Annotated in this window: 379 protein-coding genes, 6 tRNA genes, 3 pseudogenes and 1 riboswitch (1 of these 389 only partly in view); of the genes and pseudogenes, 146 read left to right on the top strand and 242 right to left on the bottom strand. The window is 71.5% G+C overall.

Features of this window, described 5'->3' with window-relative positions; all coding sequences use genetic code 11:
- Positions 1-453 carry the 5' end (the start) of a gamma-aminobutyraldehyde dehydrogenase gene (locus ABT170_RS04655; protein ID WP_329945330.1) on the bottom strand. Its footprint begins 1,062 nt before the window's first position, so the window shows 453 of its 1,515 coding nt (coding positions 1-453); the start codon lies at positions 451-453; the stop codon falls past the left edge of the window.
- Between the two features lie 206 nt (positions 454-659).
- Between ABT170_RS04655 and ybiA the strand changes: the two genes are divergently transcribed.
- On the top strand, positions 660-1,217 hold the full coding sequence (ybiA, locus tag ABT170_RS04650) for a riboflavin biosynthesis intermediates N-glycosidase (protein ID WP_329945329.1): 558 nt from the start codon (positions 660-662) through the stop codon (positions 1,215-1,217).
- 104 nt (positions 1,218-1,321) lie between these two features.
- On the opposite strand, the gene ABT170_RS04645 is transcribed toward ybiA, so the two are convergent.
- The gene (locus tag ABT170_RS04645; RefSeq protein WP_329945328.1) at positions 1,322-2,071 is read right to left on the bottom strand and encodes a DUF4190 domain-containing protein; all 750 of its coding nucleotides are present in this window, start codon (positions 2,069-2,071) and stop codon (positions 1,322-1,324) included.
- Between the two features lie 121 nt (positions 2,072-2,192).
- On the opposite strand from ABT170_RS04645, the gene ABT170_RS04640 reads away from it, so the two are divergent.
- From ABT170_RS04640 to ABT170_RS04630, 3 genes are read left to right on the top strand one after another with little or no spacing between them, the layout of a single operon-like run.
- The gene (locus tag ABT170_RS04640; protein ID WP_329945327.1) at positions 2,193-3,227 is read left to right on the top strand and encodes an adenosine deaminase; all 1,035 of its coding nucleotides are present in this window, start codon (positions 2,193-2,195) and stop codon (positions 3,225-3,227) included.
- Positions 3,228-3,250: 23 nt separating this feature from the next.
- The gene (locus ABT170_RS04635; protein ID WP_329945326.1) at positions 3,251-3,973 is read left to right on the top strand and encodes a glycerophosphodiester phosphodiesterase; all 723 of its coding nucleotides are present in this window, start codon (positions 3,251-3,253) and stop codon (positions 3,971-3,973) included.
- 13 nt (positions 3,974-3,986) lie between these two features.
- A complete protein-coding gene (locus ABT170_RS04630; protein ID WP_443034352.1) occupies positions 3,987-4,847 on the top strand; it encodes an SAM-dependent methyltransferase in 861 nt (286 codons plus the stop codon).
- A gap of 51 nt (positions 4,848-4,898) precedes the next feature.
- On the opposite strand, the gene ABT170_RS04625 is transcribed toward ABT170_RS04630, so the two are convergent.
- Both ABT170_RS04625 and ABT170_RS04620 read right to left on the bottom strand, forming a co-directional pair.
- Positions 4,899-6,062, bottom strand: a complete 1,164-nt coding sequence (locus ABT170_RS04625; protein ID WP_329945324.1) for a polyamine ABC transporter substrate-binding protein — start codon at positions 6,060-6,062, stop codon at positions 4,899-4,901.
- A 296-nt stretch (positions 6,063-6,358) separates the two neighbouring features.
- Entirely contained in the window at positions 6,359-7,795 is a 1,437-nt protein-coding gene (locus ABT170_RS04620) for a gamma-aminobutyraldehyde dehydrogenase (protein ID WP_329945323.1), read from the bottom strand.
- A gap of 162 nt (positions 7,796-7,957) precedes the next feature.
- Between ABT170_RS04620 and ABT170_RS04615 the strand changes: the two genes are divergently transcribed.
- The 4 genes from ABT170_RS04615 (at position 7,958) to ABT170_RS04600 (ending at position 11,932) form a co-directional block, all read left to right on the top strand.
- Complete coding sequence (locus tag ABT170_RS04615) at positions 7,958-8,464, top strand: Lrp/AsnC family transcriptional regulator (protein WP_329945322.1); 507 nt, start codon at positions 7,958-7,960, stop codon at positions 8,462-8,464.
- Complete coding sequence (locus tag ABT170_RS04610; RefSeq protein ID WP_266924356.1) at positions 8,449-9,828, top strand: aspartate aminotransferase family protein; 1,380 nt, start codon at positions 8,449-8,451, stop codon at positions 9,826-9,828. The genes ABT170_RS04615 and ABT170_RS04610 overlap by 16 nt, the downstream gene beginning before the upstream one ends.
- A 218-nt stretch (positions 9,829-10,046) precedes the next feature.
- Positions 10,047-10,784, top strand: a complete 738-nt coding sequence (locus ABT170_RS04605) for an ABC transporter ATP-binding protein (RefSeq protein WP_329945321.1) — start codon at positions 10,047-10,049, stop codon at positions 10,782-10,784.
- The gene (locus ABT170_RS04600; RefSeq protein WP_351864010.1) at positions 10,766-11,932 is read left to right on the top strand and encodes a hypothetical protein; all 1,167 of its coding nucleotides are present in this window, start codon (positions 10,766-10,768) and stop codon (positions 11,930-11,932) included. The genes ABT170_RS04605 and ABT170_RS04600 overlap by 19 nt, the downstream gene beginning before the upstream one ends.
- Before the next feature lie 86 nt (positions 11,933-12,018).
- On the opposite strand, the gene ABT170_RS04595 is transcribed toward ABT170_RS04600, so the two are convergent.
- On the bottom strand, positions 12,019-13,167 hold the full coding sequence (locus tag ABT170_RS04595) for a glycosyltransferase family 4 protein (protein ID WP_351864116.1): 1,149 nt from the start codon (positions 13,165-13,167) through the stop codon (positions 12,019-12,021).
- A gap of 451 nt (positions 13,168-13,618) precedes the next feature.
- On the opposite strand from ABT170_RS04595, the gene ABT170_RS04590 reads away from it, so the two are divergent.
- Both ABT170_RS04590 and ABT170_RS04585 read left to right on the top strand, forming a co-directional pair.
- Complete coding sequence (locus tag ABT170_RS04590; RefSeq protein ID WP_351864114.1) at positions 13,619-14,845, top strand: sensor histidine kinase; 1,227 nt, start codon at positions 13,619-13,621, stop codon at positions 14,843-14,845.
- Positions 14,839-15,507: a response regulator gene (locus ABT170_RS04585; RefSeq protein WP_351864007.1), complete on the top strand. Its 669-nt coding sequence runs from the start codon at positions 14,839-14,841 to the stop codon at positions 15,505-15,507. Before ABT170_RS04590 ends, ABT170_RS04585 begins: the two co-directional genes overlap by 7 nt.
- Before the next feature lie 15 nt (positions 15,508-15,522).
- Here ABT170_RS04585 and ABT170_RS04580 read toward each other — a convergent pair whose 3' ends face one another.
- From ABT170_RS04580 to rpsB, 9 genes are all read right to left on the bottom strand, one after another.
- Entirely contained in the window at positions 15,523-16,545 is a 1,023-nt protein-coding gene (locus tag ABT170_RS04580; RefSeq protein ID WP_329945317.1) for an ABC transporter ATP-binding protein, read from the bottom strand.
- Positions 16,546-16,568: 23 nt separating this feature from the next.
- Entirely contained in the window at positions 16,569-18,182 is a 1,614-nt protein-coding gene (locus ABT170_RS04575; protein WP_329945387.1) for an ABC transporter permease, read from the bottom strand.
- A gap of 92 nt (positions 18,183-18,274) precedes the next feature.
- Positions 18,275-19,375 carry a thiamine ABC transporter substrate-binding protein gene (locus tag ABT170_RS04570; RefSeq protein WP_351864003.1) on the bottom strand — a complete coding sequence of 367 codons (1,101 nt, stop codon included), beginning with the start codon at positions 19,373-19,375 and terminating at the stop codon, positions 18,275-18,277.
- 235 nt (positions 19,376-19,610) lie between these two features.
- The gene (gene rlmN / locus ABT170_RS04565) at positions 19,611-20,717 is read right to left on the bottom strand and encodes a dual-specificity RNA methyltransferase RlmN (RefSeq protein WP_329945315.1); all 1,107 of its coding nucleotides are present in this window, start codon (positions 20,715-20,717) and stop codon (positions 19,611-19,613) included.
- A 106-nt stretch (positions 20,718-20,823) separates the two neighbouring features.
- Positions 20,824-21,909 (bottom strand): phosphatidate cytidylyltransferase, encoded by a 1,086-nt coding sequence (locus ABT170_RS04560; protein ID WP_329945314.1) that lies wholly within the window; start codon positions 21,907-21,909, stop codon positions 20,824-20,826.
- The gene (frr, locus tag ABT170_RS04555) at positions 21,909-22,466 is read right to left on the bottom strand and encodes a ribosome recycling factor (RefSeq protein WP_073726823.1); all 558 of its coding nucleotides are present in this window, start codon (positions 22,464-22,466) and stop codon (positions 21,909-21,911) included. The genes ABT170_RS04560 and frr overlap by 1 nt, the downstream gene beginning before the upstream one ends.
- Before the next feature lie 121 nt (positions 22,467-22,587).
- Positions 22,588-23,364, bottom strand: coding sequence for a UMP kinase (pyrH, locus tag ABT170_RS04550; protein ID WP_351863998.1), 777 nt, complete (start codon positions 23,362-23,364; stop codon positions 22,588-22,590).
- Between the two features lie 159 nt (positions 23,365-23,523).
- Complete coding sequence (tsf, locus tag ABT170_RS04545; RefSeq protein WP_266924332.1) at positions 23,524-24,360, bottom strand: translation elongation factor Ts; 837 nt, start codon at positions 24,358-24,360, stop codon at positions 23,524-23,526.
- Between the two features lie 99 nt (positions 24,361-24,459).
- On the bottom strand, positions 24,460-25,380 hold the full coding sequence (rpsB, locus tag ABT170_RS04540) for a 30S ribosomal protein S2 (RefSeq protein WP_266924330.1): 921 nt from the start codon (positions 25,378-25,380) through the stop codon (positions 24,460-24,462).
- Positions 25,381-25,657: 277 nt separating this feature from the next.
- Here rpsB and ABT170_RS04535 point away from each other — a divergent pair.
- Positions 25,658-26,482 (top strand): annotated as a pseudogene (locus ABT170_RS04535) (murein hydrolase activator EnvC family protein); the annotation flags it as partial.
- Here the strand turns inward: ABT170_RS04535 and ABT170_RS04530 are convergent.
- The 17 genes from ABT170_RS04530 to ABT170_RS04450 form a co-directional block, all read right to left on the bottom strand.
- Positions 26,436-26,993, bottom strand: a complete 558-nt coding sequence (locus tag ABT170_RS04530) for a TetR/AcrR family transcriptional regulator (RefSeq protein WP_266927836.1) — start codon at positions 26,991-26,993, stop codon at positions 26,436-26,438. The pseudogene ABT170_RS04535 and the gene ABT170_RS04530 sit on opposite strands and share 47 nt — an antisense overlap.
- 95 nt (positions 26,994-27,088) lie before the next feature.
- A complete protein-coding gene (gene whiG / locus ABT170_RS04525; RefSeq protein WP_329945312.1) occupies positions 27,089-27,925 on the bottom strand; it encodes an RNA polymerase sigma factor WhiG in 837 nt (278 codons plus the stop codon).
- 254 nt (positions 27,926-28,179) lie between these two features.
- Positions 28,180-29,292, bottom strand: a complete 1,113-nt coding sequence (gene dprA / locus ABT170_RS04520) for a DNA-processing protein DprA (RefSeq protein WP_443034351.1) — start codon at positions 29,290-29,292, stop codon at positions 28,180-28,182.
- Between the two features lie 140 nt (positions 29,293-29,432).
- Positions 29,433-31,055 carry a YifB family Mg chelatase-like AAA ATPase gene (locus ABT170_RS04515; RefSeq protein WP_351863993.1) on the bottom strand — a complete coding sequence of 541 codons (1,623 nt, stop codon included), beginning with the start codon at positions 31,053-31,055 and terminating at the stop codon, positions 29,433-29,435.
- Positions 31,055-31,414: a YraN family protein gene (locus tag ABT170_RS04510; RefSeq protein WP_329945309.1), complete on the bottom strand. Its 360-nt coding sequence runs from the start codon at positions 31,412-31,414 to the stop codon at positions 31,055-31,057. The genes ABT170_RS04515 and ABT170_RS04510 overlap by 1 nt, the downstream gene beginning before the upstream one ends.
- 125 nt (positions 31,415-31,539) lie before the next feature.
- A complete protein-coding gene (locus ABT170_RS04505) occupies positions 31,540-31,848 on the bottom strand; it encodes a DUF2469 domain-containing protein (RefSeq protein WP_003965949.1) in 309 nt (102 codons plus the stop codon).
- A gap of 63 nt (positions 31,849-31,911) precedes the next feature.
- Positions 31,912-32,400: an NUDIX hydrolase gene (locus tag ABT170_RS04500; protein ID WP_329945386.1), complete on the bottom strand. Its 489-nt coding sequence runs from the start codon at positions 32,398-32,400 to the stop codon at positions 31,912-31,914.
- Between the two features lie 19 nt (positions 32,401-32,419).
- Positions 32,420-33,187, bottom strand: coding sequence for a signal peptidase I (gene lepB, locus ABT170_RS04495; RefSeq protein WP_329945308.1), 768 nt, complete (start codon positions 33,185-33,187; stop codon positions 32,420-32,422).
- 50 nt (positions 33,188-33,237) lie between these two features.
- Positions 33,238-34,131, bottom strand: a complete 894-nt coding sequence (gene lepB, locus ABT170_RS04490; protein ID WP_329945385.1) for a signal peptidase I — start codon at positions 34,129-34,131, stop codon at positions 33,238-33,240.
- Positions 34,034-35,122: a signal peptidase I gene (gene lepB, locus ABT170_RS04485; RefSeq protein WP_329945307.1), complete on the bottom strand. Its 1,089-nt coding sequence runs from the start codon at positions 35,120-35,122 to the stop codon at positions 34,034-34,036. Before lepB (ABT170_RS04485) ends, lepB (ABT170_RS04490) begins: the two co-directional genes overlap by 98 nt.
- Positions 35,115-35,885, bottom strand: coding sequence for a signal peptidase I (gene lepB, locus ABT170_RS04480; protein ID WP_329945306.1), 771 nt, complete (start codon positions 35,883-35,885; stop codon positions 35,115-35,117). The genes lepB (ABT170_RS04485) and lepB (ABT170_RS04480) overlap by 8 nt, the downstream gene beginning before the upstream one ends.
- Before the next feature lie 45 nt (positions 35,886-35,930).
- Positions 35,931-36,281, bottom strand: coding sequence for a 50S ribosomal protein L19 (gene rplS, locus ABT170_RS04475; protein WP_266924312.1), 351 nt, complete (start codon positions 36,279-36,281; stop codon positions 35,931-35,933).
- Between the two features lie 129 nt (positions 36,282-36,410).
- A complete protein-coding gene (gene trmD / locus ABT170_RS04470; protein WP_329945305.1) occupies positions 36,411-37,232 on the bottom strand; it encodes a tRNA (guanosine(37)-N1)-methyltransferase TrmD in 822 nt (273 codons plus the stop codon).
- Complete coding sequence (rimM, locus tag ABT170_RS04465) at positions 37,232-37,831, bottom strand: ribosome maturation factor RimM (RefSeq protein ID WP_329945304.1); 600 nt, start codon at positions 37,829-37,831, stop codon at positions 37,232-37,234. Before rimM ends, trmD begins: the two co-directional genes overlap by 1 nt.
- A gap of 109 nt (positions 37,832-37,940) precedes the next feature.
- The gene (locus ABT170_RS04460) at positions 37,941-38,180 is read right to left on the bottom strand and encodes an RNA-binding protein (RefSeq protein WP_003980229.1); all 240 of its coding nucleotides are present in this window, start codon (positions 38,178-38,180) and stop codon (positions 37,941-37,943) included.
- Positions 38,181-38,182: 2 nt separating this feature from the next.
- Entirely contained in the window at positions 38,183-38,623 is a 441-nt protein-coding gene (gene rpsP, locus ABT170_RS04455; RefSeq protein ID WP_073726855.1) for a 30S ribosomal protein S16, read from the bottom strand.
- A gap of 156 nt (positions 38,624-38,779) precedes the next feature.
- Positions 38,780-39,373: a hypothetical protein gene (locus ABT170_RS04450; RefSeq protein WP_018509633.1), complete on the bottom strand. Its 594-nt coding sequence runs from the start codon at positions 39,371-39,373 to the stop codon at positions 38,780-38,782.
- 567 nt (positions 39,374-39,940) lie between these two features.
- Here ABT170_RS04450 and ABT170_RS04445 point away from each other — a divergent pair.
- Positions 39,941-40,813 carry a class I SAM-dependent methyltransferase gene (locus tag ABT170_RS04445; RefSeq protein ID WP_351863986.1) on the top strand — a complete coding sequence of 291 codons (873 nt, stop codon included), beginning with the start codon at positions 39,941-39,943 and terminating at the stop codon, positions 40,811-40,813.
- A 79-nt stretch (positions 40,814-40,892) separates the two neighbouring features.
- Here the strand turns inward: ABT170_RS04445 and ftsH are convergent, their stop codons facing one another.
- The gene (gene ftsH, locus ABT170_RS04440) at positions 40,893-42,824 is read right to left on the bottom strand and encodes an ATP-dependent zinc metalloprotease FtsH (protein ID WP_329945302.1); all 1,932 of its coding nucleotides are present in this window, start codon (positions 42,822-42,824) and stop codon (positions 40,893-40,895) included.
- A 205-nt stretch (positions 42,825-43,029) separates the two neighbouring features.
- Here ftsH and yhfZ point away from each other — a divergent pair, with 205 nt between their 5' ends.
- The 8 genes from yhfZ (at position 43,030) to ABT170_RS04400 (ending at position 50,825) form a co-directional block, all read left to right on the top strand.
- A complete protein-coding gene (yhfZ, locus tag ABT170_RS04435) occupies positions 43,030-43,968 on the top strand; it encodes a GntR family transcriptional regulator YhfZ (RefSeq protein ID WP_329945301.1) in 939 nt (312 codons plus the stop codon).
- A gap of 114 nt (positions 43,969-44,082) precedes the next feature.
- Positions 44,083-44,469, top strand: a complete 387-nt coding sequence (locus tag ABT170_RS04430) for a PRD domain-containing protein (protein WP_329945300.1) — start codon at positions 44,083-44,085, stop codon at positions 44,467-44,469.
- A gap of 63 nt (positions 44,470-44,532) precedes the next feature.
- On the top strand, positions 44,533-44,889 hold the full coding sequence (locus ABT170_RS04425) for a DUF2620 domain-containing protein (RefSeq protein WP_329945299.1): 357 nt from the start codon (positions 44,533-44,535) through the stop codon (positions 44,887-44,889).
- Positions 44,890-44,935: 46 nt separating this feature from the next.
- Positions 44,936-46,270, top strand: coding sequence for a YhfT family protein (locus ABT170_RS04420; protein WP_329945298.1), 1,335 nt, complete (start codon positions 44,936-44,938; stop codon positions 46,268-46,270).
- Between the two features lie 49 nt (positions 46,271-46,319).
- A complete protein-coding gene (locus tag ABT170_RS04415) occupies positions 46,320-47,285 on the top strand; it encodes a phosphotriesterase family protein (RefSeq protein ID WP_329945297.1) in 966 nt (321 codons plus the stop codon).
- Positions 47,286-47,287: 2 nt separating this feature from the next.
- The gene (locus ABT170_RS04410; protein ID WP_329945296.1) at positions 47,288-48,403 is read left to right on the top strand and encodes an aminotransferase class V-fold PLP-dependent enzyme; all 1,116 of its coding nucleotides are present in this window, start codon (positions 47,288-47,290) and stop codon (positions 48,401-48,403) included.
- Positions 48,404-48,405: 2 nt separating this feature from the next.
- Complete coding sequence (locus tag ABT170_RS04405; protein ID WP_329945295.1) at positions 48,406-49,572, top strand: alanine racemase; 1,167 nt, start codon at positions 48,406-48,408, stop codon at positions 49,570-49,572.
- A gap of 11 nt (positions 49,573-49,583) precedes the next feature.
- Positions 49,584-50,825 (top strand): phosphopentomutase, encoded by a 1,242-nt coding sequence (locus ABT170_RS04400; protein ID WP_351863977.1) that lies wholly within the window; start codon positions 49,584-49,586, stop codon positions 50,823-50,825.
- Positions 50,826-50,936: 111 nt separating this feature from the next.
- On the opposite strand, the gene ffh is transcribed toward ABT170_RS04400, so the two are convergent.
- From ffh to nsdA, 5 genes are all read right to left on the bottom strand, one after another.
- A complete protein-coding gene (gene ffh, locus ABT170_RS04395) occupies positions 50,937-52,496 on the bottom strand; it encodes a signal recognition particle protein (RefSeq protein ID WP_266924286.1) in 1,560 nt (519 codons plus the stop codon).
- A gap of 131 nt (positions 52,497-52,627) precedes the next feature.
- The gene (locus tag ABT170_RS04390) at positions 52,628-55,087 is read right to left on the bottom strand and encodes a [protein-PII] uridylyltransferase (RefSeq protein WP_329945292.1); all 2,460 of its coding nucleotides are present in this window, start codon (positions 55,085-55,087) and stop codon (positions 52,628-52,630) included.
- 30 nt (positions 55,088-55,117) lie between these two features.
- Positions 55,118-55,456, bottom strand: a complete 339-nt coding sequence (locus tag ABT170_RS04385; protein WP_266924282.1) for a P-II family nitrogen regulator — start codon at positions 55,454-55,456, stop codon at positions 55,118-55,120.
- The gene (locus ABT170_RS04380) at positions 55,453-56,802 is read right to left on the bottom strand and encodes an ammonium transporter (protein WP_329945291.1); all 1,350 of its coding nucleotides are present in this window, start codon (positions 56,800-56,802) and stop codon (positions 55,453-55,455) included. Before ABT170_RS04380 ends, ABT170_RS04385 begins: the two co-directional genes overlap by 4 nt.
- 343 nt (positions 56,803-57,145) lie before the next feature.
- Positions 57,146-58,621, bottom strand: a complete 1,476-nt coding sequence (gene nsdA / locus ABT170_RS04375; RefSeq protein WP_329945290.1) for a transcriptional repressor NsdA — start codon at positions 58,619-58,621, stop codon at positions 57,146-57,148.
- A 429-nt stretch (positions 58,622-59,050) separates the two neighbouring features.
- Between nsdA and ABT170_RS04370 the strand changes: the two genes are divergently transcribed.
- Entirely contained in the window at positions 59,051-59,698 is a 648-nt protein-coding gene (locus tag ABT170_RS04370) for a bifunctional DNA primase/polymerase (protein ID WP_351863971.1), read from the top strand.
- Positions 59,699-59,803: 105 nt separating this feature from the next.
- Here ABT170_RS04370 and ftsY read toward each other — a convergent pair whose 3' ends face one another.
- A complete protein-coding gene (gene ftsY, locus ABT170_RS04365) occupies positions 59,804-61,012 on the bottom strand; it encodes a signal recognition particle-docking protein FtsY (protein WP_329945288.1) in 1,209 nt (402 codons plus the stop codon).
- Between the two features lie 217 nt (positions 61,013-61,229).
- Between ftsY and ABT170_RS04360 the strand changes: the two genes are divergently transcribed.
- On the top strand, positions 61,230-62,189 hold the full coding sequence (locus tag ABT170_RS04360; RefSeq protein WP_351863968.1) for an LLM class flavin-dependent oxidoreductase: 960 nt from the start codon (positions 61,230-61,232) through the stop codon (positions 62,187-62,189).
- Positions 62,190-62,222: 33 nt separating this feature from the next.
- Here ABT170_RS04360 and ABT170_RS04355 read toward each other — a convergent pair whose 3' ends face one another.
- From ABT170_RS04355 to ABT170_RS04340, 4 genes are all read right to left on the bottom strand, one after another.
- Complete coding sequence (locus tag ABT170_RS04355) at positions 62,223-63,641, bottom strand: sugar porter family MFS transporter (RefSeq protein ID WP_329945286.1); 1,419 nt, start codon at positions 63,639-63,641, stop codon at positions 62,223-62,225.
- Positions 63,642-64,042: 401 nt separating this feature from the next.
- A complete protein-coding gene (smc, locus tag ABT170_RS04350) occupies positions 64,043-67,636 on the bottom strand; it encodes a chromosome segregation protein SMC (protein ID WP_351863965.1) in 3,594 nt (1,197 codons plus the stop codon).
- Between the two features lie 386 nt (positions 67,637-68,022).
- On the bottom strand, positions 68,023-68,235 hold the full coding sequence (locus tag ABT170_RS04345) for a hypothetical protein (RefSeq protein WP_018551753.1): 213 nt from the start codon (positions 68,233-68,235) through the stop codon (positions 68,023-68,025).
- A gap of 439 nt (positions 68,236-68,674) precedes the next feature.
- Entirely contained in the window at positions 68,675-68,956 is a 282-nt protein-coding gene (locus ABT170_RS04340; RefSeq protein WP_329945284.1) for an acylphosphatase, read from the bottom strand.
- Between the two features lie 152 nt (positions 68,957-69,108).
- Here ABT170_RS04340 and ABT170_RS04335 point away from each other — a divergent pair, with 152 nt between their 5' ends.
- Positions 69,109-70,050 (top strand): CAP domain-containing protein, encoded by a 942-nt coding sequence (locus tag ABT170_RS04335; protein WP_351863962.1) that lies wholly within the window; start codon positions 69,109-69,111, stop codon positions 70,048-70,050.
- A 146-nt stretch (positions 70,051-70,196) separates the two neighbouring features.
- Complete coding sequence (locus ABT170_RS04330) at positions 70,197-70,571, top strand: winged helix-turn-helix transcriptional regulator (RefSeq protein ID WP_329945282.1); 375 nt, start codon at positions 70,197-70,199, stop codon at positions 70,569-70,571.
- Here ABT170_RS04330 and mutM read toward each other — a convergent pair.
- The 9 genes from mutM to ABT170_RS04285 all read right to left on the bottom strand — a co-directional run bounded on the left by mutM (position 70,544) and on the right by ABT170_RS04285 (position 79,806).
- On the bottom strand, positions 70,544-71,404 hold the full coding sequence (mutM, locus tag ABT170_RS04325) for a bifunctional DNA-formamidopyrimidine glycosylase/DNA-(apurinic or apyrimidinic site) lyase (protein WP_329945281.1): 861 nt from the start codon (positions 71,402-71,404) through the stop codon (positions 70,544-70,546). The two genes, ABT170_RS04330 and mutM, sit on opposite strands and share 28 nt — an antisense overlap.
- 131 nt (positions 71,405-71,535) lie before the next feature.
- Positions 71,536-72,360, bottom strand: coding sequence for a ribonuclease III (gene rnc / locus ABT170_RS04320; RefSeq protein WP_329945280.1), 825 nt, complete (start codon positions 72,358-72,360; stop codon positions 71,536-71,538).
- A gap of 19 nt (positions 72,361-72,379) precedes the next feature.
- Positions 72,380-72,553, bottom strand: a complete 174-nt coding sequence (rpmF, locus tag ABT170_RS04315; protein ID WP_003965982.1) for a 50S ribosomal protein L32 — start codon at positions 72,551-72,553, stop codon at positions 72,380-72,382.
- A gap of 2 nt (positions 72,554-72,555) precedes the next feature.
- The gene (locus ABT170_RS04310; RefSeq protein WP_329945279.1) at positions 72,556-73,221 is read right to left on the bottom strand and encodes a YceD family protein; all 666 of its coding nucleotides are present in this window, start codon (positions 73,219-73,221) and stop codon (positions 72,556-72,558) included.
- A gap of 163 nt (positions 73,222-73,384) precedes the next feature.
- Positions 73,385-74,479 (bottom strand): ATP synthase subunit B family protein, encoded by a 1,095-nt coding sequence (locus tag ABT170_RS04305; RefSeq protein ID WP_329945278.1) that lies wholly within the window; start codon positions 74,477-74,479, stop codon positions 73,385-73,387.
- Positions 74,480-74,576: 97 nt separating this feature from the next.
- Complete coding sequence (coaD, locus tag ABT170_RS04300) at positions 74,577-75,056, bottom strand: pantetheine-phosphate adenylyltransferase (protein WP_329945384.1); 480 nt, start codon at positions 75,054-75,056, stop codon at positions 74,577-74,579.
- Positions 75,057-75,082: 26 nt separating this feature from the next.
- Entirely contained in the window at positions 75,083-75,667 is a 585-nt protein-coding gene (gene rsmD / locus ABT170_RS04295) for a 16S rRNA (guanine(966)-N(2))-methyltransferase RsmD (protein ID WP_329945277.1), read from the bottom strand.
- Between the two features lie 179 nt (positions 75,668-75,846).
- Complete coding sequence (gene recG, locus ABT170_RS04290) at positions 75,847-78,078, bottom strand: ATP-dependent DNA helicase RecG (RefSeq protein ID WP_351863956.1); 2,232 nt, start codon at positions 78,076-78,078, stop codon at positions 75,847-75,849.
- Between the two features lie 60 nt (positions 78,079-78,138).
- Entirely contained in the window at positions 78,139-79,806 is a 1,668-nt protein-coding gene (locus tag ABT170_RS04285) for a DAK2 domain-containing protein (protein ID WP_351863953.1), read from the bottom strand.
- A gap of 256 nt (positions 79,807-80,062) precedes the next feature.
- Here ABT170_RS04285 and rpmB point away from each other — a divergent pair, with 256 nt between their 5' ends.
- Positions 80,063-80,248, top strand: a complete 186-nt coding sequence (rpmB, locus tag ABT170_RS04280) for a 50S ribosomal protein L28 (protein WP_030928661.1) — start codon at positions 80,063-80,065, stop codon at positions 80,246-80,248.
- Positions 80,249-80,335: 87 nt separating this feature from the next.
- On the opposite strand, the gene thiD is transcribed toward rpmB, so the two are convergent.
- Positions 80,336-81,142 carry a bifunctional hydroxymethylpyrimidine kinase/phosphomethylpyrimidine kinase gene (gene thiD, locus ABT170_RS04275; protein WP_329945274.1) on the bottom strand — a complete coding sequence of 269 codons (807 nt, stop codon included), beginning with the start codon at positions 81,140-81,142 and terminating at the stop codon, positions 80,336-80,338.
- Between the two features lie 10 nt (positions 81,143-81,152).
- Complete coding sequence (locus tag ABT170_RS04270; protein WP_329945273.1) at positions 81,153-82,124, bottom strand: thiamine-phosphate kinase; 972 nt, start codon at positions 82,122-82,124, stop codon at positions 81,153-81,155.
- A 219-nt stretch (positions 82,125-82,343) separates the two neighbouring features.
- On the opposite strand from ABT170_RS04270, the gene ABT170_RS04265 reads away from it, so the two are divergent.
- Entirely contained in the window at positions 82,344-82,577 is a 234-nt protein-coding gene (locus tag ABT170_RS04265; RefSeq protein WP_266924242.1) for an Lrp/AsnC family transcriptional regulator, read from the top strand.
- Positions 82,578-82,597: 20 nt separating this feature from the next.
- On the top strand, positions 82,598-83,086 hold the full coding sequence (locus ABT170_RS04260) for a DUF3515 domain-containing protein (RefSeq protein ID WP_329945272.1): 489 nt from the start codon (positions 82,598-82,600) through the stop codon (positions 83,084-83,086).
- 79 nt (positions 83,087-83,165) lie between these two features.
- On the opposite strand, the gene ABT170_RS04255 is transcribed toward ABT170_RS04260, so the two are convergent.
- The 3 genes from ABT170_RS04255 to ABT170_RS04245 are packed head-to-tail and all read right to left on the bottom strand — an operon-like array spanning position 83,166 to position 86,135.
- Entirely contained in the window at positions 83,166-84,341 is a 1,176-nt protein-coding gene (locus tag ABT170_RS04255) for a D-alanine--D-alanine ligase family protein (RefSeq protein ID WP_329945270.1), read from the bottom strand.
- Positions 84,342-84,375: 34 nt separating this feature from the next.
- The gene (locus tag ABT170_RS04250) at positions 84,376-85,386 is read right to left on the bottom strand and encodes an NAD(P)H-dependent glycerol-3-phosphate dehydrogenase (RefSeq protein ID WP_329945269.1); all 1,011 of its coding nucleotides are present in this window, start codon (positions 85,384-85,386) and stop codon (positions 84,376-84,378) included.
- The gene (locus ABT170_RS04245) at positions 85,383-86,135 is read right to left on the bottom strand and encodes a lysophospholipid acyltransferase family protein (RefSeq protein ID WP_329945268.1); all 753 of its coding nucleotides are present in this window, start codon (positions 86,133-86,135) and stop codon (positions 85,383-85,385) included. The genes ABT170_RS04250 and ABT170_RS04245 overlap by 4 nt, the downstream gene beginning before the upstream one ends.
- 146 nt (positions 86,136-86,281) lie before the next feature.
- Here ABT170_RS04245 and cofC point away from each other — a divergent pair, with 146 nt between their 5' ends.
- Positions 86,282-86,968: a 2-phospho-L-lactate guanylyltransferase gene (cofC, locus tag ABT170_RS04240; protein WP_329945383.1), complete on the top strand. Its 687-nt coding sequence runs from the start codon at positions 86,282-86,284 to the stop codon at positions 86,966-86,968.
- A gap of 10 nt (positions 86,969-86,978) precedes the next feature.
- Positions 86,979-87,182 carry a hypothetical protein gene (locus ABT170_RS04235; RefSeq protein ID WP_266924232.1) on the top strand — a complete coding sequence of 68 codons (204 nt, stop codon included), beginning with the start codon at positions 86,979-86,981 and terminating at the stop codon, positions 87,180-87,182.
- A gap of 192 nt (positions 87,183-87,374) precedes the next feature.
- Here ABT170_RS04235 and ABT170_RS04230 read toward each other — a convergent pair whose 3' ends face one another.
- From ABT170_RS04230 to leuC, 4 genes are all read right to left on the bottom strand, one after another.
- A complete protein-coding gene (locus tag ABT170_RS04230) occupies positions 87,375-88,049 on the bottom strand; it encodes an HU family DNA-binding protein (RefSeq protein WP_266924230.1) in 675 nt (224 codons plus the stop codon).
- Between the two features lie 143 nt (positions 88,050-88,192).
- Complete coding sequence (locus tag ABT170_RS04225) at positions 88,193-88,420, bottom strand: SCO5555 family protein (protein ID WP_266924228.1); 228 nt, start codon at positions 88,418-88,420, stop codon at positions 88,193-88,195.
- Positions 88,421-88,524: 104 nt separating this feature from the next.
- Positions 88,525-89,118: a 3-isopropylmalate dehydratase small subunit gene (leuD, locus tag ABT170_RS04220; protein WP_329945267.1), complete on the bottom strand. Its 594-nt coding sequence runs from the start codon at positions 89,116-89,118 to the stop codon at positions 88,525-88,527.
- A 5-nt stretch (positions 89,119-89,123) separates the two neighbouring features.
- Positions 89,124-90,548, bottom strand: a complete 1,425-nt coding sequence (gene leuC, locus ABT170_RS04215; RefSeq protein ID WP_329945266.1) for a 3-isopropylmalate dehydratase large subunit — start codon at positions 90,546-90,548, stop codon at positions 89,124-89,126.
- 174 nt (positions 90,549-90,722) lie between these two features.
- Here leuC and ndgR point away from each other — a divergent pair, with 174 nt between their 5' ends.
- On the top strand, positions 90,723-91,439 hold the full coding sequence (gene ndgR, locus ABT170_RS04210; RefSeq protein ID WP_003966003.1) for an IclR family transcriptional regulator NdgR: 717 nt from the start codon (positions 90,723-90,725) through the stop codon (positions 91,437-91,439).
- 177 nt (positions 91,440-91,616) lie between these two features.
- On the opposite strand, the gene ABT170_RS04205 is transcribed toward ndgR, so the two are convergent.
- The 9 genes from ABT170_RS04205 to ABT170_RS04165 all read right to left on the bottom strand — a co-directional run bounded on the left by ABT170_RS04205 (position 91,617) and on the right by ABT170_RS04165 (position 95,671).
- Positions 91,617-91,689, bottom strand: a tRNA-Glu gene (locus ABT170_RS04205).
- Positions 91,690-91,709: 20 nt separating this feature from the next.
- Positions 91,710-91,781, bottom strand: a tRNA-Gln gene (locus ABT170_RS04200).
- Positions 91,782-91,793: 12 nt separating this feature from the next.
- Positions 91,794-91,866, bottom strand: a tRNA-Glu gene (locus ABT170_RS04195).
- Between the two features lie 60 nt (positions 91,867-91,926).
- Positions 91,927-91,999: transfer RNA gene (locus tag ABT170_RS04190), tRNA-Glu, on the bottom strand.
- A gap of 20 nt (positions 92,000-92,019) precedes the next feature.
- Positions 92,020-92,091 (bottom strand) — tRNA-Gln (locus tag ABT170_RS04185).
- Between the two features lie 89 nt (positions 92,092-92,180).
- Positions 92,181-92,903: an HAD family hydrolase gene (locus ABT170_RS04180; RefSeq protein WP_329946156.1), complete on the bottom strand. Its 723-nt coding sequence runs from the start codon at positions 92,901-92,903 to the stop codon at positions 92,181-92,183.
- A 230-nt stretch (positions 92,904-93,133) separates the two neighbouring features.
- The gene (gene gltX, locus ABT170_RS04175) at positions 93,134-94,606 is read right to left on the bottom strand and encodes a glutamate--tRNA ligase (RefSeq protein WP_351863943.1); all 1,473 of its coding nucleotides are present in this window, start codon (positions 94,604-94,606) and stop codon (positions 93,134-93,136) included.
- On the bottom strand, positions 94,599-95,384 hold the full coding sequence (locus ABT170_RS04170) for a fumarylacetoacetate hydrolase family protein (RefSeq protein ID WP_329946158.1): 786 nt from the start codon (positions 95,382-95,384) through the stop codon (positions 94,599-94,601). Before ABT170_RS04170 ends, gltX begins: the two co-directional genes overlap by 8 nt.
- A 104-nt stretch (positions 95,385-95,488) precedes the next feature.
- Entirely contained in the window at positions 95,489-95,671 is a 183-nt protein-coding gene (locus tag ABT170_RS04165; RefSeq protein ID WP_351863939.1) for a hypothetical protein, read from the bottom strand.
- A gap of 577 nt (positions 95,672-96,248) precedes the next feature.
- Between ABT170_RS04165 and ABT170_RS04160 the strand changes: the two genes are divergently transcribed.
- The 8 genes from ABT170_RS04160 to ABT170_RS04125 all read left to right on the top strand — a co-directional run bounded on the left by ABT170_RS04160 (position 96,249) and on the right by ABT170_RS04125 (position 106,910).
- Positions 96,249-100,094, top strand: coding sequence for a sensor histidine kinase (locus tag ABT170_RS04160; RefSeq protein WP_351863936.1), 3,846 nt, complete (start codon positions 96,249-96,251; stop codon positions 100,092-100,094).
- A gap of 9 nt (positions 100,095-100,103) precedes the next feature.
- A complete protein-coding gene (locus ABT170_RS04155; protein WP_006127850.1) occupies positions 100,104-100,517 on the top strand; it encodes a roadblock/LC7 domain-containing protein in 414 nt (137 codons plus the stop codon).
- Positions 100,518-100,651: 134 nt separating this feature from the next.
- Positions 100,652-101,059, top strand: coding sequence for a DUF742 domain-containing protein (locus tag ABT170_RS04150; RefSeq protein WP_073726950.1), 408 nt, complete (start codon positions 100,652-100,654; stop codon positions 101,057-101,059).
- On the top strand, positions 101,040-101,621 hold the full coding sequence (locus ABT170_RS04145) for a GTP-binding protein (protein ID WP_073213974.1): 582 nt from the start codon (positions 101,040-101,042) through the stop codon (positions 101,619-101,621). The genes ABT170_RS04150 and ABT170_RS04145 overlap by 20 nt, the downstream gene beginning before the upstream one ends.
- Positions 101,622-101,967: 346 nt before the next feature.
- Complete coding sequence (locus ABT170_RS04140) at positions 101,968-105,171, top strand: sensor histidine kinase (protein ID WP_351863932.1); 3,204 nt, start codon at positions 101,968-101,970, stop codon at positions 105,169-105,171.
- Positions 105,172-105,181: 10 nt separating this feature from the next.
- Complete coding sequence (locus tag ABT170_RS04135) at positions 105,182-105,595, top strand: roadblock/LC7 domain-containing protein (protein ID WP_073771622.1); 414 nt, start codon at positions 105,182-105,184, stop codon at positions 105,593-105,595.
- A 90-nt stretch (positions 105,596-105,685) separates the two neighbouring features.
- Entirely contained in the window at positions 105,686-106,348 is a 663-nt protein-coding gene (locus ABT170_RS04130; RefSeq protein ID WP_329940188.1) for a DUF742 domain-containing protein, read from the top strand.
- On the top strand, positions 106,329-106,910 hold the full coding sequence (locus ABT170_RS04125) for a GTP-binding protein (RefSeq protein ID WP_014048542.1): 582 nt from the start codon (positions 106,329-106,331) through the stop codon (positions 106,908-106,910). Before ABT170_RS04130 ends, ABT170_RS04125 begins: the two co-directional genes overlap by 20 nt.
- A gap of 159 nt (positions 106,911-107,069) precedes the next feature.
- On the opposite strand, the gene ABT170_RS04120 is transcribed toward ABT170_RS04125, so the two are convergent.
- From ABT170_RS04120 to ABT170_RS04105, 4 genes are all read right to left on the bottom strand, one after another.
- Positions 107,070-107,273, bottom strand: a complete 204-nt coding sequence (locus ABT170_RS04120; protein WP_329945846.1) for an acyl-CoA carboxylase subunit epsilon — start codon at positions 107,271-107,273, stop codon at positions 107,070-107,072.
- Between the two features lie 64 nt (positions 107,274-107,337).
- Positions 107,338-108,921, bottom strand: coding sequence for an acyl-CoA carboxylase subunit beta (locus tag ABT170_RS04115; RefSeq protein WP_329945847.1), 1,584 nt, complete (start codon positions 108,919-108,921; stop codon positions 107,338-107,340).
- A 189-nt stretch (positions 108,922-109,110) separates the two neighbouring features.
- Positions 109,111-111,471 carry a polysaccharide lyase 8 family protein gene (locus ABT170_RS04110; RefSeq protein ID WP_502970470.1) on the bottom strand — a complete coding sequence of 787 codons (2,361 nt, stop codon included), beginning with the start codon at positions 111,469-111,471 and terminating at the stop codon, positions 109,111-109,113.
- A 325-nt stretch (positions 111,472-111,796) separates the two neighbouring features.
- On the bottom strand, positions 111,797-115,687 hold the full coding sequence (locus tag ABT170_RS04105) for an endo-alpha-N-acetylgalactosaminidase family protein (protein WP_351863928.1): 3,891 nt from the start codon (positions 115,685-115,687) through the stop codon (positions 111,797-111,799).
- 451 nt (positions 115,688-116,138) lie between these two features.
- On the opposite strand from ABT170_RS04105, the gene ABT170_RS04100 reads away from it, so the two are divergent.
- From ABT170_RS04100 to ABT170_RS04060, 9 genes are all read left to right on the top strand, one after another.
- Positions 116,139-117,365 carry a glycoside hydrolase family 64 protein gene (locus ABT170_RS04100; protein ID WP_329945849.1) on the top strand — a complete coding sequence of 409 codons (1,227 nt, stop codon included), beginning with the start codon at positions 116,139-116,141 and terminating at the stop codon, positions 117,363-117,365.
- 157 nt (positions 117,366-117,522) lie between these two features.
- A complete protein-coding gene (locus ABT170_RS04095) occupies positions 117,523-118,380 on the top strand; it encodes a helix-turn-helix domain-containing protein (protein WP_351863924.1) in 858 nt (285 codons plus the stop codon).
- 321 nt (positions 118,381-118,701) lie between these two features.
- Positions 118,702-119,790, top strand: a complete 1,089-nt coding sequence (locus ABT170_RS04090; protein WP_329945851.1) for an iron-siderophore ABC transporter substrate-binding protein — start codon at positions 118,702-118,704, stop codon at positions 119,788-119,790.
- A 47-nt stretch (positions 119,791-119,837) separates the two neighbouring features.
- Complete coding sequence (locus ABT170_RS04085) at positions 119,838-120,929, top strand: FecCD family ABC transporter permease (RefSeq protein ID WP_329945852.1); 1,092 nt, start codon at positions 119,838-119,840, stop codon at positions 120,927-120,929.
- Positions 120,930-121,006: 77 nt separating this feature from the next.
- The gene (locus ABT170_RS04080) at positions 121,007-122,005 is read left to right on the top strand and encodes a FecCD family ABC transporter permease (protein ID WP_351864105.1); all 999 of its coding nucleotides are present in this window, start codon (positions 121,007-121,009) and stop codon (positions 122,003-122,005) included.
- Between the two features lie 136 nt (positions 122,006-122,141).
- Positions 122,142-122,969 carry an ABC transporter ATP-binding protein gene (locus tag ABT170_RS04075; protein WP_443034372.1) on the top strand — a complete coding sequence of 276 codons (828 nt, stop codon included), beginning with the start codon at positions 122,142-122,144 and terminating at the stop codon, positions 122,967-122,969.
- Entirely contained in the window at positions 122,966-124,672 is a 1,707-nt protein-coding gene (locus tag ABT170_RS04070) for an ABC transporter transmembrane domain-containing protein (protein WP_351863920.1), read from the top strand. Before ABT170_RS04075 ends, ABT170_RS04070 begins: the two co-directional genes overlap by 4 nt.
- Positions 124,669-126,450, top strand: a complete 1,782-nt coding sequence (locus ABT170_RS04065) for an ABC transporter ATP-binding protein (protein WP_351863918.1) — start codon at positions 124,669-124,671, stop codon at positions 126,448-126,450. Before ABT170_RS04070 ends, ABT170_RS04065 begins: the two co-directional genes overlap by 4 nt.
- Positions 126,451-126,523: 73 nt before the next feature.
- Positions 126,524-127,417 (top strand): siderophore-interacting protein, encoded by an 894-nt coding sequence (locus ABT170_RS04060; protein ID WP_329945855.1) that lies wholly within the window; start codon positions 126,524-126,526, stop codon positions 127,415-127,417.
- A gap of 92 nt (positions 127,418-127,509) precedes the next feature.
- On the opposite strand, the gene ABT170_RS04055 is transcribed toward ABT170_RS04060, so the two are convergent.
- From ABT170_RS04055 to ABT170_RS04035, 5 genes are all read right to left on the bottom strand, one after another.
- Positions 127,510-128,559, bottom strand: a complete 1,050-nt coding sequence (locus ABT170_RS04055) for an NAD(P)/FAD-dependent oxidoreductase (RefSeq protein WP_329946061.1) — start codon at positions 128,557-128,559, stop codon at positions 127,510-127,512.
- 2 nt (positions 128,560-128,561) lie between these two features.
- Complete coding sequence (locus ABT170_RS04050) at positions 128,562-129,896, bottom strand: radical SAM/SPASM domain-containing protein (protein WP_351863916.1); 1,335 nt, start codon at positions 129,894-129,896, stop codon at positions 128,562-128,564.
- Positions 129,877-130,680 (bottom strand): hypothetical protein, encoded by an 804-nt coding sequence (locus ABT170_RS04045; protein ID WP_329945857.1) that lies wholly within the window; start codon positions 130,678-130,680, stop codon positions 129,877-129,879. Before ABT170_RS04045 ends, ABT170_RS04050 begins: the two co-directional genes overlap by 20 nt.
- 54 nt (positions 130,681-130,734) lie before the next feature.
- The gene (locus ABT170_RS04040; protein ID WP_351863913.1) at positions 130,735-132,465 is read right to left on the bottom strand and encodes a hypothetical protein; all 1,731 of its coding nucleotides are present in this window, start codon (positions 132,463-132,465) and stop codon (positions 130,735-130,737) included.
- Between the two features lie 445 nt (positions 132,466-132,910).
- Complete coding sequence (locus tag ABT170_RS04035; RefSeq protein ID WP_351863910.1) at positions 132,911-134,056, bottom strand: DUF4185 domain-containing protein; 1,146 nt, start codon at positions 134,054-134,056, stop codon at positions 132,911-132,913.
- A 250-nt stretch (positions 134,057-134,306) separates the two neighbouring features.
- On the opposite strand from ABT170_RS04035, the gene ABT170_RS04030 reads away from it, so the two are divergent.
- Positions 134,307-134,966, top strand: a complete 660-nt coding sequence (locus ABT170_RS04030; RefSeq protein ID WP_329945860.1) for a peptidoglycan-binding domain-containing protein — start codon at positions 134,307-134,309, stop codon at positions 134,964-134,966.
- Between the two features lie 82 nt (positions 134,967-135,048).
- On the opposite strand, the gene ABT170_RS04025 is transcribed toward ABT170_RS04030, so the two are convergent.
- The gene (locus ABT170_RS04025) at positions 135,049-135,582 is read right to left on the bottom strand and encodes a hypothetical protein (protein WP_329945862.1); all 534 of its coding nucleotides are present in this window, start codon (positions 135,580-135,582) and stop codon (positions 135,049-135,051) included.
- Positions 135,583-135,948: 366 nt separating this feature from the next.
- Here ABT170_RS04025 and ABT170_RS04020 point away from each other — a divergent pair, with 366 nt between their 5' ends.
- Positions 135,949-136,569 carry a YceI family protein gene (locus tag ABT170_RS04020; protein WP_351863905.1) on the top strand — a complete coding sequence of 207 codons (621 nt, stop codon included), beginning with the start codon at positions 135,949-135,951 and terminating at the stop codon, positions 136,567-136,569.
- Between the two features lie 273 nt (positions 136,570-136,842).
- On the opposite strand, the gene ABT170_RS04015 is transcribed toward ABT170_RS04020, so the two are convergent.
- A complete protein-coding gene (locus tag ABT170_RS04015; RefSeq protein WP_443034379.1) occupies positions 136,843-137,577 on the bottom strand; it encodes a DJ-1/PfpI family protein in 735 nt (244 codons plus the stop codon).
- A gap of 104 nt (positions 137,578-137,681) precedes the next feature.
- Complete coding sequence (locus tag ABT170_RS04010; protein WP_329945865.1) at positions 137,682-138,707, bottom strand: LacI family DNA-binding transcriptional regulator; 1,026 nt, start codon at positions 138,705-138,707, stop codon at positions 137,682-137,684.
- 164 nt (positions 138,708-138,871) lie between these two features.
- Here ABT170_RS04010 and ABT170_RS04005 point away from each other — a divergent pair, with 164 nt between their 5' ends.
- Together ABT170_RS04005 and ABT170_RS04000 are read left to right on the top strand one after the other, a co-directional pair.
- Positions 138,872-141,880, top strand: a complete 3,009-nt coding sequence (locus tag ABT170_RS04005) for a glycosyl hydrolase (RefSeq protein ID WP_351863901.1) — start codon at positions 138,872-138,874, stop codon at positions 141,878-141,880.
- 275 nt (positions 141,881-142,155) lie between these two features.
- A complete protein-coding gene (locus ABT170_RS04000; protein WP_329945867.1) occupies positions 142,156-143,850 on the top strand; it encodes a glycoside hydrolase 5 family protein in 1,695 nt (564 codons plus the stop codon).
- Here the strand turns inward: ABT170_RS04000 and ABT170_RS03995 are convergent.
- On the bottom strand, positions 143,840-144,835 hold the full coding sequence (locus ABT170_RS03995) for an NAD(P)/FAD-dependent oxidoreductase (protein WP_351863896.1): 996 nt from the start codon (positions 144,833-144,835) through the stop codon (positions 143,840-143,842). The two genes, ABT170_RS04000 and ABT170_RS03995, sit on opposite strands and share 11 nt — an antisense overlap.
- A gap of 289 nt (positions 144,836-145,124) precedes the next feature.
- Entirely contained in the window at positions 145,125-145,595 is a 471-nt protein-coding gene (locus ABT170_RS03990; protein WP_329945868.1) for a winged helix-turn-helix transcriptional regulator, read from the bottom strand.
- 93 nt (positions 145,596-145,688) lie between these two features.
- Between ABT170_RS03990 and ABT170_RS03985 the strand changes: the two genes are divergently transcribed.
- On the top strand, positions 145,689-146,927 hold the full coding sequence (locus tag ABT170_RS03985; RefSeq protein WP_502970469.1) for an MFS transporter: 1,239 nt from the start codon (positions 145,689-145,691) through the stop codon (positions 146,925-146,927).
- Positions 146,928-147,004: 77 nt separating this feature from the next.
- Here ABT170_RS03985 and ABT170_RS03980 read toward each other — a convergent pair whose 3' ends face one another.
- Complete coding sequence (locus ABT170_RS03980; RefSeq protein WP_329945869.1) at positions 147,005-147,526, bottom strand: SMI1/KNR4 family protein; 522 nt, start codon at positions 147,524-147,526, stop codon at positions 147,005-147,007.
- A 97-nt stretch (positions 147,527-147,623) separates the two neighbouring features.
- A complete protein-coding gene (locus ABT170_RS03975) occupies positions 147,624-148,439 on the bottom strand; it encodes a S1 family peptidase (protein ID WP_329945870.1) in 816 nt (271 codons plus the stop codon).
- A 272-nt stretch (positions 148,440-148,711) separates the two neighbouring features.
- Here ABT170_RS03975 and ABT170_RS03970 point away from each other — a divergent pair, with 272 nt between their 5' ends.
- Positions 148,712-149,335, top strand: coding sequence for a hypothetical protein (locus tag ABT170_RS03970; RefSeq protein WP_351863891.1), 624 nt, complete (start codon positions 148,712-148,714; stop codon positions 149,333-149,335).
- A gap of 119 nt (positions 149,336-149,454) precedes the next feature.
- Here the strand turns inward: ABT170_RS03970 and ABT170_RS03965 are convergent, their stop codons facing one another.
- Complete coding sequence (locus tag ABT170_RS03965; RefSeq protein WP_351863888.1) at positions 149,455-149,775, bottom strand: hypothetical protein; 321 nt, start codon at positions 149,773-149,775, stop codon at positions 149,455-149,457.
- Positions 149,776-150,187: 412 nt separating this feature from the next.
- On the opposite strand from ABT170_RS03965, the gene ABT170_RS03960 reads away from it, so the two are divergent.
- Genes ABT170_RS03960 through ABT170_RS03950 form a run of 3 tightly spaced genes read left to right on the top strand, consistent with a single transcriptional unit; the run spans position 150,188 to position 152,228 of the window.
- The gene (locus ABT170_RS03960; protein WP_351863885.1) at positions 150,188-151,045 is read left to right on the top strand and encodes an RHS repeat-associated core domain-containing protein; all 858 of its coding nucleotides are present in this window, start codon (positions 150,188-150,190) and stop codon (positions 151,043-151,045) included.
- Positions 151,042-151,614, top strand: a complete 573-nt coding sequence (locus ABT170_RS03955) for a hypothetical protein (protein WP_351863882.1) — start codon at positions 151,042-151,044, stop codon at positions 151,612-151,614. The genes ABT170_RS03960 and ABT170_RS03955 overlap by 4 nt, the downstream gene beginning before the upstream one ends.
- A gap of 59 nt (positions 151,615-151,673) precedes the next feature.
- On the top strand, positions 151,674-152,228 hold the full coding sequence (locus tag ABT170_RS03950) for a hypothetical protein (RefSeq protein WP_351863879.1): 555 nt from the start codon (positions 151,674-151,676) through the stop codon (positions 152,226-152,228).
- Positions 152,229-152,286: 58 nt separating this feature from the next.
- Here the strand turns inward: ABT170_RS03950 and ABT170_RS03945 are convergent, their stop codons facing one another.
- The 13 genes from ABT170_RS03945 to ABT170_RS03885 all read right to left on the bottom strand — a co-directional run bounded on the left by ABT170_RS03945 (position 152,287) and on the right by ABT170_RS03885 (position 169,689).
- Entirely contained in the window at positions 152,287-153,663 is a 1,377-nt protein-coding gene (locus ABT170_RS03945) for a hypothetical protein (RefSeq protein ID WP_329945872.1), read from the bottom strand.
- 80 nt (positions 153,664-153,743) lie between these two features.
- On the bottom strand, positions 153,744-155,627 hold the full coding sequence (locus tag ABT170_RS03940) for a discoidin domain-containing protein (protein ID WP_351863876.1): 1,884 nt from the start codon (positions 155,625-155,627) through the stop codon (positions 153,744-153,746).
- A gap of 20 nt (positions 155,628-155,647) precedes the next feature.
- A complete protein-coding gene (locus ABT170_RS03935; protein WP_329945874.1) occupies positions 155,648-157,072 on the bottom strand; it encodes a GH1 family beta-glucosidase in 1,425 nt (474 codons plus the stop codon).
- Between the two features lie 21 nt (positions 157,073-157,093).
- Positions 157,094-158,167: an ABC transporter ATP-binding protein gene (locus tag ABT170_RS03930; RefSeq protein ID WP_329945875.1), complete on the bottom strand. Its 1,074-nt coding sequence runs from the start codon at positions 158,165-158,167 to the stop codon at positions 157,094-157,096.
- Positions 158,164-159,150: an ABC transporter permease gene (locus ABT170_RS03925; RefSeq protein WP_329945876.1), complete on the bottom strand. Its 987-nt coding sequence runs from the start codon at positions 159,148-159,150 to the stop codon at positions 158,164-158,166. Before ABT170_RS03925 ends, ABT170_RS03930 begins: the two co-directional genes overlap by 4 nt.
- A 6-nt stretch (positions 159,151-159,156) precedes the next feature.
- The gene (locus ABT170_RS03920; RefSeq protein WP_329945877.1) at positions 159,157-160,137 is read right to left on the bottom strand and encodes an ABC transporter permease; all 981 of its coding nucleotides are present in this window, start codon (positions 160,135-160,137) and stop codon (positions 159,157-159,159) included.
- Positions 160,134-161,264 (bottom strand): ABC transporter ATP-binding protein, encoded by a 1,131-nt coding sequence (locus tag ABT170_RS03915; protein ID WP_351863871.1) that lies wholly within the window; start codon positions 161,262-161,264, stop codon positions 160,134-160,136. Before ABT170_RS03915 ends, ABT170_RS03920 begins: the two co-directional genes overlap by 4 nt.
- 20 nt (positions 161,265-161,284) lie before the next feature.
- Positions 161,285-162,961: an ABC transporter substrate-binding protein gene (locus ABT170_RS03910; RefSeq protein WP_329945879.1), complete on the bottom strand. Its 1,677-nt coding sequence runs from the start codon at positions 162,959-162,961 to the stop codon at positions 161,285-161,287.
- 185 nt (positions 162,962-163,146) lie between these two features.
- Positions 163,147-164,121, bottom strand: coding sequence for a LacI family DNA-binding transcriptional regulator (locus ABT170_RS03905; protein ID WP_329945880.1), 975 nt, complete (start codon positions 164,119-164,121; stop codon positions 163,147-163,149).
- A gap of 799 nt (positions 164,122-164,920) precedes the next feature.
- Positions 164,921-166,528, bottom strand: a complete 1,608-nt coding sequence (gene cimA, locus ABT170_RS03900; RefSeq protein ID WP_329945881.1) for a citramalate synthase — start codon at positions 166,526-166,528, stop codon at positions 164,921-164,923.
- Positions 166,529-167,000: 472 nt separating this feature from the next.
- On the bottom strand, positions 167,001-168,104 hold the full coding sequence (locus tag ABT170_RS03895) for a branched-chain amino acid aminotransferase (protein ID WP_329945882.1): 1,104 nt from the start codon (positions 168,102-168,104) through the stop codon (positions 167,001-167,003).
- 255 nt (positions 168,105-168,359) lie between these two features.
- Positions 168,360-169,403, bottom strand: coding sequence for a 3-isopropylmalate dehydrogenase (locus ABT170_RS03890; protein ID WP_329945884.1), 1,044 nt, complete (start codon positions 169,401-169,403; stop codon positions 168,360-168,362).
- Between the two features lie 154 nt (positions 169,404-169,557).
- Positions 169,558-169,689 (bottom strand): hypothetical protein, encoded by a 132-nt coding sequence (locus ABT170_RS03885; protein WP_329945885.1) that lies wholly within the window; start codon positions 169,687-169,689, stop codon positions 169,558-169,560.
- A 405-nt stretch (positions 169,690-170,094) separates the two neighbouring features.
- On the opposite strand from ABT170_RS03885, the gene ABT170_RS03880 reads away from it, so the two are divergent.
- From ABT170_RS03880 to ABT170_RS03870, 3 genes are read left to right on the top strand one after another with little or no spacing between them, the layout of a single operon-like run.
- On the top strand, positions 170,095-170,667 hold the full coding sequence (locus tag ABT170_RS03880) for a CDP-alcohol phosphatidyltransferase family protein (RefSeq protein WP_351863864.1): 573 nt from the start codon (positions 170,095-170,097) through the stop codon (positions 170,665-170,667).
- Positions 170,664-171,524 carry a phosphatidate cytidylyltransferase gene (locus ABT170_RS03875; protein ID WP_351863862.1) on the top strand — a complete coding sequence of 287 codons (861 nt, stop codon included), beginning with the start codon at positions 170,664-170,666 and terminating at the stop codon, positions 171,522-171,524. Before ABT170_RS03880 ends, ABT170_RS03875 begins: the two co-directional genes overlap by 4 nt.
- A complete protein-coding gene (locus ABT170_RS03870) occupies positions 171,524-172,729 on the top strand; it encodes a 1-acyl-sn-glycerol-3-phosphate acyltransferase (RefSeq protein ID WP_329945888.1) in 1,206 nt (401 codons plus the stop codon). Before ABT170_RS03875 ends, ABT170_RS03870 begins: the two co-directional genes overlap by 1 nt.
- Before the next feature lie 92 nt (positions 172,730-172,821).
- Here ABT170_RS03870 and ABT170_RS03865 read toward each other — a convergent pair whose 3' ends face one another.
- Positions 172,822-173,895 carry a S1 family peptidase gene (locus tag ABT170_RS03865; RefSeq protein ID WP_329945889.1) on the bottom strand — a complete coding sequence of 358 codons (1,074 nt, stop codon included), beginning with the start codon at positions 173,893-173,895 and terminating at the stop codon, positions 172,822-172,824.
- A gap of 206 nt (positions 173,896-174,101) precedes the next feature.
- Between ABT170_RS03865 and ABT170_RS03860 the strand changes: the two genes are divergently transcribed.
- A complete protein-coding gene (locus ABT170_RS03860) occupies positions 174,102-174,803 on the top strand; it encodes a nitroreductase family protein (protein ID WP_351864098.1) in 702 nt (233 codons plus the stop codon).
- Positions 174,804-174,923: 120 nt separating this feature from the next.
- Here ABT170_RS03860 and pruA read toward each other — a convergent pair whose 3' ends face one another.
- Both pruA and ABT170_RS03850 read right to left on the bottom strand, forming a co-directional pair.
- The gene (pruA, locus tag ABT170_RS03855) at positions 174,924-176,555 is read right to left on the bottom strand and encodes an L-glutamate gamma-semialdehyde dehydrogenase (RefSeq protein WP_351863858.1); all 1,632 of its coding nucleotides are present in this window, start codon (positions 176,553-176,555) and stop codon (positions 174,924-174,926) included.
- A gap of 51 nt (positions 176,556-176,606) precedes the next feature.
- A complete protein-coding gene (locus ABT170_RS03850; protein WP_329945891.1) occupies positions 176,607-177,533 on the bottom strand; it encodes a proline dehydrogenase family protein in 927 nt (308 codons plus the stop codon).
- Between the two features lie 181 nt (positions 177,534-177,714).
- On the opposite strand from ABT170_RS03850, the gene ABT170_RS03845 reads away from it, so the two are divergent.
- Positions 177,715-178,863: a PucR family transcriptional regulator gene (locus ABT170_RS03845; protein WP_329945892.1), complete on the top strand. Its 1,149-nt coding sequence runs from the start codon at positions 177,715-177,717 to the stop codon at positions 178,861-178,863.
- A gap of 30 nt (positions 178,864-178,893) precedes the next feature.
- Here ABT170_RS03845 and ABT170_RS03840 read toward each other — a convergent pair whose 3' ends face one another.
- From ABT170_RS03840 to ABT170_RS03820, 5 genes are all read right to left on the bottom strand, one after another.
- Complete coding sequence (locus ABT170_RS03840) at positions 178,894-179,937, bottom strand: FAD-dependent oxidoreductase (protein WP_329945893.1); 1,044 nt, start codon at positions 179,935-179,937, stop codon at positions 178,894-178,896.
- Between the two features lie 32 nt (positions 179,938-179,969).
- Complete coding sequence (locus ABT170_RS03835) at positions 179,970-180,500, bottom strand: hypothetical protein (RefSeq protein WP_329945894.1); 531 nt, start codon at positions 180,498-180,500, stop codon at positions 179,970-179,972.
- Positions 180,497-181,222 (bottom strand): hypothetical protein, encoded by a 726-nt coding sequence (locus ABT170_RS03830; RefSeq protein WP_329945895.1) that lies wholly within the window; start codon positions 181,220-181,222, stop codon positions 180,497-180,499. Before ABT170_RS03830 ends, ABT170_RS03835 begins: the two co-directional genes overlap by 4 nt.
- 72 nt (positions 181,223-181,294) lie before the next feature.
- Complete coding sequence (locus ABT170_RS03825) at positions 181,295-183,781, bottom strand: Tox-REase-5 domain-containing protein (RefSeq protein ID WP_351863852.1); 2,487 nt, start codon at positions 183,779-183,781, stop codon at positions 181,295-181,297.
- Between the two features lie 220 nt (positions 183,782-184,001).
- Entirely contained in the window at positions 184,002-186,695 is a 2,694-nt protein-coding gene (locus ABT170_RS03820; protein ID WP_351863849.1) for a M4 family metallopeptidase, read from the bottom strand.
- A gap of 177 nt (positions 186,696-186,872) precedes the next feature.
- On the opposite strand from ABT170_RS03820, the gene ABT170_RS03815 reads away from it, so the two are divergent.
- The gene (locus tag ABT170_RS03815; protein ID WP_351863846.1) at positions 186,873-187,910 is read left to right on the top strand and encodes a helix-turn-helix domain-containing protein; all 1,038 of its coding nucleotides are present in this window, start codon (positions 186,873-186,875) and stop codon (positions 187,908-187,910) included.
- Between the two features lie 76 nt (positions 187,911-187,986).
- Here the strand turns inward: ABT170_RS03815 and serA are convergent, their stop codons facing one another.
- From serA to ABT170_RS03785, 6 genes are all read right to left on the bottom strand, one after another.
- The gene (gene serA / locus ABT170_RS03810; protein WP_351863843.1) at positions 187,987-189,579 is read right to left on the bottom strand and encodes a phosphoglycerate dehydrogenase; all 1,593 of its coding nucleotides are present in this window, start codon (positions 189,577-189,579) and stop codon (positions 187,987-187,989) included.
- A 302-nt stretch (positions 189,580-189,881) separates the two neighbouring features.
- Positions 189,882-190,883 (bottom strand): ketol-acid reductoisomerase, encoded by a 1,002-nt coding sequence (gene ilvC, locus ABT170_RS03805; RefSeq protein WP_329945900.1) that lies wholly within the window; start codon positions 190,881-190,883, stop codon positions 189,882-189,884.
- 115 nt (positions 190,884-190,998) lie between these two features.
- Positions 190,999-191,526, bottom strand: coding sequence for an acetolactate synthase small subunit (gene ilvN, locus ABT170_RS03800; RefSeq protein WP_073727039.1), 528 nt, complete (start codon positions 191,524-191,526; stop codon positions 190,999-191,001).
- A 22-nt stretch (positions 191,527-191,548) separates the two neighbouring features.
- A complete protein-coding gene (locus ABT170_RS03795) occupies positions 191,549-193,405 on the bottom strand; it encodes an acetolactate synthase large subunit (protein WP_329945901.1) in 1,857 nt (618 codons plus the stop codon).
- Between the two features lie 217 nt (positions 193,406-193,622).
- Positions 193,623-196,451: a putative bifunctional diguanylate cyclase/phosphodiesterase gene (locus ABT170_RS03790; RefSeq protein ID WP_351863838.1), complete on the bottom strand. Its 2,829-nt coding sequence runs from the start codon at positions 196,449-196,451 to the stop codon at positions 193,623-193,625.
- A 385-nt stretch (positions 196,452-196,836) separates the two neighbouring features.
- The gene (locus ABT170_RS03785; RefSeq protein ID WP_351863835.1) at positions 196,837-197,787 is read right to left on the bottom strand and encodes a 2-hydroxyacid dehydrogenase; all 951 of its coding nucleotides are present in this window, start codon (positions 197,785-197,787) and stop codon (positions 196,837-196,839) included.
- A gap of 139 nt (positions 197,788-197,926) precedes the next feature.
- Between ABT170_RS03785 and ABT170_RS03780 the strand changes: the two genes are divergently transcribed.
- From ABT170_RS03780 to ABT170_RS03770, 3 genes are all read left to right on the top strand, one after another.
- The gene (locus tag ABT170_RS03780) at positions 197,927-198,919 is read left to right on the top strand and encodes an aldo/keto reductase (protein ID WP_266924133.1); all 993 of its coding nucleotides are present in this window, start codon (positions 197,927-197,929) and stop codon (positions 198,917-198,919) included.
- A 93-nt stretch (positions 198,920-199,012) separates the two neighbouring features.
- A complete protein-coding gene (locus ABT170_RS03775; protein WP_351863832.1) occupies positions 199,013-200,224 on the top strand; it encodes a PQQ-dependent sugar dehydrogenase in 1,212 nt (403 codons plus the stop codon).
- Positions 200,225-200,260: 36 nt separating this feature from the next.
- On the top strand, positions 200,261-200,548 hold the full coding sequence (locus ABT170_RS03770) for a DUF6191 domain-containing protein (protein WP_351863829.1): 288 nt from the start codon (positions 200,261-200,263) through the stop codon (positions 200,546-200,548).
- Here the strand turns inward: ABT170_RS03770 and ABT170_RS03765 are convergent.
- The 16 genes and pseudogenes from ABT170_RS03765 to ABT170_RS03690 form a co-directional block, all read right to left on the bottom strand.
- Entirely contained in the window at positions 200,545-203,655 is a 3,111-nt protein-coding gene (locus ABT170_RS03765; RefSeq protein WP_351864095.1) for a helix-turn-helix transcriptional regulator, read from the bottom strand. The two genes, ABT170_RS03770 and ABT170_RS03765, sit on opposite strands and share 4 nt — an antisense overlap.
- Positions 203,656-203,760: 105 nt before the next feature.
- Entirely contained in the window at positions 203,761-203,934 is a 174-nt protein-coding gene (locus ABT170_RS03760) for a hypothetical protein (RefSeq protein WP_329945907.1), read from the bottom strand.
- A 235-nt stretch (positions 203,935-204,169) separates the two neighbouring features.
- The gene (locus ABT170_RS03755) at positions 204,170-204,898 is read right to left on the bottom strand and encodes a hypothetical protein (protein ID WP_502970467.1); all 729 of its coding nucleotides are present in this window, start codon (positions 204,896-204,898) and stop codon (positions 204,170-204,172) included.
- 61 nt (positions 204,899-204,959) lie between these two features.
- Positions 204,960-205,514, bottom strand: coding sequence for a GNAT family N-acetyltransferase (locus ABT170_RS03750; RefSeq protein WP_329945909.1), 555 nt, complete (start codon positions 205,512-205,514; stop codon positions 204,960-204,962).
- Entirely contained in the window at positions 205,492-207,762 is a 2,271-nt protein-coding gene (locus ABT170_RS03745; RefSeq protein ID WP_351863823.1) for an MMPL family transporter, read from the bottom strand. The genes ABT170_RS03750 and ABT170_RS03745 overlap by 23 nt, the downstream gene beginning before the upstream one ends.
- 254 nt (positions 207,763-208,016) lie before the next feature.
- Complete coding sequence (locus ABT170_RS03740) at positions 208,017-210,131, bottom strand: phosphocholine-specific phospholipase C (protein ID WP_351863820.1); 2,115 nt, start codon at positions 210,129-210,131, stop codon at positions 208,017-208,019.
- A gap of 165 nt (positions 210,132-210,296) precedes the next feature.
- The gene (locus ABT170_RS03735; protein ID WP_351863817.1) at positions 210,297-211,616 is read right to left on the bottom strand and encodes an SLC13 family permease; all 1,320 of its coding nucleotides are present in this window, start codon (positions 211,614-211,616) and stop codon (positions 210,297-210,299) included.
- A 93-nt stretch (positions 211,617-211,709) separates the two neighbouring features.
- On the bottom strand, positions 211,710-213,218 hold the full coding sequence (gene gatB / locus ABT170_RS03730; protein WP_329945913.1) for an Asp-tRNA(Asn)/Glu-tRNA(Gln) amidotransferase subunit GatB: 1,509 nt from the start codon (positions 213,216-213,218) through the stop codon (positions 211,710-211,712).
- A 16-nt stretch (positions 213,219-213,234) separates the two neighbouring features.
- Entirely contained in the window at positions 213,235-213,474 is a 240-nt protein-coding gene (locus ABT170_RS03725; RefSeq protein WP_329945914.1) for a hypothetical protein, read from the bottom strand.
- Positions 213,471-214,973, bottom strand: coding sequence for an Asp-tRNA(Asn)/Glu-tRNA(Gln) amidotransferase subunit GatA (gene gatA, locus ABT170_RS03720; protein WP_329945915.1), 1,503 nt, complete (start codon positions 214,971-214,973; stop codon positions 213,471-213,473). The genes ABT170_RS03725 and gatA overlap by 4 nt, the downstream gene beginning before the upstream one ends.
- Positions 214,974-214,979: 6 nt before the next feature.
- Positions 214,980-215,276: an Asp-tRNA(Asn)/Glu-tRNA(Gln) amidotransferase subunit GatC gene (gene gatC / locus ABT170_RS03715; protein WP_003966094.1), complete on the bottom strand. Its 297-nt coding sequence runs from the start codon at positions 215,274-215,276 to the stop codon at positions 214,980-214,982.
- A gap of 572 nt (positions 215,277-215,848) precedes the next feature.
- Positions 215,849-217,924: pseudogene (locus tag ABT170_RS03710) on the bottom strand (putative bifunctional diguanylate cyclase/phosphodiesterase); the annotation flags it as partial.
- Positions 217,925-218,347: 423 nt separating this feature from the next.
- The gene (gene ligA / locus ABT170_RS03705; protein WP_351863809.1) at positions 218,348-220,591 is read right to left on the bottom strand and encodes an NAD-dependent DNA ligase LigA; all 2,244 of its coding nucleotides are present in this window, start codon (positions 220,589-220,591) and stop codon (positions 218,348-218,350) included.
- 32 nt (positions 220,592-220,623) lie between these two features.
- Positions 220,624-221,649, bottom strand: a complete 1,026-nt coding sequence (locus tag ABT170_RS03700; protein WP_329945918.1) for a methionine synthase — start codon at positions 221,647-221,649, stop codon at positions 220,624-220,626.
- Positions 221,650-221,686: 37 nt separating this feature from the next.
- Positions 221,687-222,376, bottom strand: coding sequence for an SDR family oxidoreductase (locus ABT170_RS03695; RefSeq protein ID WP_266924103.1), 690 nt, complete (start codon positions 222,374-222,376; stop codon positions 221,687-221,689).
- A gap of 45 nt (positions 222,377-222,421) precedes the next feature.
- Positions 222,422-222,961 carry an LOG family protein gene (locus ABT170_RS03690; protein WP_329945919.1) on the bottom strand — a complete coding sequence of 180 codons (540 nt, stop codon included), beginning with the start codon at positions 222,959-222,961 and terminating at the stop codon, positions 222,422-222,424.
- Between the two features lie 77 nt (positions 222,962-223,038).
- On the opposite strand from ABT170_RS03690, the gene ABT170_RS03685 reads away from it, so the two are divergent.
- Positions 223,039-223,374: a DUF427 domain-containing protein gene (locus tag ABT170_RS03685; RefSeq protein ID WP_329945920.1), complete on the top strand. Its 336-nt coding sequence runs from the start codon at positions 223,039-223,041 to the stop codon at positions 223,372-223,374.
- Positions 223,375-223,551: 177 nt separating this feature from the next.
- Positions 223,552-224,352 carry an alpha/beta fold hydrolase gene (locus tag ABT170_RS03680; RefSeq protein WP_329945921.1) on the top strand — a complete coding sequence of 267 codons (801 nt, stop codon included), beginning with the start codon at positions 223,552-223,554 and terminating at the stop codon, positions 224,350-224,352.
- 59 nt (positions 224,353-224,411) lie between these two features.
- Here the strand turns inward: ABT170_RS03680 and ABT170_RS03675 are convergent, their stop codons facing one another.
- From ABT170_RS03675 to ABT170_RS03665, 3 genes are all read right to left on the bottom strand, one after another.
- Positions 224,412-225,146, bottom strand: coding sequence for a M48 family metallopeptidase (locus ABT170_RS03675; RefSeq protein ID WP_351863803.1), 735 nt, complete (start codon positions 225,144-225,146; stop codon positions 224,412-224,414).
- A 70-nt stretch (positions 225,147-225,216) separates the two neighbouring features.
- Complete coding sequence (locus tag ABT170_RS03670; RefSeq protein WP_351863800.1) at positions 225,217-228,774, bottom strand: type I restriction endonuclease subunit R; 3,558 nt, start codon at positions 228,772-228,774, stop codon at positions 225,217-225,219.
- A 127-nt stretch (positions 228,775-228,901) separates the two neighbouring features.
- Positions 228,902-229,390, bottom strand: coding sequence for an ATP-binding protein (locus ABT170_RS03665; protein ID WP_351863797.1), 489 nt, complete (start codon positions 229,388-229,390; stop codon positions 228,902-228,904).
- A 306-nt stretch (positions 229,391-229,696) separates the two neighbouring features.
- Here ABT170_RS03665 and ABT170_RS03660 point away from each other — a divergent pair, with 306 nt between their 5' ends.
- Together ABT170_RS03660 and ABT170_RS03655 are read left to right on the top strand one after the other, a co-directional pair.
- On the top strand, positions 229,697-230,551 hold the full coding sequence (locus ABT170_RS03660) for a helix-turn-helix domain-containing protein (RefSeq protein WP_351863794.1): 855 nt from the start codon (positions 229,697-229,699) through the stop codon (positions 230,549-230,551).
- A gap of 12 nt (positions 230,552-230,563) precedes the next feature.
- Positions 230,564-230,749: a DUF397 domain-containing protein gene (locus ABT170_RS03655; protein WP_351863792.1), complete on the top strand. Its 186-nt coding sequence runs from the start codon at positions 230,564-230,566 to the stop codon at positions 230,747-230,749.
- Positions 230,750-230,767: 18 nt separating this feature from the next.
- On the opposite strand, the gene ABT170_RS03650 is transcribed toward ABT170_RS03655, so the two are convergent.
- From ABT170_RS03650 to mnmA, 5 genes are all read right to left on the bottom strand, one after another.
- On the bottom strand, positions 230,768-231,538 hold the full coding sequence (locus tag ABT170_RS03650; protein WP_351863789.1) for a restriction endonuclease subunit S: 771 nt from the start codon (positions 231,536-231,538) through the stop codon (positions 230,768-230,770).
- A 418-nt stretch (positions 231,539-231,956) separates the two neighbouring features.
- Positions 231,957-234,548, bottom strand: coding sequence for a type I restriction-modification system subunit M (locus tag ABT170_RS03645; protein ID WP_351863786.1), 2,592 nt, complete (start codon positions 234,546-234,548; stop codon positions 231,957-231,959).
- Between the two features lie 109 nt (positions 234,549-234,657).
- Positions 234,658-235,488 (bottom strand): RloB family protein, encoded by an 831-nt coding sequence (locus ABT170_RS03640; protein ID WP_351863783.1) that lies wholly within the window; start codon positions 235,486-235,488, stop codon positions 234,658-234,660.
- Positions 235,485-236,753: an AAA family ATPase gene (locus ABT170_RS03635; protein ID WP_351863780.1), complete on the bottom strand. Its 1,269-nt coding sequence runs from the start codon at positions 236,751-236,753 to the stop codon at positions 235,485-235,487. The genes ABT170_RS03640 and ABT170_RS03635 overlap by 4 nt, the downstream gene beginning before the upstream one ends.
- A 115-nt stretch (positions 236,754-236,868) precedes the next feature.
- The gene (mnmA, locus tag ABT170_RS03630) at positions 236,869-237,999 is read right to left on the bottom strand and encodes a tRNA 2-thiouridine(34) synthase MnmA (RefSeq protein ID WP_266924079.1); all 1,131 of its coding nucleotides are present in this window, start codon (positions 237,997-237,999) and stop codon (positions 236,869-236,871) included.
- A 61-nt stretch (positions 238,000-238,060) separates the two neighbouring features.
- On the opposite strand from mnmA, the gene ABT170_RS03625 reads away from it, so the two are divergent.
- A complete protein-coding gene (locus ABT170_RS03625; protein WP_329945923.1) occupies positions 238,061-238,774 on the top strand; it encodes an N-acetylmuramoyl-L-alanine amidase in 714 nt (237 codons plus the stop codon).
- Positions 238,775-238,826: 52 nt separating this feature from the next.
- Here the strand turns inward: ABT170_RS03625 and ABT170_RS03620 are convergent, their stop codons facing one another.
- The 11 genes from ABT170_RS03620 to ABT170_RS03570 form a co-directional block, all read right to left on the bottom strand.
- Complete coding sequence (locus tag ABT170_RS03620; protein ID WP_329945924.1) at positions 238,827-239,996, bottom strand: cysteine desulfurase family protein; 1,170 nt, start codon at positions 239,994-239,996, stop codon at positions 238,827-238,829.
- 199 nt (positions 239,997-240,195) lie between these two features.
- Positions 240,196-241,071: a thioesterase family protein gene (locus ABT170_RS03615; protein ID WP_329945925.1), complete on the bottom strand. Its 876-nt coding sequence runs from the start codon at positions 241,069-241,071 to the stop codon at positions 240,196-240,198.
- A 53-nt stretch (positions 241,072-241,124) separates the two neighbouring features.
- Positions 241,125-241,793: a trimeric intracellular cation channel family protein gene (locus tag ABT170_RS03610; RefSeq protein WP_329945926.1), complete on the bottom strand. Its 669-nt coding sequence runs from the start codon at positions 241,791-241,793 to the stop codon at positions 241,125-241,127.
- An 18-nt stretch (positions 241,794-241,811) separates the two neighbouring features.
- A complete protein-coding gene (locus ABT170_RS03605) occupies positions 241,812-242,984 on the bottom strand; it encodes an ABC transporter ATP-binding protein (RefSeq protein WP_351863774.1) in 1,173 nt (390 codons plus the stop codon).
- A complete protein-coding gene (locus tag ABT170_RS03600) occupies positions 242,981-243,973 on the bottom strand; it encodes an ABC transporter ATP-binding protein (RefSeq protein ID WP_351863771.1) in 993 nt (330 codons plus the stop codon). The genes ABT170_RS03605 and ABT170_RS03600 overlap by 4 nt, the downstream gene beginning before the upstream one ends.
- Positions 243,974-243,979: 6 nt before the next feature.
- A complete protein-coding gene (locus ABT170_RS03595) occupies positions 243,980-244,942 on the bottom strand; it encodes an ABC transporter permease (RefSeq protein WP_329945929.1) in 963 nt (320 codons plus the stop codon).
- 1 nt (position 244,943) lies between these two features.
- Positions 244,944-245,948, bottom strand: coding sequence for an ABC transporter permease (locus tag ABT170_RS03590; RefSeq protein ID WP_329945930.1), 1,005 nt, complete (start codon positions 245,946-245,948; stop codon positions 244,944-244,946).
- An 85-nt stretch (positions 245,949-246,033) separates the two neighbouring features.
- Positions 246,034-247,704: an ABC transporter substrate-binding protein gene (locus ABT170_RS03585; RefSeq protein WP_329945931.1), complete on the bottom strand. Its 1,671-nt coding sequence runs from the start codon at positions 247,702-247,704 to the stop codon at positions 246,034-246,036.
- Between the two features lie 217 nt (positions 247,705-247,921).
- Positions 247,922-248,668, bottom strand: a complete 747-nt coding sequence (locus ABT170_RS03580; RefSeq protein ID WP_351864092.1) for an enhanced serine sensitivity protein SseB C-terminal domain-containing protein — start codon at positions 248,666-248,668, stop codon at positions 247,922-247,924.
- 229 nt (positions 248,669-248,897) lie between these two features.
- Complete coding sequence (locus ABT170_RS03575) at positions 248,898-249,668, bottom strand: enhanced serine sensitivity protein SseB (RefSeq protein WP_329945932.1); 771 nt, start codon at positions 249,666-249,668, stop codon at positions 248,898-248,900.
- Between the two features lie 277 nt (positions 249,669-249,945).
- Positions 249,946-250,620 carry an AAA family ATPase gene (locus ABT170_RS03570; protein WP_329945933.1) on the bottom strand — a complete coding sequence of 225 codons (675 nt, stop codon included), beginning with the start codon at positions 250,618-250,620 and terminating at the stop codon, positions 249,946-249,948.
- A 158-nt stretch (positions 250,621-250,778) separates the two neighbouring features.
- Positions 250,779-250,876: riboswitch (glycine riboswitch) on the top strand.
- A gap of 156 nt (positions 250,877-251,032) precedes the next feature.
- Between ABT170_RS03570 and gcvT the strand changes: the two genes are divergently transcribed.
- The 6 genes from gcvT to ABT170_RS03540 all read left to right on the top strand — a co-directional run bounded on the left by gcvT (position 251,033) and on the right by ABT170_RS03540 (position 258,650).
- A complete protein-coding gene (gene gcvT / locus ABT170_RS03565; RefSeq protein WP_351863765.1) occupies positions 251,033-252,148 on the top strand; it encodes a glycine cleavage system aminomethyltransferase GcvT in 1,116 nt (371 codons plus the stop codon).
- 100 nt (positions 252,149-252,248) lie between these two features.
- Positions 252,249-252,626, top strand: a complete 378-nt coding sequence (gene gcvH / locus ABT170_RS03560) for a glycine cleavage system protein GcvH (protein ID WP_329945935.1) — start codon at positions 252,249-252,251, stop codon at positions 252,624-252,626.
- Between the two features lie 18 nt (positions 252,627-252,644).
- A complete protein-coding gene (glyA, locus tag ABT170_RS03555; protein WP_329945936.1) occupies positions 252,645-253,904 on the top strand; it encodes a serine hydroxymethyltransferase in 1,260 nt (419 codons plus the stop codon).
- A 153-nt stretch (positions 253,905-254,057) separates the two neighbouring features.
- Positions 254,058-255,443: an L-serine ammonia-lyase gene (locus tag ABT170_RS03550; protein WP_329945937.1), complete on the top strand. Its 1,386-nt coding sequence runs from the start codon at positions 254,058-254,060 to the stop codon at positions 255,441-255,443.
- 278 nt (positions 255,444-255,721) lie between these two features.
- Positions 255,722-255,991 carry a hypothetical protein gene (locus ABT170_RS03545; RefSeq protein ID WP_329945938.1) on the top strand — a complete coding sequence of 90 codons (270 nt, stop codon included), beginning with the start codon at positions 255,722-255,724 and terminating at the stop codon, positions 255,989-255,991.
- Positions 255,992-257,435: 1,444 nt separating this feature from the next.
- Entirely contained in the window at positions 257,436-258,650 is a 1,215-nt protein-coding gene (locus ABT170_RS03540; RefSeq protein ID WP_351863760.1) for a cytochrome P450 family protein, read from the top strand.
- 40 nt (positions 258,651-258,690) lie between these two features.
- Here ABT170_RS03540 and ABT170_RS03535 read toward each other — a convergent pair whose 3' ends face one another.
- Positions 258,691-259,815, bottom strand: coding sequence for a 3-deoxy-7-phosphoheptulonate synthase (locus ABT170_RS03535; protein ID WP_351863757.1), 1,125 nt, complete (start codon positions 259,813-259,815; stop codon positions 258,691-258,693).
- A gap of 665 nt (positions 259,816-260,480) precedes the next feature.
- Here ABT170_RS03535 and ABT170_RS03530 point away from each other — a divergent pair.
- Positions 260,481-261,425 carry a terpene synthase family protein gene (locus ABT170_RS03530; protein ID WP_443034376.1) on the top strand — a complete coding sequence of 315 codons (945 nt, stop codon included), beginning with the start codon at positions 260,481-260,483 and terminating at the stop codon, positions 261,423-261,425.
- 273 nt (positions 261,426-261,698) lie between these two features.
- On the top strand, positions 261,699-264,020 hold the full coding sequence (locus ABT170_RS03525; protein ID WP_329945941.1) for a peptidoglycan recognition protein family protein: 2,322 nt from the start codon (positions 261,699-261,701) through the stop codon (positions 264,018-264,020).
- Between the two features lie 6 nt (positions 264,021-264,026).
- Here ABT170_RS03525 and ABT170_RS03520 read toward each other — a convergent pair whose 3' ends face one another.
- Positions 264,027-265,400 carry a PucR family transcriptional regulator gene (locus ABT170_RS03520; protein ID WP_351863754.1) on the bottom strand — a complete coding sequence of 458 codons (1,374 nt, stop codon included), beginning with the start codon at positions 265,398-265,400 and terminating at the stop codon, positions 264,027-264,029.
- Positions 265,401-265,562: 162 nt separating this feature from the next.
- On the opposite strand from ABT170_RS03520, the gene ABT170_RS03515 reads away from it, so the two are divergent.
- Both ABT170_RS03515 and ABT170_RS03510 read left to right on the top strand, forming a co-directional pair.
- Positions 265,563-267,056: a long-chain-fatty-acid--CoA ligase gene (locus ABT170_RS03515; RefSeq protein WP_351863751.1), complete on the top strand. Its 1,494-nt coding sequence runs from the start codon at positions 265,563-265,565 to the stop codon at positions 267,054-267,056.
- Between the two features lie 118 nt (positions 267,057-267,174).
- Positions 267,175-268,635: a carboxylesterase/lipase family protein gene (locus tag ABT170_RS03510; protein WP_351863748.1), complete on the top strand. Its 1,461-nt coding sequence runs from the start codon at positions 267,175-267,177 to the stop codon at positions 268,633-268,635.
- Positions 268,636-268,708: 73 nt separating this feature from the next.
- Here the strand turns inward: ABT170_RS03510 and ABT170_RS03505 are convergent, their stop codons facing one another.
- From ABT170_RS03505 to ABT170_RS03455, 11 genes are all read right to left on the bottom strand, one after another.
- A complete protein-coding gene (locus tag ABT170_RS03505) occupies positions 268,709-268,924 on the bottom strand; it encodes an EF-hand domain-containing protein (protein ID WP_266924032.1) in 216 nt (71 codons plus the stop codon).
- Positions 268,925-269,030: 106 nt separating this feature from the next.
- Complete coding sequence (locus ABT170_RS03500) at positions 269,031-270,263, bottom strand: YncE family protein (protein WP_329945945.1); 1,233 nt, start codon at positions 270,261-270,263, stop codon at positions 269,031-269,033.
- Positions 270,263-271,054 carry a polysaccharide deacetylase family protein gene (locus ABT170_RS03495; RefSeq protein ID WP_351863744.1) on the bottom strand — a complete coding sequence of 264 codons (792 nt, stop codon included), beginning with the start codon at positions 271,052-271,054 and terminating at the stop codon, positions 270,263-270,265. Before ABT170_RS03495 ends, ABT170_RS03500 begins: the two co-directional genes overlap by 1 nt.
- 353 nt (positions 271,055-271,407) lie before the next feature.
- Positions 271,408-271,923 (bottom strand): ATP-binding protein, encoded by a 516-nt coding sequence (locus tag ABT170_RS03490; protein ID WP_329945947.1) that lies wholly within the window; start codon positions 271,921-271,923, stop codon positions 271,408-271,410.
- Positions 271,924-272,173: 250 nt separating this feature from the next.
- Positions 272,174-272,941: an enoyl-CoA hydratase/isomerase family protein gene (locus ABT170_RS03485; RefSeq protein ID WP_329945948.1), complete on the bottom strand. Its 768-nt coding sequence runs from the start codon at positions 272,939-272,941 to the stop codon at positions 272,174-272,176.
- Between the two features lie 89 nt (positions 272,942-273,030).
- Positions 273,031-274,281 carry a L,D-transpeptidase gene (locus ABT170_RS03480; RefSeq protein ID WP_329945949.1) on the bottom strand — a complete coding sequence of 417 codons (1,251 nt, stop codon included), beginning with the start codon at positions 274,279-274,281 and terminating at the stop codon, positions 273,031-273,033.
- 243 nt (positions 274,282-274,524) lie between these two features.
- Positions 274,525-275,751, bottom strand: a complete 1,227-nt coding sequence (locus tag ABT170_RS03475; RefSeq protein WP_329945950.1) for a L,D-transpeptidase — start codon at positions 275,749-275,751, stop codon at positions 274,525-274,527.
- Positions 275,752-275,832: 81 nt separating this feature from the next.
- Entirely contained in the window at positions 275,833-276,483 is a 651-nt protein-coding gene (locus ABT170_RS03470) for a response regulator (protein ID WP_329945951.1), read from the bottom strand.
- 22 nt (positions 276,484-276,505) lie between these two features.
- The gene (locus ABT170_RS03465) at positions 276,506-277,795 is read right to left on the bottom strand and encodes a sensor histidine kinase (protein ID WP_329945952.1); all 1,290 of its coding nucleotides are present in this window, start codon (positions 277,793-277,795) and stop codon (positions 276,506-276,508) included.
- 35 nt (positions 277,796-277,830) lie between these two features.
- A complete protein-coding gene (locus tag ABT170_RS03460; protein WP_351863737.1) occupies positions 277,831-278,643 on the bottom strand; it encodes an ABC transporter permease in 813 nt (270 codons plus the stop codon).
- A 1-nt stretch (position 278,644) separates the two neighbouring features.
- Positions 278,645-279,562 carry an ABC transporter ATP-binding protein gene (locus tag ABT170_RS03455; RefSeq protein WP_351863735.1) on the bottom strand — a complete coding sequence of 306 codons (918 nt, stop codon included), beginning with the start codon at positions 279,560-279,562 and terminating at the stop codon, positions 278,645-278,647.
- Positions 279,563-279,742: 180 nt separating this feature from the next.
- Between ABT170_RS03455 and ABT170_RS03450 the strand changes: the two genes are divergently transcribed.
- The 3 genes from ABT170_RS03450 (at position 279,743) to ABT170_RS03440 (ending at position 286,092) form a co-directional block, all read left to right on the top strand.
- Positions 279,743-281,623: an ABC transporter ATP-binding protein gene (locus ABT170_RS03450; RefSeq protein ID WP_351863732.1), complete on the top strand. Its 1,881-nt coding sequence runs from the start codon at positions 279,743-279,745 to the stop codon at positions 281,621-281,623.
- Positions 281,620-283,560: an ABC transporter ATP-binding protein gene (locus tag ABT170_RS03445; RefSeq protein WP_351863729.1), complete on the top strand. Its 1,941-nt coding sequence runs from the start codon at positions 281,620-281,622 to the stop codon at positions 283,558-283,560. The genes ABT170_RS03450 and ABT170_RS03445 overlap by 4 nt, the downstream gene beginning before the upstream one ends.
- A 498-nt stretch (positions 283,561-284,058) precedes the next feature.
- Positions 284,059-286,092, top strand: coding sequence for a M4 family metallopeptidase (locus ABT170_RS03440; protein WP_351863726.1), 2,034 nt, complete (start codon positions 284,059-284,061; stop codon positions 286,090-286,092).
- Positions 286,093-286,371: 279 nt separating this feature from the next.
- Here the strand turns inward: ABT170_RS03440 and glgP are convergent, their stop codons facing one another.
- Positions 286,372-289,038 carry an alpha-glucan family phosphorylase gene (gene glgP, locus ABT170_RS03435; protein ID WP_329945958.1) on the bottom strand — a complete coding sequence of 889 codons (2,667 nt, stop codon included), beginning with the start codon at positions 289,036-289,038 and terminating at the stop codon, positions 286,372-286,374.
- Between the two features lie 687 nt (positions 289,039-289,725).
- Here glgP and ABT170_RS03430 point away from each other — a divergent pair.
- From ABT170_RS03430 to glgB, 4 genes are all read left to right on the top strand, one after another.
- Complete coding sequence (locus ABT170_RS03430; RefSeq protein WP_351863722.1) at positions 289,726-291,762, top strand: alpha-1,4-glucan--maltose-1-phosphate maltosyltransferase; 2,037 nt, start codon at positions 289,726-289,728, stop codon at positions 291,760-291,762.
- Positions 291,759-293,465, top strand: a complete 1,707-nt coding sequence (gene treS / locus ABT170_RS03425) for a maltose alpha-D-glucosyltransferase (protein ID WP_351863719.1) — start codon at positions 291,759-291,761, stop codon at positions 293,463-293,465. Before ABT170_RS03430 ends, treS begins: the two co-directional genes overlap by 4 nt.
- A gap of 220 nt (positions 293,466-293,685) precedes the next feature.
- Entirely contained in the window at positions 293,686-295,119 is a 1,434-nt protein-coding gene (locus ABT170_RS03420) for a maltokinase N-terminal cap-like domain-containing protein (protein WP_329945961.1), read from the top strand.
- A gap of 59 nt (positions 295,120-295,178) precedes the next feature.
- Entirely contained in the window at positions 295,179-297,644 is a 2,466-nt protein-coding gene (glgB, locus tag ABT170_RS03415) for a 1,4-alpha-glucan branching enzyme (RefSeq protein WP_351863716.1), read from the top strand.
- A 176-nt stretch (positions 297,645-297,820) separates the two neighbouring features.
- Here the strand turns inward: glgB and trxA are convergent, their stop codons facing one another.
- From trxA to ABT170_RS03395, 4 genes are all read right to left on the bottom strand, one after another.
- Entirely contained in the window at positions 297,821-298,177 is a 357-nt protein-coding gene (gene trxA / locus ABT170_RS03410) for a thioredoxin (RefSeq protein WP_351863713.1), read from the bottom strand.
- Between the two features lie 3 nt (positions 298,178-298,180).
- The gene (locus ABT170_RS03405; RefSeq protein WP_329945964.1) at positions 298,181-298,585 is read right to left on the bottom strand and encodes a MerR family transcriptional regulator; all 405 of its coding nucleotides are present in this window, start codon (positions 298,583-298,585) and stop codon (positions 298,181-298,183) included.
- Between the two features lie 133 nt (positions 298,586-298,718).
- Positions 298,719-299,993 carry a peptidase gene (locus ABT170_RS03400; RefSeq protein WP_351863711.1) on the bottom strand — a complete coding sequence of 425 codons (1,275 nt, stop codon included), beginning with the start codon at positions 299,991-299,993 and terminating at the stop codon, positions 298,719-298,721.
- 199 nt (positions 299,994-300,192) lie between these two features.
- The gene (locus ABT170_RS03395; RefSeq protein ID WP_329945966.1) at positions 300,193-301,554 is read right to left on the bottom strand and encodes a cation:dicarboxylate symporter family transporter; all 1,362 of its coding nucleotides are present in this window, start codon (positions 301,552-301,554) and stop codon (positions 300,193-300,195) included.
- A gap of 159 nt (positions 301,555-301,713) precedes the next feature.
- Between ABT170_RS03395 and ABT170_RS03390 the strand changes: the two genes are divergently transcribed.
- The 6 genes from ABT170_RS03390 to ABT170_RS03365 all read left to right on the top strand — a co-directional run bounded on the left by ABT170_RS03390 (position 301,714) and on the right by ABT170_RS03365 (position 308,448).
- Positions 301,714-303,588, top strand: a complete 1,875-nt coding sequence (locus tag ABT170_RS03390) for an ATP-binding protein (RefSeq protein ID WP_351863709.1) — start codon at positions 301,714-301,716, stop codon at positions 303,586-303,588.
- Positions 303,585-304,259 (top strand): response regulator, encoded by a 675-nt coding sequence (locus ABT170_RS03385; protein ID WP_329945968.1) that lies wholly within the window; start codon positions 303,585-303,587, stop codon positions 304,257-304,259. Before ABT170_RS03390 ends, ABT170_RS03385 begins: the two co-directional genes overlap by 4 nt.
- A 110-nt stretch (positions 304,260-304,369) precedes the next feature.
- Positions 304,370-305,731 carry an ABC transporter substrate-binding protein gene (locus ABT170_RS03380; protein WP_351863707.1) on the top strand — a complete coding sequence of 454 codons (1,362 nt, stop codon included), beginning with the start codon at positions 304,370-304,372 and terminating at the stop codon, positions 305,729-305,731.
- 149 nt (positions 305,732-305,880) lie between these two features.
- Positions 305,881-306,726 carry a carbohydrate ABC transporter permease gene (locus ABT170_RS03375; protein ID WP_329946067.1) on the top strand — a complete coding sequence of 282 codons (846 nt, stop codon included), beginning with the start codon at positions 305,881-305,883 and terminating at the stop codon, positions 306,724-306,726.
- Positions 306,726-307,553: a carbohydrate ABC transporter permease gene (locus ABT170_RS03370; RefSeq protein ID WP_329945970.1), complete on the top strand. Its 828-nt coding sequence runs from the start codon at positions 306,726-306,728 to the stop codon at positions 307,551-307,553. Before ABT170_RS03375 ends, ABT170_RS03370 begins: the two co-directional genes overlap by 1 nt.
- Before the next feature lie 253 nt (positions 307,554-307,806).
- The gene (locus tag ABT170_RS03365; RefSeq protein WP_351863705.1) at positions 307,807-308,448 is read left to right on the top strand and encodes an XRE family transcriptional regulator; all 642 of its coding nucleotides are present in this window, start codon (positions 307,807-307,809) and stop codon (positions 308,446-308,448) included.
- Positions 308,449-308,543: 95 nt separating this feature from the next.
- On the opposite strand, the gene ABT170_RS03360 is transcribed toward ABT170_RS03365, so the two are convergent.
- Both ABT170_RS03360 and ABT170_RS03355 read right to left on the bottom strand, forming a co-directional pair.
- Entirely contained in the window at positions 308,544-309,629 is a 1,086-nt protein-coding gene (locus tag ABT170_RS03360; protein ID WP_351863703.1) for a helix-turn-helix domain-containing protein, read from the bottom strand.
- 241 nt (positions 309,630-309,870) lie between these two features.
- On the bottom strand, positions 309,871-310,896 hold the full coding sequence (locus ABT170_RS03355) for an ATP-dependent 6-phosphofructokinase (protein ID WP_329945973.1): 1,026 nt from the start codon (positions 310,894-310,896) through the stop codon (positions 309,871-309,873).
- Between the two features lie 367 nt (positions 310,897-311,263).
- Between ABT170_RS03355 and pta the strand changes: the two genes are divergently transcribed.
- From pta to pyk, 3 genes are all read left to right on the top strand, one after another.
- On the top strand, positions 311,264-313,336 hold the full coding sequence (gene pta / locus ABT170_RS03350; RefSeq protein WP_329945974.1) for a phosphate acetyltransferase: 2,073 nt from the start codon (positions 311,264-311,266) through the stop codon (positions 313,334-313,336).
- Between the two features lie 5 nt (positions 313,337-313,341).
- Positions 313,342-314,616, top strand: coding sequence for an acetate kinase (locus tag ABT170_RS03345; RefSeq protein WP_351863700.1), 1,275 nt, complete (start codon positions 313,342-313,344; stop codon positions 314,614-314,616).
- A gap of 74 nt (positions 314,617-314,690) precedes the next feature.
- On the top strand, positions 314,691-316,121 hold the full coding sequence (gene pyk / locus ABT170_RS03340; protein ID WP_329945976.1) for a pyruvate kinase: 1,431 nt from the start codon (positions 314,691-314,693) through the stop codon (positions 316,119-316,121).
- A 96-nt stretch (positions 316,122-316,217) separates the two neighbouring features.
- Here the strand turns inward: pyk and ABT170_RS03335 are convergent, their stop codons facing one another.
- The 4 genes from ABT170_RS03335 to ABT170_RS03320 all read right to left on the bottom strand — a co-directional run bounded on the left by ABT170_RS03335 (position 316,218) and on the right by ABT170_RS03320 (position 320,369).
- Positions 316,218-317,501: a prolipoprotein diacylglyceryl transferase gene (locus ABT170_RS03335; protein ID WP_351863698.1), complete on the bottom strand. Its 1,284-nt coding sequence runs from the start codon at positions 317,499-317,501 to the stop codon at positions 316,218-316,220.
- Entirely contained in the window at positions 317,491-318,048 is a 558-nt protein-coding gene (locus ABT170_RS03330; RefSeq protein ID WP_329945978.1) for a DUF6114 domain-containing protein, read from the bottom strand. The genes ABT170_RS03335 and ABT170_RS03330 overlap by 11 nt, the downstream gene beginning before the upstream one ends.
- A 94-nt stretch (positions 318,049-318,142) precedes the next feature.
- Complete coding sequence (locus tag ABT170_RS03325; protein WP_329945979.1) at positions 318,143-318,796, bottom strand: DUF6230 family protein; 654 nt, start codon at positions 318,794-318,796, stop codon at positions 318,143-318,145.
- Between the two features lie 598 nt (positions 318,797-319,394).
- Positions 319,395-320,369, bottom strand: a complete 975-nt coding sequence (locus ABT170_RS03320; RefSeq protein ID WP_329945980.1) for a tetratricopeptide repeat protein — start codon at positions 320,367-320,369, stop codon at positions 319,395-319,397.
- A 378-nt stretch (positions 320,370-320,747) separates the two neighbouring features.
- On the opposite strand from ABT170_RS03320, the gene ABT170_RS03315 reads away from it, so the two are divergent.
- Positions 320,748-321,377 (top strand): TetR/AcrR family transcriptional regulator, encoded by a 630-nt coding sequence (locus tag ABT170_RS03315; protein ID WP_329945981.1) that lies wholly within the window; start codon positions 320,748-320,750, stop codon positions 321,375-321,377.
- A gap of 78 nt (positions 321,378-321,455) precedes the next feature.
- Here ABT170_RS03315 and icmA read toward each other — a convergent pair whose 3' ends face one another.
- From icmA to ABT170_RS03295, 4 genes are all read right to left on the bottom strand, one after another.
- Positions 321,456-323,156 carry a coenzyme B12-dependent isobutyryl-CoA mutase large subunit gene (gene icmA, locus ABT170_RS03310; protein WP_329945982.1) on the bottom strand — a complete coding sequence of 567 codons (1,701 nt, stop codon included), beginning with the start codon at positions 323,154-323,156 and terminating at the stop codon, positions 321,456-321,458.
- 117 nt (positions 323,157-323,273) lie between these two features.
- Positions 323,274-323,606 (bottom strand): DUF3817 domain-containing protein, encoded by a 333-nt coding sequence (locus tag ABT170_RS03305; protein WP_266923954.1) that lies wholly within the window; start codon positions 323,604-323,606, stop codon positions 323,274-323,276.
- Between the two features lie 64 nt (positions 323,607-323,670).
- Positions 323,671-324,180 carry a MarR family winged helix-turn-helix transcriptional regulator gene (locus tag ABT170_RS03300; protein ID WP_329945983.1) on the bottom strand — a complete coding sequence of 170 codons (510 nt, stop codon included), beginning with the start codon at positions 324,178-324,180 and terminating at the stop codon, positions 323,671-323,673.
- Positions 324,181-324,190: 10 nt separating this feature from the next.
- A complete protein-coding gene (locus tag ABT170_RS03295; protein WP_351863693.1) occupies positions 324,191-325,702 on the bottom strand; it encodes an MFS transporter in 1,512 nt (503 codons plus the stop codon).
- 73 nt (positions 325,703-325,775) lie between these two features.
- Between ABT170_RS03295 and ABT170_RS03290 the strand changes: the two genes are divergently transcribed.
- On the top strand, positions 325,776-326,759 hold the full coding sequence (locus ABT170_RS03290) for an ArsR/SmtB family transcription factor (protein ID WP_329945985.1): 984 nt from the start codon (positions 325,776-325,778) through the stop codon (positions 326,757-326,759).
- Positions 326,760-326,891: 132 nt separating this feature from the next.
- Here the strand turns inward: ABT170_RS03290 and ABT170_RS03285 are convergent, their stop codons facing one another.
- Both ABT170_RS03285 and ABT170_RS03280 read right to left on the bottom strand, forming a co-directional pair.
- Positions 326,892-327,185, bottom strand: coding sequence for an MTH1187 family thiamine-binding protein (locus ABT170_RS03285; protein WP_015611413.1), 294 nt, complete (start codon positions 327,183-327,185; stop codon positions 326,892-326,894).
- A complete protein-coding gene (locus ABT170_RS03280) occupies positions 327,182-327,532 on the bottom strand; it encodes a DUF3817 domain-containing protein (RefSeq protein ID WP_266923948.1) in 351 nt (116 codons plus the stop codon). Before ABT170_RS03280 ends, ABT170_RS03285 begins: the two co-directional genes overlap by 4 nt.
- A 244-nt stretch (positions 327,533-327,776) precedes the next feature.
- Here ABT170_RS03280 and ABT170_RS03275 point away from each other — a divergent pair, with 244 nt between their 5' ends.
- From ABT170_RS03275 to ABT170_RS03260, 4 genes are all read left to right on the top strand, one after another.
- On the top strand, positions 327,777-328,409 hold the full coding sequence (locus ABT170_RS03275) for an AIM24 family protein (protein ID WP_329946068.1): 633 nt from the start codon (positions 327,777-327,779) through the stop codon (positions 328,407-328,409).
- Entirely contained in the window at positions 328,409-329,059 is a 651-nt protein-coding gene (locus ABT170_RS03270) for an AIM24 family protein (protein WP_329945986.1), read from the top strand. The genes ABT170_RS03275 and ABT170_RS03270 overlap by 1 nt, the downstream gene beginning before the upstream one ends.
- A complete protein-coding gene (locus ABT170_RS03265) occupies positions 329,056-329,829 on the top strand; it encodes an AIM24 family protein (protein ID WP_329945987.1) in 774 nt (257 codons plus the stop codon). The genes ABT170_RS03270 and ABT170_RS03265 overlap by 4 nt, the downstream gene beginning before the upstream one ends.
- A 149-nt stretch (positions 329,830-329,978) precedes the next feature.
- Positions 329,979-330,455: a MarR family winged helix-turn-helix transcriptional regulator gene (locus ABT170_RS03260; RefSeq protein ID WP_266923942.1), complete on the top strand. Its 477-nt coding sequence runs from the start codon at positions 329,979-329,981 to the stop codon at positions 330,453-330,455.
- A 126-nt stretch (positions 330,456-330,581) separates the two neighbouring features.
- Here ABT170_RS03260 and ABT170_RS03255 read toward each other — a convergent pair whose 3' ends face one another.
- Together ABT170_RS03255 and ABT170_RS03250 are read right to left on the bottom strand one after the other, a co-directional pair.
- Positions 330,582-332,042, bottom strand: coding sequence for a sensor histidine kinase (locus tag ABT170_RS03255; protein WP_351863689.1), 1,461 nt, complete (start codon positions 332,040-332,042; stop codon positions 330,582-330,584).
- Positions 332,039-332,701 carry a response regulator transcription factor gene (locus ABT170_RS03250; protein WP_351863687.1) on the bottom strand — a complete coding sequence of 221 codons (663 nt, stop codon included), beginning with the start codon at positions 332,699-332,701 and terminating at the stop codon, positions 332,039-332,041. Before ABT170_RS03250 ends, ABT170_RS03255 begins: the two co-directional genes overlap by 4 nt.
- Before the next feature lie 116 nt (positions 332,702-332,817).
- Here ABT170_RS03250 and ABT170_RS03245 point away from each other — a divergent pair, with 116 nt between their 5' ends.
- On the top strand, positions 332,818-333,504 hold the full coding sequence (locus ABT170_RS03245) for a PepSY domain-containing protein (protein ID WP_351863686.1): 687 nt from the start codon (positions 332,818-332,820) through the stop codon (positions 333,502-333,504).
- A 40-nt stretch (positions 333,505-333,544) separates the two neighbouring features.
- Here the strand turns inward: ABT170_RS03245 and ABT170_RS03240 are convergent, their stop codons facing one another.
- The 4 genes from ABT170_RS03240 to ABT170_RS03225 all read right to left on the bottom strand — a co-directional run bounded on the left by ABT170_RS03240 (position 333,545) and on the right by ABT170_RS03225 (position 340,845).
- Entirely contained in the window at positions 333,545-335,830 is a 2,286-nt protein-coding gene (locus tag ABT170_RS03240) for a serine/threonine-protein kinase (protein WP_351863684.1), read from the bottom strand.
- The gene (locus tag ABT170_RS03235) at positions 335,827-338,376 is read right to left on the bottom strand and encodes a protein kinase domain-containing protein (RefSeq protein ID WP_351863682.1); all 2,550 of its coding nucleotides are present in this window, start codon (positions 338,374-338,376) and stop codon (positions 335,827-335,829) included. Before ABT170_RS03235 ends, ABT170_RS03240 begins: the two co-directional genes overlap by 4 nt.
- Positions 338,377-338,605: 229 nt before the next feature.
- Positions 338,606-339,565, bottom strand: a complete 960-nt coding sequence (meaB, locus tag ABT170_RS03230) for a methylmalonyl Co-A mutase-associated GTPase MeaB (protein ID WP_329945993.1) — start codon at positions 339,563-339,565, stop codon at positions 338,606-338,608.
- Positions 339,566-339,642: 77 nt separating this feature from the next.
- Positions 339,643-340,845, bottom strand: a complete 1,203-nt coding sequence (locus ABT170_RS03225; protein WP_266923929.1) for an acetyl-CoA C-acetyltransferase — start codon at positions 340,843-340,845, stop codon at positions 339,643-339,645.
- A 134-nt stretch (positions 340,846-340,979) separates the two neighbouring features.
- Here ABT170_RS03225 and mce point away from each other — a divergent pair, with 134 nt between their 5' ends.
- The 7 genes from mce (at position 340,980) to ABT170_RS03190 (ending at position 350,681) form a co-directional block, all read left to right on the top strand.
- Entirely contained in the window at positions 340,980-341,408 is a 429-nt protein-coding gene (gene mce / locus ABT170_RS03220; RefSeq protein ID WP_266923927.1) for a methylmalonyl-CoA epimerase, read from the top strand.
- Between the two features lie 164 nt (positions 341,409-341,572).
- Complete coding sequence (gene scy, locus ABT170_RS03215) at positions 341,573-345,436, top strand: polarized growth protein Scy (protein WP_351863678.1); 3,864 nt, start codon at positions 341,573-341,575, stop codon at positions 345,434-345,436.
- A 184-nt stretch (positions 345,437-345,620) separates the two neighbouring features.
- Positions 345,621-346,559 (top strand): coiled-coil domain-containing protein, encoded by a 939-nt coding sequence (locus ABT170_RS03210; protein ID WP_329945995.1) that lies wholly within the window; start codon positions 345,621-345,623, stop codon positions 346,557-346,559.
- 87 nt (positions 346,560-346,646) lie between these two features.
- On the top strand, positions 346,647-347,651 hold the full coding sequence (locus tag ABT170_RS03205; RefSeq protein WP_329945996.1) for an ATP-binding cassette domain-containing protein: 1,005 nt from the start codon (positions 346,647-346,649) through the stop codon (positions 347,649-347,651).
- A gap of 5 nt (positions 347,652-347,656) precedes the next feature.
- Positions 347,657-348,436, top strand: a complete 780-nt coding sequence (locus ABT170_RS03200) for an ABC transporter permease (RefSeq protein ID WP_329945997.1) — start codon at positions 347,657-347,659, stop codon at positions 348,434-348,436.
- Between the two features lie 158 nt (positions 348,437-348,594).
- A complete protein-coding gene (locus tag ABT170_RS03195) occupies positions 348,595-349,827 on the top strand; it encodes an ATP-binding cassette domain-containing protein (protein WP_329945998.1) in 1,233 nt (410 codons plus the stop codon).
- The gene (locus tag ABT170_RS03190) at positions 349,824-350,681 is read left to right on the top strand and encodes an ABC-2 transporter permease (protein WP_329945999.1); all 858 of its coding nucleotides are present in this window, start codon (positions 349,824-349,826) and stop codon (positions 350,679-350,681) included. The genes ABT170_RS03195 and ABT170_RS03190 overlap by 4 nt, the downstream gene beginning before the upstream one ends.
- Positions 350,682-350,741: 60 nt before the next feature.
- Here the strand turns inward: ABT170_RS03190 and ABT170_RS03185 are convergent, their stop codons facing one another.
- A complete protein-coding gene (locus tag ABT170_RS03185; protein ID WP_329946000.1) occupies positions 350,742-351,071 on the bottom strand; it encodes an Rv1322 family protein in 330 nt (109 codons plus the stop codon).
- A 210-nt stretch (positions 351,072-351,281) separates the two neighbouring features.
- Here ABT170_RS03185 and ABT170_RS03180 point away from each other — a divergent pair, with 210 nt between their 5' ends.
- Complete coding sequence (locus tag ABT170_RS03180; protein ID WP_329946001.1) at positions 351,282-352,322, top strand: LLM class flavin-dependent oxidoreductase; 1,041 nt, start codon at positions 351,282-351,284, stop codon at positions 352,320-352,322.
- A 143-nt stretch (positions 352,323-352,465) separates the two neighbouring features.
- Here ABT170_RS03180 and ABT170_RS03175 read toward each other — a convergent pair whose 3' ends face one another.
- Complete coding sequence (locus tag ABT170_RS03175) at positions 352,466-352,858, bottom strand: SCO5389 family protein (protein WP_148020754.1); 393 nt, start codon at positions 352,856-352,858, stop codon at positions 352,466-352,468.
- A 261-nt stretch (positions 352,859-353,119) separates the two neighbouring features.
- Between ABT170_RS03175 and nucS the strand changes: the two genes are divergently transcribed.
- Positions 353,120-353,791, top strand: a complete 672-nt coding sequence (gene nucS, locus ABT170_RS03170) for an endonuclease NucS (RefSeq protein ID WP_266923909.1) — start codon at positions 353,120-353,122, stop codon at positions 353,789-353,791.
- A 105-nt stretch (positions 353,792-353,896) separates the two neighbouring features.
- On the opposite strand, the gene ABT170_RS03165 is transcribed toward nucS, so the two are convergent.
- From ABT170_RS03165 to ABT170_RS03150, 4 genes are all read right to left on the bottom strand, one after another.
- A complete protein-coding gene (locus ABT170_RS03165; RefSeq protein ID WP_351863673.1) occupies positions 353,897-356,446 on the bottom strand; it encodes an ATP-binding protein in 2,550 nt (849 codons plus the stop codon).
- Positions 356,447-356,658: 212 nt separating this feature from the next.
- Entirely contained in the window at positions 356,659-356,982 is a 324-nt protein-coding gene (locus ABT170_RS03160) for an STAS domain-containing protein (protein WP_030117666.1), read from the bottom strand.
- A gap of 225 nt (positions 356,983-357,207) precedes the next feature.
- Entirely contained in the window at positions 357,208-358,056 is an 849-nt protein-coding gene (locus tag ABT170_RS03155; protein WP_329946004.1) for a 3-hydroxyacyl-CoA dehydrogenase family protein, read from the bottom strand.
- 151 nt (positions 358,057-358,207) lie between these two features.
- Entirely contained in the window at positions 358,208-358,405 is a 198-nt protein-coding gene (locus tag ABT170_RS03150; RefSeq protein ID WP_351864120.1) for a hypothetical protein, read from the bottom strand.
- Between ABT170_RS03150 and ABT170_RS03145 the strand changes: the two are divergent.
- Positions 358,317-358,552 (top strand): annotated as a pseudogene (locus tag ABT170_RS03145) (ABC transporter permease); the annotation flags it as partial. The gene ABT170_RS03150 and the pseudogene ABT170_RS03145 overlap by 89 nt on opposite strands.
- A gap of 27 nt (positions 358,553-358,579) precedes the next feature.
- On the top strand, positions 358,580-359,152 hold the full coding sequence (locus ABT170_RS03140) for a cob(I)yrinic acid a,c-diamide adenosyltransferase (protein WP_329946069.1): 573 nt from the start codon (positions 358,580-358,582) through the stop codon (positions 359,150-359,152).
- A 54-nt stretch (positions 359,153-359,206) separates the two neighbouring features.
- Here the strand turns inward: ABT170_RS03140 and ABT170_RS03135 are convergent, their stop codons facing one another.
- Positions 359,207-359,773: a hypothetical protein gene (locus ABT170_RS03135; protein WP_351863670.1), complete on the bottom strand. Its 567-nt coding sequence runs from the start codon at positions 359,771-359,773 to the stop codon at positions 359,207-359,209.
- 151 nt (positions 359,774-359,924) lie between these two features.
- On the opposite strand from ABT170_RS03135, the gene ABT170_RS03130 reads away from it, so the two are divergent.
- The 3 genes from ABT170_RS03130 to ABT170_RS03120 all read left to right on the top strand — a co-directional run bounded on the left by ABT170_RS03130 (position 359,925) and on the right by ABT170_RS03120 (position 363,802).
- Positions 359,925-361,121 (top strand): sensor histidine kinase, encoded by a 1,197-nt coding sequence (locus ABT170_RS03130; protein WP_329946006.1) that lies wholly within the window; start codon positions 359,925-359,927, stop codon positions 361,119-361,121.
- Positions 361,118-361,759, top strand: a complete 642-nt coding sequence (locus ABT170_RS03125; protein WP_329946007.1) for a response regulator — start codon at positions 361,118-361,120, stop codon at positions 361,757-361,759. The genes ABT170_RS03130 and ABT170_RS03125 overlap by 4 nt, the downstream gene beginning before the upstream one ends.
- Before the next feature lie 168 nt (positions 361,760-361,927).
- Positions 361,928-363,802, top strand: coding sequence for a glycosyl hydrolase family 18 protein (locus tag ABT170_RS03120; protein WP_329946008.1), 1,875 nt, complete (start codon positions 361,928-361,930; stop codon positions 363,800-363,802).
- Positions 363,803-364,077: 275 nt separating this feature from the next.
- Here the strand turns inward: ABT170_RS03120 and ABT170_RS03115 are convergent, their stop codons facing one another.
- From ABT170_RS03115 to ABT170_RS02990, 26 genes are all read right to left on the bottom strand, one after another.
- A complete protein-coding gene (locus ABT170_RS03115; protein WP_266923889.1) occupies positions 364,078-364,524 on the bottom strand; it encodes a DUF2550 domain-containing protein in 447 nt (148 codons plus the stop codon).
- A gap of 126 nt (positions 364,525-364,650) precedes the next feature.
- Entirely contained in the window at positions 364,651-365,025 is a 375-nt protein-coding gene (locus ABT170_RS03110) for a F0F1 ATP synthase subunit epsilon (RefSeq protein ID WP_266923887.1), read from the bottom strand.
- A 109-nt stretch (positions 365,026-365,134) separates the two neighbouring features.
- Positions 365,135-366,586 carry a F0F1 ATP synthase subunit beta gene (atpD, locus tag ABT170_RS03105; RefSeq protein WP_329946009.1) on the bottom strand — a complete coding sequence of 484 codons (1,452 nt, stop codon included), beginning with the start codon at positions 366,584-366,586 and terminating at the stop codon, positions 365,135-365,137.
- Positions 366,587-367,504 carry a F0F1 ATP synthase subunit gamma gene (locus ABT170_RS03100; protein ID WP_329946010.1) on the bottom strand — a complete coding sequence of 306 codons (918 nt, stop codon included), beginning with the start codon at positions 367,502-367,504 and terminating at the stop codon, positions 366,587-366,589.
- 3 nt (positions 367,505-367,507) lie between these two features.
- Entirely contained in the window at positions 367,508-369,079 is a 1,572-nt protein-coding gene (gene atpA, locus ABT170_RS03095) for a F0F1 ATP synthase subunit alpha (RefSeq protein ID WP_329946011.1), read from the bottom strand.
- Positions 369,080-369,231: 152 nt separating this feature from the next.
- On the bottom strand, positions 369,232-370,047 hold the full coding sequence (locus ABT170_RS03090; RefSeq protein WP_329946012.1) for a F0F1 ATP synthase subunit delta: 816 nt from the start codon (positions 370,045-370,047) through the stop codon (positions 369,232-369,234).
- Positions 370,044-370,586, bottom strand: a complete 543-nt coding sequence (locus tag ABT170_RS03085; protein WP_443034377.1) for a F0F1 ATP synthase subunit B — start codon at positions 370,584-370,586, stop codon at positions 370,044-370,046. The genes ABT170_RS03090 and ABT170_RS03085 overlap by 4 nt, the downstream gene beginning before the upstream one ends.
- A gap of 42 nt (positions 370,587-370,628) precedes the next feature.
- A complete protein-coding gene (locus tag ABT170_RS03080; RefSeq protein ID WP_266923876.1) occupies positions 370,629-370,874 on the bottom strand; it encodes an ATP synthase subunit C-like protein in 246 nt (81 codons plus the stop codon).
- 72 nt (positions 370,875-370,946) lie between these two features.
- On the bottom strand, positions 370,947-371,762 hold the full coding sequence (atpB, locus tag ABT170_RS03075; protein WP_329946013.1) for a F0F1 ATP synthase subunit A: 816 nt from the start codon (positions 371,760-371,762) through the stop codon (positions 370,947-370,949).
- A 224-nt stretch (positions 371,763-371,986) separates the two neighbouring features.
- On the bottom strand, positions 371,987-372,424 hold the full coding sequence (locus tag ABT170_RS03070; RefSeq protein ID WP_266923872.1) for a Cg1360 family ATP-synthase-associated protein: 438 nt from the start codon (positions 372,422-372,424) through the stop codon (positions 371,987-371,989).
- A 265-nt stretch (positions 372,425-372,689) separates the two neighbouring features.
- Positions 372,690-374,087 (bottom strand): MraY family glycosyltransferase, encoded by a 1,398-nt coding sequence (locus ABT170_RS03065; RefSeq protein ID WP_329946014.1) that lies wholly within the window; start codon positions 374,085-374,087, stop codon positions 372,690-372,692.
- 84 nt (positions 374,088-374,171) lie between these two features.
- Complete coding sequence (gene glyA, locus ABT170_RS03060) at positions 374,172-375,452, bottom strand: serine hydroxymethyltransferase (protein WP_351863665.1); 1,281 nt, start codon at positions 375,450-375,452, stop codon at positions 374,172-374,174.
- A gap of 127 nt (positions 375,453-375,579) precedes the next feature.
- The gene (locus tag ABT170_RS03055; RefSeq protein ID WP_265599324.1) at positions 375,580-376,221 is read right to left on the bottom strand and encodes an arsenate reductase/protein-tyrosine-phosphatase family protein; all 642 of its coding nucleotides are present in this window, start codon (positions 376,219-376,221) and stop codon (positions 375,580-375,582) included.
- Entirely contained in the window at positions 376,218-376,865 is a 648-nt protein-coding gene (locus tag ABT170_RS03050; protein WP_266923864.1) for an L-threonylcarbamoyladenylate synthase, read from the bottom strand. Before ABT170_RS03050 ends, ABT170_RS03055 begins: the two co-directional genes overlap by 4 nt.
- A 130-nt stretch (positions 376,866-376,995) precedes the next feature.
- A complete protein-coding gene (prmC, locus tag ABT170_RS03045) occupies positions 376,996-377,841 on the bottom strand; it encodes a peptide chain release factor N(5)-glutamine methyltransferase (RefSeq protein ID WP_266923863.1) in 846 nt (281 codons plus the stop codon).
- 44 nt (positions 377,842-377,885) lie between these two features.
- Positions 377,886-378,962 (bottom strand): peptide chain release factor 1, encoded by a 1,077-nt coding sequence (prfA, locus tag ABT170_RS03040; RefSeq protein ID WP_266923861.1) that lies wholly within the window; start codon positions 378,960-378,962, stop codon positions 377,886-377,888.
- Positions 378,963-379,116: 154 nt separating this feature from the next.
- Complete coding sequence (rpmE, locus tag ABT170_RS03035) at positions 379,117-379,341, bottom strand: 50S ribosomal protein L31 (protein ID WP_019764351.1); 225 nt, start codon at positions 379,339-379,341, stop codon at positions 379,117-379,119.
- A 201-nt stretch (positions 379,342-379,542) separates the two neighbouring features.
- Positions 379,543-380,646 carry an LCP family protein gene (locus ABT170_RS03030; protein WP_329946016.1) on the bottom strand — a complete coding sequence of 368 codons (1,104 nt, stop codon included), beginning with the start codon at positions 380,644-380,646 and terminating at the stop codon, positions 379,543-379,545.
- A 344-nt stretch (positions 380,647-380,990) separates the two neighbouring features.
- A complete protein-coding gene (locus ABT170_RS03025; protein WP_329946017.1) occupies positions 380,991-382,766 on the bottom strand; it encodes a trypsin-like serine protease in 1,776 nt (591 codons plus the stop codon).
- Positions 382,767-382,973: 207 nt separating this feature from the next.
- Positions 382,974-385,013 (bottom strand): transcription termination factor Rho, encoded by a 2,040-nt coding sequence (gene rho / locus ABT170_RS03020; protein WP_351863660.1) that lies wholly within the window; start codon positions 385,011-385,013, stop codon positions 382,974-382,976.
- Between the two features lie 387 nt (positions 385,014-385,400).
- Positions 385,401-386,318 carry a homoserine kinase gene (gene thrB, locus ABT170_RS03015; protein WP_329946019.1) on the bottom strand — a complete coding sequence of 306 codons (918 nt, stop codon included), beginning with the start codon at positions 386,316-386,318 and terminating at the stop codon, positions 385,401-385,403.
- 343 nt (positions 386,319-386,661) lie between these two features.
- The gene (gene thrC, locus ABT170_RS03010) at positions 386,662-387,732 is read right to left on the bottom strand and encodes a threonine synthase (protein WP_329946020.1); all 1,071 of its coding nucleotides are present in this window, start codon (positions 387,730-387,732) and stop codon (positions 386,662-386,664) included.
- 6 nt (positions 387,733-387,738) lie between these two features.
- Entirely contained in the window at positions 387,739-389,040 is a 1,302-nt protein-coding gene (locus tag ABT170_RS03005; RefSeq protein ID WP_329946021.1) for a homoserine dehydrogenase, read from the bottom strand.
- Positions 389,041-389,136: 96 nt separating this feature from the next.
- The gene (gene lysA / locus ABT170_RS03000; protein WP_329946022.1) at positions 389,137-390,528 is read right to left on the bottom strand and encodes a diaminopimelate decarboxylase; all 1,392 of its coding nucleotides are present in this window, start codon (positions 390,526-390,528) and stop codon (positions 389,137-389,139) included.
- A gap of 21 nt (positions 390,529-390,549) precedes the next feature.
- Positions 390,550-391,629 carry an ArgS-related anticodon-binding protein NrtL gene (nrtL, locus tag ABT170_RS02995; protein ID WP_351863657.1) on the bottom strand — a complete coding sequence of 360 codons (1,080 nt, stop codon included), beginning with the start codon at positions 391,627-391,629 and terminating at the stop codon, positions 390,550-390,552.
- Positions 391,630-391,684: 55 nt separating this feature from the next.
- On the bottom strand, positions 391,685-392,119 hold the full coding sequence (locus tag ABT170_RS02990) for a response regulator (protein ID WP_351863655.1): 435 nt from the start codon (positions 392,117-392,119) through the stop codon (positions 391,685-391,687).
- Positions 392,120-392,456: 337 nt separating this feature from the next.
- Between ABT170_RS02990 and ABT170_RS02985 the strand changes: the two genes are divergently transcribed.
- Both ABT170_RS02985 and ABT170_RS02980 read left to right on the top strand, forming a co-directional pair.
- Positions 392,457-392,528 (top strand) — tRNA-Arg (locus ABT170_RS02985).
- Positions 392,529-392,899: 371 nt separating this feature from the next.
- Positions 392,900-394,405 (top strand): hypothetical protein, encoded by a 1,506-nt coding sequence (locus ABT170_RS02980; RefSeq protein WP_502970466.1) that lies wholly within the window; start codon positions 392,900-392,902, stop codon positions 394,403-394,405.
- 13 nt (positions 394,406-394,418) lie between these two features.
- Here the strand turns inward: ABT170_RS02980 and ABT170_RS02975 are convergent, their stop codons facing one another.
- Both ABT170_RS02975 and ku read right to left on the bottom strand, forming a co-directional pair.
- The gene (locus ABT170_RS02975; RefSeq protein WP_351863651.1) at positions 394,419-396,230 is read right to left on the bottom strand and encodes a serine/threonine-protein kinase; all 1,812 of its coding nucleotides are present in this window, start codon (positions 396,228-396,230) and stop codon (positions 394,419-394,421) included.
- 81 nt (positions 396,231-396,311) lie between these two features.
- Positions 396,312-397,508, bottom strand: a complete 1,197-nt coding sequence (gene ku, locus ABT170_RS02970; protein ID WP_351863649.1) for a non-homologous end joining protein Ku — start codon at positions 397,506-397,508, stop codon at positions 396,312-396,314.
- 59 nt (positions 397,509-397,567) lie between these two features.
- On the opposite strand from ku, the gene ligD reads away from it, so the two are divergent.
- The 8 genes from ligD to ABT170_RS02930 all read left to right on the top strand — a co-directional run bounded on the left by ligD (position 397,568) and on the right by ABT170_RS02930 (position 407,934).
- Positions 397,568-398,479 (top strand): non-homologous end-joining DNA ligase, encoded by a 912-nt coding sequence (gene ligD, locus ABT170_RS02965; RefSeq protein ID WP_351863647.1) that lies wholly within the window; start codon positions 397,568-397,570, stop codon positions 398,477-398,479.
- Between the two features lie 243 nt (positions 398,480-398,722).
- Positions 398,723-401,044 carry a HEAT repeat domain-containing protein gene (locus tag ABT170_RS02960; RefSeq protein WP_351863645.1) on the top strand — a complete coding sequence of 774 codons (2,322 nt, stop codon included), beginning with the start codon at positions 398,723-398,725 and terminating at the stop codon, positions 401,042-401,044.
- Positions 401,041-401,358, top strand: coding sequence for a zinc ribbon domain-containing protein (locus tag ABT170_RS02955; RefSeq protein WP_266923835.1), 318 nt, complete (start codon positions 401,041-401,043; stop codon positions 401,356-401,358). Before ABT170_RS02960 ends, ABT170_RS02955 begins: the two co-directional genes overlap by 4 nt.
- A gap of 155 nt (positions 401,359-401,513) precedes the next feature.
- A complete protein-coding gene (locus tag ABT170_RS02950; RefSeq protein WP_329946046.1) occupies positions 401,514-402,314 on the top strand; it encodes a hypothetical protein in 801 nt (266 codons plus the stop codon).
- Positions 402,311-403,627 (top strand): ATP-binding protein, encoded by a 1,317-nt coding sequence (locus ABT170_RS02945; protein WP_329946047.1) that lies wholly within the window; start codon positions 402,311-402,313, stop codon positions 403,625-403,627. The genes ABT170_RS02950 and ABT170_RS02945 overlap by 4 nt, the downstream gene beginning before the upstream one ends.
- Positions 403,628-403,828: 201 nt before the next feature.
- Entirely contained in the window at positions 403,829-405,208 is a 1,380-nt protein-coding gene (locus tag ABT170_RS02940) for an FtsW/RodA/SpoVE family cell cycle protein (protein ID WP_329946048.1), read from the top strand.
- On the top strand, positions 405,205-406,662 hold the full coding sequence (locus ABT170_RS02935) for a penicillin-binding transpeptidase domain-containing protein (RefSeq protein WP_329946049.1): 1,458 nt from the start codon (positions 405,205-405,207) through the stop codon (positions 406,660-406,662). The genes ABT170_RS02940 and ABT170_RS02935 overlap by 4 nt, the downstream gene beginning before the upstream one ends.
- 150 nt (positions 406,663-406,812) lie before the next feature.
- Positions 406,813-407,934: an amidase family protein gene (locus tag ABT170_RS02930; protein WP_351863642.1), complete on the top strand. Its 1,122-nt coding sequence runs from the start codon at positions 406,813-406,815 to the stop codon at positions 407,932-407,934.
- Positions 407,935-408,023: 89 nt separating this feature from the next.
- Here ABT170_RS02930 and ABT170_RS02925 read toward each other — a convergent pair whose 3' ends face one another.
- A complete protein-coding gene (locus ABT170_RS02925; protein ID WP_329946051.1) occupies positions 408,024-408,917 on the bottom strand; it encodes a hypothetical protein in 894 nt (297 codons plus the stop codon).
- A 303-nt stretch (positions 408,918-409,220) separates the two neighbouring features.
- Positions 409,221-410,345, bottom strand: coding sequence for a ferritin-like domain-containing protein (locus ABT170_RS02920; RefSeq protein ID WP_351863640.1), 1,125 nt, complete (start codon positions 410,343-410,345; stop codon positions 409,221-409,223).
- 213 nt (positions 410,346-410,558) lie between these two features.
- Here ABT170_RS02920 and ABT170_RS02915 point away from each other — a divergent pair, with 213 nt between their 5' ends.
- The 5 genes from ABT170_RS02915 to ABT170_RS02895 all read left to right on the top strand — a co-directional run bounded on the left by ABT170_RS02915 (position 410,559) and on the right by ABT170_RS02895 (position 416,905).
- The gene (locus tag ABT170_RS02915; protein WP_266923820.1) at positions 410,559-411,494 is read left to right on the top strand and encodes an AurF N-oxygenase family protein; all 936 of its coding nucleotides are present in this window, start codon (positions 410,559-410,561) and stop codon (positions 411,492-411,494) included.
- A 41-nt stretch (positions 411,495-411,535) separates the two neighbouring features.
- Positions 411,536-412,309, top strand: a complete 774-nt coding sequence (locus ABT170_RS02910; RefSeq protein ID WP_329946053.1) for a TetR/AcrR family transcriptional regulator — start codon at positions 411,536-411,538, stop codon at positions 412,307-412,309.
- Between the two features lie 4 nt (positions 412,310-412,313).
- On the top strand, positions 412,314-412,589 hold the full coding sequence (locus tag ABT170_RS02905) for a DUF8847 domain-containing protein (RefSeq protein WP_329946054.1): 276 nt from the start codon (positions 412,314-412,316) through the stop codon (positions 412,587-412,589).
- Between the two features lie 80 nt (positions 412,590-412,669).
- Positions 412,670-415,480, top strand: a complete 2,811-nt coding sequence (locus ABT170_RS02900; RefSeq protein ID WP_351863637.1) for an outer membrane protein assembly factor BamB family protein — start codon at positions 412,670-412,672, stop codon at positions 415,478-415,480.
- A gap of 162 nt (positions 415,481-415,642) precedes the next feature.
- The gene (locus tag ABT170_RS02895) at positions 415,643-416,905 is read left to right on the top strand and encodes a C40 family peptidase (protein WP_351863635.1); all 1,263 of its coding nucleotides are present in this window, start codon (positions 415,643-415,645) and stop codon (positions 416,903-416,905) included.
- An 80-nt stretch (positions 416,906-416,985) separates the two neighbouring features.
- Here ABT170_RS02895 and ABT170_RS02890 read toward each other — a convergent pair whose 3' ends face one another.
- From ABT170_RS02890 to ABT170_RS02870, 5 genes are read right to left on the bottom strand one after another with little or no spacing between them, the layout of a single operon-like run.
- The gene (locus ABT170_RS02890) at positions 416,986-418,221 is read right to left on the bottom strand and encodes a styrene monooxygenase/indole monooxygenase family protein (protein ID WP_351863633.1); all 1,236 of its coding nucleotides are present in this window, start codon (positions 418,219-418,221) and stop codon (positions 416,986-416,988) included.
- A gap of 42 nt (positions 418,222-418,263) precedes the next feature.
- Positions 418,264-418,914, bottom strand: a complete 651-nt coding sequence (locus ABT170_RS02885; RefSeq protein WP_266923809.1) for a GTP-binding protein — start codon at positions 418,912-418,914, stop codon at positions 418,264-418,266.
- Positions 418,895-419,308: a DUF742 domain-containing protein gene (locus tag ABT170_RS02880; RefSeq protein ID WP_266923807.1), complete on the bottom strand. Its 414-nt coding sequence runs from the start codon at positions 419,306-419,308 to the stop codon at positions 418,895-418,897. Before ABT170_RS02880 ends, ABT170_RS02885 begins: the two co-directional genes overlap by 20 nt.
- The gene (locus ABT170_RS02875; RefSeq protein ID WP_266923806.1) at positions 419,305-419,787 is read right to left on the bottom strand and encodes a roadblock/LC7 domain-containing protein; all 483 of its coding nucleotides are present in this window, start codon (positions 419,785-419,787) and stop codon (positions 419,305-419,307) included. The genes ABT170_RS02880 and ABT170_RS02875 overlap by 4 nt, the downstream gene beginning before the upstream one ends.
- On the bottom strand, positions 419,784-422,813 hold the full coding sequence (locus tag ABT170_RS02870) for a sensor histidine kinase (protein ID WP_351864087.1): 3,030 nt from the start codon (positions 422,811-422,813) through the stop codon (positions 419,784-419,786). The genes ABT170_RS02875 and ABT170_RS02870 overlap by 4 nt, the downstream gene beginning before the upstream one ends.
- A gap of 363 nt (positions 422,814-423,176) precedes the next feature.
- Between ABT170_RS02870 and ABT170_RS02865 the strand changes: the two genes are divergently transcribed.
- Positions 423,177-423,962 (top strand): hypothetical protein, encoded by a 786-nt coding sequence (locus tag ABT170_RS02865; RefSeq protein WP_351863630.1) that lies wholly within the window; start codon positions 423,177-423,179, stop codon positions 423,960-423,962.
- A gap of 57 nt (positions 423,963-424,019) precedes the next feature.
- On the opposite strand, the gene ABT170_RS02860 is transcribed toward ABT170_RS02865, so the two are convergent.
- Positions 424,020-424,517, bottom strand: a complete 498-nt coding sequence (locus tag ABT170_RS02860) for a MarR family winged helix-turn-helix transcriptional regulator (RefSeq protein ID WP_443034254.1) — start codon at positions 424,515-424,517, stop codon at positions 424,020-424,022.
- Positions 424,518-424,762: 245 nt separating this feature from the next.
- Between ABT170_RS02860 and ABT170_RS02855 the strand changes: the two genes are divergently transcribed.
- Together ABT170_RS02855 and ABT170_RS02850 are read left to right on the top strand one after the other, a co-directional pair.
- Positions 424,763-425,587, top strand: a complete 825-nt coding sequence (locus tag ABT170_RS02855) for a lysozyme (RefSeq protein ID WP_329942076.1) — start codon at positions 424,763-424,765, stop codon at positions 425,585-425,587.
- Between the two features lie 201 nt (positions 425,588-425,788).
- Complete coding sequence (locus ABT170_RS02850) at positions 425,789-426,526, top strand: polysaccharide deacetylase family protein (RefSeq protein ID WP_266927800.1); 738 nt, start codon at positions 425,789-425,791, stop codon at positions 426,524-426,526.
- A 175-nt stretch (positions 426,527-426,701) separates the two neighbouring features.
- On the opposite strand, the gene lon is transcribed toward ABT170_RS02850, so the two are convergent.
- Positions 426,702-429,122 carry an endopeptidase La gene (gene lon, locus ABT170_RS02845; RefSeq protein WP_329942075.1) on the bottom strand — a complete coding sequence of 807 codons (2,421 nt, stop codon included), beginning with the start codon at positions 429,120-429,122 and terminating at the stop codon, positions 426,702-426,704.
- Positions 429,123-429,402: 280 nt separating this feature from the next.
- Between lon and ABT170_RS02840 the strand changes: the two genes are divergently transcribed.
- From ABT170_RS02840 to ABT170_RS02825, 4 genes are all read left to right on the top strand, one after another.
- A complete protein-coding gene (locus tag ABT170_RS02840; RefSeq protein WP_329942074.1) occupies positions 429,403-430,080 on the top strand; it encodes a spermidine synthase family protein in 678 nt (225 codons plus the stop codon).
- A gap of 235 nt (positions 430,081-430,315) precedes the next feature.
- Positions 430,316-431,053: a response regulator transcription factor gene (locus ABT170_RS02835; RefSeq protein WP_329942073.1), complete on the top strand. Its 738-nt coding sequence runs from the start codon at positions 430,316-430,318 to the stop codon at positions 431,051-431,053.
- Entirely contained in the window at positions 431,050-432,126 is a 1,077-nt protein-coding gene (locus tag ABT170_RS02830; RefSeq protein WP_266923791.1) for a HAMP domain-containing sensor histidine kinase, read from the top strand. Before ABT170_RS02835 ends, ABT170_RS02830 begins: the two co-directional genes overlap by 4 nt.
- 258 nt (positions 432,127-432,384) lie before the next feature.
- Positions 432,385-436,191, top strand: coding sequence for a multifunctional oxoglutarate decarboxylase/oxoglutarate dehydrogenase thiamine pyrophosphate-binding subunit/dihydrolipoyllysine-residue succinyltransferase subunit (locus ABT170_RS02825; RefSeq protein WP_329942072.1), 3,807 nt, complete (start codon positions 432,385-432,387; stop codon positions 436,189-436,191).
- A 79-nt stretch (positions 436,192-436,270) separates the two neighbouring features.
- Here the strand turns inward: ABT170_RS02825 and fxsT are convergent, their stop codons facing one another.
- The 7 genes from fxsT to ABT170_RS02790 form a co-directional block, all read right to left on the bottom strand.
- Positions 436,271-439,252: an FxSxx-COOH system tetratricopeptide repeat protein gene (fxsT, locus tag ABT170_RS02820; protein WP_351863626.1), complete on the bottom strand. Its 2,982-nt coding sequence runs from the start codon at positions 439,250-439,252 to the stop codon at positions 436,271-436,273.
- 68 nt (positions 439,253-439,320) lie between these two features.
- A complete protein-coding gene (locus ABT170_RS02815; RefSeq protein WP_351863624.1) occupies positions 439,321-440,559 on the bottom strand; it encodes an FxsB family cyclophane-forming radical SAM/SPASM peptide maturase in 1,239 nt (412 codons plus the stop codon).
- Entirely contained in the window at positions 440,556-440,732 is a 177-nt protein-coding gene (locus tag ABT170_RS02810; RefSeq protein ID WP_266923785.1) for a YxD-tail cyclophane-containing RiPP peptide, read from the bottom strand. Before ABT170_RS02810 ends, ABT170_RS02815 begins: the two co-directional genes overlap by 4 nt.
- The gene (locus ABT170_RS02805) at positions 440,729-444,118 is read right to left on the bottom strand and encodes an SAV_2336 N-terminal domain-related protein (RefSeq protein ID WP_351863622.1); all 3,390 of its coding nucleotides are present in this window, start codon (positions 444,116-444,118) and stop codon (positions 440,729-440,731) included. The genes ABT170_RS02810 and ABT170_RS02805 overlap by 4 nt, the downstream gene beginning before the upstream one ends.
- 7 nt (positions 444,119-444,125) lie before the next feature.
- Positions 444,126-445,136, bottom strand: coding sequence for an AAA family ATPase (locus ABT170_RS02800; protein WP_329942068.1), 1,011 nt, complete (start codon positions 445,134-445,136; stop codon positions 444,126-444,128).
- A 127-nt stretch (positions 445,137-445,263) separates the two neighbouring features.
- Positions 445,264-447,234, bottom strand: coding sequence for a VMAP-C domain-containing protein (locus ABT170_RS02795; RefSeq protein ID WP_329942067.1), 1,971 nt, complete (start codon positions 447,232-447,234; stop codon positions 445,264-445,266).
- Positions 447,227-447,583 (bottom strand): CU044_2847 family protein, encoded by a 357-nt coding sequence (locus ABT170_RS02790; RefSeq protein WP_266923778.1) that lies wholly within the window; start codon positions 447,581-447,583, stop codon positions 447,227-447,229. Before ABT170_RS02790 ends, ABT170_RS02795 begins: the two co-directional genes overlap by 8 nt.
- A 178-nt stretch (positions 447,584-447,761) precedes the next feature.
- Between ABT170_RS02790 and ABT170_RS02785 the strand changes: the two genes are divergently transcribed.
- Positions 447,762-447,947: a DUF6104 family protein gene (locus ABT170_RS02785; RefSeq protein WP_003966321.1), complete on the top strand. Its 186-nt coding sequence runs from the start codon at positions 447,762-447,764 to the stop codon at positions 447,945-447,947.
- Between the two features lie 133 nt (positions 447,948-448,080).
- On the opposite strand, the gene ABT170_RS02780 is transcribed toward ABT170_RS02785, so the two are convergent.
- Positions 448,081-448,947 carry a hypothetical protein gene (locus ABT170_RS02780; protein ID WP_351863619.1) on the bottom strand — a complete coding sequence of 289 codons (867 nt, stop codon included), beginning with the start codon at positions 448,945-448,947 and terminating at the stop codon, positions 448,081-448,083.
- Between the two features lie 174 nt (positions 448,948-449,121).
- Here ABT170_RS02780 and ABT170_RS02775 point away from each other — a divergent pair, with 174 nt between their 5' ends.
- Both ABT170_RS02775 and ABT170_RS02770 read left to right on the top strand, forming a co-directional pair.
- On the top strand, positions 449,122-449,979 hold the full coding sequence (locus ABT170_RS02775) for a DUF4097 family beta strand repeat-containing protein (RefSeq protein WP_329942065.1): 858 nt from the start codon (positions 449,122-449,124) through the stop codon (positions 449,977-449,979).
- Position 449,980: 1 nt separating this feature from the next.
- A complete protein-coding gene (locus tag ABT170_RS02770; RefSeq protein ID WP_351863617.1) occupies positions 449,981-451,036 on the top strand; it encodes a PadR family transcriptional regulator in 1,056 nt (351 codons plus the stop codon).
- 99 nt (positions 451,037-451,135) lie between these two features.
- Here ABT170_RS02770 and ABT170_RS02765 read toward each other — a convergent pair whose 3' ends face one another.
- From ABT170_RS02765 to ABT170_RS02750, 4 genes are read right to left on the bottom strand one after another with little or no spacing between them, the layout of a single operon-like run.
- The gene (locus ABT170_RS02765; protein WP_329942063.1) at positions 451,136-451,726 is read right to left on the bottom strand and encodes a Clp protease N-terminal domain-containing protein; all 591 of its coding nucleotides are present in this window, start codon (positions 451,724-451,726) and stop codon (positions 451,136-451,138) included.
- Positions 451,726-451,935: a helix-turn-helix domain-containing protein gene (locus ABT170_RS02760; RefSeq protein WP_329942062.1), complete on the bottom strand. Its 210-nt coding sequence runs from the start codon at positions 451,933-451,935 to the stop codon at positions 451,726-451,728. Before ABT170_RS02760 ends, ABT170_RS02765 begins: the two co-directional genes overlap by 1 nt.
- A 31-nt stretch (positions 451,936-451,966) precedes the next feature.
- Positions 451,967-452,503 (bottom strand): GNAT family N-acetyltransferase, encoded by a 537-nt coding sequence (locus tag ABT170_RS02755; RefSeq protein WP_351863615.1) that lies wholly within the window; start codon positions 452,501-452,503, stop codon positions 451,967-451,969.
- On the bottom strand, positions 452,496-453,905 hold the full coding sequence (locus tag ABT170_RS02750) for a cellulase family glycosylhydrolase (RefSeq protein ID WP_351863614.1): 1,410 nt from the start codon (positions 453,903-453,905) through the stop codon (positions 452,496-452,498). Before ABT170_RS02750 ends, ABT170_RS02755 begins: the two co-directional genes overlap by 8 nt.
- Positions 453,906-454,156: 251 nt before the next feature.
- On the opposite strand from ABT170_RS02750, the gene ABT170_RS02745 reads away from it, so the two are divergent.
- Positions 454,157-455,581: a hypothetical protein gene (locus ABT170_RS02745; RefSeq protein WP_351863613.1), complete on the top strand. Its 1,425-nt coding sequence runs from the start codon at positions 454,157-454,159 to the stop codon at positions 455,579-455,581.
- A 32-nt stretch (positions 455,582-455,613) separates the two neighbouring features.
- Here the strand turns inward: ABT170_RS02745 and ABT170_RS02740 are convergent, their stop codons facing one another.
- Together ABT170_RS02740 and ABT170_RS02735 are read right to left on the bottom strand one after the other, a co-directional pair.
- Positions 455,614-456,579 (bottom strand): zinc-binding dehydrogenase, encoded by a 966-nt coding sequence (locus tag ABT170_RS02740; RefSeq protein WP_329942058.1) that lies wholly within the window; start codon positions 456,577-456,579, stop codon positions 455,614-455,616.
- Positions 456,580-456,771: 192 nt separating this feature from the next.
- Entirely contained in the window at positions 456,772-458,004 is a 1,233-nt protein-coding gene (locus ABT170_RS02735) for an NAD(P)-dependent malic enzyme (RefSeq protein ID WP_329942057.1), read from the bottom strand.
- Positions 458,005-458,527: 523 nt separating this feature from the next.
- Between ABT170_RS02735 and ABT170_RS02730 the strand changes: the two genes are divergently transcribed.
- From ABT170_RS02730 to ABT170_RS02720, 3 genes are read left to right on the top strand one after another with little or no spacing between them, the layout of a single operon-like run.
- On the top strand, positions 458,528-459,487 hold the full coding sequence (locus tag ABT170_RS02730) for an ABC transporter substrate-binding protein (RefSeq protein ID WP_329942056.1): 960 nt from the start codon (positions 458,528-458,530) through the stop codon (positions 459,485-459,487).
- Between the two features lie 29 nt (positions 459,488-459,516).
- On the top strand, positions 459,517-460,464 hold the full coding sequence (locus ABT170_RS02725; RefSeq protein WP_329942055.1) for an amino acid ABC transporter permease: 948 nt from the start codon (positions 459,517-459,519) through the stop codon (positions 460,462-460,464).
- Positions 460,461-461,222, top strand: coding sequence for an amino acid ABC transporter ATP-binding protein (locus ABT170_RS02720; RefSeq protein ID WP_329942054.1), 762 nt, complete (start codon positions 460,461-460,463; stop codon positions 461,220-461,222). Before ABT170_RS02725 ends, ABT170_RS02720 begins: the two co-directional genes overlap by 4 nt.
- Positions 461,223-461,373 lie beyond the last annotated feature (151 nt).

Genomic DNA, 461,373 nt, shown 5'->3' with positions numbered 1-461,373 from the left:
GATCGCCTCACGGCGTACGTAGGAGGTGTGGTCGCCGTCGTACTCGGCCGCGGACCTGCCCTCCAGATGCCGGGCGGCGCCCGCGAAGAACGAGGTGTTGTCGATCGTGCCGGGCACGTCGAACTCGGTGGAGAGCTTGATCGGCTTGCCGCACTGGAGCGACTCGGCGTACGCGAAGTCGTCGGCCCGCTCGGCGAGGACGGCCGCGAACCGGTGCAGCGCCTCGGAGCGCTCGGCCGGGGTGGCACCGGACCAGCCGGGGAAGGCCGCGCGGGCGGCGGCGACGGCCGCGTCCACGTCGTCGGGGCCCGCGAGCTCGTAGCGGTGGACGGTCTCGCCCGTCGCCGGATTCACCACTTCGTGGTGGCGTCCCGATGTACCGGGAAGCAGTTCGCCGCCGATGAACTGCGCACCCTTCGCGAAGTGGTCCTGCACCTGGATGCCGTTGCCCATGACGTTCTCCTCCGCCGCGTGCCCGCTGGGCGGGACCGGCGTAGATTCTTCGTGAATTGAGTGCCGATCCTGACAGAGGGACCTGAGCCCAACAAGTGATTCCGTTGTTGCCTTTTGGTTACGCGACGGAATCTGTCGACCATGTGTCGTGTCGGTGCGGAAATCCCCGTACGGAGTGTCAGTGGCGGATGCCAGACTCACCTGTCATGGAACGGATTGATGAGCTTCTGGCCGGTCTGGCGCGCGGCAGTCGGGTGAAGTACCTGCCGTTCTGGGGCCACCGCCCCCGTCCCGACGGCACTCTCGGTCCGAGCTGTCTCAGCCAGTGGTGGCCCTCGCCGTTCACCGTGGACTCGGTGACCTACCCGACGGCCGAGCACTGGATGATGGCCGGCAAGGCGCGGCTCTTCGGCGACGCTGCCGCGGAGCGTGAGGCCCTGGAGGCGAGCAGCCCGGCGGCGGCGAAGAAGGCCGGCCGGCTGGTGCGCGGCTTCGACGAGGACATCTGGGTGCGGGAGCGCTTCGGGCTGGTGGTCGAGGGCAGCGTCCACAAGTTCGGCCAGGACCCGGACCTGCGCGAGTTCCTGCTGAACACCGGGGACCGGGTGCTGGTCGAGGCGAGCCCCATGGACCGGATCTGGGGCATCGGCCTCGCCGCGGACGACGAGCGGGCGGAGCGCCCGCAGCAGTGGCGCGGGCTGAATCTGCTGGGCTTCGCGCTGATGGAGGCGCGGACGCGGCTGCGCGACCGGGACGCGGCATGACACCGCCGCCCGTCCGGGTCCGGGAATCACTCCCTGACCCGCACGGGCGGCGACTGCCGGTACGGGCCGGCCGGTGTACGGACCGGCCGCGCGGTGTCCCTGTCCTACCGGGTGACGTCGACGACCAGGGACGTGGCGAAGGGGTCGTCCTCGTAGATGTCCTCGCCGCTGCTCGACTCGCCGCTGGCCACGGCCCAGATGAGGAAGCCGAGGAACGCGGCGCCGATCAGGGTGCCGATCGATCCCAGGATGATCCCCGCGAGTGCCATGCCCCCGTTGTTCGCCTCACCCCGCTGCGCGCGGCCCCGGCCGATGATGCCGAAGGTCAGCGCGAGGATGCCGAGCAGGGCGCCGACGCCCCACATGCAGAAGGCGACCACCGAGATGATGCCGAGCACCATCGCGGCCGTGCCCAGGCCGTTCGACGGCGCCGGGCCCCAGGCGGGCTGGCCGCCGAAGGCGTTGTACCCCGGGTAGCCGCCGTACGGCTGCGCGGGCGGTGCCGGGTAGCCGTAGTGACCGGCGGGCGGACCGGGCGGACCCGGCACCTGTCCGGGGCCGTTCGGAGCGATCGGCGGCGGCGGTACGTCGCCGGGCGACGGGCCGAAGCCACCGGCGCCCGGGACCGGCCCGCTGCCCGCCCCCGGTATGGGGCCGGTTCCCGCCGCCGGTATCGGCCCGGTCCCGTCCCCGGGGCCCGTTCCGGCGCCCGGCATCGACGTCACCGTCTGCTGGTCGTGCACTGCGGGCGGACGGGCGTCGGCGGGCTGCTTCCCCAGATCCACCCTGCTGTCCGGCGGCGCCCACGGATCGCGCGGCGCGGGTCCGCCGGGCTGCTCTCTGTTGTCTGACATGGGCCTCCCCCATCGTGGTCCCGTCATGCTACGGCCCGGCCCCGGGCCACCGGGCCCCGCCTACGATGATCGGTGCAGCCGGTGAGCCCGGCCGAAATCCTTGAGAACCGGGAGATGTCCCATGACCGATCCGCACCCCTTCATCGCGGGGCTGCCCAAGGCCGAGCTCCATGTCCATCACGTCGGATCCGCTTCGCCCCGCATCGTCGCCGAGCTCGCCTCGCACCACCCGGACTCCCGGGTCCCCACGGACCCGGAGGCGCTGGCCGACTACTTCACCTTCACCGACTTCGCCCACTTCATCCAGGTCTATCTCTCCGTGGTGGACCTGATCCGCACCCCCGAGGACGTCCGGCTGCTGACCTTCGAGGTCGCCCGGGACATGGCCCGGCAGAACATCCGGTACGCGGAGCTGACCATCACGCCGTTCAGCTCGGTCCGGCGGGGCATCCCGGAGCAGGGCTTCATGGAGGCCATCGAGGACGCCCGCAAGGCCGCCGAGGCCGAGTTCGGTGTCGTCCTGCGCTGGTGCTTCGACATCCCCGGCGAGGCCGGGCTCGTCTCGGCCGAGGAGACCGCGCGGCTCGCGGTGGACCTGCGGCCCGAGGGGCTGGTCTCCTTCGGTCTGGGCGGACCGGAGATCGGGGTGGAGCGCCCGCAGTTCAAGCCCTACTTCGACCGGGCCATCGCCGAGGGCCTGCACTCCGTGCCGCACGCCGGGGAGACCACCGGACCCGGGACGATCTGGGACGCGCTCACCTCGCTGCGCGCCGAGCGCATCGGCCACGGCACCAGCGCCACCCAGGACCCCGCGCTGCTGGCGCACCTGGCCGAGCACCGGATCGCCCTGGAGGTCTGCCCGACCTCGAACATCGCCACCCGCGCCGTCGCCGACATCGAGCAGCACCCGGTCAGGGAGATGGTGCGCGCGGGCGTCCTCGTCACCATCAACAGCGACGACCCGCCCATGTTCGGCACCGACCTCAACAACGAGTACGCGGTGGCCGCCCGCCTCCTGGACCTCGACGAGCGGGGGATCGCCGATCTCGCGAAGAACGCGGTGGAGGCGTCGTTCCTCGACCCGGCCGGCAAGCGGAAGCTCGCCGCCGAGATCGACACATACACGGCGAACTGGCTGGAGACTCCCGGCCGCTGACCCCCAGTGGTCACAATGGCCCCATGGCCAAACCTTTCTCCAGCACCGGCGCCGTCACCGCCGTGGGGCATCGCGGCGATCCCTACCGGCTCCGCGAGAACACCCTGCCCTCGATCCGCTCCGCCCTCGAACGGGGGGCGGACGCGGTCGAGATCGATGTCAGGGTGACCCGCGACGGGGTGCCCGTACTGCTCCACGACGCCACCCTGGATCGGCTGTGGGGCCACGACCGCCGGCTGGAGCGCCTCGATCACCGGGAGCTGCTGGAGCTGACCCGCGGCCGGGTGCCCACCCTGCGCGAGGCGCTGCTCGCGGCGGGGGCGCACCGGGTGATGGTCGACCTGCCCGGCGCCACGGAAGCGTCGGTACGCACCATCGTCGGGGTGGTCCGCGAGTGCGGGGCGGGCGAGCGCGCCTACTACTGCGCGGGCGCCGGGGCGATGCTCCAGGTGCGGGCGGCGGACCCGTCCGCCGAGATCGCGCTGACCTGGACGACGCTCGCCCCGCCGCGCGCCACACTGCTGGAGGCGGTGAAGCCGCGCTGGCTGAACTACCGGTTCGGACTGGTCAGCCGGGAGCTGACGGACCGCGCGCACCGCGACGGGCTGCTGGTCTCCGCCTGGACGCCCGACACGAAGCGCTCGATGCGCCGGCTGATCGAGCGGGGCGTCGACTCGATCACCACCAACCGGGTGGACGCCCTGCACAGCCTGCTGACCAACTCCCCCACCAGCGCCGTTTCTTGATCCGTCCGGCATGATGGGCAGTGCCCGCATCGCCCGTGATGCCCGGCCCGGCACCAGAGGAGCAGACGTGACCGACCCCCGCAAGCCCTCCGATCCCGCCCGCATCCGTTCCGACATCGCCCACAACGCCCGGGTGTGGAACTACTGGCTGGGCGGCAAGGACAACTATCCGGTGGACCGGGCGGTCGGCGAGCAGGTCACCGATATGTACCCGAGCATCGGCGAAGTGGCGCGCGCGGACCGGGCGTTCCTCGGCCGCGTCGTGCGGCATCTGGCCGGCGACGCGGGCATCAGCCAGTTCCTGGACATCGGCACCGGTCTGCCGACGTTCCACAACACCCATGAGATCGCCCAGCACACCGCGCCGCACTCGCACATCGTGTACGTCGACAACGACCCGATCGTGCTGGCCCACGCACGGGCCCTGCTGACCAGCTCGCCCGAGGGTGCCACCGAGTACATCGACGCGGACGCCCACCACCCCGAGCAGATCCTGCGGGCGGTCGAGCCGACGCTGGACCTGAAGAAGCCGGTCGCGGTGATGATGCTCGGCATCCTGAACTTCGTGCTGGACACCGGCGAGGCCCTGTCCATCGTGCGCAGGCTGATGGACGCGATGCCCGCGGGCAGCTATCTGGTGCTCACCCACCCCACGCTGGAACTGGGCGGTGAGGGCAACGAGGCGGCGATGCGCTTCTGGAACGAGAACGCCACCCCGCCGATCACCGCCCGCAGCCGCGCCGAGTTCGCGGAGTTCCTGACCGGTCTGGAGCTGCTGGAACCGGGCATCGTGTCCTGCTCCCGCTGGCGCCCCGAGGAGGGTACCGAGTCGCCCGAGGTGGCCCAGTTCGGCGCGGTGGCCCGCAAGCCCTGACGCCGGTCCGGGGGGGGCCGGGGGCCGGAGCCCCCCGGCCGCCGACCCGGTTCAGAGGCCGACGATGGAGTTCCACTTCTTCGCGAAGCCGGTGCGCTCCTCCGACGTGATGTCCCGGGCGATCGCCAGCCGCGCGCGCATCGCGTCGTCGGGGAAGATCAGCGGGTCCTCGGCGAGCGCGGCGGTCTCCTCGTCCTTGGCGGAGGCCAGGATCTCCCGGGCGGCCGGGACCGGGCAGACGTAGTTGACCCAGGTGGCCAGCTCGGCCGCGACCTCGGGCTCGTAGTAGAAGTCGACCAGCTTCTCCGCGTTGCGCTTGTGGTGCGCGAGGTTGGGGATCATGAGCGACTCCGCCCAGAGCTCGCCGCCCTCCTCGGGCACCACGAACTCGATCTCCGGGTTGTCCGCCTGGAGCTGGATGACATCGCCGGAGTAGGCCTGACAGGCGAGCACATCACCGGTGGCCAGGTCCTTGATGTAGTCGTTGCCGGTGAAGCGGCGGATGTGCCGGGACCGCACCCGCTTCTCCACCTGCTCGCACATGGTGTGGAAGTCGTCGGCCGTCCAGCGGGTGATGTCGACCCCGTTGCCCTGCATCAGCAGCGCGAACGACTCGTCCAGCCCGGACAGCAGGGTCACCCTGCCGCGCAGGTCGTCGGCCCACAGCTCGCTCGTGTGCCGGATCTCGCGGCCCAGCCGCTTGCGGTTGTAGGCGATGCCGGTGATCCCGGACTGCCAGGGAACGCTGTGCCGCCGCCCCTCGTCGAACGCGGGCGTGCGCAGCTGCGGGTCCAGATACCTGGCGACGTTGGGCTGCTTCGCCCGGTCCATCTCCTGCACCCAGCCCAGGCGTACGAAGCGGGCGGCCATCCAGTCGCTGATGACGATCAGGTCGCGGCCGGTCTGCTGGTGGTTCATCAGCGCCGGGCTGATCTTCCCGAAGAACTCGTCGTTGTCGTTGATCTCCTCGGTGTACGTGACGGAGATCCCGGTCCGCCGCGTGAACGCGTCCAGGGTGGGCCGCTTCGACTCGTTCTCGTCGTCGGTGTCGATGTAGAGCGGCCAGTTGGCGAAGTGCAGGGAGCGGTCACGCTCGGAGCTGTCGCGGCCGGCCCGGTCCCCGGGCCGCACATAGGCGGCGGGCACTCCGCAGCCGGCCAGCGTGGCACCGGCCGCTCCCGCCCCGAGGGCGCGCAGCAGGGAACGGCGGGACATGGGATTGTTCGGGATCGCTCGCACGTCCGCAGGATGCCGCTCGGCGGGGCGGCGGGCAATGGACCAACCGTCCAGCGGCACCCGCCCGGTCCGCACACCCTGTCGATGGCGCGGACGTCGGCGATGGTGCGAACGGCGCCGATGATGCGGCAGCCCGGTACGGCGGGCCGTCGCCGCCGGGCACGGCCGCCAGGCATGAAACGGCCCCGGGCCGGAGCCCGGGGCCGTCATCGACGCGGACGCCGACGCGCGATGCCGACAGCCGGCACCGCGCGTCGGCGTCCGCCGATGTGACGTCAGTCGAGCGACGTCATCACGTGCTTGATCCGGGTGTAGTCCTCGAAGCCGTACGCGGAGAGGTCCTTGCCGTAGCCGGACTTCTTGAACCCGCCGTGCGGCATCTCGGCGACGAGCGGGATGTGGGTGTTGATCCACACACAGCCGAAGTCGAGACTCTTGGACATCCGCATCGCGCGGGAGTGGTCCTTGGTCCACACCGAGGAGGCCAGCGCGTACTCGACGCCGTTCGCGTACTCCACGGCCTGGGCCTCGTCGGTGAACGACTGGACCGTGATGACCGGGCCGAAGACCTCGTTCTGGATGATCTCGTCGTCCTGCTTGAGGCCGGAGACGACGGTCGGGGCGTAGAAGTAGCCCTTCTCGCCGACCCGGTGGCCGCCCGCCTCGACCTTGGCGTGGGCGGGGAGCCGCTCGATGAAGCCGCTGACCTGCTTGAGCTGGTTGGCGTTGTTCAGCGGGCCGTACAGCACGTCCTCGTCGTCCGGGTGCCCGGTCTTCGTGTCGGCGGCGGCCTTGGCGAGCGCGGTCACGAAGTCGTCGTGGACCGACTCGTGGACCAGGACGCGGGTCGCGGCCGTGCAGTCCTGCCCGGCGTTGAAGTACCCGGCGGCGGAGATGCCCTCGACGGCCTTGGCGATGTCGCTGTCCTCGAAGACGACGGCGGGCGCCTTGCCGCCGAGCTCCAGGTGGACGCGCTTGACGTCCTTGGACGCCGACTCGGCGACCTGCATCCCGGCCCGTACCGAACCGGTGATGGAGGCCATCGCCGGGGTCGGGTGCTCGACCATCGCGCGGCCGGTGTCACGGTCGCCGCAGATGACGTTGAAGACGCCCTTGGGGAGGATCTGGCCGATGATCTCGGCGATCAGCACGGTCGACGCCGGGGTGGTGTCGGACGGCTTGATCACGACGGTGTTGCCCGCGGCGAGCGCCGGGGCGAACTTCCAGACGGCCATCATCATGGGGTAGTTCCACGGCGCGACCTGCGCGCAGACCCCGACCGGCTCGCGGCGGACGATGGAGGTGAGGCCCTCCATGTACTCACCGGCCGAGCGGCCTTCGAGCAGCCGGGCGGCACCCGCGAAGAAGCGGATCTGGTCCACCATCGGCGGGACCTCTTCGGTACGGGTGAGCTCCAGCGGCTTGCCCGTGTTCTCCGACTCGGCCGCGATCAGGTCCTCGGCCCGCTCCTCGAAAGCGTCCGCGATCTTGAGCAGGGCCCGCTGGCGCTCGGCCGGCGTGACATCACGCCAGGCGGGGAACGCCGCGGCGGCGGCGTCCATGGCGGCATCGACATCGGCCGGGCCGGAGAGCGGCGAGGTCGCGTAGACCTCTTCCGTCACCGGGTTGACCACATCGATGGTCCGCCCGTCCGCGGCGTCCCGGAACTCTCCGTTGATGTAGTTGCGCAGACGGCGCACCTCGGTGGTCACAACCACCCCTCCTGTCGGCTGTCCGATGGGTGAGATGTCCACCCTAATCGGTCCGGTGACGCTTTCGACATACCCAACCACCGGCAACTTCGGATTCAGTGAGATCCGGACCTTCAAACAACGAATTTCATCGATCTGGGGTTGCGAGACAGACGAGTCCCGGTGCATGGTGAGTGCGTGGCCAGTCGCAGCGCAGACTCCAGGACAGGGAACGGATCGCCCCCGGCGGTCGATGCCGTCTCCCTCGCGATCATCGAGCAGCTCCAGGAGGACGGACGTCGTCCGTACGCCGCGATCGGCAAGGCGGTCGGCCTCTCCGAAGCGGCTGTGCGCCAGCGTGTCCAGAAGCTGCTCGATCAGGGCGTGATGCAGATCGTCGCCGTGACGGATCCGCTCACCGTGGGCCTCCGGCGCCAGGCGATGGTCGGCATCAACGTCGAGGGCGACCTCGACCCCGTGGCCGAGGCCCTGTCGGCCATGGCCGAGTGCGAGTACGTGGTGATGACCGCGGGCTCGTTCGACCTCGTGGTGGAGATCGTCTGCGAGGACGACGACCACCTGCTGGAGACGATCAACAAACGCATCCGGGCCATACCCGGCGTGCGCTCCACCGAGAGCTTCGTCTACCTCAAGCTCAAGAAGCAGACCTATATGTGGGGAACCCGATAGCCGTGAGCAAGGACCTCAGCCGAACCGCGTACGACCACCTGTGGATGCACTTCACCCGCATGTCGGACTACGAGAACGCCCCCGTTCCCACCATCGTGCGGGGTGAGGGCACCTACATCTACGACGACCAGGGCAAGCGGTACCTCGACGGCCTCTCCGGCCTGTTCGTCGTCAACGCCGGCCACGGCCGCCGTGAGCTCGCCGAGACGGCGTACAAGCAGGCGCAGGAGCTGGCCTTCTTCCCGGTGTGGTCCTACGCCCACCCGAAGGCCGTCGAACTGGCCGAGCGACTGGCCGACTACGCGCCCGGCGACCTCAACAAGGTCTTCTTCACCACCGGCGGCGGCGAGGCCGTCGAGACCGCCTGGAAGCTGGCCAAGCAGTACTTCAAGCTCCAGGGCAAGCCGACCAAGTACAAGGTCATCTCGCGCGCGGTCGCCTACCACGGCACCCCGCAGGGCGCTCTGTCGATCACCGGGCTGCCGGCCCTGAAGGCCCCCTTCGAGCCGCTGGTCCCCGGCGCCCACAAGGTGCCGAACACCAACATCTACCGCGCCCCGCTCTTCGGCGACGACCCGGAGGCCTTCGGCCGCTGGGCCGCCGACCAGATCGAGCAGGAGATCCTCTTCGAGGGCCCGGAGACCGTCGCCGCGGTCTTCCTGGAGCCGGTGCAGAACGCCGGCGGCTGTTTCCCGCCGCCGCCCGGATACTTCCAGCGGGTCCGCGAGATCTGCGACCAGTACGACGTCCTGCTCGTCTCCGACGAGGTCATCTGCGCCTTCGGCCGCCTCGGCACGATGTTCGCCTGTGACAAGTTCGGCTACGTGCCGGACATGATCACCTGCGCCAAGGGCATGACCTCCGGGTACTCCCCGATAGGAGCATGCATCGTCTCGGACCGGATCGCGGAGCCGTTCTACCGGGGCGGCAACACCTTCCTGCACGGCTACACCTTCGGCGGCCACCCGGTCTCCGCCGCGGTCGGCCTCGCCAACCTCGACATCTTCGAGCGCGAGGGCCTCAACAAGCACGTCCTCGACAACGAGAACGCGTTCCTCACGACGCTGCAGAAGCTGCACGACCTGCCGATCGTCGGCGACGTCCGCGGCAACGGCTTCTTCTACGGCATCGAGCTGGTGAAGGACAAGGTCACCAAGGAGACCTTCACCGACGAGGAGACCGAGCGCGTCCTGTACGGCTTCCTCTCCAAGGCGCTGTACGAGAACGGCCTGTACTGCCGGGCGGACGACCGCGGCGACCCGGTCGTGCAGCTCGCGCCGCCGCTGATCTCCGACCAGTCGACGTTCGACGAGATCGAGGGCATCCTGCGGGGCGTCCTGACGGAGGCCTGGACAAAGCTCTGACCTGCCTCACGCCCTCTGGATGATCAGCGTCCAGCGGTCATTTCATACGGTCCACCTGGCCCGGATCCACCCGTTCGAGTGAGAAGGGGCGCATCCGGGCCACGTGCTGTACGCACACCCCGGTCCGACTCCCTACGGTGCCGAGTGACCGATCGGCCGCGTCTTCGTTCCCCCGTACGGGGGAACGGGAAAACTGATCTGAACCGAGGTGTTACGCCATGGTGGCCCCGCCGGACAACGACGTGATCTGGGCGCGTTCCCTGCACCACTCCCACAACGGCTCGCCCGGCCTCGACGGTGTCTCCCTCGGCATCCGCGACGGCGAGATCCTCGCCGTGACCGGCACGCGCGGCAGCGGGAAGACGACCCTGCTGCACTGTCTCTCCGGCCGGCTGGTGCCCCAGCAGGGCGAAGTCTGGTTCAACAGCGTCCCCGTGCACACCATGGGACCCCGGCTGCGCGAGCGGCTGCGGCGCGACCGCTTCGGCTGGATCGCCTCCGACCCCCAGCTCGTCCCGGAACTGACCACCTGGGAGAACGCGGCCCTCCCGCTGCTGCTGCGCGGCGTACCGCACCGGACCGCCAAGAAGGCCGCGCTGGAGTGGCTGGACCGCCTGGACATCGGCACGTTCGCCAAGAAGCGGCCGCACGCGCTGCTCCAGGCCCAGCGCCAGCGGATCTCCGTCGCCCGTGCCCTGGCCGCGTCCCCGTCCGTGATCTTCGCCGACGAGCCGACCGCCACCCTGCACCGCGCCGACCGCACCCAGCTCCTGCGCACCCTGACCACCGCGGCGCGCTCGCACGGCATCACCGTCGTGCTGGCCACCCACGACGCGGAGATCGCCGCCCTCGCCGACCGCTCCGTCGCCCTGCTGGACGGCCGCCGGGTCGCCGGCGTCACTCCGCCCGCCGTATCGGATACGGAAGGCCGCTCGGCGTGCTCGCTCTCCGTCTAGCCCGCGGCAGTCACCCACTGGTGCTGATGCGGCGGCTGCTCGTGGCCGCCGCGTCGGCCGGGGTCGGCTTTCTGCTGCTCTGCACCCTGGGGTACGCCTCCGGGCACCCGGCGCAGGCCACCGGCTCCGTGCTCCGGCTGCTCTGGTGCTTCGTACCGCTGGCGGCCACCGTGCAGTTCGCGGTCGCGGTGGCCCGTACGGACCCGAGCACCCGCCCGCGCGCCGGACTGTCGGCCGTCGGTCTCGGCCCGGTCCGGCTGTCGGTGCTCGCCGCGGTCTCCACCGCCGTCTCCACCACCCTCGGCTCGATGGTGGCCCTGCTCCTCTTCCTCCATCTGCGCGGGGATCTGACCGGGCTGCCGTTCGACGGCGGTGCGGCGGAACTCCTCGGTGCGAACGCCCCGTTGCCGCTCGCCGCCGCGCTCACCCTGCTGGTCCTCGTACCGCTGGCCTCGTCGGCCGCGAGCGCGCTGGCGCTGCGGAACCGGCCCCCCGCCACCGCCGAGGAGACCTTCGAGACACCGGAGCCGTCCGCTCCGGCACCAGCCCCGGCCGGGCTGCCCTGGGGCGTCGCCCTGACGGCAGCCGGTCTCGCGGTCGAGGCGTACACGAGCCGCGGCTCGGCCGGCCACGCGTTCCCGCTGCCCGGCAGGCTGGATTCCACCCCGGCGGCGGTGCTGGCCGGCTGGGTCCTCACCGCGATCGGCCTGGCCATGGCGGGCCCCGGAGTCACCCACCTCTGCGGGCGGCTGCTCCAGGCGGTGCGCCCCGGCGCCGTACGTCTGCTGGCGGGCCGGGTCCTGATGGACGAGGCACGCCGGATCGGCCGCCCGCTGGGTGTGGTCTGCGCCGTGCTCTCCGCGGGGATCGCGGCCACGACGCTGTACGGGACGGGCCCGCGGCCCTTCGGCCCGCTGACCGCGCTGGGGGCCGTGCTCGTTCTGGGCTGCACGACGGCGACGCTGCTGACCTCGGCGGTGGAGGCCAGGAACGCCCGCGCCCACACCGCCGAAGCGCTGCTCAGGATGGGTGCCCCGGCCTCGGCACTGCGGTCCGCGACGGCCCTGCGCGCGGGTGTGCTGCTGGTCGTGTTCGCCCCGCTGACCTGGGTGATCGCGGAGCTCGCGGCACTGCCGCTGACCGCCTGACCGGCTGCCCCACGACGCACCGGGGCGGCTCGGCGCACCGGCGACGCCATGGGCGGTCACGAGTGGTCACAGGTGGTCGTGGGCGGTCACGGACGGAGGAGCGCCGCCAGCGTGTCGTACGCCTGGTCCCACCCCCAGTCCTCGCGCACCCAGGCCCGGCCCTTCTCCCCCATCGCGGCGGCGGCCTCGCGGTCCCGCAGCAGGCCGACGAGCCGGGCGGCGATGGCCAGAACGTCCCGCCCGTCGACGAGGTGCCCCGTCTCCCCCTCGCGCACGGTGTCCGGCGCACCGCCCGAATCCCCGACGAGGACGGGCAGCCCCGCCGCCGCGGCCTCCAGGAAGACGATGCCGAGGCCCTCGACCTCCAGGCCGCGACGACGTGTGCGGCAGGGCATCGCGAAGACATCGGCGGCCGCGAAGTGGTCCGGCATCGCCGCATGGGGCTGACCGCCCGCCAGGATCACGGCGTCCCCGACCCCGGTGGACCCGGCCAGGCGGCGCAGGGTGCGCGCGTACGGTCCGTCCCCGGTCAGCAGGAGTACGGTGCCGGGAACCGCCCGCCGCACGGCCGGAAGCGCGCGGATCAGCATGTCCTGGCCCTTGCGCGGGACGAGCCTGGCGGCGCACAGGATCACCGGCCTGCCGCCCAGCCCGTACCGCTCCCGGACGCTGCCGGGGCCGCCCCGCGCCCCGGGCCGTACCCGGAACACCTCCGTGTCGACGCCCGGGGCCAGGCGCACCATCCGGCGGGCGGCGGCGGGCCCGAGCGCGGCGGCGATCGGTGCCCGGGTGGCCGCGCCGAGGTAGGTCACGGCATCGGTGCGCTCGCCGATCAGGCGCAGCAGGGACCGGGAGCCCGGGGTGCGGGCCCACCAGACCTCATGGCCGTGGGTGGTGGCGACGGCCCGCCGCACCCCGGCCTCACGGCGCAGCCGGTCCGCCATCAGGCCGAGCGGCGCGGCGGCCCCGAACCACACGCTGTCGCAGCCGTGGCGGCGGGCGATCTCCGCGGACCGGGCGGCGACGCGGGCGGTGGGCAGCAGCATCCGGGCCGGATCACGGACCACGGGGTACGCGAGAGCCGCGTCATGGGCGGCGGCGCCCGGTTCGGCGGAGGTGTGGACGACGACGGAGTCGGCGGGGAACCTGCTGGTCATGGCGTGCACGAAGGTCTCTATGCCGCCTTGGCGCGGTGGGAAGTCATTGGTGACGACGAGGGTGCGGTGGCGGGACAACGGAGTGCCTTTTCTCGTACGGGTGGTGGGGGCCGCGGCGGCGGCTACGGGCAGCGGGGACAGGGACGGTGACACGCGCGGAAGCGGGCGATTGCGCGGCAGGGCGGGGCGGCGCGGGGCGGGCCGAGGGCGGGCGAAGGACTGAGGGCGCCGCACCGTGAGAGGTGCCGCTGTGCCCATGGGTCCGAGGCTAGGAGCGGCGTGCTCACGGGGCGTCACACCACCGTCCGGTCCGGGGACTCAACCCGTGGCATGAGACGGGACGGGGAATTCCACCCCTGCTCCGACGCGCCTCCACCCGGCGGTGACGAAGAATCACGGTATGAGCAGCACCCCCCGGGCCGTCCCGGCCACTCCGGCGGGACCGGCCACTCCGGCGGACCCGGCCCCCTCGGCAGAACCGGAAGGCCCCGCCCCGCACCCGCCGACGGCCCGCCGCGCTTCCCCGCAGATGCGGCTGCGGACGCCCGAACGGCTGCGGCACCGGTTGTGGCAGCGCGTGCGCCGCTGGTCGGCTGCGCCCGCGTACTCCTGGCTGACGGGTGCCGCGCTGACCCTCTTCGCGCTCGTGGAGCTGGTCATCGTGCCGGGCTCGGCCATCACGTGCTTCGGGGTGCTGGTCTGCACGACGTCGCTGATGTGGCGCGGCTCCCGGCCCGCCGTCGGCTTCCTGACCGTCGGCGCGGCACTGCTCGGTTTCGCGACCGACGGCAATCTGTCGTACGCGACGACGGCCGGTGCCGTCATCGGCTGCTACACCCTGGGGCGCCACCGTGTGCAGCATCCGGCACTGCTCGTGCTCGGCGGGGCGCTGGCCTCGCTCACCGTCAATCTCGTCCATATCGACCGGTGGGCACGCGCGGGATCCCCCGGGCTGCCCGCGCTCCAGGGCAGTGACCGCTTCAGCCTCGGGCTGTACGCCGAGACGCTGGCGCTGACGGTCACGATCCTGGGGGCGGTGAGCATGGGGGACGCGGTGCGGTCCCGTGAGGAGGCCCAAAACGAGCGGGCCGCCGCCCAGTCCCGGCTGCTGGCGATGGAGCGCCGCCAGGCGGCCGAGGCCGAACGGGCCGCCATAGCCAGGGAGTTGCACGACATGATCGCCCACTCGGTCTCGATGATCGCGGTACAGGCCGAGAGCGCGACGTACACGACTCCCGGGCTCTCACCGCCGGCCCGTGACGCGTTCCAGCAGATCGCCGGGACGGCCCGGTCCTCGATGACGGAGCTGCGACGGCTCCTGGGGGTGCTGCGCACGGACAGCGGAACCGCCCCGGCCGCGCTGACCGCTCCGCAGCCGTCCCTGACCGGTGTCGGCGAGCTCCTGGAGCAGCACCGGGCGGTGGGCGGCACCGCCGAACTGCGGGTCAGCGGTGAGCAGATCCCGCTGCCGGCCTCCTGGGAGCTGTCGGCGTACCGGATCGTGCAGGAGGCCCTGACGAACACCCGCCGCCATGCGCCGGGCGCCCACGCGATCGTGGAGATCGGCTACCGTCCGGGTCTGCTGACGGTACGGATCGGCGACGACGGTCCGGGCCCCGCCGACGCCGGAGCGGACGGCGGCACCGGCCATGGTCTGGTGGGCATGGGGGAACGGGCCGCCCTGCTCGGCGGCAGACTCACCACCGGCCGGGGTCCCGCCGGCGGCTTTCTCGTGGAGGCGGAACTGCCGTGGTGATCCGGGTTCTGGTGGCCGACGACCAGGCGGTCGTCCGGACCGCGTTCTCCAGCCTGCTGAACACGCAGGAGGACATCGAGGTGGTCGGCGAGGCCGAGGACGGGGAGCAGGCGGTCCGGGGAGCCGCCGAGCACCGGCCCGATCTGGTGCTGCTCGACATCCGGATGCCCCGGCTGAACGGCATCGAGGCGGCGCGGGAGATCGTCGCCGCGTCGGAGGGCGCCACCAGGGCGCTGATGCTGACGACGTTCGGCCTGGACGAGTACGTGTACGAGGCGCTGGCCGCGGGGGCGAGCGGTTTCCTGCTCAAGGACGCGACCTTCCCCGAACTGCTGCACGCGGTACGGGTGGTGGCCGACGGACACGCGCTGCTCTCCCCCGAGATCACCGGACGGCTGATCGCGGAGTTCACCCGGCAGCGGGTCAGCGCGCCCCCGGTCCGCGGCATCGAGGGACTCACCGCCCGCGAGTGCGAGGTACTGGTGCTGATCGCGCAGGGCCTGTCGAACGGGGACATCGCCGGCCGGCTCACCATCACGGACCACACGGTCAAGACCCACATCAACCGGCTGTTCGCCAAGATGGGACTGCGGGACCGGGCACAGGCGGTCATCCTGGCGTACGAACTGGGCCTGGTCGTCGCGGGGACGAGAGGGGCGTGATGCCAACGGCGCGCGTCACTCCCGGTCCAGGACGACCGTCTCCGCCGCGTCGAAGCGGACTCCCACCACCGCGCCCTCCCGCGGGGTGTCCCGCAGCGCGCACTCCGCCTCCAGCACCGGGCCGTTGTCGGGCCTCAGCCGCACCGCGACATGGTTCCCCCGGAACGTCCGTACGCCGACCGTGCAGCGCAACCCGCTCTCCGGGGCTCCGATCAGCACCCCGGCAGGCCGGACCAGCACATCGCGGTGGCCCTGCGGTGACCCGCCCGGCACCGGCACCTTGCCCCACACCGTGTCGGCGGTCGTGCCGGTCACCGTCGCGTCGGCCACATTGTCGAAGCCCAGGAAGCGGGCGACGAACGCCGAGGCGGGCCGCTGCCAGACCTCCAGCGGCGTACCGGCCTGGGCGATCCGCCCGTCCCGCATGACGACGACCCGGTCGGCGAGCGCGAAGGCCTCGCCCTGGTCATGGGTGACGGCCAGCACCGTCGTACCCAGGCGGCCGAACAGGGTGCGCAGTTCGACGACGAGACGTTCGCGCAGGCTGCGGTCCAGCTGGCCCAGCGGCTCGTCCAGCATCAGGAGCTTCGGACGCGGGGCGAGCGCACGGGCGAGGGCGACGCGCTGCTGCTCACCACCGGACAGCGCGGCCACCGCGCGGGGTGCCGCGCCGGGCAGCCCCACCAGATCGAGGAGTTCGCCCACCTCGCGGTCCGCCCCGGCGCGGCCGGCCCCGTGCATCCGCAGCCCGAAGGCCACGTTGGCGCCGACGTCCCGGTGCGGGAACAGCTGGTGATCCTGGAACATCAGCCCCAGCCCGCGTTTGTGCACGGGCACCCCCGACTGGTCGGCCCCGTCCAGCAGCACCCTGCCGCCGTCCATCGCCTGCAACCCGGCGACGACCCGCAGCAGGGTGGACTTCCCGCTGCCGCTCGGCCCGAGCACACACACGATCTCGTGGTCGGCGACCTCCAGGTCCACGGCGTCCAGGGCCGCCCGCTTCCCGAACCGGACCGTGGCCTCTTCCAGCCTCAGCATGCGCAGAACTCCCCATCCATCACTCAGAACTCCCCGGATCGATCGGTGCGGATGCGTTCGAGGAGCAGCAGCGACACCGCGCACACCAGCATCAGAATGGTGCTGAGGGCCATCGCCTGCCCGTAGTTGAGCTCCCCGGACCGCCCCAGGAGCCGCGCCACGGCGACCGGAAGCGTCGGGTTGTCGGGCCGCGCGATGAACACGGTCGCCCCGAACTCGCCCAGCGACACGGCGAACGCGAAACCCGCGGCGACCAGCACCGCCCTGCGCACCAGCGGCAGATCGACCTCGCGCCAGGCCCGCAGCGGCGAGGCGCCGAGCACCGCCGCCGCCTCGCGCAGCCGCCCGTCCACCGCGCGCAGGACGGGCAGCATGGTCCGTACGACGAAGGGGACGCCCACCAGCGCCTGGGCCAGCGGCACCAGGATCCAGGACGTCCGCAGGTCGAGCGGCGGCTTGTCCAGGGTGATGAGGAATCCGAAGCCGACGGTGACGGCGGACACCCCGAGCGGCAGCATCAGCAGGGCGTCGAAGCCACGCGCCAGCCGCCCCGCCCGCCGGGTCAGCGCCGCTGCGGCGAGCCCGCCGACGACCAGGGCGATGACGGTCGCGACCAGCGCGTACTGGAGGGAGTTCCCGATCGCTTCGAGGGGGGCGACCAGGAAGGTGGAGCCGCCGGCCCCGGCGGACTGGAGCGCCCGGTAGTAGCCGAAGCCGTACCCGCCGGGCCCGTCGAACGAGCGCTCCACCAGCACGCCGAGCGGCAGCAGGATCAGCAGCAGTACGGTCAGCAGCACCCCGCCGAGCAGCGCCCACTGTCCGGCGCCGCGCGGGCGGCGGGCCGTCTGCGCGGGATCGACCAGCTTCAGCGCGGTCTCCCGGCGCCGTACCGTCCAGGCGTGTACGGCGAGAATCCCGCCGACCGCCGCGAACTGCACGAGGGTCAGTACGGCCGCCGTCGGCAGGTCGAGCAGTTGCGCGGTCTGCCGGTAGATCTCCACCTCCAGGGTGGAGTAGGCCGGACCGCCGAGGATCTGCACGACGCCGAAGGAGGTGAAGGTGAACAGGAAGACCATCAGCGCCGCGGCGGCCACGGCGGGCGCCAGCGCGGGCAGCGTCACCCGTCGCCAGGCGGCGAACCGTCCGGCGCCGAGCACCCGCGCGGCCTCCTCCTGCCGGGGATCGAGCTGCGACCAGAGCCCGCCGACGGTCCGTACGACCACCGCGTAGTTGAAGAAGACATGGGCCAGCAGGATCGCCCACACGGTGGTGTCGAGCCGTACGCCCCACAGTTCGTCGAGGAACCCTCCGCGCCCCAGCAACGCCAGGAACGCGGTGCCGACGACCACCGTCGGCAGCACGAACGGCACGGTGACGACCGCCCGCAGCAGTTGCTTTCCGGGGAAGTCCAGGCGGGCGAAGACATAGGCGCCGGGCAGGGCGATCAGCAGGGTGAGCCCGGTCGAGGCGAACGCCTGCCAGGTGGTGAACCAGAGGACGTCCAGGATGTCCGGCCGGGCCAGTACCTCGCCGATCCGGCCGAACTGCCAGCTGCCGCCGGACTTCAGGCCGCGGCCGACGATCGCGGCGACGGGGTGGGCGAAGAACAGCCCGAAGAACGCGACGGGCACGGCCATCAGGCCGAGCCGCACCGCGTTCCCGCGCCGGTCACCGCCGGGGCCTCCGCCGCCGCGCCGAGCGGCGGAGGCCCCGGCCACCGCCGCCTTGTCTACTTCACGACGAGCGAGTGCCACGACTGGACCCACTGCTCACGGTTCTCGGCGATCTTCTCCGGAGCCACGGTGACGGGCTTGTCGATGGCCGCGCCGAACTCCGTGAAGAGCTCCGGCAGCTCCGCGTCCTCGGCGACCGGGTTCACGAACATGTTCAGGGGCATGTCCTCCTGGAACTTCTTGCTGATCAGGAAGTCCAGCAGCGCCTTGCCGCCCGCCTCGTTCTTCGCGCCGGTGAGCAGCCCGGCGAACTCGATCTGCCGGAAGCAGGTGCCGGTGGCGACCCCGGTCGGGGCCTCGGCCGGCTGCGGCTTCGCGTACAGCACCTCGACCGGCGGGCTGGAGGCGTAGGAGACGACCAGCGGCCGGTCCGCCTTGGCCTTCTTCCCGCCCGCGGAGCCGGAGAACTCCTCGTTGTACGCCTGCTCCCAGCCGTCGACGACCTTCACGCCGTTGTTCTTCAGCTGCTTCCAGTAGTCCTGGTAGCCGTCCTCGCCCCTGTCGGCGATGGTGCCGAGGAGGAAGCCCAGACCGGGGGAGGAGGTCGCGGCGTTCTCGGTGACGAGCAGGTTCTTGTACGCGGGCTTCAGCAGGTCCTCGAAGGACTGCGGGGGCGCGAGCTTCTTGTCGGCGAAGTACTTCTTGTCGTAGTTGACGCAGACGTCACCGGTGTCGACCGGAGTGACCCGGTGCTTGTCGTCCAGCCGGGTGGCGGCCGCGACCCGGTCCAGTCCCTTCGCCTCGTACGCCGTGAACAGGCCGTTGTCGAGGGCGCGGGAGAGCAGGGTGTTGTCGACGCCGAAGAAGACATCGCCGCGCGGAGAGCCCTTGGTCAGGATCTCCTGGTTGAGCGCGGCCCCCGCGTCACCGCTCTTGAGCACCTCGACCGTGTAGCCGGTCTCCTCGGTGAACTCCTTCAGCACGGATTCCGAGGCGTTGAAGGAGTCGTGGCTGACCAGGGTCACGGTCTTGGAGCCGGAGCCCTTGGTGCCGCCCGCTCCCGCCGAGGTGTCGTCGGAACTGCCGCAGCCGGCCAGCACCGTGACGCCGAGCGCCGCGGCGAGGGCCGTCGCCGCGTACTTCTTGGTGGTGTTCATGTGATTCCTCCTGGAGTGACCAGGAAGAGACGCGGCCCTGCCCGCTCACGGCGAACCGCAAGCGGGCAGGGCGCAACAGCTTGAGTAATGACCGAACTTCCTACCCGGAATGACCCGGGCGAGGTTCAGAGGGTCTGCGGCCAACCTGTCCGGTGCCGCACTCTCAGCGCTGTGGCGCTCCCCTGTCGGAATATGAAGTTGAATTCGCACCCAGGCTACACGGGCGATTTCCGGCCTAACGCTCGGAGGCCGCCAGCTGACCGCAGGCCCCGTCGATCTCCTGCCCCCGGGTGTCACGGACGGTGACGGGAACGCCGTGGGCCGCGATGGCCTCGACGAACGCCTTCTCGTCCTCGGGCCGCGAGGCGGTCCACTTCGAGCCGGGCGTCGGGTTCAGCGGGATCAGGTTGACGTGCACCCGCTTGCCCTTGAGGAGCCGTCCGAGCCGGTCACCCCGCCAGGCCTGGTCGTTGATGTCGCGGATCAGCGCGTACTCGATGGAGATGCGACGGCCGGACTTCTCCGCGTACTCCCACGCCGCGTCCAGGACCTCGCGGACCTTCCAGCGGGTGTTCACCGGGACGAGGGTGTCACGCAGCTCGTCGTCCGGGGCGTGCAGCGAAACGGCCAGCCGGCACTTGAAGCCCTCGTCGGCGAAGCGCAGCATGGCCGGGACCAGTCCCACGGTGGAGACGGTGATCCCGCGCTGCGAGAGCCCCAGGCCGTCCGGCTCGGGGTCGGTCAGACGCCGGATCGCCCCGACGACGCGCTTGTAGTTGGCCAGCGGCTCGCCCATGCCCATGAAGACGATGTTGGAGAGCCGCGCGGGGCCGCCCGGAACATCGCCGTCGCGCAGGGCCCGCATGCCGTCCACGATCTGGTGCACGATCTCGGCGGTCGACAGATTGCGGTCGAGCCCGGCCTGACCGGTGGCACAGAACGGGCAGTTCATCCCGCAGCCGGCCTGCGAGGAGATGCACATCGTCACGCGCTCGGGATAGCGCATCAGGACGGACTCGACGAGCGTCCCGTCGTGCAGCTTCCAGAGGGTCTTGCGGGTGGTGTCGTCATCGCAGCTGATGTGACGGACCACGGACATCAGGTCGGGGAACATCGCCTCGGCGAGCTTGTCCCGCGACGCGGCCGGGATGTTGGTCCACTCCGCCGGGTCGTGCGCGTACCGCGCGAAGTAGTGCTGCGAGAGCTGCTGGGCGCGGAACGGCTTCTCGCCGATCGCGGCGACCGCTTCCTTGCGCTCTGCGGGCGTGAGGTCGGCGAGGTGCCGCGGGGGCTTCTTGGCTCCGCGGGGCGCGACGAAAGTGAGTTCTCCGGGCTTAGGCATGGTTCATCCAGTGTCGCAGAAAGACGAGTGAGGGCCCGCCGCCCTGTGGACAACGGACCCTCACTCGTAAGAATTGCAGGTCAGACGGTATGCGAGCGGGTTCGGCTCAGCCGGATCCGACGAACAGCACCAGCAGCAGCCACACCACCGGAGCGGTCGGCAGCAGCGAGTCCAGCCGGTCCATGATGCCGCCGTGGCCGGGCAGCAGCGTGCCCATGTCCTTGATCCCGAGATCCCGCTTGATCATGGACTCGCCCAGGTCACCGAGAGTGGCGCTGGCGGCGACCGCGAAGCCCAGCAGCAGTCCCTGCCACCAGGAGCCGCCGTCGATCAGGAACTGCATGCACAGCGCGCCGCCGGCCATCGCGAAGGCGACCGCTCCGAGCAGGCCCTCGCGGGTCTTCCCGGGGCTGATGCGCGGTGCGAGCTTGTTCTTGCCGAAGCGCCAGCCCACCGCGTACGCGCCGGTGTCGCTGACCACCGTGAGCAGCAGGAAGGTGAGCACCCGCTGCGGCCCGTCGTCCGCCGTCAGGAGCATCGCGACGAACGTGGCGAGGAACGGTACGTAGAACGCGGCGAAGACCCCGGCCGTGACGTCCTTGAGATATCCCTCCGGCGGCTGGGTCATCCGCCAGACCAGCACCGTGAGCGCGGTCAGCGCCATGGCGACCCAGGCACCCTCCGCGCCCCTCGCGTAGCCGGCGACGACCATGGCGGCCCCGCCGACGGCGAGCGGCACGAGAGGTGCCTTGATGCCCTTGCGCTCCTCCAGGCGGGAGGTGAGCTCCCAGAGGCCGACGACCACGGCGACCACTATCACGCCGACGAAGACGGCCTGCACGATGAAGAGCGAGGCGACGATGACCGCGCCGAGCCCCACGCCGACCCCTATGGCGGCGCGCAGATCGCGCCCCGCACGCTTCTTCTGCGGCGGGGGCGGCATCGGGGTGGACATGGGCTCCTGCGGCATCTCGTCACGGAACAGGGGGCCGCCGACGTGAGCGGCGTCCCCGTCCCGGTCGTCATGGTCGTCTGCGTCTCTACCTGCGTCGGGAACGTCCGGCACGTTGGGCATGGGCCGAGTCTGCTGGGCGTCATGCACATCGTAGGCAGGACCCGCCGGAGCAGCCCCCATCTCGGGCGTGCCCCAGTAACCGGCTCCCTGCGGCGCGCCCCAGGAAGAGTCGTTCATCAGACCTCGAGCAGCTCGGCTTCCTTGTGCTTGAGCAGCTCGTCCACCTGCGCGACGTACTTCGCGGTGGTGTCGTCGAGCTCCTTCTCCGCGCGGCGCACCTCGTCCTCGCCGGACTCCTTGTCCTTGACGAGCTTGTCGAGGGTCTCCTTGGCCTTGCGGCGGATGGAGCGGATCGAGATCTTGGAGTCCTCGGCCTTGGTCTTGGCGACCTTGATGTACTCCTTGCGGCGGTCCTGGGTGAGCTCGGGGAAGGTCACCCGGATGATGTTGCCGTCGTTGCTCGGGTTGACGCCGAGGTCGGAGTCGCGGATCGCCTGCTCGATGTTGCGCAGAGCGGTCTTGTCGAACGGCGTCACGACGGCCATCCGCGGCTCGGGAACCGAGAACGAGGCCAGCTGGTTGATCGGGGTCAGCGCGCCGTAGTAGTCGGCGACGATCTTGTTGAACATCGCCGGGTGCGCGCGGCCGGTACGGATCGCGGCGAAGTCCTCTTTCGCGACGACAACGGCCTTCTCCATCTTCTCCTCGGCCTCGAGGAGGATTTCTTCGATCACCACGTGCTCCTGCGTGTCTTGAGTGGGCCCGGCATCGTCATCGCCGGGCCCGGCGGGTCCTGCGTCGCGTCCTCACCTGCACGGTGTCCGACCGGCAGGCCGTTGTCCATCCTTGGGGCCGTCAGGCCCGGGTGCTCTCGTCGCTCACGAGCGTGCCGATCTTCTCACCCTTGACGGCACGGGCGATATTGCCGGCGGCGGTCAGCTCGAAGACGAGGATCGGGAGCTGGTTGTCACGGCACAGGGTGATGGCGGTGGCGTCGGCGATCTTCAGATCGCGGGCGAGCACCTCGCTGTACTCCAGCGCGTCGAACTTCACCGCGGCGGGGTTGGTCTTGGGGTCGGAGTCGTAGACCCCGTCCACCCCGTTCTTGCCCATCAGCAGTGCCTCGGCGTCGATCTCCAGGGCGCGCTGGGCGGCTGTGGTGTCGGTGGAGAAGTACGGCATCCCCATGCCGGCGCCGAAGATGACGACGCGTCCCTTCTCCAGGTGCCGGACGGCACGGAGCGGGATGTACGGCTCGGCGACCTGGCCCATGGTGATGGCGGTCTGGACGCGCGAGTCGATGCCTTCCTTCTCCAGGAAGTCCTGCAGTGCCAGGCAGTTCATGACCGTGCCGAGCATGCCCATGTAGTCGGACCGGGCCCGGTCCATGCCGCGCTGCTGGAGCTCGGCACCACGGAAGAAGTTGCCGCCGCCGATGACGACCGCGATCTCCGCGCCGTCGCGCACGACGGCGGCGATCTCGCGGGCGATGGCGTGCACGACATCGGGGTCGACACCGAGGCCTCCGCCACCGGCGAATGCCTCGCCGGACAGCTTCAGCATGAAGCGTCCGGAAACCTTGCCGTCGTCGCGCTTGTGGTCACCCTGAGTGGCGTCCGCGCCCTTGTCCATGGAAATTCTCCTCGTGCACATACGAAGAAGGCCATTGCCGGTGGGTCTGGTGTCCCTCAGCGGCAATGGCCTCCTCGTCAGATCTGCGGTCGTCCGGCATGAGTGCGGCCGTCGACTGCACTAGACCCTATCGGGGTCCACCGTTGTTCGCGGACGGACTCAGATGCCGACCTTGATGCGCGAGAAGCGCTTCAGGGTGACACCGGCCTCGTCCAGGACCTTCTGAACAGACTTCTTGGCGTCCAGCGCGTACGGCTGACCGAGGAGGGTGGCCTCCTTGAAGAAGCCGTTGACACGACCCTCGACGATCTTCGGGAGCGCGGCCTCGGGCTTGCCCTCGGCGCGCGTGGTCTCCTCGGCGACGCGGCGCTCGGCCTCGACGATCTCGGCGGGGACGTCCTCGCGGGACAGGTACTTCGGGGCGAACGCGGCGATGTGCTGCGCGATGCCCTTGGCCAGCTCGGCGTCGGCCTTGTCCAGCTCGACCAGGACACCGATCTGCGGCGGCAGGTCGGGCATGGTGCGGTGCATGTACACGGAGACGAAGTCGCCGGTGAACTGCGCGAAGCGGTCCAGGACGATCTTCTCGCCGAGGTTGGCGTTGGCCTCGTCCACGTACGCCTGGACGGTCTTGCCGGGCTCGATCTCGGACGCCAGCAGCGCCGCGATGTCGGCCGGGGAGGTCGCGGCCACGTGGGCGGCGAGCGTGTTGGCGACGGCCTGGAACTTGTCACCCTTGGCGACGAAGTCCGTCTCGCACTTCAGCTCGAGCAGGACGCCGGACGTCTTGTCCTCGGAGATGAGGGAGACGACGGCACCGTTCTCGGCAGAGCGGCCCTCGCGCTTGGCGACGCCCTTCTGACCCTTGATACGGAGCGCCTCGACGGCCTTGTCGACGTTGCCATCGGCCTCGTCGAGCGCCTTCTTGCAGTCCATCATGCCGGCGCCGGTGAGCTCACGGAGCTTCTTGACGTCAGCGGCGGTGTAGTTCGCCATGAGTCTGTATTTCTCTCTCGAAGTCTGAAAGATCTACGGGTGAACGGCGGGGACGGTGCCCTGTGGCACCGGCCCCGCCGTCTTCAGCCGTGACGGGTGTCAGGCCTGCTCGGCGTCCGCGGCCGGAGCCTCGGCCTCGGCAGCGGGTGCCTCGGCGGCGGCGTCGGTCTGCTCGGCGTCCGCGACCTTCTCGGTCTCGGCGGAGGTCTGGACCTCGGCGGCGGCCGCGGTCTCGTCCTTCTTGTCGCCCTCGAGCAGGTCGCGCTCCCACTCGGCGAGCGGCTCGCCGGCGGCCTTCTCGCCCGGCTTCGAGTCACCGGTGGCGGCACCGGAACGGGCGATGAGGCCCTCGGCGACGGCGTCGGCGATCACACGGGTGAGCAGGGTGACGGAGCGGATCGCGTCGTCGTTGCCCGGAATCTTGTAGTCGACCTCGTCGGGGTCGCAGTTGGTGTCGAGGATCGCGACGACCGGGATGTGGAGCTTGCGCGCCTCACCGACGGCGATGTGCTCCTTCTTGGTGTCGACGATCCAGACGGCGCTGGGCACCTTCTGCATCTCACGGATACCACCGAGGGTCTTCTCCAGCTTGGCCTTCTCGCGCGAGAGGACCAGGAGCTCCTTCTTGGTGAGGCCGGAGGCGGCCACGTCCTCGAAGTCGATGAGCTCAAGCTCCTTCAGACGCTGAAGGCGCTTGTAGACGGTGGAGAAGTTGGTGAGCATGCCGCCGAGCCAACGCTGGTTGACGTACGGCATGCCGACGCGCGTCGCCTGCTCGGCGATGGCCTCCTGCGCCTGCTTCTTGGTACCCACGAACATGATGGAGCCGCCGTGGGCGACGGTCTCCTTGACGAACTCGTAGGCGCGGTCGATGTACGACAGCGACTGGAGCAGGTCGATGATGTAGATGCCGTTGCGCTCGGTGAAGATGAAGCGCTTCATCTTCGGGTTCCAGCGACGGGTCTGGTGACCGAAGTGGACGCCGCTTTCCAGCAGCTCCCGCATCGTGACGACGGCCATGGCCGTACTCCTTGAGGTGCTCGGTTGTCGCGACCGCAGGATTGCGATCGCGCCTGACGCCCCTACGCGCCGTGCCACAAGGGACCGAGGAGCGCGGCCACCCCCGAAGAGAGGGAGGTGGCGGGGCGTGCGAAGTCGACCCGGTGACCCGGATCGCCACAAGAAGTGTACGGGACCCGCCGAGTGCCGGGTGACGGCGATGTCCACAACCTGCGGGCTGTCCACAGGAACGGTTCATGATCCCCCGGATCGGGCGGGCCGGAGGATCGTTCCGTGCATGCGCACCACACCCGGACCTCCTCGTTCCAGCCCGCCCGCGTCCAGGCCTCCGCCCGTCCCCCGGGCCCGGCGGCCGGCGGCACGGGCCGCACCGCCGGCCGTGCTCCTGCTGGCCGCCCTGGCGGCCGTCGTGCCGGCGGTGCTGCTCGGGCCGTCCTCGGGCCGGGCCTCGGCGGGGCCGGGTCCGGGCGGGGTTCCGGCTTCCGCTCCCGCACGGGCGCCCGCTCCGGCTCCCGTCCCGGATCCCACTCCCGCGCCGGATCCCGTCCCCGTCCCGGATCCCGTCCCCGTCCCGGGTGACGAACGGGTCTGGCCGCTGCCCGGCCGGCCCACGGTCGTACGCGGATGGGAGCCGCCCGCCGGCCCGTACGGACCGGGTCACCGCGGTGTCGATCTCGCGGCGCCGCCCGGTGCCCGGGTCCGGGCCGCGGCCACCGGCCGGGTGTCGTTCGCGGGGCGGGTGGCCGGACGCGGGGTGCTCACGATCGAGGTGGCGGGAAGCGGGGAGCCGCCGCTGCGCACCACGTACGAGCCGGTGCGGGCGCTGGTGGCCCGGGGTGAGGAGGTGATCGCGGGCCGGCCGGTCGCCGTGCTGGAGCGGGGGCCGTTCCACTGCCGTGCGGGCTGTCTGCACTGGGGGCTGCGGCGCGGGGACGTCTATCTGGATCCGCTGTCCCTGCTGCCGCCCTCGGCACTGCGGCGGGGCCCTTCCCGGCTGCTGCCGGTCTTCGGCGTACCGCACCCGGACGGGCCTCGGGCGCGGGGCGCGGAGGGGGTCAGCCCCGTACACCGCGCAGGATCATGGCGACGGCCGTGTCCGCGACGACGCCCGGCTCCTCGGCCACGCCCAGTTCGATACGGCGCACGGCCGCGTCCACCGAACCCTGCAGCAGCATGGCGGCGAGCCTCGGCTGGGTATGGCCGAGATCGCCCAGCGCCTCGACGATCATGGCGATCAGACCGCCGTGCGCGGCCCGGATCTTCTCGCGGGCCCCCGCGTCCAGCTCGCTCGCGGAGATCGCGACGACCGCGCGGTGGCGACGGTCCCCGACGAGATCGAGCTGCCGGCGCACATACGCCTCGATCTTCGCCTCGGGGGTCTCGGCACGCTCCATGGCGTTCTCGACCTCGGCCGCCCAGACGGGGAAGTCGACGGCGCACAACTCCTCGACCACGGCCGCGCGGGAACGGAAGTACTCGTACACGGAGGACCGGGCGAGGCCCGTGCGTTCGGCGAGCGCGGGGAAGGTCAACGCCTCCGTACCGCCCTCGGACAGCAACGAGCGCGCGGCGTCCAGGAGGGCGCCGCGCTGCATGGTCCGGTGCTCGGCCACGGAGGCCGCTCGAATCCTGGGCACGCTTCCACTCTACGGCGGCACGCGTGCGGGGGAAGGGCGCGACCTCCATCGGGATGGCCGACAGCGCACGCTCAGCGCCCGGCGTCGGCCAGTTTCGCCCGGAGCTGCAGCACGGACTTGGTGTGGATCTGGCTGACCCGGCTCTCGGTGACCCCGAGGACATTGCCGATCTCGGCGAGGGTGAGGCCCTCGTAGTAGTAGAGGGTGACGACGGTCTTCTCCCGGTCGGGGAGCGTGTTGATGGCACGTGCGAGCAGCCGTCTGAGCTCACGGTCCTCGGCGACCTCCACCGGGTTGTCGGCGGCGGTGTCCTCCAGCGTGTCCATCAGGCTCAGCCGGTCGCCGCCCTCGCCGCCGACGTGCAGCAGCTCCTCCAGGGCCACCACGTTCGCCAGGGACAACTGGCTGAAAACCGCGTGGAGTTCCTCCAGCGCGATGCCCATCTCCGAGGCGACCTCCGCCTCCGACGGCGTGCGGCGCAGCCGGGCCTCCAGGGTGGCGTAGGCGCGTTCCACGTTCCGCGCCTTCTGCCGTACCGAGCGCGGGATCCAGTCCAGCGCCCGGAGTTCGTCGATCATCGCGCCGCGGATCCTGGTGATCGCGTACGTCTCGAACTTGATGGCCCGTTCGATGTCGAACTTCTCGATGGCGTCGATCAGTCCGAAGACTCCGGAGGAGACGAAGTCGGCCTGTTCGACGTTGGACGGCAGCCCCACGCTGACCCTGCCCGCGACGTATTTGACGAGTGGCGAGTAGTGAAGGATCAACTGCTCCCGCAGGCGCTCGTCGCCGGTGGTCTTGTACGAACGCCACAACTCGTCGAGGGAGGCGGGAGCGGAAGGGCGCACAGTGCCACGCGCAGCCGGTGGTACTGCCGCGCGGTCAGACCCGGAGGTGTGCTGGGGCATGTGGTGCCTTGAGCCGTTCTGCTGTGAAGTGCTGGGGGACGTTTGTCTGGGGCGGAATCCTTGTGAGCGTAGCGTGACTGAAGCGTCGCAGTGCGCGCAGGATACGGGTTCGACGCTGTGCGATTTCGCACCGGCGATTCCGCCGCCGGACACGACCGGCGGCCGGGACCGTCGCCGCGCGCACCGGCCCCCGAGGCGCCGCTGAATTAACTGCCGAGGTCATCGGCATTACCTTTTCACCCGAATGCTCCAGGTCAAGTACCGCCTCGCCGCGCGTCGCCGTTGCATGCCGGCGCCTTGGTCAACCTCCATCCGTCGCCCTCGCGTTCGACGAACCCCAGTGAGTGCAGTTCGTACAGTCGCCCGAGTGCTTCGTCGGCGGACGCTCCCGCGGCACGGGCGACGTCACGCACGTCGACGGTTCCGTGGTAGGGGAGGGCGTCCAGCACTCTCGCGGTGACCGCGTCCAGCAGGTCCCGGGGCAGGACCGGGCCTCGTCCGACCGGTGCGAGGTCACCGATGTCCCCCACCAGTTCGGCGACCTCCGACGCATCGGTGACCAGGACGCCCTCGCCGCGCAGCAGCTCATGGACGCCTGCGGAAAGACCGCTGGTCGCCGGGCCGGGCACCCCCATCGTGTAGCGGCCGAGGCGCTGGGCGCTGCGGGCGGTGACGAGCGAACCGCTGCGGTATTCGGCCTCCACCACGACGGTTCCCCTGGTGAGTGCGGCGATCACCCTGTTGCGGAGGATGAACCGGCTGCGCGTGGGATGCCCGGAGGGCGGCAACTCCCCGATGACCAGCCCCTGTTCCACCATGCGGGCGATCAGCTCGGCATGACCGCGGGGATAGGCGACATCGACCCCGCAGGCCAGCACCGCCATCGTCGCCCCGCCCGCGCTCAGCGCCCCGCGGTGGGCCGCCCCGTCCACCCCGAACGCGGCGCCCGACACCACCACCCAGCCGCGCTCCGCCAGCCCCGCGCCGAGGCTCGCGGCCATATGGGCCCCGTACGGGGTGCAGGCCCTGGCCCCGACCACCGCGACCGAACGCAGGGCCCACAGGCGCAGGTCGGGACGCCCGCGCACCCAGAGCCCGACCGGCCGGGCGTCACCCAGGTCGTCGAGCTGGCTGGGCCACTCCCGGTCACCCGGGCAGATGAAACGGCCCCCCAGCGCGGCCACCGCCGCCAGGTCCCGCTCGGGCTCGGCCGCGGCGGCACGCAGACGGTAGCCACCCAGGCGCGCGGCGGTCATGCCCGGCAGCTCCCCGGCCGAGCCGTCCGGGGCGGTGAGCCTCCGCACCAGCTCGACCGGCCCCGAATCCCGCAGCCAGCGTCCGGCACGCTCGTCGCCCGGCTCCAGAATCCGTGTCAACGCGGCCCTGGCCAGCCGCACCCCCTCCGTGCACCCGTCGCCCCCGTCAGGCCCGTACCCGCCGCCGCCGCTTCCGCCTCCCGGCCCCCCGCTTCCCGGCACCGCGCATCCCGCTGTCTCCGGCCGCCCCGTCACGATGACACGACCTCCATCGGCACCCCGCGCTGGATGCCCGTGCGCAGTTCCAGTGCCACCGCGATGTCGGAGGCGTCCGGGCGGTCGGCGCCGCGCAGGTCCGCCACCGTCCACGCCACTCTCAGCACCCGGTCCAGGCCCCGGGCCGTGAGCGTGCCGCGCTCCATGTCCCGCTCCGCCGCCATCAGCGCCCCGGGGGCCGCCAGCAGCCGGGTCCGCAGCTCATGACCCGGTACCTCGCTGTTGGTGGTCCAGGGCGTGCCCGCGAGCCGCTCGGCGGCCCGCGCCCTGGCTTCCCGTACGCGTACGGCGACCTCGGCCGTCGACTCGCCCCGGCCCCCGCGCCCCATGAGGTCGGCACGGCTGACGGGCTCCACCTCGACCCGCAGGTCCACCCGGTCCAGCAGTGGCCCGGACAGTCTCGCCTGATAGCGGCGCACCAGGGAGGGCGGGCATTCGCAGCCCGTGCCGCTGAGCGTGTGCCGGCCGCAGGGACACGGGTTCGCGGCGAGCAGCATCAGGAATCTGGCGGGCAGCCGCACCACCCCGGCCGCCCGCGCGACCACCACATGGCCGGACTCCAGAGGCTGGCGCAGCGCGTCGAGCACCTTGCCGGAATACTCCGGCGCCTCGTCCAGGAAGAGCACCCCGCGGTGAGCCAGCGAGACCGCTCCGGGCCTGGGCAGTCCGTTGCCGCCGCCGACCAGTGACTGCATCGTCGCCGAGTGGTGCGGCGCGCAGTACGGCGCCCTGGTGACCAGGGGTTCACCCGGTGGGAGGATTCCCGCCACCGAATGGATCGCCGTCACTTCGAGGGATTCCTGCCGGGTCAGCGGAGGCAGGATCGCCGGCAGCCGTTCGGCCAGCATCGTCTTCCCGGCCCCCGGGGGCCCGGAGAGCAGCAGATGGTGTCCGCCCGCCGCGGCCACCTCAAGGGCCTTGCGGGGACGGGCCTGCCCCGCGACGTCCGCCAGGTCGGGCCGGTGGCCCTCGCCCCGCGCACGGAGCGGGGCCAGGCCGGTGCCCACCCCGGCGCCCGGCATCATCAGTCCCGCCAGCATCGCGTCGGGACGGCCCTGTTCGTCGGCCGGCTCCTCGGGGACGGGTTCATCTGCCAGTACCGCGATCAGCTGGCGCAGGCTCCGTACGCCGAGGACCGAGACCCCCGGCACCAGGGCCGCCTCACCGGCGGTCTGCTCGGGAACGACGACGTGGTGATACCCCGCCTCGGCCGCGGCGAGCACGGCGGGCAGCACCCCGCGCACGGGGCGCACCCGGCCGTCCAGCCCCAGCTCCCCGATCATCACCACGTCGGCGATGGCAGCCGGATCGATCCGCTCGGCCGCGCCGAGCACCGCACAGGCCACAGCGAGATCGAACCCCGAACCCCCTTTGGGCACGGACGCCGGGGAGAGTCCCACCGTGAGCTTCTTCTGCGGCCACTCGGCCCCGGAGTTGACCACGGCGGCCCTGACCCGGTCGCGGCTCTCCACCAGGCTCTTGTCCGGCAGTCCCACCAGGGCGAAGGCCGCCACGCCCGGCTCCAGGTCGGCCTGGACCTCCACCACCACCCCTTCGACGCCCACCAGCGCCACCGAACACGCTCGCGCGAATCCCATCAGGACACCCCGCGCACATGTTCGGTGACGGGGGCTCCGCGCCTGGGCACGACCACTCCGACCAGGTCGATCCGGACCCCGCCGTCCGGCGGCCCGCCGTGGCCGTCCAGCCAGATCTCGGCGAGCCGTCGCAGCCGGTCCGCCTTGACCGGTGTGACGGCCGCCATGGGGTGTTCGAAAACCCCGGACCTGCGGGTCTTCACCTCGCAGATGACCAGTGCGTCACCGTCCCTGGCGACGATGTCGATCTCTCCGGCGCGACAGCGCCAGTTGCGCTGCAGGACCGCCATTCCGGCTTCGGTCAGCAGCCGTGCCGCCAAATCCTCGCCGTACCGCCCGAGTGCCCCCCGTGCGTTCATTCGGCACCACCTCCGGCACCGACTCTGACGCGTCCGGCCCAGACGTGTGGATCTTGGTGATTTCCGGTGGACAACTCCGCGAATGTGGATATCCCGGTCACCCGTACGGGTGACCGGTCCGTGGATCAGCCGCCCGGAAGTTCGAGATCGCTCTTGTTGAGCTCCTCGATGTTGACGTCCTTGAAGGTCAGCACCCGGACCTGCTTGACGAATCTCGCGGGCCGGTACATGTCCCACACCCAGGCATCCGCCATGGATACTTCGAAGAAAACCTCACCCTGGACCGAGTGCACCTGCATCTCGTAGTCATTGGTGAGGTAGAAGCGCCGTTCGGTCTCGATCACATATTTGAACAGACCGACGACATCGCGGTACTCCCGGTAGAGCTTCAGCTCCATCTCGGTCTCGTACTTTTCGAGGTCCTCGGCGCTCATGGCATGTTCCCCTTCAGCCGTGCGTCCCCCTATTGTGCGTCAGCCCCTGGCACCCCTGGACGATTAGACGATTTCGGGGGCCAGAACGAGCGGAGCACGTGGGGGACCCTCGTCGAGGAGCGTGCGCAGCAGCTCGGCGAGTCTGGTCGGGTACACCGTCTCACGCGCCGCGAGCAGTTCGGCGGAAGTCCACCACCTCAGACCGGCGACGCTGCGCCGCTCCAGGTCGGTGAGGCCCTGCGGGTCGGTGGCGGTCTGCGCGGTGCGGGCCAGGAAGTACCACTCGTCCTGGTTCCAGCGCCGCCCGTCGAACGGGAAGGAGCAGGTCCGCCGCCAGAGCACCGGGCCCAGCTCGATGTCCGTGATCCCGGTCTCCTCGGCCAGCTCGCGCCGCGCGGCCTGCTCCCGGGTCTCGTCGCCCTCCAGGCCGCCGCCGGGTGTGAACCACCAGGTGTCCGCGGGGTCGTCCGGCTCGTAGCCGTGCATCAGCAGGATGCGGTCCTCGGGGTCCAGCAGCACCACCCGCGCGACCTTGCGGGTCTCCCCCGTGATCGCGGGGCCACCGCTCTCCTCAGACACCGGCGCCCGCCGGTGAGTGCTGCTTCCGGCGTGCGGAGCGGGCCGCGACCGGCCCGTACGCGCTGCCGCCCAGGATGAGCACCAGGCCCGCCAGGACCACCCCGAGCTGGAGCTTCAGCGGCCCGTCGGCGGACACCCCGCCCGGCAGGGCCGCGAACGACCCCGGCCGTCCGATCATGCCGTCCATCGGCCAGGCGACCGCGTCCACCCGGGCCTCGACCGCGCCGAGGGGGACGGAGCCCTGTCCCGGGTCGTCGAGGTGGACCCGGGAGTCCAATGAGCCGGCCCGCTCGTCCCCGAGGAGGAAGATCTGGCCCTTGGGCACCTCGGCGGTGAAGCCCTGCGGCGAGGCCGGAGTGCCCGCAGCCGAGCCCGCCGTACCGTCGTACGCCCGCAGATACGGTTCCTCAACGGGGATGCCGTTGACCGTCAGCCGGCCGCCCTTGTCGCAGCAGGCCACCTTGTCGCCGCCGACGCCGACGACCCGCTTCACCATCGGCACGGCGCCCCAGGCCGGATCGGTGAACACCACCACGTCCCCGCGCCGCACGTCGGCGCCGTCCACGCGCTGCGCGAGCACCCGGTCCCCGGCGTTCACCGTCGGGGACATCGAGTCCGTCGGCACCGTGTACGGCTTGTACACCACCGCTCCCCAGGCGAATCCGCCGAGGAAGAGCACACAGCCGACGGCCACGGCCAGGCCCGACAGCACACTGCCGAGCCGGCCGCGGCCGTCGCCCGTACGTCCCATTCCGCTCATCCCAGCGCTCCCCCATCGGAGATCGGCAATCGCTGATCCGAGTCGGCACCCTACCCGGCGGTACGCCCGCTGGTCAGCCTCTTGCGGCGCCACAGCACGAGGGGAAGCGCTCCGGCCACACCCAGTGCTCCGGGAGCCATGGCGACCGCCGCGTTCAGACCGGGCTGGTCGAACGTCTTGGGAACCGGCAGCGTCGCCCAGCGGTTGATGGGCCAGGCCACGACGACCGCGCGGCCGACGACCTCGTCCGTGGAGACCGTGCCCTGACCGGGAAGCTCCTGGTGGTACCGGGAGTCCAGCGAGTTCTGACGGTGGTCGCCCATCACCCAGATCCGGCCCTCGGGCACATGGATCGGCCCGAACGGCTCGTCGTTGCACGGAGTGTTCCCCGGGAAGATGAACGACTTCTCGTCCAGTGCCTTCCCGTTGACCGTCACCGGTCCGTTCTTCTTGCACTCCACCGTGTCGCCGCCGACCGCGATGACCCGCTTGATCAGATCCTTCTCCTCGGCCGACGGCATCAGGCCGATGAAGCTGAGGAACTTCTGCACCGCGTTGGGCTCCGGTGTCACGGTGTCCTCCAGCCAGCCGCCCGGGTCGTGGAACACCACGACCTCGCCGCGCTCCGGCTCCGAGCCGAACCACGGGGTCAGCTTGTCGACCAGCACCCGGTCACCCCGCTGCAGTGTGTTCTGCATGGAATCCGAGGGGATCGAGAACGCCTGCACCAGGAAGGTCTTGATCAGCAGGGCCAGGACGAGCGCGATACCGATGAGCAGCGGCAGTTCCTTCCAGAAGGAACGCGGCTTCTTCGGAGCCCTGCCACCGCTGCCCGCGGAGCCGGCGTCACCCTCCGCCCGGCCCGCCGCGGCCTCCCCGGAAGACTCGGCGTGCTCCGGCCGGTCCTCGGGTTCGTCGTGTCCGGATCGTGCGCCGACCGCCAAATCCCCCACATCCACTCCTCAATCCGTGCCACTGCCCGCGCCCGGTTCGGTGCAGGCCCACCACTCCCATAACGAGCGGGAGTTCCGCAGGGGTCGGGAGCCGGACCATCGCGTATCGATCCTGGGGGGACACACTATTCGACATGGGGGGCAACGCCGCCGCCCCGGCACGCGCATCCGGGACCGCGGCGAAGGTCTCGCGTTCCTCCAGGGTGCGCCAGTGGCCGAACGGCCAGGCGATCACGACGGCCCGTCCCACGACCTCGTCCTCGGACACCGTGCCCCTGCCCACGTCGTCGAGGTGGAAGCGCGAATCCGCGGAATCGGACCGGTGGTCCCCCATCACGAAGATCCGGCCGACCGGAACCTTTACCTCGAATTGGACAGTCGATGGCTCATTGCCGGGATGCAGATAGGGCTCGTCCAGAGGGACGCCGTTGACACTGACCCTGCCGTCCTCGCCGCAGCACTTCACCGTGTCGCCGCCGACCGCGATGACCCGCTTGATCAGATCCTGCTCGTCGTCGGACGGCAGCAGTCCGATGAAGGTCAGCAGCTCCATGACCTGTTTGACGCCGATGGGGGCGTCCTTCCCGTCCGTGTCCGCCCGCTCCGCGTTCAGCCAGCCGCCGGGGTCCCTGAAGACCACGACATCGCCGCGCTGCGGCTTCGACCCGAACCAGGGGGTGAGCTTGTCCACGAGCACGCGGTCGCCGATCCGGATGGTCTGTTCCATCGATCCCGAAGGGATCACGAAGGCCTGCACCAGGAAGGTCTTCAGCACCAGGGCGATCAGCAGGGCCACCACGACGAGCACGGGGATCTCCAACGCCGCCGACCCGCGCCGCCGCCGTTGGACCTTGCGGGCGAGCCTCCGGCGCTCGGCCCGGGTCCGCGGCGAGCGCGGAGCGGTCTGCCCGGCCGCGGCGCTCCCGCCCGGCGGCCCGCTGCCCCCGTCCGGCGCGCCACGCCCGCGTCCCCGGTTACCCATGGGCTCCGGCAGGCTCCGGCACCCCTGCGAAGGCGTCGGTGCCCGGCAGTGACCCCAGCCGCCCCAGCGGCCAGCCCAGCCAGTCGACCCGCCCGATCACCATGTCGACGGGGACCATGCCGCCGCCGGGCTGCCCCAGGTGGTCCCTGGAGTCGCGCGAACTGCCGCGGTGGTCGCCCATCATCCACAGGGTGCCCATCGGCACGACGATGTCGAAGGGCACCTGGGAAGGCACGTCCCCGGGGTGCACATACCGCTCGTCCAGCGGTCGGCCGTTCACCTCGATCCGTCCCTGCTTGTCGCAGCAGACCACACGGTCGCCCCCCACACCCACCACACGCTTCACGAAGTCGGTCGCGGCGGGTTCGGTCAGCCCCAGGGACGCGGCCGCGCCGCGCAGCAGCCCGGCCACGGCGTTCTCCTCGGCGTTCTCCTGGACGAAGGAGCCGGTCCCGTCGAACACCACCACGTCGCCGCGCTCCGGCCCGGAGCCGAAGCGGTACGCCAGTTTGTTGACGAGCACCCGGTCCCCGACCCGCAGGGTGGGCTCCATGGAGCCGCTGGGGATCAGGAAGGGCTGGATCACATACGCGCTGAACAGCAGCAGGACGACCGTGCAGAGGGCCCCCAGGGCGACTGCCCGGCGCCAGGACATCGGCGGGGCGGAGCGGTCCTGGATACGCGAGAAGCGCGACCCCTCCTCCGGCCCGTTCCCGGGTCCGGAGGAGAGATCGCGCTCCGTGTGCTGTGCTTCCGTGTCCATCGCGGCCGAAGCCTATCCGGCCGCGCCGTGGACGCGTGCGTCAGCTCAGTTGTCGCGCTTCTCCTTGATCTTCGCGGCCTTGCCGCGCAGCTCACGGAGGAAGTACAGCTTGGCGCGACGGACGTCACCGCGGGTGACGAGCTCGATCTTCTCGAAGATCGGGCTGTGCACCGGGAAGGTGCGCTCGACGCCGACGCTGAAGGAGACCTTGCGGACCGTGAAGGTCTCGCTGACGCCCGAGCCCTGGCGGCGGATGACAACACCCTTGAACTGCTGGATACGGGAGCGGTTGCCCTCGATCACGCGCACGTGGACGTTGACGGTGTCACCGGGGCGGAAGGACGGAACGTCCGTACGCAGGGAGGCGGCGTTGACGCCATCGAGCAGGGAAGCCATTTTGTCTGCTTTCTTCGCCGATGCCACAGGTCATCGACGGGAGATCGTAAGGAGTTCGGAGTGCTGATCGCGTCGGGCGGGCGTCATTCCCCCTGTGGCAGGGGCGCACACCGGACGTACAGCAGCGGCCTATTCTTCCACGGCCGGGGGCCTGCGCCAAAATCGGCCGCCCGGCTCCGGTGACCAGCCCAGGATCGAGAGGATCTCGCGGTCCTTCTTGTCGAAGCCGCTCGCCTCGCAGCGCTCGATGAGGTCGGGCCGGTGCAGGGCGGTACGGGCGAAGGCCTCGTCCCGCCGCCAGCGCGCGATCCTGCCGTGATGACCGCTGAGCAGGACGTCCGGGATGCCCCGGCCGCGCCACTCGGGCGGCTTGGTGTAGACCGGCCCCTCCAGCAGATTGGCCATGGCGCCGGGGGCGAACGAGTCGTCGCGGTGCGACTCCGCGTTCCCGAGCACCCCGGGCAGCAGCCGGGCCACCGCCTCCGTGATGACCAGGACTGCCGCTTCCCCGCCGGCCAGGACGTAATCACCGATCGACACCTCGATGACCGGTATCCGGGTGGCGTACTCGTCCATCACCCGGCGGTCGATGCCCTCGTAGCGGGCCGGAGTGAAGATCAGCCAGGGCCGCTCGGAGAGCTCGACGGCCAGTTCCTGGGTGAACGGCCGGCCGCTGGGGGTCGGGACGACGAGCACGGGGGATCCCGCCCCCGCCTCGTACCCGTCCGCCAGTGCCTCGTCCAGTGCCTCGCCCCACGGCTCGGTCTTCATGACCATGCCGGGTCCGCCGCCGTACGGGGTGTCGTCCACCGTGTTGTGCCGGTCGTACGTCCAGCCGCGCAGATCATGCACGTGTACGTCGAGCCGGCCGCGGGCGCGGGCCTTGCCGACGAGCGACACGTTCAGCGGTTCCAGGTACTCGGGGAAGATCGTGACGACGTCGAGCCGCATTACGCGTCACCCTTCGGCGCCTCGCCCGCGCCGTCCGCCGCACCGGCGCCGTCCGCCTCGTCGTCGCGGGCGGAGGCCACCACGGCCTGGCTCTCGTCGATGAGGCCGGGAGGCGGGGTGATGACCGCGCGCTGCTCGTCGAGGTCGATCTCGGTGACGATCTCCTCCACGAACGGGATCATCACCTCGCTGCCGTCCGGGCGCTCGACGATGAACAGGTCCTGCGAGGGCAGGTGGGTGATCTCCGTGATCCGCCCGACCTCGGTGCCGTCGGCGAGGACGACATCGAGGTCCATCAGCTGGTGGTCGTAGAACTCCTCGGGGTCCTCGGGGAGTTGCGCCGGGTCCACTTCGGCGATCAGGAGGGTGTTGCGCAGGGCCTCGGCGGCCGTACGGTCCCGCACGCCCTCGAAGCGCAGCAGCAGCCTGCCGCTGTGCACCCGGCCGGTCTCGATCGTCAGCGGCCCCGTCGCGGCCGGATCGGTGGCCAGGACGGCCCCGGGCCCGAGCCGCAGCTCGGGCTCGTCCGTACGTACCTCGACGGTGACCTCGCCCTTGATGCCGTGGGCGCGGCCGATCCGCGCAACTACCAACTGCACGCTGCTTCTCCGATTGATGGTGTACGGACGTAGAAGTAGATGGTGACGGACGACAAAGGCCGGGGACGGCTCGAAAGCCCTCCCCGGCCCTGGCCGGTGTTCAACTCTTTCAGCGAACCTGGTCCACATCGACGAGGTCGACACGGATACCACGGCCACCGATGGCGCCCACGACGGTACGCAGAGCGCGAGCGGTGCGGCCGTTGCGGCCGATCACCTTGCCGAGGTCATCGGGGTGGACCCGGACCTCCAGCACGCGCCCACGGCGCAGGGTGCGCGAGGCCACCTGCACGTCGTCGGGGTTGTCGACGATGCCCTTCACGAGGTGCTCGAGAGCCTCCTCGAGCATGCTCAGGCCTCGGTCGACTCGGTGGACGCGGCAGCGTCAGCCGCCTCGTCCGCCTTCTTGTCGGACTTCTTGGCCTTCTGAGTGATGGCCTCACCCTTGGCCTCGTCGCCGTCCGAGGACAGGGCCTCGAACAGAGCGCGCTTGTCAGCCTTGGGCTCGGGCTGCAGCAGCGGCGCCGGGGCCGGGAGACCCTTGTGGGCCTGCCAGTCACCGGTGAGCTTCAGGATCGCGAGAACCGGCTCGGTCGGCTGGGCGCCGACGGACAGCCAGTACTGCGCACGCTCCGAGTTGACCTCGATGCGCGACGGGTTCTGCACCGGGTGGTACAGGCCGATCTCCTCGATGGCCCGGCCGTCACGGCGGGTACGGGAGTCGGCGACGACGATGCGGTAGTGAGGCGAACGGATCTTGCCCAGACGCTTCAGCTTGATCTTGACTGCCACGGAAGTGGTGTCTCCTGGTCTTGACGTGGTTGGGCACAACGAAGATGCCACGTGGGGTTGCGGTACTCGGGTGCCCGACGGACGCGTCAGCCGGAGGAGAGAGGGGTCCTATGCGGCTGTCGAGTACAGCTAGCCATTGTGCCACACCACATCGCCTCACCCCACCGCGACCGCCGCTTCCGGGATCTGGAAGGGCTTTCCGCAGCCGCCGCAGACGATCGGCGCCTGGGCGAGGACCGAGGGAACGACACGGACGTTGCGTCCGCAGTCGCAGACGGCCTTGACCCGGACGCCGCCCCCGGAGGAGCCGTGCCGGGCGGCGGGCCCGCGGAAGGAGCGCTTGGTGTCGGCGGCGGTGGCCACGGTGTGCGCCTTGAGGGCGCGCTGCAGCCGTTCGGTCGTCGGACGGTACCGGCGCTTGGCCTCCGGATTCAGCGTGACGAGCGAGAATCCGCTGCTGGGGTGGGGCTCCTCGGCATGATCGAGGCCCAGCTCCTCGGCGATCGCGAGGAAACGTCGGTTGTGGTAGCGGCCGGCCCGGGAGGTGTCTCGGACACCTCTCGCGGCGGCGATGCCATGGACTGCCTCATGGAGCAGTCGTTCGAAGGAGAGCTCGGCGCCACAGGCGGACGACGACTCTCCGATCAGGGACTCGGGCGCGGCAAGATCGGGCAGCTCGGGGTGGTACCGCTGAATGTCGGCCCACGCCTGTGCCAGCTCTGCGGCAAGTACAGGTGGTGTCGTGCTCACGTCGTGACAACGAGCCTGAGTGCCCCGGTGTTCCTATTCCGGGGCATCCCAAATAATTTGCACGTACCAGTCAGTTGCCCTTGATGCGTCCGGACGAGGGCGGGTGCGCAGATCTGCGGAGAAGGCGCACAGCTCACAACAAGGTGGTACGTAGCACCTGGTGCGCCCCGGCGTACCGACGGGCGCGGAACACTGCCGCCGCGTGCGACATTACCCGGCGGATCGCCACCCTTGGCACCGGGCCGCCCTGCGGTGCGCGCGGCGGGCCGCCCACCAGCGCTTCGTCGGCCGGCGACGCCCGTACGGGTTTCCGGGGCGGCCTCCCCGACGTGCCGCGCCCGGCGGCTCGGGTAAGACTGGGACCCAGGAGCGGGACGCAGCAACGTGCCACGCGCGGGGGCGCACGACCGGGCACACGAGCATCGCCGCTGAACCCGTCGCACCCCCTTCGAACCTCGACGGGGCCGCGGATGCGCGGTTCCCCGACACACGGGAACCGCGGGCGCACGTACACGGGGGACTGTCACCCGGGCATGACCGGCCTCTCTGCGGATTGGGGCGCATTCCATGACACCGACGCTCGTCCGGCATCACCGGCTTCACCGGCACACGGATCCGTACGCCGATCCGTCCCTCCCGCTGGACGCCGGCACCCGTGCCCGTGACCGGGCCGGGATCCAGGAGCGGATGCTGGCGCCGCTGTACGAGGCGGTGTACGAACGGCTGGAGGTCGGGGCCGCCACACGGCTGCTCTCCCTCGGCCGCGGCTCCGGGCTCGCCCTGCTGATCGCCGCGTCCCGCGGGGCACGGGTCACCGGCGTCGGCACCGGCCGGGAACGGCTCGCGCCGGCCCGCGAGCGGCTGCTGCCCGATCCGGGGCACGTCACCGGGCCGCCCGGCGGTCCGGCGGCGGGGTGTGCGGCCCGGCCGGCCGTGGGCGGACCGTACAACCTGATCACCGCGTTCCACCCGATCGGGTGCGTGGCCGGTGACGCCGAGGGGCTCGCCCCCGCGCTGGAGTCCGCCCTGCCGCTGGCGGTGCGGGGGGCCCGGGTGGTGCTGACCGACTGGGGACCGCCCGAGCGGTGCGCCACCGCCGCGGTGCTGCGGGCGGCTTCACGGCGGGCCGGTGCCGGTCCGGCGCGCGGCGGGCCCGCGGACGGCTGGCGGGGCGCCCGGCGGGACGATCTGGAGGAGGTGGCCGCGCGGGCCGGGCTGAGGCCGGACGGCTCCGGCCGGGTGTCGTGCCCGTTCGGGTACGCGGACCTGGACAGCGCGGTGCGCGGGCTGCTGTCGACCGGCCTGTTCGACGCGGCGGTGCGGACGGCGGACCGCGCCCCGGTGGAGAAGGAGATGGCTCAGGCGCTGCGTCCGTATCAGCGGCCGGACGGCACCGTGTGGATGCCGAACGTGTTCCGCTATCTCGTGTGCCTGGCCTGACCACCCGGTGAGGACCCCGGCCGTCCGGTGAACGGTGCGGCCGGCGGGCACAGGACGCGTACGCGCCCCCGGCGCACCGTCAGGAGGCGCCGCCGCCCGGCTTGTCCAGCCGGGTGATGCCGGCCGCCCGGTAGGCCGCCGCCTCGTCCAGGGTCTCGTTCGCCATCAGCGCCTCGGCCAGTGAGTCGAGCTTGTCGCGGTTCTCGCGCAGGAGACGGCAGGCGTCCTCGTAGCACTCGTCGACGATGCGGCGCATCTCGGCGTCGACGGCGTCGAGGGTGGCCGGCGCCGCGGAGAGACCGTAGGCCTGCTGGGGGTCGGCGGGGATGGCGGTGAGACGGCCGACCCGGTCGCTCATCCCCCAGCGGCCGACCATGCCCCGGGCCAGGGAGGTGACCTGCTCCAGGTCGCTCTCCGCACCGGTGGTGATCACGTCGTACACCACGTGTTCGGCCGCCATCCCGCCGAGGGCACCGATGATCCGGCCGCGCAGATACTCCTCCGTGTACGCGTACTTGTCGACGTCCGGGGTGGAGAGGGTGACGCCGAGGGCGCGCCCGCGCGGCACGATGGTGATCTTGCGGACCGGGTCGGCGCCGGGCTGGAGCATGCCGAGGAGTGCGTGACCGCTCTCGTGGTAGGCGGTCCTGCGGCGCTCCTCGTCGGGCATGACGAGCGGACGCTCGGCGCCGAGCTGGACCTTCTCCAGGGCGTCGGACAGGTCGGACTGGCTGACCTCGGTCTGCTTGCGTTTGACGGCGAGCAGGGCGGCCTCGTTGGCCAGGTTGGCGAGGTCGGCGCCCGTCATGCCGGGGGTGATCCGGGCGACCTGGGGCAGGTCGACGTCCCCGGCGAGCGGGATCTGCCGGGTGTGGATCCTGAGAATCGCCTCCCGGCCGCCCTTGTCCGGCGGGCTGACCTGCACGATCCGGTCGAAGCGGCCGGGCCGGGTGAGGGCGGGGTCCAGGACGTCGGCGCGGTTGGTGGCGGCGAGCACGACGACGCCCTCGGAGCCGGAGAAGCCGTCCATCTCGGTGAGGATCTGATTGAGGGTCTGTTCGCGCTCGTCGTGGCCGCCCATGCCGGAGCCGCCGCCGCGCGCCCGGCCGATGGTGTCGATCTCGTCGATGAAGATGATGGCGGGGGCGACCTTGCGGGCCTCGGCGAAGAGTTCGCGCACCCGGCCGGCGCCGACGCCCACGATCATCTCGATGAACTCGGAGGCGGACGCGGAGAAGAACGGCACCCCGGCCTCACCCGCCACGGCTCGGGCCAGGAGTGTCTTGCCGGTGCCGGGCGGACCGGCGAGCAGGACACCGCCGGGCATCCGGGCGCCCATCTTCGCGTACTCCTGGGGGTTCTTGAGGAAGTCGACGACATCGTTGAGCTCGCCCTCGACCTCGTCGATCCCTGCCACGTCCTCGAAGGTGGTGCGCTTGCGCCCTTCGAGCTCGACCGGCTTGGGCGGGGGCTTGCGTCCGAGTCCGCCCAGGCCGCCGCCGGGCCCGCCGCGCATCCGCCGGGCGATGAAGACCCAGAGCAGGACGAGCAGCAGCATCGGGGCGAGCGAGATCAGCAGGTTGGCCAGGAAACTGCGCTGCTGGACGACCGGTTCGGCGGTGACGGTGACATCGTCCTTGGTCAGCTCGGCCCAGAGGTCGTCGTCGGCGAAGGCGGGCCGCTGGGTGGTGAACTTGGTGTACTTGTCGTCCTTGCCGGGGACCTTGGCCTCCTTCTTGAGCTGTCCCTGGATCGCGTCGCCCTTGGAGTAGATCTTGGAGACGTTCCCCGCGGTGACCTGCTTGCTGAATTCGGTGTACGCGATGGTCGGCTCGTCCTCACCGTTGAAGAAGGACAGCACCAGGTTGGCGATCAGATAGACGGCCAGGGCGGTCAGGAGCAGCCCGCCCCAGCCGCCGGGCATCTTGCGGCCGGGCGGCTGGGGCGGGGGCGCGCCCTCGGAGCGCCATGGCTGGTCCGTCCGATCGCGCGGAGGTACGGGGTTGGTCACTCGTGCTCCTCTGCCGACGGCCACTGATGGCGACATTAGGGGAGAAATCACACCAAAGCCTCTGGAGGGGCGTCTCAGTGGCCCCATGGAGGGACATGACGGGTCACGGTGGGGGCGAAAGGAAAACGGGCTCCGCGCCGCGGCCCACCACGCCCGCGGGGTGAACTCCTTGCCAATATCCAGAATCCTGTTTACTGTTCGTTTCGTGAACGCCTTCGATGACCGATTCCTCACGCGAAACGGCCTCGCCGCCCGGCAGCTCGCGGTTCTGCTGCTCAACCACGAGCCGGACACCCGGCTGCCCCGCGTTCGCGACTACGCCCAGGAGCTGGGCTGCGGCAACGGCACGGTCCAGGCCGCGTTGCAGCTCCTGGAGGAATCGGGCGCCATCGAGACGACCGCCCGGGGACACCTCGGCACCTTCCTCGTCCGCTCGGACCGCTCCATACTCTGGCGGCTCTCCGGCCTCGGGACACTGCTCGCCGCGATGCCCCTGCCGTACTCCCGGCGGTACGAGGGCCTGGCGACCGGGCTGCGCAGCGCCTTCGAGGAGGCCGGCGCCCCCTTCGCGATCACGTTCATGCGTGGCGCCGGAGCCCGTACCGCCGCACTGCTCGAAGGAAAGGTCGACCTGGTCGTCCTCTCCCGCTTCGCGGCCGACCAGCTGATCTCCGAGCACCCGGTGGAGCTCGTCGCGGATCTCGGCCCGGCCACCTATGTCGGCGCGCACGGCATGCTCGTACGCCATGGCGTCGACCTGGACTCCCCCGGCCTGCGGGTCGCGGTCGACCATGCGTCGGAGGACCTGCGGATGCTCGTCGAGCGGGTCTTCGCCGGGCGCGAGGACGTCCGGTGGCGCGAGGCCTCGTACATGCAGCTGCGCGACCTCTTCGCCCGCGACGAGGTCGACGCCACCGTGTGGAACCTCGACGAGGCACAGGACCGGATCGGGCTCGGCGTCGATGTGCTCCCGCTGGGCGACGAGGTCACCCGCGAACTGGCCCTGCGCAACTCCAGCGCGGCCATCATCGGCCGGACCGACGGGACGAAGGCCCTGGCCGCCGTCCGGGACTCGCTCGACCTCTCCCTGATCACCTCGCTCCAGAACGAAGTACTCAGGGGCGAGCGCGTGCCCTCGTACTGACAGACCGTCCCGCCGCGCTCCGGCGGGACGGGGGCCGAAGGTCCTGAAACCGGGGGACCTTCGCCACCTTCAAAATACAGAATCCTGGTTATTGTTGATTTTAGGAGGATCACCATGGACGACCAGCTCGCTCTGCGGATCCAGCTCTTCCGTGAAGGCGGACAGGTCAGGCCCGAAGTGGCCGACTTCGTCGCCGCCGAGCTGGCCGCCCTCGAAGCGGACGGCCGCACCGTCACCGAAGCGACCGCCGGCATGCTCACCAGCCATCTGATGATGGCGCTCACCAGGCTCCTGAACGGCGAGCCCATCGAGCAGTTCCTCACCGACGACCAGGTCGCCGCGGAACTGGCCGGGCACCCCGACGCCGTGGCCCGCGCCCGCGCCGTCTCCGCCCGCGCCGAGCGGGACCTCGGCTCCGCGCTGCCGGAGTCCGAGGTCAATTTCCTCGGCATGCACCTCGCGGTCCTGGCCCAGCAGTCCCCCGCCACCCCCGCCCCCTGACCCACCCCGCTCCCCCGGCCGGGACCGTCCCCGGCCGCACCACCCCACGGAAGAAGGACAGCCATGACGAAGATCCTCACCGGCGGCGTCGGCAAGATCGAGGTCACCGACACCATCAAGAAGCTGGGCATCGACGGCATCGACGTCGTCGCCTCCAGCGACATGGACGCCGCGATGAAGCTCCGCATGGGACAGGCCGACTACTACCTGGGCACCTGCCACACGGGAGCCGGTGCCTCGCTCGGCGTGCTCGTGGGTCTGATGGGCAACGCCGCCTGCCACACCTTCGGCCGCAGCGTCCCCACCGAGGAGCAGATCACCGCCCTGCTCGCCGAGGGCAAGAAGGTCTTCGGCTTCTCGATGGACCAGATCGACACCATCGCTCCCCTCATGGCGCGCGCCATCGCCGCCCGCGGCTGACCCCAGCCACTTTTCTTGATCATCCCGGGCACGAAGGAGTGACCCCGTGAGTACCACACTCGCAGCCGGCGCCGGCCTCGATTTCTCGCTGGCGCAGCAGCTGACCGTGATAGCCCTCTGTGCGCTGACCGCGTACATCTCGCACATGGCGCTGGCCGTCTTCAACGACGGCGTACGACCGTTCCTCCTGGACTTCATCCAGGGGCGCACCACCCGCAGCGCCACGACGGCGGTCTCTTTCGGTCTCTCGGCCGGGTTCATCTTCGGACTCGGCGCGCCGATGGCCCTCTCCACCGGTGTGCTGAACCCGTGGCTCCTCTTCCTGCCCACGGACATCCTCGGCATGCTGTCGCCGAAGAAGTGGCTCGCGCCGATCCTCGGCGGTGCCTGGGGCGCGGTCGTCGTCTTCGGGCTGAACGGCGCCAACAACGTGGCGCACGACCTGCCGGTCGACTTCATCACCGCGATGCAGCAGATGTCGACGCCGATCCTCTTCCTCTTCACGCTCTTCCCGGTGCTGGCCATCACCAAGCAGTTCGGCCGCGCATGGGGCGGCATCGCCGGTGTCCTGGAGTTCGCCCTGGTCGTCATGACCATGAAGCTCTGGCCGAACATGTTCGCCGGAGCCCTGGCGATGGCCGTCGGCGTGCTGATGCTCATCGGCCTCGCCGTCGCCAAGGACCTGGGCCAGCGCAGGGCCGACAAGGCGGCGGGCGTCACCGAGGTCGTCCTCGACGACGATCCGATGGCCTCGCTCTTCAGCGCCAGCGCGGCACGGCTGCGCAAGTACCTCCCCCTGTTCATGGTGCTGGGGGCCGGGGTCTGTGTGCTCGCCCAGATGCACATATTCGGTGGCGGTGAGGCGACCAGCTTCCTGATCGCCAAGGGGCAGTACGCCGAAGCCGCCCAGGTCGACTTCTACCGGGTCTTCGGGTTCATCCCGCTGATCGCGACGACCGCGCTGGCCTCCGGCGCGTACGGCATCGCCGGCTTCACCCTCGTGTACCCCATCGGCTACCTGCTGCCGAACCCGTTCGTCGCCGCGATCGTCGGCGCCCTCGTCTTCGCCATCGAGGTGCTGGCCCTCTCCTACATCGGCAAGCTCCTCGGCAAGCTGCCCAGCGTCCGCGACTCCTCGGAGCACCTGCGCAGCGCGATCAGCGACACCCTCCAGCTGGCGATCCTCTTCGGTTCGCTGATGGCCGCCAACGCGATGGGCGGCGGGCTCGGCATCCTCGTGGTCGGCGGGCTCTACCTGCTGAACGAGGCGATGGGCCGGCCGATCGTCCGGATGGCCGCGGCCCCGGCGGCCGTGATCGTCGGCGGCATCCTCCTCAACCTCCTGTACTGGCTCGATCTGTTCACCCCGGTCAAGGGCTGACGCCCGGTCCGGATCAGGTACGCCACCGCCAGGAAGGACCCCCCCCACGATGAACAGCGCCACCCCCCGCACCGACCCCGTTCTCCGTACCGTCCTCGGAGACCTCTCCCCCGACTCCGTACGCGGCCCCGCCCTCGCCCACGAACACCTGGTCCTGGACCTGGACCACCGGGGCGACGGCGCCGCCGTCCTCACCCCCGGGCGGCACGCCGCCGCCGTCACCGCGGAGCTGGCCGGACTCCGCGAGGAGTTCGGGCTGTCCCTGGTCGTCGAACTGACCTGCCGCGGCATGGGCCGCGATGTGCGCGCCCTGGCCCGGATCGCCCGGGACTCCCAGGTCGCCGTCGTCGCCGCGACCGGCTGGTACTACGAGCCGTTCCACACCCCCGAGATCGACGACAGCAGCGTCGAACAGCTCACCGGGACCCTCGTCCGCGAGATCGACGGCGGGATCGGCACCACCGGCGTCCGGCCCGGCGTCCTCGGCGAGATCGGCAGCCACGGAGACATCCCGACGGCGTCCGAGACCAAGGTGCTGCGCGCCAGTGCGCGGGCCGCCGTCACCACCGGGCTCTCCGTCGCCACCCACGCGCAGCTCGGCCGCGGCGGCCTCGCCCAGCTGGACCTGCTCACCGCCGAGGGCCTGGAGCCGCACCGGATCAGCATCGGCCACCAGGACCTGCTCGACGACCCGGCGGTGCACAAGGAGCTGGCGGCGAGCGGCGCGTACGTCGCCTTCGACACGGTCGGCAAGGACGGCTACCAGAGCGACGACACCCGGCTCCGGCTGCTGCTCGCCCTCCTGGAGGCCGGCCACGCCGACCGGGCGCTGCTCAGCTGCGACATCTCCCGCCACGGCTATCTGACCACCGAGGGCGGCCAGGGCTACGGGCACCTCTTCCGCGGCTTCCTGCCCAAGGCCCGCGCGGCCGGTGTGGACGAGGACCTGATCGACCTGATGACCCGCCGCAACCCGCTGCGCTTCCTCACCGGCGCGAGCGTGGAGGAGATCTGACCATGAGTCCCGCACTCCCCGAGACGTTCCCGCTGCCGACGGTGGAGCTGTCCGACGCCGTCGCCCGGCAGTTCCGGCTGATCGAGGCCACCGCCCGGCACTTCGAGGGCCCGCAGCTCTTCGCCTCCGACGCCGGGGTCGTCCCCGGTCTCGGCCGCCCCCGCACCACCGCCCGTGTCGAAGCCGTCCTCGCCGACTTCTTCGGCGCCGAGGACGCCGCCTTCGTCCAGGGCGCCGGCACGGGGGCGATCCGGGCCGCCCTGAACGCCGCCGTGCGGGCGGGCGACCCGCTGCTGATCCACCGCGCGCCCGTCTACCGCACCACCGAGGTCACCCTGCGCGGCATCGGCGTGGAGACCGTCGAGGCCGACTTCAACGACCCGGACGAACTGCGTACGGCACTGGAGTCGGGCCGCTTCCGCTGGGCCTACGTCCAGCACACCCGCCAGCGGCTCGCGGACTCCTACGACCCCGGCGCGGTCCTGGCGGCCTGCCGGGCGGCCGGTGTCCGCACGATCGTCGACGACAACTACGCCGTCATGCGCACCCCCGCCGCCGGGGTGGAGCTGGGCGCCGACGCCTCGTGCTTCTCGCTGTTCAAGCTGCACGGCCCGGAGGGGGTCGGGATCGTCGTCGGCGCCCGCGACCTGGTCGAGCGCGTCCGGCGCGACAACTACTCCGGCGGCGGCCAGGTCCAGGGCCACCAGGCGCTGGACGCGCTGCGCGCGCTCACCCACGTACCGGTCATGTGGTCCGTGCAGTCGCGGGTCGGGGCCGAGGTCGCGGACCGGCTGGCGGCCGGCGAGGTGGCCGGGGTCGCCGAGGTGCGGCTCGCCAACGCCCAGGACCGGTGCCTGCTGGTCCGCCTCGACCGGCCGGTGGCCAAGGAACTGCCCGCCGTCGCCGCCCGGTTCGGCGCGGCCCCGTACCCCGTCGGCTCCAACTCGCGCTACGAGATCGCCCCGCTCTTCTACCGGATGTCCAGCTCCGCGCTGGACGACTCCCCCGAGCTGGCCGACTGGACCGTACGCATCAACCCGATGCGGGCGGGCGCGGACCTCGTGATCGAGATCCTGCGCCGTTCGCTGGACGCCCTGAACGACCCGAAGGACGACTGACCGTGTTCCTCGACACCCTTCTCACCCGCAACCCCGGGCTCGTCGAGACCGCGGCGGCGCTCCACCGCGACGGCGCGATCCCGCCCGACACCTATGTGATGGACCTCGACGCGGTCGAGGCCAACGCCGCGCTCCTGGCCGCCGAGGCCGAACGGCTCGGCCTCTCGCTCTGGTTCGTCGTCAAGCAGCTCGGCCGCAACCCGGAGCTGATCGCCGCCGTCGCCCGGCACATCCCCGAGTACGCCGCGATCGACGCGCCCGAGGCCCGCACCCTGCACGCCGCGGGCGCCCGCGCGGGCAACCTCGGCCACCTCGTCCAGATCCCCCGCCGGGCGCTGCCCGGGATGCTGGCCTGGCGGCCCGGGGCCGTCACCGTCTACGACCTCGACAACGCCCGCGCGGTCTCCGAGGCGGCCACGGGGCTGGGCTTCGTCCAGGACGTCCTCGTCCGCCTCGAAGGCGCCGAGGGCACCGTCTACCCGGGCCAGGAGGGCGGTGTCCCGCTCTCCCGCCTGGACACGTTCGCGGAGGCCGCCGAGCGGCTGCCCGGCATCCGGATCGCGGGCGTCACCGCCTTCCCGTGCGTCCTGTGCGATCCGGTGACCGGGGTCCCGTACGCCACACCCAACTTCGCGCTCGCGCTCAAGGCCCGCGAGCTCCTCGCCTCCCGAGGCCACGAGGACCTCAAGCTGAGTGCCCCGAGCGCCACCTCGATGGCCTCCCTCCCGCTGCTCGCCGGACTCGGCGCCACCCACGGCGAACCGGGCCACGCCCTGACCGGCACCACCCCGCTGCACGCGCTCGACCCGGCGCAGCCGGAGACACCCGCCTATGTGTACGTCAGCGAGGTCGCCCACACGCTGGACGACGGCCGCCCCGCGCTCTTCGGCGGCGGGTTCTACGCCCGCTCCCACATCAAGAGCGCACTGCTGCCGCGCACCGGCGCACGCCTGGGCGTACAGGACGCGCCCGCCGAGAACATCGATTACTACCGGCTGCTCGACGCGCCCGCCGCCGGGCAGGACGTCCGGCTCGGCGACACCGCGCTGCTCGCCTTCCGTACCCAGATCTTCGTCACCCGCTCGACCGTCGCCGTCGTCTCCGGACTCTCCTCCGGAGGCCCTCGCCGGATCGGTCTGTACGACGCCCAGGGCCGGGCCCTGAGCTGAGGAGGCATCCCATGGCCAAGACCGTCATCGTCGTCATCGACGGATTCGGCATCGGCGCCATGCCCGACGCGGGCACCCTGCGCCCCGGCGATCTCACCGCCGACACCTGCGGACATGTTCTGGACCACTGCCGCGAGGCCTTCGGCCGCCCGCTGCGGCTGCCGGTGCTGGGCGCGCTCGGCCTCGGCCTCGTCCACCCGCACCCGGACCTCGCCCGCCGGCCGCGTCTGCCCGTCGCCGCGGGCCGGGCCGCCCTCGGCTATCCGGGCGCCGACACCTTCGCCGGCCACCAGACGATGATGGGCGCCGACTTCAGCCGCGTCACCGTGGCCCGGCTCGCGGATCACCTCGGGGAGGTGACCGCCGTACTCGAAGCGGCCGGACACCGCGTCGAGCCGCTGGAGGGCAAACCGCTCCTGGTCGTGGACGGGGCCGTTCTGGTCCACGACAACCTGGAGGCCGACCCGGGGATCAACTGGAACGCCTCCGGCCGACTGGAGGACCTGCCGTTCGACGGGCCGGACGGCATCCTCGCCATCGCCCGTACCGTACGCACCGTCGCCCCGGTGGCCCGGGTCATCGCGGTCGGCGGCCACGCGGACAGCCCGCTGCCGCGCTTCGTCCGCGACGGGGAGGCGGGCACGGTCGGCCTCGACACCCCCGCCACCGGCTTCTACCGCAACGGCGGCCTCGAAGTGCAGCACCTGGGTGCCCGGCTCGACCACACCCGCCAGCTCCCCGATCTGGCCGCCCGCGCGGGCATCCCCGTCACCCTGGTGGGGAAGGCCGCCGACATCCTGGCCTGCGACGCGGCGGTACGGCATCCCGCGGTGGCCACCGCGGACGTGTTCACGTACACCCTCGAAGCGGTACGCGCCCCGGGCGACGGTCTGGTGGTCGCCAACGTCCAGGAGACCGACCTGGCCGGGCACCAGCAGGACACCGAGCGCTACGGACGCCTCCTGGAGCAGGTCGACGCGGGCCTGGCCGCGCTCGTCGCCCTGCTCGACGGCCCCGGCGACCGCCTCATCGTGACCGGTGACCACGGCAACGACCCGACGGCCGGGCACGCCTTCCACACCCGTGAGTACGTCCCCGTCCTCGTCCACCGGCCCGGCGCGGGCGCGGTGGAACTGCTGCCGGACGCGGACAGCCTGGCGGACGTGGGCGCGACCGCCGCCGTGTCGCTGTCACTGGACCCGGCGGGGCTGGCCAACGGCCGGGCGCTGCGCCCGGGGCGGCGCGCCGCCTAGACCGCCGGCCGCGGCGCGCGCCGGCGGTGGGTCACACCGGCCGCGGCGCGCGTGAACGCCGTAAGGGGCGCCCACCATGGTGGGCGCCCCTTACGCGTGGTCCGACGGCCGTCAGCCCATGAACTTCTTGAACTCGTCCGGGAGGGCGAAGTCCTCGGCGGGCTTGCCGCCCTGACCGGCCGGCAGTCCGAACGCGCCGCCCTGCGCCGCCTGCTCGCGCCGGGCCGCCTCGGCCTGCTCCTCGGCCTTGCGCTTCATGGGGTTGCCGCTCTTGCGCTTGCCCTTGGCCTGCTTGACCTGCTTCTTCTGACGGCCGGGGCCGCCGCCCATGCCCGGCATCCCCGGCATCCCGGGCATGCCGCCGCCCTGGGCCATCTTCGACATCATCTTGCGGGCCTCGAAGAAGCGCTCCACCAGACTCTTCACGGCGGAGACCTCGACGCCCGAGCCCTTGGCGATACGGGCCCGGCGCGAGCCGTTGATGATCGTCGGCTCGGCGCGTTCCTTCGGGGTCATCGACTTGATGATCGCCGCGGTACGGTCCACGTCGCGCTCGTCGATGTTGTTGATCTGGTCCTTGATCTGCCCCATGCCGGGCAGCATCCCGAGCAGCTTGGAGATGGAGCCCATCTTCCGGACCTGCTCCATCTGGGCCAGGAAGTCGTCGAGCGTGAAGTCCTTGCCCTTGCTCGACGCCAGCTTGGAGGCCATTTTGGCGGCCTCTTCCTGACTGAACGTCTTCTCCGCCTGCTCGATCAGGGTGAGCAGGTCACCCATGTCGAGGATGCGGGAGGCCATGCGGTCCGGGTGGAAGGCGTCGAAGTCCTCCAGCTTCTCGCCGTTCGACGCGAACATGATCTGCTTGCCCGTGACATGGGCGATCGACAGGGCCGCGCCACCGCGCGCGTCACCGTCGAGCTTGGAGAGCACCACACCGTCGAAGCCGACGCCGTCGCGGAAGGCCTCGGCGGTGTTCACCGCGTCCTGGCCGATCATCGCGTCGACGACGAAGAGGATCTCGTCCGGGCTGACGGCGTCGCGGATGTCCGCGGCCTGCCGCATCAGCTCCTGGTCGATACCGAGGCGGCCCGCGGTGTCGACGACCACGACGTCGTACTGCTTGGAACGGGCGAACTCGATCGAGTCCTTGGCGACCTGGACCGGGTCACCGACACCGTTGCCCGGCTCCGGGGCGTACACCGCGACACCGGCGCGGTCGGCGACGACACTGAGCTGGTTGACGGCGTTGGGGCGCTGGAGGTCACAGGCGACCAGCAGCGGGGAGTGGCCCTGGCCCTTGAGCCAGAGGCCGAGCTTTCCGGCGAGGGTGGTCTTACCGGCACCCTGGAGGCCCGCGAGCATGATCACGGTGGGCGCGGTCTTGGCGAACCGCATGCGCCGGGTCTCGCCGCCGAGGATGCCGACGAGCTCCTCGTTGACGATCTTGATCATCTGCTGGGCGGGGTTCAGCGCCTGGGAGACCTCGACGCCGCGCGCCCGCTCCTTGACGTTGGCGATGAACGCGCGCACGACCGGCAGGGCCACATCGGCTTCGAGGAGCGCGATACGGATCTCGCGGGCCGTGGCGTCGATGTCCGCCTCGGACAAGCGGCCCTTGCCCCTGAGGTTCTTGAAAGTCGCGCTAAGGCGGTCGGAGAGAGTATCGAACACGGCGCTCGTCGGTCCTCAGGGTCGGGGGCGGGGCAGGTCAGTCGCACTCCAGGGTATCCGGCCCCCGCGGAACGCGAAGCCCTCGCCCGGTTCTCGTACCGGACGAGGGCTTTTCCGCACGTTCGGGCGGGTCAGCCGAGGGCCTTCTCGACCTCCTCGGCGACCTCGGCGGCCCGCACGCCGGACAGCGGTCCGCCGTCCGCCCCGGTGACGTAGAAGGCGTCCACCGCGTTGGCGCCGAGCGTGGAGACATGGGCGCTGCGCACCCGTACCGCGCTCTGTTCCAGGGCCCGGCCGATCCGGTGCAGCAGACCCGGGGCGTCCTGGGCCCGGACCTCGATCACCGTCGCGAGCCGGGAGCCCGCCGCCGCGACACTCACCCGGGGCGGCGGGGCCTTCACCCCGCGGCGGCGCGGGTGGGCGGCCTCCCGTTCGGCGAGGCGGGCCCGGATGTCCAGGGATCCGTCCAGGGCGCGTACGAGGTCGGCGCGGAGCCGGGCCGCCTGCGGGAGGGACCCGTACTCGGCCGCCACCCGCCAGCTGAGCAGCAGCAGGTCCGCGGAGCCGCCCAGCTCGGTCGGCAGCTCCACGGCGCGCAGTTCGGCGGCGCGGACGGTCAGGCGGTGCAGGGCGAGGACTCCGGCCGCCGCGGGCAGCACACCCGGACGGTCGGGCAGGGCGATGAGCAGCTCCACCCCGACGGGTTCCGGACCGCCGCCGGCCGCGGGCGGCGCGGGCCGGGTGTGCAGGGCCAGGACGGGTCCGCCGGTACGCAGGGCCTCGATGGCGAGGCGTTCCTGTTCGGCGCCGGGCACGGCGGGTTCCGGTTCCCGGGGGACCTCGCCCGCGAGGACGGCGGAGACGCGTTCGACGAGGTCGGCGACGAGCGAGGCGCGCCAGGAGCTCCAGGCGGCGGGCCCGGTGGCGAGCGCGTCGGCCTCGGTGAGGGCGTGCAGCAGCTCCAGCGTGGAGGTGCTGCCGACGGCGGTGGCGACGGAACGGACGGTGGCGGGGTCGTCGAGGTCGCGGCGGGTGGCGGTCTCGACGAGCAGCAGATGGTGGCGTACGAGGGTGGCGACGACGCCCACGTCGTGCGCGCCGAAGCCCATGCGGGCGGCCATGTCCCGGGCGATGGTCTCGCCCGCCGCGGAGTGGTCGCCGGGCATGCCCTTGCCGATGTCGTGGAGCAGCGCGGCGACCAGGAGCAGGTCGGGGCGGTGGACGCGGCGGGTGAGGGCGGCGGCTCGGGCGGCGGTCTCGACGAGGTGGCGGTCGACGGTCCAGGTGTGGACGGGGTTGCGCTGGGGGCGGCAGCGGACCCGCTCCCAGTCCGGCAGCAGCCGGGTGATGATCCCCTCCGACTCCAGCGCCTCCCAGACGCCGACGGTCGGCCCGCCAGCCCCGAGCAGGGTGACGAGTTCCTCGCGGGCCTCGGCGGGCCAGGGCACGGGCAGCGGGCGGGCCGCGGTGGCGAGGTGGCGGACGAGGTGGCGGGAGAGGGGCAGTCCGGACTCGGCGGCGGCGGCCGCCGCCCGGAGGGTCAGGACGGGGTCCTTCTCGGGGCGGGCCGCGCGGGCGAGGACGACCTCGCCGTCCGCTTCCACCACCCCGTCGGCGAGCGGGGTGCGCTCGGGGGCGGCCCTGCCGCCGAGCCCGCCGCCGAGCAGGGCACGGAGCCGGGGGCGTACGGAGCGGGCGCGCAGGACGCGGTCGACCTCGCGCCAGGTGACGTCGGTGGCGTACGAGACGGTGCGCGCGGCCTCGTACACCCGGCGCAGAGTCGCGTCGGCGTCGGGCAGGCCCAGTGCCTCGGCGACCTGGTCCTGTTCCTGGAGGGCGAGGCGGTCGGTGGCGCGGCCGGTGGTGAGGTGGAGTGCGTCGCGGACGTCGAGGAGGGTGCGGCGGGCGTCGGCGAGCCCTTCGCGGGGGGCGTCGGCGACCCAGGAGGCGGCGACGGCGCGCAGCGCGGTGGCGTCGCGGAGGCCGCCGCGGGCCTCCTTGAGGTCGGGTTCCAGGAGGAACTGGAGCTCGCCCGTGCGCGCGGCCCGCTCCCGGCAGAGTTCGTGGAGGGCGGGGAGGCGTTTGGCGGCCTGGTTGCGCCAGTCGGCGAGGACCGCGGTGCGCAGGGCGGCGACGAGGCCGAGGTCCCCGGCGACGGGGCGGGCGTCCAGCAGGCCGAGCTGGACCTTGAGGTCCTCGCCCGCGGTCCTGCGGGCCTCGCCGGGGGTGCGCACGGAGTGGTCGAGGGCCAGGCCGAGGTCCCAGACGGGGTACCAGAGGCGGTCGGCGAGGGCGGCCAGTGCCCCGGCGTCGGCGCTGCCGTCGTGCAGGAGCAGCAGATCGAGGTCGCTGCGCGGGGAGAGTTCGCCGCGGCCGTAGCCGCCGACGGCGACGAGGGCGGCGCCGCGGACCCGGGTCCGTCCGGCGGCCGCGGTGAACAGACCGGTCAGCCAGTCGTCGGTGAGGCGGGCGAGGGCCGCACGGCGCGGCGGCCCGGACCGCGTCCCCTCCTGGAGGAGACGCAGCCGGGCCGCCGCGTAGCCGCTGGGTCCCGACGCTGCGGATTCGGTGGTCGCTTCGGTGCTCGTCACCCAGCTGCCTTTCCGTTGGCGGGCCGTCGGTCAGAGGGCGTCCGGGCCGCGTTCACCGGTCCGGACACGGACGGCGGTCTCGACCGGGACGCTCCAGACCTTGCCGTCCCCGATCTTGCCGGTCCGGGCCGCTTTCACCACCACGTCGATGAGCTGTTCGGAGTCCTCGTCCTCGACCAGGACCTCGATCCGGATCTTCGGGACGAGGTCGACGGTGTACTCGGCACCCCGGTAGACCTCGGTGTGCCCGCGCTGACGCCCGTACCCGCTGGCTTCCGTGACGGTGAGGCCCTGGACTCCGAAGGCCTGGAGGGCCTCCTTGATCTCGTCCAGCCGGTGCGGCTTCACGACTGCGGTGATGAGCTTCATGCGTCCACCTTCTCTGCCTTCGATGCTGCCGTCGTGCCCTGTGCCGGGGCGGAGGTACGGGTGGCGCCGCCGCCCGCGCCGCTGAAGTCGTACGCCGTCTCGGCGTGCTCGACCTGGTCGATGCCGGAGATCTCGTCGTCCTCGGGGACCCGCATCCCGATGGTCCGGTCGAGCACGAGGGCGAGGAGCGCGGAGACGACCAGGGAGTAGGCGAGGACGGCGAGGACGCCGACGGCCTGCTTGCCGAGCTGGTCGAGGCCGCCGCCGTAGAAGAGGCCGGCCGCGTCGGACTGGACACCGCCGGTGGCGAAGAGGCCGACGAGCAGGGAGCCGGCGATACCGCCGACGAGGTGGACGCCGACGACGTCCAGGGAGTCGTCGTAGCCGAACCGGTACTTCAGGCCGACGGCCATGGCGCAGAGCACCCCGGCGACGGCACCGACGGCGATGGCGCCGAGCGGGCTGACCGAGCCGCCGGCCGGGGTGATGGCGACGAGTCCGGCGACGGCCCCGGAGGCGGCGCCGAGCGTGGTGAAGGAGCCGTGGCGCAGCTTCTCGTATCCGAGCCAGGCGAGCATCGCGGCGGCGGTGGCCACCTGTGTGTTGACGAACATGACGGCGCCGACGCCGTCGTCGTTGCCGAGCCAGGAGCCCGCGTTGAAGCCGAACCAGCCGAACCACAGGAGACCGGCGCCGAGCATGACGAGCGGCAGGCTGTGCGGCCGCATCGGGTCCTTCCCGAAGCCGACGCGCTTGCCGATGACGAGGATCACGCCGAGGGCGGCGGCACCCGCGTTGATGTGGACGGCGGTACCGCCGGCGAAGTCGATGACCCCCATCTCGAAGAGCCAGCCGCCCGCGCCCCAGACCCAGTGGGCGACCGGGAAGTAGACGAGGGTGACCCAGAGGGTGATGAAGACCGCCCAGGCGGTGAACTTGACGCGGTCGGCGAGGGCGCCGCTGATCAGGGCGGGGGTGAGGACGGCGAACATCAGCTGGAAGACGGCGAAGACGTAGACCGGGATGGTGTAGCCGTCCCAGAGTTCGGTGACGCCGATCCCGCTGAGGCCGACGTAGTCCGCGCTCCAGCCGATGAGCGAGCCGGTGTCGGTGCCGAAGGCGAGGCTGAATCCGTAGAGCACCCACAGGACGGTGACGATCCCGAGGCTGATGAAGCTCATCATCAGCATGTTGAGGGTGCTCTTGACGCGGACCATGCCTCCGTAGAAGAAGGCCAGGGCCGGGGTCATGAGCATCACCAGGGCCGAGCAGATGAGCATGAACCCGGTGTTGGCGGCAGACAGCTCCGGGGCGTCTGCGGCAAGCGTCGTGATGCCTGGGGGCATCGGCGTCTCCTCGTCGTCGGTGCGGCCTCGTGCGGGGAAAGCCGCGGGACCACTGGGAAAAGGTGCGGGCCGGTTATGGGCCATGAGATTGACCCAGCGCCGTTTCCACGGATGCCGCACGGTGTTTCGCACCAGTGACGAAGAGGGAGCGCGTGTTACGGCGGAATGAACCGCCGGGGGTGTGTCCGGTGCCCCGGCTGCCGTGCGGCCCACGCCGCATACGGTGCGGTTGAGGCGCCGGGACACAGGAACCGGCCACGGCGGCCCTCCGTATGACCGGCGATGGGGGAGCCGGGTCGGGGTGTACGGGAGGGACGCCGCGGCCGGCGGCGGTCGGGCCGGGTCAGACCGCTTCGGCGGTCTCCGGCAGCTGTTCGGTGAGCCGGTCGGTGAGCCGGGCGACATCGTCGACATCGCCGAAGTCCCTGGCGGCCGTGTCGACGGTCTTGCGCAGCCGGGTGTTCACCCGCTCGGAACGCACCTTCCTGGCGATCTTCAGCGCCTCGCCGGCCAGCACCGTGGACTGCTCCGGCTCGCGCTTGAGCAGATGGACGGTGGCCATCCCGATCAGATTGAGCGCGTACGAGCGCTGGTGCTCGTCGTCCTCGCCGAAGAGGTCGACGGCCTTGGCCATGACGGGCTCGGCGAGCGAGGCGTACGTGGGGCTGCGGCCCGCGACATAGGCCAGGTCGCGGTAGGAGTGGGCGTTCTCGCCGTTGAGCTCGGCCTCGGAGAAGAAGCGGATCCAGTCCGGTTCGGGCTCGCCGTCGAGTCCGGCGTCGAGGAAGGTGTCCTCGGCCATGCGGACGGCCCGCTTGCACTTGCTGGGCTGGCCCATGTTGGCGTAGGCGCGGGCCTCCATCGCATACAGCATGGCCTGGGTGCGGGGCGTGGCGCAGTCCCGGCTGCCGTACTGGGCGAGATGGATGAGTTCCAGGGCGTCGTCGGGGCGGCCGAGGTGGATCATCTGGCGGCTCATGCTGGACAGCACATAGCTGCCGAGCGGCTTGTCACCGGCTTCCTTGGCCGCGTGCAGGGCCAGGACGAAGTACTTCTGCGCGGTGGGCTGGAGGCCGACGTCGTAGCTCATCCAGCCCGCCAGCTCGGCGAGTTCGGCCGCGCACCGGAAGAGCCGCTTGGACGTGGCCGCGGGCTGCGGCTCCTGCAACAGGTCGGTGACCTCGTGGAGCTGGCCGACGACGGCTTTGCGGCGCAGTCCGCCGCCGCACTGCGCGTCCCACTGGCGGAACATCGCGGTGGTGGACTCCAGCAGATCCAGCTCCGGCCGGGAGAGCCGGGAGGGACGGCGGGCGGCGGCGGGCGACTCCTCCTCCGCGGTGTCCGTGCCGGCCACCGGCACCAGCCAGCGCTGCATGGGTTCGATGAGCGCGGGGCCCGCGGCGAGGGCGAGCGAGGTGCCGAGGAATCCGCGCCGGGCGAGCATCAGGTCGCTGCGGGAGAACTCGCTGAGCAGGGCGACGGTCTGCGGGCCCGCCCACGGCAGGTCGACACCGGCCACCGAGGGGGACTGGTGCGCGGTGCGCAGCCCGAGGTCCTCGACGGCCACGACACTGCCGAAACGTTCCGAGAAGAGTTCGGAGAGGATGCGCGGGATCGGCTCGCGGGGCTGTTCGCCGTCCAGCCAGCGCCGCACGCGGGAGGTGTCGGTGCTGATGTGCAGGGCACCCATCTGCCGCGCCCGCCGGTTCACCTGCCGGGCGAGCTCGCCCTTGGACCAGCCGCTGCGCACGAACCACGATCCCAGTTGCCCGTTGGGGCGCTTCCCGGCATTCGTCCCGCCTGCGCCGCTGCCACTCACTGGAACGCCCCCATCCCGCCGAAAACCTCATCGCGCGAACCACTAGTCAGAATGCCGTGCACCGGTGCTGTCCGTACGGAGATCGCGCACCATCGAACGGGAAATCGGTTTGCCTCCGGCATACCCGTGGGTGCACATACTTCCAGGGTTCGTGTACCGACGGTAATCCTACGATCACCCCTCCCGCGAGGGCCCTTACGGAAACGCCACCATTCGCCACCCCTTCGAATGAACCCGACTGCCACCGGGCGCGCTTGACTTGACAGACGACGATCAGCGGCAGGCGGATTGGGGCACTCAGGGGGCGTGTAATCCGCGCCATTCACCCTCTGTGCACACCCGCGCGCCGCCCGATCGAGAGCGACAGCGGAGGGTTGAGCGAAGGCTCCGGGTCGTAACCACCGATGACTCGGACCCGTTGGAGGGGGTATGGGCTTCACGATCGGCGGCATCCGCGAGATGCGATCCGGCTCACGGCGCCGCGGCCGCACGGCCGAGGGCACCGCGGTGGCCGAGTACACAGGACTCTGGGGCTGGGCGGTGGTGCCCGGCGCGCGGGCCGTGGCGGGCGTCTGCTCGTGCGGCGACCCGCGGTGCCCGGCGCCCGGCGACCATCCGCTGGCCTTCGCCCGCGAGGTGCCGGCCGGTGCCACCCTCGATGTCGCCGCGCGGGCCTGGTCCGAGGTGCCCGGCGCCTCGATGCTGCTGCCCGTGGGCCGCGCCTTCGACGTCCTGGAGGTCGCCGAGGGAGCCGGGCGCCGCGCGCTGGGCCGGCTGGAGCGGATGGGCCTGCCGCTGGGGCCGGTGGCCGTGACCCCGGCGGGCCGGGCCCAGTTCCTCGTCGCCCCGGGAGCCGCCGCCGAGCTGCCCCGGCTGCTCTACCGGATGGGCTGGGACGACGCCGGTCTGGATCTGCGGGCACTGGGCCCCGGATCGCACATCACCGCTCCGCCGTCCGATCTCGGCGGCCTCGGGCCGGTCCGCTGGCTGCGCCCCCCGGTCCTGGACACCGCGGCCGCTCCCCCGCAGGCGCGGCTGCTGCTGGGCACGCTGGCGTACATCTGCCACCGCTCATAGGCGCCGGTCCGCCCCACCGCGCGCCGGCGCACGATCCCTCTCGGGCATACGAACGGGCGGCGGCCCCCACGAGGGGGTCCGCCGCCCGTTGTCCGTGCGGAGGGGTCAGTCGCCGATCAGCGCGTCGACGAAGGCTCCCGGCTCGAACGGGGCCAGGTCGTCCGGACCCTCACCGAGACCGATCAGCTTCACCGGCACCCCGAGCTCACGCTGGACGGCGATGACGATGCCGCCCTTGGCGGTGCCGTCCAGCTTGGTGAGGACGATGCCGGTGATGTCGACGACCTCGGCGAACACCCGGGCCTGGACGAGTCCGTTCTGCCCGGTGGTGGCGTCCAGGACGAGCAGCACCTCGTCCAGCGGGCCGTGCTTCTCCACGACCCGCTTGACCTTGCCGAGCTCGTCCATCAGTCCGGTCTTGGTGTGCAGACGGCCCGCGGTGTCGATGAGGACGACATCCGCGCCCTCGGCGATGCCTTCCTTCACCGCGTCGAAGGCGATCGACGCCGGATCGCCGCCCTCCGGCCCGCGGACCGTGCGGGCGCCGACGCGCTCGCCCCAGGTCTGGAGCTGGTCGGCGGCGGCGGCCCGGAAGGTGTCGGCGGCGCCGAGCACGACGCTGCGGCCATCGGCGACGAGCACCCGGGCCAGCTTGCCGGTGGTGGTGGTCTTGCCGGTGCCGTTGACGCCGACGACCATGACGACGCCGGGGGTCTCGGCGCCGCCCTCCGTCTTGACCTCACGGTCGAAGTCGGGGCCGAGCAGGGTGATCAGCTCCTCGCGGAGCAGGGCGCGCAGATCCTCGGGGGTGCGGGTGCCGAGCACCCGGACGCGCTCGCGCAGCCGCTCCACCAGTTCCTGGGTGGGGGCGACGCCGACGTCCGCGGTGAGGAGGGTCTCCTCGATCTCCTCCCAGGTGTCCTCGTCGAGGTTGTCCCGCGACAGGAGCGTGAGCAGCCCCTTGCCGAGGGAGTTCTGCGAGCGGGCGAGCCGGGCGCGGAGCCGGACGAGCCGTCCGGCGGTGGGCTCGGGGACCTCCAGCGCGGGGGCGGCCTCCGGTTCGGCGACGGCCGGGGCTTCCCCGGCGGGAGCCTCGGTGTCCGGGAGACCGACCTCCTCGACGGTGCGCCGCGCTTCGTCGCGCGGCGCCTCGGCTTCCTCGCCGACACGGGGCTCGGCGGGAGGAGTGATGGTCGGCGTGCTCGACGGTGCCGAGGGCGGCAGCTGCTTCTTCTTGCGGCTGCTGACCACGAGCCCGCTGATCAGGCCGACCGCGACCAGGGCGATGACTACAGCAAGGATGACGATTTCCATAACCCGTCCAGTATCGGCCACAGCCGCACCTGGGCGTGGCCGTGGCGGATCCCGCACGAATCCCCCGCAACTTATGCCCCCTTTTGGGGGTAGAGGCGCATCTTGGGCGGCCACCCGTCCCGCGGAGGTGTCCGGCGAGCGGACCCTGGCCTTCTGACGCTCCGTCAGTTACGGTGCCCGCCTCCACCAGGCCCGCCCGGCGAAGGGGACACCCGTCATGGCCTTCACAGTGGTCCGGTTCAATCTCGTCGATCCCGACGCCACCCCCGGGACCCTCTCGGCCCGCTACCGCGCGGCGCTGGAGATGGCCGCGTACGCCGACGGGCACGGCATCGACACGGTGCAGACCGAGGAGCACCACGGCGCCGCCAACTCCTGGCTGCCCTCTCCCCTCGTCTTCGCCGGTTCGGTCTTCGGCGCGACCCGGCGGATCGCGGTGACCGTGTCGGCGATCATCGGCCCGCTGCACGATCCGCTGCGGCTGGCCGAGGACATCGCGGTGCTCGACCTGCTCAGCGCGGGCCGGCTGGTCACCGTCGCGGGCATCGGCTACCGGCCCGCCGAGTACGAGCGGGCCGGGGTGGAGTGGGGCCGGCGCGGCAGGCTCCAGGACGAGCTGCTGGAGACGCTGCTGCTGGCGTGGACCGGGGAGCCGTTCCCGTACCGGGGCCGTACGGTCACGGTCACCCCGCGCCCGTACACCCGGCCGCACCCCCTGCTGCTGGTGGGCGGCAGCTCGCGGGCGGCGGCGCGGCGGGCGGCCCGGCTGGGGCTGCCGCTCTTCCCCAGCGCGCATCTGCCGGAGCTGGAGGCCTACTACCACGAGCAGCGCGCGGAGCACGGCACGGAGGGCTTCTGCATGATGCCCGCCGCCACGACGCCGCTGCTGCACGTCTCCGAGGACCCGGAGCGGGCGTGGGCGCTGTACGGCCGGCACTTCCTGCACGAGGCCCGCACCTACTCCTCCTGGCAGTCGAAGGACATCCGCTCGGCGGTGCGCTCGACGGCGACGACGGTGGCGGAACTGCGCGAGGAGGGCGTGTACCGGATCCTCACGCCCGCGCAGTGCGCGGAGCTGGACGCGGACAGCCTGGTGCTGCACCCGCTGTGCGGCGGGATGCCGGTGGAGGAGGGCTGGCGCAGTCTGCGCCTGTTCTGCGGGGCGGTCGGGGGCTGAGCGGCCGGGCGGGCACGGCCCGCCGGGGCGCCCTCAGCCCATCTCCTCCAGCGTCTTGCCCTTGGTCTCCTTCACGAACCTGAGCACGAAGGGGATCGAGAGCGTGGCGAAGCAGGCGTAGATGATGTACGTGCCCGACAGGTTCCAGTCGGCCAGGCTCGGGAAGCTCGCGGTGATCGCCCAGTTGGCGATCCACTGCGCGGACGCGGCGACGCCGAGCGCGGCGGCGCGGATCCGGTTGGGGAACATCTCGCCGAGGAAGACCCAGACCACCACACCCCACGACAGGGCGAAGAAGAGCACGAACACATGGGCCGCGACCAGGGCGACGGCGCCCTGGGCGGTGGGCAGCTTGCCGTCGACGAGCGCGGCGGAGAACGCCCAGGCCTCGAAGGCCAGCGCGATCGCCATCCCGGTCGAGCCGACCAGCGCGAGCGGCCTGCGGCCCACCCGGTCCACCAGCACCATCGCGATCACCGTGCCGATGATGTTGATGATCGAGGTGGTGAACGAGTAGAAGAACGAGTCGGTCGGGTCGATGCCGACGGACTGCCACAGCGTCGCCGAGTAGTAGAACGCCACGTTGATGCCGACGAGCTGCTGGAAGACGGACAGTCCGATACCGACCCAGACGATGGGCAGGAAGCCCCAACGGCTGCCGAGCAGGTCCTTGAAGGTCGACTTGTGCTCCCGGCGCATGGCGGTCTCGATCTCCGCCACCCGGCGGTCGAGGTCGATGTGCTCGCCCTCGACCTCGGCGAGGATCTCCCGGGCCCGCTGCCTCTTGCCGACCGAGATCAGGAAGCGCGGCGACTCGGGGATCGCGAACGACAGCAGCCCGTACAGGAGCGCGGGGAGGACCATCACGCCGAGCATCCACTGCCACGCCTCCAGGCCGCCGATCTTGCCGCGCTGGTCTCCGTCGGCGATCTGGAGGATGCCGTAGTTGACCAGCTGGGAGATGGCGATGCCGATGACGATGGCGGCCTGCTGGAAGGAGCCGAGCCGGCCGCGGTAGGCGGGCGGCGAGACCTCGGCGATGTACGCCGGGCCGATCACGGAGGCCATGCCGATGGCGAAGCCGCCGATGATGCGCCACATCGCCAGGTCCCACAGCGCGAACGGCAGCGCCGAGCCGACGGCGCTGACGGTGAAGAGCACGGAGGAGATCTGCATGCAGCGGATACGGCCGATGCGGTCGGCGATACGTCCCGCGGTGGCGGCGCCGATCGCGCAGCCGATCAGGGCGATGGCGATGACCTGGGCGAGGGTGCCGGAGCCGATGTCGTACCGGTCGCGGATGGCTTCGACGGCGCCGTTGATGACGGAGCTGTCGTAGCCGAAGAGGAAACCGCCCATCGCCGCGGCGGCGGTGATGAAGATGACATGGCCGAGATGGTCCGGATGGGCCTCTCGGGCTCCGGGCACCGGCCCCCGCGATGCGCCGCTCACATGAACTCCCGGTGCCCGGCCGCGTCGTCGGACGTGGGGGGTGGACGCCTCGGACCGACCGGCGCGTGGGGGGCGGCGTCGCGGAACCGGGACCGCGCATCCGCGGCGTTGTCGTCACTCACCATGGTTCCTTTCCCCAAGCTCTCGACCGGGCCCGGCCAGGGGAGAACCCCTGCAGCTGCACGCGCCCGGCCCCGCTCCTTCTCGCACTGCCATGTACCGGTCGGTCCAAGTGGCGCACAGGATCGGGCCCGCCACCACTCGAAGATGAATTCGCCCGCTCGGGAATTGCTGACTCATCCGCCGGAGCCGGGCCTTCTCCGGCGCTCTTTGCCGATGGACCGACGTCTACCCGGGATCGCGGAAATACCGCGTCGAAGCGGTGACGCCCAAGTGAAGGTTCAGCGCAGCCGCTGACTGATGACCTTCGACACTCCGTCACCCTGCATGGAGACCCCGTACAGCGCGTCGGCCACCTCCATCGTCCGTTTCTGGTGCGTGATCACGATCAGCTGGGAACTCTCCTGGAGCTCCTCCATGATCCGGATCAGCCGCTGGAGATTGGTGTCGTCCAGCGCCGCCTCGACCTCGTCCATCACGTAGAAGGGACTGGGTCGGGCCTTGAAGATCGAGACCAGCAGCGCCACGGCCGTCAGGGACCGCTCGCCGCCCGACAGCAGCGAGAGCCGCTTCACCTTCTTGCCGGGCGGGCGGGCCTCGACATCCAGGCCGGTGGTGAGCATGTTGCCGGGATCGGTCAGGATCAGCCGGCCCTCACCGCCGGGGAACAGCCGGGAGAACACCCCCTCGAATTCGCGGGCGGTGTCGTGGTACGCCTCGGTGAACACCTGCTCGACCCGCTCGTCCACCTCCCTGATCACCTGGAGCAGGTCGGCCCGGGTCTTCTTCAGGTCTTCAAGCTGCTCGGACAGGAACTTGTGCCGCTCCTCCAGCGCCGAGAACTCCTCAAGGGCGAGCGGATTCACCTTCCCGAGTTGCTGGTACGCCCGTTCGGCCGCCTTCAGCCGCTTCTCCTGCTCGGCCCTGACGAACGGCCTCGGCAGGTTGCGCGGATGCTCCGGATCCTCCGGCAGCTCCTCGCCCTGGGCCGCCGGGGACGGGGGTACGAGACGGTCGGGGCCGTACTCGGCGGCCAGCCCGGCGGGCTCCACCCCGAGCTCCTCCAGCGCCTTCGTCTCCAACTGCTCCATCCGCAGCCGCTTCTCGGCGCCCAGCACCTCACCGCGGTGGACCGAGTCGGTCAGCCTGTCCAGCTCGCCCTTCAGCTCCCGGCCCCGGTCGCGCCCGGCCGCCAGCTCCCGCTCCCGCCCGGCCTTCGCCGTCTCGGCCGCGGTCCGCTCGTCCTGCGCCCGTACGACGGACACCTCCACGTGCGCGAGCAGCTGGCGGGCCCCCGAGGCGACGGCCGAGGCCACCGCGGCCTCGTGCCGCAGCCTGGCCCGGTGCCGCTCGGCGCGGGCGCGGGCCTCACGTTCGGCGCGGGCGGCGCGGTCCAGGGAGTCGGCGCGCCCGGCGAGGGACTTCACCCGCTCCTCGTGGGTACGGGCCTGGAGACGGGCCTCCATCTCGGTCTGGCGGGCGTTGGCACCGTCGGCGGCGAGCCGGTCCCGTACGGAGGTGTCGGGCTCCTCCTCCACGGGCATCTCCTCGGCCACGAGCAGCCGCTCGGCCAGCTCCCGCGCCTCCTCCGTCGCCCGCTCCAGGGCCTCCTGGGCACGCGCCGCGGAGGCGGCCATCCGCTCCGCCTCGCCCGCCGCGCCCCGGGCCTGTCCGGCGAGCCGCCCCAGCTGCTGGGCCACCCCCGACTTCTCCCGCTCGGCGGCACGCCGCCGCTCCCCCAGCTCCTCCACGAGCAGGGCACCGGCCCGGCGCCGCTCCCCCGCGAGCTGCTGGGCCCCGGCCAGTTCCTCGCACCGTACGGCCAGCTCGGCCAGGGAGGCGGCCGCCTCGTCGACGGACGCCTGCACCTCCAGGAGGCTCGGCGCCCCGGCGGAACCGCCGTGCGCGAAGTGGGCCGACAGCACGTCGCCCTCGGCGGTCACCGCGGTCAGCTCCGGATGCGCGGCGACGAGATCCTCGGCGTCCTCCAGGGTGCTGACGACGACCATGTCCCGCACCAGCCGGTGTACGGCGCCCATCAGTTCGACGGGCCCCCGCACCAGTCCGGCCACGGAGGGGGCCCCTCCGGTCCCCTGGGCACCGGCCGGCGGTTCGCCGCCCGCCCGCGCGTCCCGCGGAGCACCCGGCCGCGTACCGCCACCGCCCAGCAGCAGCGCCGCGCGCCCCGCGTCCTGCTTGCGCAGCAGCCGGATCGCGTCCGCCGCGGTGGCCGGGTCCGTCACCGCCACCGCGTCCGCCGCGGCGCCCAGGGCGGCGGCCACCGCGACCTCGTACCCCGGCACCACCGTGAGCAGTTCCGCGGCCGGGCCGAGCAGGCCGTGCAGCCGGTCGCGGGCGCCGAGCAGCGCGCCGGTGCCGTCCTTGCGGCGCAGGCCCAGGGCCAGCGCCTCGTGCCGGGCCGCGACCGCGGCGCGTTTGCGCTCGGCGGCCGTCGCGGCCTCCCGGGCCGCGCCATGGGCCGACTCCGCCCCGGCGAGCGCGCGCTTGGCGTCCTCGTGCCGCCCGGCCAGCTCCGCGTCGTCCGCGTCCAGACCGTCGACCTCGGCCCTGAGCTGCTCGTACTCCTCCTGGGCCGCGACCGCGCGCTCCTGCGCCTCGTCCCGCGACGCGGCCAGCCGGTCGATCTCCGCCTGCGCCGAACCCGCCCGGCCGCGGGCGGCGTTGACCTGGCCGTGCAGCCGGGCGAGCCCCTCGCGCCGGTCCGCGATGGCCCGTGCCGCGTCCTTGAGCCTGCGTTCCTCGGCCGCCAACTCCCGTTCCAGGTCGGACCGGTGGGCGACGGTGTCCTCCAGGGCGTGCTCGGCGGCCTCCAGCGCGGCCGTCAGCTCCGCCTCCTGCTCGCGGATCCGGGCGGCCTCGCGCTCCATGTCCTCCGGGTCCCGGCCGCGCCGCTCCTCGGCGGGCGCCTCGGTGGCGCTCTTCACCCGGGCGTCGGCCAGCGAGATCGTGCCCCGCACCCGCTCGGCGAGCTGCGACAGTTCGTACCAGGTCTGCTGGGCGCGCTGGAGCCGGGGCGCGAGGCGGCGGACCTCGCCCTCCAGCTCCGCCTCCCGGGCGAGCGCCGCCTTGAGTTCGGCCTCCGCGGCGTCCTTGCGCTTCTTCAGTTCGGCCTCGTCGGCGATCTCGTCGCGCAGGGCGCCGCGCAGGGTGACGAGGTCGTCCGCGAGCAGCCGCAGCCGGGCATCGCGCAGATCGGCCTGGATGACCGCGGCCCGGCGGGCCACCGCCGCCTGTCTGCCGAGCGGCTTCAACTGGCGGCGCAGTTCGTCGGTGAGGTCCTGGACGCGGGCCAGATTGGCCCCCATCGCGTCCAGCTTCCGCAGCGCCTTCTCTTTTCGCTTGCGGTGTTTGAGCACGCCCGCGGCTTCCTCGATGAAGGCGCGGCGGCCCATCGGGTCCGCGTGCAGCACGGAGTCCAGCTGCCCCTGCCCGACGATGACATGCATCTCACGGCCGATACCGGAGTCCGAGAGGAGTTCCTGGATGTCCAGCAGCCGGCAGGTGTCGCCGTTGATCTGGTATTCGCTGCCGCCATTGCGGAACATGATCCGGGTGATCGTGACCTCGGCGTATTCGATGGGAAGCGCGCCGTCGGAATTGTCGATGGTCAGCGACACCTCGGCCCGGCCCAGCGGTGGCCGCCCGGTCGTACCGGCGAAGATCACGTCTTCCATCTTGCCGCCCCGCAGGGATTTGGCTCCCTGTTCACCCATGACCCAGGAGAGCGCGTCCACCACATTGGATTTCCCGGATCCATTGGGGCCGACGACACAGGTGATCCCCGGTTCGAACCGCAGGGTCGTGGCGGAGGCGAACGATTTGAATCCACGCAGGGTCAGAGCCTTGAGGTGCACGCCGCCGGACTCTACCTTTCACTCTCGGTTTCGCTGATGAAGGTGCAGGGCACATCAGACGGTAAGGGAAGGGCTCTACGTCCGGGCAGGCCCGGGGGCGAGTCCAGGGGGAAGTCCGGGGCGGGAAAGCGGACCGGGGGGTCGGGAACGAAATAAGGGACGCCGAGGCGTCCCTGTAAATCTTGCGCAGTCCTGCGTGACGGATCGCTGATGCACCGGAGGACGAGGAGATCCTCGGTCTTCCGGACATGGGCGGAACCGGAGACGATCCCGGATTCCGGGAGGTCCTCGGTGTTCCGGGACGGCGATCCGTGACGAAGACAATCCAGAGTGGTTCTCAGGCGACTGAGCGTGCCTGTGCCCGACCGGCCCGACAGGGCCACCGGTCAGGTCAGCGCAGGCTCCGCCTGGGGTACGTCGATGTCGATGCTGTCGAGCAGCGACTCTTGGTGCTGGGCGGCGGCGTTCAACGCGTCGTTCTCGTCCTGGATCCTTACGAGCTCGGATTCCAGGTCCTGGACGCGCTGCTGGAGCCGTCGCATCTCGGCGAGGAGTCGCGGGTCGGAACCGCCGACGTAACCGAGAAGCGCCTTTGCCATGATGGATGGTCCTCCACACTGAGTGACCGACCGAGAGCGGTGTGGGTCGTGAGGGAATCGCACCCGCGGTGCTCGGCAGTGCCCTGTCAACACTGCGGTTCTGCTGCCAAACAGCTCTGCCAAACAGCTAAGGTGCGCGGGGTTTTCAGCGTCTCACCAAAAAGTTTGACGGTCAACACGATCACACCCCGTTGAGGCGGGTGTCCCGGGGGCGCGCGGCCGGACGATCATGCGGCGCGACTCTCCTGCGGGGCCCCGGGGGGCGTGGAGATCTTCGTTAATGCCGCAGCCTGGCACGACATTCCCTTCTTGGCAACCACAGGCCGCCGCCGGGTCCCTTCGCAGGTCATTTCGGGTGCGGCCCTATTTCCGACTCATCGGTAACCGCTCGGCGCACTCCGGACACGGAGCGGATCCGGAGTCCCCGGCACCGCCATGATCAACGGATCGCGAATCCCTCGTAACCCCCGCGCGGGGTGTCCCAGATCTCAGTGACTCCGTCCACGCGCCCGGGTGTGTCGTCGGAGCGCAGCCAGTCCAGCAGACGGTGGCAATTCTCACGTGGACCCTCGGCGACGACCTGCACCCGGCCGTCGTCGAGATTGAGGGCAAAGCCGGTCAGTCCACCGATCTCCAAAGCGTTTGCCCTGGTGAACCAGCGGAAGCCTACTTGCTGTACTCGGCCGCGTACCCAGACGACGAGTCGTGCATCTTCGCTCATGCGTGAACGCTAACCGGCCCATGGTTCCCGGAGCACTTCGCCCCCGTGACCCATGGCGTACAGTCCGGTCGCAAAGCTTCACTCGATCGGGTGAGCACGGCTGAGAAATGTGACGTCTCAGGGGCGTCCGGAGCATCAGGAAGGCACAGCGCATGGGACGCCACCGACGGTCAGCCGCGGGCTCCGCCGCTGAAGAACCCACGAGCGGGGACGGATTCGGGCACCCGGGTACGCGGCGGAGGAAGCGGACCTCCCTGCCCGTGCGGGCCGGTCTGCTCGGCATATCCGCGGCCGTGGCCATGGGAGCGGTCGCCTTCGCCTCGGGTCTGCTGCCCGGCGGCGACACCCGCACCGTGGGCGGCACGTCCACCGCGGACGAGGTGCGTCCCGGTGGCGCCCCGGACCTGCTGACACAGGGCAGCCGCTCGGCCGATCCGACCGACCGCGCCTCCGCTTCGGCCTCCGCACCCGCCAGCCGGGGCAGCGCACGGCCGGCGGCCCCCTCGAAGTCGGCTTCCGCTTCCGCCTCCGCCACCCCGGAGGAGAAGCCCTCGGCCACCGGCTCGAAGCGGCCCTCGGAGTCGAAGGGCCCCACGGCGGCCCCGAAGAAGAAGTCCGCGAGCCCGTCCGTGAAGGCCCCGTCCGCGAAGGCCCCGGCCGCCCCGAAGACCTCGTCCCCCGCGCCCTCGCGCAAGGCGCCGCCCCCCGCCCCCGCCGGCACCTCCGCCCAGGCCGCCGTCCTCGCCCTGGTGAACCAGGAGCGGGCGAAGGCCGGCTGCTCCCCGGTCACCACCAGCGCGCCGCTGACCGCACTCGCCCAGAACCTCAGCGAGGACATGGCGGCCCGCGGCTTCTTCGACCACACCGACCCCGACGGCGCGACCCCCTGGGACCGCGCCGCCAAGGCCGGCGTGCAGAACCTCGGCGGCGAGAACATCGCCCGCGGGCAGGCCGACGCCGAGGCCGTGATGGAGTCCTGGATGAACAGCGACGGACATCGCGCAAACATTCTCAACTGCGACTACAAGACCCTCGGAGTGGGCATGCACGCCGGCTCCGGCGGCCCCTGGTGGACACAGGACTTCGGCTTCTGACCCCTGCTGAGGCACTCCGGGCCCTCGCGTCCGCAGGCCCTCGCACCCACCGGCCCTCGTGCCGGCCGGACCTCGCACCCATGGCCCGCTTACGCCCGCACAGCGCACCCTCCTGGTGAGCGCTGTGCGGGCGTAAGCTGTCGTGCATGGACAGCCCCGCCTTCGACGTCTTCTCCCGGCAGTGCCCCTCGCGCGGCACGCTGGAGCATGTCACCGGACGCTGGGGCGGCCTGACGCTGGGCGCGCTGTACGAGGGCGGTCTCCGGTTCAACGAGCTGCGGCGCCGGGTCGACGGAGTGAGCGAGAAGATGCTCTCCCAGACCCTTCACGCGCTGGAGCGCGACGGGCTCGTCCACCGCGAGGCACAGCCCACCAACCCGCCCCGGGTGGACTACGAGCTCACCCCGCTCGGCCGTGAGGTGACAGGCCGGCTGATCGGGCTGATCGGGCTCGTGGAGGGCCGGATGGCCGAGGTGCTGGCGGCCCGTACGCGTTACGACGAGGCGCGCGGCGGTCGCTGACAGCGCGGGCAGTAGTAGCTGGAGCGGTTCATCCAGGGGCGGCGGCGCATCGGCGTACCGCAGCGGTGACACGGCTCGCCCTCCCGCCCGTACGCGTCGAGCGACCGGTCGAAGTAGCCGGACTCACCGTTGACGTTCACATAGAGGCTGTCGAAGCTGGTGCCGCCCTGGTCGAGAGCCGCGTTCATCACCTCGCGGGCATGGCCCAGCAGCTCGGCCGACTTGGACCGGGTGAGCGTCGCGGTCGGCCGGTCGAAGTGCAGCCTGGCCCGCCAGAGGGCCTCGTCGGCGTAGATGTTGCCGACGCCGCTGATCAGCGACTGGTCGAGCAGGGCGCGCTTGACCGTCGTACGGCGCAGGCGCAGGGCCGTGTGGAAAGCGGCGTCGTCGAACTCCGGGTCGAGCGGGTCACGGGCGATGTGCGCGATGGTGTCGGGCAGCCCGTCCGGAGTGTTGTCGTGGAGCGAGAGCCCGCCGAAGGTGCGCTGGTCGACGAAGCGCAGTTCGGTGCCGAGCGCGTCGTCGAACCGGATCCTGACCCGCAGGTGCTTCTCGTCCGCGGCGTCCTCGCCCTGCACGAGCAGCTGACCGCTCATACCGAGATGGCCGAGCAGCGAGGAGGACGCGTCGTCCAGCGGCACCCAGAGGTACTTGCCGCGGCGCATCGCCGTACCGAACCGGGCCCCGTGCAGCCGCGCCGCGAAATCCACGCCGCCCGCGAGGTGCCTGCGGACCGCACGTGGGTGGAGGACCTCGACCTCGGTGACGGTGCGGCCGGTGACCCAGCGCTCCAGACCTCGCCGTACGACTTCTACCTCGGGCAGCTCGGGCACGATGGCGCTCCTGGAACGACGTGGTGGTACGGGACGGTGGGGACGGCGAAGGACGCGCGGACCGGCGGCGGGTACCGCGCGGACAGCGAAAACCCCCCGGTGCGCGAGGCACCGAGGGGTTCCCGGTCGGTTCAGGCCGGAGCGGCGTCCGTGTTCGGCGACGGGTCGGCAGGGGTGTCGGCGACCCCTCCGTCGGCTGCGGCCTTCGCCGCGGCCTCCCGCGCTTCCGCGGCGGCGCTGATCTCACGCCAGGCGGATTCCGCCGCCTGCTGCTCCGCTTCCTTCTTGCTACGGCCGGTGCCGGTGCCGTACGAGACACCACCGACGCGAGCAGCAGCAGTGAAGGTCTTCTCGTGGTCCGGGCCGGTCTCCGTGACGAGGTACTCGGGGACTCCGAGGCTCTCGCTCGCGGTGAGTTCCTGGAGACTGGTCTTCCAGTCCAGGCCGGCGCCGAGGTTCGAGGACCTGTCGATCAGCGGGTCGAAGAGCCGGTGAACCAGCTCGGAGGCCGCGCTGAGGCCCTGGTCGAGATAGACCGCGCCGATCACCGCTTCAAGGGTGTCGGCGAGGATGGAAGCCTTGTCCCGGCCCCCCGTGCCCTCTTCACCGCGGCCGAGCCGGATGAAGGAGCCGAGTTCGAGGCCGCGGCCCACTTCCGCAAGTGCACGCGAGTTGACCACCGCGGCCCGCAACTTGGCCAGCTGGCCTTCGGGCAGGTCGGGGTGGGTGCGGTACAGCGTGTCCGTGACCACCAGGCCGAGCACCGAATCCCCGAGGAATTCGAGCCGCTCGTTGGTGGGCAGGCCGCCGTTCTCGTATGCGTACGAACGGTGGGTCAGCGCACGCACCAGAAGGGCGGACTCGAGGTGATACCCGAGCCGCCCTTCCAGAAGCGTGTGGGACGAGGCTGTGTTGACGTTGTCTGCCTGCTTCTTGGCACTGGACAACTCAGACATCGGGCCTCTCACCAGCCGCTCAGACCTCGAGGACCTGGCGCTTGTTGTAGGTGCCGCAGCTCGGGCACGCAATGTGCTGGAGCTTCGGCTCCTGGCAACGCTCGCACGAAACCAGGGTGGGGACCGCAGCCTTCCACTGCGACCGGCGGTGGCGCGTGTTGCTGCGCGACATCTTCCGCTTCGGAACAGCCACGGCTACTTCTCCTGCTTCTCGTCGACGCCAGGTTCGGCGCCGCCCATGTTGTCCTTCTCGCCGTCCTGAACGGTCTCGGCGAGTCCTTGCAGTGCCGCCCAACGGATGTCGACGGCATCGTGGTGGTGTCCGGGATTCTCGTCCAGCCTGATTCCGCATTCGGAACACAGACCGAGGCAGGTCTCCTTGCACACCGGCTGCATGGGCAGTGCGAGCACTACCGCGTCACGCAGCACTGACTCGAGGTCGAACAAGCCGTCCTCAAGGAAGAACACGTCCTCGTCGTCCTCGGCGTCGTCGGCCGGGTCCGCCGCTTTGCCGCGGCCCCGGTCATCGGCGTCAGGGTACGAGAACATCTCCTGGAAGTCCGCTTCGACCTTGACGGTCAGCGGCTCCAGACACCTTACGCACTCCCCCTCGGCCGACGCACGGGCGGTGCCTGTGACAAGCACCCCTTCCATGACCGATTCGAGGCGGATGTCCAGCACCACGGGTGCGCCTTCCGGCACACCGATGACGCCGTCGATACCCAGATCCCTGGGCGCCTCCACCGAGCGGGTCAGCCGCTTGAGGGCACCGGGACGCCGGCCCAGCTCGTGCGTATCGAACACGAGAGGGTTTCGGTGGTCGAGGTGGCCGTTCAGGGCTTTTCCTGCTTTCGCGATCATGTGCGTCGTGCTGCTTCGGGAGGGGCCGGCCCGGTCCGGAGTCGAAACGGGCAGCCGGGATCGCGGATCTACGCGCGACCGAAGAGCCAGGATACTTGACGTACCGCTCAGCACCCAATCCGGGCCGGTCCGCCCCCGGGCCCACCGGCCCGGGACACCACGGTCAGCGGCCCTGTTCGTACCGGCGCAGCTGCTCCAGATCGATCATGCTGGTGTCGAACAGGCTGGTCTCGTCCAGTGCGCTCTCGCCCTGCGGGGCCGGAGCCGGAGGCTGGTCGGGCTGCTGGGGCCAGCCGTAGTCCTGCTGCGGCTGCTGGGCCTGCTGCGGCAGCTGGGCCTGCAGGTGGCCGGGGTCGTAGCCCTGCTGCTGGTAGGCGGCGTACGGGTCGGGCTGCTGCTGGTAGCCGTAGACGTCCGGCTGGAGCGGCTGCTCCTGGTAGGCGTACGTCTGCGCGTACTGCGGCTCGGGCTGCGCCTGGGCCGGGAAGTGCGGCTGCGGGGCCTGCTGCTGCGGGTCCGGGGTGGCGAGCTCGGCCAGACCGGCGAGGTAGTCGGCGTCACTGGTGTGCCCCTGGCTGCCCGCAGCGTCCTGCGCGGCCATGTGCGCACCGAGGTCGTCGCCGGCCACTCGGCCGTGCAACTTCTGCCGGCCCCGGCCGACCGCCTCCAGGGTCTTGGCGAGGACCGCCTCGAAGGCGCCGAGCTTGGTGTCCACGTACTCGTCGGCGCGGCGCTGGAGCGTGGCCGGGTCGGCGCTGCGCTCGGGCGCCTCGGCGAAGTCCGGGTCCTGGTATCCCTGCTCGTCCAGGCCCTGCCCCCGGCCCAGCAGCTTCTCGCGGCCGCGGTCCACGGAGCCGATGGTCTTGGTGAGGACGACCTCGAAGTTGGCGAGCTTGCTGTCGACGTACTCGTCGGCGTCGGCCCGGACCTCGTCGGCCTCCCGGCGGGCCTCGGAGAGGATCCGGTCCGCCTCGCTCCGTGACTGCCGGGCGATCTCGGTCTCGGAGACCAGGTTTCCGCGCTGGGCGTGGGCGGACTCGATGATCCGCCCGGCCTCCTGGCGGGCCTGCTCGACCAGCTGCTCATGGCCGCCGATCAGCTCCGCGGCCTGGGCCAGCGAGCCGGGCAGGGCCTGCCGCACCTCTTCGAGCATCGCGAGCAGTTCGGCGCGGTTGACCACGCACGACGCCGACATGGGCATGGAGCGGGCGCTCCCGACCGCTTCGACGATCTCGTCGAGCTTCTTCTGCACGTCCACCGTGTGCTCGCCACTCTCTACTGCTGTTGGAGCCGGACGGGACGACTGTAAGGCCAGTCGGCTCCCGCCCGACACCTGGTGACGGTCAGTCAGTGACTCACCGCTTGCCCAGGCGCTCTATGAGGGCTTCGTGGACGACCGGCGGCAGCAGGTGGGAGACATCGCCACCCCAGGTCGCGACCTCCTTGACCAAGGACGACGACAGGAAGCTGTAGGTGGGATTGGTCGGCACGAAGAGCGTCTCGACGCCGGAGAGGCCGTTGTTCATCTGGGCCATCTGGAGTTCGTAGTCGAAGTCGCTCACGGCCCGCAGGCCCTTCACGATCGCCGGGATCTCGCGCTGCTTGCAGAAGTCGACCAGCAGACCGTGGAAGGACTCGACCTCGACGTTGCCGAAGTCGGAGGTGACCCGGCGGATCAGATCTATCCGCTCCTCCACCTCGAAGAGTCCTTTCTTGGACTGGTTGATCATCACCGCGACGTGTACGACGTCGTACAGCTTCGAGGCTCGGCCAATGATGTCGAGATGTCCGTTGGTGATGGGGTCGAACGACCCCGGACAGACGGCGCGGCGCAACGTGATTCCCTCGCTCTCCGGTCCGGTCATCGTGCGTCTTCGCACGTAGAGGCGGCGCGACCGTACCAAAACGTTCCCTCGCCGTAGCGACGGGCCCGCAGTGGCTCGAATCCTTGCGGCCAGCCGAATTCTCCGCCTCTGGTGCTGCGCTCCACGGTGACGAGTGCGTCGCCCGTGAGCCAGCCCTCAGCACGGAGTGTGAGCAGGATCTCGCGAAGATCGCCATCGGTGACGGCGTACGGCGGGTCCAGGAAGACCACGTCGTACGGCTCCGCGGGCGCCGGTCCTGTCACGATCTGTTCGGCTTTGCCGGTACGGACCTCGGCGCCGGGCAGGCCGAGCGTGCGGACGTTGTCCCGGACGGTGCGGGCGGCCTTCGCGTCGGCCTCGACGAGGAGCGCGTGGGCGGCGCCCCGGGAGAGCGCTTCGAGGCCGACGGCGCCGGAACCGGCGTACAGATCCGCGATACGGATGCCGTCGAGGGTGCCGAGGAGCGCTTCCCACGTGGAGAACAGGCCCTCACGCGCGCGGTCGGAGGTGGGGCGGGTGCCGGTGCCGGGCGGGACGGCCAGGCGGCGTCCGCCGGCCGAGCCGGCGATCACGCGGGTCATGGGTGACTGGTCCCTCGGGTCGTGGGGCGGCACACAGGGCGACGGTGTGCCGTGCACCCACGATATGGCGTCGGGCCCGCCCCGGCCTTCGCACCTCTCCCGCCCCGGCCTTCGTGCCTTTCCCGCCCCCGGACCGGGCAGGGGCCCCTGCCCGCCCGCACGCTCCTCGCCCCTTCCCCTCACCCCTTGTCGAGATACTCCTCACGGTCCTTGTCCAGCAGGGCGTCCAGCGCGGTCCGCAGCTCGGGCAGGTGCTCCAGCTCCGGGTCGGCCGCGACGATCGCGACGGCCTCCTCACGGGCGGCGGCGATGACCTCCTCGTCATCGATGACGGTGAGCATCCGCAGCGAGGAGCGGACGCCGGACTGGGCCTGGCCGAGGACATCGCCCTCACGGCGCTGCTCCAGGTCGATCCGGGAGAGCTCGAAGCCGTCGAGGGTGGCGGCGACGGCGCCGAGCCTGGCCCGCGCGGGACTGGCCTCGTGCGCCTCGCTGACCAGCAGACACAGCCCGGGGGCGGAGCCGCGGCCGACCCGGCCCCGCAACTGGTGCAGCTGCGATACGCCGAACCGGTCGGCGTCCATGATCACCATGGCGGTGGCATTGGGGACGTTGACCCCGACCTCGATGACGGTCGTGGCGACCAGCACATCGACCTGCCCCGCGGCGAAGCGGCGCATCACGCCGTCCTTGTCGTCCGGGTGCATCCTGCCGTGCAGCACCTCGATCCGGAGTCCGGCCAGCGCGCCCCTGCGCAGTTCCTCGGCGATCTCCAGCACGGCGAGCGGCGGGCGCTTCTCGCCGTCGTCCTCGGGCGCCCCGGCCTTCTTTCCCTTCTTCTTCTCCCCGGCCGCCTCATCGGCGTCGTCACCGATGCGGGGACAGACGACATAGGCCTGGTGGCCGTTCTCGACCTCCTCGCGGACCCGCTCCCAGGCGCGGGCGAGGAAGTGCGGCTTGTCCTTGGCGGGGACGACATGGCTGGCGATGGGCGAGCGGCCGGCCGGGAGCTGGTCCAGTACGGAGGTCTCCAGATCGCCGAACACCGTCATCGCGACCGTACGGGGGATGGGGGTGGCGGTCATGACCAGCAGATGGGGGGACCGCCTCTCCCCCTGGGAGTGCGCCTTGGACCGAAGGGCGTCGCGCTGCTCCACGCCGAAGCGGTGCTGTTCGTCGACGACGACCAGGCCCAGGTCGTGGAACCGCACCTTGTCCTCGATCAGCGCGTGGGTGCCGATCACGATCCCGGCTTCCCCGGTGACCAGGTCGAGCAGTGCCTGCCGCCGGGCGGGGACGCCCATGGAGCCGGTGAGCAGGACGACCTTGGTGCCCCGGTCGGAGCCGCCGAGCATGCCCCCCTCGGCCAGCTCGCCCATCATCTCGGTGACGGACCGGTGGTGCTGCTGGGCGAGGACCTCGGTGGGCGCGAGCATGGCCGCCTGCCCGCCCGCGTCCACGACCGTGAGCATGGCGCGCAGGGCGACCATGGTCTTGCCGCTGCCGACCTCGCCCTGGAGGAGGCGGTGCATCGGGTGCTCGGTCGCCAGGTCGTCGAAGATCTCGGCGGTGACCTTCCGCTGCCCTTCGGTCAGGGTGAAGGGAAGCTTGGCGTCGAACGCGTCCAGCAGCCCGTCGGGCACCGGTCTGCGTGCCACGGCCGGGAGCTGGGTGTCGGCGTACCGTCTGCGGGCGAGCGCGACCTGGAGGACGAACGCCTCGTCCCACTTCAGCCGCTCCTTGGCGTCGGCGATGTCCGCCTTGGTCTGCGGCCGGTGCACCTTGAGCAGCGCCTCCGGCAGCGGGGTGAAGCCGCGGCCCTCGCGCAGCGACTCGGGCAGCGGGTCCACGGCGTCCCGCGCGCTGGGCAGCACGGCGTCCACGGCCTTGGCGATCCGCCAGGAGTCGAGCTGCTTGCAGGCGGGGTAGATGGGCAGCAGCCGCCCGGCGAAGGCGTCCACGGCCTCCGTCGCCTCGTCCGCGTCCGCGGCGTCCAGCAGCTGGTACGTGGGGTGGGCGAGCTGCATCCTGCGGTTGAAGACGGAGACCTTGCCCGCGAACATCGCCCGGCGGCCGGGCAGCAGCTCCTTGTGGGGCTTGTGGACGCCGTGGCCGAAGAAGACCAGCTGGAGCCGGCCGCTGCCGTCGGTGAGGGTCACTTCCAGACGCTTGCCGCGGCCGTTGTTGAACACCGCGATACGGGCGTCGGCGACCTGCGCGACGACCGTCACATGCTCGTCGAGCGGGAGATCGGCCAGCGCCGTGAGCTGACCGCGCTCCTCGTACCGCCGCGGGTAGTGGTGCAGCAGATCACCGACCGTGTGCAGGTCGAGGTGTTCGGCCATCACCTTCGCGGTGGCTCCGCCGAGCAGCTTCTTGAGGGGTTCATCGAACGCAGACACGCGGTCCATTGCACACCACGGCACTGACACCTGTCCCCCGCGCGGCCCGGCGCGCCCCGCGCGAAGGGGTCACTCGACGCCGATCAGCAACGGCGCGCTCTGGTGGCCGCCCCGGTAGACCACGGTGTCCACGGCCAGATAGCCCTCGCGCACATGCTCGGTGAGGGCGTCGGCCAGGGCGTCCGGCACGTTCTCGCCGAGGACGAGGGTGACCAGTTCGCCGCCCGAGGCCAGCATCCGGTCCAGCACCGTGCGGGCCGTCGCGGGCACGTCGGCGCCGATGACGGCGACGTCCCCGTCGATCAGGCCGAGGATGTCGCCGGCCTGGCAGATGCCGGCCATGGTCCACGACTGCCGTTCGGCGACGGCCAGTTCGGCGTACCGGGTGGCGCCCGCGGCGGCGGTCATCGCGACCACGTCCTCGTCGAAGCTGCGGTCCGCCTCGTGGACGGCGAGCGCGGCGATGCCCTGGACGGCCGCGCGGGTGGGGATCAGGGCGACCCGGACCCCCTCGGTCCTGGCCTGCTCGGCGGCGGCCCCCGCGGTGTGCCGCAGCGCCGCGTCGTTGGGCAGGAGGACCACCTCGCGGGCGTGGGCCCGGCGGATCGCGTCGACCAGTTCGCCGCTGGCGGGCGGTTCGCCGGGGCGCGCGATCACGGTGGTCGCGCCGGCCTCCGTGCACAGCCCGGCCAGCCCGTCGCCGGGGACCACGACGACGACGGCGCGCCGGGCGGGCTCCGTGTGGGGGCGGGTGTCGAGCAGGCCGTCGGCGCCGAAGTGGGTGATCCGGATCCGGTACGGCCGTCCGGCCTCGACCCCGGCCTCCACGGCCGCTCCCGCGTCGTCGACATGGACGTGTACGTTCCACAGCCCGTCGCCGCCGACCACGACCAGGGAGTCCCCGAGCGCGTCCAGCCGGGTCCGCAGCCGGTCCACGGCCTCGTCGCGGGCCTCCAGCAGGTAGATCACCTCGAAGGCGGGACCGCTCCCGCCGTCCGGGCAGTCGTCCGCGCTCCCGTCCACGCGCTCGCCGGCCGTGCCGCCCCCGCCGTCCACCGGCCCCGCGATCATCGCGGGGACCGTCCAGGAGCGGCGTACCGGCGCCTGCCCCGACACCGTCTCCAGCAGCGCGCCGAGTACCGCGAGCAGCCCGCGTCCGCCCGCGTCCACGACGCCCGCGCGGCCGAGGACGGCGAGCTGGCCCGGGGTCGCCTCCAGCGCGGTGCGCGCACCGTCGTACGCCGCCCGCACCACCGCGGCGAGGCCGGGGCCCGCGTCCCGCGCGGCGTCGGCGGCAGCGGTCGCGACGGTGAGCACCGTGCCCTCGACGGGGTGGGCCACGGCCTGCCGGGCGGCGGAGGCGGCGCGGGCGAAGGCCTCGCGCAGCCGGTCCTCCCCGCCGCCGTCGGCCAGCACCCCCGCCATCCCGCGCAGCAGCTGGGCCAGGATGGTGCCGGAGTTCCCCCGGGCGCCGATCAGCGCTCCGTGCGCCATGGCGCGTACGGCGTCGGCGGTGGCGGGCGCGGTGGAGCCGGTCTCATGGGCGGCGAACACCGCTTCGACGGCCGCCGCCGCGGATTCCACGGTCAGGTAGAGGTTGGTGCCGGTGTCACCGTCGGCGACGGGATAGACGTTGATCGCGTCGATCTCCGCGCGCTCCCGGCCCAGGGCCTCCAGGGCCAGTGAGCACCAGGTGCGCACCGCGACGGCGTCCAGATCGTCGGGGAGCTGCGGCACCGATGGTCCTCCTTGAAGCGGCCGTGGCAGCGGGCTGCACCGCAGGGTAGCCCGCCCGCGACGGGTGGGTCCGGGACAGGGGGCGGGCGGACGGTGGGCCCAGCCGTGGTAGTTTCGTATCTCCGGAGCAGCCGTTGTATGCTGCTTCGGTTGCCCGATGAGAGTCGGGCCATACCTCCGGTACCGCCACTTCAGTCAAATGATTCCGGCGCGCCGGAATTCACTGTAAGTGCACCTGAAGTCTTTGGAGTGACCCGTGGCTGCCAACTGCGACGTCTGCGGCAAGGGGCCGGGCTTCGGCAACAACATTTCGCACTCGCACCGCCGTACGTCCCGTCGCTGGAATCCCAACATCCAGCGCGTGCGTGCCGTGGTCGGTCGGACGCCGAAGCGGCTCAACGTCTGCACCTCGTGCATCAAGGCCGGCAAGGTCGCGCGCTGACGTTCCCGTCGTAGCGCAGCCTTCCGGTTGCCCAAAAAGCCGGTCCACCTCGGTGGACCGGCTTTTTGCTGTACCCACGGCGGTCGTTCAGCGCTGCCGGGTGCGCCAGCCGTGGTCGACGGGTCCGATGCCGCCGCCGAGCGGGAATCCGGCCTCGATCGCTCCGGTGACGTACTCCTTCGCGCTCCTCACGGCCGTGGGGACGTCCTGGCCGAGGGCGAGCGAGGCGGCGATGGCGGAGGCGAGGGTGCAGCCGGTGCCATGGGTGTGCCGGTTGTCGTGCCGGGGTGCGCGCAGCCAGTGCTCCTGGCTGCCGTCGGTCAGCAGGTCCACGGCCTCGCCCGGCAGATGGCCGCCCTTGATGACCACCCAGCGCGGCCCGTACGCCAGGATTCCGGCCGCCGCCCGGCGCATGTCGCTCTCGTCGGTGACGACGGTGCCGGTGAGCTGTGCCACCTCGTCGAGGTTCGGGGTGGCGACCGTCGCGACGGGCAGCAGCTTCGTCCGTACGGAGTCGAGCGCCTCGGCGGCCAGCAGCGCGTCACCGTGCTTGGAGACGCCCACCGGGTCGACGACGACCGGCGCCGCGGTGCCGGCGAGCAGTGCGGCGACGGTCTCGACGAGCGCGGCCGAGGCGAGCATGCCGGTCTTCACCGCCTGGACGCCGATGTCGTCGACGACGCTGCGGTACTGGGCGGTGACGGCTTCCACCGGGAGCTCCCAGGCCCCCTGGACGCCCCGGGAGTTCTGGGCGGTGACGGCGGTCAGCACGCTCATGCCGTGCACACCGAGGGCCAGCATGGTCTTCAGGTCGGCCTGAATGCCCGCGCCGCCGCCGGAATCGGATCCGGCGACGGTCAGGACACGGGGCGGTGCGGCGGTACGTATGGGCATACGCCGCAATCTACTGGGCGTCCTCGATGTCCCCGAAGTGGTCCCAGCCGCCCTTGCTGGTCCAGGGCGCTCCGTCCACCGTGACCTGGGGCAGGGCGGAGGGGTTCAGGACCTCGCCGATCACCTTCCAGCGGGCCGGGAGCTTCACGTCCTGGGGGAAGGTCGCGACGATCGCGTGGTCCTCCCCCCCGGTGAGCACCCACTGGAGGGGATCGACGCCGACGGCCTGGCCGATGTCGGACATCTGCGAGGGAATGTCGATGAGCCCGGACCGCAGATCGATACGGACCTTGCTGGCCTCGGCGATGTGCCCGAGGTCGGCGACCAGTCCGTCGCTGACGTCCGTCATCGCGGTGGCGCCGAGTCCGGCCGCCGCGGGACCCGCGTGGTAGGGCGGTTCGGGGCGGCGGTGGGCCTCGACGAAGGCGCGGGGCGAGCGGAAGCCCCGGGAGAGGACGGCGTACCCGGCGGCGGACCAGCCGAGCCAGCCGGTGACGGCGACGACGTCACCGGGCCGGGCGCCGGACCGGGTGACCGGTTCGTGGTTGCGCAGATCGCCGAGGGCGGTGATCGAGACGGTGATGGTGTCGCCGCCGACGACGTCGCCCCCGACCACGGCCGCGCCCGCGACCTGGCACTCGTCACGCAGGCCGTCCATGAGTTCGGCGGCCCAGGTGACGGGGAGGTCGGCGGGGACGACGAGGCCGAGGAGCAGCGCGGTGGGCACGGCACCCATGGCCGCGATGTCGGCGAGGTTCTGAGCGGCGGCCTTGCGCCCGACGTCGTACGCCGTCGACCAGTCGCGGCGGAAGTGCCGCCCCTCCAGCAGGATGTCCGTACTGACCACGACCCTGCGGTCGGGAGCGGCCACGACCGCGGCGTCGTCGCCGGGCCCCAGCCGTACCGCCGGAGTGGTGGTGAGCCGGGAAGTCAGCTCCCTGATGAGCCCGAACTCCCCCAACTCGCCCACGGTTCCCTTCACCGAGTCTCACCTCTCATTTATCGCCCCGGACACCCGTCCGGGCCCCCGGTCGCGAGCCGTCACTGCTGTCGGTACCGTCAAGAGATACGTCAACTTCTGTTGTCTGTACGCCACGCTGTGGACGTCATCCGGCCCACAGGTCTCCCCGCGGCCCGCGGCAACGCGATACCGTGGCGTCCCTTTCCCCCACATGATCCTCGTGGCCGCCCTGGAGGTTCCGTGGTACAGGCGTACATCCTTATTCAGACCGAGGTGGGCAAGGCGTCGACCGTCGCCGAGACCATCGCCAAGATTCCGGGAGTCATCCAGGCAGAGGACGTCACCGGTCCCTACGACGTGATCGTGCGGGCCCAGGCCGACACGGTCGATGAGCTCGGCCGCATGGTGGTCGCCAAGGTTCAGCAGGTGGACGGCATCACGCGGACCCTGACCTGCCCGATCGTCCACCTCTGACCCCCGTCTAGGCTGGGCCGGTGACGTCTTTCCGCCGCCGGCCCTCCCGCTCGCTGTTCCTCGGTCCGTCCGCTGCCCTGCTCGTTCTGGCCGCGGCGGGCTGTTCCTCCAGCCACGCCCAGCCCCCGGTCGCGGTTCCCACCCCGTCGTCCGAGGCCGCCCCGTACTGCGCAGCGCTGCACAAGGCGCTGCCGCAGACGGTCGTCGACCTCGAACGGAGTGATCCCGAACCGGATTCGGAGCTGACCGCCGGCTGGGGGGACGGGGCGATCGTACTGCGCTGCGGTGTGCCGCGGCCCGCGAAGATGGACGACGCCCAGTCCAAGGCGATCGAGGCGGACGGCGTCAACTGGATGCTGGAACAGCGCCAGGACTCCGGTCCGCGTTTCACCACCACGTACCGCGAGGCGTATGTCGAGGTCACCCTCTCAAAGGCGTACGCCCACGACGCCAGCCCGCTGGCCGCGTTCGCCGCTCCGGTCAAGAAGACGGTTCCGGACAGTCTCTGAGCGGGCCGGGGACACGGCGGTCGGTGCCGGATCCGTGCCGGTCCTCAGGAACGGAGCCGGCACGGGCCGCCGCGACGGGTCACCGCAGTCCGGTGGAACGTGTCAGCGCGGCCTGGATCAGCCGGTCCACCAGCGCCGGGTAGTCCACGCCGCTCTCCTGCCACATCCGCGGGTACATCGAGATCGGGGTGAACCCCGGCAGGGTGTTGATCTCGTTGATGACGAAGCCGCCGTCCTCGGTGAGGAAGAAGTCGGCGCGCACCAGCCCTTCGCAGGAGGTGGCCTCGAAGGCGGCGACGGCGAGGCGCTGGACCTCGGCGGTCTGCTCCGCGGTGAGCGGGGCGGGCACCAGACCGGCGGCCGCGTCGATGTACTTGGCCTCGAAGTCGTAGAAGTCGTGCGCGGTCACCGGGGGGATCTCGGCGGGCACACTGGCCCGCGGCCCGTCCTCGAACTCCAGCACCCCGCACTCGATCTCACGGCCGCGCAGCAGCGACTCGACGAGGAACTTGGGGTCGTGGCGGCGGGCCTCCTCGATCGCCTCGTCCAGTCCGGAGAGGTCCTCGACCTTGGTGATGCCCATCGAGGAACCGCCGCGGGCGGGCTTGACGAAGAGCGGCCAGCCGTGCTCGCCAGCGAAGTCGATGATGCGCTTGCGGGCGGCGGCGCGGTCGCCGTCCCACTCCCGGGGGCGTACGACCTCGTACGGTCCGACGGGCAGCCCGAAGGAGAGGAAGACCCGCTTCATGTACTCCTTGTCCTGGCCGACCGCCGAGGCGAGGACACCGGCTCCGACGTAGGGCACACCGGAGAGTTCGAGGAGCCCCTGGAGCGTGCCGTCCTCCCCGTAGGGGCCGTGCAGCACGGGGAAGACGACGTCGACCTCGCCGAGCGCCTTGGGCACCGAGCCCGGTTCGCTGTAGACGACTTCACGGCTGCCGGGATCGACGGAGAGCACCACGGTGCCCTCGGCGGTCTCGGCCAGCTGCGCCACATTGGGCACCTGCCGGTCGCTGATGGCCATGCGTTCGGGCTCGTCGGCGGTGAGCGCCCAGCGCCCGTCCGTCGTGATGCCGATCGGCAGGACGTCGTACGTGGTCCGGTCGATGGCGTTCAGCACGGCGCCGGCGGTGACGACCGAGATGCCGTGTTCGGAGCTGCGGCCGCCGAACACGACAGCCACGCGCGGCTTACGGCGCTGCTGCTCAGGGCTCTCGGGGCGCTCAGGGCTCTGGGGGAGGTTCTCGCTGCTCATATCGCGATGAGCGTACCTGCTGGTCAAGGAGACATCAGCGCCGCTCGGCCTTGGCGCTGCGCGACATCAGCTCCTTGAGCGCGACGACCGGCGGCTTGCCCTCGTGGACGATGCCGACGACCGTCTCGGTGATGGGCATGTCGACGCCGTGCCGGCGGGCCAGGTCGAGCACCGATTCGCAGGACTTGACGCCCTCGGCGGTCTGCTTGGTGACGGCGATCGTCTCCTGGAGCGTCATGCCGCGCCCGAGGTTGGTGCCGAAGGTGTGGTTGCGCGAGAGCGGCGAGGAGCAGGTCGCCACCAGGTCGCCGAGGCCGGCCATTCCGGAGAAGGTCAGCGGATCGGCGCCCATGGCCACGCCCAGGCGGGTGGTCTCGGCGAGGCCGCGGGTGATGAGCGAGCCCTTGGCGTTGTCGCCGAGGCCCATGCCGTCGGCGATGCCGACGGCGAGACCGATGACGTTCTTCACGGCGCCGCCCAGCTCGCAGCCGACCACGTCGGTGTTGGTGTACGGGCGGAAGTACGGGGTGTGGCAGGCGGCCTGGAGGCGCTGGGCCACCGACTCGTCCTGGCAGGCGACGACGGCCGCGGCGGGGCGGCGTTCGGCGATCTCCTTGGCGAGGTTGGGCCCGGAGATGACGGCGATACGGTCCGCGGTGACCTTGGCGACGTCCGCGATCACCTCGCTCATCAGCTTGGCGGTGCCGAGTTCGACGCCCTTCATCAGGGAGACGAGGACGGTGCGGTCCTCCAGGTGCGGGGCCCAGTCGGCGAGGTTGGCGCGCAGCGTCTGCGAGGGCACGACGAGGAAGGCGAACTCGGCGCCGCGCAGCGCCTCGGCGGCGTCGGTGGTGGCCCGGACCGCAGCGGGAAGCTCGATACCCGGCAGGTAGTCGGGGTTGGTACGGGTCGTGTTGATGGTCTCGGCGACTTCGGCGCGGCGTCCCCAGAGGGTGACCTCACAGCCTGCGTCGGCGAGGATCACACCGAAAGCCGTACCCCATGAGCCGGTTCCGAAGACGGCTGCTTTTACGGGGTGCGTCACGTGGGTCCCTTTCCCTGGGCCTTGCGCCGTAGTTCAGCACGGGCTTTGCGGTGATCGTAGAGCTCTGCGGGGGCCTTCTCGCCACGCACGATCTCCAGCTGGGCGGTGACCGCGGCCATGATGACCTCGGTCGCCTGCCGCAGCACGTCGGGCGTCGGCTCCAGTCCGTAGAAACGGCTGAGGTCGACGGGCGGTCCCGCCTGCACCTGGAGGGTCTTGCGGGGGAACAGCCTGAGCTTGTTCTCCTTGGCGTAGGGCGGCATCGCGAGGTTGGCGCCCCACTGGGCGACGGGGATGACCGGTGCCCTGGTCATCAACGCGACGCGGGCGGCGCCGGTCTTGCCGGCCATCGGCCACATGTCGGGGTCGCGGGTGAGGGTGCCCTCGGGGTAGAAGGCGACGCACTCGCCCCGTTCGATGGCGTCCACGGCGGCACGGAACGCGTCCAGCGCGTCGGTCGTCTCACGGTAGACGGGGATCTGGCCGGTGCCCCGCAGCATCATCCCGACGAAGGGGGTGCGGAAGAGGCCCGCCTTGGCCAGGAGCCGCGGCACCCGGCCGGTGTTGTACTGGAAATGTCCGTACGAGAGCGGGTCGAGATACGAGTTGTGGTTGACCGCCGTGATAAATCCGCCGTCGGCCGGAATGTGTTCCATTCCCCGCCAGTCGCGCTTGAACAGAACCACCAATGGCGGTTTGGCGATGACCGCCGCCAGGCGGTACCAAAAGCCGATTCTGCGGCGGGACACTCGGACACCTTCCTCTGATGCATGACCTACTGCCTGGCTACCGACGGTCAAGTCTCGCCCCAGGCCCCTGCTCTGTCGAGAACACCGTACGCCTCACCTTCGGGACCGAGCCTCCGGGCTGTCGTACCGGCAGGCGAGAATATGTCCTGACGCGTACGGAGGGGGAGATCGCCACGAACACCGACCTGACCGGGGCCTGGTCCCTGGTCGTTCCGCTGAAGCCGCTCGCACGGGCCAAGAGCCGGTTGGGGCGGGCGACGGGAGAGCTGCTGCGGCCCCGGCTGGCCCTGGCGTTCGCACAGGACACCGTGGCCGCGGCACTGTCCTGCCCGGGAGTGCGGGATGTGGTGGTCGTCACGGACGACGGGGCGGCCGGGGCCGCCCTTTCCGCGCTCGGGGCCCATATTCTGCCCGACACACCGGCCGCCGGGCTCAACGCCGCTCTGGCGCACGGTGCGCGCCGTGCGCGGGAGCTGCGTCCCCTGGGTGCGGTGGCGGCACTGAACGCGGATCTGCCCGCACTGCGTCCCGCGGAACTGTCGCGGGTGCTCGACTTTTCCTCCGCTTTTCCCCGTGCATTTCTCACCGATGCGGCGGGAATCGGCACGACATTCCTGTCCGCCGCTCCGGGAGTGGAATTGCGCCCGGCTTTCGGCGGTCCTTCACGCGCCGGACATCTGGCTTCCGGGGCGACGGAAATCCCTCTGCCCGGCCTCGACTCGGTCCGCCGGGACGTGGACACCGGCGAGGATCTGCGGGTGGCGCTGGCGCTCGGCGTGGGCCCGCACACGGCGGGACTGAGCGGCGCGGTCCACCCCGCCCGGGACCGATAGGCTGCCGCCCATGCAGGCGACCTCGTACACGTACGACTCCGAGACCCGCACCGGCAGCGTGCTGCTGGACGACGGCACGCCGGTGGAGTTCGACGCCCCGGCCTTCGACGCGGGCGGCCTGCGGCTGCTGCGTCCGGGGCAGCGGGTCCGGATCGAGGGCGAGGGCGAGGGCGCCGCCCTGCGGATCACGCTGGTGACGCTGCAGACGTTCTGATACGGCGGAGGGGGACCGGCGCTTCTCCTGCGTTGCTCAACGCCGCGGAGAGACGTTCCCCGGCCGCCCCGGGGGCTGTCGCACACCGTAGACCGCCGTCGGCGTGCCGTTCGTACCCCGGACAGCCCGCGGGCCGGGCTCCCCGAGGGGAGCCCGGCCCGGCGCGTGTGAGGAGCGAGCGCGTGCCCGGTCTCACTTCTTGCGTGCAGTGGCCTTCTTCGCCGTGGTCTTGCGCGCCGTGGTCTTCTTCGCGGGCGCCTTCTTCGCCGTGGTCTTCTTGGCGGGCGCGGTCTTGCTGGCGACGGCCTTCTTGGCGGTCGTCGCGGCCTTCTTCGCCGGGGTGGCCGCCTTCTTCGCGGTCGCGGTGGCCTTCTTCGCCGTGGCGGTGGCCTTCTTCGCCGTGGTCTTCTTCGCCGTGGCGGTCGCCTTCTTCGCCGTCGCCACGGTCTTCTTGGCGGTGGCCTTCTTCGCCACGGCCTTCTTCGCGGTGGCCTTCTTGGCCGCGGCCTTCGCCGTCGTACGGGTGGAAGATCCGCCCGAGAGGCTGCCCTTGGGCGCCTTCTTCACGGCCACATCGTTCTTGGGGAGCTTCTTGGAGCCACTCACCAGGTCCTTGAAGCCCTGTCCCGCACGGAAGCGGGGCACCGAGGTCTTCTTGACCCGGACGCGCTCACCCGTCTGCGGGTTGCGGGCGTACCGGGCGGGGCGGTCGACCTTCTCGAACGAGCCGAAGCCGGTGACCGAGACACGGTCCCCGGCGACAACGGCACGCACGATCGCGTCGAGTACCGCGTCGACAGCGTCTGCGGCCTGCTGACGGCCGCCGACCTTGTCGGCAATCGCTTCTACGAGCTGCGCCTTGTTCACGTCTTCCCCTTCGGAGACATTGCCAGAACGAAAGTGTTCAAGCTTTTTCGCACGTTAGGCAGATATATACCGCAAATCAAACACGAAACGGGCTAATCACCCTAGTGCCGCAACGAAGTCGACCGCTGCGTAGTTCCGCAGAGTCAGTCACCTTCGGGGAATCGGCCCTCATCGAGGTCCTTCATCAACCGGTCCAGACGCCTTGCCGCATCTGGGAGATCGTGCTTCGCCGCGGCCGTGACGACCAGCAGCTTCCGGGACAGCGCCATCCTTACGCCCTCCGGGACTTGCAGTGCACGCACCCTTGCGTGCGCTTCCTTCAATCGGTCGGCGACTTGGCCATAGAGCTTGAGTTGGCTGTCGCGTTCCATGCACCGATTGTGCCATCTGGGGCGAGTTGTCGCCCGAGGGGGGCTCAACAAGCGACTGCGCCCCCTACCCGAAGGCAGGGGGCGCAGTCTGGGAAAAGCGCTGCTCAGGCCTCAATTGTACGCGGCTTGAAGGTCGGCCTTGCCGCCTCATAAGTCGCAATGTCCGCTTCGTTCTGAAGGGTGAGGCTGATGTCGTCGAGCCCGTTGAGCAGCCGCCAGCGGGCGTTCTCGTCGAGCTCGAAGTCGGCCGTGATGCCCTCGGCACGGACCTGCCGCGCCTCCAAGTCAACGGTGATTTCGGCCGTTGGGTCGGCCTCCGTCAGCTCCCAGAGCGCGTCCACGGTCGGCTGGTCCAGGACGACGGTCAGCAGGCCGTTCTTCAGCGAGTTGCCGCGGAAGATGTCGGCGAAGCGGGACGAGATGACGGCCCGGAAACCGTAGTTCTGCAGGGCCCAGACGGCGTGCTCCCGGGAGGATCCGGTACCGAAGTCGGGACCGGCCACCAGGACCGAGGCGCCGCTCCGCTCGGGGCGGTTGAGGACGAAGGACCCGTCCTTGCGCCAGGCCTCGAAGAGCCCGTCCTCGAAGCCGTCGCGGGTGACCTTCTTCAGCCAGTGGGCGGGGATGATCTGGTCGGTGTCGACGTTGCTGCGGCGCAGCGGGACGGCCCGGCCGGTGTGTGCGGTGAAAGCTTCCATGATTCTCAGACTCCGGCGGGCGTACGGGCTTCGGACAGGTCGGCGGGCGAGGCCAGATGGCCCAGCACCGCGGTGGCGGCGGCGACCTGCGGGGAGACCAGGTGGGTACGGCCGCCCTTGCCCTGCCGGCCCTCGAAGTTGCGGTTCGAGGTGGAGGCGGAGCGCTCGCCGGGGGCCAGCTGGTCGGGGTTCATGCCCAGACACATCGAGCAGCCCGCGTGCCGCCATTCGGCTCCGGCGGCGGTGAAGACCTTGTCCAGGCCCTCCGACACGGCCTGGAGCGCGACCCGGACGGAACCGGGAACGACCAGCATCCGCACCCCGTCGGCGACTTTGCGGCCCTCCAGGACCGAGGCCGCGTTACGCAGGTCCTCGATCCGGCCGTTGGTGCAGGAACCTACGAAGACGGTGTCGACGTTGATGTCGCGCAGCGGCTGTCCGGCGGTCAACCCCATGTATTCCAGGGCCTTTTCGGCGGCGTTGCGCTCCGAGGCGTCCTCGTACGAAGCCGGGTCGGGGACGCTCGCCGACAGGGGCGCGCCCTGGCCGGGGTTGGTGCCCCAGGTGACGAACGGGGCCAGTTCCGCGGCGTCGATGACGACCTCGGCGTCGAAGACGGCGTCGTCGTCGGTGCGCAGCGTACGCCAGTAGGCGACGGCCGCCTCCCAGTCCTCGCCCGTCGGGGCGTGGTCACGGCCCCGCAGGTATTCGAAGGTGGTCGCGTCCGGGGCGATCATGCCCGCGCGGGCACCGGCCTCGATCGACATGTTGCAGATGGTCATCCGGGCTTCCATCGAGAGCTTCTCGATGGCGGATCCGCGGTATTCGAGGATGTAGCCCTGGCCGCCGCCGGTGCCGATCCGGGCGATGATCGCCAGGATCAGGTCCTTCGCGGTGACGCTGTCGGGCAGTTCGCCCTCGACGGTGATGGCCATGGTCTTCGGGCGGGCCAGCGGCAGCGTCTGGGTGGCCAGGACGTGCTCGACCTGGCTGGTGCCGATGCCGAACGCCAGCGCGCCGAAGGCCCCGTGCGTGGAGGTGTGGGAGTCGCCGCAGACCACGGTCGTACCGGGCTGGGTCAGTCCCAGCTGCGGGCCGACCACGTGCACGACGCCCTGCTCGACATCGCCCAGCGGGTGCAGCCGGACGCCGAAGTCCGCGCAGTTCTTGCGCAGGGTCTCCAGCTGGGCGCGCGAGACCGGGTCGGCGATCGGCTTGTCGATGTCGAGCGTCGGGGTGTTGTGGTCCTCGGTGGCGATGGTGAGGTCGAGGCGCCGCACCGGACGTCCGGCCTGGCGCAGACCGTCGAACGCCTGCGGGCTGGTCACCTCGTGCAGCAGGTGAAGATCGATGAAGAGAAGGTCGGGCTCGCCCTCCGCGCGCCGGACGACATGGTCGTCCCAGACCTTCTCCGCGAGTGTCCTACCCATCGCTTTCCCTCCGGCCGGCGTCTTCGCCGGCCCAACTAGAGATTCGGTGCGCCGCCGTCCGGACCCCCGAGCGGGGCGGTGGCTGCCGGCCGTTGTGCGACCGCCCGTACAGGTTCGCAACTTCCGCCGGAAATTGAACTTGCGTTTCACAGAGTGAGACGCGAGTATCGTCGTATGGACAACTCTAGCGGCGTCGGCGTTCTCGACAAGGCGGCTCTGGTATTGAGCGCTCTGGAGTCCGGTCCGGCCACCCTCGCCGGGCTGGTCGCGGCGACCGGGCTCGCACGGCCCACGGCACATCGGCTGGCCGTGGCACTGGAACACCACCGGATGGTGGCGAGGGACATGCAGGGCCGTTTCATTCTCGGCCCCCGGCTCTCGGAGCTCGCGGCGGCGGCCGGCGAGGACCGGTTGCTGGCCACGGCGGGACCGGTGCTCACCCACCTTCGCGACATCACCGGCGAGAGCGCTCAGCTCTATCGCCGGCAGGGCGACATGCGGATCTGTGTCGCCGCGGCGGAACGGCTGTCCGGACTCCGGGACACGGTTCCGGTCGGCTCCACACTCACCATGAAGGCGGGATCGTCCGCCCAGATCCTGATGGCCTGGGAGGAACCGGAGCGCCTGCACCGCGGCCTCCAGGGCGCCAGGTTCACGGCGACGGCCCTCTCCGGCGTACGGCGCAGGGGCTGGGCGCAGTCGATCGGTGAGCGGGAGCCGGGCGTCGCCTCGGTCTCGGCACCGGTGCGCGGCCCCTCGAACCGGGTGGTGGCCGCGGTCTCGGTCTCCGGCCCGATCGAGCGCCTGACCCGCCACCCGGGACGGATGCACGCCCAGGCGGTCATCGACTCGGCGGCACGGCTCAGTGAGGCCCTGCGCCGCACGGGCTGAGCCGCACCGGCAACAAGAAGCTCCACCCCTCCCCCGAACTCCCCGAAGGCCGCCCCAGCGCCGTGGCGGCCCCTTTCACTTCCCACCGCTTCGCGCTCTCCCCGCCGCACGCCCGTCGTCCGGGAACGCGGAAGGCCCCTCACCGAAGTGAAGGGCCTTGCCGATACTGCTCTGTTGTACCCCCGACCGGATTCGAACCGGCGCTACTGCCGTGAGAGGGCAGCGTGCTAGGCCGCTACACAACGGGGGCGTGTTTACTGCTGACTTGCGCTGGGCTACCAGGACTCGAACCTAGAATGACGGTACCAGAAACCGTAGTGTTGCCAATTACACCATAGCCCATGGTGTGACAAGTACCCCCGACCGGATTCGAACCGGCGCTACTGCCGTGAGAGGGCAGCGTGCTAGGCCGCTACACAACGGGGGCCCTAGCGATCCTGCATCAAGAACGTGGGTGCGACCCAGATGTTCTCGCGGGAAGGATCTGTACCCCCGACCGGATTCGAACCGGCGCTACTGCCGTGAGAGGGCAGCGTGCTAGGCCGCTACACAACGGGGGCGTGTTTACTGCTGACTTGCGCTGGGCTACCAGGACTCGAACCTAGAATGACGGTACCAGAAACCGTAGTGTTGCCAATTACACCATAGCCCACTGAAAAGCAACCCCTTGTGGGAGTCTTATTTCCGTGTTGCGCTTCCCGGCCGGATCTTTCGGCCCGCTCGGGCGGCGCAGGAAGAACATTACCCGAAGGTGTCCGGCGCTCCAAAACGGGTATTGCCCGCCAGCAGCCCGGGGAGCTGATCGAGCCCGGTGATCCGGACAAGATCCTCCCGGCCGCCCCTCCCCCGCCGGTCGAGCCAGATGCCCACGAGCCCGGCGGCGACCGCGCCGCTCGCGTCGATGTCCGGCTCATCGCCCACGTACGCCACCTCCCGCGGGGCGAGCCCGAGCTCCTCGCAGGCCGCGTGGAAGGCGCCGGCCTGCGGCTTGGAGATCCCCAGCTCGACGGCGCACACCACGGCCTCGAACCGGTCCCGCACCCCGAGCGCGGTCAGCTTGCGGTGCTGGTTGTGGATGCTGGAGTTCGTCAGGACCGCGTGCCGGTAGTCGCCCGCCAGCCGGTCCAGCACCGGCACCACATCGGGGAAGAGCGCCCAGGCGGCCTCGTAGTGCGCCGCGTGCCTGCCGAACCAGTCGTCGGCCTCGGCGTCCTCCATCGTGTCCCGCGAGAGGAAGTCACGGATCCGGTCGCGCCGCTGCTCCTGGAAGTCGGCCTCCCCGGCGGCGAACCGCGCCCAGTGCGCCTCGGTCACCGCCCGCCACCCGTCGAGGGCCTCCTCGACGGAGCCGTACCCGTCGGGCAGACCCTCGCGCTCCAGGTGCTGCCGCATACCGGTGCGGTCCGCGCCCGAGTAGTCGAAGATCGTGTCGTCGATGTCCCAGAGGACCGCTCGGATCGGCATGGGGCGAGATTAGCCGGGGGGCCGCCGACGGGCCAGACCGTCACCCGGCGCGCCGGGGCACCCGGGATGCCGGGAGCGCGAAACGTACGCCCGTCCGCTCTTCCGGCGGCTTCCGCGGGCGGCGGCCCGTCACGGCGTCGGCGATCGACCGGGGCCGGTGGAACGCCGATGGGTGGCCGCTCCCCCGGGAACGGCCACCCATCGGTGTCGTACGCGTACGTCCGTACCGCCTACGCGGCCAGCTTGGCCAGCGCCGCGTCCACCCGGGCGAGGGTCTTCTCGCGGCCGAGGATCTCCATGGACTCGAAGAGCGGCAGGCCGACCGTACGGCCGGTGACGGCCACGCGGACCGGGGCCTGGGCCTTGCCGAGCTTGAGGCCGTGGGCCTCGCCCGCGGTGAGGACGGCGCTCTTCAGTGCCTCGGCGTTCCAGTCGGCGGCGGCCAGGTTGGCGCGGGCCGTGGCCAGGAGGGCGTCGGAGCCCTCCTTCATCGCCTTGGTCCAGGACGCCTCGTCGTTCACCGGCTCGTCGAGGAAGAGGAAGTCGACGTTGTCGGTGATGTCCGAGAGGACGGTGACCCGGGTCTGGGCGTGCGGGGCGATCTCCGCGAACTTCTCCGCGTCGAAGGACTCCGGGGCCCAGGGGGCGAACGGGGCCTTGAGCCAGGGGCCGCAGGCCTCGGTGAAGGCCTTCACATCGAGCTTGCGCACATGCTCGGCGTTGATGTGCTCGCACTTCTTGAGGTCGAAGCGGGCCGGGTTGGCGTTGACGTCCTTGATGTCGAAGGCCGCGACCATCTCGTCGACGGTGAAGATGTCGCGGTCCTCGGCGATCGACCAGCCCAGCAGCGAGAGGTAGTTCAGCAGCCCCTCGGGGAGGAAGCCGCGCTCGCGGTAGAGGTTGAGCGAGGCCTGCGGGTCACGCTTGGAGAGCTTCTTGTTGCCCTCGCCCATGACGTACGGGAGGTGGCCGAAGGCGGGGGTGTCCTTGGCGATGCCCAGCTCGATCAGCGCGCGGTACAGGGCGATCTGACGCGGGGTGGAGGAGAGCAGGTCCTCGCCGCGCAGGACGTGGGTGATCTCCATCAGCGCGTCGTCGACCGGGTTGACCAGCGTGTAGAGCGGGGCGCCGTTGGCCCGGACGATGCCGTAGTCCGGCACGTTCTCCGGCTGGACGGTGATGTCGCCGCGGACCAGGTCGGTGAAGGTGAGCGCCTCGTCGGGCATCCGGAAGCGGATGATGGAGGTGCGGCCCTCGGCCTCGTACGCGGCCCTCTGCCCGGCCGTGAGGTCGCGGCAGTGGCCGTCGTAGCCGGACGGCCTGCCGGCCGCGCGGGCGGCGTCGCGCCGGGTGTCGAGCTCCTCGGTCGTGCAGTAGCAGTGGTACGCGTGGCCGGCGGCGAGCAGCTTCTCGGCGACGTCCTTGTAGATGTCCATGCGCTGCGACTGGCGGTACGGGGCGTGCGGGCCGCCGATCCCGGGGCCCTCGTCCCAGTCGAGGCCGAGCCAGCGCATCGAGTCGAGCAGCTGGTCGTACGACTCCTCGGAGTCGCGCGCCGCGTCGGTGTCCTCGATACGGAAGACCAGGGTGCCCTGGTTGTGCCGGGCGAAGGCCCAGTTGAAGAGAGCTGTCCGGACCAGGCCCACATGGGGGTTACCGGTCGGGGAGGGACAGAAACGCACACGGATGGGTCCGTTAACCACGCTTGATCACCTTGTTGGTGAGAGTGCCGATGCCTTCGATGGTGACGGCGACCTCGTCGCCGACGTGCAGGGGTCCGACCCCCGCGGGAGTTCCGGTGAGGATCACATCGCCCGGGAGCAGTGTCATGGCCTCCGTGATGTGGACGACCAGATCCTCGATCGAGCGGACCATGTCGCTCGTACGGCCCAGTTGCCGTTGCTCGCCGTTGACCGTCGCCTGAATGGTGAGGTCGTGGGGGTCGAGGTCGGTCTCCACCCAGGGGCCGAGCGGACAGGAGGTGTCGAAGCCCTTGGCCCTGGCCCACTGCTTCTCGCGCCGCTGGACATCACGCGCGGTGACATCGTTGGCGCAGGTGTAGCCGAAGATGACGTCCTTGACGCGCTCGCGCGGAACTTCGCGGCACATGCGGCCGATGACCACGGCCAGCTCGGCCTCGTGGTGCAGCTCGTCGGAGAAGGAGGGGTACTCGATCGCGTCGCCCGAACCGATCACGGAGGTGGTGGGCTTGAAGAAGGCGACCGGGACATCCGGGACCTCGTTGCCGAGTTCGGCGGCGTGCTCCGCGTAGTTGCGGCCGATGGCCACGACCTTGTTGGGGAGCACGGGGGGCAGCAGCCGGACCTTGTTCAGCGGGACCTTGGTTCCGGAGAGCTCGAAGTCGGCGTACGGAATGCCCTTGATGATGTCGAGGACGAGGTCACCGGATTCCACGGTGCCCTGACCCTCGACGGCGCCGAAGGCGACATTGCCGTCGATGGAGAACCTGGCGATGCGCACGGGATGCTGTCGCCCCTCACTTGCTGGCTGACTGAAGACTGACGCTCCAGGCTAACGCGGGCGAGGGGGACAGCCGCGCCGATTCCTCCGCGGTCGCGGCCCGCCTACTCCGCGGTCGTGGCCGGGGCGACCATCAGGATGGTGCGGCGCGGGTTGGCCGTCTGGGTGGGCAGGTCGACGGCGTGCTCCGGCCGCTCCGGCGTACGCAGCGCCTCGGCGTTTTTGAGGTGCGCCAGCGTGGTGCGCCGGGGGTTGGCAATGTTGCGGAACATCATCGTCGTCTTCATCTGCCGTCCGGACCTTGTCGGTGGGGGCGCCACCCGTGGGGGGCACCGGCTTGTCGGATTCGCCATCCGTGTAAAGCGTCAGGCTAAACATCCGATTCCCCGCAGAAGCACAGAAGAGACGACGATCATCATGTGAGTTTGCTCACGAACTTATCGACAATTGCCCCATTTCGGGCGCCCGATCACGGTCCAGGAAACGGACATTGCACCACTGAATGAGCCATTCCGCTCCTGATCATGTCGACTGGGACACCCCTCGTTCGTGATCAAGTCATCCACAATAGTCCGATTTAACCATGAACACTCTCCACTGCTTGTTACTCGGCAATCACAACGTGTCACCCGGGTCGCGGCGTAAAACTTGGGCCTTGTTGGAGATCCCCCACTGTGCTGGAATTCCACGCACCGCCGCGGGTTTCAGGCCGGCGCGCAGGGGCGCAACGCAGCGCCGAGTGGCGGCGGAAGGGGAGATCGCCGGTCACTCACGACCACCATGGGGCGCGTCCAGCGCCCCACGACGCCGACACCGTCCCGCCCGCCTGGCGGAGGGACGCCTGGTCCAGAGGTTGCGACGCTAGTGCAGGGACGTTTCAAGAGGGATGGCAGTGCTCCGGCGGAACAGGAGCCGCGCGGCGGGACCGACCGCGGTTCCTCCCCCCAGCACGCCCAGAACCCCGGGCCGGCCGCAGCCGGTGACAGCGGCGACCGCGCGCAGCGCTCGGATTCGACGACGGCCGGCGGCGCCGAGCCGGCCACTCCTCTCAAGCCCCGCGGTCCCATCAACACCGGTTCGCGGGTAGCGCTCCGCAACTGGCGCATCAGCACCCGTCTGGTCTCCCTCCTCGCCCTCCCCGTCGTCGCGGCGACCACACTGGGCGGACTCCGGATCAACGAGTCCATGACCGACATGCAGCAGCTGGAGCACATGCAGCTGCTGACCCGGATGACGAAGCAGGCGACGACGCTCGCCCAGGCGCTCCAGGTGGAGCGCGACCAGTCGGCCGGTCCGCTGTCCAACAAGTCGAAGGCCACCGACTACAAGGTCACCGAGCCCCGGAAGAAGACCGACCGGGCCAAGGACGCGTTCTTCGACGCCACGAACGCCATCGGCGACGCCCAGGGCGACGAGGCACTCGAAGGCATCCACGCGAGCGTCGCCCAGATCGCCTCGCTGCTCGGCGACATCCGTACGATCCGCAAGACGGCGTACGCGGAGGGCTCCCCGAGTCTCAACACGATCGACCAGTACAGCCAGCTGATCACCTCGCTGCTGAGCCTCTCGCAGGACATGGCGCAGGCGACCAGCAACCCGGAGATGATCAAGCGGACCCGTGCCCTGGCGGCGTTCTCCTCCGCCAAGGAGTACGCCTCGGTCCAGCGCGCGATCATCGCCGCGGCGCTGCCCGGCGGCAGCGTCAAGGAGCCGCACCTCAACCCGAACGACCGGCAGTTCGGCCAGAACGCGCTCGCGAAGGAATCCCGCGCGCTCACGTCGTTCAACACGATCTACGGGACCACCGGCGACAGCGCCGCCGAGCTGACGGCGCCGCTGGACAACGGCAACCCCGAGATCAACGCCGCGAACATGTACGCCAAGCGGGTCCTGGACACCACGTCCGGCATCGAGGGGACCAAGGTCCGCTCGTACCTCGACTGGTACGACCAGAGCTCCACCAAGATCAACGCGATGCAGACGATCGAGGCCACCCTCCTCAGCGACATGGAGGCCAAGGCCCGTGAGCTGCGCGAGGCCTCGCAGCGCGAGGCGATCGTCAACGGTGCGGTCATCCTGCTCGTGCTCGGTGTCTCGCTGGTCGGCGCCTTCGTCGTGGCGCGGTCCATGATCCGCTCGCTGCGCCGTCTCCAGGACACCGCTACGCGTGTTGCGCAGGACCGGCTGCCCGAGCTCGTCAAGCAGCTCTCCGAGACCGACCCGCAGGATGTCGACACCTCCGTCGAGTCGGTCGGTGTGCACTCCCGGGACGAGATCGGCCAGGTGGCCGCGGCCTTCGACGACGTGCACCGCGAGGCCGTCCGGCTCGCCGCCGAACAGGCGCTGCTGCGGGGCAACGTCAACGCGATGTTCACCAACCTCTCGCGCCGTTCGCAGGGCCTCATCCAGCGTCAGCTCTCGCTCATTTCCGAGCTGGAGTCGCGCGAGGCCGACCCGGACCAGCTGTCCTCCCTCTTCAAGCTCGACCACCTCGCCACCCGCATGCGGCGAAACGGTGAGAACCTGCTGGTCCTCGCCGGTGAGGAGCCCGGCCGCCGGTGGACCCGCCCGGTTCCGCTGGTCGACGTGCTCCGTGCCGCCGCCTCCGAGGTGGAGCAGTACGAGCGCATCGAACTGGCCGCGGTGCCCGCCACCGAGGTCGCGGGCCGCGTCGTCAACGACCTCGTGCACCTGCTCGCCGAGCTGCTGGAGAACGCCACGTCGTTCTCCTCGCCGCAGACGAAGGTCCGGGTCACCGGTCACGCGCTGCCCGACGGGCGGGTGCTCGTCGAGATCCACGACACCGGTATCGGCCTCTCCCCCGAGGACCTCGCCGCGATCAACGAGCGGCTCGCCGCTCCGCCCACCGTGGATGTCTCGGTCTCCCGCCGCATGGGCCTGTTCGTGGTCGGCCGGCTGTCCCTGCGTCACGGCATCCGGATCCAGCTGCGGCCCTCCGACTCCGGCGGCACGACCGCGCTGGTCATGCTGCCCGTCGATGTCGCGCACGGCGGCAAGCAGCCGGTGCCCAAGCAGGCCCCCGGTCAGCACTCCGGCGCCCCCGGCGGCCTTCTGGCCGGCGCGGGTCCGGGCAACGGCGCGGGCAACGCCCAGCGCCCCGGCCTCGGCGGCGGTCCTTCCGCCCCGCCCTCGAAGGGCCTCGGGGCCGGTCCCGGCGCCCCACGCGGACAGGTCGGCGCGGGCTCCGGCCCGCGGGCCGCGCTGCCCTCGCGCGACACCGGGCCGCGTCAGCCGCAGCCCCAGCACAACGCCGACCAGCAGAACAACGGGCCGCGCAACCCCGGCCGGCCGGACCAGGCCCCGCAGGGCGGTCCGCAGGACTTCCCGCGCCCGGAGCCGCAGCGTCACGGCGGCGGTCTCTCCAGCGCCTTCGGCGGCGGCGCCCGGCTGGGCGCCCGCGGCAACCAGGGCGAGAACCCCGGCCGTACGGAATCGGGTCAGCCCAACCTGTTCGGCCACGGCGGTCCGGCTCCGCAGGGCCCGAACGCCCGGCAGGGCCAGTTCGCCCAGCGGGACGCCTTCGGCCAGGACCCGTTCGCCCAGGACCCCTTCGCACAGCAGGGCCAGAACGGTCCCGCCGCGCCCCAGCAGTCCCACCAGGAGCAGAACGGTCCCGGGGGCCAGGGCGGCCACCCGCAGCCCGGCGGCCCCGGCCGTCAGCTGCCGCCGCCGGGCGGTCCGCGTGCCGAGCTGCCCGGGGGCAACCCGCAGCCGCAGCGCCCGCAGGCCACCAGCTGGGGCGTCGAGGAGCAGGGAGCGCCGCGGCGCAACCCGCTGGACGCGCCGCGCGGCCACGAGGAGCCCGAGACCACCGGCCAGTTCGCCCGGCCGGCCGGCCCCGGCCAGAACGCCGGACCGGGCCGGAACCAGCCGTTCGACGCGCCGCTCGCCCAGCGGCCCTCGATGGACGACCGGCAGGGACCGGGCGCCACGTCCGAGTTCGCCCGCCCGGACTTCTCGGCACCCCAGTCGCCCCAGGCACCGCAGTTCCCGCAGGCGCCGCAGGGTCAGGACCCGGCGAGCACCGCGCAGTTCGCGCGCCCGGACTTCAACGCGCCGCGCCCGCCGGAGCAGGGACTGCCCGCGCCGCGTCAGCGCGGCCGGGACGACAACGACTTCGGCGTACCGCGTCCGTCGGCGTCTCCCGCCGGTGAGGCACCGCACCGTCCGATGCTGCCGCAGCAGCCGCAGCCGGAGGCGCTGCCGCCGGCCGGTCCGGGGGACGGACGTACGCCGCTGTACGACACGCTGGAGACGAACTGGTTCCACGGCCCGCAGCAGGGCGGCCAGCAGCCGCCCGCCGCCGAGCCGCAGGCACCGGCCGCTCCGGACGCCGGGGGCCCCGTTCCTCCCATGCCCCGGCGCGAAGGGGCCGACAACGGCGCCGCCGGTTCCTGGCGCCCCTCACCCAACGACGAACTCGTCCGGCAGGCCGAACGGGTCAAGAAGCCCGCGGCGGGCGGAGTCACCACCTCCGGACTTCCTCGCCGTGTCCCGCGTGCCAATTTGGTGCCGGGCACCGCTCAGCAGCAGAATCACCAGACCGGACCTCAGGTTTCGCGTGCGCCCGATGACGTGCGCGGGCGTCTGACCAATCTCCGCCGGGGCATCCAGCAGGGCCGGCAGGCCAACAACGGCCAGTCGACCGGCAGTTTCCAACTCGGCCCCACTCACCAGCAGGAGCGTTAGTTGAGCCCCATGAGTCAGGCCGCGCAGAATCTGAACTGGCTGATCACCAACTTCGTGGACAACACCCCCGGGGTGTCCCACACGGTGGTGGTCTCCGCCGATGGACTGCTGCTCGCGATGTCGGAGGGTTTCCCGCGCGACCGCGCCGACCAGCTGGCGGCAGTCGCCTCCGGTCTGACGTCGCTGACCGCGGGTGCCTCCCGGATCTTCGAGGGCGGCGCCGTCAGTCAGACGGTGGTGGAGATGGAGCGCGGATTCCTCTTCCTGATGTCCATCTCGGACGGTTCCTCACTGGCCGTTCTCGCCCACCCGGACGCCGACATCGGTCTGGTCGGGTACGAGATGGCACTCCTGGTCGACCGCGCGGGCACCGTCCTCACGCCCGACCTCCGCGCCGAGCTCCAGGGCAGTCTGCTCCACTAGGCGGCCATGCAGCGGATTCCAGACACGATCCCCTCAGGTACTTCCCACAACCCTCACCCGTCCGGCCGCCACAGCCCCCTCACCGGCCCCATCCGACAGCAGGCCGACCCCCTGTCGTCACGCCCGGAGGATTCATGACCCCGCCACCCGCCTCACACGATCCGTACGGCGCACTGCACCACGCGTCGTACGACGGTGAAGGCGACCAGCCGCTGGTACGTCCGTACGCCATGACCGGTGGCCGGACCCGGCCGCGCTACCAGCTCGCCATAGAGGCACTGGTCAGCACCACGGCCGACCCGGCGCATCTGGGAACGCTGCTCCCCGAGCACCAGCGGATCTGCCACCTGTGCCGTGAGGTCAAGTCGGTGGCCGAGGTGTCGGCGCTGCTGTCCATGCCGCTCGGTGTGGCCCGGATCCTTGTCGCGGACCTGGCGGAAGCCGGCATGGTGGCCATCCACCAGCCGGGTAATGGAGAGGCCGGCGGCGCGCCGGATGTGACACTGCTCGAAAGGGTGCTCAGTGGACTTCGCAAGCTCTAACGGCGGTACGGGCCGTGCCACCACCTCGGCGAAGATCGTGGTGGCGGGCGGTTTCGGCGTGGGCAAGACCACGTTCGTCGGAGCCGTTTCGGAGATCAACCCGCTGCGCACCGAGGCCGTGATGACGTCCGCCTCCGCGGGCATCGACGACCTGACCCACACCGGGGACAAGACCACCACCACGGTGGCCATGGACTTCGGCCGCATCACCCTGGACCAGGACCTCATCCTGTACCTCTTCGGCACCCCCGGACAGGACCGGTTCTGGTTCATGTGGGACGACCTGGTCCGCGGCGCCATCGGCGCCGTCGTCCTCGTCGACACCCGCCGCCTCGCCGACTGCTTCCCCGCCGTCGACTACTTCGAGAACAGCGGCCTCCCCTTCGTCATCGCCCTCAACGGCTTCGACGGACACCAGCCCTACACCCCCGACGAAGTACGCGAAGCACTCCAGATCGGCCCCGACGCGCCCATCATCACGACGGACGCCCGCCACCGCGCGGACGCCAAGAGCGGTCTGATCACCCTGGTCGAGCACGCTCTGATGGCCCGTCTGAAGTAGACGTAAGTCATTAACGGCATACGGAAGTTGCCGTAGTCACGCGGGGGCGACCTGTGTCCTTTGACACGATCCGCCCCCGCGTTCATAACGTTTCGACAGAGAATTGCCCACGAAACAACACCCGACGCATCCGACCGGTGCCACTGCGCTCACATGAGCCCCGCCTTTTGACGGGGCTCGCTCTTTATGCCCGTTTTATCTGCGGCCTGGACCACTCGGAATGGCTGATTCCGACTGTTTGGAACGTGGCCGGTCCCCGTGCTGCAATGCGACGAACTACCGAGTAGTTCGGCCCTGAACGAAATCCGGCACAGCGTGGGTGCCGACGCCGAGAGGTTGTTGGTCAGTGAGGCGAAGCAACGAGGGCTCCGCGGCGCAGCCCGAGCGGGGGAACTTCACCCCGCCGCCGCGTGCCGCGGCGGCGCCCGCGACCGGTCCCGAGCCGGCCGGCAGCACCAGCCGGCTGGCCCCGCGCAACTGGCGCGTGGCCACCCGGCTCAACGCGATCCTCCTCATCCCCGTACTCGTCGGCCTGGTCATGGGTGGCTTCCAGGTGAAGGAGTCGGTCGACACCTGGAGCGAGGCGCAGGAGGCCGAGAAGACCGCGCTGATCGTGCGCGCGGCCTCGGACTACGGACAGGCGCTGCTCGATGAGCGCGACCTCACCGCGCAGCCGCTGCTGTCCGACGAGCGTTCGGCGGCCGTCGTCGAAGAGGCCCGTGCCACCACGGACGACGCCCGGACGAAGTTCGACGCCGCCGTGAAGGACATGCCCGCGAAGCAGGGCCTGGAGCGTCGTCTCAAGCTCTTCAAGGCCGAGGAGCCCAAACTCCCCGGGCTGCGCAAGGCCGCGTACTCCGAGGCGCTGGACCCGGTGAGGACCGAAGAGGGCTACACCCAGGTCCAGCACTCGCTGATGGAGTTCTCCAACGAGCTCGGACTCGGCACCGGCAACATCACCAGCTACGGCCGCACCGTCTACGCGGTCGAGCTGGCCAAGGCTGCAGAATCGCTTCAGCGCTCCATCGGCATGCATCTGCTGGTCCGTCCCAGCCCGCGTCCCGGCACGTTCGACGAGCAGGTCACGGCCTTCGGCTCGTACAACTATCTGGAGCAGATCGCGCTCGGCGAGTTCAACTCGGGCGGCACCCAGGCGGATGTGGACCGGCTCAAGGAGGTCATGGCGGGCAAGGCCGCCGAGGGCGCCAAGCAGATCAGGACCGCCGAGGCCGAGGCGAAGGCGGCGGGCAAGCCGTTCGTGGCGCCGCCGAGCATCGACGGGTCGGTCTTCGACGGCATGGCCGAGGAGATCGGCCGGGGCCAGACCCCCGAGAAGCTGAAGGCGAAGGGGATCACCCCCGAGACCTGGATGGCCGCCGCCACGGCCAAGTTCGAGGGTTACGCCACGGTCGAGGACGAGCTGGTCGACAAGGCCGTGACCGAGGCGGCGGACATCTCCGCCGGGGCGAAGACGGATGCCGTCGTCAACGGCGCGGTCGTGGTCGTCGCGCTGCTGGCCGCCTTCGTGCTGGCCGGGCTCATGGCCCGGCAGATGAGCCGCTCGATGCGCCGGCTGCGTACCGCCGCCTTCGCCATCGCCGAGCAGCGGCTGCCGATGCTGGTCGACCAGTTGTCGCGGACCGATCCCGGCCGGGTCGACACCAGGGTCCAGCCGATCCCGGTCAACTCCCAGGACGAGATCGGCGAGGTCGCCCGCGCCTTCGACCAGGTGCACCGCGAGGCCGTCCGGCTCGCCGCCGAACAGGCGCTGCTGCGGGGCAACGTCAACGCGATCTTCACCAACCTCTCGCGCCGCAACCAGTCGCTCATCGAGGGCCAGCTGACCCTCATCACCGGCCTGGAGAACAGCGAGGCCGATCCGGACCAGCTGGAGAGCCTGTTCAAGCTGGACCACCTGGCTACCCGGATGCGCCGCAACGGCGAGAACCTCCTCGTCCTCGCGGGCGAGGAGCCCGGCCGCCGCTGGAACCAGCCGGTACCCCTGGTCGACGTGCTGCGGGCGGCCTCCTCCGAGGTGGAGTCCTACGAGCGCATCGAGCTCACCGGCGTACCGGAGAGCGAGATCCACGGCCAGGCCGTCACCGACCTGGTGCACCTGCTGGCGGAGCTGCTGGAGAACGCCACCACGTTCTCCTCGCCGCAGACCAAGGTCCGCGTCAACGCGACCCGGCTGCCGGACGGCCGGGTGATGGTCGAGATCCACGACAAGGGGATCGGTCTCACCCCCGAGGACTTCGCGGACATCAACCACAAGCTGGCCAACCCGCCGACCGTGGACGCCGCAGTGTCCCAGCGCATGGGCCTGTTCGTGGTCGGCCGGCTCTCCGACCGGCACGGCATCCGGGTCCAGCTGCGCCCCTCGGGGGAGCAGGCCGGGACGACCTCACTGGTCATGCTCCCGGATGCCATCACCCACGGTGGCGGCGGCGAACCCGGCGCCGCGCAGGGCGACTTCACCGTCTCCTCGATCATCCCCGAGCAGCAGTCCTTCCCGGCCGGCCCGCAGCAGCCGCAGATCCGCACGGCGGCCGAGCTCGGCTTCGACGATTCCCGGTACGAGGCACCGGCGGACCCGGCGCGGCTGGACCCGGTCAACCGCTCGCTGATGCGGGAGGAGCGCCGGGCCGCGCTGGAGCCCCAGCAGCCGCAGGGCCAGGACCAGCAGCCCTACGCGCAGGACCCGTACAGCCAGGACGCGTACGGCCAGGACCCGTACGGCCAGTACGCCCACGAGCCGTACCCCCAGGGGCCGTACGCACCGGAGCGGTACGCGCAGGAGCCGGCGGGACAGCAGGGCTACGAGGAGGGCTCCCACGAGAGCTCCTACGAGCGGTACGGCACCGGGGACGGCTACCCGCACCAGGCACAGGAGCTCCACCAGTCCCCGCGGGAAGACTCTGCGGAGACGGCATATGCGACTCCGTACGGCTCCGGGAACGACCAGCCCCACCAGGATGATTGGCCTGATCAGAGTGGGTACCAGGGCACTTATGAGCCGGTTGCCCAGCTCGAAGCGGAATCTCTTCCCAGCGCCCCCGCACAACCTCGGGAGCGCGTAGGCTTCGATAGTCCGGGGTCTGCCCCGGACGACGGCCACGAGCTGACCGAAGCCGGTCTGCCGCGCCGTGGCGGCCAGCAGCACTGGCAGCCCACCGGCCGCGGAAACGGTCAGCCCGTCGCAGCCCGACAGCAGCCGCAGCCGGAACAGCCGCGGTCGCAGGAGCAGCAGGCCGCGCAGGCGGACGGGGACGGCCCGGACGACTGGCGCTCGACGAACGACGAGCGCTGGGAGCGGGCCGAGAAGCTCCGTGAACCGAAGGCGGGCGGGATCACCCCCTCCGGTCTTCCCCGGCGTGTACCCAAGGCCAATCTGGTCGAGGGCACGGCGGAGCAGACCCAGCAGGGCGGCCCACAGGTCTCCCGCGCCCCCGAGGACGTCCGTGGCAGGTTGAGCAACCTGCGACGCGGTATCCAGCGGGGACGCAGCGCGGGGTCGGACACAAGTAATACCTACAACCAGGAGCGTTAGTGTGAGCCCGATGAGCCAGGCGGCGCAGAATCTCAACTGGTTGATCACCAACTTCGTGGACAACACCCCCGGGGTGTCGCACACGGTGGTGGTCTCCGCCGACGGACTCCTGCTGGCCATGTCCGAGGGATTCCCGCGCGACCGCGCCGACCAGCTGGCGGCCGTCGCCTCCGGTCTGACGTCGCTGACCGCGGGTGCCTCCCGGATCTTCGAGGGCGGCGCCGTGAATCAGACCGTTGTGGAGATGGAGCGGGGATTCCTCTTCATCATGTCCATCTCGGACGGTTCCTCCCTTGCTGTCCTCGCCCACCCGGATGCCGATATCGGTCTGGTCGGGTACGAAATGGCCCTTCTGGTCGACCGCGCGGGGGGTGTGCTGACCCCGGACCTCCGGGCAGAGCTCCAGGGAAGTCTTCTTAACTAGTAGACAGACAGTGCGTTTCTCGCCACCGCGCCATAAAGTGCGGTGGCGCGGCCCCACTGGGATCGGCGACCGGCAGGCGGAGGAGGAAACGTGGCAGCACCCACAGACGGGCACCCGTATGACGGTGGCCGGCGGGTTCCGGGTGAGCACGGTGACAACCGGTTCAACTTCCCCTCCGCACCCAGCAGACAGGGTGCGCAGCCGCCCCGTCGGCAGCAGCCCTACCAGCCGTACCAACAGCCGTACCAGCAGCCGCAGCAGCAGCCCTGGAGCACACAGGGGTCCGACTGGCCCCCGCAGCACCCGGGTTCGGGGTGGCCCCAGCAGTCCCCGCAGCCCCAGCAACCGCAACAGCCGCGCATTCAGCCGGTGCAGCCGCAGCGGGCTCCCGAGCCCGCCGCGCACTCCGGGCCCAACCCGCTGGTCCGTCCGTACGCCATGACAGGCGGCCGGACGCGGCCGCGATACCAGCTCGCCATCGAGGCGCTGGTCAGCACCACGGCCGATCCGTCCCGGCTGCAAGGGCAGTTGCCCGAGCACCAGCGGATCTGCCGGCTCTGCATCGAGATCAAGTCGGTAGCCGAGATTTCGGCCCTTCTCTCGATCCCCCTCGGCGTAACCCGGATCCTCGTCGCCGACCTGGCCGAGGCGGGACTCGTCGCTATCCATCAGCCCGGCGGCGACGAGGCCGCCGGCGGTCAGCCAGATGTGACACTGCTCGAAAGGGTGCTCAGTGGACTTCGCAAGCTCTAGCGGCGGAGCGGCCCGCTCCACTACCTCGGCGAAGATCGTGGTGGCAGGGGGCTTCGGCGTGGGTAAGACCACGTTTGTCGGTGCCGTTTCGGAGATCAATCCGCTGCGTACCGAAGCCGTGATGACGTCCGCCTCCGCGGGCATCGACGACCTGACCCACACCGGGGACAAGACCACCACCACGGTGGCCATGGACTTCGGCCGCATCACCCTGGACCAGGACCTCATCCTGTACCTCTTCGGCACCCCCGGACAGGACCGGTTCTGGTTCATGTGGGACGACCTGGTCCGCGGCGCCATCGGCGCCGTCGTCCTCGTCGACACCCGCCGCCTCGCCGACTGCTTCCCCGCCGTCGACTACTTCGAGAACAGCGGCCTCCCCTTCGTCATCGCCCTCAACGGCTTCGACGGACACCAGCCCTACACCCCCGACGAAGTACGCGAAGCACTCCAGATCGGCCCCGACACCCCGATCCTCACGACGGACGCCCGCCACCGCGCGGACGCCAAGAGCGCGCTCATCACGCTGGTCGAGCACGCCCTGATGGCCCGCCTGCGCTGACGGTCCCGGCCGCCGCACGCGAAAGCCCCGCACTCCTGGAGTGCGGGGCTTTCGTACGGGCCATGGGGCATGGGCCATGAGGCATGGGCCGGGAGGCCGTGGGCCCACCGGGAGGCCATGGGGCCGGCAGGCGCCCCAAAGGCCTCTCAGCGGCCGTTCTCAGCCCTGCCAGCTGTGCGGGGCACGGAATCCGGGGGTGCGCTCCAGACGGCGCCATCCGGCGGTGTCACGGCCCCGGTGGGCGGGAGCGGCGGGACGGGCCGCGGCGCGGGCGAGCAGCACCGCGGTGATGGCCGCGAGCTCCTCGGGGTCCGCCTGGCCCTTCTCGACGCGCAGCACTGACTCGGCAGGGGTGAGGCTCATAGGGATGTCTCCGTCTTCTCGGCAGGGTTTCCGTGGACTCCGGCGGGGGCCGCCGGAGCGTTGCCTACTGCGGCGGGTTGCCGTGCTTACGGGACGGCAGGTCGGCGTGCTTGTTGCGGAGCATCGCGAGCGAGGCGATCAGTACCTCGCGGGTCTCGGCCGGGTCGATGACGTCGTCGACCAGACCGCGCTCCGCGGCGTAGTAGGGGTGCATCAGCTCGGCCTTGTACTCCTTGACCATGCGGGCCCGCATGGCCTCGGAGTCCTCGGCGTCCGCGATCTGGCGGCGGAAGATGACGTTGGCGGCACCTTCGGCGCCCATCACGGCGATCTCGTTGGTGGGCCAGGCGTAGGTGAGGTCGGCGCCGATGGACTGGCTGTCCATGACGATGTAGGCGCCTCCGTAGGCCTTGCGCAGGATCAGCGAGATCCTGGGCACGGTGGCGTTGCAGTACGCGTAGAGGAGCTTCGCGCCGTGCCGGATGATCCCACCGTGCTCCTGATCGACGCCGGGGAGGAAGCCGGGTACGTCCAGGAGAGTGATGATGGGAATGTTGAACGCATCACACATCTGGACGAATCGCGCGGCCTTCTCGGACGCCTCGATGTCCAGGACCCCGGCCAGCGACTGCGGCTGGTTGGCCACGATGCCGACGACGGCGCCGTCCATGCGGGCCATGGCACAGATGATGTTGCGGGCCCAGCGTTCGTGGATCTCCAGGTAGTCGCCGTCGTCGACGAGTTCCTCGATGACCTTGTGCATGTCGTAGGGGCGGTTGCCGTCGGCGGGGACCAGGTCCAGCAGGACGTCGCCGCGCCGGTCGGCCGGGTCGCCGGTCTCGGCGGTGGGCGGGTTCTCCCGGTTGTTGGACGGCAGCATCCCGATCAGGTACCGGACCTCGGCGATGCAGGTCTCCTCGTCGTCGTACGCGAAGTGCGCGACGCCCGAGGTCTCGGCGTGCACGTCCGCGCCGCCGAGACCGTTCTGGGAGATCTCCTCGCCGGTGACCGCCTTCACCACGTCCGGACCCGTGATGAACATCTGCGAGGTCTCGCGGACCATGAACACGAAGTCCGTCAGCGCCGGGCTGTAGGCGGCGCCGCCGGCGCACGGGCCGAGCATCACGCTGATCTGCGGGATGACGCCCGAGGCCCGCGTGTTCCGCTGGAAGATCCCGCCGTATCCCGCGAGCGCGGAGACGCCCTCCTGGATACGGGCGCCCGCGCCGTCGTTCAGCGACACCAGCGGCGCACCCGCCGAGATCGCCATGTCCATGATCTTGTGGATCTTCGTGGCGTGGGCCTCGCCCAGCGCCCCGCCGAAGATCCGGAAGTCGTGCGCGTACACGAAGACCGTCCGGCCCTCGACCGTGCCCCACCCGGTGATCACACCGTCCGTGTACGGCTTCTTCGCCTCCAGGCCGAAACCGGTCGCCCGGTGCCGGCGCAGCTGCTCGACCTCCTTGAACGAACCCGGGTCCAGCAACAGCTCGATGCGCTCACGCGCCGTCAGCTTGCCCTTGGCGTGCTGCGCCTCGGTCGCCCGGTCGCTCGGTCCGCGCCTCGCCTGCTCACGCAGGGCCAGCAGTTCGGCCACCCGGCCACGGGTGTCGGTCGGCTCACCCGGGGTTTCCTCCACAACGGTCATGTATCGACCCTACGAACCCCGACCCAGAAATCGTGCCGTCGACTCCGAACAGTCTCCTGACCCGTTTCGTGGTGGGTGTGAACAGAAGCCCGCCCCGATGCAGCCGAACCACCAGCCCCACAGGGCTCCGCCTTGTGGGCCCTCCACAAAGCGGAGCGTGTGGTGCGCGGCACAGGCAGGGGGCGGTCGTCAGCGCACTTCGCAGCGCAGCACGGCGCCTTCGGTGCCGGGTTCGGCGCGCAGGACGAGCCGGTTCCCGGTGGCCCGGACCTCGATTCCCGCGTCGGCGCGGACCACTGTACGTACCCGACGGTCCCAGACCACGTCCACCGGGGTGCCGGTCCGGTCGGGGCCGCTGACACAGAGCGTAGTGGAGCGCGGGCCCCGTCTGACGAGCACGCTCGCCGGGGCCGTGGCGGACAGCGGTCCCGCCGCACCGGCCTGCCAGAAATTGGCGGCGGTCAGGCCCAGTGAGCGCACGGCGACGGCCTGCGCCGCGGCCGTGTTGGCCAGCACCTTCAGCCAGCCGCGGTCGGCGCCCCGGGCGGCCACCGTGCGCCGGTCGGCGCCCGGCATCAGCAGGTAGACGTAGCCGGCGTCGGCCGGGTCGGTGCCGTGGTCGAGCCAGAGCGTCTGCCAGTGGCGGGTCTCGCGGGCGGTCGAGCTGGTGGTGTTGATGTCGGCCCAGGCCCCGGTCCTCGCCTCGCGCAGCGTGCGCAGCGCGGCGCCGCCGGGCAGGACCCAGCCGCCGTGTCCCTCCAGGTGGGCCCAGCGCGGGCGCTCCCGGTCGTCGAGGGTGAAGGGGTGGGCGGCGCCGTCCGGGCCGAGGTTGCGGTTGTCGACGACCGTCTCGACGGGCACCCCGTCGGTGGCGGTGATCCCCGCGCCCAGGCAGATGACCGCGTCGGCGGCGCAGAACCACGACTTGCGGGCCTGAAGGGTGGACCCGAGGCCCTTGACGTGCTGCCCGACCGCGGCGAACTCGCCGTCGTGCGCGCCGCCGGTCCAGCGGGCCGCGGGCCGGGGCTCGCCCCATTCGCCGCCCGCCCGGTCGGGGAGGCGCCGGGTGGAGACGGTGATCCCGGGCAGGCGGTACCAGTCGACGGTCGGCCAGAACCAGTCGGTGTACTGGTCGCCCCGCTCGGCCCCCGGCCACCAGTAGAGCATTCCCGCCCCGGTGTGCCAGCCGCGCGGGTTCTCGCCGTTGCCGCACTCGTAGGAGCTGATGCGCTCCGAGGACATGGAGATGTTCGCGGCCCAGCCGGGGCGGCGGTGCACGGCCCGGTCCATGGCCGCGAACAGGGTGTGGCCGACCGGTTCGGGGGCGGCGGGGACGGGGGCCGCCGCAGCGGCGTGCAGCCGGGCGAGGTCGGCGACGTCGAACTGCGGGGCGGTCAGGACCGGGGAGGTGGTGTCCCGCTCGATCCAGCCCTTGACCATGGCGTTCCACCGGTCGCGCTCGGCGGCGGACGCCCCGCCCGCGAGCAGGGCGATGGCCGCGATCAGACCCTGCCCGTGGAAGTGGTCGCCACGCAGCACCCGGCGTTCGTCGCCCTTGAGCAGGCCCCGGCTGATGGCGCGGCCGTTGACACTGTCCATCGCCAGGCCGTTGTAGATCAGCGGCGCGTAGGCGTGCTCCACGCTGTCGAGGACGGTCTGCCGGGCCGGGTCGGTGACCGCCCAGGAGGAACCGGCCAGCAGCGCGAAGAGCCGGCCGAGGCCGTCGAGCATGACCTGCCCGTACGTCCCCGAGTAGGCGACCCAGGTGTGCTGGACGAAGGAGCCGTCGGCATAGAGCCCGTCGCCCTTCGTCACGTACGGGAAGACGGGCGAGAGGGCGTCACGGGCCAGCGCGATCCTGGCGGGGTCCCGGCCGAGGATGCCGCGCAGGGCGACGGAACGGCAGAGGTCGACCCGGTTGGCGCCGGTGGAGGTGCCGCTGTAGTCGCGGAGCACGGCGTCCGGGATGAAGTGGTCCACGGCGGCGCAGGCGGCCTGCCGCTGCTCGCGCGTGAGGTGGTCGTGCAGGACGGCGACGATGTCCATGAGGAGGCGGGGGCTGCCGATCTGCCACTCCCACCAGTTCCCGTAGCGGGTGGTGGACGGGTTGTAGACCGTGGCGGCCAGGTGGTCGAGGCCGCGTACGACGGCGGCGAGGAGAGCGGTGTCGCCCGTGTGCCCGGTGCCGGGCTGGGCGTACGCCCGGGTCATGGTCCACAGGCGGCTGTAGCTCTGGGTGATGCCGGACGGCGGGTCGAAGGTCCGGTCGGGCCAGAGGGAGCCGGGGGCCGGGCTCATCGACTCGGCGAATCCGGCGGCGCGTTCACCGGTCGCGGTGAGGCGGGAGGCGTAGGGCTCGGCGGCGGCGTCGTAGCCGGTGCCGAGCGCGAGACCGGTCCAGCGCAGGCGGAGGGAGTCGAACTCCTCGTCGGCGAGGGCTTCCTGGCCACCGGCGGCACGGGCCGGTCCGGACAGGGCGGCACCGAGGGCGGTGGCACCGCCGGTGGCCAGGAAGGCCCGGCGCGACCAGGCGGCGGATGTGAGCGGCACGGGAGAACCTCCGGGGGCGGGGGTCCGGCCACCGGCCGGGCCCCGAACGGTGTGCACCGGGCGCCCGCCGGTCCAGCGCCCCTCCCGGCAGCCCCTACCCCGCCGCGCCGCCCGGCACGCACGCTCGCGGCGTCGGCACGGACCCCGGGCGGGGCGGGGCGCGGTGGATGGGGCCCGGTGGAAGAGGCGGGACGGACGAGGCCCGTTGCCAGGGGCGGGGAGGACGGGGCGGGGAGGACGGGGCGGGCGGGAGCCGACGGCCGGCCGGGCCGGATCAGGGGCGCCGAGGGGGTGCGGCCGGCTTCCCGGCCGCACCCCCGTGCGCTCAGCTTCCGCAGTGGAAGCGGGCGTTGCCCCAGTCCGCGTGGTCGTTGCCGTTGCTGTCGCCGCCGTCGTCGACGACCAGCTCGACGTACGCCGCGCCGGTGACATCGGCGGTGAGCGGCCAGGCGGCGTCGGCCGCCCCGAGCACCGGCGACTTCACCTTCTCGGTGCCGTCGGCGGTGACGGAGAACCGCACGCTGCCGCGCGAGGCCTGGACGTCGTCCACACCCACCTCGGCGGTGAAGGAGGTGCACTTCCCGCCCAGGTAGTAGCGGACCCTGGCCGGGGCGTGGGTGCCGAGGCCCTTGGCGTACGTGACGGAGCCGATCCTCAGCGGGGATCCGTCACCGGTGCCCGTCTCCCCGTTGGACAGATCCCGCTCGACCGGTCCCCAGCCGTTCTCGGAGGCCGTCCAGTCCAGGTCACTGGCCCAGCTGTCGGCGGTGGGCGGCGGCGGGAGGGTCCGTACGGAGGTCTGCGCGGCCAGCTTCCGTCCGGCACCCCCGACCGTGTACACCGCCTGTGAACCCAGCTGGTACGTCCGGTACTCGGCGGCCGGCGGCGGGGTGACCCGCCACGTTCCGGTGGCCTTCGCGCCCGGGGCGACCGAGTCGAAGGCGATGGCTCCCACGGGCTCGGCGCTCCAGCCTTCAGGCACGGTCAGGGCCACCTCGACACCGGTCGCGGGCGCGGTCTCGTGGTTGCTGAACGTGGCCTTCACCGTGTTGGCCTCGCCGGGCACCAGGGTCTCCGCGTCGGCGGCGACGGCGAGTGTGCCGCAGGCGGCCTCCTGCCCGGCGGGGGTGGGGCCGAGGTCGGTCACGGTGAAGCCGTCGAGGACGAAGTCGGCGCCGTCCGGGGCGTCCCCGCGCTTGCTCAGCCCGGTCCAGGTGTCGCCGCAGCCCGCGGTGAGTGTCCGGCTGAAGTGGCCGGTGGTGCGCTGCTCACCGATGGGGGTGGTGCGGGTCCGAGTGGTGACGGGGGTGCCGTCCGCGCCGGTGCGGTCGTAGCCGTCGACCCATTCGTAGGCCCCGGCGTGGCTGGACTGGTAGTCGTACTCGATCCGGTAGCTGCGGCCCTCGGCCATGGGCACGGTCCAGGGGGCCGTGCGGTAGACGAGGCCGGCGTTCTCCTCATGGGCCTTGAGCGACTCCTTGCCGCCGAGCACGTCGTCGACGAGCTTCCCGTTCCAGCCCGCCTGGGTGTACGGGGCGTGCAGCTGGGAGATGCTGGTGCGGGGGTCGGTGGAGCCGCCCGCGTCGCCCTTGAGGAAGGGGCCCCAGCCCTGGTCGACATCCTCGAAGTCCTCGTGGACGACCGTGTTCTTCCTGGTCGCGGGTGCGTTCTCGACGATACGGACATCGTCGGCGCGGACCGTGGCGGCGCCGGTGCCGCCGCCGGTGCCGTCCTTCGCCGCTTCGACGCGGAGTGTGGTGCGGCCGTTCGCGGGGGCGGTGAAGTTGACCTTGGCCCGCTGGAAGTACGTGCCGTTCCAGTCGGAGGCGGCGACCTGGTCCTTCGCGGTGGAGCGGTCCACGGCGACGGACCTTCCGCCCGCCGTCAGCGTGGTGTGCCGGCTCCTGCCGGGTTCGACCTCGATGAGGGCGGAGGCGGTGTAGCGCCTGCCGGGTTCGAGGCCGGTGATCCGCTGGGAGACGGCGGCGGTGGCGGCTCCGGAGAGCGCGGCGCTGTTGCGCCCCCGGCCGTCGGTGTCACGGGTGACGGTGCCGGTCCGGGTCCAGTCGCCGAGCCCGCTGTCGTTGAAGCCGGGGTCCGCGACCGGGGTGCCCTCGCCCCACCGGGGGTCGGCGGCGCGGGGGGCGCGGTCCGGGTAGAGGACGTACGGCTGTCCGGCGGTGGCCTTCAGCGTGATCCGCCCGTCCGCGGGGCGGACGGTGGTGACCTTCTCCCGGCCGTTGTCGGTGAGCCGGTAGACGGTGTACGGGCCCTTGCCGGGCACCGCCCAACTGCTGCTGCCGCCCTTCTCGCTGTAGTAATAGAGCTTCTTCCCGCCGTCCCAGGGGAGCAGGTAGTCGGTGCCGCTGAGGACCTTGCGGCCGTGGTCGTAGAACGTGCGCTTTCCGTCCTCGACCGTGCCGCGCACCTCACCGGTGAAGGTGATGTCATGGCCCTTCCAGCGGGTGATCCGCTGCTGCTGGAGGTACTTCGCGGGCAGGTTCTTCTGCCAGATGTTGGCGTAGAAGGCGTTCCAGTCGCTCTCGCCGGTCCAGCCCTCGAACTCCTCGATGGCGCTCTGGCCGAGAACCGGGTCGTTGTTCCAGATGTCCTTCTCGCCGTTGCGGATGAAGCGGATGATCTGCGAGTTGAGGCCCTTGTTGGTGGCCCCGCCGTAGTTCAGGTCGTTCGCCCAGTGCGACCACAGGGAGCCGCGCTCGAACTTGTCGGCCCACTCGGTGCCGACGTTCCAGCCCTGCCGCTGCACGGCACGCAGGGTGCTGTCGGCGATCCAGCCGTGCGAGTAGTAGACGTCGATGTAGAGCAGGCTGAGGTTCTTGTCGGTCTCGTCGCGCAGCTGCTGGAAGCGCCGGGCCAGGCCGCCGCTGTTGATGTCGCGGCGCTGGTCGATGTAGTAGCTCTGGTTGAGCCAGTTCCAGCCGGGCCTGGTCCGGTCCACGAGCTTCTCGTCGAAGGCCTTCGCCTCGGGGTAGGACTCGGTGGCGTTCACATGGACGCCGAAGGTGGCGCCCCACTTCTTCCCGTTCCTGAGCAGTGCGTTGAGGTCCTTGAGCCCGCCGGCGCGCTTGTTGTAGTTGCCGCCGTAGTCGGGGTGGGCGGAGTCGTGGCCCTCGGAGCCGTACCCCTTGAGGACGGCGAGCTGGCCGAGGCCGTCCGTGGCCTGCGAGATCCGCTTGACGTCGTCGAGCGTGCGCAGGAAGGGGTGGGTGGCCTGGCTGGCGAAGTTGAACGGGATGTGGGTGACCACCCGGTCCGGGGTGTCCCGCGCGCCGGGCGCGGCGATGCCGATCGTACGGAACGCGATGGCGCCGTCCTGCCAGTCGACGGCCTTGTCGCCGTTGGCGTCGGGCGTGACGACGACCTTCGCCCAGGGGAGGTCCGCGCCGCTCGCGGGCTTCGGCGCGCCCTCGCCCCGGTAGGTCCACTGGCCGGACCAGAGGCCGACCCGGACGCTGCCGTCCCCGGCCTTGCGGGCCTGGTGCCAGAAGCGGGCGTCGTCGCCGCCGGTGGCGCCCGCGGGCTTGTCGTACGAGGAGTTGGACTCGACGGCCGCGGCGAGCGAACCGGTGTTCACGAGGGCGTACGTGGCGCCGACGGGTGCGCTGTCGGGGGCCGTCGCGGCACTGACCTCCGCGAAGACGTCGGCGGTGCGCGTGGAGTCCGGGTCGAGCGTGGTGAACGCGGTCGCCGCGCCGGACTCCGCGGAGCCCACGGAGACCAGGTCGTGCCCGGGTATGTCGATGGTGGAGACGCGGAAGGCCTCGGTGTCGCGGACGGCGGTCACCCGGAACGTGGTGGCGCGTCCCGCGACGGAGAGCGTGGCGTCGATCTCGATGCCGGGCAGGTCGGTGAAGGTGAGGGTGTAGCGGGCGGTGGAGGCGGTGACCTCGGGGGCGCTCTTGAGCTTCACCGGGTGGGCGGTGCCGTTGAGGGTGACGGTGGTGACCGGCCGCGTACTGCCGAGGAGCCGCTTCCCGCCGGCCCGGTCGGTGTACGACAGGACGCGCGGGAAGTCGTCGGCGACGGCGACGGAGAGCTGCGCGGATCCGATGACGGCGGAGCCGCCCGGGTCGGCCGCCCCGGCTGCGGCGGGGAGCGGGTCGGCGGCTGCGGCGGGGAGGCTGGTCCCCACGAGCGCCAGGACGGCTGCTGAGGCGGCGGCGACGGCGCCGGCGGAGGTGAATCTTCGCGACATGGGCCCTGAGTAGTCCTCGTGTCCGGACACCGTCAACGATGTGCGGCGTCATGGGCCGTCGCAGTCCAACAACCGCCACGCGTTAGTCCAAGTGGGACGGGCCCGGACCGGACGGGCCGGCCCGTTCATCTCTTGATCGCCGGATCCGGCGATCCGTCGCGCCCCGCCCGCCGCCTTTCCGGACGGAGCCGTTCAAGTGAGGCGTGTGTGCGACGAGTTGTGAAGACTCCGCATTTCTGAGAGCGCTCTCAGTCGCAACTCTTGACGCTCGCCCCGGGCGTCGCGAGAGTGGTGCGCACCGCGGACACCCCGGGGCATCACCTCCCCCATCCCTGGCCACTCCCCCTCACCACCCCCTCGCCACTCCTCGTGTCACTCCTCGCGCCACTCCCCCTCACCGCCCCCGCGATCCACCGTCCGCGGCCCCCCACACACACCTCGGGAGTCCCTCGTGATTTCGCGCAGAACGTTCCTGACGGGCACCGCCGCCTCGGCCGCGGCGCTGGGCTATCCCCTCTGGGGAAGCGCGCTGAGCCCGCGGGCCGCCGCGGCACCCGCGACCTGCGAACTGGCCCTGGAGAACCGCTCGCTGCCCGGCACGGTGCACGCCTATGTCACCGGTCATGAGCAGGGCACCGGCCGCTGGGCGCTCCTGCGCCCGGACGGAGGCGTCTACCGCCCCGAGTCCCCGGGGGCGCCGCAGACCCCGCTGCCGGTCGACTGCGCCATCCCGCTGAAGGGCGCGGGAGCCGGACCGGTCGTACTGACGCTCCCTCAGATGTTCGGCGCCCGGGTCTACTTCGTACGCGACGCCAAGCTGGACTTCTATCTGAACCCCGGGCCCTCCCTGGTGGAACCGGCCTTCGCCACGCCCACCGACCCGAACTACGGGCGGACCTGGTCGTTCTGCGAGTTCACCTTCAACCCGCAGCAGCTGTTCGCGAACATCAGCTACGTCGACCTGGTGACGTCGCTGCCGATCGGGCTGAGGCTGGAGGGCGACTCCACGCACACCGTCGCCCCGCTGCCGGACGGCGCGGTGGGGCGGATCGCCGACGGCCTCACGGCGCAGGCCGCCGCCGACGGGCAGCCCTGGGACAGGCTGGTCACCCGGGGGCCGGACGGCGGTGTGCTGCGGGTGATCTCGCCGCAGAACCTGATGGCCCCGTTCTTCGACCGGCCGGAACAGATGCCGTTCCGGGATCTGTTCACGGCACAGATCGACGAGGTGTGGAACAAGTACCGCTCCACCGATCTGCGCATCGACCTCCAGGGCGGCCGGGGCACGCTCGCCGGGCGGGTCAGCGGCGACACCCTGACGTTCGCGGGCGGACACACCTTCGGCAAGCCGGTGTCGAAGGACATCTTCACCTGCAACCACGGACCGTTCACCAACAACCCGGGCGACTCCGACGACAAGAAGGCGATCCTGGCCCGGCTGGCGGCCGGTTTCAACCGCTCGATCATGCTCAGCCACCCGAACCAGCCGAACGGCACCACGGTGGCGGACTACTACAGGGGAACGGTGACCAACCACTGGTCCCGCGTCGTCCACGCCAACAGCCCGATCGGCTACGCGTTCCCCTACGACGACGTACGCCCCGACGGCCAGCCGGACGTCTCGGGTGCGGCCCACGACGGCAACCCGCGCCGCTTCACGGTGAGCGTGGGCTCCTGAACCCTCCCCCCACGGGGCCGGACACGGCCCGGGGTTCCGTGGCTCCCCCGCCCTCCGGGGCGGGGGCGTCGCGCGTCGCGGGCCCGGTCCGCCCCGGGTGAGGCCCACCGCCTCCGGGGCCTCCCGGGCGAGCGGCAGGTTAGGTTAACCTAAGTTCATGCTGGCTACAGTCCCGGGCCGCGAGCGCGGCGAGGCGCCCCCGGCGGTCGCGCCCCGATGGGCCGAGCCGTCGCCGGGCGGCGCCCTGGTGTCCGCCCCCTATCTGCTGACCACCGCGGTCTTCGACGGCTCCACGCACTCGGCGGCGGCCACCGGAGGGGTGCACACGCACACCGACGCGCTCCTGGTCTGGCCGCACCACGGCTCACTGACACTGCACACGCGCCACACGATGCGCCGGCTCGTACCCGGCCAGGGGGTCTGGCTGCCGCCCGGCACCCCGCACGACTCCTCGCCCGACCCGGGCAGCGTGAGCTGCTACACCTATGTGACCCGGGCGGCGATTCCGCCGCACTGGTCCGCCGCGCGCCCGCTGCGCGTACGGCGCGCCCTGCAGGAGATGCTGCTCCACCTGGACGCCACCCCCATGCCCGACGACCTCCGGCTGCGGACCCAGCGCGTCGTCATCGACCTGCTGGAGGAGGACCCGCATCCCGCCATCGACGTCCCCGTCCCCGAGGACGCGCGGATCCGCGCCCTGGCCGACGACGTCATGCGCGACCCGGAGAGCGACCTCTCGCTGGAGGCATGGGCGGCGCGGCACGCGCTGAGCGTACGCACCGTCACCCGGGCGTTCGGCCGCGATGTCGGCATGTCCTTCGCCCGGTGGCGGTCGCTGGTGCGGATGTCCGCGGCGACGACACTGCTGGCACAGGGCCGTCCGGTCAATCTGGTCGCGCACCGCTGCGGCTACTCCACCACCAGCGCGTTCTCCGCCGCCTTCCGGCGGGTCACCGGAGCCAGCCCGACCGAGTACCTGCGCGAGCAGACGGTGCCGGCGCCCGCCGGCCACTGAGCACTCCCCGCCGCCGGGCGGAGGCGGCGGACACGGCCGCGCCTCCCCCGCCACCCGAAGGGCCCCCGCACCGGCGGGGGCCCTTCGCTCTACCGGAAACACCCGGCCGGGAATGCCGCAGATCCGGTATGTGGCCGATTCTCGACACACCATGGCCACTGCGCGCCCCCCGCCGGCGGCCCGATTCCCTAGCGTTCACTTAGGTGAGGGTTACCTAAGTTAAAGTGTGGGCTCGATCGCACGCGTGTCGTCCCGCCGCGGTCCCCTTCCCCATACAACCGCCGTCGCGCCAACGCGTCGTGCACAGATCCGAGGAGAAGCATGTCCATATCCATCCCGGCCGGACGCGGACCGGGCGCCGTGGCCCGCCTCATGGCGCTGGTGCTCGCCGCCGTCGTCGTGCTGGCGGGCTGCGGCAGCGGCACGTCCGAACCGGACCCGGCGAAGGCGAAGGCCGACGCCGCTTCGGACAGCTTCCCGGTGAGCATCAAGCACGGCCACGGCACCACCACGGTCAAGGAGAAGCCCAAGCGCATCGTGGCGGTCAGCTGGATGTCGCTGGACGTGGTCGCGGCCCTGGGGACGGTCCCGGTCGGCGTGGACGAGCAGTGGGGCGGCGACAAGCAGGGCTACACCCCGTGGTTCCGCAGCACGGTGGAGAAGCTCGGCGGTCCGCTGCCCGAGACGCTGAACTACGGCGACGCGGGCGAGACCGACTTCGAGCAGATCCTCTCGCTGAAGCCGGACCTCATCGTCGGCCTGTACTCCGGCATCACCGATGTCGACTACAAGCGCCTCTCCGAGATCGCTCCCACCATCCCGTATCTGGAGAAGCCCTGGGACGGCGGGACCTGGCAGGAGATGACCCGCACGATCGCCAAGGCGATGGGCGAGACCGAGAAGGCCGAGACCATCGTCACCGACGTCGAGGGCACCCTGGCCACCGTGGCGAAGGAGCACCCGGAGTTCAAGGACAAGACCTTCGCCTACGGAGTCGCCCTCACGCCCGGGGCGACGGACGTCGGTCTGTATCTCCACTACGACGCCCGCGTCCGGCTGCTCACCGAGATGGGCTTCAGGAACACCCCGTCGATGGAAACGATCGCGTCCACCGTGAAGGGCACCAACTGGTACGGCGGGGTCAGCCTGGAGAAGCTCGACACGATCGAGGCCGACATCTTCGTCGGCTGGGCCAACGGCTCGGCCGAGGTCCCCTACTCCCTCAAGGACCCGCTGTTCTCGCGCTGGAAGCCGATCGCCGGGAAGCACTACGCGTTCGTGCAGGACGCCGCCCTGGGCATGGCCACCAGCGGGCCGTCCGTGCTCTCCATCCCCTGGGCGATGGAGCGCTATGTCCCGATGCTCGCCGACGCCGTCTCGGGCAGGGGCAACACCGGCGCGGGCTCCTGACCTCCGTCCGCCGCTCCCCCAGGTGACGCCCTCTCCCAAGGACAACCATGACGACCGCCCCACCCACGGGTGACCTCACCACCGGTACGGCGCGCGATGCGCCGGGCCCGCGCGGCGTCGCGGGCCCGGCCGCCCCGCGCAGCCGCCACCGCTACCGCCTGCTGATCCTGCTGGCCGCCGTGGCGCTGCTGCTCGCCGTCACCGTGCTCAGCGTGATGGTCGGCGCCCGCGCCATCGCTCCCGGCACGGTGTGGGACGCGCTGTTCCACTTCGACGACTCCGACGAGCATGTGATGGTGCGCGAACTGCGCGTGCCGCGCACCGTGATCGGGCTGGTGGTGGGTGCGGCCCTCGGCCTCAGCGGCGCCCTGATCCAGGCGTTCACCCGCAACCCCCTGGCCGATCCCGGCATCCTCGGCGTGAACGCGGGCGCGAGCCTCGCGGTGACGTTCGCGGTCGCCGTACTGGGGTACACCGCCGCCGGCCAGTTCATCTGGTTCGCGCTGGCGGGGGCCCTCGGGCTCACCGTGCTCGTCTACACGCTCGGCTCCCTCGGCGCCGACCGGGGCAGCCCGGTGAAACTCACCCTCGCGGGAGTCGCGTTCACCGCCGTGTGCGGCGGCTTCACCTCCGCCATGGCACTCAAGAGCACGACCACGTTCGACGTCATGCGGTTCTGGGGCGTCGGCTCCATCGGCGGCCGGTCGCTCGACATCCTCCCCATCGCCCTGCCGCTGATCGGCGCCGGTCTTCTGCTCGGACTGTGCAGCGCGGGCTCGCTCAACGCCCTCGCGCTGGGCGACGACATCGCCCGGTCGCTGGGCACCCGTCTCGCGGTGACCCGGGTGGTCCTGGTCCTCGCCGTCACCCTGCTGGCCGGGACCGCCGTGGCCGTCGCCGGTCCGATCTCGTTCGTCGGGCTGATGGTGCCCCACATCGTGCGCTGGTTCGTGGGACCCGACCAGCGCTGGATCCTGCCCGTCACGGTCATCCTCGCGCCCGCCTTCCTGCTGGCCGCCGACATCATCGGACGGGTGATCCTGCCGTCCGGCGAGATGCGGGTCGGCCTCGTCACGGCGCTCGTCGGCGCGCCCGTCCTCGTCGCGCTCGTCCGGCGCCGGAAGGTGAGCACCCTGTGACCGTCGGAACAACGAAGCGAGCGGCGGCGGACCGGGTCGACTTCGGACGGACCGTATGGGCCTGGCGCCGGAACGGGATGGCACTGCGCGTCGAGCGGCGTTCCGTCCTCGTCTGCGCCGCCCTGGCCCTCGCCGTGGTCGTCCTGGGCGTCCTCACCCTGGGCACCGGGTCCATCTCGCTCACCCCGGGGCAGGTGCTGTCCGCCCTGTTCGACCCGGACGCCGACTCCCGTGACCGGCTGGTCGTCGTGACCTGGCGGCTGCCCCGGCTGCTGTTCGCGATCGTCTGCGGAGCGGCGCTCGCCATCAGCGGCGCGCTCTTCCAGTCGCTCACCAAGAACCCGCTGGGCTCCCCCGACGTGATCGGCTTCGCCTCCGGTTCGTACGCCGGCGCGAGCGTGGTCATGCTGCTGCTCGGCACCGCCAACTACCTCGCCGTCGCCACGGGTTCACTGATCGGCGGAGCGGGCACCGCGCTCCTGGTGTATCTGCTGGCCTACCGGGGCGGACTGGCCCCCTTCCGTCTCATCATCGTCGGGATCGCCGTCGGCGCCTTCCTCAGCTCCTTCACCTCGATGCTGCTCCTCTCCGTCAACCCGCAGCAGGCGATGCTGGCGGCCACCTGGGGAGCGGGCTCCCTCAGCGGGCTCGGCTTCGAGCAACTGCGGGCGACGGCCGTCGTCTTCGTCCTGCTGCTGATCTGCTCGGCGGCCGTGGTGCGGCCTCTGGTCCATCTGGAGCTGGGCGACGACGCGGCCGTGGCCCTCGGGGTGGGCGCGCAGCGCGCACGGCTCGCGGCCACCCTCGTCGGGGTCGCGCTCACGGCGCTGGTGACGGCGGCGGTCGGGCCGATCGCGTTCATCGCGCTCGCCGCACCGCAGATCGCCCAGCGGCTGACGCGGAGTCCCACCACGGTACGGATCGCCCCGGCGGCGCTGACCGGCGCGGCGGTCCTGGTCGGCGCCGACTTCGTCGCCCAGCGCGTCAACCTGCCCGTGGGCGTGGTCACGCTGTGCGTCGGCGGGGCCTATCTGGCCTGGCTGCTCGCCCGCCAGTACACGGGACGGCGCGGATGACCGTACCGGCCCCGTCCCTCCCGTCCCCCTTGCCCGCCCCGCCGCTCCGGCGCGTCCCGTCCCCCCTGCCGGTCCCGCCGCACCCGCCCGCCCTGTCGCATCCGCCGCTCCGGCCGCCCATCCGCGAGGAGTACCCGTGACCATCACGACACAGCGCACCCGGACCCCGGTCCCGGCACGGCTGGAGGTGCTCGACGCGACCATCGGCTACGGCCGGCGGCCCATCTCGGAGCACCTGGACGTCCGCATCCCGGACGAGTCCTTCACCGTCATCATCGGTCCCAACGCCTGCGGCAAGTCGACCCTGCTGCGCGCCGTGTCCCGGCTGCTGAAGCCCAGCGCCGGAAGGGTCGTCCTCGACGGACGGTCCATCGCGGAGTACCGGTCCAGGGAAGTGGCGCGGACCCTCGGGCTGCTGCCGCAGACGTCGCTGGCGCCCGACGGGATCACCGTCGCCGATCTGATCGCCCGGGGCCGCCACCCGCACCAGAGGCTGATGCGCCAGTGGACCGCGCAGGACGAGAAGGCCGTACTGGACGCCATGGCGGCCACCTCCGTCACCGAGCTGTCCGACAGGCCGGTCGACGAACTCTCCGGCGGCCAGCGCCAGCGCGTCTGGGTGGCGATGGTCCTCGCCCAGCAGACCCCGATCCTGCTGCTGGACGAACCGACCACGTTCCTCGACATCGCCCACCAGATCGATCTGCTGGAGCTGTTCACCGATCTGCACCGCGCCGGGCACACGCTCGTCGCCGTACTCCACGACCTGAACCACGCGGCCCGTTACGCGACCCATCTCATCGCCATGCGCGACGGCCGGGTCGTCGCCGAGGGCACCCCGCAGGAGGTGGTGACCGCCGGACTCGTGAAGGAAGTGTTCGATCTGCCCTGCCAGGTCGTCCCCGACCCGGTCACCGGCACACCCATGGTCATCCCCCTGGCCCGGCAGCGGGACCCCCGGTGAGCGCCGTCGGAACCGCCCGCGCCGACGGGCACCGTACGCGCGACGGCGGCGACGGGCCGAACTCCGTCCCGGCACTGTTCCGGGTCGCGCTCCTGCGTGACGGCCGCGGCCACCGGCTGACCCTCACCGCCCTGGCGTTCATGGTCCACCAGCTGTGCGAGGCGCTGGTGCCGATCCTCATCGGCGTCGTCATCGACCGGGCGCTGGCCCCCTCGGACCGCTCCGCCCTGTTCTGGTGGCTCACCGTGCTCGGGGCGGTCTTCGTCGTGCTGTCGCTGTCCTACCAGCGGGCGTCGACGGCCATGGTGGACGTCTACGGCTACGGCGAGCACGAGCTGCGGCAGCGCGCGATGACCCGGCTGCTGGACCCGCGTTCCCTGCGCCGCCGGCCCGGTCCGGGCGAGGCGCTCTCCCTGGTCTCGTCCGACACCTACCGGGTCGCCGGGGTCTCCTGGAGCGTCGTGCAGCAGGCCTCGACCGTCACCGCGATCCTCACCGCGTCGACGGCGCTGCTCCTGATCTCCGTACCCCTGGGCCTGGGTGTCATCGCCAGCACGGTCCTGGTGCTCGTCGTGATGCGCCGGGTCTCGATGCCGCTGGAGGCACGGGGAATGGCCGAGCAGAGTTCGGCCGCGCGAGCCGGCGACGTGGCCACCGACATGATCACCGGACTCCGGGTGGTCGTCGGCATGAACGCCCGGTCGGAGGCCGCCCGGCGCTACCGCACCGCGAGTGAGGATTCGCGGCGCGGGGCCGTGGCCACCTCGCGCTCGATGCTGGCGTACGGCAGTCTCAGCCTGCTGCTGTCGGGGGTGTTCCTCGCGGCGCTCGCGACGGCCTCGGGGTATCTCGCCCTGGACGGCGGCATCACGGTCGGTCAGCTCGTCACCGTCCTCGGGCTCGCCCAGTTCCTCCAGGGCTCGCTGGCCCATGTCGGTACGTTCGCCTCCAACTGGATCCACAAGCGTGCCTCCGCCCGGCGGCTGGGCGATCTGCTGGACGAGCCGCCGCTGATCGGCCCCGCCGAAGCCACCGGCGCGCCCGCCGCCACCACTCCCTCCACCGCCTCCGGATCCGCATCCGCTCCCGCGCTGCGGTGGCATCCGTCCGAGCACGGCGAACCCCTCGATCTGCGGCCCGGCGAACTCGTCGGCGTCGTCCCCGGCGACCCCGGGCACGCGAGGGAGCTGAGCGACCGGCTCGGCTACCGCGTCCCGCTCCGCCGCGGCGAACTCCTGGTCGACGGGGTCGACGCCGTCGACCTCGGCCCGGACGCGGTGCGCGCCCGGATCGCGGCGCCGCCCCACCACGGTGCGGTGTTCTCCGGCACCCTGCGCTCCAACCTCACCCCCCGGGGGAGCGAGAGCGACCCGGCCGTCCTCCGGGCCGCGATGCTCGACGACGTACTCGAACTGGTCGGGGGCGACCAGGCAGAGGTCGGCGAGCACGGCCGCAGGCTCTCCGGCGGCCAGCGTCAGCGGCTGCTGCTCGCCCGCGCGCTGCACAGCGACGTCGATCTCGTCGTCCTCGACGAACCCACCACCGCGGTCGACCCGGTGACCGAACAGCGCATCGCCGAAGGGCTGCGCGGCCTGCCCGCCACGACGCTCCTGATCACCACCAGCCGGATCCTGCTCTCCGCCTGCGACCGGGTCGTCGACCTCGGCGGCGTCCACCCCGAACCGAACGGAACCCCCAGGTGACCCCCGCGAAAGGCACACTGCCCATCGCCGGCCCCCGCCGCACCCGCGAGGAGCTCGTCCGCCGGCTCGGCGCGCACCGCGGCCGGCTCGCCGTATCGCTGCTCACCCTGCTCGGCGGTACGGCCGTCACCCTCGCCACCCCCCAGGTCCTCGGTGACATCGTGGACGCCGTCGCGGACGGGGCGGGGCGGGGCCGCATCACGGTGCTCGGCGTCGTCCTCGTACTCGTCGCCGTCGCCGGAGCCGCGCTCGCCTACGCGGGCGGCCGGATGCTGGTCGTCCTCGTCCAGGGCGTCCTCGCCGCCCTGCGCGAGGACGTGTTCGAGACCGCGGTCCACCTTCCGGCGAGCACCCTGGAGTCCTCGGACAGTTCCGATGTCGTCTCCCGGGTGACCCGCGATGTCGAAGCGGTCTCCGAAGCGGCCTCCGACGTGCTTCCCGATGTCACCAACGCGAGCTTCACGATCGGCCTCAGCCTGGTGGGCCTCGCGGTCCTCGATCTCCGGCTGGCCCTCGCCGGCCTGATCTGCCTGCCCGTCCATGTGTTCGCCACCCGGCAGTTCCTCTCCCGCTCGCACGTCGTGTACGGGGACATCCGCCGGCTGGAGTCCACACGCGGCCAGTCCGTCATCGAGGCGGTGCACGGCGCCGAGACCATCCGTACGTACCGGACCCAGGACCAGCACCTCGGCGAGCTGGCCGGACACAGCGAACTGGCCATCGCACGGCAGCGCGACGGCGTACGGCTGCGCAACCGGTTCACGGGCCTGCTCAACGCGGCGGAGTTCATCGGCCTGGCCGCCGTGCTGGTCACGGGCTTCGTGCTGCTGGACTCAGGGGCCATCTCGGTGGGCGCCGCCACGGCCGCCGCCCTCTACTTCCACCGTCTCTTCGGTCCGGTCGGGGCGCTGCTGGGGAGTCTGGACGACATCCAGCGGGCGACGGCGGGGCTGTCCCGGCTCGTGGGCATCACCGACCTGGGCCGCGACGGCTCCGGATCCGGCCGGGCGGAACAGTCCGGCCGGGCGGATCCGCGCCACCGCCCGGCGATCGACGTGAAGGGGGTCTCCTTCTCGTACGACGGAACGCGCCCCGCCCTGCGCGATGTCTCGCTCCACGTGCCCGCGGGCACGAGCCTCGCGCTCGTCGGCGCCAGCGGCTCGGGCAAGAGCACGCTGGCCCATCTCATCGCGGGCCTGGGCGAACCGGACCGCGGCGAGATCCTCACCGGGGACGCGGAGGGCGTTCGCACCGCCACCCGGTACCTGGTCACGCAGGAGATCCATCTGTTCGGCGGCACCCTGGCCGACAACCTGAGGATCGCCCGGCCCACCGCCACCGACGAGGATCTCCGCGGTGCCCTGCGCGAGGCCGGGGCCGGCTGGGCGCTGGAACTGGAATCGGGACTCGACACCGTCCTCGGCGCCGGTGGCACCCCGCTGGACGACGGATCGGTCCAGCACCTCGCGCTGGCCCGCGCGCTGCTCGCCGACCCGGACGTCGTCATCCTCGACGAGGCCACCGCGCAGTCCGGTCCGCAGACCCGCACGCTGCTTCAGACGGCTCTCGAACGCGTCACCCGCGGACGCACCAGTGTGATCGTGGCGCACCGCCTGGAACAGGCGCGCGACGCGGACCACATCCTGACCCTCCGCCACGGTGAGGTCGCCGAGCACGGCACGCACAGCGAACTGCTGGCCTCCGAGGGCGAGTACGCCGCGCTCTGGCAGGCGTACACCGGCACGGCCGCCGGTACCGGCGGCGCCCGGCAGCAGTGAGAACCACCACCGCCCGGCCCCCGACCACAGCACCCGCCCCCGACCCGACCCCGCACACGAAGGAGCAGCACCCATGACCATTCACCGCGCCGTGGTGGCCCGCGTCCGGCAGCTCACCCCGTCCATGGCCCGCGTCACGTTCCACGGCGAGGGTCTCGCCGCCTTCACGTCCACGGGTGTCGGCGACGAGTACGTCCGGCTGTTCTTCCCCCACGGTCCCGACCGTGGGGACGTCTCCCTGCCCGACTCCACGGAGAACGGCGGCTGGCAGACCCCCGAAGGGCGGCCCGAGGCGCCCGTACGGACGTACACCGTCCGGGCCGTCCGCCCGGAGGCCGGTGAGATCGACATCGACTTCGTGCTGCACGGTCACGGCACGGCATCGGGCTGGGCCGCCGCCGCCGCGCCCGGCGACGTGATCGGTCTCAACTCCCCCACCGGCCTCTACAGTCCCCCGGCCGACCTGGCCTGGCAGGTCCTGATCTCCGATCTGAGCGGGCTGCCCGCCGTCGGCCGCATCGTCGAGGACGCCCCGGACCACGTCACGACCCGGGCCGTCCTCGAAGTGCCCGACGCCTCCTGCGTGCAGCGTCTCACCGACGGGCCCGGCGTCCGGGCGACCTGGACCTACGGCGGCAACGGCCACGGCCCCAGCCGCCTGGCCGAACTGGTCGCCGCGGCGATCCCGCCCGGCACGGACCTGGCCGGCGGCTATGTGTGGGTCGCGGGGCAGACGGACGCCCTGCGCGCCGTACGCCGCTACCTGCGCAAGGACCTGAAGCTTCCCGCCGACCGCTTCAAGGTCGTCGGCTACTGGATGCCGGACGGCGACTCCTGGACCGAACGCTACGAAGCACTGCCCGCCGCCGTCCGTGCCGAGCTGGACAGCATGTGGGACAACCCGGCCGACGAGCCCGAGGACCTCACCATCCAGTACGAGGCCCGCCTCAGCACCCTCGGTCTGTGAGCCGGGGCGGCCCCCGCACGCCCGGCTGACAGTGCGCCGTTCCGGGCCGGGCGGAGAATCACGCACGTCCCCGAGCCGGGGGGGACGGGTTCTCAGGACGGTGCGATGGCCCGTGGGATCCAGAACTGCCGTTCCTGTACCTGGCACTGACGCTTGTAGTGCTCAGCGGCCAGCCCGTCGTGATGCCGGGCCAGGCGCAGCAGGTGCGCCTGGTAGAAGGCGGCGACGGTGGCGGCGGTACCGGGCCGGCGGAGGATGCTGTGGGCGGCCGTGCTGCCTTGCATGGCGGTGGTCATCGCGGTCTGAACGCCTTGCGCGGACAGTGGGTCGAGGGTCAGCGCCGCCTCACCGATCTTGATCCAGTCACGGCCGACGGTGCCCTCGGCGAGGGAGCTCGTGGCGTCGCAGGCGAACGTTCGGGTGATCTGTTCGCCCAGCCAGGGACCGACCAGGTCCGAGGCGGACAGCGTCGAACGGTAGAGCCGCCGCCGTGCGTCCCTGTCCAGCGCGGCACACCGGGCGCGCTCGACGAAGACCATCGCGTTGATCGTGTCGTCCGGCAGCAGCGCGGCGCAGAGCCACGCGTCATGGCCCGCCTCGACACGGACGCCGGGGCCCTCCCGCACCCCCGGTCGCCAGTATCCGTAGAGAGCGGTGGTACGCGCCCCCGCGCGGCGGCGGTTCTGGCGCAGCAGACCCGTCCGTCCGCCGGCGTCGACGAGGAACCGGCAGTCCAGGTCGAAGCGTCGGCCGGCCTGCCGCACCTCGATGCGCCAGCCGTCGTCGTGCCGGCGCGGGCGGCGGGCGAGGGCGGGCTGCGACACCCGCACTCCGGCCGTCCGCGCCGCGTCCAGCAGGAACGCGTCGAAGACGCCGCGGTCGGCGACGAACGTCGGTGCGCGGTGCTCGGCGCCCGCCCACCGCGCGAGCAGCTCCGCGGGGCGCACGCCGGAGGGGGCGAGATGGCCCAGGGCGCCCAGGACCTGGGAGATCCCCGGCGCCAGACAGTCGCCGAGCCGGCGGCGGGGGAACACCGCACGTTCCACCAGGTGGACGGAGTGCCCCAGCAGGGCGAGCCGGCGGGCGGCGGTCGAGCCCGCGGGCCCGCCGCCGATCACGCAGACGTCCGCCCGGACGGACATCGTCACCGGCCGGGGCCGATCACGTCGAGGTAGTCCGGCCGCTTCTCCGTCAGCCGCGCGTACATGCACAGGCAATGGTGGAGCCAGCCCCGGATGTAGTCACAGGCCGGGCGGCCACGCCCGATGACCTCGTGATGGCACCCCCCGCCGCACAGGTACCGCGCCCAGCAGTCGGAGCACGGCTGCTGCCGGTGCACATGCCGGTCGTCCAGCCATTTCAGCTGCCGCGCCGGATCCACCCCGGTGAGGACGTCGCCCATCCTGCGCTCGTCGTCCCCGACGAAACGGTGGCAGGCGAACAGCTCGCCGTCGGCGGACGCGCCCAGATATCCCGCCCCGGCACCGCACGGGTACGGACGGTGGGTACCCCGGTGGATCTCCCGCAGCGCGTTGACGGCGTTGAGGAACGGATAGGCGATGCCCTTCTCGACCCGCTCCTCGAAGCGCTCGGCGCAGGCGGTCATCTGTTCGAGCATGATGTTCAGGTCGGACCCGGCCATCTCGTCGGCGCCGGTGGGCGAGCTGAGCATCGGCGAGAACCCGACACTGTCGAACCCCAGGGAGATGAATTCCTCCAGCGTCTCCGGGAGGGAGAGGTTCCGCGGTGTCACGGTGACGCGGGCGGAGACATTCATGGTTCCCCGTCGGTCGTTCAGCAGCGGCTCCAGACGCCTGAGCACCCGTTCGTAGGTGGGCCGTCCGTTCCTTGCGGGGCGCAGCCGGTCGTGGACGGCGCCCACGCCGTCGAGGCTGACGGTGACGGCGAATCCGTGCCGTGCGAAGAATTCGGCGTCGTCGGGCCTGACCAGTGTTCCGTTCGTCGTGATCGAGTATCCGACGCGGACTCCGCGCTCCGCGGCGCGCACGGCGGCGTGCTCGGTGGCGGACCGCAGTACACGGCGATTGGCGAGCGGCTCGCCGCCGAGGAACGCGATGGTGATCCGCTCCCCGGCCGCCGCGTCGTCCACCAGGCGGTCGACCGTCGCGTGGGCGACCTGCTCGGACATCAGCTTGGCGGCACCGCCGAAGTCGCCCTGCTCCGCGTAGCAGTAGGTGCAGCCCAAGTTGCAGGTCTGCGCGATGGCGAGGGAGATGGAGCGCAGGGGGACCTCGCCGGGGACCTCGTCGAGCGCTACGGGGACGTCCAGGCCGAACCGGGCGAGCAGGGCGCTCGCGGCGGCCTCGTCCCGCGCCTCGGCCGCGTCCTCGAAGAGCTCCCGGGCCTCCGGCGGAATCGCGTAGACGAGCGAACCCGCGGAGACGAGGATGTGCGGGCCGTTCCCTCCGTCGAACAAGTGATAGCCGCGGACCCGGGGCTCAGTCACCGTCGCGGTCATGGTCGTCCTTTCCCTCAAGGACGAAGCTCAGCTTGTCCTCCCAACCGGCGATGATGTCCTCGTGCTGGAGCAGGTCCGACTGACGAAGCGTGTAGACCTTGGGCGTGGTGGGTGTCCGATCGCGCTGGAGCCAGTTGTGGCCTCGGCTGCCTTCGGCCTCGTCCGCCTCGACGTTGACGTAGTCGGGCCGGCTGGCGGCCCAGTAGTAGCAACCGCAGCCGATGAAGTCGTTCTGCCACGGGGAACAGAGGCTCTGTGTCAGCTCACCGGGCTGGGCGAGTTGGCGGCTGAGCACCGCGGTGCGGGCGTCCTCCCCGCCCTCGGGCCCGGACTCCTCGAAGATCTTCCGGACCCTCAGCGAGACGTCCTGCTGGTCGTCGTCGCCCTTGGTGAAGGTGCACCGGACTTCCTGCCCCGCCTTCTGCGCGACGTCGGCAAGGGCGTTCGACCATTCCAAGGACCAGTTGCCCAGACTCTCGCTGGCCCCTCCGGGCGACCGCGGCCCGGCGACCTCGATCCAGACCGGATGCCCGTCCACGGCGAGAAGGATCTCGCCGACGAGCGCCCGCACCTCTTCGGGCGCGTCGTCGTCGACGGCCAGGACCAGGGCGACCGCCTCGTGCAGGTGGATTCCGGCGAAGACACGGCGCCACAGATTGCGCAGGTCCAGTTCGAGGCCGGGGTAGAAGTTGCCGACGGAGGACGCCGGGGTCGTACCGGGAGGGTTACCACGCGCCCGGTAGGCGAGCTGGGCGGTCAGGTTCCGGGGCGCGATAGGTTCCACGGCTACTCCTGGGCTCTGCGATGACGGTGTCGGTGGCGGCGGTGACGGCAGTCGTCACTCGTCCCCGTCCGGCGGCATCGCGGCGATCCAGGCCTCGACGATCTCAAGGCCGGTCTTGTCGGTGCCGGGCACGGTGCGACTGAACGGTCCGTGCATGGGGTGGTCCTCGCGGCGCAGCAGGCGTACGAACGCCGAGGCCTCCGCATCGCCCGGGGTCACCAGGCGCTGCCCGGCCTCCGCTCCCGCGAGCGGTCCCTGGGCGTTCGCCGTACGGACGTGCTCCAGCAGGTCCAGGGGGTGCACGAAGAGGTCCGACAACGGACCCGACTCCGTGGGAATGTGCTCATGGAGGGGAGCCATCGCGCGGAAGAACTCCACGAGGAGGAGCATCATGCGCTCGGGCTCGGTCGTGGCCTGCGTCTCCAGGGCGGCGCGACGCAGGAGCTCGATCTGACGGCGGGTGAGCGCCAGCTCCAGGGTGTCGCTGCCGCGCATGAGCGCCGGCATCTTCTGGCGTGCCATGGTCGAGAAATCACCGGCTTCGTCGTAGGAACGGATCAGGTCACGCGGGATGGGCAGTACGCCGTTCCGCCAGCTCGTCATGAGCTGCTCGTGAATCGCCAGGACCTGGTGGTAGGGAGCCTCGCCCTGGCCGAAGACGGGCTCGAAGGCCCGCTCGTACTCGGCGGTCTCGTGGCGCGCCTGGTTGGTGGCGTTCGTCGCGACGCCGCCGATCCCCTGGTCCGCGTTCATGGCCATCGTGTTCATCAGGCGCACCGTCTCCAGGGCTCGGCGCAGGGTGTCCTCCACTTCGTCCCGGTCCAGCTCACCGGAGACGGTGGGCCCGAACAGCGCCTGTAGGAGGTCGTCCTGCAGCGTGCGGACGTGGAAACTGTCCGGCGCGAAGTCGGGCACTCCGGAGCAGATCCGGGCCGACGCGCCGAGCACCCGGCCGCCGACGGTGACCTCGACGCCGACGATTCCGTCGCAGGCGTCGTCGACGTAGCCCTTGGAGATGTAGCGCTGCCCCTGTTGGTCGAGCGTGCCCTCGTAGGTCTGGGCCGGGAAGGTCACCAGTGGCGCGGCCGGGTCGCCGTCGAAGTGGTCGTCCCAGCGCCCCACGGCGGGGTCGTACACGTCGTCGCTGACTTGCGGATCACCCGGCCGTACCCCGAACACCGCGCCCCGGCTGGGCACGAAACGCATCCGGATCTCGGGGAACTCGCCCGTCGGCCTGATGAAGCGGACCGTGCCGAGCGAAATCGACTTGCCCGCTTTGAAATTGTCGGCGCGACCGGCGAGCGGATGCTCGGCGTGGTCGTTGAACGGCCCGGTGTCGGCGTGGATCCCGTCCTTGACGTCCCCTGTGCGCCGCGCGGCCTTGAGGTTGGCCACCACGACCCGCCAGCGGAGGTCGGCGGGGGTCAGGCCGACGGCTTCGAGGCCTGCGGTGGTGAGGGGTTCCAGGTCGCCGGTGCCGAAGCGGGCCCACAGTTCCAGGAAGGGCGCCACCGGACGGATCCGGCCCGCGCCGTCCCGGAATCGGACTTCGGCCGGCTGTGTCTCCTCGGTGATCGCTCCGCTGTCGGGGTCGACGTGCAAGGTCGGCGCGGGCCGCAGTTCCCGATATCCGGTCGGTTCGCGGACCACGGCGTGGTAGTTGTCCATCGGCTCGCCGGACGAACCGAAGCGGCCGATGGCCAGTGGCGGGAGGATCCGCAGTTCCGTGATGGCGCTGCCGTCCAGCGGGCCGTCGGGCACCGGTCGGCTCTCGGTGTCGCGCACTGGCCGGAGCTCTTCGGCGTCGTCCGCAGCCGTTGTTCCCTCAGTGCTCTGCCGTGCGCCCAGTGTCTCGTCCCGACCTACCCGGCGAGGGGAATTCATGGGTCCTCATCTCCTGCGTCGGCTGCCCTCAACACGAAGGCCGTATTCACGGACAGCGGGAAGTGTCTGGTCCCATGGCTCTACGGCTGTCCTGGTCACCTCCTTTGTCCAGGACTTCCCCCTGCGCACCCGGCGATGACCTGCCAATCGTGTGGTTCCGCAAACCGGCGGGGGAACGCTCGCGGCCGGTGGTCAGTGGGGCGCGCCGGCTGATCGGGGCCGTCTGCGGACTCCCCGCCCGCCTCGGCGAGAGCGGTGGGCGGCCTCGGCGAGAGCGGCGGGGTGGCTCGGCATGGGGCGCCGTCAGCCGTCGTCGCGCTCCCGCCGGGGATGACGGGACGGCCTCCTACACGCCCAGCCCGGTGATGCGGTACTGCATCACCCGGTAGTTCTGGTCGTCGTACCACTGGCTGACCGCGATGTGGAAGTCGCCGAAGGTCGAGCCCGGGATGATGAACCCGCCGTACGGGCTCGCCACCGCGTTGCCGAATTCCAGTCCGGGCACGGTGGGCACGATGATCGTCTGTTCCGGTGTGGCGAACAGGTTGGACGTCGGCAGCGGGAAGATCTGCGCGCGCATGTCGAGCGGGTCCATGTTGAGCCAGGTGAGGGCGTATTTCCCGTCCATGGCCCGGAAACAGATCTCGCCCCAGCGGCGCGGTCCGGAGACCGAGGTCGGATGGTTCCCCCAGGCCCAGGCGCCATTGGCGTAGCCCCAGGGTTCATAGGCGGCGGGATTTCCCAGGGCGTCCTGCGGAACCCGGTGGAGCAGCAGGTCCGATGTCACATCGCGATTGAATACGGTGGACAGGACGTAGCAGTACCCGTCGTCCGCCACCGCGTATGTCTTCTGCTGGAACTGCCCGTTGTACTGGTCGCCCGGCCATTGGCAGAGGTATTCCCAGGTTTCCCCGCTGTCCCGGGAGCGCCAGAAGTCGGAGTGGTGCGTCTGGTAGATCACCCCGCGCATCAGGTGCATGTACATCGTGTCCCCGATGGTGAACACGTCGGAGGGAATGGCGGTGGTGCCGCCGTCGTGTCCTTCGGGAACCAGGCTCTCGGCGTGGGCGCCTCCGACGCTGTCGTCGATGACGAGCGAGCCGAGGGAGGGGTTGCGGGCGCGCAGGCCCACCGGGGCCCGCCAGTCGGGGCCCCCGACGCCGCCGCCGTCGAAGGTGTCGCCACCGACGAGGAGCATGGTGCCGTCGGGGCAGCGGGCGGGAATGCCCAGGTCGGTCCAGGGGGCCGCGAAACGGCCGGTCTCCGCGGGACCGGTGAGGTTGCGGATCTTGGCACCGGTGATCAGTCTCGCGCCGCGCCCGGTGGCGTCCGCCGGCGCGGTGCCCGCGGCGATGCCCGCCGCGGCGAGGGCGGCGCCCGTACCGGCCCTCAGAAGGGAACGGCGGCTCAGGGAGCGGGAGCCCTGCGGATGCAGGTCCTGCGGATCGGAACCCTGCGCATGAGGGCCCTGCGGTCGGGGGGATTGCTGCATGGACAGCTCCTGTGGGGAGGGGCTCGCTGCGGGTGATGCGATACGGCCGCCGATTCGGCTGCGCCGCCGCACCTTCCGGATCGTAGGGCGCGAAGTCCGCGCGCGACAGGTGGTGTTGACCGGCGCGAATTCTCCGCCATTGGTCCGACCGCTGAAAGAACCACAGCCGCACGGGGTCTCTTCCGAAAGCCCAACTCGCCTTTTCCGCAACGACCTTGACTTTGCATTACCGTGCGCGACACCGTGCTGTATGCGAAAGAACAGAACCCCCCACCGCATGTTCGCAAGCCTGGCCGCTGCCGGAATTCTGCTCGCCCTTCCGGCCACCGCCCACGCCGCGTCCACCCACGACCCCCAGCCCCATGGCCTGCGCGCCTTCCAGGCGAACCACGGACTCCGCCCCACCGGTTCCGTGGACGCCGCCACCGCACGACTGCTCGACGCCGCCCCGGACAGCGAATTGCGCACGGTCTTCGCCGCGCCGTCCGATCTCGGGCCGGAGGAACTGGCCAACGCCCGGACCGTCATCGGCGTCGGGAAAGGCGCGCAGATACCGGAGCAGGGTCAGGTCATCGCCCTGATGACGGCGATGCAGGAGTCGAAGTTCGTCAACTACACGGTCCCCGTGGACCATGACTCACTGGGCATCTTCCAGCAGCGGCCCAGTATGGGCTGGGGCACTCCGGAGCAGATCACGGATGTCGCCACCTCGTCCAAGTCCTTCTACGGGGTGGCCCCGTTCGGCAACAACCCCGGGTTGATCCAGATCGCCGGCTGGGAATCCATGGCGCCCGGCGAGGTGTGCCAGGCGGTGCAGCGTTCCGCCTATCCCGACCGGTACGCGCAGTGGGAGCAGTTCGCCCGCGACCTGCTCGCACAGGAAGGCCCCTCGGTCGACCCCATCTACTGACGGCGAGGCCCCGGCGCCTCCACACACGCGGGTGCCCCCGTCCGGCGGGACGGGGGCACCCGTACGTTCGCGGGAGGCCCGGTCAGCAGCCGCCGCAGTTGTAGAACGTCACGTCCCAGTGGTTGCCCTCGTCCGCGTAGATGTTGCCGGAACCGGACTGGTACTGGGGCGCACCGTCACCCCGCACGCCTATGTAGGTGAAGACACCCTTGACGTAGTTGGTGACGCAGGTGCTCTTGGCGAAGTCGAGCTTGTAGCCGTTCCAGTGGGAGTACGTGCCGCCGGCGTGCCCGGTCTCGGTGCCACCGGTGATGTTGAGCGCACAGCCCGTGGCGCTCTTGAGGGTCTGGGCGCCCTGGGCGGTGGCCAGGTTCAGCTGGTCGAAGGACGTGCACGTGGGCACGTTCCGGTCGGAGCAGCCGCCCGACGACGACCAGGTGACCCCGGACGAGCTGAACCGGGAGGTCGCCTGCGAGTGGGTGAGCTTGGTGACGGCGTGCGCCTGGGTGGCGCCGCTGCCGAGCGCGCCGATACCGGGGGCGAAGAGCGCGCCGAGGACAAGGGCCAGGGCGGTGAGGGCGGAGCGGAGTCTCGGGCGGGTCGCCTGGGGCACCATGGGGGGGATTCCTCCTGCTCATGACAATTTGTGGGATGTCCGGGCGCGCGGAACGCACACACCGGGCAGGGAGATACTGCCCGAGTTCTACGCGCGTCCGCCAGAGGTCGGCATGTTGCCATGCGGTGAACATCGCGACACCCGGCCCGGCGCACGGCCCGGGAGGCCCTCGGCCGCGAGACACCCGGACGGCGACCGGCGGCCACCTGCGGTCACGCGGGGTGCGCCCGGAGGCCGGCCGAAGGTCGCACGAACCCTCGATGTTGAACATTGAACTAGATTGCTCTACAGTGAATCTCGTTGAAGGTTAAACAACACCGACGACACCCGTACCCCGCCGCTCGAAACGTCCCCCGAGGAGGAGCCATGGCTCTGTTCAACCGCAAGTCCACTGCCACCCCGACCGCCACCGAGACCCCCGCGGTGGACCCCGCGCTCGCCGCCCTGACCGGCGACTACGCGATCGACCCGGCCCACAGCAGCATCGGCTTCACCGTGCGTCACGCCATGGTCACCAATGTGCGCGGCTCCTTCGGTGAGCACGAGGGGTCCCTGAAGCTGGACGGGGCCGACCCGGCCAACTCGGCGGCCTCCATCGACGTCAGGATCGCCAGCGTCGACACCGGCATCGCGGACCGTGACGGCCACCTGGTCAGCGGCGACTTCTTCGACGCCGAGAAGTACCCGCTCATGACGTTCCGCTCCACGCGGGCGGAGCAGCTCGGCGGCGACAAGTACCGCGTCACCGGCGACCTCACCATCAAGGACGTCACGCGTCCCCTCGCCATCGACCTGGAGTTCAACGGCTCCGCCACCGACGTCTACGGCAACGAGCGCGTCGGCTTCGAGGGCAGCGCGGACATCCTGCGCTCCGACTGGGGCCTGACCTGGAACGCGGCGCTGGAGACCGGCGGCGTGATGGTCAGCGACAAGGTCAAGCTGAACTTCGACATCTCCGCGATCAAGGCCGCCGCAGCGCAGGCCTGATCCTCCCCGGGCGCCACGCCCGGAACGAGCGCGCCCGCCTTTCCTTCCCCGCACGGGGAGGGAGGCGGGCGCTCGGCGTGCGGGGCCGGTGCGCGGGCCGGCGGACCACCGGCCGCCTCCCGGTGCGCGCGACGGCGGACCACCGGGCCACTCCCCGTGCGAACGGCCGGGCCGCTCCCCGTGCGAACGGCCGGCGGATCACCCGCCCCGCCCGGACCTCGCGATTCGGCGGCCCGGGTGCTGCCCCGTCATCCCCGGCGGGCGGTACGGCCTTCAGCGTGCGGACGACCAGACCGTGCCCCGCGCCTCGTACTCCAGCATGCTCTCGATGCCGGTCGCGGCGTCCGGGCCCAGTTCACGGCGGACGATCCACAGCGCGAGCTCCAGTCCCGAGGTGATGCCGCCCGCGGTCACCAGGTCGCCGTCGTCGACGACGCGGGCGTTCTTCAGCACACCGCCCTGCTGTTCCAGGTCCGCACGGGCGCGCTGATGGGTGGTGCAGGGGCGCCCACGGGTCAGCCCGGCGGCCGAGCAGAGCATGACCCCCGTGCACAGCGCGCCGATGGTGAGGCCGGGGCGTACCGCCGCCGCCAGGGCGCGCGGCAGGGTGCCCCTGTTGATCTCGGCCCACACCCCGGGGCTGTCCCGCCGGGCGTAGCCGCCGCCGGGTACGACCAGCACATCGGCCTTCTCCGGCTCCCAGGGGCCGATGTCGCGCAGGCGCGTGCCGTAGGCGGCGGTGACACCGGCCGGTCCGGCGGCCCTGACGTAGTCGACCGTCACCGGCCGCGAGGTGAAGAACCTCGCGGCGGAGAAGACCTCGTACGGTGCGGCGAAGTCGAGTTCCTCCACCCCTTCGTACATGACGACCTGGACCCGGAAGGAACGTGCCGGTTTCCCCGTCGCGCTCCGCTCCCCCACCGCCGCTGTCGCCGGGCTCGCGATGCCCGCCAGCACGCCGGTGGCGCCCAGCGCGGTGGAGGTACGGAGCACATCGCGTCGGTTCATGGGTTTCATACGGTCTCCTGTTCGGTCCCGGGACGCTCTGCTCCAGTGGTCGGGCTCCGTGCCGTCGGAGTTCCCGTCCGGTCCGGGGTTTCCGCGGGCGGCGATCACACGGGGGGCGGCGGGGCGGGGCCGTCGGACGTCGTCGCGCCGACCACCAGAGTGCACGGGTGGGCGTGTACGCCGGGGTCGTCACGGCCCTCCGCCACCTGTGCGCCCGCCGCCGCGCCGAGGCCCGCCAGGCCGGTGTCGACGGTCGTCAGATGGCGGGTGCCCTGGCCGCTGATCACCGTCTCCCAGTTGTCCACCCCGACCAGCGCGACATCGTCCGGGACACGCCTGCCGGACTCCAGCAGGACGGACTCCACGCCCAGTGCGATCTGGTCGTTGCCGCAGAACACGGCGTCGAACCGGACTCCGGACGCGAGCAGCCGGCGGCAGACCGCCGCGCCCGAGGCGCGGCTCCAGTCGCCCCGGAGCGTGTCGGCGGCGGCGGACAGCCCCGCTTCGGCCAGCACGGCCAGCAGGCCCCGCTCCCGGCCCGTCGCCGCGGTGTCGTGCTCCCCGCCGGTGATGTGGGCGATGTGCCGCCTGCCGAGGGTCAGCAGGTGCTCACCGGCCAGCCGCCCGGCCATCTCGCTGTCCGGTACGTAGCAGGCGTCGTCCGGGCGGTCGGTGAGACCGTGCGCGTACACCACCGGGACGGAGAACTCGCCGGTGAGGGAACGCAGTCGGGCGTGCAGGCCGTCACCCAGGACCAGCAGCCCGTCCACCCGGCGGGCCTGCAGCCTGCGGACGCTCTCGGCCATCACGTCCGGGTCGCGCCCCATGTCGTAGAGCAGGCACGCCTGTTCGCGGCTCCCCAGATGGGCGACCGCGCCGACCAGTACCGGCTCGGTGAACGCACCTCGCGCGTTGTGCGCGAGGATGCCGATCGTCCGGCTGCGTCCGAGCGCGAACGACTGCGCCAGCGCGTTGGGGCGGAAGTCCAGGCGGAGGGCGGCCTCCGCGATGCGCGCCCGGGTCGCCCCCGAGATCCGCCCGCCGCCGTTCAGCGCCCGCGACGCCGTGGAGAGCGACACCCCGGCGACCGCCGCGACATCGCTCAGGGTGACCCTGTTCCGTTCCGACATGGCCCCAGCCTACCGAGCTGCGCAACTGCTTGCCCACCCAAGGGATTTACCGCTTTAACTCTTGACACCAGCATGGGCCCGGAACAGTCTGTGCCGCGATGAGCAACCGCTTGCGCAGATGCTTCGGCGCAGCGGTTCCGCGCGACGACCAGGGAGTTCACCCCATGCGACTTCGACCACGGCAGCGCCCATCGCGACGGCAGAGACGGCGGCGTCCCGCGACGGCGGGGACAGCGGCGGCGCTGGCGCTGCCCCTGCTCCTCGGCCTCCTCGCACCCGCACCCGCCTCCGCCACGGCGACGGGTCCAGGAGCGGCGGACGCCGATCGCCGCTCCTCCGCCGCGACTGCCGGCCCCACCACTCCCGCCACGTCCGCCACCGATGACGTCAAGGTCGAGGTGACCACCCCTGGCAACCTCTTCGATCCGGGGCAGCGGGCGACCTTCGGGGTCCTCGCCGCCCGCGACCGCAGCGTCCCCTGGACCGTCCGCGACTACCGGGGCCGTACGGTGGGCTCCGGTACCGCCGCCGTCGACCCGGCCACCGGCAAGGGATCGGTGGATGCCGGTGAACTCCCGCTCGGCTACTACACGTTGACGCTGCGGGGCAGTTCCGCGGACGGCGCCGCCCTCTCCCGTACGGCAGGCTTCGCCGTACAGCGCCCCGGTCCCGACCCGAAGCTGACCACCGACTCCTTCTTCGGCGTCAACCACCATCACCGCTCCGCCCCCGGGGACGCCTGGGACGACTCCACCCTGCTCGCCGCGCGGGCCGGCATGGACGCCCTGCGAGTCGACTCCACCTACTGGCGCTCCATCGAGAACCCCAAGGGCCAGTACCAGTGGCCCGAAGCCACCGAGCGCGTCACCGCCGGCTTCGGCGACCGCGGCCAGAACGGTCTGATGCTGCTGGGCCTCGGCAACAGCGACTACGGCGGTGTCCCGAGCACCCCCGCGGCGTACGAGGGCTTCGGGAAGTACGCCGGAAAGGTCGCCGAGCAGGCCGGGGGCCGTATCGAGTCGCTGGAGGTCTGGAACGAGTACTACGGCGGTTTCTCCAGCGGGGTGTGCTCGCAGAGCGCGAAGTGTTACGCGAAGCTGCTCGCCGCCGCCCACCCGGCCGTCAAGGCCGCCGACCCGAAGATCACCGTGGTCGGCGCCTCGTCGTTCAAGGTGCCGCTGGACTGGTTCGAGGAACTGTTCAGCCTGGGCGCGCTGAAGCACATGGACGCGGTCTCCATCCACCCCTACCGGGCGCCCGGCGCCCCGGAAGGTGTCGACCTGGACATCGCGGGCCTGAAGCGGCTGATGCGGGAGTACAACGACGGCAGGGAACTCCCGATCTGGATCACCGAACAGGGCTGGACCTCCGCCGACCGGAACGGCATCGGGGTCAGTGAGCAGACCCAGGCGCAGTCCACCGCCCGCGCCCTGCTGGAGGCCAAGGCCGCGGGCGTCGCCCGCTACTACTGGTACGACCTGATCAACGACGGCAACGGGCCGAGCAACGGCGAGCACAACTTCGGTCTGCTCCGCGCCTCGGGGCCGGAGGCCACCGGCCTCAACCCGAAGCCCTCCTATCTCGCCTACGCCACCACCGCCCGCGAACTCACCGGTTCGGCGTTCACCGGGCGCCTGCGCACGGGCGACCGTGACCTGCACGCGTACACCTTCGCCCCGGCGCCCGGCTCGCCCGGCGCGGGCGCGGGCGCGGGCACCACGGCGCTGTGGAGCAGCGACCGCACCGACAAGCCGGTACGCGTACGGGCCACGAAGCCGGTCACCGTGGTGGACATGCTCGGCGCCGAGCGGGTCCTGGAGCCGGTGGGCGGCTGGGTCCATCTGACGGCCACCGGGGAACCGGTCTATCTGCGGGCCGCGGTGAGCAGGGTCGAGAAGTCGTCGCTGCTGTCGCTGTCCGCTCCCCGCGAGATCGCGGCGGGCTCCGACGTACCGGTGACGGCCACCGTCGACAACCGCGCGGCGGCCGGCCACGGCACGGCCTCCGCCCGGCGCACCGCAGTCTTCGAGATCGAGGGCGAGCGCGTCACCGTCTCGGCGGCGCCCGGCCGGCGAGCGAGCGCCGTAGTGAGGGTCCCCGCCGGAGCGGCGCCCGGCAGCCGGGGGCTGGCGGCAGCCGTCACCCTCGACGGGAAGCGGGCCGGAGCGGTCGCGGCCGGCACCGAGGTGGCCGCGCGGTCCGTGAGTGTCGACGTTTCCCCGGACATGTCGGTGAAGCACGGCAGCCGCACCGACCGGCTGGCCGTGACCGTCACCAACCACTCGCCGGACAAGCCGGTCACCGTGACCGGCATCGACTGGTCCTTCGGCGAGCGCGCCGGAAGGATCGACGGCGCGGGCGCCGCGGGAACGGGCGGCAAGGGCGCTGCCGACCGGCACCGCGTTCCGCCGCTCGGCAGCCGCACCTATCGCGCCGGGATCGACGGCGCGAGCGCGTACTCCGTCCAACCGGTCGCGGTGACGGCCGAGTTCGCGGACGGACAGACGGCCGGCGACAACGACTCCTTCGGTTTCAGCCCGATCGGCCGGGCCACCCCGCGTCTGGTGGACGGGAAGCTGACCGGTCTGGCGGGCGTGCCGAAGGTGGACCTGTCCGAGGTCGGGTCGTACCAGGGAATCGCTCCCTCCGTCACCGACGGGGACATGTGGGCGACCTGGGACGAGCGGAATCTGTATGTGTCCGCCGTGGTCCGCGAGAAGGACTACCGGGCCCCGGAGAAGGTGGCCTGGCTGCCCGCCGGTGACAGCATCGGCATCGGGGTGCAGCCCGGAAAGCCCGGCGAGGGCCTGGGCCGCTGGGGTGCCGACTGGTACATGCTCTACGCAGGTGACACCACGCAGGAGGGCCCGGGGGTCTTCGTGGAGTCACTGCCGAAGGACTACCCGGTGGGTGCCATGGAGGGCGCGGATGTGCGGGTCGCCCGGGACGCGGCGGCCGGGACGACGACCTACCTGGTCTCCGTACCGTGGAAGCGGATCGCTCCGCTGTCACCCGCCGACCCGTCGTTCTCGCTCACCCTCACGGTCAACAAGAACGACGGGGTGCAGCGGGACAAGTACCGTTCGCTCGGTCTGGACGGCTGGCAGACCTGGGGCGACGGGCTCAACAACTGGAAGCTCGTGCGCTATCAGCAGGTGCAGCTGACCCGCTGAGGTGACTCGCCGGCACAACCCACCGGCGTGCACCTGGGCTCGCTGACGTGACCCACTGACGTAATCCGCCGGCGTGACCTGCTGACGTAATCCGCTGGCGTAAACCGCTGGCGTACTCCGCTGGCGTGACACGCCGACGTGACCCACCTACGACTGCCCGTCGCAGCGGCCGGGTGTCCGCCGGAGCAGGACCGGCGGCCACCCGGCCACCCCTTCCCCCACTCACCGACGTGCCACCAGCACACCCCGTCGCGATCATCTGGAGGGCGACTCCCATGACCAGAACCCGCGGTACCGCCCCACCCCGGCACCCCCGTTCCCTTCCCCTGCCCCTCGCGTTCGCCCTCGCCCTCGCGCTGGCGCTCTCGCTGATCGTGGGGCTCCCGCCGTCCGCCCCCGCCGCGGCACACACCCTGTCCGTCACCTCCCCGAGCCTGATCTTCCAACGGGGCCAGGGTGCGGTGCAGTTCGGTTCCTCGGCCGCCTCGGTCTCCTGGTCGTTCACCGACGAGCGCGGCACCCGGGTACGCAGCGGAACCAGCTGGCTCTCCGGCGGCAAGGCCTCGCTGTCCGTCGCGGACCTCCCGCCCGGCTACTTCGAGCTCGCCCTGCACGCGGGCGCGGCCCCCGAGCCCACCGACCTGCGCACCTCGTTCGCCGTCATCGAGAAGGTGCCGGACAGCGCGGTCGGCCCGTCCTCCCCCTTCGGCGCGGCCGTGCACCTGACGCGCACCGGCTGGGGCACGCAGGTGCTGGACGAGGCCCGGAAGGCGGGCATCTCGCACATCCGCGAGGACGCCTGGTGGAACAAGTTCGAGATCACGAAGGGCAGTTACACCTATCCGGCGGCGTTCACCGCCGGGATGACGCGCGCCCGTGCGCTGGGCATCACTCCGCTGATCATCGCCAACGGTGCCAACCCGCTGTACGACAAGGGGGTGACACCCAGCACCCCCGAGGGCATCGCCGCCTTCGGGAAGTTCGCGGCGGCGGTCCTGGACCACTACGGCGAGGACAACGTCGAGGTGCTCAACGAGTACAACGGAGACACGTTCAACAAGAGCGCGTGCGGACGGACCGCCGCGTGCTACCTGGACGTGCTCACCGGCGTCAACAAGGCGGTGAAGGCCGTGAACCCGCAGGCCACGGTGGTCGGCCCGGCCACCATCGGCATCGCCAACTGCACACCTCCCGACGGCCGCACATGCTTCGCGCCGGATCTGATCGGCCGTGGCGGCCTGACACAGATGGACGCCTACAGCGTGCACCCGTACCACTATCCCGGCGGCCCGGAGTGGCTGGCGGGCGCGGGCGACACGATCGCCGGGCTGCGTCAGCGGATCCGCGACGCGAACCACGGCGAGGACAAGCCGATCATCCTCAGCGAGATGGGCTGGCCCACCGACACCGCCCACGGCACCGGTGAACTCCAGCAGGCCGACAACCTGATCCGGCTCTACGCGGTCGGCCTCGCCAACGGCGTGACCCGGATCTACTGGTACGACCTGGTCAACGACGGCAGCGACCCCGCCGAGAAGGAGCACAACTTCGGCATGCTCCGGCAGCCGGTCACCGCCACCGCCGCGAACCCCGTCTCCGTCACCGCCAACGCGCCCAAGCCCGCCCTGGTCGCGCAGGCCGTGACCGCGCGGATGATCGGCGGCGCGTCGTACGCGGGGGACGACGGCCTGGCCGCTCCGGCCCGCTCGGCCCGGTTCACCGGTGGCGGCACGACCACCCGGGTGGTGTGGGCGACCAGCCCCCGCGACGTGGTCGTCTCGGCGACCGGCCCGGTGACACTGGTCGACTCCTGGGGCCGGAGTTCGGTGAGGCAGCCGACGAACGGCGGCTTCACCCTGGCGGCCGGTACGTCACCCGTGTTCCTCCGGGGCCCGGTGACCGGCATCACGGGCCCCGCGACGGCCACCGCCACCACCGGAGCCGGCAAGACCACCGGCATCAGCCGATAACCACTCCCGACCCCGCCCGGCGCGCCTCGACCGCGCGCCGGGTGTCGTCGGCGATCAGGTCGGCGTTGATCGCCACGGCCGCCCGCAGTCCCGCGTTGGCCGCGCCGATCACCTGCTCCATCAGGTTGGTCACATTGCCGGCCGCCCAGACACCGGGCACCTCCGTCGCCCCGGACGGGTCGGCCGCGATGTACGACCCGATCACATGGCCGGCCGCCTCCTGCGCGACCGGAACCAGCCCCAGGCTCTCCAGGACGGCGGACCGGGCGGTGAAGCGGGGCTGGACCACCACGACCTCGCGGGCGACCACCCGGCCCCCGGCGAGGCGGAGTCCGGTGAGCCGGTCGTCCGTGATCTCCAGGCCGGTCACCTCGCCGTCCACGACGGCGATGCCCCGGGCCGCCAGCTGCTCGTACTCCTCGTCGCCGAACTCCGGCCCGGTGTGCCGGAAGAGGGTGACGTCATCGCTCCACTGCCGCCACATCAGCGCCTGGTGCACGGAGAGCGGGCCGGTCGAGAGCACGCCGATCGGGCGGTCCGCGACCTCCGAGCCGTGGCAGTAGGGGCAGTGCAGCACCTCACGCCCCCACCGCTCGGCCAGACCCGGCACCGGGGGCAGCTCGTCGACGATCCCGGTGGTCACGAGCAGCCGCCGGGCGACAACGGCGGAACCGTCCTCCGTCACGACCCGGAACCCCTCGTCACCCGGCAGCCACTCCGCCGATACGACGCCGCCCCGCACGATCTCGCCCCCGTACCCGGCGACCTCCGCACGGCCGATCGCCGTCAGCTCCGCGGGCGGGGTGCCCTCACGGCCCAGGTAGTTGTGCACATGGGAGGCGGGCGCGTTGCGAGGGTCGCCCGCGTCGATCACCAGCACCGAACGCCGCGCCCGCGACAGGGCGAGAGCCCCTCCCAGCCCGGCCGCCCCGCCTCCGACGACCACCACGTCGTACCGCTGCTTCATGTCGTTCACGCTGTTCATGCGAAACACCTCCTGTTACGGGAGAGAGTGCGCGCGAAGCACCTGGAACGACAAATCTGCTTGCCGAGACAGCAAACCCGAGCCGTCCATCCGGCCCCGGCCCGGGCCGGGGCCCGGGCCGGGGCTTGAACCGGCACACGGACGGGCGCCCACAGCGGCAGACCGCCTCACGGAAGCAAGGAAGGTGAGCCGGCCCGTTCACGCGCCCGAGGCCGCACGCCGTCACGAAGCGCACTCGGCGCGTCGGGCCGCACAGCGGCACCGTCCGCCCCTGCCGCGTGGGCGCAGGTCAGACGCCGGACGGGCCCGCCCCGGGGGCGACCTTGTGGACGGTGGTGTCGTCCGGGCCCAGCAGCCGCCCGTCCTGCGACCGGACTTCCAGCGCACGCAGACGACTGCCCCGCCGCCGGTCGACCAGCTCGGAGTGCGGTTCGCCGGGCGCGAAGAAGTTCTGCTCGCCCCACTGCCGCAGGGCCACGATGACAGGGAAGAGGGACTCGCCCTTCGGGGTCAGCACGTATTCGCGATAGGCGCTGCCGTCCGAGGCGGGGACGGTTTCGAGGACGCCCCCGGCGACCAGGGAACGCAGGCGGGCGGTCAGGATGTTCTTCGCCACGCCCAGGCTGCGCTGGAACTCCCCGAAGCGGCGGCTTCCGTCGAAGGCGTCCCGCACGATCAGCAGGGACCACCAGTCACCGATCGCGTCGACCGATCGCGCGACGGGACAGTCGCTGTCGTCAAAACGTGTCCGGTTCACCATGAGGTCCTCCCTTCCGTGCTGGTTGCAACATGCTACCAAAATGATTACCGTCCCTACTGGTAGCAAGATGAAACCAATCGCGAAGGGCACTCCATGAGCGGCGACGGCAGGGCGGCGGCACCAAGGACCACGGCGCACGACGGGGGTGCTCCCGCGTTCGCGCTGTCCCGCGGCATCGCCATGCTGTTCGCCGTCGCCTGCGGGGCCGCCGTCTCCAACGTCTATTTCGCGCAGCCGCTCCTGGTGACGCTGGGCCACGACCTCGGGATGAGCCCGGCTCTCGTCGGCGGCGTCGTCACGCTCACGCACATCGGATACGGGCTGGGGCTCTTCCTCCTCGTGCCGCTGGGGGACGTGGCCGACCGCCGCCGGATCATCGTGGCCCAACTACTGCTGCTCGTCGCGGCGTTGGCCGTGGTCGGCAGCGCCCACAGCGCGGCGGTCCTGCTCGCGGGCATGGGCGCGGTGGGACTGCTCGCCGTGGTCACGCAGACGCTGGTGGTCTTCGCCGCGGCGCTGGCCCCGCCCGCCGAGCGCGGACGGGTCGTCGGGCTGGTGACCGGCGGCGTGGTCATCGGCATCCTGCTCGCCCGTACCGTCTCCGGTCTGCTGGCCGACCTCGCGGGGTGGCGCTCCGTCTACCTCGCCTCGGCCGCGCTCATCGCCTCACTCGCCCTGGTCCTGCACCGGGTGCTGCCGCGCCACAGCGAGGTACCGCCGGCCACCCCCCTGCGCTACGGACAGCTCCTGCGGTCCACGGTCACCCTGTTCGCGCGGGAACGGCTCCTCCGCCTCCGGGCCGCGTTCGGCCTGCTGATCTTCGCCGCGTTCAGCACCCTGTGGAGCAGCATCGCGCTGCCGCTCAGCGAGCCCCCGTACTCCCTCTCCCACACCGCCATCGGCGCGTTCGGGCTGGTGGGGGCCGTGGGCGCGCTCGCCGCAGCCGGAGCGGGCCGCCTGAACGACCGGGGGCTCTCCCGGCGGACAACGGGCATCGGCCTGGCGCTGCTCGCCGCTTCTTGGCTGCCCCTGGCCCTCACCCGCAGCTCGCTCTGGGCGCTGGTCGTCGGCGTGATCGTCCTCGACCTGGCCGTACAGGCGGTCCATGTCACCAACCAGACCCTGATCTACGCGCTGCACCCGGACGCCGGCGGCCGGCTGATCGGCGGATACATGATCTTCTACGCCATCGGCAGCGCCACCGGCGCCCTCGCCGCGACCTCCCTGTACGCGGCGGCCGGGTGGGGCGCCGTGTGCGTACTGGGCGCGGGGATCAGCGGCCTCGCGTTCCTGCTGTGGGTGCTCACGAGGCATACGGAGTACGGAGGTTGAGCCCACCCGCTCGCATCGGCGGGGGACCGGATCGAGCCGCCGACTGGACGCCGACCCGGTCCGTGCGACCACGGGTTTCAGGACAGGAAATCGTAGAACGGGCCATCGGGCGCGAAGTTGCGGGAGCACAACGTCACGTCATGGCCCTTGAGGTAGTCCAGAAACCACTCACCGAACGTCATCTCGTAAAGGGTCCAGGCCGGGCTGTCGAACTCCTGGACCACGACGCGCCAGGGCGACGAGGGGCTGTCGGGACTGCGGAGGAAGACCGCCTCGCCCGTGGTGGCGGTCGCCACCGGCATCAGCTCTCCCGGGTTCGCTCCCACCGGACTCGGCAGGAACTCCGCCATGTCCTCCTCGCGCCAGAGTTCGAGATCGCCCCTGATGTACCTGCCCAGACTGTGCAGAAGGTGACCGGCGGGGTGCTTCAGATAGAGCTGCCTGTTGATCTGGATCGAGCCGTAGGCATCCACGATCTCGCGGAAATCCGCAGGGAACTCGATACCGAGTTCCCGCTCCAGCTCGCTCCACGGAGCCGGGTCCGACCAGTTGAACCGAGGTTCGCCCAACAGGGCTGATATCTCTGGAAGCGTCGCCACCACTGGATTCCTTCGAGCACGTCGAGCCGATGCCGGCCCTGGGACTGACCGCCGTACGCGACACAGTCTCCTCGACGCCCCGGCCCTCCGCACACGGTCAGGCGTGGTGCTTGATGGTCCTCCGGATCCAGTCGGCGTAGGCGGGCACGTTGCTGTAGAGGCCGGGCCCGTCCGAGCAGGCGACGCCCGGGGCGCCGGGGCCCGATGTGGTGCCCATCAGCTCCCACCGTCCGTGCCGGCCCTTCTGGAGCTGCGGCCCCCCGGAGTCCCCGAAGCACGCCATGGCCTCGGGGACGCGGCTGATCGTGCACAACCGGGTCCGGTCCGCGTAGCCGGGGGCGCACTCGCCGACGGAGCCCCTGCGCGTGTCGAGCTCCTGCAACCGCTCCGCGAACTTCAGCTCCGTGTCGACGGTGGTGCCGAAACCCAGGATCCGCGTCGGGGTGCCCGGCCGCGCGGCCCGCTCGGCGATACGGATGGGCTTCTCGGCGACCGGACGGTCCAGGCGGACCAGCGCGATGTCGTCCTTGTTGGCGGCCTTGCCGGCGCCGTTCGCATAGCCGGGGTGGACGACGGTCCGCTCGATCGCGCGGACGGTTCCCCCGGACTTCCGGTGCGAGCTGCCGATCCGGACGATGCCGTCCAGCTCAAGGCCGTCGCCCCGGACGCAGTGGGCCGCCGTCAGCACCCACTGCCGGTCGATCAGTGACGCCCCGCAGGTGCCGTCGTACAGGCCGTGGTCAGGGGCCGATTCCGGGATCGTCGCCATGAACGGGTAGCGCTCGGTGGCATCGGACCCGTTGACGATCGCCCCGGCGCTGCCGGTCATCAGGGTGGCGCAGGCCGCGACGGCGAGGGCACCGACGGCGGTGGTGCGCACCGCGCGGCGGCGCACCGACTTCAAGCTGAACACTGGGAGTTCCTTACCTCGGAGAACCGAACGTGTTCAGCCTGCTCGCCCAGGAACCGCCGGACCATCCGGGCAGCAGGTCTGAGGGGGGTGTAGCCTGCACCCCCACCGTGTCGGCCCGCCCCGTCCCGCCGATGGCCGCCCACGTGGGGCGTGTGCCCGGATTCCCTTGAGGGGGCGGCCGGTTCATCACCGTACGCATGGACCGACCACGCATCCCGGGGTCCGCTAGCCTGCCCCAGGGACTGTGTCGGTCGGGGTCGAGGGGGACGGTCATGATGCGTACGCTTCGGGGCAGCGCGGGCAGGGTCCTGGTCATCGCGGCGCTCTCCGCGGCACTGGCCGGATGCGGCGGGGACGACTCGTCCGCCGGGCCGGCACCCTCGCCCTCCGCGGAACGCACCACCGGGCCCGGCACCTACCCCGCGCCCGACCGCCTCTGCGATCTGGTCGACTTCACCGAACTCGCCATCGCCGTCGCACCCCTCGCGGGGACGCCGCAAACCCGCGAGACCGGGGGCGATCCGACCGTGTCCAGCGGCTCGGAGTGCAGTCAGTCGCTGAGTGGCGGCAGGGTGCACGCACGCGCCGTCGTTCGATGCAGCGCCTGGAAGAAGATCGGCAAGGCTGTCGAGATGCACCGGTACGGCCGGGGGTCGGCCGTGATCGCCGACTCCTCCCTGACCGATGTCAAGGGGCTCGGGAACCAGGCATACCGCTATGTCTCCGCCGACGACGGGCCCTGGGAGGTCGACCTGCGTCTGGTCGTCCGCGAGAGCAATCTCGACTGTGAGCTGCACACCCAGAGCGGGCACCCGATGGATGAACAGGGGATGGACATCGCCTTCGCGGCCATGGAGGACACCCTCGGGAACCTCCTGCCGAAGCTGCGCCCCTGAGCGGTTCCCCTCGCCTGCGGCCATCGGCTGCGGCCGTGCCCCTTCACGCCGGCCGCGAGAAGGGGCGGGGTGCCTCCCGGCCAACGGCGCGGAGGCACCCCGTACGGCGTTCGTCCAGGTCAGCTGATGGCCTGGAAGTCGAGCCATCCGTCGGTTCCGACGACGACACCGCTGCCGGAGAGGTTGGGGTAGAGATAGAGGCTGCCGTCTCCGCCGGTGGTCCAGATGTCGGCCTTGTTGTCGGAGCCGGCGTCGGGGACGGCGGTGAGAAGGGGTCTGTTGGCGGAGGTCCAGCCTGATCCGATGACGGTGGAGGTCGTGCCGTTGCCGAGTCCTTCACCGGCCGGGCCAGTGCCTTCGTACAGCCGGAGCTCTCCCGTGGTCCTGTGGCGGGCTATGAGGTCTGCGTGTCCGTTGCCGGTGCGGTCACCTGGGGCCACCAGGTCGTAGCCGGACCAGGATCCGCTGCCGACGAGGACGGGAGCACGGGTGGCGTCGAGGTACAGCGTTTCCGAGGACGAACGTCCCGGAGGTGCGGGCCTGCCCGGTGGTGGCGGGCCAGCTGTCGGAGCCGTCGGGGAACTGCTGCGAGCTGATGCTCGGCGGGTGCTGGGCCGGGTGGGATCGAAGTCGAAGCGGCACGTACCCGGATCAGGGTTCCAGGCGGAGTTGGCGCTCGCATCGAGGGTCTGGACCTTCCAGCCGAAGTTGCCCTTGGCCGCGGCAAAGTGCTGCTGAAGGGTGGCTTTGGGGACCTTGACCTTGGCGACTGTGCCCGAGGGGGCGGAGACTACCTGGCGGACCGTTCCGCCGTCGGCGTCGGAGACCTTCGCGGTGAGAGTGACGGCGCAGATGAACGCGTACAGCTACGCCCACAACAACCCGCTCACCAAAGCCGACCCCACGGGCCTCCGCCCGGACGGTCCGGCCGGCGGAAATTCGTACAATGACGAGCGCTGGGCCAACGACCGAGGCATGACCGCCGGCTACACCAACAAGAACGGGAAATGGGCCTGGAACCAGAAGCCGAAGAAGGACCCGACATCCCAGAAGAAATACGCCGCATACAAGGCGAACCCCAGCCACTACATGATCGACGACAAGTACGCTGAAGAGTACGCGGACTGGGCGAAGGATCAGGCCGAAAAGGCCGAGGCTGAGCGCAAGCGAGCAGACGCTGAACGGCGCAAGGAGGACGGCGTGATCGGCAGCATCATGAAGGGCAATTGGAGTAACGCAGCCAGTAAATTCAAGGAAACCGGCGCTGTTCGCTGGATTGCCGGGAATGCGGACACGATAAAAACAGTTGTGGGCATCGGCGCACTGACCGCCTGCGTCGTGGCGTCCGCCGGTGTCTGCTTGGCCGCTGGAGGCGTCGTGATCGCTGCCGGTATCGGAGTGGATGCCGCATCGGGTGCAGAGATGGGCAGTGAGTACTGGCAGGCCACGGCCGTTACGGCAGGGATCACTCTCGCTGGAGGTGTGGTCGGCCGCTGGGCCTCCGGTGGGGGAAAATGGGCCTCGGGTGGTTGGTTCAAGTCGCCCAGGATTACCACTCGGGGGCCGAGGCATGCCGCTGGGCGTCCGCGCCACGCCACCCGGACCGACTTGGGGCCAACGGCTAACGCCTACCTGCAGAACGGTCTTTTGTCCATAGGCAGCTGCGACGCACCGGCTAAGAGCGGAATCAATGCGGGGTACTGCTCGTGAGGTCTTCCACATTGAAAAGCAAGGGCATATTTGTTGGACGCAAGAAGGATGGCTCCGTTCACCTGAGGAGGAAGGGGACGGTCATATTCGGATGGCTTGCCATCCTCCCTCTCAGCTCAGTGCTGATACTTTTTGGAATGGCGGAGATCGAAGCACACGGATTTCGAGGAACCGGCATCCTGGGAGTTACCGCAGTCATTGATGTACTGATCATTCGCGCGACCATCACATCCAGAGTGATCGCAGATCGAGGCGGACTTCTGTGGGACGTGGGACCTTTCGTCAGAACGGCGATACCACGGGAGGAGATCAAGTCAGTAAGATGTGAGAACAACGGATTGATGATCACTCTTCCGAGACATAGTCACGGAATCTGGTCATTCTCGCAAAGCATGATAGGCGGCGTGTCGGCACGGAGTGCCCGTAGATTCATAGCCGCCTGGTTGGAGGAGGGTGGGGAAATACCTGTAGCAACAAGTGGGAGCAGTGGGAAGCGAATTTACGTCCAGCCTGTGGACGTACTCTTGCTGGCGGCCCCCGTTGTGGCACCACTACTCATGAAGTTCTGAGACACCGCTTCGCACCCCGGCCCTCGGGGATGTGCCGGACAGGCCCTACCATCGCCCTCATGACTGCCGTGGTCGTCACCGTCGCGCTGGCGTTCGTCGGCTATGTCGTCACCTATCTCAACGGATTGCGCCTGGCACAGCGCCAGGAGCGCCTGGCACGGGTGAATCGCCAGCTCAGCGACTTCTACGGGCCCCTGTTCGCCCTCACGGAAGCCAACAGCCGCATCTTCGGCGCGTTCATGGAACGCAATGCCCGTTCGGACGGCCGGTCGCCCTTCGTCCATGAGACGCCGCCCACCGAGGAGGAGCTCGCCGAGTGGCGGCTGTGGGTCACGACCGTGTTCCTCCCGAACATCAGGGCCATGCGCGATCTCGTCACCCAGCACGCCGATCTCCTGAACGAACCGGAGATGCCCCCGCTTCTGCTCCAGTTGTGCGCGCATGTGTCGGGCTACGAAATCACCGCCGCCCGCTGGGCGCAGGGCCGCTTCGACCAGCATCTCTCGGTCGTGTCGTTCCCGAGCGAGGAGGTCGCGGCGTATGCCCGCCAGGGGTTCACCGGGCTGAAGCGGGAGCAGGGCCGGCTGCTGGGACGACGCCTCTCCCGCGTCTGACCCCGGGTCCGGGCCCGGACCGTGGTCCGTCGCCCGGGTCCCGGGGTCCCGGCCGGCCTCAGAAGCCGCCGCCGTCGAAGCCTCCGCCCCCGCCGAAGCCGCCGCCGTCCCCGAAGCCTCCGCCGCCGAAGCCGGAGGAGTCGAAGTCGGAGCCGGAGAAGTCTCCGCCGCCCCAGTCGCCGCCGGTGCCTCCGCCGAAGTCACCGCCGCCGTACTCCCCCGCGTACGCCGGGGTGGCGAGCATGGAGCCGAGCATCGTGCCGACCAGCAGGCCCGGCAGCAGGCCGCCGCCAAAGTAGCCGCCCGCCCACGGTCCGTAGGCCGGGCCCGCCTCCCAGTACGGGCGGCGGCGGCCGTCGCCGACGTCGACCGTGCGGCTCATCGGGTCCTCGCCCTCGCGCAGCCGTACCTCGTCGGCGCCGCAGACGGGGACCTCTCGGGCCGATCCGCCGGACGGGGTCCACAGCACGTCCGCGACCGAGGGGCCGTGGCGCGGGTCGAAGAAGCAGGGCGGGCGGCGGGCCGGGAGGGGCTTGCCCGTGCGGCGGGCCTCCAGGACGGCGAGGGAGAAGCGTCCGTCCTCCAGGGACTGGGTGACCGGACGGACGTCCGAGGGATGCTGGGCGTGCTCCATCTTGGACTTGGCGCTCTCGTAGGAGTCCAGGGCTCGTTCGTAGTCGGCCCGCATCGCGTCGTCCGCGCCCTTCTCCGCCGGGTGGAAGTCCAGGCGCTCCAGGGTTTCTCCGTACGCGGTGATGTCCTCGTCCACGACGACGCGCAGCTTGTCGAGGGCGGCCCGTTCCTCTTCCTCCTTGCGGCGCCGGTTGCGGCGGGAGATCGCGTACGCGCCCGCGCCGCCGGCCACGGCGACCGCGCCGAGGGCGATCAGGCCGCCGGCCGGGAATCCGCCGTCGTCCGCGCTGCCGCCGGACCAGGAGGCGGGGGCGCTGCCCCGGGCCTGTTCCACCGCGCTGTCGACGAAGGCGTTGAGCTGGGCAGCCGTGTCGGTGTCGGTGGCCGGTGTCTTCACGGCCGCCGAGAGGTTCTCGACCGCCCGGGTGGGCATGACCTGCGGGTCGGCGCCCGCGTTGAACCCGTCGCCCAGGCGTATCGCGTAGACCCCGGTGATGCCGGTCTCGGCGCGCAGGGTCTGGAGCAGGCCCTCCTCGGGGAAGGCCGGGGTCGCGGGGAGGACGGCCACGAACACCGGTTTGTCGGCGTCCGTGATCTTGTCCTCCAGGGCCTTCTCCTGGCCGGTGGAGAGCTGGTCACGGGCGCCCGGATCGACGTAGACCGGGTCCTTCCGCAGTTCCTGCGCGGCATCGTCGACGGTGGCGGCGGGGGCGGCGGACGCAGCGGGGGCCAGGGCGAAGACCACCGCTGCCAGCATGAGCAGCAGGCCCGCCATGAGCGTGGGAAAAAGCCTTTTCCTCATACTTCACGCTACTCCAGGCGGGCAGCACGCGTCCTGCCCGTCCGGAGTGCGCCTCGGGAATGCCCCCCCCAGGGGCCGGGCTACTTCTGCTCGACCCGTACCCAGTCGATCTCCGCCTTGACGCCGCCCTGCGCGACGCGGTCCACGCTGGACTGCGGGAGACCCCAGTAGGGCTGGGTGACCTTGTTGTGACCGGCCGGATACGCTCCGCCCAGGGCCAGGTTCAGGATCACGTACTGGTGGTGGTCGAAGACCCACTGGCCCCGGGTGGATTCCAGTTTCTGCCGGGAGGTCCGCTGGACGACCCGGCCGTCCACGGTGAACGTCATGCCCTCGGGCGTCCACTCGACGCCGTAGGTGTGCCACTGGTCGGCGCGTCCGCCGTCGGGGAAGGTCTGGGACCTGCCGACGTTGCCGTCCGCCGAGTAGCCGGGGCCGTGCAGGGCGGAACTGGTCCAGTCGCCGTACCCGATGTTCTCCATGATGTCGGTCTCCCCGGAGCCGGGCCAGGAGACCGCCGGGTCGTCGACGTCGCTGCCCAGCAGCCAGAACGCGGGCCAGAACCCGTCGCCCACGGGCAGCTTCATCCGGGCGCTGACCCTGCCGTAGGTGAAGTCGAACCTGGTGTGGGTGTCGACACGGCCCGAGGTGAAGTCGAAGGTGCCGTTCGGTGTGGAGGTGCAGCCCTTGCAGTACTTCGGCTCCAGGACGAGGGCGCCGTTCTCGGTACGGATGGTGTCCGGGGAGTCGACGTACGCCTGGGACTCGCCGTTGACCGGGCCCATCTCCGTACCGGTGCGCACCACACGCCACTTGGAGCGGTCGAGGCCGGAGCCGGTGAAGTCGTCGAAGAAGGTGGTGCTGTAGGCGCCGCCCGGGTCCACGGGGAGGGCGGGGTAGGCGGCGTCGGCGCTGCCTCCGGTGCCCCAGACCTGGAACTCGTACAGGGAGTAGCCGAACTGCGCCGTGGACGGTGCCGGGTTGAGGAAGGAGCGGCGTTCCCTGCCGAGCATCCGGACGTAGCGGCCGGTGGCGGGGGTGGGCAGGGTGATGGTGTCGTGGCGGCCGACCGCGTCGCCGGGTGACGTCACATCGGCGCGGCGGGCGGCGACCTCGGCGGCGGAGGGGCGGTGGACGGTGCGCCAGTTCCGGTTGTCGTCGGAGACCTGGATCTCGTAGTCGACGGCGTAGGCGGCCTCCCAGTACAGGTCGACGCCGCTGATGGTGGAGGGGGCGCCGAGGTCGACGCCGACCCAGCGGTCGGCGTTCCAGTCGGAGGCCCAGCGGGTCCGGTCGGCCTTGAGGTCGGCCGGCCAGCCGCCGTCGGTGATGTACGCGGGCGAGTTCCCGGCGTGCTGGTAGAGGTTCCCGTACGCCGGGTGGTTGAGCGCGAGGTTGGCGCGGGTCGTCGAGGCGGGGGCGGGCTCACCCCCGTACACCTGGAAGGAGAACAGCGAGTATCCCCAGGCGGTGGCACGTTCGATGCCCCGCATCCGGACGTAGCGGCCGGTGACCTCCTGCGGGTGGGTGTGGGCGGTGACGGTGCCGCCGGTGCCGTCCGTCTCGGTGTAGAAGTCCGTCCAGTCGGTGCCGTTCTTCGACACTTCGAGGACGTACGCGCGGCCGTAGGCGGCCTCCCATTCCAGCTTCACCTGGTTGATCCGGATGGTGGCGCCGAGGTCGACGCGTATCCAGGCGTCGTCGGCGGCGTTGCTGGACCAGCGGGTGGTGGCGTTGCCGTCGGTGGCTCGGCCGGGGGTGGTGCCGGGGTCCTGGCTGCCGGAGGCGGTGACGGCGTCGGGGTCGGCCGTGTAGGCCGCCGCGGCGCGGTCGGTGTCCCAGGCGGCGGCCTCGGCCCGGGGTGCGGGGGTGGTGGGTGCGGGCGCCGGGGCGGCGAGGGCGAGGGGGGCGGAGAGTGCGATCAGAGCGGCGGTGGTGGCGATCAACGTCGTACGAGAGGGCATGTGGGGGTGCTCCAAGTCGGTCAATCGGTACGGGAGTCGCGGGTGAGGCGGATGGTGTCGCGGTACCACTTGGCACTGTCCTTGAGGGTCCGCGCCTGTGTGTCGTAGTCGACGCGGACGATGCCGAAGCGCTTGTCGTAGCCGTACGCCCACTCGAAGTTGTCCATCAGCGACCAGGCGAAGTAGCCCCGGACGTCGGCGCCCCGGGTGCGGGCCTCGGCCACGGCCTCGATGTGGTCGGCGAGATAGGCGGTGCGGTCGGTGTCGGGTACGGAGCCGTCGGCGGCGACGGTGTCGTCGAAGGCGGCGCCGTTCTCCGTGATGACGGTCGGCAGCGCGTAGTCGCGCTCCAGCCGCAGCAGCAGATCGGTGAGTTCGCCCGGGGTGATCTCCCAGTCCATCGCCGTACGCGGCAGATCGCGCTCCACCGCGCGGGTGACGGGGAGGCCTTCGGCGTCGGTGGGCGAGCCGTCCTCGGTGAGGCCGGAGAACAGCGCGCCGCGGTAGAAGTTGACGCCGAGGACATCGAGGGGGGTGGCGATGGCGGCCAGGTCGCCGTCCTGGACGGGCAGTTCGATGCCCTGGGCGGCCAGGTCCCGGACGGTGTCCTCGGGATAGCGGCCGTGGACGACCGGGTCGAGGTAGAGGCGGGTGCCGAGGCCGTCGGCGCGGCGGCAGGCCTCGCGGTCGGCCTCGCTGTCGGTCTCCGGGGTGGCGGTGCCGAGGTTGAGGGTGATGCCCAGCTCCAGGGGGTTGCCGCCCGCGGCCTCCCGGATGCGCCGGGACGCCAGGCCGTGGCCGAGGAGCAGGTGGTGGACGGCGTGGACGGCGTCGCCGAGGTTCCGGCGGCCGGGGGCGTGGAGCCCGTAGGCGTAGCCGAGCATCGCCGAGCACCAGGGCTCGTTCAGCGTCGTCCAGTGCGCGACCCGGTCCCCCAGCGCCTCGTACGCGAGCATCGCGTAGTCGGCGAAGCGCAGGGCGGTGTCACGGGCCGGCCAGCCGCCCGCGTCCTCCAGCTCCTGCGGGAGGTCCCAGTGGTACAGGGTGATCCAGGGGGTGATCCCCTTGTCCTGGAGCTCGTCGACGAGCCGCTTGTAGAAGTCGAGGCCCCGGGCGTTGGCAGGACCCCGGCCGCCGGGCTGGATGCGCGGCCAGGCCAGCGAGAAGCGGTAGGTGTCGACACCGAGGCCGGCGATCAGCTCCACGTCCTGGGGCATCCGGTGGTAGTGGTCGCAGGCCACGTCCCCCCTCTCGCCGCCCTCGACGGCGCCGGGGACGTCGCAGAAGGTGTCCCAGATGGACGGGGTGCGGCCGTCCTCCGCCGCCGCGCCCTCGATCTGGTACGCGGAGGTGGCCACGCCCCAGCGGAAGTCGGCCGGGAGCCCGGGGACGGCGGCGGGCCGCAGGAGGCGCCGGTTCGGGGAGGTGGTGACGGGGTGGTTCATCGGTCTCCGTAGGTGAGGGCGTCAGGCGGCCGGGGAGGGCTCGGACGGTTCCGGGTGGGGGGACTGCGCGTCGCGCGGTGCCGGTGTGCCGGGCGTCTCCCGCGGGTTCTCCGTGTGCAGCCAGCAGGCGACCGCGCGGTCGCTCTCGCCGGTGGGCGGGGTCAGCGACGGGACCCGCCGGGAGCAGGGATCGAACGCCTTGCCGCAGCGAGGGTGGAAGGCGCAGCCCGTGGGCATGGCGGACAGGTGCGGGGGCGAGCCGGGGATGCCGGTCAGCTCGCGGCGGGGGCCGTGCAGTGCGGGGAACGAGTGGAGCAGCCCGTCGCTGTAGGGGTGGCGGGGGTCGCGGTAGATCTCGGCCGCGCCCGCCTCCTCCACGATCCGGCCCCCGTACATGATCGCGATCCGGTCCGAGAACTCGATCAGGAGCGAGATGTCATGGGTGATGAACACGACCGAGAAGCCGAGCTGTTCCCGCAGTTCGACCAGCCGGCGCAGGATCTGCCGCTGCATGACGACGTCGAGCGCGGTGGTCGGCTCGTCCATGATGACGATCTCGGGTTCCAGTGCCAGCGCCATCGCGATCATCACGCGCTGGCGCATCCCGCCGGAGAGCTGGTGCGGATACGCGGCGAGCCGGTCCGCCGAGATCCCGACGAGGTTCAGCAGCTCCTCGGCGCGGGCGGTCCGCGCGGCGGAGCGCATCTGGGGGCGGTGGGCCTTGAGTACGTCGGTGAGCTGGCTGTGCACGGTGTGGACCGGGTTGAGCGAGTTCATCGCGCCCTGGAACACGATGGACAGTTCCTGCCAGCGGAAGGCGCGCAGCCGGTCCGGGGCGAGGGAGAGGATGTCGACGCTGTCCCCGCCCGGCCGGTGGTAGTGGACGTCGCCGCCGGTGATCACCCCGGGCGGGGAGAGCAGCCGGGTGACGGCGTAGGCGAGGGTGGACTTGCCGGAGCCCGACTCGCCCGCCAGGCCGAGGACTTCGCCCCGGTGCAGGGTGAGATCGATGTCGCGCAGGGCGTGCACGGCCTGGTCGCCGGTGCCGTAGTCGACGTTGAGTCCGCTGATGGTGAGAACCGGCTCGGCCGTCATGTGCTCTGCTCCTTGCTGGGCGTGGCGGCCGTCCGGGCGACCGGGGTGAAGCCGACCCGCATCCTGACCTCGCGGGAGGCGCCGGTCGCGGTGCGCAGGCGGGGGTTGACGAACTCGTCGATGCCGAAGTTGATGAGGGCCAGGGCGGTGCCGAGGAGGGCGATGCACAGGCCGGCGGGGACGAACCACCACCAGGCGCCCTGGGCGAGGGCCTGGTTGGACTGGGCCCAGAACAGGACGGTGCCCCAGTTCCAGTGCGAGATGTCGGCGACGCCGATGAAGGCGAGGGTGATCTCGGTGAGGATGGCGAAGATGACCGTGCCGACGAAGCCGGAGGCTATGACGGCGGTGAGGTTCGGCATGATCTCGAAGAGGATGATCCGCCAGGTGGACTCGCCGGTGGCGCGGGCCGCCTCCACGTAGTCGCGGCGGCGCAGCGACAGGGTCTGGGCCCGCAGTATGCGCGCCCCCCAGGCCCAGGAGGTGAAGGCGATCGCGGTGGCGATGAGCAGGTCGCCGGTGTCCGGGACGAAGCTCGCGATGATGATGATCAGCGGGAGTCCGGGCAGCACCAGGAAGATGTTGGAGAGCGCGGAGAGGATCTCGTCGGCCGCGCCGCCGAGGAATCCGGCGCTGACCCCGACGAGTACGGACAGGACCGTGGCGAAGATCCCGGCGACGAAGCCGACGACCAGGACGCCTCGGGTGCCGACGAGGATCTGGGAGAGGACGTCCTGCCCGGTCTGCGTGGTGCCGAACCAGTGGTCGGCGGAGGGCGGCCGGAGCAGCTGGTCGCTCATCGCGTCGGGGTCGTGCGGGGCGATCCAGGGTCCGGCGATGGCGAGGAGCACGAAGAACGCCAGGATGATCAGCCCGGTGCGGGTCTTCCCGCCGCGCAGGAACCGGAGCCGGGCCCGGCGGCTGGGCGCCGCGGGGGCGGGGCCGCCGTCGAGGACGGCGGTGTCGGTGGCGGTGACGGACATCTGGAGTCAGGCCTCCTTCCGGGTGCGGGGGTCGAGCACGGCGTAGACGAGGTCGGCGAGCAGGTTCGCGGCGAGGACGGACAGCGTGATGATCAGGAAGACGCCCTGCATCAGCGGGTAGTCCTTGCCGCCGACGGCCTGGAAGAGCTGGTATCCGATGCCCGGGTAGGTGAAGACCATCTCGACCAGCAGCGTGCCGCCGACGATGAAGCCCAGGGAGAGGGCGAAGCCGGAGATGTTCGGCAGGACCGCGTTGCGGGCGGCGTAGGAGAACATCACGCGCCGCTCGGAGAGCCCCTTGGCCTGCGCCACCATGACGTAGTCCTCGGAGGAGACGGTGACCATCATGTTGCGCATGCCGAGGATCCAGCCGGCGACGGCGCTGAGCACGATCGTGACGCCGGGCAGGAACCCGTGGTACAGCGCGCTGGAGATGAACGGCCAGTCGAACGCCGGGACCAGCGAGGAGTCGTACCCACCGGCGGCCGGGAAGACGGGCCACTTCACGGCGAACACCGCGATGGCGATGAGGCCGAGCCAGAAGTAGGGGATCGAGGAGATGAAGGTGGTGACGGGCAGCAGGCTGTCCAGCCAGGAGCCGCGCTTCCAGCCGCTGTAGACGCCGACGCCGGTGCCGAGCAGGAAGCTGATCACGGTGGTGATGCCGACCAGGGCGAGCGTCCACGGCAGGGACTGCGCGATCACCTCGCTGACCGGGGTCGGGAAGAAGGTGAACGAGAGCCCGAGGTCACCGTCGAGCAGATGCGCCCAGTAGTCGGTGTACTGCTGCCAGAGCGACTGGTTCTCGTCGAGGCCGAAGAGGGCCTTGAGGGAGGCGATGGCGTTGGTGTCGAGCTGGCCCTGGTAGCGGCTCATCAGCGCCTGGACCGGGTCGCCGGGCATCAGGCGCGGGATGAGGAAGTTGATGGTGATGGCGGCCCACGCGGTGACGGCGTAGAAGGTGAGCCGTTGCAGCAGGTACTTCACTCGCCGGCCCCCCGTATGCCGGTGTGCCCTGTGGGGGTGCGCTCGGCAGGTGTCCGCTGTACGGGGGTCCGCCCGGCGGGGGTTCCCGGTGCGCCGGTCCCCTCGTACAGCCAGCAGGCCGCCCACTGTCCCCCCTCCAGGCCGAAGCGCGGCGGCAGTTCGGTGCGGCAGCGCTCCATGGCCTTCGGGCAGCGCGGGTGGAAGCGGCAGCCGGCCGGCGGGGCGATCAGCGACGGCGGCTCGCCGGTCCCGGTCTCCTCCTGCTCCTCCTCGGCGACCACCCGGTCCGGGTCGGGCGCCGAGGCGATGAGGAGCTGGGTGTAGGGGTGGGCGGGGTGCTGGGTGACGGTCTCGCTGTCGCCGCCCTCGACGATCCGGCCCGCGTACATCACCAGCGTGGTGTCCGCGAAGTAGCGGGCGGAGGCGATGTCGTGGGTGATGTAGAGGATCGCGAGATGCAGGCGTTCCTTGAGGTCGCGCAGCAGGTTGAGGACGCCGAGCCGGATCGACACGTCGAGCATCGAGACCGGTTCGTCGGCGAGGAGGACCTGCGGGTCGGCGCCGAGCGCGCGGGCGATGGCGACGCGCTGGCGCTGTCCGCCGGACAGCTCGTGCGGGAACTTGTCCAGGTACTGGTGCGGTGGTGTCAGCTGGACGCGGTTCAGCAGCGCGGTCAGGCCGGCCTCCAGTTCCGCGTCCCCGCTGCCCGCCCGGCCGTGGATCCTGAGCGCCCTGGTGAGGTGGTAGCGCACGGTGTGCACCGGGTTCAGCGAGGCGAACGGGTCCTGGAAGATGAGCTGGACCTGCTTGACGTAGCGGCGGAAGGACCGGCCGCGCCCGGCCTTGACCGCGGTGCCCGACAGCCGTATCTCGCCCGAGGTGAGCGGATGGAGCTGGGCGAGCAGCCGGGCGACGGTGGACTTGCCCGAACCGGACTCCCCCACCAGGGCCGTGACGGTGCCGCGCCGGAGTTCCAGCGAGACGTCGTCGACGGCGTGGACGGTGCGGCGGCGGCGTGCGGCGAGATCGCGGCCGGTGCGCCGTACGGGGAAGTGTTTGGTGACTCCGCGTGCTTCGAGCACCACGTCGGTGCCCGCAGCCACGTTCTCGGACTGTTCGGTGTTCATGGCCGGTTCTTCCCCCGTACTTACTTGGTGGGCTTGAGCTTCAGCACGATCTGCAGCGCGGTGGGCTGGGTGTGCTGCGGCGGGGCGTAGGGGTCGGACTCGGTGGGCCAGCCGGTCCAGTTCTTCGAGGAGTACTCGGCGCCGATGGGGGCGGCTGCCGTGGGGATCACGGGCGCCTGCTCGACGAAGATCTTCTGGAGGGTGTTCATCGCCCTGGTGCGGGTGGCGTCCTCGGTGGCGTTGGCGTACTCCTTGAGCGCAGCGGTGGCCTCCGGGCTCTTGAAGCGGCCGAAGTTGCCGAGCTGGGAGCTCTTGCCGATGGGCTGGAGGATCGAGCCGTCCATCATGTTCTGGTACATGTCGTAGGGCGTGGCCCCGCTGTTGGTCCAGTGCAGGGTGGCGTCGAAGTTGCCGTTCGCGACATCCGCGCCCCAGGCGTCGGCGGTCTGTGTCCTGACCTTGGCCTCGATACCCAGCTGCTTGATGTTGTCCTTGATGATCGAGAGTCCGGTGATGTAGTCGTTCCAGCCGGCCGGGTCGGTGAAGGTCAGCTTCACCGGCTTGCCGGAGGGGTCCTTCAGCACGCCGCCGCTGAGCGTGAACCCGGCGTCGGCGAGGATCTTCCTGGCCCCCTCCACGTCCGGCTCGGTGGTGGCGCCCTTGTACTCCGGCGCGAGGAAGGGGTCACCGGCGGGCAGCGGGATGCCGGTCGGGCTGGTGATCTCCGGGTAGAGCGTCGCCTGGGCCTGGATGTGGATCGCCCGGCGGTCGACGACCATGGCCATCGCCTTGCGCAGCGCCGGGTTGTCGAAGGGCTTGCGGGCGGTGTTGAACCACAGTCCGTGGATGCCGAGCCCGGAGGGGAACCACAGCTGGTGGTGCTTGGGGTCCTTGGCGATGTACAGCTGCTTGTAGTTCGGCATGAAGACGAACGACCACTCGACCTTGCCGCTCGCCAGCGCCGTGGTCGCCGCGCTGTTGTCGTTGTACGCGGTGTACCGCAGCTCCTTGACCTTCGTCGCGCCCTTCCAGTACGCCGGGGTCGCCGTCAGCGTGGTGGTCTGCGGGGTGAAGGTCTTCAGCTTGTACGGGCCCGAGCCGACCGGGGTGCGGTTGGGCCAGGTCTCCGGGTTGTCGACCTTCTCCCAGATGTGCTTGGGCACGATATAGGTCTGGATGATCTTGTTCTGGTTGACGAACTGGGACTCCTTGAAGGTCAGGACGACCTTCCCGCCCTCCACGGCGATCCCGTCGAAGGGGATGCCGTTGCCGTTGAGCGCCGGGTGCTTCTTCAGCAGGCCGAAGGTGTACTCGACGTCGGCGGCGGTCAGCGGCTTGCCGTCGGCCCACTTCGCGCGGTCGTCGAGGGTGAAGGTGACCTTCGTGAAGTTGGACTCCCACGTCCACTCGGTGGCGAGCCAGGGGGCCGCCTTGTCGGTGGGACGGATCTGGTTCGTCATGGCCAGCGGCTCGTAGATCATGTGGCGGTAGCCGAGGGTGGCGCTCGCCGAGGTGCTCAGGAACGGGTTGCTGTTGTTCGTCTGCGGCCCGTCCGGCTTGCCGAGGGTCAGTACGCCGGTGGCGCCGGCTCCCCCTTTGCCGGAACCCGAGTTGGCGGACGAGCAGCCGGCGGCGAGCGCGACCACGGCGGTGGCTACTGAGAGCGCTCTCAGCGTGTGACGACGGCGTACGGACATGACGACTCCAGAAGGACTGCGGGTCTGGGAGATCCGGGAGGCGGGCAGCGCTCGACGCGCCGGGTACAGGTGGTGCGGGTGAATACAGGTGGCGCCGGGAGTTGCGGGCGGTGCGGGAGTTGCGGATGGCGCGCGGTGGGGCGGGGGTCGGGGATACGGGCGGGTGTCCGGCGGGGCCGGTCCCGTTACGGCGCCGAGTGGCGCACGACCAGTTCGGTGGGCAGCACGGCCGGTTCGTCCGGTGCGGCCGTGCCGCCGAGGTGGGACAGCAGCATCCGCGCCGCCGTCTCACCCATCCGCCGGGTGGGCTGGCGCACGGTGGTCAGGGGCGGGGCGGTGTGCTCGGCCATCGGGATGTCGTCGAAGCCGACCACCGCGATGTCGTCCGGCACGCGGCGTCCGGCGGCCCGCAGGGCCCGCAGGACGCCCGCCGCGCTGAGGTCGTTGTGCGCGAAGACCGAGTCGAACTCCACGCCGGCCGCGAGGAGTTCCGCGACCGCGAGGTGACCGCCCCGTTCGGTGAAGTCCCCGTCCGCGACCAGGTCGGTGGGCAGGACCGAACGGAAACCACTGAGCCGGTCACGTACGCAGCCGAAGTGCCGCGGACCCGTGAGGACCAGTGGCCGGGTGCGCCCCGAGGCCAGCAGATGGCGGGCCGCCGAGGCGCCTCCCTCGCCGTTGGTGGTCACGACGGAGGGGAACGCGGGGTGGTGGCCGCGGTCGTCGATGAGGACGATCGGCAGGCCCTTGCGGTGCAGTGCGGTCAGGTGGTCGAGCGTGTTCTCCGGCTCCACGACGACGAGTCCGTCGAAGGCACGCGCCGACACCTGGTCGGTGAAGCGCTGTACGGACTCCGCGCCGCGGTTGCAGGTGAAGAGCAGCAGTCCGTGGTCGGCGGCCTCGACGGTGTCGACGACGCCCTGGAGCAGTTCGCCCATCCATGGCCAGGTCAGCGAGGGCACCAGCATCCCGACCGTACGGCTGCTGCCGCGGGCCAGTCCGACGGCACCCGAACTGGGCACATAGCCGAGCTGTGCGATCACTTCACGAACGCGGGAGGCCGTGGAGCCGTCCACTTCGCCCTTGAGGTTGAGGACCCGGGACACGGTCGTCTTGCTGACGCCGGCCTCACGGGCGACATCGGCGATGGTGACACGCATCAGGGGCCTCCGGAGACAAGGCTGGGCAGGGCTGGGCAGGGCAGGGCGAGGTGAAGCCGACGAGGCGCGGAGGTCCGTGACCATCGGTCGCCGGTACCGGTTCCGCAACCGGTCCCGGAACCGGTACCGGCGTTGCGGCTGGAGTTAACCCCGCCGGAACACAGCCGTCAATACTTCACGCCGAAATTGGTCCGTACCCATCTCCCCACCAGGCAGGGCGAGTTATGCGTTCAAGTTCTGAACGAGCCAACTCTTGACGTGAGGCCGCAACAGCGGTTCACTCACGCCTCGGCCGACGGCATCACCCCCGCGCACCCTGCCGGGAGGGCGGCAGCCCATGATCCGATCCGGCAGAGCCCTCCGCGCACCGGCCGCCACCGCGCTCGCCGCGGCGGGTCCCCCGCACCCACCTCCGGTACGGCACGGCGGCGGCGCCCCGTTGTTCCCGATCGCACATGATCTGCGACCCGGGCGGTCAGGCGCGACCCGGGCGGCCCAAGGCACCGAGCGCCGGCAACGGCTGCGGCTCCGCCCGGCCCGTGACCGCCGGCCGGGGCGGGCAGAAGTTCACGTACATCCCTCCCGGGCCGCACCTCGACGGCCTTCACCCGGCCCGGCACCCGGTCCGGGCCCTGAGCCGCGGCCGGGGTCCTGAGCCCGGCCGGGGTCCCGAGCCGGTCCCGGCCCCGCTCCGGGCCCTGAACCCCGCGGTCCGGGAACGCAGGGAGCGAAGGCCGGAATGTACATCCGCAACGCATGCGCCGGAGCCGCCGGCCGAAGGCGGCTCCGGCAGCGGCGGTTACTCGGCCGGCTCGATCCCGGCCCGCAGCAGACCGAACGTGTACGCGTCCTCCAGCGCCTGCCAGGACGCGGCGATGACGTTCTCCGCGACCCCCACGGTCGCCCAGTCACCGGACCCGTCACGCGTGGTGATCAGCACTCGGGTGGTGGACTCGGTGCCGGTGCGGCCCTCCAGGATGCGGACCTTGTAGTCGACCAGCTCCAGCTTGGCGAGCTGCGGGTAGAACCGCTCCAGGGCCACGCGCAGCGCCCGGTCCAGGGCGTTGACCGGGCCGTTGCCCTCGGCGGTGGCGACGATCCGCTCACCCTTGGCCCAGAGCTTCACGGTCGCCTCGTTGGCGTGCGTGCCGTCGGGGCGGTTCTCGACGATGGCGCGCCAGGACTCGGTCCGGAAGTAGCGGCGGGCCCGGCCCTCGACCTCGCCGCGCAGCAGCAGCTCGAAGGAGGCGTCGGCGGCCTCGTAGGTGTAGCCCTTGAGCTCGCGCTCCTTGACCCGGTCGACGACACGGCCGATGAGCTCGCGGTCGCCCCCGAGGTCGATGCCGAGCTCCTTGCCCTTCAGCTCGATGGAGGCGCGGCCCGCCATGTCGGAGACCAGCATCCGCATGCTGTTGCCGACCAGCTCCGGGGCGATGTGCTGGTACAGGTCGGGGTCGACCTTGATCGCGGAGGCATGGAGTCCGGCCTTGTGGGCGAAGGCGGAGACCCCGACGTAGGGCTGGTGGGTGGAGGGCGTGAGGTTGACGACCTCGGCGATGGCGTGCGAGATCCGGGTCATGTCGGCGAGCGCGCCCTCGGGCAGCACGGTCTTCCCGTACTTCAGTTCCAGGGCGGCGACGACGGGGAAGAGGTTGGCGTTGCCGACCCGCTCGCCGTACCCGTTGGCGGTGCACTGGACATGGGTGGCGCCCGCGTCCACGGCGGCCAGGGTGTTGGCGACGGCGCAGCCGGTGTCGTCCTGGGCGTGGATGCCGAGCCGGGCTCCGGTGTCGGCGAGGACGGTGCCGACGACGGCCTGTACCTGGGCGGGGAGCATGCCCCCGTTGGTGTCGCAGAGGATGACGACATCGGCGCCGGACTCATGGGCGGCCCGGACCACGGCCTTGGCGTACTCGGGGTTGGCGCGGTAGCCGTCGAAGAAGTGCTCGCAGTCGACGAAGACCCGGCGGCCCTGTTCCCGGAGGTGGGAGACGGTGTCGCGGACCATCTCCAGGTTCTCCTCCAGCGTGGTGCGCAGGGCCAGCTCCACATGGCGGTCGTGGGACTTGGCGACCAGCGTGATCACCGGGGCACCCGACTCCAGGAGCGCCTTGACCTGCGGGTCCTCGGAGGCCTTGCCGCCGGCCCTGCGGGTCGCGCCGAACGCGACGAGCTGCGCGTGCCGGAACTCGATCTCCTGCTGGGCACGGGAGAAGAACTCCGTGTCGCGGGGGTTGGCGCCCGGCCAGCCGCCCTCGATGAATCCCACGCCGAAGTTGTCCAGGTGCCGGGCAATGGTCAGCTTGTCCGCGACCGTCAGGTTGATGCCTTCACGCTGTGCACCGTCGCGCAGTGTGGTGTCGAAGACATGGAAGCTGTCGTCGGTGGCCTTGGCCTTGGTGGTCATGCTGATCTGACTCCTGTCGGATGAGTGGATCCGGACGATCTGGCTCCACTTGCCCCCATCATCCCGCGCGCCTCGCCCCGGCCGAGGTGAGGGCCGGAAAACGAAAAAACCCCTCGCGGGTGCGAGAGGTCTGCGCGCGGGTCTGGGGCACGGTGCCCGTGCCGTACGTGGTGGTACGGAACGGTCACTGCGGACCGGCGCGCCTGTTGCCAATAATCATGACGAACGAGGACACGGAGGCAGTCTGGCACACCGCCGCTCCCGTGCCCCGGCCCGTCTCAGGATGCGGGCGATGGGCGCGGAACGTCACACGCCGTTCATGAAGGGGCGCGCGCCGGCGGTTCGTCCACGGACTCCGCCACCCGGAGAACTCCCCGCGCGGTCGGGAGCATGGGCGCGGAAACAGGCCGCGCCCGGCGGGGAGCCGGGCGCGGCCTGTTTCCGGACGAGGGGCCCTGACCGGACGAGGACCCTAGCCGAGCGGGTGCATCCAGCCGTGGGTGTCCTCGACGACTCCGCGCTGGATGTCGAGCAGACGCTCGCGCAGCTTCATCGTGACCTCGCCGGGCGTGCCGTCGCCCTGGGTCCACTCGCCGCCCGCGGACTTGACGGTGCCGACGGGCGTGATGACGGCGGCGGTGCCGCAGGCGAAGACCTCGGTGAGCGTGCCGTTCGCGGTGTCGTCGCGCCACTGGCCGATGGAGACGCGGCCCTCCTCGGAGGTGTAGCCGAGGTCACGGGCGACCTTGAGGAGCGAGTCCCGGGTGACACCCGCGAGCAGGGAGCCCGTCAGTGCCGGGGTGACGATCCGCTTCGAGCCGTCCTCCTGCCCGTACACGAAGTAGAGGTTCATCCCGCCGAGCTCCTCGACCCACTTGTGCTCCACGGCGTCGAGGTAGGCGACCTGGTCGCAGCCCTGGGCGGCGGCCTCGGCCTGGGCGAGCAGGGAGGCGGCGTAGTTGCCGCCGGTCTTGGCGTCGCCCATGCCGCCGGGGACGGCGCGGACGCGGTTCTCGGAGAGCCAGATCGAGACGGGCTTGACGCCGCCGGGGAAGTAGGCGCCCGCGGGCGAGGCGATGACCAGGAAGAGGTACTCGTTGGCGGGCCGCACCCCGAGGCCGACCTCGGCCGCGATCATGAACGGGCGCAGGTAGAGGGACTCCTCGCCGCCGTGCGCCGGAACCCATGCCTTGTCCTGCTGGACCAGGACGTCACAGGCCTCGATGAACGTCTCGACCGGCAGCTGCGGCATCGCGAGCCGCGCGGCGGAGCGCTGGAAACGCTCGGCGTTGGCCTCGGGCCGGAAGGTGGCGACCGAACCGTCGGACTGGCGGTAGGCCTTGAGTCCCTCGAAGATCTCCTGCGCGTAGTGCAGGGTCATATTGGCCGGGTCCATCGACAGCGGGCCGTAGGGCACGAGCTGGGCGTCGTGCCAGCCGCGGCCCTCGGTCCACCGGATGGTCACCATGTGGTCGGTGAAGTAGCGGCCGAATCCGGGGTTGGCCAGGATCGCCTCGCGCTCCGCGTCGGACAGCGGGTTCGAGGAGGGCTTGAGCTCGATCGTGGGCGTCGTCATGAGTGCGTGTCCTTCACCGGTCTTGTGTGTGATGGACCGCGCTCACGCCCGCCTGTCCCGACTGTTTCCGGTCAGGTCCTAGGACGTCCGAGCTTTACCGCAAGCCACGGCCCCGCGTTCGATTATCGCTCGCGGGTGGCCGTGGACGAAATGGCGCGAATGCGGTCCAGTGGTCGATGGTGGCATCCGGAGGCCGCACAGGTGAAGCCGCCGGGTGCGGTCGCGACCCGGCGGCTTCGAAGTGGAGTCGTCGGGTCAGCTCGCTACCCGTACCGCGAGGGCGTCGCCGATCTCGTCGGTGGTACGGGTGGAGCTCCCGTCGCGCTCCGCGAGGTCTGCGGAGACGGCGTCCTCGATGCGCGCGGCCTGGGTCTCGTAGCCGAGGTGGCGCAGCAGGAGGGCGACGGAGAGGATCGTGGCGGTCGGGTCGGCCTTGCCCTGGCCCGCGATGTCGGGGGCAGAGCCGTGCACCGGCTCGAACATCGACGGGAAGGTGCCCGTCGGGTTGATGTTGCCGGACGCGGCCAGGCCGATACCGCCGGTCACGGCAGCGGCGAGGTCGGTGAGGATGTCACCGAAGAGGTTGTCGGTGACGATGACGTCGAAGCGTTCCGGCTGGGTGACGAAGAAGATCGTCGCGGCGTCGACGTGCAGATAGTCGGTGCTGACCTCGGGGTACTCGGCCGCGACCCGGTCGAAGGTGTTCTTCCACAGGTGCCCGGCGTAGACGAGGACGTTGTTCTTGTGGACCAGCGTCAGCTTCCTGCGCGGCCGGGCGTTCGCCCGCTCGAAGGCGTCGCGGACGACGCGCTCGACGCCGTACGCCGTGTTGACGCTGACCTCGGTGGCGACCTCGGCGGGGGTGCCGGTGCGCAGCGAGCCGCCGTTGCCCGTGTAGGGGCCTTCGGTGCCCTCGCGGACGACGACGAAGTCGATGTCGGGGCGGCCGGCCAGCGGCGTCGCGGTGTTCGGGAACAGCTTCGACGGCCTCAGGTTGATGAAGTGGTCGAAGGCGAAACGCAGCTTCAGCAGCAGCCCCCGCTCCAGGACGCCGGAGGGCACGGACGGGTCGCCGATCGCACCGAGCAGGATGGCGTCGTGGGTCTTCAGCGCGTCGAGCTCCGCGTCCGGGAGGGTCTCACCGGTGCGGTGCCAGCGCCGGGCGCCGAGGTCGTACTCCTTGGTCTCCAGCTTCACGTCCTGCGGGAGGACAGCGTTGAGGACCTTGAGGCCCTGGGCCACGACTTCCTGGCCGATTCCGTCACCGGGGATCACTGCGAGATCGATGCTGCGAGACATGACGCCAGCCTAACCATGCGTCCCACCCCATGACATCCGATGTCCACCATGCGGACACGCTCCGCGGGTGAACCGCTCGGGGCACGGACAGCCCCCCGAGCCGGGCGAACGCATCGGCCGCTTCGGGATCGTCCGGGGCCGGACGCCGGTGGGCTCAGTGGCCGGTGGAGCCGCCGTTGTCCCTGCGGTCCAGGGCGCGCTGCAGGGCGGCGGCGGCGTTCTTGCGCTCCGACTCGGTCGGGCGGGGGGTGTGACGGACGCGGCGGCGGACAGTCGTCTCGGCCATGATGGATCGACTCCTTAGAGATCGCGTGAATGCCGGTTCCGGGATCCGGGGGAAGGCGGACGCCGGCAGTCGTGAGCGGGATTCCGAGGCGCCGGAAGGGGCGGGGAGCGTACGCCGCAGGGGTTGCCTGCTCCGTGGCGCGCTCACCATCACCCGTCGCTGGATCGAGCGAGTCGTTCGGCTCCTACAAAGCTAGGACAGCCCGGCCGCTCTGTCTCCACAATTACTCGGACTTCCTACTATCTGAGACGGCGGACGCCCCGTGGCCGGAGAGCACGGGCGGGGTCCGGGGCGACGGCAGAGGTGATGTACCCAGGCCCGGCCGCCGCCCTCCCCCGGTACTCAGTGTCCGGTTGAGTATCCGGGCCGTTTCGAAGAACTGTGCGTCGCACGAGAGTTGCCCCCATGAACGGCCTCTACGCTCTCAAGCCCTGGTACGCGAACCGGCTCGCCGGTCTCCGCGCCTGTCTCGTCCGCCGTGAGGTGTCACCCGACACCCTCACCGCGGCGGGTGTGGCCGCGGCGGCCGGCGGGGCCGCCGCGCTGGCCTGGCTGCCCGCCGGACCCGCCGCCCTGCCGGTCGCCGTGCTGCTCGCGGCACGGCTCGCGTGCGCCAACCTCGACGGGGCGCTGGCCCGAGACACCGGCCGGACCACCCGGCGCGGCGCGGTCCACAACGAACTGGGCGACCGCGCGGCCGATCTGCTCATGCTCGCCGGGTTCCTGGCCCTCGCCCCGCTGTGGCTGGTGGCGGTGGCCGCGCTGGCGGCGACGCTGCCGTCCTGGGTGTCGCTGGCGGGCGCGGCGGCCGGGGCACCCCGGCGCAACGGCGGCCCGGTCGGCAAGACCGAACGCTGTCTGCTGGCCGTCGTCGCGGCGGCGAGCGGCTGGGCCGTCCCGGTGCTCATCGTGATCGCCGCCGGTTCGCTGCTCACCGCGGTGCTCCGGCTGGCCGGGCTCCGGCGGGAGCTGGCATGAGCGCCGTACTGATCGCCGAGGAGGCGGCGGCCCGCGCCGTTCCGCTGGTCGCGGGTGTGCTGGGGGCGGGCGGGGTGGCCGTGGCCGTACTGCCGTCGAAGGTCCGGATGCGGGCCGAGCTGCGCAGACGGTGGCGGACCTGGGCGCTGGTGGCGCCGGTCTTCCTGGGGGCGTACTTCCTGGGCGGCGGCGGTACGTTCGCGCTGGCCGCCGGGCTCGGGGTCATCGCGGTGACCGAGTTCGTCCGGATGGCCGGGCTGCGGCGGGGCGACCACGCGGTGCTGATCGCGGCGGCGGTGGGGGTGCCCGCCCTGGCGTGGCTGGCTCCGCAGCTCCTGGATGTGCGGGCGGCGGCCCTCCTGCCGCTCGTGGCGGCGCTGCCCCCGGTGCTGTCGGGCGACGACGGGGCCGGTTTCACCCGCGCTGCCCGCACGGCCTTCGGGCTGCTGTGGATCCCGGTCGCGCTGACCGGACTGGTGACGCTGGGCGAGACGGCGGTGGCGGTGGGCCTCGCGGTGGCGCTCGGTGATGTCGGTGCCTGGTGCGGCGGTACGGCGCTGGGGCGGCGGGGTCCGCTCGCCCGGCGGCTCTCCCCGCTCTCCCCCAACAAGACCTGGGCGGGGGTGCTGGGCGCGGCTCTCGCCACGGCCCTGCTCCTGCTCGCGCTCGGGGAGTTCTCGATGGGGCTCTGGGCCGCGGTGCTCGGCGGCTGTGTGCTCGGCGACCTCATCGAATCGATGGTCAAGCGCGAGTCGGGGGTGAAGGACGCGGGGAGCTGGCTGCCCGGGTTCGGCGGCCTCCTGGACCGGATCGACTCCCTGCTCGTGGCCCTTCTCCTGGCGATGGTGATGATGTGATGACGACCCTGAACACCGCGCCCGGCCGGGTGGTGCTCCCCGCCCGCTCCCGCCTCGCCGCCACACTGCGCCGGGGTCTGTGGTGGGCGGTGCTGAGCCTGACGGGAGGGGTGGAGCGGCGCGGGCGGCTGCCGCGCGGCGGCTGTGTCGTCGTGGCGAACCACTCCTCGCACGCCGACACCGCCGCTCTGCTCGCGGCGCTGGACGCCCGGCACTCCCCGGCCATCGGGGCGGCCGCGGACTACTGGTTCGCCTCGCCGTGGCGGCGGCGGATCTGCCGCAGGCTCGCGGCCGGGTTCCCGGTGCGGCGCGGCGGGGGCGGCATGGGCGATCTGCTCGCGATGGAGGACGGGCTGCGGGCGGGCCGGGCGGTCGTGCTGTTCCCCGAGGGCACCCGGGGCCAGGACGGTGAGCTGGGCTCCTTCCACCGCGGGGCGCTGGTGCTGGCGGAGCGTGCGGGGGTGCCGGTGGTGCCGGTCGGCATCGCGGGTACGGACCGGCTGCTGCCCAAGCACGGGCGGCTGCGCTCGGCCCTGGTACGGGTGACGATCGGGGAGCCGCTGCCCGCGGCCGTCTCCCCGGACGCGGCCCGGGACGCGGTCGTGGCGCTGCACTCCCGTACCGTCGCCGAGCCGCTCGTGGACTCGGCGGCGCGCCGCCGGGTGGCCTCGGTCGTCACCTCCCGGTGGGGGCTGCCGCTGGCCTTCGTCTGGGCGCTGGCGGAGGCGCTGAGCTGGCCGCTGATGCCGGAGCTGTTGCTCGGAGTGGTGTGCGTGGCGGTGCCGCGCGCGGCGTGGAGGATGTCGCTGGGGGCGCTGGCGGGCAGCGTGGCGGGCGGCCTGCTGGCCCTCCAACTCGCCTCGGCGGGGGTGCAGTTGCCCGCGCCGCTGACCACGGAGCGGATGCGGGCGGAGGTCCGTCAGGGCCTGGCGCTCCAGGGGGCTTCGGCGGTGCGGCAGCAGCCGTGGAACGGCGTCCCGTTCAAGGTGTACGGGGCCGAGGCGGGCCGGGCCGGTGTGCCGGCCGGTGACTGGCTCCTCGCGTCCACGACGGCGCGCGGGGCGCGGACGCTGTCGGTGGGACTGGGCTTCGCGGCGTTCGGGCTGCTGATGCGGCGCCACCGCGGGCACTACGGGCGCTATCTCGTGCTGCTGGGCGGCGGCTTCACGGCGGGGCTCTCGCTGATCGTGCACGGATGGGCCTGAGCCGCCCGCCCCGGGCGGCGCGGCCCGGGGCGGACGGGCCTGACAGGGCGGACGGGGCGGACGGCTCAGCCCGCGGCGGAGGTGCGGGACCGTCAGTAGACGGTCACGCCGTATGCGGCCAGGGCCTCCTTGACCGGCTGGTGGATGGCGGAGCCGCTGGTGCCGGTGCAGCCGGAGCTGCCGGAGTGGATGCCGAGGGCGACGGATCCGGCGAAGTGGGCGCCGCCGCTGTCGCCGCCCGCGGAGCAGGCGGTGGTGCGGACCATGTTGTAGACGGGCCCGTCCCCGTAGTTGACGGTGACATTGACGGCGGTGACGGTGCCGCTGGTCACCTTGGTGGTGGAACCGCTCTTGCTGAGCGACTGGCCCACGACCGCGTCGGCCGCCGAAGCGATGTCCTGGGAGCCGCCGTTGTACAGGTCCACGTCGCCGGCGGGCGAGGAACCGTCCGTGTACCGCACGATGCCGTAGTCGTTGGTCGGGAAGCTGGTGCCCTCGCGGACCCCGATGACCGCCCCGCCGGAACTGGCCGACCAGTTGGCGGAGATGTTGGTGCAGTGTCCGGCGGTGACGAAGTAACGCGCGCCGCCCTTGGTGACGTTGAAGGCGGCCGAGCAGCGGCTCCCGCCGCCGTAGATCGCGCCGCCGCCCAGGACCTCCCGGTGGAAGACGCCGGGCACCCTGGCGATGCGTACGGCACCGTCCAGCCGCTCCGCGACGGCCCCGAGGCGGGCCATGTCCCGCGCGGAGACCGACCGATCGGCCTCCACCGCGACCTGGTTGGTCCGGGGGTCGATGCCCCAGGAGGTGCCGGTGATCTTCGCCTCGGCCTCCAGGGTGTCCATCGCGGCGCGCAGCTCCGCGGCGCCGCGCGTCACCCGGCGCACGGTGGCCCCGGCCGCCCTGGCCTGTTCGGCGGCGCGGTCGGTGGTGACGGTGACGACGAGGTCACCGGTCCCGCGGTCGAGGTAGCTCCCGGCGTTGGCGTCCCCGAGCCGCTGCTCCAGGGTGGCGTCGAGCGCGTACGCGGCGGGGGCGGGGACGGGATCCGCGGCGCGGGCTCCGGCGGGAACACCGGCGGCTCCGGAGGGGGTCGCGCCGAGGCCGAGGGTACCGATGACGAGCAGAAGGGAAACGCCGACGCGGGCACGGGTGGTGCGTCTCATGGGGAGCTCCTTCTCGGGGGACGCGTGGGGACGTACCGAGCAAGGAATTTGACATGCTCATTACCTAATCCGCAAGAGCGCGTCACCCCGGGGATGTGCGCCGGGGCGCGTTCTGCGGACACTGACCGGGACGGACGGCTCCGTTGTCCGAAGGCCCCCTGTTCCCCGCCCGGTTCACGCCTCACACTGCCGCCATGCCCGAGAACATGACAGACGCACCCCAGCAGTGGACCCCGCTCCACGGCGCCCCGTACCGACCCGTCCCCTACCGCCCCGAGCGCATGCCCGCGAAGGAGTCGCTGGCCCACGCCGAGCGGCTTCGGCAGCGGATGGACGAGCGCAGGACCGTACGCCGGTTCTCCACCGATCCGGTGCCCGGACAGGTCCTGCGGGACGCCATCGCCTGCGCGGCGACCGCCCCCTCCGGCGCGCACCAGCAGCCGTGGACATTCGTTCTGGTGAAGGACCCCGAGGTGCGGCGCCGGATCCGGGAGGCCGCCGAGCACGAGGAGAAGATCAGCTACGACGGCAGGCTGGGCGAGGAGTGGCTGGCGGCGCTCCGCCCGCTGGGCACCGACGCGGTGAAGGCCCACATGACGGACGCGCCGGCCCTGATCGTCGTGTTCCAGCAGCGGTACTGGCTGGGCGAGGACGGCACGAGGCACAAGCACTACTACGTCGACGAGTCCGTCGGCATCGCGGTCGGGATGCTGCTGTCGGCCCTGCATCTGTCGGGGCTGGCGGCCCTGATCCACACCCCGAGCCCGATGCGCTTCCTGCGCGAGGTGCTGGACCGCCCGGAGAACGAGAAGGCGTTCGCGGTGATCCCGGTGGGATATCCGGCCGAGGACTGCGAGGTGCCGGACCTGGTGCGCAAGTCACTGGACCAGGTGATCGTGGAGGTCTGAACCGCGCGGGCCGGCGACGGACCCGGACATGGAAACCGCCCCCCGGCCGGCAGGGGGGCCGGTCGGGAGGCGGGACTCAGGGCCCGGGGCGCCGTGCTGCGGCGCCCCGGGGAGGGCGGGTCAGCCCTGGTGGGGGTAGGTGTAGTCGGTCGGCGGGACCAGCGTCTCCTTGATGGCGCGGGTGAGCGTCCAGCGCTGGAGGTTCTGCGGGGCGCCCGCCTTGTCGTTGGTGCCCGAGGCACGGCCGCCGCCGAAGGGCTGCTGGCCGACGACGGCGCCGGTCGACTTGTCGTTGATGTAGAAGTTGCCCGCGGCGTACCGCAGCTTCTCCATCGTGTACGCGGCCGCCGCACGGTCGTTGGAGATGACCGCACCGGTCAGCGCGTAGTCGGAGGCCGACTCCATCTGCTCCAGCATGGCGTCGTACTTCTCGTCCTCGTAGACGTGGATCGCGAGGATCGGGCCGAAGTACTCGGTCGTGAAGACCTCGTTGGCCGGGTCGGTGCAGACGATGACCGTCGGACGGACGAAGTAGCCGACCGAGTCGTCGTACGTACCGCCCGCGACGACCGTGCAGGTCGCGTCGGACTTGGCGCGGTCGATGGCGGCCTTGTTCTTGGCGAACGAGCGCTCGTCGATGACGGCGCCGATGAAGTTCGTCAGGTCGGTGACGTCACCCATCTTGATGCCGTCGACCTCGGCCGCGAACTCCTCCTGGAAACCGGAGTTCCAGATGGAGGCCGGCACGTACGCCCGGGAGGAGGCCGAGCACTTCTGGCCCTGGTACTCGAAGGAGCCACGGGTCAGCGCGGTCTTCAGCACGGCGCGGTCGGCGCTGGGGTGTGCGACGACGAAGTCCTTGCCGCCGGTCTCGCCGACCAGACGCGGGTACGTCCGGTAGTTGGCGATGTTGTTGCCGACCGTCTTCCACAGGTGCTGGAAGGTCGGGGTGGAACCGGTGAAGTGGATTCCGGCCAGGTCCCGGTGGGTCAGGGCCACCTCGGAGACGGCGATGCCGTCACCGGTCACCAGGTTGATGACGCCCTTGGGCAGCCCGGCCTCCTCCAGCAGCTGCATCAGCAGCACCGCGGCGTGGGTCTGCGTCGGGGACGGCTTCCACACCACGACGTTGCCCATGAGGGCCGGGGCGGTGGGCAGGTTGCCCGCGATGGCCGTGAAGTTGAACGGCGTGATCGCGTAGACGAAGCCCTCCAGCGGACGGTGGTCCATGCGGTTCCACACGCCCGGGGAGTTGGCCGGGGGCTGCTCGGCGAGGATCTGGCGCGCGTAGTGCACGTTGAAGCGCCAGAAGTCGATGAGCTCGCAGGGGGTGTCGATCTCGGCCTGCTGGGCGGTCTTGGACTGGCCGAGCATCGTGGACGCGGCCAGCGTCTCGCGCCAGGGGCCCGAGAGCAGCTCGGCGGCGCGCAGGATGATCGCGGCGCGGTCGTCGAAGGACATCGCGCGCCACGCCGGGGCGGCGGCCAGCGCGGCGTCGATCGCGTCCTGCGCGTCCTGCCGCGTGGCACCGGCGAACGTGCCGAGGACGGCCTTGTGGTTGTGCGGCTGTACGACGTCGAAGCGCTCGCCGCCCCCCATCCGCTTCTCGCCGCCGATGGTCATCGGCAGGTCGATCGGGTTCTCGGAGAGCTCCTTGAGCTTCACTTCGAGGCGGGCGCGCTCGGGGGAGCCCGGGGCGTAGGAGTGGACCGGCTCGTTGACCGGCGCGGGGACCTGGGTCACAGCGTCCATGAGTGCCTTGTCTCCTTGGTTCGGCGGGATGGGGTTCGGCCGGGGGGTGTGTCAGCCCTTGGTGAGGACGGAGCGGGCGAAGAAGAGGAGGTTGGCCGGCTTCTCCGCGAGGCGGCGCATGAAGTATCCGTACCAGTCGGTGCCGTACGCCGTGTAGACGCGCATCCGGTGGCCCTCGGCCGCGAGCCGGACGTGCTCGTCGCTGCGGATGCCGTACAGCATCTGGAACTCGTACTCATCCAGTTTGCGCCCTGCCTTGCGGCCGAGCTCCTGGCTGATCGCGATGAGCCGCGGGTCGTGGGACCCGATCATCGGGTAGCCCTCGCCCTCCATGAGGATCCTCACGATGCGGACGTACGCCTTGTCGATCTCGGCCTTGTCCTGGTACGCGACGGAGGCGGGCTCCTTGTAGGCGCCCTTCACGATGCGGACGCGGCTGCCGGCGGCGGCCAGGCGGCGGGCGTCGTCCTCGGTGCGGAACAGGTAGGACTGGATCACGCATCCGGTCTGCGGGAAGTCCTTCCGCAGCTCCTCGTGGATGGCGAACATCGAGTCGAGGGTGGTGTGGTCCTCGGCGTCCAGGGTGACCGTGGTGCCGATCGCGGCGGCGGCCTCGACGACCGGGCGGACATTGGCGAGGGCCAGCTCGTGGCCGCCCTCCAGCGCCTGGCCGAACATGGACAGCTTCACGGACATCTCGGCCCTGGTGCCCAGGCCCAGCTCCTTGAGGCGGCCGACCAGCTCCAGGTACGCGTCACGCGCGGCGGTGGCCTGCCCGGGGGTGGTGATGTCCTCGCCCACGACGTCCAGCGTGACCTCAAGGCCCTTGCCCGCGGCATCCTGGATGATCGGGACGACCTGGTCGACGGTCTCACCGGCGATGAAGCGGTCGACGACCTGCTTGGTGCCGGGCGCGGCCGAGATGAACCGGCGCATCCTGTCGCTGCGCGACGCGGCGAGAATCACGGGACCCAGCACGGGGCACCTCCACGGAAAGTACGTACGAACGGCCGTACCGGGACGAAGAGAACCGAACCGGTACGACACGGAGAACCACCGTGAAATCTAGGGATCCCTCCGATCCTGTGCCATCGACAGCTGTCACGCATCTGTGGCCACGACCTCAGACATCTGTCTGAAGGGGTGCGAGAATGGCCGGGTGAAGGGCGATTACCAGGAACTGGTCGACGAGATCTCCACCCTGCTCGATGCGCCGGCCACCCTGGAGAACCGGGACTTCGGCCTGGTCGCCTTCGGCGCGCACGACAGCGACGACGACACGGCCATGGACCCCGTACGGACGCGCTCGATCCTGACCCGGCGCTCCACCCCGGCGGTCCGGGCCTGGTTCGAGGGCTTCGGCATCACACGGGCGACCGGACCGGTGCGGATTCCGGCCGCGCCGGAGGCCGGGGTGTTCCGGAGCCGGATCTGCCTCCCGGTACGCCATCGGGGTGTCGTGCTCGGCTACGTCTGGCTGCTCGACACGGACCCCGGGCCCACCGACGAGCAGCTGGGCGCCGCGATGGACGTGGCGGCGCGGATCGGGGCCCTGCTCTCCGACGAGGCGCGGGCGGGCACGGACCTGTCGCGGGAGTTCGGCGCGGTCCTGACGGCGGGACGCGGCTGGCAGCGCGACATGGCCGTGGCCGCGCTGCGCGAGGCGCTCGGCCCGGACGCGGACGGCCTGCACACCGTGGTGTGCGTGACGCCGTGGGCGGACGACACCCCATCGGTGCGTACGGTCCCCTCGGCGGCGGCCCTCGCGGCGGTGCCCTCCCCGTGCGGTGCGGGCACCCTCTCCCTCGCGGCCCTGGTGCGGCTGCGCTCCGCCGGCCATCTGGACCCGGCCACGAGCGCCGCCGACCGGCTCCGCACCGCGGCGGGCCCGTCCGCCACCGGTGGCATCGCCCGGCCGCGGCGCGGTCTGGGAGAGCTGGCCGGCTCCTGGCACGAGGCGGCGTCGGCGGCCCGTGCGGCGTCGGCGGAGAATCGTTTCGGCCCGGTAGCCGAGTGGTCGGCCATCGGCCCGTACCGCCTGCTGACCGCGCTCCCCCGGCCCCCGGACAGCACCCCGGACCCGGCGGTGGTCACACTGCTGACCCCGCCGCACACGGAGCTGGCCAGGACCGCCGAGGTGTTCCTCGACTGCGCGGGCCAGGCGAGCCGGACGGCGGCTGAGCTGGGCATCCACCGCCAGACCCTCTACTACCGCCTGTCCCGGGTCCAGCAGCTCACCGGCCTCGACCTGAACGACGGCGAGGACCGGCTCCTGCTGCACATGGCGCTGAAGGGGGCCCGGCTGTGAGCGGCGGCGGGGCCGGGACCGCCCCCGAGCTCAGCCGGGCAGCAGGCGGACCAGCGCGTCGCGCAGGCCGGTGCGGCCGGTGGTCATGAAGCGGTGCAGGCCGCGGGAGCCGAACGCGACCCGCTGGGCGCTGCGGCGGCGTTCCGCGTCGTAGCCGCGCAGGGCCGCGGGCAGTGCGGCCCCGCCGTGCCGGGCGACGTTGCGGGCCAGGGCCTCCGCGTCGAGGACCGCCGTGCACGCGCCCTGGCCCAGGTTGGGCGTCATGGCGTGCGCGGCGTCACCGACCAGCGCGACCTTCCCGGCGCGGACGAAGGCCGGCAGCGCGGGGAACAGGTGCCGCATCCCGTAGCTGATCCAGCCGGCCGGGTCGGTCTCGGTCAGGATGCGCGGGATGGGGTCGTGCCAGCCCTCGAAGTACCCCGGCAGATCCCCGGCGGATACGGTCCCGGGGACGGTGGCGTACCAGTTGGTGCGGCCCGGCTCGACCGGCGTCATGCCGAAGAACCGGCCGCTGCCCCAGGTCTCGCCGTGGATGCCGCTCTCGAAGTCGGCGGTCCCGATCCAGGCGACGGTCCCCACCTCGCGCGGGCCGCTGCGCTCACCGAAGTACGCGGCGCGCACGACACTGCGGATGCCGTCGGCGCCCACCACCAGGTCATGACCGGCCACCAGCGCCTCGACGTCGAAGACGTTCTCCCCGTATGTGAGCGGTACGTCCCCGAAGGCGTCCAGCGCGGCCAGCAGGGCGTCGATCAGATGGGGCCGCGAGATCAGCAGCTCGGGGCGGCCGGCCTTCCGCTCGATCCGCTCCAGCGGGAGGTTCGCCAGCACTCTGCCCTCGGGGGTGCGGATCCGTGCTCCCCGGTAGGGGACCGCCCGGCCGCCGAACGCCGCGTCCACACCCAGGCGTTCGAGCGCGGACTGCGCGGTGGGGTGGATACCGAGCGCGGTGCCGTAGCGCGCCGTCTCCGCCCGCCGCTCGACGACCGAGACCGACCACCCGGCGCGGCGCAGTCCGATCGCCGTCGCCAGCCCGCCGATTCCCGCTCCGACGACCACTGCCCTTCCGGTCATCCCGGCCTCCCCAGCCCATCCGTCCCGGCGGCTCAGTGCGCCGCGTCCGGCAGTTCCGTGACCGGCCGGTCACTGACGAGGGCCGCCATCACCAGCGGCGCGTCCCCGTCGCTGTGCCCGACCCCCACCCCGATCCAGCGGTCCGGCGCACCCTCCGGCACCGGGCCCCATACGGTCAGGTCTCCGTAGAGGTCCTCACCGAGCAGCGCGTCGAACAGCGGCGGCAGGGGCGCGCCCTCCTGCTTCCGGAGGAGCGGCACATGCATCGGCACCGCCCGGTGCGCGCCCCACCTGGCGTCCAGCTCCCCGACGAGGGCGGCGAGGTGGGCCTCGGACGCCTCCTCGGCGTCGTTCCACTCGGGCGCGTACACCCCGGTGAGCGGGTCGCCCTCCCAGAGCGGGACGATCCGGAAGCCCGCGCCGCGGGTCGCCGTCCACTCGCCGGTGTCCGGGTCGCCCTCCCCCGCCGTGGGCCCGGTGGCCGGTACGGGGCCCGCCAGCAGGTCCTCGATGTCGCGGACGGCCCGTGCCGTGTCGAACGGCTCGCCGGAGCGGGCGCTCACAGCACGGCCCGGTCCATCGGGCGGGGCAGCGGGCGCAGGGCCCCGGCCTCGCGCAGCCGCTCGTAGGCGCGGACCACCGCGTCGGTGTCGCCGGGCTCCGCGATGCGCAGGAGCACACCTCCGCCGGGCAGTTCCTCGCGGGAGGCCTTCAGTTCGTCCGGCACCAGCGCGGCGCGGCCCGGGGAGAGCTGGCCGATCCGGCCGACCAGGGGGTCGCCCACCGAGTGGTCCGCGTCGTCCTCCAGCGCGTCGAGCAGGTCGTCGTCGCTCACATCGCCGAAGTCCGGCTCCCACACCCGGGCGAGCGCGGCGAGCAGCGCGGCCTCGGGGACCGCCGCGTCGTCCGGCGTGTGGAGGATGATCACGAACGACTGGAGCAGGAACTCGGGCGCGCCGCCCGCCAGGCCGCTGATCTCCGTCCTCCAGCCGGGTGCGCCCGTGCGGGCGAGCCGCAGTCCGGTACCGGTGACATCGGACCAGTCGTCGGCCGTCCGTGCCGTGAGCAGGGCCGCGAGAAGGGCGTCCTCCGTCGCCGGGAGTTCCGTGTCGGGCCCGGACGGGTGGATCTGCCGCCACCCGTCCGCCGGTCCCGTGCCCCCGGCCGGCGGACCGGCCGCCGGGAGCAGTTCCGTGAGTTCGTCCAGCACGCGCTTCCAGCGTCCCGCCAGCGCCTGGGCCGGCTCCGGCCTGGGCCCCCAGAAACCCCGCACTACACGTCGCATCCGCTCTTCCTCCGTCGACCGTCGTCCGTCGGACGTGGCCCCCGGCCGGGCCGGGGCACCACGCCGTGCAGGCTACTCGTCGAAGGCACCCGGTTTCCTGGTGCTGTCGTTCGGCTTCGGCTTGCTGTAGACGACCTTGACCGGCAGTCCCTCGTCCCGGAACGCCTTGCGGGCCGCCTTGGCGACGTCCGGGTCGGAGAAGTGCCATTCGACGGCGCGTCCGCCGGACGCCTCGACCTGGGACCGCGCCTCGGTGACGAACTTGTCCCGGCCCGACTGGGTGAGGGTGCCGCTGTCCGTCTTCGAGAGGTAGCTGCCGTAGCCGTTCTTCGCCTCCAGGAAGGTCTGCCGGCCGGAGTCCCAGCCGTCGTACTCCACGGCGGGCTTGCCCTCCTTGGGGTGCGGTACGACGTACTCCTGGCCGCGGTTGGTCCCGGTGACCTGCTCCTGGTAGCGAAGCCAGGACTCGTTCTTCCAGTTGGGCGCCGGGTTGCGGTCGCGGCTGGCCCAGTAGCCGTCGCCGAGGTCCGCGTCGCCGAGCGTGCGGTCCTTCAGGTCCTCGGCCCAGGAGGGCGGGTTGTAGTTGCGCGGGTCGGAGGTGTCGTTGCGGTTGGCCTCGGGGTACTGCTTCTTCTCCAGCTCGGCCTTGCGCGCCCGCTCCGGCTCCTCCAGCCGCTTCTGGTCCAGGTGGGCGGCGCGTTCCTGGTCGCGGGCCTCCTGGGCCTTGGCCTTGGCCGCCTCGTCGCACCCGCCGTCCGCGAGGACGACGCGGCCGGTGGATCCGGAGGCCAGTACGCCGGTGCCTGCACCGGCGACCCCGGTGGAGCCACCGCCTCCGGCGGGGCCGCCGCCGTAACGCACCAGGGGCGGCCCGGAGGCGATGACACAGCCGGTCCTGCGGGCCGCGTCCTCGGCCGCGTCGGCGGCGTCGTCGGCCTCCTTCGCCGCCTTGCGCACCCCGTCGAGGTCCCCGAGGTCGGCGGCCTTGCGGGCCCGGCGCGCCGCGGCGCCCGCGTCCCCGGCGGCCTCGGCCACCTGCTCGGCGATCTTGCCCAGTTTTCCGAGCTTGCCGACCTTGCCGACGACCTTCGCGACGTCGTAGCCGGGGATGAAGAGGGAGCCGATGTTCCAGACGACGTCCGTGACGGCCCGGGTCTTCTCACCGTTGTTCCAGCGCTCGCGGACCTCGTCGCCGACGAACACGTCGTCGGCGACCTTGCCCACGGTGTTGCCGGAAGCCGTGGTCCAGTCCCAGATGGCCCCGAGGTAGTCGCCGTCGTCCCACTTGTCCCCGGCGCCCTTGGAGTCCTGCGTCCACTGGTCGCCGAGCTGCTTGCCGTAGTCGGCGATGCCGGACCAGGTCTCCGGCTTGAAGAGATCGATGATGCCGGTGACGTCTCCCCAGATGCCGTCGACCGCGACGCCCTTGACCACCTGGGTCGTCCGGTCCCAGGCGCATCCGAAGAAGCCCCAGCCGCCGCAGTCCTCCTTCTCCTCGGCCTGGTCGCCGCCGCCGTTCCCGGCCTCGTCGTCGCCCTCGGCGGCCACGGGCCGGTCGTAGTCGGCCTCGGGCTCCTCGCCGCCCTCGGGGAAGGTGTCCTCACCGGTGCCCGGACGGCCGTCGTCGTCGGGGCCGCCCGTACCGCCGGACGAACCGCCGGTCGACTCACCGCCGCCCGTCCCGGGGCCGGACGTGTCGCCGCCCGTGCCGCCCGATGAGCCGCCCTCCGTACCGCCGGAGGAGCCGCCCGTACCGCCCGTGTCGCCGCCCATGCCCCCGGTGGAGCCGGTGCCGCCGGTGACGGTCGAGCCCTCCGTACCCCCGGTGGTGCCGCCGTCCGCGCCCTCGGTGGCGCCGCCCTCCGTACCGCCGGTGGCGCCCTCCGTACCGCCGCCGGCCTCCACCGATCCACCCCCGGACACCGGGCACGAGGAACCGGTGAGCGAGCAGATGGCCGACTGGAGGCCCTCGGTGATACGGCCGCCGAGGCCGCCCACCGTCATCGCCCCGATGAGGGCCACGACGATCAGGACCAGGCCCAGATACTCCAGGGCCGACTGCCCCCGGTCACGCCGCCAGGTGATCATGTGCGGAAGGGAGAACCCGGGCCTCTCCCCCCGCTGCCCCTGCGGCAGCAGGAACCACGCGCGGCTCTGCTTGCGGGTGAGGAACACCAGGATCAGTACCGGCAGGAACAACTGGGTGAAGCCGTGCGCCGATCCGTCACCGATGTTGGCCACGCCGCCGAGGACCAGCCACGCCTGGAGGGCCGTCAGCCCCCACCACACCCGCTTGCCACCGGTCCGGACGTGCCGGGCCAGCAGCAGGGCGAGGACCCCGGGAGCGGAGGCGTACAGCAGGACTCCGAGTACCTGCGCGCCCATCGCGTCGACGGCGAGCGCCGAGCCGAACAGCCCGAGTCCGCCGAGGACCGTCGCACCGAACAGGACGACGAGCAGGACGCGTGCCGTGGCGAGCGGGCGGGGCAGCTCGCGCCGCGCCGGCCCGTGCGCAGGAGCGGCCGCTCCTGACATGGGTATGCCACCGATCGCAGACATACGTGACCCCAACCCCCGCTGTCAGTGAGCGACATGACAACCGCCCACGCTAGGGCCAAGGCCCCTTTCCCGTCGTGGGCCCCAGGGCCCAACAAAGGGCCCATCCCGCCCTGTTGCCCCACGCACGGCACGGGCCGGGTCCGTCGCGGTGACGGACCCGGCCCGGCCGGTGGCACGAGGTCGCGCCCGGAGGGGGCACGCCTCCAGGAGGGGTGGTGCGTCAGTCGCAGGTGCCCGCCGCCGAGGCGCGGGTCACCACGTCGGTGGTGCCGCGGGTCTCGCTCCACAGGACGCGCTCGCTGCCGCTGTCCAGGCTGGGGTAGAGCTGGGCGCCCTCACCGCAGGAGACGCGCCGCCAGTCCGCCCTGCCGTCGTCGACGACGTCGGCGATCGGCGCGATCTCCAGCTTGGGCAGGGTCTCCGGCTTGTAGCCGCCCCAGGACATCGCGAAGGAGTCCGTGCGGACCAGCGACGTGTCGTTGACCGCGAGCTGGACGTAGGTGCCGAAGCCGCTCTTCAGGCTGACGCCGAACTGCTTCGCGGTGTTCGCCGGGTCGGCGAGGTCGTAGCCCTTCACGCCCTGGAAGCCCAGGAACATGCTGGTGTTGACGACGAAACCGTAGGACCCGTTGTGCACGTAGTCCGTGGGGACGTCGAACAGGCCGCCCGCCTTGGCCCGGGTCAGCGTGCCGGTGGCCAGGTCGTAGACCGCGATGTACGTCTGTGAGGCCTCGTAGTCCAGGAAGGACACCTTGCCGTGCGCGATGGTCGGGCGCACCGCGCTCGTGCCGGCCGCGGGCGTGATGTTGACCGGCTTGCCGTTGCCCTTCCTGACGTAGACATCCGCCTCGTCGCCCTGGATGTCGACCCAGGTCACCGTGTCACCGTCGATGTCGGCCTCGCGCTGGTCGCCCTTGCCGCCCGCGACGACGGTGACCTTCTTGCCGTTGCCGTTGACCTTGGTGGAGACGACGTCCGCGCCGTTGGCCCCGACCCGGGTGTAGAGGAGTTCCTTGTCCTGGATCACCGGGTCGATCGCCCACAGGCCGTCCTGCTGGAAGTCCCTGGGGCCTTCGCCGCCGTCGACCCTGCCGACCTTGATGCCGAATTCCGGGGTGCCGTCGAAGAAGCTCTTCAGGTCGACGTAGGACATCGCCCAGAACTTGCCGTCGACGGCCATGTTCCGGGACTGCTCCATCGCCTCGGCGGCCGGGGCGACGTTCCTGGCGAGGGTGTCGCCGTCGCGCTCGAAGCCGGTGTTCTCCCAGCCCGGGTAGATGCCGCGGGCCTCGAAGGCGTTCTCGATCTTCTGGATCTCGCCCTTGGTGGCACCGAGCCTGCGGGCCGCGTCGACGATGCCGTAGCGGGCCTGGAGGAAGTCGGTCCAGGGGGTGAAGTTCTCGGTCAGCGCCGTGTAGATGATCTCGTCGGCGGTGTGCTTGTCCATCGTGCGGCGCATGTCCCACATCGCGCCGCCGACGATGGTGGAGTTGAGGTGCACCCCGCCGTTGTCGACCGCCAGGGGGACGTTGAGGTAGTCCTTGTCCGCACGGCGTCCGTCGTTGAGGTCGCGCAGGGCGCAGTCCTGGGGGGCGCTGCCGTCGCTGCACAGGTCCTCGCCGATGAGGCCCGCCTCGGGGTCCTTCATCGAGAGGCCGTCCGCGTCGACCTCCATGGCCTCGCCGAAGTAGTCGGAGACCGCCTCGTTGAGTGCGCCGGACTGCTCGACGTACAGCATGCCGCCCGAGTGGTCGGTGATGCCGTGCGTCATCTCGTGGCCGACGACATCGAGTCCGACGGAGAACGGGACGCCGTTCATCCCGCCGTAGACCATCTTGGTGCCGTCCCAGAAGGCGTTGCCGTACGGCTTGCCGTTCTGGGTGACGTTGACGACGGACCGCATGGTGCCGCCCTCGCCGTCGATGCCGTCGCGGCCGAGACCCTTGTAGTAGTCGAAGACCCGGCCCGCGTTCATGTGCGCGTCCACGGCCCCGGACGCGGTCGCGTCGGCGCCGAACTCGGCGGTGTCGGAGGCCGCCAGAGGCGTATCGGCCGGGAGGGTGCCCTCGTAGTTCCCGACGGCGTCGCCCCGGGCGTCGTACGTGAGGATCTCGCCGTCGGCGCCGTCCCACATGGAGCGTCCGCGGTCGCGGGTCTCGAAGCGGCCGTCGGCCCGCTCGTAGACGTTGAGGGCGACCTGCTCGCCGCCGAAGGTGGCACCGCTGCCCTTCGCCGGGCCCTCGGCGTTCGCGAGCCTGTCGTAGGAGAAGGCGACGCCGCCGGTGTGCGCGTCGACATACACCTCCTGCCGTACCGGTGCGCCGGAGGCATCCGCCCCGGAGACCGTGAAGTGCCAGGCCAGGATGCCCTCGCCCTGCGGGAGGACGACCAGCCCCCCGTCCGCGACCCGGTGGTCGGGGACCCGGCGGACGGCCGGGTCGAAGGCGATACGGCCGCGGGCGGCGGACTCGGACACCTTCGGGGTGGTGTCGGTCCTCAGACCGGTGAACACGGCGCCGGAGACGGACTCCACCCGGGCGCCGCCCCTGGTGTGCACGTCGTACTGGGCACCGAGGACGGGTACGCCCCGGTGCCGCTGGGTGAACCGGACGGTGTCGCGGTCCCCCGCGGCGATGGTGTCCGCGACCGCGAGGTCGAGACCGGCCACGCGGTAGACATCGTTGTGGCGGGCCAGATGGGCGCGGGCGGCTGCGGCCGGGTTCGCGTCCGAGCGGGCGGCGGGAGCGCCGGGGTCGTCAAGTCCTCGGACGTAAGCAGGTGCTGCGGTGCCCGAACCTGCCACGACCTCGGGATCGTCCGTGGTGGCGGCGGTGGCGGGAAGCGCGGTCAGCGCGCCCGTGATCAGGGCGGCGGCCGCGGTGGCGGCCGCCAGACGTATGTGACGTCTACCCATGACATGCCCTCTCGGAGATGCGGATGGAACTGATGTCGCCCGATGTTTGCCGTTGTGACAGGGCTGCGACAATGGGTGTTCGCGGCGGGTCCACGCCATTGGCAGGAACTCGACACCGCGACGACGGCGAGCAGTTGCCGGCCGTCGCGCCGGGACCGGTACAGAAGGGGTGGCACCGTGCTGGGCAGGCTGGGCATGTCTCCGGAGGACGAGGAGCTGTATCGCACGCTCGTCGCACACGGCCCTCTCACCGCCGCCGACGCGGCGCGGCTCTGCGGGACCGGGCGGGAGCGGACCGAGCGGGTGCTGGTCTCGCTGCGCGAGTCGGGCCTGGTCTCGGCCCGGACCGGGCTCGGCGACAGCGCCGGCGAACTGTGGGAGCCGGCGCCTCCCGCCCTGGCCCTCGGCGCCCTGCTCGCGATCCATCAGGACGAACTGCGCTCACTGGCAGGCGAGATCACCGAACTCGACGGCACGTACCGGGAGTCCAGCGGACTGCGGGGCGAGGGCGGGGCCATCGAGATCCTGCACGGCCGCGACACCATCGCGCACCGCTTCATCCAGATGCAGCAGGGGGCGCGCAGCGAACTGCTCTGCTTCAGCAAGGGGCTCCCGGTGGCCGTGACGGGCGAGGAGAATCCGGGCGACCGCATAGCGATGGCCCGTGGGGTACGGGCCAGGCTGCTGGTGTCGAAGGACGCGCTGGAGGCCATGCCGGACAACCTGCACGAGGGCATCAGTCACGGCATGGAGATCCGGGTGGCGGACGAACTGCCGACCAAACTCCTGGTGGTGGACCGCAGAATGGCGCTGCTGCCCCTGCTGGCCGACCCGGCGCGGCTGCACGACCGGGCGGTCATCGTCCATGCCTCGGGCATCGTCGCGGCCCTGGTCGGGCTCTTCGAGCAGACATGGGCCCGGTCCCGTCCGATGCTGGCCGAGTGGCGCGGTGAGGACGACACGGCGGTGCTCGGACTGATGCTCGGCGGGCTCACCGACGAGGCGATCGCGCAGCGTCTGGGCGCGTCGGCGCGTACGGTGCAGCGCCGGATCAAACGCCTGATGGACCGGGCCGGGGCGACGACCCGCTTCCAACTCGGCTGGTACGCGCGGGACATGGGCTGGGTGACGGCTCCGGAACCCGGCCCGGCCGCCGTTCCGGGTACGGCCGGGGGCTCCGGGCCCCGTTCCGCGGACACCGCCCCGGCTCCCTGACGCACCGTACCCGGCAGCTGGACGCGCGCCGGGGCGTTCGTCCACCTGCCGGGTACGGTGTCCGGCGGTACGGCGGTCAGTCGGTGAGGTTCACCGAACGGGCCGAGGAGGCGCCGATCTCCACGGAGATCTCGTTCAGCACGGACTGCGGGACGTTGTCGTCGACGGTGAGCACGACGAGCGCCTCGCCGCCCACGTCGGCCCGCGAGACCTGCATGCCCGCGATGTTCAGCCCGGCCTCGCCGAGGATCTTGCCGACCGCGCCGACGACACCGGGGCGGTCCTGGTAGCGCAGCACGACCATGTGGTCGGCCAGCGCCAGGTCGACATCGTGCTCGCCGATCGCCACGATCTTCTGGAGGTTCTTCGGGCCGGCCAGCGTGCCGGAGACCGCGACCTCCTCGCCGCTCGACAGCGTGCCGCGGACCGTCACCACATTGCGGTGGTCGGGCGACTCGGAGCTGGTGGTGAGGCGGACCTCGACACCGCGCTCCTGCGCGAAGAGCGGGGCGTTGACATAGCTCACGGTCTCGTCGACGACGTCCTCGAAGACGCCCTTGAGCGCGGAGAGTTCCAGCACCTTCACATCGTGCTGGGTGATCTCGCCGTACACCTCGACATCGAGACGGGCCGCCACCTCGCCCGCGAGGGCGGTGAAGATGCGGCCGAGCTTCTCGGCGAGCGGCAGTCCGGGGCGTACGTCCTCGGCGATCACACCGCCCTGGACATTGACCGCGTCCGGTACCAGCTCACCGGCGAGGGCGAGACGCACGGACTTGGCGACCGCGATGCCCGCCTTCTCCTGGGCCTCGTCGGTGGAGGCGCCGAGGTGCGGGGTGCAGACGACCTGGTCGAACTGGAACAGCGGGGAGTCCGTGCAGGGCTCCTTGGTGTACACGTCCAGACCCGCACCCGCGACGCGGCCCTCCTTGAGCGCGGAGGCGAGCGCCTCCTCGTCGACGATGCCGCCGCGCGCGGCGTTGACGATGCGCACCGAGGGCTTCACCTTGTGCAGCGCCTCGTCACCGATCAGGCCGAGCGTCTCGGGGGTCTTGGGCAGGTGGACGGTGATGAAGTCGGCGACTTCGAGCAGCTCGTCCAGGCTGAGGAGCTTGACGCCCATCTGCGCGGCGCGGGCCGGCTGCACATAGGGGTCGTAGGCGACGATCTTCATGCCGAAGGCCGACATCCGCTGGGAGACCAGCACACCGATACGGCCGAGGCCGACGACGCCGAGGACCTTCTCGCTGAGCTCGACGCCCGTGTACTTGGAGCGCTTCCACTCGCCGTTCTTCAGGGCGGTGTTGGCCTGCGGGATGTTCCGCGCGGTGGCGACGAGCAGGCCGCAGGCCAGCTCGGCCGCGGTGACGATGTTGGAGGTCGGGGCGTTGACGACCATCACACCGGCCTTGGTGGCCGAGGAGACGTCGACGTTGTCCAGACCGACGCCGGCGCGGGCGACGACCCGGAGCTTCTTCGCGGCGGCGATGGCCTCGGCGTCGACCTTGGTGGCGGAGCGCACCAGGATGGCGTCGACATCGGTGATCGCGGGGAGGAGCTGGGCGCGGTCCGCGCCGTTGCAGTGCCGGATCTCGAAATCCGGACCCAGGGCGTCGACCGTTGCCGGCGACAGCTCTTCAGCGATGAGTACGACAGGTTTCGAGCTCACGTGAGTCCTCACAAGTCCAGTGCGGACGGCCGTCCCGACGGCCGCAGGCGGTGGAGGGGCTAGCCGCGTGGTAGACGCACGACACTGTGGGCCCTGACGCGTGTATGGGGAGAAGTGTAGTCATGCGGCGGAGCGCATACCGCGCCCCGGTGGAAGGATCACCCGCACGAGGGTGGACGTGGTGTACACACGTGCGGTGCCGCCCCTTCCCCACCGCCTCTCCCCGCAGTGACACGGGGGTGGTGAGGCGGACGGTGTTGCCGCGGGGCGGGCCCGGTGGGACCCGCCCCGCGGCGCAGGACCTACGCTTCCTCGTCGTTCACCCAGCTCATGAGCTTGCGCAGCTCACGGCCGGTGGTCTCCAGGAGGTGGTCGCTGTCGGCCTTCTTGTACTCGTTGTACTTGGGCAGACCGTTGTGGTACTCGGCCATCCAGGCCTTGGCGAAGGTGCCGTCCTGGATCTCGGCGAGGACCTTCTTCATCTCGGCCTTGGTGGCGTCCGTGATGATCCGCGGGCCGGTGATGTAGTCGCCCCACTCGGCGGTCTCCGAGATGGACCAGCGCATCTTCTCCAGGCCGCCCTCGTACATGAGGTCCACGATGAGCTTCAGCTCGTGCAGGCACTCGAAGTACGCGATCTCCGGCTGGTAGCCGGCCTCGGTCAGGGTCTCGAAACCGGCCTTGACCAGGGCGGCGGTGCCACCGCAGAGAACAGCCTGCTCACCGAACAGGTCGGTCTCGGTCTCCTCGGTGAAGGTCGTCTTGATGACGCCGGCGCGGGTGCCGCCGATGCCCTTGGCGTACGAGAGGGCGAGCGCCAGACCGTTGCCGGAGGCGTCCTGCTCGACGGCCACGATGCACGGGACGCCGCGGCCCTCCTCGTACTGGCGGCGGACCAGGTGGCCGGGGCCCTTCGGGGCGACCATGCAGACGTCGACACCGGCCGGCGGCTTGATGAAGTCGAAGCGGATGTTCAGGCCGTGGCCGAAGAACAGCGCGTCGCCGTCCTTGAGGTTGTCCTTGATGGACTCCTCGTAGACCTGGGCCTGGATCGGGTCCGGGACGAGGATCATGATGACGTCGGCCTCGGCGGCGGCCTCGGCCGGGGTCACCACGCGCAGGCCCTGCTCCTCGGCCTTGGCCTTGGACTTCGAGCCCTCGTGCAGACCGACGCGGACGTCGACGCCGGAGTCACGGAGCGACAGCGCGTGGGCGTGGCCCTGGCTGCCGTAGCCGATGACCGCGACCTTGCGGCCCTGGATGATGGACAGGTCGGCATCGTCGTCGTAGAACAGCTCGGCCACTGGGTCTTCTCCTTGGTGTGCAGGTGTTGCGTCCCACCGTACGGCGGGGTGCGTCGTATTCGTTCTCGGGTCTCGCCATGCGAGCGGCGGGCCGGCGGCCCGAGCCGCCGGCCGGCTACGCCGTGCGGTCGAGTGCGCGCAGGGACCGGTCGGTGATCGAGCGCGCGCCGCGCCCTATGGCGATGGTGCCGGACTGGACCAGCTCCTTGATGCCGTACTGCTCCAGCATCTTGAGCATGGCCTCCAGCTTGTCGGCCCCTCCGGTCGCCTCGATCGTGACCGCCTCCGGGGAGACGTCCACGGTCTTGGCGCGGAACAGCTGGACGATCTCGACGATCTGGGACCGGGTCTCGCTGTCGGCGCGGACCTTCACCAGGACGAGCTCGCGCTGGATCGCAGCGGAGGGCTCGAGTTCGACGATCTTCAGGACGTTGACCAGCTTGTTGAGCTGTTTGGTCACCTGCTCCAGAGGCAGGTCCTCGACATTCACGACGATGGTGATGCGGGAGATGTCGGGGTGTTCGGTGGTACCGACCGCGAGCGAGTCGATATTGAAGCCGCGCCGGGAGAACAGGGCGGTGATCCGGGCGAGGACACCGGGCTTGTTCTCGACCAGGACGGAGAGCGTGTGCTTGCTGGACATGGAGTCGGTCTCTCTCTGTCTCTCAGTCGTCTTCGTTGTCGCCGAAGTCGGGGCGGACCCCGCGGGCGGCCATGACCTCGTCGTTGGAGGTGCCGGCGGCGACCATCGGCCACACCATGGCGTCCTCGTGGACGATGAAGTCGATCACGACGGGGCGGTCGTTGATGGAGTTGGCCTCTTCGATGGCCTTGTCCAGGTCGGCCGGGTCCTCGCAGCGGATCGCGTAACAGCCCATGGCCTCGGACAGCTTGACGAAGTCCGGCACGCGCGTGCCCTTCGCCGGGACGCCGTCCGTGTCGGCGCCGGAGTGCAGCACGGTGTTGGAGTAGCGCTGGTTGTAGAACAGGGTCTGCCACTGGCGGACCATCCCGAGCGCGCCGTTGTTGATGATGGCGACCTTGATCGGGATGTTGTTGAGCGCGCAGGTGGTGAGTTCCTGGTTGGTCATCTGGAAGCAGCCGTCGCCGTCGATGGCCCAGACGGTGCGGTCGGGCATGCCGGCCTTGGCGCCCATCGCGGCCGGGACCGCGTACCCCATCGTCCCGGCACCGCCGGAGTTCAGCCAGGTGGCGGGCTGCTCGTAGTCGATGAAGTGGGAGGCCCACATCTGGTGCTGGCCGACGCCCGCCGCGAAGATCGTGCCCTCGGGGGCGAGCTCGCCGATGCGCTGGATGACCTGCTGCGGGGAGAGGCTGCCGTCCTCGGGCAGGTCGTAGCCGAGCGGGTAGGTGTCGCGCCAGCGGTTGAGGTCCTTCCACCAGGCTTCGTAGTCGCCGGTGTGGCCCTCGGTGTGCTCGGCCTGGACGGCCTGGACGAGATCGGCCAGGACCTCGCGGGCGTCGCCCACGATCGGCACGTCGGCGGCACGGTTCTTGCCGATCTCGGCCGGGTCGATGTCGGCGTGGATGATCTTGGCGTACGGGGCGAAGCTGTCCAGCCTGCCCGTGACGCGGTCGTCGAAGCGGGCGCCGAGGGCGACGATCAGGTCGGCCTTCTGCAGCGCGGTGACGGCGGTGACCGCACCATGCATGCCCGGCATTCCGACGTGCAGCGGGTGGCTGTCGGGGAATGAGCCGAGCGCCATCAGTGTGGTGGTGACGGGCGCGCCGGTCAGTTCCGCGAGGACCTTCAGCTCGGCGGTGGCCCCCGCCTTGATGACACCGCCGCCGACGTACAGCACCGGGCGCTTGGCCTGGGTGATGAGCTTGGCGGCCTCACGGATCTGCTTGGCGTGCGGCTTGGTGACCGGGCGGTAGCCCGGCAGGTCCTGGGTGGGCGGCCAGCTGAACGTCGTACGCGCCTGGAGCGCGTCCTTGGCGATGTCGACGAGGACCGGTCCGGGGCGGCCGGTGGAGGCGATGTGGAAGGCCTCGGCGATGGTGTGCGGGATGTCCTCGGCCTTGGTGACCAGGAAGTTGTGCTTGGTCACCGGCATCGTGATGCCGCAGATGTCGGCTTCCTGGAAGGCGTCGGTGCCGATGGCCTTGGAGGCGACCTGCCCGGTGATCGCGACCAGCGGGACCGAGTCCATGTGCGCGTCGGCGATCGGGGTGACCAGGTTGGTGGCGCCCGGCCCGGAGGTGGCCATGCAGACCCCGACCTTGCCGGTGGCCTGCGCGTAACCGGTGGCGGCGTGGCCCGCGCCCTGCTCGTGGCGGACGAGGACGTGACGGACCCGGGTGGAGTCCATCATCGGGTCGTACGCGGGAAGGATGGCGCCGCCGGGAATGCCGAATACCGTGTCGGCGCCGACTTCCTCGAGAGAACGGATGAGGGACTGCGCGCCCGTGACGTGCTCAACGGTGACGGACGACGGTCCGCCGTTACGGGCGCGCGGCTGCGGGTGGTGGGCCCCGGTGGCCTGCTCGGTCATCGGCATTCTCTTCTCGAAGCTGAGGGTTTTCGCGGGTGTTTTGCAGCGTTTTGCGGGGTGCCGGTGCAACAAAAAACCCCTCGTGCCGTGAGGCAAGCGAGGGGAGCGCGCCGGTGCGGTCTGCAGGGTGTCGTGGAGTGACCCTGCTTCAGCCGACGCGCTTTCCAAGTACGAGAATTCGGGTGCGCATGGCATTGACCCTCTCTCCGGCACGCATGACGTGTCAAGTGGGTGGGACGGGCGTCTCAGCATGTGATCCGGTGAGCAGCGGAATCGAGCCGCCCGCCAGGACAGGCCTGGCCGCCGGAGCGCTGGGCACCGGGAACTGCCCGCGGACCAGCACACGGCGCAGCCGGTACTCGTCCAGCGGGCCTGAGAAGGCCATTCCCTGCCCGTGCGTGCACCCCATGGCGCGCAGGGCGAGGACCTGCTCGGGCACGTCCACCCCGTCGGCCACGGACTGCATGCCGAGGTCACAGGCGATGCGGAGTAACCCGCTCGTGATCTTGTGGAGCCGTGCGGACTCCACCACTCCTTCGACCAGACCGCGGTCCAGTTTCAGTACGTCGATGGGGAGCCGGCGCAGGGCGTTGATCGCGGCGTACCCGCTGCCGAAACCGTCGAGCGCGATACGTACGCCGAGCCGGCGCAGCGCGACCAGCCGCTGCTCCAGGTCGTCGAAGGAGACCCGTGGATCACTGTCGGCGACCTCGATCATCAGCGCTCCGGACGGCAGGCCGTGCCGGGTGAGGAGCGCCTCGACGGAGCCGAAGGGCAGGGCCTTGTCCAGGAGCCGCCCGGCGGACAGCCGTACGGAGACCGAGACGGGGTGCCCGGCCCTGGCCCGCTCGGCGGCCTGCTCCACGGCCTCTTCGAGCAGCCAGCGGCCCAGCTCGGCGGTGCGGTCGCTGTCGTCGGAGACGCGCAGGAATTCGGCCGGGGTGAACAGGATGCCCTGTGCGGAGCGCCAGCGGGCCTGGGCGGCGACGGCGGCGACGGACCCGCTGGCGAGGTGGACGACGGGCTGGTGCAGCAGGGCGAACTCGCCGTCGCGCAGGGCGGTCCGCAGCCGTGCGGCCAGCTCGGAGCGGCGGACGACATCGGCCTGCATCTGCGGGGCGTACAGCTCTACGCGGTCCTTGCCGCCCGCCTTGGCGCGGTACATCGCGAGGTCCGCGTTGCGCATGAGGTCGGTGGGGGTGATGGCCGGCTCGGCGAAGGCGACGCCGATGGAGGCGGCCACCCTGACCTCGCTGGCGCCGATGCGGTACGGCTGGGAGAGCGTGAGCCGCAGCCGGTCGGCGATCTCGTGGACCTGGTACTCCCGGGCGCCCTGGTCGCGGGTGCCGTCGCCGATGATGAGCGCGGCGAACTCGTCGCCGCCGAGCCGGGCCGCGGTGTCGGCGGCCCGTACGGAATCCGCCAGCCGGCGGGCGGCCTGGATGAGGAGCTCGTCACCCGCCTGGTGGCCGATGGTGTCGTTGACCGCCTTGAAGCCGTCGAGGTCGATGAACAGCACGGCGGTGCCCGGGTCGCCGGAGCGCCGGCCGCCGAGCGCCTGGCGCACCCGGGCGGTGAACAGGGCCCGGTTGGGCAGGTCGGTGAGCGGGTCGTGCTCGGCGTTGTGCTGCAACTGGGCCTGGAGGCGGACCCGTTCGGTCACGTCCCGGCTGTTCAGGAGAAGCCCGCCCTGGTGCCGGTTGACGGTGGACTCGACATTGAGCCAGTCGCCGGTCCCGGATCTGAAGCGGCACTCGATCCGGGTGGTGGGCTCCTCGTGGGGCGGGGCGGCGAGGAACCGGCGCACCTCGTGGACCACCCGCCCGAGGTCGTCGGGGTGGATGATGGAGGCCAGCTCGCAGCCGACGAGGTCCTCCGCGTCCCGCCCGTACACCCCGGCGGCGGCGGGGCTGACGTAGCGGAGTATGCCGGTGGGCGCGGCGATCATGATGACATCGCTGGAGCCCTGCACCAGGGAGCGGAAGTGGTTCTCCTTCTGGGCCAGCTCCTGGGTGAGGGAGATGTTGTCCAGGAGCATGATGCCCTGCCGGACGACCAGGGCCAGCACGACCGTACAGCCGGTGAGGACCACCACCTGGTCCACCCGGCGGCCCTCGACCACGTTGTACAGGATGCCGAGGGTGCAGACGGCGGCGGCCAGATACGGCGTCAGCGCGGCCAGGGACCCGGCGATCGGGCGGCTCGTGGTGGCCCGCGGCTGGCCGCCGGAGCGTTCCGCGTTGCGCGCACTGCGCCGGGCGCCCCAGGGGGCGTAGGCCAGGAGCAGCGATCCGGCGAACCAGCCCGCGTCGAGCAGCTCGCCGGACCGGTAGGTGGAGCGGAGCAGCGGTGAGGTGAACACCGCGTCGCTCAGGACGGTCAGGGCGAGCGCGGCGATGGCCGTGTTCACCGCGGAGCGGTTGGCGTTGGCCCGGCGGAAGTGCAGCGCGAGCACCATGGAGACCAGCACGATGTCGAGCAGCGGGTAGGCCAGCGAGAGGGCCGCGCGGGCCACGCTGATGTCCTCGACGTGGGCCATCTGGGCGGTGTGGGCGAGGGCGAGGCTCCAGGAGAGCGTCAGCAGCGAGCCGCCGATCAGCCAGGAGTCCAGCGCCAGGCAGACCCAGCCGGCCCGGGTGACCGGGCGTTTGGCGAGGACGAGCAGCCCCACGATGGCGGGCGGCGCGAAGCAGAGGAAGAAGAGATCGGCCAGGGACGGGGTGGGCACCGGGAGCCCCAGCACCACCTCGTACCAGCCCCAGATCGCGTTGCCCCCGGCGGCCATCAGGGAGGACACCGAGAACAGCAGCCAGGCCGGACGCAGCCGGCTGACGCTCGCGCGTGCGTAGAGGAAGCAGGAGACGGCGGCGATCATCGCGGCGACGCTGAGGCCGAAGTCGCCCATGAACAGGGCCAGTTCCGGCGATCCCCAGCCGGTGGCCGCACCCACGCCGTACCCCGCGCAGACGAGGGCCAGCAGGACCTGGGACAGCAGTCCCGTCCGGCCGCCGGCGACCTGCGGCCGGGCGAGCAGGGCCCCGAGGGCGCTCACCGGAGGGCTCCTCGGACCGGGCCCGGCCCCCTCGGCACCCCCGGCTTCGGGCCCGGCGCCGGGCCTGTCCGGGAACCCGCCCGTCCGCCGGGGATCACGGGACGGCCCTCACCGCCTTCGGGGCCCTGTCCGCGCTCCGGTGGCTCCGATGACCGCCGTCGCCCGCCCCGCGTCGGATCGTCCTTCCATGGCCAGCACATCGCCCGTCGCCCCCTCGCGTTCCGGTGCTCCCCCCGCGCCGTCCTTCCACGGCGCAGCCCCCCCGGACTGGACGATACACCAGACTCGTCACTCAGGGCCATAGCTTCTCTACTCTCCGTGACGACCTGCGGTTTCGTCGGCACCCGGCGCATCCGGACCGCTCCGCAGCGTCGCGGAGCGCCGCTCAGCCGGTGGTGCGTACGACGTTGCGCACCGGCTCCCCCGCGGCGAACCGGGTGAGCTGAGCGGCCAGCAGGCGCTTGGCCCGGGGCTCGAACGCCGAGGTACTGCCGCCCACATGAGGAGTGATGAGGACATTCGGAGCATGCCAGAGGCGATGGCCCGCCGGCAGCGGTTCCGGGTCGGTCACGTCGAGAGCCGCCCGCAGCCGGCCCGACTCCAGTTCGGACAGCAGGGCCTCCGTCCGGACGACGCCGCCGCGTGCGACGTTCACGAGCAGGGCGCCGTCCGGCATGGCGGCGAGGAAGCGGGCGTCCACCAGGCCTTGCGAGGAAGGGTTCAGCGGGGTGGACAGAATGACGACATCGGCCTCCGGCAGCAGTGCGGGCAGGTCGTCGAGCGCGTGCACGGGGCCGCGCTCCGTCGTCCTGGCCGAGCGCGCGACGCGCACCACCCGCGCGCACTCGAAGGGTTCGAGCCGGTCCTCGACAGCCGAACCGATGGATCCGTATCCCACGATGAGGACGGACTTGTCCGCGAGTGCGGGATAGAAGCCGGAGCGCCACTCCTCGTCGTCCTGACCGCGGACGAAGCCGGGGAAGCCGCGCAGGGAGGCCAGGACCAGGGCCAGGGCGAGTTCCGCCGTGGACGCCTCGTGCACTCCCCTGGCGTTGCACAGCCGTACCCCGGGGCGCAGCAGGCCGAGGGCCGGCTCCACGTGGTCGATCCCCGCCGAGAGCGTCTGGACGACCCGCACCGCCCCCATGGAGCCGAGCGGGCGGACCGCGACCTCGGCACCCTTCATGTACGGGACGACGTAGAAGGCGCAGTCCGCGGGATCTGCGGGGTAGTCCTGGCCGCCGTCCCAGAGGCGGTAGTGGAGGTCCTCGGGGAGCCCGTCGATCTCCGCTGCCGGAAAAGGCAGCCATACGTCGGTATTGGTCGCAGAAGTCATGGTCAGGAGGCTATGCGACAGGTGTACGAGCGCTCAGGGGCGGCTCCGCGGCGGCTGCCCGGAGTCCGCGCGGCAGCAGAGGTTACTTTGGGGTCCGGTGTGGTCCCGCATCGGCGGGACCGAGGGAGGGTTCGGGGAGTTGGAGCGCAGGACTATCGGTGCGGCAGGGCTCGCCGTCGGCGCGGTGGGGCTGGGCTGCATGCCGATGAGCTGGGGGTACAGCGCGTCGCAGCGGCTCGGTGACCGTTCGTTGCGAACCGTGCACGCCGCGCTCGACGCGGGTGTCCGGCTGCTCGACACCGCGGACATGTACGGCCCGTTCACCAATGAGCTGCTGGTCGGCCGCGCGCTGAAGGGGCGCCGCTCCCAGGCGTTCGTCTCGACCAAGTGCGGACTGCTGGTGGGGGATCAGCACATCGTGGCCAACGGGCGGCCCGGCTATGTGCGGCGGGCCTGCGACGCCTCGCTCCGGCGGCTCCAGACCGAGGTGATCGACCTCTACCAGCTGCACCGGGCGGATCCCGAGGTCCCGGTGGAGGAGACCTGGGGCGCGATGGCCGACCTGGTGACCGCGGGCAAGGTCCGGGCGCTGGGCCTGTGCGCGGTGGGGGCGCGGGCCCCGCGCCGGTCCGGTGCGGGGATGCATGACGGAACGATCCGGCAGCTGGAGCGGGTCCAGCAGGTCTTTCCGGTCAGCGCGGTCGAGGCGGAGCTCTCCGTCTGGTCGCCCGAGGCGCTGGAGACGCTGCTGCCCTGGTGCGCGGCGCGAGGCGTGGGCCTGCTGGCGGCGATGCCGCTGGGCAGTGGCTATCTGACGGGGACGCTGAAGCCGGGGCAGGGCTTCGAGCCGGACGATCCGCGGGCCAGGCACCCCCGGTTCACGGCGGAGATGATGGCCGCGAACCAGCCGGTGGTCGCCGGGCTTCGCCGGATCGCGGAGCGGCACGGGGCGACCGTGGCGCAGGTGGCGCTGGCGTGGGTGCTGCGGCAGGGGCCGCATGTGGTGGCTGTGCCGGGTGCGAAGCGGGAGCAGTGGGCCGTGGAGAACGCGGGAGCCGCGGAACTGAGGCTCCTGGACCGGGATCTGGCCGAGATCGCCGCCCTGCCGCGTGCCCGCGAGTCGTGGGACTGAGCCGACGGCCGGAGAATGGGCGGCGTCGGGGGCCCCGGGCGGGCCCACGGTGCGGGAACAGTGGTCATGCGGCCCTCGGAAAGGATCGGTTCTGTGCTCGGTGCGGTGTTCGGGTCTGTGCGCGTCCCCGCTGTGCGCAGGGGGGCGGTGGCCGTGCTGGCCACGGCCTCGCTGCTGTTGGCCACCGCCTGTTCGTCCACGGACGGGACGGCGGGCACGAAGGGACGGGACGGTGACGCCTCCCCCTCGCCGGGGACGGGTTCCGCCTCCCCGGCCACCCCGTCGCCGGGCCTGCCCCCGGCCAAGGGGTCGGTGAAAGTGGTGTCGACCCTCACCGAGGGGCTCAAGTCGCCCTGGGGGCTGGCGGCTCTTCCGGGTGGTGATCTGCTGGTCGCCTCGCGCGACGGGGGCACGATCCGGCGGATCGACGGGAAGAGCGGGAAGCAGACGCTGCTGGGCTCCGTCCCGGGGGTGTCCCCGTCCGGTGAGGGCGGGCTGCTGGGGCTCGCGGTGTCCGCCACCTACGGTGCGGACCATCTGGTGTACGCCTACTTCACCACCGAGTCCGACAACCGCATCGCGCGGATGCAGTACGACGAACAGCGCCCGGCCGGTCAGCAACTGGGCGCACCCGACACGATCCTGCGGGGCATCCCGAAGGGCGCCATCCACAACGGCGGCCGGATCGCGTTCGGTCCGGACCGCATGCTGTACGCGGGCACGGGCGATACCGGGGACACCGGACTGGCCCAGGACCAGGAGTCACCGGCAGGCAAGATCCTGCGGATGACCCCCGACGGGGAGCCGGTGCACGGCAACCCCTCGGCGGACTCGGTGGTGTACTCGTACGGCCACCGCAATGTGCAGGGCCTGGCCTGGGACGGGCAGAAGCGGCTGTGGGCGTCCGAGTTCGGCCAGGACACCTGGGACGAGCTGAACCGGATCGAGCCCGGCCGCAACTACGGCTGGCCCGATGCCGAGGGCAGGAAGGGCGAGCGGGGGTTCGTCGACCCGGTGGCCCAGTGGAAGACCTCCGATGCCTCGCCGAGCGGAATCGCGTTCGCCGCGGGCTCGGTCTGGATGGCGGGCCTGCGCGGGGAGCGGCTCTGGCGGATCCCGCTGTCCGGGACGGCGGACAAGGAACCATTGGCCGCGCCCCAGTCGTTCCTGGAGGGGAAGTACGGCCGTCTGCGCACGGTGGTGAGCGCGGGCGGCGACAAGCTGTGGCTGGTCACCAGCAACACGGACGGACGCGGGACCCCGAAGCCGGGGGACGACCGGATCCTGCTGCTGGAGGTCGGCTGACGCCTGGTGCGGGATGTGTCGGAGGGAGCACGGCCGGTGTTCAATTTCTTCGAGGAACTGTTCGCCCCGGGGCGTCGGCACGCGTCCGAGGAGCGGAAGCGGCTGGAGCTGAGCCGGGTCGACCTCGGGGTCGGCGATCCGGGGCGGGGACCGATAGACCTGTCCTCCGGAAAGGTGACGGTACGCGTCCCCGGGACGGAAGCCCGGGAGACGGACGGCACGGGCACGGGGACGGACGGCACCGACACGGACCGCACGGACACGGACGGCACGGACACGGACGGCACGGACACGGACCCCGCCGTTCCGGACGGGCGGCCCTAGCGCGCCGGGTAGAGCCGCAGCCGGTGCGCGAGTGCGGCCGCTTCCCCTCGGCTGGAGACACCGAGCTTGGCCAGGATGTTGGAGACGTGCACGCTCGCCGTCTTGGGCGAGATGTACAGCTCCTCGGCGATCCGGCGGTTGGTGTGCCCGGCCGCGACCAGCCGGTGCACATCCCGTTCGCGCGGGGTCAGACCGAAGGACTCCACTGCGGCCAGCGCCGGGTCCGGCTCCTGCGTGCTCGGGTGCCCGGCACCGTCCCGGACAGTGGCTGCCGGGGCGCTCGACGGGACCAGGACCGCGGGGTGGATCTCGGGCTCACCGGGACGGACCGGAGCGTCCAGCGCGATCCGCGCGCGGCCGGCGAGCAGTTCGACGCTCTCGGCCAGTGGCCGGGCGCCCAGCCGCACCGCGGTGGAGTGCGCCTCGCGCAGCAGGGCCGTCGCGGCGGTCCGGTCGCCGGAGGCGATCAGGAGCGCCTCGGCCCGTCGGAGCTGTACCCGCGCCAGCTCGTACGGGCGGTGGAGCGGGGCGAACGCCTCGGCGGCACGGGACCAGTGGGCAGGGGTGTCGGTGCCCTCCGCACGGGCCAGTTCGGCTTCGACCAGTACCCCGTGGGCAGCCCAGACCGGGACGAGCATCGGCAGCTTCTTGAGGTGGCCGCGGATGCGTGCGAGAACGGCGGGGCGGCCGGGGTCGGCGGCGGGCAGCCCTCGGGCGTCCGCCTCGATCGACGCGGCGACATGGAGCAGCGGCAGGGCGTGCCACTGGGTGCCGGGGGCGAAGTACCGCTCGGAGAGGCTGTCGAACGCGGCCCGCGCCTCGGTCGGGCGTCCCTGCTGGGCGGCGATGGCCATGGTGTGCCGGACCAGGGTGATCAGATGCTGGGGCTGCGGGTCGTGGAGCCCGAACATGCGCCGGGTGAGGGCCAGTTGCTCCTCGGCCTCGGCGAGGTCGCCCCGTGCCAGGGCCAGTTCGGTACGCCGGGCGGCGACAAGCCCGCGGGACTTGCGGGACTGGGCCAGGAGTCCCGCCGCGTCGGCGGCCGCCCGGCTCTCCGCCCAGTGGCCGAGCGAGAAGTAGGACTGGGCCTGGTTGGAGCGGACCCAGGCCTCCGTGTCGGCGAGGCCGTGGTGGTGGCAGACCTCGATGCCGTGGTCGGCGGCGGCGACGGCCTCCAGGGAGCGGCCCATGGACTCCAGCGACGAGGGGAGGTTGATGCCGGCCCGGCCCATCAGATGGACGAGCTGCAGTTCGTCGGCGCGGTCGCGGACCGCGTACATCTCCGCGATCCCTTCGTCGATGCCGCCCGCGTCGGCGATGAGCATTCCCCGGGTGAGCCGCGCGTGCAGTTCGATGTACTCGTCGCCGATGAGCCCGGCGTACTCCACCGCCCGGTCGGCGTCGGCGAGCGTCTGCGGCCCCGGGCGGTGCAGGGCGCTCCAGCTCGCCACATTGGTGAGGACGTCGGCGTGCACGGCGGACGGGGGCAGTCCGCGGACCAGTTCCTGGGCCGTGGCCAGTTCCTCCCATCCGTCGCCCCGGGTGAGGTCCTGCATGAGCCGCGAGCGCTGCACCCAGAACCAGGCGGCGCGCAGCGGGTCTCCCTCGGCGTCCACGACCCGCATGGCCTTCTTCGAGATGGCCAGGGCCCGTTCGCGGTCCCCGCCGAAGCGTGCGGCGACGGTGGCTTCGGCCATCAGGTCGAGGTAGCGCAGCGGGGTGCTGTCGGGGTCGCCGCCGCAGCCCGGGTAGACCTCGGCGTAGTCGATGGGGCGCAGGGTGCGGCGTACGTCGTCGGGTACCTCGTCCCACAGCTCCATGGCCCGCTCCAGCAGCCGTAGTTGCTCGGAGTGCGCGAAGCGGCGGCGGGCCTCGACGGATGCCTTCAGCACGGCGGGCAGGGCCTTGGACGGGTCGTGCGCGGCGTACCAGTAGCTGGCGAGGCGGGTGGCGCGTTCGTCGGCCCGGACGAGTGCGGGTTCGGCCTCCAGGGCCTCGCCGTAGCGGCGGTTGAGGCGCGAGCGCTCGCCGGGCAGCAGGTCGTCGCTGACGGCCTCGCGGACCAGCGAGTGGCGGAAGCGGTAGCCGTCGAAGTCGGGTGCGGGCTGCAGCAGGTTGGCGCCCACGGCGGCGCGCAGGGCCTTGATGAGGTCGTCCTCGGCGAGCCCGGCCACCGCCGCCAGCAGTGCGTGCTCGACGGTGGAGCCGCCCTCGGCGACGATCCTGGCGACCTTCTGGGCGTCGTCGGGGAGGGCTTCGACACGGACCAGAAGCAGGTCGCGCAGCGAATCGGAGAGGCCGGAGCTGTCTCCGCAGCACTCCAGACTGCGGGCCAGTTCCTCCACGAAGAAGGCGTTGCCGTCGGAGCGCTCGAAGATGTCGTCGACCAGGGCCGCCTCGGGTGCCTCGGAGAGGATGCCGCCGAGCTGGCGGCGTACCTCGGCATGGCTGAACCGGGCCAGTTCGACCCGGCGTACGGTGCGCAGCCGGTCCAGCTCCGCCAGCAGCGGGCGCAGCGGGTGACGGCGGTGGATGTCGTCGGCGCGGTAGGTGCCGATCACGACGATCCGGCCGTTGCGCAGGGTGCGGAAGAGGTACGCGAGCAGATGCCGGGTGGAGGCGTCCGCCCAGTGCAGGTCCTCCAGGACGAGGACGGTCGTACGGTCCGCGGAGATGCGCTCCAGGAGCCGTGCGGTGAGTTCGAAGAGGCGGGCGGTGCTGTGCTCGTCGGTCGCGTCGCGGTCGGCCTCGCCCAGCTCGGGCAGCAGCCGGGCCAGCTCGCCCTCCTGTCCGGAGCAGGCCGCGGCCATCTCCTCGGGCAGGGTGCGGCGCAGCGCGCGCAGGGCCGTGGAGAAGGGGGCGAAGGGGAGTCCGTCGGCGCCGATCTCCACACAGCCGCCGACGGCGACGACCGCCTCGCGGCGGTGGGCCGCGGTGAGGAACTCCTCGACCAGGCGGGTCTTGCCGACGCCCGCCTCGCCGCCGATCAGCAACGCCTGCGGCTCGCCCGCGGCGGCGCGGGCGAGCGCATCGGTGAGCGAGGCGAGTTCCTCGGCTCGGCCGACGAACACGGGGCTGACGGACCTGGTCTCCACATCGGCGAGCATCGCACACGGAGCCGGCTCGTCCGCTTCCGGTACACCACCGGCCCTCGGCACCGGCCCGCCCGCTTCCGGTACGGCTGCGCCCGGGGCTCCCACGGCCCGGTCCGCCTAGGCGGCGTGCGTGAAGCGGTCCTGGTCCGTGCTCACCCGCCCCCCGGGATCCTCGCGGCCGAAGCGGCGCTCCGCCCGGCCGGCGGCCAGGGCCCGGCGGACGGTGCGCTGGGCCTCGGCCAGGCGGATCAGCTCGGCGGCGTTGACCTGGTGGAGCTCGTACGCGTACATGGTGCTTCTCCCCGATGACGGCATGCGGCGGACGGGGGCTCGCCGGCCGGTCGGCCGGGGCACTTCTCCCGCTCTGTCCGCGGTGCTCCCACTGTCGTCCACGGGGGTGTGCCGCCGCATCGGGCGAGTTCCGTATCCGCGCGGGCGGGGGGCCTTAGACGCGGGGAGGGACTGCTTAGGGACGCGGCCCCGGGGCACTGGGGCCGCCGTAGGTGCCCCGGGGCCGGTGGGAGGCTCAGCCCCCGGTGGTCGCGGTGGGCGCGTCGGGCAGCGCGACGAACAGGTCGAGGTACATCCCGGCGGAGATCAGGACGCCGAGGACGCCGAGGACGACACCGGCCAGCGCGACGGCACGGATCCAGCCGGGCTGCGGGCGGTCGGACGGCGCGCCGAAGGCCGGGCGTACGAGGACGAAGACGCCGACGAGCAGCGCGAGCAGCGCGAACATGCCGTTGACGAAGGCGGTGGTGTGCCAGGCGTCCCCGTAGATCTCGTTGATCTGCTGGACGGCGCTGCCGCCGCCGGACATCTGGATCTGGCCCAGCAGGGTTTCCCGCTCGGCGGCGACGCGGCCGGTCCAGGCGCCGGTCAGGGAGACGACGCCGAGTGCGGCGGCGACGACGGCCGCCGCGCCCGCGCCGACGCCGCGGGACGCCTCGGCGAAGGCGTCGGGCTCCAGGTCCTCCTCGCCCGGAGCGTCGTCGTGCGGGTCCTCGGCGTCGGCCGCTTCGTCCTTCGCCGCGGTACCGGCCGCGTCGCCGTCCGCCTCGGCGTCGGCCTCGCCGCTCTTCTCCGCCGCTTCGGCCGCGTCGCTCGCGTGCGGCGCGTCGTCCTTCGCCGGTGCGTCACGGTCGCCGTCCGTGCCCGGGGTGTCCCGCACGGCGTCCGGCTCCGTGGCCGTCTTCTCCTCGCGGCCGTCGACGGTGTCGGGGGCGGTGGAGGTCTTGGAGGGGGTGGTGTTCATGCGCCGCACGCTAGGGGGCCCGGATGAGAACCTTCTTAACGTTGCGGCGCGCCGTTGTCCCTCAGCCCCGCTGAGCACGCCATTCCGGTGCCAGGACCGACCAGATCTCCGAGTCGTGCCGCGTCCCGCGGTACAGGTAGTTCTCACGCATGACGCCGTCGCGCTTCATGCCGAGCCGCTTGGCCACGGCGATGCTGGAGGTGTTGGCGGCGGAGGCGTCCCACTCGACCCGGTGTATTCCGCGTACGTCGACCGCCCAGTCGATCAGGTGCCGCATCGCGCGGGTGATCAGACCGCTCCCCTGTCCGGCCGGCTCCAGCCAGCAGCCGACCTCGCAGTTGCCGGACTCCGCGTCGAAGATCCGGAACAGGACACCGCCGAGGAGTGTGCCGTCGCGCCAGATGCCGTAGAGCCGCCCCGTGTCCGCCGCCTGCTTGTCCGCGTACCGCTGGAGCAGGATGCGCGCCGAGGCGAGGTCGGTGGCGGCGGCCGCGAACGGGATCCACGGGTCGACCACGGCGCGTGCCCGGTCCATGTGGGCCAGGAACTCCGGTGCCTGCCAGGCCTCCAGCGGGCGCAGTTCGGCTCCGTCGTCACCCAGGGATACGGCGAACATGGGGATGCTCCTTCTCGTGCGGCTGCTCTCGGTGGGCGCGCCGTCCGGCCGGTCCGGTCTCCTCGTGCACGCGCGCTCCGGGGATTTTCGCACGCGGCGCCCGGCAGTCCGGCGGCTCGATGCTGATCCGCGGCAGCCACCGGTCCAGCCGCCGGGGCAGCCACCAGTTCGCCCCGCCCAGCAGGTGCATCAGCGCGGGCACCAGCAGGGTGCGCAGGACGAACGCGTCCAGGGCGACCGCGACGGCCAGGGCGATGCCGAACATCGAGATGACCCGGTCGCCGCTGAGCACGAAGGCGAGGAAGACCGAGATCATGATCACCGCGGCCGAGTTGATCACCCGGCCGGTCTCGGCGAGGCCGACCCGGACCGCCCGCCGGTTGTCCCCGGTCTCCAGCCACTCCTCGTACATCCGCCCCACCAGGAAGACCTGGTAGTCCATCGAGAGACCGAAGAGCACCGAGACCATGATCACCGGCAGGAAGGGCTCGATGGGCCCCGCGCCGCCCAGTCCCAGCAGCTCGCTCCCCCACCCCCACTGGAAGACGGCGACGACGACACCGAAGGACGAGGCCACGGCGGCCACGTTCATCACGGCGGCCTTCAGCGGGATGCCGATGGACCGGAAGGCGAGGAGCAGCAGGAGACAGCCGAGTGCGACGACCACGCCGACGAAGAGGGGCAGCTTGCCGATGACGACCTCGGCGAAGTCGTCGTAGCTCGCCGTCACCCCGCCCACATGGGCGCGCAGCGAGGTGCCGTCCGTCACCGTCGGCAGGACGTCGGCCCGGATCCGGTCGACCAGCTCGCTGGTCCGCTCCGACTGCGGTGCCGAGGTGGGTACGACGGTGAGGAACGCCGTGTCACCGGCGTTGTTGTGGACGACGGGGCCGACCGAAGCGACCCCCTCGGTGGCCCGCAGGGCTGCGGGCAGCCCGTCCAGGGCGAGCCGGTCGTCGGCGCCGTCGAGCTGCGCGGCGATCGTCAGCGGCCCGTTGACGCCGGGCCCGAAACCGTCGGCCAGCAGGTCGTACGCCTGCCGGGTGGTGGAGGTGGCGGGGTTGCTGCCCTGGTCGGAGGTGCCCAGATGGAGCGCGGTGGTGGGCAGTGCGAGAACCAGCATGATCACGGCGGCGACCGCTCCGAGCAGCTTGGGGTGCCGTTCGACGAACGCGGACCAGCGGGCGGCGAAGCCGGTGGGGAGCTCGGGCCGCGGCCCCAGTTCGGCGAGCTGCCTGCGTTCGCGCCGGCTCAGTGCCCGCATGCCGATGAAGGAGAGCAGCGCGGGCAGCAGGGTCACCGAGGCGGCCACGGTCAGCACGACGGTGAGCGAGGCGGCTATCGCGACGCCGTCGAGGAAGCCGAGCCGCAGGATCAGCATGCCGAGCAGGGCGATACAGACCGTCGCCCCGGCGAAGACGACCGCGCGCCCGGTCGTCGTGACGGCGTTCCGCGCCGCCTCGGCGACCGCCATCCCGCGCTTGAGCCCCTGGCGGTGCCGGGTGACGATGAACAGCGCGTAGTCGATGCCGACGCCGAGCCCGATGAGCATGCCCAGCATCGGCGCGAAGTCGGCGACGGTCATCACATGCCCGAGCAGCACGATGCCCGCGTAGGCCGTGCCGACGGAGACGAGCGCGGTGGCGAGGGGCAGCATGCTGGCCGCGAGCGAGCCGAACGCCAGGAAGAGGACGACCCCGGCGACGGCCACCCCCACGGCCTCCCCGAGGTGGAGGGCTGGTGCTTCGGTGAGGGCGACGGCGGTACCGCCCAGTTCGACCTGGAGCCCGTCGCCCTCGGCCGCCTTCGCGGTGTCGACGAGCGCCCGCGCCTGTTCCTTCGGGATGTCGTCGGCCTGGTGGTCGAAGGTGACCGTGGCGTAGGCGGTGTGGCCGTCCTCGCTGATCTGTCCGGTGCCGGCGGCCCCGTACGGGCCGGTGACGTCCCCGATGCCGGGCAGGTCCTCGATCGCGCGCAGGGTCCGGGTCATCGTCTGCTCGACGTCGGCGGCCCGGACCGTGGAGCCGGTGGTGTGCCAGACGACGGTGTCGGTGTCGCCGCCCAGTTCCGTGAAGCCGTGCCGCAGGAGTTCGGTGGCCCGGCCGGATTCGGTGCCGGGCGCCTCGTAGTCGTTGGAGTACGCGGAACCCGCGAAGCCCGCCGCGGTGGCGGCGCCGCCGAGGGCGAACAGCCAGATGAGAACGGCGACGAGGCGGTGCCTGATGCACCAGCGAGCGATGGCGGCCAACGGACGGCTCCCTGCGGGTTCGTGGACCCTTATCCGGAGATAGCAGGAAGTTCCGGTAAACGTCGCATCACCTGAGAACCGTCACTCTGACAGCCAACTGTGATCGTTTGCCCCTTTCGTGGCCATGGTCACAGGGCTTGATCTCACTCCTACACGCGTCGGACCCGCCCCCGCACGCGTCGCCCCCGCCCCCCGCGGGCCCGCCCGATGCGCCGCGGGCCCGCCCCCTCCCTGGCTCCCTGACTCCCGCCGGGTCAGCCGGAGACGCTCGCCCGGCCGTTCTCGATGTGCCCCATCAGCCGGCGCCGGAAGGTGCCCTCCCCCTCGGCCGTCACCTCAAGGTCGTACCAGCCGTGGGCATCGGCCGCGGAGTGCACGACCGTACGGCTGCGCCCCGGCTTGACCCGGACCTTCCGGGTCCAGTCCCGGAGGTCGTCCTCGTCGACGTACGCCAGCGGTCGCACCGTGAACGTCAGCGTCCGCCTGCCGGTGTTGCGCAGGGTGAGATGCAGATCGCGCTCATGGGCGTCGATCCGGGACGCGACCTCGGCGGTGCCCTCGGCCGGCCCCTCGAACTCCCGCCGGAAACCGTTCGGCCCGGTCACCGTGAACCGGTACGCCTCGCCGGTCAGGGGCACCGTCCATTGCGCGGTGCCCCTGACATCGCGGTGCTGCGGAGCGGGGAACTCCGCCGCGTACGGATACAGCGCGAAGTGGGCGGAGGACCGGCCGGTGTTGCTGAGGGCCACCCGCAGCCTTCCGTCCACCCGGCGCACCTGCGCGTCGGGCTGGTACGGCAGGGCCCTGGCCGGGCGGGTCCCCGGCTCCTGCACGGGGCTCTGCTGCACGGCGGGCGGCTTGGGCTGCCAGCGGCCGCTGAACGGCGGAATGGCGGCGGGGTGGGCCACCTCCGGCTGCCGGCGGGCCCGCTTGAAGTCGAACGCCGAGGTGAGGTCCCCGGTGACCTGGCGCCGCCAGTCGCTGATGTTCGGCTCGCGCACCCCCGTCCAGCGCTCCAGGAAGCGGATGACGGAGGTGTGGTCGAAGACCTCGGAGCAGACGTATCCGCCCACGGTCCACGGCGAGACGACCAGCAGCGGCACCCGCACCCCGAGGCCGGTGGGCTTGCCCTCCCACTGCTCCTCGGTCACCTCCGGAGGGGCGACCGGCGGCGGCACATGGTCGAAGAAGCCGTCGTTCTCGTCGTAGTTGATGAGCACGGCGGTGTGCCGCCATACGTCGGGGTGCTTGCCGAGCGCGTCGAGGACCTTGTAGACGATCGTGGCGCTGTGCACCGGCGAGGAGACGCTCGGGTGCTCGGAGTCGATCGCGGAGGGCACCAGATAGGAGACCTCGGGCAGCGTCCCGGCCGCCACGTCCTTGGCGAACTCCTCGGCCAGGGTGCCGGTCTCGACCCGGCGCAGCGCCCGCTCGAAGAGGCTGCGCTCGGACTTCGTCAGCGTGGCGACACCCTCCTCCAGGAGCCCCAGCAGCCGCTCGCGCTCGCCCGCGTCGTCCGTGTCCCGGACGGCGGCGTAGAAGGACTCCATGTAGGTGTGCCCGCCGGTCCTCGCCAGCGCCTTGCGGGCGACGGCCTTGAAGGTGGCGAAGAACTCGATCTGGTTGTCGGTGAAGTTCTCCCACTCGGTGTACGTCCGCCAGCTGCGCCCGGCCTTCTCCAGCCGCTCCGCGTAGGTGCTCCAGTCGTAGCCGGGGTGTGTGCCCTCGTTGTACGCGTCGTTGCCGACGGCCCGCTTGCCGTTCGGCTCGTTGCCCGTCTTCCCGCTCCACAGGTGGTTGCGGTTGGGGCTGGTCGATGTGTGGATCGAGGAGTGGTAGGCATCGCAGACCGTGAAGGTGTCGGCGAGTTCGTAGTGCAGCGGGATGTCGCGGCGGTCGTAGTAGGCCATCGTGGCGGCCGTCTTCGCGGTGACCCAGCCGTTCATCCAGCCACCGGCCCAGGCCTTGGAGCCACCGCTCCAGGAGTGGTCGAGGGCGCCGATGTACTGGAGGTCCTTCTTCTGGGTCTCGGCGGCCCCACGCACCGGGAACGGCAGCACGGTGGTGCCCAGCGGGCCCGGCTGCTCGAAGACGGGCCTGCCCGAGGGGAGCTCGATCGCGTTGCGGTCACCGAAGCCGCGCACCCCGCGCAGCGTCCCGAAGTAGTGATCGAAGGAACGGTTCTCCTGCATCAGGATCACCACATGCCTGATGGCGCCCAGACCGTCACGGCCCGCCCCCGCCGCGGCGGCGGGCTGGGCGGCTATCGCGGCCTGGAGCGACGGTGGCAGGAACGATCCGGCCGCCGCGACGCCGAGTGCGCCGCCGCCGAGCGCGAAGAGCCGACGCCGTGAAATGTCCGTGGTCAAGTGAGCCTCCCGATTCCGGTGGTACGGCGGGGAAGTTAGTCAAGCCAGGTGGCTGCGGGAAGGCCGCTGCACGGCATGGCGGTGAACGTCCAAGAGGTGGACCCGGAAAGTCCAAGCGGCAACCCCCGGGCCGTGTCCGGCGGACCGGCACCCGGCCGCCGTCGCTCACACCCCGATCAGCCGCAGCGACCCCCACAGCGCGACCGTCGACACCGCCAGCGTCGCCGGCACCGCCACCAGTCCGAGCCGGGTGAAATGGCCGAGTTCCGGTTCCATCCCGTGGACGTGCAGGATGCGGCGCCACAGCAGGGTCGCCAGCGAGCCGACGTAGGTGAGGTTCGGGCCGAGGTTGACCCCGATCAGGGCGGCCAGCAGGGGTCCGGGACCGGCCGCCGCGACGACCGGGAGCAGGGCCAGGATCGCCGGCAGGTTGTTGATCAGATTGGCCAGCACGGCGGCCACCGCCGCGATGGCGAGCAGGTCGGGGAGCGAGGAGCCGTCCGGCAGGAGCGTGCCGATACCGGAGCCGAGCCCATGGTCGACGACGGCCTCCACCACGATGCCCAGAGCGAGCACGAAGAGACAGAACAGCGGGTTGGCGGCCCGCACCAGTCTCCGGGCCGTCGTCCGGCGCTGCCCCAGGGCCCGGACCGCGAGCACCGACGCACCGGCCAGCGCCGCCCACAGCGGTTCCGCGCCCGCGAACGAGGTGAGGACGAAGCCGGCCAGGGTCAGCGCGAGGACGACGAGCGTGAAGACGGGGACCCCGGTTTCCTCCCGCTCCGGCCATGGCTCCGGATCCGCATCCGGCTTCGACCGCGGCTCCGGCTCCGACCGCGGCTGCTGCTGCGGCTCGGGCTCCGGCGGATGTGCCCCGGCCGCCAGATCCGCGGCGAACGCGCGGCGGAAGATCACGTACTCGACGGCGATGGCCCCCAGCCAGGGCAGGGTCATGAGCGCCGCGAACCGGGTGAAGGACAGCCCGCTCGCGGTGAACGCCAGCAGATTGGTCAGATTGGAGACCGGGAGCAGGAGGGACGCCGAGTTGGCCAGGTGCGCGCAGGCGTAGACGTACGGGCGGGGCCGGGCGCCGACGCGGGCGGCCGTCGCGAGGACGACCGGGGTGAGCAGGACCACCGTCGCGTCCAGGCTGAGGACGGCGGTGATCAGCGCGGCGACGGCGAAGACCCCGCCCAGCAACGGACCGGTCCGGCCTCCGCAGACGCGGGCGACGAGATTCCCGGCCGCGGTGAACAGCCCCTCGTCGGCACAGAGCTGGGCCAGGACGAGGATGGCCGCGAGGAATCCGACGACGGGCAGCAGGTCGGCCGTCCGGGCCCGTGCCGCCTCGAACGGCACCACACCGGCCGCGACGACCAGCAGCGCGGCCGGGACGGCCACGGCCGCCTCCGGCAGCCCTCTGGGGCGTACGACGGCGAACGCCAGCACCGCGAGCAGCAGCGCGGCGGACACGATCCCGGCCATGACGGTGTTCAGCGGACACTCCGGAGCGGTCAAAAGGGGCGGTGCGTCCCGGACCACGGGTGCACCGCCCCCACAGGGACGTACGAGACGGGCTCAGCCCTCGACGCCGAGCTTCTCCAGGATCAGCTCACGCACCCGGGCCGCGTCCGCCTGGCCGCGGGTGGCCTTCATGACCGCGCCGACGAGCGCGCCCGCCGCCGCGACCTTGCCGCCGCGGATCTTGTCCGCGATGGCCGCGTTCGCGGCGATGGCCTCGTCGACGGCCGTGCCCAGCGCGCCCTCGTCGGAGACGACCTTCAGGCCGCGCTTCTCCACGACGGTGTCCGGGTCGCCCTCGCCCGCGAGGACACCCTCGATGACCTGGCGGGCCAGCTTGTCGTTGAGGTCGCCCGAGGTGACGAGCTCGGCCACCCTGGCGACCTGCGCCGGGGTGATGGGGAGCTCGTCGAGGCCGCGGGCGGTCTCGTTGGCGTTGCGGGCCAGCTCGCCCATCCACCACTTGCGGGCCTGGTCCGAGGGGGCACCGGCCTCCGTCGTGGCGACGATCAGGTCGACCGCGCCCGCGTTGAGGATGGACTGCATGTCGTGCTCGGAGACACCCCACTCCTCCTTGAGCCGCGCACGGCGAAGCCGGGGCAGCTCGGGGAGGTTCCGGCCGAGCTCCTCGACCCACTCGCGGGCCGGCGCGACCGGCACCAGGTCGGGCTCGGGGAAGTAGCGGTAGTCCTCGGCGTTGTCCTTGATGCGGCCGGCGGTGGTGGAGCCGTCCTCCTCGTGGAAGTGCCGGGTCTCCTGCACGATCGTGCCGCCGGAGTTCAGTACGGCGGCGTGCCGCTGGATCTCGAAGCGGGCGGCGCGCTCGACCGAACGCAGCGAGTTCACGTTCTTCGTCTCGGAGCGCGTACCGAACTTCTCGGTGCCGTTGGGGCGCAGCGACAGGTTCACGTCGCAGCGCATCTGGCCCATCTCCATGCGCGCCTCGGACACGCCGAGCGCCTTGATGAGCTCGCGCAGCTCGGCGACGTACGCCTTGGCCACCTCGGGGGCGCGGGCGCCCGCGCCCTCGATCGGCTTGGTGACGATCTCGATGAGCGGGATGCCTGCGCGGTTGTAGTCGAGCAGGGAGTGGGACGCGCCGTGGATACGGCCGGTGGCACCGCCGACGTGCGTCGACTTGCCGGTGTCCTCCTCCATGTGGGCACGCTCGATCTGCACCCGGAAGATCTCGCCGTCCTCCAGCTGGACGTCCAGATAGCCGTTGTAGGCGATCGGCTCGTCGTACTGGGAGGTCTGGAAGTTCTTCGGCATGTCCGGATAGAAGTAGTTCTTCCGGGCGAAGCGGCACCACTCGGCGATCTCGCAGTTCAGCGCGAGACCGATCTTGATGGCGGACTCGACGCCGATCTCGTTGACGACCGGCAGCGCGCCGGGCAGCCCGAGACAGACCGGACAGGTCTGTGAGTTGGCGTCCTGCTTGAGCTCCGTGGAGCAGCCGCAGAACATCTTGGTCTTGGTGCCGAGCTCGACATGGACTTCGAGGCCCATGACGGGGTCGTAGGACGCGAGGGCGTCCTCGTACGACACCAGGTCAGTGACAGTCACGGTGAAACTTTCCCTCTCAGCCCAGCAGAACGTCGTCGTCGCCGATGCGCTTCAGCTCGCGCAGCAGCAGGGCGACACCGGTGGCGATGGCGGCGGCGGAGACGACGGCGTCGATCAGCCGCAGCGTGTCGCCTTCGAAGCGGGCCTTCCTGGCCTGCTTGATGACGCTGACCGCGCCGAAAGCGGTGGTGCCGATGGACAGGTACGTACCGGTCTTGGACTTCTTGAAGCCCTTGGCCTTGGTCAGTGCGCTCACAGTGACGGAGCCTCCTCCAGCAGCGGGTGCCCCCACTTTTCCACGAATGCGGCCTCGACGGCGGCTCCGACCTTGTAGAGACGGTCGTCCTTCATGGCGGGGGCGATGATCTGGAGCCCGACCGGCAGACCGTCCTCCGGGGCCAGGCCGCAGGGCAGCGACATGGCGGAGTTGCCTGCGAGGTTGGTCGGGATGGTGCACAGGTCCGCGAGGTACATCGCCATCGGGTCGTCGGCGCGCTCGCCGATCGGGAAGGCGGTGGTGGGCGTCGTCGGGGAGACGATGACGTCCACCTGCTCGAACGCCTTCTCGAAGTCCCGGGTGATGAGGGTGCGGACCTTCTGGGCCGAGCCGTAGTACGCGTCGTAGTAGCCGGAGCTGAGCGCGTACGTACCCAGGATGACGCGGCGCTTGACCTCGTCGCCGAAGCCGGCTTCGCGGGTGAGCGCGGTGACCTCCTCGGCGGACTTCGTGCCGTCGTCGCCGACCCGCAGGCCGTAGCGCATGGCGTCGAAGCGGGCCAGGTTCGAGGAGCACTCGGACGGCGCGATCAGGTAGTACGCCGACAGGGCCAGGTCGAAGGACGGGCAGTCGAGCTCGACGACCGTGGCGCCGAGCGACTTCAGCAGCTCGACCGACTCGTTGAACCGCTGGACGACACCGGCCTGGTAGCCCTCGCCCGAGAACTGCTTCACGACGCCGACCCGCATGCCCTGTACGGAGCCGTTGCGGGCGGCCTCGACGACCGGCGGGACCGGGGCGTCGATGGACGTCGAGTCGAGCGGGTCGTGGCCGCCGATGGCCTCGTGCAGCAGCGCCGCGTCCAGGACCGTACGGGCGCAGGGCCCGCCCTGGTCCAGGGAGGACGAGAACGCGACCATGCCGTAGCGGGAGACGCCGCCGTAGGTGGGCTTGACGCCGACGGTGCCGGTGACGGCGGCGGGCTGGCGGATGGAGCCGCCGGTGTCCGTGCCGATGGCGAGCGGGGCCTCGAACGAGGCGAGCGCGGCCGCGGAGCCGCCCCCGGAGCCGCCCGGGATACGGGTGAGGTCCCACGGGTTGCCGGTCGGGCCGTAGGCGCTGTTCTCGGTGGAGGACCCCATGGCGAACTCGTCCATGTTGGTCTTGCCGAGGATGACGACGTCGGCGGCGCGGAGCCGCTGCGTCAGGGTCGCGTCGTACGGCGGGACCCAGCCCTCCAGGATCTTGGAGCCGACGGTGGTCGGCATGTCCTTGGTCGTGAAGATGTCCTTCAGCGCGAGCGGTACGCCGGCCAGCGGGCCGAGCTTCTCGCCCGCCGCCCGCTTCGCGTCGACGGCGCGGGCCTGCGCGAGCGCGCCGTCCCGGTCGACGTGCAGGAACGCGTGGACCTTCTCGTCGACGGCGTCGATCCGGGCCAGGTGCGCCTCGGTGACCTCGACGGCCGTGAGCTCACCGGAGGCGATCTTCTCGGCGGTCTGCGCGGCGGTGAGCTTGATGATGGTACTGATGTCCGTCATGACTGTTTAGTCCTCCCCCAGGATCTGCGGCACCTTGAAACGCTGCTGCTCCTGGGCCGGGGCGCCGGAGAGAGCCTGCGCGGGGGTGAGCGACGGACGGACCTCGTCCGCGCGCATGACGTTGGTCAGCGGCAGCGGGTGGGAGGTCGGCGGTACGTCTTGGTCGGCGACCTCGGAGACGCGGGCGACCGCGCCGATGATGTCGTCGAGCTGACCGGCGAAGTGATCGAGCTCTTCGCCCTTCAGCTCCAGACGCGCCAGCCGGGCGAGGTGGGCGACCTCCTCGCGCGTGATGCCAGGCATGCAGCGATCCTCAGGGGTTGGTGTGTGGTTTTGGCCGGGGCCGGCGGCACATGTGCACCGTCCGTCCGAGGGACGGACCGCGCGGCGTCCGTGCGTGCGATCGCAAGGCGCCGGAGCGCCCTCGTGACGGAGCCACGTGGGCGTTTCGGCAACGCGGCGAGCGAGCGAGCCAGGCGTCGCGCGGCAGGTGGAAATGTGCCACCGGCCCCCAATCCTATGGGGTCGCCCACGGACCGGTCCCCCACCCGCCCGTTCCCCCGGCGGGTGCCCGTCCGCGCCGTGCGTCAGGCGGTGGCCGGTCCGGTGTTCACCGCGCGGCCCGACGTCCGCTGCTCGGCCTCCGCGGCGCCGTTCAGCACCGCGCCGTTCGCCGCTCCGTTCACGGCCCCGTTCACGGCGCCGTTCGCCACGGCCCCGTTGGCCGACCCGTGCGCGCTTCCGTTGGCCGACCCGTTCACGGCTCCGTTGGCCGACCCGTTCACGGCTCCGTTGACCGCGGCGCTGGCCACCGCGCCGTTGGCCACCGCGCCGTTCGTCCTCGTTCCGTTCGTCGCGGTGCCGTTCGCCGCCGCGGCGGCGGCGGCTGCCGCCAGCTCGGCGGGCCGCCGCCAGCCGTGCTCGCCGCGGGCCCGCAGCCAGGCCGTGGCCTCCTGGGGCGGCATCGCGGCCGCGACCAGCCAGCCCTGCACCGCGTCGCACCGCAGGTCCCGCAGGCGCTCCCAGGTCTCGTCGTCCTCGACGCCCTCGGCGACGACGAGCAGACCGAGGGAGTGCGCGAGGTCGATGGTGCAGCGGACGATCTCCGCGTCCTCGTGGTCGATGGCCAGCCGGGCGACGAACGACCGGTCGATCTTGAGCTCGCTGACCGGCAGCTTGCGCAGATGGACCAGGGAGGAGTAGCCGGTGCCGAAGTCGTCGAGGGACATCTTCACGCCGTGGCCGGTCAGCCCGGCGAGCGTGTCGGCGGCGCGCTGCGGATCCTCCAGCAGTACGTGTTCCGTTATCTCCAGCTGGAGCGCCCCGGCCGGGACACCGTGCCGGGCCAGCCGGGCCGCGACGCTGCCCGCGAAGCCCGGGGTGTGGACATCGCGCGGGGAGACGTTGACGGCGACGGGGACGAAGAGCCCCTGCGCCCGCCACCTGGCGACCTGGGCCAGCGCCGTCTCCAGGACGTACTCCGTGAGGTGCGGCATCAGGCCGGACGACTCCGCGATCGCGATGAACTCGTCCGGGGGGACCCTGCCGCGCTCCGGATGCACCCAGCGCACCAGCGCTTCGAGGCCGGCGACCTGCCCGTCGAAGCGGACCTTGGGCTGGTAGTGGAGTTCCACCTCGCCGGCGTCCAGCGCGCGCCGCAGGTCGCCCAGCAGGCCGAGCCGGTCGGGGGTGTTGCTGTCCCGCTTGGACTCGTACACCTCGACACCCGTACGGTCCCGCTTGGCCTGGTACATGGCCACGTCCGCGCGCCTGAGCAGTCCCTCGGCGTCCAGGGCGTGGTCGGGGTAGACGGCGACCCCGGCGCTCGCCTCCAGCACCAGCGTGAGGCCGTCGAGGTCGAGCGGCGAGGAGAGCTCCGCGACCAGGTGGCGGGCCACCCGCTGGGCACTGGTGGTGGAGTCGGCCTGGGGCAGCAGCACGGCGAACTCGTCCCCGCCCAGGCGCGCGGCCTCCGCGCCGCGCGGCAGGGCGAGCCGCAGCCGGTCCGCTATCTGCAGCAGCAGCCGGTCCCCCGCCAGATGACCGAGGGTGTCGTTGACGGCACGGAAGCGGTCGAGGTCGATCAGGACCAGCGCGGACCTGGTGCCGACGCTCTCGGCGTCCTCCAGCGCCGACCAGGTCCGCTCCAGCAGCCACTGCCGGTTGGGCAGCCCGGTCAACGGGTCCCGCAGCTGCTCCTCGGCCCGCGCGCGGGCGATCCAGAGCGTGGAGTCGAGGGCGATCAGGGGAACCGCGAAGAGCGGCAGCAGTACGGGCATGGCGATCGCGACGACACAGATCAGCGGGGCGATACCGAGCAGGGCGACGGCGACGAGGCCCTGGCGCAGCAGCGCGGTCCGGGCGATGGTCGGCAGCCCGCCGCACTGCGGTGCCCGCGCGTACCACAGCAGCACCCGGGTGACGAGGAGATACGTGGAGGCGGCCAGGAGCACTTCCGGAACGGCGTCGATGCCCCAGTCGGGTGGCTGCCAGGGATTCTCGACGGTCGGGACCTCGCCGAAGGCGGTGAGGACGAGGGCGGCGGCGCCGATACCCAGGATGTCGACCGCGCCGTGCAGCAGCCCCTGCCACCAGCGGTGCCGCCGGGCCGTCCCGACGAGGACCACGACGACCGTGCTGACCAGGCCCGCGGCCACCCAGCCGTAGAGCAGCAGCACGGCCAGGGTGAGGGCGGCCCCGGAACCGGTGCCGCCCCACCAGCGGTCGCGTCCCAGCGCGACCAGATGGCCGACGACGACCCCGGTGAGCAGCGCGAGGGACCAGCCCGCGGAGCCGTCCGGGAAGAGCGCGTGGCCCTCGCGCACCGTGCGGTAGAAGCCGGTCGCCAGCTGGACGGCGGCGATCATCACGACGACGGCACCCACTTTGGGCGTGAGGCCGACGAAACCTTGCAGCCGCGCCACCGGTGCGGCGCTCTCGGTCGGTTTCATTCCGTCCCTCTCACAGCCGGCGGTGCCGATGTCCCACGATGGCCGCCGCTCTCGTGCCAACCACGGACCCGTCGAGCGGCCGTGCACGGCGGGCGCACGTCTCAACAGTAGGCCGCGAAGGGCTTCCACGGGCAGCGCTCTACAGCTCTTGCCCGAATGCGAGCCGACCACCCGTCACCTTCTGATATGCGCCGAACGGGTGGCAGCGGTCGGCCATTCGGGCCTCCCGGTCACCACTCGCCCCCTCTGGCCCGTTTTCTTCCCCCCTGATCGGCCGCCACGCCTGTCGGGTGTCTCGATGTCGTCTCGAAGACATCTCGATCGCTGCCGTGTTCGAGATGTCCGGAACCGTTCGCTCCGCCCCGCGCGCCCCGTACGGGCGGCCACAACGGACCGCCCGTACGCTCCCGTCCGCTGTCCGGGTCACCCGCCGGCGGGCGGTGCAGCCTCTTCCGCGCCGGGCCGTGCGGTCTCCTCCGCGCCGGGCAGTGCGGCCTCCTTCGCCGCCTCCGGACCCTGTCCCAGCAGCACGGCGAAGCCGTCCTCGTCGAGCACGGGCACCTTGAGCTGCATCGCTTTGTCGTACTTCGAGCCGGGGTTGTCCCCCACCACCACGAAGGCGGTCTTCTTCGAGACCGATCCGGCGACCTTCGCCCCCCGGCTCTGCAACGCCTCCTTCGCGCCGTCCCTCGTGTACGAGGCCAGCGTGCCGGTGACGACGACGGTGAGCCCTTCGAGCGGTCGCGGACCCTCGTCCTCCCCGGCGCCCTCGTCCTCCATCCGGACTCCGGCCTCCCGCCACTTGCGCAGGATCTCGCGATGCCAGTCCTCGGCGAACCACCGCTTCACCGAGTCGGCGATGATGGGACCGACCCCATCGGCGGCGGCCAGCTCCTCCTCGGACGCCTCGTCGATCCGGTCGATGGAGCGGAACTGACGGGCCAGCTCCTGGGCGGCCACCGGGCCGACATGACGGATGGAGAGCCCCGTCAGGATCCGGGCCAGCGGAGCCTGTTTCGCCGCGGCGATCCCCTCCAGCATCGCGAGGGCGTTCTTCTTCGGTTCGCCCTGCTGGTTGGCGAAGACCGTCGCGATCTTCTCCTCGCCGGTCCTCGGGTCGCGCTTGGGCAGCCCGCTGTCCTGGTCGAGGACATAGGCCCGGATCGGCAGCAGCCGGTCCACGGTCAGACCGAAGAGGTCGCCCTCGTCCTGCAGCGGCGGCTCGGCGGGCTCCAGCGGTCTGGTCAGCGCGGCGGCCGCGACGTAGCCGAAGTGGTCGATGTCCAGGCTCTTGCGGCCCGCCAGATAGAAGATCCGCTCCCGCAACTGGGCGGGGCAGGAGCGCGCGTTGGGGCAGCGGAGGTCGATGTCGGCCTCCTTCATGGGGCGCAGCTCCGTGCCGCACTCGGGGCACTCGGAGGGCATCACGAACGCCCTCTCCGTGCCGTCGCGCAGATCGACGACCGGGCCGAGGATCTCCGGGATGACCTCGCCCGCCTTGCGGATCACCACCGTGTCGCCGATCAGGACGCCCTTCGCCTTGACCACGTTCTGGTTGTGCAGGGTGGCGAACTCGACCTCGGAGCCCGCCACCTCGACCGGTTCGACCTGGGCGTACGGGGTGACGCGGCCGGTGCGGCCGACGCCGACCCGGATGTTCACCAGCTTGGTGTTGACCTCCTCCGGGGCGTACTTCCAGGCGATCGCCCAGCGCGGGGCACGCGAGGTCGAGCCGAGCCGGCCCTGGAGCGGGATCTCGTCGAGCTTGACGACCACTCCGTCGATCTCGTGCTCCACGGAGTGCCGGTTCTCGCCGAAGTACGCGATGAACTCCCGTACGCCGTCGAGCGTGTCCACGACCCTGTTGTGCCGGGCCGTGGGCAGGCCCCATTCGCGCAGCAGCTCGTAGGCGTGCGAGAGGCGGTCGATCTCGAAGCCCTCGCGGGCGCCGATGCCGTGCACCACCATGTGCAGCGGTCGGGTCGCGGTGACCCTGGGATCCTTCTGGCGCAGGGAACCCGCCGCCGCGTTGCGCGGGTTGGCGAAGGGCTTGTCCTCGGCCGCCACCAGACGGGCGTTGAGCTCCTCGAAGCCCTCCATCGGGAAGAAGACCTCGCCCCTGATCTCGACGAGGGCCGGGATCCGGTCCCCCTTCAGCCGGTGCGGGATCTCCGAGATCGTCCGGACGTTGGGGGTGATGTCCTCGCCGGTACGGCCGTCGCCGCGGGTCGCCGCGCGGGTCAGCAGGCCGTTCTCGTAGGTGAGGTTGACGGCAAGCCCGTCGATCTTGAGCTCGCACAGGAAGTGGTGGTCCGTGGTGCCGACGTCCTTGGCGACGCGCTCGGCCCAGGTCGCCAGCTCCTCGTCGTCGAACGCGTTGTCCAGGGAGAGCATGCGCTCCCGGTGCTCCACGGAGGTGAACTCCGTGCGGTACGGACCGGCGACCTTCTGGGTCGGGGAGTCCGGTGTACGCAGCGAGGGGTGCTGGTCCTCCAGGGCCTCCAGCGCGCGCAGCATCCGGTCGAACTCCGCGTCGCTGACGACCGGCTGGTCGTTCACGTAATACCGGAAGCGGTGCTCCTCGACCTGCTCGGAGAGCCGCGCGTGCTCCTCCTGCGCCTCCGCCGGAACTGTGCCCGCCTGCTCTGCCCGGTGTTCGCCGGCCATCATCCCGTCCTCCCGTTGGCCCGTCGTCCCCATCACTCAGGGTTGTCTGCGAGCGATCTCGCCGCCCTGGCGCAGTGGGCGAGCGCGGCGCGGGCGTACGCGGGGGATGCCCCCGCGAGCCCGCACGACGGAGTGATCACGACGGACTGGGTGAGAGTCCCCGGATTCAGCCCCAACCTGCTCCACAGCGTCCTGACCCCCATGACGCTACCGCCCGGGTCCGACAATCCGGCCGAGGCCGCATCGGTGCCGGGCACCACTCCGAGGAACAGCTGGGTGCCGCCCTCGACCGCTTCCCCGATCGTCTCCTCCTCACGCTCGGTGAGCAGGGAGAAATCGAAGGAGATCCCGTCGGCACCGGCCCGGCGCAGCAGCGCGAACGGCACCTCGGGGGCGCAGGAGTGGACGATCCCCGGCCCGTCGCCGCGGACGGCGAGCACCTCGCGCAGGGTGGCCTCGACGACCTGGCGGTCCACGGCCCGGTAGGTGCGGTAGCCGCTCGCGGACCGGACCCGCCCCAGCAGTACGGCGGTCAGGGACGGTTCGTCGAGCTGGAGCACGACCTGGGCTCCGGGCACCCGGCGGCGTACGTCGGCCAGGTGCGCGCGCAGCCCCTCGGCCAGCGAACCGGCCAGGTCGCGGCAGGCGCCGGGGTCACCGAGCATGGCCTCGCCGCCCCGCAGCTCCAGGGCCGCCGCCAGGGACCACGGACCGACGGCCTGCACCTTGAGCAGCCCCTCGTAGCCCTGGGTGAACTCCTCCAGGGCGTCCAGGTCCTCACCGAGCCAGGACCGGGCCCGCTTGGTGTCACGGCCGGGCCGGTCGCTGATCCGCCAGCCGCTCGGCTCGACATGGCCGTACATCTCGACGAGCATCCCGATGGTCCGCCCGATCATGTCGGCGCCCGGACCGCGGGCCGGCAGCTCCGCCAGATGCGGCATCCCCTGACCGTCCGCGAAGGAACCGGTGACGGTCTTCGCCGCCTCCCGCGCGTCTCCCCCGGGCATGGACCCGACCCCGGTCGCCGGACACCCGCTGAACTTGCTCTTCTCGCTCACCCGGGAAGCCTACGGGTGCGGGGCGACAGGCCGGCTCTCAGCGTCCGGGGCGGACGGTGAGGTCGTTGACCTCGGCGTCGCGCGGGAGGTCGAGCGCCATCAGGATCGTGGTGGCCACGGACTCCGGGTCGATCCAGCGGGTGGCGTCGTACTCCTTGCCCTCCTGCTGGTGCACCTTGGCCTGCATGGGGCTGGCGGTGCGCCCGGGGTAGACGGAGGTGACCCGGACCCCGTTGCCGTGCTCCTCGTGGCGCAGCGAGTCGGCGAGGGCCTTCAGGCCGTGCTTGCTCGCGGCGTACGCGCCCCACTCGGCGTGCGCCTGGAGCCCGGCGCCCGAGTTCACGAAGACCACATGGCCCTGGGCGACGCGCAGTTGCGGCAGCAGGAGGCGGGTGATCTCGGCGGGGGCGACGAGGTTGGCGTTGAGCTGGAAGTGCCAGGCCTTGGGGGTGAGCTCGCCCACACGGCCGAGTTCCACGACTCCGGCGATGTGCAGCAGCGAGTCGATCCGCTCGGGCACCGTCTGCTGGCCGAACGCCCAGGAGAGCCGGTCCGGGTTGCCGAGGTCGCCGACCAGCGTACGGGCTCCGGGGTGCAGTCCGGCGAGTTCCTTCGCCCGGCCCGCGTCCCGGGCCAGCAGGACGATCTCGTCACCGCGTTCCAGGAGACGGCGGGCGACGGCTGCTCCGATGCCGGAGCCGGCACCGGTGATGAGGTGGGTAGACATGTGCCGATCCTCCCATCACCGGGCCCGGCGCACCGGGGCGGCCCGTCACCGCTGCCCGGCGGACTCCTCCAGGTAGGCGAGCGCGCCGACACCGTCCTTGGCGAAGAAGACCAGGTCGGTGAGGGGAAGCGGCAGGAAGCCCTCGTCCTCCATGCGCTGGAACTGCTGGCGCAGACCGTCGTAGAAGCCCGCCGTGTTCAGCAGGACGATCGGCTTGGCGTGCTTGCCGTGCTTCTTGAGCTCCAGGATCTCGGTGGCCTCGTCGAGCGTCCCGGTCCCCCCGACCATGATCACGACCGCGTCGGCCTTCGCCAGGAGCAGCGCCTTGCGCTCGGCCAGATCGCGGGCGATCACCATCTCGTCGGCGTTCGTCCGGGCGCGGTCGGCCAGGAAGTCCACCGACACGCCGACGAGCCGCCCGCCCGCCTCCTGGACCCCGTCGGCGACGACCTTCATCAGCCCGCTCTCCGAACCGCCCCAGACCAGCGTGTGGCCTCCTCTGCCGAGCAGTTCGGCGAACTCCCTGGCGGGCACGGTGTAGCGGTCGTCGAGGTCGGCGGCGGAGAGAAAGACACAGATGTTCATGCAGCCACCGTACGATCCGCCACTGACAGCCCACCGACCCGGGGAAGAATTCGGGCCACCGGACCGCTGCAACGGGCATGACTTCCACTCCAGGACACCGCATCACCGTCGAGCCGGGCACCGAGCACGTCCGGGCGGTGCACGACGGACGGGTGCTGGCCGAGAGCCGCCGCCCGCTCGTGCTGCGCGAGACGGGCTGCCCGGTCCGCTACTACCTGCCGCCCCAGGACGTCCGCACCGAGCTGCTCACGGCCTCGGAGACCAGCACCCACTGCCCGTTCAAGGGCGACGCCGCCTACTGGTCGGTGCCGGGTGCCGCCGATCTCGTCTGGGCCTACCCCGACCCGAGGCCCGAAGTCGCCGCGATCAAGGACCACTTCTGCTTCTACGCGACCGAGCGGGTGACCGGGTAGCAGCCCGGGGACGCCGACGGGGGCCCCGGCCACCGGCGACCCCGTGGCCGGAGGCCGGCCCGCGAACAGGGCCGGCGGGAGCGTCAGGAAAGCCGCACCGGAGGGCCCTGGCAGACTCCCCCGGAAATTCTCCGGCGGCGGCGATGAGTTCTCGGCGCCGCCGGAGTCAGCCGTCACATGGACAAGACTCTCTCCGCCGACGGCACCCCGATCGCCTACCGCCGCCAGGGCGACGGGCCCCCCGTCGTCCTGGTGGGCGGGGCGCTGAGCACGGCGGCCACCGAGGCGCCCCTCGCGGCCCTGCTGGCACCGCGCTTCACCGTCGTCACGTACGACCGCCGGGGCCGGGGCGCCAGTGGCGACGGCGGCCGGTACGCGGTGCGGCGGGAGACCGAGGACCTGGCCGCGGTCGCGGGCGCGGTGGGCGAGCGGGTCTCCGTCTTCGGCATGCTGTCCGGCGGCGCCCTGGCCCTGGAGGCACAGGCGGCGGGGCTGCCGGTGGATCTGCTCGCGGTCTACGAACCCCCGTACACCCCGGGCCCGTCCGGCCTGGTGCACAAGGCCCGCCACACGGACCGGCTGCACCGGTTACTGTCCGCCGGGGATCTCGGCGGAGCCGTGGAGCTGCACCTGTCCACGACCGGCGTCACGCCCGGGATGATCGCCCGGATGCGGCGGGCACCGATGTGGCCCGGCCTGGAGTCGGTGGCGCACACCCTCGCGTACGACGACGCGGTCCTGGGCAACGGCGCGCTCCCGGCCGAGCGGCTGGCGTCCGTCACCGCACGCACGATGGTCGTCGTCGGCGGCTTCAGCCCCCTCCAGGCCCGCGACACGGCCCGCGGCCTCGCGGACGCACTGCCACGCGCCCGCCACCGCACCCTGACGGGCCAGACGCGCGAGGTGGCTCCCCAGGTGATCGCCCCGGTGCTGGCGGCCTTCTTCGCCAAGGACGTGTACGCCTGCCGGGCGGCGTAGCCCGTACAGGCTTTTCGGCGCTCTCTCGCCCGGTTCGAGACGGCTTCAGCTGACCGACGTCACCGAATCGCCCCACGCCACAGCTCGGGATCCGCCTCGGCGAACTGCCTCTCGCGTGTTTCGGCGTCGGGAAGCACCCGTCGCACCTGTCGGCGGAACGCCGCACCGTGCCCGGCGACCCGCGCATGGCAGAGTTCGTGAACGAGGACCAGGTCCACCAGTGATGTCGGCAGTTGCAGTACCGCCCAGTGCACCCTGATGGAACCGTCCGGGTCCAGTGCCCCCCAGCGCCGGCCGAGGTCACAGACCTCGACAGGAGGGGGCGGCAGCCCGACCCGCGACGCGTACGACGGCAGCCGACCGATGAGCCAGCGGGTGCCACAGGCTTGATACCACTGAGCGATCAGGCGAGCACCCTCGTCCGGCGTCTTTGGCCGGGGCAGCTCCAGCCAGCCCCGGTACAACCGCACGCGACGCCCTTCACCCGCCGGTACGAGCTTGAGCCGGTGACGGCGGCCCAGATAGGCGAAACTGGTGCCCCCGACGAGTTCCTTGACCGGTTCAGGCGGCCGGTTCCGCCTGCGCCGCACTTCGAGCGCGAGCCGTGGCAGCCGCGACCGTACGGCGTCGGCGACGGCGGCCGGGTCGGCATCCGGCGGCACGGCGAACAGCACGCCGCCGTCGTCGGCCACCTCGATACCGAGGGTGCGCCGCCGGGGCCGGACGACGACCTGCCACGCCCACTCCCCCGGCACGGGAAGCGCTGCGATCGCCTGCTGGACGGGAGTACTCACCGGGCATTCCTACCACCCGGGCCCGGGGCTCCCCGGGCCCGGGGCTCCCCGGGCCCGCCCCACCCGCTGTTCAGTTCTCGGTCCGTCCCCCGTACCGAAGGAAGTCGTCGCGGCGCTCGACCGCCAGCTCCACCAGGAGCCCGGCGAGCGGGCCGGTGTCCTCCCAGTCCAGGGAGACGTGCGTCTCCAGACTGACACGAAGATGCTTGCGGACCCGGTCCCTGGTGTCCATCAGGTGCACGATGTCCGGTGAGCGCACATGTCCGGCGATCTCCACGGTGAGGGCACGGGCGGCTGCCATCAGGTCAGCACCCGGCGGGGTCAGCGCGCCTTCCTCCAACTCCTGCACGAGCAGTCCGTGGACCGGCCGCTCGGTCAACGGGTCGAGTCCGCTGCCGGTACCGGTGTCCTCGGCCTCGTTCGTGTTCATGTCGCCGACCAGCTGGGTGAGCTCGACGGCGGCCTTCTCGAAGTCGTCCTGCATCTGCTGCACGATCTCGTCGAGACGTCGGCTGAAGCGGGTGTAGCGGGCCCGGTCGGAGCCGATCTCCGCCGCGATGCGCACCTTGACCGAACCGGTCATGTAGGAGACCCGGGCACGCGGGTCGCTGTTGGCGTTGACCCGCTCCATGAAATCCGCGGCAGTGAGCTCGATGGGAGGCACTCGCTGCTCAATGTTCGTCACGTTCAGATGCCGTGCCATCAGCTGCCTGATCTTGGCACCGTAGCGGCGCGGGCTGAAGTCGTCACGCCCGTCGAGGTAGCGGCGACGTGCCAGGTACTGAACCTCGCCGAGTAGCCCGGCGAACGCCTCGTACTTCAAGGCCTCAGGTCGTGGCAGCACGGCGTTGAGGGCGGTGAGGAAGTCCCGCGCGAGCTCGTCGAAATCGGCGCGCAGCAAGGGGTCCTCAAGGGCCGCCAACAGGTCCTCCCGCTGTTCCTCCGCCTTGAGGGAGGTGATCCCCTCCCGTTCCAGGAATTCGGAGATGCGCGTGCTCAGATCTGCGAGCAGGGCGTCGGCAGCGGCGTCGGCCTGGAGCAGCAGGCGGTCCCGGACCGGCTGATTGCCCGTGAACGTCTTCTTGTCGAGGTGGTCGACGGACGTGTCGTAGCCGTACAGCTCGCGCAGGTGCGCCTTGTCGTACTCCCCGAGCGAGCGGGCGAGTTCCGGGCCGATCCCGACGAAGTCGACGACCTGGCCCCAACGCTTGTCCCGGTACGGGCGGTTGGTGCGGGCGACGGCTTGGAGCAGCCCCGCGCCGGACAGCGCCCGGTCGAGGTAGAGCACCTGCTCGACGGGGGCGTCGAAGCCGGTGAGCAGCATCGACTGCACGACCAGGAAGGCCATGGGCGCCTCGCCCGGTTCCTCCTGCTCGGCCACCGACGGATCCGGCTGCCGGCTGTCCGGGTGCCAGACCTCCCCCATTCCGCCGGGCGTGCCCAGTCCGGAAGCCGAGGTCCCGTGGGCGGACACCTTCCACGCGGGGTCCTCGGCAGCGGCGAGCGGGTCGCCGATGCCCTTCTGGAAGCGCTCGATGTAGTCGTCCTGCAGGGACTTCGAGGTCCAGCACTTCCATGCCTCGGGGTCCTTGCGCCCACTGTTCGGCTGGGCCTCGGAGATCACCACGGCGGCTTCGATGGACCTGAGCAGGTCCCGGTGAGCGACCAGGTCCAGCAGCTCACGTTCCTCCCCTTCGGCCTCGAAGGCTGCCATCGGATCGTGGATGAGTTCCGGGTCGAGAGCGTCGATCTGCTCCACCAGGCGGTTCCGTGCCGCTATGAGGGCGTCCCTGTACCGGACCGCCGCAAGCCGGGAAACAGCAGCGAGCTGGGCACCGAAGCGGTCGGGCAGCGCGTTCCGCGCCCAGTGCCGCAGCATGTAGTCGGCCTTCGCCTCGATCACGGAGGGCGCTTCGAGGATCTCCTTGCGCCGTGCGAACTTCTCCAGGACGCGCTCGCGCTTCTTGGGGTCGGCAGGCACCTTCTCGTCGAACTCGGCGTCCAGCGCCGCCTTTTCGATCACTTCCAGCGGGACGCTGTACGCCTCGTAGCGCACCGGAACCACGGCACCGTCCCGCTCGGCGTCGCGCAGGGTGTAGAGGTCGGCGAAGGGGCCGAAGATGTCCTCGGTGGTCTTCCGGTCGCCACTGAGGATCGGGGTTCCGGTGAAGCCGACCATCATGGCGTTCGGCAGCATGGCCCGCAGTCGCGCGTGCTGCCACCGGTCCTGGCCCCTGTGGGCCTCGTCGATCAGGACGACGATGTCCGGGCTCGGGTTCTGAACGCGGTTGTACAGATGGCCTTCGCCGTCGTCCCCTCCAGGAAGTTTCTCCTCGCGGCCGTCGTACTCCGAGTCGTCCCTGCGCGCCTTCTGCAGGGTGACGAGTACGAGGTCGGGCACGGGCACCGCGAGGTAGCCGCGCGCCTGCGCCACGCTGGAGGCCCGGTAGATCTTCTGGTTGCTCGCGGCGAGGCTCCCCCGGATCTGCTTCTCCAGGTCGAGCCGGTCCGTCACCACGACGACCTTGTGTTCCCTGAGAGCGGGTGTACTGCGGAGATGGCGTACGAGGAAGGCCATGGTGAGGCTCTTCCCTGAGCCCTGGGTGTGCCAGACGACTCCGCCCCGCTGGTCGACCGGCTCACCGGCGTCGATCTTCCTGCGCCGTTCCAGCAGGCGCTGGGCCAGTTTGTGCACGGCCTTGAACTGCGGGTAGCGGCCAATGATCTTGACGGTACGCTGGCCGCTCCCGGCCTGGGTGGTGAAGTCCCGGACCAGGGACAGCAGATGTGCCGGTCTCAGCACACCGGCCACCAGAATCTCCTGGTCGCTCAGCACGGTGCCGATGCTCTTGCCGGTCTCCTCGCGTACCTGCTCCTCGGTGGCGGGCAGGGTGGTCCGCCAGGGCGCGAAGCGCAGCGAGTCGGCGGTGACGGTGCCGAGCTCGGCGTGGTCCCGGTCCGTCCCGATCAGCACCTGGGCAAAGCGTACGAACTCCGCGACGGGCGCCGGCGCGTCCACGCCCGCGTAGCCGATGACCTGCTCGACGGCCGCGTCCAGCGCCGCGCGCTGTTCCTTCCGGGCGGACACCAGGGGGGCCTTGCACTCGATGACGACCCAGGGCAGACCGTTGACGAACAGGACGATGTCCGGGACGACGGATGCGGCGTTCTTGCGTTCCACCCGGAACTGCGAGACGGCGAGGAAGTCGTTGCCGTTCTCGAACTCACCGTCCCAGTCGACGAGCTTGATGTGTTCGGGCTTGCCCTTGGACCAGCCGGGGACGGTCCGGGAGGGGATCCCCTTGCGCAGAAGGTCGGTCACGTCCAGGTTGCCCGCGACGCCTCTTCCCGGGCTTCCGAATCCCGGCGCCGTGCCCTGGACCCGGGCGAGGAGGTGATCCAGCTGGGCGTCGGAGAGCCAGGTCTTTCCATGGGGGCCGGGGTTGATCCGGGCCACTGCGGCCCGGAACCGTTGCGCGTAGACGACATCCTGGAAGCTCTGACGCCCGGAAGAGCCCGGTTCGGCGGCCGTGCCGCGCGGCGGGCCGCCTTCGAGGTGCGTCCACCCCATGGCGGTCAGCTGCCTGGTCAGCGGCTTCTCGGTCTTGTCGTACTCCGGCTGCCCCATGCCTGGTCTCCCCGCGTGCCCGTCACCGTACGTCCCACCCGCACCCGTATGGGTGTACGTGGAACTCTACCGGCGGGCACCGGATCGACCAGGGGCGGAGGGCAGGGCAGCCGAGCAGCGGCGGCGGTCAGGTCGTGAGCGCCAGCTCGAACCAGATGGTCTTGCCGCCCGAGCCCAATTCCCCTTCCCCTATGGCACATCCGCCCCAGCGATCGGCGACGAGTTCGAGGATGGCCATGCCCCGGCCGGCTTCCGCGTCCGGCCCGGCGGGTGGCGCGTAGGGCTTGGGCAGGTCCGGGCTGAGATCCCAAACGCTGATCCTGAGCACGGGGTGCCGCCACTGGAGCCGTACACCGGCAGGGCCCTGGGCGTACCGCACGGAGTTGGTGGTCAGCTCGGAGGTCAACAGCTCGGCGCGGTAGCTGAGTTCGGCCAGTTCATGGGCGCCGAGGACGGCCCGGAGGGTGGTGCGGGCGATGCGGGGACCGCGCGGGTCGCGGGGGAAGACGAGCTCGTAGCACCAGGGGTCGGCGAAGGGGATGGGGACGGGGTGGAGTACGTACGGGGTGTCGTCGTACGGGGCTCGCGGGGCGTAGGGGGTGGGCTCGGTCCTCACGGGCACCTCCTGGGGTGCGTGCGAGTGGGTGGGTGGGTGAAGCGGGCGTGCGCCAGGTGTGGTTGCGGTTGGTCCGCCGCGAGTGACGGTGGCATTGCCGGTCCGGGGCCTGCCTCCCGGGTGGGCAGAGGGATCGGTGCGCTTCCGTGGATAACGGTGAGCAAGTGGCACTCACCAGAGAGTAGAGGTCGAACCCATAACGGTGCTACCAAGTCACTCCGAAGTGTTAACTTCCCGGTTTCGGTGGACCGCTGCCTTTCCGCCGGAAACACTGTGCGCGGGCCCAGTAGAGAACGAGGACGACACATGGCACCACGACATGCCCCCAACATCCTTCAGCGCCGATTCGGCATCGAGTTGCGGCGGCTCCGAGAAGCAGCTGGCATGACGGCCCCACAGGCCGCGGGCCTATTGGGGACCGATCGGACGGTCATCTCCAATGTGGAGGCCGGGCGGTTCGGTATCAGCGAGGAGCGCCTGCAACGCCTGGGCACCATCTACGAATGCGACGAACCAGATCTGATCGACGCACTGGCGGGGCTGACAGGTGGGCGCAGGACAGGCTGGTGGGAGGAGTACCGAGGCAAGATCCCGCCAGGCTTTCTGGATGTGTCAGCCTTGGAGAACTACGCCGTTCGCCTGCGCACGGTCCAAACAGCGCATCTGCCCGGCCTGTTCCACACCGAAGACCACGCACGCGCCATCTTCGAACTCTTCGTCCCGTCGCTACCACGCCTCGAAGTCGAACTACGGGTGGCGCACCGCTTGGCCCGCCAGTCCGTGATCACGGGGGACCACGGGATCCCGTACTCCGGCGTGATCCACGAAGCCGCAATCAGGATGCAACTCGGTGGCCGCAGTGCTGCACGCGCCCAACTGCTGCACCTGTTGGATGCCAGCGAACGCACCAACGTAACGCTTCAGGTCATCCCGTTCACGGCGGGCGGCTACCCACTCCTCGGTGACTCCTCCGTCCTGTACGCGGAGGCTCCCAATCAGCATCTGGACACAGTGCAGATGGACTCACCGACCGGGGCGGTGTTCATCGACTCCCCCACACAGCTGGCCAACTTCCGCACCAAGCTGGACTTGGTCGAAAAGGTGGCGTTGACTCCTTCCGAGTCCAAGGGCTTTATCCACTCCGTCGCCAAGGAGCTGTAAGAGGTGCCTCACGTGTCCGACCTGCACTGGGTGAAGTCGTCGTTCTCCGACGCAGGGGGGAACAACTGCGTTGAGGTTGCCGCGGTGGAGGGCGATGGCGTGGCGCTTCGGGAGAGCGACAACCCCGGTGTCCTCCTGATAACTAGCCAGTCCGCGCTGCGCGCTCTCGTGCTCGCAGTCAGAAGCGGGACCACCTGACACGTCACTGGACCTTTGTCAACCGGACAACAGGTCCTCGACCACGGAGGCCTGCAGCATCCGAATTTTGCCGATCTGCTGCTTCGCGCTCTCAACAGAGCGGCTGGCAACTCGACACGCCTCGGTGATCTGGCGCTGCTCCTCAAGGCCGACTTGAGGAAAGGGCACCCTAGCGAGGAGCTTCGAGTTGATCGTGTACAGGCCGGAGCTAGTCGTGCAACGTGCACGCCAGTAGCTACGGACCACCGAGGCGTTGAGCCACAGCGCAGCGAACTCGGGAATCACATCGTCGAACCTGAGACGGAAAAGGTGGTTCTGGTAGAGCAGCCCACTCGTCGTTTCGTCAACGACTGCAGCTCTTCCGATCTGTTCGGGATTCGCGTGCCCCTCCACAACGAGCACATCCCCCTTGGCCAGCTCGTAACGAGGACGATCACGCTCCTGAGCCTCCAGAACAGCAATGTCGTCAGCATCGATCCAACCCTTGCGTACGTTCGCCACGCGCAAGTAGCCCACGGCGTTGCGTCGAGGCACCCTGTGCGCTCCGAGCGTGACGCCTGATTGGCGCTCCGCAGACACGCTACCCAGCTCTACAAGCTGGTCCACTCGCTGCTTGAAAAGTGACTCAGCCAGTCCGGAAAGCAGGGCGGTGCGCTTGTCCGCCTGCTTCTGGAGAGCCCCGATCCGCCGCTCGAAAGCAGCGTGCACAGCGACGATCCGGCGCTGCTGTTCGATATCAGGCAGCGGAATCCGAAGTGCCTCAACAAGCGACGCGTTTACCTTCACCATGCTGTCGCTGGTCCCTCGCGCACCACCGCGCACCGCCCGACGCACTGGCTCCGACCTCAGCACCAACTCCAGGTACTCAGGCAGGCACCTGCGTGGATCGGGACGCAACCGCATCATGAGATCGGGATAGATGCACGCGGCGCCGGTGTCCGAGTACCGCCCCACGAGACCAACGAGCTCTCGCGTATTGGCTCGGCTCATCAGCAAGTCGCCATTCTCCAGCTGAGAACGACGAGCAAGTGGTGTATCCGGAACGTTCTTCAACTGGCTTGGCAAGAACCCGTTGTTTCCCAGGCAGCCAAGCCCCAAAGCTTGGAGTCCGGTCCACTCCGGCGTTTCGTGCGGCGAGTACCCATTCTGCGGGCGTTGCTTCAACACACTCCCGAGTGACGCACTTCGGAGGTTCCCTGAGCCTTCGTCAGCGCGCATAACCCAGCTCCCCCAGCCACTTCCGCAGCTCACCCGCGGCCTCGCCGCTCTCCGCTTCCAGGTCCGTCAGCGACACCGCGTACTTGCCCACCCAGTTCCGGAACGCCGCCACCAGCTCGCGCCTCCGCCCAGCCGCCGCCGAGTCCAGGCGACCGGACAGGTCCGCGTCCAGGACCTCCAGCACCACCCACTCCGGGCCGCCCTCCTCCGCGTCCTTCGCCACGTCCCGCGCGGCGCGGAGCTGGGGCAGGAACGTGTCGTCCAGAGACTTCCGCTTCTTCCTGACCGCTGCCAGGGCCTTCTTGCGGGCCGCAGCGTCCCGGGCCAGCGCGGCGATCTTCTCCGGCGAGGCCACCGGAGCGGCGTCCTCCTCCGGCTCGGCGCCGTCCGCCCCCTCCGCGTCCTCGCCCCCCTCCGCCGGCTCCGGCCCCTCCGCCTCGGCCAGCGCCTCCAACGCCGTCTTGTACGCCACATCCGCCTCGGCGACCGCCTTGTCCGCCGCCGTCACCGCGTCCAAGAACTCCGGGATCAACACACGCACGACGGGCTGGTCCATGGCGCGACGGCGGTCGACCGCCGTGACCGTCGTCCTACGGGTCACACTGTCATCGTCAGGGATCACCGGCTCGACGATCGCCTCGACCGAGTCGACCCAGCCGGTCAGCACCCGCTCGAACCCGCCCGCCGCCAGCGCCTTCATGTCGTAGCGGTTGGTGGCCCACCAGTCCGCGATGATGCCGGCCGTGGTGAACTCGTCGATCACGCCGACGGCGCCGATGTCCCGCTTGAACGAGTCCAGCAGCCCACTCCGCAGCTTCATCAGCTCACGGTCGGCCGCCAGCCCCGCGAAGAGCGGTGCGTGGGCCTTCCACCATGCGCCGTACACCTCGTCCAGCTCCGACTTCTTCTTCTCCGCCAGCCACGGGATGCGGGCCGCCGTCGCGTCGGGGCCCTCCGGCAGGAAGTCGTAGTAGTCCGGGTCGGTGTCCCGTACGGCGAACAGCTCCGTCGCGTCCACGCCGAACGAGCGGAACAGCTCGGCCCGGTCCGCGACCTCGGTCACCGGTACGCCGCCGTACAGGTGCGCTCGTACGTCCTGAGGTTCGGCGGGCGGCGAGTTGTCCACCCAACGGCGGATGTTGAGGTTGGCCTCGGCAGCCCGCAGGTCCTCGACCTCGACCGCACGCGAGTACCGGGGGATCTGGCGCCACTGCTGGTACGTGGTGACGATCTTCTCGACGTGCTCCGGGCGGAGTTCGTTCTGGTTCCGGCCCACCGTGAAGTCCCGGTCGGCGTTGATGAACAGGACCTTGCCCGTCCGGTCCTTGTGTTTGCGGTGCGGGCGGCGGAGCACCAGCACGCAGGCCGGGATGCCCGTCCCGTAGAACAGGTTCGGGCCGAGGCCGATGACCGCGTCGATGCAGTCGTCCTTGAGGAGCTGCTCGCGGATGTCACGTTCCTTGCCGCCCCGGAACAGCACCCCGTGCGGCATGACGATCGCCGCCACGCCCTCCTCCTCCAGCACGGCCACCATGTGCTGGACAAACATGAGGTCGGCCTTCTTGCCGCCCTCCGGCGCCCAGTGCTTCATCCGCTTCCCGTGGTCCTCATCGGCCTTCCTGACCAGGGAGGCGTCGTAGTTCAGGGAGAACGGCGGGTTGGAGAGGACCTTGGTGAACCGGCGCAGTCGCGTGGTGCCCGGCTGAAAGTGCAGCGGTTCGGTGAGGGTGTCACCGTGCTGGAGGTCGAACTCCCGGATGCCGTGCAGCACCATGTTCATGCTGGCCATGGACCAGGAGGGGCCGTTCTTGTCCTGCCCGTTGACCGAGAGATGCGTCGGGTCCTCGCCGTGCTCCTCCACATGCTCGCGGGCCGCGATCAGCATGCCGCCGGAGCCGGCGCACGGGTCGTAGACGGACTCCTGGGCCTTCGGGTCGACGAGCCGGACCATCATGCGTACGACAGCGCGCGGGGTGTAGAACTCCCCGCCCTTCTGCCCGGCCGAGTCGGCGAACTCCCCCAGCAGGAACTCGTAGGCCGCGCCCAGCATGTCGGGGAACTCGAAGTCCTCGTTGCGCAGCCGGTAGAGCGTGAAGTGGCGGATCAGCTGGGACAGTTCGGCGTCGGTGAAACGGGGCTTCGTGCCGACGACCTCGTTGAAGCTGATGTGCGTGGTCACACCGGCGAGACGCTCGTTGCCCTCACTGAGCGCCACCATCGCCTGGTCGAGCCGCTCGCCGACCTGGCTGGTGAGGGTCTGGATACCGGGCGCGGGATTGTTCGGGGCCTCCAGGTCGCGGTGGGGTCCCTTCCACCAGCGCGCCCGGGGCGGTACGTAGAAGACCTGGGTGTACGAGTCCGGGTCGTTGGCCCGCTTCAGCGCCTTCGTCTCGTCCTTCGTCCGGTCCAGGGCCTCCCGGTACACGCGGTCCCACTCGGGCTGGAACTCGTCCGAGGCGCGCTTGAGGAAGAGCATCCCGAAGATGTAGTCCCGGTACTCGGAGGCGTCCATCCGACCACGCAGGATGTCGGCGGCCGAATACAGGTGCCGTTCGAGCTCGGGCAGGGTGATTCTGGCCACGCGCCATTCCTTCGTACGTACGGTGAGCGGATCGGAGTGCTCAGGGAAGCGTAGACGTCCCGCGGATGCGACGCGGACCGATGGCCGGATCGGGCGGGCTCCCGCGCGATCAGGCGTCCACGATTTCGAGACTCACCAGCAGCCGCCAGACATCGGTGGACGGGTCACGGTCGAGGACCGGGCAGTCGTCGGCGTGGCCCGAGTGCGGGATCAGTGGATCGGGGCGCTCCGGAGCGCCCTCCCACTGGTGGCGGTCCTTCCGGGTGGACTTTGCCTTGCATGCGCCATGCTCGCACTGGGCGACCAGGCCCCGCGCATGGCTGACGGCGGCGGACTCCTTCTTCGTCAACGCCGCGCGACGCCCGTCCTTGACGCTCTTGTCGTTCCGTTTGTCGAAGTTCTTGAACGCCGGGTCCGCCTGCCGCAGCGTTTCCACCACGTGTTCGCTGCTGCCGCTGCGCCTGCCACCGAACGCCTGGAAGTGGAGCAGCAGCCACAGGTCGAACGACGGGTGCGAGAAGCAGACCTCGGTGCCCTGCTCGGCCGCCAGATCCAGGGCCTCGGGGATGTCGTGGTGCTGGTCACGGTCGAAAAGGGCCCAGGCCTCGTCCTCCTCCGCCTTGGCCTGAACCTGGGCGACCACTCTGGCCGGTGTCAGTCCGTTCTTGGCGTACACCGGCTGGATACGGAACCGTCGTCCGCCGGTGACGCTGCCGTCCCCGAAGCGTTCGTTGAGGTAGTTGAGGTAGTCCGGCTCGGTGGACTCGCCCTCGCAGCCGACGTACAGCACCCGTTGCGCCCGCGTATCGGCCGGTAGCGGTGGCGCGGGGGCCACCAGCGGCTTCTCCTCGCCCTTGCGGCTCTTACGCTTCCGCCGGGGCTGCTCGTCCGTCTGCCCCTGGTGGTCGTGCTGTACCTGCTGCCCGCCCCACGTACTCACGCTGTTGCCTTCTCCTCCTGCCAGGACAGTTCGCGGGCGATCTCCCCCGCGCTGACTCGGGGTACCCCGCCGTAGCGCCCGCGCAGATAGCCGCGCTCCAGGTTCTCGCCGTCCTTCGGGTGGGCGGCGGTCAGCGGATAGATCTCCGTCGCACCCGACCGGCCCTTGGCCGCGATCCAGACCTGGTCGAGGCCGAGCGGCCGGTCCAGCACCTCACTGCCGAGGAGGGTGGCGTCGTGCGTGGTGAAGATCAGCTGCGCGTTGCGCGGGTTGGCCTTCGGGTCCTGGAAGATCCGCACGACCTCAGCCGCCAGCGTCGGGTGCAAGGAGGAATCCAGCTCGTCCACGAGCAGCACCGCCCCCTTGTCGAGCACGGTGAACATCGGCCCGAGGAAGGCGAACCAGGCGTGCGTGCCGAAAGACTCCTCGGTCAGGAAGTCCAGCGGGGTATCGGTTCCGTCCCCCGTGCGGTGCCGCAGCCTGACCGCCCCGGTATCCGGGTCGACTTCCATGCCGGTGACGCCGAGATCGGCGGCGGCCAGCAGATGCAGGACCCGCTCGCGGTATCCGTCCTTCGCGTTCTGCTCGATGAGGTCGAGGGTCCACCTGGTGCGGTGCCCGACGTCCTCGCCGGGCGTCACGAGCCACAGGTTGTCCAGGAACCACCGGTGCAGGGCGGAGAGTTGGGGATCGTTCAGCGTGGCGGCGGTGGACAGGAACAGGGCGTCCTCGCGGGTGACGGACACCAGGAGCTCGCGATTGCCCTTGAAGCCCTCGCCCTCGAAGACGAACTCCCCGCCCTCCTCATCGGGACGGCCCGCTTCCCGGTCGAACCAGGTCTCCCGCTCGCCCCCGGGGTAGGCGTGCAGCCATTCGGCCTCGACGCGCTCGTCCGAGAGCTCGAAGCCGTAGGTGAAGCGGGTACCGCTGCGGCCGAGGGAGAGGTCGACCTCGTACAGACTGGTCTCCTCCGCGCACGCGGGGTCGAGCTTGAAGGGCTCGCGGGGCACACCGGGCAGCTTCGTCCAGTCGGCGAACGATGTGCGGACCGCGTGACGCATGTCGGACAGCGCGCTCAGCATGTTGCTCTTGCCCGCAGCGTTGGAACCGAAGATGCCCAGGACCGGCAGAGCGGACACGTCGTGCCCGTCATGGCGGAGTCCGGTCACTCGGGCGTTGCCGCCACCGTGATCCCGTCCGATGAGCGACAGCTCGCACTCATCACGGATCGAGCGGTGATTGGCCACCCGGAAACGCAGCAGCACCCTCGGCCTCCCGGCAGGACGGGGAGGCGGACCCCGTCGTACGTACACCACCTGCGGACGATCCGCAGGTGCAGCCTATGACGCCTGTCCGACCGGTGCCAGCCCTGCAGACGGGTCAGCCCGCTACCACCGTCTCGCGCCGCGCCGTCGTCGCGATCGTGGCCGAGCCGACCACCCGGGTGCCGTCGTACAGCACGACGGCCTGGCCGGGGGCCACGCCCCGTACCGGCTCGGTGAAGGTGACGTGCAGCGTGCCGTCCACGAGCTCGGCGCCGGCCTCGGTCTCGCCGCCGTGGGCGCGGAGCTGGGCGGTGTAGGTGCCGGGGCCCACCGGGGGCGTGCCGCACCAGCGGGGCTTGATGGCGGTCAGCGAGGTCACGTCGAGGGCCTCGACCGGGCCGACGGTGACGGTGTTGTTCACCGGGGAGATGTCCAGGACGTAGCGCGGCTTGCCGTCTGCCGCGGGGCGGCCGATCCGCAGGCCCTTGCGCTGGCCGATGGTGAAGCCGAAGGCGCCGTCGTGGGTGCCCAGCTTCGTACCGGACTCGTCGAGGATGTCGCCCTCTGCCCTGCCGCCGAGGCGGTCGGCCAGGAAGCCCTGGGTGTCGCCGTCGGCGATGAAGCAGATGTCGTGGCTGTCGGGCTTCTTGGCGACGGCGAGGCCCCGGGCCTCGGCCTCGGCCCGGATCTCGTCCTTGGTGGTGAGGGTGTCGCCGAGCGGGAACATCGCGTGGGCGAGCTGCTTCTCGTCCAGGACGCCGAGGACGTAGCTCTGGTCCTTGGCCATGTCGGAGGCGCGGTGCAGCTCGCGGCTGCCGTCCTCGGTGAGCACGACCGTGGCGTAGTGGCCGGTGCACACGGCGTCGAAGCCGAGCGCGAGAGCCTTGTCGAGCAGCGCGGCGAACTTGATCTTCTCGTTGCAGCGCAGGCACGGGTTGGGGGTGCGGCCGGCCTCGTACTCCGCGACGAAGTCCTCCACGACGTCCTCGCGGAAGCGCTCCGCCAGGTCCCAGACGTAGAAGGGGATGCCGATGACGTCCGCCGCGCGGCGGGCGTCGCGGGAGTCCTCGATCGTGCAACAGCCGCGCGCCCCGGTACGGAAGGACTGCGGGTTCGCGGACAGGGCGAGGTGGACACCGGTCACGTCGTGGCCCGCCTCGGCGGCGCGGGCCGCGGCGACGGCGGAGTCCACACCGCCCGACATCGCGGCGAGCACTCGGAGGGGGCGCTGGGAAGTATGGGTCATAGCCTCTCCAGGGTACGGGTCGCCGGGAACCGAACGCTCGCGGATATGCGTTGTCGCTCACATGGGGACCAAGGGAAACGGCCGGGCTTCGCGGAAGAGGCCGGCGCCCGGCATCAGCAGGCGCGCCCTGCTGATCGGCGGCGGTGTGACGGCGACGGGTGCCGTCGTGCTGGCCCGTGACGAACTCAGGCACGTCTGGTGGCGGGTGCCCGGCGTGGAGAAGCCCCGCAGGCCGGGCGAGCTGGACTACGCGGGCGCCCAGTGGGTCGCGGCCTCGGAGGCGAACTGGCGGCGCGCGGACCGCCCCGACGACTACGGCATCGACCGCGTGGTCATCCATGTGACCCAGGGCAGCTTCGCCAGCGCGGTCCGGGTCTTCCAGGACCCCGCCCATGGGGCCGCCTCGCACTACGTGGTGCGCAAGGACGGACATGTGGCGCAGATGATCCGTGAGCTGGACGTGGCGTACCACGCGGGGAACCGGTCGTACAACGAACGCAGCGTCGGCATCGAGCACGAGGGCTTCGTGGACCGCCCCGGGGACCTCACCAAGGAGATGTACGAGTCGTCGGCGCGGCTGACGGCCGCGATATGCGGGCGGTACGGCATCCCCCTGGACCGCGAGCACATCATCGGGCATGTGGAGGTGCCCGGCACGGACCACACCGACCCCGGTCCGCACTGGGACTGGGACCGCTATCTGAAGCTGGTGCGGCGGGCCGCGACGACGAGGCCGGCGGAGCCCGCGAAGCCCTCGGGCTCCGGGGCCGCGTGATCCGGTCCTCGTAGCGGCCCCGGGGCTCAGGGCCTCGCAGCGGCCCCGGGCCTCAGCTGAGTCCGGCGGTCCTGGCGCGCTCCACCGCCGGGCCGATGGCGCGTGCGAGGTCCTCGACGTCCTGCCGTGCGGTGGTGTGGCCGAGCGAGAAGCGCAGGGTGCCCCGGGCCAGGTCGGGGTCGGTGCCGGTGGCCAGCAGGACGTGACTGGGCTGGGCGATCCCGGCGGTGCAGGCCGAACCGGTGGAGCACTCGATGCCCTGAGCGTCCAGCAGCAGCAGGAGCGAGTCGCCCTCGCAGCCGGGGAAGCCGAAGTGGGCGTTGGCCGGCAGGCGCCCGCCCGGGTCCGGGTCGCCGCCGAGGACGGCGTCCGGAACGGCCCGGCGCACGGCGGTGATCAGGTCGTCCCGGAGCGCGCCGACACGGTGCGCGAAGTCCTCGCGCCGCTCGGCCGCGAGCCGGCCGGCGACGGCGAACGCGGCGACGGCGGGCACGTCCAGGGTGCCGGAGCGCACATGGCGCTCCTGCCCGCCCCCGTGCAGCACGGGTACGGGGGTGTATTCGCGGCCCAGGAGCAGCGCGCCGATCCCGAACGGGCCGCCGATCTTGTGCCCGCTGACGGTCATCGCGGACAGCCCGGACCGTGCGAAGTCGACCTCCAGCTGGCCGAAGGCCTGTACCGCGTCGGCGTGCATGGGGATGCCGAACTCGCGGGCGATGGAAGCCAGTTCGCGTACCGGCATGACGGTGCCGATCTCGTTGTTGGCCCACATCACGGTGATCATCGCGATGTCGTCCGGGTTGCGCAGAACGGCCTCGCGCAGGTCCTCGGGGTGCACCCGCCCGTGGCGGTCGACGGGGAGGTATTCGACGGTCGCCCCCTCGTGCTCGGCGAGCCAGTCGACGGCGTCCAGGACGGCGTGGTGCTCGACGGGGCCGGCGAGGACCCTCGTGCGCCGGGGGTCGGCGTCGCGGCGGGCCCAGTAGAGGCCCTTCACCGCGAGATTGTCGGCCTCGGTGCCGCCGGAGGTGAGGACCACCTCGCTGGGGCGTGCGCCGAGGGCGTCGGCGAGGGTCTCTCTGGACTCCTCGACGGTACGGCGGGCCCGGCGCCCGGCGGCGTGCAGGGAGGACGCGTTGCCGGTGACGGCGAGCTGGGCGGTCATCGCCGCGATCGCCTCCGGAAGCATCGGAGTGGTCGCTGCGTGGTCGAGGTAGGCCATGGTGGGCTCGATTCTACGAGCCCCCGGCGGGACGGACGCCGGTGCGTCGCACACCGGCGTCCACGCACGGTCCGCGGACGGTGTGCGAGCGGTCCGCGGGCACTGCCCGGAGGGATGTACTCCGGTGATGCCCGGAGGGATCACGTCCGCCCGCGTCGGCCGCCGGATCGGGCCCCGGCCCCCGCAGCGGCACGCCGCCTCAGCCGCGCGGGGCCTTCGCCAGCTGGCGGGACTGGGCGACCAGGCGGTCCGCGCTGTCCCAGACCTCCGCGTCCTCCTCCAGGAAGCCCCCGGCGAGGTTGCGCGTGGTGATGGAGACCCGCAGCGGGCCCGGGGCCGGGCGGCAGCGGATGTGGGCGGTGAGCTCGACGGTCGGGGTCCAGCCCTTCAGGCCCAGCTCGAACGAGGTCGGCGGCAGCGCGTCGACGGTGAGCAGCAGGGACAGCGGGTCCGCGTCACGGCCGTCCGCCAGGCCGAACCAGCCGCGCATCTCGCCCCTGCCGGACGGCGCGCCGACGGCCCAGCCGACCGTCGCCGGGTCGAGCCTCATGTCGAGCCGCTCGGTGATCGCCCAGTTGCCGGGGATCGGGGCCGGGCCGTCGGCCGGGCCGAGGCAGTGCTCCCGGGGCGGCATGGCGGGCGGCTCGACCGACGTACGGACCTCGTCGGTGAGGGCGTCCAGGTCGCCGTAGGTGGCCAGGACCCGGATGCGCTCGACCTCGGTGCCGTCGTCCGCGAACTGGAAGAGGGAGGCCGAACCGGTGGAGAGGCCGCGGCCGGCCCGGACGACCTGGGTCCTGATCACCGCGGGGCCGGGCACGGAGGCGGTGAGGTAGTGCGCGGAGACCGAGAACGGGTCGGGGTGCGGCAGCGCGTCCCCCAGGGCACGGCCGAGCAGGGCCAGCAGATAGCCGCCGTTGACGGCGCCCATGATGGTCCAGCCCGCGGAGAGATCGGCGTCGTGGACGCCTTCCTCGCGGAGCGTGACAGCGGTGTCGCGGTCGAACTCGCTGTCCCCGATGGTCGCCTGCGTGGTCCGCGTGCTCTGCGCCGCCTGCGCTGCTGCCTGTGCCATGCCATGCACCGTACACCGATCGCATTACTGAGCGGTAGCTTTTGAGCTTCCCGTCAACCCGCCCCGCCGTCCTCGGCCGTGGCCGAACGCCGGTTGTAGGCGCGCGGGGCCCGCCAGTGGAAGCGCATCGCCAGCAGCCTCAGGGCGAACGCGGCGATCACCGCGGTACCGCTGGTGAACGCGTTGAGGATGTCGAAGCGGATGCACAGGACGACCATGGCGGCGCCGACGATCGCGGGCACCGCGTACAGGTCCCGGTCCCAGCGCAGCAGCGAGGGCACCTCATTGGCCAGCACGTCCCGCAGCACACCGCCGCCGACCGCGGTGGCCAGGCCGAGGGCCGCCGACGCGGTGAGGCCGAGGCCGTAGTCGTACGCCTTGACCGTCCCGGTGACACAGAACAGGCCGAGCCCCGCCGCGTCGAAGACGTTGACGCCGACCTGGATCCGCTCCACGTGGGGGTGCAGGAAGAACACCAGCACGGCGGCGAGCAGCGGCGTCGTGAAATAGCCGAGATCCGTGAAGGCGGCCGGCGGGATCGCGCCGATCATCACGTCACGGAACAGCCCTCCGCCCAGCGCGGTCACCTCGGCGAGCACCGCGATGCCGAAGACATCGAAGTTCTTGCGTACGGCGAGCAGTGCGCCGGAGATCGCGAAGACGAAGATCCCGGCGATGTCGAGCGCATGCTGGACGGAGGGCGTGAACAGTTCGTTGAGCACCGGGCAATTGTGCCGGTACTACCCCTTCGGACCGTCCTCCGCCGGTGCGGCGACGGGCGCTTCGGCCTGTCCCGGCACCTTCGCGGGCTTCTCCTCGGGGGCCTCCGGCGCGTCGCCCTCCGCGGTCTCCACCGCCTCGGCCGCCACCGTCTGCGTGCCGGTGACCGCGTCGATGCCCGTGGCCAGGGTCTGCTCGACCGTCCCGGCCTCGATCTCCGCCGTGAAGTGGCAGGCCACCTTGTGCCCGTCGCCGGTGTCCAGCAGCGGCGGGCGCTCCGTGGCGCACTTGGTCTCCTGCACCCACGGGCAGCGCGTGTGGAACCGGCAGCCGGCCGGCGGGTTCGCCGGGGAGGGCAGGTCGCCGTGGAGCAGGATCCGCTCGCGGCGGTCCTCGACCTCGGGGTCGGGCACCGGGACCGCCGACATCAGCGCCTTGGTGTACGGGTGCCGGGGCCCCGCGTACAGCGCGTCGCTCGGGGCCTCCTCGACGAGCCCGCCGAGGTACATCACCCCGATGACGTCCGAGATGTGCCGGACCACGGCGAGGTCGTGCGCGATGACCAGGTAGGTCAGACCCAGCGACTCCTGGAGCTCCTCCAGCAGGTTGATCACCTGCGCCTGGACCGACACGTCGAGCGCGGACACCGGCTCGTCGCAGATGATCACGTCCGGCTCCAGCACCAGCGCGCGGGCGATGCCGATGCGCTGGCGCTGGCCGCCGGAGAACTCGTGCGGGTAGCGGGACATCGCGTTGGACGGCAGGCCGACCCTGGCGAGGATGGACTCGATCTTCTCCCGGCGCTCCGCCTGGTCCTTGCCGATGCCGTGGGCGGCCATGCCCTCGGCGAGGATGGACTCGATGTTCTGCCGGGGGTTGAGGCTGCCCAGCGGGTCCTGGAAGACCATCTGGAGACGGCGGCGGAAGGCCCGCATCTCCTCGGCCGGCAGCTTCGCCAGGTCGGTGCCGTCGAAGACGACCCCGCCCTCGGTGATGTCGTTCAGCCGCAGCACCGCGCGGCCGAGCGTCGTCTTGCCGCAGCCCGACTCGCCCACCAGGCCGTACGTCTGACCGGCCTCGACGCTCAGCGAGACGCCGTCGACCGCGTAGACGTGACCCACCGTACGGTCGAAGAAGAGGCCCTTCTTGACCGGGAAGTGGACTTTGACGCCGTCCAGTTCGAGAAGGCTCATGCCGGGACCTCCGCCTTGGGCAGGACCGGGTTGACGCAGCGCACCTGGTGTCCGGCCGTGCGTGGTTCGGTCAGTTCGGGGGTGCCGGTGAGGCACTCCATCGTGTAGTGGTCGCACCGGGGTGCGAACGCGCAGCCGTCGGCCCAGGCGATCTTGTCGTTGATGGACCCGCGGATCGGGTTGAGCGGCTCGCCGCGCGGCGCGTCCAGCCGCGGGATGGAGCCGAGCAGCCCGTGCGCGTACGGGTGGGTGGGGTGGGCGAACAGCTCGCGGCGGCCCGCCGATTCCACCGCCCGTCCGGCGTAGAGGACGTTGACCTCGTCGCAGAGTCCGGCGACGACACCGAGGTCGTGCGTGATCATCAGCAGGGCGGTGCCCTCCTGGTCGACCAGTTCCTTCAGGAGCTCCAGGATCTGCGCCTGGATGGTCACGTCCAGGGCGGTCGTCGGCTCGTCGGCGATCAGCAGCCGGGGGGCGCAGGCGACCGCCATGGCGATCAGCGCCCGCTGGCGCATACCGCCGGAGAGCTGGTGCGGATACTCCTTGAGCCGCCGCGTCGGGTCGGGGATGCCGACCCGGTCGAGCAGCGACGCGGCCTCCTTGCGGGCCTTCTCGCCCTTCAGCCCGCGGTGGCGCTGAAGGATCTCGGTGACCTGGATGCCGATCGGGACGACCGGGTTCAGCGAGGAGAGCGGGTCCTGGAAGATCATGGCGAGCCGGCTGCCGCGCAGGTCGCGCAGCTGCCGCTCGTTCATGGTCAGCAGGTTCTGGCCGTCGAACTCGGCACGGCCGCCGACGCGCACGCCCTTGCGGGGCAGCAGGCCCATCAGGGCGAGCGAGGTGACGGACTTGCCGCAGCCCGACTCGCCGACCAGGCCCACGACCCGGCCCTGGTCGACCTCGAAGGAGACGCCGTCCACGGCCGTGGCGTCCTTGCGGCCACGCGCGGTGAAGGTGACGCTGAGTTCCTCAACGGAGAGCAGTGACATGGGACTTCAGCCTCGCAACTTCGGGTCGAGGGCTTCGCGCATGGCCTCGCCGAGCAGGGTGAAGCCGAGGGCGGTGATGATGATCCCGACGGCCGGATAGGCGGCCATCATCGGCTCGTTGTCGAAGAAGCGCTGCGCCTGTGAGAGCATCACGCCCCACTCGGGAACGGCCGGGTCGGGGTTGCCGAGCCCCAGGTAGGACAGGGCCGCGGCCTCGATGATCGCGGTGGCCAGACTCAGGGTGGCCTGGACGATCACGGGGCTCAGCGAGTTCGGCAGGATCTGGGTGAGCACGATCCGCTTGCGCCGGATGCCGACCGCCTTCGCGGCGAGCACGTAGTCGGCGCCGCCCTGGACGAGCATCGAACCGCGCAGCAGGCGGGCGAAGATGGGGATCTGGACCACACCCACGGCGATCATCACGGTGGTCAGCGACTGGCCGAGCACGGCGGCGATGGAGACGGCGAGCAGCAGCGAGGGCAGCGACAGCATGATGTCGGTGCAGCGCATGATCACGGTGTCGACGCGCTGCCCGGCCTTGCCGCCGAGGGTGGCGGCGGCTCCGGAGAGCACACCGACCACGGCGCCGACGATCAGGCCGATGAGCATGGAGACGACACCGACGAGCAGCGTCTGCCGGGCCCCGACGAGCCAGCGGGAGAACATGTCCCGTCCCAGGTGATCCAGGCCGAACCAGTTCTCGCCGCGCATGCCGACGAACTTGCCCTGGTTGGGGAAGACCTCGCTGCGCCAGTTCTGCGCGGTGGCGCCGTGCGGGGCCAGCATCGGCCCGACGACGGCGACGAGGACGAACACGGCGATGATCACCGCGCCGATGATCGCCATCTTGCTGGAGCGCATCCGGCGGAACGCCTCGCGCCACAGGCTCGTTCCGGCGACCGTCTCGGAGCTCTGGGTCAGCTCGGCGAGACGGTCGATCTTGTCTGCCTTGTTGGTCAGGATCGTCACGTCAGTGCACCCGCACTCTCGGGTCGATGATGCTGTACGCGAGGTCGACCAGCAGGTTGATCAGCACGTACACCATCGCGATGAAGAGAATGAACCCGACGAGCACCGGGTAGTCGCGCCCGTCGATCGCGGTACGGATGAAGGATCCGATGCCGCCGAAGTCGAAGACGGACTCGGTGAGCACCGCACCGGACAGCAGGCTGCCGGTCAGCAGGCCGACCGCGGTGATCACGGGCAGCAGGGCGTTGCGCAGCACATGGCGGCCACGCACGACGCGCTTGTCCAGGCCCTTGGACTCGGCGGTGCGGATGTAGTCCTCGCCGAGCACCTCCAGGACGCTGGCGCGGGTCATCCGGACGATGACGGCGAGCGGGATCGAGGCCAGCGCGACGGCGGGCAGGATCAAGTGCATGATCGCGTCCCAGCTCGCGTCGAACTCACCGGTCAGCAGGCCGTCCAGGACGGAGAATCCGGTGATGTCGGTGGCGTTGAGTCCGGTGGTGAGCCGGCCCTGGCTCGGGAACCAGCCCAGCTCCACGGAGAAGATCCCGCGCAGCAGCATCGCCAGGAAGAAGACCGGGATGCAGATGCCGAGCAGTGATCCGGAGACGGAGGCGACGTCCAGCCAGCCGCCGCGGTGCTTGGCCGCCAGGTAGCCCATCGGGATGCCCACGACCACGGCGATCAGGATCGCGGCGACGCTGAGCTCCACGGTGGCCGGGAAGCGAAGGGTGAATTCGTCCCACACCGGCTGGCCGGTCTGGGTGGAGGTTCCGAGGTCGAGCTCGAAGATGCGCTTGAGGAACCGCCAGTACTGGACGTGCACCGGCTCGTCGAGCCCGAGTGCCCGGTTGATTCTCGCTACTTCGGCTTCGGTCGCCCGCTCGCCCAGGATCGCTGACGCGGGTCCGCCGGGCAGTCGGTTCAGCCAGAGGAACAGCAGGACCGACAGGCCGAGCAGGGTGGGAATGAGCTGGAGAAGTCTTCTTACGACGAGTCGCAGCACCCCGCATGCCCCTTTCTCACGTGCATCGATGCGGGTCCGCCCGGCCACCTGGTTGCTGTGGCCGGGCGGACCCGCTGGTGTGCGATTACTTGAAGGAGACCTCGGCGAAGTTCTCCTGTGTCAGCGGGGAGACCTTCGGCGGGTTGACGTTCTTGGCGAACGCGATGGCCGGGGGCGACGACGAGAGCGGCACGCCCGGGACGTACTCCGCGATCGCCTCGTTGGCCTTCTTGTAGGCCTCGGTGCGGGCGGCGGAGTCGACGACCTTGGAGGCGGCGTTCACGGCGTCGAAGACCTTCTGGTCCTTGAAGCCCCACTGCTTGTCGGGCCCGGCGAACCAGGTGCCGATGAAGTTGTAGCCGTCGTTGAAGTCACCGGTCCAGCCGAGCATGTGCAGGGCGCAGGAGCCCGCCTCGGTGGCGTCCAGGTAGTCCGGGGCCCACTTCATGGCCTTCGGGACGATGGTGATGCCGGCCTTCTCCAGGTCGGCCTTCATCAGCTCGAACATGTCCTGCGGGGCAGGCATGTACGGGCGGGTGACCTCGGTCGGGTAGCAGAAGTCGATCTTCAGCTTCTCCTCGCCGGCCTGCTTGAGGAGGTTCTTCGCCCGGGCGGTGTCGAACGGGTACGTCTTCACCTTGTCCGAGAAGCCGGCGACCGTGTCGGGCATGAACTGGTTCGCGACCTTGCCGCCTTCGGGCAGCTGGGTCTTGACAAGGTTCTCGCGGTCGATGGCGTGCGTGATGGCCTGACGGACCTCGGGCTTCTTCAGCGCCGGGTTCGCCGACTGGCTCATGCCGAGGTAGAAGATGTTGAAGACGTCACGGGTCGGGACCTCGTAACCCTCCTTCTCCAGCGTGGTCACATCGGCCGGCGCGACCAGGTCGTAGCCGTCGATGTCACCCGCCTGGAGCGCCTGGCGGCGGGTCTCCTCGGTGGAGATGGTGCGGAAGACCAGGTTCTTCACCTTGGCCTTGGCACCCCAGTAGTCGTCGAAGCGCTGCAGGGAGACTTCCTTGTTCCCCTTGTTCCACTTCGTGATCTTGTACGGGCCGGTGCCGGCGACCGTGCCGGCCTCCTGGCTGTACTTGGGGTACGTGATCGCGTCGCCCTTGGCGGTCGCGTCCTGCTTCTCGTACTCCTTGATGGCCTTCGGCGAGTGGATCGCGAGCGCCTGGAGGGAGAATCCGCCCGGCAGGTTCGCCGAGGGCTCGTTCACCTCGATGACGGCCGTGTTCTCGTCCTTGGCGGTGCAGGACTTGTAGTTGGGCTTGGGCGCCTCGGCGTCCTCGTTCTTCGCGAACCCGCCCATGATGGTCTGCCAGTAGTAGGAGACCGCGCTGGACTGGTACGTGCCCTTCCAGTTGAACCAGTGGTCGTAGTTCGCGCAGACCGCGGCGGCGTTGAACGCCTCGCCGTCGTGGAACTTCACGTTCTGGCGCAGGTTGAACGTCCAGACCTTGCCGGCCTTGTCGCTCTCCCACTTCTCGGCGAGACCGCCGACGAGCTTGCTGCCGCCGGGCTCGTGCTCCAGGAGCGCCTCGAAGGCCTGACGGGTGACGCGGAACGTCTCGCCGTCGCTCGCGAGGGCCGGGTCGAGGGAACCGGGGTCACCAGCTCCGGCGAAGACGAAGGTGTCCTTGTCGCCCCCCTTGGAGCCGCCCTCGTCCCGCTCGCTGGAACAGCCCGTGGCGATCAGACCGACAGCGACCGCTGTCGTGATCGCCCGGACTGCCCGGGACTTGAATATTCGCATGGGTCCACCCCTGGTTCGCCATGTTGTGAGGTTTGATGGCCGCACACTACAGACGGTGCCCACTGCAAGAGAACAGTCCGGATAGCGGTGAGACCTAGTCGAGACCCGGACAGTAAACAAACCGTCCAGTTCCGGGACATCCTCGCGTGGGAATCCAACAAGCCGGACATCAAGGGGTGTTCGACGCACGGTGACCGAACGTCGCGCTCGTCGCGGTTCAGCGGGGGCGGTGCGGGTATCCGTAGCCGGGCACGGCGGCGGGCGGCGGGCCGGCCGGTGCGTGCGCCTCACGGTCGTAGAACGGGCGGGAGTTGGCGCGCAGCCACATCGCGACCGGGTCGTACTCGTCGGACATGGCGACGGTGGAGACGGGCAGCCCCTCGGGGACCGCGCCGATCGACTGCCGCATCATCTCGCGCACCGAGTCGACGGAGGCGCGGCCCGTGTCGTAGAGATCGAGGCCGATCGCGAGGTACGGAACACCCACGGCGGGATGCACCCAGGCACGGCGCAACGAGCGGACCGCCGGGGTGCGGTGGGCGTTCTGCGTGAGCAGCGCGTAGAACTGGGGGATGTCGACGGCGGGATCGGAGAGCCGCAGGGGGCCGGCGGGCAGCCGGTCGAGGCCGGTGGCGATGCGGCGCAGGTCCAGCCAGGGAATGCCGACGCCACCGCCCGGGGCGTGCGGGTTGAGCCAGATTCCCCAGCGGTCGGGGAACAGGGCGCGGGCGATGTCGCGGCCGGTGACGAGCTCGTGGGCCCGGTTCCAGCCGCTGGCGGAGAGCTCCTGGGCGGAGGTCACGCACGGGGCGTACCCCTGGCCGTCGATCTCCATGTTCCCGTACTGGGCGTCCGGCGAACCGGCCGTGCCGTGCCAGAGGAGCATCCAGATCCGGCCGTCGGCGAGGGCCGCCAGCAGCGCCTCGTAGGCGTCGTAGCGCCCGGGGGTCACCTGGCGCAGCATGTGCTCGACCTGTCCGGCCGCCGCAGTGCCTGCACTCACCCTGTGTTCCGCCCCTCATCGATCCGCTGTGTCGCGTCGCCGCTCCCGGGCACACGGGAGCGACCCCGCCATCAAACCAGCTTATGCGCCGCCGCTGACACCGACTTGACGCCAAGGGTTGACGTCGCCACCCGGCAACGACGGTTGACCCCGGCCCCGGGAGCGGCCGGCACCCTCGCCGGCGGTGCGGTCAGTGCCCCTCACGCCGGTAGAACGGCCGGACCTTCTCCCGCATCCAGTCGCCGACGAGGTCCTGGGCCACATCGAGCAGGACCAGGTTGACGGGCCACGGCACCTGGACCCGGCCCAGCGCCCGGCCCAGCGCGTCCATCGGGGCGCTCTGTCCCGCGCCGTCCCAGGTGGCGAGCTCGACGCCGATGAAGAGGACGGGGTCGCCGCCCTCGATGCTGGCGAGCGTCCGGCGGGCGGTGCTCACCACGCCGCTCTCCTGGAACTCCCCGGCCGCGGCGGCGAGGAAGTCGACGGGTTCCTCCTGCCAGTCGGGCTCGAACAGACGGACCCGGGCGCCGCCGGCGGGCCCGTCCAGGGGCGTACGGCCGGCCCGGCAGAGCTCGGCGACGGCGGGCGGCGGCAGTGGCACGCCGACCGCGCCGCCCGGGTTCACGGCTATCCCGACCTGCGGCGGCAGTCCGCGGGCGAAGTCCCGGGCGGGCGCCACGGTGAAGGACATCCGGGTGCCGACGCAGCCGAGGAACTGCGCTTCGGAGCTGAACACGGGGACGTGGGCGACGCCGTCGATCTCCATCATCGGCAGGTCGAGATCGGGGCTTTCGGGGCCGCCGCCGTTGGGCAGCGGCACCCAGAGCGCGCTGCGGCCGAGCACCTCGACGAGCCGGCCGCCCGCCTCCGGGACTCCGATCGAGGCGGCGAGCACCTCTTCGAGCTCATTGGCCGGCCATCCCTGGTGCGGATGCGTCTGTGCCGGTACCGGAATGTCCACTGCCCCTGTGTCCCTCTCTCGACCGTGCGTTCCGGCGGAAACCCTAGCCTCCCGGGTCCACCGCCCGGCGGTGAGCCCGGCGGCGTCCGGCGGTGAGCCTGTCGGCGTGCCCGGCGGCGTCCGGCGGTGAGCCTGTCGGCGTGCCCGGCGGCGTCCGGCGGCGAGCCCGGCGGCGTCCGGCAGCCGGACGGCCCGGCGGGCGCCCGGTGGCCGTGCGTCCGCGTACGGGGCCCGCGCGTGACGCCCGCGCCGCCCGGCCCCGCACGCCCCGCGAGCCCTACTCCTCCGCGAACGAGATCCGGCCGAGCACCCCCGCCGCCTCACGGTCCAGCAGCACCGCCGAGGCGCATCCCGGGGGCAGCAGACCCCGCTCCGTGTCGTGCAGCAGCCGGCCGACCGAGCGCCGGTGCCGGGCGAAGGCGTATCCGGAGACGCCCCGGCCGCGCTCGCGCTGTCCTTCCCGCGCCACCTCGGGCGTGACGTCGAGCAGGACGAGGTGGAGGGTGCGGGCCCGCCGCCGGGCGTCCCGGGCCAGCCAGCGGCGCACCCAGGCCTGTGTGCCGCAGTCGTGCACCACGACGGACTCACCGGAGCGCAGTACCCGCCACAGCCCGTAGTAGTGGGCCACCCGGACCAGCGGGCGGTAGAGGGCGTACGGGAGTAAGCGGGGCAGGGCCCCGGCCCAGGTGTCCCGGGTGTCCTGGGAATCGATGGCGCGGTCCGTGACGGCCCGCCGGATCAGTGTCGACTTTCCGCTTCCGGGCAGCCCGGAGACCACCACGAGATCGCCGGACGCGAAGTCCAGGCTGTGCGGGCTGCGCCCGGCGCGCCCCCGGAGGTCACGCACCACCGGCGCGTGCGTGCCCAGCATTTCCCGGGCGGGTGCGCCCGGCTGCGCGGGCATCGCGCCGTGCGCGACCCCCGCGGTCGTCGCGTACCGCTGCAAGTCCATCGCCCTCCCCCTGTCGGGTCACCCACACCTGCCCAAGAAGTGTAAAGAAAAGGTAATGCGGCACAACCGGGCCTGCGGCCCGTGTCGGTGGGAGACCGGACGCCCCACTCTTCCGCAAGGCGTGCGATGATGACCCCGCCAACTGCATACCGGCCGTTTGAATCCGCGCGGGAGAGTTCCGGTCACTGTGTGTGCCGGGCGCCGAAGGAGCAAGTTCCTCCCTTGAATCTCTCAGGCCCCGTACCGCGTGGATGAGGCAGATCTGAAAAGCGAGCCGCCCGGCGGCTCCACCCAAGGTGCAAGCCGAACCCGGCGAGGGCTGACCCCTTCAGGGCCTTTCGGCGAACCTCTCAGGTTCCGATGACAGATGGGGAGGGATCGTCCTCTGTCGTCATGCCCTGGAGCCGAATCCATGAGCAACGCCCCCCGTCTCACCGCCCTCGACGCCCTGCATCGTTCGCTGGGCGCCACCATGACCGACTTCGCCGGCTGGGACATGCCGCTGCGGTACGCGAGCGAGCGCGACGAGCACAACGCCGTACGCACCCGGGCGGGTCTCTTCGACCTGTCCCACATGGGTGAGATCACGGTCACCGGGCCGCAGGCCGCCGCCTTCCTGAGCTACGCGCTGGTGGGCAACATCGCCACCGTCGGCGCCGGCCGCGCCCGCTACACGATGATCGTCGGGAGCGACGGCGGCATCCTGGACGACCTGATCGTCTACCGGCTGGGCGAGACCGAGTACATGGTCGTCGCCAACGCGGGCAACGCGCAGACCGTGCTGGACGCGCTGCGGGACCGGGTGGCCGGTTTCGACGCCGAGGTGCGTGACGACCGGGACGCGTACGCGCTGCTCGCCGTGCAGGGCCCGGAGTCGCCCGCGATCATGAAGGCCGTCACGGACGCCGACCTGGACGGGCTGAAGTACTACGCGGGCCTGCCCGGCACGGTCGCCGGGGTGCCCGCGCTGATCGCCCGTACCGGCTACACCGGCGAGGACGGCTTCGAGCTGTTCGTGGCCCCCGAGCACGCCGAGCAGCTGTGGCGGGCGCTCACCGAGGCCGGTGCGGCGCACGGTCTGATCCCCTGCGGGCTCTCCTGCCGCGACACGCTGCGCCTGGAGGCGGGCATGCCGCTGTACGGGCACGAGCTGACGACCGCGCTGACCCCGTTCGACGCGGGCCTGGGCCGGGTCGTGAAGTTCGAGAAGGAGGGCGACTTCGTCGGGCGCGAGGCCCTCGTGGCCGCCGCCGCCCGCGCCGAGACCGCCCCGCCCCGCAAGCTCGTCGGTCTGATCGCCGAGGGCCGCCGGGTCCCGCGCGCCGGATTCCAGGTCGTCGCGGGCGGCGAGGTGATCGGCGAGGTCACCTCCGGCGCCCCGTCACCCACCCTGGGCAGGCCGATCGCCATGGCGTACGTGGACGCGGCGTTCGCCGCGCCCGGCACCGAGGGCGTCGGCGTGGACATCCGCGGCACGCACGAGCCGTACGAGGTCGTCGCGCTGCCGTTCTACAAGCGCGAGAAGTGACATCCCGGGCATCACGCCGCCCCGGAAGTGACGTATTCGCGTCTCACACCGTAAGACCACCGTTCATCAGCACTCCCCCGCGTACAGGAGAATTCAGGTCATGAGCAACCCCCAGCAGCTGCGGTACAGCAAGGAGCACGAGTGGCTGTCGGCCGTCGAGGACGGTGTGGCCACGATCGGGATCACCGAGTACGCGGCCAACGCGCTCGGTGACGTCGTCTACGCGCAGCTCCCCGAGGTCGGCGAAACGGTGACCGCGGGCGAGACCTGCGGCGAGCTGGAGTCGACCAAGTCGGTCAGCGACCTGTACTCCCCCATCACGGGTGAGGTCGTCGCGGCGAACCAGGACGTCGTGGACGACCCGTCGCTGGTGAACTCCGCTCCGTTCGAGGGCGGCTGGCTGTTCAAGGTACGGGTGGCGGAGGAGCCGGACGACCTGCTCTCCGCCGACGAATACACCGCGTTCTCCGGCAACTGAGACCCTAGGGATCCCCTGATGTCGCTTCTCAACTCCTCCCTCCACGAGCTGGACCCGGACGTCGCCGCAGCCGTCGACGCCGAGCTCCACCGTCAGCAGTCCACCCTCGAAATGATCGCCTCGGAGAACTTCGCTCCGGTCGCCGTCATGGAGGCCCAGGGCTCCGTCCTCACCAACAAGTACGCCGAGGGCTACCCCGGCCGGCGCTACTACGGCGGCTGTGAGCACGTCGACGTGGTCGAGCAGATCGCGATCGACCGGATCAAGGCCCTGTTCGGCGCCGAGGCCGCGAACGTCCAGCCGCACTCCGGTGCGCAGGCGAACGCCGCCGCGATGTTCGCGCTGCTGAAGCCGGGCGACACGATCATGGGCCTGAACCTGGCCCACGGCGGTCACCTGACCCACGGCATGAAGATCAACTTCTCCGGCAAGCTCTACAACGTGGTCCCGTACCACGTCGACGACACCGGCACCGTGGACATGGCCGAGGTCGAGCGCCTGGCCAAGGAGACCAAGCCGAAGCTGATCGTCGCGGGCTGGTCCGCCTACCCGCGCCAGCTCGACTTCGCCGCCTTCCGCCGCATCGCGGACGAGGTCGGCGCGTACCTGATGGTCGACATGGCGCACTTCGCGGGCCTGGTGGCCGCGGGTCTGCACCCCAACCCGGTGCCGCACGCCCATGTCGTCACGACCACCACGCACAAGACCCTCGGCGGTCCCCGCGGTGGCGTCATCCTGTCGACGCAGGAGCTCGCCAAGAAGATCAACTCGGCGGTCTTCCCCGGTCAGCAGGGTGGCCCGCTGGAGCACGTGATCGCCGCCAAGGCGGTCTCGTTCAAGGTCGCGGCGACCGAGGAGTTCAAGGAGCGCCAGCAGCGCACCCTGGACGGCGCCCGCATCCTCGCCGAGCGCCTGGTGCAGCCGGACGTCACCGAGGTCGGCGTCTCCGTCCTGTCCGGCGGCACGGACGTGCACCTGGTCCTCGTCGACCTGCGCAACTCCGAGCTGGACGGCCAGCAGGCCGAGGACCGCCTCCACGAGGTCGGCATCACGGTCAACCGGAACGCCGTCCCGAACGACCCGCGGCCGCCGATGGTCACCTCGGGTCTGCGGATCGGCACCCCGGCCCTGGCGACCCGCGGTTTCCGGAACGAGGACTTCACCGAGGTTGCGGAGATCATCGCCGCCGCGCTGAAGCCGTCGTACGACGCCGCCGGCCTGAAGGCCCGCGTCACGGCACTTGCCGAGAAGTTCCCGCTGTACCCCGGTCTGAAGTAGTCCGGAAGCAGTTCGCACGTTTCGGGCGGGGCACCGCGCACACTGGACAGTGAGCGCGGTGCCCCCACCCTTGTCCTCGCTCTTCGGGCCGACCCGGCCCGTACCGCACCACCCGGCAGACAACGGCGTCTTCCCACCCTTAGGAGTCATCCCGTGGCCATCTCGGTCTTCGACCTGTTCTCGGTCGGTATCGGCCCGTCCAGCTCCCACACGGTGGGACCGATGCGCGCCGCCCGGATGTTCGCGCGCCGCCTCAAGAACGAGGGCCTGCTGGCCCACACCGCCTCGATACGGGCCGAGCTGTACGGTTCGCTCGGCGCGACCGGCCACGGGCACGGCACGCCCAAGGCGGTCCTGCTCGGCCTGGAGGGCGAGTCGCCCCGCACCGTCGATGTGGAGTCCGCCGACGCCCGCGTCGAGCAGATCCGCACCACCGGCCGGATCAACCTGCTCGGGGCGCACGAGATCCCCTTCGACGCCGACGAGCAGCTGATCCTGCACCGCCGCAAGGCCCTGCCGTACCACGCCAACGGCATGACGATCTTCGCGTACGACCACGAGGGCGCCCCGCTCCTGGAGAAGACCTACTACTCCGTCGGCGGCGGCTTCGTCGTGGACGAGGACGCGGTCCAGGGCGAGAACCCGATCGTCCCGGACGACACCGCCCTCAAGCACCCCTTCCGCACCGGTGACGAGCTGCTGCGGCTCTCCGGCGAAACCGGCCTGTCCATCTCCTCGCTGATGCTGGAGAACGAGAAGGCCTGGCGCACCGAGGACGAGATCCGCTCGGGTCTGCTGGACATCTGGCGCGTCATGCAGGCCTGTGTCTCGCGCGGCATGTCCCGCGAGGGCATCCTCCCCGGCGGCCTGAAGGTCCGCCGCCGCGCCGCGAACTCCGCCCGCCAGCTGCGCGCCGAGGGCGACCCGCAGGCCCACGCGATGGAGTGGATCACCCTCTACGCGATGGCGGTCAACGAGGAGAACGCGGCGGGCGGCCGTGTCGTCACGGCGCCCACCAACGGCGCCGCGGGCATCATCCCCGCCGTCCTGCACTACTACATGAACTTCGCGGCCGGCGGCTGCACCGAGGCCGAGAAGGAGGACAGCGTCGTCCGCTTCCTGCTCGCCGCCGGGGCCATCGGCATGCTCTTCAAGGAGAACGCCTCCATCTCCGGCGCCGAGGTCGGCTGCCAGGGCGAGGTCGGCTCCGCCTGCTCCATGGCCGCGGGCGCGCTGGCCGAGGTCCTCGGCGGCTCCCCCGAGCAGGTCGAGAACGCCGCCGAGATCGGCATGGAACACAACCTCGGCCTGACCTGCGACCCGGTCGGCGGCCTGGTCCAGATCCCGTGCATCGAGCGCAACGGCATGGCGGCCGTCAAGGCGGTCACCGCGGCGAAGATGGCGCTGCGCGGCGACGGCAGCCACAAGGTCTCCCTCGACAAGGTCATCAAGACCATGAAGGAGACGGGCGCCGACATGAGCGTCAAGTACAAGGAGACGGCGCGCGGCGGGCTCGCGGTGAACATCATCGAGTGCTAGGCACATAGGCCCTGACCAGCGGCTTTTCGTTTTTCGGCGCTGTCGGGGCCTGCCCTGCCCACGCGTCCCTTCGCCTCGCTCTTGAAGTGTCTGCTCGGAGGTGCGGGGACGCCCTGTGACGTGCGTGGGTGACGGTGAACGACTTCGCCGTGGTCCGCCCGGCTCTCCGGTCGATGCAGGGGGACGGTCCGTTGCCTGCGGCTGGCTGGAAGCCACTGCCTGACCTTGCACCAGGTGTGATCTCAGTTACCTTCGGGGGGACTGAATGGAGAACCGCGATGATTCGAGGCTGGGAAGCCGATCCCTCTTCGCCACTGGTGCGCCGCCTGGGTAAATCCCCCGCCGAGCTCGGGACCACGGGCGGCGAGCAGGGGTGCCCGGACGTCTGGGAACTGGAGAACGGGGACATCGCCGTCGTTGGCCGCGACCTCACTGATTCCTACCTGCCGAGTCTTCCCCCGGGGCTCGTCGTCGCCCCGGACGAGCGGATCGTCGTCATCCCCCGCAGGACGGCCGCTGCGGCGAAGGCAGACCTGCCCGATGCTTAGCCCACAGGCCGACGGCCCAGGCCGGCGCCTCGGACTTGACGCCTGTTCCGAGGGTTTCGGTCGCCAGTTCTGACGCTCCGGCTCCGCGGGGTTCCGAAAACCCGAACGTCAAGGAGACGGCGCGGGGCGGGCTCGCGGTGAACGGCATCGGGTGCTGAGCGAGGGGCCCTGACCTGTGGCTTCATGTCCGCGGTGCGGTCGGGGCCCCTCGGTGGCCGGTGGCGGGGAGGTCCCCGCGATATCCCTGAGAAGTCCCTGCCGGGGGTCAGGCCGCGCAGTGGGGCGGGGCCGCCGTGGAAGTCGACCATCTCGGAGAAGAGTTCCCCGATGTCCAGGGGATGGCCCGCCGCCGCCCCCTTGGCCTCGGCGCGGGCGCGGTGCAGGTTGGGTACCCGGCGTTCGCTGTCCAGGAGGTGGGCGAACGGGGTCGGGGCCGCCTCGCGTGTGATCCCAAGCGGGGTGAGTCCTGCGGCGATGCCGTCGGCGGCCGGGCGCTGGACGTACCGCGGATAGGACTCGGTGGTGTCGAGGAGTTCGGGACCGCCGACCGGGCCGTGACCGGGAACCACGATGCGGGGCGAGAGGGCGCGCAGCCGCTCGATGACGGAGATCGACCCGGCGACTGACCCGGTGAGGCAGAACGGTGTGGCTCCGGACATCACCACGTCGCCGGTGAACAGGACGCGCTGGTCCGGCTACCGCGGCCATTCCGGACCCCCGCCGCTTCGCGGACACGAGACCGCGGCCGGACACGGAATGGCACCGTCCGGCCACCGGGGGGGGGGAGGGACGGAAGCAGTACTGGAGCGGGCACCGGGAGAGCCGGCCCCTCTCCGGGACGGTGCCGCCGCACTCGTCGCGCACCGCGGCCACCGCCGGAGCGCCCGGTCGCCGCACACCCCGAATACGGCGCGCCGAATACCCGTCGGCCTTCTTTGAACGCCTCCGACCGCACCGTCGGCCGGGGGTTCCGCGCCCCCTCCCTCCGGTCTTCGATTTCGGGGTAGGAGCACCATGGGCGAACCGGGGAGGGCGGGCCTCCCGGTCCCCCGCCCCGGGAGTCCGCTTCCGTCGCGGCAACACCACCGTGGTCCGGGCGTAACGCGGGTTCGGCTGGATATCGCCGGCGGCCCGTCGACGCTTCCGCGGCGATCACCGGGCCGCCGAATCGAGCAAGTGGCCGATACCCGCTCATCGGCCCCGATGTTCGCGGGCCGGACCTCCGGCGCGCTCCGGACACCCGCGGGGCCCGAGGCGCGCCACCCCCTGCCGCACCCCGTCGGCGGGACGAGGGGGACACGTCTTCCATCGTGCTCAATGCGCCCTCGGTCGCGGACCGGAGGGCGGCCGGTCAGTAGCCTGATCATGGACGGCCTGTTACCGGCGGGCGTCCCTCGCTGTTTCGCCCGTTGCCCCCCCCCACGACCAATTCAGGAGCCGTACCGTGGACGTGCCCTTCGCCATCGACCCGGCCGGGAGCGACATTCCCGGCGAGGGCGCACGGCTCCGCGCGGCCGGACCCGCGACTCCCGTGACCCTGCCCGGCGGGGTCACCGCCTGGGCCGTCAGCCATCACTCGCTGATCAAACAGCTCCTCACCGACGACCGGGTGAGCAAGGACCCCCGCGCGCACTGGCCCACCTGGCAGCGGGGGGAGATCACCCCCGACTCCTGGCTGCACACCTGGCTCGGCGTGGTCAACATGTTCACGGCGTACGGGCAGGACCACCGGCGGCTGCGCAAACTCGTCGCACCGGCGTTCACCGCCCGCCGCACCGAGGAGCTGGCCGGTGACATCGAGAAGGTGGCCGGGCGGCTGCTCGACTCCATGGCCGCCGAGCCGCCCGGCCGGACGGTGGATCTGCGCGCCCGGTACGCGCACCCGCTGCCGATGCAGGTCATGTGCCGGCTCTTCGGGATCCCCGAAGGGCTGCGGCCCCGTACCGCGGCGGTCATCGCCCGCATCTTCGACACCGACATCGGCCCGGAGGAGGCCGCGTCCACCTGGCAGGAGATCCAGGACGTACTGCGCGAACTGGTCGCGCTCAAGCGCCCCGACCCCGGCGACGACATGACCAGCGTCCTCATCTCCGCCCGGGACGAGGGCGGCGCCCGGCTGAGCGAGGAGGAGCTGATGCACACGCTGTGGCTCGTGATCTCCGCCGGGTTCGAGACCACCGTGAACCTCATCGGCAACGCGGTCCACGCGCTGCTCACCCATCCCGAGCAGCTCCGGCTCGTCGTCGCGGGCGAGGCTTCGTGGAGCGATGTCGTCGAGGAGACCCTGCGCTGGGCACCGAGCGTGGCCAGTCTGCCGCTGCGCTTCGCCGTGGACGACATCCCGCTGCCCGACGGCCGCACGATCCGCCGCGGCGAGGCGATCCTCCCCGCCTACGCCGCGGCGGGCCGGGACCCCGCACAGCACGGGGCGGACGCCGGCTCGTTCGACATCACCCGGCCCGCGCAGGGGCATCTGGCGTTCGGTCACGGTGTGCACATGTGTGTCGGCGCGCCCCTGGCCCGCCTCGAAGCACGCATCGCCCTGCCGGCCCTCTTCGAGCGGTTCCCGGGTCTGGCGCTCGCCGGGGGGCCGCAGGACCTGGTGCCCCTGGAGTCGTTCATCTCGAACGGGTTCCGGGCACTGCCCGTTGTCCTGTGACCGCCCGGCGGACCGGGGGTGCTCAGCGGGGCGGGTGTGCTCAGCGGGGCGGGTGCTGCGCCGCGGAATCCCGCCGCGCCGCACGGCGCCCGCGCACCGCTGACGCCAACTCGCCCAGCAGCGCCTCGGTCCGCTCCCATCCGACACAGGCGTCGGTCACGCTCTGTCCGTACGTCAGGGTGTCGAGGGGGCCCGGCTCCTGGCGCCCCTCCCGCAGGAAGCTCTCCACCATCAGCCCGGCGATCCCCTCCTCGCCCCCGGCGATCCGCTCCGCGATCTCGACGACGACCTCCGCCTGCCGGTGGTGGTCCTTGCCGCTGTTGGCGTGGCTGGCGTCGATGACCAGCCGTTCGCGCATCCCCGCTCCGGCCAGCACCGCCAGGGCGTCGCGGACGTCCTGGGGGCCGTAGTTGGGGCCGCCGCGCCCACCGCGCAGGATGACGTGGCAGTCGGGGTTGCCGCTCGTGGAGACGATGGAGCCGCGGCCCTGTTCGTCGAGGCCGAAGAAGACGTGCTCGCCCGCGGCGGCGCGGCATCCGTCGACGGCGGGCTGCACGACGCCGTCGGTCGCGTTCTTGAAGCCCACGGGCATCGACAGGCCCGAGGCCAGCTGGCGGTGCACCTGGCTCTCGGGGGTACGCGCGCCGATCGCGCCCCAGGTCACCGCGTCCGCGATGTACTGCGGGCTGTTCGGCTCCAGGAACTCGCAGCCCACCGGCAGTCCGGTGTCGAGCACATCGAGCAGCACCTGGCGGGCGGTCCGCAGCCCGTGCTGGACATCGTGCGTCCCGTCCAGGTGCGGGTCGTTGATGAGGCCCTTCCACCCGAGCGTCGTGCGCGGCTTCTCGAAGTACACCCGCATCACCACGCAGAGGTCGTCGGCGAGCGGCGCGACGGCGGCGGCGAGGCGCTGTGCGTACTCCCGGGCGGCGGCCGGGTCATGGACGGAGCACGGGCCGACGACCACCAGCAGGCGGTCGTCCTCCCCGGCGAGCACATCCCTGACGGCGCGTCGGCCGTCCTGGACCAGAGCGGCGCGGGCAGGCCCCAGCGGCAGGTCCGCGAGCAGGGCGGACGGGGCGATCAGGGGCTGGAAACCGGTGACGCGCAGATCGTTGGTGCGCGGCGCGTCGGTGCGGGGGCGGCCCGTCGTGGGCGTGGTCATGGGGTGATCCTGTCTCTGTGCCGAGGCAGGGTCCCGGTCCCGCGGTGCTACGTCCGCATCACCCGCCACCAGCCGCCTCAACGACGAAAAGGCAGAGACGAACGTCTCTGCCCTGCTGGCTCCGGGTGCTCGGTCGGTGATCAGCGCATGTGACCACCGACTCCACCCGGAGCCGGCGTAAAGCGCGGATACCACCCGAACAACGTAGACATGCGGAGGACCATAACACGAGCCGGGGTTCACCCGCCCCGGGATCCGTCGGCACTCCCGGAGGTTCACCAACTGCTCATTGCCGTTCAGACGTTCGCGATGATCAAGCAGTTTCGGTCACAAATAGGGTTCCCACAAACACGTACAAGGGGTTGACTGGGGCTCACGCATGGTGACGCGGTCGCCCCCACCGGCACGCGGAACCGGCTCCGATGCCCCGGCCCCCGGCGGAGGAAAGAGGACAGCGATGACCGCCCCACCTCGCACGGTGACCCTTTGGCCACGGCCGGAGGACGCCCGGCGCGCCCCCGCTCACCGAGTCGGATCCATGCGCGATCACGAGATATTCCCGCTCGCATCGTTCACCCGTTCCGTTTCGACGAGGGGCACCAATGAGCCAGATCGCCTTACCGACGTTTCATATGCCGTTCAAGAGCACAGGGTGCAATCCGGGAATGGAGGAGACCAGGAAGGCCGCCTGGAAGTGGGCGGAATCCCATGATCTTTTCCTGGCTCCGCCGGCCCGCAAGAAGATGATCCGGACGCGTCCCGAGCTCTGGATCTCCCTGATATTCCCCACGGCTTCCCAGTGCCATCTCGACCTCTTCTGTCAATGGCTCTTCTGGGCGTTCCTGGTGGACGACGAGTTCGACGACGGACCGGCCGGGCGCGACCCCCGCATGTGCGAGGAGGCGATCGCCCGGCTGGTCGCCGTGCTCGACGGGGCCGCGCCGCGCGGCCCCATGGAGCACGCCCTGGAGGGGCTGCGCGAGCGGACCTGCCGGGACCGTTCCCCGCGCTGGGTACGGCAGTTCCGGCGGGACACCGTCGCCTGGCTGTGGACCTACTACGCCGAGGCCGTCGAGCGGGCGGCCGGGCAGGTGCCGAGCCGGGCCGACTTCGTGAAGCACCGCCGGGATTCGGTGGCCATGCAGCCGTTCCTGGACCTGCACGAGATCGCCGCGGGAATCGACCTCCCGGATTCCGCCCGCAGTCTGCCCGCCTATATCGCCCTTCGCAACGCGGTGACCGATCACTCCGGACTCTGCAACGACATCTGCTCGTTCGAGAAGGAGGCCGCGCTCGGCTACGAGCACAACGCCGTACGGCTCATCCAGCGGGACCGGGGATCCACCCTCCAGGAGGCGGTGGACGAAGCCGGGATCCAGCTGGCCCGGATCGCCGAGCGGGTGCGGCGGGCGGAACGGGAGCTGACCGAGGAGATCGCCGCGGCGGGCATCGGCGGGCACACCCGGGCCGCGCTTGAGCGCTGCGTACACGACTACCGGGGGCTCGTGCGGGGCGACTTCGACTACCACGCGCGCGCCGAGCGGTACACCCGTCCCGATCTGGTGGAGCCGGACGAACGGGACTCGCTGTCCCAGTACTTCGCCGCCTGAGAGAGCCGTCGCGCACGGCACGGAACCGGACCTCGCCCACGGGACCCGGGGAATCCCCGCCGAGGGGGCCCCGGGTCCCGCTCGACCGTGACCGGACCGAGTCCTGACAGGTCGGGACAGGGCGGGACAGATCAGCGATGATCGCATGGAAGACTGTTGAAGCGGATACATCCGCAGGTCACCGTCGGCACGGCCGATCGAGCCGCTGTTCCCCCAGACAGCGCATGACCTGCTGCAACGCAGTTCCATCCACCGACGTCCCCGGGGAATCACGTGAGAGCAAAGCGAAGAATATGGGCCACGGCTGCCGTCACCACGGCAGCCGTGGCGGGTGTCCTGGTCTTCCAGGGGGTGACCGGCACATCCCCCTCGGGCGAGGACTCCGACGCCAAGTCCGGTCCCGCGCGGGTCGATGTGCGCAGGACCGCGCTGAAGGTGTCCGCGGACGGCGGCTCCGCCTCCCTGCGGCAGCGTGACGCGAAGCCGTTCAGTCTGCTCGGCGTCACCTGGACCGACCCGGCCGCCGAGGTGACGGGGGAGGTCGAGGCTCGTACCCGGTCCGCCGTCACGGGCCGGTGGACCGGCTGGCTGCCGCTGGACACGGAGATCGACGGGCGCACCGAGACCGGCCGCCCCGGCGTACGGGGCACCACCGAACCCCGCTGGGTCGGCCCGTCCAACGGCGTCGAGGTCCGCGTCAGCGCCGGGAACGGTGTGTCGGCGGGGCTCCCCGCGGGCCTGCGGCTGGACACCGTGGATCCCGGGAAGGGCTCGGCCCCGGCCGCGTACACCGCCGCCGAACCGGCCGCCCACGTGGCCGCCGACCTCGTGCCGGCCGAGCCCACCGGTGACCCCGCGGACACCGAGGAGCCGACGGAGCCGCCCGTCACCCCGCCGTCGCCCGATCCGGCGGAGACCACGGCCGCTCCGGATCCCTCCGCGACGACCCAGGCCCCCGAGACCCCCGGTGCCGAACCGGAACCGGACCCGACGTCCGAGTCCCCGTCCGTGCCGCCGACCACAGCGCCGTCCGTGACCGCCGAGCCGACGGCGACGCTGCCGCCCGCCCCGCCGTCCACCGTCCCGCAGCCGCCGATCACCTCCCGGGCCGGCTGGGGCGCGGTCGAGTCGCTCAACAGCGAGCAGCCGGACTACATGAACAAGGTCAAGGCCCTGTTCGTGCACCACACCGCGCAGACCAACAACTACTCCTGCGCCGACTCGGCCGCCATCGTGCGCGGTCTGCACGCCTACCATGTGAAGTCGAACGGCTGGAAGGACCTCGGCTACAACTTCCTGGTCGACAAGTGCGGAAAGATCTTCGAAGGCCGTAAGGGCGGCGTGGACCGGCCGGTCCAGGGCGCGCACACCTACGGCTTCAACCGTGACACCGCCGGTATCGCCGTGATCGGCATGTACACCGACACGAACGCCGCGAGCGCCGCGACCGCCTCGGTCGCCCGGATCGCCGCCTGGAAGCTGGGGCAGTACGGCGGAAACCCGGCCGGCTCGACGACGCTGACGGCCGGTGCGGCGGGCGGCAACTTCGCCGGTACCAAGTTCACCGCCGGGTCCGCGTACCCCTTCAAGCAGATCTCCGGCCACCGGGACGGCTTCAACACCCAGTGCCCCGGCACGAAGCTCTACGGACAGCTCTCCGCCGTCCGCGCTCTCGCCGCCGGGCCCGTCACCGGTCTCGCCATCACGTCGGTGACCGGAGCGAGCGCCTTCGGCGGCACGTACCACACCAAGTCGAACATCACCGTCGGCTGGAAGGCGGCCACGCCCGCCGCCTTCATCACGAAGTACGAACTGCTGGTCGACGGCAAGGCCGTGGCCACCACCCAGGGCAACGCCGTATCCGCCGGGGCCGCACTGGCCGCCGGCAGCCACCGGGTCCAGGTCCGCGCCACCCACCAGTCGGGGAGCACCAGCCTCTCCGCCGTCGCGACCGTGGTCGCCGACCGTACGGCGCCGGTGTTCTCCACCAAGCCGAACCTGTCGCTGCGCAAGGGCACGGTGAGCACCAAGTCCGTCCCGCTGACGCTGAAGTGGAAGGCCACCGACGCGGCTTCCCTCAAGGAGGTCAGGCTCACCGCCCCCGTCGCGAAGACCTACGGCCCGACCACGACGAGCGCCTCGCACACCGCGAAGCCCGCCGTGGCGACCGCCTGGAGGCTGACGGCGTACGACCGTGCGGGCAACACATCGGCCGCCGCGGTCACCGGCACCCCGGTGATCCTCCAGGAGTCCGCGGCGAAGAAGTCGGGCACCTGGTCGACGAAGTCCTCCTCCAGCTATCTCGGCGGCAGGTCGTACGCGAGCAGCACCAAGAACGCCAGCCTGACCTGGACGTTCACCGGCCGGTCGGCCGCCTGGGTGGTCTCGCGGGCCTCGACCTCCGGTCAGGCGTACGTCTACGTGGACGGCGTCAAGGCGGCCACGGTGGACCTGAGGTCCTCCACCACCAAGTACCGCGAGGCGATCTGGACGAAGTCCTGGGCCTCCAGCGGCAAGCACACCGTCAAGATCGTGGTGGTCGGCACGAAGGGCCGGCCGGCCCTCACCACGGACGGGCTCGTCTATCTCAAGTAGGCGTTCTCAGGGAGGAGTTCCCTCCCAGTAGCCGTCGTCGGGCGCCGGTTCGCCGCCGGTGCCCGACAGCGGCAGGGCCCGCAGGGCCAGTGCCCACCCCAGCCGGTCCTCACCCGACTCGGCGGACCCGCCGGTGAGTTCGGCGACCCGGCCGATCCGGTTGAGGACCGTGTTGCGGTGGCAGTAGAGGAGTTCGGCGGCCCGCGCCGCCGAACAGCCGTTGTCCAGCCAGATGCGCAGCGTGTCGAGCAGGGCCTCGCGTTCGGACGCGGTGTCCAGGACGGGGCCGAGGTACCGGGCGACGATCCGGTCGGCGATCTCGTGGCGCCCGGCGAGCAGGACCTCGGTCAGCCGGTCGTCGAACGCCGCCGCCTCGCCGCTCTTGGCGGGCAGCGTACGCAGCGTCTGCTCGGCCAGCCGCAGCGCGCGGCCGGCCCCGTCCAGCCGGTCGAACTCCGGGGACACCCCGGCGGTCGCCCCGGTCCGCTCGCGCAGCAGCTCCAGCAGCATCCCCGACTCCCCCGCGGCCAGCCGCACGATGCCCGCGTACCGCCCCGAGCGCGGTCGCCAGAACGACCAGAGGCCGTGCTCGTCGAGCACCGGCGCGGGATTGGGCGGGGCGGCCGGGTCCTGGGCGGCGACCACGATCACATACCGGTCGTGCAGCGGTACGCCGAGTGCGGCGGCTGCCGCCGAGGCGACGGCCGGGTCGGAGCCGCGCCCGTCGAGCAGCGCCTCGAAGAGGGCGACGCGCCGGGTGTCCTGGCGGCCCTGCATCTCCAGCTGGGTGAGCCGGTACGACTCCGCCATGACCAGGGAGTAACGGTCGATGGTCTCCCAGACGGCGCCCGCCACATCCAGTTCCAGATCACGGCGGTCCCCCCGGGCGGCCTCCCGGTGCCCCGGCCCCCCGTGTCCCGGGTCCGGCTCCTCCGGGTCTCCCGGTGTACGGCCGATGCCCGCGCGCAGGTACTCGGCCATGACCTGCCACATCACCCGGCCGCCGCGCCGGTAGGCCTGGAGCACGGTGTCCAGCGGGAGGTTCTGCTCGGCCCTGCGCCGTCCGGTCTCGCGGGCCGCGTGTTCGAGGTCGCCGCCGGTGGGCGGCAGCCCGCCGAAGTCCTCCAGGGCGCAGACCAGGTTGTCGCGGCAGATGCGCCACAGGTCCTCGCGGCTGACAGGGTTCCGCGCGGCGTACGTACCGCTGTGCGCGTGGATGTCGTCGACGACCCGGTGGGTCAGCTCGTCGAGCCCCGGCAGCAGGGCGGCGGCGAGGGTGCGTCGCAGCGCGATGTCCTCGCCGCCGCCGGACCGCGGCCCCGGCGGGTCCTGCGGGCTCCGGGCGCTTCGCGGACTGCGGGGGGCTTGTGCGGACGCCATGACAGCGAGATTAGGCGAATGCCGCGACGGGCGCACGGCTGCGGGTGCCGCTGCCCAGGTGAGCGGGTTGGATGGTGGGCACCTGCACATTGTGCGGAGATACGGCGACGGCCGATTCTGAGGGCATCAGCCGTGTTGCCGCCATGTTTCCCGGAGCGTGCCATGTCTCTCACCGTCGCCTCTGTCCTGGGCGAGTCCGCCCGCCGGTATCCCTCCCGTACCGCCGTGGTCGACGGCGAGGTGCGGCTGACCTACGCGGAGCTGTGGGAGCGGTCGCTGCGCTGCGCGGGGGCGCTGCGGGCCTCCGGGGTGCGGCCGGGTGACCGGGTGGCGGTGCTGCTGCCGAACTCCGCGGACTTCCTGTACGCCTACTACGGGGCGCTGGCGGCCGGGGCGACGGTGGTCCCGGTGCACGCGCTGCTCGTCGCGGACGAGGTGGCCTACGTGCTGCGGCACAGCGGTGCGGTGGCGCTGATCAGTGCGGGACCGCTGTGGCCGCTGGCCGAACAGGCCGCGCGGGCGGCGGGCGTACGGGCCCTGAACGGGGCTCCGGACGGTGAGCCGCTGACCGCCGCCGAGCCCGCCGGGGCCGAGGACATCGCCGTGATCCTCTACACCAGCGGGACGACGGGCCGCCCCAAGGGGGCCCTGCTGACCCATCTCAACATCGTGATGAACGCGTCCGTGATCACCACGGACCTGCTCCGTCTCGGCCCCGACGATGTGGTGCTGGGCTGCCTTCCCCTGTTCCACAGCTACGGCCAGACCTGTGCGATGAACGCGACGATGCGGGTCGGCGCGACGCTCGTGCTGATGCGGCGCTTCTCCGGTGCCGGGGCGCTGACCGCGCTGGCGGCGGAGAACGTGAGCGTCTTCATGGGCGTACCGACGATGTACCACGCCCTGGTCGAGGCGGCGGCGCAGAGCGGGGGGACGATGGCCGCGCCGACCCTGCGGGCGGCCGTGTCGGGCGGCGCGGCGCTCCCGGTGGCGGTGCTGGAGCGGTTCGAGGCGGCGTTCTCGACGCAGGTGCTGGAGGGGTACGGGCTGACCGAGACCTCCCCGGCCGCGACGTTCAACCAGCCGGATCTGGGCCGGCGGCCCGGCACGGTCGGGCATCCGATGTGGGGGGTGGAGATCGGGATCGCCGACGCCGCGGTGGACGACGAGGTGCGGCTGCTGGCGGACGGGGAGACCGGTGAGGTCGTGGTGCGCGGGCACTGTGTGTTCGCGGGCTATCTGGACGACCCGGAGGCGACGGCGGCGGCGGTCGTGGACGGCTGGTTCCGCACCGGGGACCTGGGCGTGCGGGACGAGGACGGTTTCCTGCGCATCGTGGACCGCAAGAAGGACCTGGTCATCCGGGGCGGTTTCAACATCTACCCGCGTGAGGTCGAGGAGGTCCTGGTACGGCATCCGGCGGTCAGCGAGGTCGCGGTGATCGGGGTGCCGGACGAGGAGCGGGGCGAGGAGATCTGCGCGGTCGTGGTGGTACGTCCGGACGCGGAGCCGGTCACCGGGGACGAACTGATCGCCTGGTCCAAGGAGCGGCTGGGGCGGCACAAGTACCCGCGGATCGTCCGGTTCACCGAGCGGCTGCCGCTCGGCCCGACCGGCAAGATCCTCAAGCGGGCCCTGACCGCCACCGCGTCCTGAGCCCGGCCACCGCGTGCCGTCGGCCGCCGCGCCGGAACGGGTACGTATCAGATGACCGGTCCCCCCATCATCCGCACGGCACCTCGGCCGTCGAACCGCGAAAGGGCTGATGCACACCATGTCCGATACCAAGGTGGAGATACCCCCGCGGGCGGACACCGCCCACGGCACGGTGCGCGGCACGGTGGAACACGGCGTGGCGGTCTTCCGGGGCATTCCGTACGCGGCGCCGCCGGTGGGCGCGCGCCGGTTCCGGGCCCCGGAGCCGCCGGAGCCGTGGCAGGGCGTCCGGGAGGCGGTGGCCTACGGCCCGACGGCCCCCAAGCGGCCCTACTCCCCGCCGCTGGACCAACTGCTGCCGGACCCGGAGGTGCCGGGCGAGGACTGGCTGAACCTCAATGTGTGGACTCCGTCGACGGAACCGGCCGGGCTGCCCGTGATCGTGTGGATCCACGGCGGTTCGCTGCTGCACGGCTCCAGTGCGGTGCCGGTGTACGACGGGGCCGCGTTCGCGCGGGACGGGGTGGTGCTCGTCTCGGTCAACTACCGCCTGGGCATCGAGGGCTTCGGGGTGTTCCCGGACGCGCCCGCCAACCGGGGGCTGCTGGACCAGATCGCGGCCCTGGAGTGGGTGCGGGACAACATCGCGGCGTTCGGCGGCGACCCGCACCGGGTGACGGTGGCCGGTGAGTCGGCGGGCGCGATAAGCATCGGGGCGCTGCTGGCCGCGCCCCGGGCTGCGGGGCTGTTCCGGCGGGCGGTGCTCCAGAGCGGGGCGCCCACCGCGCTCTCCGTGGAGGCCGGGCGCGGTACGACGGAGCTGATCGCGAAACGGCTCGGCGTCCCGGCGACGGCCGCCGCGCTGGCCGCCGTGGACCCGGCGGAGCTGCTCGCCGCGCAGACCGCGGTGACGAGCGGCGGCTCACCGCTGACCGGCGGGAATTCCTTCCAGATCGTCGTGGACGGCGATCTGCTGCCGCGCGACCCCGCCGAGGCGCTGCGGGACGGCATGGCCTCCGATGTCGATCTGCTGATGGGCACGACCGCCGAGGAGTACCGGCTCTGGTTCGTCCCCAGTGGTCTGATCGAGAAGCTGGGGAGGCTCAGACTCCGGCTCGCCCTGCTGAAGTTCAAGGTGCCCGCCGCCACCGCGCGCACCTACCGGGCCAACCGCCCGGGTGCCACGCCGGGTGAGCTGCTGGGCGCGCTCGCCACGGACCTGTTGCTGCGGGTGCCGCTGAACCGGCTGGCCGACGCCCGCGCGGACGCCTCCGGGGCGACGTACCTCTTCGAGTTCGGCTGGCCCTCCCCCGTACAGGGCCTCGGCGCCTGCCACGCGCTGGAGATCGGCTTCGTGTTCGACACCCTCGCCCACCCCGACACCGTGGCCCTGACCGGCCCGGACGCCCCGCAGGAGCTGGCGGACGCGATGCACGCGGCGTGGGTGCGGTTCGCCGCCACGGGCGATCCCGGGTGGCAGCCCTGGGACGCGACCCGCCCGGTCATGGGCTTCGGACCCGGCGTGCCCGCGGTGGTCCTGGCCCCGCGCGACGACGAGCTGAGCGGCTGGCTCCGGTAGGTCCGCGGCGGCTCGGGGAGCGAGCGTGGGCGGCGACGGACCCCGGCCGGTGGGGCCGGGGGTCCCCCGGCGGTCAGGCCTTGTTCTGAGCTGCCCAGAACTCGTCGAAGGTGAGCTGTCCGTCACCGTTCACGTCATGGGAGTTGATGACCGCCTGTGCCACCGTCTCGGTGACATAGGGGTCGCCGAGCTGGGCCATCACGCTCTTGTACTCGGCCGCCGTTATCAGGCCGTCGCCGTTCTGGTCGAACCGCTCGAATGCCTTGCGCGCCGACTCGATGTCCGCCACTGTTCCGCCCCTTCGTCATGCCGACTGTCGAGGTCAGATTATCGGGCCGCCCCCGCGCCCCTCGCGGCGGGACGTGGCGGGGGCGGCCCGGGGCGCCGCGGCCGGATCAGCGGAAGATTCCTGTGTGGCCCAGCGAGTAGCGGCCCGGCTGCGGGTACACGGCGAGCCCGTGCGGCCCGCCGCCGACCGGGATGCGGGCCAGCTGTCTGCCGCTGCCGGTGTCGATCGCGTACACCTCGGCGTCGTAACGGCCCGACAGCCACAGCACCTTGCCGTCGGCGGACACGCCGCCCATGTCGGGGCTGCCGCCGTCCGGCAGGTGCCACTTCTTCGTCAGCCGGTTCCGCGCGAAGTCGAAGACGGACACCGAGCCCTCGCCCCGGTTGGAGATGTACATCTCCCGGGAGTCGCGGCTGACGTAGAGACCGTGGCAGCCCTTGCCGGTGGGCAGCAGCTTCGGGGCGGTGAACCTCTCCCCGTCCAGCACCCACATGCCGTGCGCCATCATGTCGGCGATGTAGAAGGTCTTCCCGTCCGGGGAGAGCTTGACGTCCTGCGGCATCGCGCCCGCCCGCGGCAGTTTCCGCTGCCCGACGACCTTCATCCGCTCCGTGTCGACCTTGAGGAGTTCGCCGGAGAACTCGCACGAGACGATGAAGTACCTGCCGTCCGCCGAGAAGTCGGCGTGATTGACGCCCGCGCAGGACACCGGGACCGTCTTGACCCGGTCCATGGTCCGCGGGTCGCGGAAGACCAGCTCGCGGTCCATGGAGGCCATGACAACGGCGTACTTGCCGTTCGGGGTGAAGTAGAGGTTGTACGGGTCGGAGACCTCGACGGTCCGGCCGGTCCTCCCGGTGGCCGGGTCGATGGCGGTCAGACTGTCGCCGAGGTCGTTGTTGACCCAGAGCGTCTTCATGTCCCAGGACGGCACCACGTGCTGCGGCTGGTTGCCGACCGGGATGGTCTCGATGACCTTGTACGTCTTCGGGTCGATCACCGACACCGTGTTGGAGCCGGTGTTGGGGACGTACACCCGGGGCGGGAATTTCCTGACCGCCGGGGCCAGCCTGCCCGGCCGGTCGGCCGCGTAGATGTCCTTCGGGTCGAGCACCGGCGGCATTCCCGGCAGTGCGGGCGGAGTGGCGGCACGGACCGGCTTCGCGGGCGCGGCGGCCTCGGTGTCCCGGGCCCGGGGACGGTCCTGGTCGGCGGGACCGCCGCAGGCGGCGAGCGCGGCCACGAGAAGGCCCCCGAGCAGTACGGCGGTGCGTGCGGAGGGCCGGGCGGCGGCCCTGGCGGCGCGTGCGGCGGCGGTGGGGCGCGTGGTGGGAAGCATCAGGTCAGCAGCTCCGTGGTCGTCACCGCGCGCAGTCGGCGCCGGTTGATTTCGGCGAGGAGGAGGGGCAGCGCGGCGACGGTGTCCGCGTAGCCGAAGTGCAGGCTCACCACGGATCCGTTGCGGATCTCCCCGGCGACCTTGCGGGTGACGGCCGCGACGCCGGGCGAGGTGAAGTCGAGGGAGTCCACGTCGTACGAGAGGACGTGCGGGTATCCGGCCCGGCGGGCGAGCCGCTGGACGAGGGGGGTGGCGTACCGGGTGCGCGAGGGCCGGAACCAGGTGCCGATGGACCCGGTGAGCCGGCGCAGCCGCTGGGCGCAGCCGCTGATCTCCGCGTACGCCTCGCTCTCGCTCATCGTGTTGATGTCGAGGTGGCGCTGGGTGTGGTTGCCGAGGTCATGGCCCCCGTCGAGGATCCGGCGGGCCATACCGGGGTGTTCGTCGAGCCAGCTGCCGACGGCGAGCACGGTGAGGCGGGCCCCGGCCCGTTCGGCCTCGGCGAGCACGGCTCCGGCGACGGCGGGGTCGCCCTGTCCGTGGAAGGTGAGGGCGACGCGGGGGCGGGCCCGGGGGCCGTGCTCCACCTGGACCGGCTGCCCCGGGAAGCGGCGTGGGGCGGGGGCCGGGGCGTGGGCGGGGGCGGCGGGGGTCGCGGCGGCCGTGGAGGGCGTGGGGGGCGTGTCGCCCCGGCCTTCCGCGCAGCCCGCGAGGAGAGCACCGGCCGTGAGCGCCGCGGCGCCCGCGCGCAGGGCGTCGCGGCGGCACACCGCTGGTTCGCGACCGTTCATGGCCGACACAGTAGGTGCGGGGTGCCCGATATTTAACGATTGACCGATCCCATGGATGATCTATGAAATATCCATCGAATGCCATAAGAATTCACTGAATACCAGGCGAGTGACCCAACACACCTACGATTCACCCACCACCTGTCCGCTTTTGGCAAGAATGAGGAGAAATGCAACTTTGGCACCGGGGTCGCCCGTCTGCCATAGTCGGTGACACGACCCCCATTGACCCGGGCACGGTCGTCACAAGCGGCCGTGAACACACCCCCCAGCTCACGGCCTCCCGCAGAAGCCCCCGCAGCGCCGCACCACGGCCGACCGGGGGCTTCTGCGCGTCGCACGTGTCACGCGCGTCAGCGGTCGGCGATCCGCATCTCGAACCAGGTGGTCTTGCCGCGCGGCAGCAGATCCACCCCCCAGCGGTCGGAGAGCTTGTCGACGAGGAACAGACCGCGCCCGCTGACGTCCATCTCGCGCACGGGCATCAGACACGGCAGCCCGCGCGAGGGGTCGCGCACCTCGATCCGGATCCAGCCCCGGCGGCGCAGCATCCGCAGCCCGAAGACTCGGGCGCCCGTGTGCCGCACCGCGTTGCCGACGAGCTCGGAGACGAGCAGCACGGCGAATTCGGCGGTCTGCGGGGAGAGCGCCCACTGCCGGAGCACCACACAGGAAGTCAGCCGCCGCGCGGTGGCGGCGGATTCCGGACGGGACGGGAGCCGGACCTCGCCTTCGGTCGGATTTCCGAACAACTCCAGTGCCTTGAACGCCTGTTCGTCCTCGATCGTCGACGTCAAGCGTGCCGCCGTCGCGCTGCTGCGCGGTCGCGGCTGTTCCACACCCTCCAGGCCCGCCATGTCCACCATCATGGCCGCACGATGCGCCTTCCGGGGCCGTTCCGGGGGAATCCGCCCCCCGGAACGGTCAATTCCAGGGGGGTGGTTCGGCATATGCCACCGGCAAGAAGTTCACTCCCCCAGCCCGGCTGACCTGCGAGGACGCCCCCTCGGCCGGGAATCGGCGCGCCGGAGCGCGCGCGGGCCTTAAGGCTGCCTTAAGGCCCGCATAATCCGCCCGCACGGATGAACCGCCGTCAAGGAAAGCCCAACTGACGTTCGGTCAGAGGAAGCGGGCCTTGCCCGGACCCTCTTCCACGAAACTGCGCATGCCGCGCTCGCGGTCCTCCGTGGCGAACAGACCCGCGAACCAGTTCCGCTCGATGGTGAGCCCGGTGTCGATGTCGGTCTCCAGCCCGCCGTCCACCGCCTCCTTGGCGGCGCGCAGGGCCAGCGCGGGCCCCTTCGCCAGCCGGGCGGCCCACGCGTGCGCCTGCTCGTACACCTCGGCGGCCGGCGCCACCCGGTCGACCAGGCCCATCGCCAGCGCCTCGTCGGCCTTCACCTGCCGGCCGGTGAAGATGAGGTCCTTGGCCTTGGACGGACCGACCAGCCGGGCCAGACGCTGAGTACCCCCGGCCCCCGGGATCAGCCCGAGCAGGATCTCGGGCTGGCCGAGCTTGGCGTTGTCGGCCGCGACCCGGAAGTCGGCGCAGAGCGCCAGTTCGCACCCGCCGCCGAGGGCGTAGCCGGTCACCGCGGCGACGACGGGCTTGGGGATGCGGGCGACGGCGGTGAAGGAGTCCTGGAGCGCCTTGGACCGCACGATCATCGCGGTGTGGTCCATCCGCTGCATCTCCTTGATGTCCGCACCCGCCGCGAACACCTTCTCACCGCCGTAGAGGATCACGGCGCGCACGTCGTCGCGCCGGGTCACCTCGTCCGCCAGCTCGCGCAGCCGGTCCTGGACGGCGATGTCCAGGGCGTTCATCGGCGGCCGGTCCAGCCGGATCGTGCCGACGTTGTCGCGTACTTCGAGGGTTACGGTCATGGGAAGCAGGTTAACCAACGCTAACGCGAAGGGGCCCGGTGCTGTTGGTCACAGCACCGGGCCCCTTCACCGCTCCGTCCGGGGCGGACCTACTTGGTCCACTCCGACCAGTCCATGTTCCAGCCGTTGAGGCCGTTGTCCGGGGCGATCGTCTTGTCCTTGGAGTTCTTCACGATCACCACGTCGCCGATGAGCGACTTGTTGTAGAACCAGGCGGCCGGGGTCTGGCCGTCGTAGCCGCCGCGCACATCGCGCAGACCGACACAGCCGTGGCTGGTGTTGGTCGTGCCGAAGATGCCCGAGCTGCCCCAGTAGTTTCCGTGGAGGAAGGTGCCGGAGGTGGACAGGCGCATCGCGTGCGGCACGTCCTTGATGTCGTACTCCCCGCCGAAGCCGACCGTGTCACCGTTCATCCGGGTCACCTTGAGCTTCTCGCTGATGACCATCTGCCCGTTGTACGTGGTCGTCGCCGGGGCTCCCGCGGAGATCGGGATGTCCTTGATCTGCGTGCCGTCCCGGACCACCTTCATCCGGTGGGTGCTCGCGTCGACCGTGGAGACCTGGCTGCGGCCGATGGTGAACTTCACCGTCCTGGACTGCTTGCCGTAGACACCCGGCCGCCCCTCGACGCCGTCGAGGTTGAGCTCCACGGTCACCTTGGTGCCCGCGGCCCAGTAGTTCTCCGGGCGGAAGTCGAGGCGGTCGTTGCCGAACCAGTGGCCGGCGATCTCGACGGCCGGCTCCGATGTCACCTTGATCGCGTTCTCCACGGCGTCCGGGTCCGTGATGCCCCGGGTGAAGTGGATCGACACCGGCATCCCGACGCCGACGGTCGAACCGTCCTCCGGGGTGTACTGCCCGATGAAGGTGTTCTGCGGGACCAGCGTGGTGAACGAGGTGTCCTTGGCCGACTCACGGCCCTTCTCGTCCTTGGCCACCGCGTGCACCGTGTACTTGGTGGCAGCGGCCAGATGCCGCTCCGGCGTCCAGCTGGCACCGTCGGCGGCGATCTTGCCCTCGACCGCGTTGCCCTTCGGGTCGGCCACCTTCACCGTGGTCAGCTTGCCCTGTTCGGCCGCGACCTTCAGCGCTCCGCTGGTCGCCACGGACTCGGCGCCGTCCTTCGGCGCGACGGTCACCACCGCCTGCGAGGCGCTGGTGTCCCCGGCGTTCCCGCCGCCACCCGCGCCGCCCTTGCCCCCCGCGGTGTCCCCGCCGCCGCATGCCGTCACCAGCAACAGCAGCGCACCCAGTACCAGAGCCAGGAGTCCCGGGCCCCCGCGCCCGCGCCGTCCCCTGCCCGCCCCGGCCGATGCCCCCGATATCGGCTGCCCGTTCAATGTGGTCGTCTCCCCTCGCACGGCCTGGCCCCGCCATGGCCCGCACCCCCGCGCGCTGTTCGTGCACGCATTGCGCAAGATAATCACACCGGGAGTGGGAGGTCTGTGCCTCGAATGTCACCGTTCAGTCCCAACCCGTCCGGGGACATGCGCAGGTGGTGCGGGGTGCCGGGTCCGGCGGGCGGGCCGGACCGGGACGCCGGCCCCGGACCGGGCCGGAGCCGACGCCGTACCGCCCGGGGATCAGCGCAGGGCCGAGCCCGCCTTCCACTGCTTCCAGCCGAGGTTCCAGCCGCCGAGGCCGTTGTCCGGAGCGACCTTCCTGTCGCGGGAGTTGATCACCTCGACCACATCCCCGATGAGCGTCCGGTCGAAGAACCAGCCCGCCGGGGTGTCGCCGCTGCCGCCCTTCACATCGCGCAGCCCCACACAGCCGTGACTGGTGTTGACCTCACCGAACGTGTCGTGCGACGCCCAGTAGTTGCCGTGCAGGAAGGTGCCCGACTCGGTGAGCCGGATGGCGTGCGGCACGTCCTTGATGTCGTACTCCCCGCCGAAGCCGACCGTGTCACCGTTCATCCGGGTCACCTCGTGCATCTCGGTGACCACCATCTTCCCGTTGTACGTGGTCGTCTTCTCGGCGCCCGCGGAGATCGGGACGGTGCTGATCAGCTCCCCGTCGCGGCGCACCTCCATGGTGTGCTCCTCCGCGTCCACCAGGGACACCTGGGACCGGCCCACCGTGAAGGCGACCTTCTTGTCCTGGCTGCCGTACACACCGGGGGCACCCTGCACATCGCGCAGCCCCACGTCCACGGCGACCTCGGTGCCGGGCTTCCAGTACCTGGCGGGCCGGAAGTCGAGGCGGTCCTTGCCGAACCAGTGGCCCACGACCTCCACCGCCGGCTCGGCGGTGATCCGGATGGCCTTCTCGACCGCGGCCCGGTTCGTGATCGGCCGGTTGAAGGAGAAGGAGACGATCATCCCGGTCCCGACGGTGGACCGGTTCTCCGGCTTGAAGTAGCCGATGAAACGGTGTTCCGGGATACCGGTGGTGAAGGTGGTGTGGCGGGCCGAGCGGCGGCCCTCGCCGTCCACGGCCACCGCGTCGACGCTGTACTTTGCGGCCGGCCGGACCCGGACCGCGCCGGGCCCGGGAGCCCAGGACAGCCCGTCCCGGGAGATCCGGCCCGCCACCTCCTCCCGCTGCGCGTCCTCGATCCGCCGCACCTGCACGCTCTCCAGGTGCCCGTCGGGGATGGTCACCTCGATCCGGGTGTCCGCCCCGACATTCCTGGCGCCGTCCGCGGGAGAGATCCGGATCGAATCGTCCGGCGTACGCGGCTTGCCGTTGAGGACGGCGGGTGTTCCGTCGGTGCAGCCGGTCAGTACGGCCAGCACGGTGAGTAGTCCTGCCCATGTCAGCACGGCGGCCGAACCCGCCCGTGCTCTCTTCGCTTCGTGGTTCACGCCTCCCCCAACGACCGGGGCAGGCCGGGGGAAACGTGGGCGCGCGGCCGGCGCAACGGCGTGACGGCGCGGGGCGGGCGGTCAGCCGAGGATGCCCCGGTCGTAACCCACGGCGACGGCCGCGGCCCGGTCCTTGGCACCGAGCTTGGCGAAGACATGGGTCAGATGGGTCTTCACGGTCGCCTCGCTGATGAACAGTTCGGCGGCGATCTCCCGGTTGGTGGTGCCCCGCGCCACCAGGGCCAGCACCTCGCGTTCCCGGGCGGAGAGGGAGTCGTCCACGGGTGCGGCGGGCGTACGGACCCGGGTCATCAGCCGGGAGGCGACGGCGGGCGACAGGACGCTGCGGCCGTCGGCGGCGGCCCGGACGGCGGCGAACAGCTCCTCGCGCGGGGCGTCCTTGAGCAGATAGCCGGTGGCACCCGCCTCGATCGCGGGCAGCGTGTCGGAGTCGGTGTCGTACGTCGTGAGGACGAGGACCCTGGAGCGGGTGCCGCGCCGGGTCAGCTCGGCGATGGCCGCGACCCCGCCGCCGCCCGGCATCCGCAGGTCCATCAGGACGACATCGGGGTCCAGGCGGACGGCCAGGGCGACCCCCTCGGGCCCGTCCGCGGCCTCCCCCAGGACCCGGAAGCCCGGGGCCGAGGCGAACATGCCGCGCAGACCGTCCCGTACGACGGGGTGGTCGTCGACGACGATGAGTGTGATGACGCGTGCGGATTCCTCAGTCATGGCAGGCCGAACGGTACGCGGATCACCCCTGGCGGACCAGGGGCAGCCGCGCGGAGACCGCCGTACCCCGGCCCGGTCCGGACTCCACGTCGACCGAACCGGCGACCCGTTCGGCGCGCGCCCGCATACCGCCGAGGCCGAATCCGCCGGTGCGGCCCGCCGGGGGCACGGCGTCCGGGTCGAAGCCGCGCCCGTCGTCCCGGACGTCCAGGGCGAGTTCGTCGTCCATGAAGGACAGGGTGACGCCCACCCGGCCCGCCCCGGCGTGCCGCCCGGCGTTGGCGAGGGCCTCGCCCGCGATGCGCACCAGGGTGGCGGCGATCTCGTCGTGGACCGGCTCGACGGTGCCGGTCACGGTGAAGTCGGCCCGCACCCGGTGCTGCCGGCCCCAGTCGGCCACCATCCCCTTCAGCGCGCCCACCAGATCGTCGTGGTCGAGGGCGACGGGGGCCAGATTGTGGACGGAGCGCCGGGCCTCGCCGAGGCTGTGCCGGGCGAGCCCGACGGCCCGGTCGAGGTGGACGCGGGCGGCTGCCGGGTCGCTCTCCCCGAGCGAGGTGACGACCTGGAGCTGGGCGATGATGCCGGTGAGTCCCTGGGCGAGGGTGTCGTGGATCTCGGCGGCGAGCCTGCGGCGTTCGTCGTCGACCCCGGCCTCGCGGGCCTGGACGAGGAGCTGGGCGTGCAGGGCCGCGTTCTCGCCCATGGCCGCCTCCAGCCGGAGGTTGGTGCGCTCCAGTTCGGCGATGGTCTCGGCCTGGATCCGGGCCTTCTCCGCCTCCTTGGCCCCGACGTTGCTGAAGAACTCGACCAGCGAGGCGTTGAGGACGAACAGCGCCCCGAAGGCGACCCAGTTCAGCAGGGAGCCGGGCGGCAGTCCCCCGCTCTCCGAACCGGCCATGGTGACCGCGGTGGCGAACAGCCCGACGCGGAGCAGGCGTTTGGGAAGCAGGGGTTCGACGTCGAAGTAGCCGAGGCCCGCGTAGATCGAGAAGAAGGGGTTGAGCCAGCTCAGCGCGAAGGCGAGGACGGTGCGCAGGGCGTAGTAGACCTGACCGGCCGGAGCGCCGGGTGCGGTGCGCGGGCGGACACGGCCCCACCAGAACTGGAGGGCGTACGCCGCCGCGACCAGCACCCCGGCCACGTACATCTCGGTACGGGTCATGATCAGGCCGGCCGCGACGGCCGCGACGAGGGTGGCCAGGGTGAGGATGGCGTAGGAGCCGTACCGGTAGAACTGCTCCCAGCGCTGGTCGGCCCGGTTCGGGCCGCCCGCTCCGGGCATGTTCGGGGTACGGAGCGCCTGCGTCATGCGCGCAGTCTCCCCCGGGCGCCCGGTCCCCGTCACTACTCCCACCGGAAGACGCGGCTCGCCGTGAATCCCAGCACCGCGGTCCACAGGGCGACGGTCCCGAGGTGGACCCAGCTGGGCCACTGACCGGAGACCGCCTGGTCCAGGGCCTGGGAGGCGGCGCCGAGCGGGGTGATCTCCACGATACGGCGCAGGGTGCCGGGCATCGTCTGGACCGGCAGCCACACCCCGGCGGTGAACATCATCACGAGGTAGGAGACCGACCCGATCGCGCCGGCCGCCTTCGTCGTACGCGACAGGGCGCTGATCGTGGCGCCGAGGGCCAGCACCCCGGCGACGGCGAGCAGCAGCGCCAGTGCGTATCCGGCGAGCTGTCCGGGCAGCCGGACGCCGTAGGCGAGGCGGCCGACGGCGAGGACCAGGACGGCCGAGCCGAGCGCGGCCGTTCCGTGCAGCACGATCTGGGCGGTGAGCAGGGCGGACGGCCGCACCGGCGTGGTCGACATCCGGCGCAGGATGCCGCGTTCGCGGTAGGTGGTGAGCACCGGGGGCATGGTCTGGATCCCGGCCATGATCATGGCGAGCAGGACGGAGACCGGGACGTACAGGTCGATGACGCGGCGTCCCCCCAGGTCGTCCTGCGCCTCCATGAAGGGCGGGACGAAGCCGAGGACCACCAGGAGGGCGGAGGGGAAGGCCAGGGTCCAGAAGAGGCCGCCCGGTTCGCGGAGGAACAGCCGGGTCTCGGCCCTCAGGACGGCGCGTGCCGATCCGCGGCGCCGGGCGGGGGTCCCGGTGCCGGCGGGAGCGGGGGCCGGGGTGTCCCGGGTGGTGGGCGCGGTGGTCATGTCAGGCGTCCTGTCCGGTGAGGTCGAGAAAGGCTTCGTCGAGGGTGGTTTCGGTGACCCGCAGCCGGCGGGCGGTGACGCCGAGCCCGGCCAGCAGCGAGAGGAGCGGGGTGACGGTGTCGTCGGTGGCGTGGAGGACGACGGTGCCGTCGCCGTCCGGGGGCGTCACGGACGCGACGCCCCGCAGTTCGGCGAGGTCCGCGAGCTCCGGGCCGGTGAGGGCGCGGGTGGGGACGAAGGAGACGACGGTGGAGCCGGTGGCCTGCCGGACGAGTCCTGACGGGGTGTCCAGGGCGACGACGCGGCCCCCGTCGATGACCGCGATCCGGTCGCAGAGGCGCTGGGCCTCCTCCATGAAGTGGGTGACGAGCAGGACGGTCACCCCGCTGTCGCGGATGTCCTCGATGAGTTTCCAGGTGTCTCGCCGGGCCCGTGGGTCCAGACCGGTGGTCAGCTCGTCGAGGACGACGACCCGGGGGTTGCCGATCAGGGCGAGCGCGATGAACAGCCGCTGCTTCTGGCCGCCGGAGAGCTTCCCGAAGCGGGTGGTGAGCCGGTCCTCCAGGCCGAGCCGCCCGACGAGCGGCCGCCAGTCGGCGGGGGCCGGGTAGAACGCGCTGTAGAGCTCCAGCGCTTCGCGCACGGTGATTCTGGCCTGGAGTTCGCTCTCCTGGAGCTGGGCACCGAGGAGCCCGGTCACCCGGTCGTGGTCGGCGACGGGGTCGAACCCGGCGACCCGGACCGTACCGGCGTCGGGGACGCGCAGCCCCTCCACACATTCGACGGTGGTGGTCTTGCCCGCGCCGTTGGGACCGAGGATCCCGAAGATCTCCCCCTCCTCGACACGGAAGCTCACCCCGTCGACCACGGGCCGCCCCCCGTAAGCCTTGTGCAGTCCGTTCACTTCGATGATCGCCATGACCACAAGGATTCCGGCGGGCGGGGTGCGGCGGTATCGGCCGGACCGCTCGAACCGGCATCAGCCGATCGGTTGATGCCGGGCTACGACCTCCGGGCGGCCGGCCAGGACCATCGCCGAGTGACGCCGGTCGGAAATCCACAGGACCGATGTCCGTGGGGAAACGTAGGGTCGGCCCTGATGCCCGAAAAACCTGCAGAGCACACGGAACGGTCCGCCGTGCGCTCCCTCCTGCGCCTGTGGCCCTATGTCCGCCCCGTCCGGTTCCGCCTGGTCAGCGCCGCTGTCGTGGCGATCCTCGCCTCCTGTCTGGGGCTGGCGATCCCTCTCGTGCTGAAGTGGATGGTGGACGGCCCGGTCGCGGACCGTGACCCGGGAGGTGTCTGGCTCGGCGCGCTGTACCTCCTGCTGCTGGGCATCCTGGAGGCGCTGCTGTTCGGGCTGCGCCGATGGCTGGTGGCCCGGCCGCTGGCCGGGGTGGAGGCATCGATGCGCGCCGCCCTCTACCGGCATCTGCAACGGCTGCCGGTGGCCTTCCACGACCGGTGGCCCTCGGGGCAGTTGCTGTCGCGCGGGACCACGGATCTGATGCTGCTCCGGCTCTTCCTGGCGTTCCCGTTGACGTTCCTGCTGGTCAACGCCACCACGATCGTGGTCGGTTTCCTCATTCTGTTCGCCCAGGACTGGTCGCTCGGTCTGGTGCTGCTGGCACCGGCGGTCCCGCTGATGATCCTGTGCTCGCTCTTCGAGACGAAGTACGCGGTGGTCGCGCGCCGGGCCCAGGACCAGGTCGGGGACCTCACGACGGTCGTCGAGGAGAGCGTCCTGGGCATCCGCATCATCAAGGGCTTCGGCCGGCACCGCAGCCAGGCGCTGGCCTTCCGGGAGCTCTCGCGGCGGCTGCGCACCACGGAGCTGGGCAAGGCCAGGCTGCTCGCCGGTATCTGGGCCCTCATCACCGCCATCCCCGAGCTGGCGATCGGTGCCGCGCTGGTGCTCGGTACGGTCCAGGTGGCCGACGGGGACCTGTCGGCGGGCACGCTCGTCGCGTTCCTGTCGACGGCTCTCGCGCTGCGCTGGCCGGTGGAGTCGATCGGCTTCCTGCTGGCGATCAGTCAGGAGTCGGCGACCGCGACCGAGCGGTACTTCGAGGTCATGGACGTGGCGGAGGAGCTCGGCACGGAAGCGGCGGCCGAGGACGGACCGGGGACCGGCGCCGCGCCCGCGCACGCCCTCGTCCCCTCCCCTCCCCCCTCGACCGCCCGATCCGATGCCGGCGACCGTGACCGCGACCGTGACCGGGGCGGACTGGCCTTCGAGGGTGTCGAGTTCCGCTACCCCGACGCCGCCCCCGGCTCCGTACCCGTGCTGGCGCGGATCGATCTGCACATCCGGCCCGGCGAGACGATGGCTCTGGTGGGAGCCACCGGATCCGGCAAGACCACGCTCACCGCGCTGGTCCCGCGGCTGCACGAGCTGACCGCCGGGCGGATCACCCTGGACGGCGAGGACATCGCCGCGATGGAGCGGCCCCGGCTGCGCGAACTGGTGTCGGTGGCGTTCGAGGAGCCCACGCTCTTCTCCGCGACCGTCGGCGAGAACGTGCTGATGGGCGCCGAGGGGGCCGGCGAGGAGGAGCTGCGGCGGGCGCTCGCGGTCGCGCAGGCGGACTTCGTGTACGACCTGCCGCACGGCCTCGACACCCAGGTCGGCGAGCAGGGGCTCAGCCTCTCCGGCGGCCAGCGGCAACGGCTCGCGCTGGCCCGCGCGGTGGTCGGGAAGCCCCGTTTCCTGGTGCTCGACGACCCGCTCTCGGCCCTGGACGTGCACACGGAGACGCTGGTGGAGGCGGCGCTGCGGCGCGTGCTGGAGCACACGACCGCCGTGGTGGTCGCCCACCGGCCGTCCACCGTGATGCTCGCGGACCGGGTGGCTCTGCTCTCCGACGGCCGGATCAGCGCGGTCGGCACCCATCAGGAACTGCTGCGTGGCAACGCCGAGTACGCCTGGCTGATGTCGGGCGCCGAGCTCACCGCCTCGAAGGAGGGCAGTACGCGATGACGACCACCACCGACGACGCCGCACCCGCGGACGACGACCTGGCGCGCGGTGCCGCGCCGCGCCCCGGGGCCGCCGAGGACACCGGGGGTTCCGGAGGCTCCGAGAAGCCCGGGAAGCCCGGGGAGCCCGGAGAGCCCGGGGAGCCCGGGGACTCGTTCGACCGGGACGCCCTGCCCGCACCGCGCGGGGCGACCAGGGCGCTGCTGGCCTCACTGCTCGCGCCGATGCGCGGGCGGGTCGCCGTCGCCGCCCTCTTCCTGCTCCTCCAGCAGGCCGCCGTGCAGGCGGGCCCGCTGCTGGTGGCGTACGCCATCGACCGCGGCGTGCCGGCCTTCCGGGACCACGACTACGGGCCGCTGATCGCGGTGGCCGTCGGCTACGCGCTCTGTTCCATCGGCGCGGGAGTCCTCCAGTACGCGTTCATCAGGGCCGCCGCGCGGATCAACCAGGACGTCCTTCTCGATCTGCGCGGGCGGATCTTCCGTCACGCCCAGGCCCTCAGCGTGGACTTCCACGAGCGCTACACCTCGGGCCGGCTGATCTCGCGGTCCACCACGGATGTGGAGTCGCTGCGCGAACTGCTGGGCGAGGGGCTTCAGGAACTGATCGGCGTGGTCCTGTCGTTCGTCTCCATCTCGGTGATGCTGCTCTGGCTGGACCTGGGCATCGGAGCGATCGCGGTGTTCTCCTTCGTACCGCTGTACCTGCTGGTGCAGCTGTACCGGCGACGGGCGGGCCGGGTCTTCGCGGCACGGTCCACGGCGATCGCCGCGGTCATCGTGAAGTTCGCGGAGACGATGAACGGCATCCGCCCGGTCCAGGCCTTCCGCCGGGAGCGCACCAACGACGCGGCGTTCGACACGCTCAACCACCGCCATGAGCGGACCAACGGGGACGCGCTGCTGGAGATGGCCCGCTATGTCATCGGCTCCCGGCTGGTCGCGAACACGGCGGTGGCGGGGATGGTGCTGTGGGGCGCCTACCGGGTGGCCTCCGGCACGCTGGCACTGGGGGTGCTGGCCGCGGCGGTGCTGTATCTGCGACGGCTGTACGACCCGATCGACCGGCTCGGCATGTTCCTCAACTCCTACCAGTCGGCCGCCGCGTCGCTGGACAAGATCGCCGGGCTGCTGGCGCAGACGCCCACCGTTCCGGAGACGGCCGATCCGAAGGAGCTGCCCGCCCGCTCCGGCGAACACCCGGGCCGCGAGGTCACGTTCGACGGGGTGAGCTTCGCCTACCGCACGGGCGGCGAGGTTCTGCCCCACTTCGGCCTGAGCATCCCGGCCGGGCAGACCGTGGCCGTGGTCGGCTCGACGGGCGCCGGGAAGTCGACGCTCGCCAAGCTGCTGGCCCGGTTCTACGATCCGACCGGCGGCCGGGTCCTGCTGGACGGCGTCGACCTGCGCGACCTCGACACCGCCGGGCTGCGCAAGGGGGTGGTGATGGTGACCCAGGAGGCGTTCCTGTTCTCCGGCACGGTCGCCGAGAACATCGCGATCGGCCGCCCGGACGCGACGCCCGAGGACATCGAGCGGGCGGCCAGGGCCATCGGGGCGCACGAGTTCATCGCCGGTCTCCCCGAGGGCTACGACACGGACGTACGCAAGCGGGGCGGCCGGATCTCCGCCGGTCAGCGCCAGTTGGTCGCGTTCGCGCGGGCCCTGCTGGCCGACCCGGCGGTACTGATCCTCGACGAGGCGACCAGTTCGCTGGACATCCCCGGTGAGCGGGCGGTGCAGCGGGCCATGGACACAGTGCTGCACGGCCGTACGGCGGTGGTGATCGCGCACCGGCTGTCGACCGTGGAGATCGCGGACCGGGTGCTGGTGATGGAGCACGGCCGCATCGTGGAGGACGGCGCCCCGGCCGAACTGATCGGCGGAACGGGCCGGTTCGCCGGTCTGCACCGCGCGTGGCAGGACAGTCTGGCCTGACGGCCCCACTCCTCGGGGCCCTCGTCCCGGTCACCCGGGCGTGACGAAGCCGGTGCCGCGCGTTCGGTGGCACCGGCTTCGCCATGCCCGGGTGACGGCCCGCCCGGGACCGCTCCCGCGCCGACGCACGGCGCACGGGTGGCGCGCGAGCGGCACGCGAGCGGTGGCCGGAACGCGCCAGAGCGGCGCTCGATCTCAACAAGTGGTCAGACGCCGCTTCCCTGTTCGTTGTTCGAACACAACGCCTGGCGGCCAATCCTGTGCGCACGCTGTGCGTACGGGCTCCCAGGGCCCTCGGGTGACATTGCGGTGATGATCGATGAAACGTCCGCTTAACGAACATGACCTTTCCGGCAACGAACGAATTCCGGCCAACTTGTTGACGCGGTCCTGACACGAGTACGCATCTGCTGACACTCTTCCCCCGTTCTGCGCACCGCCTGCACTGTCCGGACGGCCACCAGCGCCGCCGGTACCCCCCTCGCAGAAGGAGTCCGCGTGAGATCCACGCCCAGCCGTCGTGCCACCGCGACCGGCGCTCTGATAGCCGCAGCAGCCCTCCTCGCTGTCGGTGTCCAGTCCACCACCGCGACCGCCACCCCCGGCAGCGCCCCCGCCGCCGTCCCGGCGGCGGCCTCCAAGGCCGACCCCGGTTCGCTCCCCGCGAAGCTCTCGCCCGCCCAGCGCGCCAAGCTGATCAGCGAGGCCAACTCCACCAGGGCGGCCACCGCCAAGGAGCTCGGGCTCGGGTCCCAGGAGAAGCTCGTCGTCCGCGATGTCGTGCAGGACCAGGACGGCACCACGCACACCCGCTACGAGCGCACCCTCGCCGGACTTCCCGTCCTCGGCGGCGACCTGGTCGTCCAGCAGACCAAGGCCGGCAAGACCGAGGGCGTCACCAAGGCGTCGCGGGCGACCACCGCCCAGCTGAAGGCCGTCGGCCTCTCGGCCGACGTGGCCCCGGCCATCGCCGAGAAGCAGGCACTCGGCGCGGCGAAGGCCGAGGGCTCGAAGCAGACCGAGGCGAGCGAGGCCCCGCGCAAGGTCGTCTGGCTGGCCGGCGGCACCCCGCAGCTGGCGTACGAGACCGTCGTCGGCGGTCTCCAGCACGACGGCACCCCCAACGAGCTGCACGTCGTGACCGACGCCTCCACCGGCGCCAAGCTGTACGAGTGGCAGGGCGTCGAGAACGGCACCGGCAACACCCAGTACAGCGGTCAGGTCACGCTGGGCACCGCGCCGTCGTACACCCTGACGGACACCACCCGCGGCAACCACAAGACCTACAACCTGAACCACGGCTCCTCCGGCACCGGGACGCTGTTCTCCGGCTCCGACGACATCTGGGGCGACGGCACCCCGCAGAACGTCGAGACCGCCGGGGCCGACGCCCACTACGGCGCCGCCGAGACCTGGGACTACTACAAGAACGTGCACGGCCGCACCGGTATCCGCGGTGACGGTGTCGGCGCGTACTCCCGCGTCCACTACGGCAACAACTACGTCAACGCGTTCTGGCAGGACAGCTGCTTCTGCATGACGTACGGGGACGGCAGCGGCAACGCCGCACCGCTGACCTCGCTCGACGTGGCCGCCCACGAGATGACGCACGGCGTCACCGCCGCCACGGCCAACCTGGTCTACAGCGGTGAGTCCGGCGGCCTGAACGAGGCCACCTCCGACATCTTCGCCGCGGGCGTGGAGTTCTACTCCAACACCGCCCAGGACCCGGGCGACTACCTCGTCGGCGAGAAGATCGACATCAACGGCGACGGCACCCCGCTGCGCTACATGGACAAGCCGAGCAAGGACGGCGCGTCCAAGGACGCCTGGTACTCCGGTATCGGCAACGTCGACGTCCACTACTCCTCGGGCCCGGCGAACCACTGGTTCTACCTGCTCTCCGAGGGCAGCGGCGCCAAGACGGTCAACGGGGTCAACTACAACTCCCCGACCTCCGACGGTCTGCCGGTGACCGGCATCGGCCGGGACAAGGCCCTGCAGATCTGGTTCAAGGCGCTCACCACCAAGTTCACCTCCACGACGAACTACGCCGCCGCCCGCACCGGCACGCTGGCCGTGGCCAGTGAGCTGTACGGCGCCACCAGCCCGGAGTACGCGGCCGTGGCCCACGCCTGGGCCGGCATCAACGTCGGCGCGCGTCCCGGCGGTACCGACCCGGGCGGTGTGGTCTTCGAGAACACCACCGCGGTCGCCATCCCGGACAACGGCGCAGCCGTCACCAGCTCGGTCAACGTCACCGGCCGTACGGGCAACGCCCCGAGCGCCCTCAAGGTCGGCGTGGACATCAGCCACACCTGGCGCGGTGACCTGGTCGTCGACCTGGTCGCCCCGGACGGAACCGCGTACCGCCTGAAGAACTCCTCCTCCGGCGACTCCGCGGACAACGTGGTGGAGACCTTCACGGTCAACGCCTCGTCCGAGGTGGCCAACGGCACCTGGAAGCTCAAGGTCCAGGACATCGCCTCGCAGGACACCGGACGCATCAACAGCTTCAAGCTGACCTTCTAGTCGCGGGCGGAGGCCGGACGCCTCCGACCGCACGCACCACGCACAGGAACGGCCCGGGAGGATTCCGTCCTCCCGGGCCGTTCCGGCGTTCGCGTCGGGCCTCCCCCGGACCAGGCCGGGTTGTCCGCGTGCGTCAGGGTCTCCCGGGCCACGAAGAGACTGCCGGAAGCGGCGGGCCGCTGCTGCTCGGTGAGCCGCTGGGTGTCCGTCATGCCGTAACCCATCTACGCCGGCACCGGGCGCGCCGGGTACCGCCGGGCACCCCGCCGGGGCGGCCCCTCAGCGCATCGGCGCTCCCTCGCCCTCCCCCGTCGCGTCCGTCGGCAGCGCGACGAGACCCAGTTCGGCGCCGGAGGCCAGCAGCGGGTGGGCCGGCAGCACGCGCACGGTGTAGCCGTACGGTCCCGTGCGGTCCAGGGCCAGCGGCCCCTCGTACAGCAGCCGGCCCTCCAGGTCATGGCCGCCCGCCGGTTTCAGCGGGAAGACCTGGGCGTCCGCGATGGCGTCCCCGGAATCGACCCGCCCGGCGACCGCCTGCACCTCCACGTCGTCCGGGTCGAGACCGCCGAGCGCGATGCGGACCCGGAGCGCCAGGGTGGACCCCAGCTCCGCCGAACCGCCCGCGGCGGTGCCGGTCACGGCCTCCACATGGTCGACGGACACCTTCGGCCAGGCAGCCCGGACGCGGGCCTTCCAGTCCGCGAGCCCCTGGGCCGTTTCCGGCCCCAGAGCCCGCCGGGCCCGTGCGGCGGGGGCGTACAGCCGCTCCACATACTCACGCACCATGCGCCCCGCGAGCACCTTGGGGCCCAGCGTGACCAGGGTGCGGCGGACCATCTCGACCCAGCGCTCGGGCAGTCCCCCGCCGTCGCGGTCGTAGAAGCGGGGCGCGACCCGGTTCTCGATCAGTTCGTACAGGGCGTTGGCCTCCAGCTCGTCGCGCCGGTCCTCGTCGACGGCCGAACCGTCGGCGGTCGGGATCGCCCAGCCGAAGTCCGGCTCGAACCACTCGTCCCACCAGCCGTCGCGCACCGAGAGATTGAGACAGCCGTTCAGCGCCGCCTTCATCCCGCTGGTGCCGCACGCCTCCAGCGGGCGCAGCGGGTTGTTGAGCCAGACGTCACAGCCCGGGTAGAGCTTCTGCGCCATCGCCATGCCGTAGTCCGGCAGGAAGACGATGCGGTGGCGCACCTGCGGGTCGTCCGCGAACCGCACCAGCTCCTGGACCAGCCGCTTCCCGCCGTCGTCGGCCGGGTGCGCCTTGCCCGCGACGACGATCTGGATCGGCCGGCCCGGGTGCAGGAGCAGGGCCCGCAGCCGGTCGCGGTCGCGCAGCATCAGCGTGAGCCGTTTGTAGGAGGGGACGCGGCGCGCGAAGCCGATGGTGAGGACGTCCGGGTCGAGGACCCCGTCGATCCAGCCGAGTTCGGCCGTGCCGGCGCCGCGCCTGCGCCAGGAGGCGTAGAGCCGCTTGCGCACCTCGGTCACCAGCTGTTCGCGCAGCGTCCGGCGCAGGTCCCAGATCTCCCGGTCGGGTACGGCCGTCAGGGCGTTCCACCGCCGGGGCGTACCGGAGCGGCGCCCACCGGTCACCTCGCCGCCGGTCAGGGCGTCCTGCGCCCGGTCGGTGCCGAAGTGCCGGGCGCCGAGCCGGAGGACTTCCGGGGCGACCCAGGTCGGGGCGTGGACCCCGTTGGTCACCGAGGTGATCGGCACCTCCGCGGGGTCGAAGCCGGGCCAGAGGCCGGAGAACATCTCGCGGCTGACGGCCCCGTGCAGGGTGGAGACCCCGTTGGCGCGCTGGGCGAGCCGCAGCCCCATGACCGCCATGTTGAACAGGTCCGGCCCGCCGTCGGCGGGTTGGGTCTCCTGGCCGAGCCGGAGGATCCGCTCGACGCCGACGCCCGGCAGTTCGCCGCCCTCGCCGAAGTGGCGGGCGATCAGCTGGCGGTCGAACCGGTCCATCCCGGCGGGGACCGGGGTGTGCGTGGTGAAGACGGTGCCGGCCCGGACCACTTCCAGCGCCGCGTCGAAGCCGAGGCCGTCCCCGGAGAGCTCCCGGATCCGTTCCAGGCCGAGGAATCCGGCGTGCCCCTCATTGGTGTGGAACACCTCGGGGTCCGGCATCCCGGTGAGCCGGCAGTAGGTGCGCACGGCCCGCACTCCGCCGATGCCGAGCAGCATCTCCTGGAGCAGCCGGTGATCGCTGCCACCGCCGTACAGCCGGTCGGTGACATCGCGCTCGCCCGGCGCGTTCTCCTCGACGTCGGAGTCGAGCAGCAGCAGGGGCACGCGGCCGACCCGGGCCTGCCAGACGCAGGCGTGCAGACAGCGCCCGCCGGGCAGGGCGAGCACCACCCGGGCGGGGGTGCCGTCGGCCTCCCTGAGCAGGGCGAGCGGGAGTTCGTTGGGGTCCAGGACGGGATAGTGCTCCTGCTGCCAGCCGTCGCGGGAGAGGGTCTGGCGGAAGTAGCCGTGCCGGTAGAGCAGGCCGACCCCGATGAGCGGTACACCGAGGTCGCTGGCGGCCTTGAGATGGTCGCCCGCCAGGATGCCGAGTCCGCCGGAGTACTGCGGAAGTGCGGCCGTCACCCCGAACTCGGGGGAGAAGTAGGCGATGGCGGCGGGCAGTTCAGCGCCCTCGGCCAATCGGTTCTGGTACCACCGGGGGTCCTCCAGATACTGCCGGAGGTTCTCGGACGCCCCGGCGAGCCGGGTCAGGAACTCCTCGTCCCGGGCCAGCTCGGCGAGCCGCCCCGCCGACAGGGAGCCGAGCAGGCGTACGGGGTCGGCGTCCGCGGGCCGCCAGCCTTCGGGGTCGGCGGACCGGAAGAGCTCACGGGTCTCGTTGTGCCAGGACCAGCGCAGATTGCGGGCGAGGTCATGGAGGGGTCGCAGGGATTCGGGGAGGACGGGACGCACGGTGAATCGACGAATGGCCTTCACGTATTCCACCTTTACAGGGGACGTACGGATCCGAGGGGACGCACCACGGTGGGCGCCGCTCCGTCACCCTCGACGACCGGCCCCGGGGCGTGCGCCGAAAGCGGCACCGTGCGCCATGGGGGCGGGGCTCACGGCGTCCGGCGGCTTCCCGCCCCGCACCTCCCCCGCATCTCTCGCGTCACCTCTCCCGGATGCCCCGCTGTCACCGCGGGCATCGTTGCGCCCCACCGTTCACCTGGGGGTTTGGCCGGTTTCTCCCCCGTGCACGGGCTTGTGGACCCTCGCACCACAGGGAAGGCTGCCGGGTGGCGCCGCAGAACGGGTATCCGGAAACCCGTGGAGGCGCCCCGGCCCCGTACGCCCACCGGGGCGCGCGCCGAGCGGCTGCGGCCGAGTCATCGACACGGGCGCCGGATGGCCCACCCCGAGGCCTCGGGGAAGGCTTTCCCGGCACGCGGCCCGCCCAGGCCCCCACGCGTTCTTCGCGCACGCCATCCGTGTGTGAACACCCGCGACCCATCCATTCGAGTGCCATTGGAGTGAACGCGGACAGGAGCCGCCATGCCCACGGCCCGTCACCCGACAGCGGAGCAGCTAAAAAGGACAGATCCCCATCATCGCGACATGCGCGGTCGGTCCGCCGCGTCCGTGCCGCACCCCGTGCACGCCCAGCCCCCAGGTGATTCCATGATCGGTCGAATTCCCGTCCTGGACGTCCGTCCTCGTCTCGACTGCGGCAGACGGCCGGTGAAGGCCGTGGTCGGCGAGACCTTCGAGGTCACCGCCACCGTCTTCCGCGAAGGCCATGACGCGGTCGCCGCCAATGCCGTGCTGCGCGATCCGAACGGACGCACCGGCCCATGGACCCCGATGCGTGAGCTGGCCCCCGGTACGGACCGCTGGGGCGCCGAGGTCACACCCGGCAGCGAGGGGCGCTGGACGTACACGGTCGAGGCCTGGAGCGATCCGGTCACCACCTGGCGCCGGGCCGCCGCGGTCAAGATCCCCGCGGGCATCGACACGGCCCTGGTGCTGGCGGAGGGCGCCGCGCTCTACGAGCGGGCCGCCGCCGGCGTACCGAAACGGGACGGGCGCGAGGCGGTGCTGGCCGCGGCCGACGCGCTGCGCGACACCGGCCGCCCGGCCGCGTCGCGGCTGGCCGCGGCGCTGACCCCGGCGGCGGACGCGGCGCTCGCCCGCCATCCCCTGCGCGAACTGGTCACCCGCTCCCGCCCGCTGCCGGTGACGGTGGAGCGCCGACGGGCCCTGTACGGCTCCTGGTACGAACTGTTCCCGCGCTCCGAGGGCGCCAGGGCGGAGCCGCGCGTGCCCCCGGGCAAGAAGGCCCGGGGCCGGGCGGCCCGGCCCGCCCCCGCCCGCCTGGTGAGCGGCACCTTCCGGACGGCCGCCGAGCGGCTGCCCGCCGTCGCCGCCATGGGCTTCGACGTCGTGTATCTCCCGCCGATCCATCCCATCGGCACCACCCACCGCAAGGGCCGCGACAACTCCCTCTCCCCCGGCGCCGACGACCCCGGGGTGCCCTGGGCGATCGGTTCGGCCGACGGCGGTCACGACGCCGTCCACCCGGAGCTGGGCACGCTGGAGGACTTCGACCACTTCGTCGGAACGGCCCGCACGCTGCGGATGGAGATCGCGCTGGACTTCGCTCTCCAGTGCTCCCCCGACCATCCCTGGGTGAAGGAACACCCCGAGTGGTTCCACCACCGGCCGGACGGCAGCATCGCGTACGCCGAGAATCCGCCCAAGAAGTACCAGGACATCTATCCGATCGCCTTCGACAGGGATCTGCGCGGCCTGGTCGCCGAGACGGTGCGCCTCCTGCGGTTCTGGATGGACCACGGGGTACGGATCTTCCGCGTCGACAATCCGCACACCAAGCCGGTCGTCTTCTGGGAGAAGGTGATCGCCGACATCAACGGCACCGACCCCGATGTGATCTTCCTGGCCGAGGCGTTCACCCGGCCCGCGATGATGCGGACGCTCGGCGCGATCGGGTTCCAGCAGTCCTACACGTACTTCACCTGGCGCAACACCAAACAGGAGCTCACGGAGTACGTCACGGAGCTGGCCGGCGAGAGCGCCTCGTACATGCGGCCCAACTTCTTCGTGAACACGCCGGACATCCTGCCCGGCTATCTCCAGGACGGCGGCCGGCCGGCCTTCGAGGCCCGCGCGGTGCTCGCCGCCACGCTGGCCCCGTCCTGGGGGGTGTACGCGGGCTTCGAGCTGTGCGAGAACACCGCGGCGGGGCCGGGGAGCGAGGAGTACCTGCACTCGGAGAAGTACCAACTCAGGCCGAGGGACTGGGAGTCGGCCGAACGCGAGGGCCGTTCGCTGGCCCCGCTGATCACCTCGCTCAACCGGATCCGGCGCCGCCACCCCGCACTCCAGCAGCTGCGCGACGTGCATTTCCACGACGTCGGCAACGAGGCGCTGATCGCGTACAGCAAGCGCTCCGGCCCGGACATCGTTCTGGTCGTGGTGAACCTCGATCCGCACCACACCCAGGAGGCCACGGTCTCGTTGGACATGCCGAAGCTCTGCCTCGACTGGCACGAGACCGTACCGGTGCGCGATGAGCTCACCGGCGACACCTACCACTGGGGCAGGACCTTCTATGTGCGCCTAGAGCCGGGCATCACGCCCGCGCACATCGTCGTCCTGCGACCGTCCCCGCCGACCGGAGGGTCACCCACACCATGATCGTCAATGAGCCTGTCCACGACACGTTCGAGGACACTCCCGCCAAGGACCGCGATCCCGACTGGTTCAAGCGCGCCGTCTTCTACGAGGTACTCGTCCGGTCCTTCCAGGACTCCAACGGCGACGGCATCGGCGACCTCAAGGGCATCACCGCCAAGCTGGACTATCTCCAGTGGCTGGGCGTCGACTGCCTCTGGCTGCCGCCGTTCTTCAAGTCGCCGCTGCGTGACGGCGGCTACGACGTGTCCGACTACACCGCCGTGCTGCCGGAGTTCGGCGATCTCGCCGACTTCGTGGAGTTCGTGGACGCCGCGCACCAGCGCGGCATGCGCGTGATCATCGACTTCGTCATGAACCACACGAGCGATCAGCACGACTGGTTCCAGCAGTCCCGCAGCGATCCCGACGGCCCGTACGGCGACTACTACGTCTGGGCCGACGACGACAAGCAGTTCCCGGACGCCCGGATCATCTTCGTCGACACCGAGACGTCCAACTGGACCTTCGACCCGGTGCGCAAGCAGTACTACTGGCACCGCTTCTTCTCCCACCAGCCCGATCTCAACTACGAGAACCCGGCGGTGCAGGAGGAGATCATCTCCGCGCTGCGGTTCTGGCTGGACCTCGGCATCGACGGGTTCCGCGTCGACGCCGTGCCCTACCTCTACCAGCGCGAGGGCACCAACTGCGAGAACCTCCCCGAGACCCATGAGTTCCTCAAGCGGGTCCGCAAGGAGATCGACGCCAACTATCCGGACACCGTGCTGCTCGCCGAGGCCAACCAGTGGCCCGAGGACGTCGTCGACTACTTCGGCGACTACCGGGCCGGCGGCGACGAGTGCCACATGGCGTTCCACTTCCCGGTGATGCCGCGGATCTTCATGGCCGTACGACGCGAGAGCCGCTACCCGGTCTCGGAAATCCTGGCGAAGACCCCGGCGATCCCGAAGAACTGCCAGTGGGGCATCTTCCTGCGCAACCACGACGAGCTGACGCTCGAAATGGTCACGGACGAAGAGCGCGACTACATGTACGCGGAGTACGCCAAGGACCCGCGGATGCGCGCCAACATCGGCATCCGGCGGCGGCTCGCTCCCCTCCTGGACAACGACCGCAACCAGATCGAGCTGTTCACCGCTCTGCTGCTGTCGCTGCCCGGATCCCCGATCCTCTACTACGGGGACGAGATCGGGATGGGCGACAACATCTGGCTGGGCGACCGGGACGCGGTCCGGACGCCGATGCAGTGGACACCCGACCGGAACGCCGGGTTCTCCTCCAGCGATCCCGGGCGGCTCTACCTCCCCACGATCATGGACCCGGTCTACGGCTACCAGGTCACCAATGTCGAGGCGTCGATGGCCTCGCCCTCCTCGTTGCTGCACTGGACCCGGCGGATGATCGAGATCCGCAAGCAGAATCCGGCCTTCGGCCTCGGCTCGTACAACGAACTGCCCTCCTCGAACCCGGCGGTGCTGGCGTTCACGCGGGAGTACAAGGACGACCTCGTGCTGTGCGTCCACAACTTCTCGCGCTTCGCCCAGCCCACGGAGCTGGACCTGCGGTCGTTCACCGGGCGTCATCCCGTGGAGCTGATCGGCGGGGTCCGCTTCCCCGCCGTCGGCCAGTGGCCCTACCTGCTGACGCTCGCCGGACACGGCTTCTACTGGTTCCGGCTGCGCAAGGACGCCCCGGCGGCCTGATGCCGCCGCCGCCCCGTGCGCCGCGGTTCTCCACCGACCCGCACGGGGCGCTCTCCCCCGCATCGAGCCCTTCCGGACTCCGCCGGGCCCCTCGGGGCTCATCGGGCCGAGTCCGTACGGACCATCCTGACCCGACACGTCCCGCACAGCCGGACAGCCATTGCCGCAATCCGGGACACTCTTCGCATCCTGTGGCGTGCCGGGGAAAGGACGCGATGCCATGTCGGAGGCTGCATCCGCTCACGTCGCCCTGGCGAGGAGCACGGGGAACAGCGCGACGAAGCACGGTCCGACGCCTGGCGGTCCGGTGGACGGAGCACTGCTTCCGTCCCTCGTCCCCCTGCTCCATGAATGGCTGCCCCGGCAGCGGTGGTTCGCCGGCAAGGGACAGCCGGTCACCGGCTTCTCCCTCGTGTCGGCGACCGAGATACTGCCGGTGGAGGGCACCGGTCCCGGACTGATCCATCTGCTCGTCCAGGTCCAGCAGCCGCCCCCGTCCGCCCATCCCGCCGAGGACTGCTACCAACTCCTGCTCGGCGTAAGGGAGTCACTGCCTCCCCGGCTCGCGTCCGCGCTGATCGGCGGGGTGCACCAGGGGCCGCTGGCCGGGCGCACCGTGTACGACGGACTGCATGACCCGCGCCTGGCCGGCCTGCTGCTGGAACGATTCCGCCGACCCGGTTCCCTCGGTCCCCTCCGCTTCGAGCGGACCGCCCCGGTCCCGGCCGGGCTCGCCCCACGGGTGCTGGACACCGAGCAGTCCAACTCCTCGCTCGTCTACGGCGAGGCGTACATCCTCAAGATCTTCCGGCGGGTCTTCCCCGGCACCAACCCGGACCTCGAACTGCCCCTCGCGCTGACCCGGGAGGGGTGCGGGCGGGTACCGGCCCCGGTCGCGTGGTTCGAGACCGCCGCTCCCGAACCGCTCACCCTGGGGGTGCTCCAGCCCTTTCTGCGCGGCGCCCGGGACGGCTGGCGGCTGGCCCTGACCGCGCTGGCCGAGGGCCGCGACTTCGTCCCCGAGGCGCGGGCGCTGGGCCGGGCCACCGCCGAGGTGCACACCGCGCTCGCCACCGCCCTGCCGACCCCTGCGCTGCAGGGCTCGCAGACCACGCACCTCGTCGCCCGGATGACCCGACGGCTGGAGGCGGCGGCGCAGGCGGTGCCGGACCTCGTGCCGTACGTCCCCGGGCTGCGCACCTCGTTCGACGCCGTCACGGCCCTCGGGCACCAGGGCCGTGACTGGGCCGCCCAGCGGATCCACGGCGATCTGCACCTCGGCCAGACGCTCCGCGCCGACGACGGGTTCTGGTCACTGATCGACTTCGAGGGGGAGCCGTCCCGCCCCCTCCCGGAGCGCCGCCGCCCTCAGCCACCGGTACGCGATGTCGCGGGCATGCTCCGTTCCTTCGACTACGCGGCCCGCTCGCACCACCCGTGGAACGCGGAGTGGGCGGCCCGCTGCCGCGCCGCGTACTGCGAGGGCTACGCGGAGGCCTCGGGCGCCGACCCGCGCAGCGAACCGGAACTGCTGCGCGCCCATGAGACCGACAAGGCGGTGTACGAGGTGCTGTACGAGGCCCGGCACCGCCCCGACTGGCTGCCGGTCCCGATGGCCGCCATCCACCGTCTGGCCACGGCTCCCATCGCCTGAACCGCCCTGCCCCCCTCCACGCCCCTGGTTCCCGACACCCTCCGAGGAGGCAGTCCCCCGTGACCGCCCGCAAGCCGTCCCGCAAGCCGTCCCGTTCGCGCAAGCCCGCCGAGGCGGTCGAGGCCGTCGCCGAGGCCGTCGTCGAGTTCGTCCAGGCCGAGGTCACCGAGGCCGTCCAGGCCGTCGAGTTCGCCGAGGCCGTCCAGACCGTCGACGCCTTCGAGGTCGCGCCCGTTCAGCAGCCCGCGCCCACCGGGATCACCACTCCGGCCGCCGCACCCGCACCCCCCGCCGCCCCGCCCCGGCCCCGGCGCGCCGGGGGCGGCGCGGGTGTCCGGCCGGCCCCGCCCCTGGACGGCGGGGAACGGGCCCGGCTGCTGGCCGGCGAGCACCACGCGCCGCACGATCTGCTCGGAGCGCATCTGACCCGGAGCGGGGTGGTCCTGCGGGTGCTGCGGCCGTTCGCCCGCTCGGTCACGGTGCTCGGCAAGGGCCTGCGGGCCGAACTGCACGAGGACGGGGACGGCTTCTTCTCCGGAATCCTGCCGATGCCCTCGGTACCCGAGTACCGGCTCCACGTGGCCTACGAGGACAACGAGACCGAGACGCAGGACCCGTACCGCTTCCTGCCCGCGCTCGGTGATCTCGATCTGCATCTGATCGGCGAGGGGCGGCACGAGGAGCTGTGGACGGCGCTCGGCGCCCGGCCCATGGAGCACCAGAGAGTCGCGGGGACGCGGTTCACCCTGTGGGCCCCGAACGCTCGCGGGGTGCGGGTCAGCGGCGACTTCAACTACTGGGACGGCACCGGCTTCCCGATGCGTTCGCTCGGATCCACGGGGGTGTGGGAGCTGTTCGTGCCCGCTGTCGGCGAGGGCGCCCTGTACAAGTTCGACATCTGCCGCCCCGACGGCTCGCACACCCTGCGGGCCGACCCGATGGCCCGGCACACCGAGGTGCCGCCCGCCAACGCCTCGGTGGTCACGGCCTCGCACCACGAGTGGCAGGACGCCGAGTGGATGGCACACCGGGGGGACCGCCCGGTGCACGAGGCGCCGTTCTCGGTCTACGAGGTGCATCTCCCGTCCTGGCGACCGGGCCTGACCTATCGTCAACTCGCCGACCAGCTGCCTTCGTACGTCAGGGACCTGGGCTTCACGCATGTGGAGCTGATGCCGGTCTCCGAGCACCCCTTCGGCGGCTCCTGGGGCTACCAGGTCACGGGGTTCTTCGCGCCGACCTCGCGCATGGGGACGCCGGACGACTTCCGGTTCCTGGTGGACGCGCTGCACGGGGCGGGCGTCGGCGTGATCGCCGACTGGGTGCCCGCGCACTTCCCGCGCGACGACTGGGCGCTGGCGGAGTTCGACGGGCGCCCGCTGTACGAGCACTCGGACCCCTCGCGGGCCGCACACCCGGACTGGGGGACCCTGGAGTTCGACTTCGGCCGCAAGGAGGTGCGTAACTTCCTCGTCTCCAACGCCACTTACTGGTGCGAGGAGTTCCACATCGACGGGCTGCGGGTGGACGCCGTCGCCTCGATGCTCTATCTCGACTACTCCCGCGAGGACGGCGAGTGGTCGCCGAACGAGCACGGCGGCCGGGAGAATCTGGACGCCGTCGCCTTCCTCCAGGAGATGAACGCGACCGTGTACCGGCGCAACCCCGGGGTCGTCACCATCGCCGAGGAGTCCACCGCCTGGGACGGTGTCACCCGTGCCACGCACCATGCGGGCCCCGGCGGCTTCGGCGGTCTCGGCTTCGGGCTGAAGTGGAACATGGGCTGGATGCACGACTCGCTCGGCTATGTGGAGAAGGAGCCGGTGCACCGCAAGTACCACCACGGCGAGATGACGTTCTCCATGGTGTACGCGTACAGCGAGAACTACGTCCTGCCGATCTCGCACGACGAGGTGGTGCACGGAAAGCGTTCGCTGGTCAGCAAGATGCCCGGCGACTGGTGGCAGCAGCGGGCCAACCACCGGGCCTACCTGGGCTTCATGTGGGCGCACCCGGGCAAGCAACTCCTCTTCATGGGACAGGAGTTCGCCCAGGGAGCCGAATGGTCCGAGGGGCACGGCCCGGACTGGTGGCTGCTCGACCCGTCCTACGGTGCGTCGGCCGACCACCGTGGCGTACGCACCCTGGTCGGCGATCTGAACGCGGTCTACGGGGCGCTGCCCGCCCTCTGGCAGTGCGACACGGTGCCGGAGGGCTTCAGCTGGGTGGACGGGGGCGCGTCCGAGGACAATGTGTTCGCCTTCCTGCGGTACGACGCGGACGGCTCCCCGCTGCTCGCGGTCTCCCACTTCTCCCCCGTCGTACGGCACGGCTACCGCCTCGGCGTCCCCGAGGCGCCGGAGGCCTGGGTGGAGGTGCTGAACACGGACGCGGTCCGCTACGGCGGTGGCGGGGTGCGCAACGAGGAACCGGTGCGGCCGGAGTCGGTGGCCGCGCACGGCAGGCGGGCGAGCGTCACGGTGACGCTGCCGCCGCTGGCGACGGTGTGGTTCCGCCCCGCCTGACACCGGCCCGCCGCAGACACGGGGCGACAGCGCCCTGCCCGCCCGTACGGCGGACCGGCCCCCGCTCCCCGAGCCGCCGGACGACCTCGACGGCCTGCCCGACGGCGCCGCCCACCGCGACTGCTCCTCCGGGAGCAGCCGCGGTGGCTGCTACCGGGGGGGGAGTCGGTACGGTGTCAGGCCGGCCGGACCCGGAGCTCGAACACGTCCTCCAGCTCCTGGAGCAGGCGCCGCTTCGGGCGGGCGCCGACCATCGACTTCACCGGTTCGCCCGCGCGGAACACCATCAGGGTCGGCATCGACAGGACCCCGTACCGTGTGGCGGTGCCCGGGTTGTGGTCGACGTCGAGCTGGACGACCTTGAGGCGGTCGGCGTTCTCCTGGGCGATCTGGTTCAGGACCGGGGCGATCTGGCGGCAGGGGCCGCACCAGTCGGCGGTGAACTGCACCAGGACGGGGCGGTCCCTGGCCGCCAGCACCTCTTGGTCGAAGGTCTCATCGGTGACCTCGGCGACATCTTCCGCATGGATCATCTGTCATCCTCCCAGTTCACAACGTGGTTCCGGACCGCCGGGCCGTTCGGCGGACGCTTCGAGCTCCGCCCGTGCGAGCTGTGCGCCGACTTCGCGGCGGACCGTCCGCAACTGCCCGATCAGCGCGTCGAGTTCGTCGAGCTTGCGCCGGTAGACGGCGAGCGAGGCGGGGCAGGCGTCACCGGCCGGGTGCCCGGCGCGCAGGCACTCGACGAAGGGGCGGGTCTCCTCCAGATCGAACCCGAAGTCCTGAAGGGTCCGGATCTGCCGGAGCATCCGCAGATCGCTCTCGTCGTAGGTGCGGTAGCCGTTTCCCGCACGCCGCGCGCGGAGCAGTCCGCGTGACTCGTAGTAGCGCAGAGTCCGTGTCGTCGTCCCGGCCCGCTCGGCCAGCTCACCGATTCGCATGGCATGACCGTAATCCTTGACGCCGACGTCAAGGCAAGCGCCGAATCCACTCACTCTCCGTGAGCATGCGGGTGGCCGGTACGGAAGTGGTTCCCGTACCGGCCACGCCGTGTCCCCGCAGCCGGGGCCCGTCCTACCTCTGTGCCGCCGAGCGCCTGCGCATCGCGTAGAGGATTCCTCCGCCGGCGGCCAGCGCCGCTGCCGCCGCGCCGATCACCGGCCCGGTGGAGGTGGCGCCGGTCGCCGCCAGGCCGCCGCCCGCCGTCGTCTGCGAGCCGGTGGTGCCGGTGGTGGAGCCGCCGGTGGTGCCGGTGGAGCCGCCGGTGGACGGGGAACCGGACGAGCCGCCGGTGCTGCCGGTGGAGCCGCCGCCGGTCGCGGAGCCGGACGAGCCGCCGGTGGACGCGGAGCCGCCCGTACCGCCCGTACCGGCGTTGATCACGATCTCGGCCGAGTCATTGGCAGGGTTCTTGTCGAAGGGCCGGGCCTTCCCGGTGAACTTCACCTTGCCCACCGCGTTGTCCACGGCCTTGTCGATCCGGAGCACGAAGGAGTAGGTCTCGCCGGTGTTCTCGTCGACCCAGGACTGCGACGTCCCGCACCGGTAGTGCGATGTGGTCACCTTGTGGCAGAAGCCGTCCGGCTTCACCACCGACGTCCCGGCAGGTATCCGGATGTCGACGGTCGCGGCCCCCTGGCCCTGTTCGAGGTAGACCCAGGCCGGACCCTTGTTGATGAACTTCACGGCGGCCGTGACCTTGTCGCCCACCTTGCCGCTGAGCTTCGCGCCGGTCAGCGCGTAGTCGGCGGTGTTGTCGGAGGTGACGTCGGTCATGGCGTACCGCTCGGGGTGCTTCTCGCGGTCGGCCTCATCGGCCGGGCCCTTCTCCACCAGCTTCAGCGGGGCGCCCGTGCCCGGTACGGGGTCGGATTCCCCGTCGCCGGAGGGGCTCGGCTCGGTGCCGCTCACCGTCATGTAGACGTCGTCGTACATCGCGCTGTCCAGTGCCTTGAGCCCGATGGGCCGCTCGGGAACGTAGAGGACACCCGGTTTCAGCGGCTGGTCGATCGCGCAGACCGCGTAGTGCGAGTCCGGTCTCTCGTCGTGGGAGTAGGCGGTCGCGTACTCGCAGTTGGAGTACGAGTCGGCGGCGCGGAGGCCCGGCGACACGGCGTAGGAGACCCAGACCTTCGCCACTTCCTCGGTCCCCTTGTTCAGCACCGAGAACGGCATGCCGAAGCCGCCGCCGGGCTCGGCTCCGGTGATCCTGGCGAGATTCCCGATCCCGAGGTGGGGCTCCTCCTCGTCGGCGAGCGCCGGTGTGGCACCCAGCCCGGTCAGGGCGACGGCGGCCAGGGCACCGACTCCCCCGCGCAGGACGCGACGGCTGGTGCGGGTCTGGTTCATATGGGGTCCCCTTGTGCGACACGTGGACGGATCTCGTTGCTGTATGGAAGACCGCTGCCCTCCCCCGGGGGTTGTACCGCTGTTCACCGACGGACCGGGGCGGCCGGACCGCTGACGGTCCGGCCGCCCCGGTCCGGGTGCGTCGGTGCTGGTGTCCCGGTGCCCGCGCGTCGGTGCTGGTGCGTCGGCGTTCCGGGCGTCAGACCTTCGACGGCAGTGTGCCTTCCCCGCGCGGCGCCGGGATGTCCGCCGTCTCCGCCGGGGCGTGGTCGTCGACGAGCGTCCTCTCGTCGAACGGGACCCGTCCGGCGAGGACCTGCTCGACCCGGTCCTTGTCGATCTCCTTGGTCCAGGTGCCGACCAGGACCGTGGCGACCGCGTTGCCCGCGAAGTTCGTCAGGGCGCGGGCCTCGCTCATGAAGCGGTCGATACCGACGATCAGACCGACGCCGTCGACCAGCTCGGGGCGGTGCGACTGGAGACCGCCCGCGAGGGTGGCGAGACCGGCGCCCGTGACGCCCGCCGCACCCTTCGAGGCGATCACCATGAAGACGAGGAGCGAGATCTGCTCGCTCGCGCTCAGCGGGTCGCCCATCGCGTTGGCGATGAACAGGGAGGACATCGTGAGGTAGATCGCGGTGCCGTCGAGGTTGAAGGAGTAGCCGGTCGGCACCGTGATGCCGACGACGGGCTTGCTGACGCCCAGGTGCTCCATCTTCGCGATCAGCCGGGGAAGCGCCGACTCGGAGGACGAGGTGGACAGGATCAGCAGGAACTCGCGCCCGAGGTACTTCAGCAGCGAGACCAGGTTGACCCCGGCGACCAGCCGCAGGATCGTGCCGAGCACCACGAAGACGAACAGCGCGCAGGTGATGTAGAAGCCGATCATGATGATCGCGAGGGACTTGAGCGCGTCCAGACCGGTCTCGCCCACCACCGCCGCCATGGCACCGAAGGCACCGACCGGCGCCGCCCACATGATCATGGCGAGGATGCGGAAGACGAGGCGCTGGATGTGGCCGATGCCGCGCAGGACCGGTTCACCGGCCGGCCCCATGGCCTGGAGCGCGAAGCCCGCGAGGAGCGCGATCAGCAGCGTCTGGAGCACTTCGCCCGCGGTGAAGGCGGAGACCATGGTGGTCGGGATGATGCCGAGCAGGAAGTCGACGGTCGACTCGCTCGCGCCCGCCGCCTGCTTCTCGCCCGCCGCGCGGGCCGCCTCGGTGAGGTGGAGGCCCGAACCGGGCTCCAGCACATTGCCGACGATCAGGCCGATCGCGAGAGCGACCGTCGACATGACCAGGAAGTATCCGAGTGCGAGCCCTCCGACGGCACCGACCTTGGCGGCCTTGCGGACCGAACCGACGCCCAGCACGATCGTGCAGAAGATGATCGGCGAGATCATCATCTTGATCAGGTTCACGAAGCCGGTCCCGATCGGCTTCAGCTCCACGGCGACCCCGGGGGCCACGAAGCCGACGAGAATGCCGAGCACCACGGCACCGATCACGGCGATGTACAGATAATGGGTTCGGTCCCGCTGTGCGGCTGACACTGCCACGGGGGCCCTCCTCGGCTCGGTCGTGGGCGCACCCCGTCCCTGGGGGCTCCGGTGACTATCCACCTCCCTGTGACCCCGGTCACCCTTGCGTTCATATCGTTCACAGCTGCTTTCCGGCCACCCGATGAGCGGCCCGCCGGGGCAGGCAGACTGGGTGCCATGCGCCTCCCCCGTACCCGCCCCCGCAGCCTGGCCGGCCAGCTCTTCGCCATGCAGGTCGTGCTGGTGGCCGCCGTGGTCGCCGGATGCGCGGTCTTCGCGTACGTCTCCGGCAGCGCGCAGGCCGAGGAGACCGCCGCCCGGCAGGTGCGGGCGGTGGCATTGGCGGTGGCCGGTTCTCCCTCCGTACGGGAGGCCATCCGCACCCCGGATCCGTCCGCAGCACTCCAGCCGTACGCGGAACAGGTGCGCGAGGAGACCGGGATCGCCTTCGTCACGATCATGGACCCGAGGGGAGTGCGCTGGACGCACCCGGACTCCCGGCTGATCGGCGACACCTTCCTGGGCCACACCGAACAGGCGCTGCGCGGCGAGACGTTCACGGAGACGTACACCGGCACGCTCGGTCCTTCGATCCGGGTGGTGACCCCGGTCCGGGACGGCGGCGGGATCACCGGTCTGGTCAGCGCGGGCATCACGGTGGAGCGGGTCTCCACCCAGGTACGGGACCAGCTGGGCGCACTGGGGCTCGCGGCGGGCGGGGCGCTGGCGCTCGGCGGGCTGGGCACCTATGTGATCAACGCCCGGCTGCGGCGGCACACCCACGGCATGAACGCCACCGAACTGAGCCGGCTCCACGACTACCACCAGGCCACGCTGCACGCGGTGCGTGAGGGGCTGCTGATGCTGGACGGGCGGCGCCGGATCGCGCTGATCAACGACGCGGGCCGGGAGCTGCTGGGTCTCGGGCCGGGCGCGGTCGGACGGACGGTCGCCGAACTGGCGCTGCCGGCCCCGCTGACCGGGGCGCTCCTGGCCGCCGAACCACGTGTCGACGAACTCCATCTCACGGCGGACCGGGTGATCGTGGTCAACACCCGTCCGGTGGTGGGCGGGGAGCAGCGCGGCACGGTGGTGACGCTGCGGGACCACACCGAGTTGCAGGCGCTGTCGGGCGAGCTGGACTCGGAGCGCGGTTTCACCCGGGCGCTGCGTTCCCAGGCGCACGAGGCGGCGAACCGGCTGCACACGGTGGTGTCGCTGATCGAGCTGGGCCGGGTGGAGGAGGCGGTGGGCTTCGCGACGGCGGAGCTGGAGCTGGCACAGGAACTGACCGACCGGGTCGTGGGCGCCGTCGCGGAACCGGTGCTGGCCGCGCTGCTCCTGGGCAAGGCCTCGCAGGCGCACGAGCGGGGGGTGGAGCTGGTGCTGGCGGACGACAGTCTGATCGACGACGGGGCGCTGCCGGACCGCCCGGCGCAGCGCGATCTGGTGACGATCCTGGGCAATCTGATCGACAACGCGGTGGACGCGGCCTCGGAGGCGGCGAGCGGAGGACCGGAGAGACACCCGGCCCCGGACGACGACGCGGGACGGGCGCACGGTGCCGAAGGGGAGCAGGGTGCGGAACGGGGAGCCGGTACGGAACGGAGAGCCGGTACAGAACCGGAAGCCGGTTCCGGGCTGAGGGCCGGTGCCGACCCGGACGCCGGTACGGAACCGGAAGCCGGTCAGGTCCCCGTGCCCGCCCGGACTCCCGCTCCGGTGCCCGCCCCGCGGGCCTCCTCGCGCGCCCGGGTCACCGTGACCGCCCGCGCCGTCGACGGTCTGCTCCTGCTGCGCGTGGCCGACACCGGGGCGGGCATCGGCCCGGACGACGCGGCCGAGGTGTTCCGGCGGGGCTGGTCGACGCGCGGCGCCGGGCGCGGGCTCGGGCTGGCACTGGTGCGGCAGGCCGCGCACCGCAACGGCGGCACGGTCGAGCTGGACCGGGGGCCGGACGGCGGGGCGCGGTTCACGGTGCGGCTGCCGCTCGGTGGCCGTACGCCGAGCCCCGGCGGGACCGTACGTGAGGCGAAGGAGGTCGGCCCATGATCCGGGTACTGGTGGTGGAGGACGACCCGGTGGCCGCCGACGCCCATCAGATGTACGTGGAGCGGGTCCCGGGTTTCGCGGTGGCGGCGGTGGCCCACACCCGGGCGGAGGCGGTGCGCGCGCTGGAGCGTACGCCGGTGGATCTGCTGTTGCTGGATCTGTATCTGCCCGACGGGCACGGGCTCCAGCTGCTGCGGGCCCTGCGGGCGGCCGGTCATGGCGCCGATGTGATCGCCGTGACGTCGGCGCGTGATCTCGCGGTGGTGCGCGAGGGCGTGTCGCTCGGGGTGGTGCAGTACGTGCTGAAGCCGTTCACGTACCCCACCCTGCGCGACCGGCTGGTGCGGTACGCGGAGTTCCGCGCGGCGGCGGGGGAGGCGAGCGGGCAGGAAGAGGTGGACCGGGCACTGGGGGCGCTGCGCGTCGCGCATCCGGTCGCGCTGCCCAAGGGCCTGAGCGGTCCGACGCTGGAGGCGGTGACCCGGGTGCTGCGGGCGGCCCCGGACGGGGTGACGGCCGCCGCCGCCGGGGAGGAGCTGGGGATCTCACGGATCACCGCGCGCCGTTACCTGGAGCATCTGGTGACGGTGGGCAGCGCCGCACGGCGCCCGCACTACGGTCAGGTGGGGCGCCCGGAACTGCACTACCGGTGGCTGGCGCAGGAGCGCTGACCACACGGGCCCCGGGGCACAACAAGCGCTTGCCGCACGGGCATTGACCTCTTCGACGGGCCGGACCTACGGTCACGGTCAGCCCTCGTGGCCATGAGGAGGTCGTGCCCGTGCGCCCCACCGCCCCACTGATCCTCGCCGCCGCAGCCACCGTGCTCGCCGCCGGTTCGCTCACCGCCTGCTCCTCCGGATCCGGCAGTGACCCGGACACCGTGAAGGTCGCGTACAACCGCTCGACGGACAACAAGATCCGCTTCAAGGACGAGCACTTCCAGTCCGTGAAGGAGCAGTTCGAGAAGGAACACCCCGGCAAGAAGGTCGAGTTGCTGCCGATCCAGGCACCGGACAACGACTACGCCACCAAGGCGCAGCAGATGATGCGCTCGCCGAGGACGGCCCCGGACCTGGTCTACGAGGACACGTTCCGGATCAGCTCCGACATCGAGGCCGGGTATCTGCGACCGCTGGATTCCTATCTGGCGAAGTGGGACAGCTGGGACCGGTTCGTGGACACGGCGAAGGCGGCGGCGAAGGCGGCGGACGGCCGGACGTACGGCGTCCCCGACGGCACCGACACCCGTGGCCTCTGGTTCAACAAGGAGATCTTCGCGAGGGCGGGGCTGCCGGCCGACTGGCAGCCGAAGAACTGGGACGAGGTCCTGGACGCGGCACGCACCGTGAGGAAGAAGGTCCCCGGCGTCATCCCGCTGAACGTGTACACGGGCAAGGGGCCGGGTGAGGCGGCGGTGATGCAGGGCTTCGAGATGCTGCTGTACGGGACGGGCGCGGACCCCCTCTACGACACGACGGCCAAGAAGTGGGTGGCGGGCGGCCAGGGCTTCAAGGACGCGCTCGCCTTCGTCGAGACGGTGTACGGGGAGAAGCTCGGCCCTGACCCCTCGGACGCCCTGGACCCGAACATCGGCACCAAGGTGGCCACCGAGTGGTTCCCCGAGGGGAAGCTCGCGATCTCGCTGGACGGCTCCTGGATGGGTCAGAACTGGATCAACGGCGGGCCGAGGGCGTGGCCCGAGTGGGAGACGGCGCTCGGGCAGGCCCCGATGCCGACGCAGCACGGCCGGGCACCCGGGAAGGTGTCGATGTCCGGCGGCTGGGCCTGGGCCATCCCGCAGAAGGCGAAGAACCCCGACCTGGCCTGGGAGTTCGTCAAGACGCTGCAGACGGCCGAGAACGCGGTCAGGTGGGATGTGGTGGGTGCGCAGATCGCCGTCCGGGAGGACGTGGCCCGGGACCCGGAGTATCTGAAGTCCATGCCGGGCATCACGTTCTTCACCGCGCTGGTCGGCCACAGCCACTACCGTCCGGCGCTGCCCGTCTATCCGCAGGTGTCGACGGCGATCGGCGAGGCGATGGAGAAGGTGACGACGGGGGACGGCTCTCCCGAGTCGGCGGCGAGGGAGTACGACGAGCAGTTGAGGACGATCGTCGGCGACGCGGTCGTCGGCGGGTGACCGGGACCGGGCCGGGCGACGGGGCGCGCGGCGGGACGGTCGGCACGGCGGGCGGCGGGACGGACTGCGGGGCGGGCGACGGCGCTGCGGACGGCGCGGGCCCTCGGCGGGGGCGGCCGGGCGCGGAAGGCACCGGCGGACACCGGCGGGTGGTGCGGTGGCTGCCCCTCGCCCCCGCCACGGTACTGCTGCTGCTCTTCCTCGCCGGGCCGATCGGCTACTGCGTGGGGATCGCGTTCACCGACACCCAGCTCACCGGTGCGTCCGGCTCCTCCTTCGTCGGCTTCGACAACTTCCGCCGGGCGTTCGCCGACGACGACTTCCGTAACGCCGTCCTGCTCACCCTCGTCTTCACCTTCCTGTCCTCGATCGTCGGCCAGAACACGCTGGGCCTGGCGCTGGCGGGACTGATGCGGGCCGCGTCCCGTCCCGTCCGTACGGTGACGGGGGCGCTCGTCATCGCGTCCTGGGTGCTGCCGGAGATCGTGGCGGCGTTCCTGCTGTACGCGTTCTTCCGCCGCGAGGGCACTCTGAACATGGTCCTGGGCTGGCTCCATCTGCCGTCCCAGAACTGGCTGTTCACGCTGCCCATCCTGGCCGTGTCCTTCGCGAACGTGTGGCGCGGCACGGCGTTCTCGATGCTGATCTACTCGGCGGCGCTCTCCGAGATCCCGCAGGAGATCAGGGAGGCCGCCGCGGTCGACGGGGCGAGCGGGCCGCGCCGGCTGTGGCATGTCACGCTGCCGATGATCCGCCGTTCCATCGGCACCAATCTGATGCTGAACACCCTCTCCACGCTCTCCGTCTTCGGGCTGATCTGGGCCATGACCAGGGGCGGACCGGGCAATCGCAGCCAGACCCTCCCGGTGTTCATGTACGACCAGGCGTTCGTCAACAGCCTGATCGGTTACGGGACGGCGGTCGCCCTGCTGCTGCTCCTGGTCGGGGCGCTGTTCTCCGTCGTCTATCTGCGGCTGATGAGGGTGGAGGTGTGATGACGGCCCGCCGCACCCGGGCCCGGCTCGCGGCCGACGGGGCGTTGCTGCTGGTGGGCGCGTCGTTCGCGCTGCCGCTGCTGTGGCTGGTGTTCGCCTCGCTGGACAGCGGGGCGAACCTGCGGGTGAGACCCCCGAAATCGCCGACGACGGCCAACTTCGAGGCGGTGCTCACCGACGAGATCACCTTCACACCGATGCTCAACAGCCTGCTGCTGTGCGGCGGGGCGACCCTGCTGACGGTGGTGTGCGCGGTGCTCGCTGCGTATCCGCTCTCCCGCCACCGCTCCCGCTTCAACCGGCCGTTCCTGCTGACCGTCCTGTTCACGACGTGTCTGCCGATCACCGCGGTCATGGTCCCGGTGTACGGGCTCTTCGTCCAGGTGGACCTGATCGACACGACGCACGGCACGGCGCTGTTCCTCGCCACCTCCCAACTGCCGTTCGCCATCTGGCTGATGAAGAACTTCATGGACGGCGTGCCGAGGGTCCTGGAGGAGGCGGCCTGGACCGACGGGGCATCCGTGCCCCAGGCGCTGTGGCGGGTGGTGCTGCCGCTGATGGGGCCGGGCGTGGGGGTGGTGACGATCTACACCTTCATCATGCTCTGGGGGAACTTCTTCGTCCCCTTCATGCTGCTGCTCTCTCCCGACCAGTTGCCCGCGTCCGTCTCGATCTTCACGTTCTTCGGCAACCACGGCTCGGTGATCTACGGGCAGCTGGCGGCGTTCTCGATCCTGTACTCCACCCCCGTACTGCTCCTGTACCTCCTGATCTCGCGCAGACTGGGCGGCGGGTTCGCACTGGGCGGCGCGGTCAAGGGGTGAGGAGGGACAGCTGGGGTGTCGGGGTCTGCCCGGATGCCAGGGCCTGCCCGGGTGCCGGGCCTGCTCAAAATGGGGGCGGCCGGGGGTTCAGGGGGCTCGAACAGGCCCGATTCGCCCTAGGAGGTTCCTACGAAGCACGTTCTGGGCGGAACGTACCGTAGCCAGGCCCGTTCCCGACTTCTACGGTGGGGCCGTGCACCCCACCCCGCCTTTCAGCTCCCCCGCCGCGCGCCGACTCCGCGAGGCTCTGGGGATGGCACCCGGTCATGTCGCCTACGGTCTCGCCGCGCAGTACGGGCTCCGCGTCAGCGCCGAGACGGTGATCGCCTGGGAGCGCGGGGAGGCGACACCGACCGAGCGGGAACTCACGGCGCTCGCCGGGGTGCTGTGGTGCGCACCGGGCGAACTGCTGGCCGCGGCCTCCACCTTGCGGGAACACCGGATGACCCGGGACCTCTCGGTGGACGACCTGTCCCGGCGGCTCGGGATGACCACGTCGGCGTATCTGCGGATGGAGGAGTCGGGCCGCTGGCGGGGCAACGAGCGGCAGTCCGCCGCGCTGCGCGAGGTGCTGGGCCTGTCGGCGGCGCAGTTCCTGACGGCGGCGGGCCGGGACGAGGAGCTGGCGGCGCTGCTGCGCAGCGCTCTGACGACGCGCTGGCAGGCGTATGTGCGCCCCGTGTCCAAGCTCGTCCCGCTGGACCGGCGCCTGGTCCAGGACGTGCTGGAGCAGTTGCACGCCGACTACCAGTCGCTGATGGTGTCGACGCTGAGCTGGAGCAGTACCGGTGAGGAACGGTCGGGAGCCACGGGGGACGCGGGGCGTGCGTTCCTGGCGCGGGTCGTCGACCAGTTCTGGCGGACGGCGGGCGTGCGGCGCCACTCCGGACTCTGATCAGGGCCCCGGGGTCCCCGGGGGGGGGCTGCGCCCCGGCCCCCGATCGGCGGCCCCGGCCCCCGACCGACGCCCCCCGGCCGCCGGCCGTCCGGTCAGGCCGGGTCGAAGGAGAACAGCAGCCCGTCGTTGCGCCCCTCGCAGCTCAGCTGCACCGCCTGGGCGCCCCGGTCCTCGACCGCGTCGTCGATCCCCGCGCAGAGACCGGTGTGCGTGGGGCGCAGACGGTAGCCGCGTACGGGTTCGCCGACGGGTTCCACCCAGAACGCCTCCGCCTCCCCGCGTTTGCCGCACTCCTGGTCCTGCAGCGCGGCGCCGATCTCCGTCCCACCGTCCCAGACGCCGGTGCAGCCGGACCCGTAGTCGGGGTGATCGGTCTCCAGCCGCCAGACGCTGTCGCCCATCGGCCGCAGGGCGAACCCGGGGACGGCCGCCGAGGCGCACGGCACCTGGTAGAGACGGCCACTGCTGTTGTCGCGCTCGGCGAGGCAGAGCCCGGAGTGCACGGCCCGGATCTTCACCGGCCCCGGTGCCGGTGCGCTGAGCGGCGGCGTCCTCTCCCCGTCCTTGACGAGAAGGACGACGGTCACCGTCGCGGCGGCGAGCACCGCGACGCCGGCGGTGGCCACGAGGGCCGTCCGTCTCCGGCGCCGACGGCGATCGGCGGGGACGGGTTCGGGTGCGGGTTCGGATGTGGGGACGGATGTGGGTACGGATGCGCCCGGCTCGGGCGGGGCCTCCGCATCCACAGGGCGGCCCGGCGCGTCCGAGGCGCCCGCGGGTTCCGTCGCGCGCCAGGAGTCCGGCGCCCCCGCACGCTCCGGCACGCCCGCATGTTCCGCCGCGCCCGCACGCTCCGGCGCACCCCCTGCGGCCTCCGGGGCGAAGGGCGCCCCCGGCACCATGATCTCCTTGCGTGCCGCGAGCCAGCGTTCGGCCTCCCCGGGGCCGCAGCCGCAGGCGCGGACGAAGGCGGCGAGCAGCTCCTCCCTGGGCACCGTCGCACGGCTCAGCATGTTGGCGATCGTGGAGCGGGGCAGGACGTCGCCGACCGCCTCCGCGCGGTCGGCCAGCTCCCGGAAGGTCAGTCCCGACGCGTCCTTCAGCGCGCGAAGCAGCGCCACGAACTCGGCCGGGCCCCGCGCTCCCCGTGGATCCGGAATCCTGCCCTCGACGACCATGCCCTGCGTCCTCTCCCCTGCACCGGTCCGCGCCGAAGCCACCGGACCTCATCTGACCTGGCTCTCGGACAGAGTTGGGACATGTCCGGGACAAGTCCAAGCCTTGTTGATCCGGGTCGTGGGCTCAAGAGTGGATTGCGGCACATACCGGCGGGGGAACGGTGAGCGGCCCTGACCGTCCACGGGGGGACGGTCAGGGCCGCTGGTGGCGCCCCGGGCCGGAACACGGGCGCGGAAACGGTCAGAAGACCGACTCGGCCTCGTACATCCGGTCCGCGGGCACCGTCTTCAGCCGGGTGACCGCGTCGGCGAGCGGCACCATCTCGATCGCGTTTCCACGCAAGGCCGTCATCCGGCCGAATTCGCCGCGGTGCGCGGCCTCGACCGCGTTCCAGCCGAACCGGGTCGCGAGCACCCGGTCGTACGCGGTCGGCGTGCCGCCGCGCTGGACATGGCCGAGAATGACCGGTCGGGCCTCCTTGCCGAGCCGGGACTCCAGCTCGACGGCGAGCCGGTTGCCGATGCCCTGGAAACGCTCGTGCCCGTACTGGTCGATCTCGCCCTTGGCGTACGGCATGGAGCCTTCGGCCGGGTGCGCGCCCTCGGCGACGCAGATGACGGCGAACTTCTTGCCGCGGGCGAAGCGTTCCTCGACCATCTTGACGAGATCGTCGACCTGGAACGGCCGCTCGGGCAGGCAGATGCCGTGCGCACCGCCCGCCATTCCGGACTCCAGCGCGATCCAGCCCGCGTGCCGGCCCATCACCTCGACGACCATGACCCGCTGGTGCGATTCGGCGGTGGTCTTGAGCCGGTCTATGGCCTCGGTGGCGACGCCCACCGCGGTGTCGAAGCCGAAGGTGCGGTCGGTGGCGGAGATGTCGTTGTCGATGGTCTTCGGTACGCCGACGACCGGCATGCCCGCGTCGGACAGCATCCGGGCAGCGGTGAGCGTGCCCTCGCCGCCGATCGGGATGAGCGCGTCGATGCCGTAACGGCGGCTCAGCTCGTCGCAGTTCTCGGCGGCTTCGCGCAGCCGGTCGCGCTCCAGCCGGGCCGATCCGAGGATGGTGCCGCCGCGCGCCAGGATGCCGCTGACCGCGTTGAGGTCGAGCGGGCGGAAGTGGCCGTCGAGCAGGCCCTTGAACCCGTCCTCGAATCCGATGACTTCGTCGCCGTGACCCACGACGGCGCGGTGCACGACCGACCGGATCACTGCGTTCAGGCCTGGGCAGTCGCCGCCTGCGGTGAGAATTCCGATGCGCATCGTGCTGTGTCTCCTGCTCGCTAGTGCCGCGCTGTTCGGGGGCCAGCCGATGAATCCCCCGTACCGTGAGCCGTGACGATTGTCCCACGCCGGGCCCGGACCCCGCGCTTTCGGCTACTCCAGCGGGCGCTCGACGGGACAACCGGGGGCGAAGGACCGGGGCGGCCGGGGCCGGACGTCCCGCCGCCCCGGGACCTTGTGTCCGGAGGGCTCGGGACCTCGGACCCGTCCTTCGGGCACCCCTCGGCCCGGACCCCGGTCCGGGCCCCGAGAATGGGTCACTCCGGCGGGCGGCGTAGTCGTCCGCGCAGGTATCGTCAAGAGGCAATGCCAGCCAAATCTGCCCAATAAGGACGGGAGAGCACGCGTGGCGCGCAGCGTGTACGTGACCGGGATCGACCGGGGAGACGGCCGTCAGGTCGTCGAGCTGGGAGTCATGGAGCTTCTGACGCGTCAGGTGGACCGGGTCGGGGTCTTCCGCCCGCTGGTCCATGACGGCCCCGACCGGCTCTTCGAGCTGCTGCGGGCCCGCTACCGGCTCTCCCAGAGCCCCGCCGACGTCTATGGCCTGGACTACCACGAGGCCTCGGCGATCCAGGCGGAACAGGGTACCGACGAACTGGTCTCCCGGCTCGTCGACGGCTTCCACCGGGTGGCCCGGGAGTACGAGGTGGTGCTGGTCCTCGGAAGCGACTTCGCCGCCACCCAGCTGCCCGACGAACTGGCGCTCAACGCCCGTCTGGCCAACGAGTTCGGCGCCTCGGTGATCGCGGTGGTCGGGGGCAAGGGGCAGACCGCGGAGTCCGTACGGTCCGAGACCCGCAACGCCTACCGCGCGTACGCCGGGCTCGGCTGCGACGTCCTGTCGATGGTGGTGAACCGGGTCGCGTCCGAGGACCGCGAGATCATCGCCGAACGGCTCGCGGCCCGGCTGCCCGTCCCGGTCTCGGTGCTCCCGGACGATCCGGCGCTCTCGGCGCCCACCGTCGCCCAGATCTCCGCCGCGCTGGACGGCACGGTGCTGCTCGGCGACGACGCGGGCCTGGCCAGGGACGCGCTGGACTTCGTCTTCGGCGGCGCGATGCTGCCGAACCTGCTGAACGCGCTGACCCCGGGATGCCTGGTCGTCACCCCCGGGGACCGGGCGGACCTGGTGGTGGGCTCGCTGGCCGCGCACAGCGCGGGCACCCCGCCCATCGCGGGTGTACTGCTGACCCTGGACGAGCATCCCGGCGAGGAGATACTCACGCTGGCCGCACGGCTGGCACCGGGCACCCCGGTCGTCTCGGTGGCCGACGGCTCCTTCCCGACGGCCGGGAAACTCTTCGCGCTGGAAGGGAAGTTGAACGCGGCCACGCCCCGGAAGGCGGAGACCGCGCTCGGCCTCTTCGAACGCCATGTGGACACCGCCGGGCTCCTGGACCGGATCTCGGTGGCCCGCAGCGGCCGGGTGACACCGATGATGTTCGAGCACGAACTGCTGGAGCAGGCCCGCGCGGACCGGCGCCGGGTGGTGCTGCCCGAGGGCACCGAGGAGCGCGTACTGCGCGCCACCGATGTGCTGCTGCGCCGCGACGTCTGCGAGCTGACCCTCCTCGGCGATGTCGACGTGATCCGCAAGAAGGCCGCGGACCTCGGCATCGATCTCGCCGGGACACAGCTCATCGACCCGCAGACCTCGGAACTGCGCCAGAGCTTCGCGGAACGGTACGCGGCGCTGCGCGCGCACCGCGGGGTGACGGTGGAGCTGGCGTACGACGTCGTCGCCGACGTGAACTACTTCGGCACCCTGATGGTCCAGGAGGGCCTGGCCGACGGGATGGTCTCCGGTTCGGTGCACTCCACCGCGGCGACGATCCGCCCGGCCTTCGAGATCATCAAGACCAAGCCGGACGCCTCGATCGTCTCCTCCGTCTTCTTCATGTGCCTGGCGGACAAGGTGCTCGTGTACGGCGACTGCGCGGTCAATCCGGACCCCGACGCGGAGCAGCTCGCGGACATCGCCGTGCAGTCGGCGGCGACCGCCGCCCGGTTCGGGGTGACGCCGCGGATCGCGATGCTGTCGTACTCGACGGGCACCTCGGGCTCCGGCGCGGACGTCGACAAGGTGCGGGAGGCGACGGAGCGGGTACGGGCGTCCCGGCCGGACCTGAGCGTCGAGGGCCCGATCCAGTACGACGCGGCGGTCGAGCCGTCCGTGGCGGCGACGAAGATGCCCGGCTCCGAGGTGGCGGGCCAGGCGACCGTACTGATCTTCCCGGACCTGAACACCGGCAACAACACCTACAAGGCCGTGCAGCGCTCGGCGGGCGCGGTGGCCGTCGGCCCGGTGCTCCAGGGCCTGCGCAAGCCGGTCAACGACCTGTCGCGCGGCGCGCTCGTCCAGGACATCGTCAACACGGTGGCCATCACGGCGATCCAGGCGCAGGCCGAGGAGTGAACGCCATGTCCCGTACGACCACCCCCACCGACGAAGGTCCGGCCCCTGTGGAACCCCATCGCGTACTCGTCCTCAACTCCGGCTCCTCGTCGGTGAAGTACCAGCTCCTCGACATGCGCGACCACTCCCGGCTCGCGGTCGGCCTGGTCGAGCGCATCGGCGAGGACAGCTCCCGCCTGGTGCACACCCCGCTCGGCGGCGGCGGCGCGGAGCCCCGCGAGCGCACCGGCCGGATCCCCGACCACGAGGCGGCCCTGAAGGCGGCGGCCGAGGAGCTGGCGGCGGACGGACTCGGCCTCGACTCCCCCGAACTCGCGGCGATCGGCCACCGGGTGGTGCACGGCGGGCTGAGGTTCACCGAGCCGACGGTGATCACCGATGAGGTGCTCACCGAGATCGAGCGGCTGGTGCCGGTGGCCCCGCTGCACAACCCGGCGAACATCACCGGCATCCGTACGGCGCGGGCGCTGCGCCCGGACCTGCCGCAGGTGGCGGTCTTCGACACGGCGTTCCACACGACGATGCCGGAGCACGCGGCGCGGTACGCGATCGATGTGGAGACCGCCGACGCGCACCGCATCCGCCGCTACGGCTTCCACGGCACGTCGCACGCGTATGTCTCACGCAGGGCGGCGGAGCTGCTGGGCCGCCCGCCGGAGGACCTCAACCTCATCGTGCTGCACCTGGGCAACGGCGCCTCGGCCTCCGCGGTGGCGGGCGGGCGCTGCGTGGAGACCTCCATGGGGCTGACCCCCTTGGAGGGGCTGGTGATGGGTACGCGTTCCGGGGACATCGATCCAGCCGTCACCTTCCACCTCAAGCGGGTGGCGGGCATGTCGGCGGACGACATCGATGTGCTGCTCAACAAGAGGAGCGGTCTGGTCGGGCTGTGCGGCGACAACGACATGCGGGAGATCCGCCGCCGGGTCGACGAGGGCGACGAACGGGCAGCGCTGGCCTTCGACATCTACATCCACCGTCTGAAGAAGTACATCGGCGCCTATACGGCCGTCCTCGGCCGGGTGGACGCGGTGGTGTTCACGGCGGGGGTCGGGGAGAACTCGGCGCCCGTACGGGAGGCCGCCATCGCCCCCCTCGCGGAGCTCGGCATGGCGGTGGACGCCGGTCTGAACGCCGTACGGTCCGCCGAACCCCGGCTGATCTCGCCGGACTACGCACGGGTGGCGGTCGCCGTGGTGCCGACGGACGAGGAGCTGGAGATCGCCGACCAGACCTTCGCCCTCATCGGAGCGAACGGCGTCGGACAGGTCGACAACTGAGCACCCCCGCGCCCCTTTGTATCTTCCACCAGACGGAATATTCCGCAGCGAAACAAACCGATAGGATCCGCCTCATGCGCCGTTCCAAAATCGTCTGCACCCTCGGTCCCGCCGTCGACTCCCATGAGCAGCTCGTCGCTCTGATCGAGGCCGGCATGAGCGTGGCCCGTTTCAACTTCAGCCACGGCACCCATGAAGAGCACCGGGGCCGTTACGACCGGGTCCGCAAGGCGGCCGCCGAGACCGGCCGCGCGGTGGGCGTGCTCGCCGACCTCCAGGGCCCGAAGATCCGCCTGGCGAAGTTCGCCGAGGGTCCCGTGGAGCTGGTCCGCGGGGACGAGTTCGTCATCACCTCCGAGGACGTCCCCGGCGACAAGTCGATCTGCGGCACGACCTACAAGGGCCTGCCCGGCGACGTCGCCAAGGGCGACCCGATCCTGATCAACGACGGCAACGTCGAGCTCAAGGTGGTCGCGGTCGAGGGCCCCCGGGTCCGGACCATCGTCATCGAGGGCGGTGTCATCTCCGACCACAAGGGCATCAACCTGCCCGGCGCGGCGGTGAACGTCCCGGCCCTGTCCGAGAAGGACGTCGAGGACCTGCGCTTCGCCCTGCGGATGGGCTGCGACCTGGTGGCGCTCTCCTTCGTGCGGGACGCCGAGGACGTCAAGGACGTCCACAAGGTGATGGACGAGGAGGGCCGCCGGGTCCCCGTCATCGCCAAGGTGGAGAAGCCGCAGGCCGTCGAGCACATGGAGGGCGTCGTCATGGCGTTCGACGGTGTGATGGTGGCCCGCGGTGACCTGGCCGTCGAGTATCCGCTCGAAAAGGTCCCGATGGTGCAGAAGCGCCTCGTCGAGCTGTGCCGCCGCAACGCCAAGCCGGTGATCGTGGCGACCCAGATGATGGAGTCGATGATCACCAACTCGCGGCCGACCCGCGCCGAGGCGTCCGATGTCGCCAACGCCATCCTGGACGGCGCGGACGCGGTCATGCTCTCCGCGGAGTCGTCCGTCGGCGCGTACCCCATCGAGACCGTGAAGACGATGTCGAAGATCGTCGTCGCCGCCGAGGAGGAGCTGCTGTCCAAGGGCCTCCAGCCGCTGGTCCCGGGCAAGAAGCCCCGTACCCAGGGCGGTTCGGTGGCCCGTGCGGCCTGCGAGATCGCGGACTTCCTGGACGGCAAGGCCCTGGTCGCCTTCACCAAGTCCGGTGACACGGCCCGCCGTCTCTCGCGCTACCGCGTCGCGCAGCCGATCCTGGCCTTCACCACGGACGAGTCCACCCGCAACCAGCTCTCGCTGAGCTGGGGCGTCGAGGCCCATGTCGTGCCGCACGTGGACAACACCGACGCCATGGTCGAGCTGGTCGACGCGGAGATGCTGAAGCTGAACCGCTACAACGACGGCGACACGATGGTCATCACGGCCGGCTCGCCCCCCGGCATCCCCGGCACCACCAACATGGTCCGGGTCCACCACCTGGGCGGCGGCGAGCGCGACTGATCCCTGTCCGCGTGACAGCAGGCTGTGGCCCGCACCCCGTCGTCCAGGGGTGCGGGCCACAGCCGTCGTACGGCTCCCGTACGGGCCGAAGAGCGGTCAGCCGTTGCCGCCGGTGTAGAAGTTCTCCAGCCCCGGCACCGTGAGCGAGCCGCCGAACTGGCCGGCCTGGACCACCTTCACCTTGGTGAAGAAGGCGAAGGGCACGTTCAGCGGCGGCGGGGTCTGCGGGTTGAAGGTGATCGGGATGAGGCCGAAGAGATTGCCCTTCAGCTCCTCCGTGTACATCGTCACCGTGCCGTCGCGGATCGTCGACGTGGACCCCGGACGTGACTTCACATGGCCCGTGGTGCCGGGCACCGGGCCGGTCGTCAGCTGGTGGAGGTCCTTGATGTCGATCGAGCTCGCGGTGAACTTCAGCACCTTCTTGATGCTGCCGTCCGCCTTCCGCACCTCGACGATGCCCTTGTAGTCGAGGCCGTTGAGTGTGAGGAGCGACGATTCCAGGATCCACGGGTCGGTCGGGAGCAGCGGCAGGCCCTGCTCCAGGTCGGCCGCGGCGAGCGCGTCGGGGTCGGCGGTGGGACACGGGAAGCGCGGCTTGGCGCCGTCCGGAATGTCCTCGTCCTTCTTGGGGTCGAGTCCCTTGACGTCCTCGTCGAGTTCCTCGACGTCCTTGCCCGCCCGGTCCGCCGCGTCGCGGATGGCGTCCGCGGTCCTGTCGGCCGTGCCCTTCGCCCCGTCCTTCACCTGGTCCCCGGCCTGGTCGGCGGGTTCTCCGGTGGCGGACTCCGACGGCTTCGGGGCCGCGGTGGTGGCGCTCGGGGACGGGCTCGCCGTCTCCTCGTCCGGGCCGTCGAAGAGGTCCCGGAGGGCGTCGCCGACACCGAGCGGGTCGAGCGGGTTCTTCGACGTGGTGGGCGTCGGTGCCGGGGTGGCGGTCGCGGCGGACTTCTCCTTCGCCGTGTCGCCCGCCGGACTCGCGCCCGTCGGGGAACCGGCCGAGGGCTTCGGCGACGTGGTGCCGTCCCCGCCCGGCTCCTCGCCCTTGCCCGCCTCGCCCTTGCCCGCCTCGTCCGTGGCCGACGGCGACGGTGTGGCCTTCGGCGACTCGGACTCGCTCGGCTCGTCGGACCGGGTCACGCACGGGCCGGGGGCGAACGGGATGTCCGTGTGGTCGTCGGCCAGTGCCAGCTTGGGCGTCAGGCCCATGCCGACGAAGACCGCCGTGGGCATCGCGGCGAGCGCGAACGCCTTCTTGCCGCTGGGCATGTGCAGCTTGGTCAGCAGCGACTTCTTGGGGGCCGCGTGACGCGGTCCTCTTCGCTCGCGGAGTTCCTCGCCCGTGGCGGAGTCGATCCGCTGTCCGTCGTCACCCCGCATGATGCCTCCCGCCATCGGCCTCGGCCGATGTGTCGTACCCGCCCTGCTGCTGGGGAACGGCCGCGCCGTGGAAGGCTTCCTCCTGCCGCCGCGCCTCGAACGCCCCACTCGCGGCGGCGTCCTCGCCGTCTTCGGCCCCGTCCTTCGCCGGCTCGCCCGGAGCCCAGGAGATGGACAGCGCTCCGCCCAGCAGGGAGAAGAGGAAACCGATCAGGAATCCGCCGATGTTGGCGACCGGTATGGAGATCAGCGCCAGCAGGATCGCGGCGACGCCGGCGAACACCCGGACGATGTGGTGGAACCACATCGTCATGCCCAGCGTGATCAGCAGGATCCCGATGATGAGGGATCCGGCGCCGGCGGTGGTGGACATGGCCAGCGTCATATTGCCGAGGTGCATGTTGGCGTACGGGAAGTAGGCGATGGGTACACCGCCCACCATGGTGAACAGACCCGCCCAGAACGGCCGGTTACCCCGCCAGGTACGGAATCCCCGCCGGAAGACGGTGAGGTAGTGCTCGTTCTGCCCTGTGGACTCGGGGCTCATGGAAAACAGCTCCCTGGAACCGGTACTGCTGTGAGAAGAGAAAGGGTGGGCGGCCGGAGGCCCGCAGGGAGCGTTCCGGCCACCCGGGCGAGTGCTAGAAGCACTCCTTGACGCCCTTGTGCAGCTTCAGGCTCAGGTTGCTGAGCTTGAAGGTGCCGGCCGTGGTCGCCCAGGCCGTCTGCTCGACACCGGTCAGGACAGCCTTGTCGGCCCGCTGCGAGAAGCCGTTGAGGTTGGCCTGAGTACCGGGCTGGATGCCGATGCTCTCCGGGTTGTTCGGGTCCTTGAGCGAACCCGCCGCCACCCCGATGTCGATCTTCTCGAAGTACGCGTCCGCGTCGAGCTGCGAGATGTCGAGATACAGGTTGGTCGCCTTGACCGGCTTCTTCGGGTTCGTACCGGCGTTCAGCTCCAGGCTGACGCTGCCGAGACCGAAGGGCAGGTTCGGCGTGACCACCGACTGGCACATGTTGGTGATCGTGGCCTTGCTGAAGCCCGACACCGCGACGGGGTGAGCCGCCGCCTTGCCCTCAAGGTCCTTGCCGACAGCGACGCTGCCGTACTGGACGAAGTTCTCACCGACGAGCCTGTCCGTACTGACCTTGAAGCTCTGGCCGGACACGCTGAACGACGCGGCGAGCGCGCCCTGCGCGAGACCGACACCCACAGCCGCGGTCGCGACGACGCTCGGCACCATGACCAGAGCGAAACGCTTCCATCTCGTCCCACCACGAACCTGGGAACTCATAAATTTCCTCCTTCTCGGACGTACATCTCCGGATGAGCATCGTGCCCGTCCTGGGATGGGAGAAGTGCTACGTCCTCGGGAAGGAGAGCGCCCGCACCGGAGGCGCGTACCGCATCCGATTCACCGGCGATCACCCCCGAGCGACAACCACTGGCCGCGCGTTCTGCGCGACCGGTCGGACAGGCCCTGCCGTCAGCAGGAACCCCCCTGTCCGCGGCCGGCGTCACAGCCGCCGGCCGACCCGGTGGGGACCCAACAGGCCCTCCGGCACCGGCTGGAGACCGGGACGCAGGTATTGGACCGAGCGTGGCCGATCGTGGTGCATTCGCGCCCGGGGCACAAGGGGGTTCGTTACTCGCTAGTAACGGCCCGATAACCGAGGCGCGACCCATGGCCATCGCGCGGCCACACAGGGTGTCACGAAAGGGGCGAATGAATGGTGGGAATCGGGTACTGAACCGGACAGAACACTGAGTCCGATTTACTGCGAGTAACAGCACGTACTTTTATCAAGATTTGGTAAAGCGGAGGCGTCTCTTATCGTCCGGGAGCGAAAAAGGCCGCGGTACCCGTCGGGTACCGCGGCCGTGTTGTCACATCAGAACAAGACCCGCGCCAGCGCGGTCCGTGCGGTGCTGACCCGCGGGTCCTCGGGGCCGATCACCTCGAAGAGCTCCAGCAGCCGCACCCGCGCCGCGTCCCGGTCGTCACCGGTGTTCCGGCGGACCGCCTCGACGAGTCGGCCGAAGGCGTCCTCCACATGGCCGCCGACCAGATCCAGGTCCGCGGCGGCGATCTGGGCCGCCACGTCGGACGGGTCGTCCGCGGCGTCCTTGCGCACCTGCTGCGGGTCCATGTTCTGGACGCGGGCCAGCAGTTCGGCCTGCGCGAGGCCGAGCTTGGCCTCCGGGTTGCCCGGGTCGTCGACGAGGACGTTCTTGTACGCCTGGACCGCGCCGCCGAAGTCATTGGCGTCCAGCGCCTGCGCGGCGGCCTCCAGCAGTGCGTCGTACGGCCCGACGGGCGCCTCGGCCGGCTCCCCCTCGCCGGCCTCGGCGGCGTTCGGGTCGACGGGGATCCCGGTGAGGCCGAACCGCTCCTCGCCGACCTGGATCAGCTGGTCAAGCGTCTCGCGGATCTGGGCCTCGGGGGCCGCGCCCTGGAAGAGCGGGAGGGCCTGCCCGGCGACCACGGCGAAGACCGCGGGGATGCCCTGGATTCCGAACTGCTGCATCAGCATCTGGTTGGCGTCGACGTCGACCTTGGCCAGCAGGAAGCGGCCGTTGTACTCGACGGCCAGGCGCTCCAGGAGCGGACCCAGCTGCTTGCACGGCTCGCACCACTCGGCCCAGAAGTCGATGACGACCGGGACCTCGGCCGAACGCTGGAGGACATCGCGCTCGAAGCCGGCCTCATCGACATCGATCACCAGGGCCGCGGGCGCCACCGCGCCGGTGCCTCCCTTGCGGGCGGCCTCCGCGCGGGCCTGCTCCGCCTTCACCTTGGCCTCGCCGGCCGCCTTGACAGCGGCGAGGTCGACGACGCCGCTCATGGACATGTTCCTAGGCTGCATACGTACATCCTCCCCCCTGAGCACACCGTTCCGGAAAGCGATACGTGAACCGGTCCGCTCGGCCGCCCCGGCCGGAGTGCGGGGCGGGCGGACGGACGCGGTGCCCGGGGCCCAGAGAAGACCCCGGTCGGGCCTTGTCGGGCCCGGTGGGTCCCTGAAGACCCGGTGGGCCCCTGAAAGGCCCGGTGCGGCGGCCGGGTCCCCACCCGGCGCCTGTGGCTGTCGCTCGTTCGTGGCGCGCGGACGGCGGGACCGCCTTCCTTACGCTACGACCCGTAGCGTAACTGTCAGGTGCCCCTCCCGGACAGGAGGTACCGGTGATCTGTCTCACGGGTACCGGGCCCGGCCCCTTTCCCTACTCACCGGTATGGTCGCCGCATGCTGAGCCACGGCGACCCCGAACCCCCACGAACAGGACGCCCGCGCAGTACCGCGGCCGACGCCGCGATCCTTGAGGCGACACGGGAGTCCCTGGTCGACCTCGGCTGGTCGAAACTGACGATGGGTGATGTGGCGAGCCGTGCGGGGGTCGCCAAGACGACTCTCTACCGGCGCTGGGCGGGCAAGAACGAACTGGTCGTGGACGCGGTGGCGGTCCTCTTCGACGAACTGGAACTCCCCGACCGGGGCAGCCTCGCGGCCGATGTGCGGGGCGTGGTGCTCCAGTTCGCGGCGCTGCTGGAGCGGCCCGAGACCAGGACCGCGCTGATGGCGGTGGTCGCCGAGTCCACCCGGGACGAGCTGCTGCGCGAGCGCATCAGATCGGCGATCGTCGACCGGCAGAAGCGGCTCGTGATCCTCGGGCGGGAACGGGCCCAGGCCCGCGGCGAGCTGAGGTACGAGAACGACGCCGCCTCCGCCGCCCGTAACGCGGACCTCATCTTCGACGTGATCGCGGGCGCCGTGGTGCACCGGACGCTGGTGAGCGCCGAACCGGTGGACGCCGAGTGGGCGGACAGCTTCACCTCTCTGCTGCTGCTGGGACTGGCCGGGGCCCAGACCTGTTAGCGGCCGGCCGGGCCCGGTGACGCGTACGGGGGCGGAACCGGACGACCCGGCCCCGCCCCCGTACGGCCGCAGGCGGCCTCAGAAGCCCGGCGGCTCCGTGTAGGTTCCCCACTCCTCGCGCAGGACCCCGCAGATCTCCCCGAGCGTCGCCTCGGCCCGTACGGCGTCCAGCATGGGCGCGATCATGTTCGAGCCGTCGCGGGCGGCGGCCAGCATCGCGTCCAGCGCGGCGCCCACCTTCGCGTCGTCGCGGGCTCCCTTGCGTCCGCCGAGCTGGCGCACCTGCTCGCGCTCGACCTCGTGGCTGACACGGAGGATCTCCAGGTCGCCGGTGACCGAGCCGTGGTGGACGTTGACGCCGACGACCCGCTTGTCGCCCTTCTCCAGCGACTGCTGGTACTGGAAGGCGGACTCGGCGATCTCCCCGGTGAACCAGCCGTCCTCGATGCCGCGCAGGATGCCGGAGGTGATCGGCCCGATCGGGTGCCGGCCGTCCGGGTGGGCCCGGGTGCCGCGCTCCTTGATCTGGTCGAAGATCTTCTCGGCGTCGGCCTCGATCCGGTCGGTGAGCTGCTCGACGTACCAGGAACCGCCCAGCGGGTCGGCGACATTGGCGACGCCGGTCTCCTCCATCAGCACCTGCTGGGTGCGCAGGGCGATCTCGGCCGCCTGCTCGGAGGGGAGGGCGAGGGTCTCGTCGAGGGCGTTGGTGTGCAGCGAGTTGGTGCCGCCGAGGACGGCGGAGAGCGCCTCGACGGCGGTACGCACCACGTTGTTGTACGGCTGCTGGGCGGTGAGGGAGACCCCGGCGGTCTGGGTGTGGAAGCGCAGCCACTGCGCCTTGTCGGTCTTGGCGCCGTACGTCTCCTTCATCCAGCGGGCCCAGATCCGGCGCGCGGCACGGAACTTGGCGATCTCCTCGAAGAAGTCGAGGTGCGCGTCGAAGAAGAAGGAGAGCCCGGGGGCGAAGGTGTCGACGTCGAGCCCGCGCGAGAGGCCGAGCTCCACGTATCCGAAGCCGTCGGCCAGGGTGTACGCCAGCTCCTGCGCGGCCGTCGCCCCGGCCTCGCGGATGTGGTAGCCGGAGACGGAGAGCGGCTTGTAGGCGGGGATGTCGCGGGCGCAGTGCTCCATCAGGTCGCCGATGAGGCGCAGATGGGGCTCGGGCTGGAAGAGCCACTCCTTCTGCGCGATGTACTCCTTGAAGATGTCGGTCTGGAGCGTGCCGTTGAGCACACCCGGGTCGACACCCTGGCGCTCGGCGGCGACCAGGTACATGCAGAAGACGGGGACGGCGGGGCCGCTGATCGTCATCGAGGTGGTGACATCGCCGAGCGGGATGTCCTTGAAGAGGACCTCCATGTCGGCGGCGGAGTCGATGGCGACGCCGCAGTGCCCGACCTCGCCGAGCGCGCGGGGGTCGTCGGAGTCGCGGCCCATGAGCGTCGGCATGTCGAAGGCGACGCTGAGTCCGCCGCCGCCGTTGGCCAGGATCGTCTTGTAGCGCTCATTGGTCTGCTCGGCGTTGCCGAAGCCGGCGAACTGGCGGATGGTCCAGGTACGGCCCCGGTAGCCGGTGGGGTGGAGCCCCCGGGTGAAGGGGTACTCGCCGGGCCAGCCGATCCGCTCGAATCCCTCGTACGTGTCACCGGGGCGGGGCCCGTACACGGGCTCCACCGGGTCCCCGGACAGCGTGGTGAAGTCCGCGTCGCGCTTGCGGGCCTTGTCGTAACGGGCCTGCCAGCGGCGGCGGCCTTCCTCGATCGCGTCAGCGTCCATACCTCGAATTTACTAGGACGTCCTAGTAAATGTCGATGGCAAACCGCCCGGCGCTTTCGCGCGGGGCGGTTCGGGGTGGTGCGGGTGGCGCGGTCAGGCGCCGGTGACGGGCGCCGGTCAGGCCTTCGCGGTCACCGGGGAGCTGTCCGTGATCAGCGGCTCGACCTCGCGGACGACGTTGCGTTCCACGAAGAACGCCGCCGTCGGGATCGTGCCGGAGATCAGCACCCAGAGCAGTTTCCCGACCGGCCACTTCGCCTTGGAGCCGAGATCGAAGGCGAAGATCAGGTAGATGATGTAGAGCACGCCATGGATCTGCGAGACCACGAGGGTGACGCCCTCACCGGTGTCGAATCCGTACTTGAAGACCATGCACAGGCAGAGGATCAACAACATGACGGCGGTGACGTATGCCATCACCCGATAGCGGGTCAGCACGCTGCGTTTCATGGCATCGAGCGTAGCCGGACCGCCGGGGCGATCTTGCAGCGCCCCGTCCCGCGGCGCGCGTGGACTAGTGCTCCTCGAAATCGTGCGCGGCCACCCGCAGGGGGCGCAGCATGGCGAAGATCTCGGCGCACTCCTCGGAGTCGTAGGCCCCGAGTCCGAAGTCCATCGCCACCAGGTCCCGGGTGGCCTTCTCGACCACCTCACGGCCCTTGGCGGTGATGGAGGCGAGGGTGCCCCGCCCGTCGTTCGGGTTGGGGCGCTTGCCGACCAGCCCGGACCTCACCAGCCGGTCGACGGTGTTGGTCACGGAGGTGGGGTGCACCATCAGCCGCTCGCCGATCTTGGACATCGGCAGTTCGCCCGCCTTGGAGAAGGTGAGCAGCACCAGCGCCTCGTACCGGGCGAAGGTCAGCCCGTACGGCTTGACGACCGCGTCGACCTCGGCGAGCAGGATCTGCTGGGCCCGCATGATCGAGGTGATCGCCCCCATCGCGGGCATGGGTCCCCAGCGTTGGTGCCAGAGCTCTTCGGCACGGGCGATGGGATCGAAGGGAAGGCTGAGCGGCTTCGGCACGGCACCGACCTTACCGACTGGTCATATGCCGGTCAGCAGTGTCTCGCACTTCGGTACCGGGGTCCGCCGCGGGGGCTGTGCCGCGGACCTCGGCGACCAGCAGGAGCGTGCACACGGTCCCGATGACCCCGGCCCCGGTCACCACCTGGTGCACGGGGAAGAACTCGGCTGCCAGCCCGGCCAGCGCCATGCCGACGCCCTGGCCCGTCATCAGCCCGGCGGTGAGCAGGGTCATGGCCCGGCCGCGCAGTTCCGGCGGGACGGCGTCGACGAACCACTGGTCGAGCCCGATGATGTACGCCGAGCCCGCCCCGGCCAGCGCGAGGGCCACCACGGTCAGGGGCATGCCGGGGCGGACCGCGTACACGAGCAGCGGGAGCAGCCCGGCCGCGGCGACCGGCAGCACGATCCTGGACCGGGTACGGGGGCCGAGCGCGGTGCCCGCGTACAGCTCGGCCCCGATGTGTCCGACCGCCATCGCGCACATCATCAGCCCGAGGGCGGCCGGCCCCGCGCCGATCGCGTCCGCGTACGGGGCGGCGAGGGCCTCCGGGGCGACGACGAAGAGGGCGGGCACCCAGAAGAGCAGCATCAGCGCCCGGATCCTGCGGTCGCCGAGCACGGTACGGGCCCCGGCCAGCGACTCCTTGAGCAGCGCGCCGCCCCCGCCGCTGCGGGCGGGGCGGGCGCGGGTGCCGAGGCGGAGCAGCAGCGCCGAGCAGAGGAACGTACCGACGGTGATCGTGATCGCCCCGCGCGGGGACACCACGGCGAGCAGGAGCCCGCCCGCGCCGAAGCCGACGAGGGCCGCGCTCTGCGAGACGATCCGCAGCAGCGAGCGGCCCAGCACGAAGAGGTCCCCGTCGCCGAGGACGTCGGTGAGGGCGGCCATCCGGGTCCCGGTGAAGACGGGCGCCACCGCGGCGACCAGGCAGCGCAGGGCCAGCAGTCCCGCCACGGGGGTGCCGGGCAGGACCATCACGGCGACGCAGGCGGCGCAGATCAGGTCACAGGTGACGAGGACTCGGCGGGCCGGGTAGCGGTCGGCGACCCCGGCGAAGAGGGTGCCGCCCACGAGGTACGGGAGAAAGCCGAGCGCGAAGGTGAGGGCGCTGAGCAGGGGCGAGCCGGTGAGGCTGTAGACGAGGACGGTGAGGGCCAGTTCGCTGACCGTGACGCCGAGGAGCGAGAGGAGGTGGGCGGCGAAGACGGCCCGGAACTCCCGCACGGCGAACACGGACCGGTAGCCGCGTCCGGGTGCGGGGGCGGTGGGGCCGGTGTCCGTGCGGCTGGCGTCGGTGGGGCCGGTGTCCGTGGGGCCGGTGTCCGTGGGGCCGGTGTTTGTGCAGCTGGTGTTTGTGCAGCCGGTGGCGGCGGGGACCGGGCCGGGGGCCTCCCGGAGCGGCGCCGCGGGGCCCGGGTCGGGGTGGGCGGCGCGCTCCGGGGGCGTAGCCGGGGGCGGTACCTCGGGGGCGGACTGGTCGCGGGGTGTGCCCGCCGGGGTGTCGGTATCGCTCGGCATGGGGCGAGCCTGTCCCGGCGGCGGCGACCGCCGGTAGACTTTCGGCTGACACCGAATCTTCGCGAGGCCCGGTATGCCCTTCCACCTGCACTTCGACGAGGCGGATCTGGGGCGCTGCCGCTTCGCGCTCTCGCCGCTGTGGGAGACCCAGGAGGCCGTGCGCACCCTGGACCGCGCCTACCGCCACGGCTACCACCTGCCCTGGCTGCGGCGGATCCGCGACGAGGCCGCGGCACTGGACCTCTCGCCGCTCTGGCAGCTCATGCCGGACGGCGGTCACAACCCGGACTTCATCTGCCCGCCCCCGCTCGGCCCCCTCGCCACGTTCGAGGAGGAGATCGCCGGGGTCCGGTCGGTCGACCCGGAGGTCGCGCGGGCGGACATGGCGCTGGCGCTGGCGGACCGGCCCGGCGGCCCGGCCTCGGCCGCCGGACAGCGGATGCTGGCCGATCCCGCGCGGACCGTGCGGGAGCTGGCCGATCTGCTGGAGCGGGCGTGGCGCACCCTGGTCGAGCCGCACTGGCCGCGGCTGCGCGCCCTGCTGGAGGCCGATATCGCCTACCACTCGCGGCGTCTGGCGGAGGTCGGCTTCGAGCGGCTGCTGGGCGAGTTGAGTCCGCAGCTGCGGTGGACGAAGTCCACCCTCACCATCGTCGGGACCCGGGGGAACCACTCCCGGGTCCTCGGCGGGCAGGGACTCGTCCTGATGCCGAGCGCCTTCGTCTGGCCGGAGGTGGTCGGGGGGTACGAGGAGCCCTGGCTGCCGGCGGTGATCTATCCGGCGCGCGGGATCGGCGGGCTGTGGAGCGAGGCCGGTGACCGGACGCCCGACTCCCTCACCCGGCTGCTCGGCCGCGCGCGGGCCGAGGTGCTGTGCGCGCTGGACGAGCCGGCCGGGACGACCGCGCTGGCCCACCGCCTCGCCCTGGCCCCCTCCTCCGTATCGGCGCATCTGTCGGTGCTGCGCGGGGCGGGGCTGCTGGTCTCACGGCGGTACGGGCATCAGGTGCTCTACGAGCGCACCCCGCTCGGGATCGCGCTGGCGGCGTCGCCCTGAGCGGGGGTCAGTGAGCGGGTGAGCGGCTCGCGGGGGGGGGCGTGCCGGTGACCGAGTGACGCGCGAAAGCCCCCGGCCGTGTGGCGCCGGGGGCTTCTCGGGTGGACGCGGAGCGCTGCTCCGGGGCGGGCGTCAGGGCGCCAGATAGCGCTCGACCGTCTCCACCTTGGAGGTCAGACCGTCGGTGACACCCGGGCGGATGTCGGCCTTCAGCACCAGGGAGACGCGCCCCGCGCGGGCCTCGACGGCGGCGACGGCGCGCTTGACGACGTCCATGACCTCGTCCCACTCGCCCTCGATGGAGGTGAACATGGCGTCCGTGCGGTTGGGCAGTCCGGACTCGCGGACGACCCGTACGGCGTCGGCGACGTACTCGCCGACGTCCTCGCCGACGCCCAGCGGGGAGACCGAGAAGGCGACGATCACGCGCTGACCACCCCTTCGCGGCGGGCGCGGGCCGCGATGGCGCCGTCGGCCTCGTACCGCTTGAGGAGCTTGTCCCCGTAGAGCCCGCCGAAGGGGAGCAGCGACAGCACGAAGAACAGGGCGACGCGCTTCAGCGGCCACTTGGTCTTGGCCCATACGTCGAGCAGCAGCACGGCGTAGATCACGAAGAGCACACCGTGCAGGATGCCGAGCGGCATCATCAGGAAGTCGATGTCCGAGACGCGGCTGAGGATCGAGCCGAAGAGGATCAGGGCCGGGAAGGACAGCGCCTCGGGAATCGAGATGAGGCGCAGCCGGTGCAGGGCGGTAGCGGTCTTGATGTCCACGGGGGCACCTTCGGTGGGAGGGTCGTGACGGCTTGTGAACGCAGGCACAAGCGTTGCCCATTGTGGCATCGCCGCCCCGCGCTCCCGGCCCCGGGGGCCGGTCCGTGTGCCAGGTCACCTCCCGCCGCGCGTCCGGATCACCCCTCGCCGCGCATCAGGCTCCGTCCAGGGCCTGTCGGGGGCGGTTCGGGACCCGGGGCACTGGTCCGTCCGCCACCCCTGCGGCTACCGTCGGACCGTGGCAATGTTCCGGCTCCAGGGGAGCAAGACGCTCGCCGTCGATCTGACGGGCGATGCCGTCAAGGCGAAGAACGGCTCGATGGTCGCGTACGACGGCCGGATGGCGTTCAAGAAGATGTCCGGCGGCGGCGAGGGCGTCCGCGGCATGGTGACCCGGCGGCTGACCGGCGAGCAGATGACCGTGATGGAGGTGAAGGGGCAGGGCACCTGCTACTTCGCCGACCGGGCGAGCGAGATCAACCTGGTCTCGCTGCACGGCGACAAGCTGTACGTCGAGGCGAGCAATCTGCTCGCCGCCGACGCCGGGCTGCGCACCGGGACCACCTTCACCGGGCTGCGCGGCGGGGCGAGCGGCAACGGACTGTTCACCACCACGGTGGAGGGCACCGGCCAGGCGGCGATCGTGTCGGACGGCTCGGCCGTCCTGCTGCGGGTGACACCGCAGTACCCGCTCATGGTCGACCCGGGCGCCTACATCGCCCACCAGGGCAGCCTCCAGCAGCACTTCCAGTCCGGGGTGAACTTCCGCACGCTGATGGGCGAGGGGTCCGGCGAGGCGTTCCAGATCCGCTTCGAGGGCGACGGGCTCGTGTACGTGCAGCCGAGCGAGCGGAACACGGTCGGGGGTGATGTCTGATGCCGTTCCGTGAGATCAACTCGAAGATGGTCGAGGCCACGGTGGTTCCCGGCCGGAAGCTGTACAGCCAGCGGGGCGCGATGCTCGCCTACCGGGGCGAGGTGTCGTTCACCCCGAACATCCAGGGCGGCCGCGGCGGGATCTCCTCGATGATCGGCCGTCGGGTGGCGGGCGAGGCGACCCCGCTGATGACGGTCGAGGGCAGCGGCACCGTGATGTTCGGTCACGGCGGCCATCACATCCAGGTGATCAACCTGGAGGGGGACACGCTGTACGTGGAGGCCGACCGGCTGCTCGCCTTCGACGGCACCCTCGACCAGGGCACGATGTTCATGGGTTCGCAGGGCGGGGTGATGGGCATGGTGCGCGGCCAGGTCACCGGGCAGGGGCTGTTCACCACCACGCTGAAGGGACACGGCGCGGTCGCGGTGATGGCGCACGGCGGGGTGATCGAGCTGCCGATCGTGCCGGGCCGGGAGGTGCACGTGGATCCGCAGGCCTACGTCGCCCACCACGGGAGCGTGACGAACAAGCTCTCCACCGCGCTCGGCTGGCGCGACATGGTGGGGCGCGGCTCCGGCGAGGCGTTCCAGCTGGAGCTCAGCGGCAGTGGTGCGGTGTACGTCCAGGCGTCGGAGGAGAAGCTGTGAGCACGCCCGTGGTCCTCGACCCGATGACGCTGCCGTCGGACGACAACGTCAACGCGTACACCTTCTGTGTGGAACTCAAAGGGAGCCAGTGGTTCCTCCAGAAGGGAAAGATGATCGCCTATTACGGGCGGATCGAGTTCAACGGGATCGGACACGGCCGCTTCGAGCGGCTGGTCCGTACGAGCTTCCACTCCCCCCTGCACGCGAGCGACTGGGTGGTGGCCGAGGGCAGCGGGAAGATGCTGCTCGCGGACCGGGCCTTCGATGTGAACTCCTTCGACCTGGAGAACGGCAACCTGACGATCCGCTCCGGCAATCTGCTGGCCTACCAGCCGACGCTGGCGCTGAAGCAGTCGATCGTGCCGGGCTTCGTGACCCTGATCGGTACGGGGAAGTTCGTGGCGGCGTCCAACGGCCCGGTGGTCTTCATGGAGCCGCCGCTGCGGGTCGATCCGCAGGCGCTGGTGGGCTGGGCCGACTGCCCCTCGCCCTGCCACCACTACGACCACGGCTATATGTCGGGGATCATGGGCGGGCTGCGGTCACTCACCGGAATCGGCGGCGCGTCGGGCGAGGAGCACCAGTTCGAGTTCGTCGGGGCGGGCACGGTACTGCTCCAGTCGACCGAGGTGCTGATGCCCGAACGGGCCGTGGGGGCGACTCCGCAGCAGGCGGGCGTGCCCGGTGGTCCGGGTGGCTCCGGTCAACCCGGCTCCACCCCCCGTCTGCCCGGCCAGCTGGGGGACCTCCAGCGGCGCTTCGGTTTGTGAGCGGTAGTCTGCGGAGTGTGACGTCGAACGTCTGCGACCGGCCCTCGGGCACGGCCTCCGGGTACGGTCCCGGCCCTGATTCCCGGCGGTGCCGGGCATCACATCCCTTATTTTCGTCCGGCTTTCAACTTCTTAGGTAGAATCCATATATGGAGACCGAGACGGCCACGCGCTGGCTGAACGACGCGGAGCAGTGCGCCTGGCGCACCCACCTGGACGTCAGCAGGCTGCTGATGCATCAGCTGGAGAAGGACCTCCAGCCGTTCGGCCTGACCAACAACGACTACGAGATCCTGGTCAACCTCTCCGAGTCGGAGGACCAGCGCATGCGGATGAGTGATCTCGCCGCGGCCACGCTGCAGTCCAAGAGCCGGCTCTCGCACCAGATCACCCGCATGGAGACCGCGGGGCTGGTCCGCCGCACGAACTGCGAGTCGGACCGCCGCGGGCTGTACGCCGTACTGACCGCGCTCGGCGCCGAGACCATGCAGAAGGTCGCGCCGCACCATGTCGCCTCGGTGCGCAAGCACTTCATGGACCTGCTGTCCCCCGAGGCCCTGGCGGACCTCCACGCGGCGCTGGCACCGGTCGCGGAGCATCTGCGCGGACGGCGCGGAAAGGCGTAGCACCCGGGCGGGGCACGGCGGTCGGGCGGGACGGCGCACGGCGCCGTCCGCCACGGAGCCTCATCACGAGCCCACCACGGGACCCCATCACGGGCCCGTCGCGGGCGGCCCCACCGCGGAGCCTCGTCACGGCCCGGCGGCGGGCAGCCACAGCCGGAAGAGCGCGCCGCCCTCCGCCGCCCGGCACACCGTCAGCGTTCCGCCGTGGCGGGCCGCGACGTCCCGGGCGATGGCGAGGCCGAGACCGGCCCCGCCGTCGTCCCTGCTGCGGGCGTCGTCGAGACGGACGAACCGCTCGAAGATCCGCTCCCGCTCGTCCTCCGGGACACCCGCCCCGTCGTCACGCACCTCGACGCTCACCCCGGCACCGGCACCCGTGCCGGCACCGCTCACCGAGACCGCGACCAGCCCCTCCGCGTGGCGTTCGGCGTTGTCCAGCAGGTTGCCGATCACCCGCGCCAGCTGACCGCGCGAACCGTTCACCCCGTACGCGCCCTCCTCCGGCACCGAGACCGTCACCGGGATCCGGTCGCCGACGCGCTGGGAGACCTCCTCGCGCACCAGTGCGCCCAGGTCCAGCGGTGTGCGCCCCGGCTTCTCCCCCGCGTCCAGCCGGGCCAGCAGCAGCAGATCGGCCGCCAGGACCTGAAGCCGTACGGTGTCCGCGACCGCGCCCGGCACATCCAGCAGCTCCGGGTGGGCGGCGCCCACCTCCAGCTGGGTGCGCAGCGAGGCGATCGGGCTGCGCAGCTCGTGCGAGGCGTCCGCGACGAAGCGCCGCTGACGGTCCACCGACGCCTCCAGCACGGTCAGGGTCTCGTTGGTCGTCCGGGCCAGCCGGGCGATCTCGTCGCGGGAGTCGGGCTCCGGCACCCGGCGGCCGAGGTCCTCCGACGCGGTGATCGCGGCCAGCTCCCGGCGGATGCCCTCGACCGGCCGCAGCGCCCTGCGGGTCACCAGCCAGGTCACCCCGGCGACGACGACCAGCAGCACGGGCAGCCCCGTCAGCATGGCGCCGCGCACGGTGCCCACGGCCTCCTGTTCGGTCGCGAGCGGGGCGCCCGCGTGCACGGTCAGGGTCACCCCGGCGGAGGTGGTCGCCTCGACGGCCGCGAAGCGGTAGTCGGCGGCGTGGCCGTCGACGGTGGCGGTGCCATTGCTGAAGTCGGGGTCGTCGGAGGACACCTCGCCGCGGGCCGGGTGGCCGCCGTCGTCGTCCCCGTCCCCGTCCCCGTCATCGTCGTCGTCATCGCCGGAGGTGCCGGCCGGGGCCGAGGGGGCCGGGCGGACGGCGTCGGTGCCCGTACCCGAGATCGCCCCCAGGTCCGGGGAGACGGCCACCACCCGGCCGTCCTCGTCGGTCACCTGGACCGGGTGGTCCTCCTCGTCCTCCAGGTCCAGCGCGTCGTACGCCGTGTCGAGGGCGAGCTGCCCGGCCACCTCACGGGCGGCCACCTCCGCCTGGAGGCCCGCCTGGTCGGTCAGGTTGGCGCGCAGCACCATGAGGACGGCGAGCCCGGCGCCGATCAGCGCGAGGGCGACGACCAGGGTGGCGCCGAGCGCGGCCCTGGCCCGTACGGATCTCACAGCGCCTCCAGCCGGTAGCCGGCGCCGCGCACCGTACGGATGGACGCGGCGCCGAGCTTGCGCCGCAGGGCGCTGATGTAGACCTCGACGATGTTGGGGTCGCCGTCGTAGGCGAAGTCCCAGACGTGCTCCAGGATGTCCGCCTTGCTCACCACCTGGCCCGCCCGCAGCGCCAGCTGCTCCAGTACGGCGAACTCCTTGGCGGTCAGCGCGATCTCGTCCTGCCCCCGGTGCACCCGCCGGGCGGCGGTGTCCATCCGCAGGGTGCCGACGGTCAGCACGGGCGAGGCGCTGCCGGTGCCCCGGCGGCGCAGCAGCGCGCGGACCCGGGCGACCAGCACGACATAGCTGAACGGCTTGGTCAGGTAGTCGTCGGCGCCGGTGTCCAGCCCCTCCGCCTCGTCGTACTCCCCGTCCTTCGCCGTGAGCATCAGGATCGGCACATCGTGGCCCGCGGCGCGCAGGGCGGCGCAGACCCGGTAGCCGTTCATGCCCGGCAGCATGATGTCCAGGACGACGAGGTCGTACACACCCTCGGCCGCCCGGTGCAGGCCTTCGAGGCCGTCGTGCACGACATCCACGGCGAAGCCCTCGGCGGTCAGCCCCTTGGCCAGGGACACCGCGAGTCGCTTCTCGTCCTCCACGATCAACAGGCGCATGTGCACAGGGTCGCAAACCGGAGCTGAAGACGGCTTCAGGTGGCTTCAGGCTGCGTTCAGCATCGCCCCGGCAGTGTGGGTCACGTCGAACCGGCCATCCCTCGGGGAGGAACCTCATGAAGCGCAACATCACCATCGCCGCCGTCACCGCGGCCGTGCTCATCGGCGGCGGAGCGGCCGCCACCATGGCCTTCGCGGACGACGACGACCGCGGCAACGGGAGCGCGAGCACGAGCGGCGGTACGGCTCCGAAGACGATCACCACCGGCGGGGACGACGCCCAGGCCGCGCCGCGGGGCGACGGCCGGGTCTCCCTCGACGGGGCGATCGCCGCCGCGCTGAGGAGCGTGCCCGGCACGGTGACCGGGGCCGAGCTGGACGACGACGATGACGACGGCCGCGACGTGTGGGAGCTGGATGTGTTCGGCGCCGACAAGGTCTGGCACGACGTGACCGTCGACGCCCGCAACGGCACGGTGCGCACCGACCGCGACGACGACAACGACGACCGCGACCGGCACGCGCCCCGGTCGGCCTCCGTCTCGCTGAACTCCGCGGTCCAGTCCGCGCTGAGGACCGCGCCCGGCAGTGTGACCTCCGTCGAACTGGACCACGACGACGATGACGACGGCCGCGGCGGCGGTGTCCCGCGCTGGGACATCGACATCACCGGCGAGGACGGCCACCACCACGAGCTGCACGTCGACGCGAGGAACGGCACGGTCACGGTGGACCGGGACGACGACGACCGCGGGGACGACCGGGACGACCACGAGGACCGCGACGACCGCGACGACCGCTGAGCGGACGCCCGGCACGCCCCGGACCCCGGACCGCCGGGGTTCAGGGCGTGAAGCCGGACAGGACCGTCCCGTCGTTGTCGAAGGACAGATACAGCACGTCCCCGGAGGCGATCAGGCGGGAGCCGTCGCCGAGCGGGCCGTTCAGGATCTTGCGCTCCGCCGTCTCGATGCTGCCGCTGCCGGCCAGCTCGAAGCCGTCCACCACCTCCCCGTCGGTGACGAGGGCGGTGCCGCCCGAGACCGACGTACGGCCCGCGAGGGCCAGGTCGGAGACGTACCGCCAGAGTTCCTTGCCGTCGGAGAGCCTGAACGCACGCGTCTGCCCCGGCGCGGAGACCACGACCGTGCCGTCCCGGGAGACGGCGGGTTTGTGGACGTTGGTCATCGACGCGGCCAGGGTCCTGCGCCGGGCGGGAGCCGCCATGTCGATCACGGTGATGCCGGACTCGCCCGGACAGAGCAGCTCGGCCTTCCGCAGCACCGCCTCCCCGCACGAGAGGTCGCCCTGGACGACCCCCGGCCGCCGCTCGCCGGTGTCCGCGTCGAAGACCTCGATGTCCGACCCGACCGCCACCACCCGCCCCTCGGCGGCCAGCAGGGTGAACTGGAACTCGTTGTACTCCACGCTCCACTTCTCCGGCCGTTCCGTGCCCGTCACCTGCTGCGCGACCAGCCGGCCCGTGGAGCCGCCCCGGATCTGCGAGACATAGTGGACCACCCCGTCCGCGTACACGGACCCGGTGCCCAGGTACCCCTTCCGCATCGGTCTGCGCCACACCTCCTTGCCGTCGGAGAGGCGCAGACCGACCAGCGCCTGGGGCAGGAAGGCGTACACGATGCCGTCGGCGACCGCCGCGATCGAGCGGCCGGCCGTGCCCGCCGCCACGGGGGCCCTCTCCGGGACGTTCCACCGCTGGACACCGGTGGCCGCTTCCAGCGCGGTCACCCCGCGCTCGCCGGAACAGACCAGCGTGGCCCCGGACAGCGCACAGCCGTACTGGCCGGTGCCCTTCCGCGTCGTCCACGGCTTCCAGTCCGCCGGCCGGGCCGCGCGGTCGGCGCCCCGCTCCCCGAAGTCGTCGGTCTGCCCCGCGTCCGCGCCCGGCACGACCGTGGCGGAGTCCGGCCGGACGGACGGGGAGGCGGACGCCCCGGGCCGGCCGCCACCGGCTCCGGTCCCCTTCTTCCCGCCGTCCAGCAGCCCCGGCAGCAGTACGACGCCGAGCACCACGCACAGCGCCACGGCGACGGCGGCCACCGCGGTCCACAGCATCCGCCGCCGGGGCCGCGCCGAATCCGCGGAACCGGACGGCGCGGGTGGCGCGGGTGGCGCGGGTGGCGCGAGTGGCGGAGCAACGGGCGCTGCGGGGGCGGGCGGCGCGGCGGGCGGCGGCTCCGCGGCGGCCGAGCGGGCGCACTCGCGCGCCTGCTCCGCGTACGCGGCGAACGTCCCGCGCACCGCGTCGTGCCAGGGGAACGGGTCCGGGTACTCCCCCGGCCGCAGCAGCCACGCCAGCTCCTGCGGGGTCGGCCGGTCCTCGGCCCGGGGGCTCAGGCAGCGTTCGATCACCGGACGCAACCGCTCCGGCACACCGCCGAGTTCGGGCTCCCCATGGGCGATGCGGAAGATGACGGCGGCCACGTCGGGGTCGTCGTACGGGCCGCGTCCGGACGCGGCGTACGCGAGCACGGCACCCAGGCAGAACACGTCCGAGGCCGGTACCAGCGCCTGCGAACCGTCGACGTGCTCGGGCGAGATGTAGCCGGGGGTGCCGACCACCACCCCCGTCCGGGTCAGCTGCGTGGCCTCGAAGGCCTGCGCGATCCCGAAGTCGATGACCTTGGGCCCGTCGGCGGCGAGCAGCACGTTGCCGGGCTTCAGGTCGCGGTGCAGCACCCGTACCGCGTGCATGTCGGCCAGTGCGCGGGCCAGCCCCGAGCCCACCGCCCGTACCACCGGTTCGGGCAGCGGCCCGGTACGGAAGACGGCCTCGGCGAGCGAGGGCCCGGGGACGTACTCGGTGGCGAGCCAGGGCAGCGCACCGGTCGCGTCCCCGCCGACCAGCGCGGCCGAGTGCGGGCTGCGGACCGCTCCGGCCGCCGCGATCTCCCGGCGGAAGCGGACCCGGAACCCGTCGTCGAGGTCGAGCCCGTCGCGCACGGTCTTCAGCGCGACGAGCCCGGCGAGCGGATCATCGCCCGGCGCGGTCTGCCGCGTGCCGGGCCGGGCGAGGAACACCTCGCCCATCCCGCCCGCGCCGAGCAGGCCGAGCAGCCGGTACGGTCCGACCCGGGTACGGGCGCCGGGGGCGAGCGGTTCGATCATGACGCGGCCGGTCCCGGCAGCGGCACGGACAGGACGGTGCCCTGGTCGTACAGGACGTACACGGCACCGCCGACCGGCAGGATCTCCGGCGGCAGCAGTTCCTGGTCGAACTGGACGCCCCAGTCGAGCGTGTCGTACGTGGGCGGGACCGAGGGTCCGGGTGCGCCCTTGAGCGGGGTCCTGCGCAGCTTCCCGGGCGCGGAGGCGCCGTTCAGCGGGACGCTGTAGAGCGTGGTGGTGTCCGCCCAGACGACGGTGTCCGCGACGATCACCGGGGTGGAGACCGGATTGCTCCGGCCGCCCCCGGCGTCCTTGTCCAGGGGGTAGCGGCCGAGCGGGGTCCCGCCGTCGCGCGGGGCCACGACGATCTCCGGCGCGGTCTCCTGGTCCTCCCAGGAGACATTGCCGCGCAGGAGGACCATGACGTCGTCGTCCACGGCCACCAGCCCGGCGGCGGTGACCAGTCCGGGTGTGAGGGGAGCCTCTCCGGTCAGCTTGAGCGAGGGCGCCCGGAGCCGGTACACGGCGAGGCCCTTCTCGTCGCTGGTGTCGGTGTAGACCGAGCAGTAGACGAGGGGCGGGCGCACGAGCGCGTCCTGGCACCGTGAGGCGTTCTCGTCGGTGGCCCGGCCCAGTTCCTCGCCGTCCTTCGTCCGCAGTGCCCGGACCCCGTGCTGGCCGAGGATGTAGAGCACCCCGTCCTCGGTGGCCAGCGGCCAGTAGTCGTTCCACTCCGCCTTGGAGATGTCGTCGCCGACGAGGGGCTTGCGCCACTTCTCCTCGCCGGTACGGACGTCGAAGGCGGCGACCCGCGCGCCGTACGGGGTGTCGCCGATGTCGGCGAACACCAGCCCGTCGGCCACCAGCGGAGTGCTGTCCAGCCAGTACGCCCCGCCGGTCCGGCTCTCCCAACGGGTCTTCCCCGTACGGGAGTCAAGCGCGAGCAGCCGGTTCCCGGTGGCCAGGAAGACGGTGTCGCCGTGGATGGCCGGCCTCGTGGAGCCGCCGGGCATGAAGAACTGTCCGGTCGGGCTGACCCGGGCGCCCGGGGCGTTGCCCTCCTCCTCCGCCGCGTAGTCCCACAGCTTCCTGCCGTCGGCGGCCGACAGCGCCTCGTACGAGCCGTCGGTCCGGCGGCAGACCACGGCGTAGCGGCCCGCCGCGCAGCCCAGCGGGGCGGCGGAGAGCTTGCCCTGCCACGGCTTCCAGCCGGTGGGGCGGACCTCGCGGCCGTAGGGAACGGTGCCGGAGCCGTCGGGCCCGCCCTGGGCGTCGATCCCGGCGAGCACCTGGGCGGGTCCGCCTCCCGAGCCCTCCGGTCCGCCGCTCCCGCCCTGCTCCCCGTCGCGCAGCGCCAGCAGCCCGCCGGTGGCGGCCCCGGCCAGGACCAGCGCGATGACCGCGGCGCGCACATACCGGCCCCAGGAGGGCAGCGGGGGCCGGGAGGCGGCCGGGCCCGGGGGCCGCTGGGGGTCCGGGTCCGCTTCGCGGTCCCGGTCGGGGCCCGGGTCCGGGTCCGGGTCCCGGGGAAGTCCCGGTCCCCGGGTGGGCAGTTGATCGGCGGGCGTCCTGCTGCCGGTGGCGGCCTGCGTCGGTGTGTACGGCGGAAGCAGGGGGCCGTCCAGGGCCCGGAGCGCGGCCAGTTCGCGTTCGTGCTCGGCGATGTGCTCCGCCACCGGTCCGGGCCAGCCCACGGCCGCGTCCGGGGCGAGGCGCGCGGCGAGTCCGGCGGCGGTGGGGCGGTCCTCCGGGCCGGCGACGAGACAGTCCGCGAGGACACCGCGCAGGGCGGACGGTACGCCGTCGAGGTCGGCCTCGACGTACTTGATCCGGTAGAGCACCGCGGCCAGGGGCCCGTCACCGAAGGGGTCCCGCCCGGTGGCGGCGTAGCAGAGCACGGAGGCCAGGCAGAAGATGTCGGACGCGAACGTGACGCGTCCGCCGCCGGCGACGTGTTCCGGGGACATGAAGGCGGGGCTGCCGACCATGCGGCTGGTGGTGGTGAGCGCCGTGGCGCCGGTGTCCCGGGCGATCCCGAAGTCGATGAGCCGCGGGCCGTCCGACGCGAGCATCACATTGCCCGGCTTCACATCGCGGTGCACCACGCCCGCCGTGTGCACGGCCGCCAGCGCGCGGGCGAGCCCGGCGCCGAGCATCCGCACCTCTTCCTCGCCGAGCGCCCCCGAGCGGCGCACCGCGGCCGACAGGGTCGGGCCCGCCACATAGCCGGTGGCCAGCCAGGGCACCTCCGCGTCGGCGTCGCCGTCGAGGAGCGGGGCGAGATGGGGGCCGGTGACGGAGCGGGCGAGGGTGATCTCGCGGCGGAAGCGGGTACGGAAGCCGGGGTCGCCGGCCACGTCGCGGCGGACGGTCTTGACGGCGACGGGTTCGGCGCCGCCCGGCGTGTCCGTCCCGCGGGCGGACGCGCCGGTCTCCTCGTCCCGTACCCCGAGGTAGACCTCGCCCATGCCTCCCGCGCCGAGCCTGGCCCGTATCGCGTACGGCCCGATCCGTCTCGGCGAGTCCTCCCGCAGCGGCCCCGGCATGCGTCGCTTCCCCCCTGGTGCGCACGGCTGGCGCGCGGCCCCCGCGCGCGTCCCGTGGCATCCTGCCACGCGCGCCGCCCGACCGGCAGGCTTCCGCCAGCACGGCGAACGGCGCACCCCCGCACCATGACTGACGATCCGTCAGTCATGGTTCACCGTCACCGGACGGGACGGGGACGGGCCGCACGGCGGTTCCCGGGGGCGGCCCGCACGCCGCCCCCGGGAGCCGTCAGGATTCGCCGGTGAGGCCCGCCACGAGTTCGTCGGCCGCCGCGTACGGGTCGAGGCGGCCCGCCACGATCCGGGCCGCCAGGGTGTCCAGGCGCCGGTCGCCGTGCAGGTCGGCGATCCGTTCGCGCAGGGCGGTGACGGCGATGGTCTCGACCTCGCGGGCCGCCCGCGCGGTGCGCCGCTCGGCCAGTACGCCGTGCTCGTCCATCCATGCCCGGTGCTTCTCCAGGGCCTCGACGACCTCGTCGATGCCCTCGCCGCGGGCGGCGACCGTCTTGATGATCGGCGGTCGCCAGTCGCCGGGGCCGCGCGCCTCCCCGAGGCCCAGCATGTGGTTGAGCTCGCGGGCGGTGGCGTCCGCGCCGTCCCGGTCGGCCTTGTTGACGACGTACACATCGCCGATCTCCAGGATTCCGGCCTTCGCCGCCTGGATGCCGTCACCCATGCCCGGGGCGAGGAGCACGACCGAGGTGTCGGCCTGGGAGGCGATCTCCACCTCCGACTGGCCGACGCCCACCGTCTCGACGAGGATCACGTCGCAGCCCGCCGCGTCCAGCACCCGGATCGCCTGCGGTGCCGACCAGGCCAGGCCGCCCAGGTGGCCGCGGGTGGCCATGGAGCGGATGTAGACGCCCGGGTCGGAGGCGTGGTCCGACATCCGGACCCGGTCGCCCAGGAGCGCGCCCCCGGAGAACGGCGAGGACGGGTCGACGGCCAGCACCCCCACCCGCTTGCCGGCCCGGCGGTAGGCGGAGACCAGCGCCGAGGTCGAGGTGGACTTGCCCACGCCCGGCGAACCGGTGAGCCCCACGACATAGGCGTGGCCCGCGAGCGGGGCCAGCGCCGCCATCACCTCCCGCAGCTGCGGTGACGCCCCCTCCACCAGCGAGATCAGCCTGGCCACCGCCCGCGGCCTGCCCTGCCGCGCCTGCTCGACCAGGGTGGGGACGTCCACCATCACCGCTCCGTTCACTTCGTTCTCGGGGTTAGGAGTGTTCCTTGCCGGAAGGCGTCCCCATCGGGATACGCCGGGATCTACCGGGGAACGCGGATGATCAGCGCGTCGCCCTGACCGCCGCCGCCGCACAGCGCCGCCGCACCGGTGCCGCCGCCGCGCCGCTTCAGCTCCAGGGCCAGGTGCAGCACCACGCGGGCGCCGGACATCCCGATGGGGTGGCCGAGCGCGATGGCGCCGCCGTTGACGTTGACCTTGTCCGAGGTGACCCCGAGGTCCTTCATCGACTGGACGGCGACGGCCGCGAACGCCTCGTTGATCTCGATCAGGTCGAGGTCCTCGACGGTCAGGCCGTCCTTCTTGAGCGCGTGCCGGATGGCGTTGGAGGGCTGCGACTGGAGCGAGTTGTCCGGGCCCGCCACATTGCCGTGGGCGCCGATCTCGGCGATCCAGTCCAGGCCCAGCTCCTCGGCCTTGGCCCGGCTCATCACGACGACCGCGGCGGCGCCGTCGGAGATCTGCGAGGAGGTGCCCGCGGTGATGGTGCCGTCCTTGGCGAAGGCGGGGCGCAGCCGGGCGAGGGACTCGACGGTCGTCTCGGCGCGGATGCCCTCGTCCTTGGCGAAGAGGACCGGGTCGCCCTTGCGCTGCGGGATCTCGACCGGGGTGATCTCGGCCTCGAAGACGCCGTTCTTCTGGGCGGCGGCGGCCCGCTGGTGGGACTGGGCGCCGATCTCGTCCTGGGCGGCACGGTCCAGGCCGAGGCGGCTGTTGTGCTTCTCGGTGGACTCGCCCATCGGGATGTTCTCGTAGGCGTCGGTCAGACCGTCGTACGCCATCGAGTCGAGCATCTCGATCGCGCCGTACTTGTAGCCCTCGCGGGACTTCGGCAGCAGGTGCGGGGCGTTGGTCATCGACTCCTGGCCGCCGGCGACGACGACGTCGAACTCCCCGGCGCGGATGAGCTGGTCGGCCAGCGCGATGGCGTCGAGCCCGGACAGGCACACCTTGTTGACGGTGAGCGCGGGAACGTTCATCGGGATGCCGGCCTTGACCGCGGCCTGGCGGGCCGGGATCTGCCCCGCCCCGGCCTGGAGCACCTGACCCATGATCACGTACTCGACCTGGTCGCCGCCGATGCCGGCCCGGTCCAGCGCGGCCTTGATGGCGATGCCGCCGAGGTCGGCCCCGGAGAAGCTCTTCAGGGAGCCGAGGAGACGGCCCATGGGCGTGCGGGCGCCCGCGACGATCACTGAGGTGGTGGTACCGGTCGTTCCTGACATGGGCACGGCCCCTTGGGGTTGTATGTGAACGAGGGTTTACTCGAATGTACTGAGCGGTACCGCGCCCGTCATCCGGCAACGGGTGTGATGGCGCGCACGTTGCGTAACCATGTCCGGGGCGCTGCACTGGTTCCATGCTGACGCGAATCGACCACATCGGGATCGCCTGTTTCGACCTCGACACGACGGTGGAGTTCTACCGGGCCACGTACGGGTTCGAGGTGTACCACTCCGAGATCAACGAGGAGCAGGGCGTCCGGGAGGCCATGCTCAGGATCAACGGGACCTCGGACGGCGGGGCCTCCTACCTCCAGCTGCTGGAGCCGACCCGGGAGGACTCGGCCGTGGGCAAGTGGCTGGCGAAGAACGGGGAGGGCGTCCACCACATCGCCTTCGGGACCGCGGACGTGGACCAGGACGCCGCGGACATCCGGGAGAAGGGTGTCAGGGTGCTCTACGACGAGCCCAGGACGGGGTCGATGGGGTCCCGGATCACGTTTCTGCACCCGAAGGACTGCCACGGTGTGCTCACCGAACTGGTCACGTCCCGGACGGAGCACTGACCTCCGCATACCTGGGCCGGTAGAGTGGGCGGTTCCGGGCCGGGGCCGGGTCGGGGCCGCGCCGCGTCTCCTTCGTTTGTCTGTCACCATTCCCCGGGGGACCGTTCGCCGGCGAACGGTGCTCGTTTGGAGAGTTGCGACCAGGGGACGGATGGGACCGCGCAGTGCGGGGCTACGAACGCCAGGAGAGCCACCGAGCTGAAGACGACCATCTCTCGCGGTTCGAAGCCGAGATGGACCGGCTGAAGACCGACCGGGAGAAGGCCGTCCAGCACGCCGAGGACCTCGGTTACCAGGTCGAGGTCTTGCGTGCCAAGCTGCACGAGGCCCGGCGCAATCTCGCGACCCGTCCCGCGTACGACAGCGCGGACCTCGGCTACCAGGCCGAGCAGATGCTCCGCAACGCCCAGGTCCAGGCGGACCAGCTGCGCAGCGACGCCGAGCGTGAGCTCCGTGACGCCCGCGCGCAGACCCAGCGGATCCTTCAGGAACACGCCGAGCACCAGGCCAGACTCCAGGCCGAGTTGCACACGGAGGCCGTCCAGCGCAGGCAGCGGCTCGACCAGGAGCTGGCCGAACGCCGCCAGACCGTCGAGTCCCACGTCAACGAGAACGTCGCCTGGGCCGAGCAGCTCCGGGCCCGTACCGAGTCCCAGGCCCGCCGTCTCCTCGACGAGTCCCGCGCCGAGGCCGAGCAGTCCCTGACGGCGGCGCGCAACGAGGCGACCCGGCTCGCCGACGAGACCCGCCGGCGTCTCGGCTCGGAGTCCGAGGCGGCCCGGTCCGAGGCCGAGACACTGCTGCTGCGCGCCCGCAGGGAGGCCGAGCGTCTGGTGACCTCGGCCTCGGCGCAGGCGCAGGAGACCGCCAGCCACGCCGAGCAGCTGCGGACCTCGACGACCGCCGAGACCGAGCAGACCAGGCAGCAGACCGCCGAGCTGAACCGGACGGCCGAACAGCGTCTCCAGGAGGCCGGGACCCAGCTGCGCGAGGCCCGGCTGGAGGCCGAGAAGATCCTCTCCGAGGCGAAGGAGGCCGCGGTCAAGCGGCTGGCCGGCGCCGAGTCGCAGAACGAGCAGCGCACCCGTACGGCCAAGTCCGAGATCGCCCGGCTGGTCGGTGAGGCCACCAAGAGCGCCGAGGCGCTCAAGGAGGAGGCCGAGCAGGCCCTCGCCGACGCCCGCGCCGAGGCCGAGCGGGTGGTCGCCGAGGCGTCCGAGAAGGCGCGCACCACGGCCGCCGAGGACACCGCGGCCCAGCTCGCCAAGGCGGCCCGGACCGCCGAGGAGGTGCTGACGAAGGCGTCCGAGGACGCGAAGTCCACCACCGGAGCGGCGAGCGAGGAGGCCGACCGGATCCGCCGCGAGGCGGAGGCCGAGGCCGACCGGCTGCGCGGGGAGGCCGCCGAACAGGCCGACCAGCTCAAGGGCGCGGCCAAGGACGACACCAAGGAGTACCGGGCCAAGACGGTCGAGCTCCAGGAGGAGGCCCGCAGGCTGCGCGGCGAGGCGGAGCAGCTGCGCTCCGAGGCCGTCGCCGAGGGCGAGCGGATCCGCGGCGAGGCCCGCCGGGAGGCCGTCCAGCAGTTGGAGGAGGGTGCCCGCACCGCCGAGGAGCTGCTGACCAAGGCCAGGTCGGACGCCGATGAGCTGCGGACCTCCGCGGGCACCGAGAGCGAGCGGGTGCGCACCGACGCGGCCGAGCGCGCCGCGACCCTGCGCAAGCAGGCCGAGGAGACCCTGGAGCGCACCCGGGCCGAGGCCGACAAGCTCCGGGCCGAGGCCGAGGAGCAGGCCGAGTCCCTCACCGCCGCGGCCGAACAGGCGGCGGCGGAGCTGCGGGCGGAGACCGGGCGTGCGGTCGCCGCCCGGCAGGCCGAGGCCGCCGAGGAGCTGGCCCGGCTGCACACCGAGGCCGAGGCCCGGCTCGCCACCGCCGAGGAGACGCTGAGCGAGGCCCGTACCGAGGCGGAGCGCATCCGCCGCGAGACGAACGAGGAGTCCGAGCGGCTGCGGGCCGAGGCCGCCGAGCGGCTGCGCACGCTCCAGGAGCAGGCCGAGACGGAGGCCGAGCGGCTGCGTGACGAGGCCGCGGCCGACGCCTCGCAGGCCCGTGCGGAGGGCGAGAACGTCGCCGTACGGCTGCGTGGCGAGGCGGCGGCCGAGGCGGAGCGGCTCAAGTCCGAGGCGCAGGAGAGCGCCGACCGGGTGCGGGCCGAGGCCGCCGCCGCGGCGGAGCGGGTCGCCACCGAGGCCGCCGAGGCGCTGTCGGCCGCCCAGGAGGAGGCAAACCGGCGTCGCCGGGAGGCCGAGGAGACCCTGGGAGCGGCGCGCACCGAGGCCGAGCAGGAGCGCGTCCGGGCCCGCGAGCAGAGCGAGGAGCTGCTCGCCTCCGCCCGCAAGCGGGTCGAGGAGGCCCAGGCCGAGGCCCAGCGGCTCGCCGCCGAGGCGGACTCCCGGGCGACCGAGCTGGTCGCCGCGGCCGAGCAGACGGCCCAGCAGGTGCGGGACTCCGTCGCCGGTCTCCAGGAGCAGGCCGAGGAGGAGATCGCCGGGCTGCGCTCCACCGCCGAGCACGCCGCGGACCGGACCAGGACCGAGGCGCAGGAGGAGGCGGACCGCGTCCGCGCGGACGCCTACGCCGAGCGCGAGCGGGCCGCCGAGGACGCCAACCGCGTCCGCCGGGTGGCGGCCGAGGAGTCCGAGGCCGCGAAGGCGCTGGCCGAGCGTACGGTCTCCGAGGCGATCGCCGAGTCGGAGCGGGTGCGCGCCGACACCTCGGAGTACAGCCAGCGGGTCCGTACCGAGGCCACCGACGCGCTCGCCTCCGCCGAGCAGGACGCCTCGCGCGCCCGTGCCGAGGCCCGTCAGGACGCCAACCGCATCCGTTCGGAGGCGGCGGCCCAGTCCGACCGGCTCATCGGCGAGTCGACGGCCGAGAGCGAGCGGATCCGTACCGAGGCCACCGACGCGGGCAACCAGCTCGTCGGCGAGGCCACCGCCGAGGCCGAGCGCCGCCGTACGGACGCGGCCTCCCAGGCGGACCGGGTCGTCGCGGAGGCCGCCGACGAGGCGGAACGGCTGCGCGCGGAGGCGGCGGAGACCCTCGGCTCGGCGCAGGAGCACGCGGCCCGCACCCGCGAGGAGTCCGAACAGCTGCGTACCGAGGCGGAGTCGGCGGCCGAGCAGATGCGCGCCGAGGCCCGCCAGGAGGCGGACCGGGTGCTCGACGAGGCGCGCGAGGCCGCGGCGAAGCGGCGCGCGGACGCCGCCGAGCAGGCCGACCAGCTCATGGGCAAGGCCCAGGAGGAGGCGCTCCGTTCCGCCACCGAGGCCGAGGCGCAGGCCGACACGATGGTCGGCGCGGCACGCAAGGAGGCCGTGCGGATCACGTCCGAGGCGACGGTCGAGGGCAACACCCTGGTGGAGCGGGCGCGTACGGACGCGGACGAACTGCTGGTCGGCGCGCGGCGCGACGCCACCGCGATCCGGGACCGGGCCGAGGAGCTGCGGAGCCGGCTGGAGAGCGAGATCGAGGAGCTGCACGAGCGGGCCCGCCGGGAGACCTCGGAGCAGATGAAGACCGCCGGCGAGCGCGTCGACAACCTGATGAAGGCGGCGACCGAACAGCGCGACGAGGCCGAGTCGAAGGCCAAGGAGCTGCTGGCGGACGCCAATTCGGAGGCCAGCAAGGTCCGGATCGCCGCGGTGAAGCGGGCCGAGTCGCTCCTGAAGGAGGCCGAGGCCAAGAAGTCCGAGCTGGTCCGAGAGGCCGAGAAGCTGCGCGCCGACGCCGAGTCGGAGTCGAAGCAGATGGTCGACGAGGGCCGGCGGGAACTGGATGTGCTGGTGCGCAGGCGCAAGGACATCAATACGGAGATTTCCCGTGTCCAGGACGTACTCGAAGCGCTGGAGTCCTTCGAGACTCCGGCGGCGGGCGGGAAGCCGGCCAACGGCGGCTCCCCAGGAGGCGCCAAGGCCACGGCGGCAGCGGGCACCCGGTCCGGCGGCAAGTCCTCCGAGGGGTAGCCGGTCCGTCATGTCCCGTGCTTCGTCATGGACATTCAATCCTTTGAGCGGCAAGCGCTCCGGGGGTCAGCCACTCAAAAGGGGTGTCATTCTCCAGATCAAACCGACATCTGCACGCTGACACGCCGTTTAGGCCCCTAGGATTCCCCCTAACACCTCACCGGTCTCATTCGACAGGAAACCCATGAGCGACCCTTCCTCCCCCTTCGGCTTCGAGCTCGTGCGACGTGGCTACGACCGCGGTCAGGTGGACGACCGCATCAACAAGCTCGTCGCCGACCGTGACAGTGCTCTGGCCCGAATCACCTCTCTGGAAAAGCGCATCGAGGAGCTCCACCTCGAAACGCAGAACGCCCAGGCCCAGGTCAACGACGCGGAGCCGTCGTACGCCGGGCTCGGTGCGCGTGTCGAGAAGATTCTCCGCCTCGCCGAGGAGGAGGCCAAGGACCTGCGTGAGGAGGCCCGTCGCGCGGCCGAGCAGCACCGCGAGCTGGCCGAGTCGGCCGCCCAGCAGGTGCGCAACGACGCCGAGTCGTTCGCCGCCGAGCGCAAGGCGAAGGCCGAGGACGAGGGCGTTCGCATCGTCGAGAAGGCCAAGGGCGAGGCGACCACGCTGCGCACCGAGGCGCAGAAGGACGCCCAGTCCAAGCGCGAGGAGGCGGACGCCCTCTTCGAGGAGACCCGCGCCAAGGCGGCCCAGGCGGCGGCGGACTTCGAGACGAACCTCGCCAAGCGCCGCGAGCAGTCGGAGCGCGACCTCGCGTCCCGTCAGGCCAAGGCCGAGAAGCGTCTGGCCGAGATCGAGCACCGCGCCGAGCAGCTCCGTCTGGAGGCCGAGAAGCTCCGTACGGACGCCGAGCGCCGGGCCCGTCAGACGGTGGAGACCGCGCAGCGCCAGGCCGAGGACATCGTGGCCGACGCGAACGCCAAGGCCGACCGGATCCGCAGCGAGTCGGAGCGCGAGCTGGCGGCGCTCACCAACCGCCGCGACTCGATCAACGCGCAGCTGACCAACGTCCGCGAGATGCTGGCCACGCTGACGGGTGCCGCGGTGGCCGCCGCCGGTTCGCCGGTGGACGACGAGCCCGCCACCCGTGGTGTGCCGGCCCAGCAGGGCCGCTGACCCCCCGGCACGGCAGCCTTACCCCGTTGCGCGCCCGGTTCCGCCCTTGTGGTGGCGCCGGGCGCGCGGCCGTTCTAGCGTGAACGCATGATCGAGCTTGACGGACTCACCAAGCGATTCGGCGACAAGGTCGCCGTCGACCAGTTGTCCTGCCAGGTCAGACCGGGGATGGTGACCGGCTTTCTGGGCCCGAACGGGGCGGGCAAGTCCACGACGATGCGGATGATGCTCGATCTCGACAACCCCACCAGCGGATCGGTGCGTATCGACGGCAAGCACTACCGCGAGCTGGAAGAACCGCTGAAGTACATCGGAGCGCTGCTCGACGCCAAGTCGATGCACGGCGGTCGCAGCGCGTACAACAATCTGCTGTGTCTCGCGCAGAGCAATCGCATCCCCGAGAGCCGCGTCGCGGAGGTTCTCGACACGGTCGGGCTGAGCGCGGTCGCGAAGAAGAAGTCCAAAGGCTTCTCCCTCGGTATGGGCCAGCGGCTCGGTATCGCGTCCGCGCTGCTCGGTGATCCCGAGATCCTGATGTTCGACGAGCCGGTCAATGGTCTGGACCCCGAGGGTATTCACTGGATCCGCAATCTGATGAAGACCCTCGCGTCCGAGGGCCGGACGATCTTCGTCTCCTCGCATCTGATGAGCGAAATGGCGCTGACCGCCGACCATTTGATCGTGATCGGCCAGGGCCGGCTGCTCGCCGACACCTCGATGGCCGACTTCATCCACGAGAACTCGCGCAGTTATGTACGGCTGCGCTCCCCGCAGCAGGAGCGCCTGCGGGACGTGCTGCACGCGGAGGGCTTCGCCGCGGTCGAGTCGGGGAACGGCACCCTGGAGATCGACGGCGCCACCAGCGAGGCACTCGGTGAGCTCGCCGCGCGCCATCAGATCGTCCTGCACGAGCTGAGTTCCCAGCGGGCCTCGCTGGAGGAAGCGTTCATGCAGATGACCGCGGGCTCCGTGGAGTACCACGCGCACTCGGAACAGGACGGGGCCCCGCCACCGCCGGTGGGTGCGGGCTGGGGCGAGCAGTGGAACCAGCGGGGCGGCCGAGGCGCTTCCCCCGACGGCAGGGGGGCGTGACGACGATGGCATCGGTACCCGCGGTCCTCAATGCGGAATGGACCAAGATCCGTACGGTCTCCTCGACCACCTGGACGCTGATCAGCGCGTTCGGCGTCACCGTCGCGATGGGCGCGGCGCTCTGCGCGGTGATGAACTCCCAGTTCGACAATCTCTCCGATGTGGAGCGCGCCACCTTCGACCCGACCTTCATCAGTTTCTCGGGCATGATCCTCGGCCAGCTCGCGATGGTCGTCTTCGGCGTGCTGGTGGTCGGTACGGAATACAGCTCCGGCATGATCCGCACCTCGCTGGCGGCCGTGCCCCAGCGCGGCACGTTCCTCTTCAGCAAGATCGCGGTGGCCGGGGTACTGGCTCTGGCCGTCGGACTCGCGACCAGTTTCATCTCGTTCTTCCTCGGCCAGGCCCTGCTCGGCGACCACCGCACGGACATCGGCGCGGACAACGTCCTGCGGGCGGTCTTCGGCGGCGGCATCTACATGGGGCTGATCGCGATCTTCTCCATGGGGGTGGCGGCGATGCTGCGCAGCTCCATGCTGTCGCTCGGCATCCTGATGCCGTTCTTCTTCCTCGTCTCGCAGATCCTGTCGGCGGTGCCGGGTGCCAAGAGTGTGGCCCGGTACTTCCCCGATCAGGCGGGCTCCAAGATCATGCAGGTGCTCCCGGACGCGATGAACAGCGATCCGGCGCCGTACGGCCCCTGGGGCGGGCTGGGGATCATGGTCGGATGGGTGGTGTTGGCGGTGCTCGGCGGGTACGTGTTGCTGAAGAAGCGGGACGCGTAGAGCCTGTCCAGAACGGCTCGGAAGCGATCCCGGAACCGTTCCTTCAGGATCAGAACTTGGCTGGAACCGTCAAGCCCTGGTTATCCTCCTAACTCTTACGGGGGCGTGCGGCCAGGCAGCCCGTGCCCCGACGACAGATAAGTCGATGGGGCTGGAGAATGATCGAGGCAGTCGGCCTGACCAAGCGCTACGGCGCGAAGACGGCCGTGTACAACCTTTCGTTCCAGGTGCGGCCGGGGGCCGTCACCGGGTTCCTCGGTCCCAACGGGTCGGGCAAGTCCACCACCATGCGGATGATGCTCGGCCTCGACCGGCCGACATCGGGCCGGGTGACGATCGGCGGCCACGCCTTCCGCGATCTGCCGAACGCGCCGCGCCAGGTGGGCGCGCTCCTGGACGCCAAGGCCGTGCACGGCGGGCGCAGCGCGCGCAATCACCTGCTCTCGCTGGCGCAGCTGGCGGGCATCCCGGCCGCCCGGGTCGACGAGGTGCTCGGTGTCGTGGGGCTCCAGGACGTGGCCAAGCGGCGTTCCAGCGGCTTCTCGCTCGGTATGGGGCAGCGGCTGGGCATCGCGGCGGCCCTCCTGGGCGACCCGCAGGTGCTGCTCTTCGACGAGCCGGTCAACGGCCTCGACCCCGAGGGCATCCTCTGGGTCCGCAACCTGATGAAGATGCTGGCCGCCGAGGGGCGCACGGTCTTCGTCTCCAGCCATCTGATGAGTGAGATGGCCCTCACCGCCGACCATCTGATCGTGATCGGCCGCGGCCAGCTGCTCGCGGACATGAGCGTCACCGACTTCATCTCCGCGAACTCCGCCGACTTCGCCCGGGTCCGGGTCCCGGAGAACGTGCCCGAGCAGCGCGAGAAGCTGACCGCCACGCTCACCGAGGCGGGCGGCCGGGTGATGTCGGAGCCGGACGGGGCCCTGCGGGTCACGGGTCTCCAGCTGCCCCGGATCAGCGATCTGGCGCATGCCTCGGACGTCCGGCTGTGGGAGCTCTCGCCGCACCAGGCCTCGCTGGAGGAGGCGTACATGCGGATGACGCAGAGCGCCGTGGACTACCGCTCGACGGTGGACGCCAAGGCGGGTCTTCAGATCCCGCAGCCGGGCCAGGGACATCAGGACGCCGCCTACGGGGCCCAGCCGGGCTACGGGGCCGGTTACGGGGCCCACCCCGCCCCGGGGCACCCGCCGGTGCCCGAGGCGCCTCAGCAGGGCTGGTACGCCCCGCCGCCGCCCGGCCAGAACCCGTACGCGTCCGGCGCCCCGGCAGGTCCGGCGGCCCCCGTGCCGCCCGCGGTGCCGCCCGCCCCCGCCGGGCCCGCGGCGCCCGCGCCCGTATCCACCGAAGCCCCGACCGGGCGCAAGACCAGCGAGGACCCCCGATGACGACGCCGGCCACCCCGCAGGCCCCCCAGCAGCAGCCGCAGGGGGCCTGGCCCGCCCCTGGCGGCGGTTACGCCTCGCCCATCCCGGTCCGGGCCCCCACCCTCGGCGACGCCCTCGCCTCCGAGTGGACGAAGATCCGTTCCGTACGCTCCACCATGTGGACGCTCGGCGTGATGATCGTGCTCATGCTCGCGATCGGGCTGCTGTCCGCCTTCGCCGTCGCCGCGACCGACGCGAACCTGAGCGGCGAGCCGGTGCTCAGCCTCGGCTTCTTCGGGGTGCTCCTCGGCTCCATCTGCGTGATCACCCTCGGGGTGCTGACCATCTCCTCCGAGTACGGCACCGGCATGATCCGCACGACGCTGACCGCCTGCCCGAGCCGGGGACGGGTGCTGACCGCGAAGGCGACCGTCTTCTTCCTGCTGACGTTCGTCATCACCGCGGTCACGGCCACGGTCGTCGCGGGGCTCCAGACGGCGATCCTGGACGGCGCGCCCGCCTCGGGTACCGACTGGCTGCGCGCCACCGTGGGCGTGGGGCTCTACATCGCGACGCTCGGACTGTTCTCGCTGGGACTCGGCGCGATCATCCGGCACTCCGCGGGAGCCATCACGATCATGATCGCGTTGGTGCTGCTGCCGCTCGTGCTGGCGATGTTCATGTTCTCGGACAGCCTGGCCGGCCTCCAGCGGGCCCTGTTCGAGTACTCGATCCCCAACCAGCTCGGGGCGCTCTACGGCTCCGCGATCAGCAACTCGGGACCCTCCGGCTGGGAACCGCTGTGGATCATCCTGGGCGCGGCGGCCGTGGCCCTGGCCGGTGCCTTCGTCTCGCTCGACCGGCGCGACGTCTGACGGCCCGGACCGGGCCCGGCGGCGCCGGCGCCCGTGTTCGGTGGCGGGGACCGTTCCCGTTCAGTAGCGAGGGGCGTTCCTGGACCGCTGCACCCGTGTGGTGCGGCGGTCCTTCGCGTTCCAGCAGGCCTTGTGCCAGTGTCTGCGGTCCTCGATCCCGCCGAACTCGGGCCAGGCGACGAGGTGCGGGACCCCGGACGGGATCTCCTGGTCGCAGCCGGGGCAGCGGTACCGCTTGCCCTGCGCGCTCGCACCGCTCACCGGGCGCACCGACCACTCCTCGCCCTGCCAGCTCTCGCCGCCCCCGCCCCCGCCGTACCGCGCCCCCGGCGTGCTCGCGCTGTCGGTGGGACTCTCGCCGCCTCGGGGGCGGTTGCGGCGCGGGGACACGTGACACCTCACGGGCTGGACGGACAGGGTCCGTCCAGCCTAGAGCCATCGGCCCCGGGCAGACGTCGGGTACGGCGCGCGGCGACGTCCGGCAACGGGGTGAGTTAGCGGAAAATCGCAACAACTTCTGCGTGGACCGTGCCTTTGGCACGTGTCGGACGTTGTTGCCGACAGGGGAGAACCGCGTCGGGCCGCAAGGAGGCAAGAGCGATGCGCGTGGGAACGTTCGTACTGGCAGCCCAGTTTCCGGGACAGGGGCAGGGGGAAGCCCTGCACCGGGCTGTCCGGTCCACCGAGGTCGCGGAGGAGTCCGGACTCGATTCCGTCTGGCTGGCGGAACATCACTTCGTGCCGTACGGGGTATGCCCGTCCGCCGTCACACTGGCCGCGCTGCTGCTCGGCCGCACCCACAGGATCCGTGTGGGCACGGCGGTGAGCGTGCTGCCCAACCACCATCCGGTGGCGCTCGGCGAACAGGCGGCGCTGCTGCACCTCACCAGCGGCGGGCGGTTCACGCTCGGAGTGGGCCGGGGCGGCCCGTGGGTGGACCTGGAGGTGTTCGGAGGCGGCCTGGAGGCGTACGAGCGGGGCTTCCCCGAATCGCTGGAGCTGCTGCTCGACTGGCTGCGGGAGCCGCGTGTGGCGGGGCGCGGGGAGCGGTTCGGCTTCCGCGAGGTGGCGGTGGTGCCCCGGGCCGACGAGCTTTCGGCCGGAAGCCCCGGGGGCTCACAGGGGCCCGAGGTGATCGTCGCGTGCACGTCGCCGAAGAGCGTACGGCTGGCCGCCCGGAAGGCCCTCCCGATGCTGCTCGGCATGCACTGCGGCAACGAGGAGAAGGCGGAGATGGTCGCCCTGTGGCGCACGGCCGCCCGGGAGGCCGGTCATCCGCCGGACGTCGTGGCGGGGGCGGGCCACGTCTCCGCCGGGGTGGCCCAGATCGCGGACGGTCCCGTCGATGCCGCGGAGACGCTGGTGAAGGCCATGCCCGGCTGGCTGCGCCAGGGGCTCGGCGCCCATGTGACGGTCGACGACAGGCACCGGGTGATGCGGGACCCCGTCGCGTACACGGAGCTGCTCTGCGGGCTGCACCCGGTGGGCGCGCCCGGGGCGGCGGCCGACCGGCTCGCGGAGACGGCCGAACGGACCGGCATCACGCGCTTCGCGCTTCTCGTCGAGGGGTCGGGCGACCTCGCGGCGACCGAGGAGAACGTACGGCGACTGGGCACCGAGGTGCTGCCGCTGCTGACGTGAGGAGCCTGTGACGGTTCCGGTGGTGCCGACGGTTCTGGTGGTCCTGGTGGTGCCGGTGGTGGTCCTGGTGGTGCCGGTGGTACGGGGGCTGCCGCCCCGGAGCCAGTTGCACCTCCCGCGGCCCGGGACGGCAGCGGAAGCGTTCAGCAGTCCCGTAGTTCGGGCGACTGGTTGAGCAACTGGCCCCTCACCGAGGTGAATTTGGCCAGCCGGTCGTCAACCGAGGCATCCAGCGGGAACACCGCGACCCGGTGGCAGTTCTGGAATGCCAGACGCACCCCGAAGTGCCGCTGAAGCGCGCCGCGTATCGCATCACTCGCGAGCGCACGCAGCAGCTGACCACGTGCCTGCTCGTTCGGCGGCGGCGTCTGGTTGTCGGCGAACTGTCCGCCGTCGACCTTCAGCTGGGCCACCAGAGAGCTGATCATCTCCCATGCGTAGGGCAGGGAGGTCCGGACGCAGTCGACGAAGTCGGCTTCGTCGACTTCGCCTCGCTCGGCCTGTTCCAACAGCGCCGGTGAGACGTCGAGCGACATGGGTTCTCCTCTCGCGACCCCGACGGACGGCCGGGGCCTTACGGGCATGGAAGGAGGACGGCGACGCAGTGTGCACGGACGGCGACCTCCTGATTACACGGTAAGCGCGCGGTCCGGGCCGCACCAGGAGATTGGGAACACAACCGGCCAATAACTAAGGGGCACATAGAGGGGCAAGCCCGCTCGCGGATGTCAAGAGCGGCGTCCGGTGCGAAGGCGGTGAATCGCGTGGAGCCCCGGTCGTCGAGTAGCGTTCCGACCATGCGTCTCGTCATCGCCCGTTGCTCCGTCGACTATGCGGGCCGGCTCACAGCCCACCTGCCCTCCGCCCCTCGTCTGATCCTGGTGAAGGCGGACGGCAGCGTGTCGATCCACGCCGACGACCGGGCGTACAAACCCCTCAACTGGATGTCGCCGCCCTGCACCCTGAAGGAGGGCGCCGACGACAGCGAAGGCGTCTGGACCGTGGTGAACAAAGCGGGCGAGAAACTCATCATCACCATGGAGGAAATCCTCCATGACTCGTCCCACGAGCTGGGCGTGGACCCGGGTCTCATCAAGGACGGGGTGGAGGCGCACCTTCAGGAACTGCTCGCCGACCGGATCGAGATCCTGGGCGAGGGACACACCCTGATCCGCCGTGAGTACCCCACCGCGATCGGCCCCGTCGACATCCTGTGCCGGGACGCGGACGGCGGGACGGTGGCCGTGGAGCTCAAGCGCCGCGGGGACATCGACGGCGTGGAGCAGCTGACCCGCTACCTGGAGCTGCTGAACCGCGACCCCCATCTCGCGCCGGTGCGGGGCGTCTTCGCCGCCCAGGAGATCAAGCCCCAGGCCCGTGTCCTGGCGACGGACCGCGGCATCGGCTGTGTGGTCCTCGACTACGACGCGATGCGCGGCATCGAGGACGACAAACTGCGGCTGTTCTGACCCCGGCAGCCTGATCCGCTTCCGGCCCCCGGGCCGGTGTCCCTGGCCGGACGGACCCGTTCAGCGGGTCCGTCCGGCCTCGGCTTTTCCCGGATCCGGCCGGGGCTACAGGGGTGCGCCCGGCTGCCCGCCCGGCGCCCCGTCCCACTGCCCGCCCGGCGCATCGTCCCACTGCCCGTCCGGCGCCCCGTCCCGCTCCGTGTCCGCGGCGCCGGCCGTCGTCGGGCCGCCCGCCGACATCGAGGTGTCCGGGTCGGTCGGCGGGTCGGTGGGCGGCGTCGTCGGCGGGTCGGTGGGAGGCGTCGTCGGGGGTGTGGTGGGCGGTGTGGTCGGAGGCGTCGTCGGGGGATCGGTCGGCCTGCCGGTCGGCCTCCCCGTCGAGGACGGGCCGGTCGTCGGCGGGCCGGTCGTCGTCCCGTCGGCGGGCCCGTCCGTGGACGGGGTCCCGCCCGGTCCGGAGGTCCCGGGCGACGGGGAGCCGCTGCTGCTCGGGGTGGCCGGATCCGACGGGCCCGGGGCCATGGATCCGCTGCCGGCCGGCACCCCGTCCGCCGGTTCCGTGCCGTCCGCCGGTTCGTCCGTGGGAGGTCCGCCCCCGGCGTCGTCCTCGTTCGACGACTGCTCGGTGGTGGTGTCGCGGCCCGTCGGCTCGTCCTTGCCGGATGTCGCGCCGAGCGTCACCACGGTGCCGAGCACAGCGGCCAGCAGGGTGCCGGCCCCCACCGCTACCAGGTTGCGCCGCGCTCCGCCCAGGATCCCCCGGCGCAGGGACCGTCCGGTTCCGGCACCGGGCGCGGGCGCCGGGACCTGCGGGGAGACCACCGTCGCGGGCGCCTGCGTCTGCTGCGGGAACAGCGGCGGCACGGGAATTCCGCCGGCCGGTGTGTCCGTCTCCTCCTGCCGCACGGCCGGCACCTCGTCGCCCGTCAGGGTCCTGCCCACGGGCGTGAGGCCGCCGGAGCGGTCCGCGACCAGCGCGAGGGCGCGGCGTCCGGCCACCGCCCCGGACTTGTCGGCGAGCGCACCGCGCATGCCGATCGAGGTCTCCAGCTCGGCCCTGGCCCGGTCCAGATTTCCGGCGCAGAGCGCGAGGACGCCCAACTCGTGGTGGAAGTAGGCCTCTTCGGCGACCTCACCGGCGATCCTGGCGGCCTCCTGACCGATCCTGAGGACTCGCTCCCAGGCTCCCCAGTGCATCCCCGCCGCGAACGCGGGAGAGGCGCTGCGGGCCAGCAGGACGGCGGCGCTGGCCTGTCCCGCCCCGTCGCCCGGCACCAGCCGGGCCATCGCGGCGATGACGGCGTCGGCCTCGGTGGCGGCCCGCTCGGGGGTGACCGAGGGGTGGCCCGCCCACCAGGCGTAGTGCTGGGCGGCGCTGCGGGCGTGGGCGGCGGCGTCCTCGCCGTAGCCGCCCGCCTCCAGCTGGGCGAGGACCCCGGCGGCCAGCCGGTAGCGGGGGCCCGCCGCGGAGAGCAGCCCGCACCCGGCGAGCTCACCGAGGGCGGCGTCGGCGTGGGTGTCGCCCACGAGCGCGGGCAGATGTGCCTGGTGCGGCACCTCGCCGCCGAGCGCGACGGCGAAGCGCAGGGTGTCCCGGGCCGCCCCGCTCAGCCGGGAGGCCAGCAGCACGGCGGGCGCCGCGCCCTCGCCCAGGCTCGGCAGGGGGGCCGGAGCGGACGTGTCGTCGGGCTGTGGCCACACGGCGGAGGCCTCGGGGGCGGCGGGCGCCCCGTCGCGGTCGCGCAGCAGCGCGCCCGCCTGGACGAAGCGCAGCGGCAGTCCCTCGGACTCGAACCAGAGGTCACCCGCCCAATTGGCCTCCTCGTCGGTGAGCGGACGTTCGACGACCCGCTCCAGCAGGTCCAGGGAGGCGTCGCGGCCGAGCCCGGGGAGAGCGACCTCTTCGAGGTGCGTGTCGGCGGCGGGGGGCGTGACTTCGGGGGTGGCGCCGAACAGGAAGGCGCACTCCGGGGTGGCGTCGAGCAGTTCCTCCAGCGCGGCGCCACCGAACTCCAGGTCGTCCACGACGACGACGGCACCGATGCCGCGCACGAATCCGAGGAGTTCCTGACGGTCCGGGCGGTGGTGCGGGGCCAGATGCACCGCGTCGAACAGCCCGTACAGCAGGTCCGTGGCGGTGCGCTTGTGACCGCAGAGGCGTACGACGCCGTCGGGGGCCAGGTCCGCGCAGTCGGCGGCGACGGCGCTCAGGAGGGCCGAGCGGCCCGAGCCGGCCGGGCCGGTGAGACGGACGGACCTGCCGCGCGACAGCAGGCGTACCAGCCGCTCGCGCTCCTCCTGCCGCTCCAGCAGCGGCAGCTGCGGGCCGGGCGGGCCCGGTGGGACGGGCGGGGCGATGGCGCGTTCGCGGTCGGCGCGCTGACCGGCGGTGCGGCGGACCGGCGCGGCGGGGTGTTCGCCCGGCGGGCAGGGCTCGACCTCGCTGCCGTCGACCGGGTTGACCGTGAGCAGCAGGTCGCCCGAGACCAGCTGGACCACCCGGGCCTGCACGGGCGTCTGCGGGGTGTGGCGCGAGGCGTGCGGGGCCGGTCCCGGTGGCAGCGGGTCGCGGGACTGCCCTCGGCGACCCGCGTCTTCCCCGGTCCCGTCGCGGTCGTGCCCGTACTCTTCCGGTCCCCGGTGTGTCGGGTCCATCGCCAAGTCCCCCAGACGCGTCGCGCGCGGTTTGTCCCTCCGGCCGCACGCCCCGCTGTCGCTTCTGGTCCGGTGTCCGCCCATGGGTTCCGTCAATCGGCGGACGGCCGAACCCTAGACCTTCGCACGGTATCGGCGAACCGGCGGGGTGCCGCGCCGCCCCGGACGTCACGTTCCGTCAATGATTGCGTGTCTTCTGCCGTCGGGTACCTCTACACACGCGGCAGGGAGTCTGCGGCGATTCCGCCCTCGATGGCCAGAATGCGGTGCAGCCGGGTGGCCACCAGCAGTCGCTGCATCTGCGGCGGTACGCCGCGCAGCACCAGGCGCCGCCCGGCCCGGCCGGCCCGGCGGTGCGCGCCCATGATGACGCCGAGTCCGGTGGCGTCCCAGGAATCCAGCTCGGTCAGGTCCAGCACCAGGTCGCCGACTCCGTCGTCGACGGCCGAGTGCAGGACCGTACGGGCGTCCGCCGCGCTTCGGACGTCGAGGCGGCCCCCGACGACCAGCTCGGCGTGGTCGCCCCTGATGTGCATATGCGCTCCCCGGGATTGCTCCGTAGCAAGGTAGGTCTGTCTGTTCTGTCTCTGCCACAACTGACTGCAACAACGACAGGGAAGTTGCCGTCTGTAAGCGAACCGATACCGAATTCACCCCGTGGGGTGATACCGGTCCGCGGAGATCCGACCGCAGCCGGGGGGTGACCCCCCGCTCCCCCGGCCCGACTGACGGCGCATCAGGCGGCCGGGGGCGGAAAACGATCAGTAGGTGTAGAAGCCCTGCCCGCTCTTGCGGCCGATGTCACCTGCATCGACCATCCGGCGCATCAGCTCCGGGGCGGCGAACTTCTCGTCCTGCGACTCGGTGTAGATGTTGCCGGTGGCGTGCAGCAGGATGTCGACGCCGGTCAGGTCGGCCGTGGCGAGCGGCCCCATGGCGTGCCCGAAGCCCAGCTTGCAGGCGGTGTCGATGTCCTCGGCCGACGCGACGCCCGACTCGTACAGCTTGGCGGCCTCGACGACCAGCGCCGAGATGAGCCGGGTGGTGACGAAGCCCGCGACATCACGGTTGACGACGATGCAGGTCTTGCCGACCGACTCGGCGAACTCCCGTGCGGTGGCGAGGGTTTCGTCGCTCGTCTTGTAGCCGCGCACCAGCTCGCAGAGCTGCATCATCGGGACCGGAGAGAAGAAGTGCACCCCGACGACGCGCTCCGGGCGCTCGGTCACCGCCGCGATCTTGGTGATCGGGATGGCGGAGGTGTTGGAGGCCAGGACGGTGTCCTCGCGGACGACCTTGTCGAGGGTCCGGAAGATCTCGTGCTTGACCTCCAGTTTCTCGAAGACGGCCTCGACGACGATGTCGGCGTCGGCCACGGCGTCGAGATCGGTGGTCGTGGTGATGCGGGCGAGCGCGGCCTCGGCGTCGGCCGCGTCCAGCTTGCCCTTGGAGACGAACTTGTCGTACGAGGCCTTGATCCCGTCGCGGCCTCGGGTCAGCGCCGCGTCGGTCACATCGCGCAGCACGACGTCCCAGCCCGCCTGGGCGGAGACCTGTGCGATGCCGGATCCCATGAGTCCGGCCCCGATGACGGCAAGCTTCCTGGCCACGTTCGCACCCCTTGGTTTCTGTTCGCCTCTACGGGCTGGTCTCAACGGTCGTTCATATGCTCTCCGGCGGAGATTAGTACCCGTGGGGGACGCTGGGGCGGTGAAGAGATGCGCGTCACGTCTCAAATGACGGACATCACACCGGGACACGTCACGCGGCGGCACGCCGTGCGTAGTTGAGGACCTTCTCGCCGCGCAGCCCCTCGGTCTCGTCGAGGACGACGAGGGCGTCGCGGGAGACCTCGACCGCCCGGTGGCCCGCGCTCGTCCTCCCGGCGAGGCCGCTCTCCGGGCCGATGCTCCCGACCGCCCTCGGCCCGGCCCGGCTGGACGTGCTCTCGCGCCTCACACCGTTCCGCCGTCCGGTGGACGCGGTCGAGGACGCCTTCGCGGGCCCGTGCGCCGCGGCGCACCTGCCGTACGGGTCCTGGTCCCCGTCGGATGCGCCGTCCTGGCCGTGACAGTGGGCACACGCGTCTTCCGCGGGGCCGGTGCCCGACTCCCGCGCACTACGCTGGCCCGTATGGTCAATCTGACGCGTATCTACACCCGTACCGGCGACCAGGGCACCACCGCCCTCGGCGACATGAGCCGCACCGCCAAGACCGATCTGCGGATCTCGGCCTACGCCGACGCCAACGAGGCCAACGCCGTCATCGGTACGGCCATCGCGCTCGGGCAGCTGTCCGAGGACGTCGTGAAGGTACTCGTACGCGTCCAGAACGACCTCTTCGACGTGGGCGCGGACCTCTCGACCCCCGTGGTCGAGGCGCCCAAGTACCCGCCGCTGCGCGTCGAACAGTCCTACATCGACAAGCTGGAGGCGGACTGCGACAGCTTCCTGGAGGACCTGGAGAAGCTGCGCAGCTTCATCCTGCCCGGCGGTACGCCGGGGGCGGCGCTGCTGCACCAGGCGTGCACGGTGGTCCGGCGCGCCGAGCGGTCCACCTGGGCGGCGCTGGAGGTGCACGGGGACGCGATGAACGCGCTGACGGCGACCTACCTCAACCGCCTGTCCGACCTCCTGTTCATCCTCGCGAGGACCGCGAACAAGGAGGTCGGGGACGTGCTGTGGGTGCCGGGCGGGGAACGCTGACCCCGCACGGCACCCGGCCCGGGTCCGGGCGCCGCCCCAGGACCGGGACGGTCTTCAGTGGTCGATCCGTTCCCGGTCCCCGGCGTCCTTCGGCGCCTGCTTCGGGAACACCGTGTATCCACCGGCGATGAGCAGGTTGATCCCGATGACCAGCAGCATCTTCTGCTGCCAGCCCTCCAGCGAGCCGGTGTCGCCGTCGCCCCCGACGTACCAGATCGCCGCCTGGAGCAGGGCCAGCGCCGTCACGGCGGCGACCGTCCAGCGGGCGGCCACCCGCCATTCGTGGGCGGCGCGCGCCATGCCGTACTTCGGCGGCCTCACGGGCGGCGGTCCGCCGGCGAAGCGGTGGGCCACACGGGCGTCGACCCATTTGATGGTGGAGTGGCCCAGGCCCACCGTGAAGCCGATGTAGACGGCGGCCAGGCCGTGCTTCCAGTCGGGTGCGGCGCCGTTCTTCAGGTCGATCGCGGTCACCACCAGCAGCAGTACCTCCAGCAGTGGCTCGCACAGCAGGACCGCCGCGCCCAGCCGGGGCTTCTTCGCCAGGTACCGCAGCGCGAGTCCCGCGGCGAGCAGCACCCAGAAGGCCACTTCGCAGATCACGATCAGAGTAACGATCACGGCACTTCTCCTTCCGGTCTCCTCCAGACTCCCCTCCCCCGGACGCCGATTCGTCGTCGGCAGTGACGAATCGTGACTGCATCCTTCGATGTAGCCGCGCCTCACCCGCCGAAGGGACGTCGTGCGGATGTGCTGCGTGTTGGATGGAGGGGTGTTCTCACCCACCCGTCCACACCGCGACGATGCCGTCATCGCGGCCTCCGGGCTGCTCGGCGGTCTGTTCCTGTGGCTGCTCGGTCTGCACACGCAGGCCGGCCGTGCCTTCGACGCCCCCTGGGTCAGCCTGCTGCCGATGACGGTGATGGCGTCCCTGGAGCTGCTGCGGCGCAGCGCGCCGCAGACCGCGCTGGTCATCGGTACGTTCACGCTGGTCGCGGACCAGTTCACCCGGGGAAACCTGGTGACCGTGCTGATGTTCACCGACCTCGTCTACGCGGCCGTGGTGTACGGGACCCCGGCCGCCGCCCGCCGTATCCCGGTGACCTCGTTCCTGATCACCGTCGGCGTCACGATCGGGTTCCTGGCCTGGTTCCGGACGGCCGAGGCGCTGCTGGTCGGCATCGTCACGGGCCTGGTCTCGTTCGGGCCCGCGATCACCGGGGTCTGTGTGCGCAACCACCGTGACGCGGCCGAGACCGCGCGGCTGCGGGCCGATCAGACGGCGCTGCTGGCCGAGATGGACCGTACGCAGGCCGTCGTCGCGGAACGCTCCCGGATGGCCCGGGAACTGCACGACCTGGTCGCCAACCATCTGTCCGCGATCGCCATCCACTCCACGGCGGCGCTCTCCATCGACGATCCGGAGACCTCGCGGGGCGCGCTCGGGGTGATCCGGGAGAACAGCGTCGCCGGGCTCGCGGAGATGCGCCGGCTGATCGGCCTGCTGCGCCAGGGCGGCGCGGACGCGCAGCCGAGCGCGGCGCCGACGCTCCAGGGGCTGGACGCGCTCATCGAGCAGACCCGTACGAACGCCGCGTCCAGCGGGCTGACCTGCACCCTTCACGACACCCGCGAGGAGTCCGGAGCACTGCCCGCGCCGGTCGAACTGGCCGCGTACCGCATCGTGCAGGAGTCCCTGACCAACGCGCTCAAGCACGCCGCCCCGGGTCCGGTCACGGTGCGGCTCGCGACGTCCGGGCAGGTGCTGAGCGTGGAGGTCATCAGTGTGTTCGGGGACCGGCCGGGGCCGCGCGCACCGGGTTCGGGGGCCGGGCTGGTGGGGATGCGGGAGCGGGTCGCGCTGCTGGACGGGCACATCGAGGCGGGGCCCGAGCCCGGCCCCGACGGCACGAAGATCTGGCGGGTGCGGGCCGAACTGCCCGTCGAGGAGAGAGCGGTGAAGGAATGACGATCCGGGTTCTGGTCGCGGAGGACCAGTCCGCGGTACGCGCGGGGCTGGTCCTGATCCTGGGCAGCGCGCCGGACATCGAGGTCGCCGGAGAGGCGCGGGACGGGGAGGAGGCCGTGCGGCTCGCCCGCGAACTGCGGCCCGACCTGGTCCTGATGGACGTACAGATGCCCCGGCTGGACGGGGTGTCGGCGACGAGACAGGTCGTGGCCGAACGGCTCGCCGATGTGCTCGTGCTGACGACGTTCGATCTCGACGAGTACGTCTTCGGGGCGCTGCGCGCGGGTGCCTCGGGCTTTCTGCTGAAGAACACCGACGCCCACGACCTGCTCGAAGCCGTCCGCACGGTGGCGCGCGGCGAGGGGCTGATCGCCCCGGCCGTGACCCGGCGGCTGATCGCGGAGTTCGCCGGGACCGCCCCCGTACGGGCGGCCGATCCGGCGGTGCTCGACGCGCTGACCCGGCGGGAGCGCGAGGTACTGGGCTGTCTGGGCCAGGGGATGTCGAACGCGGAGATCGCGGTACGGCTCTCGATGGCCGAGGCGACGGTGAAGACGCACGTCAGCAGGCTGTTGGGGAAGCTGGAGCTGCGCAGCCGGGTCCAGGCGGCGGTGCTCGCACAGGAGTTGGGCATCTGAGGTTTAGCGACGATCTTTGGTCCAGACCTCTTGACGATTGGTCCAGACCTTCCTAATCTCACCGAGCACACTGCGGTGAGCGCGTCATGACAAAGCGTGCTCAGGGCGGCGCAGGGTTTGCAGTCCACGGATCACCCCCGTTTGTCGGACCTCACCCGAGGAGCACCGTTGAGCACTGAGACCCCCCAACGCCGGACCAGATTCAGATGGAGCCTCACCAGGACCGGCAGGGCCAAGGCGGTGGCGGGCTTCACCGCACTGCTGCTCCCCCTCGCCGCGATGGTCGGCCTCGCCTCTCCCGCGTCGGCCGCCACCTCCGCCACCGCCACCTACCTCAAGAAGTCCGACTGGGGCAGCGGCTTCGAGGGCCAGTGGACGGTGAAGAACACCGGCACCACCGCACTCTCCTCCTGGACGATCGAGTGGGACTTCCCCGCGGGCACCGCGGCCGGCTCCGCCTGGGACGCCACCGTCACCAGCTCCGGCAACCACTGGACCGCCAAGAACCTCAGCTGGAACGGGTCGATCGCCCCGGGCGCCAGCCTCAGCTTCGGCTTCAACGGCACCGGCTCCGGCTCCCCCACCGGCTGCAAGCTGAACGGCGCCTCCTGTGACGGCGGCAGCGTCCCGGGCGACAACGCCCCGTCCGCGCCCGGCACCCCCACCGCGAGCGACATCACCGACACCTCGGCGAAGCTCAGCTGGAGCGCCGCCACCGACGACAAGGGCATCAAGAACTACGACGTCCTGCGCGACGGCGCCAAGGTCGCCACGGTCACCGGTACGACGTACACGAACACCGGTCTCACCGCCGGCACCGACTACTCGTACACCGTGCAGGCCCGCGACACCGCCGACCAGACCGGTCCGGTCTCCGGCTCCGTCAAGGTCCGCACCACCGGCGGCGGCACGGGCCCCGGCCCCGGCGGCGACAAGATCAACCTCGGTTACTTCACCAACTGGGGCGTCTACGGGCGCAACTACCACGTCAAGAACCTGGTGACCTCGGGCTCCGCCGAGAAGATCACGCACATCAACTACGCCTTCGGCAACGTCCAGGGCGGCAAGTGCACCATCGGTGACTCGTACGCCGACTACGACAAGGCCTACACCGCCGACCAGTCCGTCGACGGCGTCGCCGACACCTGGGACCAGCCGCTGCGCGGCAACTTCAACCAGCTGCGCAAGCTCAAGGCCAAGTACCCGCACATCAAGGTCCTCTGGTCCTTCGGCGGCTGGACCTGGTCCGGCGGCTTCGGTGCCGCGGCCCAGAACCCCGCCGCGTTCGCCCAGTCCTGCTACGACCTGGTCGAGGACCCCCGCTGGGCCGATGTCTTCGACGGCATCGACATCGACTGGGAGTACCCCAACGCCTGCGGTCTCACCTGTGACACCTCCGGTCCGGCCGCGCTGAAGAACCTCGCCTCGGCGCTGCGCACCAAGTTCGGCACCAGCAACCTGGTCACCGCCGCCATCACCGCGGACGGCTCGGACGGCGGCAAGATCGACGCCGCCGACTACGCGGGCGCCGCCCAGTCCATGGACTGGTACAACGTGATGACGTACGACTTCTTCGGTGCCTGGGCGGCCAAGGGTCCGACGGCCCCGCACTCCCCGCTCACCTCGTACGACGGCATCCCGCAGGCGGGCTTCAACTCCGCCGACGCGATCGCCAAGCTGAAGGCCAAGGGCGTCCCGGCCAAGAAGCTGCTCCTGGGCATCGGCTTCTACGGCCGCGGCTGGACCGGTGTCACCCAGGCCGCCCCGGGCGGCACGGCGACCGGCGCGGCCCCGGGCACCTACGAGGCCGGCATCGAGGACTACAAGGTCCTGAAGAACTCCTGCCCCTCCACCGGGACCGTCGCGGGCACCGCGTACGCCCACTGCGGCACCAACTGGTGGAGCTACGACACCCCGGCCACCATCGGCTCGAAGATGACCTGGGCGAAGAACCAGGGCCTGGGAGGCGCGTTCTTCTGGGAGTTCAGCGGTGACACCGCCAACGGCGAGCTCGTGAACGCGATGAAGAGCGGTCTGCAGTAATCCCCACGCCGTAGCACCACCGCACCGGCACCACACGCACCACCGGTGCCACCCCGAAAAGCACCGGGGAGACAGGTCCGCCCCCTGTCTCCCCGGTCTTTCGCTGTCCGCGTCCCCGCGGAACCGCCACGCGCACGATGCCCTTCATGCCGTACGGGTACGGAGATGGGACAGGGGTGGGGCAGGGGCAGGGGATCAGGATGGAGAAGGGGGACGGGACGGGGAACGTCCGGGCATCGCGGGCGAGCGCCCGGACACCGTACGCGTACGAGCCCTCAGGCCACGTTCACCCGCTGGCCGGGCGGTGCCGCCTCCAGCCAGGCGAGGAAACCCGTCAGGGCGTCCTCGCTCATCGCCAGCTCCAGGCGCGTCTCACGGTGGAGACAGCCGAGCACGACGGAGTCCGACAGCAGCGCCAGCTCCTCCTCGCCGTCGGGCAGCCGGCGGGAGATCACCTCGATGGCCGAGCGCTCCAGGGCGCGACGGGGGCGGGGCGCGTAGGAGAAGACCCGGAACCAGTCGACCCGGTCGCCGCTGTAGCGGGCGACACCGTACACCCAGCCCTTGCCGGACGGATCGGGTTCCTCGGACACGTCCCAGCGCAGACTGCAGTCGAAGGTTCCGCCGGAACGCTGGATCAGCCGGCGGCGCAGGCCGAAGACGAACAGACCCACCACGACCAGCACGACGACCAGACCGCCCACCCACAAAGCGAGGACCATCTCCACCGACCTCCTCGCATCGTCGAGTAACGGAATTCGAACTGCACCTGCATCGCCTCAGCCGCGACACGGTCTGGATAATTCCAGCTCGGGCCGCGGCTGAGGAAAAAACTACTGGTGGGGGTGCTAGTGCACCGCCACCGCACGCAGTCGCACATCGGCGCGCCGCTCGGCGGCGGCGTCCGTGTCCGACTTCGCGCGCTCCAGCGCACGCTCGGCGCGCTGGACATCGATCTCGTCGGCCAGCTCGGCGATCTCCGCCAGCAGCGACAGCTTGTTGTCCGCGAACGAGATGAAACCGCCGTGGACAGCGGCGACGACGGTTTCGCCCGCGCTCGTGCGGATCGTCACCGGGCCCGATTCCAGCACACCGAGAAGCGGCTGGTGACCGGGCATGACGCCGATGTCGCCGGACGTGGTACGCGCGACGACCAGGGTGGCCTCGCCGGACCAGACACTGCGGTCCGCGGCGACCAGCTCGACATGCAGCTCAGCAGCCAAGGGTGGCTCCTCGGGTCACCACCCGGCCGTCGAGCCGGGTGTTGGGTCAATTCTACGGGGCGTGGTGAGGGGGGCGGGACACACCCACCCCCCTCGGTGAGCCGGAGGCTCAGGAGACGCCGAGCTCCTTGGCGTTGGCCTTGAGGTCCTCAATGCCACCGCACATGAAGAACGCCTGCTCCGGGAAGTGGTCGTACTCACCGTCGCAGATCGAGTTGAACGCGGCGATCGACTCGTCGAGCGGAACGTCCGAACCGTCCAGGCCGGTGAACTGCTTGGCGGCGTGGGTGTTCTGCGACAGGAAGCGCTCGACGCGACGGGCACGGTGGACAACGAGCTTGTCCTCCTCGCCCAGCTCGTCGATACCGAGGATCGCGATGATGTCCTGGAGGTCCTTGTACTTCTGCAGGATTCCCTTGACACGGCTCGCCGTGTCGTAGTGGTCCTGCGCGATGTAGCGCGGGTCCAGGATGCGGGACGTGGAGTCCAGCGGGTCCACGGCCGGGTAGATGCCCTTCTCGGAGATCGGACGGGAGAGAACCGTCGTCGCGTCGAGGTGGGCGAACGTGGTGGCCGGGGCCGGGTCGGTCAGGTCGTCCGCGGGGACGTAGATCGCCTGCATCGAGGTGATCGAGTGACCACGCGTCGAGGTGATGCGCTCCTGGAGCACACCCATCTCGTCGGCCAGGGTCGGCTGGTAACCCACCGCGGACGGCATACGGCCGAGCAGCGTGGAGACCTCGGAGCCGGCCTGCGTGAAGCGGAAGATGTTGTCGATGAAGAGCAGCACGTCCTGCTTCTGCACATCGCGGAAGTACTCCGCCATGGTCAGGGCGGACAGCGCGACCCGCAGACGGGTGCCCGGCGGCTCGTCCATCTGGCCGAAGACCAGCGCGGTCTTGTCCAGGACGCCCGAGTCGGTCATCTCGTCGATGAGGTCGTTGCCCTCACGGGTGCGCTCGCCGACACCGGCGAACACCGACACACCGTCGTGCAGCTTCGCCACACGCATGATCATTTCCTGGATGAGGACCGTCTTGCCGACGCCCGCACCACCGAACAGACCGATCTTGCCGCCCTTGACGTACGGGGTCAGCAGGTCGACGACCTTCAGGCCGGTCTCGAACATCTCGGTCTTCGACTCGAGCTGGTCGAAGGCCGGGGCCTTGCGGTGGATCGGCCAGCGCTCGGTGATCTGCGCCTCGGCCTCCGGCTCGTTCAGGATCCGGCCGAGGGTGTTGAACACCTTGCCCTTGGTGATGTCACCGACCGGGACGGTGATGCCCGTGCCCGTGTCGGTCACCGGGGCCTGGCGGACCAGACCGTCGGTGGGCTGCATCGAGATCGCACGGACCACGCCGTCACCCAGGTGCTGGGCGACTTCCAGGGTCAGCACCTTGCGGGCGCCTTCCTCGGCCGGGTCGTCGACCGAGACGTGCAATGCGTTGTAGATCTCCGGCATCGCGTCGACGGGGAATTCCACGTCGACGACCGGGCCGATGACCCGGGCGACGCGGCCCGTCGCAGCGGCCGTCACAGCGCTGTCGGTAGTCGTCGTCATTTACTTGTCACTCCCCGCGGTCGCGTCGGCCAGAGCACTGGCACCGCCGACGATCTCGCTGATTTCCTGGGTGATTTCGGCCTGGCGGGCCGCGTTGGCAAGCCGGGAGAGGCTCTTGATGAGATCCCCGGCGTTGTCGGTCGCCGACTTCATCGCGCGACGGCGGGCGGCGTGCTCGGAAGCGGCGGCCTGCAGCAGTGCGTTGTAGATACGGCTCTCGACGTAGCGCGGCAGGAGGGCGTCGAGGACGTCCTCCGCCGACGGCTCGAAGTCGAACAGCGGAAGGATCTCGCCCTTCGTACCGCTCTCTTCCGCAACCTTGTCGAGCGAAAGCGGCAGCATCCGGTCGTCGACTGCGTTCTGCGTCATCATCGAGACGAACTCGGTGAAGACGATGTGCAGTTCGTCGACGCCACCCTCGGCCGTGTCCTTCTGGATGGCCTCGATCAGCGGCGCGGCGACGCTCTTGGCATCCGAGTACGCCGGGCTGTCCGTGAAGCCGGTCCAGGCTTCCGCGACCTTGCGCTCACGGAAGCCGTAGTAGGCGACGCCCTTGCGGCCGACGATGTAGGTGTCGACCTCCTTGCCCTCGGCCGCGAGCCGCTCCCTCAGCCGCTCCGCCGCCTTGATGGCGTTGGAGGAGTAGCCGCCGGCCAGACCGCGGTCGCTCGTGACGAGCAGGACCGCGGCCCGGGCCGGGGCCTCGGCCTCGGTGGTGAGCGGGTGCTTGGTGGTGGAGCCGGTCGCGACCGCGGTCACCGCACGGGTGAGCTCGGTCGCGTACGGCATCGACGCCGCCACCTTGCGCTGCGCCTTGACGATGCGCGAGGCGGCGATCATCTCCATCGCCTTGGTGATCTTCTTGGTCGCGGTGACGGCTTGGATGCGGCGCTTGTAAACGCGAAGCTGAGCGCCCATCGATCAGCCCTCGCCCAGAAGCTTGCCGTCCGAGGTCTCGAACTGCTGCTTGAAGGCGGCGATCGCGTCGGCGATCGACTGCAGCGTGTCGTCGGACATCTTGCCGCCCTCGGCGATGCCGGTCAGGAGGTCCTTGCGCTCACGGCGCAGGAACTCCAGCAGCTCGCTCTCGAAGCGACGGATGTCCTCGACCGGGACGTCGTCCATCTTGCCCGTGGTGCCGGCCCAGACGGAGACGACCTGCTCCTCCATCGGGAACGGGGCGTACTGCGGCTGCTTCAGCAGCTCGACCATGCGCTTACCGCGCTCCAGCGAAGCCTTCGAGGCCGCGTCCAGGTCGGAACCGAAGGCGGCGAACGCCTCCAGCTCGCGGTACTGGGCGAGGTCCACGCGAAGCCGGCCGGAGACCTGCTTCATGGCCTTGTGCTGGGCGGAGCCACCGACTCGGGAGACCGAGATACCGACGTTGAGCGCCGGACGCTGACCCGCGTTGAACAGGTCGGACTCCAGGAAGCACTGGCCGTCGGTGATGGAGATGACGTTGGTCGGAATGAACGCCGACACGTCGTTCGCCTTGGTCTCGACGATCGGCAGACCGGTCATCGAACCGGCGCCCAGGTCGTCGGAGAGCTTGGCGCAGCGCTCCAGCAGACGCGAGTGCAGGTAGAAGACGTCGCCCGGGTAGGCCTCACGGCCCGGCGGACGGCGCAGCAGAAGCGACACGGCGCGGTAGGCGTCGGCCTGCTTCGAAAGGTCGTCGAAGATGATCAGGACGTGCTTGCCCTGGTACATCCAGTGCTGGCCGATGGCCGAACCGGTGTACGGCGCCAGGTACTTGAAGCCGGCCGGGTCGGACGCCGGGGCGGCGACGATGGTCGTGTACTCCAGCGCGCCGGCCTCTTCGAGGGCACCGCGCACGGAGGCGATGGTGGAGCCCTTCTGACCGATGGCGACGTAGATGCAGCGCACCTGCTTGTTCACGTCGCCCGAGCGCCAGTTGTCGCGCTGGTTGATGATCGTGTCGACGGCCAGAGCGGTCTTGCCGGTCTGACGGTCACCAATGATCAGCTGACGCTGGCCGCGGCCGATCGGCACCATGGCGTCGACGGCCTTGTAGCCGGTCTGCATCGGCTCGTGCACCGACTTGCGGACCATGACGCCAGGGGCCTGCAGCTCGAGGGCGCGGCGGCTTTCGGTCGCGATCTCGCCGAGACCGTCGATCGGGTTGCCGAGCGGGTCGACGACGCGGCCGAGGTAACCCTCGCCGACGCCGACGGAGAGCACCTCACCGGTGCGCTGCACCGGCTGGCCCTCCTCGATACCGCTGAACTCGCCGAGGACGATGGCACCGATCTCGCGCTCCTCAAGGTTGAGGGCGAGACCGAGGGTGCCGTCCTCGAACTTCAGCAGCTCGTTCGCCATGGCGGAGGGCAGGCCCTCCACCTTCGCGATGCCGTCACCGGCAACGCTGACCGTACCGACCTCCTCGCGCGAGGCCGCGTCCGGCTTGTACGACTGGACAAAGTTCTCCAGCGCGTCCCGGATCTCCTCCGGCCGGATCGTGAGCTCCGCCATCTGGGTTCCCTGCTCTCCTTGTTGGGCCCGAAGTTTCTTAAGGGGGTCTGGGGGCCGACCCCCAGGAATCTTCTGCAATTTCTGCACGGCCCAACCGGGCCGCTGGTCTTGCTCGTTCAGTTGAAACGCACGGTCTGTCGCGCTGCGCCGCGTCAGCCGGCCATGCGGCGGGTCGCCTCGTCGAGGCGGTCCGCGATGGTGCCGTTGATGACCTCGTCACCCACGCGCACCGAGATCCCGCCGAGGACCGCGGGGTCCACGTCCAGGTTCAGGTGCATCTGCCGGCCGTAGATCGTGGCGAGTGCGGCGCCGAGGCGCTGCTTCTGCCGGTCACTGAGCGGCACCGCCGAGGTGACCACGGCGACCATGCGGTCGCGTCGCTCCGCGGCGAGCCTGGACAGGGAGTCGAGTCCCGCTTCCAGGCTACGTCCCCGGGGCTGGGTCACGAGGCGGACGATGACCCGCTCGGTCACCGGCTGTGCCTTGCCGCCGAGCAGGCTGCGCAGCAGCTGGCTCTTGGCGGCGGTGGTGGCCGTACGGCTGGTCAGCGCGGAACGCAGCTCCGTGTCGGAGCCGACGATCCGGCCGAACCGGAACAGCTCGTCCTCGACGTCGTCGAGTGCGCCGCCGCGCTGGGCCGCGGTGAGGTCTGCGGTGTTCGCCAGCTCCTCGACCGAGTCCACCAGCTCGCGGGACTGCGACCAGCGGGAGCGGACCATGCCGGAGACCAGGTCCACGGCTTCGCCGCTCACCTGACCGCTCAGCAGTCGTCCGGCCAGCTCGGCCTTGCTCTCGCCGCTCTGGGCCGGGTCGGTGAGGACCCGGCGCAGGGAAACCTCGCGGTCGAGCAGCGCGGTGACGGCTGCCAGGTCCTCGGCGAGCTTCGCCGCGTCGACCGACGTGTTGTCGGTCAGCGCGTCGAGACGCTCACGTGCGGCTGCCAGTGCCTCGCGGCTCGCGCCGTTCATCGGACTGCCTCGGCCTTCGCCTCGAGCTCGTCGAGGAACCGGTCCACGGTGCCGCTCTGCCGGGCGTGGTCCTCAAGGGACTCGCCGACGAGCTTGCCGGCCAGGTCGGTGGCGAGCTTGCCCACGTCCTGACGCAGCGCGGACGCCGCGGCCTTGCGGTCGGCCTCGATCTGGGCGTGGCCCGCGGCGATGATCTCTTCGCGCTGCCGCTGACCTTCCGCCTTCATCTCCTGGATGATGACGGCACCCTGCTCCTGCGCCTCCTGGCGCATACGGGCGGCCTCGTGGCGCGCCTCGGCGAGCTGAGCCTTGTACTGCTCAAGAACGCTCTGCGCCTCGGTCTGGGCCGCATCGGCCTTCTCGATACCGCCTTCGATGGCCTCGCGACGCTCTTCCAGAACCCTGTTGATGTTCGGGAGGAGCTTCTTGGCGAGGAAGCCGAAGACGATGGCGAAGGCGATCAGACCAATGACGATCTCGGGGACCGCCGGGAGCAGAGGGTTCTGAATCTCCTCTTGCGCCAGCTGTTGGGCGATCACATCAATGCCTTTCGTCGAATCGGGCGGTAAGGAATGCCGCGATTAGTCGACCGGGTAGACGAAGGGCATGACGAGACCGATGAGGGCCAGCGCCTCACAGAGCACGAAGCCGAGGATCTGGTTGGCACGGATCAGACCGGCGGCCTCGGGCTGGCGGGCCAGCGCCTGGGTGCCGTTTCCGAAGATGATGCCGACGCCGACGCCGGGGCCGATCGCGGCCAGGCCGTAGCCGATGGAACCGAGGTTGCCCGTGATGTTGACGGCGGCGAGGGTCTCAAGAGCGGACATGCCGTTTCTTCCTTCTCTTTCAGGACCGGTGGGGGTTGGCCACCGGACGACTATCGGGGTGTGGCCGGCGGATCAGTGGTGCTCGGCGAGAGCGCCCTGAATGTAGTTGCAGGCCAGGAGGACAAAGACGTAGGCCTGCAGCGCCTGGATGAACAGCTCGAAGGCGGTCATCAGCAGGACCATCACGAACGAGACACCGGCGTAGGCGATGCCGATGCCGTTCAGCAGGTACCAGCTGGCGATGGTGAAGATCAGCAGCAGCACGTGACCGGCGAACATGTTCGCGAAGAGTCGCACGGCGTGCGTGAACGGCCGGATCAGCAGGTTCGAGAAGAGCTCGATGACCATGACGAACGGAAGGGCCGGGCCGAGCGACTTGTCGTAGCCCGCGATGTTCTTCCAGCCGCCGACGAATCCGTGGCGCTTGAACGTCAGGCTGACCCACAGGACGTACACGATCGCGGCCAGGGCCACAGGGAAGCCGATGACCGAGGGCACCGGGAACTGGGCGAGCGGAATGATCGCCCAGAGATTCATGATCCAGATGAAGAAGAACATCGAGACCATGAGGGGCACGTACTTCTTGCCCTCGCGCTTGCCGAGCGTCTCGTAGACCACACCGGTGCGGATGAAGTCGTAACCCGCCTCCGCCACCATCTGCAGCTTCCCGGGCACGAGCTTCGGCTTGTTGAAGGCCGCCCAGAAGAAGCCGACGACGACAACGGTGCTCAGGACCGCCAGCAGCATCGGCTTGTTGATCTCGATGCCGCCGACGGTGAACATCGGCTCGAATACAAAGGAGTGCAGGCCAGGAGCCGGGAAGCCACACCCGTCGAAAATGTGGCAGTCGGTCTCGAAGGCGAGCACCGTCGTCGGGTCAGCACTCACCGCGGGCTCCTTCAGCGTGGCGCATAGGTACGGCAACCTCGTTGTGTCGGCGCGGCAGGAAGCCGCTGGTCGGCACTGGACTTGGTGTTACGGATGGGGGGGCGGCTCAGGCACAGAGCTTCGCGATGAAGCAGGCGTCAGCTTGGATGCCCGCGCCCGCAGTGCCGCAGTTGGCACCGGACGATAGCAGGATCGCGAACGCGCACTTATCCCGGCCCTACCCCTCACGTCGATGACCCCTTGTTCTCGGGCTTCTTGCCCGCGGACGAGTCCGGCTCGACGTAAAGGATCTTGGTCTTCATGTGTACACGGATCTGGGCCGCGACCCATACAACGGTCGCGACGACCAGCGAGATGGCGAAAGCCCTCGGGTTGAACAGCGTCGTGTTCTTGAACACGGCGATAAAGATGAAGAGCAGCAGCAGCTGTGCCGTATAGAGCATCAGCCCCATCGGCTGGAACAGGTGCGGCATGGACCTCGCCGTCCGTTGCAGGACGGAGAGGCCGATCCCCATGAAGAGGATCACCAACAGCGTCCCGACAGCGGCCCCGATCGCTCCCTTGCCGCCCGCGACCACGGCGCTGACGGCAACGGCGACAACACCGGCGGCAGCGGTGGGCACGGCGGTGTGGAGGAGAGTCCGGGCGTCGTTGGACGGCATGGCGGTAACTCCGCTTGCAGGGGGTGGGCAATGGTGTCGTCAGGGACGAGCGTAGGCCCGGTCCGAGAGTGGTCGCCTCGGGCCAATGGACCGTCTCGCTAGGGTCCTTCGGCTCTGTCACCGGGTCTCGTGAACGGTATCACAAACTATTTGATGAGGTCTTTACCTGGAAAGTGTGCCAACTGTCACACGTGAGAGTTAATCCGCACACCTGCGCAAGACAAGCCAGTGCATTGTCTGGTAATGCACCGAGAAGACCGAAACGTCAATGCGGTGAATCGGCCTTGCGGCGATCGGAGAAGCGCGAACGGTGGCCGATCGCGGTCGCTCCGTTGACGCCGGAGACACCCACGGCCACAGGAGTGCGTTCCGTGCTCTCCTGTGCCATCTGCGCGTCTCCCGGCCCCTGTTCCGCCGTCCCCTGCCCCAACTCCGCCCGCTCCCCGTACGCGAGCGGGGACGGGGCCGCGCCGTCGTGTCCACGGGGGCGCCGGTAGCGCGGCGGTACGAAGCGTTCCGCCCAGTGCGGGGCACGCGGCTTGAAGCGCGGCATCAGCAGCAGCACCAGACCCACGGCGCTCAGCGCCACGATCGCGAGCACGATCCACATCGACGCCGAGTGCACCGAGTAGCCGACGGCGCCGAAGGCGATCAGCGCGGACCAGAAGTACATGATCAGCACGGCCCGGCTCTGCGAGTGGCCGATCTCCAGCAGCCGGTGGTGCAGGTGCCCGCGGTCCGCCGCGAACGGCGACTGGCCGTTCCAGGTGCGCCGCACGATCGCCAGCACCAGGTCCGCGGCGGGGATCGCGATGATCGTCAGCGGCAGCAGCAGCGGGATGAAGACCGGCAGCATCGCGTGGGTGGCCTGCCGCTCGCTGCCCTCGAAGAGCTTCATCGCGTCGGGGTCGACCTGCCCGGTGACGGAGATCGCGCCGGCCGCCAGCACCAGGCCGATCAGCATCGACCCGGAGTCCCCCATGAAGATCCGGGCGGGGTGCATGTTGTGCGGCAGGAAGCCGAGGCACATGCCCATCAGGATCGCCGTGAAGAGCGTGGCCGGGGCGGCGGCCTCGATTCCGTACCCGTACCAGAGCCGGTAGGTGTACAGGAAGAGCGCCGCGGAGGCGATGAACACCATGCCGGCCGCCAGGCCGTCCAGGCCGTCGACGAAGTTCACCGCGTTGATCGTGATGACGACCAGCGCGACCGTGAGCAGCGTGCCCTGCCACTGGGTGAGCGGGACGGTGCCCACGCCCGGGATCGGCAGCCACAGGATCGTCAGACCCTGGATGACCATGACCGCCGCGGCGATCATCTGCCCGCCGAGCTTGATCAGGGCGTCGATCTCGAACTTGTCGTCCAGGACGCCGATCAGCCAGATCAGCGCGGCCCCGGAGAGCAACGCCCGCGGTTCGTTGGAGAGTTCGAAGACACCGTTCAGGTTGAACAGATGGTCCGCGACGATCAGCCCCGCACACAGTCCGCCGAACATGGCGATGCCACCGAGCCGCGGTGTCGGTTCTCGGTGTACGTCACGCGCACGGATCGCGGGCATCGCCCCGATCGCGATGGCGAACTTTCGCACCGGCCCGGTCAGCAGATAAGTCACTGCGGCCGTGACACAGAGCGTCAGCAGGTAATCACGCACGGGCTGCCCCACAGAAATCGCCGGCCATCTCAGCCCCACACCCTAGCCCCATGAACAGGGACTCCCTGGCACGGGTGATGGTTCCACAGGCTCCGCCTACCCCGGATAGGGCGGATTTCCCGCCGCCAGCTCCCGCACTTCCGCCAGCAGACGGCCGGCGTCGCCCGTCTGCCGTACCGCCGCCCCGAACAGTGCGGCGATCCGCGCCATGTCCGCCTCGTCCATGCCCTGGGTGGTGACGGCCGCGGTCCCGAGCCGGATGCCGCGGGCGTCTCCGTAGGGCAGCGCGCAGGTGTCGAGCACCATGCCCGCCGCCGCCAGCCGTTCGCGCGCGGTGCGGCCGTCCACACCCAGCGGAGCGGGGTCCGCGACGACGAGGTGGGTGTCCGTGCCGCCCGTGGTGACCTCGAAGCCCTCGGCCTCCAGACCGGCCGCCAGCACCCGCGCGTGGGCGACCACCCGATGGGCGTACAGCGTGTACGCGGGCGTCGAGGCCTCCCCGAACGCGACGGCCTTCGCCGCGACCGTGTGCATCTGGGCGCCGCCCTGGGTGAACGGGAACACCGCCCGGTCGATCCGTTCCCCCAGCTCCGCGCCGCACAGGATCATGCCGCCGCGCGGTCCGCGCAGCACCTTGTGCGTGGTCGCGCAGACCACGTCCGCGTACGGGACGGGACTGGGGGCCGCTCCCCCGGCGATCAGCCCCATCGGGTGCGCGGCGTCGGCGATCAGGTACGCGCCGACCTCGTCGGCGATCTCCCGGAACAGCGCGTAGTCGGGGTGGCGCGGATAGGAGATCGAGCCGCAGACGATCGCCTTGGGCCGGCGGGCGCGGGCCAGGGAGCGGACCTGCGCGTAGTCGATGAGTCCGCTGTCGGGGTCCACCCCGTACCCGGCGAACTCGAACCAGCGGCCGGAGAAGTTCCCGGGCGCACCGTGGGTGAGGTGTCCCCCGTACGGGAGTCCCATCGCGAGCACCGTGTCGCCGGGGCGCAGCAGTGCCGCGTAGGCGGCGAGGACGGCGGAGGAGCCGGAGTGCGGCTGGACATTGGCGTGCTCGGCGCCGAAGAGGGCGCGGGCCCGCCGGATCGCGATGCGTTCGGCGGCGTCGGCGTGCTCGCAGCCGCCGTGGTGGCGGGCTCCGGGATAGCCCTCGGCGTACTTGTTGGCGAGCGGGGAGCCGAGAGCGGCCAGCACCGCGGGCGAGGTGAAGTTCTCGGCGGCGATCAGCTGGAGGGTGCCCGTCTGCCGCTGTAGCTCCGCGAGGAGGACGTCGGCGATCTCCGGGTCCTCCCGGCGCAGGGCGTCGAAGTCCTGCGGCAGGGCGGCGTGGGAGGGGGACACGGCTGCGGGTGCGGCGGGAGAGGTGACCGGCATCTGACGGCTCCGGGCCTGGGGAGGGGTGCGCTGGTGTCAGATCCAATGTAGGCCGCGGCCGGGCGCCGTGCCCGCTGTCGGGCGCGGCTCCGTAGGCCGGTCGGCGCACCGGCCGGCGTACGGACCGTCAGTGGGGGGCGCTGACGCCCGTCAGCGCGGTGACGACGGGGTCGAGGGCCTGGTTGATCTCGTCCCCGATGGAGCGGAAGAAGGTGATCGGGGCGCCGTAGGGGTCGTAGACCTCGTCCGCCTCGGCGGTGGGGGCCAGCAGCCAGCCGCGCAGGGCGGCGGCGGCGCGCACCAGCGCGCGGGCGCGTTCGACGACGCCCTCGTCCCGTGCGTCGGGGAGAGTGGCCGGATCTATGGCCCGGACCAGCCGGGTGAATTCCTTGAGGGTGAAGGTCCGCAGGCCGGCCGAGTGGCCCATGGAGATGACCTGGGCGCGGTGGTCGCGGGTGGCGGTGAGGACCAGGTCGGCGCGGATCACGTGCTCGTCGAGCAGTTCGCGGCCGACGAAGCCGGTGGCGTCGGCGCCGAAGTCGGCGAGGACGACCTCCGCGTTGGCCTCCATGGGGGCGCCTTCGTGTCCCCAGGTGCCCGCGCTCTCCACGATCAGTCCGCCGCTGAGCGGATCGCCGAGGCGGTCCACCAGGGCATGGCGGGTCAGCCGCTCGGTGATGGGCGAGCGGCAGACGTTGCCGGTGCTGACGTGGAGGATGCGGAAGGTATCGGTCCGACCCGCTATGCCACGCCCCTCAGGGGCGGTCAATTGGCCACCTCGAGGTCGGGTACCACCTTGCGCAGTTCCTCGACGGAGAGCGCGCCGGCTCGCAGCAGCACCGGGACGCCGCCCGTGACGTCGACGATCGAGGACGGCACGATGCCGGGCGTCGGGCCGCCGTCGAGGTAGACGGAGACGGAGTCGCCGAGCATCTCCTGGGCGGCGTCGCAGTCCTCGGGCGAGGGGTGTCCGGTGAGGTTGGCGCTGGAGACGGCCATCGGGCCGACCTCGGTGAGCAGCTCGATGGCGACCGGGTGCAGCGGCATCCGGATGGCGACGGTGCCGCGGGTGTCCCCGAGGTCCCACTGGAGCGAGGGCTGGTGCTTGGCGACGAGGGTGAGGGCGCCGGGCCAGAAGGCGTCGACGAGCTCCCAGGCCTGCTCGGAGAAGTCCGTGACCAGGCCGTGCAGGGTGTTCGGGGAGCCGATCAGGACCGGGGTCGGCATATTGCGGCCGCGCCCTTTGGCGTCCAGCAGATCGGCGACGCCCTCGGAGCTGAAGGCGTCCGCGCCGATCCCGTACACGGTGTCGGTGGGCAGCACGACCAGTTCGCCGCGGCGGACGGCGGACGCGGCTTCACGCAGGCCGGTCGTACGGTCGGTCGCGTCGTTGCAGTCGTATCGCCGTGCCATCAGCCGGCCTCCTCAAGCATGTACGGGTATGGCGTGTACGGGTGTGGCGTGTACGGGTCCGACGGGTGCCGGTGCGGCAGCCGCCCGCCCTTGGTGGGGAAGTACGGCGCGCGCCGGTGCGGGCCGCCGGTCACGGCATGGCCTTGCGGGCGGTGGCGAACCGGGGGCGCTTGTTCAGGTCGGGGTGATCGGCGGCGTCCGCCCAGCCCCGTTCCTCGGTGAAGATCCACGGCACCTGGCCGCCCTGGGTGTCGGCGTGCTCGATGACGACGAGGCCGCCGGGGCGCAGCAGGCGGTGCGCGGTGCGTTCGATGCCGCGGATGGTGTCGAGTCCGTCCTCGCCGGAGAACAGGGCCATCTCCGGGTCGTGGTCGCGGGCCTCGGGGGCCACGTACTCCCACTCGGTGAGCGGGATGTACGGCGGGTTGGAGATGACCAGGTCCACCTGGCCGTCGAGCTCGGGGAGGGCGCTCAGGGCGTCTCCGCGGTGGACGGTGACCCTGGACCCCTCGGCGTTCTTCCTGGTCCATCTGAGGGCGTCCTCGGACAGCTCCACGGCGTGCACGCGCGAGCGCGGGACCTCCTGCGCCATGGCGAGGGCGATGGCGCCCGATCCCGTGCAGAGGTCGACGATGAGCGGCTCGACGACGTCCATCGCGCGGACGGCGTCTATGGCCCAGCCGACGACCGACTCGGTCTCGGGGCGGGGCACGAAGACGCCGGGTCCCACCTGGAGCTCCAGGTAGCGGAAGAAGGCGCGGCCGGTGATGTGCTGGAGCGGTTCGCGGGCCTCGCGGCGGGCGATGGTCTCCCAGTAGCGGGCGTCGAAGTCCGAGTCCGGCACCCGGTGCAGCTCGCCCCGCTTGACGCCGTGCACGAACGCGGCGAGTTCCTCGGCGTCGAATCGCGGTGAAGGGACACCGGCGTCGGCCAGCCGCTGGGTGGCCTGGGCCACCTCGGCGAGCAGCAGGTTCATCGCGGTTCTCCGTACGGGGTTACGGGCGGCGGGGCGGGCTGTGCTTAGGCGTTGGCGAGCTTGGCGGCGGAGTCCGCGTCCACGCACGCCTGGATCACGGCGTCGAGGTCGCCGTCGAGCACCTGGTCCAAGTTGTACGCCTTGAAGCCGACGCGGTGGTCCGAGATCCGGTTTTCCGGGAAGTTGTACGTGCGGATCTTCTCGGAGCGGTCGACGGTACGGACCTGGCTGCGGCGTACGTCGGAGGCTTCCTGCTCGGCCGCTTCCTGGGCGGCGGCCAGCAGCCGGGAGCGCAGGATGCGCATGGCCTGCTCCTTGTTCTGGAGCTGGCTCTTCTCGTTCTGGCAGGAGGCCACGACACCGGTCGGCAGGTGGGTGATGCGCACCGCGGAGTCGGTGGTGTTGACGGACTGGCCGCCGGGGCCCGAGGAGCGGTAGACGTCGATCCGGAGGTCGTTGGCGTGGATCTCCACGTCGACCTCCTCCGCCTCGGGGGTGACGAGCACGCCCGCCGCGGAGGTGTGGATACGGCCCTGGGACTCGGTGGAGGGCACCCGCTGCACACGGTGCACGCCGCCCTCGTACTTCATCCGGGCCCAGACGCCCTGGCCGGGTTCGGTGGCTCCGTTGCCGCCCTTGGTCTTCACCGCGACCTGGACGTCCTTGTAGCCGCCGAGCTCGGACTCGGTGGAGTCGATGATCTCGGTCTTCCAGCCGACGCGCTCCGCGTACCGCAGGTACATGCGCAGCAGGTCGCCGGCGAACAGGGCCGACTCGTCGCCGCCCGCGCCCGCCTTGATCTCCAGGAGTACGTCCTTGTCGTCGCTCGGGTCGCGCGGGACGAGGAGGAGGCGGAGCTTCTCGGTGAGCTCCTCGCGCTGCTTCTCCAGGTCCTTGACCTCGGCGGCGAAGTCGGGGTCGTCCGCGGCGAACTCGCGGGCGGTCTCGATGTCCTCGCCGGTCCGCTTCCAGGTCCGGTACGTGGAGACGATCGGGGTCAGCTCCGCGTAGCGCTTGTTCAGCTTGCGCGCGTTGGCCTGGTCGGCGTGGACCGACGGGTCGGCGAGCTTCTTCTCAAGACCGGTGTGTTCACCGATCAGTTCCTCGACCGCCTCGAACATTCGGGGGCTCCTGGTTGATGACGTCTGCGGGCCTGCTGGAGGGCGTACTGCCGGGTGGGGCGTCCGGGGGGGGCGCCCCCGGACGCCCGGCCGGAAAAAACGCCGGTTCCGACGCCCCCGGGAAGAGGGCGCCGAGAACCGGCGCAGTGGCTCGCTACTTGCTGGCGGAGCCGGCAGCCTTGCCGAAGCGGGCCTCGAAGCGGGCCACACGGCCACCGGTGTCGAGGATCTTCTGCTTGCCCGTGTAGAACGGGTGGCACTCGGAGCAGACGTCGGCACGGATGGTGCCGCCGTCGATGGTGCTCCGGGTGGTGAACGACGCACCGCAGGTGCAGCTGACCTGCGTCTCGACGTACTCGGGGTGAATGTCGCGCTTCAAGGTGACTCCTAGTTTCGGGAGGGCGCCGGGTCGTCCGCGCGGATTGCGCGTCCGTGAACCGGGGCCGACGTACCAGTCTGCCAGGACCGGCCGTATCTCCCAAAACCGGGGTCGGTGCGCACGTATTCCCGACCGGGCCACGACACCCGGTGACCGGACGGTCGCCGGGTGTCATAACCGCAGGCGGCGGGGGCGGCTGAGCTACTCGACGACCTGCCCGGCCTCGCCCTTGTCGCCCGCCGACCGCTCGGTGGCGGACGCCGGGATCGGCAGGTCGCTCTTGAGTGCCGTCCACACCTGCTGGGCTTCCTTCTCCAGCGGTATGACGCGGTTCGGGTCGGCGGGGTCGTACTGGACGGGCAGGGTGACCATGTGGACGTTCTTGGAGCTCAGGCCCTTCAGTCCGTTCGCGAAGCCCGTGAGCTCGCTCACCGAGGCCAGGTCGGAGTCGGTCGTGATGGCCTTGGTGGCGGTACTGGCGATGTCGTACAGCTTCTTCGGGCTGGTGAAGACCCCGACGCTCTTGGCCTGTTCCATCAGCGCCTTCATGAACGCCTGCTGGAGCTGGATGCGTCCGAGGTCGCTGCCGTCGCCGACGCTCTTGCGGGTACGCACCAGCCCGAGCGACTGCTCGCCGTTCAGCGTGTGGGTGCCGGGCTCCAGATTCAGATGGCTCTTGGGGTCGTTGATCGCCTGGTTGGTGGTGATCTCGACGCCGCCGAGCTCGTCGATGAGCTTCTTGAAGCCGGTGAAGTCGACCTCGACGTAGTGGTCCATGCGGATCCCGGACATCGCCTCGACGGTCTTCACCGCGCAGGCCGGCCCGCCGACCTCGTACGCCGTGTTGAACATCGCGCGCTGCTCGGCGGCGACCGGGTCACCGGTCTCGTCGCTCGTGCAGCCGGGGCGGTCGATGAGGGTGTCGCGGGGTATGGAGACGACGCTGGCGGCCTTGTGCCCCTCGTTGACGTGCACGATCATCGCCGTGTCCGAACGGGCCGCGCCGTCGTCGGCGCCGTACTTCGCGTTGTCGCCGGAGCGGGAGTCCGAGCCGAGCACCAGGATGTCCTGGGAGCCGTCGTCCACGTCGTCGGGGCGGTCCGCACCGAGCGCGGCGTTGATGTCGACGCCCTTGAGGTTGCCGTTCAGCGTGAAGTAGGCGTATCCGAGCCCCGATCCGCCGGCGACGACGACCGCGGCCACCGTCCAGCCCGCGACGACCTTCGCCCGGTGACGGCGCGAGGGCTTCTTCCGGCGGCTTCCGGTGCCGCGTATTCGGCCCGTCCCCCTGCTGTGCTCGCTCATGGTCTCCCTCGCTCCTGGCGCCTCGCCGCTCCCTGCTCCCCCGGCCCCGGTGGTTCCGGCACGGTTTGTCATCTCTTGATCAGACGTCGAAGCATCAAGAAGGGTTGCACAGCGACCTGTGGCCCCCGTCGGGGACGGGGGCCACAGGTCGTGCGGGTGAACTGGCCGTGATCCGGCGCTCACCTGGGGTTTCTTTCCCTGTACAGCCATTCTCCGCGCGGGAGTCCGGCGGCCGGGGTGTGGCCAAGGTCTCGGCCCGGAGCGGTCCGGGCCGGGATCCGGGACAGGTCCGGGCCGTGCCGGGCCAGGTCGGGTCGGGTCGGGTCGGGTCGGGTCGGGTCGGGTCAGCCGAAGAGGTCGAACCCGTTCCAGCCCTTGCCCGCCTTGAGCCGCGCGCTGAACGGTGCCGTCGCCGAGCCGCGGCTCGGGTAGATCCACAGGTCGCCCGCCTTGTCGCGGACCACGAGGTCGGCGATGCCGTCACCGGTGTTGTCGCCGGTGGTGACGTACGCCGTGAAGTTCCAGCCCTTGCCGACCTGGACCCTGGGCGCGTACGGGGAGGAGGGGGTGTCCCGGCCCGCGTAGAGCCACAGGCGGCCCTCGCTGTCACGGGTCAGCAGATCCGGCTTCCCGTCACCGCTGTAGTCCCCCTTGCCGAAGACCTGCACGGTGCCCCAGCCTCCGCCGCCGCCGACGCGCGCCCCGAAGGAGCCGTCACCGCGGCCCGGGTACGTCCAGATCTTGCCGTCCTTGTCGATGCCGACCAGGTCCGGGACACCGTCCCGGGTGACATCACCGGGGAAGAGGATGTTCTTCCACGTCGACCAGCCCTTGCCGATCTTCGTCTCGACCCACTGGGTCTCGCCGTCGAAACGGAGCCAGTACAGGTCGCCGTTGCCGACGCGGTAGACGAAGTCCTGGTAGTCGTCGCGGTTCCAGTCGACCTGACGCACGAGGTCGGCCCCGCCCCAGTCGCCGCCGGAGACGGGCCGGGTGAACGAGGTGCCGGTGGAGACGTATTCGAACGCCTCGCCCGTGGCCTTGCGGGCGAACAGGTCCGCCGTGAAGTCGCCGTTGATGTTGGTGTCGTCGATCCGCGGGGCGATCTTCCCGTAGAGCGTGCTCGTCTTCGCGTAGACGCTGTACGAGCCCTTCTCCACGCAGTCCTTCATCCCCCAGGAAACGACGCCCGCGATACGGCCGTTGACGACCATCGGGCCACCGGAGTCGCCGTTGCACGGGGACACCGTGCCGTTGTCCTCACCGGACGCCGGTATCCCCGCGCAGGTCATCCGGCCGGCCACGAAGTCGGCCGGGTAGAAGGCCGCGCAGGTGGAGTCCGCGTGGATCGGCACGGTGGCCTTGCGCAGGGTCTGCGATATCGACTCGTCGGTGGAGCTGGTGCGGCCCCATCCGTAGACCGTGGCGCGGGTGCCGTCCTTGTAGAGGGCGGTGTCCGTGCCCGAGGCCGGCTGGAGCGTCTTGTACGGAAGCGCGGCTCCCAGCGTCAGCACGGCGACATCACTGGTCAGCGCGGCGTCGTCGAACGCGGGGTCGACCCACTGCCGCCAGACCGAGACGGCCTGCCCGCCGTGCAGATCGCCCCCGGCCGGCAGCTGCGCGGTACCGCCGACGACCGCGCCGTTCGCCGCCCAGTCCAGACCGTCGACGCAGTGCGCGGCGGTGAGGACCTTGGCCGGCGCGACGAGGGTGCCGCCGCAGAAGTAGCCCTCGTCGTCGGCGGTGTCGGAGGTTCCCTTGTCGTCGTAGTAGTGCAGCTGCACCATCCACGGCGCGTCCGTGATCGGCGCGTCCACACCACCGATGATCTTCGGGTCCACCCTGCGGCCGGGTGCGCCCGGAGCGGCCTGCCCGGCGTCGTCGGCCTCCTGACCGGGGGCGCCCGACTCGCCCTGTTCCAGCTTCGCGGCCGAGCCCCTGACGGTGTCGAGGAGCTCCTCCTGCGACAGCGCGGGACGCTTCTGCACGTTCTGGGTCCCGGGAAGCGGCGGCCGGTCCGCGGCCTGCGCGGGAGCGGCGGTCAGCGCCGCGGCCCCCAGGGCAAGCGCGGCGGCTGCCGCGGGCAGGGCGATGAATTGCCTCGGTCTGCCGGATGTCACGCAAGAATCCCTTCGGTCGACGCGGCGCAACGCGAGTGCGGCGCCGGGTAGTTGCACGCGAAGGAAGGGACGGCCCCACTGGAGGTTCGGCACAGTGGGCGCAAAGAAGATACGTTCCCCCCGCCTACGGGCCTGCTGATGCTACAACGCGGAACCGCCCTCGTCACCGGAGTAACGAGGGCGGTTCCGCGGGCTGCTGGTACGACGTCAGTCGTTGCCGTTGCCCGGTGTCGTCTTCTGGATCTGGAGCAGGAACTCCGCGTTGGACTGCGTCTTCTTCATGCGGTCCAGCAGCAGTTCGATCGCCTGCTGCTGGTCGAGCGCGTGCAGCACCCGGCGCAGCTTCCAGACGACCGCCAGCTCGTCGGTGCCGAGCAGGATCTCTTCCTTACGGGTGCTGGACGCGTCGACGTCCACCGCCGGGAAGATGCGCTTGTCCGAGAGCTTCCGGTCGAGCTTGAGCTCCATGTTGCCGGTGCCCTTGAACTCCTCGAAGATCACCTCGTCCATGCGCGAGCCGGTCTCGACGAGCGCGGTGGCCAGGATGGTCAGCGAACCGCCGTCCTCGATGTTGCGCGCCGCACCGAAGAAGCGCTTCGGCGGGTACAGCGCGGTCGAGTCGACACCACCGGACAGGATGCGGCCGGAGGCCGGCGCCGCGAGGTTGTACGCGCGGCCCAGACGGGTGATCGAGTCCAGCAGGACGACCACGTCGTGACCCAGCTCGACGAGACGCTTGGCGCGCTCGATGGCCAGCTCGGCGACCGTGGTGTGGTCCTCGGCCGGGCGGTCGAAGGTCGAGGAGATGACCTCGCCCTTCACCGACCGCTGCATGTCGGTGACCTCTTCCGGACGCTCGTCGACCAGGACGACCATCAGGTGGCACTCGGGGCTGTTGACGGTGATCGCGTTGGCGATGGCCTGGAGGATCATCGTCTTGCCGGTCTTCGGCGGGGCCACGATCAGGCCTCGCTGGCCCTTGCCGATGGGGGCGACCAGGTCGATGATCCGCGTCGTCAGCACGTTGGAGTCGGTCTCCAGACGGAGCCGGTCCTGCGGGTAGAGCGGGGTCAGCTTCTGGAACTCCGGACGGCCGCGGCCGGTTTCGGGCGCCATGCCGTTGACCGAGTCGAGGCGCACCAGCGCGTTGAACTTCTCGCGGCGCTCGCCGTCCTTGGGCTGACGCACCGCGCCGGTGACGTGGTCACCCTTGCGCAGGCCGTTCTTGCGGACCTGGGCGAGCGAGACGTACACGTCGTTCGGGCCCGGCAGGTAGCCGGAGGTCCGGATGAACGCGTAGTTGTCGAGGATGTCCAGGATGCCCGCGACGGGGATCAGGACATCGTCGTCGGCGACCTGTACATCGCTGGCGAAGTCCTCGCGCCCACGGCGGCCACGGCGGTCGCGGTAGCGGCCACGACGGCCGCGACGGCCACCCGCCTCGTCGTCGTAACCGTCGTCCTGCGGACCGCTGTCCCGGCCCTGCTGGCCCTGGCCCTGGCTCTGGCTCTGCCCCTGGCCCTGGCGCTGCGGGCGCTGCCCGCCGCCCTGCTGGCCCTGGTCGTCGCCCTTGCCGCGACGGTCGCGCTGACGCTCGCGCCGGTCACCGCGGTCGCCGCGGTCCCGGCGGTCGCCGCGGCGGCCCTCGGCGCTGTCGGCGGCGGACTCGGCCTTGGCATCGCCCTTGGCCTCGCCGCGCTCGTCGCTCTTCTGCTCGGCCTGCGGCTCCGCGCGGACCTCGGTCCTGGCCTCGGCCTTGGCCTCGGTCTTGGCCTCGGGGCTGCCCGCCTGAGCGGTGGCCCGGCGCCGGCGGCGCTCGCCGGCGGGCTGGTCGTCGCTGGCCGGCTGACCGGGGATGTCGATCTGCTGCTGGGCCTCGGACTTGTCGGCCGGTGCGGCGGCCTCGTCCCCGGTGCGCGCCTTGGAGGTGGCACGCCGCTTCGGCTTGCTCTCGGCGTCCGTACCGGCGGGGGCCGCGGCGGCCTTGGTGGAGGCCTTGGGCGCGGCAGAGCTGCCGGCCTGCGCCTCCTTGATGACCTCGATCAGCTGGCTCTTGCGCATCCGCGCAGTTCCCCTGATGCCGAGGCCGGACGCGACCTGCTGCAGCTCGGCCAGGACCATGCCCTCGAGGCCGGTGCCGGAGCGGCGGCGCCGTGCGGTGGTGCCAGTGGCAGCACCTTCGGCGGGCGCGGCGCTGTCGACGTTCTTGTCGGCAGTCACGCCCATCAGATCGGTGGTGTCGCTCACGAAGGGTCCTTCCCTGGAGCGGACGTCGGCCTTCTGGCTCGGCGACCGGTTGTGCTGTCCGACTGCGGTCTGTGATCTTGCGGATCGCGGACCTTGCCGGGGCGGTGGTCCGCCGGGTACGGCGGAGAGATGAATGTGCGGGGTCCGGCGCGAGATCCCCCTGCTCGGCCCACTCCTGGATGAGCGAGGGGTGTCGCGCCGGTTCCGGAGCGTGCACGAAACTGCTCAGGCAGGCTGCTCAGGCAGTTGGGGAGGCTCCCGGAAGAATGGTGGTCCCGGAGGGGGACACGAAGCAACGCGCCACAAAGACGTCGGTTGCAGACTTGAGGTTAACACTACCGGCTCCAACAAACATTCCCCCTCTCACTCACCGGCGATCACATGCGATTACGGGGCGAGCGGCAGAACGCTCGCGCCCGCGGCGTCGAGCGAGAGCCTGTTCGCGGCCCACCCCTCGCCCGCCAGTCGGGCGACCTTGTCGGCCGAACCCTCCTCCGCCAGCGCGAGGACCGTGGGTCCCGCGCCGGAGATGACCGCGGGGACGCCGTCCGCGCGCAGCCGGTGCACCAGCTCCAGGCTCTCCGGCATCGCGGGTCCGCGGTATTCCTGGTGGAGACGGTCCTCGGTGGCGGCGAGCAGCAGCTCGGGCCGCTGGGTGAGAGCCGCTACGAGCAGGGCCGCGCGCCCGGCGTTGGCCGCGGCGTCGACATGCGGGACGGTGCGCGGCAGCAGGCCGCGGGCGGTCTCGGTGAGCACCGGCCGGCCGGGGACGAAAACCACCGGAACGACGGAATCCGCAGGGTCCATCCTGAGCGCCCTGGCCGCTCCGCCGTCCATCCAGGCGAGGGTGAAGCCGCCGAGCAGACAGGCCGCGACATTGTCCGGGTGGCCCTCTATCTCGGTGGCCAGTTCCAGCAGGGCCGCGTCGTCGAGGCGGGCGTCGCCGCCCGTCGTCACGGCGCGGGCGGCGACGATACCGGCGCAGATGGCGGCGGAGGAGGAGCCGAGGCCCCGTCCGTGCGGGATGCGGTTGGCACAGACGATTTCGAGGCCGCGGGGCTGGCCGCCGAGCAGGTCGAAGGCGGTGCGCAGGGAGCGCACGAGCAGGTGGCTCTCGTCGCGGGGGAGCGTCTGCGCGCCCTCGCCCGCGATGTCGATGTGCAGCCCGGAGTCGGCGACCCGGACCACGACATCGTCGTACAGCCCCAGCGACAGCCCGAGGGCGTCGAAACCCGGGCCCAGATTGGCGCTGGTCGCGGGGACGCGCACCCGGACGGCGGCAGCTCGGAACGCGGGACCGGCCATCGGTTGGACGACTCCTTGTAAGACAGCGGGGATTCGGTGCGGTGTGGCTCTGCGACGGTGGGGGCGGTGGTGACTGGGAGGTCGCGGCTGCGGGGAGACGGACTCCCGGCCTTCCGGGAACCTCTGTCGCCCAACCGACGGCAACGGCGCCGGCCGCACCGCGGCACACGCGGCGGGGCGGTTGCATACAGCTTATCGAAGGAAGGTTCCGTCGCGACATAGGGCGCACAGGAGGCGCACGATGCGTGTCGCACGCCTCCTATGCGCTCTCCGCCCCGAAAAGAGGCGGTTGAGCTACATTTCTCCGCGCCCGGTCGCGAAGGGTCACGAGGGGCGCGGAGGGTTACGCCAGGCCGAGCTTCTCGGCCGCGGCGGCCGCGTCGACCGGGACGGTGACCGGCTGCGGAGCACCCGCGACGGCCCAGTCGGGGTCCTTGAGGCCGTTGCCCGTGACCGTGCAGACGATCTTCTGGCCGGGGTCGACCTTGCCCTCCTCGGCGGCCTTGAGCAGACCGGCGACGGACGCGGCCGAGGCCGGCTCGACGAAGACGCCTTCCTGCGAGGCCAACAGACGGTACGCGGACAGGATCTGCCGGTCCGTCACCTCGTCGATGAAGCCGCCCGATTCGTCGCGCGCGGCCAGGGCGTACTGCCAGGAGGCCGGGTTGCCGATCCGGATCGCGGTGGCGATCGTGGAGGGGTCCTTGACGATCTCGCCGCGCACGATCGGCGCGGAGCCGGAGGCCTGGAAGCCCCACATGCGCGGTGCGTGCGTGGAGACCCGGTCACCCGCGTACTCCGTGTACCCCTTCCAGTACGCGGTGATGTTGCCCGCGTTGCCGACCGGCAGCACATGGATGTCCGGAGCGTCGCCGAGCGCGTCGACGATCTCGAACGCGGCGGTCTTCTGGCCCTCGATACGGACCGGGTTGACCGAATTGACCAGCGCCACCGGGTAGTTGTCCGAGAGCGAGCGGGCCAGGGTCAGGCAGTCGTCGAAGTTGCCGTCGACCTGGAGGATCCTGGCGCCGTGGACGAGCGCCTGGCCCATCTTGCCGAGCGCGATCTTGCCCTGCGGCACGAGGACGGCGCAGACCATTTGCGCCCGCACCGCGTACGCGGCGGCGGAGGCCGAGGTGTTGCCGGTGGAGGCGCAGATGACGGCCCGCGCGCCCTCCTCCTTGGCCCGGGTGATGGCCATGGTCATCCCGCGGTCCTTGAACGAACCGGTGGGGTTGGCGCCCTCGACCTTGAGGTGCACCTCGCAGCCCGTGCGCTCGGAGAGGACCTGCGCCGGAACGAGCGGCGTACCGCCCTCACGAAGCGTGACGACGGGCGTCGTGCTCGTGACCGGAAGACGGTCCCGGTACTCCTCGATGATCCCGCGCCACTGGTGGGTGCCCTTGCTGGTCATGGGTCCTTACTCCCCTTCAACACGCATGATGCTGGCGACACCGCGCACGGTGTCGAGCTTGCGCAGCGCCTCGACGGTCCCGGAGAGGGCGGCGTCGGGCGCGCGGTGGGTGACGACGACGAGGGAGGCCTCGCCGCCTCCGTCCTGACGGCCCTGCTGGCGCACCGTGTCGATCGATACGCCCTGCTCGGCGAAGACCGTCGCGACCTGGGCGAGTACGCCAGGCTTGTCGGCCACGTCGAGGCTGATGTGGTAGCGCGTGACGACGTCGCCCATCGGGCTGACCGGCAGACGCGTGTAGGCGGACTCACCGGGGCCGGGGGCCTCGTTGAGCTTGTTGCGGCAGACCGCGACCAGGTCGCCCAGGACGGCGGACGCGGTGGGCGCGCCACCGGCGCCGGGGCCGTAGAACATCAGCTGCCCGGCGGCCTCCGCCTCGACGAAGACCGCGTTGTACGCCTCGCGGACGGAGGCCAGCGGGTGGCTGAGCGGGATCATCGCGGGGTGCACGCGGGCGGTGACCGACTGCCCGTCCGCCGCGCGCTCGCAGATGGCGAGCAGCTTGACCGTGCAGCCCATGCGGCGGGCGGAGGCGATGTCGGCGGCGGTGACCTCGCTGATGCCCTCGCGGTGCACATCGCCGATGCGTACGCGGGTGTGGAAGGCGATACCGGCGAGGATCGCGGCCTTCGCGGCGGCGTCGAAGCCCTCCACGTCGGCGGTCGGGTCGGCCTCGGCGTACCCGAGGGCGGTGGCCTCGTCGAGCGCCTCGGAGTAACCGGCTCCGCTCGTGTCCATCCGGTCGAGGATGAAGTTGGTGGTGCCGTTGACGATGCCGAGCACCCGGTTGACCTTGTCGCCGGCGAGGGACTCGCGCAGCGGCCGTACGAGGGGGATGGCACCGGCCACGGCCGCCTCGTAGTAGAGGTCGCGGCCGTGCTTCTCGGCGGCGGCGTGCAGCGCGGCACCGTCCTCGGCGAGCAGTGCCTTGTTGGCGGAGACGACACTCGCACCGTGCTCGAACGCGGTCGTGATGAGGGTGCGGGCCGGCTCGATGCCCCCGATGACCTCTATGACGACGTCGATGTCGCCCCGTTTCACCAGCGCGGTGGCATCCGTGGTGACCAGCGCGGGATCGATCCCCTCCCGCACCTTGGAGGGCCGGCGGACGGCGACACCGGCGAGCTCGACGGGCGCGCCGATGCGCGCGGCGAGGTCGTCGGCGTGCGTCGTCATGATGCGCGCCACCTCTGAGCCGACCACTCCACAGCCCAGCAGCGCCACCTTCAGCGGACGCGTACGCATCATCCGACCTCGTTTCTCATACATACTTAGGTGTGGACCAGTCTCACTCACCGGACGGGAGTTTCTGCCACCCGTCCGGATCCTGAGACGACTATTTCATCAGCCGACATCGAGACGCAGGAGATCTTCCTCCGTCTCGCGCCGGACGATCACTCGGGCCCCGCCGTCGCGCACGGCGACGACCGGCGGGCGCAGGGCGTGGTTGTAGTTGCTCGCCATGGAGCGGCAGTACGCGCCGGTGGCGGGCACCGCGATCAGGTCTCCGGGAGCGAGGTCGGCCGGCAGGAACGCGTCCTTGACCACGATGTCCCCGCTCTCGCAGTGCTTGCCGACGACCCGGACCAGCATCGGTTCGGCGTCCGAGGTGCGCGAGACGAGCGCGACGCTGTACTCGGCGTCGTACAGCGCGGTGCGGATGTTGTCCGACATTCCGCCGTCGACGCTCACGTAGGTACGCAGCCCTTCGAGGGGCTTGATGGTGCCGACCTCGTAGAGCGTGAACGCGGTGGGTCCGACGATGGCACGGCCCGGCTCGACCGAGATGCGCGGGGTGTTCAGGTTCGCGGCCTCGCACTCACGGGTCACGATGTCGCTGAGCGCCTTGGCGATCTCGTGGGGCTCGCGCGGGTCGTCCTCGGAGGTGTACGCGATGCCCAGCCCGCCGCCGAGGTCGATCTCGGGCAGCTCGACGCCGTGCTCGTCGCGCACCTCGGCGAGCAGCTGCACCACACGCCGGGCGGACACCTCGAAACCCGCCATGTCGAAGATCTGCGAGCCGATGTGCGAGTGGATACCGATCAGTTCGAGACCGTCCAGGGTCAGCGCCCGGCGCACCGCCTCGGCGGCCTGCCCGCCGGCCAGCGCGATGCCGAACTTCTGGTCCTCGTGCGCGGTGGCGATGAACTCGTGGGTGTGCGCCTCGACACCGACGGTGACCCGGATCTGGACGCGCTGGCGCACGCCCCGCTGCTGCGCGATGTGGGCGACCCGGACGATCTCCTGGAAGGAGTCGAGCACGATGCGGCCCACGCCCGCCTCGACGGCCCGCTCGATCTCGGCGACGGTCTTGTTGTTGCCGTGGAAGGCGATCCGCTCGGCCGGCATCCCGGCGTCGAGCGCGGTGGCCAGCTCGCCGCCGGAGCAGACGTCGAGGTTGAGCCCCTCCTCCTTGAGCCAGCGCACGACGGCCCGCGACAGGAAGGCCTTCCCGGCGTAGAAGACATCGGCACCGGGCCCGAAGGCGTCCGCCCAGGCGCGGCAGCGGGCGCGGAAGTCGCTCTCGTCGAGGAAGTACGCCGGGGTGCCGAACTCCTCGGCCAGGCGTGCCACGCCGACCCCGCCGACGGTGAGCGCACCGTCCGCGTCGCGGGAGACGGTACGGGACCAGACCTTCTCGTCCAGCACATTCAGATCGGCGGCCGGGGCTGTGTAGTGCCCCTCCGTCAGGACGTCGGCGTGACGGGGTCCGGCGGGGTGTGCGGATCGGCTCATCGTGTTGCTCTCTCGGGTCTCTCAGAGGTGTTCGGGCGCGCTGACACCGAGCAGGGACAGGCCGCCTGCCAGCACCGTCCCGGCGGCTTCGGCGAGGGCCAGCCGGGAGCGATGGGCGGCCGAGGGTTTCTCGTCGCCGGCGGGGAGCGGCGGATGGGAGTCGTGGAAGTCGAAGAAGGCGTGGGCCACGGCTTCGAGGTGCCGGGCGAGCCGGTCCGGAGCGCGGTGGCGGGCGGCGGCGAGCAGGACACCGGGGTGGTCGGCGAGAAGGCCGGACAGGGCGTGGGCGGCGGGGTGGCGGGCGTCGGTGTTCGCCTCGTACGCGCCGCCGAAGCCGAGGAGCGCCGCGCCGCGCGTGAGGGCACGGGCCCGGGAGTGGGCGTACCGCACCAGGAAGAGCGCGTTGTCCGCGCTCTGTACGAGCAGGTCGTCACCGAGCGGCGCCCGGTCGTGCCCGGCGGGCCGCAGCAGCCCCCACCGGACGGCGTCGGGCCCGAGCCGCTCCAGCAGCTCCCCCGCCTCCGCTCCGGCGGGAACCGGCCGTACGGCGGTGAGCGGGGCGGGCGGAACCCCGTGGGCGTCGACGGTGACTCCGAGCCGCGCCCAGTCGGGGTCGGGCGCCTCGTCGCAGCTGGTCCGCACCCGGGCGCCCTGCGAGCGGAGCAGCGCGCGTACCGCGTGGGCGCTGACGGCCGCCCGCACCTCACGCGGGTACCGGAGCTGGAGCACCTCCGCGCGGAGCGCGTCGCCGTAGCCGTAGCGCGGGCCCCGCTCCAGCACCTCGTGCACCAGGGCGCGGCGCGTGTCGGCGTCGGTACCGGCGTCGAGGGTGAAACTCAGGAACCCGGGCCCGGTGATGTCCACCCGCCCGATCCCGGGCTCGGCGGCGACCCGGTCCCGCAGGATCCGCGCCACCTCCAGCGCCGGCAGCGCGGCGGGCCGGGCGAGCTGGAGCGCGACGGCGCAGGCGTAGTCACCGCTGCCGCCGGGCCGGGTCCTCTCCACCCGCACGCGCGCGGGCACGGGCGCGCGCAGCGCATCCTCGTCGACCGCGCGGCGCACGGCGTGCAGCACGGTCCGGGAGAGGTCGGCGGGGGTCACGGGACAAGCGTATGGGAGACAGGGGGGCACTTCGCGACCCGGTTTCGCCATCCGGTCAGCCGGCGGCGCTCCCCGCCCGCCCCACGCCGCGCCGCCCGTCCAGCGGCGGCGGGTCCTCCCGGCTCACCAGCCGGTGCACGATCCGCACCAGCTCGCTCGGTTCGAACGGCTTCGCCAGGAAGACATCGACTCCGGCCGAGACCCCCGCGTCCACCTCGTACTGCGTGCAGGCGCTGATGATCGCGACGGGCAGATGGCTCGTCCGCGGATCGGCCCGCAGCCGCGCGGCGGTCCGCAGGCCGTCGAGCCGGGGCATCACGACATCGAGCGTGATCGCGTCCGGGCAGACCTGGTGCACCAGATCCAGACACTCGACACCATCAGCCGCGGTCACGACCTCGAAGCCCTCCAGCTCGAGATTGACCCTGATCAACTGCCGGATGACCTTGTTGTCGTCGACAACAAGCACGCGGCCGTACGCCCCTGACACGCTTTGAGGGTAGGTCGGCCGGAGGGGCTGCGTCCGGGTTTTGACCACTTCCGTCCCCGGAAGGGTGGCGAAGCGCTCCGCCGACCGGGCCCCCGGCCGTGGCCGGAACACGCGGTAGCGACCGGCGGAACACAGCGCACGCGGACCCGCGCCGGGTCGGAAACCGCACGTCGTGCACGTCTCGCGCGCCGCGCGCACAACGCGGGCGCGCCTCACGCACGCCCCGCACCCGCCCCGCACCCGCGTCGCGCCCGTTTCGCGCACCGGAAATACCTGTTCACGGACACCCCGCGGAAGCTGGTAGTGTTTCACCCGTCGCAGAGCAACACCGCGATTCGCCCCCGTAGCTCAGGGGATAGAGCATCGGCCTCCGGAGCCGGGTGCGCAGGTTCGAATCCTGCCGGGGGCACTTCGCAGGAAGTGCCGAATAGGCCCTTCAATCAGGCATCACGCCGGATTGGAGGGCCTTTCTCATGCCCGCCGCGCACGAGACCACGAAGCCGCACGCGAATCGTGCCCGGAGCGTGCGTGAAGGGTGACGGAACCGGGCAGATTCACGGGGACTTTGTGTGGCTCGACGGTGGGGGGACCGTTATGGAGTCCGGCGATCGGTTCATGGGACCCGGCAGCGGAGCGGGTGGCGGACCCGGCGGTGGTGCCGGGAGCGGGGCGGCGGGTGACGGGCCGGGGCAGGAGTCCGAGGTGCTGTCGTCCGTTCCGCCGCCGCCTCTTCGTCCGCCCACGATCGGGCCGCCGCCGCCCGGTTCGCTCGTGCGTTCCATGGCTGTCGGGCTGCTCAATCTGAGCGGGCTCGGCCTCGGATATGTCCTGATGCGCAGCTGGTTGCGGGCCGCGCTGTGCTGGGCGGCGGCCGGGGCGCTGCTGCTGGCGGCGCTGCCCGCCGATCCCGACGGGGTGCCGGACTGGGTGCTCGCCGGCTGCCTCGTGGTGCTGGCCGCCGCCGTCGCGGACGGCGCGCGGACCGCCCGGCGTTCGGCCGTGGCCGGGTCCTGGCGGCCGGTGCTGGCGGCCGGTCTGGGTGTGGTGCTGCTGGCCGTTCCGGTGGGCGGCGTCATGGTCTACGACTCCGAGCGCGACGAGGCCGTCGAGCGGATGCTGCTCGACCGGCTGGAGAGCGGGGACGAGGCGGTCCGGGTGGCGTCGGGGCTGCCGTTCGGCAGCGCGCGGGCGGACTACCGGTCGGCGCTCGCCGTCTATCGCGAGCTGGGTGAGGAGCACGGCGGCTCACGGGCCGGAAAGCTGGTCCCGGCCCGGCTGAAGGCGTACTACGAGTCCGTCTCCGCGCCGTACCGGGACGAGCGGTACTGCCCGGCCGTCGAGCCGTTGACGTATCTGCGGACGCTCCCCGGCTCCATCGACGCGAGGCTGCTCGGTGATCTGGCCCGCTGGCCCGACGAGCCGCTCGCCGAGTCGCTGTACGCGTGCGGTGTCTCCAGGCTCGGAGGCCTGGGCGGTGGCGGCACCGAACTGGGCGAGCTGCTGCGCACGTTCCCCGGATCCGCGTCGGCGAAGCAGGTGGGACCGGCGATATCCGGAAGGATCGAGGAGCAGGTTGCGGCGCTGAAGGGGGCCGAGCCGTGCGCGGCCACCGAGGTGCTGCGCAGCCTGGGCGCCGCGGCCTCCGGGCTGCCGGAGAAGAGCGTGTCGGCGCTGGGCGCCGACGCCGACCGGGGTGTCCGGGACGGGGTGTACGCCTGTGGGGTGGATGAGTTCGAGGACGCGAGGTTCACCGAGGCACGAAAGACGCTGAGCGGGTTCGCCCGTACGTACAAGGACGACAAGCGGGTGGGGCGGGCACGGAACATCGCCATCGCCGCGGAGATCGCCGACGACCGGCCCTCGGCGGGCAAGCGGCTGCCGCCGTCCCGCAAGCCGGGCGGCGCCCGGATGGAGCTCGTCATCAGCAATGACGCGCCGAACGCCGTCGAGGTGCTCTACACCGGCCCGGTGACGGGCACCGTCAAGCTCAAGGCCTGCGGAAGCTGCGAGCGCTACAGCGCCTCCGCCGGGTCGGCGCGGGCCTGCCGGGCGAGCGGGAAGAAGTACCCCAAGGCACGGCTCCAACTCCCCGCGGGCAAGTACCACTTCCTGTACAAGCACGGCTCGGGAGCGACCGCGGCCGTGGACAGCTACACCTCGGGGTCCACCGTCCAGCCCGGTTATTCGTACACGAGCTGCACGTATGTCATCGAGCGGAACCCGCTGGGGCTCGATCTTCCGACCTTGCCCGATCCGTTCAGTCCCGTGTCGGCTCCGCGCCGCTGACGGGGCGGACGCGTCAGCCCTTGCGGCGCGGGTTCTTCTCGATGACCCGTCCGTCGAGGTGCGCGGTGAGGAAGGCGCCGCCGTATTTGTCGGAGACATAGACGCGCAGGACCGGCTGGTCGTCGTGGAAGGGGGACGACGGGTCCACGATGACGTAATGACTGTCCGGGGCGGGGATGTTGAGGGTCTTGTCGGCCGTGCGCAGCAGGTCGGGCAGCGCGTCCCAGTCGACGGAGAGCAAGTCGACGGCGGTGTCGCCGGAGGAGAGCGTGCCGCCCATGTCGTCGTTGCTGGCCTCGCCGTCCCGGTAGCTGAACTGGTCGTACAGCGTGGAGTTGGACGTGAGGGGTGCCTTGGCCGAGGCGTGCTCGTCGTAGAGGGTGAAGTCGGTGACCTTCGTGCCGCCCATGAGCGGCTTCAGCCCCTTGATGGCCTCCCGGACCCCCTTCGGGGTCAGCAGGTCGGTCTGCTCGGCGGGGATCTCCCGCGCGGTGGACGTCCTCGGGGTGGGCTTGGTGCCCCGGGCGCCGGACAGGGAGCTCGCGACCGCTGTCGGCCGGCCGTCGTCCCCGTCCTCGGGCGAGTCGGGCATGGACAGCACCCAGACCAGGACGCCTCCCGCCACCGCGGTGGTCGCGACGGAGGCGGCGCCCGCGATCACGCGGAACCGGCGGCGGAGCCTGCGCTGACGTTCGCGGTCGGCCGGCGTCAGCGGCCCCGGGGCGTAGGGGTTGCGCGGCGGGCCCGTCACGGCGAACGGGACGGATGGCGCGGCCGGTGGGACGGGGGCGTCCGCCGGGGCGGGCCCGGTGGCGGGCGCGGACGGTATGCGGTCCGCGGGGGTGCCCGACGGGGTGTGGAAGCCCGGCCCCGGCGTGCGGCCGGCCGGGCTCAGCGGAAGGGTGGGCGGGGCGGCGGGAGCCGCGGCGGACGGCGCCGCGGGCGCGGGCGAGGGGGCCGGCGTGGGCGAGGGGGCCGGGGACGTTCCGGCCGCCGCGGCCGCCAGCATCCTGTCCAGCTCGTCGGCGTCCGGGCGGGCGGGAATGTCCCTGGTCAGCAGCGCGGTCAGGACGGGGGTGAGCACGCCCGCCCTGACCGGCGGCGGCACCTCCTCGTCGAGCACGGCCGCCAGTGTGGCGAGGGTGGTGGCCTTGCGCAGCGGATGGTGGCCCTCCACCGCGACGTACAGCAGCATGCCGAGCGACCAGAGGTCGGAGGAGGGGTCGCCCTCGGTGCCCCGGATGCGTTCGGGTGCGATGTAGTCGGGTGAGCCGATGAGGGCGCCGGTCATCGTCAGGCTGGTGGACTCGCGGATCGCGGCGATGCCGAAGTCGGTGAGGACCGGGCGGCCGTCGGCGCGGAGCAGGACGTTGGCGGGCTTGACGTCGCGGTGGTGGATGCCCGCCGCGTGGGCGGCGCGCAGGGCGGAGAGGATGCCGCGGCCGAGTTCGGCTGCCTCGGCCGGCTCCATGGGCCCCCGGGCGAGGCGCTCTTGGAGGGATGCTCCGGGCACCAGTTCCATGACGATCCATGGGTAGCCGTCCTCGCCGGGGTCGACGATGTGGTGGACGGTGACCACGTTGGGATGGTCGAGGCGGGCGAGCGCGCGGGCCTCGCGCAGGACCCGGGAGCGCAGCGTGCGGGCGGCCTCCGGGTCGTACTCGGCCAGGGTGGGGTCCGGGGGGCGGACCTCCTTGAGCGCGACGTCGCGGTGCAGCGCGAGGTCATGGGCCCGCCAGACCATTCCCATGCCGCCGCTGCCGAGCCGCTCCACCAGCGTGAAGCGGCCGTCGATCACCCGTTCCGAAGGGGCCACTGCGCTCATGGGCCGTAGCGTACGGGGGCGGTACGACAGCGGTCACCCTGGGCCGGGGGCCGGGATCGGGGGCGGCGCCGGGGCTGCGGCTCAGGCCGAGGCGCGCTTCCCGGAGGAGGACCGGGCCGTCTTCTTCGCGGTGCTCCGGCCGCCGGACGCCGTCTTCTTCGCCGCGGTCTTCTTCGTCGATGACCGCGCGGCCGTCTTCTCGGCCGTCGCCGTGGACTTCTTCGCCCCGGTGCCCTTGGGGGCCGCCTTCTTCGCGGTGGAGGAGGATGTGCCGCCGCCCGAGCGTGACACCGTCTTGCCGGTCGGGGTGCGGTGCGACGTCTTCCGCGGCGCCCTGCCGCTGGTCCCGCCGGTGGTTCTGCCGCTGGTTTTGCCGCTGGTCCCGTCGGTGGGTTCGGCTTTGGTCCTCCCGGTGGTTCCGTCCGCGGCCTTCGCCGTGGCCTTGCCGCCCGTCCTCCCCGCCGTCCCGCGGATGGGGTGGACCTCCGCCATGCCGTCCTCGCCCCGGGACTCCTTCGCCGCGCGGACGCTGCTCTCCAGCGCCGCGATCAGGTCGATGACCTTGCCTCCGCCGGACTCCGTCGCCGCCGGTTCCATCGTCTCGCCGGAGGCCTTGGCTGCGATCAGCTCCTCGACGGCCTCGCGGTAGTCGTCGTGGAGCGTGTCCATGTCGACCTCACCGAGGGTCGCCATCAGCGCGTCCGCCAGGTCGAGTTCCGCGTCACGGACCGTGACGTCCGTCTCCGGGGCCACACCGTCGGGGGCGCGGATCTCGTCGGGCCAGAGCAGGCCGTGCATCGCGATCACGTCGTCGACCACCCGCAGCATGCCGAGGCGTTCGCGCCCGCGCAGCGCGTACTTGGCCACGGCGACCTTCCGGCTGCGCTTCAGGGCCTCGCGCAGCAGGGTGTAGGGCTTGGCGGCCGGGACCCCGTTGGCGGAGAGGTAGTACGCCGCGTCCATCTGGAGCGGGTCGATCTCCTCGGCGGGCACGAAGGCGACGATCTCGATCGTCTTGGCCGTGGGCAGCGGAAGGGAGGCGAGGTCCTCATCGGTGATCGGGATCATCGAGCCGTCGGCGTCCTCGTACGCCTTGCCGATCTCGGCGGCCGTCACCTCCTCCTCGTCCAGCTCGCACACCTTGCGGTACCGGATCCGGCCACCGTCGGCGAGGTGGATCTGCCGGAAGGAGATCGAATGGCTCTCGGTGGCGTTCACCAGCTTGATGGGGATGCTGACCAGCCCGAAGGAGATCGCGCCGTTCCATATGGACCTCACCGTTCACCCCTTTTGCCCGTAAGGATCACCTAGACCCGTTTTCGTGTGATTCTTATCGTATGACGCCGATCACCGAGGTGGAGGGGCGGCGCCTGGCGCTCAGCAATCTCGACAAGGTGCTGTACCCGGCCACCGGGACCACCAAGGGCGAGGTGCTGCACTACTACGCGGCCACGGCGGCCGGGGCGCTGCTCCCGCATCTGCGCGACCGGCCGGTGTCCTTCCTGCGCTTTCCGGACGGGCCGGGCGGCCAGCTCTTCTTCACCAAGAATCCGCCGCCCGGTACGCCCGCCTGGGTGCGCACCGCCGCCGTGCCCCGCCACGAGGGGCAGAGCGCCCGGCAGGTGCTCGTCCAGGACCTGTCCTCACTGGTGTGGGCGGCGAACCTGGTGGTGGAGTTCCACACCCCGCAGTGGCGCACGGACGCGCCGGGGACCGCCGACCGGATGGTCCTCGATCTGGATCCCGGGGCTCCCGCGAGCATCGTGGAGTGCTGCGCGGTGGCGCTCTGGCTGCGGGAACGGCTGGCCGCCGACGGCCTCCTCCCGTACGGCAAGACATCCGGCGCCAAGGGGCTGCATCTGCTCGTGCCGCTGGAGCCCACCCCTTCCGGCCAGGTGTCGGCGTACGCGAAGGGGCTGGCAGTGGAGGCCGCGAGCGCCCTGCCGGAGTTGGTCGTGCACCGGATGACCCGCGCCCTGAGGCCGGGAAAGGTATTTGTCGACTTCAGTCAGAACGCCGCCGCGAAGACGACCGCCACGCCCTACACCCTCCGCGCCAGGACGGAGCCCACCGTCTCCGCACCCGTCACCTGGGACGAGATCGAGGACTGCCGGGAACCCGGTGAGCTGGTGTTCCTGGCCGGGGACATGGCGGCGCGGCTGGACCGGTACGGGGATCTGCTCGCCCCGCTGATCGATCCGGAAGCGGCGCGTCCGCTGCCCGGGGAACGGGAACAGGGGGGCCGCTGAAGCGGTGGGGAAGGGGTCCGCCCGGCGGTCCGGTCATGGAGCCGTCATGACCTGGTCACGGCCTGAGGAAAGGCCGCAAGTGGAGGGTGGATTGTCCGGGCCGTGGTGCACACTCTGCCCAGACGCTTCTTCGGGGCGTGCGGAAGAGTGTGCCGGAAGGCTGTGCCGGTCGAATACGCCGGACGAATGTGCCCGAGGGCGCATGCTTTTCGGACGCTGCCGTAATCGTGGGGAGGGGATGGCGTGTTCGCGGGGATCGACGAGGTCGACTGGGCTTCGATGGAGCATGCCTACGGGCCGGCCGACGATGTGCCCGGACTTCTTCGGGGGCTCGCCTCGGCCGATCCGGCGGAGCGCGAGATGGCGCTCGACGGGATGTACGGAGCCGTTCACCACCAGGGCGATGTCTACGCCTGCACGCTCGCGTGCATTCCGTTCCTGTTCGAGCTCGCCGTGGACCCGGGCGTGCAGGACCGGGGCAGCGTGGTCGAACTGCTCACCAGCATCGGCGGCTTCGATCTGGACGAGGACGACGAGGACGAGATCGATGAGGACGAGATCGAGGGCGCCGCGAACTACGCGATGGCGGCGGCGGCCGTCACCGCCGGTGCCGGGGTGTTCTTCGAGCTGATCGCCGACGAGGACCCCGGGGTACGGCTCGCGGCCCCGCTGGCCCTCGCCACGCTGCACCGCCACCCCGTCCGGGTGCTCGCGCTGCTGCGGGAGCGGCTGCCGGTGGAGGCCGACGAGGAGGTACGGCTGGCGCTCGTCGAGGCGGCCGGGCGGGTGGCCCTGCGGCACCGCCCCCTGGCCGGCCGGGTGGCGGACTGGCTGAGCCTCCTGGCGGCACAGGCGTACGCGCCGGGGCTGCGCCTCGCGGCGCTGGCCCAGCTGGCGCGGTGCGCCCCGGATGTGCTGCCCGGCGATGTGGTCCCGGTGGTCTCGGGGCTCCTGGGCGAGCTGCGTTCCACGACGGGGACGTACCGCAACGGGACGGCGGAGAAGCCGGAGCGGGCGGAGAGGGCCGAACCGGCGGAGAAGCCGGAGAAGGCCGATGTCGGGGCGGCCTCCGCGACCGGGGCCGGGCTCGCACCCGCCACCCCGCCCGACCCGGAGGCCGGGGCGGCACCGCAGGCCGACGCCGCGGCGGAGGCCGCGCCCGATACCGGACCGGAGGCCGGCCCCGAGCCCGAGTCCGGGACCGGCGCGGGCGCCGGCGCACCCGTGGCGGAGCAGAGCGCGGGTCCGACCAGGGTGGGTCAGCTGCGCGCCCTGTCCGCCGAGGAGAGCGCCGGGCGCAGCACCCCCTGGGCCGCCGACCTGCTGCGCACCCTGCACGTAGGGCTCGACGACCGGGTGGACGACCGGACCGCCCTGCTCGCCGACCAGCTGCGCAGCCCCGACCGCTGGCAGCGCGTCGACGCCGTACGGATGAGCGGTGGGCTGATACGGGCCTGGCGCGGCTCGTACGACGGTCTCGTCCGGCTGATCGGCGAACAGCTCGCGGACCCGGAGCCCCGGCTGGCGGACGCCGCCTCGCACGTCCTTGAGGAGCTCTTCGGTCTGGCCGCCCCCGCCGCGGACGCCCTCGCGGCCCGGCTGGCCGCCGACCCCGGCGCCTGGGTCAAGGCGTGGGCCAGCGGGCCCCCCGGGCTCGGCTCCACCGTGAAGGCGCTGGCCCGGCTCGGCGACGCCCGTGCCGTGCCCGCGCTGGCGGCGGCGCTGGAGCGGTCCGAGGTGCCGCACGACGTGGGGTACGCCATCGGCCACCTCGGGGCCGCCGCCGCGCCGCTCGCGGGCGCGCTGCGGCGCAGGCTCGGGGAGGTGAGCCTCGACGAGGGGGCGTACGACCGCGCGAGCCCGCTGCTGGCCGGACTGACCGGGCTGCGGGCGGGCGAGGCGGCGCCCGAGGTGCTGCGGGTGCTGCGCGGGGCGCCGGAGTACCGGGGCGAGTGGCTGCGTACGGCGGCACTGCGGGCGCTCGGCTCGTTCGGACCGGCGGCGCAGTGCGCCGTACCGGAGCTGCGGGCCCTGATCCGGCGGCCGGGGACGGCCGCGGCCACGGAGGCGGCCGAGGCGCTGTGGGCGGTCGCCGGGGATGCCGACGCCGTGCTTCCGGTGCTGATCGAGGGGCTGCGCGCGGAGCATGTGCACGACCGGCGCACGGCGGCGTCCGCGCTGGGCGGGCTCGGGCCGCGGGCGGCGGTGGTCGCGCCCCGGCTGCGCGCGCTCCTGGCGCACGACGAGCTGTGGCTGCGGGTGGACGCCGCGATCGCCCTCTGGGAGGTGTCGGGACGGGCCGCGGAGAGCGTTCCCGTGCTCCTTGCCGCGTGGGAGAAGAACCGTCACGTCAGAGTCCGGGTGGCGGAAGTCCTGGCGCGGATGGGGCCCGCTGGTGCAGGGTCGCAGGCAGCGCACGTGCTGCGGGCCGAGCTCGCCTCCGTACGCCGTCACAACGCCATGGACGGCGGGTACGGCAGCCACGACACGTACGAGGACGAGAAGCTGCTGGCCCTGTGCCGGCGTGCGCTCCACGGAAAGACGGGGAAAGGGAACACGGAATGATCATTTTCGGTACGCGGGGCTATCTGTACCAGTTGGCCATCCTGACGATGGTGTGCGGCTGGTGCGGCAATCCGGCCGCGCACACGCTGCGCAAGCGCGTCACGAAGTTCACGCTGTTCTTCGTGCCGCTGTTCCCGTTCTCGACGAAGTACGCGACGCAGTGCACCTTCTGCGGCGGGGAGCAGCAGATCCCGAAGGAGCAGGCGGACGCGCTGCTCGCCCAGCAGCACGCCGGGCCGGACGGCAACCCCTACGGCCAGGCTCCGCAGCAGCCGGGGTACGCGCCGCCCGGACAGAACCCGTACCAGCGCTGACGTCCGCCGGGCGGCACCGACGCGGGCCAGCCGGACGGACAGCACCAGAGCATCCCATAGCGGCACCAAACAGGCGTTACGCGCTCGCTTCCGATTAGGGTGTAGGCCCCTGTCGTCGAAGAGGAGGCCGAGCCGTGCGCCCGCAACGAGCTCCCGTGGGCACGCGCCGTGCTCCGGCGGCGGCCCGCGCCGCCGCGGCGGCCGGCGCGGCGCTCGCGCTGCTCACCGGCTGCGGCTCCGCCGGGGGGCTGGTGAGCGCCGGGCGCACGCCGTCCGCCGTCGAGCCCTCCCGGCTCTGGCCGGATCTGCCCGCCGCCTCCGCCGCCCCGTACGACTACGGGGAGGGCGAGACCGCCCGTATCCCCGGCATCCGGGTCCCCGGCGGCGATGTGCGCGCGCTGGACCCGGTGGCCGTGGTGCGGGCCGGGCTGAAGGCCCGGCCCGACCGGGACAGCGGCACCGACGAGCTCCCCGCGAAGACCGTCGCGCAGTTGGCCGACTGCTCCGGGAAGCCCGCCGCCTGCCCCGTCCTCGCCCCGTACTTCCGCGATCTGACCGGTGACGGCAGGGACGAACTCGTGCTGGGCATCACCCTGCCCGACCGTCAGCTCGCCGTACGGGTCTACATGCCCGACGGGGGCGGGCTGACCCGGATCATGTCCACCTCGGACGCGGTGATCAGCGTGCAGATCGCGGGCCGGGACCTCATCATGCGGGCGCCCTCGGCGATCATCGGGTACGAGTACCGCACGGCCTGGACCTGGGACGAGCAGCAGCACGCCATGCTGCCCGCCCGGGACGAGATCCTGCGCATGCCGCGGCAGCGGATCCCGGCGCCCGCGCCCTCCGTCCTCCCCTCCGCCTCCCCGTCGGCCGCCCCGCCCGCGCCCCCGGCCGCTTCCCCGTCGGGTTCCCCGTCCGCCGCCGCCCCCGGTATCGCGGCGGGGCAGCGATGAGACGGCGCAGACCCCGCGCCCCCGCCTGGACCGCGACCCTGACCTGGAAGTCCGCGGTCTTCCTCACCGTGATGTGCTGCACCCTCGCCGCCCTGCTCGGTGTCCTCGTGCACTCGGCGGTGACCCGTCAGACGGTCGGCCACGCCCGCGAGAAGGCCCTGGACCGGCTGGAGGAGGTCACCAGGGCGTACGAGGCCGGTGAGCCGCTCCCCCGGGGCTCCGGGATCGATCCGGCCGGTCTGCCCGCCTCGCTGCGCGCCCTGGCCGTGGGCGGCGAGCAGGGCACGCTGGTCACCGACGACGCGGGCGCCCCGGCCATGTGGGCGGCGGGCCCGGCGGACGGCCGGGCCCTGGCCACCTGGATCGACTACAGCCAGAGCGCGCACACGATCAGCGGCCTCGACCGGGCGATCGTCGGCTCCTCGCTGCTGGCCATCGCCGCCACGCTGCTGGTCGGACTGTTCGCCGTCAGCCGGGTCACGCGGCGACTGCACCAGAGCGCCCGGGTGGCCCGCCGGATCAGCGCGGGCGACCTCGACGCCCGGGTCGAGGACCCCCGTACCGCGCGCCCGGCGCGCGCCCAGGACGAAGTGGCGATCGTCGCCGGGGCGCTGGACACCATGGCCTCCACGCTCCAGCGCAAGCTGCAGACCGAGCAGCGGTTCACCGCCGATGTGGCGCACGAACTGCGCACCCCGCTGACCGGACTGTCGGCCGCCGCCGAACTGCTGCCGCCCGGCCGCCCGGCCGAACTGGTCCGGGACCGGGTCCGGGCGATGCGGGCGCTGACCGAGGACCTGCTGGAGATCTCCCGGCTCGACGCCCGGACCGAGCAGACAGATCCCGCGGTCCACGAGCTGGCGCCGGTCGTGGAACGAGTGGTGCGGGCGTCCGGCACGGACACCGGGGTCAGGATCACCGGGGCGGCCCGGGTCGAGACGGACCGGCGGCGGCTGGAGCGGGTGATCGGCAATCTGGTCGCCAACGCGCACCGGCACGGCGGCCCGCCGGTGGTCGTGACCGTCGAGGGACCGGTGGTGACCGTACGGGACCACGGCGGCGGGTTCCCCGCGTATCTGCTGGAGACCGGGCCTCAGCGGTTCCGGACGGACGGCGGCGGGAGGGGCCACGGGCTCGGGCTGACCATCGCCGTGGGCCAGGCACGGGTCATCGGCGCGGAACTGGTCTTCGGCAACGCGGAGGACGGCGGGGCGGTGGCGCGGCTGACGCTGCCGGAGTACGTGGCGTCCGACGAGGAGCCGGAACCGGGAACCGCCGGCCCGGCCCCGGGACCCGACGGGCGCCGGCCCTAGCGCGGACACAGCCCGGCCCCGCACCCGCCGCACACCCCTGGCTCCCCTGCCCCTCCTTCCCCCCTGCCCCCGGGCCCCTTCCTTCGCGCTCCCTCCGCTCCCCGGGCCCCTCCCCTCGTGCTCCCTCCGCTCCCCCGGGCCGCGTCCGCGAAGTTCACCGCATAAGGGAAATACCGCACACCTCTTGCTACGTTGCGTGGCATGACCGCAATGACGGCGGACGCTCCCCCGCCCGAACTACGCCTGCCCAAGCGGCGCGGGGTGGAGCTCTCGCTCCTCGTCGGGGCCGTCCTCATCTCCGTCTTCGGCTACGCCGCCGTGGGCCTCGCCAGGAACGGCGCGGTACCTCCCGATGTCGCCGGGTACGGCGCCGGACTCGGTCTGCTCGCGCTGCTGGCCCATCTCGCGGTCCGCCTACGTGCCCCGTACGCCGATCCGCTGGTGCTGCCGATCGCCGTCCTGCTCAACGGTCTGGGCCTGGTGCTGATCTACCGGCTCGACCTGGAGACCCCCAAGGACCAGGCGGCGCCGACGCAGCTGATCTGGTCCACGCTCGGAGTCGCGCTGTTCATCGCCGTCGTGGTCCTCCTGCGCGACCACCGGGTGCTCCAGCGCTACGCGTACCTCTCCGTCGCCACCGCGCTGGTGCTGATGATCGTGCCGATCTTCTTCCCCGCCGTGAACGGGGCCAGGATCTGGATCAGGGTCGGCGGGCTCTCCTTCCAGCCGGGCGAGTTCGCCAAGATCCTGCTCGCGGTGTTCTTCGCCGCCTACCTCGCCGCGAACCGCAACGCGCTGGCGTACACCGGCCGCAGGGTCTGGAAGCTCCAGCTGCCCACCGGCCGGGTGCTCGGCCCCATCGTGGCGATCTGGCTGCTCAGCGTCGGGGTCCTGGTCCTGGAGCGCGACCTCGGCACCTCGCTGCTCTTCTTCGGACTCTTCGTCATCATGCTGTACGTGGCGACCGGCCGGACCGGCTGGATCGCCGTCGGACTGCTGCTCGCCGCGGTCGGCGCCTTCGTCGTCGGCTCCTTCGAACCGCATGTGCACAGCCGGGTGCAGGACTGGCTCGACCCGTTCGCCTCGATCGACGCCGGCCAGGGGCCCAACCAGCTCGCCCAGTCGCTGTTCGCCTTCGCCGCGGGCGGCATGCTCGGTACCGGACTGGGGCTCGGCCACTCCATCCTGATCGGCTTCGCCGCCAAGTCCGACTTCATCCTGGCGACCGCGGGCGAGGAACTGGGCCTGACCGGGCTGACCGCCGTCTTCCTCCTGTACGCCCTGCTCGTCGCCCGGGGCTACCGGGCCGGACTCGCGCTGCGCGACCCGTTCGGGCGGCTGCTCTCCATCGGGCTCGCCTCGATCCTGGCCCTTCAGGTCTTCGTGATCGCGGGCGGGGTGATGGGGCTGATCCCGCTGACCGGCATGGCCATGCCGTTCCTGGCCCAGGGCGGTTCGTCCGTCGTCACCAACTGGATCATCGTCGCGCTGCTGATCCGGGTCAGCGACCTGGCCCGCAGACCCGGCCCCGGTCAGGTCGAGACCGGTGTCATCGCCCCGATCCTGGAGGACGAACGGTGATCCGCTACATCCGGCGGGCCGCCGCCTTCTGTCTGCTGCTGCTCGTGGCGCTCCTGCTGAACGCCGCCCGGGTCCAGGTCTTCGAGGCCGACGAGCTGAACGACAACCCCGCCAACCGCCGCAACACCATCGACCGCTACGACCAGGCGCGCGGCAACATCCTGGTCGGCGAGCGGGCCGTCACCGGCTCCGAGGACACCGGCGAACAGCTCGCGTACGAACGCACCTACCTGCACGGCCCCCTGTACGCACCGGTCACCGGCTACGCCTCGCAGACGTACGGCACCACCCTCCTGGAGAACGCCGAGGACGGCATTCTGTCCGGCACCGACCCGCTGCTCGCCCCGCTCCCCCTGTGGAACGAGATCACCCGCAGCCGGCAGCCGGGCGGCGATGTCGTCACCACCATCAAGGACTCGACGCAGCGCGCCGCGTACGAGGGGCTGAGCGGCCGGCGGGGCGCCGTCGCCGCCGTCGAGCCCTCGACCGGCCGCATCCTGGCGCTGGTCTCGACCCCTTCGTACGACCCCGAGCGGCTGTCGGGCACCGGGGCCGGGGTGACCGAGGCGTGGACGCGGCTCAACGCCGTCAAGAGCCGTCCGATGCTCAACCGGGCCATCCGGCAGACCTATCCGCCGGGTTCCGCGTTCAAGATCGTGACAGCCGCGGCGGCGCTGGACTCCCGGGTGGTGACCGACCCGGACGCCGCCACCGACACCCCGTCGCCGTACGTCCTGCCCGGCACCACGACCACCCTGCCCGACGAGGCGCGCGGCTGCGCCAAGGCGTCGCTGGCCGAGGCGATCCGGGTCTCCTGCAACACCGTCATGGCGCACCTCGGCGTCGAAGTGGGGCTCGACGGGATGCTGGAGGCGGTGGGCAGGTTCGGCTTCAACGACGACGGCCTGCGGATCCCGTCCGGGGTCGCGAGGAGCAACTTCGACACGGACATGAGCGACGACCAGCTGGCGCTGTCCTCGATCGGGCAGTTCGACACGACCGCGACCCCGCTTCAGATGGCGATGGTCGCCTCCGCCGTGGCGAACGGCGGCGACCTGAGGTATCCGCATCTCGTGGACCGTACGACCACCCATGACGGCGACACCGTCCGGCAGCAGGGCTCACGCTCGTACCACCAGGCCATGAACCCGTCCACGGCCGTCCAGCTCCAGCGGATGATGGTCGACGTGGTGGAGAACGGCACCGGGTCGAACGCGGCGATCGACGGGGTACGGGTCGGCGGCAAGACCGGCACCGCCCAGCACGGCATCGACAACTCCGGTACGCCGTACGCCTGGTTCATCTCCTGGGCGCAGGCTCCGGACTCGGGACGTCCGGCGGTCGCGGTCGCGGTGGTCGTCGAGGACGCCTCCGCCGACCGGGCGGACATCAGCGGCGGCGGCAGCGCGGCGCCCATCGCACGGGCCGTGATGGAGGCGGCACTCGACGGGTGAGGGGGCGGTCGGCCCGTGACCCGGGCGGGCCCCGTGATCCGGGCGGGCCCAACGTGATCCGGGCGGGCCGACGGGGGCGCTCCGTGCCGGCCGCCCGGCCGGTGCGGAAGGCTCTCGACGGCCGGACCGGCGGCCCGGGACACTCGCCCCATGACTCATGTATCGGCGGTGGCGCGGGCGCTGGAGCGGATCGACCGGCTGGACCCCCGCCTGCGCGCGTTCACCGAGGTCTGGCACGAGGAGGCACTCGCCCGCGAACCGGAGGCCCGCCGGCTCCCCCTGGCCGGGCTGCCGTTCGCGGTGAAGGGGCCGGCCGGTCTCCGCTCGTACGCGGCCCGTCGGCTGATCGCGGCGGGCGGTGTCCCGGTCGGCTCGACCTCCGTGCCGGGCCCCGGCACGGTCTGGCAGACCTGGGGGCAGGGCCGGTACGGACGCACGGTCAACCCGTGGCGGGCCGACCGCACCCCGGGCGGGTCCTCGGCCGGTTCGGCGGTCGCGGTCGCGGCGGACCTGGTGGAGCTGGCGACGGGCAGCGACGGGGCGGGGTCGGTGCGCATCCCGGCGGCCTGGTGCGGGGTGTTCGGGCTGAAGACGACGAACGGCCTGCTCCCCTCGCCCGACCGCTCCGGACTGGCGGCGGCGGGGGTGCTCGCCCGGTCGGCGGCCGGGGCGGAACGGTATCTGCGCCATGTGCTCGACGACGGCCCGCGGCCCGCGGCGTCCACGCCCCCCGCGCCCCCCGAACTGCCGCTGACCGCCGTCTACAGCCCCGATCTCGGGTACGCGGACGTGGACCCGGAGGTCGCGGAGGTCGTCCGGGGTGCGGTGGACCGGCTCGTCTCGGCCGGAGTGGTACGGCTGCTGGACGGTGGCTGCGCCCTGCTCGACCCGGCTTCGGCGTGGCTCGCGATACGGGGCGGGGCGGCCGGTGCCGCGCGGGGCCCGGCGGACCCGCGCGCCATGGCGGACGCCCTGGCCGTCCGGCGCGAGAACGACCGCAGGCTGGCCGCGCTCCTCACCCGTACGCCATTGCTGCTGACCCCGGCCACCCCGAACCGGCCGCACGGGCACGAGGGGCCGGGTGACCTCTACTCCACGGCGCTGACCTGGGCGTTCAATCTGAGCGGCCATCCGGCGGCGAGCCTGCCCGCCGGATTCACCCCGGACGGCTGCCCGGTGGGTCTCCAACTGGTGGCGGACCGGGGCGCGGACCGGGAACTGCTGGGCGCGGCCCGCGCGATGGAGGCCGTCCTTCCTCCCGTGCGGCCATGAGCCGGAGGGAGGGGCCCGCGGCACGTCCCCGCAGGCGGCCCCGGGCCGCGGACCGGCGGGCCGGGCCCCCGCCCGCGGGCGGCCCCTGATCAGCCGAGCGGCTTGCGCGTCTCGTCGCGGACCTTGGCGGTCTCCTCGGCGGCCTGCTTCAGGTCGATGGACTTGGCGTCCTTCAGCACGTTCTCGGGCCTGATCACCGCGACCATCGCCGCGGTGTTGTCGTCACCCCAGGCGCACATCGGGATGTTGGCGGTGCCGCCGCTCTCCTTCGACTGCACGACCTGGCACTCGATCGTGGTGTCGTACCCCTCGGGAGTGACCTTCTTCGCGGGTACGACGAGCGTCGCGCCGTCCGCCTCCGCCGCTCCCTCCATGATCTTGCCGCGCATGAAGTCGGGGCTGGCGAGCCGCCCGTACATCCCGGAGAGCACGAGGGCGCTGCCGCCGTCCGCGGTGTACTGAGCGATGATCGCCTTGCCGTCCCGGACGCTGGGGTCGGGGGTGTCCTCGATCTCCTTGCCCTCGGTCTTCGACATGTCGTTGGCCAGGGTGAATTCCTCGTCCAGCAGCTTCTTGGACACGACGAGCCGGTACTCGGCCTCCGGGAACACGGCGTCGGCGCCCTTGTCGGCCAACTGGGAGACGCCGAAGGCGACCCCGCCGGCGGCCACGACCGCACCGGCCACGATCCCGACGATCAGACCCGTGCGCTTCCTGCGCGGCGGCTGCGGGCCCTGCGGCGGCCATCCGCCCATCTGGGGCTGACCGGGCAGCGGGGGCTGACCTGGCATCTGGGGCTGGCCGCCGGGTATGCCCGGCTGGCCCCAACCGCCCTGCTGGGGCGGGGGCGGGGGCGCCTGGGGGTAGCCGTAGGGCTGCTGCTGTTGCGGGTAGGGCCCGGGGGCGGCCGGCTGGCCGTACGGATTCTGCTGAGGCTGGGGCGGCCCGTACGGGCCCTGCGGCGGCTGAGGCGGCGTGGTCATGCGTTCAAGTTACGTCACGTTTGCGAACGGAATTTCGACAGGTACCTGATCGGTATCAGGTCGAGAGCAACCGGCGGTCGGACAGGCCGAGGAAGCGGCCGGCGAACCGGCCGACGAACCGGCCGGGAAACCCGGCGGAGGAACCCGGAAGGTGCGCCGGCTCCGTCCGGGTCCGCGCCCTCGCCGAACCCACCGCGCCCGCAGCGTCGGCCGAACCCACCGAGCCCACCGCGCCCGCCGAGCCCGTAGCGGCCACCGGTGCCGTCGCCGGAACCGACGGTGGAGGTGGCCGCGTTCGCCGGCTCAGTCGCCGGAGGCTCCTGACAGGACACCGCCCTGCGCTATCGCGTCCGCGACCTCGGCGACCCTGTCCCGCTCCTCCGCCGCGAAGCGGTCCCGGTCCAGCTGTTCGGCGATCTCCTCGTCCTGGGCCATGAGGAGGTCCAGGCTGGAGTCGCCGAGTTCGAGGACGCCCATGTCGACGTACGCCTTCTGGAGCCTGGGTCCCCACAGTCCGATGTCCTTGACGCACGGCACTATCCGGCTGAACAGCAGCTTGCGGAAGAGCTGGAGGTACTCGGAGTGTTCGGACAGCTCCTTGGCCTCCTGCTTGCCTATGCCGAAGTTCTCCAGGACCTCGACACCGCTGAGCCGGTCGCGCATCAGGTAGCAGCCCTCGATGACGAACTCCTCGCGCTCGCGCAGTTCGGCGTCGCTCAGCTGCTTGTAGTAGTCGCGCAGCGCCATCCGCCCGAAGGCGACGTGCCGGGCCTCGTCCTGCATGACGTACGCGAGGATCTGCTTGGGCAGCGGCTTGGTCGTGGTGTCGCGGATCATCCCGAACGCGGCGAGGGCCAGCCCCTCTATGAGGACCTGCATGCCGAGGTAGGGCATGTCCCAGCGGGAGTCGCGCAGGGTGTCGCCGAGCAGACCCTGGAGGTTGTTGTTGACCGGGTAGAGCATCCCGATCTTCTCGTGCAGGAACCGGCCGTATATCTCCGCGTGCCGGGCCTCGTCCATGGTCTGGGTGGCGGAGTAGAACTTGGCGTCCAGGTCGGGTACGGACTCCACGATCCGCGCCGCGCAGATCATCGCGCCCTGCTCGCCGTGCAGGAACTGGCTGAACTGCCAGGAGGTGTAGTGCTTGCGCAGCTCACCGCGGTCCCGGTCGGTCATCTTCGCCCAGTGCGGGGTGCCGTACAGCGTGAGGGCCTCGTCCGGGGTGCCCAGCGGGTCGGCGGGGTCGACCTCCTGGGACCAGTCGATCCGCTTGTTGCCGTCCCACTGCTTGTCCTTGCCCTTCTGGTAGAGGGCGAGAAGGCGCTCACGGCCGTCGTCGTAGTCCCAGCTGAACCGGGCGGCCCCCGTGGCCGGGACCTGCCACAGCGGCTCTTCGGGGGCGGTGGTGTAGAGGTCGTGTGTCGACACGGACGGCTCCTTCGCCTCGCTTGACTCGATAAGTTCCGTGGCTCCGGCGTCAGTTGAATACCCCGGGGGTACGTTCACCGACTGTTCCCCCGGCAGGTTCACACGTTGGTAGACGCCGGGTCAACAAGTCGTGCGCAAGGGATTGACCGCCTTGCTGACAGGTAGTCTCATAAGAGGTGACCGCCGGTAACCCATCTGTGAGGTGCCCCCGCCATGACGACCGTGACCGACCGCGAGGCGCGGGTGCTCCGCGACGCGCTGGGCCCGCTCCGCGACCGCGAGCAGATTGCCGTGCGGCTGCTCGAATCCTCCGCCAAGCACTCCTTCGACCCCGAGACCGAACTCGACTGGGACTCCGCCGTCGAGGAGGGCAAGTGGTTCTGGCCGCCGGAGCTGGTCTCGCTCTACGACACCCCGCTGTGGGACAGGATGTCCGAGGAGCAGCGGATGGACCTGGCCCGGCACGAGGCTGCCGCGCTCTCCTCGCTCGGCATCTGGTTCGAGATCATCCTCATGCAGCTGCTGGTGCGGCACGTCTACGACAAGCCGGTGACCAGCAACCATGTCCGTTACGCGCTCACCGAGATCGCGGACGAGTGCCGGCACTCCATCATGTTCGGCCGCATGATCGACTGGGGCGGCGCGCCCACGTACCCGGTCCCGCGGGTCTACCACAATCTGGCGCGGGTCCTGAAGACGGTGTCCACCACGCCCGGTTCGTTCGCCGCGACCCTGCTCGGCGAGGAGATCCTCGACTGGATGCAGCGGCTGACCTTCCCGGACGAGCGGGTCCAGACCCTGGTGCGCGGGGTGACCCGTATCCATGTGGTCGAGGAGGCCCGGCACGTCCGGTACGCCCGCGAGGAGCTGCGCCGCCAGATGGTGACCGCCCCGCGCTGGGAGCGTGAACTCACCCGGGTCAGCTGCGGGGAGGCCGCCCGGGTCTTCTCCATCTGCTTCATCAACCCGCAGGTGTACGACAACGTCGGCCTGGACCGCCGCGAGGCCGTCGCCCAGGTGAAGGCGAGCGGCCACCGCACGGAGGTCATGCAGTCGGGCGCGAAGCGGCTGACGGACTTCTTCGACGACATCGGCGTCCTGAACGGGGTCGGCCGCCGGCTGTGGAAGCGCTCCGGCCTGCTGGCTTGAGCCCCCGTCCCGGCCGGGACGGGGCCGTTAGGCTTCGGGCCATGACCTCCACCGCCGCGGCCCCGCCGCCCCGTGCGTACCGCAGGCTCAGCGTCGAGGAGCGCCGCACCCAGCTCCTCGGCGCGGCGCTCAGCCTCTTCGCGCACCGGGCACCCGACGAGGTCTCGCTGGACGAGGTGGCGGCTCTCGCCGGTGTCTCCCGGCCGCTCGTCTACCGCTACTTCCCCGGCGGGCGCCAGCAGTTGTACGAGGCGGCCCTCCGGTCCGCCGCGGACGAGCTGAAGCTCTGCTTCACGGAACCCGCGGTGGGCCCGCCCACCGAGCGGGTGAGCAGGGTCCTGGACCGCTATCTCGGCTTCGTCGACGAGCACGACGCGGGTTTCAGCGCCCTGCTCCAGGGCGGCAGCGTCGCCGAGACCTCCCGTACGACGGCGATCGTCGACGGCGTACGACGGGCGGCGGCCGAGCAGATCCTGCTGCACCTCGGCCGGGGCGAGGGCCCCGGCCTGCGCCCCGCGGGGCCCCGGCTGCGGATGATGGTGCGCACCTGGATCGCCGCCGTCGAGGCCGCCTCCCTGATCTGGCTCGACGAGGAGAAGCAGCCCCCGGCGGCCGAACTGCGCGGCTGGCTGGTCGACCATCTGATCGCGCTGCTCGCGGCGACCGCGGCGACGGACCGGGAGACCGCCTCCGCGATGGCCGAACTCCTGGCCCTGGAGACCGCGGAGGGCCCGGCGGGACGGCTCGCGGGGCTGGTGGTCCCCGCCGTCAGTGGGGCGGCGCACCTGATGCCGGAACCCACTGCGTCAGACTGAGCGGGTGAGAAGCGAGAACACCCCCTTCACCGGCGGCCCCCTGGACGGCAGGGTGCTGCCCGTCCTCCTGGGCCCGACCGGTCATCCCCCCAAGTGGTACGAGGTCCCGGTACCGGACGCCGACGGCGGGGCGCCGACCGTGTACGCGTACCGCCGGGTCCCGGCCGGGTACTCGAAGCGGCTCGGCATCCAGCGCGGCTGGGTGTACGAGTACGCCCCCGGGGGCCGCGAGTCCCGCACGCCCAAGTGGCCCTGGACGAAGCCCCGGAGCGGCGGCTGAGCGGCGTGGGCGGTCCGGCGCGGGGCAGGCCCTAAGATCGACGGTCAGGTGCCGAGGGACGGTCACGAGGGGGGTGCGCCATGGAGGCGCTGCGTCAGGACGATCCACGCCATTTGGGCCGGTACACCGTGCTGGCCCGCTTCCGCGAGGGTGCCGCCGCCGTGCAGTACGTGGCCCGGGAGAGCGCTGACGGCGAGCCGGTCGTGATCACCGCGGCGCGGCCCGCACTCGCCGCCGTCCCGGCCTTCCGGCGCCGCTTCCAGTCGGAGGCGCGCACGGCCGAACGTCTGGCGGGCGGCTGGGTGACGCCGCCGCTGGACACCCGGGTGACCCCGGACGACGACTCCGGCACCACGGCCGAGGCACCCAACGCCCTGTGGACGGCGGCGGGTTACGTCCCCGCGCTGACGCTCGCCGAGGCGATCGGACTCGGCGGACCGCTGCCCGAACGCGCGGTGCGGATACTGGGCGCGGGCATCGCCGAGATCCTCTCCCGGGTGCACGCCACCGGGACCGCGCTCCAGGGGCTCGCGCCCGAAACGGTGCTGCTGGCCGAGGACGGGCCCCGGCTCACCGCGTTCGGCCCGCTGGGGGCTGCGGCGTCCGCCGAGGCGAGGGGCGAGCAGCTCTCGGTCCGGCTGGGGTATCTCACGCCCGAGCAGGTCGAGGGCGTGGAGGCGGGCGCACCCTCCGACCTCTTCGTACTGGGGCTGCTGCTGGCGTACGCGGCCACCGGCACGACCCCCTTCACCGACGGTCCGCCCGAGGAGGCGGCCGGCCGGATCGCGCACGCGGAACCCGAACTGGACTCCGTGCCCGACGCGTTGCGGGAACTGATCGCCGGCTGCCTCGCGAAGGACCCCGCCCTGCGGCCGAGCGCCGGTTCGGTCGCCGCGGAGCTGGCGCTGGAGGGTGCGGCCGGGCTCGCCAGGGGCGGCTGGCTCCCCGAGCGGCTGGTGGCGGCGGTGGCCGGCCAGGAGGCGCGCGTCCGGGCGCTGGATACGCCGCTCGACGCGGAGCCGGCGGGCGCGGAAGGGAACGCGGGCGCGGAGCCGGCGGGCGAGGAAAGGGACGCGGGCGCGGAAACGAACGCGGATGAGCCCCGGGACGCCCCCGTCGACGCGGCGCCGCTCGCGCCCGGCGGCGGGCCGGACGGCACCCCCGAGGACGCGGTCCCGGCCCCCGGTGCGCCGGGCGGCGCCCCCGGAGCCGGGAAGGAGAGCGGGGGAACCACCCGCGACCTCGGTACCGTGCCGGGCGCCGCGCGGACCGACCACCCGACGACCCAGCTCGCCGTCCCCCGCGAGCTGACCGCGTCCTCGGCCGCCGCCCCGGCAACTCCCGCCGACGCGCTTCCGGCCGCCCCCCGGCCGTCCGGCGGCCCGGTGCCGGCCACGGCCCCCTCGGCCCTCTCGCCCGCCGAGGCCCCCGCCCCCGCCCCCGGAACGCCGTACCAGCGCACCCCTGGCGGCCCCGCTCCCTACGCCCCGGCCGCCCTTCCGGGGGTCCCCGCGCCCGCCGCCACACCGATGGTGTCGCTCCCGCTGCCGCCCCCGGCTCCGGCCCCGTCCCCCACCGCGAGCCGCCGGGCCCTGCTCATCACCGCTGCCGCCGCGGCCGGCGGACTGATCGTCGGCGGGGGCGCCGTGGGACTCCTGGGGTCCGACGACAGCGCGGCGGCCGACGACGACAAGCCCGCTCCGGACCGTCGCCGCACCCTCCCGGGGCAGGCCCCGGAACCGCGGTGGACCTACACCCACCCGGCCTCCGAGTCGTCACCGCTCACGACCGCCGTGTGGCGGGACAAGCTGCTGGTGCTGACGAGCGAGAGCCAGGCGAGCGCCATCGACCTGCGCACCGGGAAGCGGGTCTGGCAGCGCGCGGACGCGGCCAAGGGACAGGCCGCCCTGGCGGCGGGTGCGGATCTCTGCTTCGTGGCGAGCCCGACCGAGTTCCTGTGGCTGTCCCCCGAGGACGGTGCGGTCAAGCACCGGCTGCGGTACGCGGACCAGTTCACGGGCCTGCCGAACCTGAGGATGGGCGCGATCACCGGGCAGTCCGGGTCGGTCGTCTGGTTCACCGGCTCCACCACGGTCACCGTGAAGGCCCCCAGGCCGAAGAAGGGCAAGAAGCCGGGCAAGGACAAGCAGGTCGTCCAGGCCTACTTCTTCGCCTACGACATCGTGCGGCGCCAGGAGCTGTGGCGCACCGCCGTCCCGGCCGGCCGGGCCCCGGGCACCCCCGTCTACCGGCTGGTCGCGGAGCGCTCCGCCGACCTCCTCGTACGCCAGGACGCGGTGACGCTCACGCCCGCCGAGGTCGGCGCCGCCAAGGGGAAGGGCTCCATCCGCTCGTTCGACCAGAAGACCGGCAAGCTGCTGTGGGTGAAGCAGTACGGCACCGTCGCCCCGGCGGCGGGCGTCCAGGGCGACGAGGACGGGCGGCTGTACGGCGCGGTCGGCGCGGACCTCCAGGCGTTCGAGTCGGACACCGCCAAGCCGCTGTGGCGGCTGAGCGGCGGTACGGGTTCGGTCTACGGCACGCCCGTGGTGGCCGGGCCGCTGCTCCACACCACCAACCGCACCCAGGAGGTCGGCGCGGTGCAGCGCGGGACCGGCCGGCTCGTGTGGCGGCGTTCGACGGAGGTGCCGCTGGGTGGCAGTGCCCCCGCGATCACCCTCAGCTCCAGCGAGAAGACCCTGATCGCCGCCGACGCCTCCCAGGTCACCGCGTTCTCCGCGGCCGACGGGCGACGGCTGTGGAAGTTCCAGGACATTGGTGTGCAGGACCCGAAGGGGGCCGCGGTGACCGCCCCGTACCGGACCCTGGCCACCGGACGGACCGTCGTCGTCCAGCGGGACCGGGCCTTCTACGCCTTCACGGTGGCCTGACGCGCCGTCGGCGGATTCCCCCGCACCGCCTTCCGGGGGATCCGCCGGCCGCCACACCGCACGGTGCTTGCATCGGCCGACACCGAGTGACCGGATGAACCAGATTCGCTCACTCGTCCGGAGCCCGTTCAGGGCTCCGAATCCGTCACCGGAGGTGGTGTCGTGTCAGGCAGGATCCCGCGCGCGCTCTGCACGGCGGCGGCGCTGGCCGCGGTCGTGCTGGCGTCCCCCGCCGTCGCCTCGCCCTCCTCACCCGTCCCGCCCGTCTCTCCCGACGGTCCGGGTACGGAGACCGGCGCGGAAGTGGACGCCGGGGCCGACGCCGACGTGGAGACCGACACGGAGACCGACACGGACGCCGGCCTCGGCCCCGCCCCGGGCGCCGGGGAGCCCAGAAGCATCGCCGAGCTGCTGACGGAGCTGCGGAGGCTCTACCAGCAGGCCGAGGAGGCCACCGAGACCTACAACGGCACCGAGGAACAGCTGAGGAAGCGCACAGCGGAGACCAGGAAGCTGAACTCCGACCTGAGCAAGGCCCGCCTCGCCCTCGACCGCGGTCGCGGGGACGCGGGCAGGCTGGCCCGTGAGCAGTACCAGGGGCGGTCCGAATTCTCCGCCTATCTGCATCTCCTGCTGGCCCGAGACCCCGTGCGCGCCCTGGACCAGAGCCATGTCATCGAGCGGGCCGCCGCCGGGCGGGCCGCGACCGTGAACCGGCTGACCGTCGCCGCGGAACGCGCCGACGCGCTGGCCGCCAAGTCCCGCGCGGCGCTCGACAGGCAACGGACGCTGGCCGCACGCGAGAAGCGGCAGCGCGACGCCGTACGGACGAAGCTGAACGAGGTCGAGGGGCTGCTGGCCACGCTCTCCGCCGAGCAGATCGCCGGACTGGCCGCGCTGGAGCAGCGGGACACGGACAAGGCCCAGGGTGAACTGGTCGCCTCGGGAGCGCTCAGCTCGACCCGTCCGCCGACCGAACAGGGCCGTGAGGCCGTCGCGTTCGCGGTCGGCCAGATCGGCAAACCGTATCTCTGGGGCGCCGAGGGCCCCGACTCCTTCGACTGCTCCGGGCTCACCTCGCAGGCCTGGGCGAGCGCGGGCCGGGCCATCCCGCGGACCTCGCAGGAGCAGTGGCGGCAGCTGCCGAAGGTGCCCGTCGCCTCGCTGCGCCCGGGGGACCTGGTGGTCTACTTCCCCAAGGCGACCCATGTGGCGCTGTACATCGGCGACGGCATGGTGGCGCAGGCACCGCGGCCCGGATCCTCGGTGAAGGTGTCGCCGGTCGCGTCGAATCCGCTGCTGGGCGCGGTGCGCCCCGATCCGCGGGGCACGCCGCTGACCACGTACACCCCGCCGGAACTGCCCGAGGGCGCCTCACAGGGCGCGGACACCGGCTACAGCGCGGACACGGCGCCGGACGCCTAGTCCCGTACCGCTCGCGCGGAGGCCGGGCCGTCGCGCCGACCGACGCGCCGGCCTGCGGCCCGGCCTCCGGGTGTACGGGGTCAGGCCCCGGCGACCGAGGCCAGGTACGCGTTCGTCTTCTCCGGATCGAAGAAGAAGTTGTCGAAGTCCGCCGGGTTGTTGAACCCGTTGGCGAAGCGGTCGGCGACCGGCTGGAACTGACCGGCGGCGCCGATCAGGTTCAGCACGTGCTCCGGCGGGACGCCGAGCATGGCGTTGGTCCACTTCGTGACGTGCTGCGCGGTGTCCCAGTAGCGGTCGAACGTGGACTGCATCCACTGCGCGTCGAACTCGCGGTCACCGTGCTCGATGATCGAGTCCAGATAGGCGTTCGCGCACTTGGAGGCGGAGTTCGAACCCTGCCCGGTGATCGGGTCGTTGGCGACGACCACGTCGGCCACACCGAGGACCAGACCGCCGCCGGGCAGCCGGCCGATCGGCTTGCGGACGGTCGGGGCGTAACGGCCCGCCAGCGTGCCGTTGGCGTCGGTCAGTTCGACCTTGGTGGCGCGCGCGTACTCCCACGGGGTGAACTTCTCCATGAGCTCCAGCGTCTTGGCGAGGTGCTCGGAGGGGTCCTTGATGCCCTGGAAGACGTCCAGCGGGCCGCCCGGGACGCCCTCCCAGAACAGGATGTCCGCACGGCCGGAGATGGTCAGGGTCGGCATCACGAACAGCTCGCCGACACCCGGGACCAGGTTGCAGCGGACGGCGTCGTAGTCCGGGTGCTCCGGGCGCACGCCCATGCCGTGCACATACGCGACGGCCAGCGCGCGCTGCGGGGCGTCGAACGGCGAACGGGACGCGTCCCGGCCGAACATGGAGACCAGTTCGCCCTTGCCCGCGGAGACCATCACCAGGTCGTAGGTGCGGGAGAAGTAGTCCAGATCGGAGACGGCCGCACCGTGGATGACGAGCTGACCGCCGCGCTGGGCGAAGGTCTCCATCCAGCCGGCCATCTTCACGCGCTGGTCGACGGACTGGGCGAAGCCGTCCAGCTTCCCGACCCAGTCGACGGCCCGCGAGGAGTCGGGGGCTGCGACCGAGACGCCGAGGCCCTGGATCTTCGGGGCCTGCGACTCCCAGAAGTTGAGCTGGTAGTCGCGCTCGTGCTGGAGCGCGGTGTGGAACATGCACTGCGTCGACATGACCCGGCCGGACCGGATCTCGTCGGCCGTGCGGTTGGACATCAGGGTGACTTCGTACCCTTTGGACTGGAGGCCGAGGGCCAGCTGGAGTCCGGACTGACCGGCTCCGACTATGAGTATCTTCCGCATCGCGGTTTCTCCGTTAGGTGTTTCCGGCTTGCGCCGGGGGCTCTACGCCGGGGTGGCGTCGAGCGCGTGGCCCACCAGGGCCAGCAGCGACTCGACGACCGTGATCCTGTTGCGCGCGTCCATGATCACAACAGGTACGTGCGGGGGTACGGTCAGGGCCTCCCTGACGTCCTCCGCCTCGTAACCGGGCGTGCCCTCGAAGTGGTTGACCGCCACGATGTACGGCAGCCCACAGCTCTCGAAGTAGTCGAGCGCGGGGAAGCAGTCGGCCAGCCGCCGGGTGTCCGCGAGCACGACCGCGCCGATCGCCCCGCGCACCAGGTCGTCCCACATGAACCAGAAGCGCTGCTGGCCGGGTGTGCCGAAGACGTACAGGACGAGGTCGTCGTCGAGCGTGAGCCGGCCGAAGTCCATCGCGACGGTCGTGGTGACCTTGTCGGGCGTCGCGGAGAGGTCGTCGGTCTCCTCGCTGGCCTGGGTCATCAGCGCTTCGGTCTTCAGCGGGGTGATCTCGGAGACCGAGCCGACGAACGTCGTCTTGCCCACCCCGAAACCGCCAGCGACCACGATCTTGGTGGCGATGGGCGCCCTGGTGTGGTCGAGCTGCCAGGCCTGGATCGATTCGTCGGCCTGGTCCCCGGGCCCCGGCTGTCGCGGGGCGAAGAGCGGCGACTCAGAGACGGCGGAGTCCATTGAGCACCCTTTCGAGCAGTGCGCGGTCGGGCTGACCGGTGCCGTGACCGGTTCCGTACACGCGGATCTTTCCCTGGTCGGCCAGGTCGCTGAGCAGCACCCGGACCACACCGAGCGGCATCTTCAGGAGGGCCGAGATCTCCGCGACCGTACGCATCCGGCGGCAGAGTTCGACGATCGCCTGGAGTTCGGGCATGACGCGCGAGGCGAGATTGCCGTTGGTGAGCTCGCGGCGCTCCTCGGGGGCCTCCAGCGCGGCGACGAACGTCTCGACGAGCAGGACGTGGCCGAAGCGGGTGCGGCCCCCGGTGAGGGAGTACGGACGGACCCGTGCGGGCCTCTTGTCGGACCCGCGGACGGGGAGCCTGCGGGCGGGTTCAGCAGCGGGCGTCACTGGGTGCTCTCCATCGATTTGCGCAGTTCACTGCGGAGTTCGGGGGTGAGGACGTGTCCGGCACGGCCGACGAAGAGCGCCATGTGGTACGCGATGACGCTCATGTCGCAGTCGGGGGTGGCGTGCACGCCGAGCAGGGAGCCGTCGCTGATCGACATGACGAAGACGCTGCCCTCGTCCATGGCGACCATCGTCTGCTTGACGCCGCCGCCGTCCATCAGCTTCGCGGCTCCCACGGTGAGGGAGCCGATGCCGGAGACGATGGTGGCGAGGTCGGCGCTGGAGCCCTTGGGGCCGTCCTGCCGGCCGGTGACCGGGGTGGTGGTGAGATGGCCGGGGTCGGAGGAGAGCAGCATGAGCCCGTCGGACGAGACGACGGTGACCGAGTGGACCCCTGGCACCTCCTCCACCAGATTGCTCAGCAACCAGTGAAGGTTCCGGGCTTCGGTACTCAGCCCGAATGTGCTGGGCGCAGTCAACTGCGTGCCTCCTCGACTGTGTCCCCCGTCTCATCGGTCCGGCCGCCCGTGCGGCCGGCCGGCTCAGGTTGCTCGGTCTGTACGGTGCGTTCGCCGTGGTGGTCGGCCACGGTGTGCTTGCCGGTGCTCTCGGCGATCTCCGCCTCGACATCGCGCCGGCCGTCCTTGGCCCCCTGGTGGAAGCCGCCGAGTCTGCGGCGCAGGGCCTCCTTGTCGATGCTGCCCTTGCGCTCGGTGGTGGGGGCCGCGGCGGGCTGGACGATCCTGGGGGTGCGCTTGGGCAGCCCCTTGTCGGTGATCCGTTCGGCCAGTGGCTGCCGGGGGCCGGGGAAGGCGTCCACCGCCGGGGCGGGGGCCGGGTCCTGGGCGGGGAGCGGCTCCGCGGGGGCCGGGGTCTCGTGCGGCTTCGGCGCGGCGTCCGGCTCCTGGGGGGCCGGGGCGGCCGTCCGGGCGGGGCCGGGGTCGGCGGGGCGCTCGTGCCGGTCGGGGCCGATCGCGTACGGATCGGCGGTCTCCGGCACCACCGGCGCCACCGGCATCCGGACCTGCATGGTGATCTCGGACTCGGACTCCGGCGCGGATTCCGGCTCCGGAGGCGTCTGCGCGGACACGGGCCCGGGTGCCGGAGCGGGGGTCCCGGCGGGCGCGGGGTCCTCGGCGGAGGACGGGGGTTCGGCGGGGGCCGGGGACTCGGCAGCGGCCGGGGACTCGGCGGGCACCGGGGCCGGCACGGCCTCGTACGGCTGGACACCGGCGTCCCGGATCGTCTGCTCGGCGGCGGCGATCAGCGGGTCGGCGGGGGCCGCGGCCGAGCGGGCGGGCAGCGCGTTGGAGTTGGCCTCGGCGACCGATCCCGGCAGGTTCAGCGCGGGCGCGTCCCCGGACACCTTCACCGGCGGCGGCGAGGCCGCCGGAGGGGTCTTCGGCAGCAGGGTCTGCGGCAGGACGACTACGGCCGTCACTCCACTCCCCTTCTGCTCGCGCAGCTGCACCCGCACGCCGTGGCGCGCGGCCAGCAGTGATGTCACCTGGAGGCCGAGCCCGGCGCCGTCGGCGTTCTGCTCCCCCGCCTCGAAGGAGGCCGGGTCGGCCAGCCTGGCATTGAGTTCGCCCATCCGTACGGATGACATGCCGATGCCCTCGTCCTGCACGGAGAGCATCACCTCACCGGTCTCCAGCAGCCAGCCGGACAGCTCCACCTGGGAGTCGGGGGGTGAGAAGGAGGTCGCGTTCTCCAGGAGTTCGGCGACGAGGTGGCTGAGGTCGTCGGCGGCGAAACCGGCGATCTGGGCATGCGGCGGCAGGGACTGGATGGTGACCCGCTCGTACCGCTCGATCTCGCTGACGGCGGCGCGCAGGACATCGACCAGCGGGATCGGGTTCGGGTGGCCGTGGCCGTGCTCGGCGCCCGCGAGGACCAGCATGTTCTCGCTGTGCCGGCGCATGACGGTGGCCATGTGGTCCAGCTTGAAGAGCGTGCCCAGGCGCTCCGGGTCCTGCTCGCGCTCCTCCAGGCTCTCGATGACACCGAGCTGGCGCTCGACCAGCCCGAGGGTGCGCAGGGAGAGGTTGACGAAGGTGTGGTGGACCGTGTTCCTCAGCCGCTCCAGCTGGCCGGCGAGATCGGCCGCGTGGACCTGGAGTTCGGCCCGCTGGAGGGTGAGTGCCTCGCGGCCCGCGATCAGTTCGGCCCGCTCGCCCTGGAGGCTCTCGAAGCGGCCGGTGAACTCCTGGTGCAGCCCGTGGACCTTGCCGTGCAGGGTGTTCATCGACCGGACGACCTGGGCGAACTCGTCGTTGCGGCCGGTGTAGCGGACCGGTTCGGCGCTCTCCGGTTCACTCGCGAGGCGCGCGGCGCCGAGACGGAGGACGGCGAGCGGCTGGGTGAGCGTGCGGGCGACGGCGGTGGAGACCCCGACGGCGAGCAGGAAACAGCCGCCGAGCAGGGCGATGCTCAGTTCGAGCGCGGTGACGTCGTCGTCGCGCAGCCGCTCCAGGCGCTGGACCCGCTCCGTGCCGAGGGCGGACTCCACGCCGCGCATGCGCTCGATCCGGGCGGAGAGCGCCTCCCCGGTCTTCCCGGGGTCGGTCTTGCGCTCGGAGGCGGAGAGCTCGGGCCGGTCGGTGAGCCTGGAGAGGTACTTCTCCGCGCTGTTGACCTCGGAGCCGGTGACGGTGGCGGCGAGCTTGTCGCGGGCGGCGGGGCTCGCGGCCTGGTCGAAGTCGGCGAGCGAGGCCAGTTCCCGTACGCGGGCCTGCTGGGCGGCGGCGCTCAGCTCGTCCCGGTCGCGGGAGTCCTCGGAGTCGCCCTCGTCCTGGAGCGGCAGCCCGGTGAGCGGGTCGTTCTGCGGGGCCGTGTCCTTCTTGCCCGGGACGGCGAGGGCGGCCAGGAGGAGTCCGCGGGTGGCGGAGGCCTGCTCGACGGCACCGGCCAGCGCGAGCGGGGCCCGGGTGGCGTCGGCGGCGCGCGGCGGGGTCTTCTCCGCGAGCTCCTCGGCGAGGTCGTGGAGCTTGGAGATGACCTCGGAGTACGCCTGGTGGGCCTCCAGCGCCGATCCCTTGCCGGTGAGGGCCGCGCGGCGGAGGGAGGGAACCGTGGAGAGGTCACGGCGCAGCGTGTCCGGGGCCTCGGCGCGGATCTCGTCGATCTGCTGGTCGACGCGGGCGCTGCGGCTCTCGGCCTCGCTGTTCCCGCCGTCCTTCTTGCCGCCCGCGCCCTCGTCACGGCCGGCGGCGATGTACGCGGTGACCGCGTCGCGCTCGTCGGCGAGGGAGTGCGCCAGGGTGATGGCCTGCTGGTTCAGCTCCGCGAGGGTGACCAGGCCCTGGGACTCGTTGAGTTCGGAGGAGGCGTCGAGAGCCGCGGGCGCGCCCGCCGCGATGACGGTGATCCCGACGACGGCGACGCCCGCGACGAGCCGGCTGCGTACCCGCACGGTGCGCTTGCCCGCCCCCGCTGCCGCCGGGGGCATCGCCCCGGAACCGTCGCGCGTGCTGCCCTTGCTCCGCGGCCGCTTCTTCTGCACCGGTGCTCGCAATCTCGACTCGTCCACCCTTGAAGCGGAGGTGACGCTCGGTCACGTATGGAGGCACCCCGCTCCTGGTACGGCTTCCGACCATTCCAGCGCTTTTGAGAGGGGGGCGCGCATCAACCGCTCCGCCACTCGAACGAGTGAACATCACTCCCGAGTTGACGAACAAGTCTCCCCGCGCGCGTCGTCGGCCATGCATGGACACCGGGTGGAACTTCGGCCCCGGCTTTGGCAGGATGCCCGCCCGCACACGCTCCGGAGCCCTTCCTTCCGCCCTGTCGGGCCGCGCTGACCTGCTGGTACAAGCCAATGCCCGCCCCGTGCAGGCCCCGTGAAGAGTTCGTGCAGACTGGCAGTATGCGCATCGAACTCGCCTCTGTTCCCGGCAGTCCCGAACGCCCCAACGAGGACTGGGTCTCCACGGCTCTGCCCGCGTCCGGCCAGGGTGGATCGCTGGTCCTGCTGGACGGCGTCACCCCGCCCCGGGGCGACGACGGATGTGTGCACTCGGTGCCCTGGTTCACCGCGCGACTGGGCGGCTCGCTGGCCGAACTGTCCGGTTCACGACGAGATCTGACGCTCACCGGGATTCTCTCGGAGTCCATTCGGCGCACCGCCGACGCCCATCGGGCCACGTGTGACCTTTCTCACGTGCGTACACCTCAGGCAACAGTGGTCCTCGCACGCTGGGACGAACACCGGGTCGAATACCTGGTGCTGTCCGACTCCGCCCTTCTCCTGGAGGCACCGGACGGGACGGTCCGGCCGGTGCTCGACGACCGTCTCGACCGGCTGCCGCCCGGCGCGCTGGCCTCCGAGACGGTCGCCGACACGCAGTTCCGCAACCAGGAGGGCGGGTTCTTCACCGCCGCCGCCGACCCCCGGGTGGCATCACGCGCGGTGACCGGTGAGACCCCGCGGGCGCGGGTGCGCGCGCTGGCCGCGCTCACGGACGGGGCCGGCCGCTGGACGGAGACGTTCCACGAGGGCGACTGGACGGCCGCCCTGGGGCTGTTGCGCAAGGTGGGGCCCCAGAGGCTCATCGACCGGGTCCGGGAGCTGGAGAACGCGGACACGGACCGCGTGTATCTGCGGCGGAGCAAGACGCACGACGACGCCACGGCGGTGTACGCGGAGTTCTGAGCCGTATCCCGGAGGCCCGTCGCGCGCCCCTGGGCGGCGTACGCCGGAGGATCCCGCTCAGTCCTCGGCCCGGGCGTTCAAGTGGTGCAGCAGCCGGGCCAGTTCCGCGACCTCCGCCCGGTCCCAGTCGGCGAGCTTGCGCACGTACCGGCCGCGACGGGCGTCCCGTACGCGGCGGAACCGGGCCAGCCCCTCATCGGTGAGGTGGACCAGCCAGGCCCGGCCGTCCGCCGGGTCGGGTTCGCGGGCCACCAGTCCGAGGCCCTCCAGGGCGCGCAGCTGACGGCTCATCGTCGCCTTGCCGACGCCGAAGTAGGCCGCGAGATCGGTGGCCCGCTGCCGCCCCGCCGACTCCAGGCGCACGAGCAGGCCGTAGGCGGCCGACTCCAGGTCGGGGTGCACCTCACGGGCCATTTCCCCCGAATTGGCGCGTGCCCGGCGCAAGAAGACGGCCAACTCACGCTCCAGCGCGAGGAATTCGTGGTCCACACCACTTCCGGCGGTTGCGCCGGGTTCACGCCCTCGTTCACTCCCGTGCACGTCAGCACCCCTCATACGCTTTTCCGCCGCTGAAAGTTTCTTTCGCCGTCGGCCATCGCCGCAGCTCGGTCAGTATTTCGCAGGCGTAGACCAACGGCGGCGCGCAGGCCCCCTTCCGCCACGCCGGTCTACGTGCGTAGCGTCAGCACTGTCATGGGTGGCATGAACACACCATGACAGCCCGACAGGGGCGCTCCCCCAACCGCCCCTGGCAGCAACTCCCCTTGCTCCCCCCACTCAGGCCTCGGAGGAAACCCAGAATGCCCGTCCTCAGATTCGGACCGTCCCGCCGCTCGCGCCTCGCCGCCGCGGGAACCCTTCTCGCGGCTCTCTCCCTCCTCATCACCCTGCCCGGTACGGCGACCGCGGGCGACACCCCCGCCCGGGGTACGGCCCGGATGGGCCAGGGCGTCATCGAGCACGACGGTCAGGGCGGACTGCCGCGGGACCCGCGCGCCGTGCAGACCGAGGGCGTGGACGTCAGCGGCCATCAGAACGCCGTCGACTGGGCGACGCTGTGGAACAGCGGCGTGCGGTGGGCCTACGTCAAGGCCACCGAGGGCACGTACTACAAGAACGAGGACTTCGCCCAGCAGTACAACGGCTCGTACAACGTCGGCATGATCCGGGGTTCGTACCACTTCGCCACCCCGAACACGACCAGCGGCGCCGCCCAGGCGAACTACTTCGTGGACAACGGGGGCGGCTGGTCCCGGGACGGCAAGACCCTGCCCGGGGCGCTGGACATCGAGTGGAACCCGTACGGAGCCCAGTGCTACGGCCTGTCCCAGGCGGGCATGGTCGCCTGGATACGTGACTTCGTGAACACCTACCGGGCACGCACCGGACGGGACCCGGTGATCTACACCGCGACCAGCTGGTGGAAGGACTGCACGGGCAACAACGCGAGCTTCGGCGCCACCAACCCGCTCTGGGTGGCCCGCTACAACTCGACCGTCGGTGAACTCCCGGCCGGCTGGGGCTTCTACACGATGTGGCAGTACACCTCGTCCGGCCCGACGGTCGGCGACCACAACCGCTTCAACGGCGCCCTGGACCGCGTGCAGGCGCTGGCCAACGGCTGACCCCCGGTCGCGCACGCGGCGACTCCGCACGACCGCGCCCCGGTGACGAGCAGGCGTCGCCGGGGCGTCGCGCCGCGCCCGGACCCCCACTATGAACCACGCGTATACGCGCTATGTATAGTCCTCGCCGTGCCGCACGGATGTGCGGAACCAACCACGGAGGAGTGACCTGCCTTGCCCAGGAAGACGAAGTCGTTCGGTATGGGGTTGGCCGCCACCCTTGTGACCGCGCTCACGCTCACCTTGAGCGGCTGCTCCATGGAGACGACGGCCCCGGGCTCGGCACGTCAGGACGCCGCCTCCGACGCCAAGGGCTCGTTCGGCCCGGTGGACTGCCGCAAGGCCAAGTGCATAGCGCTCACCTTCGACGCGGGCCCGGCGAAGGACACCCCACGTCTCCTGGACATCCTCAAGGAGAAGAAGGTCCACGCCACCTTCTTCCTGCTGGGCAAGAACCACGTGCTCAAGCACCCCGACACCGTGCGGCGCATCCAGGACGAGGGCCACGAGGTGGCCAATCACACCTGGTCGCACGAGATCCTCACGGACAAGAAGCCCGACGAGATACGGGCCGAGCTGAAGAAGACCCAGGACGCCATCGCGAAGATCACCGGGAAGAAGCCCCGGCTGATGCGTCCGCCGCAGGGCCGCACCGACGACACCGTCTCCGACATCAGCAGGGACCTCGGGCTCTCGCAGATCCTGTGGAGCGCCACGGCCAAGGACTACTCGACGAACGACTCCGCGCTGATCAAGAAGCGGATACTCGACCAGGCGGGCAAGGACGGCATCATCCTGCTCCATGACATCTACAAGGGCACGGTGCCCGCGGTGCCGGGGATCATCGACGCGCTCCAGAAGAAGGGCTACACCTTCGTGACGGTCCCCGAGCTGATGGCACCCGCCACGCCGGTACCGGGCACCATCTACCGCCCCTGACCGGTCCGGTCGCCGCCCGAGCGGGCCCGTGCCCCGGATCCGGAGGGCCTTTGCCCCGGATCCGGTCGGCCTCGGCCCCTCCCGTACGCGGAACGGCCCGCCCCCCGTCGACTCGGGTGGGCGGGCCGTCCGTACCGGCCGCGCACCTGGTGCCACGCCCGTCACGCCGTGACAGTCAGGCCGCGGCCGGGATCCTCTCCCGCACCCCGGCCGAGGCCGGGGCGAGGGCGATCTCCAGCACCTGGCGGACATCGGTGACCGGGTGCACGTCCAGCGTGTCGAGGACCTCGGCCGGGACGTCGTCCAGGTCGGCCTCGTTCCGCTTGGGGATCACCACGGTGGTGATGCCCGCGCGATGGGCCGCCAGCAGCTTCTGCTTCAGTCCGCCGATCGGCAGCACCCGCCCGGTCAGCGACACCTCGCCGGTCATCGCCACGTCTGTACGGACCAGGCGTCCCGAGAGCAGGGAGGCCAGCGCCGTCGTCATGGTGATACCGGCGCTGGGCCCGTCCTTGGGGACGGCGCCCGCCGGGAAGTGGATGTGCGCGCCGCGGTCCTTGAGGTCCGCGACCGGCAGTTCCAGCTCCGCGCCGTGCGACCGCAGGAAGCTCAGCGCGATCTGCGCCGACTCCTTCATCACGTCGCCGAGCTGGCCGGTGAGGGTCAGTCCGGACGCCCCGGTCTCCGGGTCGGCCAGCGACGCCTCCACGAACAGCACGTCCCCGCCGGCCCCGGTGACCGCGAGACCGGTGGCCACGCCCGGCACCGCCGTACGGCGCTCGGCCGGGTCCTGGGCGGACTCGGGAACGTGGTGCGGCCGTCCGATCAGGCCTCGCAGATCCTCCTCGGACACCGTGAACGGCAGCTCCCGGTCGCCCAGTTCGTGCTGGGCCGCCACCTTGCGGAGCAGCCTGGCGACGGCCCTCTCCAGGTTCCGTACGCCCGCCTCGCGGGTGTACTCCCCCGCCAGCTTGCGCAGCGCGGACTCGTCGAGGCCGACCTCGTCCTTCTCCAGACCGGCCCGCTCCAGCTGGCGCGGGAGCAGGTGGTCGCGGGCGATGACGACCTTCTCGTCCTCGGTGTAGCCGTCGAGCCGGACCAGCTCCATACGGTCCAGCAGTGCCTCCGGGATGGCCTCCAGCACATTGGCCGTCGCCAGGAACACCACGTCGCTGAGGTCGAGCTCGACCTCCAGGTAGTGGTCGCGGAAGGTGTGGTTCTGGGCCGGGTCCAGGACTTCGAGCAGGGCGGCGGCCGGGTCGCCCCGGAAGTCCGAGCCGACCTTGTCGATCTCGTCGAGCAGGACGACCGGGTTCATCGAACCGGCCTCCTTGATGGCCCGCACGATACGTCCGGGGAGCGCGCCCACGTACGTACGCCGGTGGCCCCTGATCTCCGCCTCGTCCCGGACACCGCCGAGCGCGACACGGACGAACTTGCGGCCCATGGCGTGCGCGACGGACTCGCCGAGCGAGGTCTTGCCCACTCCGGGCGGGCCGACGAGTGCCAGCACCGCGCCGCCGCGCCGCCCGCCGACGACCCCGAGGCCGCGGTCGGCACGCCGCTTGCGCACCGCGAGGTACTCGGTGATCCGTTCCTTCACGTCGGCCAGACCGGCGTGCTCGGCGTCCAGGATCTCCCGCGCGCCGCGGATGTCGTAGGCGTCCTCGGTCCGCTCGGTCCAGGGCAGTTCGAGAACGGTGTCCAGCCACGTCCTGATCCAGGAACCCTCCGGGCTCTGGTCGGAGGAGCGCTCCAGCTTCTCGACCTCCTTGAGCGCGGCCTCCCGGACGTGCCCGGGAAGATCGGCGGCCTCGACCCGGGCCCGGTAGTCGTCGGACTCGTCCTCCGGGTCGCCGTTGAGCTCGGAGAGCTCCTTGCGCACGGCGTCGAGCTGGCGCCGCAGCAGGAATTCGCGCTGCTGCTTGTCGACGCCCTCCTGGACGTCCTTGGCGATCGACTCGGCGACGTCCTGCTCGGCGAGGTGTTCGCCGAGCCACTGGATGGCGAGCTTCAGCCGGGCGACCGCGTCCACGGTCTCCAGCAGCCGCACCTTCTGCGCGGTGGTCAGGAAGGGCGAGTATCCGGAGTTGTCGGCCAGCGCGGAGATGTCCTCGATCTGCTGGACCCGGTCCACGACCTGCCAGGCGCCGCGCTTCTTCAGCCAGCTGGTGGCGAGCGCCTTGTACTCCTTGACCAGCTCCGCGGCGGCACCGGGCAGCGGATCGGGAACGACCACGTCGATCCGGGTCCCCTCCACCCACAGCGCCCCGCCGGGCCCACTGGTCCCGGCGCCGATCCGCACCCGGTCACGGGCCCGGATGAGCGCGCCCGGGTCGCCGTCCGAGAGGCGTCCGACCTGCTCGACGGTGCCGAGGACACCGGTCCCCGTGTACGTCCCGTCGATCCGTGGCACCAGCAGCACCTCGGGCTTGCCGTCACCGGCACGCGCGGCGGCCTGCGCGGCCTCGACGGCGGCCCGTACCTCCGTGTCCGAAAGATCCAGCGGCACCACCATTCCGGGCAGTACGACTTCGTCGTCGAGCGGCAGCACGGGCAGGTCGATCGTTGTGAACGCCTTGGACTCCGTAGTCATGATCTCCCCTTCGGCAGGCAAGTTGAGCTATGTCGACTCAATGCTCCTGAGCGGCTGATTGTTCCCCACCCCGTGTTCGCTCTGAGCGATCACCCACCGCCCGGCCCCCGCGCCCACCGCTCCGCGCCTCCGCACCGGGTGCAACACCGGCAGCCGCTCCCGCCTTCCGTGAACCGCCCCCCACCGGGCCGGATGTGCCAAAGCGTTGGCCCCGGCCGGGTCCGGCGGGCCAGGATGGCGGGACATCGTCCACCGCCACCGGAGACCGGAGAGCCACGTCATGTCCGCCAGCACCAGCCCCGTCACGCTCGACCGACGCGAAGGACCTTTCGGCGAGGTCGTCCTGCGTGAGCGCGGGGAGGACTTCGAGATCATCGCCAACGGCTGTTTCCTGATGGACACCTCGGACGGGCGGTCCGAGCGGCTCCTGATCGACGCGGCGCTCGCCGCGCTCCCGGCCGGCCGGCCCGGTCCCGCCGTCCTCATCGGCGGACTCGGGGTCGGGTTCTCCCTGGCGCGGGCCGCCGCCGAGGAGCGCTGGGGGCGGATCGTCGTCGTCGAGCGGGAACAGGCGATCGTCGACTGGCACCGGGAGGGGCCGCTGGACCGGATCTCCGGCGAGGCGCTGGCCGACGCGCGGACCGAGATCCTGCACACGGACCTGGTCGCACACCTGCGGACGACCACGGAGCGTTACGACGCTCTGTGCCTGGACATCGACAACGGGCCCGACTGGACCGTCACGGACGACAACGGGAACCTCTACTCCCCCGCCGGTCTCGCGGACTGCCGCGCGCGTCTGACCACGGGCGGTGTGCTCGCCGTGTGGTCCGCGCAGCCGTCGCACGCCTTCGAACAGGCTTTGCGGAATGCCGGGTTCAGTGCGGTAAGGACGGAAGAGGTAGCCGTTGCCCGAGGTGTACCGGACGTGGTCCATCTCGCACTCCGGACGGACTGATCCCCCCGTCCGGCACCCGGGGCCACGCCGCGCCCCCGGGCATCCGGTACAAGGCCGACGATCCGCCTCCCCGCGGGCCCCAACTCGTCGATGCGTGACAACACCCTGCGTAGCCGGGAGCCGTCCGCTGCCTTTACGCTGCTGAGCGGTACAAGGGATCACCCACGAAATCCACGAGCGAAGACCGTGCCTTGCGGGGGTATGACCCCCGTGAGAAACGGGCAGGGGCGGGGCGATGGAACAGACACACACCACCCACAACGGCGTCGCGGCCACCCCAGGGGCTCAGCGCCGGGTGCTGGTGGTCGAGGACGACCCCACGATCGTCGACGCCATTTCCGCCCGGCTGCGGGCCGAGGGCTTCCTGGTGCAGACCGCACTGGACGGGCCCGCGGCCGTGGACGCGGCCGAGGCCTGGCAGCCCGATCTGATGGTGCTCGACATCATGCTTCCCGGCTTCGACGGGCTGGAGGTCTGCCGTCGGGTGCAGGCCCAGCGCCCGGTGCCGGTGCTGATGCTGACGGCACGCGACGACGAGACCGACATGCTGGTCGGGCTCGGCGTCGGCGCCGACGACTACATGACCAAACCGTTCTCCATGCGCGAGCTGGCGGCCCGGGTGCACGTCCTGCTGCGCCGGGTGGAGCGTGCGGCGCTGGCCGCGGTCACCCCGCGCAGCGGCATCCTGCGCCTGGGCGAGCTGGAGATCGACCACGCGCAGCGCCGGGTCCGGGTGCGCACCGAGGACGTGCACCTGACGCCGACGGAGTTCGATCTGCTGGTCTGCCTGGCCAACACCCCGCGTGCGGTGCTCTCCCGTGAGCAGCTGCTGGCGGAGGTGTGGGACTGGGCGGACGCCTCGGGCACCCGTACGGTCGACAGCCACATCAAGGCACTGCGCCGGAAGATCGGCGCCGAGCGGATCCGTACCGTGCACGGCGTCGGCTACGCCCTGGAGACCCCCGCGCCATGACCCGGCCAGGGGCGGGACTACGGCCCTTCTCGATCAAGGCCAAGCTCGGCACCCTCGTCGTGGTGTCGGTGTTCATCACGACGGGGCTCCTCATCGTCGCCCTGCGCACCCGGACCGAATTCCGGTTCATCACGGTGTTCTCGGTGATCGCCACACTGCTGATCACCCAGTTCGTGGCGCACGGTCTGACCGCGCCGCTGGACGAGATGAGAGCGGTGGCCCGGTCGATCTCGCACGGCGACTACACCGGCCGGGTCAGCGGCGCCGGGCGGCGGGACGAGCTGGGCGACCTGGCCCAGACGATCAACCGGATGGCGGACGATCTGGAGGCGGAGGACCGGCATCGCAAGGAGCTGGTCGCCAATGTCTCCCATGAGCTGCGCACTCCCATCGCGGCGCTGAGAGCCGTGCTGGAGAACGTCGTGGACGGGGTGTCACCGGCCGACCCCGAGACGATGCGCACGGCCCTGAAGCAGACCGAACGGCTCGGCAGGCTGGTGGAGACCCTGCTCGACCTCTCCCGCCTGGACAACGGGGTGGTGGCGCTCAAGGCCCGCCGCTTCGAGGTGTGGCCGTATCTGTCGGGAGTGCTGAAGGAGGCCAATCTGGCCGCCTCGCAGCGCCGGCTCTCCTCCGGCTCCGGCAATCACTCCCGTACGGACGTCCATCTGCATCTGGATGTGTCACCGCCCGAGCTGACGGCGCACGCGGACGCGGAGCGGCTGCACCAGGTGGTCGCCAACCTCATCGACAACGCGGTCAAGCACAGCCCGCCGCACGGCCGGGTCACGGTGCTGGCGCGCCGCGGGGCGCATCCCGAGTCGCTGGAGCTGGAGGTCATGGACGAGGGTCCGGGCATCCCGGAGGCCGAGCGCCACCGGGTCTTCGAGCGGTTCAACCGGGGGCAGGCGCCGTCCCCGCACGGACCGGGCAGCGACGGCGGTACGGGTCTGGGGCTGGCCATCGCCCGCTGGGCGGTGGATCTGCACGGGGGCCGGATCGGGGTGGCCGAATCATCACGCGGCTGCCGTATCCAGGTCACCCTTCCGGGAATGTCCCAGCCGCGCGGTTGACATAGGGTTCGAACCGGAAGGGCACGTTCTCCGTGTCCTCCATAAAGGGGATACGGTCGGGTGGCCGTACCCACGGCTCTGCGTACCCGAAGTGCGGCGGAACCCAGGTTGTTTCCCGCCATTTCCTGTGCCGAAACCCGCCTTCCGATGTGACTTGCACGACGAAGACCGGCCCGGTCTGCAAGGAATGGCCAAGGAGGCGTAGCCTTGATTTCCGCTGTCCATCACCTTGTGAAGCGGAAGAGGGCGGTTGCCGCCGTGTCGTCTCAGTCCCCCAGTAACTCAAGCATCTCGACCGACCAAGCCAGCCCGGGTGGGAACCCGGCCGCGGCCTTCGGCCCCAATGAGTGGCTCGTCGACGAGATCTATCAGCAGTACCTCCAGGACCCCAGTTCGGTCGACCGTGCCTGGTGGGACTTCTTCGCCGACTACAAGCCGGGTACCTCCGGCACGGCGGACAAGCCCCTTCCCGACGTCGCGGCCGCGGTGACCCCGGCCCCGGTCGCCACCCCCCCGGCCCAGCCCGCGGCACCGGCTCCGGCCGCCGCGCCCGCCGCCCCGGTCCAGCCCGCCGCCGCTCCGGCGCCCGCGAAGGCCGCCCCCGCCGCCGCTGCTCCGGCAGCCCCGGCGAAGGCCGCTCCGGCGAAGCCCGCCGCGGCCCCGGCCAAGGCCGCCGAGGCGACCGAGGCCCCGGAGGGTCCGGAGTACGTGACGCTGCGCGGCCCCTCCGCCGCGGTCGCGAAGAACATGAACGCCTCGCTGGAGCTGCCGACGGCCACGTCCGTCCGCGCCGTCCCGGTGAAGCTGCTCTTCGACAACCGCATCGTCATCAACAACCACCTCAAGCGCGCCCGCGGCGGGAAGATCTCCTTCACGCACCTCATCGGGTACGCGATGGTGCAGGCCCTCAAGGCCATGCCGTCGATGAACCACTCCTTCACGGTCAAGGACGGCAAGCCGACCCTGGTCAAGCCGGAGCACATCAACCTCGGCCTGGCCATCGACCTGGTGAAGCCCAACGGTGACCGCCAGCTCGTCGTCGCGGCCATCAAGAAGGCCGAGACGCTCAACTTCTTCGAGTTCTGGCAGGCGTACGAGGACATCGTCCGGCGCGCCCGCATCGGCAAGCTCGGCATGGACGACTTCACCGGGGTCACCGCCTCGCTGACCAACCCCGGCGGCATCGGCACCGTCCACTCCGTGCCCCGCCTGATGCCCGGTCAGGGCCTCATCATGGGCGTCGGCGCGATGGACTACCCGGCGGAGTTCCAGGGCACCTCGCAGGACACCCTCAACAAGCTCGGTATCTCGAAGGTCATGACGCTGACCTCGACGTACGACCACCGGGTCATCCAGGGTGCCGCCTCCGGCGAGTTCCTGCGCGTCCTGAGCCAGCTGCTGCTCGGCCAGAACGAGTTCTACGACGAGATCTTCAAGGCGCTGCGCATCCCCTACGAGCCGGTCCGCTGGCTCACGGACATCGACGCCTCGCACGACAGCGACGTCACCAAGGCCGCCCGCGTCTTCGAGCTCATCCACTCCTACCGGGTCCGCGGCCACGTCATGGCCGACACCGACCCGCTGGAGTACCGCCAGCGCAAGCACCCCGACCTCGACATCACCGAGCACGGCCTCACCCTGTGGGACCTGGAGCGGGACTTCGCGGTCGGCGGCTTCGCCGGCAAGTCGATGATGAAGCTCCGCGACATCCTCGGAGTGCTGCGCGAGTCGTACTGCCGCACCACCGGCATCGAGTTCATGCACATCCAGGACCCGAAGCAGCGCAAGTGGCTCCAGGACCGGGTCGAGCGCCCGCGCGCCCAGCAGCCCGAGCGCGAGGAGCAGCTGCGCATCCTGCGCCGGCTGAACGCCGCCGAGGCGTTCGAGACGTTCCTGCAGACCAAGTACGTCGGCCAGAAGCGGTTCTCGCTGGAGGGCGGCGAGTCCGTCATCCCGCTGCTCGACGCGGTCATCGACTCCGCCGCCGAGGCCCGCCTCGACGAGGTCGTCATCGGCATGGCCCACCGCGGCCGGCTGAACGTGCTGGCGAACATCGTCGGCAAGTCGTACGCTCAGATCTTCCGCGAGTTCGAGGGCAACCTCGACCCGCGCTCCATGCACGGCTCCGGCGACGTCAAGTACCACCTGGGCGCCGAGGGCACCTTCACCGGTCTGGACGGCGAGCAGATCAAGGTCTCGCTGGCCGCCAACCCCTCCCACCTGGAGGCGGTCGACCCGGTCCTGGAGGGCATCGCCCGCGCCAAGCAGGACATCATCAACAAGGGCGGCACGGACTTCACCGTCCTGCCCGTCGCGCTCCACGGCGACGCGGCCTTCGCGGGCCAGGGCGTCGTCGCCGAGACGCTCAACATGTCGCAGCTGCGCGGCTACCGCACCGGCGGCACCGTGCACGTGGTGATCAACAACCAGGTCGGCTTCACCGCCGCCCCGGAGTCCTCGCGCTCCTCGATGTACGCCACCGACGTGGCGCGCATGATCGAGGCACCGATCATCCACGTCAACGGCGACGACCCGGAGGCCGTGGTCCGCGTGGCGCGGCTCGCCTTCGAGTTCCGGCAGGCGTTCAACAAGGACGTCGTGATCGACCTCATCTGCTACCGCCGCCGCGGTCACAACGAGGGCGACAACCCGGAGTTCACCAACCCGCAGATGTACACGCTGATCGACAAGAAGCGCTCGGTGCGCAAGCTCTACACCGAGTCCCTCATCGGTCGCGGCGACATCACGCTGGAAGAGGCGGAGCAGGCGCTCCAGGACTTCCAGGGCCAGCTGGAGAAGGTCTTCGCGGAGGTCCGCGAGGCCACCTCGCAGCCGCCCGCCCCGCACGTCCCGGAGCCGCAGGCCGCGTTCCCGGTGGCCGTCGACACGGCGGTCTCCGCCGAGGTCGTCAAGCGGATCGCCGAGTCCCAGGTCAACATCCCCGAGCAGATCACCGTCCACCCCCGCCTGATGCCGCAGATGCAGCGTCGCGCGGCCTCGGTGGAGAACGGCACGATCGACTGGGGCATGGGCGAGACGCTCGCCATCGGTTCGCTGCTGATGGAGGGCACCCCGGTCCGGCTCGCCGGCCAGGACACCCGCCGCGGCACGTTCGGGCAGCGCCACGCGGTGCTGGTCGACCAGGTGACGGGCGAGGACTACACCCCGCTGCTGTACCTCACCGACGACCAGGCCCGGTACAACGTCTACGACTCGCTGCTCTCCGAGTACGCGGCAATGGGCTTCGAGTACGGCTACTCGCTGGCCCGTCCCGAGTCGCTGGTCGTCTGGGAGGCCCAGTTCGGTGACTTCGTCAACGGCGCGCAGACCGTCGTGGACGAGTTCATCTCCTCGGCCGAGCAGAAGTGGGGCCAGACCTCCGGCGTCACGCTGCTGCTGCCGCACGGCTACGAGGGCCAGGGCCCGGACCACTCGTCCGCCCGCCCGGAGCGCTTCCTCCAGATGTGCGCGCAGGACAACATGACGGTCGCGATGCCGACCCTGCCGTCGAACTACTTCCACCTGCTGCGCTGGCAGGTGCACAACCCGCACCACAAGCCGCTGATCGTCTTCACCCCGAAGTCGATGCTGCGTCTGAAGGCCGCGGCGTCGAAGATCGAGGAGTTCACCACCGGCGGTTTCCGTCCGGTGATCGGCGACGCGTCGGTCAAGCCCGAGGACGTCCGCAAGGTCGTCTTCTGCGCGGGCAAGCTGTACTACGACCTGGACGCCGAGCGGGAGAAGCGCGGCGACACGGAGACGGCCATCATCCGGCTGGAGCGCCTGTACCCGCTGCCGGGTGCGGAGCTCCAGGCCGAGATCGCCAAGTACCCGAACGCCGAGAAGTACCTCTGGGCCCAGGAGGAGCCGGCGAACCAGGGCGCGTGGCCGTTCATCGCGCTCAACCTGATCGACCACCTGGACCTGGCCGTCGGCGCCGACATCCCGCACGGTGAGCGCCTGCGCCGCATCTCGCGGCCGCACGGCTCGTCCCCGGCGGTCGGCTCGGCCAAGCGCCACCAGGCCGAGCAGGCCCAGCTGGTCGCCGAGGTCTTCGAGGCCTGATCAGCGGCACCACCGTCACGGGCTCCGGCCCCCGCCGATACACATCGGCGGGGGCCGGAGCCCGTTGTGCGGTACGGAATCAGATCGGCTGGGGCTCGAAGTCCCAGTACGGGCGCTCCCCCGCGGCCACCGCGCGCACCGTGCGGTGTGTCCGCCCGAGGGAGGCAATGAGCCGGCCCAGTGTCTCCTCGGCCAGCTTTGCGGCCTCCTCCGTCCGGCCCGCCGCCCGCAGGTCCAGGGCCAGCCCCACCTCCAGGCCGACCGTGAGGGCGTGCCCGAGCCCGACCCCCACGCGGGCCCGTCCCAGCGCGGCGCGGCCGAGGTCCACCGCGCCCTGCGGGTCGCCCGTCGCCGCCCGTGCGGCGGTCGCGTTCAGGGCGCAGCCGATGCTCCAGGGGTGGTCCTCGCCGAGCACGCGTGCCATGCCCTCCGTCGTCTCCTCGCCGATCGCCAGGGCGGAGCTGTGATAGCCCAGATCGCGCAGGACGACACCGCGGTTGGCCCGGCTGCCGATCGCGTAGGGGTGGTCCTCGCCGAGCTGGGTGGCGTACAGCCGGGCGGTCGACTCGGCGATCTCCAGCGCCTCGTCGAACCGGCCCATCTCCCGCAGCAGCATGGCGTAGTCGGTGGAGATCAGCAGCGTCTCGGGGTGGTGTCCGCCCCGGCGGCCGGTCACCTTGTCGCGGACCCGGCGCATCATGGCGTGGGCGTACTCCAGATCGCCCTCCCTGCGCCGGCACAGGGCGAGGTTGTGCTGGGCCTGGAGGGTCTGGGAGTGCTCCCGGTCGAGCACTTGGCCGTGCAGCCAGGTGTTGCGCTCCTGGATCACGAGCGCCTCGCGGTAGCGGCCCAGCAGGCGCAGGGTCCAGGCGGTGTACAGGGCGGACAGCAGGGTGAGGGCGTTACGGGGGCCGAGCAGCCCCACGCGTGCCTCCAGGATCGCCCGGTGCTGGTCCAGGGACTCCGCGTACCGCCCCTGAAGGGCGATGGCCTGGGCGAGGTTGCTGCGGATGGCGAGGGTGCGCGGCACAGTGCTGTCCCCGAGCCTGCGCACCGCGCGGGCCGTGGCGTCCTCGTAGAGGGACCGCGCCTCGTCGTACCGCCCGAGGGCCGTCAGTGTGCCGCCGAGGCCGTTCATGGCCCGCAGCAGCTCGATGTCCTGCACGTCCGGGTCCGCGGAGAGCCGGTCGAGGATGTCGCGTCCGACGCCCTCGGCATCGGCGTAACGCCCCAGCCTGCGCAGCATGTTGGCGTACTGGTGGGTGGCGACCAGGACGGTGCGGTCGGTGGGGCCCGAGTCGGCCCGCCAGTGGTCCAGCGCCTTCCTGGTGATCGTCCAGCCGTCGCCGTACTCGCCCCGCATCCGGAGGTACTCGACGCAGTTGAGGACGAGGCTCCGTACGTCCTCGTCGGCCGACTCCAGCGCGCCCGAGGGTTCCAGATGGGGGATCAGATCGGCGTAGCGCTGCCAGTGGCGGGGGGACGTCGGGTCCCGGGGGTCGGCGGCGACCAGGACCCGGCAGGCGGTCTCGGACGCCTGCTTGCGGTCGCGGGCCGACAGGGTGCTGCGGACGAAGCGGTGGAAGAGCCGGTGCATGCGCAGGGTGCCCACGGTGAGGATGTCGTCCTGGGGGCCCGTCTCGTACTCCAGCCGCATGGACGTGGTCTCGGAGAGCCTGCGCAGGGCCGAGTTCCAGTTGCTGGGTTCGCTGACCAGGCGCGCCAGATGGCTGGGCAGGTCGGAGGCCCTGGCCGACCGGAGCAGCCGGACCGGCACGGTGTCGGCGGAGAAGTGGGCCAGCAGCTTGAGGAGTTCATGGGCCTGCGGCGCGTCCTCGCCGAGGGTGTTCAGCGTGGTGGACCACACGGCCTGGAACCGCTGCGCCTCGCCGCCGGACGGCATGACGTCCAGGATGTTGGGGTCGCCCTCGCGGATGTCCTGGACGTAGCGGGCGACGTCGGTGAGGGGATACGCCTCCAGCCAGGCGGCCATCTGGTCGATGAGGATCGGCAGGTCCTCGACCACGTCGGCCAGCCGGTCGGCGTCCTCCTCGGTGATCCTCGGCGCCCGGCGGCAGGCGAAGGCGATGCTCTCCTCGCGTTCGAAGCGGGGCAGTTCGACGAGCTCCGCCCCGTGGGAGGACCAGGAGGTGTCGCGCGTGGTGATCAGTACGTGGCCGGGGCCCCTGGGCAGCAGTCCGGCCAGCTCGTCCGGGCTGTCCGCCCCGTCGAACACGATGAGCCAGCGCTGCCGTGACGCGGCGAGGCGGCGCTGGGCGGCGGCGATGAGCCCGCGCAGTTCGTCGCCGTCCCCGGTGCGCAGCTCCTTGGCCAGCGCGGCGAAGTCCTCGCGCGCCATGAGCGGGGTGTGGGCCCTGATCCACCAGATGGCGTCGTACTCGCCGGCGTAACGGTGCGCGTACTCCCGCGCCACCTCGGTCTTGCCGATTCCGCCCGCTCCGTGCACCGCCACCGGCGCGGGGGCGGTCTGCGCGGCCGGCGCCGTACGGTCGTTCAGCAGCCGGTGCACCCGGTCCAGGACCTGGCGGCGACCGGTGAAGCGGCGGTTGCGGCGCTCCACGTTGGACACGGGCGGCGGCTCGTCCGGGAAGCGCAGCCCCCGGTCGAGGTCGACCCCGGAGTGCTGGTCCAGGACGAGCCCGCAGGCGGTCAGCAGGCGCTGCTTGGCCTCCTCGCGCCCCACCCCGTAGAGGCCGACGGGGTCCAGCTCACGTGCCGCCTCTGGCAGGCTGTGCGGGGTGACGGAGATGGCCGCGATCTGTGCCCGGTGGGCGGGGAGCACCTGCCGGAGCACATCGGCCCAGGCCCGGTAGCGGCCCGCGTCGAAGCGCAGGTACCAGTCGTCCAGCACGAGCAGGACCCGGCCGGGGGCGGCGAGCAGGTCGGTGAGGGCCCGGCCCTCCGGCGGCTTGCGCAGGGGGTCCCAGCGGACGAGGTTCGTGGCGATGCCCGCCGTCTCGCACTCCTCCTCCACCCATTTGGCCCAGGACTCACTCTGTCCCGCGAACACGACCGTGACGTGGTCGGAATCCTCCGTCATCCCGGTACTCCCTCGACGCAAGTGTTCAACTTTGTGCGCAAGCTCTTCGATTGTGCGTCAGATTCCGCTCAGTGAGGGCAGGTTGGCGAACAGTGACCATTGTCTCCCGCGTCACACAGGCGCCGGGCGATGTGCCGTATGAGGTGTTCGAGGTCGGCACAGTAGACGCTGGGGTGCAGAAAGCCGCTGTTCGGGGCGTATCGGTGCGCGTAGTTGCCGCCGCCGCACACCCGGAGCACCGGGCAGCCCCGGCACTCCGGCGCGAGCCCCTGTTCACCCAGCTGCCGTGCCGCGACTCCGGGGTGGCGCAGCGCCTGGTCGAAGGAGTTGGCGAAGACGTCCAGGCCGGTCTCGGGGGCGCCCGCGTAGGCGCTCTTGAGCGAGTCGACCTGCTCGATCGCACCGTCCGTGTCGACCACGATCGCCGCCATCGGGGAGAGACCGACCGCCTCGGCGGTGCTCCGGCTGCCCAGCAGCAGGGCCAGTATCTCCGTGAACAGCCGGACCCTCGTCCGCAGCCCGTCCGCGTGCCACCACAGGTCGAAGACCTCGGCGAGCCACTGCCCGTACGGTGCCGGGTGCGGCCGGTGCCGTCCGGGGCGGGCGGGCCGCTTCCCCGCCGGGGGCGTGCCCCAGTTGGCGTGCGGCAGCAGGAAGTCCAGTCCGGGCGGGTCCAGGGCGAGCAGCGAGGTGTAGACCTCGCGCGGGTCTCCGGCGAGGTCGATGGTGCTGAGGATGCCCGCGTACTGCGCACCGCGCCGGGCGAGCAGGGCGGCGGCGCGGGACGCGGCGGGCCAGGAGGGCCTTCCGTCGTGGCCCAGGCGCCGGCCGTCGAGGCGGGCGTTCCCGCCGTCGAGGCTGAGGCCCACCCGGATGCCCTCGTCACCGAGCCGGTCGAGGACGGTGCCGGTCAGCAGCGTGCCGTTGGTCTGCACGGTGGGCAGCACCTCGCAGTCCGCGGGCACCGCCCGGCGTACCGCGCGGGTGTACGCGAGCAGCGGCCCGGGGCCCGCCAGCAGGGGTTCGCCGCCGTGCAGTTCGACCCGGATGCGGTCCAGGCCGTGGGCGGCGGCATGCTCGCCGATGCGGTCGGCGGCGCGGGCCATGGTCTCCTCCGCCACCCGCGCCGGGCGCTCGCGCCAGCTGGTGTCGGGGCTGCGGTAGATGTAGCAGTAGTCGCAGGCGAGGTTGCACCGGCTGTGCACCTTGAGCACGAACTGCCGCAGCGGGACCGGGGTCAGGTTGGAGGCGTCCAGCGCCCGGTGCGGCCAGTGCGGAACGGGGCCCGCCGTGGTGTCCGCCGTCATGGGGCGTCCTCGTAGTACGCCACGCACGGCCCGGACTCGGCGGACCGGTCGCGCAGTCCCGCCAGGACCGCGTCCAGCACCGGGTGTCCGGTCGCGCCGCCGCGGTCGACGAGGGCGGCCAGGGACCCGAAGGAGGGCAGGGGCGTGCTGCTGTCGTCGGGCGGCAACGTCATGCGTCACCCGATTCGAGGCGCCGTACGTTCTCCCTGATCCGGTCCGCGACCCGGCCGTGCTCCCCGCCGTGCTCAGTGAGGACATCGAGTGCGCGGTGGTACTCGGTGAGCGCCCGGTCGGGACCGGCGATCCGCTCCAGCGTCCTGGCCCGGTCCATCAGATGGGCGGCGGCCATGACGGGCGATCCGGCGGCGAGCGCGCGGTCCGCGGCCTGCTTGAAGTAGGCCGCGGCCTCGGTGAACCGCACTTCGGCCCCGACCGCCCGGCCGAGTTCCAGAGCCACCTGGCCGCGGACGGCGTGGGCGGAGGCCGCGACATCGCCCGAGACGGCCCCGCGGGCCGCCGCTCCCAATATCCAGTCGGCCTCGTACAGGTCGACCAGGGCTCCCACGAGCCGGAAGCGGAACAGCAGCGCCAGGCCCAGGTTCATTCTCCGCGCGGCGAGATCCGGGCTGTTCTCCGAGGTGCCCGCCACGGACTGGCGCAGCAGCCGGACCGTCTCGCGCAGATCCTCCTCGGACCTGTTCTGCTGTGCCCGGCGCAGCAGGGTGAGGCCGTATATCTGGAGGTTCCCGGGCTCCCAGGGGCTGTCGGCGGGCGTCCGGGACCAGACCTCCGCCCAGGCCTCGACGGCCCGGTCGAGCGCCTCGTCCGGGGAGTCCATGCCCTCGTGGAAGCGCCGGCTCTCGATGGACGCCTTCGCCTCCAGGCAGCGGAGGATCAGCAGTTCGCGCCGGGAGCCGGCCGGCAGGTTCTCGGCGGCGGCCCGCGCCTCGGTGAGCGCCCGCAGGGCGTGCACCAGGCCCGTCTCCGTGTCGAGGCCGGTCCAGGCCAGCTCATGGGCCTGTGCCAGCGCGGCCCAGCCGTCGACGAGGTCGGCGGGGTCGGGCTGCCAGTGCGCGGCGGCCTCGGGCCGCGGCTCCTCGCCGTCCCGGTCGCCGGTGAGCAGGTGCGCCATCCGGGCCAGCGACTCGGTCAGGTCGGCGCGGGCGCGCCGGGCGGCGTCCCGTACCCGCTCGGGGTCGGTGGCCGGGCCGCTGTCCGTCGTCCCCGCCAGCCGGCGGGCGAGCATGATGTAGGACCGGCCGCGCAGGTACAGCGACGAGGGCGGTACGGGGTCCGCCTCGACCAGCGTGTCCAGCACGCCGATCGACCGGAGCATCATGGCCGAATACCACTCCTGGGGATCTTCGGGCGGCGGGCTGTGCAGCCGCAGGGCCTGCTCCGCGAAGTCACCGGCCAGCTCCTGGAGCACCCGGGCGCGGACGATCGCGGCGGTCCTGGCGACCGCGCCGCCCCCGGCGACCGCCTCCGCCAGCGCCCGCTGTGCGTCGTCCAGCAGCAGGAAGCGCACGGAGTCCGCGTCCGCCGTCTGCCCCGGCGCGGCGGCACGCTGCCGGTACCGGCCGGGCACCGCGTCCGTGTCCGCCCCGGCCGCCGCCACCTCCTCGGCCATCCTCACCAGCACGTCGCCCATGGTCCGGTAGGCCCGGGTCACGGTGGGCACGGCCTGTTCCGCGGCCTGGAGGGCGCCCTGGAGGTCTTCACCGAGCCTGCGCGCCTCCCACCGCTCGACGAGGGCCGAGGCCAGGGACGCGTACAGCTCGGCCTGTTCCGGGCGGCGGCGCTCGGCCCCGGACGCCGAGCCGAGCAGCGCGATTCCGGCGTCCAGGTCCCGGGCGGTGCCCTGCAGCCGGAACCGCTCCAGCCGTGCCCGCGCCTCCGCCGCCGCGTCACCGGGCGAGTCGGTGTGCTCCGTGGCGGCGGTGACGGGCCGGGGCAGCGAGCGGCGCAGCACCCGGGTGGAGACGACGGCGAACTCCCGCAGCAGCGGGTCGTCCGGGGAACCGTCCGGCGGCCGGGGCGGCTCCACGCTGCCCTCCAGATAGGCCACCGCCATCGCGGGGAAGTTGCGGGCCGTGCGCCCCCAGCGCCCCTCGATGTAGCGGGAGAGGTGCTTGAGCGCCAGATCCGGGTCGCCGGGTGCCAGCCGTTGGTACAGCTCGGCCCAGACACCGTCGCGGAACGCGTAGGCGGGGCTGCCGGGTCCTCCGTCGAGACGAGTGAGCAGCCCCCCGAGCAGCACTTCCGCGAGTACGTCGGGACCGCTGTCGGGCAGCATGGCCCGCTGGAGGTGCTGCATCACCGGAAGTTCCAGCGGGGTGGTGGTCAGCCACTGGGCGAGCCGGACCGCGGCGGGCGAGGCATGGCGGCGGAACGCCCGGACCCGTTCCCGGGCCGGTACGTCGGCGGCCCGGCGGGCCGGGGCGGGGGCGGGGCGCGGGTCCGGGCCGACCCAGGCCGCCGCCGCCCGCAGCGTCAGTTCGCCGGTCCCCGACAGCAGCCGGGCCCAGGTCCGCAGGGGCAGGTGATGGGGCGCCAGCACCGGAACGGCCACCGCGTGCCGGGGCGTCTGCCCCGGGGAGAGGAACTCCAGCCGCCCCGCGGGCCCTTCGGGCCTGCGCAGCAGTCCCGGCCGGGCGGGCAGATGGGTGTTGCGCCACATCCGCTGCGGCAGCGGCTGGACGACGGCGACCGGCATGGCGGCCGCCCAGCGGTGGAGCAGCCGGTGCATGGCGCCGTTGCGCCACATCGGTCCGGCGCAGTCGCTGAACAGCAGCGTGATCTGCCGTCCGGTGGGGTCGGTGAACTGGGCCGGGGGCCGCAGCTCGGCCGGGCCGGCGGTGGCCGTGGTGGCGGCGCCCGGGGCGCCGTCCGGGTCCTCGTGCAGATAGTGGACGCGCACCTCGCGGAAGGCACCGGCGCGTTCGAGGACCTCCCGCAGTTCGTCGAGGGTCTGCTCCCACACCATGGTCGAGGAGGAGACGTCCATGAGCAGCTGGGCTCGGGCCACCCGGCGGCGCGCGGGGCGCAGCACCGGCACGGTCAGGCCGGTCTCGGCCGCGCGCTGCGCGGTGGCCTTCTCGTCGAGGAGTCCGCCCGCCGGGCGGGCGGGCGGGCGGAACCGCTGCAGGGGGCGCAGCGCGCGCTGGAGGGCGAGCGGGTCGGGCAGGGTGGGCGCGGTGGGGACCCGTACCGGAGAGCCGCCCTGCCGTGTGCCGGTGCCGTCGGTTCCCTCGCCGTCCGTGGCCGGGGCGCGCAGCGCGGCGAGCCCCTCGGCCGGTGCCGCCGGGCCGCGGACGAGCGGTGCCACCGGATCCGGCGCCGCGATGTTCCCGGTCGCCGGGTCGCCGGGCGGGGGCTCCGCCGCGGCCGGGGCCGACGGCCCGTCCGGCCAGGTGGCGGGCCCGACCCAGCGGGCGAGCCACAGCGCGTCGGCCACCTCTTCGGCGGTGGTGCTGAATTCGGCCTCCCGGAGCCGGGCGACCAGGGCGGTGAGCACGCCGTGCTCAGCGCCGGCTGCCCTGCGGGAGGCGGAGTTCATCGCGGCGTCACCGCTGCTGGGGGTGCTGCTCCAGGGGACGCATCAGCAGCCGGGCGATGCTGTCCCGCCGGCTGCCTGCCTCCCGTGCGGTGTGCTGGGTGAGGAAGATCGCGTTGAGCAGTTCGTCGGTCGGCCGCAGCCCCTCGTCGTCGCCCCGGCTGAAGCTCTCCAGAAGGTCCCGGTTGGCCTCGTGCGCGCCCTCCCCGAAGTGGGCGTGCACCAGCGCGGCGAGCCTTTCGTTGCGCGGTGGTTCCAGATTGAGCCGGATGCAGCGGCGCAGCAGGGGCTTGGGGAAGTCGCGCTCGCCGTTGCTCGTCATCACGACGAAGGGGAAGGCGCGGCAGCGCACCCTTCCGTCGACGACGGGCACACTGCGGCCGTCGTCGTCCAGGACGGTGACGGGCGCGTGTCCCTCGCGCTTGGCGGTGCGCTCCAGTTCGGGGATGCGGAACTCGCCCTCCTCCAGCACGTTCAGCAGGTCGTTCGGCAGGTCGATGTCGCTCTTGTCGAGCTCGTCGATGAGCAGCACCCGCGGGCGTTCCGCCGGGAGGAGCGCCGTGCCGAGCGGGCCGAGCTTGATGTACTCGCCGATGTCGCCCTCGCCCGCGCCGCGTTCGCGGGAGAGCTGGGCGTCCTGGAGCCGGCCGATCGCGTCGTACTCGTACAGCCCCTGCTTCAGCTCCGTACGGCTGACGACGGACCACTGCAGGACCCGGCCCAGGCCCAGCTCCCGGGCGACGGCGTGGGCGAGCGTGCTCTTGCCGGAGCCGGGCTCGCCGGTCACCAGGAGCGGTCGCCGCAGATACAGGGCGGCGTTGATGAGCTGGATCGCGTCCTCGTCCTGGACGGGGAGCAGGGGGCGCCCGCCGAGGCGCCGCTTCGTCGAGGAGTCCGGGTCGGGGACCGGGAGCCCGGTCGGCTCACCGGTGAAGTCGCGCCAGGGCGGCGGGGGCGGAAGCTCGCCGATCCGTTCCGGGGCGGGCTCTCCCTCACCCCGGTAAATCAGCCAGTTGCTCATTTCTCGCTCCTCGTCGGCGGTCGGTGACTTCCCGCGCTCTGGCCGACGGGGGCAGGCAACGCCCGCAATGGGCCCACGGGAATGTACCCCCGTAAGGCCCGGCCAAAGCTGATTTCCGGCCAAGTCGTCATGGTGAGTCCACCGGTCCCACGGGTCGCTCCGGCACCGGGCGTCGGGGGTCGTCGTACATGACGGCGACGGATTCGGCCCAGTGCCCCGTCGTCCGGTTCTCGTGGATCTCTTCTCTGATGCGCCGCAGCCGGTCGGGGAGTTCGGGGAGCGACTCGGTGCGCGCCAGCAGTTCGGCGACCCCCTTGTGCAGGTCCTCGCAGTCGCTGTCGCAGGGGCCCCGGTCATGGCCGTCGATGCGCCACAGGGCGATGCCGTGGCCCGTCTCGAAGGCGAACTCGATGGCCTTGCGGCCGATGCCCCGGCTCGCGGGATGGCACAGCACGGGGATGCCGGAGGGCTGGATCTCGGCGAAGTGCCTGCTCCGGGGCGGCTGTCCGGCGGGCGGCACCCGGCTCGCCGTGAGCGGTCCGCGGCCGGCCGCCGCACTCCAGCGGTCCGACCAGCCGGCGTCCGGCTCCCCCCGGCGGTCCACGTTGCGCAGGACGATCCGCCGCCTCACCCCGACCGGAAGGTGGGCGGGGTCGCCCAGGCGCGCGTCGTCGGCGAGCTGCCACCGGTGTACGGGGGTGTCGAAGTACCCGGCGGGTACGACGACTTCGCAGGGTGCGGGCACCCCGCTCGCCATGTCGGCGAACTGGAATGCCTCGGCGAGGTGTTCGCGCAGGTTGACGCGGAGCCGGCCGGGCGCCACGCCGTTCGGGTCGGTCTCCGAGGCGAAGATCTCGTGGTCGCCGCTGCCGTCGTCGATCCTGATCTGCCAGTGCAGGGTCCCGTAGGGCAGTTCGTCGAGTTCGACGACGACGATGTGGGCCGGGTCGGCGAGGCCGGGGTAGGGGATGACGACACGCTCCGTGCTGTCCCTCTCCGGCAGCCGGGCCTGTTCCACCAGCCGCCGCAGGTGCGGGGGCAGCCTGCGCAGCCGCCCGTCCAGCCAGTCGTCGAGCCCGCTCGTGTCGCCCCCGTAGCCGCGGGTGAGTTCGCCGACGAGCCGCAGGTAGTGCATGAAGACGTACGCCGGGAGCGGGGTGCCGTCGCCCCGGTAGAGCAGCCCGTGCCCGTCACGCCAGGTCAGGGGCGCCGGCACGGTGTGCGGCAGCCGTTCGTTGCGCACGTGGCGGGCGAGCCCCGCGGCATCGCCCGCCAGGGGCGTGGCCAGGCCCGCGAGGTGGTTCAGCGCGTTCACCCGGTCCTCGGGGGACCACTGTTCGGCGTCGGCGCCGGAGCCCCCGCCGACGAGCCGGCCCTGGTGGGAGGTCCAGCTGCCGGTGTCGGCCCGGCGGCCGTGGTGCCAGCGGTCATGGGCGTCCATGACCTCGCGGTACAGCACGCCGAACCGGCGCAGGGCTGCGGCGGACACGGCCCGTCCGCCGTCCTGCTCCGCGCGGCCGGACTTCACGATCTCCAGCACGGCGCCGGTGGCGGGATCCAGTACCGGTCCGCCCGAGACACCCGGAGGGAATTCGGCCAGGGACTCGAACCGGACGGCGAGTGCCCCGTCGTCGACGTTCGCCTTGACCGCGCCGCGCCAGAGCCCGTACGGACTGATGTCCTCCTCGGCCTCGTCCGGGGTCGGCCGGAAACCGAACGCCACCCGGTCACCGCCGCTGGAGACCATCTGGTCGCTGAGCCAGACGCACTCGTGCTCGACCGTGTCGTCGAGCAGCCGCACCAGGGCCAGATCGCGCTGGGCCGGGACGTGATCGCTCCACGGGTCACCCACGAGCCACTGCTCCAGCCGTGCCGGGGCCGGGGCGATGCCGTGCTGCCGCTGGTCACCGGCCACCCTGAAGCGCCGGCCCTGGTCCTCCCGCACATACGGGAGGAGCACATGCGCGGCGGTCAGGATCCAGCCGGGCGCGACGAAGAAGCCACTGCCCCACATCCGGTCCTGGTCCGGTTCCGGCGGCAGGAAGTGAACGGTGGCCGCCCGGACGAGTGCGTCGAGGTCGGGAAGGCCGTCAGACATCCGTGCCGGCCGGCCCCTCCGGGTCCCGCTCGCCCAGCCGCCAGGTGAGGGAGACCTGCACGGACGCCTTGGCCTCGCCGTCCGCGAGGATGGCGAGCGCCTTGCCGGACTTGGTGCTCAGCTCCACCCCGAAGGTGACCGAGGCCTCGTGCGGCTTGACCGCGGCCGCGGCGTCCAGGACGGTGCCGCCGACCCGGGCGATCAGCTCGTTGAGCTGCTCCAGCCTGGCCGCGGCGGCGTCGGCCACGCCGACGTCCCGGTCGGACGACCCGTACCCCTCGGCCGCGCTGACCCTGGCATAGACGATCTTGCCGTCACCGAGATCGATACGACGGACACGACCACTCACGGCTCCCCCGATCCGCACGTCAAGGCAGGTGCCCCGGCGCTGACTTGATCCGGCCGACAAGATTACTGTCCGGCACCCCGGCAGGCGAGGGGGAACCACTTCGCACAGTCGAGATCCGGCCGCTTCCGGCGACCCCATACCCTGAGGGGAGAACTTCCGTACGCAACAGGAGCACGTCTTGTACTTCACCGACCGTGGCATCGAGGAACTGGAGAAGCGGCGCGGCGAGGAGGAGGTCACTTTCGAGTGGCTCGCCGAGCAGCTGCGTACGTTCGTCGACCTCAACCCCGACTTCGAGGTGCCCGTCGAGCGCCTCGCGACCTGGCTGGCACGGCTGGACGACGAGGACGACGAGGACGCGTAGCCGGGGCCTTCGCCCTCCGCCCCGCCCGCCACCCCTGACCCCTGCCCCCTGACCCGGCTCCGTACCGGGCCCGGCTCCGTACGCGACCCGGTCCCGGGCGCTGTCCCGTCCGGCGCCGTTCCCGCCCCCGGCGCTATTCCCGCCCCTGGCCCCCGGGCGGCCGGGTCCCGCGGACGCGGTGGTACGCGATACCCAGCGCGCCCTGCACCAGCAGCACCGCCCCGGCCGCGGCCCAGCCTCCGCTGCGCCGGCGTGCGCCCCACAGCAGGAGCGGCAGCCCGGCCGCGACCTCGGCCACGGCCAGCGCTCGGGCCCCGGGGCCGCGCACCCAGGGGCCGAGGCGGCTGTTCTCGACCGCGTCCAGTTCCACGCGTACGGCGTCGCGCCAGCCCGCCCACTCCACGCGTTCCGTCCCCGGCAGCACCTCGGCCACACCGCGCAGCCGGTCGGCGGACTCGCCGGGGCCGAGGCCCGGCGGCAGGGTCAGTCCGGTGCGGGTGAGCACGGCGAGCAGTCCGGTCAGCCGGGCGCCGGCGTCCGCGTCGGGGTCCGGCAGGGTCAGTTCCTCCAGCGCCTGGAGGTCCAGGACGGGGTCGAGGCCGAGCCGTGCGGCGAAGGTGCGCATGGCCTCGCCCTCGCCCGCCGGAGTGCCGTCGGCGAGCCAGATGTAGCCGACCGGGCGGCGGAACCCGGCGGCCAGTGTGTAGCCGGCCCGGTCGCCGTCCCACCACAGGGCCAGCACCGGCCAGGCGGAGCCGACCGCGAGCGCCGCGGCCCAGCCGCCGAGCACCCGGTCGACGGGCTCGGCCGCCCCGTCCGCCTCGGTGTCCGCGCCCGCCCGCCCCGTGCCCTTCCAGGGCTTCCCCTCCGGTACGAGTGCGCTCCACTCGTCGCCCGCCGGGGTGAGCAGCATCGGCTCGCGCAGGAGGTGAGCCAGGGGCCGTACGGTCTCGGGGTCGGCCCGGCACAGCAGCAGCGCCCCCACGGATGTCGCGTTCATGCCTCACACGCTAGGGCAATTTGCCCATGTATGACGCTATTTGAGCGACACCTCTGGGCGTTCGGGCGATCGGCGGCTCCACCGATCACGCTTGACTTCACCAATCCGCGATATATCGTGTTCGACACGAGACGCGATATGTTGCGTCACCACGCTCTCCGGGAGGTCATATCCATGCCTGTGTCGACGTGGGCCGTCGCCGAGCCGCAGAAGCTCGCCTTCGACGAACCGGTGACCACGCTCCAGGTGCGCGTCGTCAACGGCACCGTCAACGTGGTCGGCAGCGAGGAGCCGTCCGCCCGGCTGGAGATCTCCGCGCTGGAGGGCCCGCCGCTCGTGGTGACCCAGCAGGACGGCACCCTGACCGTCGCCTACGAGGACCTGCACTGGAAGGGCCTCCACAAGTGGCTTGAGGACAAGGGCTGGCGCCGCAGGGCCGTCGTCTCCGTCGTCGTGCCCGCCGACTGTGCCGTTCAGGTCGCGGTGGTCGGCGCCGAGGCCGTCGTCTCCGGAATCCGGGGACGCACCGACGTGCGCGGGGTCAGCGGGGACACCAGTGTGTCGGGCCTCACCGGCAAGGTGACCGCCGAGACGGTGTCCGGGAATCTGGAGGCCCAGGACGTCACCGGCGATCTCCGTTTCCAGTCCGTCTCCGGCGATCTGACCGTGGTCGACGGCGCCGGGACCTCCGTACGCGCCGAGTCCGTCAGCGGTGGCATGATCCTGGACCTCGACCCGTCCGGACGGCCCACCGACATCCGGCTGACCACGGTCTCCGGCGAGATCGCCATCAGGCTGCCGCACCCGGCGGACGCGACGGTCGAGGCGAACACCGCGAGCGGCTCCCTGTCCAGCGCCTTCGAGGACCTGCGGGTCGGCGGACAGTGGGGGGCCAAGAAGATCACCGGCACCCTCGGCGCCGGGACCGGGACTCTGCGGGCGATGACCGCATCCGGTTCGATCGCCCTGCTGCGCCGCCCGCAGGCCGAGGAAGAACCGCACGACACCGAGCCGACCGGAAAGGTTCTCTGAGATGCCCCCCGTATTCGCCCACGGCCGTCTGCGCCTCTACCTGCTGAAGCTGCTGGACGAGGCCCCGCGTCACGGCTACGAGGTGATCCGGCTCCTGGAGGAACGTTTCCAGGGCCTGTACGCGCCCTCGGCGGGCACCGTCTACCCGCGCCTGGCCAAGCTGGAGGCGGAGGGCCTGGTCACCCACGCCACCGAGGGCGGCCGCAAGGTCTACTCGATCACCGACGCGGGACGCGCCGAACTGGCGGGGCGCGGCGGCGAACTGGCCGATCTGGAGCTGGAGATCCGCGATTCCGTCTCCGAGCTGGCCGCCGAGATCCGCGACGACGTCCGTGGAGCGGCGGGCAAGCTGCGCAGCGAGATGCGGGCCGCCGCGTCCGAGTCCCGGCACACCCCGGGCGGCGGAACACCGGGCGGCAAGGGCGCCAAGGGGTCCCGCCCCTACCCGTTCGGCGACCTGGGGGACCTGGGCGACAGCGAGGCATGGCGCACGGCGAAGGAAGAGCTGCGCAAGGCCAAGCAGGAGTGGAAGGAGCAGACCCGCCGCGCGAAGGACGAGTCCCGGCGCGCCCGCGAGGACGCCCAGCAGGCCCGCCGCCAGGCCCAGGAGGCCCACGAGAAGGCGCGCGACCAGATGCAGAACGCCGCACGCCAGGTCCAGGAGCACTTCGCGCGGGGCGACTGGCCCGCCGGCGTGCGCGAGGGCCTGGCCGAGATCACCGGCCAGCTCGGCGGATTCGCCAGGACGGGCAACTGGTCCCCCTTCGGCAGGCCCGAGGACACCGGGACCACCGCGGCGGCCGGGGCCGCCGGAGCGGACCCCGAGTGGGGCCGGGACACGGCCACCACCGGCGACCCGGCCCGCGACCTGGACCGGCTCCTGGACCGCTTCCGCGACGACATCCGCGACGCGGCACGGGACCACGGCGTCACGGAGGAGCAGCTCACCGAGGCCCGCCGCCACCTGGGTACGGCGGCGGCGCACATCGGCTCGCTGCTGCGCGAGGGCGGCTCCGCGGGCGAGGACGACCGCGCCGACGGCCGCGACAGGGGCTGACGGCCGAGGGACGACCCGTACCCCGGCCACACCCCGGCCGCACCCCGCCCCACACGGCCGGGGTGCGGGCGGGGCGGTGAGGCCGGGGCGGGGTGCGGGTCAGCCCGCCTCCGCCCGCGGCCCTCCGCCGTGCCGGTCCGCTCCCCCGGCCCCGTACAGGGCACGCTCCACGGTCGCGTAGGTCGCCCCGTGCTCGGCGAGGACGTCCGCGACCGTCCCGGGGGTGGCGGTGAGCGCCAGCAGCAGGTGCTCCTCGCCGATGAAGCGGTCGCCGCGCCCGAGGGCGACCCTCAGCGACTTCTCCAGGATGGTCTTCGCGCCCGGGGTGAACGGGCGGCGCCCGGACCACCACCGGCGGCTCGTCCGGTCACCGGCGAGCGCGCCCTCGCCGTGCGCCCCTTCCACACGGGACACGATCTCGTCGACATCGATCCCGATCCCGGCGAGCGCGTCCGTGTCGGCCCTGGTCAGGCCTCCGCGCCGACGGGCATCGGCGAGCGAGGACTCCAGCGGGCCACGGCGGTCGGTGAGGCCGAGCGCCGCGACGGCGAAGGCGGCCCGGCCGCCCCTCTGTTCCAGCAGGGCGAGGAGCAGATGCTCCTCGGCGACCGAGCCGGCACCGGCCCGCTCGGCCTGGGCGACGGCACCGGTCACGACGGCTCGGGCGCCCTTGGTGAATCGCTCGAACATCAAAGCCTCCCGTACTTCTTGTGCACGGCCTGCCGGCTGACACCCAGCTCGGCCGCGATCTCCTGCCACGACCAGCCCTGGGCGCGGGCGCTCCTGACCTGTACGGCTTCGAGTTGTTCCAGCAGACGCCGCAGCGCGGCGACGGCCCGCAGCCCGACACGCGGGTCACGGTCACCGGCGCGTGCGGCCAGATCCGTTGCTTCGGTCATGCCGTCAACCTACGTTGACATAGCCATCTCGTCAACCGTCGTTGACAGAATCGGTCGCGAGACGGGCGTGCCGCTCCACGTCGAACCGCTCCTCGCCGTACCGCAGCTTGCCCCGCTCGATCCCCTCCACCGCGAACCCGGCCCGCCCGGCGACCCGGCAGGAGGCCGGATTGTTCGTCCGGTGCCCCAGTTCGAGCCGGAACAGTCCGAGGTCGCCGAAGGCCCAGCGCGCGAGCGCCCGTACGCCCGCCCCGGCGACACCCCTCCCCCGGGCGGGTCCGGCCGTCCAGTACGAGACCCAGCCCGTGTCGTGGACGCGGTTCACCGCACCCACGGTCACGCACCCGAGCACCTCGCCCTCCCCCACGACGGCCCAGGCGTAGCCGGTCCCGGCCGCGCGCTCCCGCTCCCGGTCCGCCACCCACTCCAGGGCCTCGGCCGGGGTCGTGACGGGACGGGCCGACTGGCGGGACATCCCGGCGGGCGCGAAGGCGCGCAGCACGGCCGGGGCGTCGTCCGGCCGCCAGGAACGCAGCACCAGCCCCTCAGGGGTCTTCATCTCAGCCATGGGCGCCACTCTCGCGCACCGTCACCCCCACCCGCGCCCCGCCCCTCGCCACGACCCTCAGCTCGCCCCCGTGCCGCGCGTCCCCCCGGACCACGGCGTGCCCGTCCACCGAGACCCGCCAGCCCCGCGCCGAGGGCGGCAGCGAGATCTCCGTCGTACCGCGCCGGGCCGCCGTGTAGGTGAGCCGGTAGACCCGGGCATCCGCGTCGTACGTGTCGGAGCGGACCGTGCCCGCGACCGCCGGGGCGTACGGGGTGGCGGTCAGCTCCTTGTTCGTACGGAAGCGGCCCTGCTCGTCGAGGGCGCAGTAGCCGCCCCCGTAGCACCACACATAGCCCGCCCAGCCGGAGCTGTAGCGGTTCAGCGAGGCGACCGCCTCACGGTAGAAACGGTTCATCAGCGGGAGCCCGTTGTTCAGCGGTCCCCATTCGCCGACGACGACCGGCATGCGCCGCTCCCTCGGGTAGGCGGTCACGGCGGCCTCGTACGACTCGATCCAGCCGGCGCCGGGGTCGTAGTCGGCGCCCGCCTCCATCGCCGTGTTGTAGAAGTGCGGGGCGTACACGGCCCTGCGGTCCTCGATCCGGCCCAGCCCGGTGGGTACGCCCTCGCCCACGATCGGCGTGGGCTCGACGAAGATCCAGGTGTCGCGGTCGACCGAACGCACCGCGCGGGCCAGCCTGTTGTACATCGGGGTGAGCTGCTCGGCCTCGATCCTGCGGGCGGCCCCGGGCAGCTCCTCGCCCTCCCGCAGCTCCCCCATCGGCTCGTTGATCAGGTCGTAGCCGATGACCGCCGGGTGGTGCGCGAACCGGCCCGCGAGGACCCGCCACATGTCGGTCTGGGCGCGCCGCAGGTCCGGGTCCTCGTACAGGTGGGTGAAGGCCCGCTGGACGGCCGGCTCGAAGTACTCGGCGAACCAGTCGTCGGGGTGCGGGGTGAACGGCAGCCCGTCGGTACGGGTGGCCCAGGCGGGGATGCCGCGGTGGCCGAAGGCCGGGCCGAAGACGTCCTGGTGGGCGTCGAGGAGGACCTGGACACGGTACTTCCGCGCCCAGTCCAGGATCCGGTCGATCCGGCGCAGATACCGTTCGCTGTACCGGCCCCGCTCCGGCTCCAGATCGTCCCAGAAGACCAGCAGCCGGGCGAAGTTGAACCCCTTGGCCCGCAGATCGCGGAAGTGCTTCTCGGTCACGGCCGTCAGGGCCGCCTCGCCGCTGTTCGCCTTGTCCTCGACGTTCCAGCCGCGCAGGGTGAGGGCCCTGCCCCGGTCGTCGGTCAGCCGCGGGATGCCGCTCCCCGGCCGGTCGGGGGCGGGACGCGCCGACGCGGCGGGGGCGAGAGCCCCGGCCGCCAGTACGGAGGAGACGACGACTGCCACGAGTGCTCTGCCGATTCGCATGGGCAGATCCCATCAGCAGAACTGACACTCCATCAAGAGTGCGTGCGGCGGGGGCTGTCGGTGGACGGTACGGAACATGCGACCGCGATCCGGGCCGGGTTGGAGGCGGACCGGGCCGGGGAAGGACGCGCCGACCGGGTTCCTCCGGAAGGGTGGTGCCCGGGCGGGAGCGGCGGAAGTATGGGCCGAGGACAGCAACCCCGGGGCGCGATCCGTGCCGCCGGGGCGCGAGAACGAGGTGAGGCGGGACCATGCGTAGCTACGCCGGTGCGATGACCGGCAGCCTTCTCTTCGCCACGGTCTGCTGTTTCCCGGTCCCCCTGGCCTACGTCGTGGCCTGCGTCGCCTGGACCGAGGGCGAGGACTGGGCCTGGATCCCGCTGCTCGCCGCGCTGGTCGGCTCGGGCCTGGTCCTCATCCTGGCCTCCAGCCTCACGCGCCGCGGATTCCCCCGGATCACGCGCGCCGACCGGGTCGAGGACGGCGGCTTCTCCTACGGCGAGGAGACCTTCGTGATGTGGGCTCCGCAGTCCCCGAAGGGCCATCCCCAGGCACGGCTGGTACGCGCGGATGTACTGGAGGCGTCACTCGCGCGGTACGACCCCGAGGGCGGGACGGGCGTCACGTCGTACCCGGGCGACTACACCCCCGCCGAATTCACCCCACTGGTCGCACTGAGGCTGCGGGTGTACGGGGCGGAGGAAGCCGGGGCGGAGGTCCCGGCGGGATCGTTCGAGATCACGGGCTCGTGGCGGGTCCCGTCCGTGTGTCTGTCAGCGGTCACGGCGGGCCGCCTGGCCGTCCTCGTCGCCCCGGCCGGGCCTTCCGGACCCGCCGGTCCGCCGCCCCATGGGAAGGTCACCCCCCTGTGGCCCAGCAGCACCCTGCTGGCGGGGACCCGGACCTGCCGGGTGGCCGGTCTCGACGGCGGGCTGAGCGAGGCGACCCGGCGCCCCGGCCGCCTGCTGCGGCAGATGCGGATCTCACGGTCGGTGGGAGGCGTCGAGCTGACCGGCGACACGATCGACCTCCGGCGCCTGGACGCCCGCACGGCGGCGCGCTACACCGCGGTGGCCGAGCGGGACCGTTCCTTCCCCGAGGAACCGGCGCCGGTGACCGAGCCGGGCGAGGAGTCCCGGTGGATCGTGGACCGGCTCCCGGGCGAACGGGCGGCGTTCGGGTCCGTCAGCCGGCGGTGGTCGCGCCGCGGTGGTGTTCTGGTGCGGGGCCGGTTCCTCAAGATGCGCTCCACGCACAGCTTCCAGGACCACGGCCCGGTCCTCGATACGGTGCTGCGCGTCCATCCGGCGGACGGCACACCGCCGTTCGAGGCCGCCCGGAGGCTGACGGTCCCGATGACCTATCTGGCGGTGCTGCACCGCACCAGGGAGGTCGTCCTGTACGCGGACCCGGCCGGCAGCTCGTACGTCGTCGACTGGCCCCGCACCAATCTGCTCGCCGGCACCACCGCCGCGGCGGTCATCACCCCCGAGGGCCGGGAGCTCTCCCTGGCGGGGCGCCCCGACGTGATCTGGTCCCTGATGAATCTGCTGGCCTCACACGGCCTCTCGGCCCCGGCCCCCGTCCTGGACCTCCGCAAGCGCCGGATGAGCCCGGTGGCGGGGGCGGCGATGGAACTGACGCGGGTCGGCCAGGACGCCGCGGGCCCTTCCTGAGCCGCCCCCTCCGGCCCCTGAAGGGACGGCCCTCAGGACGAGGTGAGCACGATCTTCCCGAAGTGCTCTCCCGACTCCATCCGTTCGAACCCCTCCCGGGCCCGGTCCAGCGGCAGCACCTCGTCGATGACGGGCCGCACCCCGGTCGCCGCGCAGAAGGCGAGCAGGTCCTCCAGCTCGTCCTTGGAGCCCATCGTGGAGCCGACGACCTTCAGTTCGAGGAAGAAGATCCGGGTGAGTTCGGCATGCGAGGGGCGGTCACCGCTGGTGGCTCCGGAGATGACGATCGTGCCTCCGGGGCGCAGCGCCTTCACCGAGTGGGACCAGGTGGCGGCACCGACCGTCTCGATGACCGCGTCCATGCGGTGGGGAAGCCGGGCGCCGGACTCGTACGCCTCCACGGCGCCGAGCTCGACGGCCCGCCCGCGCCTGTCCTCGTCCCGGCTGGTGGCGAACATCCTCAGTCCGGCCGCCTTGCCGAGCACGATGGCGGCGGTGGCGACACCGCCGCCCGCGCCCTGGACGAGCACGGAATCGCCGGGGCGCACTCCCGCGTTGGTGAACAGCATCCGGTACGCGGTGAGCCAGGCGGTCGGCAGGCAGGCCGCCTGCTCGAAGGTGAGTTCCTTCGGTTTGGGCAGCACGTTCCAGCTGGGCACGGTGACCTGCTCGGCGAAGGTGCCCTGGTAGCGCTCGGTGAGGATGGACCGCGTCTCGCCGGGGCCGACCCCGTGCCCCGTCTGGCCGATCACCGAGTGCAGGACGACCTCGTTGCCGTCCTGGTCGACCCCGGCGGCGTCACAGCCGAGGATCATCGGCAGCTTGTCCTCGGCGAGGCCCACGCCGCGCAGGGACCAGAGGTCGTGATGGTTGAGGGAGGCGGCCCTGACGTCGACGGTGGTCCAGCCGGGACGCGCCTCGGGCGCCGGGCGTTCACCCAGCTCAAGGCCGTTCAGGGGCTGGTCGGGGTCGATGCGGGCTGCGTAGGCGGCGAACATGGCTCGACGATAGGGCGGGGAGCCCGGCGGCGTAACCGGCCGGCGGTGTGACGCACGCCAACCCGCCCCGGAGCACCGCACACGACCGGGTCACGGACGGGCACGGGCCGGGCAGCGGCACCCGCCACCGGCACACGGAAGGGGTGGGGCGGCCCCGTACGCCACGGGCCCGCCCCACCCCCTGTCACCACGTCAGCGGCGCGCGACGCCCTCCGCCCGCGCGGCGGCGGCCACGGCCGCGGTCACCGCCGGGGCGACCCGCTCGTCGAACGGGGACGGGATCACGTAGTCCGCCGCCAGTTCGTCACCGACCACGTCGGCCAGCGCGTTCGCCGCCGCGATCTTCATGCCCTCGGTGATCCGGGAGGCCCGGACCTGGAGCGCGCCGGCGAAGATTCCGGGGAAGGCCAGCACGTTGTTGATCTGGTTCGGGAAGTCCGAACGCCCGGTCGCCACCACCGCCGCGTACTTGTGCGCGATGTCGGGGTGGACCTCGGGATTCGGGTTGGCCATGGCGAAGACGTACGCCCCCGGGGCCATCGAGGCGACGGCCGCCTCCGGGACCGTACCGCCGGAGACACCGATGAACACGTCGGCACCGGCCAGGGCCGACTCCAACGGTCCGGAGATGCCCGCCCTGTTGGTGATCGCGGCCAGCTCCCGCTTGACGTCGGTCAGGTCCTCGCGGTCCCGGCTGACGATGCCCTTGCGGTCGGCCACGGCGATATCGCCGATCCCGGCCTCCAGCAGGAACTTGGCGATGGCCACCCCTGCCGCCCCGGCGCCGGAGATGACCCCGCGCAGATCGCCGAGCGTCCGCCCGGACAGCTTCGCGGCGTTCCGCAGGGCCGCGAGGGTCACGACGGCGGTGCCGTGCTGGTCGTCGTGGAAGACGGGGATGTCCAGGCGCTCCTGGAGCTTGCGCTCGATCTCGAAGCACCGGGGGGCCGAGATGTCCTCCAGGTTCACACCGCCGAAGGAGGGCGCGAGCCGGACGACCGTGTCGACGATCTCGTCCGCGTCGGTGGTGGCGAGCGCGATCGGCACCGCGTCGACCCCGCCGAACTGCTTGAACAGGATCGCCTTGCCCTCCATCACCGGGAGGGACGCCTCGGGACCGATGTCACCGAGACCGAGAACGGCGGTGCCGTCCGTCACGACGGCCACGACCTGCGATTTCCAGGTGTAGTCGTGGACGAGCTCGGGATTCTCGGCGATGGCGCTGCACACCTTGGCGACGCCGGGTGTGTACGCGAGGGAGAGGTCGTCCTTGTCCCGGATCGGGACGGTGGACCGCACGGCCATCTTCCCGCCGCGGTGAAGGGCGAAGGCCGGATCGAAGGGCTCGTCGGCTGTGGTGTCCACGTGATGGATGTCACTGTCAGTAGTGCTGTCGCTGCGAGGATTGACGATCTCCGCTGCCATGGTGTTGACCCCTTAAGTCTTCATCGTTTGAGGGTGGCCACTCCTGGTTGAGGAGGGGTGGGCGGGCACCGCGTACGTGCCTGCGCAGAGTGGTTGGCCCGCTCCCGCAGGGGGGATTACATACGCGCGGGCGCGCCGCACACGCGCCCTGAGCCCCGGATGAGGGGTGTAAACGTCTTTTTTACCTGACGAACAGTGCCTCGGACGAGTCCATATCGAGTCGGTGACGTGACTCATAGTCGAATATCGGGACAAGTCCGCTAAGCGGCATAAAAGTCGTCCACCGGTCGAGACGTGCCGGAGATTCTCCGGCCGGAGGATGCAATTCCCACAGATGGTCCGGCCTTGACGTACCGGCCAGTTGAGGTTCGGGGGTCGCCCGTTACCCGATTTTGACATGACCGGCTCCCTGAATGGGGTAATCCGAATGGCAAGATGCCGTAATCACACAAGGTGGCGACACTCGAAGTTGTGCGCGCGTCCACCTTTCAGCACCCCCCTTCACCTGCCGGAGGACTCCGACATGACCGCAAGCACCACCTGTCGTACGACCGCGAAGTCCCGGATTGCAGCGGTTTGCGCCATCGCGGTCGCCGGCACCATGCTGCTGACCGCCTGTGGCGACCAGACCGACTCCGCCACCAAGAAGCGCGGCGAAACGAACACCACCGAGAACGCCCCGCTCGCCGATCTGCTTCCGCAGGCGATCAGGGACAAGGGCGAGATCAAGGTCGGTTCGGACATCGCCTACCCCCCGGTCGAATTCAAGGACAAGTCCGGCAAGACCGTCGGTATCGACCCCGACATCGGCGACGCGCTCGGCAAGCAGCTCGGGGTGAGGTTCACCTTCGAGAACGGCACTTTCGACACGCTGCTCACCGGGCTGCGTTCCAAGCGCTACGACCTGGCGATGTCGTCGATGACCGACACCAAGGACCGCCAGGAGGGCATCGACTCCGAGACCGGGAAGAAGGTCGGCGAGGGCGTCGACTTCGTCGACTACTTCACCGCCGGTGTCTCGATCTACACCAAGAAGGGCGACGACAGGGGCATCAAGACCTGGTCGGACCTCTGCGGCAAGAAGATCGTGGTCCAGCGCGGCACGGTCTCGCACGACCTGGCCAAGACCGAGAACGAGAAGTGCGGCAGCAAGGGCACGATCTCCATCGAGGCGTTCGACAACGACCTGGAGGCGCAGACCCGCCTGCGCGGCGGCGGCGCGGACGCCGGCTCCTCCGACTTCCCGGTGGCCGCGTACGCGGTGAAGACCTCCGGCGGCGGCAACGACTTCCAGCTGGTCGGCGAGCAGGTCGAGGCGGCCCCGTACGGCATCGCCGTCGCCAAGGACAACAAGGAACTGACCAAGGCCGTGCAGGCCGCGCTCGACGCGATCATCAAGAGCGGCGAGTACGAGAAGATCATCGCCAAGTGGGGTGTGGAGGCCGGAGCGGTCAGCGAGGCCAAGATCAACGGCGGGTCCTGAGCGGAGACCGGGGCTGAAAGGCAGCACCTGTGACTGACATCAAGAAGACAGGGCCGGCCGACACGCCGCCCACTTCCACTCCCACGCCCGTACCGATGGCCATCAAGGCCGTCCCGGTGCGGCACTACGGCCGGTACGTCTCGGCCGTCGTCGCCATCGCCCTGCTGGCCGCACTCGGCTACGCCTTCGCCCAGGGGAAGATCAACTGGAGCGCGATCCCGGACTACTTCTTCGACGACCAGATCCTCCAGGGCGTGAAGAACACCGTCATCATCACCGTGCTGGCGATGATCATCGGTGTGGTGCTGGGCGTCGTGCTCGCGGTGATGCGGCTCTCGAAGAACCCGGTGACGTCCTCGATCGCATGGGGCTACATCTGGTTCTTCCGCGGCACCCCGGTCTACGTACAGCTCCTGGTCTGGTTCAACCTCGGCATCGTGTTCGAGTACATCAACCTCGGGCCGATCTACAAGGACGAGTGGTCGTCCTTCATGACCCCGTTCCTCTGTGCGCTGCTGGGCCTCGGGCTCAATGAGGCCGCGTACATGGCGGAGATCTGCCGGGCCGGGCTCCAGTCCGTCGACGAGGGGCAGACCGAGGCGGCCCACGCGCTGGGCATGAGCCACGGCAAGACCCTGAGCCGGATCGTGGTCCCCCAGGCGATGCGCGTGATCGTGCCGCCGACGGGCAACGAGGTCATCAACATGCTCAAGACCTCGTCGCTGGCGGTGGCCGTCCAGTACACCGAACTGCTGCGTTCGACCCAGAACGTCTCGCAGACCTCGGGGGCGACGGTGGAGATGCTGTTCCTGGCCGCGGCCTGGTACATGATCCTCACCTCGATCCTGAGCATCGGCCAGTTCTACCTGGAGCGCTACTACGCCCGGGGCTCCAGCCGGAGCCTGGCGGCCACACCGTTCCAGAAGGTCAAGGCCGGAGTGCTGTCACTGGGACGCCCGAACGGAGGCTCGGTATGAACCCCATGGTGAAGGCCGAGGGCGTCCACAAGTCCTTCGGCTCCGCGCACATCCTCAAGGGCATCGACCTGGAGGTCGCCCCGCGTGAGGTCTTCTGCCTGATCGGCCCGTCCGGTTCCGGCAAGTCGACCTTCCTGCGGTGCATCAACCACCTGGAGAAGATCAGCGCGGGCCGGCTCTCGGTCGACGGCGAACTGGTCGGATACCGCCAGAAGGGCGACCGGCTCTACGAGCTCAAGGACAGCGAGGTCGCCCGCAAGCGCCGGGACATCGGCATGGTCTTCCAGCGCTTCAACCTGTTCCCGCACATGACGGCCATCGAGAACGTCATGGAGGCCCCCGTCCAGGTCAAGGGCGAGACACGGGCCGTCGCGCACGCGCGCGCCGAACGGCTGCTGGACCGGGTCGGGCTCGCCGACAAGGCGAAGAACTACCCCTCGCAGCTCTCCGGCGGTCAGCAGCAGCGGGTGGCCATCGCCCGCGCGCTGGCCATGGAGCCGAAGCTGATGCTCTTCGACGAGCCGACCTCCGCGCTCGACCCGGAGCTGGTCGGGGATGTCCTGGACGTCATGCGCGGGCTGGCCGAGGACGGCATGACCATGATCGTCGTCACCCATGAGATGGGCTTCGCCCGTGAGGTGGGCGACGCGCTGGTCTTCATGGACGACGGCGTGGTGGTCGAAGCGGGCCACCCGCGCGACGTACTGACGAACCCTCAGCACGACCGGACGAAGTCGTTCCTGTCGAAGGTGCTGTAGGGAGCACGCGTACGGGGAAGGGGGGGGCGGGGGGGCGCCCCCCCCCCCCCCCCCCCCGGGCCGGCCCCCCGCCCCCCCCCCCCCCCCGCGCCGGGGCATCAACGCCCGCCCCCCCGGGGGCGCCGGGGGGGGCCCGACGGGGCGGGCCGCC

The organism is Streptomyces sp. NPDC001787 (assembly GCF_040297465.1).
Classification (GTDB): domain Bacteria; phylum Actinomycetota; class Actinomycetes; order Streptomycetales; family Streptomycetaceae; genus Streptomyces.
The sequence above is the reverse complement of the archived record's forward strand: the minus strand, read 5'-3'. Positions and strand labels throughout refer to the sequence as shown.

Excerpts from the sequence above, each read along its gene's own strand:
- ABT170_RS04030 (WP_329945860.1), top strand. The coding sequence starts at position 134,307 with ATGCGAAAGAACAGAACCCCCCACCGCATGTTCGCAAGCCTGGCCGCT.
- atpA (WP_329946011.1), bottom strand. The coding sequence starts at position 369,079 with ATGGCGGAGCTCACGATCCGGCCGGAGGAGATCCGGGACGCGCTGGAG.
- ABT170_RS03445 (WP_351863729.1), top strand. The coding sequence starts at position 281,620 with ATGACGACCACCACCGACGACGCCGCACCCGCGGACGACGACCTGGCG.
- ABT170_RS03960 (WP_351863885.1), top strand. The coding sequence starts at position 150,188 with ATGAACGCGTACAGCTACGCCCACAACAACCCGCTCACCAAAGCCGAC.
- leuD (WP_329945267.1), bottom strand. The coding sequence starts at position 89,118 with ATGGAAGCTTTCACCGCACACACCGGCCGGGCCGTCCCGCTGCGCCGC.
- ABT170_RS04590 (WP_351864114.1), top strand. The coding sequence starts at position 13,619 with ATGCGGCTGCGGACGCCCGAACGGCTGCGGCACCGGTTGTGGCAGCGC.
- pruA (WP_351863858.1), bottom strand. The coding sequence starts at position 176,555 with ATGGACGCTGTGACCCAGGTCCCCGCGCCGGTCAACGAGCCGGTCCAC.
- ABT170_RS03950 (WP_351863879.1), top strand. The coding sequence starts at position 151,674 with ATGACTGCCGTGGTCGTCACCGTCGCGCTGGCGTTCGTCGGCTATGTC.
- glyA (WP_329945936.1), top strand. The coding sequence starts at position 252,645 with ATGTCGCTTCTCAACTCCTCCCTCCACGAGCTGGACCCGGACGTCGCC.
- ABT170_RS03270 (WP_329945986.1), top strand. The coding sequence starts at position 328,409 with ATGCCGTTCCGTGAGATCAACTCGAAGATGGTCGAGGCCACGGTGGTT.
- ABT170_RS03140 (WP_329946069.1), top strand. The coding sequence starts at position 358,580 with ATGGTCAATCTGACGCGTATCTACACCCGTACCGGCGACCAGGGCACC.
- ABT170_RS03990 (WP_329945868.1), bottom strand. The coding sequence starts at position 145,595 with ATGGTGAACCGGACACGTTTTGACGACAGCGACTGTCCCGTCGCGCGA.
- ABT170_RS03570 (WP_329945933.1), bottom strand. The coding sequence starts at position 250,620 with ATGGACTTGCAGCGGTACGCGACGACCGCGGGGGTCGCGCACGGCGCG.
- ABT170_RS03180 (WP_329946001.1), top strand. The coding sequence starts at position 351,282 with ATGCGCGTGGGAACGTTCGTACTGGCAGCCCAGTTTCCGGGACAGGGG.
- ABT170_RS04460 (WP_003980229.1), bottom strand. The coding sequence starts at position 38,180 with ATGCTCGAGGAGGCTCTCGAGCACCTCGTGAAGGGCATCGTCGACAAC.
- rnc (WP_329945280.1), bottom strand. The coding sequence starts at position 72,360 with ATGTCTGAGTTGTCCAGTGCCAAGAAGCAGGCAGACAACGTCAACACA.
- prfA (WP_266923861.1), bottom strand. The coding sequence starts at position 378,962 with ATGTTCGAGGCGGTCGAGGAACTGATCGGTGAACACACCGGTCTTGAG.
- ilvN (WP_073727039.1), bottom strand. The coding sequence starts at position 191,526 with ATGTCCAGCAAGCACACGCTCTCCGTCCTGGTCGAGAACAAGCCCGGT.
- ABT170_RS04370 (WP_351863971.1), top strand. The coding sequence starts at position 59,051 with ATGGGCTTCACGATCGGCGGCATCCGCGAGATGCGATCCGGCTCACGG.
- ABT170_RS03670 (WP_351863800.1), bottom strand. The coding sequence starts at position 228,774 with ATGGGGCAGCCGGAGTACGACAAGACCGAGAAGCCGCTGACCAGGCAG.
- ABT170_RS03985 (WP_502970469.1), top strand. The coding sequence starts at position 145,689 with ATGAGCGGCGACGGCAGGGCGGCGGCACCAAGGACCACGGCGCACGAC.
- ABT170_RS03650 (WP_351863789.1), bottom strand. The coding sequence starts at position 231,538 with ATGGTGAAGGTAAACGCGTCGCTTGTTGAGGCACTTCGGATTCCGCTG.
- ABT170_RS02860 (WP_443034254.1), bottom strand. The coding sequence starts at position 424,517 with ATGAGGGGTGCTGACGTGCACGGGAGTGAACGAGGGCGTGAACCCGGC.
- ABT170_RS03200 (WP_329945997.1), top strand. The coding sequence starts at position 347,657 with ATGGCATCGGTACCCGCGGTCCTCAATGCGGAATGGACCAAGATCCGT.
- ABT170_RS04625 (WP_329945324.1), bottom strand. The coding sequence starts at position 6,062 with ATGTCCCGCCGTTCCCTGCTGCGCGCCCTCGGGGCGGGAGCGGCCGGT.
- ABT170_RS04095 (WP_351863924.1), top strand. The coding sequence starts at position 117,523 with ATGCTGGCTACAGTCCCGGGCCGCGAGCGCGGCGAGGCGCCCCCGGCG.
- ABT170_RS04060 (WP_329945855.1), top strand. The coding sequence starts at position 126,524 with ATGACCATTCACCGCGCCGTGGTGGCCCGCGTCCGGCAGCTCACCCCG.
- ABT170_RS03735 (WP_351863817.1), bottom strand. The coding sequence starts at position 211,616 with ATGGCCGGGATCGTGTCCGCCGCGCTGCTGCTCGCGGTGCTGGCGTTC.
- ABT170_RS04635 (WP_329945326.1), top strand. The coding sequence starts at position 3,251 with ATGGCCAAACCTTTCTCCAGCACCGGCGCCGTCACCGCCGTGGGGCAT.
- ABT170_RS04605 (WP_329945321.1), top strand. The coding sequence starts at position 10,047 with ATGGTGGCCCCGCCGGACAACGACGTGATCTGGGCGCGTTCCCTGCAC.
- ABT170_RS02975 (WP_351863651.1), bottom strand. The coding sequence starts at position 396,230 with ATGAGCGCAGTGGCCCCTTCGGAACGGGTGATCGACGGCCGCTTCACG.
- ABT170_RS03005 (WP_329946021.1), bottom strand. The coding sequence starts at position 389,040 with ATGATGCGTACGCGTCCGCTGAAGGTGGCGCTGCTGGGCTGTGGAGTG.
- ABT170_RS03825 (WP_351863852.1), bottom strand. The coding sequence starts at position 183,781 with ATGTCTGCGATCGGTGGCATACCCATGTCAGGAGCGGCCGCTCCTGCG.
- ABT170_RS03465 (WP_329945952.1), bottom strand. The coding sequence starts at position 277,795 with ATGACGCAGGCGCTCCGTACCCCGAACATGCCCGGAGCGGGCGGCCCG.
- ABT170_RS03765 (WP_351864095.1), bottom strand. The coding sequence starts at position 203,655 with ATGCTCGCCGATGTGGAGACCAGGTCCGTCAGCCCCGTGTTCGTCGGC.
- ABT170_RS04000 (WP_329945867.1), top strand. The coding sequence starts at position 142,156 with ATGACCAGAACCCGCGGTACCGCCCCACCCCGGCACCCCCGTTCCCTT.
- ABT170_RS04515 (WP_351863993.1), bottom strand. The coding sequence starts at position 31,055 with ATGGGATTCGCGCGAGCGTGTTCGGTGGCGCTGGTGGGCGTCGAAGGG.
- ABT170_RS04035 (WP_351863910.1), bottom strand. The coding sequence starts at position 134,056 with ATGCAGCAATCCCCCCGACCGCAGGGCCCTCATGCGCAGGGTTCCGAT.
- ABT170_RS03930 (WP_329945875.1), bottom strand. The coding sequence starts at position 158,167 with ATGACGGCCGAGCCGGTTCTCACCATCAGCGGACTCAACGTCGACTAC.
- ABT170_RS04090 (WP_329945851.1), top strand. The coding sequence starts at position 118,702 with ATGTCCATATCCATCCCGGCCGGACGCGGACCGGGCGCCGTGGCCCGC.
- ligD (WP_351863647.1), top strand. The coding sequence starts at position 397,568 with ATGACGCCGATCACCGAGGTGGAGGGGCGGCGCCTGGCGCTCAGCAAT.
- gcvT (WP_351863765.1), top strand. The coding sequence starts at position 251,033 with ATGAGCAACGCCCCCCGTCTCACCGCCCTCGACGCCCTGCATCGTTCG.
- ABT170_RS02850 (WP_266927800.1), top strand. The coding sequence starts at position 425,789 with ATGGGGTTGGCCGCCACCCTTGTGACCGCGCTCACGCTCACCTTGAGC.
- ABT170_RS03275 (WP_329946068.1), top strand. The coding sequence starts at position 327,777 with ATGTTCCGGCTCCAGGGGAGCAAGACGCTCGCCGTCGATCTGACGGGC.
- gcvH (WP_329945935.1), top strand. The coding sequence starts at position 252,249 with ATGAGCAACCCCCAGCAGCTGCGGTACAGCAAGGAGCACGAGTGGCTG.
- ABT170_RS03485 (WP_329945948.1), bottom strand. The coding sequence starts at position 272,941 with ATGACCGTAACCCTCGAAGTACGCGACAACGTCGGCACGATCCGGCTG.
- ABT170_RS02940 (WP_329946048.1), top strand. The coding sequence starts at position 403,829 with ATGACCGCAATGACGGCGGACGCTCCCCCGCCCGAACTACGCCTGCCC.
- ftsY (WP_329945288.1), bottom strand. The coding sequence starts at position 61,012 with ATGGAAATCGTCATCCTTGCTGTAGTCATCGCCCTGGTCGCGGTCGGC.
- ABT170_RS03510 (WP_351863748.1), top strand. The coding sequence starts at position 267,175 with ATGTCCGATACCAAGGTGGAGATACCCCCGCGGGCGGACACCGCCCAC.
- glyA (WP_351863665.1), bottom strand. The coding sequence starts at position 375,452 with ATGCCGGTCACCTCTCCCGCCGCACCCGCAGCCGTGTCCCCCTCCCAC.
- ABT170_RS04570 (WP_351864003.1), bottom strand. The coding sequence starts at position 19,375 with ATGAACACCACCAAGAAGTACGCGGCGACGGCCCTCGCCGCGGCGCTC.
- ABT170_RS03355 (WP_329945973.1), bottom strand. The coding sequence starts at position 310,896 with ATGCGCATCGGAATTCTCACCGCAGGCGGCGACTGCCCAGGCCTGAAC.
- lepB (WP_329945306.1), bottom strand. The coding sequence starts at position 35,885 with ATGGACACGGAAGCACAGCACACGGAGCGCGATCTCTCCTCCGGACCC.
- lepB (WP_329945307.1), bottom strand. The coding sequence starts at position 35,122 with ATGGGTAACCGGGGACGCGGGCGTGGCGCGCCGGACGGGGGCAGCGGG.
- treS (WP_351863719.1), top strand. The coding sequence starts at position 291,759 with ATGATCGTCAATGAGCCTGTCCACGACACGTTCGAGGACACTCCCGCC.
- ABT170_RS03165 (WP_351863673.1), bottom strand. The coding sequence starts at position 356,446 with ATGGACCCGACACACCGGGGACCGGAAGAGTACGGGCACGACCGCGAC.
- rpsB (WP_266924330.1), bottom strand. The coding sequence starts at position 25,380 with ATGGCCGTCGTCACGATGCGGGAGCTGCTGGAAAGCGGCGTCCACTTC.
- fxsT (WP_351863626.1), bottom strand. The coding sequence starts at position 439,252 with ATGACGGAGGATTCCGACCACGTCACGGTCGTGTTCGCGGGACAGAGT.
- ABT170_RS04005 (WP_351863901.1), top strand. The coding sequence starts at position 138,872 with ATGCGACTTCGACCACGGCAGCGCCCATCGCGACGGCAGAGACGGCGG.
- ABT170_RS03945 (WP_329945872.1), bottom strand. The coding sequence starts at position 153,663 with ATGAGGAAAAGGCTTTTTCCCACGCTCATGGCGGGCCTGCTGCTCATG.
- ABT170_RS04115 (WP_329945847.1), bottom strand. The coding sequence starts at position 108,921 with ATGACCGTTGTGGAGGAAACCCCGGGTGAGCCGACCGACACCCGTGGC.
- ABT170_RS04415 (WP_329945297.1), top strand. The coding sequence starts at position 46,320 with ATGAACAGCGCCACCCCCCGCACCGACCCCGTTCTCCGTACCGTCCTC.
- lysA (WP_329946022.1), bottom strand. The coding sequence starts at position 390,528 with ATGAGCCGATCCGCACACCCCGCCGGACCCCGTCACGCCGACGTCCTG.
- tsf (WP_266924332.1), bottom strand. The coding sequence starts at position 24,360 with ATGGCGAACTACACCGCCGCTGACGTCAAGAAGCTCCGTGAGCTCACC.
- rlmN (WP_329945315.1), bottom strand. The coding sequence starts at position 20,717 with ATGCCTAAGCCCGGAGAACTCACTTTCGTCGCGCCCCGCGGAGCCAAG.
- ABT170_RS03370 (WP_329945970.1), top strand. The coding sequence starts at position 306,726 with ATGACGGCCCGCCGCACCCGGGCCCGGCTCGCGGCCGACGGGGCGTTG.
- prmC (WP_266923863.1), bottom strand. The coding sequence starts at position 377,841 with ATGAACCTGCTGCTCGCCGAGGTGGCCCAGGCCACCCAGCGGCTGGCC.
- ABT170_RS03515 (WP_351863751.1), top strand. The coding sequence starts at position 265,563 with ATGTCTCTCACCGTCGCCTCTGTCCTGGGCGAGTCCGCCCGCCGGTAT.
- ABT170_RS02955 (WP_266923835.1), top strand. The coding sequence starts at position 401,041 with ATGATCATTTTCGGTACGCGGGGCTATCTGTACCAGTTGGCCATCCTG.
- ABT170_RS04225 (WP_266924228.1), bottom strand. The coding sequence starts at position 88,420 with ATGGAACGCGACAGCCAACTCAAGCTCTATGGCCAAGTCGCCGACCGA.
- ABT170_RS04180 (WP_329946156.1), bottom strand. The coding sequence starts at position 92,903 with ATGCCGATCCGAGCGGTCCTCTGGGACATCGACGACACGATCTTCGAC.
- ABT170_RS03905 (WP_329945880.1), bottom strand. The coding sequence starts at position 164,121 with ATGCGTGTCACCATCGCCGATGTCGCCCGTGAGGCCGGCGTCAGCAAG.
- ABT170_RS03330 (WP_329945978.1), bottom strand. The coding sequence starts at position 318,048 with ATGAGCCCCGAGTCCACAGGGCAGAACGAGCACTACCTCACCGTCTTC.
- lepB (WP_329945308.1), bottom strand. The coding sequence starts at position 33,187 with ATGAGCGGAATGGGACGTACGGGCGACGGCCGCGGCCGGCTCGGCAGT.
- ABT170_RS03785 (WP_351863835.1), bottom strand. The coding sequence starts at position 197,787 with ATGACTTCTGCGACCAATACCGACGTATGGCTGCCTTTTCCGGCAGCG.
- ABT170_RS03490 (WP_329945947.1), bottom strand. The coding sequence starts at position 271,923 with ATGATGGTGGACATGGCGGGCCTGGAGGGTGTGGAACAGCCGCGACCG.
- nucS (WP_266923909.1), top strand. The coding sequence starts at position 353,120 with ATGCGTCTCGTCATCGCCCGTTGCTCCGTCGACTATGCGGGCCGGCTC.
- ABT170_RS03090 (WP_329946012.1), bottom strand. The coding sequence starts at position 370,047 with ATGAACGGCGCGAGCCGCGAGGCACTGGCAGCCGCACGTGAGCGTCTC.
- ABT170_RS02760 (WP_329942062.1), bottom strand. The coding sequence starts at position 451,935 with ATGACCGAAGCAACGGATCTGGCCGCACGCGCCGGTGACCGTGACCCG.
- pyk (WP_329945976.1), top strand. The coding sequence starts at position 314,691 with ATGCGCCGTTCCAAAATCGTCTGCACCCTCGGTCCCGCCGTCGACTCC.
- cimA (WP_329945881.1), bottom strand. The coding sequence starts at position 166,528 with ATGACCACCAAGGCCAAGGCCACCGACGACAGCTTCCATGTCTTCGAC.
- ABT170_RS03315 (WP_329945981.1), top strand. The coding sequence starts at position 320,748 with ATGCTGAGCCACGGCGACCCCGAACCCCCACGAACAGGACGCCCGCGC.
- ABT170_RS02780 (WP_351863619.1), bottom strand. The coding sequence starts at position 448,947 with ATGAACGCGACATCCGTGGGGGCGCTGCTGCTGTGCCGGGCCGACCCC.
- trmD (WP_329945305.1), bottom strand. The coding sequence starts at position 37,232 with ATGCGGCTCGACGTCGTCACGATCTTCCCCGAGTACCTGGAACCGCTG.
- ABT170_RS03535 (WP_351863757.1), bottom strand. The coding sequence starts at position 259,815 with ATGACCACGCCCACGACGGGCCGCCCCCGCACCGACGCGCCGCGCACC.
- ABT170_RS02865 (WP_351863630.1), top strand. The coding sequence starts at position 423,177 with ATGCGCATCGAACTCGCCTCTGTTCCCGGCAGTCCCGAACGCCCCAAC.
- ABT170_RS04020 (WP_351863905.1), top strand. The coding sequence starts at position 135,949 with ATGGCTCTGTTCAACCGCAAGTCCACTGCCACCCCGACCGCCACCGAG.
- ABT170_RS03970 (WP_351863891.1), top strand. The coding sequence starts at position 148,712 with ATGATGCGTACGCTTCGGGGCAGCGCGGGCAGGGTCCTGGTCATCGCG.
- ABT170_RS03305 (WP_266923954.1), bottom strand. The coding sequence starts at position 323,606 with ATGAAACGCAGCGTGCTGACCCGCTATCGGGTGATGGCATACGTCACC.
- ABT170_RS03295 (WP_351863693.1), bottom strand. The coding sequence starts at position 325,702 with ATGCCGAGCGATACCGACACCCCGGCGGGCACACCCCGCGACCAGTCC.
- ABT170_RS03420 (WP_329945961.1), top strand. The coding sequence starts at position 293,686 with ATGTCGGAGGCTGCATCCGCTCACGTCGCCCTGGCGAGGAGCACGGGG.
- ABT170_RS03890 (WP_329945884.1), bottom strand. The coding sequence starts at position 169,403 with ATGTCTCGCAGCATCGATCTCGCAGTGATCCCCGGTGACGGAATCGGC.
- ABT170_RS03875 (WP_351863862.1), top strand. The coding sequence starts at position 170,664 with ATGAGCGCCGTACTGATCGCCGAGGAGGCGGCGGCCCGCGCCGTTCCG.
- ABT170_RS03925 (WP_329945876.1), bottom strand. The coding sequence starts at position 159,150 with ATGTCCGTCACCGCCACCGACACCGCCGTCCTCGACGGCGGCCCCGCC.
- ABT170_RS03500 (WP_329945945.1), bottom strand. The coding sequence starts at position 270,263 with ATGCTTCCCACCACGCGCCCCACCGCCGCCGCACGCGCCGCCAGGGCC.
- ABT170_RS03335 (WP_351863698.1), bottom strand. The coding sequence starts at position 317,501 with ATGCGGGGTGACGACGGACAGCGGATCGACTCCGCCACGGGCGAGGAA.
- ABT170_RS02885 (WP_266923809.1), bottom strand. The coding sequence starts at position 418,914 with ATGGACTCCGCCGTCTCTGAGTCGCCGCTCTTCGCCCCGCGACAGCCG.
- whiG (WP_329945312.1), bottom strand. The coding sequence starts at position 27,925 with ATGCCCCAGCACACCTCCGGGTCTGACCGCGCGGCAGTACCACCGGCT.
- ABT170_RS03080 (WP_266923876.1), bottom strand. The coding sequence starts at position 370,874 with ATGTCCGCTCTTGAGACCCTCGCCGCCGTCAACATCACGGGCAACCTC.
- ABT170_RS03345 (WP_351863700.1), top strand. The coding sequence starts at position 313,342 with ATGTCCCGTACGACCACCCCCACCGACGAAGGTCCGGCCCCTGTGGAA.
- ABT170_RS03795 (WP_329945901.1), bottom strand. The coding sequence starts at position 193,405 with ATGCCGATGACCGAGCAGGCCACCGGGGCCCACCACCCGCAGCCGCGC.
- mce (WP_266923927.1), top strand. The coding sequence starts at position 340,980 with ATGCTGACGCGAATCGACCACATCGGGATCGCCTGTTTCGACCTCGAC.
- ABT170_RS03195 (WP_329945998.1), top strand. The coding sequence starts at position 348,595 with ATGATCGAGGCAGTCGGCCTGACCAAGCGCTACGGCGCGAAGACGGCC.
- ABT170_RS03755 (WP_502970467.1), bottom strand. The coding sequence starts at position 204,898 with ATGAACACCACCCCCTCCAAGACCTCCACCGCCCCCGACACCGTCGAC.
- ABT170_RS03160 (WP_030117666.1), bottom strand. The coding sequence starts at position 356,982 with ATGCACATCAGGGGCGACCACGCCGAGCTGGTCGTCGGGGGCCGCCTC.
- mnmA (WP_266924079.1), bottom strand. The coding sequence starts at position 237,999 with ATGACCCATACTTCCCAGCGCCCCCTCCGAGTGCTCGCCGCGATGTCG.
- pyrH (WP_351863998.1), bottom strand. The coding sequence starts at position 23,364 with ATGGACAAGGGCGCGGACGCCACTCAGGGTGACCACAAGCGCGACGAC.
- meaB (WP_329945993.1), bottom strand. The coding sequence starts at position 339,565 with ATGGTGGACGTCCCCACCCTGGTCGAGCAGGCGCGGCAGGGCAGGCCG.
- ABT170_RS03100 (WP_329946010.1), bottom strand. The coding sequence starts at position 367,504 with ATGGGCGCTCAGCTTCGCGTTTACAAGCGCCGCATCCAAGCCGTCACC.
- ABT170_RS03430 (WP_351863722.1), top strand. The coding sequence starts at position 289,726 with ATGATCGGTCGAATTCCCGTCCTGGACGTCCGTCCTCGTCTCGACTGC.
- ABT170_RS03605 (WP_351863774.1), bottom strand. The coding sequence starts at position 242,984 with ATGAGCCTTCTCGAACTGGACGGCGTCAAAGTCCACTTCCCGGTCAAG.
- ABT170_RS03460 (WP_351863737.1), bottom strand. The coding sequence starts at position 278,643 with ATGACCACCGCGCCCACCACCCGGGACACCCCGGCCCCCGCTCCCGCC.
- ABT170_RS03290 (WP_329945985.1), top strand. The coding sequence starts at position 325,776 with ATGCCCTTCCACCTGCACTTCGACGAGGCGGATCTGGGGCGCTGCCGC.
- ABT170_RS02755 (WP_351863615.1), bottom strand. The coding sequence starts at position 452,503 with ATGGCTGAGATGAAGACCCCTGAGGGGCTGGTGCTGCGTTCCTGGCGG.
- ABT170_RS04510 (WP_329945309.1), bottom strand. The coding sequence starts at position 31,414 with ATGAACGCACGGGGGGCACTCGGGCGGTACGGCGAGGATTTGGCGGCA.
- ABT170_RS03030 (WP_329946016.1), bottom strand. The coding sequence starts at position 380,646 with ATGAGCGAGCACAGCAGGGGGACGGGCCGAATACGCGGCACCGGAAGC.
- ABT170_RS03820 (WP_351863849.1), bottom strand. The coding sequence starts at position 186,695 with ATGGGTAGACGTCACATACGTCTGGCGGCCGCCACCGCGGCCGCCGCC.
- ABT170_RS04050 (WP_351863916.1), bottom strand. The coding sequence starts at position 129,896 with ATGACCGCGACGGTGACTGAGCCCCGGGTCCGCGGCTATCACTTGTTC.
- ABT170_RS04155 (WP_006127850.1), top strand. The coding sequence starts at position 100,104 with ATGAGTCAGGCCGCGCAGAATCTGAACTGGCTGATCACCAACTTCGTG.
- icmA (WP_329945982.1), bottom strand. The coding sequence starts at position 323,156 with ATGGACGCTGACGCGATCGAGGAAGGCCGCCGCCGCTGGCAGGCCCGT.
- ABT170_RS03680 (WP_329945921.1), top strand. The coding sequence starts at position 223,552 with ATGGACAAGACTCTCTCCGCCGACGGCACCCCGATCGCCTACCGCCGC.
- ABT170_RS02810 (WP_266923785.1), bottom strand. The coding sequence starts at position 440,732 with ATGACGTTGCCGCCCGACGACAGCAGCACGCCCCTGCCCTCCTTCGGG.
- ABT170_RS03695 (WP_266924103.1), bottom strand. The coding sequence starts at position 222,376 with ATGTCTACCCACCTCATCACCGGTGCCGGCTCCGGCATCGGAGCAGCC.
- recG (WP_351863956.1), bottom strand. The coding sequence starts at position 78,078 with ATGGACCGCGTGTCTGCGTTCGATGAACCCCTCAAGAAGCTGCTCGGC.
- ABT170_RS03915 (WP_351863871.1), bottom strand. The coding sequence starts at position 161,264 with ATGAACACCGAACAGTCCGAGAACGTGGCTGCGGGCACCGACGTGGTG.
- ABT170_RS04135 (WP_073771622.1), top strand. The coding sequence starts at position 105,182 with ATGAGCCAGGCGGCGCAGAATCTCAACTGGTTGATCACCAACTTCGTG.
- thrB (WP_329946019.1), bottom strand. The coding sequence starts at position 386,318 with ATGGCCGGTCCCGCGTTCCGAGCTGCCGCCGTCCGGGTGCGCGTCCCC.
- ABT170_RS02720 (WP_329942054.1), top strand. The coding sequence starts at position 460,461 with ATGAACCCCATGGTGAAGGCCGAGGGCGTCCACAAGTCCTTCGGCTCC.
- ABT170_RS02925 (WP_329946051.1), bottom strand. The coding sequence starts at position 408,917 with ATGACCACGCCGCCTCAGCCGCCGCAGGGCCCGTACGGGCCGCCCCAG.
- ABT170_RS03210 (WP_329945995.1), top strand. The coding sequence starts at position 345,621 with ATGAGCGACCCTTCCTCCCCCTTCGGCTTCGAGCTCGTGCGACGTGGC.
- trxA (WP_351863713.1), bottom strand. The coding sequence starts at position 298,177 with ATGATCCATGCGGAAGATGTCGCCGAGGTCACCGATGAGACCTTCGAC.
- ABT170_RS03580 (WP_351864092.1), bottom strand. The coding sequence starts at position 248,668 with ATGCTGCGCCAGGTGACCCCCGGGCGCTACGACGCCTACGAGGCGCTG.
- ABT170_RS03895 (WP_329945882.1), bottom strand. The coding sequence starts at position 168,104 with ATGACGACGCCCACGATCGAGCTCAAGCCCTCCTCGAACCCGCTGTCC.
- ABT170_RS02840 (WP_329942074.1), top strand. The coding sequence starts at position 429,403 with ATGTCCGCCAGCACCAGCCCCGTCACGCTCGACCGACGCGAAGGACCT.
- ABT170_RS02890 (WP_351863633.1), bottom strand. The coding sequence starts at position 418,221 with ATGCGGAAGATACTCATAGTCGGAGCCGGTCAGTCCGGACTCCAGCTG.
- ABT170_RS02765 (WP_329942063.1), bottom strand. The coding sequence starts at position 451,726 with ATGTTCGAGCGATTCACCAAGGGCGCCCGAGCCGTCGTGACCGGTGCC.
- ABT170_RS03405 (WP_329945964.1), bottom strand. The coding sequence starts at position 298,585 with ATGCGAATCGGTGAGCTGGCCGAGCGGGCCGGGACGACGACACGGACT.
- ABT170_RS03250 (WP_351863687.1), bottom strand. The coding sequence starts at position 332,701 with ATGCGCCTGTTGATCGTGGAGGACGAGAAGCGACTCGCGGTGTCCCTG.
- ABT170_RS02900 (WP_351863637.1), top strand. The coding sequence starts at position 412,670 with ATGGAGGCGCTGCGTCAGGACGATCCACGCCATTTGGGCCGGTACACC.
- ABT170_RS03995 (WP_351863896.1), bottom strand. The coding sequence starts at position 144,835 with ATGAACAGCGTGAACGACATGAAGCAGCGGTACGACGTGGTGGTCGTC.
- ABT170_RS03360 (WP_351863703.1), bottom strand. The coding sequence starts at position 309,629 with ATGGTCGTCGAGGGCAGGATTCCGGATCCACGGGGAGCGCGGGGCCCG.
- ABT170_RS03760 (WP_329945907.1), bottom strand. The coding sequence starts at position 203,934 with ATGTACGCGTACGAGCTCCACCAGGTCAACGCCGCCGAGCTGATCCGC.
- ABT170_RS04425 (WP_329945299.1), top strand. The coding sequence starts at position 44,533 with ATGACGAAGATCCTCACCGGCGGCGTCGGCAAGATCGAGGTCACCGAC.
- ABT170_RS03935 (WP_329945874.1), bottom strand. The coding sequence starts at position 157,072 with ATGAACCACCCCGTCACCACCTCCCCGAACCGGCGCCTCCTGCGGCCC.
- thrC (WP_329946020.1), bottom strand. The coding sequence starts at position 387,732 with ATGACCAGCAAGGGCACCCACCAGTGGCGCGGGATCATCGAGGAGTAC.
- ABT170_RS04340 (WP_329945284.1), bottom strand. The coding sequence starts at position 68,956 with ATGAGCGAAGATGCACGACTCGTCGTCTGGGTACGCGGCCGAGTACAG.
- ABT170_RS03225 (WP_266923929.1), bottom strand. The coding sequence starts at position 340,845 with ATGTCAGGAACGACCGGTACCACCACCTCAGTGATCGTCGCGGGCGCC.
- ABT170_RS04055 (WP_329946061.1), bottom strand. The coding sequence starts at position 128,559 with ATGTCCGTCCGGGCGGACGTCTGCGTGATCGGCGGCGGGCCCGCGGGC.
- ABT170_RS04505 (WP_003965949.1), bottom strand. The coding sequence starts at position 31,848 with ATGAGCGCCGAGGACCTCGAAAAGTACGAGACCGAGATGGAGCTGAAG.
- ABT170_RS03260 (WP_266923942.1), top strand. The coding sequence starts at position 329,979 with ATGGAGACCGAGACGGCCACGCGCTGGCTGAACGACGCGGAGCAGTGC.
- ABT170_RS02795 (WP_329942067.1), bottom strand. The coding sequence starts at position 447,234 with ATGTCTGACGGCCTTCCCGACCTCGACGCACTCGTCCGGGCGGCCACC.
- ABT170_RS04080 (WP_351864105.1), top strand. The coding sequence starts at position 121,007 with ATGGCACTGCGCGTCGAGCGGCGTTCCGTCCTCGTCTGCGCCGCCCTG.
- ABT170_RS03495 (WP_351863744.1), bottom strand. The coding sequence starts at position 271,054 with ATGAACGGTCGCGAACCAGCGGTGTGCCGCCGCGACGCCCTGCGCGCG.
- ABT170_RS03880 (WP_351863864.1), top strand. The coding sequence starts at position 170,095 with ATGAACGGCCTCTACGCTCTCAAGCCCTGGTACGCGAACCGGCTCGCC.
- ABT170_RS03750 (WP_329945909.1), bottom strand. The coding sequence starts at position 205,514 with ATGTTCGCCGTATCCCTGGGTGACGACGGAGCCGAACTGCGCCCGCTG.
- gatC (WP_003966094.1), bottom strand. The coding sequence starts at position 215,276 with ATGCCTGGCATCACGCGCGAGGAGGTCGCCCACCTCGCCCGGCTGGCG.
- ABT170_RS03115 (WP_266923889.1), bottom strand. The coding sequence starts at position 364,524 with ATGGTCCTCGCTTTGTGGGTGGGCGGTCTGGTCGTCGTGCTGGTCGTG.
- ABT170_RS03520 (WP_351863754.1), bottom strand. The coding sequence starts at position 265,400 with ATGGCGTCCGCACAAGCCCCCCGCAGTCCGCGAAGCGCCCGGAGCCCG.
- ABT170_RS02800 (WP_329942068.1), bottom strand. The coding sequence starts at position 445,136 with ATGAGCAACTGGCTGATTTACCGGGGTGAGGGAGAGCCCGCCCCGGAA.
- gatA (WP_329945915.1), bottom strand. The coding sequence starts at position 214,973 with ATGACGGACATCAGTACCATCATCAAGCTCACCGCCGCGCAGACCGCC.
- ABT170_RS02730 (WP_329942056.1), top strand. The coding sequence starts at position 458,528 with ATGACCGCAAGCACCACCTGTCGTACGACCGCGAAGTCCCGGATTGCA.
- ABT170_RS03240 (WP_351863684.1), bottom strand. The coding sequence starts at position 335,830 with ATGATCGAACCGCTCGCCCCCGGCGCCCGTACCCGGGTCGGACCGTAC.
- ABT170_RS02745 (WP_351863613.1), top strand. The coding sequence starts at position 454,157 with ATGCGTAGCTACGCCGGTGCGATGACCGGCAGCCTTCTCTTCGCCACG.
- ABT170_RS04400 (WP_351863977.1), top strand. The coding sequence starts at position 49,584 with ATGGCCAAGACCGTCATCGTCGTCATCGACGGATTCGGCATCGGCGCC.
- ABT170_RS04630 (WP_443034352.1), top strand. The coding sequence starts at position 3,987 with ATGGGCAGTGCCCGCATCGCCCGTGATGCCCGGCCCGGCACCAGAGGA.
- ABT170_RS02835 (WP_329942073.1), top strand. The coding sequence starts at position 430,316 with ATGGAACAGACACACACCACCCACAACGGCGTCGCGGCCACCCCAGGG.
- ABT170_RS03450 (WP_351863732.1), top strand. The coding sequence starts at position 279,743 with ATGCCCGAAAAACCTGCAGAGCACACGGAACGGTCCGCCGTGCGCTCC.
- ABT170_RS03455 (WP_351863735.1), bottom strand. The coding sequence starts at position 279,562 with ATGGCGATCATCGAAGTGAACGGACTGCACAAGGCTTACGGGGGGCGG.
- ABT170_RS03235 (WP_351863682.1), bottom strand. The coding sequence starts at position 338,376 with ATGCCGGGGCCGCTGCGGGAGGACTCGCCGAGACGGATCGGGCCGTAC.
- ABT170_RS03190 (WP_329945999.1), top strand. The coding sequence starts at position 349,824 with ATGACGACGCCGGCCACCCCGCAGGCCCCCCAGCAGCAGCCGCAGGGG.
- ABT170_RS04380 (WP_329945291.1), bottom strand. The coding sequence starts at position 56,802 with ATGCCCCCAGGCATCACGACGCTTGCCGCAGACGCCCCGGAGCTGTCT.
- ABT170_RS04310 (WP_329945279.1), bottom strand. The coding sequence starts at position 73,221 with ATGATCGCGAAAGCAGGAAAAGCCCTGAACGGCCACCTCGACCACCGA.
- ABT170_RS03870 (WP_329945888.1), top strand. The coding sequence starts at position 171,524 with ATGACGACCCTGAACACCGCGCCCGGCCGGGTGGTGCTCCCCGCCCGC.
- ABT170_RS04165 (WP_351863939.1), bottom strand. The coding sequence starts at position 95,671 with ATGAAGACGACGATGATGTTCCGCAACATTGCCAACCCCCGGCGCACC.
- ligA (WP_351863809.1), bottom strand. The coding sequence starts at position 220,591 with ATGGCCGGCGAACACCGGGCAGAGCAGGCGGGCACAGTTCCGGCGGAG.
- ABT170_RS03585 (WP_329945931.1), bottom strand. The coding sequence starts at position 247,704 with ATGCGAATATTCAAGTCCCGGGCAGTCCGGGCGATCACGACAGCGGTC.
- ABT170_RS04360 (WP_351863968.1), top strand. The coding sequence starts at position 61,230 with ATGGCCTTCACAGTGGTCCGGTTCAATCTCGTCGATCCCGACGCCACC.
- ABT170_RS02770 (WP_351863617.1), top strand. The coding sequence starts at position 449,981 with ATGCCCCCCGTATTCGCCCACGGCCGTCTGCGCCTCTACCTGCTGAAG.
- ABT170_RS02910 (WP_329946053.1), top strand. The coding sequence starts at position 411,536 with ATGACCTCCACCGCCGCGGCCCCGCCGCCCCGTGCGTACCGCAGGCTC.
- thiD (WP_329945274.1), bottom strand. The coding sequence starts at position 81,142 with ATGCCCATACGTACCGCCGCACCGCCCCGTGTCCTGACCGTCGCCGGA.
- ABT170_RS03685 (WP_329945920.1), top strand. The coding sequence starts at position 223,039 with ATGACTTCCACTCCAGGACACCGCATCACCGTCGAGCCGGGCACCGAG.
- rplS (WP_266924312.1), bottom strand. The coding sequence starts at position 36,281 with ATGGCTTCCCTGCTCGATGGCGTCAACGCCGCCTCCCTGCGTACGGAC.
- ABT170_RS03690 (WP_329945919.1), bottom strand. The coding sequence starts at position 222,961 with ATGAACATCTGTGTCTTTCTCTCCGCCGCCGACCTCGACGACCGCTAC.
- ABT170_RS02740 (WP_329942058.1), bottom strand. The coding sequence starts at position 456,579 with ATGTTCGCCGCCTACGCAGCCCGCATCGACCCCGACCAGCCCCTGAAC.
- ABT170_RS04640 (WP_329945327.1), top strand. The coding sequence starts at position 2,193 with ATGACCGATCCGCACCCCTTCATCGCGGGGCTGCCCAAGGCCGAGCTC.
- ABT170_RS03865 (WP_329945889.1), bottom strand. The coding sequence starts at position 173,895 with ATGAGACGCACCACCCGTGCCCGCGTCGGCGTTTCCCTTCTGCTCGTC.
- ABT170_RS03860 (WP_351864098.1), top strand. The coding sequence starts at position 174,102 with ATGACAGACGCACCCCAGCAGTGGACCCCGCTCCACGGCGCCCCGTAC.
- lon (WP_329942075.1), bottom strand. The coding sequence starts at position 429,122 with ATGACTACGGAGTCCAAGGCGTTCACAACGATCGACCTGCCCGTGCTG.
- ABT170_RS03840 (WP_329945893.1), bottom strand. The coding sequence starts at position 179,937 with ATGACCGGAAGGGCAGTGGTCGTCGGAGCGGGAATCGGCGGGCTGGCG.
- rsmD (WP_329945277.1), bottom strand. The coding sequence starts at position 75,667 with ATGACCCGCGTGATCGCCGGCTCGGCCGGCGGACGCCGCCTGGCCGTC.
- ABT170_RS03620 (WP_329945924.1), bottom strand. The coding sequence starts at position 239,996 with ATGGCCTACCTCGACCACGCAGCGACCACTCCGATGCTTCCGGAGGCG.
- ABT170_RS03325 (WP_329945979.1), bottom strand. The coding sequence starts at position 318,796 with ATGAGTTCCCAGGTTCGTGGTGGGACGAGATGGAAGCGTTTCGCTCTG.
- ABT170_RS03530 (WP_443034376.1), top strand. The coding sequence starts at position 260,481 with ATGGAGGAGACCAGGAAGGCCGCCTGGAAGTGGGCGGAATCCCATGAT.
- ABT170_RS03175 (WP_148020754.1), bottom strand. The coding sequence starts at position 352,858 with ATGTCGCTCGACGTCTCACCGGCGCTGTTGGAACAGGCCGAGCGAGGC.
- ABT170_RS04335 (WP_351863962.1), top strand. The coding sequence starts at position 69,109 with ATGGGACGCCACCGACGGTCAGCCGCGGGCTCCGCCGCTGAAGAACCC.
- ABT170_RS03940 (WP_351863876.1), bottom strand. The coding sequence starts at position 155,627 with ATGCCCTCTCGTACGACGTTGATCGCCACCACCGCCGCTCTGATCGCA.
- ABT170_RS03625 (WP_329945923.1), top strand. The coding sequence starts at position 238,061 with ATGGGGACCAAGGGAAACGGCCGGGCTTCGCGGAAGAGGCCGGCGCCC.
- ABT170_RS02930 (WP_351863642.1), top strand. The coding sequence starts at position 406,813 with ATGACTCATGTATCGGCGGTGGCGCGGGCGCTGGAGCGGATCGACCGG.
- ABT170_RS02945 (WP_329946047.1), top strand. The coding sequence starts at position 402,311 with ATGAGACGGCGCAGACCCCGCGCCCCCGCCTGGACCGCGACCCTGACC.
- ABT170_RS03885 (WP_329945885.1), bottom strand. The coding sequence starts at position 169,689 with ATGGCCGAGACGACTGTCCGCCGCCGCGTCCGTCACACCCCCCGCCCG.
- ABT170_RS04010 (WP_329945865.1), bottom strand. The coding sequence starts at position 138,707 with ATGTCGGAACGGAACAGGGTCACCCTGAGCGATGTCGCGGCGGTCGCC.
- ABT170_RS04645 (WP_329945328.1), bottom strand. The coding sequence starts at position 2,071 with ATGTCAGACAACAGAGAGCAGCCCGGCGGACCCGCGCCGCGCGATCCG.
- ABT170_RS03390 (WP_351863709.1), top strand. The coding sequence starts at position 301,714 with ATGCGCCTCCCCCGTACCCGCCCCCGCAGCCTGGCCGGCCAGCTCTTC.
- ABT170_RS03205 (WP_329945996.1), top strand. The coding sequence starts at position 346,647 with ATGATCGAGCTTGACGGACTCACCAAGCGATTCGGCGACAAGGTCGCC.
- ybiA (WP_329945329.1), top strand. The coding sequence starts at position 660 with ATGGAACGGATTGATGAGCTTCTGGCCGGTCTGGCGCGCGGCAGTCGG.
- ABT170_RS04235 (WP_266924232.1), top strand. The coding sequence starts at position 86,979 with ATGCAGGCGACCTCGTACACGTACGACTCCGAGACCCGCACCGGCAGC.
- ABT170_RS03600 (WP_351863771.1), bottom strand. The coding sequence starts at position 243,973 with ATGTCACTGCTCTCCGTTGAGGAACTCAGCGTCACCTTCACCGCGCGT.
- ABT170_RS02980 (WP_502970466.1), top strand. The coding sequence starts at position 392,900 with ATGGCTGTCGGGCTGCTCAATCTGAGCGGGCTCGGCCTCGGATATGTC.
- atpD (WP_329946009.1), bottom strand. The coding sequence starts at position 366,586 with ATGACGACGACTACCGACAGCGCTGTGACGGCCGCTGCGACGGGCCGC.
- ABT170_RS04105 (WP_351863928.1), bottom strand. The coding sequence starts at position 115,687 with ATGTCGCGAAGATTCACCTCCGCCGGCGCCGTCGCCGCCGCCTCAGCA.
- ABT170_RS04255 (WP_329945270.1), bottom strand. The coding sequence starts at position 84,341 with ATGAGCAGCGAGAACCTCCCCCAGAGCCCTGAGCGCCCCGAGAGCCCT.
- ABT170_RS03400 (WP_351863711.1), bottom strand. The coding sequence starts at position 299,993 with ATGAACCAGACCCGCACCAGCCGTCGCGTCCTGCGCGGGGGAGTCGGT.
- ABT170_RS02815 (WP_351863624.1), bottom strand. The coding sequence starts at position 440,559 with ATGACGGCGGACACCACGGCGGGCCCCGTTCCGCACTGGCCGCACCGG.
- ndgR (WP_003966003.1), top strand. The coding sequence starts at position 90,723 with ATGGACAACTCTAGCGGCGTCGGCGTTCTCGACAAGGCGGCTCTGGTA.
- ABT170_RS02735 (WP_329942057.1), bottom strand. The coding sequence starts at position 458,004 with ATGGCAGCGGAGATCGTCAATCCTCGCAGCGACAGCACTACTGACAGT.
- ABT170_RS04085 (WP_329945852.1), top strand. The coding sequence starts at position 119,838 with ATGACGACCGCCCCACCCACGGGTGACCTCACCACCGGTACGGCGCGC.
- ABT170_RS03660 (WP_351863794.1), top strand. The coding sequence starts at position 229,697 with ATGGCACCACGACATGCCCCCAACATCCTTCAGCGCCGATTCGGCATC.
- ABT170_RS04025 (WP_329945862.1), bottom strand. The coding sequence starts at position 135,582 with ATGGTGCCCCAGGCGACCCGCCCGAGACTCCGCTCCGCCCTCACCGCC.
- ABT170_RS04015 (WP_443034379.1), bottom strand. The coding sequence starts at position 137,577 with ATGAACCGACGCGATGTGCTCCGTACCTCCACCGCGCTGGGCGCCACC.
- ABT170_RS02830 (WP_266923791.1), top strand. The coding sequence starts at position 431,050 with ATGACCCGGCCAGGGGCGGGACTACGGCCCTTCTCGATCAAGGCCAAG.
- leuC (WP_329945266.1), bottom strand. The coding sequence starts at position 90,548 with ATGGGTAGGACACTCGCGGAGAAGGTCTGGGACGACCATGTCGTCCGG.
- ABT170_RS04575 (WP_329945387.1), bottom strand. The coding sequence starts at position 18,182 with ATGGCCGTGCCCGTCGCGTTCTTCGGGCTGTTCTTCGCCCACCCCGTC.
- ABT170_RS04120 (WP_329945846.1), bottom strand. The coding sequence starts at position 107,273 with ATGAGCCTCACCCCTGCCGAGTCAGTGCTGCGCGTCGAGAAGGGCCAG.
- ABT170_RS02805 (WP_351863622.1), bottom strand. The coding sequence starts at position 444,118 with ATGAACTCCGCCTCCCGCAGGGCAGCCGGCGCTGAGCACGGCGTGCTC.
- ABT170_RS04385 (WP_266924282.1), bottom strand. The coding sequence starts at position 55,456 with ATGAAGCTCATCACCGCAGTCGTGAAGCCGCACCGGCTGGACGAGATC.
- ABT170_RS03545 (WP_329945938.1), top strand. The coding sequence starts at position 255,722 with ATGATTCGAGGCTGGGAAGCCGATCCCTCTTCGCCACTGGTGCGCCGC.
- ABT170_RS03385 (WP_329945968.1), top strand. The coding sequence starts at position 303,585 with ATGATCCGGGTACTGGTGGTGGAGGACGACCCGGTGGCCGCCGACGCC.
- ABT170_RS04560 (WP_329945314.1), bottom strand. The coding sequence starts at position 21,909 with ATGAACGACTCTTCCTGGGGCGCGCCGCAGGGAGCCGGTTACTGGGGC.
- ABT170_RS04345 (WP_018551753.1), bottom strand. The coding sequence starts at position 68,235 with ATGGCAAAGGCGCTTCTCGGTTACGTCGGCGGTTCCGACCCGCGACTC.
- ABT170_RS02775 (WP_329942065.1), top strand. The coding sequence starts at position 449,122 with ATGCCTGTGTCGACGTGGGCCGTCGCCGAGCCGCAGAAGCTCGCCTTC.
- ABT170_RS03615 (WP_329945925.1), bottom strand. The coding sequence starts at position 241,071 with ATGGCACAGGCAGCAGCGCAGGCGGCGCAGAGCACGCGGACCACGCAG.
- ABT170_RS03070 (WP_266923872.1), bottom strand. The coding sequence starts at position 372,424 with ATGCCGTCCAACGACGCCCGGACTCTCCTCCACACCGCCGTGCCCACC.
- ABT170_RS04150 (WP_073726950.1), top strand. The coding sequence starts at position 100,652 with ATGACCCCGCCACCCGCCTCACACGATCCGTACGGCGCACTGCACCAC.
- ABT170_RS03830 (WP_329945895.1), bottom strand. The coding sequence starts at position 181,222 with ATGCGACGTGTAGTGCGGGGTTTCTGGGGGCCCAGGCCGGAGCCGGCC.
- ABT170_RS03320 (WP_329945980.1), bottom strand. The coding sequence starts at position 320,369 with ATGCAGCCTAGGAACATGTCCATGAGCGGCGTCGTCGACCTCGCCGCT.
- ABT170_RS04445 (WP_351863986.1), top strand. The coding sequence starts at position 39,941 with ATGACACCGACGCTCGTCCGGCATCACCGGCTTCACCGGCACACGGAT.
- ABT170_RS04410 (WP_329945296.1), top strand. The coding sequence starts at position 47,288 with ATGAGTCCCGCACTCCCCGAGACGTTCCCGCTGCCGACGGTGGAGCTG.
- ABT170_RS03125 (WP_329946007.1), top strand. The coding sequence starts at position 361,118 with ATGACGATCCGGGTTCTGGTCGCGGAGGACCAGTCCGCGGTACGCGCG.
- ABT170_RS03910 (WP_329945879.1), bottom strand. The coding sequence starts at position 162,961 with ATGTCCGTACGCCGTCGTCACACGCTGAGAGCGCTCTCAGTAGCCACC.
- ABT170_RS03245 (WP_351863686.1), top strand. The coding sequence starts at position 332,818 with ATGAAGCGCAACATCACCATCGCCGCCGTCACCGCGGCCGTGCTCATC.
- ABT170_RS03365 (WP_351863705.1), top strand. The coding sequence starts at position 307,807 with ATGGCACCCGGTCATGTCGCCTACGGTCTCGCCGCGCAGTACGGGCTC.
- ABT170_RS02855 (WP_329942076.1), top strand. The coding sequence starts at position 424,763 with ATGCCCGTCCTCAGATTCGGACCGTCCCGCCGCTCGCGCCTCGCCGCC.
- ABT170_RS04330 (WP_329945282.1), top strand. The coding sequence starts at position 70,197 with ATGGACAGCCCCGCCTTCGACGTCTTCTCCCGGCAGTGCCCCTCGCGC.
- ABT170_RS02915 (WP_266923820.1), top strand. The coding sequence starts at position 410,559 with ATGACGACCGTGACCGACCGCGAGGCGCGGGTGCTCCGCGACGCGCTG.
- ABT170_RS04580 (WP_329945317.1), bottom strand. The coding sequence starts at position 16,545 with ATGCTGAGGCTGGAAGAGGCCACGGTCCGGTTCGGGAAGCGGGCGGCC.
- ABT170_RS04430 (WP_329945300.1), top strand. The coding sequence starts at position 44,083 with ATGGACGACCAGCTCGCTCTGCGGATCCAGCTCTTCCGTGAAGGCGGA.
- ABT170_RS02750 (WP_351863614.1), bottom strand. The coding sequence starts at position 453,905 with ATGCGAATCGGCAGAGCACTCGTGGCAGTCGTCGTCTCCTCCGTACTG.
- ABT170_RS03050 (WP_266923864.1), bottom strand. The coding sequence starts at position 376,865 with ATGGCACGGCGATACGACTGCAACGACGCGACCGACCGTACGACCGGC.
- ABT170_RS03470 (WP_329945951.1), bottom strand. The coding sequence starts at position 276,483 with ATGACTGAGGAATCCGCACGCGTCATCACACTCATCGTCGTCGACGAC.